At 41.6% G+C, this 461,373-nt stretch carries 439 protein-coding genes, 1 tRNA gene, 4 pseudogenes and 3 riboswitches (1 of these 447 only partly in view); of the genes and pseudogenes, 90 read left to right on the top strand and 354 right to left on the bottom strand.

All coding sequences use genetic code 11. The features are described 5' to 3' along the window. The 10 genes from LF822_RS14615 to LF822_RS14570 all read right to left on the bottom strand — a co-directional run. A protein-coding gene (locus LF822_RS14615; protein WP_253924798.1) for a YdcF family protein crosses the window boundary here: on the bottom strand, window positions 1-473 show its 5' portion. Its footprint begins 112 nt before the window's first position; the window shows 473 of its 585 coding nt (coding positions 1-473); it begins with the start codon at window positions 471-473; the stop codon falls past the left edge of the window. A gap of 95 nt (window positions 474-568) precedes the next feature. Then, window positions 569-1,855: a phosphopyruvate hydratase gene (gene eno / locus LF822_RS14610; RefSeq protein ID WP_253924797.1), complete on the bottom strand. Its 1,287-nt coding sequence runs from the start codon at window positions 1,853-1,855 to the stop codon at window positions 569-571. A 2-nt stretch (window positions 1,856-1,857) separates the two neighbouring features. Further along, window positions 1,858-3,405 (bottom strand): 2,3-bisphosphoglycerate-independent phosphoglycerate mutase, encoded by a 1,548-nt coding sequence (gpmI, locus tag LF822_RS14605; protein WP_253924796.1) that lies wholly within the window; start codon window positions 3,403-3,405, stop codon window positions 1,858-1,860. Beyond that, window positions 3,398-4,159 carry a triose-phosphate isomerase gene (tpiA, locus tag LF822_RS14600; RefSeq protein ID WP_253924795.1) on the bottom strand — a complete coding sequence of 254 codons (762 nt, stop codon included), beginning with the start codon at window positions 4,157-4,159 and terminating at the stop codon, window positions 3,398-3,400. Before tpiA ends, gpmI begins: the two co-directional genes overlap by 8 nt. 19 nt (window positions 4,160-4,178) lie before the next feature. After that, entirely contained in the window at window positions 4,179-5,360 is a 1,182-nt protein-coding gene (locus tag LF822_RS14595; protein ID WP_253924794.1) for a phosphoglycerate kinase, read from the bottom strand. Between the two features lie 177 nt (window positions 5,361-5,537). Continuing rightward, a complete protein-coding gene (gap, locus tag LF822_RS14590; RefSeq protein ID WP_253924793.1) occupies window positions 5,538-6,545 on the bottom strand; it encodes a type I glyceraldehyde-3-phosphate dehydrogenase in 1,008 nt (335 codons plus the stop codon). 36 nt (window positions 6,546-6,581) lie between these two features. Further along, a complete protein-coding gene (locus LF822_RS14585; RefSeq protein WP_253924955.1) occupies window positions 6,582-7,610 on the bottom strand; it encodes a sugar-binding transcriptional regulator in 1,029 nt (342 codons plus the stop codon). Between the two features lie 154 nt (window positions 7,611-7,764). Next, the gene (locus tag LF822_RS14580; protein ID WP_253924792.1) at window positions 7,765-7,998 is read right to left on the bottom strand and encodes a glutaredoxin family protein; all 234 of its coding nucleotides are present in this window, start codon (window positions 7,996-7,998) and stop codon (window positions 7,765-7,767) included. A gap of 46 nt (window positions 7,999-8,044) precedes the next feature. Continuing rightward, the gene (locus tag LF822_RS14575; protein WP_253924791.1) at window positions 8,045-8,275 is read right to left on the bottom strand and encodes a hypothetical protein; all 231 of its coding nucleotides are present in this window, start codon (window positions 8,273-8,275) and stop codon (window positions 8,045-8,047) included. Window positions 8,276-8,511: 236 nt separating this feature from the next. Beyond that, window positions 8,512-8,587, bottom strand: a tRNA-Arg gene (locus LF822_RS14570). 227 nt (window positions 8,588-8,814) lie between these two features. Here LF822_RS14570 and clpP point away from each other — a divergent pair. Next, the gene (clpP, locus tag LF822_RS14565; protein ID WP_101843094.1) at window positions 8,815-9,402 is read left to right on the top strand and encodes an ATP-dependent Clp endopeptidase proteolytic subunit ClpP; all 588 of its coding nucleotides are present in this window, start codon (window positions 8,815-8,817) and stop codon (window positions 9,400-9,402) included. 120 nt (window positions 9,403-9,522) lie between these two features. Here the strand turns inward: clpP and LF822_RS14560 are convergent, their stop codons facing one another. From LF822_RS14560 to LF822_RS14400, 33 genes and pseudogenes are all read right to left on the bottom strand, one after another. Continuing rightward, entirely contained in the window at window positions 9,523-9,777 is a 255-nt protein-coding gene (locus LF822_RS14560) for an HPr family phosphocarrier protein (protein WP_253924790.1), read from the bottom strand. A gap of 128 nt (window positions 9,778-9,905) precedes the next feature. Beyond that, window positions 9,906-10,862 (bottom strand): DNA-binding protein WhiA, encoded by a 957-nt coding sequence (whiA, locus tag LF822_RS14555; protein WP_253924789.1) that lies wholly within the window; start codon window positions 10,860-10,862, stop codon window positions 9,906-9,908. A gap of 26 nt (window positions 10,863-10,888) precedes the next feature. Next, entirely contained in the window at window positions 10,889-11,842 is a 954-nt protein-coding gene (locus LF822_RS14550) for a gluconeogenesis factor YvcK family protein (RefSeq protein WP_253924788.1), read from the bottom strand. A gap of 3 nt (window positions 11,843-11,845) precedes the next feature. Further along, window positions 11,846-12,730, bottom strand: a complete 885-nt coding sequence (gene rapZ, locus LF822_RS14545) for an RNase adapter RapZ (RefSeq protein WP_253924787.1) — start codon at window positions 12,728-12,730, stop codon at window positions 11,846-11,848. Window positions 12,731-12,746: 16 nt separating this feature from the next. Then, window positions 12,747-13,214 carry an 8-oxo-dGTP diphosphatase gene (locus tag LF822_RS14540; RefSeq protein WP_253924786.1) on the bottom strand — a complete coding sequence of 156 codons (468 nt, stop codon included), beginning with the start codon at window positions 13,212-13,214 and terminating at the stop codon, window positions 12,747-12,749. A gap of 233 nt (window positions 13,215-13,447) precedes the next feature. Beyond that, window positions 13,448-14,398 carry a thioredoxin-disulfide reductase gene (gene trxB, locus LF822_RS14535; protein ID WP_253924785.1) on the bottom strand — a complete coding sequence of 317 codons (951 nt, stop codon included), beginning with the start codon at window positions 14,396-14,398 and terminating at the stop codon, window positions 13,448-13,450. Between the two features lie 81 nt (window positions 14,399-14,479). Next, window positions 14,480-15,496, bottom strand: coding sequence for a tetratricopeptide repeat protein (locus tag LF822_RS14530; protein ID WP_253924784.1), 1,017 nt, complete (start codon window positions 15,494-15,496; stop codon window positions 14,480-14,482). 98 nt (window positions 15,497-15,594) lie between these two features. Next, on the bottom strand, window positions 15,595-16,218 hold the full coding sequence (gene hisIE / locus LF822_RS14525) for a bifunctional phosphoribosyl-AMP cyclohydrolase/phosphoribosyl-ATP diphosphatase HisIE (RefSeq protein ID WP_253924783.1): 624 nt from the start codon (window positions 16,216-16,218) through the stop codon (window positions 15,595-15,597). Then, on the bottom strand, window positions 16,215-16,973 hold the full coding sequence (gene hisF, locus LF822_RS14520) for an imidazole glycerol phosphate synthase subunit HisF (protein WP_253924782.1): 759 nt from the start codon (window positions 16,971-16,973) through the stop codon (window positions 16,215-16,217). The genes hisIE and hisF overlap by 4 nt, the downstream gene beginning before the upstream one ends. Further along, the gene (hisA, locus tag LF822_RS14515) at window positions 16,973-17,704 is read right to left on the bottom strand and encodes a 1-(5-phosphoribosyl)-5-[(5-phosphoribosylamino)methylideneamino]imidazole-4-carboxamide isomerase (protein WP_253924781.1); all 732 of its coding nucleotides are present in this window, start codon (window positions 17,702-17,704) and stop codon (window positions 16,973-16,975) included. The genes hisF and hisA overlap by 1 nt, the downstream gene beginning before the upstream one ends. Window positions 17,705-17,716: 12 nt before the next feature. Further along, entirely contained in the window at window positions 17,717-18,346 is a 630-nt protein-coding gene (hisH, locus tag LF822_RS14510) for an imidazole glycerol phosphate synthase subunit HisH (protein ID WP_253924780.1), read from the bottom strand. Further along, window positions 18,346-18,939 carry an imidazoleglycerol-phosphate dehydratase HisB gene (hisB, locus tag LF822_RS14505; protein ID WP_256522080.1) on the bottom strand — a complete coding sequence of 198 codons (594 nt, stop codon included), beginning with the start codon at window positions 18,937-18,939 and terminating at the stop codon, window positions 18,346-18,348. Before hisB ends, hisH begins: the two co-directional genes overlap by 1 nt. Further along, window positions 18,936-20,210 (bottom strand): histidinol dehydrogenase, encoded by a 1,275-nt coding sequence (gene hisD, locus LF822_RS14500; RefSeq protein WP_253924779.1) that lies wholly within the window; start codon window positions 20,208-20,210, stop codon window positions 18,936-18,938. The genes hisB and hisD overlap by 4 nt, the downstream gene beginning before the upstream one ends. Continuing rightward, the gene (gene hisG / locus LF822_RS14495) at window positions 20,210-20,845 is read right to left on the bottom strand and encodes an ATP phosphoribosyltransferase (RefSeq protein ID WP_253924778.1); all 636 of its coding nucleotides are present in this window, start codon (window positions 20,843-20,845) and stop codon (window positions 20,210-20,212) included. Before hisG ends, hisD begins: the two co-directional genes overlap by 1 nt. Then, window positions 20,838-22,022 carry an ATP phosphoribosyltransferase regulatory subunit gene (locus LF822_RS14490; protein WP_253924953.1) on the bottom strand — a complete coding sequence of 395 codons (1,185 nt, stop codon included), beginning with the start codon at window positions 22,020-22,022 and terminating at the stop codon, window positions 20,838-20,840. The genes hisG and LF822_RS14490 overlap by 8 nt, the downstream gene beginning before the upstream one ends. A 159-nt stretch (window positions 22,023-22,181) precedes the next feature. Further along, window positions 22,182-23,702: pseudogene (locus tag LF822_RS14485) on the bottom strand (acyl-CoA dehydrogenase family protein); the annotation flags it as partial. Further along, complete coding sequence (locus tag LF822_RS14480; RefSeq protein WP_253924777.1) at window positions 23,621-24,184, bottom strand: hypothetical protein; 564 nt, start codon at window positions 24,182-24,184, stop codon at window positions 23,621-23,623. The gene LF822_RS14480 and the pseudogene LF822_RS14485, both read right to left, overlap by 82 nt. An 88-nt stretch (window positions 24,185-24,272) precedes the next feature. Continuing rightward, the gene (locus LF822_RS14475; protein WP_253924776.1) at window positions 24,273-25,937 is read right to left on the bottom strand and encodes a glycerol-3-phosphate dehydrogenase/oxidase; all 1,665 of its coding nucleotides are present in this window, start codon (window positions 25,935-25,937) and stop codon (window positions 24,273-24,275) included. A gap of 222 nt (window positions 25,938-26,159) precedes the next feature. Next, the gene (glpK, locus tag LF822_RS14470) at window positions 26,160-27,659 is read right to left on the bottom strand and encodes a glycerol kinase GlpK (protein WP_253924775.1); all 1,500 of its coding nucleotides are present in this window, start codon (window positions 27,657-27,659) and stop codon (window positions 26,160-26,162) included. 29 nt (window positions 27,660-27,688) lie between these two features. After that, window positions 27,689-28,489, bottom strand: coding sequence for an MIP/aquaporin family protein (locus tag LF822_RS14465; protein WP_253924774.1), 801 nt, complete (start codon window positions 28,487-28,489; stop codon window positions 27,689-27,691). A 129-nt stretch (window positions 28,490-28,618) separates the two neighbouring features. Continuing rightward, the gene (locus LF822_RS14460; RefSeq protein WP_253924773.1) at window positions 28,619-29,164 is read right to left on the bottom strand and encodes a glycerol-3-phosphate responsive antiterminator; all 546 of its coding nucleotides are present in this window, start codon (window positions 29,162-29,164) and stop codon (window positions 28,619-28,621) included. After that, window positions 29,154-29,684: an acyltransferase gene (locus tag LF822_RS14455; protein ID WP_253924772.1), complete on the bottom strand. Its 531-nt coding sequence runs from the start codon at window positions 29,682-29,684 to the stop codon at window positions 29,154-29,156. Before LF822_RS14455 ends, LF822_RS14460 begins: the two co-directional genes overlap by 11 nt. A gap of 3 nt (window positions 29,685-29,687) precedes the next feature. Continuing rightward, window positions 29,688-30,326, bottom strand: a complete 639-nt coding sequence (gene ppaX, locus LF822_RS14450) for a pyrophosphatase PpaX (protein WP_253924771.1) — start codon at window positions 30,324-30,326, stop codon at window positions 29,688-29,690. After that, window positions 30,316-31,260, bottom strand: a complete 945-nt coding sequence (locus tag LF822_RS14445; RefSeq protein ID WP_253924770.1) for a nucleoside recognition domain-containing protein — start codon at window positions 31,258-31,260, stop codon at window positions 30,316-30,318. Before LF822_RS14445 ends, ppaX begins: the two co-directional genes overlap by 11 nt. A 13-nt stretch (window positions 31,261-31,273) precedes the next feature. After that, the gene (lgt, locus tag LF822_RS14440) at window positions 31,274-32,107 is read right to left on the bottom strand and encodes a prolipoprotein diacylglyceryl transferase (RefSeq protein WP_253924769.1); all 834 of its coding nucleotides are present in this window, start codon (window positions 32,105-32,107) and stop codon (window positions 31,274-31,276) included. 13 nt (window positions 32,108-32,120) lie between these two features. Continuing rightward, window positions 32,121-33,056 (bottom strand): HPr(Ser) kinase/phosphatase, encoded by a 936-nt coding sequence (hprK, locus tag LF822_RS14435; RefSeq protein WP_253924768.1) that lies wholly within the window; start codon window positions 33,054-33,056, stop codon window positions 32,121-32,123. A gap of 110 nt (window positions 33,057-33,166) precedes the next feature. After that, complete coding sequence (locus LF822_RS14430) at window positions 33,167-33,511, bottom strand: phage holin family protein (RefSeq protein WP_253924767.1); 345 nt, start codon at window positions 33,509-33,511, stop codon at window positions 33,167-33,169. A 25-nt stretch (window positions 33,512-33,536) separates the two neighbouring features. Continuing rightward, window positions 33,537-34,565 (bottom strand): DUF4097 family beta strand repeat-containing protein, encoded by a 1,029-nt coding sequence (locus tag LF822_RS14425; RefSeq protein ID WP_253924766.1) that lies wholly within the window; start codon window positions 34,563-34,565, stop codon window positions 33,537-33,539. Window positions 34,566-34,689: 124 nt separating this feature from the next. Continuing rightward, window positions 34,690-35,358, bottom strand: a complete 669-nt coding sequence (bshB2, locus tag LF822_RS14420; RefSeq protein ID WP_253924765.1) for a bacillithiol biosynthesis deacetylase BshB2 — start codon at window positions 35,356-35,358, stop codon at window positions 34,690-34,692. Next, window positions 35,348-35,722: a YojF family protein gene (locus LF822_RS14415; protein ID WP_253924764.1), complete on the bottom strand. Its 375-nt coding sequence runs from the start codon at window positions 35,720-35,722 to the stop codon at window positions 35,348-35,350. The genes bshB2 and LF822_RS14415 overlap by 11 nt, the downstream gene beginning before the upstream one ends. A 69-nt stretch (window positions 35,723-35,791) precedes the next feature. Next, the gene (gene uvrA, locus LF822_RS14410) at window positions 35,792-38,668 is read right to left on the bottom strand and encodes an excinuclease ABC subunit UvrA (RefSeq protein WP_253924763.1); all 2,877 of its coding nucleotides are present in this window, start codon (window positions 38,666-38,668) and stop codon (window positions 35,792-35,794) included. An 8-nt stretch (window positions 38,669-38,676) separates the two neighbouring features. Further along, window positions 38,677-40,656, bottom strand: a complete 1,980-nt coding sequence (gene uvrB, locus LF822_RS14405; RefSeq protein ID WP_253924762.1) for an excinuclease ABC subunit UvrB — start codon at window positions 40,654-40,656, stop codon at window positions 38,677-38,679. Between the two features lie 245 nt (window positions 40,657-40,901). Continuing rightward, complete coding sequence (locus LF822_RS14400; RefSeq protein WP_253924761.1) at window positions 40,902-42,485, bottom strand: peptide chain release factor 3; 1,584 nt, start codon at window positions 42,483-42,485, stop codon at window positions 40,902-40,904. A 303-nt stretch (window positions 42,486-42,788) separates the two neighbouring features. Here LF822_RS14400 and LF822_RS14395 point away from each other — a divergent pair, with 303 nt between their 5' ends. Next, window positions 42,789-45,989, top strand: coding sequence for a DEAD/DEAH box helicase (locus tag LF822_RS14395; protein WP_253924760.1), 3,201 nt, complete (start codon window positions 42,789-42,791; stop codon window positions 45,987-45,989). A 299-nt stretch (window positions 45,990-46,288) separates the two neighbouring features. On the opposite strand, the gene LF822_RS14390 is transcribed toward LF822_RS14395, so the two are convergent. Both LF822_RS14390 and LF822_RS14385 read right to left on the bottom strand, forming a co-directional pair. Further along, complete coding sequence (locus LF822_RS14390) at window positions 46,289-46,492, bottom strand: hypothetical protein (protein ID WP_253923501.1); 204 nt, start codon at window positions 46,490-46,492, stop codon at window positions 46,289-46,291. Window positions 46,493-46,727: 235 nt separating this feature from the next. Further along, window positions 46,728-47,618: a COX15/CtaA family protein gene (locus LF822_RS14385; RefSeq protein ID WP_253924759.1), complete on the bottom strand. Its 891-nt coding sequence runs from the start codon at window positions 47,616-47,618 to the stop codon at window positions 46,728-46,730. Between the two features lie 219 nt (window positions 47,619-47,837). Between LF822_RS14385 and LF822_RS14380 the strand changes: the two genes are divergently transcribed. Next, window positions 47,838-48,497 carry a haloacid dehalogenase type II gene (locus LF822_RS14380; protein WP_253924758.1) on the top strand — a complete coding sequence of 220 codons (660 nt, stop codon included), beginning with the start codon at window positions 47,838-47,840 and terminating at the stop codon, window positions 48,495-48,497. 43 nt (window positions 48,498-48,540) lie between these two features. Here the strand turns inward: LF822_RS14380 and LF822_RS14375 are convergent, their stop codons facing one another. From LF822_RS14375 to hpf, 18 genes are all read right to left on the bottom strand, one after another. Next, window positions 48,541-49,389, bottom strand: coding sequence for an ABC transporter ATP-binding protein (locus LF822_RS14375; protein ID WP_253924757.1), 849 nt, complete (start codon window positions 49,387-49,389; stop codon window positions 48,541-48,543). A gap of 275 nt (window positions 49,390-49,664) precedes the next feature. Further along, entirely contained in the window at window positions 49,665-50,846 is a 1,182-nt protein-coding gene (locus LF822_RS23125; protein WP_253924756.1) for a PDZ domain-containing protein, read from the bottom strand. An 88-nt stretch (window positions 50,847-50,934) separates the two neighbouring features. Further along, complete coding sequence (locus LF822_RS14365) at window positions 50,935-52,434, bottom strand: S41 family peptidase (RefSeq protein ID WP_253924755.1); 1,500 nt, start codon at window positions 52,432-52,434, stop codon at window positions 50,935-50,937. A 96-nt stretch (window positions 52,435-52,530) separates the two neighbouring features. Then, window positions 52,531-53,676 carry a copper resistance D family protein gene (locus LF822_RS14360; RefSeq protein ID WP_253924754.1) on the bottom strand — a complete coding sequence of 382 codons (1,146 nt, stop codon included), beginning with the start codon at window positions 53,674-53,676 and terminating at the stop codon, window positions 52,531-52,533. Continuing rightward, window positions 53,673-54,248 carry a copper resistance CopC family protein gene (locus tag LF822_RS14355; protein WP_253924753.1) on the bottom strand — a complete coding sequence of 192 codons (576 nt, stop codon included), beginning with the start codon at window positions 54,246-54,248 and terminating at the stop codon, window positions 53,673-53,675. Before LF822_RS14355 ends, LF822_RS14360 begins: the two co-directional genes overlap by 4 nt. A gap of 202 nt (window positions 54,249-54,450) precedes the next feature. After that, entirely contained in the window at window positions 54,451-55,833 is a 1,383-nt protein-coding gene (locus tag LF822_RS14350; RefSeq protein ID WP_253924752.1) for a murein hydrolase activator EnvC family protein, read from the bottom strand. A 27-nt stretch (window positions 55,834-55,860) separates the two neighbouring features. Then, the gene (gene ftsX / locus LF822_RS14345; RefSeq protein ID WP_253924751.1) at window positions 55,861-56,754 is read right to left on the bottom strand and encodes a permease-like cell division protein FtsX; all 894 of its coding nucleotides are present in this window, start codon (window positions 56,752-56,754) and stop codon (window positions 55,861-55,863) included. Beyond that, window positions 56,744-57,430 carry a cell division ATP-binding protein FtsE gene (ftsE, locus tag LF822_RS14340; RefSeq protein ID WP_253924750.1) on the bottom strand — a complete coding sequence of 229 codons (687 nt, stop codon included), beginning with the start codon at window positions 57,428-57,430 and terminating at the stop codon, window positions 56,744-56,746. The genes ftsX and ftsE overlap by 11 nt, the downstream gene beginning before the upstream one ends. A gap of 598 nt (window positions 57,431-58,028) precedes the next feature. Next, window positions 58,029-58,388 (bottom strand): cytochrome c551, encoded by a 360-nt coding sequence (gene cccB / locus LF822_RS14335; protein WP_253924749.1) that lies wholly within the window; start codon window positions 58,386-58,388, stop codon window positions 58,029-58,031. Window positions 58,389-58,442: 54 nt separating this feature from the next. After that, entirely contained in the window at window positions 58,443-59,309 is an 867-nt protein-coding gene (locus LF822_RS14330) for a YitT family protein (protein WP_253924952.1), read from the bottom strand. A gap of 108 nt (window positions 59,310-59,417) precedes the next feature. Next, window positions 59,418-60,296, bottom strand: coding sequence for a UTP--glucose-1-phosphate uridylyltransferase GalU (gene galU / locus LF822_RS14325; protein ID WP_253924748.1), 879 nt, complete (start codon window positions 60,294-60,296; stop codon window positions 59,418-59,420). A 118-nt stretch (window positions 60,297-60,414) separates the two neighbouring features. Next, on the bottom strand, window positions 60,415-60,789 hold the full coding sequence (locus LF822_RS14320; RefSeq protein ID WP_253924747.1) for a hypothetical protein: 375 nt from the start codon (window positions 60,787-60,789) through the stop codon (window positions 60,415-60,417). Then, the gene (locus LF822_RS14315; protein WP_253924746.1) at window positions 60,761-61,321 is read right to left on the bottom strand and encodes an acyl-CoA thioesterase; all 561 of its coding nucleotides are present in this window, start codon (window positions 61,319-61,321) and stop codon (window positions 60,761-60,763) included. The genes LF822_RS14320 and LF822_RS14315 overlap by 29 nt, the downstream gene beginning before the upstream one ends. A 361-nt stretch (window positions 61,322-61,682) precedes the next feature. Beyond that, window positions 61,683-62,582, bottom strand: coding sequence for a cidABC operon transcriptional activator CidR (cidR, locus tag LF822_RS14310; protein ID WP_253924745.1), 900 nt, complete (start codon window positions 62,580-62,582; stop codon window positions 61,683-61,685). A gap of 97 nt (window positions 62,583-62,679) precedes the next feature. After that, a protein-coding gene (prfB, locus tag LF822_RS14305) for a peptide chain release factor 2 (protein WP_253924744.1) occupies window positions 62,680-63,781 on the bottom strand; the annotation gives its coding sequence in 2 pieces (ribosomal slippage) (window positions 62,680-63,708 and window positions 63,710-63,781; 1,101 coding nt in all). Between the two features lie 73 nt (window positions 63,782-63,854). Then, window positions 63,855-66,371: a preprotein translocase subunit SecA gene (secA, locus tag LF822_RS14300; RefSeq protein WP_253924743.1), complete on the bottom strand. Its 2,517-nt coding sequence runs from the start codon at window positions 66,369-66,371 to the stop codon at window positions 63,855-63,857. A gap of 175 nt (window positions 66,372-66,546) precedes the next feature. After that, window positions 66,547-66,747, bottom strand: coding sequence for a hypothetical protein (locus LF822_RS14295; protein WP_253924742.1), 201 nt, complete (start codon window positions 66,745-66,747; stop codon window positions 66,547-66,549). Between the two features lie 228 nt (window positions 66,748-66,975). Continuing rightward, entirely contained in the window at window positions 66,976-67,536 is a 561-nt protein-coding gene (hpf, locus tag LF822_RS14290) for a ribosome hibernation-promoting factor, HPF/YfiA family (protein ID WP_253924741.1), read from the bottom strand. 374 nt (window positions 67,537-67,910) lie between these two features. On the opposite strand from hpf, the gene LF822_RS14285 reads away from it, so the two are divergent. From LF822_RS14285 to LF822_RS14270, 4 genes are all read left to right on the top strand, one after another. Further along, window positions 67,911-69,038: an acyltransferase gene (locus LF822_RS14285; protein ID WP_253924740.1), complete on the top strand. Its 1,128-nt coding sequence runs from the start codon at window positions 67,911-67,913 to the stop codon at window positions 69,036-69,038. A gap of 242 nt (window positions 69,039-69,280) precedes the next feature. Continuing rightward, window positions 69,281-70,075 (top strand): ABC transporter ATP-binding protein, encoded by a 795-nt coding sequence (locus tag LF822_RS14280; RefSeq protein ID WP_253924739.1) that lies wholly within the window; start codon window positions 69,281-69,283, stop codon window positions 70,073-70,075. Beyond that, on the top strand, window positions 70,053-70,811 hold the full coding sequence (locus tag LF822_RS14275; RefSeq protein ID WP_253924738.1) for an ABC transporter permease: 759 nt from the start codon (window positions 70,053-70,055) through the stop codon (window positions 70,809-70,811). The genes LF822_RS14280 and LF822_RS14275 overlap by 23 nt, the downstream gene beginning before the upstream one ends. Before the next feature lie 21 nt (window positions 70,812-70,832). Beyond that, window positions 70,833-71,837 (top strand): aliphatic sulfonate ABC transporter substrate-binding protein, encoded by a 1,005-nt coding sequence (locus LF822_RS14270; protein WP_253924737.1) that lies wholly within the window; start codon window positions 70,833-70,835, stop codon window positions 71,835-71,837. 81 nt (window positions 71,838-71,918) lie between these two features. Here the strand turns inward: LF822_RS14270 and fliT are convergent, their stop codons facing one another. The 19 genes from fliT to LF822_RS14175 form a co-directional block, all read right to left on the bottom strand. Next, the gene (gene fliT / locus LF822_RS14265) at window positions 71,919-72,272 is read right to left on the bottom strand and encodes a flagellar protein FliT (protein ID WP_253924736.1); all 354 of its coding nucleotides are present in this window, start codon (window positions 72,270-72,272) and stop codon (window positions 71,919-71,921) included. Next, complete coding sequence (gene fliS, locus LF822_RS14260) at window positions 72,272-72,661, bottom strand: flagellar export chaperone FliS (protein WP_253924735.1); 390 nt, start codon at window positions 72,659-72,661, stop codon at window positions 72,272-72,274. Before fliS ends, fliT begins: the two co-directional genes overlap by 1 nt. Window positions 72,662-72,683: 22 nt before the next feature. Next, window positions 72,684-74,168 (bottom strand): flagellar hook-associated protein 2, encoded by a 1,485-nt coding sequence (locus LF822_RS14255; RefSeq protein ID WP_253924734.1) that lies wholly within the window; start codon window positions 74,166-74,168, stop codon window positions 72,684-72,686. Between the two features lie 209 nt (window positions 74,169-74,377). Next, window positions 74,378-74,749 carry a flagellar protein FlaG gene (gene flaG, locus LF822_RS14250; protein ID WP_253924733.1) on the bottom strand — a complete coding sequence of 124 codons (372 nt, stop codon included), beginning with the start codon at window positions 74,747-74,749 and terminating at the stop codon, window positions 74,378-74,380. Window positions 74,750-74,886: 137 nt separating this feature from the next. After that, window positions 74,887-75,891, bottom strand: coding sequence for a flagellin N-terminal helical domain-containing protein (locus tag LF822_RS14245; RefSeq protein ID WP_253924732.1), 1,005 nt, complete (start codon window positions 75,889-75,891; stop codon window positions 74,887-74,889). A gap of 71 nt (window positions 75,892-75,962) precedes the next feature. Next, on the bottom strand, window positions 75,963-76,790 hold the full coding sequence (gene hag, locus LF822_RS14240) for a flagellin Hag (protein ID WP_253924731.1): 828 nt from the start codon (window positions 76,788-76,790) through the stop codon (window positions 75,963-75,965). Window positions 76,791-76,918: 128 nt separating this feature from the next. Next, on the bottom strand, window positions 76,919-77,146 hold the full coding sequence (csrA, locus tag LF822_RS14235) for a carbon storage regulator CsrA (RefSeq protein WP_253924730.1): 228 nt from the start codon (window positions 77,144-77,146) through the stop codon (window positions 76,919-76,921). Next, window positions 77,133-77,585 (bottom strand): flagellar assembly protein FliW, encoded by a 453-nt coding sequence (gene fliW, locus LF822_RS14230; protein ID WP_253924729.1) that lies wholly within the window; start codon window positions 77,583-77,585, stop codon window positions 77,133-77,135. The genes csrA and fliW overlap by 14 nt, the downstream gene beginning before the upstream one ends. A 35-nt stretch (window positions 77,586-77,620) precedes the next feature. Continuing rightward, the gene (locus tag LF822_RS14225; protein WP_253924728.1) at window positions 77,621-78,151 is read right to left on the bottom strand and encodes a DUF6470 family protein; all 531 of its coding nucleotides are present in this window, start codon (window positions 78,149-78,151) and stop codon (window positions 77,621-77,623) included. Window positions 78,152-78,206: 55 nt separating this feature from the next. Then, complete coding sequence (gene flgL, locus LF822_RS14220) at window positions 78,207-79,118, bottom strand: flagellar hook-associated protein FlgL (RefSeq protein ID WP_253924727.1); 912 nt, start codon at window positions 79,116-79,118, stop codon at window positions 78,207-78,209. Window positions 79,119-79,129: 11 nt separating this feature from the next. Beyond that, the gene (gene flgK / locus LF822_RS14215) at window positions 79,130-80,665 is read right to left on the bottom strand and encodes a flagellar hook-associated protein FlgK (RefSeq protein ID WP_253924726.1); all 1,536 of its coding nucleotides are present in this window, start codon (window positions 80,663-80,665) and stop codon (window positions 79,130-79,132) included. 18 nt (window positions 80,666-80,683) lie between these two features. Then, complete coding sequence (locus LF822_RS14210; protein WP_253924725.1) at window positions 80,684-81,178, bottom strand: flagellar protein FlgN; 495 nt, start codon at window positions 81,176-81,178, stop codon at window positions 80,684-80,686. Further along, a complete protein-coding gene (gene flgM, locus LF822_RS14205) occupies window positions 81,175-81,450 on the bottom strand; it encodes a flagellar biosynthesis anti-sigma factor FlgM (protein WP_253924724.1) in 276 nt (91 codons plus the stop codon). Before flgM ends, LF822_RS14210 begins: the two co-directional genes overlap by 4 nt. 63 nt (window positions 81,451-81,513) lie before the next feature. Next, a complete protein-coding gene (locus LF822_RS14200) occupies window positions 81,514-81,936 on the bottom strand; it encodes a TIGR03826 family flagellar region protein (RefSeq protein ID WP_253924723.1) in 423 nt (140 codons plus the stop codon). A 65-nt stretch (window positions 81,937-82,001) separates the two neighbouring features. After that, window positions 82,002-82,673 carry a ComFC family protein gene (locus tag LF822_RS14195; protein WP_253924722.1) on the bottom strand — a complete coding sequence of 224 codons (672 nt, stop codon included), beginning with the start codon at window positions 82,671-82,673 and terminating at the stop codon, window positions 82,002-82,004. Then, complete coding sequence (locus LF822_RS14190; RefSeq protein WP_253924721.1) at window positions 82,670-84,067, bottom strand: ATP-dependent helicase ComFA; 1,398 nt, start codon at window positions 84,065-84,067, stop codon at window positions 82,670-82,672. The genes LF822_RS14195 and LF822_RS14190 overlap by 4 nt, the downstream gene beginning before the upstream one ends. A 62-nt stretch (window positions 84,068-84,129) precedes the next feature. Beyond that, window positions 84,130-84,975: a DegV family protein gene (locus LF822_RS14185; protein ID WP_253924720.1), complete on the bottom strand. Its 846-nt coding sequence runs from the start codon at window positions 84,973-84,975 to the stop codon at window positions 84,130-84,132. A 242-nt stretch (window positions 84,976-85,217) separates the two neighbouring features. Further along, window positions 85,218-85,892 (bottom strand): response regulator, encoded by a 675-nt coding sequence (locus tag LF822_RS14180; protein ID WP_253924719.1) that lies wholly within the window; start codon window positions 85,890-85,892, stop codon window positions 85,218-85,220. A gap of 162 nt (window positions 85,893-86,054) precedes the next feature. Further along, window positions 86,055-87,182 (bottom strand): sensor histidine kinase, encoded by a 1,128-nt coding sequence (locus tag LF822_RS14175; protein WP_253924718.1) that lies wholly within the window; start codon window positions 87,180-87,182, stop codon window positions 86,055-86,057. A 162-nt stretch (window positions 87,183-87,344) separates the two neighbouring features. Here LF822_RS14175 and LF822_RS14170 point away from each other — a divergent pair, with 162 nt between their 5' ends. The 3 genes from LF822_RS14170 to LF822_RS14160 all read left to right on the top strand — a co-directional run bounded on the left by LF822_RS14170 (window position 87,345) and on the right by LF822_RS14160 (window position 90,679). Next, complete coding sequence (locus LF822_RS14170) at window positions 87,345-87,983, top strand: YigZ family protein (RefSeq protein ID WP_253924717.1); 639 nt, start codon at window positions 87,345-87,347, stop codon at window positions 87,981-87,983. A 32-nt stretch (window positions 87,984-88,015) separates the two neighbouring features. After that, window positions 88,016-89,059 (top strand): LCP family protein, encoded by a 1,044-nt coding sequence (locus LF822_RS14165; RefSeq protein ID WP_253924716.1) that lies wholly within the window; start codon window positions 88,016-88,018, stop codon window positions 89,057-89,059. Window positions 89,060-89,218: 159 nt separating this feature from the next. After that, a complete protein-coding gene (locus LF822_RS14160; RefSeq protein ID WP_253924715.1) occupies window positions 89,219-90,679 on the top strand; it encodes an APC family permease in 1,461 nt (486 codons plus the stop codon). Window positions 90,680-90,829: 150 nt separating this feature from the next. Here the strand turns inward: LF822_RS14160 and LF822_RS14155 are convergent, their stop codons facing one another. The 8 genes from LF822_RS14155 to LF822_RS14120 all read right to left on the bottom strand — a co-directional run bounded on the left by LF822_RS14155 (window position 90,830) and on the right by LF822_RS14120 (window position 97,426). Further along, window positions 90,830-92,029, bottom strand: coding sequence for a TcaA second domain-containing protein (locus tag LF822_RS14155; protein WP_253924714.1), 1,200 nt, complete (start codon window positions 92,027-92,029; stop codon window positions 90,830-90,832). Between the two features lie 104 nt (window positions 92,030-92,133). Then, window positions 92,134-92,277: an anti-repressor SinI family protein gene (locus LF822_RS14150; protein WP_253924713.1), complete on the bottom strand. Its 144-nt coding sequence runs from the start codon at window positions 92,275-92,277 to the stop codon at window positions 92,134-92,136. 25 nt (window positions 92,278-92,302) lie between these two features. Then, window positions 92,303-92,389: riboswitch (cyclic di-GMP riboswitch) on the bottom strand. 65 nt (window positions 92,390-92,454) lie between these two features. Next, window positions 92,455-92,661: a YkvS family protein gene (locus LF822_RS14145; RefSeq protein ID WP_253924712.1), complete on the bottom strand. Its 207-nt coding sequence runs from the start codon at window positions 92,659-92,661 to the stop codon at window positions 92,455-92,457. 203 nt (window positions 92,662-92,864) lie between these two features. Continuing rightward, window positions 92,865-93,566 carry a CpsD/CapB family tyrosine-protein kinase gene (locus LF822_RS14140; protein ID WP_256522074.1) on the bottom strand — a complete coding sequence of 234 codons (702 nt, stop codon included), beginning with the start codon at window positions 93,564-93,566 and terminating at the stop codon, window positions 92,865-92,867. Beyond that, window positions 93,556-94,314, bottom strand: a complete 759-nt coding sequence (locus tag LF822_RS14135) for a YveK family protein (RefSeq protein WP_253924711.1) — start codon at window positions 94,312-94,314, stop codon at window positions 93,556-93,558. The genes LF822_RS14140 and LF822_RS14135 overlap by 11 nt, the downstream gene beginning before the upstream one ends. Before the next feature lie 132 nt (window positions 94,315-94,446). Continuing rightward, window positions 94,447-95,493 (bottom strand): glycosyltransferase family 4 protein, encoded by a 1,047-nt coding sequence (locus LF822_RS14130; RefSeq protein WP_253924710.1) that lies wholly within the window; start codon window positions 95,491-95,493, stop codon window positions 94,447-94,449. A 44-nt stretch (window positions 95,494-95,537) separates the two neighbouring features. Beyond that, on the bottom strand, window positions 95,538-96,656 hold the full coding sequence (locus LF822_RS14125; RefSeq protein WP_253924709.1) for a glycosyltransferase: 1,119 nt from the start codon (window positions 96,654-96,656) through the stop codon (window positions 95,538-95,540). Between the two features lie 41 nt (window positions 96,657-96,697). Next, window positions 96,698-97,426 (bottom strand): WecB/TagA/CpsF family glycosyltransferase, encoded by a 729-nt coding sequence (locus LF822_RS14120; RefSeq protein WP_253924950.1) that lies wholly within the window; start codon window positions 97,424-97,426, stop codon window positions 96,698-96,700. 132 nt (window positions 97,427-97,558) lie between these two features. Here LF822_RS14120 and LF822_RS14115 point away from each other — a divergent pair, with 132 nt between their 5' ends. The 3 genes from LF822_RS14115 to LF822_RS14105 are packed head-to-tail and all read left to right on the top strand — an operon-like array spanning window position 97,559 to window position 101,713. Next, entirely contained in the window at window positions 97,559-99,031 is a 1,473-nt protein-coding gene (locus LF822_RS14115; RefSeq protein ID WP_253924708.1) for an O-antigen ligase family protein, read from the top strand. Then, window positions 99,018-100,529 (top strand): murein biosynthesis integral membrane protein MurJ, encoded by a 1,512-nt coding sequence (gene murJ / locus LF822_RS14110; protein ID WP_253924707.1) that lies wholly within the window; start codon window positions 99,018-99,020, stop codon window positions 100,527-100,529. Before LF822_RS14115 ends, murJ begins: the two co-directional genes overlap by 14 nt. Next, on the top strand, window positions 100,526-101,713 hold the full coding sequence (locus LF822_RS14105) for a glycosyltransferase family 4 protein (RefSeq protein ID WP_253924706.1): 1,188 nt from the start codon (window positions 100,526-100,528) through the stop codon (window positions 101,711-101,713). Before murJ ends, LF822_RS14105 begins: the two co-directional genes overlap by 4 nt. A 20-nt stretch (window positions 101,714-101,733) precedes the next feature. On the opposite strand, the gene tagH is transcribed toward LF822_RS14105, so the two are convergent. The 4 genes from tagH to LF822_RS14085 form a co-directional block, all read right to left on the bottom strand. After that, entirely contained in the window at window positions 101,734-102,543 is an 810-nt protein-coding gene (tagH, locus tag LF822_RS14100) for a teichoic acids export ABC transporter ATP-binding subunit TagH (RefSeq protein ID WP_253924705.1), read from the bottom strand. Between the two features lie 15 nt (window positions 102,544-102,558). Next, window positions 102,559-103,374 (bottom strand): ABC transporter permease, encoded by an 816-nt coding sequence (locus LF822_RS14095; protein ID WP_253924704.1) that lies wholly within the window; start codon window positions 103,372-103,374, stop codon window positions 102,559-102,561. A gap of 79 nt (window positions 103,375-103,453) precedes the next feature. After that, on the bottom strand, window positions 103,454-105,499 hold the full coding sequence (locus tag LF822_RS22985; RefSeq protein WP_305881981.1) for a CDP-glycerol glycerophosphotransferase family protein: 2,046 nt from the start codon (window positions 105,497-105,499) through the stop codon (window positions 103,454-103,456). Window positions 105,500-105,538: 39 nt separating this feature from the next. Then, window positions 105,539-108,364, bottom strand: a complete 2,826-nt coding sequence (locus tag LF822_RS14085) for a CDP-glycerol glycerophosphotransferase family protein (RefSeq protein WP_253924703.1) — start codon at window positions 108,362-108,364, stop codon at window positions 105,539-105,541. 494 nt (window positions 108,365-108,858) lie between these two features. On the opposite strand from LF822_RS14085, the gene LF822_RS14080 reads away from it, so the two are divergent. The 4 genes from LF822_RS14080 (at window position 108,859) to LF822_RS14065 (ending at window position 116,116) form a co-directional block, all read left to right on the top strand. Beyond that, complete coding sequence (locus tag LF822_RS14080; RefSeq protein ID WP_253924702.1) at window positions 108,859-111,429, top strand: SH3 domain-containing protein; 2,571 nt, start codon at window positions 108,859-108,861, stop codon at window positions 111,427-111,429. Between the two features lie 283 nt (window positions 111,430-111,712). Beyond that, on the top strand, window positions 111,713-114,280 hold the full coding sequence (locus LF822_RS14075; protein ID WP_253924701.1) for an SH3 domain-containing protein: 2,568 nt from the start codon (window positions 111,713-111,715) through the stop codon (window positions 114,278-114,280). A 257-nt stretch (window positions 114,281-114,537) separates the two neighbouring features. Beyond that, window positions 114,538-114,936, top strand: a complete 399-nt coding sequence (gene tagD / locus LF822_RS14070; protein ID WP_253924700.1) for a glycerol-3-phosphate cytidylyltransferase — start codon at window positions 114,538-114,540, stop codon at window positions 114,934-114,936. Further along, complete coding sequence (locus LF822_RS14065) at window positions 114,929-116,116, top strand: CDP-glycerol glycerophosphotransferase family protein (protein WP_256522073.1); 1,188 nt, start codon at window positions 114,929-114,931, stop codon at window positions 116,114-116,116. The genes tagD and LF822_RS14065 overlap by 8 nt, the downstream gene beginning before the upstream one ends. Window positions 116,117-116,294: 178 nt before the next feature. Here the strand turns inward: LF822_RS14065 and LF822_RS14060 are convergent, their stop codons facing one another. The 10 genes from LF822_RS14060 to LF822_RS14015 all read right to left on the bottom strand — a co-directional run bounded on the left by LF822_RS14060 (window position 116,295) and on the right by LF822_RS14015 (window position 123,673). Beyond that, window positions 116,295-117,398: a glycosyltransferase family 4 protein gene (locus LF822_RS14060; protein WP_253924698.1), complete on the bottom strand. Its 1,104-nt coding sequence runs from the start codon at window positions 117,396-117,398 to the stop codon at window positions 116,295-116,297. A gap of 155 nt (window positions 117,399-117,553) precedes the next feature. Next, complete coding sequence (locus LF822_RS14055) at window positions 117,554-119,269, bottom strand: phospho-sugar mutase (protein WP_253924697.1); 1,716 nt, start codon at window positions 119,267-119,269, stop codon at window positions 117,554-117,556. Window positions 119,270-119,562: 293 nt separating this feature from the next. Further along, entirely contained in the window at window positions 119,563-120,057 is a 495-nt protein-coding gene (locus LF822_RS14050; protein ID WP_253924696.1) for a VanZ family protein, read from the bottom strand. 107 nt (window positions 120,058-120,164) lie between these two features. Beyond that, the gene (locus LF822_RS14045; RefSeq protein WP_253924949.1) at window positions 120,165-121,094 is read right to left on the bottom strand and encodes a helix-turn-helix domain-containing protein; all 930 of its coding nucleotides are present in this window, start codon (window positions 121,092-121,094) and stop codon (window positions 120,165-120,167) included. 363 nt (window positions 121,095-121,457) lie between these two features. Then, window positions 121,458-121,586 (bottom strand): anti-repressor SinI family protein, encoded by a 129-nt coding sequence (locus LF822_RS14040; protein ID WP_253924695.1) that lies wholly within the window; start codon window positions 121,584-121,586, stop codon window positions 121,458-121,460. 212 nt (window positions 121,587-121,798) lie between these two features. Next, the gene (locus LF822_RS14035; RefSeq protein WP_253924694.1) at window positions 121,799-122,368 is read right to left on the bottom strand and encodes a hypothetical protein; all 570 of its coding nucleotides are present in this window, start codon (window positions 122,366-122,368) and stop codon (window positions 121,799-121,801) included. A 6-nt stretch (window positions 122,369-122,374) separates the two neighbouring features. Next, window positions 122,375-122,482 (bottom strand): anti-repressor SinI family protein, encoded by a 108-nt coding sequence (locus LF822_RS14030; protein ID WP_253924693.1) that lies wholly within the window; start codon window positions 122,480-122,482, stop codon window positions 122,375-122,377. 21 nt (window positions 122,483-122,503) lie between these two features. Next, complete coding sequence (locus LF822_RS14025) at window positions 122,504-122,728, bottom strand: helix-turn-helix domain-containing protein (RefSeq protein ID WP_253924692.1); 225 nt, start codon at window positions 122,726-122,728, stop codon at window positions 122,504-122,506. A 171-nt stretch (window positions 122,729-122,899) separates the two neighbouring features. After that, window positions 122,900-123,361, bottom strand: coding sequence for a hypothetical protein (locus tag LF822_RS14020; RefSeq protein ID WP_253924691.1), 462 nt, complete (start codon window positions 123,359-123,361; stop codon window positions 122,900-122,902). 117 nt (window positions 123,362-123,478) lie between these two features. After that, a complete protein-coding gene (locus LF822_RS14015) occupies window positions 123,479-123,673 on the bottom strand; it encodes a hypothetical protein (RefSeq protein WP_253924690.1) in 195 nt (64 codons plus the stop codon). Between the two features lie 386 nt (window positions 123,674-124,059). Between LF822_RS14015 and LF822_RS14010 the strand changes: the two genes are divergently transcribed. From LF822_RS14010 to LF822_RS13995, 4 genes are all read left to right on the top strand, one after another. After that, a complete protein-coding gene (locus LF822_RS14010) occupies window positions 124,060-125,355 on the top strand; it encodes a homoserine dehydrogenase (protein WP_253924689.1) in 1,296 nt (431 codons plus the stop codon). A gap of 1 nt (window position 125,356) precedes the next feature. Continuing rightward, the gene (gene thrC / locus LF822_RS14005) at window positions 125,357-126,409 is read left to right on the top strand and encodes a threonine synthase (protein WP_253924688.1); all 1,053 of its coding nucleotides are present in this window, start codon (window positions 125,357-125,359) and stop codon (window positions 126,407-126,409) included. Continuing rightward, the gene (gene thrB, locus LF822_RS14000) at window positions 126,406-127,314 is read left to right on the top strand and encodes a homoserine kinase (RefSeq protein WP_253924687.1); all 909 of its coding nucleotides are present in this window, start codon (window positions 126,406-126,408) and stop codon (window positions 127,312-127,314) included. Before thrC ends, thrB begins: the two co-directional genes overlap by 4 nt. A 155-nt stretch (window positions 127,315-127,469) precedes the next feature. Next, window positions 127,470-127,838 carry a hypothetical protein gene (locus tag LF822_RS13995; RefSeq protein WP_253924686.1) on the top strand — a complete coding sequence of 123 codons (369 nt, stop codon included), beginning with the start codon at window positions 127,470-127,472 and terminating at the stop codon, window positions 127,836-127,838. Window positions 127,839-127,855: 17 nt separating this feature from the next. Here the strand turns inward: LF822_RS13995 and LF822_RS13990 are convergent, their stop codons facing one another. After that, window positions 127,856-128,368, bottom strand: coding sequence for a sigma-70 family RNA polymerase sigma factor (locus LF822_RS13990; protein WP_253924685.1), 513 nt, complete (start codon window positions 128,366-128,368; stop codon window positions 127,856-127,858). A gap of 752 nt (window positions 128,369-129,120) precedes the next feature. On the opposite strand from LF822_RS13990, the gene LF822_RS13985 reads away from it, so the two are divergent. Further along, a complete protein-coding gene (locus LF822_RS13985; RefSeq protein WP_253924684.1) occupies window positions 129,121-129,282 on the top strand; it encodes a hypothetical protein in 162 nt (53 codons plus the stop codon). Between the two features lie 237 nt (window positions 129,283-129,519). Here LF822_RS13985 and LF822_RS13980 read toward each other — a convergent pair whose 3' ends face one another. The 5 genes from LF822_RS13980 to LF822_RS13960 all read right to left on the bottom strand — a co-directional run bounded on the left by LF822_RS13980 (window position 129,520) and on the right by LF822_RS13960 (window position 133,806). Continuing rightward, window positions 129,520-130,413 (bottom strand): AEC family transporter, encoded by an 894-nt coding sequence (locus LF822_RS13980; protein ID WP_253924683.1) that lies wholly within the window; start codon window positions 130,411-130,413, stop codon window positions 129,520-129,522. Window positions 130,414-130,521: 108 nt separating this feature from the next. Then, window positions 130,522-132,174, bottom strand: coding sequence for a sodium:solute symporter family protein (locus tag LF822_RS13975; RefSeq protein WP_253924682.1), 1,653 nt, complete (start codon window positions 132,172-132,174; stop codon window positions 130,522-130,524). A gap of 15 nt (window positions 132,175-132,189) precedes the next feature. Further along, window positions 132,190-132,492 carry a DUF4212 domain-containing protein gene (locus tag LF822_RS13970; RefSeq protein WP_253924681.1) on the bottom strand — a complete coding sequence of 101 codons (303 nt, stop codon included), beginning with the start codon at window positions 132,490-132,492 and terminating at the stop codon, window positions 132,190-132,192. A gap of 25 nt (window positions 132,493-132,517) precedes the next feature. Further along, a complete protein-coding gene (locus tag LF822_RS13965) occupies window positions 132,518-132,703 on the bottom strand; it encodes a hypothetical protein (protein ID WP_253924680.1) in 186 nt (61 codons plus the stop codon). Window positions 132,704-132,936: 233 nt separating this feature from the next. Then, window positions 132,937-133,806: a BadF/BadG/BcrA/BcrD ATPase family protein gene (locus LF822_RS13960; protein ID WP_253924679.1), complete on the bottom strand. Its 870-nt coding sequence runs from the start codon at window positions 133,804-133,806 to the stop codon at window positions 132,937-132,939. A 116-nt stretch (window positions 133,807-133,922) separates the two neighbouring features. Here LF822_RS13960 and LF822_RS13955 point away from each other — a divergent pair, with 116 nt between their 5' ends. Next, on the top strand, window positions 133,923-134,774 hold the full coding sequence (locus tag LF822_RS13955) for a MurR/RpiR family transcriptional regulator (protein WP_253924678.1): 852 nt from the start codon (window positions 133,923-133,925) through the stop codon (window positions 134,772-134,774). A gap of 56 nt (window positions 134,775-134,830) precedes the next feature. On the opposite strand, the gene LF822_RS13950 is transcribed toward LF822_RS13955, so the two are convergent. Continuing rightward, on the bottom strand, window positions 134,831-138,025 hold the full coding sequence (locus LF822_RS13950; RefSeq protein ID WP_253924677.1) for a chitobiase/beta-hexosaminidase C-terminal domain-containing protein: 3,195 nt from the start codon (window positions 138,023-138,025) through the stop codon (window positions 134,831-134,833). Window positions 138,026-138,246: 221 nt separating this feature from the next. Here LF822_RS13950 and LF822_RS13945 point away from each other — a divergent pair, with 221 nt between their 5' ends. Further along, on the top strand, window positions 138,247-138,882 hold the full coding sequence (locus LF822_RS13945) for a DsbA family oxidoreductase (RefSeq protein ID WP_253924676.1): 636 nt from the start codon (window positions 138,247-138,249) through the stop codon (window positions 138,880-138,882). A gap of 538 nt (window positions 138,883-139,420) precedes the next feature. Here LF822_RS13945 and galT read toward each other — a convergent pair. The 3 genes from galT to LF822_RS13930 are packed head-to-tail and all read right to left on the bottom strand — an operon-like array spanning window position 139,421 to window position 143,108. Further along, a complete protein-coding gene (gene galT / locus LF822_RS13940) occupies window positions 139,421-140,935 on the bottom strand; it encodes a UDP-glucose--hexose-1-phosphate uridylyltransferase (protein ID WP_253924675.1) in 1,515 nt (504 codons plus the stop codon). A gap of 9 nt (window positions 140,936-140,944) precedes the next feature. Then, window positions 140,945-141,934 (bottom strand): UDP-glucose 4-epimerase GalE, encoded by a 990-nt coding sequence (gene galE, locus LF822_RS13935; protein ID WP_253924674.1) that lies wholly within the window; start codon window positions 141,932-141,934, stop codon window positions 140,945-140,947. 1 nt (window position 141,935) lies between these two features. Further along, window positions 141,936-143,108 carry a galactokinase gene (locus tag LF822_RS13930; RefSeq protein WP_253924673.1) on the bottom strand — a complete coding sequence of 391 codons (1,173 nt, stop codon included), beginning with the start codon at window positions 143,106-143,108 and terminating at the stop codon, window positions 141,936-141,938. A gap of 291 nt (window positions 143,109-143,399) precedes the next feature. Between LF822_RS13930 and LF822_RS13925 the strand changes: the two genes are divergently transcribed. Both LF822_RS13925 and LF822_RS13920 read left to right on the top strand, forming a co-directional pair. Further along, complete coding sequence (locus LF822_RS13925) at window positions 143,400-144,611, top strand: ROK family transcriptional regulator (protein ID WP_253924672.1); 1,212 nt, start codon at window positions 143,400-143,402, stop codon at window positions 144,609-144,611. A gap of 155 nt (window positions 144,612-144,766) precedes the next feature. Further along, window positions 144,767-146,269: an esterase/lipase family protein gene (locus tag LF822_RS13920; RefSeq protein WP_253924671.1), complete on the top strand. Its 1,503-nt coding sequence runs from the start codon at window positions 144,767-144,769 to the stop codon at window positions 146,267-146,269. A gap of 42 nt (window positions 146,270-146,311) precedes the next feature. Here LF822_RS13920 and LF822_RS13915 read toward each other — a convergent pair whose 3' ends face one another. After that, window positions 146,312-146,686, bottom strand: a complete 375-nt coding sequence (locus LF822_RS13915; protein ID WP_253924670.1) for a hypothetical protein — start codon at window positions 146,684-146,686, stop codon at window positions 146,312-146,314. A gap of 136 nt (window positions 146,687-146,822) precedes the next feature. Here LF822_RS13915 and LF822_RS13910 point away from each other — a divergent pair, with 136 nt between their 5' ends. After that, entirely contained in the window at window positions 146,823-147,755 is a 933-nt protein-coding gene (locus LF822_RS13910) for an LCP family glycopolymer transferase (RefSeq protein WP_253924669.1), read from the top strand. 138 nt (window positions 147,756-147,893) lie between these two features. Here the strand turns inward: LF822_RS13910 and LF822_RS13905 are convergent, their stop codons facing one another. Continuing rightward, complete coding sequence (locus LF822_RS13905; RefSeq protein ID WP_253924668.1) at window positions 147,894-148,058, bottom strand: Spo0E family sporulation regulatory protein-aspartic acid phosphatase; 165 nt, start codon at window positions 148,056-148,058, stop codon at window positions 147,894-147,896. 192 nt (window positions 148,059-148,250) lie between these two features. Between LF822_RS13905 and LF822_RS13900 the strand changes: the two genes are divergently transcribed. Together LF822_RS13900 and fdhA are read left to right on the top strand one after the other, a co-directional pair. Continuing rightward, a complete protein-coding gene (locus LF822_RS13900) occupies window positions 148,251-148,499 on the top strand; it encodes a GlsB/YeaQ/YmgE family stress response membrane protein (protein ID WP_253924667.1) in 249 nt (82 codons plus the stop codon). Between the two features lie 272 nt (window positions 148,500-148,771). Further along, window positions 148,772-149,986: a formaldehyde dehydrogenase, glutathione-independent gene (gene fdhA, locus LF822_RS13895; RefSeq protein WP_253924666.1), complete on the top strand. Its 1,215-nt coding sequence runs from the start codon at window positions 148,772-148,774 to the stop codon at window positions 149,984-149,986. Between the two features lie 39 nt (window positions 149,987-150,025). Here the strand turns inward: fdhA and LF822_RS13890 are convergent, their stop codons facing one another. Next, window positions 150,026-151,045: a YecA family protein gene (locus LF822_RS13890; RefSeq protein ID WP_253924665.1), complete on the bottom strand. Its 1,020-nt coding sequence runs from the start codon at window positions 151,043-151,045 to the stop codon at window positions 150,026-150,028. Between the two features lie 92 nt (window positions 151,046-151,137). Between LF822_RS13890 and LF822_RS13885 the strand changes: the two genes are divergently transcribed. Next, a complete protein-coding gene (locus LF822_RS13885; protein WP_253924664.1) occupies window positions 151,138-151,551 on the top strand; it encodes a YkvA family protein in 414 nt (137 codons plus the stop codon). 24 nt (window positions 151,552-151,575) lie between these two features. Here LF822_RS13885 and LF822_RS22850 read toward each other — a convergent pair whose 3' ends face one another. The 3 genes from LF822_RS22850 to LF822_RS13875 form a co-directional block, all read right to left on the bottom strand. Further along, window positions 151,576-151,707, bottom strand: coding sequence for a hypothetical protein (locus tag LF822_RS22850; protein ID WP_256522062.1), 132 nt, complete (start codon window positions 151,705-151,707; stop codon window positions 151,576-151,578). A gap of 87 nt (window positions 151,708-151,794) precedes the next feature. Then, window positions 151,795-152,664 (bottom strand): NAD(P)-dependent oxidoreductase, encoded by an 870-nt coding sequence (locus LF822_RS13880; RefSeq protein ID WP_253924663.1) that lies wholly within the window; start codon window positions 152,662-152,664, stop codon window positions 151,795-151,797. A gap of 146 nt (window positions 152,665-152,810) precedes the next feature. Continuing rightward, window positions 152,811-153,746 carry an LCP family glycopolymer transferase gene (locus LF822_RS13875; RefSeq protein WP_253924662.1) on the bottom strand — a complete coding sequence of 312 codons (936 nt, stop codon included), beginning with the start codon at window positions 153,744-153,746 and terminating at the stop codon, window positions 152,811-152,813. A gap of 247 nt (window positions 153,747-153,993) precedes the next feature. Between LF822_RS13875 and pxpB the strand changes: the two genes are divergently transcribed. From pxpB to LF822_RS13855, 4 genes are read left to right on the top strand one after another with little or no spacing between them, the layout of a single operon-like run. Then, the gene (gene pxpB, locus LF822_RS13870) at window positions 153,994-154,710 is read left to right on the top strand and encodes a 5-oxoprolinase subunit PxpB (RefSeq protein ID WP_253924661.1); all 717 of its coding nucleotides are present in this window, start codon (window positions 153,994-153,996) and stop codon (window positions 154,708-154,710) included. Further along, window positions 154,694-155,677: a 5-oxoprolinase subunit C family protein gene (locus LF822_RS13865; RefSeq protein ID WP_253924660.1), complete on the top strand. Its 984-nt coding sequence runs from the start codon at window positions 154,694-154,696 to the stop codon at window positions 155,675-155,677. The genes pxpB and LF822_RS13865 overlap by 17 nt, the downstream gene beginning before the upstream one ends. Further along, entirely contained in the window at window positions 155,674-156,444 is a 771-nt protein-coding gene (locus tag LF822_RS13860) for a LamB/YcsF family protein (RefSeq protein ID WP_256522059.1), read from the top strand. The genes LF822_RS13865 and LF822_RS13860 overlap by 4 nt, the downstream gene beginning before the upstream one ends. A 21-nt stretch (window positions 156,445-156,465) precedes the next feature. After that, the gene (locus tag LF822_RS13855; RefSeq protein WP_253924659.1) at window positions 156,466-157,653 is read left to right on the top strand and encodes an NRAMP family divalent metal transporter; all 1,188 of its coding nucleotides are present in this window, start codon (window positions 156,466-156,468) and stop codon (window positions 157,651-157,653) included. Between the two features lie 308 nt (window positions 157,654-157,961). On the opposite strand, the gene LF822_RS13850 is transcribed toward LF822_RS13855, so the two are convergent. The 13 genes from LF822_RS13850 to LF822_RS13790 all read right to left on the bottom strand — a co-directional run bounded on the left by LF822_RS13850 (window position 157,962) and on the right by LF822_RS13790 (window position 170,037). Next, entirely contained in the window at window positions 157,962-158,342 is a 381-nt protein-coding gene (locus LF822_RS13850) for a hypothetical protein (RefSeq protein ID WP_253924658.1), read from the bottom strand. Between the two features lie 92 nt (window positions 158,343-158,434). Next, window positions 158,435-159,373 (bottom strand): LCP family glycopolymer transferase, encoded by a 939-nt coding sequence (locus LF822_RS13845; RefSeq protein ID WP_253924657.1) that lies wholly within the window; start codon window positions 159,371-159,373, stop codon window positions 158,435-158,437. Window positions 159,374-159,850: 477 nt separating this feature from the next. Continuing rightward, window positions 159,851-160,261, bottom strand: a complete 411-nt coding sequence (locus tag LF822_RS13840; RefSeq protein WP_253924656.1) for a VOC family protein — start codon at window positions 160,259-160,261, stop codon at window positions 159,851-159,853. A gap of 13 nt (window positions 160,262-160,274) precedes the next feature. Next, complete coding sequence (locus LF822_RS13835) at window positions 160,275-161,033, bottom strand: putative hydro-lyase (RefSeq protein ID WP_253924655.1); 759 nt, start codon at window positions 161,031-161,033, stop codon at window positions 160,275-160,277. Window positions 161,034-161,119: 86 nt separating this feature from the next. Continuing rightward, window positions 161,120-161,806 (bottom strand): YesL family protein, encoded by a 687-nt coding sequence (locus LF822_RS13830; RefSeq protein WP_253924654.1) that lies wholly within the window; start codon window positions 161,804-161,806, stop codon window positions 161,120-161,122. Between the two features lie 118 nt (window positions 161,807-161,924). Further along, window positions 161,925-162,893: a sugar phosphate isomerase/epimerase family protein gene (locus LF822_RS13825; RefSeq protein ID WP_253924653.1), complete on the bottom strand. Its 969-nt coding sequence runs from the start codon at window positions 162,891-162,893 to the stop codon at window positions 161,925-161,927. 17 nt (window positions 162,894-162,910) lie between these two features. Beyond that, window positions 162,911-163,954 (bottom strand): Gfo/Idh/MocA family protein, encoded by a 1,044-nt coding sequence (locus LF822_RS13820; protein WP_253924652.1) that lies wholly within the window; start codon window positions 163,952-163,954, stop codon window positions 162,911-162,913. A gap of 7 nt (window positions 163,955-163,961) precedes the next feature. Continuing rightward, complete coding sequence (locus LF822_RS13815) at window positions 163,962-164,993, bottom strand: Gfo/Idh/MocA family protein (RefSeq protein ID WP_253924651.1); 1,032 nt, start codon at window positions 164,991-164,993, stop codon at window positions 163,962-163,964. Between the two features lie 22 nt (window positions 164,994-165,015). Further along, entirely contained in the window at window positions 165,016-165,735 is a 720-nt protein-coding gene (locus tag LF822_RS13810) for a ThuA domain-containing protein (RefSeq protein ID WP_253924650.1), read from the bottom strand. A 21-nt stretch (window positions 165,736-165,756) separates the two neighbouring features. Continuing rightward, window positions 165,757-166,815, bottom strand: a complete 1,059-nt coding sequence (locus LF822_RS13805; protein WP_253924649.1) for a LacI family DNA-binding transcriptional regulator — start codon at window positions 166,813-166,815, stop codon at window positions 165,757-165,759. A gap of 22 nt (window positions 166,816-166,837) precedes the next feature. Next, a complete protein-coding gene (locus tag LF822_RS13800) occupies window positions 166,838-167,662 on the bottom strand; it encodes a carbohydrate ABC transporter permease (RefSeq protein WP_253924648.1) in 825 nt (274 codons plus the stop codon). Continuing rightward, window positions 167,662-168,522: a carbohydrate ABC transporter permease gene (locus tag LF822_RS13795; protein ID WP_253924647.1), complete on the bottom strand. Its 861-nt coding sequence runs from the start codon at window positions 168,520-168,522 to the stop codon at window positions 167,662-167,664. The genes LF822_RS13800 and LF822_RS13795 overlap by 1 nt, the downstream gene beginning before the upstream one ends. 210 nt (window positions 168,523-168,732) lie before the next feature. Beyond that, complete coding sequence (locus LF822_RS13790) at window positions 168,733-170,037, bottom strand: ABC transporter substrate-binding protein (protein WP_253924646.1); 1,305 nt, start codon at window positions 170,035-170,037, stop codon at window positions 168,733-168,735. Window positions 170,038-170,549: 512 nt separating this feature from the next. Here LF822_RS13790 and LF822_RS13785 point away from each other — a divergent pair. Then, window positions 170,550-171,299, top strand: a complete 750-nt coding sequence (locus LF822_RS13785; protein ID WP_253924645.1) for a sugar phosphate isomerase/epimerase family protein — start codon at window positions 170,550-170,552, stop codon at window positions 171,297-171,299. 224 nt (window positions 171,300-171,523) lie between these two features. On the opposite strand, the gene LF822_RS13780 is transcribed toward LF822_RS13785, so the two are convergent. Beyond that, window positions 171,524-173,101: a glycosyltransferase gene (locus LF822_RS13780; RefSeq protein ID WP_253924644.1), complete on the bottom strand. Its 1,578-nt coding sequence runs from the start codon at window positions 173,099-173,101 to the stop codon at window positions 171,524-171,526. Between the two features lie 218 nt (window positions 173,102-173,319). Here LF822_RS13780 and LF822_RS13775 point away from each other — a divergent pair, with 218 nt between their 5' ends. Further along, window positions 173,320-174,372, top strand: coding sequence for a hypothetical protein (locus LF822_RS13775; RefSeq protein WP_253924643.1), 1,053 nt, complete (start codon window positions 173,320-173,322; stop codon window positions 174,370-174,372). A gap of 24 nt (window positions 174,373-174,396) precedes the next feature. Here the strand turns inward: LF822_RS13775 and LF822_RS13770 are convergent, their stop codons facing one another. Then, complete coding sequence (locus LF822_RS13770) at window positions 174,397-175,251, bottom strand: MurR/RpiR family transcriptional regulator (protein WP_253924642.1); 855 nt, start codon at window positions 175,249-175,251, stop codon at window positions 174,397-174,399. A gap of 139 nt (window positions 175,252-175,390) precedes the next feature. On the opposite strand from LF822_RS13770, the gene gnd reads away from it, so the two are divergent. The 3 genes from gnd to gntK all read left to right on the top strand — a co-directional run bounded on the left by gnd (window position 175,391) and on the right by gntK (window position 179,348). Beyond that, complete coding sequence (gnd, locus tag LF822_RS13765; protein ID WP_253924641.1) at window positions 175,391-176,287, top strand: phosphogluconate dehydrogenase (NAD(+)-dependent, decarboxylating); 897 nt, start codon at window positions 175,391-175,393, stop codon at window positions 176,285-176,287. A 75-nt stretch (window positions 176,288-176,362) separates the two neighbouring features. Beyond that, window positions 176,363-177,718: a GntP family permease gene (locus LF822_RS13760; protein WP_253924640.1), complete on the top strand. Its 1,356-nt coding sequence runs from the start codon at window positions 176,363-176,365 to the stop codon at window positions 177,716-177,718. An 85-nt stretch (window positions 177,719-177,803) separates the two neighbouring features. Then, window positions 177,804-179,348, top strand: a complete 1,545-nt coding sequence (gntK, locus tag LF822_RS13755; protein ID WP_253924639.1) for a gluconokinase — start codon at window positions 177,804-177,806, stop codon at window positions 179,346-179,348. A 156-nt stretch (window positions 179,349-179,504) separates the two neighbouring features. Here gntK and LF822_RS13750 read toward each other — a convergent pair whose 3' ends face one another. Beyond that, the gene (locus tag LF822_RS13750; RefSeq protein WP_253924638.1) at window positions 179,505-180,257 is read right to left on the bottom strand and encodes a MurR/RpiR family transcriptional regulator; all 753 of its coding nucleotides are present in this window, start codon (window positions 180,255-180,257) and stop codon (window positions 179,505-179,507) included. 148 nt (window positions 180,258-180,405) lie between these two features. Between LF822_RS13750 and LF822_RS13745 the strand changes: the two genes are divergently transcribed. The 4 genes from LF822_RS13745 (at window position 180,406) to manA (ending at window position 187,770) form a co-directional block, all read left to right on the top strand. Further along, entirely contained in the window at window positions 180,406-182,373 is a 1,968-nt protein-coding gene (locus LF822_RS13745; protein ID WP_253924637.1) for a fructose-specific PTS transporter subunit EIIC, read from the top strand. A 59-nt stretch (window positions 182,374-182,432) separates the two neighbouring features. Beyond that, on the top strand, window positions 182,433-185,084 hold the full coding sequence (locus LF822_RS13740) for a glycoside hydrolase family 38 N-terminal domain-containing protein (RefSeq protein WP_253924636.1): 2,652 nt from the start codon (window positions 182,433-182,435) through the stop codon (window positions 185,082-185,084). Then, entirely contained in the window at window positions 185,065-186,741 is a 1,677-nt protein-coding gene (locus tag LF822_RS13735) for a sugar phosphorylase (protein ID WP_371925925.1), read from the top strand. Before LF822_RS13740 ends, LF822_RS13735 begins: the two co-directional genes overlap by 20 nt. A 72-nt stretch (window positions 186,742-186,813) precedes the next feature. Beyond that, window positions 186,814-187,770: a mannose-6-phosphate isomerase, class I gene (gene manA, locus LF822_RS13730; RefSeq protein ID WP_253924634.1), complete on the top strand. Its 957-nt coding sequence runs from the start codon at window positions 186,814-186,816 to the stop codon at window positions 187,768-187,770. 304 nt (window positions 187,771-188,074) lie between these two features. Here manA and LF822_RS23245 read toward each other — a convergent pair. The 8 genes and pseudogenes from LF822_RS23245 to LF822_RS13690 all read right to left on the bottom strand — a co-directional run. Next, window positions 188,075-188,173: pseudogene (locus LF822_RS23245) on the bottom strand (transposase); the annotation flags it as partial. A gap of 155 nt (window positions 188,174-188,328) precedes the next feature. Next, a complete protein-coding gene (locus LF822_RS13720) occupies window positions 188,329-189,195 on the bottom strand; it encodes an ROK family protein (RefSeq protein ID WP_256522047.1) in 867 nt (288 codons plus the stop codon). A 24-nt stretch (window positions 189,196-189,219) separates the two neighbouring features. After that, on the bottom strand, window positions 189,220-190,650 hold the full coding sequence (locus LF822_RS13715; RefSeq protein ID WP_253924633.1) for a sucrose-6-phosphate hydrolase: 1,431 nt from the start codon (window positions 190,648-190,650) through the stop codon (window positions 189,220-189,222). A gap of 68 nt (window positions 190,651-190,718) precedes the next feature. Next, window positions 190,719-192,116: a sucrose-specific PTS transporter subunit IIBC gene (locus tag LF822_RS13710; protein ID WP_253924632.1), complete on the bottom strand. Its 1,398-nt coding sequence runs from the start codon at window positions 192,114-192,116 to the stop codon at window positions 190,719-190,721. Window positions 192,117-192,311: 195 nt separating this feature from the next. Further along, entirely contained in the window at window positions 192,312-193,301 is a 990-nt protein-coding gene (locus tag LF822_RS13705; RefSeq protein ID WP_253924631.1) for a LacI family DNA-binding transcriptional regulator, read from the bottom strand. A gap of 71 nt (window positions 193,302-193,372) precedes the next feature. Then, window positions 193,373-193,579: a hypothetical protein gene (locus tag LF822_RS13700; protein WP_253924630.1), complete on the bottom strand. Its 207-nt coding sequence runs from the start codon at window positions 193,577-193,579 to the stop codon at window positions 193,373-193,375. A 164-nt stretch (window positions 193,580-193,743) separates the two neighbouring features. After that, entirely contained in the window at window positions 193,744-194,349 is a 606-nt protein-coding gene (locus LF822_RS13695) for a class I SAM-dependent methyltransferase (RefSeq protein WP_253924629.1), read from the bottom strand. 76 nt (window positions 194,350-194,425) lie between these two features. Then, the gene (locus LF822_RS13690; RefSeq protein WP_253924628.1) at window positions 194,426-195,391 is read right to left on the bottom strand and encodes an ABC transporter substrate-binding protein; all 966 of its coding nucleotides are present in this window, start codon (window positions 195,389-195,391) and stop codon (window positions 194,426-194,428) included. Window positions 195,392-195,530: 139 nt separating this feature from the next. Continuing rightward, a riboswitch (purine riboswitch) is annotated at window positions 195,531-195,632 on the top strand. Between the two features lie 120 nt (window positions 195,633-195,752). Between LF822_RS13690 and ade the strand changes: the two genes are divergently transcribed. Together ade and LF822_RS13680 are read left to right on the top strand one after the other, a co-directional pair. Beyond that, window positions 195,753-197,534, top strand: a complete 1,782-nt coding sequence (gene ade, locus LF822_RS13685; protein ID WP_253924627.1) for an adenine deaminase — start codon at window positions 195,753-195,755, stop codon at window positions 197,532-197,534. 81 nt (window positions 197,535-197,615) lie between these two features. Continuing rightward, complete coding sequence (locus LF822_RS13680) at window positions 197,616-199,037, top strand: hypothetical protein (RefSeq protein ID WP_253924626.1); 1,422 nt, start codon at window positions 197,616-197,618, stop codon at window positions 199,035-199,037. Window positions 199,038-199,268: 231 nt separating this feature from the next. Here LF822_RS13680 and LF822_RS13675 read toward each other — a convergent pair whose 3' ends face one another. Beyond that, window positions 199,269-200,657 carry an EAL domain-containing protein gene (locus LF822_RS13675; protein ID WP_253924625.1) on the bottom strand — a complete coding sequence of 463 codons (1,389 nt, stop codon included), beginning with the start codon at window positions 200,655-200,657 and terminating at the stop codon, window positions 199,269-199,271. Window positions 200,658-200,835: 178 nt separating this feature from the next. Here LF822_RS13675 and dhaK point away from each other — a divergent pair, with 178 nt between their 5' ends. Genes dhaK through dhaM form a run of 3 tightly spaced genes read left to right on the top strand, consistent with a single transcriptional unit; the run spans window position 200,836 to window position 202,846 of the window. After that, window positions 200,836-201,831 (top strand): dihydroxyacetone kinase subunit DhaK, encoded by a 996-nt coding sequence (gene dhaK / locus LF822_RS13670; protein ID WP_253924624.1) that lies wholly within the window; start codon window positions 200,836-200,838, stop codon window positions 201,829-201,831. A gap of 19 nt (window positions 201,832-201,850) precedes the next feature. Then, window positions 201,851-202,465, top strand: coding sequence for a dihydroxyacetone kinase subunit DhaL (dhaL, locus tag LF822_RS13665; RefSeq protein ID WP_253924623.1), 615 nt, complete (start codon window positions 201,851-201,853; stop codon window positions 202,463-202,465). Between the two features lie 3 nt (window positions 202,466-202,468). Continuing rightward, a complete protein-coding gene (dhaM, locus tag LF822_RS13660) occupies window positions 202,469-202,846 on the top strand; it encodes a dihydroxyacetone kinase phosphoryl donor subunit DhaM (RefSeq protein ID WP_253924622.1) in 378 nt (125 codons plus the stop codon). Between the two features lie 39 nt (window positions 202,847-202,885). Here dhaM and LF822_RS13655 read toward each other — a convergent pair whose 3' ends face one another. Then, window positions 202,886-203,782, bottom strand: a complete 897-nt coding sequence (locus tag LF822_RS13655; RefSeq protein ID WP_253924946.1) for a DMT family transporter — start codon at window positions 203,780-203,782, stop codon at window positions 202,886-202,888. Window positions 203,783-203,951: 169 nt separating this feature from the next. Between LF822_RS13655 and LF822_RS13650 the strand changes: the two genes are divergently transcribed. Continuing rightward, window positions 203,952-206,141 (top strand): FUSC family protein, encoded by a 2,190-nt coding sequence (locus tag LF822_RS13650; protein WP_253924621.1) that lies wholly within the window; start codon window positions 203,952-203,954, stop codon window positions 206,139-206,141. 262 nt (window positions 206,142-206,403) lie between these two features. On the opposite strand, the gene LF822_RS13645 is transcribed toward LF822_RS13650, so the two are convergent. After that, the gene (locus LF822_RS13645) at window positions 206,404-208,434 is read right to left on the bottom strand and encodes a catalase (RefSeq protein WP_253924620.1); all 2,031 of its coding nucleotides are present in this window, start codon (window positions 208,432-208,434) and stop codon (window positions 206,404-206,406) included. A 601-nt stretch (window positions 208,435-209,035) separates the two neighbouring features. On the opposite strand from LF822_RS13645, the gene LF822_RS13640 reads away from it, so the two are divergent. From LF822_RS13640 to LF822_RS13630, 3 genes are all read left to right on the top strand, one after another. Then, window positions 209,036-210,061, top strand: coding sequence for an AimR family lysis-lysogeny pheromone receptor (locus LF822_RS13640; RefSeq protein ID WP_253924619.1), 1,026 nt, complete (start codon window positions 209,036-209,038; stop codon window positions 210,059-210,061). Window positions 210,062-210,182: 121 nt separating this feature from the next. Then, entirely contained in the window at window positions 210,183-211,223 is a 1,041-nt protein-coding gene (locus LF822_RS13635; RefSeq protein WP_253924618.1) for an AimR family lysis-lysogeny pheromone receptor, read from the top strand. Further along, window positions 211,224-211,382, top strand: coding sequence for a hypothetical protein (locus LF822_RS13630; protein ID WP_253924617.1), 159 nt, complete (start codon window positions 211,224-211,226; stop codon window positions 211,380-211,382). Window positions 211,383-211,507: 125 nt separating this feature from the next. Here the strand turns inward: LF822_RS13630 and nadA are convergent, their stop codons facing one another. From nadA to nadB, 3 genes are read right to left on the bottom strand one after another with little or no spacing between them, the layout of a single operon-like run. Next, window positions 211,508-212,614 (bottom strand): quinolinate synthase NadA, encoded by a 1,107-nt coding sequence (gene nadA / locus LF822_RS13625; RefSeq protein ID WP_253924616.1) that lies wholly within the window; start codon window positions 212,612-212,614, stop codon window positions 211,508-211,510. Next, the gene (gene nadC / locus LF822_RS13620) at window positions 212,611-213,462 is read right to left on the bottom strand and encodes a carboxylating nicotinate-nucleotide diphosphorylase (RefSeq protein WP_253924615.1); all 852 of its coding nucleotides are present in this window, start codon (window positions 213,460-213,462) and stop codon (window positions 212,611-212,613) included. The genes nadA and nadC overlap by 4 nt, the downstream gene beginning before the upstream one ends. Continuing rightward, on the bottom strand, window positions 213,443-215,005 hold the full coding sequence (gene nadB / locus LF822_RS13615; RefSeq protein WP_253924614.1) for an L-aspartate oxidase: 1,563 nt from the start codon (window positions 215,003-215,005) through the stop codon (window positions 213,443-213,445). The genes nadC and nadB overlap by 20 nt, the downstream gene beginning before the upstream one ends. Before the next feature lie 91 nt (window positions 215,006-215,096). Between nadB and LF822_RS13610 the strand changes: the two genes are divergently transcribed. The 3 genes from LF822_RS13610 to LF822_RS13600 all read left to right on the top strand — a co-directional run bounded on the left by LF822_RS13610 (window position 215,097) and on the right by LF822_RS13600 (window position 219,241). Next, window positions 215,097-216,227: an IscS subfamily cysteine desulfurase gene (locus LF822_RS13610; protein WP_253924613.1), complete on the top strand. Its 1,131-nt coding sequence runs from the start codon at window positions 215,097-215,099 to the stop codon at window positions 216,225-216,227. A 90-nt stretch (window positions 216,228-216,317) separates the two neighbouring features. After that, the gene (locus LF822_RS13605) at window positions 216,318-218,768 is read left to right on the top strand and encodes an alpha-amylase family glycosyl hydrolase (protein WP_253924612.1); all 2,451 of its coding nucleotides are present in this window, start codon (window positions 216,318-216,320) and stop codon (window positions 218,766-218,768) included. A gap of 125 nt (window positions 218,769-218,893) precedes the next feature. Next, a complete protein-coding gene (locus LF822_RS13600; RefSeq protein WP_253924611.1) occupies window positions 218,894-219,241 on the top strand; it encodes a YflT domain-containing protein in 348 nt (115 codons plus the stop codon). Window positions 219,242-219,348: 107 nt separating this feature from the next. Here LF822_RS13600 and LF822_RS13595 read toward each other — a convergent pair whose 3' ends face one another. The 12 genes from LF822_RS13595 to LF822_RS13540 form a co-directional block, all read right to left on the bottom strand. Beyond that, window positions 219,349-220,392, bottom strand: a complete 1,044-nt coding sequence (locus LF822_RS13595) for a galactitol-1-phosphate 5-dehydrogenase (protein ID WP_253924610.1) — start codon at window positions 220,390-220,392, stop codon at window positions 219,349-219,351. Window positions 220,393-220,410: 18 nt separating this feature from the next. Next, a complete protein-coding gene (locus LF822_RS13590; protein WP_253924609.1) occupies window positions 220,411-220,566 on the bottom strand; it encodes a hypothetical protein in 156 nt (51 codons plus the stop codon). A gap of 24 nt (window positions 220,567-220,590) precedes the next feature. Next, window positions 220,591-221,622 carry a zinc-binding dehydrogenase gene (locus LF822_RS13585; protein ID WP_253924608.1) on the bottom strand — a complete coding sequence of 344 codons (1,032 nt, stop codon included), beginning with the start codon at window positions 221,620-221,622 and terminating at the stop codon, window positions 220,591-220,593. A gap of 18 nt (window positions 221,623-221,640) precedes the next feature. Further along, a complete protein-coding gene (locus LF822_RS13580; protein WP_253924607.1) occupies window positions 221,641-222,900 on the bottom strand; it encodes a galactitol-specific PTS transporter subunit IIC in 1,260 nt (419 codons plus the stop codon). A gap of 56 nt (window positions 222,901-222,956) precedes the next feature. Beyond that, window positions 222,957-223,241 carry a PTS sugar transporter subunit IIB gene (locus LF822_RS13575; RefSeq protein ID WP_253924606.1) on the bottom strand — a complete coding sequence of 95 codons (285 nt, stop codon included), beginning with the start codon at window positions 223,239-223,241 and terminating at the stop codon, window positions 222,957-222,959. Window positions 223,242-223,259: 18 nt separating this feature from the next. Further along, window positions 223,260-223,544, bottom strand: a complete 285-nt coding sequence (locus LF822_RS13570; protein ID WP_253924605.1) for a PTS sugar transporter subunit IIB — start codon at window positions 223,542-223,544, stop codon at window positions 223,260-223,262. A 15-nt stretch (window positions 223,545-223,559) separates the two neighbouring features. After that, window positions 223,560-224,033 carry a PTS sugar transporter subunit IIA gene (locus LF822_RS13565; RefSeq protein WP_253924604.1) on the bottom strand — a complete coding sequence of 158 codons (474 nt, stop codon included), beginning with the start codon at window positions 224,031-224,033 and terminating at the stop codon, window positions 223,560-223,562. 23 nt (window positions 224,034-224,056) lie between these two features. Further along, on the bottom strand, window positions 224,057-226,114 hold the full coding sequence (locus LF822_RS13560; RefSeq protein WP_253924603.1) for a BglG family transcription antiterminator: 2,058 nt from the start codon (window positions 226,112-226,114) through the stop codon (window positions 224,057-224,059). Window positions 226,115-226,330: 216 nt separating this feature from the next. Continuing rightward, on the bottom strand, window positions 226,331-226,990 hold the full coding sequence (locus LF822_RS13555) for a carboxymuconolactone decarboxylase family protein (protein ID WP_253924602.1): 660 nt from the start codon (window positions 226,988-226,990) through the stop codon (window positions 226,331-226,333). Window positions 226,991-227,109: 119 nt separating this feature from the next. Next, window positions 227,110-229,272, bottom strand: a complete 2,163-nt coding sequence (locus LF822_RS13550) for a YhgE/Pip family protein (protein ID WP_253924601.1) — start codon at window positions 229,270-229,272, stop codon at window positions 227,110-227,112. 127 nt (window positions 229,273-229,399) lie between these two features. Then, window positions 229,400-229,858 (bottom strand): hypothetical protein, encoded by a 459-nt coding sequence (locus LF822_RS13545; RefSeq protein ID WP_253924600.1) that lies wholly within the window; start codon window positions 229,856-229,858, stop codon window positions 229,400-229,402. A 97-nt stretch (window positions 229,859-229,955) separates the two neighbouring features. Then, window positions 229,956-230,120: a hypothetical protein gene (locus tag LF822_RS13540; RefSeq protein ID WP_253924599.1), complete on the bottom strand. Its 165-nt coding sequence runs from the start codon at window positions 230,118-230,120 to the stop codon at window positions 229,956-229,958. Window positions 230,121-230,287: 167 nt separating this feature from the next. On the opposite strand from LF822_RS13540, the gene LF822_RS13535 reads away from it, so the two are divergent. Further along, complete coding sequence (locus LF822_RS13535; RefSeq protein WP_253924598.1) at window positions 230,288-231,406, top strand: M14 family metallopeptidase; 1,119 nt, start codon at window positions 230,288-230,290, stop codon at window positions 231,404-231,406. Window positions 231,407-231,745: 339 nt separating this feature from the next. Here the strand turns inward: LF822_RS13535 and LF822_RS13530 are convergent, their stop codons facing one another. Continuing rightward, entirely contained in the window at window positions 231,746-232,957 is a 1,212-nt protein-coding gene (locus LF822_RS13530) for a CapA family protein (protein WP_253924597.1), read from the bottom strand. A 185-nt stretch (window positions 232,958-233,142) separates the two neighbouring features. On the opposite strand from LF822_RS13530, the gene LF822_RS13525 reads away from it, so the two are divergent. After that, window positions 233,143-234,084 (top strand): prenyltransferase, encoded by a 942-nt coding sequence (locus LF822_RS13525; protein ID WP_253924596.1) that lies wholly within the window; start codon window positions 233,143-233,145, stop codon window positions 234,082-234,084. A 50-nt stretch (window positions 234,085-234,134) separates the two neighbouring features. On the opposite strand, the gene LF822_RS13520 is transcribed toward LF822_RS13525, so the two are convergent. From LF822_RS13520 to LF822_RS13435, 18 genes are all read right to left on the bottom strand, one after another. Beyond that, entirely contained in the window at window positions 234,135-235,322 is a 1,188-nt protein-coding gene (locus LF822_RS13520) for a thiolase family protein (RefSeq protein ID WP_253924945.1), read from the bottom strand. A gap of 18 nt (window positions 235,323-235,340) precedes the next feature. Further along, entirely contained in the window at window positions 235,341-236,492 is a 1,152-nt protein-coding gene (locus LF822_RS13515; protein WP_253924595.1) for an acyl-CoA dehydrogenase family protein, read from the bottom strand. A gap of 197 nt (window positions 236,493-236,689) precedes the next feature. Further along, window positions 236,690-237,877 carry an acyl-CoA dehydrogenase family protein gene (locus tag LF822_RS13510; protein ID WP_253924594.1) on the bottom strand — a complete coding sequence of 396 codons (1,188 nt, stop codon included), beginning with the start codon at window positions 237,875-237,877 and terminating at the stop codon, window positions 236,690-236,692. A gap of 83 nt (window positions 237,878-237,960) precedes the next feature. After that, window positions 237,961-239,193: an ABC transporter substrate-binding protein gene (locus tag LF822_RS13505; protein ID WP_253924593.1), complete on the bottom strand. Its 1,233-nt coding sequence runs from the start codon at window positions 239,191-239,193 to the stop codon at window positions 237,961-237,963. A 59-nt stretch (window positions 239,194-239,252) separates the two neighbouring features. Next, on the bottom strand, window positions 239,253-239,960 hold the full coding sequence (locus LF822_RS13500; RefSeq protein WP_253924592.1) for an ABC transporter ATP-binding protein: 708 nt from the start codon (window positions 239,958-239,960) through the stop codon (window positions 239,253-239,255). Continuing rightward, the gene (locus LF822_RS13495; protein WP_253924591.1) at window positions 239,953-240,717 is read right to left on the bottom strand and encodes an ABC transporter ATP-binding protein; all 765 of its coding nucleotides are present in this window, start codon (window positions 240,715-240,717) and stop codon (window positions 239,953-239,955) included. Before LF822_RS13495 ends, LF822_RS13500 begins: the two co-directional genes overlap by 8 nt. A gap of 3 nt (window positions 240,718-240,720) precedes the next feature. Continuing rightward, the gene (locus tag LF822_RS13490; RefSeq protein ID WP_253924590.1) at window positions 240,721-241,752 is read right to left on the bottom strand and encodes a branched-chain amino acid ABC transporter permease; all 1,032 of its coding nucleotides are present in this window, start codon (window positions 241,750-241,752) and stop codon (window positions 240,721-240,723) included. A gap of 1 nt (window position 241,753) precedes the next feature. Further along, entirely contained in the window at window positions 241,754-242,617 is an 864-nt protein-coding gene (locus LF822_RS13485; protein ID WP_253924589.1) for a branched-chain amino acid ABC transporter permease, read from the bottom strand. Between the two features lie 99 nt (window positions 242,618-242,716). Beyond that, entirely contained in the window at window positions 242,717-244,390 is a 1,674-nt protein-coding gene (locus LF822_RS13480; RefSeq protein ID WP_253924588.1) for a long-chain-fatty-acid--CoA ligase, read from the bottom strand. A gap of 66 nt (window positions 244,391-244,456) precedes the next feature. Continuing rightward, window positions 244,457-245,224, bottom strand: a complete 768-nt coding sequence (locus tag LF822_RS13475; RefSeq protein ID WP_253924587.1) for an SDR family NAD(P)-dependent oxidoreductase — start codon at window positions 245,222-245,224, stop codon at window positions 244,457-244,459. A gap of 15 nt (window positions 245,225-245,239) precedes the next feature. Next, window positions 245,240-245,641, bottom strand: coding sequence for an acyl-CoA thioesterase (locus tag LF822_RS13470; protein WP_253924586.1), 402 nt, complete (start codon window positions 245,639-245,641; stop codon window positions 245,240-245,242). A 40-nt stretch (window positions 245,642-245,681) separates the two neighbouring features. Continuing rightward, entirely contained in the window at window positions 245,682-246,248 is a 567-nt protein-coding gene (locus tag LF822_RS13465; protein WP_253924585.1) for a TetR/AcrR family transcriptional regulator, read from the bottom strand. 94 nt (window positions 246,249-246,342) lie between these two features. Next, window positions 246,343-247,512: a thiolase family protein gene (locus LF822_RS13460; protein ID WP_253924584.1), complete on the bottom strand. Its 1,170-nt coding sequence runs from the start codon at window positions 247,510-247,512 to the stop codon at window positions 246,343-246,345. A 12-nt stretch (window positions 247,513-247,524) separates the two neighbouring features. Continuing rightward, complete coding sequence (locus tag LF822_RS13455; RefSeq protein WP_253924583.1) at window positions 247,525-248,298, bottom strand: SDR family oxidoreductase; 774 nt, start codon at window positions 248,296-248,298, stop codon at window positions 247,525-247,527. 20 nt (window positions 248,299-248,318) lie between these two features. Beyond that, window positions 248,319-248,729 carry a MaoC/PaaZ C-terminal domain-containing protein gene (locus LF822_RS13450; RefSeq protein WP_253924582.1) on the bottom strand — a complete coding sequence of 137 codons (411 nt, stop codon included), beginning with the start codon at window positions 248,727-248,729 and terminating at the stop codon, window positions 248,319-248,321. Then, window positions 248,726-249,175: a MaoC family dehydratase N-terminal domain-containing protein gene (locus LF822_RS13445; RefSeq protein ID WP_253924581.1), complete on the bottom strand. Its 450-nt coding sequence runs from the start codon at window positions 249,173-249,175 to the stop codon at window positions 248,726-248,728. The genes LF822_RS13450 and LF822_RS13445 overlap by 4 nt, the downstream gene beginning before the upstream one ends. A gap of 13 nt (window positions 249,176-249,188) precedes the next feature. Then, the gene (gene fabG, locus LF822_RS13440) at window positions 249,189-249,953 is read right to left on the bottom strand and encodes a 3-oxoacyl-ACP reductase FabG (RefSeq protein WP_253924580.1); all 765 of its coding nucleotides are present in this window, start codon (window positions 249,951-249,953) and stop codon (window positions 249,189-249,191) included. Between the two features lie 21 nt (window positions 249,954-249,974). Beyond that, window positions 249,975-251,144, bottom strand: a complete 1,170-nt coding sequence (locus LF822_RS13435; RefSeq protein ID WP_253924579.1) for an acyl-CoA dehydrogenase family protein — start codon at window positions 251,142-251,144, stop codon at window positions 249,975-249,977. Window positions 251,145-251,461: 317 nt separating this feature from the next. On the opposite strand from LF822_RS13435, the gene LF822_RS13430 reads away from it, so the two are divergent. From LF822_RS13430 to LF822_RS13420, 3 genes are all read left to right on the top strand, one after another. Continuing rightward, window positions 251,462-251,932, top strand: a complete 471-nt coding sequence (locus LF822_RS13430) for a nucleoside deaminase (RefSeq protein WP_253924578.1) — start codon at window positions 251,462-251,464, stop codon at window positions 251,930-251,932. A gap of 315 nt (window positions 251,933-252,247) precedes the next feature. Continuing rightward, window positions 252,248-253,282, top strand: coding sequence for an aldose epimerase family protein (locus tag LF822_RS13425; RefSeq protein WP_253924577.1), 1,035 nt, complete (start codon window positions 252,248-252,250; stop codon window positions 253,280-253,282). 195 nt (window positions 253,283-253,477) lie between these two features. After that, window positions 253,478-254,488, top strand: coding sequence for a LacI family DNA-binding transcriptional regulator (locus LF822_RS13420; RefSeq protein ID WP_253924576.1), 1,011 nt, complete (start codon window positions 253,478-253,480; stop codon window positions 254,486-254,488). 55 nt (window positions 254,489-254,543) lie between these two features. Here the strand turns inward: LF822_RS13420 and LF822_RS13415 are convergent, their stop codons facing one another. From LF822_RS13415 to LF822_RS13400, 4 genes are all read right to left on the bottom strand, one after another. Further along, a complete protein-coding gene (locus tag LF822_RS13415) occupies window positions 254,544-254,774 on the bottom strand; it encodes a glycoside hydrolase family 36 N-terminal domain-containing protein (RefSeq protein WP_256522145.1) in 231 nt (76 codons plus the stop codon). A gap of 126 nt (window positions 254,775-254,900) precedes the next feature. After that, entirely contained in the window at window positions 254,901-255,725 is an 825-nt protein-coding gene (locus LF822_RS13410) for a carbohydrate ABC transporter permease (RefSeq protein ID WP_253924574.1), read from the bottom strand. Further along, window positions 255,725-256,651, bottom strand: coding sequence for a carbohydrate ABC transporter permease (locus LF822_RS13405; RefSeq protein ID WP_253924573.1), 927 nt, complete (start codon window positions 256,649-256,651; stop codon window positions 255,725-255,727). The genes LF822_RS13410 and LF822_RS13405 overlap by 1 nt, the downstream gene beginning before the upstream one ends. 93 nt (window positions 256,652-256,744) lie before the next feature. Beyond that, window positions 256,745-258,040, bottom strand: a complete 1,296-nt coding sequence (locus LF822_RS13400; protein WP_253924572.1) for an ABC transporter substrate-binding protein — start codon at window positions 258,038-258,040, stop codon at window positions 256,745-256,747. Window positions 258,041-258,358: 318 nt separating this feature from the next. On the opposite strand from LF822_RS13400, the gene LF822_RS13395 reads away from it, so the two are divergent. Together LF822_RS13395 and melA are read left to right on the top strand one after the other, a co-directional pair. Further along, window positions 258,359-259,414 (top strand): LacI family DNA-binding transcriptional regulator, encoded by a 1,056-nt coding sequence (locus LF822_RS13395; RefSeq protein ID WP_253924571.1) that lies wholly within the window; start codon window positions 258,359-258,361, stop codon window positions 259,412-259,414. A 78-nt stretch (window positions 259,415-259,492) separates the two neighbouring features. Then, window positions 259,493-260,794 (top strand): alpha-glucosidase/alpha-galactosidase, encoded by a 1,302-nt coding sequence (gene melA / locus LF822_RS13390; protein WP_253924570.1) that lies wholly within the window; start codon window positions 259,493-259,495, stop codon window positions 260,792-260,794. Window positions 260,795-260,983: 189 nt separating this feature from the next. On the opposite strand, the gene LF822_RS13385 is transcribed toward melA, so the two are convergent. Together LF822_RS13385 and LF822_RS13380 are read right to left on the bottom strand one after the other, a co-directional pair. Beyond that, on the bottom strand, window positions 260,984-262,915 hold the full coding sequence (locus LF822_RS13385; protein ID WP_253924569.1) for a PTS fructose transporter subunit IIABC: 1,932 nt from the start codon (window positions 262,913-262,915) through the stop codon (window positions 260,984-260,986). Between the two features lie 99 nt (window positions 262,916-263,014). After that, complete coding sequence (locus LF822_RS13380) at window positions 263,015-264,922, bottom strand: BglG family transcription antiterminator (protein ID WP_253924568.1); 1,908 nt, start codon at window positions 264,920-264,922, stop codon at window positions 263,015-263,017. Window positions 264,923-265,156: 234 nt separating this feature from the next. Here LF822_RS13380 and LF822_RS13375 point away from each other — a divergent pair, with 234 nt between their 5' ends. Continuing rightward, complete coding sequence (locus LF822_RS13375; RefSeq protein WP_253924567.1) at window positions 265,157-266,545, top strand: hypothetical protein; 1,389 nt, start codon at window positions 265,157-265,159, stop codon at window positions 266,543-266,545. Window positions 266,546-266,590: 45 nt separating this feature from the next. Here the strand turns inward: LF822_RS13375 and LF822_RS13370 are convergent, their stop codons facing one another. The 3 genes from LF822_RS13370 to LF822_RS13360 form a co-directional block, all read right to left on the bottom strand. After that, on the bottom strand, window positions 266,591-267,169 hold the full coding sequence (locus tag LF822_RS13370) for a YdhK family protein (RefSeq protein WP_253924566.1): 579 nt from the start codon (window positions 267,167-267,169) through the stop codon (window positions 266,591-266,593). A 96-nt stretch (window positions 267,170-267,265) separates the two neighbouring features. Beyond that, a complete protein-coding gene (locus LF822_RS13365) occupies window positions 267,266-268,645 on the bottom strand; it encodes a TcaA NTF2-like domain-containing protein (protein ID WP_253924565.1) in 1,380 nt (459 codons plus the stop codon). A gap of 15 nt (window positions 268,646-268,660) precedes the next feature. Further along, complete coding sequence (locus tag LF822_RS13360) at window positions 268,661-269,446, bottom strand: zinc ribbon domain-containing protein (protein WP_253924564.1); 786 nt, start codon at window positions 269,444-269,446, stop codon at window positions 268,661-268,663. A gap of 181 nt (window positions 269,447-269,627) precedes the next feature. Here LF822_RS13360 and LF822_RS13355 point away from each other — a divergent pair, with 181 nt between their 5' ends. Together LF822_RS13355 and LF822_RS13350 are read left to right on the top strand one after the other, a co-directional pair. Beyond that, a complete protein-coding gene (locus tag LF822_RS13355; RefSeq protein WP_253924563.1) occupies window positions 269,628-270,353 on the top strand; it encodes a metallophosphoesterase family protein in 726 nt (241 codons plus the stop codon). Between the two features lie 73 nt (window positions 270,354-270,426). Further along, window positions 270,427-271,020 (top strand): YdcF family protein, encoded by a 594-nt coding sequence (locus LF822_RS13350; RefSeq protein ID WP_253924562.1) that lies wholly within the window; start codon window positions 270,427-270,429, stop codon window positions 271,018-271,020. A 76-nt stretch (window positions 271,021-271,096) separates the two neighbouring features. Here LF822_RS13350 and LF822_RS13345 read toward each other — a convergent pair whose 3' ends face one another. The 17 genes from LF822_RS13345 to LF822_RS13265 form a co-directional block, all read right to left on the bottom strand. Continuing rightward, entirely contained in the window at window positions 271,097-271,903 is an 807-nt protein-coding gene (locus LF822_RS13345; protein WP_253924561.1) for an alpha/beta fold hydrolase, read from the bottom strand. A gap of 387 nt (window positions 271,904-272,290) precedes the next feature. Next, window positions 272,291-273,064 carry a 3'(2'),5'-bisphosphate nucleotidase CysQ gene (cysQ, locus tag LF822_RS13340; protein WP_253924560.1) on the bottom strand — a complete coding sequence of 258 codons (774 nt, stop codon included), beginning with the start codon at window positions 273,062-273,064 and terminating at the stop codon, window positions 272,291-272,293. 772 nt (window positions 273,065-273,836) lie between these two features. Then, a complete protein-coding gene (mtnA, locus tag LF822_RS13335) occupies window positions 273,837-274,904 on the bottom strand; it encodes an S-methyl-5-thioribose-1-phosphate isomerase (protein ID WP_253924559.1) in 1,068 nt (355 codons plus the stop codon). 18 nt (window positions 274,905-274,922) lie between these two features. Continuing rightward, window positions 274,923-275,528 carry a class II aldolase/adducin family protein gene (locus tag LF822_RS13330; RefSeq protein WP_253924558.1) on the bottom strand — a complete coding sequence of 202 codons (606 nt, stop codon included), beginning with the start codon at window positions 275,526-275,528 and terminating at the stop codon, window positions 274,923-274,925. Between the two features lie 11 nt (window positions 275,529-275,539). Continuing rightward, window positions 275,540-276,961, bottom strand: a complete 1,422-nt coding sequence (locus LF822_RS13325; RefSeq protein ID WP_253924557.1) for an amidohydrolase family protein — start codon at window positions 276,959-276,961, stop codon at window positions 275,540-275,542. Between the two features lie 6 nt (window positions 276,962-276,967). Continuing rightward, window positions 276,968-277,759: an MTAP family purine nucleoside phosphorylase gene (locus LF822_RS13320; RefSeq protein WP_253924556.1), complete on the bottom strand. Its 792-nt coding sequence runs from the start codon at window positions 277,757-277,759 to the stop codon at window positions 276,968-276,970. 27 nt (window positions 277,760-277,786) lie between these two features. Continuing rightward, window positions 277,787-278,653 carry a nucleoside phosphorylase gene (locus tag LF822_RS13315; protein ID WP_253924555.1) on the bottom strand — a complete coding sequence of 289 codons (867 nt, stop codon included), beginning with the start codon at window positions 278,651-278,653 and terminating at the stop codon, window positions 277,787-277,789. Beyond that, on the bottom strand, window positions 278,637-279,485 hold the full coding sequence (locus LF822_RS13310) for an energy-coupling factor ABC transporter ATP-binding protein (protein ID WP_253924554.1): 849 nt from the start codon (window positions 279,483-279,485) through the stop codon (window positions 278,637-278,639). The genes LF822_RS13315 and LF822_RS13310 overlap by 17 nt, the downstream gene beginning before the upstream one ends. 13 nt (window positions 279,486-279,498) lie before the next feature. Beyond that, window positions 279,499-280,359, bottom strand: coding sequence for an energy-coupling factor ABC transporter ATP-binding protein (locus LF822_RS13305; RefSeq protein WP_253924553.1), 861 nt, complete (start codon window positions 280,357-280,359; stop codon window positions 279,499-279,501). After that, window positions 280,352-281,251, bottom strand: coding sequence for an energy-coupling factor transporter transmembrane component T family protein (locus tag LF822_RS13300; protein ID WP_253924552.1), 900 nt, complete (start codon window positions 281,249-281,251; stop codon window positions 280,352-280,354). Before LF822_RS13300 ends, LF822_RS13305 begins: the two co-directional genes overlap by 8 nt. 13 nt (window positions 281,252-281,264) lie before the next feature. Then, complete coding sequence (locus LF822_RS13295; RefSeq protein WP_253924551.1) at window positions 281,265-282,302, bottom strand: LacI family DNA-binding transcriptional regulator; 1,038 nt, start codon at window positions 282,300-282,302, stop codon at window positions 281,265-281,267. A 590-nt stretch (window positions 282,303-282,892) separates the two neighbouring features. Next, the gene (locus tag LF822_RS13290; protein ID WP_253924550.1) at window positions 282,893-283,510 is read right to left on the bottom strand and encodes a hypothetical protein; all 618 of its coding nucleotides are present in this window, start codon (window positions 283,508-283,510) and stop codon (window positions 282,893-282,895) included. A gap of 535 nt (window positions 283,511-284,045) precedes the next feature. Next, window positions 284,046-285,530: a tripartite tricarboxylate transporter permease gene (locus LF822_RS13285; RefSeq protein ID WP_253924549.1), complete on the bottom strand. Its 1,485-nt coding sequence runs from the start codon at window positions 285,528-285,530 to the stop codon at window positions 284,046-284,048. Between the two features lie 17 nt (window positions 285,531-285,547). Then, the gene (locus LF822_RS13280; RefSeq protein ID WP_253924548.1) at window positions 285,548-286,006 is read right to left on the bottom strand and encodes a tripartite tricarboxylate transporter TctB family protein; all 459 of its coding nucleotides are present in this window, start codon (window positions 286,004-286,006) and stop codon (window positions 285,548-285,550) included. Between the two features lie 15 nt (window positions 286,007-286,021). Then, entirely contained in the window at window positions 286,022-287,020 is a 999-nt protein-coding gene (locus LF822_RS13275; protein WP_253924547.1) for a tripartite tricarboxylate transporter substrate binding protein, read from the bottom strand. Between the two features lie 180 nt (window positions 287,021-287,200). Continuing rightward, complete coding sequence (locus LF822_RS13270; protein ID WP_253924546.1) at window positions 287,201-287,881, bottom strand: response regulator; 681 nt, start codon at window positions 287,879-287,881, stop codon at window positions 287,201-287,203. Window positions 287,882-287,896: 15 nt separating this feature from the next. Then, the gene (locus LF822_RS13265) at window positions 287,897-289,474 is read right to left on the bottom strand and encodes an ATP-binding protein (protein WP_253924545.1); all 1,578 of its coding nucleotides are present in this window, start codon (window positions 289,472-289,474) and stop codon (window positions 287,897-287,899) included. A gap of 233 nt (window positions 289,475-289,707) precedes the next feature. Here LF822_RS13265 and LF822_RS13260 point away from each other — a divergent pair, with 233 nt between their 5' ends. Continuing rightward, window positions 289,708-289,932, top strand: coding sequence for a DUF3892 domain-containing protein (locus LF822_RS13260; RefSeq protein WP_253924544.1), 225 nt, complete (start codon window positions 289,708-289,710; stop codon window positions 289,930-289,932). 111 nt (window positions 289,933-290,043) lie between these two features. On the opposite strand, the gene LF822_RS13255 is transcribed toward LF822_RS13260, so the two are convergent. The 27 genes from LF822_RS13255 to LF822_RS13125 all read right to left on the bottom strand — a co-directional run bounded on the left by LF822_RS13255 (window position 290,044) and on the right by LF822_RS13125 (window position 318,998). After that, window positions 290,044-291,054 (bottom strand): ABC transporter ATP-binding protein, encoded by a 1,011-nt coding sequence (locus LF822_RS13255; protein ID WP_253924543.1) that lies wholly within the window; start codon window positions 291,052-291,054, stop codon window positions 290,044-290,046. After that, window positions 290,993-292,036 (bottom strand): ABC transporter ATP-binding protein, encoded by a 1,044-nt coding sequence (locus LF822_RS13250; protein WP_253924542.1) that lies wholly within the window; start codon window positions 292,034-292,036, stop codon window positions 290,993-290,995. The genes LF822_RS13255 and LF822_RS13250 overlap by 62 nt, the downstream gene beginning before the upstream one ends. 5 nt (window positions 292,037-292,041) lie before the next feature. Beyond that, window positions 292,042-293,241 (bottom strand): anhydro-N-acetylmuramic acid kinase, encoded by a 1,200-nt coding sequence (locus LF822_RS13245; protein WP_253924541.1) that lies wholly within the window; start codon window positions 293,239-293,241, stop codon window positions 292,042-292,044. Between the two features lie 19 nt (window positions 293,242-293,260). Next, window positions 293,261-294,088, bottom strand: a complete 828-nt coding sequence (locus tag LF822_RS13240) for an ABC transporter permease (protein ID WP_253924540.1) — start codon at window positions 294,086-294,088, stop codon at window positions 293,261-293,263. A gap of 32 nt (window positions 294,089-294,120) precedes the next feature. Beyond that, complete coding sequence (locus tag LF822_RS13235; protein WP_253924539.1) at window positions 294,121-295,065, bottom strand: ABC transporter permease; 945 nt, start codon at window positions 295,063-295,065, stop codon at window positions 294,121-294,123. A gap of 60 nt (window positions 295,066-295,125) precedes the next feature. Continuing rightward, window positions 295,126-296,673, bottom strand: coding sequence for an ABC transporter substrate-binding protein (locus tag LF822_RS13230; protein WP_253924538.1), 1,548 nt, complete (start codon window positions 296,671-296,673; stop codon window positions 295,126-295,128). After that, a complete protein-coding gene (locus LF822_RS13225) occupies window positions 296,666-297,736 on the bottom strand; it encodes a serine hydrolase domain-containing protein (RefSeq protein ID WP_253924537.1) in 1,071 nt (356 codons plus the stop codon). The genes LF822_RS13230 and LF822_RS13225 overlap by 8 nt, the downstream gene beginning before the upstream one ends. A 21-nt stretch (window positions 297,737-297,757) precedes the next feature. After that, window positions 297,758-298,603, bottom strand: coding sequence for a MurR/RpiR family transcriptional regulator (locus LF822_RS13220; protein WP_253924536.1), 846 nt, complete (start codon window positions 298,601-298,603; stop codon window positions 297,758-297,760). Between the two features lie 213 nt (window positions 298,604-298,816). Then, window positions 298,817-300,259 carry an aldehyde dehydrogenase family protein gene (locus LF822_RS13215; protein WP_253924535.1) on the bottom strand — a complete coding sequence of 481 codons (1,443 nt, stop codon included), beginning with the start codon at window positions 300,257-300,259 and terminating at the stop codon, window positions 298,817-298,819. 18 nt (window positions 300,260-300,277) lie between these two features. Further along, complete coding sequence (locus LF822_RS13210) at window positions 300,278-301,024, bottom strand: SDR family NAD(P)-dependent oxidoreductase (RefSeq protein ID WP_253924534.1); 747 nt, start codon at window positions 301,022-301,024, stop codon at window positions 300,278-300,280. After that, entirely contained in the window at window positions 301,024-302,091 is a 1,068-nt protein-coding gene (locus LF822_RS13205) for a tartrate dehydrogenase (protein ID WP_253924533.1), read from the bottom strand. The genes LF822_RS13210 and LF822_RS13205 overlap by 1 nt, the downstream gene beginning before the upstream one ends. Further along, window positions 302,091-303,317 carry a M20 family metallopeptidase gene (locus LF822_RS13200; RefSeq protein ID WP_253924532.1) on the bottom strand — a complete coding sequence of 409 codons (1,227 nt, stop codon included), beginning with the start codon at window positions 303,315-303,317 and terminating at the stop codon, window positions 302,091-302,093. The genes LF822_RS13205 and LF822_RS13200 overlap by 1 nt, the downstream gene beginning before the upstream one ends. Beyond that, on the bottom strand, window positions 303,318-304,787 hold the full coding sequence (gene panF / locus LF822_RS13195) for a sodium/pantothenate symporter (protein ID WP_253924531.1): 1,470 nt from the start codon (window positions 304,785-304,787) through the stop codon (window positions 303,318-303,320). It abuts the gene before it with no gap. Continuing rightward, window positions 304,784-305,062 (bottom strand): YhdT family protein, encoded by a 279-nt coding sequence (locus LF822_RS13190; RefSeq protein WP_253924530.1) that lies wholly within the window; start codon window positions 305,060-305,062, stop codon window positions 304,784-304,786. Before LF822_RS13190 ends, panF begins: the two co-directional genes overlap by 4 nt. A gap of 301 nt (window positions 305,063-305,363) precedes the next feature. After that, entirely contained in the window at window positions 305,364-307,055 is a 1,692-nt protein-coding gene (locus LF822_RS13185; protein ID WP_253924529.1) for a DUF6044 family protein, read from the bottom strand. Next, entirely contained in the window at window positions 307,018-308,157 is a 1,140-nt protein-coding gene (rffA, locus tag LF822_RS13180; RefSeq protein ID WP_371925912.1) for a dTDP-4-amino-4,6-dideoxygalactose transaminase, read from the bottom strand. The genes LF822_RS13185 and rffA overlap by 38 nt, the downstream gene beginning before the upstream one ends. Next, on the bottom strand, window positions 308,154-308,510 hold the full coding sequence (locus LF822_RS13175) for an EamA family transporter (protein ID WP_253924527.1): 357 nt from the start codon (window positions 308,508-308,510) through the stop codon (window positions 308,154-308,156). Before LF822_RS13175 ends, rffA begins: the two co-directional genes overlap by 4 nt. 3 nt (window positions 308,511-308,513) lie before the next feature. Further along, the gene (locus LF822_RS13170; RefSeq protein WP_253924526.1) at window positions 308,514-309,203 is read right to left on the bottom strand and encodes a GNAT family N-acetyltransferase; all 690 of its coding nucleotides are present in this window, start codon (window positions 309,201-309,203) and stop codon (window positions 308,514-308,516) included. Between the two features lie 4 nt (window positions 309,204-309,207). Then, a complete protein-coding gene (locus LF822_RS13165; protein WP_253924525.1) occupies window positions 309,208-310,170 on the bottom strand; it encodes a glycosyltransferase family 2 protein in 963 nt (320 codons plus the stop codon). Further along, window positions 310,134-311,162 (bottom strand): dTDP-glucose 4,6-dehydratase, encoded by a 1,029-nt coding sequence (gene rfbB / locus LF822_RS13160; RefSeq protein ID WP_253924524.1) that lies wholly within the window; start codon window positions 311,160-311,162, stop codon window positions 310,134-310,136. Before rfbB ends, LF822_RS13165 begins: the two co-directional genes overlap by 37 nt. Continuing rightward, window positions 311,155-312,087: a glucose-1-phosphate thymidylyltransferase RfbA gene (rfbA, locus tag LF822_RS13155; RefSeq protein WP_253924523.1), complete on the bottom strand. Its 933-nt coding sequence runs from the start codon at window positions 312,085-312,087 to the stop codon at window positions 311,155-311,157. Before rfbA ends, rfbB begins: the two co-directional genes overlap by 8 nt. A 175-nt stretch (window positions 312,088-312,262) precedes the next feature. Then, window positions 312,263-312,487 (bottom strand): hypothetical protein, encoded by a 225-nt coding sequence (locus tag LF822_RS13150; RefSeq protein WP_253924522.1) that lies wholly within the window; start codon window positions 312,485-312,487, stop codon window positions 312,263-312,265. 20 nt (window positions 312,488-312,507) lie between these two features. Next, the gene (locus tag LF822_RS13145) at window positions 312,508-313,053 is read right to left on the bottom strand and encodes a hypothetical protein (RefSeq protein WP_253924521.1); all 546 of its coding nucleotides are present in this window, start codon (window positions 313,051-313,053) and stop codon (window positions 312,508-312,510) included. Between the two features lie 186 nt (window positions 313,054-313,239). Beyond that, entirely contained in the window at window positions 313,240-315,240 is a 2,001-nt protein-coding gene (gene tkt, locus LF822_RS13140; RefSeq protein ID WP_253924520.1) for a transketolase, read from the bottom strand. Between the two features lie 60 nt (window positions 315,241-315,300). Further along, window positions 315,301-316,647 (bottom strand): PTS ascorbate transporter subunit IIC, encoded by a 1,347-nt coding sequence (locus LF822_RS13135; RefSeq protein ID WP_253924519.1) that lies wholly within the window; start codon window positions 316,645-316,647, stop codon window positions 315,301-315,303. A 30-nt stretch (window positions 316,648-316,677) separates the two neighbouring features. Then, window positions 316,678-316,959, bottom strand: coding sequence for a PTS sugar transporter subunit IIB (locus LF822_RS13130; RefSeq protein ID WP_253924518.1), 282 nt, complete (start codon window positions 316,957-316,959; stop codon window positions 316,678-316,680). Beyond that, the gene (locus LF822_RS13125; RefSeq protein ID WP_253924517.1) at window positions 316,956-318,998 is read right to left on the bottom strand and encodes a BglG family transcription antiterminator; all 2,043 of its coding nucleotides are present in this window, start codon (window positions 318,996-318,998) and stop codon (window positions 316,956-316,958) included. The genes LF822_RS13130 and LF822_RS13125 overlap by 4 nt, the downstream gene beginning before the upstream one ends. A 176-nt stretch (window positions 318,999-319,174) precedes the next feature. Here LF822_RS13125 and LF822_RS13120 point away from each other — a divergent pair, with 176 nt between their 5' ends. Then, a complete protein-coding gene (locus LF822_RS13120; protein ID WP_253924516.1) occupies window positions 319,175-320,023 on the top strand; it encodes an HAD family hydrolase in 849 nt (282 codons plus the stop codon). Window positions 320,024-320,054: 31 nt separating this feature from the next. Here LF822_RS13120 and LF822_RS13115 read toward each other — a convergent pair whose 3' ends face one another. The 7 genes from LF822_RS13115 to LF822_RS13085 form a co-directional block, all read right to left on the bottom strand. Then, window positions 320,055-321,134: a Gfo/Idh/MocA family protein gene (locus tag LF822_RS13115; protein ID WP_253924515.1), complete on the bottom strand. Its 1,080-nt coding sequence runs from the start codon at window positions 321,132-321,134 to the stop codon at window positions 320,055-320,057. Between the two features lie 6 nt (window positions 321,135-321,140). Continuing rightward, a complete protein-coding gene (locus LF822_RS13110) occupies window positions 321,141-321,902 on the bottom strand; it encodes a sugar phosphate isomerase/epimerase family protein (protein ID WP_253924514.1) in 762 nt (253 codons plus the stop codon). An 81-nt stretch (window positions 321,903-321,983) separates the two neighbouring features. Beyond that, window positions 321,984-322,814: a carbohydrate ABC transporter permease gene (locus LF822_RS13105; protein ID WP_253924513.1), complete on the bottom strand. Its 831-nt coding sequence runs from the start codon at window positions 322,812-322,814 to the stop codon at window positions 321,984-321,986. Beyond that, a complete protein-coding gene (locus LF822_RS13100) occupies window positions 322,801-323,679 on the bottom strand; it encodes a carbohydrate ABC transporter permease (protein ID WP_253924512.1) in 879 nt (292 codons plus the stop codon). Before LF822_RS13100 ends, LF822_RS13105 begins: the two co-directional genes overlap by 14 nt. Continuing rightward, window positions 323,680-324,987, bottom strand: a complete 1,308-nt coding sequence (locus tag LF822_RS13095) for an extracellular solute-binding protein (RefSeq protein WP_253924944.1) — start codon at window positions 324,985-324,987, stop codon at window positions 323,680-323,682. It lies immediately after the preceding gene. After that, window positions 324,987-325,931: a DUF1861 family protein gene (locus tag LF822_RS13090; protein ID WP_253924511.1), complete on the bottom strand. Its 945-nt coding sequence runs from the start codon at window positions 325,929-325,931 to the stop codon at window positions 324,987-324,989. The genes LF822_RS13095 and LF822_RS13090 overlap by 1 nt, the downstream gene beginning before the upstream one ends. Continuing rightward, entirely contained in the window at window positions 325,931-327,019 is a 1,089-nt protein-coding gene (locus LF822_RS13085) for a BtaManbiosPhlase (RefSeq protein ID WP_253924510.1), read from the bottom strand. The genes LF822_RS13090 and LF822_RS13085 overlap by 1 nt, the downstream gene beginning before the upstream one ends. A 279-nt stretch (window positions 327,020-327,298) precedes the next feature. On the opposite strand from LF822_RS13085, the gene LF822_RS13080 reads away from it, so the two are divergent. Beyond that, window positions 327,299-328,336: a LacI family DNA-binding transcriptional regulator gene (locus tag LF822_RS13080; protein WP_253924509.1), complete on the top strand. Its 1,038-nt coding sequence runs from the start codon at window positions 327,299-327,301 to the stop codon at window positions 328,334-328,336. A gap of 78 nt (window positions 328,337-328,414) precedes the next feature. Here the strand turns inward: LF822_RS13080 and LF822_RS13075 are convergent, their stop codons facing one another. The 3 genes from LF822_RS13075 to LF822_RS23235 all read right to left on the bottom strand — a co-directional run bounded on the left by LF822_RS13075 (window position 328,415) and on the right by LF822_RS23235 (window position 329,457). Further along, window positions 328,415-328,558: a hypothetical protein gene (locus LF822_RS13075; protein ID WP_253924508.1), complete on the bottom strand. Its 144-nt coding sequence runs from the start codon at window positions 328,556-328,558 to the stop codon at window positions 328,415-328,417. A gap of 247 nt (window positions 328,559-328,805) precedes the next feature. Then, window positions 328,806-329,060 carry a M20/M25/M40 family metallo-hydrolase gene (locus tag LF822_RS23240; RefSeq protein ID WP_483867091.1) on the bottom strand — a complete coding sequence of 85 codons (255 nt, stop codon included), beginning with the start codon at window positions 329,058-329,060 and terminating at the stop codon, window positions 328,806-328,808. Window positions 329,061-329,085: 25 nt separating this feature from the next. Beyond that, the gene (locus LF822_RS23235; RefSeq protein WP_483867090.1) at window positions 329,086-329,457 is read right to left on the bottom strand and encodes a hypothetical protein; all 372 of its coding nucleotides are present in this window, start codon (window positions 329,455-329,457) and stop codon (window positions 329,086-329,088) included. A gap of 168 nt (window positions 329,458-329,625) precedes the next feature. Here LF822_RS23235 and LF822_RS13065 point away from each other — a divergent pair, with 168 nt between their 5' ends. Beyond that, the gene (locus tag LF822_RS13065) at window positions 329,626-330,330 is read left to right on the top strand and encodes a hypothetical protein (RefSeq protein WP_253924507.1); all 705 of its coding nucleotides are present in this window, start codon (window positions 329,626-329,628) and stop codon (window positions 330,328-330,330) included. A gap of 66 nt (window positions 330,331-330,396) precedes the next feature. On the opposite strand, the gene LF822_RS13060 is transcribed toward LF822_RS13065, so the two are convergent. The 12 genes from LF822_RS13060 to LF822_RS13005 form a co-directional block, all read right to left on the bottom strand. Further along, window positions 330,397-331,104 carry an AIR synthase related protein gene (locus LF822_RS13060; RefSeq protein ID WP_253924506.1) on the bottom strand — a complete coding sequence of 236 codons (708 nt, stop codon included), beginning with the start codon at window positions 331,102-331,104 and terminating at the stop codon, window positions 330,397-330,399. Further along, window positions 331,105-331,686, bottom strand: coding sequence for a cob(I)yrinic acid a,c-diamide adenosyltransferase (locus LF822_RS13055; protein ID WP_253924505.1), 582 nt, complete (start codon window positions 331,684-331,686; stop codon window positions 331,105-331,107). Between the two features lie 13 nt (window positions 331,687-331,699). Continuing rightward, window positions 331,700-332,074, bottom strand: a complete 375-nt coding sequence (locus LF822_RS23120; protein WP_253924504.1) for a bifunctional adenosylcobinamide kinase/adenosylcobinamide-phosphate guanylyltransferase — start codon at window positions 332,072-332,074, stop codon at window positions 331,700-331,702. Next, window positions 332,035-332,634, bottom strand: a complete 600-nt coding sequence (locus LF822_RS13045; RefSeq protein ID WP_253924503.1) for a histidine phosphatase family protein — start codon at window positions 332,632-332,634, stop codon at window positions 332,035-332,037. Before LF822_RS13045 ends, LF822_RS23120 begins: the two co-directional genes overlap by 40 nt. Beyond that, complete coding sequence (gene cobS, locus LF822_RS13040; RefSeq protein ID WP_253924502.1) at window positions 332,607-333,371, bottom strand: adenosylcobinamide-GDP ribazoletransferase; 765 nt, start codon at window positions 333,369-333,371, stop codon at window positions 332,607-332,609. The genes LF822_RS13045 and cobS overlap by 28 nt, the downstream gene beginning before the upstream one ends. Next, on the bottom strand, window positions 333,368-334,837 hold the full coding sequence (locus LF822_RS13035; RefSeq protein ID WP_253924501.1) for a cobyric acid synthase: 1,470 nt from the start codon (window positions 334,835-334,837) through the stop codon (window positions 333,368-333,370). The genes cobS and LF822_RS13035 overlap by 4 nt, the downstream gene beginning before the upstream one ends. Continuing rightward, entirely contained in the window at window positions 334,834-335,367 is a 534-nt protein-coding gene (locus LF822_RS13030; RefSeq protein WP_253924500.1) for a bifunctional adenosylcobinamide kinase/adenosylcobinamide-phosphate guanylyltransferase, read from the bottom strand. Before LF822_RS13030 ends, LF822_RS13035 begins: the two co-directional genes overlap by 4 nt. Beyond that, a complete protein-coding gene (locus tag LF822_RS13025) occupies window positions 335,364-336,419 on the bottom strand; it encodes a pyridoxal phosphate-dependent aminotransferase (RefSeq protein ID WP_253924499.1) in 1,056 nt (351 codons plus the stop codon). The genes LF822_RS13030 and LF822_RS13025 overlap by 4 nt, the downstream gene beginning before the upstream one ends. Beyond that, a complete protein-coding gene (gene cbiB, locus LF822_RS13020) occupies window positions 336,394-337,356 on the bottom strand; it encodes an adenosylcobinamide-phosphate synthase CbiB (protein ID WP_253924498.1) in 963 nt (320 codons plus the stop codon). Before cbiB ends, LF822_RS13025 begins: the two co-directional genes overlap by 26 nt. Next, the gene (locus LF822_RS13015) at window positions 337,353-338,816 is read right to left on the bottom strand and encodes an adenosylcobinamide amidohydrolase (RefSeq protein WP_253924943.1); all 1,464 of its coding nucleotides are present in this window, start codon (window positions 338,814-338,816) and stop codon (window positions 337,353-337,355) included. The genes cbiB and LF822_RS13015 overlap by 4 nt, the downstream gene beginning before the upstream one ends. Before the next feature lie 133 nt (window positions 338,817-338,949). Then, a complete protein-coding gene (locus LF822_RS13010; protein WP_253924942.1) occupies window positions 338,950-339,975 on the bottom strand; it encodes a FecCD family ABC transporter permease in 1,026 nt (341 codons plus the stop codon). Then, the gene (locus LF822_RS13005; RefSeq protein ID WP_253924941.1) at window positions 339,968-340,945 is read right to left on the bottom strand and encodes an ABC transporter substrate-binding protein; all 978 of its coding nucleotides are present in this window, start codon (window positions 340,943-340,945) and stop codon (window positions 339,968-339,970) included. Before LF822_RS13005 ends, LF822_RS13010 begins: the two co-directional genes overlap by 8 nt. A 129-nt stretch (window positions 340,946-341,074) precedes the next feature. Beyond that, window positions 341,075-341,258: riboswitch (cobalamin riboswitch) on the bottom strand. 424 nt (window positions 341,259-341,682) lie between these two features. On the opposite strand from LF822_RS13005, the gene LF822_RS13000 reads away from it, so the two are divergent. Further along, a complete protein-coding gene (locus LF822_RS13000; protein WP_253924497.1) occupies window positions 341,683-343,152 on the top strand; it encodes an alpha-amylase family glycosyl hydrolase in 1,470 nt (489 codons plus the stop codon). Between the two features lie 339 nt (window positions 343,153-343,491). Here LF822_RS13000 and LF822_RS12995 read toward each other — a convergent pair whose 3' ends face one another. The 22 genes and pseudogenes from LF822_RS12995 to nagE form a co-directional block, all read right to left on the bottom strand. Then, the gene (locus tag LF822_RS12995) at window positions 343,492-344,340 is read right to left on the bottom strand and encodes an SDR family oxidoreductase (protein WP_253924496.1); all 849 of its coding nucleotides are present in this window, start codon (window positions 344,338-344,340) and stop codon (window positions 343,492-343,494) included. Then, a complete protein-coding gene (gene uxuA, locus LF822_RS12990) occupies window positions 344,341-345,420 on the bottom strand; it encodes a mannonate dehydratase (RefSeq protein ID WP_253924495.1) in 1,080 nt (359 codons plus the stop codon). A gap of 45 nt (window positions 345,421-345,465) precedes the next feature. Beyond that, the gene (locus LF822_RS12985) at window positions 345,466-346,482 is read right to left on the bottom strand and encodes a zinc-binding alcohol dehydrogenase family protein (RefSeq protein WP_253924494.1); all 1,017 of its coding nucleotides are present in this window, start codon (window positions 346,480-346,482) and stop codon (window positions 345,466-345,468) included. Between the two features lie 17 nt (window positions 346,483-346,499). After that, window positions 346,500-347,774: a TRAP transporter large permease gene (locus tag LF822_RS12980; protein ID WP_253924493.1), complete on the bottom strand. Its 1,275-nt coding sequence runs from the start codon at window positions 347,772-347,774 to the stop codon at window positions 346,500-346,502. After that, entirely contained in the window at window positions 347,774-348,250 is a 477-nt protein-coding gene (locus LF822_RS12975; RefSeq protein ID WP_253924492.1) for a TRAP transporter small permease, read from the bottom strand. Before LF822_RS12975 ends, LF822_RS12980 begins: the two co-directional genes overlap by 1 nt. A 75-nt stretch (window positions 348,251-348,325) precedes the next feature. Continuing rightward, the gene (locus LF822_RS12970; RefSeq protein WP_253924491.1) at window positions 348,326-349,321 is read right to left on the bottom strand and encodes a TRAP transporter substrate-binding protein; all 996 of its coding nucleotides are present in this window, start codon (window positions 349,319-349,321) and stop codon (window positions 348,326-348,328) included. A 43-nt stretch (window positions 349,322-349,364) separates the two neighbouring features. Then, entirely contained in the window at window positions 349,365-350,375 is a 1,011-nt protein-coding gene (gene allD / locus LF822_RS12965; protein ID WP_253924490.1) for an ureidoglycolate dehydrogenase, read from the bottom strand. Between the two features lie 309 nt (window positions 350,376-350,684). Beyond that, a complete protein-coding gene (locus LF822_RS12960) occupies window positions 350,685-351,740 on the bottom strand; it encodes a M14 family zinc carboxypeptidase (protein WP_253924489.1) in 1,056 nt (351 codons plus the stop codon). A 194-nt stretch (window positions 351,741-351,934) separates the two neighbouring features. After that, a complete protein-coding gene (locus LF822_RS12955) occupies window positions 351,935-352,552 on the bottom strand; it encodes an HAD family hydrolase (RefSeq protein ID WP_253924488.1) in 618 nt (205 codons plus the stop codon). A gap of 116 nt (window positions 352,553-352,668) precedes the next feature. Then, a complete protein-coding gene (gene mngB / locus LF822_RS12950; protein WP_253924487.1) occupies window positions 352,669-355,272 on the bottom strand; it encodes a mannosylglycerate hydrolase in 2,604 nt (867 codons plus the stop codon). Between the two features lie 15 nt (window positions 355,273-355,287). Next, window positions 355,288-357,237, bottom strand: a complete 1,950-nt coding sequence (gene mngA, locus LF822_RS12945) for a PTS 2-O-a-mannosyl-D-glycerate transporter subunit IIABC (protein WP_253924486.1) — start codon at window positions 357,235-357,237, stop codon at window positions 355,288-355,290. A 132-nt stretch (window positions 357,238-357,369) separates the two neighbouring features. Continuing rightward, the gene (locus LF822_RS12940) at window positions 357,370-358,089 is read right to left on the bottom strand and encodes a MurR/RpiR family transcriptional regulator (RefSeq protein WP_253924485.1); all 720 of its coding nucleotides are present in this window, start codon (window positions 358,087-358,089) and stop codon (window positions 357,370-357,372) included. A 116-nt stretch (window positions 358,090-358,205) separates the two neighbouring features. Continuing rightward, window positions 358,206-358,415, bottom strand: coding sequence for a hypothetical protein (locus LF822_RS12935; protein ID WP_253924484.1), 210 nt, complete (start codon window positions 358,413-358,415; stop codon window positions 358,206-358,208). Window positions 358,416-358,547: 132 nt separating this feature from the next. Then, window positions 358,548-359,123: pseudogene (locus tag LF822_RS12930) on the bottom strand (DMT family transporter); the annotation flags it as partial. Window positions 359,124-359,311: 188 nt separating this feature from the next. Next, window positions 359,312-360,754, bottom strand: coding sequence for a carbon starvation CstA family protein (locus LF822_RS12925; protein WP_253924483.1), 1,443 nt, complete (start codon window positions 360,752-360,754; stop codon window positions 359,312-359,314). A 139-nt stretch (window positions 360,755-360,893) separates the two neighbouring features. Then, on the bottom strand, window positions 360,894-361,619 hold the full coding sequence (locus LF822_RS12920) for a LytR/AlgR family response regulator transcription factor (RefSeq protein ID WP_253924482.1): 726 nt from the start codon (window positions 361,617-361,619) through the stop codon (window positions 360,894-360,896). Continuing rightward, window positions 361,616-363,361, bottom strand: a complete 1,746-nt coding sequence (locus LF822_RS12915; protein WP_253924481.1) for a sensor histidine kinase — start codon at window positions 363,359-363,361, stop codon at window positions 361,616-361,618. The genes LF822_RS12920 and LF822_RS12915 overlap by 4 nt, the downstream gene beginning before the upstream one ends. A gap of 203 nt (window positions 363,362-363,564) precedes the next feature. Beyond that, window positions 363,565-364,281: a sugar isomerase domain-containing protein gene (locus LF822_RS12910; RefSeq protein ID WP_253924480.1), complete on the bottom strand. Its 717-nt coding sequence runs from the start codon at window positions 364,279-364,281 to the stop codon at window positions 363,565-363,567. Between the two features lie 13 nt (window positions 364,282-364,294). After that, complete coding sequence (locus LF822_RS12905; RefSeq protein WP_253924479.1) at window positions 364,295-365,020, bottom strand: GntR family transcriptional regulator; 726 nt, start codon at window positions 365,018-365,020, stop codon at window positions 364,295-364,297. A 3-nt stretch (window positions 365,021-365,023) separates the two neighbouring features. Continuing rightward, window positions 365,024-365,770: a glucosamine-6-phosphate deaminase gene (gene nagB, locus LF822_RS12900; RefSeq protein WP_253924478.1), complete on the bottom strand. Its 747-nt coding sequence runs from the start codon at window positions 365,768-365,770 to the stop codon at window positions 365,024-365,026. Then, the gene (gene nagA / locus LF822_RS12895; protein ID WP_253924477.1) at window positions 365,767-366,951 is read right to left on the bottom strand and encodes an N-acetylglucosamine-6-phosphate deacetylase; all 1,185 of its coding nucleotides are present in this window, start codon (window positions 366,949-366,951) and stop codon (window positions 365,767-365,769) included. Before nagA ends, nagB begins: the two co-directional genes overlap by 4 nt. A gap of 54 nt (window positions 366,952-367,005) precedes the next feature. Further along, window positions 367,006-368,928 (bottom strand): N-acetylglucosamine-specific PTS transporter subunit IIBC, encoded by a 1,923-nt coding sequence (gene nagE / locus LF822_RS12890; RefSeq protein WP_253924476.1) that lies wholly within the window; start codon window positions 368,926-368,928, stop codon window positions 367,006-367,008. Between the two features lie 296 nt (window positions 368,929-369,224). Here nagE and LF822_RS12885 point away from each other — a divergent pair, with 296 nt between their 5' ends. Beyond that, on the top strand, window positions 369,225-370,115 hold the full coding sequence (locus LF822_RS12885; protein ID WP_253924475.1) for an AraC family transcriptional regulator: 891 nt from the start codon (window positions 369,225-369,227) through the stop codon (window positions 370,113-370,115). 293 nt (window positions 370,116-370,408) lie between these two features. Here the strand turns inward: LF822_RS12885 and LF822_RS12880 are convergent, their stop codons facing one another. The 7 genes from LF822_RS12880 to LF822_RS12850 all read right to left on the bottom strand — a co-directional run bounded on the left by LF822_RS12880 (window position 370,409) and on the right by LF822_RS12850 (window position 376,564). Further along, complete coding sequence (locus LF822_RS12880; protein ID WP_253924474.1) at window positions 370,409-371,665, bottom strand: YeeE/YedE family protein; 1,257 nt, start codon at window positions 371,663-371,665, stop codon at window positions 370,409-370,411. A gap of 203 nt (window positions 371,666-371,868) precedes the next feature. Beyond that, window positions 371,869-373,521, bottom strand: coding sequence for a catalase (locus LF822_RS12875; protein ID WP_253924473.1), 1,653 nt, complete (start codon window positions 373,519-373,521; stop codon window positions 371,869-371,871). Window positions 373,522-373,724: 203 nt separating this feature from the next. Then, window positions 373,725-374,639 (bottom strand): VOC family protein, encoded by a 915-nt coding sequence (locus tag LF822_RS12870; protein ID WP_253924472.1) that lies wholly within the window; start codon window positions 374,637-374,639, stop codon window positions 373,725-373,727. Window positions 374,640-374,920: 281 nt separating this feature from the next. Beyond that, the gene (locus tag LF822_RS12865; RefSeq protein WP_253924471.1) at window positions 374,921-375,496 is read right to left on the bottom strand and encodes a YdeI/OmpD-associated family protein; all 576 of its coding nucleotides are present in this window, start codon (window positions 375,494-375,496) and stop codon (window positions 374,921-374,923) included. Between the two features lie 45 nt (window positions 375,497-375,541). Then, entirely contained in the window at window positions 375,542-375,913 is a 372-nt protein-coding gene (locus tag LF822_RS12860; RefSeq protein ID WP_253924470.1) for an iron chaperone, read from the bottom strand. A 102-nt stretch (window positions 375,914-376,015) separates the two neighbouring features. Then, window positions 376,016-376,285, bottom strand: coding sequence for a hypothetical protein (locus tag LF822_RS12855; protein WP_253924469.1), 270 nt, complete (start codon window positions 376,283-376,285; stop codon window positions 376,016-376,018). Between the two features lie 102 nt (window positions 376,286-376,387). Beyond that, window positions 376,388-376,564: a hypothetical protein gene (locus LF822_RS12850; RefSeq protein WP_253924468.1), complete on the bottom strand. Its 177-nt coding sequence runs from the start codon at window positions 376,562-376,564 to the stop codon at window positions 376,388-376,390. A gap of 353 nt (window positions 376,565-376,917) precedes the next feature. On the opposite strand from LF822_RS12850, the gene LF822_RS12845 reads away from it, so the two are divergent. The 3 genes from LF822_RS12845 to LF822_RS12840 all read left to right on the top strand — a co-directional run bounded on the left by LF822_RS12845 (window position 376,918) and on the right by LF822_RS12840 (window position 378,799). Further along, window positions 376,918-377,583, top strand: coding sequence for a hypothetical protein (locus tag LF822_RS12845; RefSeq protein ID WP_253924467.1), 666 nt, complete (start codon window positions 376,918-376,920; stop codon window positions 377,581-377,583). A gap of 149 nt (window positions 377,584-377,732) precedes the next feature. Continuing rightward, window positions 377,733-377,867, top strand: coding sequence for a hypothetical protein (locus LF822_RS22840; RefSeq protein WP_256522009.1), 135 nt, complete (start codon window positions 377,733-377,735; stop codon window positions 377,865-377,867). A 62-nt stretch (window positions 377,868-377,929) separates the two neighbouring features. Continuing rightward, window positions 377,930-378,799, top strand: coding sequence for an FGGY-family carbohydrate kinase (locus LF822_RS12840; protein ID WP_253924466.1), 870 nt, complete (start codon window positions 377,930-377,932; stop codon window positions 378,797-378,799). 48 nt (window positions 378,800-378,847) lie between these two features. Here LF822_RS12840 and tkt (LF822_RS12835) read toward each other — a convergent pair whose 3' ends face one another. The 7 genes from tkt (LF822_RS12835) to LF822_RS12805 all read right to left on the bottom strand — a co-directional run bounded on the left by tkt (LF822_RS12835) (window position 378,848) and on the right by LF822_RS12805 (window position 386,751). Continuing rightward, window positions 378,848-380,866 carry a transketolase gene (gene tkt / locus LF822_RS12835; RefSeq protein WP_253924465.1) on the bottom strand — a complete coding sequence of 673 codons (2,019 nt, stop codon included), beginning with the start codon at window positions 380,864-380,866 and terminating at the stop codon, window positions 378,848-378,850. Window positions 380,867-380,893: 27 nt separating this feature from the next. Continuing rightward, on the bottom strand, window positions 380,894-381,841 hold the full coding sequence (glpX, locus tag LF822_RS12830) for a class II fructose-bisphosphatase (RefSeq protein WP_253924464.1): 948 nt from the start codon (window positions 381,839-381,841) through the stop codon (window positions 380,894-380,896). A gap of 20 nt (window positions 381,842-381,861) precedes the next feature. Beyond that, complete coding sequence (gene rpiB / locus LF822_RS12825) at window positions 381,862-382,350, bottom strand: ribose 5-phosphate isomerase B (protein ID WP_253924463.1); 489 nt, start codon at window positions 382,348-382,350, stop codon at window positions 381,862-381,864. 201 nt (window positions 382,351-382,551) lie between these two features. Further along, entirely contained in the window at window positions 382,552-383,208 is a 657-nt protein-coding gene (dhaL, locus tag LF822_RS12820; protein ID WP_253924462.1) for a dihydroxyacetone kinase subunit DhaL, read from the bottom strand. 14 nt (window positions 383,209-383,222) lie between these two features. Further along, on the bottom strand, window positions 383,223-384,227 hold the full coding sequence (locus tag LF822_RS12815; protein WP_253924461.1) for a dihydroxyacetone kinase subunit DhaK: 1,005 nt from the start codon (window positions 384,225-384,227) through the stop codon (window positions 383,223-383,225). A 94-nt stretch (window positions 384,228-384,321) separates the two neighbouring features. Further along, window positions 384,322-385,614 (bottom strand): MFS transporter, encoded by a 1,293-nt coding sequence (locus LF822_RS12810; RefSeq protein WP_253924460.1) that lies wholly within the window; start codon window positions 385,612-385,614, stop codon window positions 384,322-384,324. 30 nt (window positions 385,615-385,644) lie between these two features. Then, window positions 385,645-386,751, bottom strand: coding sequence for an MDR/zinc-dependent alcohol dehydrogenase-like family protein (locus LF822_RS12805; protein ID WP_371925909.1), 1,107 nt, complete (start codon window positions 386,749-386,751; stop codon window positions 385,645-385,647). A 261-nt stretch (window positions 386,752-387,012) separates the two neighbouring features. Between LF822_RS12805 and LF822_RS12800 the strand changes: the two genes are divergently transcribed. Both LF822_RS12800 and LF822_RS12795 read left to right on the top strand, forming a co-directional pair. Further along, entirely contained in the window at window positions 387,013-387,792 is a 780-nt protein-coding gene (locus tag LF822_RS12800; RefSeq protein ID WP_253924459.1) for a DeoR/GlpR family DNA-binding transcription regulator, read from the top strand. 71 nt (window positions 387,793-387,863) lie between these two features. Next, window positions 387,864-388,631, top strand: coding sequence for a GolD/DthD family dehydrogenase (locus tag LF822_RS12795; RefSeq protein ID WP_253924458.1), 768 nt, complete (start codon window positions 387,864-387,866; stop codon window positions 388,629-388,631). Window positions 388,632-388,820: 189 nt separating this feature from the next. Here LF822_RS12795 and LF822_RS12790 read toward each other — a convergent pair whose 3' ends face one another. Then, window positions 388,821-389,111 (bottom strand): hypothetical protein, encoded by a 291-nt coding sequence (locus LF822_RS12790; RefSeq protein ID WP_253924457.1) that lies wholly within the window; start codon window positions 389,109-389,111, stop codon window positions 388,821-388,823. A gap of 507 nt (window positions 389,112-389,618) precedes the next feature. Here LF822_RS12790 and LF822_RS12785 point away from each other — a divergent pair. Next, complete coding sequence (locus LF822_RS12785; protein ID WP_253924456.1) at window positions 389,619-390,131, top strand: DUF3231 family protein; 513 nt, start codon at window positions 389,619-389,621, stop codon at window positions 390,129-390,131. Between the two features lie 107 nt (window positions 390,132-390,238). After that, window positions 390,239-390,673 carry a YndM family protein gene (locus LF822_RS12780; protein ID WP_253924455.1) on the top strand — a complete coding sequence of 145 codons (435 nt, stop codon included), beginning with the start codon at window positions 390,239-390,241 and terminating at the stop codon, window positions 390,671-390,673. A 161-nt stretch (window positions 390,674-390,834) separates the two neighbouring features. Here the strand turns inward: LF822_RS12780 and LF822_RS12775 are convergent, their stop codons facing one another. The 3 genes from LF822_RS12775 to LF822_RS12765 form a co-directional block, all read right to left on the bottom strand. After that, window positions 390,835-391,569 carry a YqjF family protein gene (locus LF822_RS12775; RefSeq protein ID WP_253924454.1) on the bottom strand — a complete coding sequence of 245 codons (735 nt, stop codon included), beginning with the start codon at window positions 391,567-391,569 and terminating at the stop codon, window positions 390,835-390,837. A 70-nt stretch (window positions 391,570-391,639) separates the two neighbouring features. Beyond that, a complete protein-coding gene (locus LF822_RS12770; RefSeq protein ID WP_253924453.1) occupies window positions 391,640-392,062 on the bottom strand; it encodes a CBS domain-containing protein in 423 nt (140 codons plus the stop codon). 221 nt (window positions 392,063-392,283) lie between these two features. Next, a complete protein-coding gene (locus tag LF822_RS12765) occupies window positions 392,284-392,571 on the bottom strand; it encodes a YrhK family protein (protein WP_253924452.1) in 288 nt (95 codons plus the stop codon). Window positions 392,572-392,893: 322 nt separating this feature from the next. Between LF822_RS12765 and LF822_RS12760 the strand changes: the two genes are divergently transcribed. Next, the gene (locus tag LF822_RS12760) at window positions 392,894-393,988 is read left to right on the top strand and encodes an NAD(P)/FAD-dependent oxidoreductase (protein WP_253924451.1); all 1,095 of its coding nucleotides are present in this window, start codon (window positions 392,894-392,896) and stop codon (window positions 393,986-393,988) included. A gap of 123 nt (window positions 393,989-394,111) precedes the next feature. On the opposite strand, the gene LF822_RS12755 is transcribed toward LF822_RS12760, so the two are convergent. The 3 genes from LF822_RS12755 to LF822_RS12745 form a co-directional block, all read right to left on the bottom strand. Beyond that, window positions 394,112-394,327 carry a hypothetical protein gene (locus LF822_RS12755; RefSeq protein WP_253924450.1) on the bottom strand — a complete coding sequence of 72 codons (216 nt, stop codon included), beginning with the start codon at window positions 394,325-394,327 and terminating at the stop codon, window positions 394,112-394,114. A 108-nt stretch (window positions 394,328-394,435) separates the two neighbouring features. Continuing rightward, window positions 394,436-395,089: an AraC family transcriptional regulator gene (locus tag LF822_RS12750; protein WP_253924449.1), complete on the bottom strand. Its 654-nt coding sequence runs from the start codon at window positions 395,087-395,089 to the stop codon at window positions 394,436-394,438. 5 nt (window positions 395,090-395,094) lie between these two features. Then, window positions 395,095-395,655 (bottom strand): alpha/beta hydrolase, encoded by a 561-nt coding sequence (locus tag LF822_RS12745; protein WP_253924448.1) that lies wholly within the window; start codon window positions 395,653-395,655, stop codon window positions 395,095-395,097. Window positions 395,656-396,014: 359 nt separating this feature from the next. Here LF822_RS12745 and LF822_RS12740 point away from each other — a divergent pair, with 359 nt between their 5' ends. Both LF822_RS12740 and helD read left to right on the top strand, forming a co-directional pair. Beyond that, window positions 396,015-396,116 carry a YjcZ family sporulation protein gene (locus LF822_RS12740; protein ID WP_253924447.1) on the top strand — a complete coding sequence of 34 codons (102 nt, stop codon included), beginning with the start codon at window positions 396,015-396,017 and terminating at the stop codon, window positions 396,114-396,116. Between the two features lie 340 nt (window positions 396,117-396,456). After that, the gene (gene helD / locus LF822_RS12735) at window positions 396,457-398,799 is read left to right on the top strand and encodes an RNA polymerase recycling motor HelD (protein ID WP_253924939.1); all 2,343 of its coding nucleotides are present in this window, start codon (window positions 396,457-396,459) and stop codon (window positions 398,797-398,799) included. 310 nt (window positions 398,800-399,109) lie between these two features. On the opposite strand, the gene LF822_RS12730 is transcribed toward helD, so the two are convergent. The 22 genes from LF822_RS12730 to LF822_RS12625 all read right to left on the bottom strand — a co-directional run bounded on the left by LF822_RS12730 (window position 399,110) and on the right by LF822_RS12625 (window position 423,335). Continuing rightward, window positions 399,110-400,255, bottom strand: a complete 1,146-nt coding sequence (locus tag LF822_RS12730) for a thiolase family protein (protein ID WP_253924446.1) — start codon at window positions 400,253-400,255, stop codon at window positions 399,110-399,112. Continuing rightward, window positions 400,256-401,716 carry an AMP-binding protein gene (locus LF822_RS12725; RefSeq protein WP_253924445.1) on the bottom strand — a complete coding sequence of 487 codons (1,461 nt, stop codon included), beginning with the start codon at window positions 401,714-401,716 and terminating at the stop codon, window positions 400,256-400,258. It abuts the gene before it with no gap. Window positions 401,717-401,768: 52 nt separating this feature from the next. Beyond that, window positions 401,769-402,350: a biotin transporter BioY gene (locus LF822_RS12720; protein WP_371925908.1), complete on the bottom strand. Its 582-nt coding sequence runs from the start codon at window positions 402,348-402,350 to the stop codon at window positions 401,769-401,771. Between the two features lie 142 nt (window positions 402,351-402,492). Continuing rightward, a complete protein-coding gene (locus LF822_RS12715) occupies window positions 402,493-402,933 on the bottom strand; it encodes a CHRD domain-containing protein (protein ID WP_253924444.1) in 441 nt (146 codons plus the stop codon). A gap of 274 nt (window positions 402,934-403,207) precedes the next feature. Next, complete coding sequence (locus LF822_RS12710; RefSeq protein ID WP_253924443.1) at window positions 403,208-403,396, bottom strand: hypothetical protein; 189 nt, start codon at window positions 403,394-403,396, stop codon at window positions 403,208-403,210. A 111-nt stretch (window positions 403,397-403,507) separates the two neighbouring features. Next, window positions 403,508-403,945, bottom strand: coding sequence for a GNAT family N-acetyltransferase (locus tag LF822_RS12705; RefSeq protein ID WP_371925924.1), 438 nt, complete (start codon window positions 403,943-403,945; stop codon window positions 403,508-403,510). Between the two features lie 97 nt (window positions 403,946-404,042). Then, complete coding sequence (locus LF822_RS12700) at window positions 404,043-404,393, bottom strand: hypothetical protein (RefSeq protein WP_253924441.1); 351 nt, start codon at window positions 404,391-404,393, stop codon at window positions 404,043-404,045. Between the two features lie 119 nt (window positions 404,394-404,512). After that, complete coding sequence (locus tag LF822_RS12695) at window positions 404,513-405,556, bottom strand: FecCD family ABC transporter permease (protein WP_253924440.1); 1,044 nt, start codon at window positions 405,554-405,556, stop codon at window positions 404,513-404,515. A gap of 25 nt (window positions 405,557-405,581) precedes the next feature. Further along, a complete protein-coding gene (locus tag LF822_RS12690; RefSeq protein ID WP_253924439.1) occupies window positions 405,582-406,595 on the bottom strand; it encodes a FecCD family ABC transporter permease in 1,014 nt (337 codons plus the stop codon). Between the two features lie 51 nt (window positions 406,596-406,646). Further along, window positions 406,647-407,621 (bottom strand): ABC transporter substrate-binding protein, encoded by a 975-nt coding sequence (locus tag LF822_RS12685; protein ID WP_253924438.1) that lies wholly within the window; start codon window positions 407,619-407,621, stop codon window positions 406,647-406,649. Between the two features lies 1 nt (window position 407,622). Further along, on the bottom strand, window positions 407,623-408,204 hold the full coding sequence (locus LF822_RS12680) for a nitroreductase family protein (RefSeq protein ID WP_253924437.1): 582 nt from the start codon (window positions 408,202-408,204) through the stop codon (window positions 407,623-407,625). A 351-nt stretch (window positions 408,205-408,555) separates the two neighbouring features. Next, entirely contained in the window at window positions 408,556-409,614 is a 1,059-nt protein-coding gene (locus tag LF822_RS12675; RefSeq protein WP_253924937.1) for a Gfo/Idh/MocA family protein, read from the bottom strand. A 33-nt stretch (window positions 409,615-409,647) separates the two neighbouring features. Then, window positions 409,648-410,808, bottom strand: coding sequence for a Gfo/Idh/MocA family protein (locus LF822_RS12670; protein WP_253924436.1), 1,161 nt, complete (start codon window positions 410,806-410,808; stop codon window positions 409,648-409,650). A 46-nt stretch (window positions 410,809-410,854) separates the two neighbouring features. Next, window positions 410,855-411,715, bottom strand: coding sequence for a sugar phosphate isomerase/epimerase family protein (locus LF822_RS12665; protein WP_253924435.1), 861 nt, complete (start codon window positions 411,713-411,715; stop codon window positions 410,855-410,857). Between the two features lie 267 nt (window positions 411,716-411,982). Then, on the bottom strand, window positions 411,983-412,831 hold the full coding sequence (locus tag LF822_RS12660) for a helix-turn-helix transcriptional regulator (protein ID WP_253924434.1): 849 nt from the start codon (window positions 412,829-412,831) through the stop codon (window positions 411,983-411,985). Between the two features lie 231 nt (window positions 412,832-413,062). Further along, on the bottom strand, window positions 413,063-414,391 hold the full coding sequence (locus tag LF822_RS12655) for a YjiH family protein (protein ID WP_253924433.1): 1,329 nt from the start codon (window positions 414,389-414,391) through the stop codon (window positions 413,063-413,065). A gap of 87 nt (window positions 414,392-414,478) precedes the next feature. Next, window positions 414,479-415,468 (bottom strand): agmatinase family protein, encoded by a 990-nt coding sequence (locus LF822_RS12650; protein WP_253924432.1) that lies wholly within the window; start codon window positions 415,466-415,468, stop codon window positions 414,479-414,481. Next, on the bottom strand, window positions 415,465-416,739 hold the full coding sequence (gene hutI, locus LF822_RS12645; RefSeq protein WP_253924431.1) for an imidazolonepropionase: 1,275 nt from the start codon (window positions 416,737-416,739) through the stop codon (window positions 415,465-415,467). Before hutI ends, LF822_RS12650 begins: the two co-directional genes overlap by 4 nt. Next, window positions 416,739-418,418, bottom strand: coding sequence for a urocanate hydratase (hutU, locus tag LF822_RS12640; RefSeq protein WP_253924430.1), 1,680 nt, complete (start codon window positions 418,416-418,418; stop codon window positions 416,739-416,741). Before hutU ends, hutI begins: the two co-directional genes overlap by 1 nt. A gap of 39 nt (window positions 418,419-418,457) precedes the next feature. After that, window positions 418,458-419,996 carry an HAL/PAL/TAL family ammonia-lyase gene (locus LF822_RS12635; protein WP_253924429.1) on the bottom strand — a complete coding sequence of 513 codons (1,539 nt, stop codon included), beginning with the start codon at window positions 419,994-419,996 and terminating at the stop codon, window positions 418,458-418,460. A gap of 16 nt (window positions 419,997-420,012) precedes the next feature. Then, window positions 420,013-421,593 carry a BCCT family transporter gene (locus LF822_RS12630; protein ID WP_253924428.1) on the bottom strand — a complete coding sequence of 527 codons (1,581 nt, stop codon included), beginning with the start codon at window positions 421,591-421,593 and terminating at the stop codon, window positions 420,013-420,015. 266 nt (window positions 421,594-421,859) lie between these two features. Beyond that, window positions 421,860-423,335, bottom strand: coding sequence for a helix-turn-helix domain-containing protein (locus LF822_RS12625; RefSeq protein ID WP_253924936.1), 1,476 nt, complete (start codon window positions 423,333-423,335; stop codon window positions 421,860-421,862). A 629-nt stretch (window positions 423,336-423,964) separates the two neighbouring features. On the opposite strand from LF822_RS12625, the gene LF822_RS12620 reads away from it, so the two are divergent. The 3 genes from LF822_RS12620 (at window position 423,965) to LF822_RS12610 (ending at window position 426,484) form a co-directional block, all read left to right on the top strand. Beyond that, window positions 423,965-424,537, top strand: coding sequence for a DeoR family transcriptional regulator (locus LF822_RS12620; RefSeq protein WP_253924427.1), 573 nt, complete (start codon window positions 423,965-423,967; stop codon window positions 424,535-424,537). Window positions 424,538-424,608: 71 nt separating this feature from the next. Beyond that, on the top strand, window positions 424,609-425,994 hold the full coding sequence (locus tag LF822_RS12615; protein ID WP_253924426.1) for a PepSY-associated TM helix domain-containing protein: 1,386 nt from the start codon (window positions 424,609-424,611) through the stop codon (window positions 425,992-425,994). 25 nt (window positions 425,995-426,019) lie between these two features. Next, window positions 426,020-426,484, top strand: coding sequence for a FixH family protein (locus LF822_RS12610; protein ID WP_253924425.1), 465 nt, complete (start codon window positions 426,020-426,022; stop codon window positions 426,482-426,484). 259 nt (window positions 426,485-426,743) lie between these two features. Here LF822_RS12610 and LF822_RS12605 read toward each other — a convergent pair whose 3' ends face one another. From LF822_RS12605 to LF822_RS12595, 3 genes are read right to left on the bottom strand one after another with little or no spacing between them, the layout of a single operon-like run. Further along, entirely contained in the window at window positions 426,744-428,075 is a 1,332-nt protein-coding gene (locus tag LF822_RS12605; RefSeq protein WP_253924935.1) for a nucleoside recognition domain-containing protein, read from the bottom strand. 52 nt (window positions 428,076-428,127) lie between these two features. Beyond that, window positions 428,128-428,826 carry a FeoB small GTPase domain-containing protein gene (locus tag LF822_RS12600; protein ID WP_253924424.1) on the bottom strand — a complete coding sequence of 233 codons (699 nt, stop codon included), beginning with the start codon at window positions 428,824-428,826 and terminating at the stop codon, window positions 428,128-428,130. Continuing rightward, window positions 428,819-429,067, bottom strand: coding sequence for a FeoA family protein (locus LF822_RS12595; protein WP_371925923.1), 249 nt, complete (start codon window positions 429,065-429,067; stop codon window positions 428,819-428,821). The genes LF822_RS12600 and LF822_RS12595 overlap by 8 nt, the downstream gene beginning before the upstream one ends. Window positions 429,068-429,582: 515 nt before the next feature. Between LF822_RS12595 and LF822_RS12590 the strand changes: the two genes are divergently transcribed. Beyond that, a complete protein-coding gene (locus LF822_RS12590) occupies window positions 429,583-430,521 on the top strand; it encodes a cation diffusion facilitator family transporter (protein ID WP_253924422.1) in 939 nt (312 codons plus the stop codon). 142 nt (window positions 430,522-430,663) lie between these two features. Here LF822_RS12590 and fbp read toward each other — a convergent pair whose 3' ends face one another. The 7 genes from fbp to galU (LF822_RS12555) form a co-directional block, all read right to left on the bottom strand. Further along, window positions 430,664-432,595 carry a fructose-1,6-bisphosphatase gene (gene fbp / locus LF822_RS12585; RefSeq protein ID WP_253924421.1) on the bottom strand — a complete coding sequence of 644 codons (1,932 nt, stop codon included), beginning with the start codon at window positions 432,593-432,595 and terminating at the stop codon, window positions 430,664-430,666. 331 nt (window positions 432,596-432,926) lie between these two features. After that, window positions 432,927-433,133 carry a copper chaperone CopZ gene (gene copZ / locus LF822_RS12580; protein WP_253924420.1) on the bottom strand — a complete coding sequence of 69 codons (207 nt, stop codon included), beginning with the start codon at window positions 433,131-433,133 and terminating at the stop codon, window positions 432,927-432,929. Between the two features lie 33 nt (window positions 433,134-433,166). Further along, on the bottom strand, window positions 433,167-433,319 hold the full coding sequence (locus LF822_RS12575) for a hypothetical protein (protein ID WP_253924419.1): 153 nt from the start codon (window positions 433,317-433,319) through the stop codon (window positions 433,167-433,169). After that, the gene (locus tag LF822_RS12570; protein ID WP_253924418.1) at window positions 433,309-435,747 is read right to left on the bottom strand and encodes a heavy metal translocating P-type ATPase; all 2,439 of its coding nucleotides are present in this window, start codon (window positions 435,745-435,747) and stop codon (window positions 433,309-433,311) included. The genes LF822_RS12575 and LF822_RS12570 overlap by 11 nt, the downstream gene beginning before the upstream one ends. A gap of 17 nt (window positions 435,748-435,764) precedes the next feature. Next, complete coding sequence (locus LF822_RS12565) at window positions 435,765-436,085, bottom strand: (2Fe-2S) ferredoxin domain-containing protein (RefSeq protein WP_253924417.1); 321 nt, start codon at window positions 436,083-436,085, stop codon at window positions 435,765-435,767. A gap of 153 nt (window positions 436,086-436,238) precedes the next feature. After that, on the bottom strand, window positions 436,239-436,523 hold the full coding sequence (locus tag LF822_RS12560; RefSeq protein WP_253924416.1) for a metal-sensitive transcriptional regulator: 285 nt from the start codon (window positions 436,521-436,523) through the stop codon (window positions 436,239-436,241). Between the two features lie 166 nt (window positions 436,524-436,689). Then, window positions 436,690-437,577 (bottom strand): UTP--glucose-1-phosphate uridylyltransferase GalU, encoded by an 888-nt coding sequence (gene galU, locus LF822_RS12555; RefSeq protein ID WP_253924415.1) that lies wholly within the window; start codon window positions 437,575-437,577, stop codon window positions 436,690-436,692. 248 nt (window positions 437,578-437,825) lie between these two features. On the opposite strand from galU (LF822_RS12555), the gene LF822_RS12550 reads away from it, so the two are divergent. Then, window positions 437,826-439,391, top strand: coding sequence for a glycosyltransferase family 2 protein (locus LF822_RS12550; protein ID WP_253924414.1), 1,566 nt, complete (start codon window positions 437,826-437,828; stop codon window positions 439,389-439,391). Window positions 439,392-439,562: 171 nt separating this feature from the next. Here LF822_RS12550 and LF822_RS12545 read toward each other — a convergent pair whose 3' ends face one another. The 9 genes from LF822_RS12545 to LF822_RS12505 all read right to left on the bottom strand — a co-directional run bounded on the left by LF822_RS12545 (window position 439,563) and on the right by LF822_RS12505 (window position 447,501). Further along, on the bottom strand, window positions 439,563-440,219 hold the full coding sequence (locus LF822_RS12545) for a permease prefix domain 1-containing protein (protein WP_253924413.1): 657 nt from the start codon (window positions 440,217-440,219) through the stop codon (window positions 439,563-439,565). After that, on the bottom strand, window positions 440,216-440,560 hold the full coding sequence (locus tag LF822_RS12540) for a PadR family transcriptional regulator (RefSeq protein WP_253924412.1): 345 nt from the start codon (window positions 440,558-440,560) through the stop codon (window positions 440,216-440,218). The genes LF822_RS12545 and LF822_RS12540 overlap by 4 nt, the downstream gene beginning before the upstream one ends. A 144-nt stretch (window positions 440,561-440,704) precedes the next feature. Further along, entirely contained in the window at window positions 440,705-442,168 is a 1,464-nt protein-coding gene (locus LF822_RS12535; RefSeq protein ID WP_253924411.1) for a flavin monoamine oxidase family protein, read from the bottom strand. 292 nt (window positions 442,169-442,460) lie between these two features. Further along, entirely contained in the window at window positions 442,461-442,898 is a 438-nt protein-coding gene (locus LF822_RS12530; protein WP_253924410.1) for a cell wall hydrolase, read from the bottom strand. Between the two features lie 558 nt (window positions 442,899-443,456). Further along, window positions 443,457-445,232, bottom strand: a complete 1,776-nt coding sequence (locus LF822_RS12525; RefSeq protein ID WP_253924409.1) for a M3 family oligoendopeptidase — start codon at window positions 445,230-445,232, stop codon at window positions 443,457-443,459. Window positions 445,233-445,291: 59 nt separating this feature from the next. Then, the gene (locus LF822_RS12520) at window positions 445,292-445,840 is read right to left on the bottom strand and encodes a DUF1572 family protein (protein ID WP_371925922.1); all 549 of its coding nucleotides are present in this window, start codon (window positions 445,838-445,840) and stop codon (window positions 445,292-445,294) included. 70 nt (window positions 445,841-445,910) lie between these two features. After that, window positions 445,911-446,768: a DUF817 domain-containing protein gene (locus LF822_RS12515; RefSeq protein WP_253924408.1), complete on the bottom strand. Its 858-nt coding sequence runs from the start codon at window positions 446,766-446,768 to the stop codon at window positions 445,911-445,913. Between the two features lie 21 nt (window positions 446,769-446,789). Beyond that, window positions 446,790-447,008, bottom strand: a complete 219-nt coding sequence (locus tag LF822_RS12510; protein ID WP_253924407.1) for a helix-turn-helix domain-containing protein — start codon at window positions 447,006-447,008, stop codon at window positions 446,790-446,792. A gap of 10 nt (window positions 447,009-447,018) precedes the next feature. Beyond that, window positions 447,019-447,501 carry a DUF2975 domain-containing protein gene (locus tag LF822_RS12505; RefSeq protein ID WP_253924406.1) on the bottom strand — a complete coding sequence of 161 codons (483 nt, stop codon included), beginning with the start codon at window positions 447,499-447,501 and terminating at the stop codon, window positions 447,019-447,021. Between the two features lie 509 nt (window positions 447,502-448,010). On the opposite strand from LF822_RS12505, the gene LF822_RS12500 reads away from it, so the two are divergent. The 3 genes from LF822_RS12500 to LF822_RS12490 all read left to right on the top strand — a co-directional run bounded on the left by LF822_RS12500 (window position 448,011) and on the right by LF822_RS12490 (window position 450,166). Continuing rightward, complete coding sequence (locus tag LF822_RS12500) at window positions 448,011-448,385, top strand: DUF3221 domain-containing protein (RefSeq protein WP_253924405.1); 375 nt, start codon at window positions 448,011-448,013, stop codon at window positions 448,383-448,385. A 456-nt stretch (window positions 448,386-448,841) separates the two neighbouring features. Next, on the top strand, window positions 448,842-449,663 hold the full coding sequence (locus LF822_RS12495; RefSeq protein WP_253924404.1) for a helix-turn-helix transcriptional regulator: 822 nt from the start codon (window positions 448,842-448,844) through the stop codon (window positions 449,661-449,663). Between the two features lie 80 nt (window positions 449,664-449,743). Further along, on the top strand, window positions 449,744-450,166 hold the full coding sequence (locus LF822_RS12490; RefSeq protein ID WP_253924403.1) for a VOC family protein: 423 nt from the start codon (window positions 449,744-449,746) through the stop codon (window positions 450,164-450,166). Window positions 450,167-450,375: 209 nt separating this feature from the next. On the opposite strand, the gene LF822_RS12485 is transcribed toward LF822_RS12490, so the two are convergent. The 14 genes and pseudogenes from LF822_RS12485 to LF822_RS12425 form a co-directional block, all read right to left on the bottom strand. Continuing rightward, complete coding sequence (locus tag LF822_RS12485) at window positions 450,376-450,726, bottom strand: DUF2200 domain-containing protein (RefSeq protein ID WP_253924402.1); 351 nt, start codon at window positions 450,724-450,726, stop codon at window positions 450,376-450,378. Between the two features lie 132 nt (window positions 450,727-450,858). Beyond that, a complete protein-coding gene (locus LF822_RS12480; protein WP_253924401.1) occupies window positions 450,859-451,389 on the bottom strand; it encodes a hypothetical protein in 531 nt (176 codons plus the stop codon). A 192-nt stretch (window positions 451,390-451,581) separates the two neighbouring features. Continuing rightward, window positions 451,582-451,713 (bottom strand): GNAT family N-acetyltransferase, encoded by a 132-nt coding sequence (locus LF822_RS23115; RefSeq protein WP_371925921.1) that lies wholly within the window; start codon window positions 451,711-451,713, stop codon window positions 451,582-451,584. A gap of 18 nt (window positions 451,714-451,731) precedes the next feature. Continuing rightward, window positions 451,732-452,064, bottom strand: a complete 333-nt coding sequence (locus LF822_RS12475; RefSeq protein WP_253924400.1) for a DUF1048 domain-containing protein — start codon at window positions 452,062-452,064, stop codon at window positions 451,732-451,734. After that, window positions 452,061-452,414 (bottom strand): DUF1048 domain-containing protein, encoded by a 354-nt coding sequence (locus tag LF822_RS12470; RefSeq protein ID WP_253924399.1) that lies wholly within the window; start codon window positions 452,412-452,414, stop codon window positions 452,061-452,063. Before LF822_RS12470 ends, LF822_RS12475 begins: the two co-directional genes overlap by 4 nt. 11 nt (window positions 452,415-452,425) lie before the next feature. Beyond that, window positions 452,426-452,746, bottom strand: coding sequence for a PadR family transcriptional regulator (locus LF822_RS12465; RefSeq protein WP_253924398.1), 321 nt, complete (start codon window positions 452,744-452,746; stop codon window positions 452,426-452,428). Window positions 452,747-453,045: 299 nt separating this feature from the next. Further along, window positions 453,046-453,606: a GNAT family N-acetyltransferase gene (locus LF822_RS12460; RefSeq protein ID WP_253924397.1), complete on the bottom strand. Its 561-nt coding sequence runs from the start codon at window positions 453,604-453,606 to the stop codon at window positions 453,046-453,048. Window positions 453,607-454,804: 1,198 nt separating this feature from the next. After that, window positions 454,805-456,418 carry an ABC transporter permease gene (locus LF822_RS12455; RefSeq protein ID WP_253924396.1) on the bottom strand — a complete coding sequence of 538 codons (1,614 nt, stop codon included), beginning with the start codon at window positions 456,416-456,418 and terminating at the stop codon, window positions 454,805-454,807. Window positions 456,419-456,443: 25 nt separating this feature from the next. Further along, the gene (locus LF822_RS12450; protein WP_253924395.1) at window positions 456,444-457,325 is read right to left on the bottom strand and encodes an ABC transporter ATP-binding protein; all 882 of its coding nucleotides are present in this window, start codon (window positions 457,323-457,325) and stop codon (window positions 456,444-456,446) included. A gap of 105 nt (window positions 457,326-457,430) precedes the next feature. After that, the gene (locus tag LF822_RS12445) at window positions 457,431-457,766 is read right to left on the bottom strand and encodes a hypothetical protein (RefSeq protein ID WP_253924394.1); all 336 of its coding nucleotides are present in this window, start codon (window positions 457,764-457,766) and stop codon (window positions 457,431-457,433) included. Window positions 457,767-457,883: 117 nt separating this feature from the next. Further along, window positions 457,884-458,003, bottom strand: a pseudogene (locus LF822_RS22835) (TetR/AcrR family transcriptional regulator); the annotation flags it as partial. A gap of 377 nt (window positions 458,004-458,380) precedes the next feature. Further along, entirely contained in the window at window positions 458,381-458,734 is a 354-nt protein-coding gene (locus tag LF822_RS12435; protein ID WP_253924393.1) for a sigma factor-like helix-turn-helix DNA-binding protein, read from the bottom strand. 144 nt (window positions 458,735-458,878) lie between these two features. Next, complete coding sequence (locus tag LF822_RS12430) at window positions 458,879-459,229, bottom strand: VOC family protein (protein WP_253924392.1); 351 nt, start codon at window positions 459,227-459,229, stop codon at window positions 458,879-458,881. A 158-nt stretch (window positions 459,230-459,387) separates the two neighbouring features. Continuing rightward, window positions 459,388-459,867 carry a hypothetical protein gene (locus tag LF822_RS12425; protein ID WP_253924391.1) on the bottom strand — a complete coding sequence of 160 codons (480 nt, stop codon included), beginning with the start codon at window positions 459,865-459,867 and terminating at the stop codon, window positions 459,388-459,390. 1,136 nt (window positions 459,868-461,003) lie between these two features. Between LF822_RS12425 and LF822_RS12420 the strand changes: the two genes are divergently transcribed. Then, on the top strand, window positions 461,004-461,183 hold the full coding sequence (locus LF822_RS12420) for a Spo0E family sporulation regulatory protein-aspartic acid phosphatase (protein ID WP_371925920.1): 180 nt from the start codon (window positions 461,004-461,006) through the stop codon (window positions 461,181-461,183). Window positions 461,184-461,373 lie beyond the last annotated feature (190 nt).

The following is a 461,373-nucleotide window of genomic DNA, read 5'->3' as shown; positions in this document are numbered from 1 at the left end:
CCTATTGCATTCATTCCCTTATCTTCTGCAAGGTTCACGGCCCTTTTTAAATGAAAAGTGTCGCTGACCAGAAGAATGGACGTAATCTTCTCTTTCTCTATTAGAGTCTCTGCATTTGATAAATTTTCTTCAGTTACCATAGACTTATCCTCAACAATTATATCTTTTTTGGGTATACCCCACTCGATGGCATAGTCTCTGCCAGCTTCGCCTTCTGAAGTTACAGAGCCTTCTGATGCGCCCCCGGTTACAATTAAATAATCGACCTGCCCCTCTTTATAAAGTTCAATACCTTGCTTAAGTCTTCCTTCAAACACGGGACTTGGTTTCCCATTCCATTGTGCTGCCCCAAGTACCATAGCAGCGTCAGCATTTGCTTCAGTATTTCCTTGACCATAAGTCCAAATCGAATATCCTGTATAACCTACATAAATTAGCAGGATGATTATTAATAGTTGTATAATTTTCTTCATGCTGGATAACTCCTAAACGTAATCTATTTCCTATCATACAGGAAAATATAATAAAAAGCCTCCCTCGATTGTACGAGAGAGGCCGAATTTAAGAATTATTTATCCAGGTTATAGAATGCCTGGTTTCCAGCATAGTTAGCTGTGCCAAGCAGCTGGTCTTCGATACGAAGAAGCTGGTTGTACTTCGCAACACGATCTGTACGTGATGGAGCGCCTGTTTTAATTTGACCTGCGTTTGTTGCTACAGCGATATCCGCAATCGTTGCATCTTCTGTTTCACCAGAACGGTGAGAGATTACTGCCGTATATCCTGCACGCTTAGCCATCTCAATAGCTTCGAACGTTTCTGTAAGACTTCCGATTTGGTTTACTTTGATTAGGATAGAGTTGCCAACGCCTTCTTTAATCGCACGGCTCAGCTTTTTCGTATTGGTTACGAACAGGTCATCGCCAACAAGCTGCACGCGGTCTCCGATACGATCAGTTAGAAGTTTCGTACCTTCCCAGTCATTTTCATCCAAACCATCTTCAATAGAAACGATTGGATACTTATTAACAAGCTCCTCATACCAGTCAACCATTTCTTCTGAAGTACGAACAACACCTTCACCTTTAAGGTTATATTTGCCGTCTTCGTAAATTTCTGAAGAGGCTACATCCATCGCAAGACGGACTTCTTCATCCGGTTTATATCCTGCTTCTTCAATCGCTTCAATGATCGTAGATAAAGCTTCTTCGTTGGAGCCCAGGTTTGGAGCGAATCCGCCTTCATCTCCTACACCAGTGTTATACCCTTTAGACTTAAGAACTTTTTTCAAAGCGTGGAAAATTTCCGCACCCATGCGTACGGCTTCTTTAAAAGTCGGAGCACCAACAGGCATAACCATGAATTCTTGAATATCTACATTGTTATCAGCGTGCTCACCGCCATTTAAAATATTCATCATTGGCGTTGGAAGTGTGGATGCAGTGAATCCTCCAAGGTATTTGTAAAGTGGAAGATCAAGTACATCTGCAGCTGCGTGAGCAACAGCCATAGAAACACCAAGGATTGCATTAGCACCAAGGTTTCCTTTGTTTTCTGTACCATCCAGCTCAATCATCATTTGGTCAATGATCACCTGTTGAGTAACGTCCATCCCTAATAGGTTTGGCGCAATTTTTTCATTTACATTATCTACAGCTTTTTGAACACCTTTACCAAGATAACGGTCTTTATCTCCGTCGCGTAGTTCTACTGCTTCATATTCACCTGTAGATGCACCGCTTGGTACAAGCGCGCTTCCGAAAGCTCCGGATTCTGTATACACTTCAACTTCTACAGTTGGGTTACCACGGGAGTCTAGTACTTCACGTGCGTAAACGTCAGTAATATATGGCATAATTATTTCTCTCCTTTAATTAATGATTTTCCTGTCATTTCTTCTGGTTGTTTAACTTCTAATAGCTGTAAAAGGGTTGGGGAAAGGTCTCCAAGTACCCCGTCTTCCCTTAACTCTACATTACCCTTCGTCACAATTACGGGTACAGGATTCGTAGTATGGGCTGTCATAGCATTTCCTTCTAAGGTCGTCACCTCGTCAGAGTTCCCATGATCAGCAGTTATAATGGCTTGTCCGCCTTTATCATGAATCTTATCGACAATCCGCCCTAAGCACTCGTCAACGGCTTCAATTGCTTTAACAGTCGGCTCCAGCTTCCCTGAGTGACCTACCATATCCGGATTTGCGAAATTTAGGATAATCGCATTGTGCTTGTCGGCATCGAGTTCCGCAAGTAAAGCATCCGTTACTTCATAAGCACTCATTTCAGGCTTTAAGTCATAAGTGGCGACTTTAGGAGAATCGATAAGGATGCGCTCTTCCCCATCAAATTTATCTTCCCGTCCTCCACTCATGAAGAATGTCACATGAGGATATTTTTCCGTTTCAGCAATCCTTAATTGCTTCAGACCGTTATGAGCTAAGACTTCACCGACTGTATTTTTTAGATCGTTTGGCGGAAAAGCTACTTTACTATTTACTGCATCACTATATTGAGTCATGCCGATAAAATAAAGATTTTTTGGAGCTTTATCTCCTCGTTCAAAGTCTTCAAAATTATCGTTAGCAAAGGAGCGGGACAATTGGATGGCACGGTCAGGACGGAAATTGTAAAAGATAATTGTATCTTCATCCTTCATATTCCCAACAGGCTCTCCAGCCTCATCCGTTACTACGAAAGGTTCTACAAATTCATCGTATATTTCTTTTTCATACGATTCCTCAATCGCCTGAATCGGATCGGAATAATTAGGACCTTTACCGTAAGCAATAGCATCATAGGACTTCTTCACACGCTCCCAGCGATTATCCCGGTCCATTGCATAGTAACGGCCGCCAATTGTAGCAAATTGACCAATCCCGATTTCTTTCATTTTCTCCTGAGCATCCCCAATGAATTTCTTCGCGGACTGCTGATCTACGTCCCGGCCATCGAGAAAACCGTGAACATAAACCTTATCTACTTCATATTCCTTCGCTAACTTTAAAAGAGCATACATGTGATCAATATGACTGTGGATACCGCCATCAGAAAGCAGCCCAAACACGTGTAGAGCTTTATTATTGTCTTTAGCATGTTTCACAGCATTTACAAGCTCTTCATTCTTCTTAAACTCTTCTTCCCGAATAGACAAATTGATCCGAGTTAAACTCTGATAAACTACCCGGCCGGCACCGATATTCAAGTGACCTACCTCAGAGTTGCCCATCTGCCCCTCTGGGAGTCCAACTGCTTCTCCACTTGCCTGAAGCTGGGAATGAGGGAACTGATTCCAATATCGATCAAAGTTAGGCGTGTCAGCCTGCTTAACGGCATTACCCTTCTCTTCATCACGAAGAGCATAGCCGTCAAGAATAATTAACGCAGCTAAGTTTTGCTTACTACTCATGCTTACCTGCCTCCACTAGTTTTAAGAAAGAATCTGCTTCTAAACTAGCTCCACCGACAAGCGCTCCATCGATATCGGATTGAGAGAGAAGTTCATCAACATTCGCCGGCTTAACACTTCCGCCATACTGAATACGTACTTCATCTGCAACTTCTGAGCCGTAGAAATCAATTAAAACCCTGCGGATGTGTGTGCAGACTTCATTCGCCTGCTCTGAAGTAGCTGTACGGCCAGTACCAATCGCCCAAATAGGTTCATAGGCTACAATAACTTTTGATGCCTGCTCATCTGTTAAGCCTTCAAAAGCTTGTTTCACTTGATTTTCCACATGATCCATTGTTTGATCTGCTTCACGCTGGTCGAGAGATTCACCTACACAGACTATTGGAGTCAAGTCATGATTAAAAGCAGCATGTACTTTTTTGTTTACTTCTTCATCAGTCTCTTTAAAAATTTCACGACGCTCAGAGTGTCCAATAACGACATATTTAACTCCAAGTTCTTTAAGCATTACAGGACTTACTTCACCTGTGAAAGCACCGTTTTCTTCATAGTGCATATTTTGAGCACCAATTTTCACAGATGTACCTTTGGTCTCTTCTACCAGCTTTTGTAGAAAAGGAAATGGAGCACAAACGACGGATTCAACTTGATCCGAAGACGGAACTTCATTTTTAACTGTTTGAATAAAATCTTCCGCTTCCGTATGCGTTTTGTTCATTTTCCAGTTTCCTGCAATTACTTGTTTACGCATGATTTCATCACTCTCCTAATTATTTATCGTTGAGTAGTGCAACTCCTGGAAGTTCTTTTCCTTCCATAAATTCTAAAGAAGCTCCACCGCCTGTAGATACGTGATCCATGTCATCTGCATAACCGAATTTCTCTACTGCAGCCGCGGAATCTCCCCCTCCAATAACAGTATAACCTTCTGTTGTGGAAAGTGCCTGCGCTACATCTTTCGTACCGTTCGCAAAAGTTTCCAGTTCGAATACTCCCATTGGACCGTTCCAGATGACGAGTTTAGACTCTTTTATAATTTTAGAGTACTTATCGCGGGTTTTCGGACCGATATCCAAGGCTTCCCAATCAGCGGGGATGCTGTCAATATCGACTTCCTTGGTATTAGCAGAATCGGAGAAGTCATCAGCAACTATGACGTCTTCAGGCATAACGAAATCTACACCTTTTTCTTCTGCTTTCTTCATATATTCTTTCGCCAGGTCAATTTTGTCTTTTTCAAGTAAAGACTTGCCGACTTCATGGCCCTGTGCTTTAACAAACGTATAAGCAAGACCTCCACCGATAATTAAGTGATCTACTTTATCAATTAAGTTATCAATTACACCGATTTTATCTTTAACTTTTGCCCCGCCAATGATGGCAGTAAAAGGGCGTTCCGGGTTCGATAAAGCTTTTCCAAGAACATTGATTTCCTTCTCCATTAAGAATCCTGCCACGGCCGGGATATACTCCGCTACACCTGCAGTAGAAGCATGGGCACGGTGGGCAGCTCCAAAGGCGTCATTTACATAAAGATCAGCCATATCCGCAAAAGCCTTCGCCAATTCCGGATCATTCTTCTCTTCACCTGGATGGAAACGAACATTCTCCACTAACAGGATGTCTCCATTTTCCATTTCAGAGATTGCCTTGTTTACTTCGTCACCATAAACCTCATCCGTCTTTGTCACCGTTTTACCTACTAGATCGCTAAGACGTTTAGCCACTGGATCAAGCCGAAGCTCTTCTACTGCTTCTCCTTTAGGTCGTCCAAGGTGACTGGCAAGAATCACTTTTGCGCCATTTCCAGTCAGGTGCTCGATGGTTGGGACTGCTGCTTTAATTCTTGTATCATCTGTAACTTCCCCACCACTCATAGGCACGTTAAAGTCGACGCGGCAGAACACCGTCTTCCCTTGTACTACTACATCACGAATTGTTTTTTTATTCATGAATGACACCCTCCTCTTTTAGTCAAATACTGCCCTTATCCATTATGTACATTTCCACAAACTGTACCTGTAAAAACACATGAACAAGGAATACTTTTAAACATGGATAAAGGAGGAGGACATGAGACCCCCTCCTTTAAAATAGTTACTTAGTATGACCAATCAATGGTTTTTGTATTAAAGTCCTTGCTTCTTAAGGAAAGCAGCAAGATCTACACAACGGTTTGAGTAACCAAACTCATTGTCGTACCAGGAAACAACTTTAACCATGTTGTTTTCAAGAGTTAGAGTAGATTGTGCATCAATTACTGAAGAGTAAGTGCTTCCGTTGTAATCAGAGGAAACCAGTGCTTCGTCGCTGTACCCGAGGATGCCTTTAAGTTCTCCTTCAGCTTCTGCTTTAAGAGCTTCGTTCACCTGCTCTGCAGTCACGTCCTGATCAAGTTCAGCTACTAAGTCAACGATAGAAACGTTCTTCGTTGGAACACGCATAGCCATACCAGTCAAACGACCTTCTAATTCAGGAAGAACTTTAGCTACTGCCTGGGCAGCACCTGTTGTAGTTGGAATAATGTTTTCAGCTGCCGCACGTGCACGACGATAGTCTTTGTGTGGAAGATCAAGAATCTGCTGATCGTTCGTGTAAGAGTGTACTGTAGTCATCATACCGCGCTTAAGGCCGAATTTGTCGTTAAGAACCTTTGCGTATGGTGCTAAACAGTTTGTTGTACAAGACGCGTTAGAGATTACATCATGCTCATCTTTGTTGTAATCTTTTTCGTTAACACCCATAACTACTGTAAAGTCTTCACCTTTAGCCGGTGCAGAAATAACTACTTTCTTAGCTCCTGCTTCAAGGTGTTTTCTAGCATCTTCCCCTTGAGTGAAGCGGCCGGTTGATTCAATAACAACTTCTACACCAAGATCTCCCCATCCAAGCTGAGCTGGATCTTTTTCAGAGATTACTTTAATTTCCTTGCCGCCTACTACCAGGTTGTCTCCGTTAACAGTAACTTCTTGATCAAGTTTACCGTGTACAGTGTCATACTGCAGCAAGTGAGCCAGCATATTAGCATCTGTTAAATCGTTAACAGCTACTACTTCTACCTCGTCGTTATTTAAAGATGCACGAAATACGTTACGTCCAATACGGCCGAAACCGTTAATTCCTACTTTTACAGTCATTCAAAATTCCTCCTTGAATTTAATAAAAAATTTATCTTAAAGGGACGAATCCCTTAAAAGCTCTTGTGCAGCCCCTTCATCTGTGATGAGAACATTACTCTGCCCCGGTTTGAAATAAGATTCTATTGCTCGAGCTTTTGAATGTCCGCCCGCAACTGCAATAATATTTCTGGCATATTTCAAATCTTCCAGCTGCAAGCCGACCGTCTTCACCTTGTGAACGATCTCACCCTGCTGGTTGAAATAATAACCAAACGCCTCCCCAACTGCACTGCTCTCTTGAATCTTTTCCATTTCGCCTTTTGAAGTCTTCCTGCGTTCTGCCATAGTCACAGCTTCACCGACGCCGTGTATAACAATATCCGCATTTCGAATCATGTTGAGAATTTCCTTTACCGAAGGTTCTTCGATTATCGTTTGATAAGAACTCTCACTTAGGGGATCAGGAACGTAAAGCAGACGGTAGTCACCTTTAGCTTTTTTAGCCATTTCTGCGCAAATCGTGTTAGCCTGATTCTCTACACGCTCGCCTAACCCTCCTCTAGCGGGAACGAACATACAATGTTCAGCTTCAGTCAGCGGTATCATCTTTTCCGCTACCGCTGCCATAGTTGTACCTCCCGTAATCGCTACGGTGTTGTTAGGCTTTAATCTGCTTTGCAAAAAGGTGACACAGGCTTTTCCCATTTCATGTTTTACCCAATCCAGCTCATCACTATCCCCGGGAACTACTACGACATGATCTAAATTTAATTTTTCCCTTAAACGGTTTTCTAAAACCTTAATGCCCGTCACGTCTTTAATAAACTCTGAGAGCTGTTCAAGAATGCTTTGTCCCTCATAGGTCAAGTGCATGCCTCTGGATGTTATTTCTAATGCACCCAGCTTATTAAGATAATCCACTTCACTACGAACAGTTCTCTCAGCCAGCTCTATGTTTTCTGATAAAGTCCTTCTCCCGACCGGCTGCATGAGCTGTATGTAGTGAAGCAGCTGGTAACGCCGCTGCATGATTTCAAGAACATCTGGAAATAATTTTTTCTGTAGATCAATTAAAGCTCTCATCGTAATAGCTCCTTTAAAATTGTGAAATACATCGACCGGGGTAAATGCGTCCCAGGCAGTCATATTCTGTCCCACTAGGAGCAAAAAAATATCCTATTCACCTATTATATTAACAGTGTGAATTTGCCTGCGCAAGTTATAAAATCGCTCCCTGTCAATGTAAACGCTCTCTTACAGCGGAGAGGTCCAGATGACGGTATTCCAATTCTTCGCCGTTAATAACGAGAACAGGAATCTCCAGCATAAATTTATGCTCCAATTCTATATTACCCTCAATATCGATTTTACTAACATCTATTATGTAATCTTCTTGAAGAATTTCGATTAAGCTTTCCACCTCGTCACACAAGCTGCAGCTTTCCTTTCTGTAAACAATGATTTTATTCATTTATACCCCTCCTGTTTCATAGAAAAGATGAATTAAAAAGGACACGTTAAGAAACGTGCCCCTTGCTTTTATCATAATATCCATGTTCAATTTTAAATTTTTTCGTGTCTAGAAATTCAGATAGTTCTTCTTCACTATCAAGTCTTTCGGGTGATCGTTTCATTGAATCGAAATTAAACGATAAATTACGTTGGTTTAACATATCAAAGACATGTATTCTACGATCTTCTGAAACTTTTTCGGTCGACACAATTTTAAATCGAAGAATGTTTGTCATAAAAACTCCTTTTCTTATAAAAACGAGCAACAGTTACTGCCCCAACATCCACAATAACACATATTCTTTTTTTTACAACCCACTATTATATTGAACAAACAAAAATGATAACACGCAAGGTTTGTCCCAAGGTATAATACAGTTATTTTCTCCCTCTAAGTTAAATTACGTTATATCAGAATAATAAAATTCCGCAAAAAATAACCCAGGCTGATTAAGCCTGGGATTATATTCAGCGCGCCCGAGAGGATTCGAACCTCCGACAGACGTAGAACCGGAATCTACCGCTCTATCCAACTGAGCTACGGGCGCAAAAGAAAAACTGCAAGATCTATTATACTTAGGAATCGCTGGAAAAGCAAGACGGATTCGTCAAATTTTCTTTAAACATAGCTGGATATTCATACGTTTATCCAAGAAAAATTAGGGAAAGATGGTAGAAGAAATATATCAAAGGGTTTTGTTTGACCTTTTCTGACCTTAATTGTATTATAAAATTACATTCCATCATAAAGGTATGATAATAAGGAGGAATTGAAATGAATTTAGTCCCTACAGTTATTGAACAAACGAACAGAGGAGAGCGTGCGTATGACATTTATTCACGCTTGCTTAAAGACCGTATTATTATGTTAGGTGCACCGATTGACGACAACATCTCAAACTCTGTTGTAGCTCAGCTACTATTCTTAGCAGCTGATGATCCAGATAAAGATATCTCTCTTTATATTAACTCACCAGGCGGATCCATTACGGCAGGTATGGCAATTTTTGATACGATGCAGTTTATTAAGCCGGATGTATCTACAATCTGCACGGGAATGGCCGCTTCTATGGGCGCCTTTTTGTTAAATGCAGGTACAAAAGGAAAACGCTACGCACTGCCTAACAGTGAAGTAATGATTCACCAGCCTTTAGGAGGCACACAAGGTCAGGCGGCTGATATTGAGATCCACGCAAAACGAATTATTAAAATGCGTGAAAAATTAAATCAGATATTATCTGAAAGAACCGGCCAGCCAATTGAAGTAATTGAGCGTGATACTGATCGTGATAACTTCATGTCAGCCCATGAAGCCGTAGATTATGGATTAATTGATAAGGTAATGGAAAAAACAAACGAATAATTAGTAAAATCAAGCCCCCGTTAAGTTGTTCTAAACGGGGGCTTTTTCATGAGGCTGTTCTCTTATGTAATATGAGAACGTTCCCTTAATCATTCTGTTCATTTTTTCACATAAACGCTTTTAGGTCTGCTTCACAAATTCAGTAAGCTGTTTAATCACTTCTTCTTCATCAGACCCATCGACAATCAGCTTAACTTCTTCCCCTTGACCTACCGCTAAACTCATTAATCCCATAATGCTTTTGGCGTTAATTCTTTTTTGGTCCTTTTCAATAAACACATCAGAGGAATAACGGTTGGCAAGCTGTACAAACTGTGCTGCCGGTCGTGCCTGCAACCCTGTGTCTAAGTCAATAACTATCGTTTGTTCCTTCATCTATCATTCTCCTTCCATACATCAACAATTATCGTGAAAGCGCATTCAATTGGTTTAAATAAAGAACGCTACTCTAAAGAGTGCGCTCTTAGTTGAATTCATTATAGCATGATTCACTGCTTTTTACACTATTTTTGGCTACTTTCCTGGATATCACCGCGTCTGACTTTGTCTGCAAATTCATCAATCTTCCGCAGTCGGTGGTTAATGCCTGATTTACTGATTGGAGATCCTGTCACTAATTCGCCTAACTCCTTAAGCGAAACCTCTTGATGGTCATAGCGGAGACGAGCAATTTCCTGCAGTTTATCGGGGAGAGCTTCAAGCCCTACTGTATTTTTAATAAATTTAATGTTTTCCACCTGACGGAAGGCAGCACCTATTGTTTTATTTAAATTAGCTGTTTCACAGTTCACTAAGCGATTCACAGAATTTCTCATATCCCTTACAATACGTACATCTTCAAATTTAAAAAGCGCCTGGTGAGCTCCAATATTACTAATAAGCTCTGTAATCTTTTCAGCTTCTTTGATATACGTAATATAGCCTTTTTTTCTTTCAAGCGTACGTGCACGAAGTCCAAAACTGTTCATAAGCTCACACAACGCATCGTTATGCTCTTTATCTGAGGAGTAAATCTCCAGATGATAAGAGGAGGTTTCTGGATTATTGACAGAACCTCCAGCAAGAAATGCTCCTCGTAAATAGGCTCTTTTGCAGCATGTGGTCTTTAAATATTTTTTAGGAATCTCCGGGTTAATCGTTAGAGGACCATCCAGAATTTCCAGATCATTTAAAACCTTCTCTGCATTTTCCTTCATTCTTACAATATAGACATTATTTTTTTTAAGCCTCATTTTTTTTCGCACAAGCAGTTCAACAGGATACGGATACAGTTTCTTAAATAGGGTGTAAATCCTTCTTGCTATCGCCGCATTCTCAGTCTGTACATCTAATAAATAACTTTGATTCGACAAAGAAAACGTCCCGTTCATACGTACCATAGCAGCAAGTTCAGACTCATTACAGCATTCATCAGCCTCTACATTTGTCAGCTCTTTCTTAATCTCTGAAGCAAATGACATCAACGTTCACCCCCTTCAATCTTTTTCTAAATCATAGAGTACAATAAGTGGGCCAGTTTATTGGTATCGTGCCGTATCGTCGACTTATTTCTGTCTAAAATATCTTCTTCAATTACTTCAAGTCCCATCTTTCTCACACGGTCTATATCATAAATGACAGGCTCCGCGTTCTCTTCAGCGTATATTTTTCTGACAGCCGGAGAAATCGGCTGGTTGTGAACAATAATTGAATGAATGGTGCCCTTCCCAACGTGGTCATGCAGCGCCTGTACGTGATCCGCGGCAGAATAACCCGAAGTTTCCCCCTGCTGCGTCATTACATTACAAACATAGGTAACCTTTGCCTTTGTGTTTTGAATCGCCGCTCTAATTTCAGGAACGATAATGTTTGGCATTATACTCGTATACAAGCTTCCGGGTGCAATGACAACCAAATCGGCATCTTTAATGGCGTTAGTGGCTTCTGGAAGCGGCTGAATAGGCAGAGGGCTTACAAAAACACGTTTTATTTTTTTATTTTGTTTTGGAATATTCGACTCCCCTGACACAATCATGCCATCTTCCATTTCAGCGTGCAGGTTCATTGTGTGATTGGCTGTAGGGTATATGTTGCCACGAACATTTAGAACCTTCGAGATCTCTTTAATTCCATTATAAAAATCGCCGGTCATCGATGTCATAGCAGCTAAAAGCAGATTCCCCATAGAATGCCCTGAAAGACCATTTCCATTTACAAACCGGTGCTGAAATAAATCTAGAAGCATGGGCTCGGCATCAGATAATGCTGCGAGTACGTTTCGTATATCTCCAGGTGCAGGAATAGCAAGTTCAGTTCGTAACCTGCCTGAGCTGCCCCCGTCATCTGCTACAGTAACAATAGCAGAAAGATCAACCGGAAAATACTTCAGCCCCCTGAGGAGAACAGGCATACCTGTGCCCCCGCCAATCACGACCACTCGTGGTTTCTTTGAATGATTCATGAGTTACAGTCCCTTTCTTTTATCTATATCCCGGTGTGTTACATGAGTTGTGAAATCTTTTGAAAAATAATTAGAAAGATGCTCAGCTAAAGTTACTGAACGATGCTGTCCTCCTGTACATCCAATGGCAACTACAAGCTGGCTTTTTCCTTCTCTTCGGTATTGAGGCAGCATAAATTGCAATAAATCCGTTAGTTTTTCCAAGAACTTCTGTGTATCCGACCATTTGAGAACGTAGGAAGAAACTTCAGAATTAAGTCCGGTTAAAGGTCGCATCTGTTCGACATAGTGCGGATTAGGAAGAAAACGAACATCGAACATTAAATCTGCATCAATCGGAATGCCATATTTAAAGCCAAAGGAAACCAACTGCACAGAAAAAACCTGCTGCTCCCTTGCTTTAAATTGATCTAAAATTCGATCTCTCAATTCACGAGGCTTCAAGCTCGTTGTATGAATTATGGTTTGAGCCCGGCCTCTCAGCTCATCTAGTAATTTCCGCTCCTGACGAATCCCCTCCAGCGGCAGTCCCTCATGGGCCAGGGGATGAGACCTTCTTGTTTCTTTATAGCGTGAAACAAGCGCTTGGTCTTCGGCATCTAAAAATAGTATATGTGCTTCAAGCCAGTCTTCTTTCCCGACTTGATCCAGAGCATCGAATAATGCATCAAAGAATTCACGGCCGCGTAAATCCATAACTAAGGCCACGTTTCTAATATCATTCGTTGAATCCTTCATCAGTTCAAGAAATTTTGGGAGAAGAGCTGGTGGAAGGTTATCTACACAAAAGTACCCTAAATCCTCAAAGCTCTGTATAGCAACTGTTTTCCCCGCTCCAGACATCCCTGTAATAATAACTAATTGAGTATTTTGTTCTTTTTCTGCCATTTCAACCGCCCCCTGATTACTTAGGTCGAGAAGGATCCATATCCTGATCAATTAATTTAAAATCAGTTGTGTATACAAACGTACCATATAATTGGTCCTCACTATTTAAGATATGCTTAAAAATATAACGATCTCCTTCAGCCATTGGTTTATTCAGAACTTGGGCCACGTCCACCCATTCCAGTTCTCCCTCTTCGCTGAACTCAAGCAGTTCTCCATTAAATGATGTTGTTTGAAAGGTAAACATCATCCACTCCTGGACGGTCTGACCCTCTTCTTTCATAATGAATGTGAACGAACCTTTAAGTTCAGGGTCCGATATTTCCAGCCCGGTCTCTTCTTTAAATTCTCGTATGACAGAGTCCTTTATATTTTCACCGGCCTCCATCTTCCCCCCAGGAACCACATACCATCCCCGTCTAGGTTTTTTCAGCATTAATATTTTATTATTTACACGCAGAATGCAATTAGCAACACGTTGCACGATCTATTCACCTCTTCTTATCTATCCGAAGACATCTTTATCTATTATACAATGAATACGTGATTCGCCACAATGTTATACGGCATTAGATTGAAGCACAAAAAAAGGACACAGGTGAGGTCACCTGTGCCTAATAGAGATCTATCTATTAAAAGGGGGTCAATTAATCACTTTAAGTGTAACCCAAAATTGTTTCGTTCATGTTACAGAAGCGTTAAGAAGCAGTTACTTTTTTAGTTAACGACTTTTAATTCCTCTAACAGGTTTTCGATATAGTGTTGAACTGACTGAGCGGCAATACTGCCATCACCAGTCGCTGTTACAATCTGACGAAGTTCTTTCTCGCGAATATCCCCTGCGGCAAATACTCCGGGTACTTTAGTTTCCATACGTTCATCTGTTTCAATGTACCCTTGTTCATTTGTAATGCCTAAGGACTCAAATGGACCACTCAGAGGGTTCATTCCAATATAGATAAATGTACCATCTGTCTTAAATTCATATTCTTTGTCAGTTTTATTGTTGTGCAGAGTGACACTGCCTACTTTTCCATTCTCTTCATTTATTGTTTTCACTTCTGTATTCCAAATGAAGTCTATTTTATTATTGTCAAAAGCACGGTCCTGCAGTATCTTCTGGGCACGAAGCTCATCGCGGCGGTGAACAATTGTAACTTTGCTTGCGAAGCGGGTTAAATAAACCCCTTCTTCGACGGCAGAGTCTCCTCCGCCTACTACAACCAGTTCCTTATCTCTAAAGAACGCGCCGTCACAAACTGCGCAATAAGAAACACCGCGGCCGCCTAATTCTTTCTCACCTTGAACGCCTAATTCTTTATATTGAGCTCCGGTAGTAATAATTACACTGCGAGCTTTATATTCTTTAGAACCTGCTTTTACAGTTTTGTATTCTTTTCCCTCTATTATTTCTTTAATATCACCATAAGCATATTCAGCACCAAACTTTTTAGCATGCTCGAACATCTTATTGGAAAGGTCTGGTCCAAGGATGCTCTCAAATCCTGGATAATTCTCCACATCTTCTGTATTCGCCATCTGCCCGCCGGGAACCCCACGCTCAATCATCAGGGTATCGAGGTTTGCTCGTGACGTGTAAACAGCTGCTGTCATACCTGCAGGACCGGCACCTGCAATAATGACATCATAAATACGATCTTCTATCATGATGATCAACTCCTTACCTTCACTCTTCCTATTTTCTTTTCTTATCATAGTAAATTGTCGAAATGTAGTCCATTAATGTGCTTATTGATGATTCCACGGGCCGCCTTCCTCACTGAGGTGTGGAAACTGCTTACACCCTTTTTCCCATAACTGCAAAGCACGAGATGGCTTACCTGTCTGGTAGGAAGCAATGCTGAACCATTTATAATAGCCTCTCCTGCCTATTACTATTTTATTTTTCAACCCGCGAAAACGTTCAACAGCTTCCTCGTAGTAACCTGCCCTTGTCAGAGTTTCTGCAATAGCCAGCTTTTGCTGTTCATGCATAGGAAATACGTTTCGAAGCGGTTCAATATGATGCGATGCCAGGTTGCCTTCTTCATTTAACAAATAAAACGTAGCTAAGTTTACATGACTATGAATATCGCTGTTATCCGTATCCAGCCATTTCTTCTCTAATTCAATGGCTTTTTCTTCACTGCCGCTCTTAAACAAGGCAAAAGCGTATTGATGCTTTGCCAATCTGAACTCGGGAAACAGCTGCATCATTTCATGTAAAACAGGGATGGCTTTGTCCCACTCTTCATATTCCAGATGATAAAAGGCGGTCTCCTGATAAATGATTAATTCATCTTCGTCTTCAAATGCATAATCATCTTCAGCCTCATCTTCTTCTAAAGAGTTCAACATTTCCAAAAGCTGAGATGCTGCTTCCTGAAAGTCTCCATCTTCCTCCCGGTCCATGTATTTCTCTGCATATTTTTTTGCATCACTTAATAAACCAAGATGGGCGTAGTTATTAGCCATAAGGTAATAACAGTCTACATACTCTTCGCCAAAATTGGCCACAACTTCACTCAATACCTGGTTGGCGGCATGATAAGAGCCAACTTCCGTGTACACAACCGAAAGCTGGCAAGGGTAGAGCGGTTCGTCGGGTGATAATTCAATTGCTTTCTTTAACCATTTAACAGCCGAATCAAATCGTCTTTTTTTAAAGGCTTGAATGCCGTAAGAAAAATAGAAATTACCCGTTGGCAGGAACGGAATAATGTTAGACTGCTTTTCTGAAATGGTTGGATTCGGTGATGTCGTCATGACTGTCCTCCTACTTCCATATCCGTACTCACTAATTATGCAGTATAACACAGAAAGTGATCTTGAAATAGGAGAATTTAGTAATTTCTTATTCTTCTTTATTGATGGCGGGTTTCGAGTACGTTTAGAACTTTCTCGAAACTAACTCCCCGGTCTGTTAAGAGCATTAATAAATGAAATAATAAATCTGCGGACTCCATCGATAATTCATCTTGGTCATCATTTTTAGCAGCAATTATTACTTCCCCTGCTTCTTCACCAATCTTTTTAGCTATACGATCAACACCTTCCTGAAAAAGCTGCGATGTATATGAACCTTCTGGAAGTACAGCTTTACGTTCAGCCAGAGTGTGACGAAGCTGGTCTAATATCGCATAAGGTTCTGCCTTTGGTGCTGAAACTTCGTCAGCAACCGATTCTTTAAAGCAGCTGTAGTCCCCTGTGTGACAGGCCGGCCCTGCAGGAACGACCTGAACTAAGACCGCGTCCTGGTCACAATCAAAGTGAAGGCTCTCCACCTTCTGGGTATTGCCTGAAGTTGCCCCTTTGTGCCATAGCTCCTGGCGGGATCGGCTGTAAAAAACCGTCTCTCCCTTTTCAAGGGTCATTTGAAGAGACTCTTTATTCATATAAGCTAATGTAAGGACAGCTTTTGAGCGAGCATCCTGTACAATCGCTGGGACTAGACCTCTTTCATCAAAATTAATATCCTTTAAGTTCATCGCACGATAACCCCTTCCGAACGTAAATGTTCTTTCACATTTTCAATCGATGTCTCTTTGTAGTGAAAAATAGAAGCTGCGAGCGCGGCATCCGCATCAACTTCTTGAAATACTTCACTAAAATGCTCTGCTGATCCGGCCCCCCCGGAGGCAATGACAGGAACAGTAATTACTTCCTGGACAGCTTGAAGAAGTGGTAAATCAAAGCCTGTCTTCTCACCATCTTTGTTCATCGAAGTTAACAATATTTCTCCGGCTCCTAAGCGAACAGCCTCTTTTGCCCAATCTATAACTAGAAGTTCTGTCGGAGTTCTCCCGCCATGCGTGTATACCCGCCATGTTTCTGCTTCTTCATCGTAGCGTGCATCTATAGCCACTACAATACATTGTGCACCAAAGTAATCGGCTCCTTCTTTAATGAGCTCAGGTCTTTTGACAGCAGCCGAATTTAATGAGACCTTGTCTGCTCCATTGCGCAGTGTTTCTTTCATATCCTCTAGCGTCCGTATTCCGCCCCCGACAGTAAAAGGAATCGCCAATTCAGATGCTACGGAACGTACCACATCAATCATCGTTTTCTTACCCTCGTGAGTAGCAGATATATCTAAAAATACAAGCTCGTCCGCTCCCTGCTTATCATAAACCTTGGCAAGCTCCACTGGATCACCGGCATCACGAATATCAACGAACTGAATCCCTTTTACTACTCGTCCTTCTTTCACGTCCAAACAGGGAATAATTCGTTTTGACAGCATCAGTGCTCCTCCTCTCTCAGTGCATCAATAAGCTGAATTCGGTCTGTGTATAATGCTTTGCCTACGATGGAACCTATGACATGACTGGATTGATATTTCTTCAGCTCCTGTAAGTCATCAATACCTTTAATGCCTCCAGAAGCAATGACGTCGACACCGGTTTCTTTTCCAAGGCGGACGATCTCTTCCACGTTCGGGCCCTGCAGCATTCCGTCTTTAGCAATGTCAGTATAAACAAATGTAGAAGCACCTGCTTCAGCTAACTCTTTACCAAGTCCAACTGCTGTTACCTCTGAGCGTTCAAGCCACCCCTCTGTTGCTACATATCCGTCTCTTGCATCCAGACCAATAACAATTTGATCTCCATATTTCTTTAACAGTTCTTTTGTCAAGTTGAGATCACGGACCGCGAGAGAACCAATGATAACACGATCTACTCCACGGTTGAGATAGTATTCAACATCTTCCTCAGAACGAATACCTCCGCCAATTTGAACTTTAACATCTAAATCTTCAGCTACTTTTACAACATGCCCGGCATTTTGCCTGGACCCATCCTTTGCCCCATCTAAATCGACCATGTGGATCCATGAAGCTCCTGCATCGGAAAACCTTTTAGCTACTTCAAACGGGTTGTCCCCATATACTGTCTGTTTATCGAAGTCTCCTTGTTCTAATCGTACACATTTGCCATTTCTCATATCGATCGCTGGAAAAATTGTAAAGCTCATTCTTTATGCTCCTCACTGTTTAACCATTCTTTTACAAAAGTTTTCTAATAACTGTATACCTGCCCGCCCGCTTTTTTCAGGGTGGAACTGGCTCGCTACTAAATTGTTCCTTCCTACAATAGCTGGTACGGTCTTATGATAATCTGCAGCAGCGAACACGATCTCTTCTGACGGTGTATCTACTACGTAGGAGTGGACGAAATAAACATATTCTTCTCCCACATTTTCCATCAGCGGGTGCTCTGATTCATGAAGCTGTAATTGGTTCCATCCCATGTGCGGAACCTTATATGATATGCCAGCTTCATCAGTGCCGGGAAACCTGACGATTTTCCCGGGAAATAATCCGAGTCCTTTAGTTCTGCCACCTTCTTCACTCTCTTCAAAGAGAAGCTGCATCCCTAAGCAGATTCCGTAAATAGGAACTCCTGATTCCACTTTCTGTTTAATAAAATGGATAAAGCCGTGTTTATTCAATGCTTTTACTGCGTCAGGAAATGCTCCAACTCCTGGTAAAATATATCCATCGCAGTCAGCTATTTCATCTGGATGCTCACCTATAGTATAAGGAACGTCCATACGTTCTAAAGCTTTGGAAACGCTAAACAAATTTCCCATCCCATAGTCAATAATACCAATCATCACAAACTTCCTTTCGTGCTGGGAACTCCTTTAATTCTTGGATCTAGCTGAGTAGCTTCATCGAGGGCTCTGGCAAATGCTTTGAACATTGCTTCAATGATATGGTGGGTATTATGTCCGTGATGGACTACAATGTGCAGATTCATCCTGGCTTCCACCGCCAGTTTCCAGAAAAACTCATGGACATTTTCTGTGTCGAACGTACCTACACGGCTTTTCGGAAGCTCAGCCCGCCATTCAAGGTGAGGGCGGTCACTTAAATCTATAGCGACTGTTAATAAGGTTTCATCCATAGGGAGAGTTATAGATCCATACCGCTTAATTCCGTATTTATTCCCTAAAGCTTCACGCAGAGCCTGGCCGAGGACAATACCTATATCTTCGGTTAAGTGGTGGTCATCAACCTCCACGTCGCCTTTACCGTTTACTGTTAGATCAAACAACCCATGCTTCGTAAAGAGCTCAAGCATGTGAGACATAAAGGGGACTTGTACATCCAGAATGGACTTCCCTTGGCCATCAATAGTAAATTCTAATTCAATATCTGTTTCTCTTGTTTTTCTGCTTAATTCAGCTTTACGAATGTCTGTCATTCCCATCTTCCTTTCCGGTATTCAACAGCTCTGGCGTGAGCTTCCAATCCCTCTAAACGAGCAAATTTCGCAATCTTGCCTCCATTTTCCTCCAGGGCCTGACTGCTGTAAGAAATAATACTGGTTTTTTTAATAAAGTCATCAACGGATAACGGACTTGAAAAACGGGCAGTTCCACTCGTAGGAAGGACATGATTAGGTCCAGCAAAATAATCACCTACTGGTTCACTGCTGTATGGACCGAGAAAGATCGCACCAGCATGTTTTACTTTAGCCATATCTTTAAAAGGGTCAGCTGTAACAATTTCTAAGTGTTCGGCTGCGATTTCATTAACGGCATCCATCGCTTCATCATTACTGCTGCATAATACCACGGCGCCATAATCCTCAATGCTGGACTTAGCTATTTCAAAGCGGGGCAGAGATTCAAGCTGCTTAATGACGGACTGACTCACTTCATCGGCCAGCGTTTTACTCGTCGTAATAAGAACACTTGAAGAGCGGGCATCATGTTCAGCTTGAGATAACAAGTCCGCCGCTACTTCATCAGCACGTGCCGTGTCATCAGCTAAGATCGCGATTTCGCTAGGCCCGGCAATCATATCGATATCAACGTCCCCATAAACCTCACGCTTCGCCAGGGCAACAAACACATTACCAGGTCCGGTGATTTTATCAACTGATTCTAATGACTCTGTTCCATACGCAAGAGCAGCAATCGCCTGAGCTCCGCCAACTTTGTAAATCTCTTTAACACCCAGCAATTTAGCTGACACTAAAACTCCTGCAGGAACTCTTCCCTCACGATCAGGCGGAGTCACCATTACAATTCTATTCACACCTGCAACCTGGGCAGGAATAACATTCATCAGCACAGATGAAGGGTAAGCAGCCGTTCCTCCTGGTACATAAATACCTGCTGCATCTATCGGAGTAACCTTTTGTCCTAAAATCGTTCCGTCTTCAGATGTTTGAAACCATGAATTGGATTGCTGCTTCTCATGGAATCTGCGAATATTCTCTGCTGCTTCCCTAAGTATTTGGACAAATTCTCCATCAACTGACTCGTAAGCTTCGTCAATTTCATCTTCCGTCACCTGCCACTGGTCAAGCGCAGCTCCGTCAAATTGTTCTGTAAAACGTTTGACAGCGTTATTTCCAAATGTTCGGACTTGCTCAATGATTTGTTTCACCGTTTCCCGTTGTTCTTCAGTACCCTGGTCTACACTTCTTTTAAGAGAGGCTACTTCACTTCTTTTCATTATTCTCATCAGTCTTCCCCTCCTACGGCTTTACTCAGTCCTGTGACCATTTCATCAATTTCCCGACCTTTAAGGCGGTAGCTGACGGGGTTAACGATAAGTCTCGAAGTAATGTCTGTAATCTTTTCATATTCCACAAGACCATTTTCCTTCAACGTTCGTCCAGTTGATACAATATCTACAATTCTGTCAGTCAGTCCGATGATCGGAGCAAGCTCGATCGAGCCATTTAGTGGAATTATTTCAATTTGCTCCCCTTGCTCACGAAAATAATCTGATGCAATCTTTGGATATTTTGTAGCTATCTTAGGGGCAACACGGCTTAATGGTTGATTGGGAAGCCCGGCCACAGCTACGTAACACGGGCTGATTTTTAAATCAAGTACTTCATAAACATCACGATCTTGTTCCAGGAGAACGTCTTTACCGGCAATCCCTATATCTGCTGCACCATATTCTACATATGTGACAACGTCCATTGGCTTAGCCATCATAACTTGAATGTTCTGCTCTGGAAATTCCAGAATAAGTTTCCTCGATTCCTCTGCATCTACTTCCAGGTGATAACCGGCCTCACGCATCAGCTCTGCGGCCTCCTCGTAAATCCGCCCTTTCGGCATCGCTATAGTTAGAGGCTTATTCATTCCTGTTCCCCCCTTTGGATGTAAGGTCTTCAAATTCTTTTAGCTGTTTTTTAAATTCATTGAGATCCGGAACCTGATCGATATGCTGTAATAATACAGGGTACCCTTGTTCTCTCAACTCTTTTGCTCTTTTTATCCCTTGTCCATGTGTGTCTTCATCTACAATAATTCCCATGCGGTTGTCACCGTTGGTCCTATCGTTTAATGATTCCACAAGACGTTCTAAATGAATGGCAAAACCGGTAGCTGAGGCATTAAGCTGAAAAGAAGGAAGAAGCTTATCATAGCGGCCGCCATTACACAATAATGCCCCCAGGTTAGGTGCATATCCTTCAAACAATATCCCCGTATAATAATTCATGTGGCTGATCAAGTTTAAATCAAAGCGAATATATTTTTCTACTCCGTAATTACTTAATAGCTTATAAAGCTGCTTCAATTCATTTACAGCCTGCATACACACTTGATTACGAGCCAGCGATTTACTATCAGCAAACACGTTTTCCCCGCCTCGCAGATTCAATAATTCAAGAAGAGCTCTCTTCTTCTCTTCATTAAGGGTAAGCAGCTTTATGTGTTCGCGATAGCCGACATAATTCTTGCGGTAGAGGTATTCCAGAAGCTGCTCGGTCGTCTCTTCATCCTCACCAAGCAATTCGTTAAAGAATGCTTTTACATAGCCGATATGTCCAATGGTAATCACGAAGTCTTCTAATCCAGACTGCTTTAAAGATTCAACGAGCAGAGCAATGACTTCTGCATCTCCATATGAGGAATGGTCACCGATCAACTCTGTTCCTACTTGTTCAAATTGAGCTGGTCTGCCCCCTTCCGTCTGCTGCGCGCGAAATACCGGCCCATCATAGGCTAAACGAAGCGGATACTCGGCGTCTTTTAACTGTGAAGCCGCTACTCTTGCTATAGGAGCGGTCATGTCCGGGCGCAGGACGAGAGTATGACCCTGCTGATCCAGAAGCTTAAATAGACGCTGTTCTTTTGTAGCGCTCACTTTACCGACAGTTTCGTGATATTCAAGAAAGGGTGTGTCCATAAATAAATAGCCAAAAGATAGGATCGACGTTTTCAGCTGCTCTCTTGCTTTTGATTTCTGATTATAAAAAAAAGGAAGCGTGTCTCGCATTCCCAGTGGTTTTTCAAACATAAGCCGTTTCACCATAGTTATTTTCCGTCCCTTCACTCAAAAAATCCTTTAGTCTGCTAACATGCTAACATGATGAAGTTACCTCGTCAAACCTTACAGGATTATTCTTCCCTATTTATCTTAACAGAAACTCCATGTTCTATTTCCTAAAAAAAGCTGACGCGCATGAGCACATCAGCCTTTCGCTTTGGATGGAATGGAAACTTCCAGTATATCTTCCGCATACTGGAGAGGAAGTGGTTTCCGTTCATAAGCATCTTTGCAAAACGTTTTTCTTATAATCACCTCTGCTACTTTACGTTTTCTGTTACTTTCACACGTCCTCGTTAAAGCATGGACGCCTTCGTATAGATCTGCAAGCCTCTTTGATATTCTTTTGCTGTAATAGGTTTGCTCATTATATGACATAGAAAGTACAGAGTTAATTAATTCTTTCGTATCTTTAATAGACTGTGATACCAGCTGAACTTCCTCGGGGAGTGTGGTGACATACTGTAGTTCATCTTCAATCTCTTTGAAGAATAATTCATGGGCCCTAAATTTACTCATCAGACGAACAACTTCCAGCCCCAGTATATTTGATGTCCCTTCCCACACTGTTAAAACTTGAGCGTCCCTAAGTAGTCTTGGTGTCACGAAGTCCTCTATGTACCCATTTCCTCCAAGCATTTCAATCGCATGCGCGAAATGTATCGATTGTTCAGCAGTTTCTTTTTTTAAAACTGCTATCAGCAGGCGGGTAAGATGTTTATCTCTTTCAGATGCACTTTCTGGATATCTTGCCACTCTATCAAAGGTTTCGATCATTTTAAATACGGCACTTGTTTCTATTTCCTGCTTGACTCTCATTTGTACTAAAGTATCTTGAATCATTGGGAAATCAATCAGTACACTACCAAAGGCGTTCCTTTGCAGAGCATAAGATTTTGCTTCTTTATATGCTCGGCGCATTATTCCAATTGAAGCTACCGCATTGCAGACGCGTGAGAGGTTCAAAGCTTCCATCATGTAATTAAAGCCTTGATCTTCTCTTCCTATGAGGTAAGCCTTTGCTCCCAAGAATTCCACTTCAGCTGAGGGCACAGCCCTCACCCCTAATTTATCTTTCAGCCTGCGGATTGAAATCTCATTCAATTGTCCATTTTCATTCCGCCATGGCACTAAAAATAAACTCAGCCCCTTAGAACCTGTGCCTGATCCGTCAATTCTAGCTAGAACCATAGCGACCCCGCACATGCCGGCGTTACTGCCAAAATATTTTTCGCCATAAATGCGGTACTCTCCATTTTCCTTTATTCCTTTAACTTCATTGGCTCCTACGTCAGATCCTCCCTGCCTCTCAGTTAAGAATGTCGCTCCTTCATAAAGTTCTGTTTCCCCTGTTGAAATTAAGTGAGGAAGGTATTTTTCCTTAATTGCCTGATCAGCGTAGTGATCGATTAAATAGGCGGAAGCCATAGTCAGAGTGACTGGACAATAAAAACCGGGTTCACTTTGAGACAATACATACCCTTGAGCAAATGAATATATATAATTTCCTTTACGGTTTATTTTCGGTATCGGTTTATGGATATAGCCAACGATTCCTTGCCCGTAAGTCTCCTCTACTGTTTTTAAATAGCCTTCATTAACCCACACTCTCGAAACATCCTCGCCCATCTTATTGTATTTAATAAGACGAGGCTGGCCTTCGCGCCTTTCTTTACTAAGTGATAAACCGCCTTTCCTTCATTATCCATCATTTTATAAGTAGCGGGAAATAACGCACCTCCAGAAAATATAGAAATAAAAGGACGGAATAATTTGATATCAAAGTGAGTGTGCTGGTTGATTCTCCCATAAACCTCGCCATTCATATCATATAAATGAGCCTGGAAAATGGAATGAGGCTGATGACCGATATACATTCTGCCTGGGAGTTGTTCGTAAATACCAGTAGTTAAGTCTTCTTTGAAGCCTACGGAATGATTGGCTTGAATAATATCCAGCCAGCCGCTTCTAAATACAGCTATTCCAGCCAGACCAAACGCTGTCCCATACAATGTATTTAACAACAACGACTCCACTCCAATTAGAAAAAAAGAAATCAGAAATAAACTCATCACGGCTATTAATAAAGCTCCCGTTACAAGCTGTCTTACTCCGTCTCTTTTTATTAGTTCATGAACACTTATCATAACTTTACCACCCTTAACAAAAATTGGTTATCTTTAGTATATCAAAAAAAGCGAACCCCTCAATAAGGAGTCCGCCTAATATCCGACTTCACACTTGTACCGGCTCTACTGCTTCAGTCAACAGCTTTTCGAGATCCTGTGTATATTCTTTTTTCTGATCTTCAGTCCATTGCATCTCTTTTGCCATATACTCAATGACAGGCTGTTTATGTTCATGAACATAAGCAATGTTGAAGAAAAGAGCTGAAGTCCTTCGCACAAAGAAATCAACCGGCTTGTATACTGCCTCGTAGTCGAGTCCCATTTTCAACTGAGCAAAGACGACGCGGTCAATTAACGCAGCGGCTGCCTCTCTTTTACATTCTTTAAACAGCTGATATAACGTATCTACATTTTTTCCATAAAGATCTACTAGATCCTCTGCTTTTTCAGCAGTTAGACCTAAAGATTCTCCAATTTCTATTCTTTCTTTTTTAAAAGTCTTGAATCCTTCAGATCCATTTACTTCACCGCCTGAAATCGGCATATTCTTCGTTTCTGAATCAGAATAGCGGATACCGTATTCTTCAGCCAGTTGATCGCGGATCAAATCAACAGCCGTCTGAGCCATTTTACGATAGCCGGTTAGTTTACCGCCTGCCATGGAAATTAATCCAGAATCTGAAACAAAAATCTCATCTTTCCTTGAGATTTCTGATGGGTCTTTACCGTCTTCACGAATAAGCGGACGAACACCAGCCCAGCTTGATTCAACATCGTTTTCCGTTACTTTTACAGATGGGAACATCATATGAATGGCTTCAAGAATGTATTCGCGATCCAAAGTAGTCATCGTTGGGCGTGCAATTTCTTCTTCGTATGGTGTATCTGTTGTTCCCACGTACGTTTTCCCGCCGCGGGGAATAGCAAAAATCATACGTCCATCCGGCGTATCGAAGTAGACAGCCTGCTGCAGCGGAAACACAGACTGATCAAATACAAGGTGCACACCTTTCGTTAATTGAAGAGTCTTCCCTTTTTTCGATCCATCAATTTCACGAAGTTTATCTACCCAGGGGCCGCCGGCATTAATTACTCTTTTAGCATTAACCTGATAAGTCTCACCGCTTACTGTGTCCTCAACAACTGCCCCTGTTACTCTCCCTGTTTTGTTATAAAGGAAATCTTTAACTTTGGCATAATTTAAGGACGACGCTCCGTGTTCCACAGCTTTTTTCATTACTTCTAACGTTAGTCTGGCGTCATCTGTTTTATATTCAACATAAATTCCAGAACCCTTCAAGCCTTCTTTCTTAACTAAAGGTTCGCGGTCAATTGTTTCTTTAGCACTGAGCATCGTTCTTCTTTCTTTCTTTTTGACCCCTGCTAAATAATCATAAACCCGGAGACCCAGGCTTGTACTATACGGTCCGAAGTTTCCTCCCTCATGGAATGGGAGCATCATATATTCCGGAGTCGTTACGTGAGGGCCGTTTTCGTATACAATCTCCCGTTCTTTTCCTACTTCGGCTACCATTTTTACTTCAAACTGTTTTAGGTACCTTAGTCCTCCGTGAACCAGTTTCGTTGAACGGCTCGAAGTACCCGAAGCATAGTCCTGCATCTCGACAACTGCCGTTTTCATTCCACGGCTTGCTGCGTCCAGGGCTATTCCTGAACCCGTTATTCCCCCACCGATCACGAGCACATCCCAATCTTCCTGAGTCAAATTATTAAATTGTTTTCTACGGTTGTAGTTAGAAAATGTCTTCATGCTACCTCTCCTTTTATCCAATCGGTTTATTCAGGGCGTCTGATACCTTTATTCCCTATTCTTAGGTTGTTTATGTGTAAGAATGAACATTAGAAGGTAAAAAAAGAGACCACGAACGCCTTTGTAAAATACATTTACAAAGCATCGTGGTCTCTCCGTATCTCCGACCTAAATCTATTAACTTATTTCAAGTATATCAAAAAAAGATTTTAAAATCTACACTTAAGAATCCGTTTTAAATACTCGGGTCGCTTCTACCGCTTTCTGCCAGCCTTTATAGAGTCTTTCACTTTCTTCTTCATCCATTTCAGGATCAAATTGTGAATCCTTTTTCCATTGGTTGGCAATCTCTTCACGGTCCTGCCAGAATCCCGTGGCAAGTCCTGCAAGATACGCAGCACCCAGGGCAGTTGTTTCATTAATCTTAGGACGCTCCACTGAGGCATGAAGCAAGTCACTTTGAAACTGCATTAGCAAGTTGTTCTTCACTGCTCCTCCATCTACACGAAGTTTTTTAAGCTCAATGCCTGAATCTTCCACCATGGCATCTACGACATCTTTTGTCTGATAAGCGAGAGACTCTAAAGTGGCGCGGATAAAATGAGCTTTTTTTGTCCCTCTTGTTAACCCAAAAACAGCACCTCTGGCATCGCTGTCCCAGAAAGGAGTACCTAACCCTACAAAAGCAGGCACTACGTAAACTCCATCTGTCGAAGCCACCTGCCCGGCAATTTCTTCACTCTGCTTGGATGATTCGATCATTTTCAATCCATCGCGAAGCCACTGAATGGCTGATCCAGAAACGAAAATACTTCCTTCTAATGCATATTCTACTTTTCCATCAACACCCCAGGCTAATGTAGTAAGCAGCCCATTTTCGGAACGTACCGCTTCTTCTCCTGTGTTCATGAGCATAAAACCGCCGGTCCCGTAAGTGTTTTTTCCCATTCCTTTTTCAAAGCAGGCTTGTCCAAATAAAGCAGCCTGTTGGTCTCCAGCGATTCCGGCAATCGGAATTTCATTGCCAAAGAAATGATAGTCGACCGTGTGTCCGTATATTTCAGAGGATGGTTTCACTTCAGGGAGCATATTTTTGGGTACGTCTAATATTTCAAGCAGCTCATCATCCCACTTCAGATCGTAAATGTTATACATCAGGGTACGGGATGCATTGGAATAATCAGTCACGTGTACTTTCCTTCCTGAAAGTTTATAAACGAGCCACGTATCAATTGTCCCAAACATCAAGTCTCCGTGGTCTGCTTTTTCTCTCGCTCCCTCAACCTGATCCAGGATCCACTTAACTTTTGTACCTGCAAAGTAAGGATCAAGGAGCAATCCTGTTTTATCCCGGAAAGTGTCATTGTGTCCTTGTTCACGAAGATCATTACACACTGACTGCGTCTGTCTTGACTGCCATACAATGGCTTTATGAATAGGTTTTCCAGTCTGCCGGTCCCAAATCACTGTCGTTTCACGTTGATTAGTAATTCCAATGCCGGCGATTTGATCGGCTTCCACATCAGCTTTTGTAAGGACCCCTGCTATACAGCCGAGCACCGACGTCCAGATCTCATTTGCATCATGCTCGACCCAGCCAGGTTTAGGGAAGTACTGCTCAAACTCTTTTTGAGCAGATGCTGCGATAGCTCCTTCATGGTTAAATAAAATAGCTCTCGAACTCGTGGTGCCCTGGTCTATTGATAAGATGTATTTTTCCATTCTTACGTCCTCCTAAATTCCTATAACAATTACGCACTTTGTGCTTTATTGAGTTCTTTTTTTAGTGAAGCTCCCATAATAGCAATAATACTCAAGGTCAAAATCCAGAAGGGGAGATTAGGAGAAGCTTCAAAAACGGCCTGATAAAATAACCCTCCATATATCCCGCCAATAACCGGGCCTGCAACAGGAATCCAGGAATAACCCCAATTAGAATTTCCTTTACCCGGGATCGGCAGAACTGCATGAGCTATACGGGGGCCGAGATCACGGGCCGGATTAATGGCATAACCCGTAGTAGACCCCAGCGACATCCCTATGGCAACAATAAGTAACCCTACTATAATTGGATTGAGACCATCTGTAAATTCATTCGCTCCTATAAACAAAATCCCCATAACTAAAACAAATGTACCTACAATTTCACTGACCAAGTTTGACACCGGACTATCAATCGCAGGATCTGTCGAGAATATCGACAGCTTAGCCATGGGATCTTCAGTCGCAGCCCAATGAGGCAGGTAATGAAAGAAAACGATAACAGCCCCGGTAAAAGCTCCAATTAACTGAGCTGTAATGTACATCGGTACTTTTACCCACTCAAAGTCACCTACAGCTGCCAGACCAAGGGTAACGGCAGGATTAATATGAGCGCCGGTAATATCACCTACTGCGTACACACCCATTGCCACACCTAACCCCCATGCCACAGTGATGAGTACCCAGCTTCCTTCCGCTTTTGTATGCTTTAAGTTTGCCCCTGCAATTACTCCGCCCCCTAGAATAATGAGAATCATTGTTCCTATTAATTCACCCATAAATTCAGTCATATCCTGATCCCCTTTCAACCGTAATGGACAGCAGCCAATAAAAAACACACAATATAAAAATAGCCCTATGCTATTGTTATTTGTGTGGGTACGCACTACTCTGACGATATACGCATTAAAATTAGGATGTTAAAATTCCCATAGCTCTGTACGTGAAGTAGAGACTGCAGAAGCGCCAGCTTGTACGGCAGCGCTTGTTTCTTCTTTCGTACGAATAAGACCACCTGCAATTACGGGAACTCCTAATTGATCCTTAATCTCTCTTATCATTCCCGGAACAATTCCGGGCAAAACTTCCACATAATCGGGTTTAACTTTTTTGATGATAGCAGCATTATGTTCTACGGCCTGGCTGTCTATCAAAAACAACCTCTGAACTGATGTAAGCTTATATTTCTTCGCTTGCTGAATAACGTGTGAACGGGTCGTAATCACTCCATCCGGCTTAACTACCCGTCCAAGGAACTCCATACCATAGTCGTCAGCTTTCAACCCTTGAATTAAATCGACGTGAACCCACACTTTCTTTCCGGCCTTTTGACCGGCCCTGACCACCTTGTGCAAAAGACCTAACCTGCTCTCGAGGATAATAATGTATTGTGTAGAGGTCGTAAGTAGCTTTTCAAAGTCTTTCATATTTTTCACAGCTGGCAATACAACCTGCTCAAGACTCATCCTTTACCCCCTCCATCTTCATTCGTTCGATCATTTCTTCTTTCGTGTATATAATTGTCATAGGGTTGCCGCCCGCAAAAGCTCCTTCAGGCACATCCTTATGCACAAGAGTGCCGGCTGAAACTACAGCCCCATCTCCGATCCTCACCCCGGGAAGTATAGTAGTATTAGCTCCAATCAAGACCTCATCACCAATTACTACATCACCCAGACGATATTCTTTAATTAAGTATTCGTGTGCAAGAATTGTAGTATTGTAGCCAATTACTGAATTGCGGCCTACCGATATTTTTTCAGGGAACATAATATCTACCATGACCATTAATGCAAAAGCCGTCTGGTCACCAACTTTCAGGCCTAAAAAACGACGGTACATCCCATTTTTGACCTGTAAAAATGGGGTGTACCTCGCTAATTGAATAACTATGAAATTTTTGACAACCTTTAAGAAAGGAACAGTCTTATAAATGTGCCAGAGCGAATTCGCATCATGTACTTGATATCGTTCAGTACGCCGCATAGATTATCCTCCTAAAACGTCCAGCAGATCATTCATTTCATTAAGCATATAATCAGGATTAAGATCATCAAGGACTTGTCGGCCCTTTATCGTCCATGCCACACCAGCCGTATGCGTTCCGGCATTTTTTCCGGCTTCAATATCGTGGGTATTATCTCCGACCATCAGTGTATCTTCTGGTTTCCCGTTTAATTGCTGCAGAGCCTTTATAATAGGTTCCGGATGTGGTTTGGCATTTTGCACATCATCAAGAGTCACAACAACTTCAAATAAATCATTAAGTCCGGTCAAATCCAGGCCCATCTGTACAGTATGGCGCATTTTAGTAGTAACAATACCCAGCTGGTAACCTCTTGCCTTCAGTTCTTTTATAGTTTCAACTACTCCATCATACGCCCTCACAAAGTGGTCATGATTAGTAATGTTATGTTCACGATATGTCAGCACCATTTCCTCTACACGTTCTGCATTCACGACTGCCAGGCTTTCGCGAAGTGGAGGACCTATGAAATCTAATATTTCTTCCCGGGAATATGGTCTTTCTGCATACTGTCCGACCGTATGAGTAAATGATGAAATGATCAGCTCGTTGGTGTCTATTAAAGTCCCATCTAAATCAAACAAAATTGTATTAATACTCATGGCTTAAACTTCCCCTTTTCTCTCTTCGTGCTCTATTCCAAACATAACCAACAGCCGCAGTTAATAAAACAGCGGTCAACAGCCTGATTACAAGCAGAGGCCAGATAGGTATGCCTAAAGGTATAAATATCAACGTATCTTCTACCACCGCATGGCAGGATACCAGGAAGATCATGGCTAGAAACATATCTTTTTTAGAAACCCCATCTTCCTCGACCGCTTGAATCATTAAGCCTGCTCCATAAGCCAGCCCTATGGTTAACCCTGCCGCCAAAGTCATAGACGTATTCCGTTCCATGCCTAGAAAACGTGTGGCAGGAGCCAGCCATTCAGAAAACCGGTCAAGCCAGCCTTTTTCACGCAGATACTGCATAACGACCATTAACGGGATAACGATTAAAGCAAGCTGTACGATTCCCATCCCAGCTGTCTGAAAGCCCTGGAGAATAATTTCCATCCAGCCTTCCGGTTCTGATTGACGCTCAGGTGCCATTCCGTATTTAGCCTGCTCCTGTCCCCCACTCCAGGCAAAGTTAATAAGTACTGCCGATATTAACGCCAGTCCCATACGGACACCGATCACGAGCCACCAGCTGACACCCACTTTTTTCGCAACAGTTGACTCGATGATTAGATTATGTGAAAAGGAGAGCATCACGGCTAAAATAAATACTTCTTTTACCGAGAAATCAAACGTAATAATCGCTGCAATACCTGCGTATAAATTCAGAAAGTTTCCAAGAACCAAAGGGACAGCAGCTTCTCCAGATAGGCCAAGAAGTCGCATAAGAGGTTCAAGCTGTTTCATGGCCCACGGTAACACAGGAGTAAATTGAAGAATGGTTACAATTAAAGTAACGGGAAAAATGACTTTTCCCAATGTCCACGTCAAATGCAGGCCTTTCTTCAATCCCTCCATTAGTATTGATTGCATAGCTGCACCCCCATTACTTTACTTTTTTTCCGTTATAATATTTATTAGCCAGCCCCGCTTTTCTTCGGTATATCATTAGACCGACAGCAAAAACTATGAGTAAAATTGATATCAGCTGGGCCGTACGGATTTCTCCAAACAAATATAGGCTGTCCGTCCGCAGACCTTCTACATAGAATCGACCGATCGAATACCAAATGGCATAGCTGAGAAAAACTTCTCCGCGGCGAGGGTTAAATTTGTGTCTCATCACGAGCAGCACAATAAACCCTAAAATGTTCCATAGGGATTCATACAGGAATGTTGGATGGTAAACAGTTCCGTCAATACACATCTGCTGATTAATGAAATTAGGCAGAAACTGCATATAATTGTTATAAAATGATTCCGTTACTGGTCCGCCATGCGCTTCCTGATTCATAAAATTGCCCCAACGGCCTACAGCCTGGCCAAGGATAATACTCGGTGCCGCAATATCAGCAATCATCCAGAATGATAGTCCCTTGGCTTTAGTATAGAAAAAAGCAACTAAAAATGAGCCGATAAGAGCCCCATGAATCGCAATTCCGCCTTCCCAAATGGCAAAAATTTTCCACCATGGCTCACCGATGTAACGGTCCCATTCAAAGATTACATAATACAGACGGGCACTTAAAATAGCAATAGGAATGGCGTAAACGACAATATCTACCATATAGTCTTTCTTTAAACCAAGCCGCTCGGTCTCTCTAGTAGCGAGGAGCAGCCCTAGAAAAGCTCCTGAAGCAATGATTACTCCATACCAATAGATTGAAAGAGGACCCAGCTGCAACAGGACTCTGTCTAATGATTCGGGTGTACAAGACAAAATAATTCTCTCCTTACTCGTCAGTTGTTTGATCTTCGTCGATTACTTTAGTTAACCGTTCAGAAAACTCTTCCGCGGCATTAACGCCCATACGTTTTAAACGGAAATTCATAGCGGCCACCTCAATAATAACGGCTAAGTTACGACCCGGCCGCACCGGAATGGTCGCTTTAGGAATTTCTGCATCCATAATTTTCATCGTTTCTTCTTCTAATCCTAAGCGGTCGTATTGTTTGTTTTTATCCCATATTTCCAGGTTAATAACTAATGTAATACGCTTAAAGCTGCGCACAGCCCCTGCTCCAAACAAAGTCATAACATTTATTATACCTAGTCCGCGGATCTCGAGTAAGTGTTCAATAAGTGGAGGGCTGTTTCCAATGAGAGTATCGTAATCTTCTTGTCTAATTTCTACACTATCATCAGCAACTAACCGATGACCACGCTTTACCAGTTCAAGAGCAGTCTCACTCTTACCTACTCCGCTCTGACCAGTAATAAGAACACCGATTCCGTAAATATCAACGAGAACTCCGTGAATAGCAGTAAAAGGCGCAAATTTTGATTCAAGAAAATTGGTTAAGCGGCTGATTACTCGTGTGGTTTTGTAAGGAGAGCGCATCAGCGGCACGCCAGCTTCCTTCGAAGCAACTGCAAGCTCCTCCGGTATATCCATTCCTCTGGTGATCACAATGCCCGGTGTAATATCCGTACAAAGCTGTTCCGCCCGGTGCTTTCTTTGTTCATGAGTCAGTTCATTGAAATAAGAGAGTTCCGTTTTGCCGAGCAGCTGTAATCGATCCTTAGGATAAAATTTAAAATAACCCGTCATTTCAACTCCAGGTCTGGAGATATCACTCATATGTATTTCACGATGAACTCCATCTTCACCTGCGACTAATTCCAATTCAAAGCGATCCAGCAAATGCTCTGTTCTCACCTTGCTCATAGTTTAACCTCCTCGATATCGTAACTTCACTGTCCCTTATTGTAGCATGTTTTATCACAATCTTGGATAGAAAAAGTCCTACAGGGTGATCATCCCCTGCAGGACTTTACTTAATCTTTAATCATTTTATTGAGTACGAGGTTGATTAATGAGATGACAAGAGCCGCTAAAATCGTCATTCCAAAGCCATCAATTTCAAACATTGAGCCTAATAATCCATCCGTCATTGCCAGCGTAATTGCATTGACAACCAACAGGAACAACCCTAACGTAATAAAGGTAATGGGCAAGGTTAAAATCACTAAAATCGGTCTTACAATCGCATTTAATATGGATAAAATAAAGGCGGCTATCAGAGCCCCAATGAATCCATCAATCTCGACTGAGGTAAATACAAAGCTTACAAATATAATCGCAATTGCATTGACTAGTATATGAAGCAGCCAATTTTTCAATCGAATCCCATCCTTTTACATCAAATCAAATAGATACATCTTTCACCGTGACAGATCCAGTCTTCGTATCTGCCTCAAAATGGTAGACTTGTTCGTAATTCTCACGAGCTTCAAATACAAGCTCTTTACTAATCATTTCTTTTTTGTTCCTGAGAATTTTATAATTTTCTATATCACAGTTCAGACTTCCCATTGAAGTACTGATCTTTCCATCAATTCTTTTATTTTCCGGAAGGCTGACCGTTATTTGACCGGTCGTTGTTTTAAAGAAGCCGGTATGCGCGGTTTCTCCATCGTTATTAACCGTAATACTTCCGGTCACAGCAGAAGCATCTGATTTACCGAACTGGCCATCCAGTTTAACGGAGCCATTAATCGTATCAGCTTCACAAACATCGAATTTACTTTCAGCAATGGTAACTGAGCCGTTTCCAGTTTCAAGTTTGCATGACTCTCCATTTGACCTTTTCACACGTAACGAACCGTTAGTGGTTTTCAAATGAAAGTGATCTGACACCACGTCGTGGGAGGTGATCGTTCCATTAGATAACCTCGCTTTAATAAAGTCATACCGCTTTGAAGGCAGATACAATTTAACGAACGTCTTAATTTTCTTAGAAGGGTTGGCAAATCTCAGGATACCATTCGTTACATCAAACTGACCATCAGCCAGAAATTGCTCTTTAGCTTCTTTTTCATCATTGGCCTGATAAACCTTAACATGACATTCGGCCTGAGCATAAGTTTCCTGCCAAGGTTCAAGGTGTAATGAGCCATTGGCAATGGATATATCTAAATCGTGAAATGCTTCATCTCCTGTCTCCAAATGGTATTTAAATTCTACCGAATCGCCGAAAGAAAGGTCAAAATCAGCATTTTTTATTTTATCTAATGCTTCTCCTACAAAATCCTTAAGCCCATATTTCCTCCCGGCAGAAGCTTTACCTTCTTCCTCTTTAGAATATTCAACTGCCTTGAGAAGTTTCTCGCCTTCCTCTGCAGAAATCGTTCCATTTTCGACCATTTTAAGTATTTTCATTCTCTCTTCGCTCATATCTAAATCGCTCCTTTTAGTTTTTATTCCCTGAGCAGCCCTATAAAAAACTTCTATGTTGATTAGGTTGATATAAGAAAAAGACACCTTGAGAATAAGTGGAATCTACAAGGTGTCTTCAACGTCAATCTGTGGGAAAAATCCAGCGGTAAAATTGTTCAGTTTTTAACCTTTGGTAGTGTTCAGAAGCCTGGTCCTGCTCTTCAATTAAATTCATCATACCATCGGCCTGGGATAAATGAGCACGTATCGCAGCTTCTTTTCTCTCCCAGTAGGGGGTAATATCAAAAATAAAATCGGGTTCTCCCAGATCTTTCTCAGAATCATTGCTTATTGCATGCATCCACACTTCGGGGCGGAAACCAGGCTCTATCATCTCCACTGCCTTCACCACCGCTCTTCCCAGCGCATCATGATCAGGATGAACTCCATATCCAGGGTAATGGGTAATGATGGTTGTGGCCTTATGCAGTTCTATTCGATCCTTTAAATGTTTGGCTAATTCCTCGGACGGCTCGAACTCCAAAGTTTTGTCCCTGTACCCTAAGAGCTCCACGTTAATATCCAGATTACGAGCTGCTTGATTAAGTTCTTTTTTGCGGAAATTATACAATGTTTCCCTATTGGCAAATACAGGGCTGCCCATGTTCCTGCCCATTTCGCCTAAAGTTCCACACAAGTATGTTACAGGCACTCCCTCATCACGAAACTTTGAAATAGTACCTGAAGCCCCAAAAGATTCATCATCAGGATGCGGAAAGATAACCAGCAAATGCTTTTGTTTATGATTCATCTTCTTCAGCCTCATGCGTAAATGGTTTTTCGCTAATTTCGAGTGCTACCATTAACCGGCCTTCACGATCATGGCCGGCCATCAACAACCGGCCGTGTTCGTCAAATTCAAAATCACTGAGACCTTCTGCGTATACCCAGCCTAAATCCAGTTTTAAACCAACACGAAACGAACCGCCGGTACTTACAATTTTACCATGCTGGTAATTTACTTGAGCGTTACGAATAAAAGCACCCACATTGTATGCTTTTTCATCAAAATGACTCGCGTAGGCACCATTAGTTGTTTCTAAATGAATATACACATCTTTATTCGCAAACTTATTAATATATTCCTGTACAACAGATTGTTCAATTGCTTTCATTTCAAAAATTCCTCCCGTTAAACGTCTCTTGTTTAACGATACTTAATTCATCAGCCTGCGTCAAAGCATCTACTTGCTGGCAACCTTTTCTTTGGATTTAACTTTTGCACTCATTCGCTTGCGGTCTCGTTCGAGAATGGGCTTTAAATACTTTCCTGTATAAGAGTCTTTCTCTTCAGCCACTTCTTCCGGTGTACCGGTTGCAATAATCTGTCCGCCTTTTTCCCCGCCTTCAGGACCGAGATCAATAATGTAGTCTGCTTCTTTAATAACGTCAAGACTATGTTCAATAATTAGAACAGAATCACCATTATCCACCAGCCGCTGGAGGACTTTTAAAAGTCTTGATATATCGTCAACATGCAGCCCGGTGGTGGGTTCATCAAGAATATAAAAGGACTTCCCGTTTGAGCGGCGGTGAAGTTCACTCGCAAGCTTCACGCGTTGAGCTTCTCCACCTGACAGGGTGGTTGCCGGCTGCCCCAGCTTCACATACTCAAGGCCCACGTCAGCCACAGTCTGCATTTTTCTTTTGATTTTCGGAATGTTCGCAAAGAACTCCAGTGCTTCTTCAATGGTCATACCTAATACATCTGAAATGCTCTTACCTTTATATTTAACTTCAAGCGTTTCCCTGTTGTAACGCTTGCCATGACAAACTTCGCACGGAACATAAACATCCGGAAGGAAATGCATTTCAATTTTAATAATTCCGTCTCCCCGGCATGCTTCACAACGTCCGCCCTTTACGTTAAAGCTGAAGCGTCCTTTTTTGTACCCTCTTATTTTAGCTTCATTTGTTTGTGCAAAAACTTCACGGATGTCATCAAATACTCCGGTATAGGTAGCAGGGTTTGACCTCGGCGTTCGTCCGATAGGAGACTGATCGATGTCGATCACTTTCTCAAGCTCATGAATCCCTTGAATCTCCTTATGCCTGCCGGGCTTTTGTTTCCCGTTATGGAGTTTCATTGACAGTGTTTTGTATAATATGTCGTTAATCAGCGTACTTTTTCCAGATCCGGAAACTCCGGTTACAGCTGTCAGCAGGCCGAGGGGAATTTTTGCATTTACTTTCTTTAAATTATTCTCTTCGGCCTGCTTAATAGTCAAATGGCGGCCATCTGGTCTACGCCGTTCAGCAGGAAGCGGAATGAATTTTTTACCGGATAAATACTGCCCGGTGAGCGATTTACCGCTTCGCATCACCTGCTTTGGTGTACCCTGCGTAACAATTTCTCCGCCATGGGCTCCTGCGCCAGGACCGATATCTATAAGGTAATCGGCAGCTAACATCGTATCTTCATCATGCTCAACCACAATAAGCGTATTATCCAAATCTCGCATTCTCTTGAGTGTATTAATCAGGCGGTCATTGTCCCGCTGATGCAGTCCAATCGAAGGTTCATCAAGCACGTATAGAACCCCTGTAAGAGCTGACCCGATCTGAGTGGCCAAACGGATTCGCTGCGCCTCTCCACCTGACAAAGTACCTGCGGACCTTGACAGCGTTAAGTAGTCCAATCCTACATTGGCCAGGAAACTTAAACGCTCGCAAATTTCTTTTAAAATCATTTTGGCAATCGTCTTTTCTTTATCTGTTAAATCTAATGATTCAAAGAATGCTTTAGCTTCGGTAACAGAGGCCTCTGTCGCTTCACCTATATGTTTACCTCCGACTAATACAGCTAATGCTTCCTCATTCAACCGGTTTCCATTACATTTCGGACAAGGCTTCTGCGCCATATACTTTTCCATTTGTTCACGAATATAATCAGAGCCTGTTTCACGATATCGCCGCGAAATATTTGGAATCACACCTTCAAAAAAGATTTCATTTTCCCGAACTTTCCCAAAGTCATTCTCATAACGAAATTGTACCTTTTCGTCTCCGCTTCCGTATAAAATATGGTCCATCTGATCTTTAGGGAGGTCGTTAACAGGTGTGTTCATGTCAATGTTATAATGATCCGCTACGCTTTGAAGCAGCTGAGGGTAGTACTGTGAACTTGTCGGTTCCCAGGATGCTATAGCGTGCTCCTTAAGTGACTTACTCCATTCAGGGATTACAAGGTCAAGGTCCACCTCAAGCTGGGTTCCAAGACCATCACACCGATTACAAGCTCCATATGGACTATTAAAGGAAAACATGCGGGGCTCCAGTTCACCAATTGAAAATCCACATATCGGACAGGCATGGTGCTCGCTGAACATTAACTCTTCTCCATCAATGACGTCGATTAGAACATGACCGCCTCCAAGCTTCAACGCTGTTTCCAACGAATCAGAAAGACGACCTTTCACACCTTCTTTTACTACAATTCGATCAACGACCACTTCTATTGAATGCTTTTTATTTTTCTCCAATTTTATTTCCTCGGAAATCTCCCTCATTTCGCCATCTACACGCAGACGGATGTAACCCTCTTTCTGCAGTTGATCAAAAACTTTAACATGCTCTCCCTTACGCCCTGAAACCACCGGAGCAAGGATCTGCATCTTCGTGCGTTCAGGGTGCTCTAAAACTTGATCCACCATCTGCTGTACCGTTTGCGAACTAATTTCGATTCCGTGATTAGGACAGGTTGGACGCCCTACTCTCGCATAGAGAAGTCGTAAATAATCATAGATTTCTGTGACAGTTCCGACAGTAGAACGCGGGTTCTTGCTCGTCGTTTTTTGATCAATCGAGATGGCCGGTGAAAGCCCTTCAATGGAATCTACATCCGGCTTGTCCATCTGGCCGAGAAACTGGCGCGCGTACGCACTTAACGACTCCACATAGCGGCGTTGTCCTTCAGCATAAATGGTATCAAACGCTAAAGACGATTTCCCCGAGCCAGAAAGACCGGTCATAACCACTAGTTTGTTCTTAGGAATATCAATATCTATATTTTTTAAATTGTGCGCCCGTGCACCTTTAATACTAATGTTCTTACTGGCCATAACGGTCATCATCCTTCCGCTTTTAATTCAAGAATTACATCCCGCAGCTCTGCTGCTCGTTCAAAGTCTAAGTCCTTAGCCGCCTGCTTCATTTCGGTTTCTAAATTATCAACTAACTCGAGACGCTCTTTTTTCGTCATTTCAGACGGTTTCTTCTCTGTTCCATAAGACTCTGTTTCTTCTGCTGCAGTTGTAGCTGAAATTAAATCACGTACTTCCTTCTTAATCGTTTTCGGTGTTATTCCATGCTTTTCGTTATAAGCAATCTGCTTTTCACGGCGTCTATATGTTTCATCTATGGCATACTGCATCGAAGCCGTTGTTTTATCAGCGTACATAATAACTCTGCCGTTTTCGTTACGTGCGGCTCTTCCAATAGTCTGGATAAGAGACCGGTCGGAACGCAGAAATCCTTCTTTGTCAGCATCGAGGATCGATACAAGTGAAACTTCAGGGATATCCAGACCTTCTCTTAATAAGTTAATACCAATGAGAACATCGTATTTACCTAAGCGAAGGTCTCTTATAATCTCAATTCTTTCCATTGTATTAATTTCAGAATGCAGATAAGCGACCTTAATACCAATCTCTTTTAAATAATCGGTGAGGTCTTCTGACATTTTTTTAGTAAGTGTTGTTACCAGAACCCTTTCCTTACGCTTTTGACGTTTATTAATTTCACCGATTAAGTCGTCAATTTGACCATGAATCGGACGGATCTCTATTTCAGGATCAAGCAGGCCGGTTGGACGTATAATCTGCTCTGTCATCTTTGGCGTATGTTCTAGTTCGTAAGGTCCAGGAGTTGCTGAAACGTACGTAATGAAATCAATATGTTTCTCAAACTCTTCAAATCGTAATGGGCGGTTATCAAGTGCTGATGGAAGTCTGAAACCATGATCCACAAGTACCTGTTTTCTCGCCTGGTCACCGTTATACATCCCGCGGACTTGAGGAAGTGTTACGTGAGACTCATCAATCATAATCAGCGAATCGTCTGGAAAATAATCCATAAGTGTATAAGGGGTGGCTCCTTTTTCTCTGAAGGTTAAGTGACGGGAGTAGTTTTCAATGCCTGAGCAGAAGCCCATCTCATTCATCATTTCCAAATCATAATTGGTACGCTGCTCCAATCTCTGAGCTTCTAAGAGCTTGTTCTGATCTTTTAGTTCTTTAACCCGTTCAAGCATTTCCTGTTCAATATTTTCAATTGCTCGTTTCAGCTTCGCTTCACGGGTAACGAAGTGGGAAGCCGGAAAAATAGCTACATGCTCTCGTTCCCCGACAATTTCTCCAGTTAACACATCAATTTCCCGAATCCGGTCTATTTCATCTCCGAAAAATTCCACGCGAATCGCCTGCTCTTCTCTGGAGGCGACAATAATTTCGACTGAATCGCCGCGCACACGGAACGTCCCACGCTGAAAATCTATGTCGTTACGGGCATACTGAATATCTACTAAGGAACGCAGCAATTCATCACGATCCTTTTCCATACCGGGACGCAGGGATAATACCTGACTGCTGTATTCCTCAGGTGAACCTAAACCATATATACACGATACACTAGCTACAATAATGACATCATTTCGTTCAAAAAGAGACGTGGTTGCTGAGTGACGCAATTTATCAATTTCATCATTTATATTTGAATCTTTTTCAATAAACGTATCGGTTTGAGGTACATAGGCTTCAGGCTGATAATAATCGTAGAAGCTGACGAAGTACTCAACCGCATTATTCGGGAAAAATTCTTTAAACTCACTGTATAGCTGGCCGGCCAGCGTCTTATTGTGAGCAATAATTAATGTAGGCTTATTTACCTGTTCAATCACATTCGACATCGTAAAAGTCTTCCCCGTACCAGTGGCACCAAGTAAGGTTTGATGCTTTTGACCGTTTTGAATTCCTTTTACGAGTTCCTTTATCGCTTGAGGCTGATCGCCTTGAGGTTCATATTCAGAAACTAATTCAAATTGATTGTTCATTTTCACAATCCTCCGATCTACATTAGTTCTCCAATAGTTTACCACAATATTTTACCATTCTAACATGAAACGAACAAACATTCGCATCTGGATTTTAAAAGAAAATTTTTCTCCAGTAGGTTACTTGCGTATTTTATTATCTGGCTGGCTGTGATTTAATAATTCACTACAAGAGCGAAAAAGCATTGGCTTCTTCATAAACTGAAAAAACCTAAGGAAATTTCATCCTTAGGCTTTCCATCTACTTATTCGTACGATTGATCATACTTGTTCACTTCAAACAAATCAATTAATTCAACATCTTCGTGTTTATCCTGGAACCAGCGGAGAGAAAAATCATTCTTAAATAAAACTAACGGCTTCTGTTCGCGATCCACTACAAGCATATTCCGGTCATCAAACATAGACTCATCCACTTGATCTTCACGAAGCCAGCGCGGGATCCTCTCCCCAATTGATGTAAGCTCGATTTCAACGTTGTATTCATTCTTCATCCGATATTCAAATACTTCATATTGAAGCTCACCGACTGCCCCGATAATGTAGTCCTCAAAGTGATAATGTTTAAACAGCTGGATGGCTCCTTCTTGTACAAGCTGCTCCAGCCCTTTTTTAAACTGCTTCGATTTCATCACGTTTTTGGCAGTTACTTTCTTGAAAAGTTCCGGCGGGAATTGCGGAAGCTCATCATATTCGAAATTCTGCTTTCCAGTAACGATTGTGTCCCCGATCCGATAGACGTTAGGGTCATAAATCCCAATGATATCGCCCGCGTATCCTTCCTCTACAGTACCACGGGAAGAAGCTACAAACTGCTGGGACTGAGCAAGCTTAAAGTCTTTTCCAGTTCTGGAGAGTGTCACATTCATACCCCGTTCAAACTTCCCGGAGCAAATACGGACAAACGCAATCCGGTCACGGTGCTGAGGATTCATGTTGGCTTGGATCTTAAAGATAAAACCTGAGAACTCTTCATGTTCTGGTGAGACGACACCCTTTGTGGAACGACGGGAAGCTGGCTCTGGAGCATAGCGGATAAACGTGTTAAAGAAAGTTTCCACTCCAAAAGGAGCCAGGGCGCTGCCAAAGAATACTGGAGTTTGGTCGCCTTTCATTACTTTATCCAGGTCAAATCCGTCACCTGCTTCATCAACAAGCATCAATTCATCCTCTGCTTCCTGATAAGTAGGGTCTTCTGTTAAATCCGGATGGTTATTAAGTTCGGAAAAAGGAATATACGTTTCTTCCTCGTTCCCTGTATAACGCACAAATTGGTCGTTCTCCCGATCGAATACACCCATAAACCTTTTACCCATTCCGACCGGCCATGTCATAGGGTAAGTTTCGATATTTAAGGTAGACTCAATTTCCTCCATCAGCTCCAGCGGCTCCCGTCCTTCCCGGTCCATTTTATTAATGAATGTAAAAATCGGGATTCCGCGCATCTTACACACCTTAAATAACTTCAGCGTTTGAGCCTCGATCCCTTTCGTACCATCAATGACCATCACTACGCTGTCCACAGCTGTAAGCGTCCGGTACGTGTCCTCACTGAAATCTTCGTGTCCGGGCGTATCTAATATATTTACCTGATATCCTTGATAAGGGAAGTTCATTACACTTGAGGTAACGGAAATACCACGCTGCTTTTCAATTTCCATCCAGTCGGATGTTGCAAACTTACCGGTTTTCTTTCCTTTCACAGTACCTGCAGACCGAATTAAGTTTCCGAATAAAAGCATCTTCTCAGTCATCGTTGTTTTACCGGCATCCGGGTGGGAAATTATAGCAAACGTGCGGCGTTTTTTCATTTCTTCTTGTATCGTCATCGTCATATCCTCCATATTATATAATTTTATCGGATTCGAAGTATTGGATAGGATATACGTTTTACATCGGCATGTTCACTCCATAACAAAAGCCGCTCCCTCAAAATGAGCGGCTGATCGAATTAAAAACTCTCTAACTTGAAAGTTAGCATAAGACAGAAGTAAAATCAATAATCGAAAGCTCCTGCAAGGGCACCAACGTATGCTTTTTTTATGGTCGGGGAAAAATAGCAAAAGATTCAGGCAGATAAATAGACCACAATCCTGTTATAATAAAAAAAAAGATTAGTTAGGATGCAAGCTATGCAGTCATACCTTTTACAACCAAACGATATAAAGAAAATAACCGGGTCTGTCTTCTATACGAGAGGGGAGCAATATTACAACCAGGGGAAAGTATACGGCCTCACCCATAACAGCGCTATTCGTTCATGGCGCGCAGTTGTGACGGGTACTCATGATTATGAAGTACGCGTTTTCTTTTTTGAAGATGAAGACCTTGAAGCCAGGTGCGAATGTCCAGCTTATGAAAAGTATTATACATGCAAGCATATTGCAGCGGTCCTTTGTGCCATCAGAGAACGGGCGATAACTGAAGCAACTCCGAATATTAAAGAAACTCATAGTGCAGAACCTGCTGAAAGTAAAGACAATCAAATAGATCGTGTATTTGCTATGAGATTGTTTGAAACGTTCAGAGATCGTCAGGAAAGCCGCTATTACGATTCACATAAAGAAGCATTGAATGTTCACTATTATGTCCATGTACAATCCTGGCTCGGCAGCAAGAATCTGGGGATAGAAATTAAGCTCGGAGAGGGCTATGCCTATGTAATTAAAGATATAAGGGCTCTGCTTCAACATATACAGCAGGAAACGCCCTATCAAATATCAAAAAAGTTTACGTATGACCCCACAGAGCATACTTTTGGAGAAAAAGATCGTAAAATTATCGAACACCTTTGCCAAAACTACGAGCAGGAATTATTTTACGACCGTCATTGGAGCGCGGGAGAGCAGCGTATATTGACACTTCCCCCTTCTAATACCGCAGAACTGCTAAGTGAGCTTCAAACACAATTTTGTGAAGTCGTCGAACGCGGGCAGTCGAAAGGGCCGCTTAGAATTAAAGAGGATTTTCCTGAGATTTCTTTTTATGTAGCAGAAGAACGAGGGCGGTATCACCTGCATATGAATCAGCTGAAGCAGTATGAATACTTGAAGGATTATCACCTCTTACACAAAGAGGGTACGTTCTATTCGATTGAACCAGAAAAGGAAGAAGTGATTCAAACCCTATACTCTCTCCTTCCTTACAATTCAAATGGGAACCACACAGTCAGTCAGGTGGATATGGAAGGCATCGTCTCTTACGTGCTGCCTGAGTTGAATTCTATTGCTCAAATCAACTTTGACAGTAAAGCTCAATCTAAAATCGTTCAAGAAGACTTAAAAGCAGTCGTCTATCTCGACTTTGAACAATGGGCTTTAACAATTGATGTCAAATTTAATTATGGCAATCACACACTGTCTCCTTTTCAAAATCACGAAGCCCATCAATATATTATTCAACGTGACAGAAAAACAGAGCAGGACATTATTCACGTAATTGAACAAGCTGAATTTAAGTTTGACGGAGAAACAGTGTATCTTGAAGATGACGATGCTTTACACCTTTTTTTAACTGAGTATCTGCCACAGCTTAACGAGTTAGCCGAAGTTTTTACTTCAAGCTCGGTCAAATCGTTAATATCGGAACAAGACCGGGAACTGGTGCCGACCGTCGATATTAACAGCGACGGCAGCTGGCTGGATGTACATTTTGGAATTGACGGAATATCTGAGGAAGATGTAACAAATGCTCTGCGTGCGTCGATTGAACGAAAACGTTATTACCGTCTTTCAGATGGCGCACTTCTTTCTTTAACCACTGAATCATTTGAACGTTTTCAACATTTTGCAGAGGAACTGGATCTAGCGGCATCAGATGTAGACCACTCAAGTCTCCAGGTATCAAAGATACGCAGTTTACAGGTTAACGATGCTCTTTCTTTACAAGACCAGGAGAAAAATGAACGTTTCACGAAATTAGTACAACGACTGCAGTCTCCTCAATCCTTTAATATTGATCCTCCAGATAATTTAGATGCTGATTTACGAGACTATCAGCTTACGGGATTCCGATGGCTGAAGACGCTGGCCACTTATGGACTTGGAGGAGTTTTGGCAGACGATATGGGACTTGGTAAAACTGTTCAAAGTATCGCGTTTCTTCTATATGAAAAAGAAAACGAAGGGCTTGCTGATCCTGTCATTATCGTAACCCCGGCTTCACTAGTCTACAACTGGAAGAAAGAACTGGAGAAATTCGCTCCATCGCTTTCCGTTCAAGTGATTACCGGAGATCCTGTCTCCCGCAGAGCTCAACTTCAGGAAGACGTTGATATTTTTATTACATCGTACCCGCTGCTGCGCCAGGATCTCCATTTATATGAGGATAGGAAATTCCATGCAATGCTATTGGATGAAGCTCAAGCTATTAAAAATGAATCAACGAAAACGTCGCAGGCGGTACGGAGCTTAAAAGCCAGACACCGATTTGCTTTAAGCGGCACGCCAATTGAGAACTCACTAAATGAACTTTGGTCACTGTTTCGTACAATTATGCCGGGGTTATATACGAGCAAGAAGAAGTTTCTTCAAATGAAGCCTGAAAAAATCGCTAGTATGACTAGACCTTTTATTTTACGAAGAATGAAAACAGAAGTGCTTGAAGAGCTCCCAGACAAAATTGAAACAGTACAATATTCTGAGCTGACTAGAAACCAGAAAGAAGTCTACCTTGCCTATTTAGAAAAAATTCAATCTGAAGTGAACGAGACCATTGCTACGAAAGGTCTCCAGCGTGGAAAACTTGAAATATTGGCGGGGTTAACACGCCTTCGGCAAATCTGTTGTCATCCCAAGCTCTTCTTAGAAAACTATGACGGAGAATCAGGGAAGCTTGAGCAGTTGAAGGAACTAATGAACGAGCTGAAGGCAGGCGGACACCGGGTGTTAATCTTTTCCCAGTTTGCCAGCATGCTTAAGATCCTTTACGACGAAATTACAGCCGGTGAAGCAAGTGCTTTTTACTTGGATGGCGGTACGAAAAGCGATGAAAGAGTTAAAATGGTCGACCGTTTTAATAAAGGAGAGAAAGACGCTTTCTTTATTTCTCTAAAGGCAGGAGGTACAGGACTAAATTTAACCGGAGCCGACACGGTAATTCTATATGATTTGTGGTGGAACCCTGCAATCGAAGAACAAGCCGCGGGCCGTGCCCACAGAATTGGTCAGGAGAAAGTCGTACAGGTTATACGGATGATTTCGGAAGGAACGATCGAAGAGAGAATCTTTCAGCTTCAGCAGAAAAAACGTGACCTTGTCGATCAAATCATTCAGCCTGGGGAATCTATGCTGACGTCCTTAAGTGAAAATGAAATTCGTGAGTTATTCCAATAATGAACACAGTCTCATGTGCATGATAACATTTTATTTGAATTTTATTTACAGCTGGAAATTTATAATGAAAAAGGCTGCATTTAGGAAGTTTTCCTAAATGCAGCCTCGGCTTGTAGAGAAACCCTGTGTTTTACTACAAGCTTTTTTTGTGCGCCCGTGCGGACAAATACCATTCGCTTTCCGCGGACGAACGCCCGAGCCTCCTCGTGAAAACCCCACTGCGGGGTCTCGGATCGCCCGTTTTTCCGCAGGAGTCTCCTGGTATTTGACCGCCTTCACCTAAAAAAACTCTCCTTCACCTAACTCACCTTGGTTAGGTGAAGGGCAATCTTTTTCATGTTCTGGCAGGCAGCCGTCAGTAACGCCTGCTCTCGAACTTTTTCGGGGATAAAAGAGAAATCTATGTATTGGTCAATCTTACGGAGTAAGTGATTTTCCGGGACAAGCTCTTCAATCGTTACGATTTCCATTTCATTTTGTCGTTCTTTTCTGGACTGAAACAAAAGATCACCGCTTAAACAGATTCTTATCTATAGGATAACAAATGAACGCGGTGAAAAATAAAAGAAATCAAAATATCAGGCTGTCGAGACTTTCTCGACAGCCTGAGTCTGCATTTTGGAAGTTTTCCTAAATGCAGATTTTTCTCAAATAAAGTTTTTTAATGTTGTTACTCAGGGAAGAATCCATCCACACTTTTTGATTTCTTCAAAGCTTTTCTGAAATTTACACTTAGAATTATGATGCATTTATCGCTTTTTTCTGAAGCTTAAACCAGTATCCTCCCAGGATCATACCTCCAATGACCATCGTCACTGTAGAAACGATCATATGAATAGAAGAGGCAAGGATAACATTACCTGTAATTACAATCACAAATCCAACAACCGCATTTAATAGAATAGTAATCAAATAAGCCCAGGCTAACAACTTATGATACTTAAATTTTGTAGCATAAATGACGTACCATAATGCGGCGACAAAAATAACTACTGTAGCTACCCAATGCAAAGAATAAATCATATTTGAAATGGATTCACTTTGAATCAAATATTCAGCAGCCGGAATATCAAGCAGCACATTGCTGGCACGGCTGTGTTTAAAGAATGCCCCCAATATAACTTGAGCTACATAAACTATAAAGCCTAGTACGAACGCTCTGTAGCTCATACTTACAGTCGACCAGCTCACTTGATTCAATTCAATTTTGGTTTCATGCAGGCTGTAGCTGAGCAGCACGAGAATAAGCAGCAGGACTTGACTAAATGTAACGTCTAACGTAGTGAATCCAGGCGGAGTGCCGAGTAATACGTTTAATCCCCCTACGGCTGATTGAAAGACAAGCATCCCTAAACTCAAGAGCGCAAGGACAACGACCGCCTTTCTATTTCTATGCTTTGTAATAGCACCTACCGCATTAATTAATGTCAACACGGCTAATAAAGGAACCATTAAGCGGTGAGAATATTCGATGAGTATATGATAATTTGTGAAGTCCGGAAAAACCCGACCGTTACATACAGGCCAAGTCGCGCCGCACGCATCCCCTGAATTTGTAGCTACTACTAAATTCCCAAGGATAAGTGCAATAAACGTGACGACCGTTGTTATAATTGAAAATTTCTTCATCGTCTTACCCTTCCTCTGTATATAATCAATCGTTTAAAATTCTTACTATCAAATCATATCACGAAATAGAGGGATCATAAGGCTTTACCCTCTGAAATTTTTGTGAACTATCCTGAGAAATCATGTTCTAGTGTACTCTTATTTGCCTGCTCTGTCATCTTTAGCCGGTTTACCTGAATGATTGGAAGGGAAAAAGGAAGTCTTAGAGGAGGAATTACGATGAAGTATGAAGCGTTTGTTTTCGACGCGTACGGCACCTTATTTGATGTTCATTCCGTCGGCAGGGCCATCCATGATTTTTTTCCTGACAAGGGTAAACAAATCAGCCAGGAGTGGCGCAGCAGTCAGATTCACTACTTTATGGTCCGCCAACTAGCTGACAGTTATATTCCGTTCGATATAATAACAAGATGGGCTTTAAAAGATGCTTTACTGAAAAGTGACGTGAAATTTGGGGATGATATTATTTCGGCCTTAATGGCGCAATATGAAAAATTAATTCCTTACGAAGAAGTTCATTCTTTAAAAGAAAAGTATCCGGACCTTCCATTCACCATTTTTTCTAACGGTACAAAGTCTATGCTGGAACCTCTGCTTCAAAATAATAAGCTAAGTGATTCATTTTCCTTATTAAGTGCCGACGATCCGAAAGTTTACAAACCTCATCCACATGCATACCAATATGCTGCTGAACAGGCAGGTGCAGATAAAGAAGAAGTTCTATTCTTCTCCAGTAACCCCTGGGATGTTGCAGGAGCCTCTCTGTATGGGTTTCACACTGCATGGGTAAACCGGCATAATCTGCCGTGGCCCCGTCTCGGGGTTGAGCCGGACTACACGATCAATAACTTGAATTCAATACCTGGAGAAAAACTTTAAAAAGCCCCTTCCAGTTCAATCTGGAGGGGCTTTAGTGTTTCCCTTATATAACAACCGTTTTTGTTGGCTGCTGTGCTTGAGCCTCAGCCTGAGCTTCCTTAATCAAGCAGCGGCCTTTCCCATGAGGAATACACATCGGTGTACCAAATAAAGGATCCTGACGCACGTCACAATTCATTTCAAAAACATGCTGCATAAGCTCGCATGTGACTACATCTTCAGGCTTACCCTGGGCATAAACTTCCTTATCCTTAACTGCTACAATATGATCAGCATAGCGGCAGGCTAAATTAATATCATGCAATACCATAACTACCGTACGTCCGTTATCCTGATTCAAATCAAACAGAAGGTCGAGAATATCAATTTGATGCGTCATATCTAAATAGGTAGTGGGCTCATCCAGCAGCAGTAAGTCAGTATTTTGAGCAAGTGTCATAGCAATCCATGCCCGCTGGCGCTGCCCTCCTGACAATGAGTCAACGGTCCGATCCTTCAATTCTGTTAAATTTGTATCCGTCAAAGCTTTTGTGACCGCTTCTTCATCCTCGGCTGACCACCGTTTAGCCCAGCTTTGATAAGGATATCGTCCCTGCTTTACAAGCTGATAAACTGTGAGTCCCTCAGGCGTCGTCGGACTTTGAGGCAGAATGGCCATTTTCTTAGCGACTTCTTTTGTTCTCATCTTAGAGATATCCGAGCTATCCAGGATAACCTCACCTGATTTAGGTTTAAGTAAACGAGCCAGCGACCGAAGCAGAGTTGACTTTCCGCAGCCATTACCGCCAATTAACACAGTCACTTTACCTTTAGGTATTTTAATATCTAAGGAATCAATAATTACCTGGTCTCCATACCCTAATGTCAGATTATTTGCCAATAGTGACTCCATCTAGTCTCTCTCCTTTTACAAACGCCCCGTTTGCCTGGTGGTGTAAGTATAATTTCATATATATTCAAAAAATTTATGTGCAAGAATATCTAGTTTTAACTCTCTTTAGTTTAGAAGGTAATTTGCTTTGTGTCAATGAATTTGAGAATCATTTTCATTAAGATTCAGGACTTTTCATTAAATATTCAAAAAATAAGGCGTGTGACTTTAACTGTTTTATTCTTTATAAAGAAGGAACCCTCTTAAATGAGGGTTCCTTTGGAGGGTCTATCTATTTATAAAGCAGCAGATTCATAAGAAGCCTCTTCCACAAATAGAAGGCCTAATTGGTGATGATCTCCTTCATACATGGCCCGTTGCTCGAAGCGGTTTTCTCCTCTGAAATCCCGAACCTCCACTTTAGTAAAAGCGCGGTTGATTTGTAAAGCTTCATAGAATTCATGCACTGACTTCACAGGAATACCATTCACCTTTACAATCAGTTCCCCAGGAAGTAAATCCATTTCATCTGCCGGACTCCCGGGAATTGTGCCTAATATCCTGACCCCTCTATGATCCTGTGTAAAATAGGGCTTACTTTTTTCCCTGCTCTTATGGAGCATATAAATAATAATTCTTCCCACTGCCGCTATCCCTACAGCAATTATTGAAAGCAATGGAATATAAATACTGGCTGCAGCAGTAAACATCGTAAGCACAGCGATTCCAATGGTTTGTTTACCTAACGTAATTGCTGAAAATTTAGGAGATTGAGCACGAGCAATCCATTCATACCCGAGCAATATAGGGAAAACGACTATCCCATAAGCAGACCCAGCTATGTCGAAGACCGGCCACCATGGGGCCAGAGGCTCGATCATTCCTGACGGGAATAAAGAAGCCATTGGAATCAAAGCTATTTTCTTAACACGGTGCTGGCCGATTTTTTTTCCTCGAGAGCTTACGATACGTTCAGGAAACGTACGTCTTGAAGACGTTTTAGTTAAAATTATTCCTTCAATAATAAAGAGTAAACTCATTAATATAGCTAGTGCAGGGAGAGACACAGAGGTCAGGTTAGAAATAAAAGACTCAGGTACCTCTCCTTCTGGAATCCATGGCAGGAAATAAAGAAAAACAATCGTCACCCCCACCGTATAGACCGGCGACAATAGTCTCAATTTCAGCGGCAGACTAAAAAGAATGGACACGGCTGCAACTAAAAGAAAAAATTCATAGGGTAATACTACTCCAGCTCCTATTAAGAATAAGGATAAAAAAAGTCCTGAAATTAAAGAAATCTTCCACGTACTGCGACCTTCAGTAAAAATATCATACACACGAGTGCCAAAACGTTTTCTTTCTTGTTTCATTCTCCGTACTGAAATTAAAAACAGCAATAATATCGACCAATAAAGTAAAGGCTGCATACCAAGCCTAATAAAACCTCTCCATATTTCGTTTAACCAAATCTCCACAAGTTCCCTTCCCTTCTCCGTTCTCTCGAAAAAATCCGCAGTCATTGGACTACGGACTTATATTCGAGAAAAACACTTCAATTCCTGCTTATTCGAACAAAACTTCTAACGCTTTATTCATTTGACGATCATTATCATCACTTCGAACTTCCTCAACAATTATCTCTTGGATGCGGCCGCCTGTTTCTTCATTGACTTCACCAGTTTGTTCAATACCTTCATCAGCCTGAAATTCTGAAACAGCCGCTTCAGTTTCCTCACTAAAGTATCCGTCTGTACGCCCAGGGTCATAATCCATTCCTTCGAGCATAATTTGAACGTTCTCGACCTGTTCATTATTGTCATCAAACGATAAGGTTTCTTCTATCTCCACCGGGTTCGTGTAGAAATATTCAGGCTGCTTCTGCTCAACGGTAGGTTCTACCCCTTCTTCATGAATCCAATTCCCTTCAGGAGTCAACCATTTATAAAGAGTCAGCTTGATCGTACTTCCATCCCCCATAGGAATCGTTTGTTGAACCGTTCCTTTTCCAAAGCTTGTTGTACCTACTACATCATATCCGCCTGCTTCATTCATTGCTGCAGCGAGAATCTCTGAAGCAGATGCACTTCCCTCATCCTGCAGAATCGTAATAGGGTAATCTTTTGTTTCTTTTAACTCTGAAGCATATTCACTAACTTCGCCTTCACTATCTTCAATTTGAACGTAAGGCTGTTCATCCGTTATAAACTGTTCGAGAATGTCCTGCACATCAGTAAACAGTCCTCCAGGGTTACCACGCACATCAATAACCAGTCCCTCGATATCTTCCCCTTCGAGTTCGTTCAACGCCTCTTCAAACTCTTTAGAGGTCTCTTGTGAGAAGGAGGTAATCTCGATGACGCCAGCTTTTTTCCCATCTACTGTTTTTGTATCGGTATACACAGTTTCAAGAGGAATATCGTCTCTTACTAATTCCACCGTTAACGGATCACTGGAACCCGGACGTTCAACAGTAAGTGTCACCTCTGTCCCTTTTTCTCCGCGGATTTTCGATACGGCGTCATAAAGTTCAAGACCTTCGACACTTTCCCCATCTACTTCAAGAATTTGATCATTTGGTTTAAGACCTGCTTCTTCGGCCGGTGATCCTTTAATAGGGGCTACTACAGTCACTTTTTCATTAACCATGCTTACTTCTGCCCCGATCCCCTGGAAAGAAGACTCAATCGATTGATCAAATTCTTTCATGGTTTCCTGATCCATATAAGTACTATAAGGGTCATCCAGCGTACCGAGCATCCCTTCAATTGCTCCTTCTATCAGCTGGTCCTTATCAGCTTCAACTAAAGAATTGTCTTGAATAACACTAAAGGCCTGCTCCACCTTTTCTATGTCTTCCCCGCCTGATAACCCTTCAATAAACTCTTTCTGTTCATCTTCAGATAAACTTGCAAAATTCTCTGCGTCCTGATCAGCGTTGGCAGTTTGATCGGAATTATCATTTGATGTTGTTCCGAAGTATTGAATTCCGACATACGACCCGGCGGCCCCTATGAGAACGGCAAGCACCACTATGATCGCGACGAAACGTGCCCTTACATTCATCGCATTCACCCTTCTGTGTAAAATATTTCTACTAGCTGATTCTATACTAGCAAAAAAAGCACCACAACGTAAATGTGCGATGCTCTTTTTATTAACTTATGCCACAATTTTCAATGCATGTACCAGAACGGAATAAACATTCTCCGCAGTATTCACTTCATCGCTTTCTAAGCTGCTCATAAGACCGATATACAAGCTGAATACAGCAAGAACACTCATTAGCAGAGCGCCCCCTGCAGAATTGCGATTAGAGAACAAAAGAATCGTAAGAACGATAAATAAGAATGATATTAAGAAAAAGAAAACACTCATTAAATCAGGACTTAAATAAATATCGTTTCCCGCGTCTACGGAGGCAAAAGTTCGAAAAAGAATAGAGGAGTCTTCATTACTCATTGTCTGAACAGCGTTATGTGGAGGCTCTGTTTCACTCATGAATCCAGTCAGACCGAAAACAGCAAGCACAATGACACTTTCTGCCTTCCACCATTTACGAGGTGAAAAGGTATAAGATTGTTTCACTTTCTTTCTTATTAAAAAACCATTTATAAAAGCGAAAAGAAGAAGAATAAGAAAGAACAAGTGCTTGATTAACAAGGCTTGCCCATAAGGCATTACCCACGACTGAACGATGCCGTCAGTTAAAGTAAAGCTCATAAAGAGACCTGTAAACGACAGCATGAAAATACAACCTATAGCTATAAAGGTAAACCAGTCAATAAATGCCTGCCAGTTATCATCGTTTTTTGAGAACCAGCTAACCACTAGTAAGATTCCTGCCCAGCAGCTGACAGCTGCCATATGGACTGTATGGGATAAGGCTCCAGGATAACTTGCCATATTAGCTGCATGGCCTACTATACTTTGGGTTAAAACCATTCCCACTGCGAGAAAAAGACCAGCTGTGTATACAGCCACACGGTTTTTCACAAACGCCATTATAATTATATATAGAATACTGAACACAAGCAGAACCGTCCACGCACGCCCTGTCTCGATCTCCTGTACAACAAATAAAAAGCTGGATACGACTCCATAGTCTTGATACTTATTTACATTGCCGGTTAAAATTAAGACTGGAACCACTGCCAGGACCGGCACTAGAGCTCCTGCCATAACCAGCGTTTTTCTCGATAATGTAACTTCCACTTTAAGAACATTTGGGATCAGGGCAAGAATACTGCCTCCAAAGATTATAGCAAAACATACATAAATCAGACCGTTGGTTAATGCATAGCTCATGACTTCTTCCTGGTAAATAGAAAGACAATAGCAGCCACAGCGATTAACCCTGCAGCGATTACAGGGAGAAGCCAGGAATTCGATCCGCTTTCTTCTTCTCCCGCAGCTTCACTCTCACTTTCATTCACCTCATTATTCTCCTCAGTATCTTCAGTGGTTTCATCCTCTGACTCTGTTTCATAATCACCTTCATTTTCCTCTTTTTCATTTTCTTCTTCTATTTCTTCATAGGTGTAAGCAAGCTCTTCTTCCATAACATGCCCATCTTCTCCAACAATGCTGTAGAATAAATTGATATCCCCTCCCTCTAAATCTTCGGGTATTGGGATTTCTATAACATTCTCAGTTGAATGAGTAATATCCTCTATAGTAGTTTCACCGCCAGATTCTTCCGAAATCGTTATCTCATTAGGTTCCTGGACAGGCGAATCAAACGTTAAAGTTATAACAGAATCATCTGATGTTATACTTTCTCCCTCATCAGGATCGGAATTCTCTAAATGAGTATGGGCGTGGACACTAAAAGGAAAAGCGAAAAAAAATAAAGCTGAAATTAAAAGTTTATGTTTCATAATGCACCTCTTTACGAATTTATATAGATAACGTTCAATTTCATGATTTGGTTCAATCAACTACTTTAGTTATAACAAATAAAAAGAGCAGACGCTATCACATTTAATTACAATTCAATGAAATCCTTTCCGTTTGCCACAAAACCATCATGGACCAAAAAGCGCACTTTGTTTTAAACAAAGTGCGCTTAACTTCTTTATATTAAAAATCAACGTGATTTCTTGGATTAACAGCATTCTTCTTATCGGCAGTCCAGGCTCCTTCATGTACTTCAAAGTGAAGGTGAGGACCAGTAGATTGACCCGTGTTCCCCATTCGTCCAAGCTGCTGTCCTTTTGTTACAGAATCACCAGAGCTTACTTCACGGTTCTGCATGTGAGCATAAACTGTAGTGAATACTTGTCCATCTATATAGTGGGAAATATATACGACATTACCATAAGAACTAGAATAATAGGATCTCAGCACTTCACCTGATGCTGCAGCTACAATCGGTGTTCCATTTCCGCCAATGTCTATCCCCTGGTGGGTGCTTCCCCAACGTGATCCCATCTCAGAAGTGACCGGGCCACTCGCTGGACGCATGAATTTACCGCTTGACGTCGGTTCAGGGACAGGAGCAGCTGAACTGCTGCTTGCGGAACTGCTTGAGCTCTCAGAAGAACCAGAACTGCTGCTTGCGCTTTGTTCTTCCTGCTTTGCTTCTTCCTCTTTTTGTTTTTGAAGCTCAGCTTCGCGCTGCTTCTCTAATTCTTTCTCGCGCTCTATTTCTGCCTGAATATTCGCTTCATCGTTTTCGGCATTCTTCATAGCAGCTTGAATGGAAGCTTCCTGACTTTGAAGCAATTCTTCCTCTTCTTCAAGCTCCATCTTATGGTCATGAAGTTCTTCTTCTTGTACTTCCAATTCTTCCATAAGTGACTCTTTTTCTTCAAGCTGCTCATCAAGGTCAGCTTTTATATCTTCTAATTCTGCTTTCTGCTGCTCTAAGTCTTCCATTTTCTGTTCAACTTCAACCTGTTTCTCTTCTAAAAGCTGTTTCTCTTCCATATGGGTATCCATGATGTCTTTATCCTGATCCATAATAGTCGTAACAGCTGAAGCACGATCTAAGAAGTCACCGAAGCTTTGAGCTCCCATTAACACTTCGAGATACTGTACATCTCCACCACTCTTTTGTAAAGCTCGCAGACGCTCCGTCAAAAGCTCTTCTCTTTCCTCAATTCGTTGTTTGAGTTCAGCAATATCTTCCTCCAGCTGAGCAATCTCACCTTCCGTCTCAGCAATCTCATCTTCTTTTACGCGTAACTGCTCCTGAGTTTCACTGAGCTGGTTATCCAGGTCTTCCATCTGCTGCTTCGTATCTTCTTGTTCCTTCTCATTTTCTGCTATATCATCTTCTGTATTGCTTTTGTCATCAGACACATCATTTTTCTTATCATCTACGCTTCCCTGCTCATCCTGAAGTTCATCCAGTTCTTCACGAACGTCGTCTAAATCTGTGTTTGCCTCTGCTTTTAAAGGTGATAACAAAGCGGCAGCTGCGAGTAAAGCTGTAAGTGATGCAGTGTAAACCTTCCTCATCTGTTCCAGTTCCTCCCCTATATTCAGTTATACTTTCAAGAATTTACGTACACTCATGACGCTTCCCCAAACGCCGATAAATGCTCCAATTGCTAAAATTAATCCAGCCAGCTGGAACGCAAAAGGATTAAACGGCAGCAATTCAATAAAGTCGAATTGAATCCGATCCTGCAGGTTATAGTACAAGTAGTAATAACCGCTCAGTACCGCTGCAATTGGAATGATGGATCCAAGCACTCCCAGCAGTAATCCCTCAATAAAGAATGGCCAGCGGATGAAAGAGTTGGTGGCCCCAACCAGTTTCATAATTCCAATTTCCTTTTTACGGGCAATAATTGTAATTTTAATTGTGTTCGAAATTAAAAAGATCGCTGTAAATACCAGACCAACAATTAAACCGAGCCCTATATATCTTGCATACTCGTTAAATTGAAACAAACGCTGTACAATTTCTTCTCCAAAATCTACTTCTTCTACTCTATCTAATGACTCAGCTTCATCTGCTATAGCTAATGCTTCAACAGGGTTATCCGGCTCGATAATAAAGGCATCATTAAGCGGATTGCTCTGTTCGAATAATTCAAAGGCTTTCCCTTGATCTCCTAAGCTGTCAACTAATTCATTTAACTCATCTTCTTTAGAAGAATAATCTAAATTCCCAACTTCAGGAATGGATTCTAATTCACTCTCCAGAGCGGAAACGTCTTCTTCATCTGCAGTCCGGTCTACTAAAACTTTTACTTCAACGTCGTCTTCTATATTGCTGGCGACTTCATTTAAGTTCAGCATTAGAGCGAGGAAAACTCCAACGAGTAATAATGTAGTTGTAACAGCACCTACCGCTGAAATCGTCATCCAGCCATTACGCCATACACTTTTTCCACCTTCACGCGTATGTCTGCCGAGGGTTCTAAATTTCATAGCCATATTCCCCCCGTGCTTCATCGCGTACGATCTGCCCGTCTTCTATAGCAATAACTCTTCTGCGAATCGTGTTTACAATCTCCTGACTGTGGGTAGCCATTAAAACTGTCGTCCCTTTTGCGTTAATCTCTTCAAGGATGTGCATAATCTCCCAAGATGTATCTGGATCAAGGTTACCCGTAGGCTCATCCGCAATTAACAGCTGGGGGCGGTTAACGATAGCACGTGCGATAGAAACCCTTTGCTGTTCTCCACCAGAAAGTTCATCAGGAATAAAACGTGCCTTGTTTTTTAAACGCACTTGGTCCAGCACATCCATAACACGACGCCGTATTTGGTTTGGAGATTCTTCAATAACCTCTAAAGCAAATGCGACGTTTTCATAGACTGTCAATCTCGGCAGCAAACGAAAGTCTTGATAGACTACCCCTACATTTCGGCGCATGTAAGGTACATGCCGTTCTTTAATGGTCGACAAATTATAATCATTTACATTTACCGACCCTTTTGTTGCTCTCTCTTCCCTAAACATAAGCTTCGTGAACGTTGACTTACCAGCGCCACTAGGACCTACTACATATACAAATTCACCTTGATCAATATGTACATCGATTCCGTTTAACGCAGTGACACCGTTTGGGTAAGTCTTATAGACACCCTTCATCTCTATCATAAAGTGATCACCTTAACTCCTTTGTTGTTGTTGTTCTATGTTGCTAAAATAAGCATTCTATTAGTCTTTCGTCTCAAGTCCTCGTATATTATAACATCTTGATTCGAGTTTTTAAGACAAAAAATTATTACATTTTTGTTTCAAACTCTTTAACTTATAGATAATATTCGACAAAATTCTCAATACTCCTTCTTGGTTATGAATCCTGCTCAAAGTTTCTAAATGGCGATATATCAACCTGGAACTCTTCATTTATCTCTTTGGAAAACTTCAATTATTAAAGGGTTAAATACTATAAAAAAACAACATTTTATTAATATATCTTTTAAAAAATAGTAAAAAAGACCTCTAACTTTTCTAAAGATAAATCGTGTCAGACCCTGCTTGAATTGTACAAGCAAGGTAATTCCTTCTAATTTAGCAGCCACTAGTAGACATCAGGCTCGTTAGCAGGTGGTCCCTATTTCCACATATTAAATAATAGAACCAAGCGTTTCCAAGTAATTTTGCCTTTTCTAATTTAGATACCATAGATTTAATAAAACTCACCATAAAAAACCTGACAGCAATTGCTGTCAGGCTATAACAAATTATTAAATTATTCCATTGAAGCCAGCCACTCTGCTACAACTTCGGCATCCTGGTCTTCTACATTTTGTGCCTGCATAGAGCCTTTTCCATTATGGATAATTTCCTGAATCTCTTCGGCGGAATATTTAGATCCGATTTCGTTAAGGGCAGGACCTACATTCCCTTCCATGTCTCCTCCATGACAGGTTGCACAACTTTGTTCATAGACTTGCTCAGCAGCTTCTACATCTCCATCAGAATCACCTTGTTCTTCAGAAGACTCTTCGGTTTCTCCGCTGTCGTCTCCGCCTTCTTCATCTCCGCTGCCACCGCAGGCGCCCAGGATAAATACAAAGCTGATCAGCATGGCCCATAAAAATTTCTTCATTTTACATCCCTCAAATCAATGGAATTTTTTATGATATAGACTATTATAACCCACCTAAGTTGTTTTAAAACCCTCTCCAAGTACCTCTGTAGCGTTCATGGCTACGACAAACGCGCCGGGATCAATAGTTTTTACGGATTGTGTCAATTTAATGAATTCGTTCTGCTGAACAACACACATAATGATACGCCGCTCTCGTTCTGTATAACCTCCAGACCCATTGAGCACAGTAACTCCACGATCAATTTCATTTAAAATCGCAGCTCTTACCTCTTCGACATCTTCCGTTATGATCATCACATTTTTCGAAGTATTCAACCCTACCTGTACAAAATCAATCGTACGGCTGGTTACAAACAGTCCAATTAATGCGTATAGTCCTTCTTCTACTGAAAAAATAAGCGCAGAAGTTAAAACGATCATCCCATCAAGAAGGGCCACGCTGATTCCAAGTGGGAGATGCGTAAACTTATGAAGGACTTGGGCAGCTAAATCGATACCTCCCGTAGAAGCACGACCCCGGAATACAATACCGAGGCCTATACCTACACCCATACCGCCAAAAATAGCGCCGAGCAATGGGTTCGGGGTTGCCGGCTCTAAGTTATTCGTAAGCAGGACAAAAAGTGGAAGCACTATCGTGCCTACAAAAGACTTAAGTCCAAAGTTCTTTCCCAATAGCAGAACCCCTGTAATAAATAAAGGAACATTAAGTACAGCCTGTACAACTCCGGGCTCCCAGCCAAAGACACCTTTCGTTATGATACTAATTCCGGCTACCCCGCCGGAAGCAATGTTGTTAGGAAGTAAGAAAACATTAAAAGCTAAAGCTACAAAAAAAGACCCCAATATTACAAGACTATATTCGATCAAGTGTCTTATATAAGAAGGCATAGGTTCTCTTCTATATTTTTTTGCCATCATCATAAGTTGATTCCTCCCGCATCGGTTAACTACGGATAGGAGTATAACACTGCCTGACAACCGTGTAAACGCGACTTAAATAACGCATTAATATACTAAAGAACACTACTTCTTAGTGGTTTCTTCATTCACTATAGAACGGATCACACGTAAAACATCTTCACGCATGTCCTCTCTCTTTAAAGCCATCGATATCGTCGTTTCAATAAAGCCCAGCTGGTCTCCCACATCATAACGGTCCCCTTCAAACTCATAACCATAAACTGATTGAGATTGGTTCAGCCGCTCAATCGCGTCCGTTAACTGAATTTCCCCACCAGCACCTTCACTCTGATTGTTTAATAACTCCATAATTTCCGGTGTGAGAATATATCTCCCCATAATAGCCAGGTTAGATGGAGCTTCTCCCTGCTTTGGCTTTTCAACAAAATGGTCCACCTGATAACGACGTCCTTTTTGATCAATCGGAGAAATTATCCCGTAACGGGATGTTTCATCTTCAGGGACCTGTTTCACACCGATAATTGACGCGTTTGTTTCCTCATGCTGCTTAATAAGTTGTTTAAGACACGGCGTTTCAGCTTCAACGATGTCATCTCCCAAAAGAACTGCAAAAGGCTCATCACCGATGAATTTACGAGCACACCAGACGGCATGACCTAATCCTCTAGGCTCTTTTTGACGAATATAATGAATATCAACCGACCCTGGCTGCTTTACTTTTTCCAGAAGATCAAATTTCTCCTTTTTATATAGGTTATCTTCTAATTCAAAGGAATGGTCAAAGTGGTCTTCGATCGCCCGTTTACCTTTCCCGGTAACAATAATAATATCCTCAATACCTGAAGCTATCGCTTCCTCCACTATGTATTGGATCGTGGGTTTATCTACGATTGGAAGCATTTCTTTGGGCATCGCTTTCGTAGCGGGAAGAAAACGTGTCCCTAATCCCGCTGCAGGAATGATCGCTTTTTTAACCGACATTAAAATCGCCTCACTTTTTTGTGGTTTCCTTAAGAATAGCAGAATTGCAATGGGATAGATAGAAAGGGGCTGCAAGTGAAAAAGCAGCACCTTAAATTAAAGGTGCTGCTTTTCTGACCTATTTAATAATCGTAGAACCTTGAAGCAGCTCAGGTTTTGCCCCAAGAATTAATAGAAACAACTTGGAATCGCCTACTTTGCTGTGCTTTTTCATTAACACCTGCAATTCCTTAAACTCGGAAAGATCTTTTAACTTTTGTACCTCTCTCTGATAAAGAGTGAGTATCGATTCCCTTACAAACTGCGGTTGATACCCCGGGAGATCTTCATCTCTTAATAATGACCCCATATACCCATACTTGATCTGCAGCTGCCTCGTTAAGCTGACCACATGGTGCAATTGTTCGTAAAGCCCTGCGTACTGCAGCTTTATTTCCTCCAAGTCTTCTTTAGCACGGTATATATCATTTAACCCCGCTAACATAACAGTCATGCTCCATCTCTCCTTTTTCCCATGGTTTTTCTAATTCAATCATCTTCGTTAATTCTTTACTGTGCTTTCTCCGAATTCGGCGAGTCTCTGCACGTTCTTTTCCTGATTCATAAAGGAACTTTTCTTCCTCAGTTTCAGGCAGAACTTCTGGAACTTTAACCGGCTTTTTACGATCATCCAAAGCAACAAATGTAAGAAAAGCTGTTGCTGCCATACGACGTTCCCCGGAAATCATATCTTCTGCAATAACCTTACAAAAAATCTCCATCGATTTATCTCCTGTATAAGAAACAAATGACTCCACGCATACTGAATCGGATTGAGTAATCGGGTATAAAAAATCAATGGAATCCGTGGAGGCGGTCACACATTCTTTCACACGCGCGTGACGCCGGGCAGATAGAGTAGCATTGTTATCTAGTTTTTTCATTAAAACCCCGCCAAACAGGGTGTTGTAATTGTTTAAATCATTGATCATCACTTGATCTGTATTAACAATCAAACTCTCTTTTGGACTTTTGACCATAGTCATATCATTTTTCCTTTCCGTTTCTATAATGAATTTCTAATTCAAGTGTAAAAGTGATTTCCGGAGAAGTGAAATAGTTATTCATCATGATCAGCATAGACAACATCTATGCAAATGCTTTCACCCATTCTAATTAAGCATAGATTTGATAAAACAGTAATAAATAAGAGGCTGAATTAAATGTTATTAAAACAAGAAAGACCCGAACAATTTCTTGAATTGATCGGGTCTTTCTGTATTCAGCAGTCACCGCTTCGTTTACTTACTGCAGGCACGTCTCCATGAGCCCTGCTGCGTTGACTACTCTTCATAGTATTCATTTTTAAATGATTGTACATGATTCGCCTTTTCAGATGACAGATAATTATTTTGGACCAGCCTTTCCTATAGTTAACCGATCTTGAACAAATGTAAGCCATTCCTTTGTGGCATAAGATAAGTAATGGTTTTTACGCCAGATCACCGCCAGGTCCCATTCGATGATCGGCTTAACTACTTTAACCGTTTGCACATCTTCTTTTAAGAGTTTAGAAACACTGTAGGGTAAAATCGAAATTCCGAGATTTGATGCAATCATTTTCCCTATAAAATCCCATTGAGAGCTTTCAGCCACTACCTTCGGCTGGAACCCCGCTTCCTTACACGCGCCTGTAATCCGATCATTTAATGCAAAGTCCTTGTTAAAGAGAATCAGCTGCTCCTCCGTTAATTCTTCAAGTTTAATTTGCTTTCTGGCAGCCAGAGGATGTGTGGGCGGTACAACGACACCAAGTTCTTCATTCATAAACGAAAAATAGTGGAATTCTTCCTCTTCTGTTGGCAGCACTGTAATTCCAACATCCAGATTCTCCTGTAATATATCTTCCTCGATTTTTTTCGCTCCGTTTTCTAGAAGCTGAAAGGTAATATTAGGGTAAAGTTGGTGAAATTCCCCAAGGATTTTGATAAAATGATCGGCATCCATAATTGGCGGAAGACCGATCCGGATGTGGCCTCTTTGCAATCCCAGTAAATCATCGAGTTCCATCTGCAGGTTGTTAAAGGCTTTATCAATCGTCTGAGCCTGATCTAAAATCACCCGTCCTGCATCCGTTAATACGAGCTGTTTCCTGGAACGTTCAAAAAGTTCCACCCCAAGCTCAGCTTCTAGATTCTTGATCATTTTACTAATAGTGGGCTGGGTTACAAATAAATGATCGGCTGCCCGGGTAAAGCTTTTAAAATTCGAAACTTCTATAAAATATTTGAGGTGTCTAATATCCATAAAGTCACCTATTTTCCCTTCTTTGGCGCTTTCTTCACGCTTACAAGCGAAGAGCCCAAAAAAGCTCCTCTCTAAAGTATAGAGGGAGCCCGTTTGGTCAATCCATCTGGGAACGCAGGTAAGCATTAATAAATTTGTCAAGCCCGCCGTCCATCACAGCCTGGGTATTTCCATTTTCCACATTGGTCCGATGATCTTTAACCATGGAATAAGGATGGAATACATAAGAGCGAATCTGGCTTCCCCAGCCAATTTCCTTTTGTTCCCCGCGTATTTCATCGAGTTCTGCCTGCTGACGCTCAATCTCGAGCTGATAAAGCTTCGATTTCAGCATTTTCATCGCCTGATCACGGTTTTTCAATTGTGAACGTTCAGATTGGCAGGTTACTACAGTGTTAGTAGGCACGTGAGTAATACGTACAGCTGAATCGGTCGTGTTTACGTGCTGACCACCCGCTCCACTTGAACGATACGTATCAATCTTCAAGTCTTCCGTTTTTACATCGATTTCTACTTCATCGTTAAATTCGGGCATCACTTCACATGAAACAAAAGAGGTATGACGGCGTCCCGAGGAATCAAAAGGAGAAATTCTTACGAGCCGGTGTACACCTTTTTCTGCTTTTAAATACCCGTACGCGTTATGGCCTTTAATTAGAAGTGTTACACTTTTCACTCCCGCTTCTTCCCCCGGAAGATAATCCATCGTTTGTACTGAGAATCCTTTCTTCTCTGCCCACCGGGTATACATACGAAGCAGCATACTGGCCCAATCCTGTGATTCAGTTCCCCCTGCACCTGGGTGCAGCTCCAGGATGGCGTTATTTTTGTCATAGGGCTCGCTTAACAAAATGTTTAATTCGAAGTTGTCTAAGTCTTCTACAAGCTTAGTCACTTCCTCTTCTAATTCCTCACGAAGATCTTCATCATCTTCCTCTTTCACAAGTTCATAGGAAACTTCCATGTTTTCATGGTTTTCCTCATGCTGCTCCAACGTGTGGACGAGACCTTTCAGACCGTTTACTTCATTAATTACTTTTTGAGCGGTATCCTGATTATCCCAGAAGCCGGGTTCGGTCATTTCTTCTTCCAATTCAGCAATTCGAGTCTTCTTTTGATCGACGTCAAAGAGACCCCCTGAAGTCCGCTAACCGCTTAGCTGTATTATCTAACTGATGGCGAATGTCTGCCATATCCATTATTCATCACTCCTAATAAAATGGTACGAAACACAAGGCAAGACACTTCCACGAAAGGAAGTGTCTCATTATTTTAAGATCCGTGACAGTTCTTATATTTTTTGCCGCTGCCGCAAGGGCAAGGATCATTACGCCCTACTGTATCCTTTTTCACATAAGGCGTGTTTCTTTTGCTTTCTTTACTTTCCTCTCCGCTTCCTGAAACTGCCTTTGCTCCTTGAGCAACTTCCTGGCGCTGCAGATTGTTGCGGATTTGAGCTTTCATCACATACTTGGCAACTTCTTCGTCAATGGTTTGAACCATTTTCTCAAACATGCTGAAGCCTTCAAATTGGTATTCACGCAGAGGATCATTTTGACCGTAAGCCCGCAGGTGAATTCCCTGACGGAGCTGATCCATTTGGTCAATGTGGTCCATCCACTTCTGATCCACGGTGCGAAGCAGAATAACCTTTTCGAATTCTCGCATTTGACCTTCTTCCATCTCTGCTTCTTTCTCATTATAACGCTCTTTTACTTTTTGTAATATCAACTCTTGCATTTCTTCAGGATCTTTCCCTTTTAACTCCTCAACTGTAACATCGCCTTCTTGCAGCAGATTCGCTCTGCAATATTCCACGATAGCTTCAAGGTCCCAATCTTCATCCAGCTCTTCCGTTGTATGAGCCTGGACTGTTTGTTGAACGACTCCCTCAATCATCTGCTCAATAATTTCACGTAAGTTATCAGAAGTAAGAACGTCGTAGCGCTGTTTGTAGATAACTTCACGCTGCTGACGAAGTACATCATCGTAAGATAGAATCGTTTTACGCGCATCAAAGTTGTTACCTTCCACACGTTTTTGAGCCGACTCCACAGCACGGGAAATCATTTTACTTTCGATAGGCTGTGAATCGTCCATACCTAAACGTTCCATCATGTTGCGCATATTATCAGAAGCGAAGCGGCGCATTAACTCATCGTCCGTCGAAAGATAAAACTGCGACATGCCGGGATCACCCTGACGACCGGAACGGCCACGAAGTTGATTATCAATACGGCGTGATTCATGACGTTCTGTACCTAGTACTGCCAGTCCCCCAAGATCACGAACTCCATCACCCAGTTTAATGTCCGTACCACGGCCGGCCATGTTCGTCGCGATCGTAATTGCGCCTTTTTGACCCGCATTCTCAATAATTTCGGCTTCACGGAAGTGATTCTTTGCATTTAGAACATTGTGAGGGACTTTTGCTTTCGTTAAATAACGCGAAATAATTTCAGACGTTTCAACGGCCACCGTACCAACAAGTACAGGCTGCCCTTTTTGATAGCGCTCTTTAATATCCTCAACCACTGCTTTGAATTTTCCGTCCATAGTTTTATACACGAGGTCCGGCTTGTCGTCACGGACAATCGGCTGATTCGTTGGAATAGAGATGACACGCATGTTGTAAATATTAAGAAATTCTTCTTCTTCCGTCTTAGCCGTACCTGTCATTCCTGCAAGCTTCTCGTACATTCTAAACAGGTTCTGGAAAGTAATCGAAGCCAGAGTCATGCTTTCATTTTGAATACGCAAGCCCTCTTTGGCTTCAATGGCCTGGTGAAGACCGTCACTATAGCGGCGGCCTTTCATTAGTCGACCTGTAAATTGGTCAACGATAACTACATCATCTTCTTCAACCACATAATCAGTATCACGCTGCATCGTCGTATGAGCTTTTAATGCTTGATTGATATGGTGAATCAATGAAACGTTGGCAAGATCGAAAAGGTTTTCTATTTTAAAATACTTTTCTGCTTTGTTTATACCTTCTTCAGTCAGCTGTACGTTCTTTGTTTTCTCATCAAACGTATATTCATCATCCTGTCTAAGCAGGCGTACAAAAGAATTGGACGCCTGATATAAATCAGCTGATTTTGAAGCAGTACCTGAAATAATTAATGGGGTTCGAGCCTCATCGATTAAAATAGAATCCACTTCATCAATGATCGCGTAATGAAGCGGCCGCTGAACCATTTGTTCTTTATACAAAACCATATTATCGCGCAGATAATCGAACCCGAATTCGTTATTTGTACCATACGTAATATCAGCAAGATAAGCTTCACGTTTATCATCTTTTGACATGCCGTTTAAATTCAATCCGACAGTCAGTCCAAGAAACTGAAAAAGCTCTCCCATTTCTGTAGAGTCACGGCTTGCTAAATAATCATTTACCGTAATAATATGAACGCCTTTACCAGTAATTGCATTCAGGTAAGCAGGCATAGTGGAGGCTAATGTTTTACCTTCCCCTGTTTTCATTTCTGCAATATTACCTTCATGTAAAGCTACAGCACCCACTACCTGTACATCAAACGGACGCATTCCAAGTACCCTTTTTGATGCTTCACGAACGACAGCAAAGGCTTCAACCTGCATATCTTCCAGTGTTTCGCCTTGTTCGTAACGTTTTTTGAATTCTTCTGTTTTACTGCGTAAACCATCATCAGACAGCTTAGCTATATCTGACTCTAATTCATTCACTTTCTCAGTTGTTTTTTCTAAACTTTTTAGCTGGCGTGAATTCCCATCACCAAATATTTTTTTAAGCGTTCCAATCATTGCAACCGCTCCTCTTTAATTTCCTATCTTCGGTTGAATTTAGTTTAATCCACACATAATCATAACACTAAAGAGAGCGGGGTGACAACAAATCACGGCTTAGATACCTACGGGAGATTTAAGAAAAGAGACGAACGGACAGTCCGGGGAAGAACTGCTCGTTCGCTGGAGGCGATTAAGGGGTTAAGGAAGGGGCCAATCGAGGCTTGTGCTCACGAATGAGCTGGTGTTCCATTTTCATTTGACGCTGATCCACGTCGTAAATCCGGCGGTTTGCTGCGCCTATGATCTCTACGAGCTGTGCAACGGTTTCCTCCTGCTGCTTAATTCTCTCATGTAAATGATGACAATTAGAGCAAGAATAAGTATGTGACATGATATCGCCTCCCATGCAGGTTTCTTGCTATTTATTTATAACACTATAGATAAATTAAAAGAAAAGCTTAATTTTTGGTTTTTAAGCACTTAATACGCAGCAGAATTTAAAGATCCTTATTAACAAAATTCACTTTAGTTATGCATTTTCACAGAATAATTAAAGGTTTTATAGTTCCAACAAAAAAAGAACAGCCCCTAAAATAAGGACTGTTCCATTTTGTTATAATCACGTTTCAATTAACCCATATTTTCCATCACGACGCTTGTAAACAATATTAGTTTCATCAGTATCTGCATTAGTAAATACGTAAAACGCATGGCCGAGCAGATCCATCTGCAGCGCAGCCTCTTCACTATCCATTGGTTTTAGATCAAAACGCTTCGTTCTTACAATTTCAATATCAGAATCATCATTATTATTTAATTCCCGCTGTTCCTGAGCTTCCCTCTCCAGTTCAGCAAACACATATTTCGGTGCGCCCTCCTGGCGGGATCTGCGATTCACTTTTGTTTTGTACTTGCGAATTTGTCTTTCCAATTTATCTACCACAAGGTCGATGGCAGCGTATAAGTCTGCATTGTGTTCTTCTGCACGAAGAAGTAAGTTCTTCATCGGGATTGTGACCTCGATTGTCTGCTCATCATTATAGACACTTAAATTAACGTGTACTTCAGATGACGGCGGAGTTTCAAAGTAGCGCTCCAGTTTGCCCACCTTTTTCTCCACATAATCCTTTATAGGATCCGTCACCTCTAAGTTTTCACCACGAATGTTGTAAGTTAACATCTAGAAGTGTCCTCCTTTCATCCTTATGTAGTTTATATTCTACCATACCCCAGCCTATTCCTGCATAAACTTACGCAATCTTTTGACTATTTTATGTCGGTAAATGATGGAATACTGGTTATAAAGGCGTTATTACAAGAAATAAAGTCCAGACTAAAGGTTGAATGTATATCTTTGCAATATACACCAACTCCCCCAAAAAAACTTTTATTAGATAATGATAAGAATCAAACAAAATAATTATAAAAGCATTTAATTCATCATCTTATTTTATTAAGATAATTATAAATTGATTTTTGGAGAAACGGTCAAAGAAATCTTAAACAGACTAACTCTATAATGCACCACTAGAACATACATGAGGATGATGGTTTTTGGAGAAAAAATATTTATATGAGATTAACTTTGTACGGGCAGTTGCCTGCTTATTCGTTGTAATGGTTCATGTAGGAGCGCGTTTTTATGGCGCTTATGATGGCAGCCACACTACTATCACCAACTTTTTCAACCAATTATCGAGAATAGGAACACCTCTATTCGCCGTAATGAGCGGCTTTCTGCTTTATAATCAAATGGCAAAAAAACACTTTAAAGTTGGACACTTCTTAAAAAGCCGTATGGTCAAAATTATTTCCCCTTTTGTCGTATGGAGTCTGTTTTATTTAATGTATGACTACTTTAACGGAATAGAAGCCTTCCCTGATTGGTCTAACCAGAGAGAAGTTATGGATTTCACTTATCAGTTCATCACTGGAGAATCTTACTTTCATTTATATTTTATCAGCTTAGTCATCCAGTTTTACTTTGTATTTCTGCTCATTAGAAAATGGATGAACCTGAGAACAGTTACGCTGGCCACTATCGCATCCCTATATATCAATTACCTATTTATAACGAATGAATTCGATCTGGCTAATTCCTATTTAAGCTCCTTTATTAACAGCCGAACCTTTCTGCTTCAATGGATCTACTATTTCATGCTGGGTGCATTACTAGTAAAACTCTGGCCTTATATTCATCAACTATTAGTAAAGAAATCCAATCAAAGGTACACCTTAATTACCGGCTTACTCGTTATTTTATTCACTGTCCTTGATTATCACTCCCACCAGCAGATTATAAACTCCAACGAAAATGTATTGAACTTTATCACGATTCCCATTGCATTCGTTGTGCTGATCAGCTTATATTATCAACTCATCTTTTGGAAAGATTTTATTATGGAAGCTTTTATCAAGCTTGGAAATATGTCTATGGGAATTTACCTGATTCATCCTTTTGTGATAGGTCTGTATGAACGTTTCGCTCCATATGACGTCTTTGCCGAACCTTTTTACATTATCCCGTTTCATATTATGGTCGTACTTATATGTATTCTCTTATTAAAAATAATTTCTTATATTCCGTTCAGCCAATACATTGTTACCCTGGTCCCATCCAACACGAAAAATATTCACTATAATATGAACGAAAGCCGTAAACTAATTAAAACAACAAAATAAAAAACAGCGACGACTACCTGGGTCAGCTCCTATTACGAAGGAGCTGACTTATTTTTTTAACTATATTACATACATCCGTTTAAGGAAATGTGAAACTTAAATGCAGTCTCAATGATAAACAGTGCAAATATTTAAAATTGGGCGAAAAAAGCGTTGCGCGGTTCCTAAAAGAACGGTATAATCATACACTAGAACTAAAACCAACTAAATCAATAGGAATTATAAATAAAGGAGGGATTGAAGTGTTTCTTGAATTTGATCAAGTCGGAAAAAAGTTTAAAGACAAAGAGAACGGCGAATTCGAAGTGTTCTCAGATATCAATTTGTCAATTGAACGAAAAGAATTTGTCTCCTTGTTAGGTCCTTCAGGATGCGGAAAATCCACACTTCTTTCAATGGTGGCAGGTCTTGAGAAATCGACTGCCGGCGCTATATCACTCGAAGGGGAGAAAATTAAAAAAGCCGGCCCAGATCGAGGCATGGTCTTCCAGCAGGCTTCCTTATTTCCCTGGCTGAATGTACGTGATAACGTTACCTTCCCGTTAAAATCCACTATGAGTAAAAAAGAAGCGGAAGAACGGGCAGATCACTTCTTGAAAATGGTTCATTTAAGCCGCTTCAAAAAGCATTATACGTATGAGCTTTCCGGTGGAATGCAGCAGCGTGTAGCCATTGCCCGGGCACTGGCGATGGATCCAAAGCTGCTGCTCATGGATGAACCATTTGGTGCCCTTGATGAACAGACCCGCCATATTCTTCACGACGAATTGATCAAAGTGTGGGAAGAAACACAAAAAACCATTCTCTTCGTTACCCACAGCATTCAAGAGGCGATTAAGCTGAGCGACCGCATCGTCGTTATGGGAACACGGCCGGGAAGAATTATCGCTGATTTTAAAGTGGATATCCCGCGTCCACGCAGTCGTACAGATGCAAGAGTAGTGGAACTTGAAGAACAGGTAATGGACCTCCTTAAAGATGAAATAAATAAAGTATTAAAGGAAGAACTCGAAAATGAAGTGGAATATACTTATTAAACGAATTTTGTTTCTCGTTGCAGTCATTGGCATCTGGCAGCTCATCTTTACATCAGGGCTGCTGGAAGAAATCGTATTTCCCTCTCCTATCAGCGTAGGCGAAGCTTTATACAACGGATTTACCAGGGGAGATTTTTTCAGTGCCTTAGGGGCCAGCTTTAAGCACTTATTCATAGGGTTATCTATGGCCATTGCCTTTGGCACCCTTTTAGGTGTGATTTTAGGAAAATCAAAACAAGCGGACGAAACGGCAGGCATGTACTTGATTGCCATGCAAAGCATCCCAAGTATCGTCTGGGTTCCATTAGCCATTATGTTATTTGGTTTCTCGGAATTCGCCGTCATCTTCGTCGTCGTTCTTGGGGGCACTTTCGTTATGGGGTTAAACGTCCGAACTGCGATTCAAAGTGTACCCCCACAGTTTAAAAGAGCCGCAAGAACAATGGGAACAGGCGGACTGCGTATGTTCTTCAGAGTTGAAGTTCCTTCAAGCGTACCTTATTTCATGACAGGATTACGTTTAGCCTGGGCGTTCAGCTGGAGGGCTTTAATGGCTGGAGAACTTTTAAGCAACGGTCCTGGTCTTGGCTACTCATTAGCCTATGCCCAGGACTATGCACGAATGGATCAGGTGGTAGGAATCATCGTTATTATCGGTGTTATTGGTGCGATTGTGGATCAATTTGTTTTCTCTAAGCTTGAAGATAATGTGAGAAGCAGATGGGGATTAGCTTAACATTTGAAGGGAAGATGATATATGAAAAAGGTTTTATCAATTTTCAGCATCATTACATTAGCAGGAATTTTGGCAGCATGCGGAAGTGAATCAGGAGCAAGTAATGGATCAGGATCTGATGATGAAGTAACGATTGGGTACTTCCCGAACATTGATCACGCAGCAGGTATGGTTGCTGAAGAAAAAGAATTATATGAAGAATCACTCCCAGAAGGCACAGAAGTGAACTATCAATACTTCCCGGATGGATCGGCCTTTATGACAGCTATTGAAACCGGCGAAATAGAAGGCGGCATTGTCGGCCCCGGCCCTGCGATGAACCACTATACAAGTGGAGCAGATATTAATATTGTGGCCGCCGGTGCTACAGGCGGTACCGTTATTATGAAAAGAAAAGATGCTGATATAGAATCAGCCGAGGACATTAAAGGCAAGACTTTTATTTCTCCCCGCGTAGGCTGTACCCATGACGTCCAGTTCGAAACGTTAATGAAAGAAGAATTCGGCATTACATCTGACCGTTTAGACGGAGAAATGAAGCATGTTACAGGTAAACCCGCCACATACAGCAGCATGTTTGAATCCGGCAAAGTCGATGTAGCCGCTGTACCGGAGCCTTGGGCTGCATTTATTGAAGCGGAGGGCACAGGAGAAGTCATGTTTGAGAACGCTGAAGTCGCACATAATGAAAACATGCCTGCTTCCGTGTTTGTCACCTCTGAGAAACTGACTGAAAAGGATCCAGGACTCATCCAGGACTTAGTCGATGCCCATAAAAATGCGACCGATTACGTCAATGAGAACACAGATGAATCCAAACAGATCGCAATGGATAAAATTAAAGAAATTACAGACCAGAAACTATCACAGGAAGTCGTAGACAGCTCCTGGGACCGTATCAACTTCACCTATGAAGTCGATGAAAAAGAAATTCAAATGTTCGCTGACTCTTCCTATGAACTCCAGTTTCTTGAAGAAAAACCAAACTTAAACGGCTTGGTTGATACAACATTTATTAACGATTAAATAAAACGAAGAGCCTTTCCATTGCGGGAAGGCTCTTTTTAAATAGAAATAGTTTGGTCTGATTCCAGAGGGCAATAACATTTATTTCTTTCGGTCCATAAACATCCCGTCATAGGACGCCACACTTTCATAAGGATTGGTGTATTTTTTGTTACTCGACTTCTGTCTCTTCATATGACGCATCTCCATCTTCAAACCATTAAATAGAAATTCAAGCTTTTGATTAATATCAACGTCTAAGTACATTATCTGCTTGACGATAGCTTTTTCTTCTTCATCAGCCGGCTGAGGCAGCCCTTCCAGCATCTGAGCACGTTTCTTAAGAAGCCGCTGAACCTCCTGAATAACCTCATCCCGGTTATCATCCTTAACCTTTTGATTCACCTGCTGTGACAGTTCCTCGGTATACTGCAAAAAGACGGACCAGCTGCTCATTAAGCTGTTCCGCCTGTTCCATATTGAGCCTTGCGTGATTGAATGAGAACCTGCTTCCACGTATCACGAAATTCCGTAACCAGCTTCTCGACTTCATCAAGAACCTCCATATCATTCTGTGTATTCGCTTCAATCAGCCGGCGAAGCATATATTCGTATAAAGGAAGCACTTCATCCGCTACTGCATAATCCTGATTCATAGTCACCATCAGCTCGCGGATAATCGCCTGCGCTTTCTGCAGTACTTCATTTTTCTTAGCGTAATCCTTATTCTCTAGTGATTTTTTACCGGCCCGAATGAACTTAATACAGCCATTGTACAGCATCAAAGTCAGCTCCCCGGGAGAAGCCGTTTCTACTGAATTATTTTGATAGGCCTGAATAGACATCTAATCAAACACTCCTTTTAAATTACATCATGCCTCCGCCAAAGTTCTGCTGGATATAGGAGGACTGTGAGTTCATTTCCTGAATTGCTTCTTCCATGGCACCGAACTGATCCCAGTAGCGATTTTCCACAGTCGTTAATCTATCTTCAAAATTGAGCATTCGTTCATCAAGGCTTACAATTTCCCTTCCCAGCGTAAACGACTGATTTAAGCTGGTTTCCTTACCCGCCTTACGCTCGATCGATAAGCGTGTATTCGAAATGGTATCCTCAATTTGTCTTACAATCCCTTTGGAATTATCTTCTCCATCATTAGCAAACAGCTTCTTAACCGAATCAGCGTCCTGCGATAATGCGTCACGAAGCTTGTCTTCATCGACCTCAAGCTTTCCGCGTTCACGGTAATTCGAGGAAGTGTCAATCCCGATTTCAGAGAGATGCTTGAATTCACCGTTATTTTCGACATTACTATACAAGCTGTTCCTCATTTGAGTAAGGGCACCCGATATTACCGTATCGTTTTGAAGAAGACCTTTCTTCGCCTGTTCTTCCCATTTTTCTATTTCATCCTCCTCCATCGCATCTTTCTGTTCTTCAGTTAATGGAGGATAATCCCGATTCTTCCGTTCATTTAATTTCTCACCGAGTCCTTCTATGATTTCGTTATATTTATCAACAAAATCAGTGACCTTTTCTACCGCACCTTCCACATTATTCGTTACGTTAACAGTAGAGGAGCCGACCTCATTAAATGTAAGATCTAAACCGTTAATAGAGTAATTGTTGTCGTGAGAAGTAACTTTAAAATCCGCATCACCATAATTAAATTCAGCGTCTTCTCCGCCTTTTTCATTATTTAATCCAAGCGTATCCGTTAAGAAATCCGAACCATTACCTGAAAATTGAATTTCATCCCCATCCATGCGGTTTCCGGTCTCTGAACGCTCCATCATTACTTTGTCCGCACTCTCATCGTAAAAAGCTCTTACCCCTATACCTGCCTCACTTATATTCTGCAAAACATCATTAAGTGAGTCATCCTCTGCGATATCAAACGTTTCATCACCTTCACTTGTCGTAATAGTAAATGACCCGCTGTCTGTCCAATCCGGGAATTGTTCGCTTACTGCTCCATCCGGGTCAATCTTTTCCTCGTCAGAAGGAGATAATTTATTTTCACTAATGTTATAGGCAGCTGAAGCTAGCTGGGTTACCTCTACATCATACCGGCCTTCTCCGGCTTCAGAACCAGCCTCAGCACTGACAGCACCGCTTGAAGACGACGCTTCCTTCGACTGATAAGTTCGATCAAGCTTCATATCAAGAGCCAGGTTATCGAGTTCCAGAAACTCTTTATTAACATCACGATAAGCGTCCCGCTCCCATTCAATACCCGTCTTGTCCTGTTCCATTTTATTTAAAGGCTCGCGTTCTGCTGACATTAAATCATCAACAATTTGATTGATATCCATACCGGTTGCGTTACCGGCTACTCTCATGCCGCTCATATATTCACCTCGTAACTTAGGACAGCCTCTTATAAAGGTCATGTCCATTCCTTTACATTTATATCGGTTTATAATTAAAAAAGTTAAATAAATCATTCATTATTAATTTAGAAGTTGAAATGCTTCAGCGGGGAAAATGAGGGAGAAATTTATTTGGTAGGTTGTTTTAGGGAGAAGACCGGATTCTTCTCCCTTTAATACTATTAGTCTTACCCTTTATGATCTACAATCAGCCCAAGAAACTCTGCCATAGCCGCATGGTAGTCAAGCATTTTCTTGGGGGGTATTTCCTTAACCACTTCATCTGTGGAAGAATCGACAATCGTAACGTAATACTCTTCAAGTTTATCATGAAACTTAAACCGCAGTGAGGTTTCCTGGTATTCCAGCATCTCATTTAAACCTTCCACGAGTTCCTTACTCTCCTCTTTTGAAGAACTGTAAATCTCTATATTTGGTTCTTCTATAAGAGGCTTCTTCTGTAATTCTTTCAAATTCTCCTGAACCGTTGCTACATCACTAAGCTGCTGAGTACTTCTCTGCAGGAGCTGTGATTGGGTCATGCTCTGTTTAACATCCACCTTCAACAACTCCCAATGTTATTTGAGTTTTATTTTGGAACTAATATTGTAATAATAATGACTTTGTAAACTAAAAACCACTCAATTAAAAAAGAAGGCGGCACATTGTGAGCCACCTTCTGTGCAAAGCTATACGATTATTGTAGTAGTTGAAGAACTCCCTGCGGTAACTGATTGGCCTGTGCTAGCATTGCTTGTGATGCCTGACCAAGAATTGAATTCTTCGTTTGGTTCATTTGCTCTTCTGCCATATCAACGTCACGGATACGGGATTCCGCAGCTGTTAAGTTTTCAGAAGAGGTACCAAGGTTGTTGATGGTGTGGTCTAAGCGGTTTTGATTTGCCCCTAATTTTGACCTTTCTGCTGAGACATCTTCAATTGCCTTGTCGATATCAGTTATAGCAGAATCAGCGTTTTCTTGTGACAAAATATTAATTCCATAAGACCCTGTATCTCCGTCTGTCAATTCTGAACCAGCCTCGAGCATTAGATCCCCCGCTTCACTACTAGTTCCGTCACCAGTATAATAACCAGCTATTCCACTATTTGCATCATCAGATTCTACATAAGTTGCTAAGAGGTCATCTGTATCTGGATCTAATAATTGACTACTATCATCTGCTTCAAATTTAGTTCCCACACCTAAATTATCTGCTCTCATATCACCAATATCTAAATCTAAACTCTGATCACTATTGGAACCTATTTGAAAAGTCCCTGAAAAGTCCCCATCCAACAACTTCTTACTGTTAAACTCAGTATCTTCTCCAATACGAGTAATTTCTTCAGCTAATTGATTTACTTCTTTCTGAAGTTCCTTACGATCGGTGTCTGTATTAGTATCGTTGGCAGATTGTACAGATAGTTCGCGCATTCTTTGAAGAATGTCATGTGTCTCATTTAAAGCACCTTCAGCAGTTTGTATCATGGACACTCCATCTTGAGCATTTCTTGATGCTTGATCTAATCCACGTATTTGACTCCTCATTTTCTCTGAAATAGCTAGTCCAGCAGCATCGTCTCCGGCTTTATTAATCCGTAGACCAGAAGATAATTTCTCCATTGAAGATTGCTGCGCATTATTTGCCTGTCCCATTTGACGGTGGGTATTAAGGGCTGCAATATTATGATTTATTCTCATTTACTTTATCCTCCCTGATATAAATGCAGTACTTCCTTGTACTAAATAAAATCAATAATTAAGTCCCAAAATTACCCTTGAAGAAGCTGAAGTACACCTTGAGGCTGCTGATTGGCTTGAGCCATCATAGCTTGAGATGCTTGACCTAAGATCGAGTTCTTGGTTTGATTCATCTGCTCTTCTGCCATGTCCACGTCACGAATACGAGATTCTGCTGCAGTTAGATTTTCCGATGATGTTCCAAGGTTGTTAATAGTATGATCTAAACGGTTTTGGTTTGCCCCTAGTTTAGATCTTTCTGCTGAAACTTGTTCTATAGCATCATCTAAAATAGATATAGCGTCATCTGCACCGCCTTGTGAAGTAATATCAATGTCGGCTACTTTATCTGTACCCCCAAGGCTAGCAGAATCCATCTGCCCAATATCAATACTTAAACTTTGACCATCATTTGAGCCAATTTGAAAAGTAACGTCGTCAGCAGACCCATCTAATAACTTTTTAGAGTTGAATTCAGTGTCCCCAGCAATTCGATCAATTTCATCAACTAATTCATCAACTTCTTTTTGAAGCTCTCCGCGATCAGTATCTGTATTCGTATCGTTTGCAGATTGAACTGATAACTCCCGCATACGCTGCAGGATATCATGGCTTTCGTTAAGTGCACCTTCAGCAGTCTGAATCATAGAAATCCCATCCTGAGAGTTACGAGAAGCCTGATCCAGTCCGCGAATCTGCCCGCGCATTTTTTCAGAGATCGCAAGACCTGCTGCATCGTCTCCAGCTTTGTTAATACGAAGCCCGGAAGATAGTTTCTCCATAGACGCCTGCTGACCCTGGTTAGCCTGTCCCATTTGACGGTGTGTGTTTAAAGCTGCAATATTGTGATTAATTCTCATGTTAATAATTCCTCCTTGAATGTGTAAGTAATTCCACGTCCTTGTGAAATTCTTTAAATACAAAACAAACAGCCGGCCGACTTTTGTAATGCGTTACATTACTTATATCGACCGACTGCGCCAGGAGTTTAATTCTTTTTTGTACTTTTTAACATATCCAGCAGATTTTCTTTAAAAGCTGCTGCCTCGGCATTTTCCTCTTTAATTGCCGCATACACTTCCTGACGATGGATATCGACGTGTTTCGGTGCATCGATCCCAAGCTTGACCTGCCCGCCTTCCACGGAAACAACTTTAATCGAGATGTCTTCACCGATCTGAACGGACTCTCCTGCTTTTCGGTTAAGGACGAGCATGGGCTTCACCGCCTTGTTCCTGCAGTAGGGGATGTTTGGTTCGATAGCTTGTGTCGTGCAGAATGACTTGCTTTCCTAATTTCTTTTCTACATTCACAATCACGGGTGCCTGCAAATTTAAAGTCGATCGAGTAAAAGGCTCCTGAACAGTAATTACGCTATACACCGCTACTTCTTCAGGCTTCTCAATTTGAACATCTTTCAGAGTCTTCTCTTCTAAATCGAATTCGTAATCTTTGTAAAAGAAGTATGGGTTTGTCACAATTAACGCGACGCCTGGTTCATCTATAGACTGCATAGCTGAATACACGCCGTCTTCATCAACAGGGAGTAATACAAATTCGTAATAGCTCTCAAATCCCGGCAGCCCCTGCTCAAAGTGTATTAAATCATCTTTTTTAACATCAATTTCACCGAAATATTTTGTTTCTATCTTCATAGGCATCTCCTTTCCTTACACTTTCCAATCGATCTTTAAATCAGGGTATTGTTCCATAAGCCGCTTACGCTCCCCGGCTGCAGCGAAGTTTCTGGATCCTGCTTCGTTGTATGAAGAATCGGCTTTTGCGGTTCAGCGGATATGTCTGCTCCGCCAGGCTCGTAGCTGATATCTACCAGGTCATAGACAGGACGGCCGCCCGGCTGAACCTCAAACTCAAACCCTGCATTTCGCTCGGCCTGAGCAGCAATTGGATTTCCTCCATCTTCAATCCTCATCAGTTCATCACCTTCTGATGCCATGCGGACGAGCCCTTCCATCCATTTCTGCTCACCGACCTGAGCTGTTTCCTTTGTACGCACAGCTGTACTTTTTAAATTAAGGTTATGCCAGGCTTCCGTTTGATCAATTGTCAGCTGCCCCGTGCTCTGCCTAATCGACATTTTGGCTTTCGGCTGCTGAATCGACTGCTCAGCCTGGGGCTGGCGGATCGTCTGCTGTCCTTTATTAATGGTTAATCCCAGTTTAGCTGGAGTCGACTGGATTTGAATTTGAGGGATAGTCATAAGAACACCTCCAAAAGGAAAAAATCCAGCTTACACTGGATTTTTTAAGAATGAACTACTTTAGAAAGTCCATTAGCGACGGCTGCATCACGCGGGCTCCAACACCCATAGCTGCACGATGAACACTTTCCTGTGTTTTTAATTCCGTAATCACTTTCTCGATTTCAGCATCTTCGTTATCAGACATCATTCGTTTGGCACTTTCTTCCTGAGTCCCTAACCGGTCTTCAATCAGCTCGACTCTATTCATCCGTGCGCCTAAGTCCGCCCGTTCTCCGACAAAACTGTCCACGTGTTCATCGAATTGACTGAGACTGCTGCCCAGCTCGTCTTCACTTGCTCCACTTTCTAAATCAGAAGCAAATTTCTCTATATCGCGAAATAGATCGTCATTAAACACCGAGCTCGGTGTTACATTTACCTGCATCTTCACTCCTGGAGAAACCTCTAACTCCACAGGGGAATCATTGGCATCCACCAATGTTTCTTCATCAAAGTCTTCAAGGTCAAAGTCTTTCAAGTTTTCCATATCGATAGGTGCCTCTGTCGTATTCTCTCCATTAAAAATATGCTTGCCATTCACTTCAGTATTCGCGATCTCCCCTAAGTGTTCTTTTAACTGACGCACTTCCTTAGCAATATTCTCACGTTCACCGTCTTCATACGTGCCGTTACTCGCCTGTACGTTCAGCTCACGAATTCGTTGAATCGCCTGCGTGCCTTCATCTAGTGCCGAGTCGCTGTTGTCCATCCAGTTATGAACTTCACCAATGTTACGCTGAAACTGCTCCACCTGACCAACCTGAGAGCGATAATTCATCCCTTTCATGGCTACAACAGGGTCCTGGGAAGGCTTACTGATTTTTTTACCGGTCGAAAGCTGTTCCTGGTATTTACCCATCTCACCATAGCTTTTGCTCAGGTTGCCCAGCATATTATTAGACAGCATTCCTTGTGTTACGCGCATGATTCACTCACCTACCTTCCGACTACACCCATTTGGTTAATGACACGATCAAGCAGTTCATCGATAGTTGTAATGTTTCGAGCTGATGCATTGTACGCATGCTGGAACTTAATCATATTTGTCATTTCTTCATCTAAAGAAACAGAACTGACCGAATCACGCTGCTCCTGAGCGGATTCTTTTAGCGTATCAGAATTACCCTTCATACGGTTCGCTTCCTGGGCATCAACAGCCATCGAACCAATCAAAGACTCGTAATAATCATCAAGTGAAGTCTCTTCCCCAAACAATTCGTTCGACTGGTTCTGCACTTCGGCAAGCTCACCTGCGTTATCTCCATCACCTGCATAGGGGTCCTTGGCAGCAGCGATGTGATCGGTATCTTCTTTAATTTCGTCCGTAATATCGATCGTTCCTGCCAGGTCTTTAATAACTCCATCATCTTCTTCTCCGTCAATTTGAAAGAAGTCCGGCACCTCAGCCCCGTCCTCGATGCTGTTTAAAGATTCGCCCTCTTTATGTACTGCATTGAATTCCTGTGCAAAACCTGTGGCCATTTTATCCAGGTCACCGAGCATATTTTCCATCGTGCCGTCAGCTTCTCCATCACCGTTTACAAACCCACCTGAATCCAGCAGCCCTTTTAGTTTTCCGTCTGAAGTAAACTCACTGACAGAAAATTCTTCGTCGCCTAACGTGACATTTTCAGCAAGCTGATCATCGTTGTAGTTCACCTGCAGCTCATTCGTAGAATTATCTGATCCATCTACCAGCTTAGGTTCCAGTGTGTCCCCGTCCTCACCCACTAAGGAAATGTTCGCTTTTCCCATCGCCATCGCATCAGCAGAGGAAGGCGGGTTCTCATAGGTGACATCAATGTTTACCTGCTCAGACAACTTATCAATTAAATTGTCACGGGCATCATATAAATCATTTGGTACCTGACCATGAGGCTCAACTTCAGCAATCTGTTCATTTAAGCTGTTAATCTGTGAAGCCATCGAATTAATATCTTTCGTTGTGACCTCTGTCTCTTTCGCGATATCACCCTTTAATCCATTGAGCTTATTGGATAAATAATTGAACGTCTCCGCAACGGCCTGCCCCCGCTGCCTTACAACCGAACGCGCCCCCGAATCCTCCGGGTCTACTGAAAGATCCTGCAATGAATCCCAGAAACGATCCATAGTTTTAGATAATCCATCCTCAGAAGGCTCATTCATGATATCTTCAAGGCGGCCTAACGCATCTGAACGGGAATCATAATAGCCGGACTTGTTATTCTCGGCTCGATATTGATCATCCAGGTAGCCGTCACGAATCCGTTCAATAGCTCCTGCTGTCACCCCTCCGCCAATTTGACCCGGGATTTCGGGACGATTCCTTGAAGACGGCGGGTAAGGGCCGGCCTGTTCAAAATTCACACGCTGCCTCGTATACCCTTCAGTATTTGCATTTGAAATGTTATGCCCCGTTGTACTTAACGCAGACTGCTGGGCAAACAATCCGCTTTTTGCTACTTCCAGTCCTCCAAACGTTGATCCCATCGTACTCCCCCTCCATCTTCAAGCCTGTGAATCGAATACGGAACGTTTAGGACCACTCGACTGTGAAGTTCCGCCGTAATTTACGTTTTCAATCGTAGGCTGCAATAAATCCAATGACATATTCACAAATTGAAGCGACTGTCTCGTTAGATCTCCGTTCAAAACTTCCTGCTGCTTTAATTCCGCAAGCACGAGAATAAAAGATTCATATACACATTCAAGCTGCTTACGCTCTGACCAATCGACCCACTCAATGATATCTGAGACCGCCGGGTTCTTACCTTCAAACCCCGGCTCGCCTGCCGCCCACACATTAACAGCCTCGATTCGTTTCTTCTCAAGCATTTCAATAGCGGACACATGCTTCCGTTCCTGATTCAAACATGCCCGCAGCTCTTCAATATCATTTGTCTTCAAAGCTTCTGTTTTATTTTTCGATAAGGTAAGGAGACTTTCGTGCAGCTGCTTCAATCTCTCCAGATAGTCTATAATCTGCTTAATGGCCACACTCATTCTCCTTTATGATCCGCAAAGAAATCGACAAGATTCTCAGCCGTCTGTTTGGAATTCACCTTATAGTTCCCATCATCAAGCTGTGCTTTAATCTCCTCAATATACTTCCGGCGTTCTTCACTGGTCTTCCCTGCATCATGGAGCGCCTTGCCATGATCGGAGATCTCCACTTTATCCTGCTGCTGTTTTGTATTATTTTTTAAATCATTCTGCTGATTCATCTGCTTTTGATAAGGATTCAAATTCGTACGATTCGTGCCTTGAATTTTCATTCCATACACCTCTTTCTATCATACTGGCTTTACTTTATATATCGGTCATAACCAGCTATACATTTAGCGATTGTTTCCTTTCACTGAATAATAAGTCACTTGGCCCAGGTCTTCTTTCTTACCCTTTTGAGCAGCTTGCTTCATTTTTTCCTGCTTTTGCACGCCTTCTTTCAGCTCTCCAGTACAGCTTTCACACATTCGGCCATCCTTAATATCTGTACCACATTTTTCACAAGAATACGCCAAACCGGGAAACTGGGTAGGATGAAGCCGCTTTGCTTTGACGAACTCACGAATTTTATATTCCTCCACACCCGTCTCACGCACAATATCAGGAACAGTAGCCGTCCGGTTTTTCTTCTGTCTGACGAACGAATATACCGTTTGAAAATCATCTTCCTCCTGCTTCACACAATCCCGGCAAATTGCTGCAGGCCCCTTCATAAACAATCCATGACACCACGGACAATTCGCTAACTCCGCCATAATAAATCCTCCAATAACACTCTTTCTCTATTATATCGGCAAATCTAGCGAAATCAAAAGAGAACCTAGCGAAAAAGTGTAAACGAATAAACTTCCGGGCACCCAGCTTCACACAGCAAACGTCCTAAATGACGCACCGTCATCCCCGTCGTATAAATATCATCAACAAGAATCACCGGCCGCTCCGGCTTCCCAATCAACTCAAATGGGTTCTCCCCTCCGATCCGCTCCATGCGTCCCTTCTTCGACTGTTTCTCACTCCCCTTCCTTTTAAAAAAGCTTAAAGGAGACGCACCCAGTTGAGTGATGAGAGCTTCCGACTGATTAAAGCCCCGCTCCCACAGCCGCTCCTTACTCAACGGAATGGCAGCAAGATCAGCCTCCATGCTGTGAAAGTGGTTTTTATACTTCTTCTGGGCAGCTTCAGTAAAGGCCTCAATGAGTGTAAAGTCCCCCCGGTACTTCCAGCGGGCAACGAGCTCTTTCGCAAACTCATTATAAGAGAAAACAGCAACATTCTTTGTTAACACACCCGCATATTCGGATCGCTCCCACCGCTCGCAGTCGTAGCACACTTCCGCTCCGTCGGCCCGTCCACATTGAGGACAGCCCGGCTCTTCTATGCCTGACAGCTTATCACTGCACTGCAAACATACCTTTACCGGTTTTTGAAGAGTTAAGAAGGTTGTCCAGTCCACGCTCGGTAAGACAGGGGAAAAGCAGATAATGCACCTCATTGTTTCTTCGCCTTTAGATTCATTTTTTCAATTGCTGCCTGTGCTTCCAGCATAGCTTCAGTTTTTCCAATGTGAAAAAAGATCACTCTACCATCAGGGTCGTCAGGGCTTCTGCCCGCCCTGCCGGAAATTTGTACTAAGGCTGCTTCATCAAACACTTGATGACCTGCATCAATGACAAATACATCCACCGATGGAAATGTCACTCCGCGCTCTAATATCGTTGTTGTTACTAAAATGTCAATTTCTAGATTACGGAAACTATTTATTTTATCAGCTCGCTCTGGATCCTCTGCATGCACTGACTTTACTGAGTAATGAAGCGATAATAAAGAAGCAATGTTTTCTGCAGATTGGATCGTTGAAGCAAATAGCAACAGCTGCCGCTTACCTTTACGCTGATTAGAAATGTGGGAAAGGATTGAACTGGGGAGAGCCCCTTTAGATAAACGAGAACGCAGAGTCGGAGTCAGCTTCAATTTAGGGACAGGAAGGGGATGACCGTGAAATCGGGAAGGAATAAATACAGCTGACAGCTGCTTTTTGCGGATACGCTTCTTTTCTTCTTTACGAGGAGTGGCCGTCAAATAAATCTGGGCAGATGCTTTTTTTGCCGCCCGGGATGCAGCCCATTTTAACGATTTATCATTATGAAAAGGGAAGGCGTCAATCTCATCTATAATCACAACATCGAACGCATGCGTGTAGCGGTAGAGCTGATGGGTAGTCGCAATTAACAACTGGGCAGATCCCAATTTCTCTTCACTATCCCCGTATAAGCCCTGGATATCAACATCAGCAAATGCGGACTGCAGCCGCGGAAGCAGTTCTCTTACGACGTCCGTACGCGGCGTCGCGATACAAATTCTCAAGCCTTGCCGCAATGCATAGGTTATTCCCGGGAAAAGCATTTCTGTTTTGCCTGCACCGCAGACGGCCCATACGAGTAGTTCCTCTTTCCTTTTTATAGAGGAGATAATTCGCTCTGCCGCGTTTTGCTGACCAATTGTTAAGTTCCCCTCCCAGTTGCAGGGTGCTTCATGTTTTTTAAAGGCTGTGCAAGAACTAAAGATATAGAGAGATTCACATTCAGTCACCCTCCCCATCATCACACAATTACGACAATAACAGCAGCTGCACCCGCAGACGCAGTGGGGAAAATGACCAAACAAATGGGATTCATCTGCCCCGCAGCGGCCGCACCGATTAGAGGTAATCGAAGGGAGTTTATACACATATTCATGTTGAATTAACTGCTGTAATTCATTTTCATCTAAGGGAATTTCATTTCTGGTAAGCAGCCTGCCGGAAAGCTGTTTATAAGGAGAGTTACTTGGAATGGGAGACAACTGCGGATGTGAATGGGGAGATTTTACATTGAATAAATGGAGCAAAAGATATCACCTGCTTTATAAAATAATCACCTGCTTGAGTCTCACAAACAGGTGATGCTTAATTAAGATTGGCGGTACCAGCCCAGCCCCATGGCTCCTTCGCCCAGGTGGGTGCCAATAACAGCTCCAAAATAGCTGACCGTTACTTCTACGTTATCAAACTCGGATTCGATTTCCTCTTTAATTTGTTGAGCATCTTCTCTGCGGTTGGCATGAATAACGCTGGCTTTATAGTGACCATTTTTTGATATAGATTCCTCAAATAAAGTAAGAATTCGCTTTAATGCTTTTTTTCGTGTGCGTATCTTTTCAAACGGGACAATTTTTGTATCTACAAAATGAAGTACAGGCTTCACCTGCAGCAGACTGCCTACAAAAGCCTGGGCTCCATTTAAACGCCCGCCTCTTTGGAGGTGTGACAAATCATCAGCCATGAAGTAAGCGCGCATCGATTGTTTCATTTCCTTAAGCCTGGAAAGAATCTGTTCAGGTATTTCACCATTGTCAGCAAGTTCTGAAGCTTCAAGAGCATAATAGCCCTGCATAAAACAGCTGATCTCTGAATCAAAAACGTGAACTTCTATGTCATCTACCATCTCGCCGGCTGTAACCATGCCTTGATAAGTACCACTGATTCCACTGGAAAGATGGATCGCTACAACTGCATCATAATCCTTAGCCAGTTCCTCTAATTTCTCCTTCATCATGCCGATAGAGGGCTGGGAGGTTTTAGGAAGTTCCTCATTTTCTTTCACCATGTCATAGAAGTCATCCGCTGAGAGGTCGATTTCTTCCTGGTAGGACTCCTCTCCAAAGACAACATTTAGAGGAACCATATGTATATGATTAGATTGACGAGTTTTTTTAGGAAGATAAGCTGTACTATCTGTAAGTACTGCTGTTTTCATAGGATCAAACTCCTTGTTTTTCATTTAACCTTAGATTTATGTAAGAACCAGCTTTAGTATTATTTTACATGATCGACTTTCTAAATGCACCTGCTGTTTGATCGATTAGCAGCAATTCTTTCATTCAAAGACAGGATTCTATCATTTAAAGGCCTGCTCCTCTTCCTGCATTGTAAATTCTTACATACTATCGACACAAAAAACTCTCTGACTAATTCAATAGTCAGAGAGAAATTATTCATCTATATTACTTCTACCCAGCCGTTCTTAATCGCCGTGACAACAGCTTGAGTACGATCATTAACATTCATTTTCTGAAGAATATTACTTACGTGGTTTTTAACAGTCTTCTCACTGATAAACAGTGCTTCAGCTACTCCACGATTACTCTGCCCGTCCGCTAGTAATTGCAGTACTTCACACTCACGGCGGGTTAATAAATGAAGCGGCTTCCGATATTCGATCGTTCGGAAGGCTTCGTTAGAATTAGTATCTGATAAACGCCGGTACTCTGCTACTAGATTATGTGTCACTTTAGGGTGAAGGTAGGATCCTCCATTACCGACTACTTTAATCGCCTCAATTAAAGCTTCGGAATCCATTTCTTTTAACAGATAACCCTGAGCTCCCGTTTTCAATGCGTGAGTTACGTAATTTTCGTCGTCATGAATGGAAAGTATAATAACTTTTAAATGAGGATAGCGCTGAGTAATTTCAGCCGTAGCTTCTACACCATTCATACTAGGCATATTGATGTCCATTAACACGATATCCGGGTTATGGTTTTCAATTAGCTCTAAAGCGGCAGAGCCATCGTCTCCTTCAGCCACTACTTCAAAGCTCGATTCAAAATCTAAGATGCGTTTTACACCCTCGCGAAATAATTTGTGATCATCAATCAAAACGATACTGGTCATTTTTGAGCCTACCTCCTAAATTTTTTCATTCGATTTTTTTTATTTTGTCTCGAATGAATCATCTGTTATGTCTCTTTATCTCTAACTTTAGTCGATCGACCCTAATCCTAATTCCTATTATAAACGATTCATGCCTTTTTACATAGTTTTTCTCTATACTTGCTATTGTAAAGGCAATTCTATTGTGACGATGGTCCCTTTTCCTGGAGAGGATTGGATATGTAAGTCTCCATTTACCATATCGACTCGCTCTCGCATTCCCATTAATCCAAACGACTTTTCTTTCTTTACAGCCGGATCGAAACCTTTTCCATCGTCTTTTATGACAATCCTCGTTTTTTCTCTTTTTAGTTCAAACTTTACATCGATCAAACTGGAGTCAGCATGCTTCACTGCGTTTTGAACGGCTTCCTGAATTAGTCTGAATATCGCTACTTCGTATTTACTTTCTAACCTTCGCTCTTCTCCCAGTGATGTAAAGTGAATATGCACCTGGTTGTATTCTTCAATCGTAGCCAGATATTTCTTTAAAGTAGGTACCAATCCTAAATCATCCAAAGCCATAGGTCGAAGGTCGTAAATAATACGCCGCACATCATATAGGGCAGAACGCACGAGTTTCCTTACATTGCGCATTTCCTCAAGAGCCTCATCCACGCCTCGTTCATCGTAAATCCTCTCCACGAGATCAGACCGGAGCATAACATTAGCCAGAGCCTGGGCAGGACCATCATGAATCTCTCTTGACAAGCGTCGGCGTTCTTCTTCCTGAGCCTCAATAATCTGCAGACCAAACTCCTGCTTCTCCTTTGCAGTTTCAAGGGTTTGAGTAACACATTGGAAGTCTTCCGTTAAATAATTGAGCACAACGGAAATCTTTCCCCCTAACGCTTCGGCACGATCAATAGTAGCGTCTAAATTACGGAGACGAATTTCAATTTCATCACGCCGCTCACGAAGCTGCTTCTCTTTTTCTCTTGTCATTGATAAATCCATCTGCAGACCATGAGTCTGTTCATACACTTTGCGGATATCTTCCTCAGAATATTGTCTGAATTGTTTACTCACTTGTGACAGGCGTATCCTGGAGGAGCGAACGTTTCTTTCAATGTCATCTCCTCTTTCGATTAACCCTGAAACTTGCTTTTTAATCGTTTCAAGTTCTTGATGCAGCTTCTCAAACTCTACTCTGGAGTCCTCGCTAATCTGGAAGATTTCATCCTTGCTATTCGACACAGCAGAAACCATATCTTTAATAATGTCATCAAGTGCTTTGTTCCCAGATCTCATGTAAAGTCTCCTTCATCAATGTTCACGATACTCATTCGTCGGACCCATGTCTATTTGTGGGGGTGAATTGTCAATCACTTATAATCATACAATTACCTACATATTAAGTTGCCCCTTTTGCACTAACCATTATATAATAAAAATTTAGGAGGTTAAATGACGATGCTAGAATGTTATACAACTGTAAAAAAACAAGGGCAGCATGAAATAAATATACAAAAATCCCGTTTTATCGGCTATATACAGAGATGCGAAACTGAAGAGGAAGCACAGGAATTTATTCAATCTATTAAAAACAAACATCCCGATGCCAACCATAACTGTTCGGCCTACATGATCGGTGAGCATGATTTAATTCAAAAAGCTAATGATGACGGGGAACCAAGCGGAACAGCAGGAGTACCTATGCTGGAAGTTCTAAAAAGGATGAAAGTAAAGGATACTGCTGTCGTAGTCACGCGTTACTTTGGCGGGATCAAGCTGGGCGGGGGCGGTTTAATCCGCGCCTATTCAACAACTACTTCCGAAGCGGTAAAAGCTACAGGGATTGTAAAAAGGGAATTAATGCGGGAATTGATTGTAAATGTTGATTACTCTCTCCTCGGAAAACTAGAAAATGAATTGAGAAATTCAAAATACCACATTAAAAAGGTTCATTACTTAGAAAAAGTGGAATTAGAAGTATATGTAAAGAAAAATGAAATTGGTGAATTCGAGGGGTGGATGACTAACTTAACGAGTGGTCAGTCCTCAATAACTTATGGGAATTATGAGTATATGGAAACCCCGGTTGACGAGTGAAAATAAAGATAATAAATAAGGAGATTACCTGGATGAAAAGGAGAAAAATTAAAATAGTCTTATGGACAGCCGGCTTTTTAATGCTTCTAACGGTTGGTGCTACTGCTGGATATGCAGCTTATCTTACAGATAAAGCCAAAGACACGGCTAATGCTTCCCATCAATCTTTAGAGCGCGGAGAGAAATCTGATAAAAGAAATGAAGTTGTTACTCCTGATTTAAACTCTACATCCGTGCTATTTATTGGAGTGGATGACAGTGAAACAAGGGACAACCATGAAGGCGGCGAAAGAAGAAGTTTATCAGACGCCCTTGTGTTAGCGACATTTAATAACGATGAAAAATCGGTAAAACTCGTCAGCATCCCCCGTGATTCCTATACTTATATTCCTGAAGTCGGATACGAGGACAAAATCACTCATGCTCATGCCTTCGGGGGCACAGATGCGACTATTAATACAGTAGAAAACTTATTAGATGTCCCTGTTGATTACTACGTGAGGTTGAATTTTAATTCATTTGTTGATGTAGTTGATTCGATTAATGGAGTCAAATTTGATGTTCCATTCGACTTAGAAGAACAAAATAGTGAAGATACTCAAAATGCCATTGAATTAGAGGAAGGCCGACAGGTTGTAGATGGTGAAGAAGCCTTAGCTCTTGTCCGGTCAAGACAGTACGATAGTGATCTCGGCCGCGGAGAACGGCAAATGGAAATGATTGAAGCTATCGTAGACAAGGCAGCATCAGCAGGTGCAGTTAAAAATTATGGCAGCGTTATCGACTCGATAGGGGATAACATGAAAACTAATTTAACCTTCAATGAAATGACCTCTTATAAGGATTATGTCATAAGCGAAAACGGACTTGATTTTGAAGAAATGCAATTAGAAGGTGAAGGCGGTTATATGGATGACGGGGTGTGGTATTATCAAATCGATGATAGTAGTCTTGCTGACATTCAAAGTTCACTACGCACCCATTTAGAATTAGGAGATCAAGCCCAGCCACATTCCTTTGCAGGAGAAAACCCGGAAACCTCCGACACAGAAACTGGCGAACAGGATCGATATTAATAATATTTCCCCGGAAATAATCAAACCGCCTTCCAAAGGGCGGTTTTTTTTGTGGTTTGGACAAAAATTGCCTTTCCGAGGGATGATGTTTGTAGTGTTGCCGCACAATAAGTAGAATAGACTTTGCATGTCAATTTTATTAGGGGGCACTATTGGTTTATGGCAGAGATTGAAAGGAAACAACTTAAAAAATCCTTAAAACCCCAATGGGTTTGGGCTATTGCCTTTGGATCCGCAATTGGATGGGGAGCGTTTGTGCTTCCGACTGATTGGATCGGAGACGCCGGTCCATTAGGTGTCGTCATTGGTATTCTTTTAGGTGCTGTGCTAATGATGATTATCGGTGTAAGCTATGGATATCTTATAAAAAAATTCCCAGTAACAGGAGGGGAATTTTCTTACGCTTATATAGGTTATGGAAGAAAGCTCGCTTTTGTAGCCGGCTGGTTTTTAACGCTTGGATACATATGTATCGTCGCTTTAAACGCTTCAGCCCTAGCTTTACTGGCGAAATTTCTTTTTCCTGAATTTGCAGCCATGGGCACTTTATATAGTGTAGCAGAGTATGATGTATCTATTGTGCAAATTTTGATAGCAAGTCTTGCTTTAATTTTATTTGCATATTTTAATATTCGCGGGGCTGGCTTCTCCGGCAAAACTCAATACGTATTTAGTATCGTTCTTATATTAGGAATGGTTTTACTTGCTTATGGGGCTGTTATTTCTGGAGAACCTAGTCTGACAAATTTGACCCCGGCTTTTGAACCAAATAAACCGGCTATCGCTTCTATTCTTACTATTTTAGCCGTAGCCCCTTTTGCTTATGTAGGATTTGACAATATTCCGCAGGCTGCTGAGGAATTTAATTTTGAATCCAGGAAAGCTTTCGGCCTCATCATATGGGCACTTGTCGCGGCCGGTCTGGCTTATGCCTTAATGGTTATCGTTACAGCCAGTACTATGCCATGGCAGGATTTATTAACTCAAATAGATAATCAAAACTCAGTTTGGGGAACTGGCGATGCTATTGAAAGCTATATGGGCAGGGCCGGAGTATTTACCATCGCAATTGCAATCTGCATGGGGATATTCACCGGCTTAAACGGCTTTTACCTTTCTGCCAGTCGACTGACTTTCGCTATGGGCCGGGCAAGAATTCTGCCTAATGCCTTTAGAGCGTTGCACAGCAAGTACCATACTCCTTATGTTGGAATTCTTTTCACCATGGGTGTATGTTTAATCGCACCCTGGTTTGGCCGTGAAGCATTGCTCTGGGTAGTAGACATGTCTTCCACTGGTGTAGCCATTGCCTATTTCTTTTGTACGGCTACTGCTTACAAGCTTTTCAACTGGACTGAAAAGAGCAAAAAATTTAATAAAGCAAGTATCACTGCCCCCGGCAAGAAATTTTTATCACTGCTCGGACTGATCAGCTCTATATCGTTTCTCGGACTATTGTTGGTGCCGGTTTCTCCGGCGGCTTTAGGTAAAGAATCATTAATTGCTTTAAGTGTATGGATTTTATTAGGAATTCTATTCTACTGCTTTAACTCCAAACGGTATAATCAGCTGACAGAACAAGAATTAAACTATCTAATCTTAGGTAAAGAAAAAATCTAACCTATAAATTTCACTCACCAAAAAGAGGGGGAACGACTGCATTCTTATATAGATCCAGATCGATTCCCCTCTTTTTTCTATCTTATAGGCAGCAGCCCTATTTTCCGGGCAGATTTCGGCTTGCTGTAGTTCTGCTCTAAAGGCCGGGCTTTAGTCATATTCTATTTCTTCTAAATTACTGGTTTTAAACATTGCCATCGGTGTTCCTGATGTAATAAACCACTTCCTCTCTTCCCCGTCATACGTAAATTCATATTCCCAGGAATACGTGTTTTCATTACTCAGCATTTCTTCCGGTTCTTCTCCATTAAGGTAATACCCCGTATCCAAGATAAAAGAAACGACAATGGATGAGGTAAACTGCTCAGTTTCTTCATTATGATCAAACGTTAAACTTCCTATATCATAGGTAACGTTCTTTAAATCACCGTAAAAATTTTTTTCAGAGTCCTTCATATCTTGTATGTTTGCTTCAGTATCTTCTATATACGAATTATTTTTCATTACAGTGAAAGAGGAAATGTCTTGATTTTCGTAAACTTCAATGTAATCTTGAACATGCCGTTCTACTGCTTTCTTTATGTCCTCTTCCAATGATTCTTCAATAGTGTCTTCCATTCCCTGGGGAGAAAGCTCCTCAAATTCAAGAATTATGGTCTCATCAGTTGTTTCATATGTATTTACTGACATCACTTGATCATATTTGTCCCCATTCACTTCTACTTCTCCTTTGACGACATGTTCCCCCGGGGTCACTCCTTGTAATTCGTAAACCCCTTCTGTCATCTCGCCCACTTGATCTCCGTTAAGATACAAGTCAACATTCTCCTGGGAAGTTTGAACATTTAGGTGTGCTGGATTAAGTTTAAGCTTGTATTGATCAAACCATACCCACCTTTGGCCAGAATTACTGACGTGGAGACGCTGAGTATCTTCCTCCTCTGCACCATCTGCCGAGGCTCTCAAGTACCCGATGGTCGAAGCGAACTCACCCGGGTGGTCATTATAATGTTCAACCATGTGCTTTGCCTGAGAACGAGTAAAACCATCTGAGACATGGTCAAATGAAACAAGCTGCACGATCCGGTCAGCGTCATTATTTTTTATTGCTTTTTCAAATTCTTGAACTGAATGCTCGGCTGAAGTTATTTTTGTAAGGTATACCCATCCTGTTGCTGCAAAACTTATTAATAATAGCAGGGTAATGAATGAAACAAAAATCTTTTTCCAATTTCTTTTTTTATACGATTTCTGTTCTTCTTGATATTCTTCATAATATTGGCTGGCATTTAACCAGTCATTGCTTCTGGCGAAGTCAGCCGGCTGCTTGACCTTCTTCGATATTTTCATCCAATTTTCCCCCTTTTTCCACAAAACTATTTCTATTTTACCATATAAAACTATAAAGATTTTACCATCCTGCAGAAAAAAAGAGCCTCTCTTATTAGAGAAGCTCATACTCTGTCTTTTGAATTAATTTGCTTTGAGAGGGATAGAAACTGATGAATCTCTTCTTTTGTTAAACCTTGCTGTTTAGCTTCCTTCATAAGGGCAACCCAATCCGTGTCCAACTTCTTCACACAGTCTAACTTTTTCAATGAATGATCCCCTCCACCATTCACCTTAGACGACCCGGCTGTCCTAACCTATGCAGGTCTTAGACCCGTAGCTTTGCGTCCTTATCTTTCAATAAGTTTGCCTTTTTACAAGGAGAAGTTGTTTATAAAGTTTATTATAAAGCCCCGCTAAGAATTAAACAACATATTTTCAGAATATTATGATAAAATTCGGTAATTTTCGTGAGCTACTACTGTACGGTCATATTCAAAGTCAATTTCATCTAAATTATCCATAATGGTTAGGTCAACAATCACAGACCTCTGGCACTGACTTGGAATTACTTTTCCTTTAAACATTATCTCATTTCTTTCAAACTCAACAATATTTCCTGGACTCGCTACCTTTGTATCTGGTGTAAACATGATAATGACCCCTTTCAACATTTACAATAATTTAAAATAAAGGATAATGGAATTTTCTATATCTGGCAAGTAATTTCATTTTATTTTACATGAAAATTTTGATTATTTTAATAAATATGTTATTAACAATTTTTTTATACATGCTTCATAAAACTATTATTGCCCTTTTAGATCCAAAAAAAACAGAGCGAAAATCGCTCTGTTTATCCGTTACCGTAGTAATAATAGTAATTACTGTTTTTCTTTTCTCTATCATTTAGTACAACACCCAATAAGTTGGCTCTAGACTGTTCCAGTAATTCTTTAGCGCGTTCTGCTGCTGAAAACTCAGTTTGACCGCTTCTTATGACTAACATGACTCCATCTACATCACTCGCTAAAACTTGTGAATCTGACACAGCCAGCACTGGCGGTGTATCGAAAATAACGAGATCAAAGTTCTGTCTGGCTTCAAGTATTAATTTCTGCATGGCTTTAGACCCTAACAATTCAGAAGGATTAGGCGGAATTGGACCACTTGTTAATATCTCTAAATTATCCACGGCTGTAGTTTGAATAATCTCATTTAATCCTTCACGGCCTACAAGAAAGTTGCTTAAGCCTCTCGTATTATTTAAACGGAAAGTGTGGTGTACCGTAGGCTTTCTTAAATCAGCATCTACGAGCAAGACTCTTTTGCCCTGCTGAGCAAATACGGCAGCTAAATTAGCTGATGTCATTGATTTGCCTTCAGAAGGACCGGATGAAGTTATAAGCAGTGATTGTAATTCGTGATCAACAGAGGCAAATTGTAAATTAGCCCGAATTGTACGATACTGCTCAGCTATTGGTGACTTTGGATTATCATTTGCAATAATCTTTCTTGCTTTTAAAGCAACTTGTTTTTTTCTGGATTTACGTACCAACTGATTCACCTCTTACTTTAGATGCACGGCTGGGCTGTCTATTCATCGTTTCAGGGCCCAGATCTTCTTCAGAAACTGTAGAAATCACGCCCATTAAAGGTACACCCAGTGTTTTTTCAACATCCTGCTCTGTCTTAATTGTGTTATCCAAGTATTCAAGTAAGAATGCTAATCCAACTCCTATCATTAAACCAACAACAATTGCAATTGCAATATTTAATAGAGGCTTAGGACTAACAGGCGATGCATCAACTTTTTCCACCGCAGGAGATAAAATATTAACATTATCTACGTTCATAAGAGATGGTATCTCTTCTTGAAAGGTCTCTACGGTACCGTTTGCTAATTCAACGGCCATAGCTTGACTTTCATCAGTTACAGTTACTGTAACTACTTGAGATTCTTCAGCACTTGACACCTCAATCTTATTACTAAGCTCTTCAGCCGACATTTGAAGATCCATTGTGTCAATAACCTGGTCTAAGATAGCTGGACTTTTAATAATTACATTGTATGTACTGATTAAATCTACATTTGTTTGAATATCGTTCGTATCATAAGGTGTATTTTCTTCCATACCCTCTGATTGATTAACAATAAATTCAGATGACGCGTCGTATGTAGGTGTTAAAATAAAAAATGTTACGATTGCACTAATAATTGCAGCGCCAGCTGTCACTGCAAGTATCATCCATAATCTCTTTTTTAAAACTTCAAAAATTTCTTTCAGAGAAATAGTTTCCTCCATGAATGTACCCCCAACTATGTAAAATATTCAAAAAGATAACAACATTATATCATAATCTGTTTTAATTTGTAGGAACAAACAAAATTCCCCCTAAAAAAATACAAAGAGTGAGAAATCTCGACTACGTCGTTCTCACTCTTTACTTCGGGATAACCCTGCTTTATTTAATAAAGGACGGTACTTCTCACCTGCTACTTGAGAAATTTCAATTATAATTTCCGCACTAAAAATAAGAATTGATACTACTACTAATGAATTTATAAGAGTAGCCTGTGAAAATAAGACAGCTGCTAAACTGAATAAAGCACTTAATGTATAAATTATAATAACCGTTTGAGGGTGACTGCATCCAAGCTTTAGCAGGTTATGGTGAAGGTGAGCGAAATCAGGTTTCATAATAGGCTGGTTTTGGAGCTTTCTTCTTATGACCGTAATCAACGTATCAGAAATAGGAACACCTAGAATTAGTATGGGAATAACAAAAGAAAACAGTGTAACGTTTTTAAAGCCTAACAAGGCTAGTACGCTGATCATAAATCCTAAAAACATTGCCCCTGTATCTCCCATGAAAATTTTAGCTGGATAAAAGTTATACACTAAAAATCCTAGAGTGGCACCAAGAACAAGCAGCCCAACAATTACGACAAACTGGTTTCCCATCATTACTGCCATACTCGTGATCGTTAAAAGGGCAATAGAAGAAATACCTGCGGCAAGTCCATCCAGACCATCCACTAAATTAATGGCGTTAGTAATCCCAATAATCCAAAATAACGTAATAGGTATACTCAAAAATCCAAATTCAACAGGGGCTCCAAATGGCAGGTTTACAAATTCTATTTTCACACCGCTGCTTATAACAACCGCAGCAGCCATACTTTGTCCGAAAAGTTTATAAAGGGGAGGTAAATTCAAGATATCATCAAATATACCAGTGGCAGCTATAATAACTCCGCCAATGAGGAGCGGAACTGCGTAGGAGTGATTTGGAATGAAGAAGAGAAAACCTAATACCACACTAAAGAATATAGCAGCCCCGCCTAATCGAGGCATTTTTTTCGTGTGAACCTTTCTAATATCAGGATGATCGACAGCACCTACATATTTAGAAAGCTTTATAATAAAAGGTGTCATACATACAGCTATAATAAAACAGAAAAGAAAGGCCTGCAGTTCCATAGTGCACCTCCTTTCTGTTCTTCTCAGGTGTCTTTAAAGCTGCACTATACGTGTGATTCTACTTCGATAGGCTGTTTATACATAAGATCGTAAATTCTAGTCACTTGCTGCGCAAGGTGGTTGGAGGAGTAACGGCTGCGGGCAAAATGATAAAATTTGTCCCCCATCCTTTGACGTTCTTTGCTATCTTTGTCATAAGCAAGATGCAGAGCATTTGTAACACCTTCTTGTTCTGTTACCCATCCATATTTATTGGATGGAACTAATTGTGGCACTCCCCCTACATTTGTAGTAATAACAGGAACTCTTGCTCGTGCCGATTCCAGTAATACCAATGGAAAACTTTCACTTTTTGAAGTCAACAGGGTTACATCCATAAGGGGGAGAAGTGACGAAACATCTTCTCTATGACCGAGAAAATGAACATTGCCGTCCAAGTTATTCGACGAGCACAATTGCCTTAATTCCTGCTCTCTTGATCCATTTCCAATTAAAACCAGATGAGTTTTTGAACATTTTTTATTTAACTCCGCAAAGGATTGTATAGCGATTTCGTGCTGCTTTACAGGTTCAAACCGTGCCACCATACCAATTAAGAAATCAGAGTCATCAAAGCCGAATTCCTCACGGTAATTGTTTTGTTGAGGAAGTACATTGAAATCTACTCCATTGTATATAGTAGAGATTTTATTATGATGAACACCGAGCTTTGAAAGCAAATTTTTAAAGCTCTCGGATATAGCTAAACAATGATCAGCATGGCGAATGGCGTATTTATGAAGTTTGGCAAACATCCTGCCTTTTGTTCCATGGCCGATAAAATCATCATCTGGATGACTATGAAGAGTCAGTATCCATGGAATTGACAAGGACGGCTTTAAGATATTCATCAGCACATTGGCTCTAGGTCCATGTGTATGCACAATATCTACATTTTCTTCCTCAATATAACGCTTAATATGAAACAAAACTGACAAATCATAGGGGAAGCTTTGATTAAAGTTCACAGTGTCAATTGATAAGTTACGGGCTCTTTCAAACATTTCCCCATCTTCTAATACACCTAAAATCACTTCATCGTGATCAAGTTTATTGAGAAGTGAGAGAATATGACTCATGCCGCCGCCCGTTTCATTACCTGCATTTAAATGAAGTATTTTCATTTTGCAAACCCCTCATTTCTACCGTCATTAATTTTATAGTGCTACTTTTTCAATAAAATATGCCAAATGAATCTTGGCAATTGCAGCATTCGTTTCCAGCGAGTAGGTTGTTGAATTAATCTGTAAAACCATTCAAGGTTTAGTTTCCGCCAGAGTACAGGAGCTCGTTTGACATCTCCTGCCAGACCATCAATACTTCCACCGACCCCCATGAATAGGCCATGAGTAAATTCATTTCTAAATTCATGTATCCACTTTTCCTGATTTGGAAAACCTAAACCTACGAAAACAATATCCGGCTTGGCTTTTTTAACAGTATTGACCACTTCAGGGTCATTTAATTCAAAATATCCGTGATGATAACCTGAAACGATAAGGCGGGGATACATTTTTTGTATTTCGTTTATAGCTTTCTTCAATACCGTATCTTTTGCACCTAAGAAATAACAACGCAGCTGTTCACGGTCAGCTTGAGCTAATAAGTCCTGCATTACCTCAAAGCCAGGTATGCGTTCTGGCAATGGCTGCCGCATAAGCTTAGAACCAATTACTACTCCTATTCCATCGGCAATTACGTAATCCGCCTGACGCAGAATCTCTGCATACTCGGGGTCACGATCAGCTTCCATCACAATTTCAGGATTCGCCGTAACGAGAAATACATTCTCATTCAACAAAGAAGGAACTAAATATTTTTGTAACAGCTCGCTGTGGGTGGTATTTAAAAAAGGAATTCCTTTAATTTCAACATACGCTTGATTTACTTTCATCACAAGACACCTTCCTATTTTTTTACAAAGCTTATAAAGAGATTAACAAAATCATTACATGATAAAGATAGTTTAAGAAATTTTAAAGGTTTATGATAGAAGATAGGCACCATTTAATTTGGGAGTGTTTAAATGAATGACTTTAAAAATTGGCTATTTCCTTTACATATCATCCTTATTGCTGGTGGCATTATATTACCATCTGAATTCATTGGTTATGTAATAACAGCTATTATCATCTTTTCCACTCTGTATTCTTTAAAAAACAGTCTTTCTCTATTATTTGTACTTTTTCCATTACGACCATTTATTGTTGAAATAAATGGCGGCCTTGCTTACTTACCAGACCTTATTGTTCTTACAATTGTATTAATCATAATTTTTACCAGGAAGTATTCCTTGACGTATTGGTTTAGAGAATATCGATGGGCTGCATTGTTTATTTTATTATTAACTGTTGGTTTACTTTCAGGTCTTCAAACTGGGATTACCGTACCAGCCGGCATATTTCAAATTCGCTCATTGACCATTACTTTACTGCTTATCGTAATCGGTAAAGAAATCTTGTGGTCAAGGACTGATTTGAACCGCATCATACTTGTTTCTATTGGTACGGCTCTAGTTATTTCTGTCCATGGTTTAATCGAAAAATTAAGTTTACGAAATTGGCTTCTGCCCGCTTCCTGGAAAGATTGGAATTTAGCTGCTGCGAATGAAATGCGTATATATGGCTTGATAGCTAATCCTAATGTTCTCGCAACCTATCTTATCATAGTATTTTTCAGCACTTATTTGTTAAAAAACACCTGGCTGAACAGCAGACTTCTAGTTATCCTTCGTATCGTACTCGCCGGCACAGCATTACTCACTTACTCCAGAGGAGCCATACTTGCGTTTACTTTAGGTGCTGTTGTTTATATTATTTTGCGAAGAACTTGGAAACATGCTCTCACGTTACTTTTTTATGCCTTTGTCAGTTTCTCACTAATTTATTATCCTGTTGTTTTAGCTGCCGAAGGAATTGAGGAGTCAGGTTACTTTGATCAATTCGCTGAAGAGAAGAACAATACTGCAGATGAATTAAAAGAAAAATCGCCGGACCCTGTTGTTAAAGAAAATAATGTGCTAATTGAAAGATTTAAAGAGATGTTTTCAAATGACACAATACAGGCTAGTGCAGAATGGGGGCGCATTTACGTTGTATTAAAAGGCATCGAAATCTTCAGTGATCACCCAATGTTCGGGAGTGGATTCTCTACTTATGGTGATGCCGCTGCACAAACATATGAATCACCTTTATATGAAGAGTATGGGATCCCTAACCATCTTTACACAGACAATCAGTATATTTCTCTGTTAGTAAGTACAGGGGTTACAGGTGTTGTTCTAGCTTCCTCCCTCCTATTCTTACTAGCCAGTAAATTATTGAGAGTCGATCATACCTTGTGGAGAAGTATAAGCCTAAGCGCTTTGGTCATCCTGCTCACCTCCGCTTTATTTTATAATATCTTAGAAGATAAAACATTTACGCTTTACTTCTATTTCATGATAGGTTACGTATTAAACAACAAAATAAACTTGGAGAATTGTTATGAAATGGATTAAATTATTCGGAATCATCACCATCCTATCAGCTATAGGCAAGTTACTTGGGTTCTTCAGGGAAGCCTTTATTGCATCGCTCTTTGGAGCAAGCGAGACAGCCGATGTCTTTTTTGTTGCCTATTTAATACCGACTATTTTGTTTACAGCTTTAGGCACTGGAATTCAAGCAGGGATTATACCACTGTATATTCAAAAGAAAGAAAGTTCACCTTACGAAGCAAATATTCTTCTCAACAAATTAGCAGCCTTATTCCTGCTCGTATCATTAGGGATCACTATAGCAGGTATGGTCGTTGTAAAGCCAATTATATTTTTATTTGCACCTGGTTTTTCTGCGGATCAATCCGATTTAGCTGTTGGTCTTACTCTGGTTATGATGCCGTCCCTGTTTTTTATGACGGCTCAATCTTTTGCGCAGGGAATATTACATGCCAGAACCAAGTTTGGCCCTCCCGCTTGGGCACCTATCGTTAATAATGTAGGCATTATTGTAAGTATGTTCCTTTTGTATCAATGGTTAGATATATACGGGCTTGCTGCTGGTGTTCTGATTGGAAGCGTTCTTCAAATTGCAGTCCAATGGCCATTTCTTCCCCTTAAAGACTTTAAGATCATCTGGCCGTGGAAAGAGTGGGCCTCGCTAAAATCACTGATTCAACCATTTTGGCCTATCATACTTGCAGCTTTGATCGTCCAACTGAATAGTGTAGTGGATCGAGTTGTTGCGTCGTTTCTTGCCGAAGGAAGTGTTTCTGCCTTAAACTATGGCAACCGGCTCCTCTGGCTTCCGTTAAGCATCTTATTGATGCCTATTTCAACTATTTTATATCCCCAACTGGCGCGGATGGCAGTAAGTCAAGTTCGCTCTTTCGTTGACCTTGTGCATAGAGGAATTTCTATTATTATTATCCTTTCAATTCCCGTCATGGTTATCATGCTTGTGGAAGCCGAACTCCTTGTATCAACCGCTTTTCAAAGAGGGGCTTTTGATGAGAAAGCCGGTGCTCTGACTACTACAGCTTTTTTGTTTTATTCTATAGCTCTTCCTTTCTTTGCATTGCGTGAATACTTAATGAATAGTGTATATGCTTATCACTCCAACCATACGGCACTAAAATCGTGTGTTCTGGGAGTTGGCGTAAATGTGGTTCTAAGCATTGTGCTGGCTCCGGTTTACGGAGTGGGCGGAATAGCTTCAGCTACGAGTATTTCGATGCTTGTCCAATCTGCCTACTTATACTTTAACCTTTTAAATAAAACGGGTCCTGCAATCACAAATTACTTCAAAGACTGGGCAAAATGCGCAGGTATCTTCCTAATTATTTTACCTTCAGCCTGGTTCCTGTCTCAATTAATCCCATCAATGTCTAATTGGGTGGAGTTGGTCATAATAACGTTAAGCACATTTACCATTTATAGTATTTTATTATGGGTATGTAAGGTAGCTATTTTTAAAAAGGAATGGAATAATTTAATGAATAGAGGTGCAGCATCATGAAAATTCTAATCACTACAATATTTGACTTCCCTCATGAAGGAGGCCTCTCAACTCATATAACTACTCTTAAAAAAGGGTTGGAAGAGGATGGTCATTCTGTGGATGTACTATCTTTCTCAGATGTCCCGAATTGGAAAAGGAAACTGCTGGCCCAGGGTCCCGGCTTTATAATAAACAAAGTAAAACACGGCAAAGGCCAGCTCTATAACGATCTTCAACGCAAAAAACTACTCGCCTCCATGATTCAAGAAAGAGCTGAAGCCTATGACGTTATTAATTCTCAAGACATATTTGCAACCCACGCTGCGTTGGAAAGTCCATTACCCGTAACCGCCACGATCCATGGGTACTATACCTATGAAGCGATCAGCCGGGGGGCCGTAAATCCAAAAACATGTGAAGCTGAAGAAATGATGGGTTTAGAATGTCAAGCTTATTCTGGTGCTCAAATGAATATAACTGTTGATAAGCGCATTTGTGACTATTTAAAGGAAACCTCAGGGACCCAGGCACACATCATACGAAACTTTATAGACACCGAACAATTTAATAAATTCCCCCAGTCCGGACAAACCAGACAGAAACACGCTCTCCCTGAAGACGGTTATATGTTATTTGTCCCACGGAGGTTAACAGAGAAGAATGGTGTTATGTATCCGCTTCTGGCTTTACGCGAAATCATTACTACACACCCCGAAGTCATACTCGTATATGCAGGCACCGGTGAACAATTAGGAACATTAAAAAATAAAACGAAAGAACTCAAACTTGAAGATAATGTTTATTTTCTTGGATCAGTTGCTCACGAGGATATGGTTGAACTCTACCAAAGTTCTCAAATCGTCCTCATTCCTAGTGTTCACTCGCATGGTGTAGAGGAAGCCACGTCCATTTCCGCAATTGAAGCAATGGGCTCCGGCACACCTGTTATAGCAGGTAAGATAGGCGGGTTAAAGGAATTAATTACTCACGAAACCGATGGCTTACTATTTAGTGACCGTGATACATCAGAGTTAGCCCGTCAAATCACGTATCTTATCGAAAATCCTGAAATAGCCAATGCATTAGCCAGGCATGCTAAACAAAAAGTAACCACTTATTTCTCTCATACTACTGCTTCGAAGAAATTTATTCAGCTTTATACTCAAGCTATTGAAAAAAAGAGCCTTCCCTCTTCATCATAATGAGGGAATGCTCTTCTCGGTTATTTTAACGCTGGTTGTTTGCTGCTTCGCTCTTTCATTACTTTTTCCTGATACTCTTTCTTATCCTGCTTGGACATCTTTTTGAATTCTTTTAGAAAATCATCATAGTGATCAAGCACTTCAGAAGAAGGACCATATTCCTTCACTTGTCCAAATTCCAGCCAAACCACTTTCTCACAAAACTTTCTCATTTGCCCTATCGAATGACTGACGAAGAACATAGTTTTACCGCGTTTTTTAAATTCATACATTTTGTTTAAGCTCTTCTCTGCAAAAGCTTTATCCCCCACAGACAAGGCCTCATCAATTAACATGACATCGGGGTCCACATTAACTGAAATAGCAAAGCCTAAACGCGATTTCATACCGCTGGAATAAGATTTCACAGGTTGGTCAATAAATTTCTCCAATTCAGCAAATTCAATAATACCATCTTCCAACTCATTGATCTCACTCTGACTGAAGCCTAACATAAGAAGCTTCAGTTTAATATTTTCTCTTCCTGATAACTTATTATCAAGACCTGAGTTAACTGCGATAAGAGCCGTCTGTCCTTTTACTTCTACGGAACCTTCAGTTTCCGGCACAACTCCGGCGATGATATTAGATAAAGTAGATTTACCAGAACCGTTCACTCCAATAAAACCTACAATATCCCCTTCATCTACATCAAAACTGACATTTTGGAGAGCATAGAAGTCTTCTCCATATGACTTACCGGGAACAATTAAGTCCAGGAGACGTTCACGAGGATTTGAGAATAATTTATATTTTTTTGAAACGTCACGCACAATGACGGATTTCGCCATAGAATCACTTCCATTTTATAGAAAATCTATGAAATGTCTGCGGAACTTAACATGAAGAGCCGCTCCAATTATGAACAGCACGGCAATCACTCCTAGAAAATACATCGTGTACTGCCACTCTTCAATGAAATACCATCCTTGTCCCAGCAAGGAGGTACGGTAAGACTCCACTACATAGTAAAAAGGGTTAATCTTCATAAGCATCTTCAGCCAGTTTAAATCTTCACCAAATTGACTGACATCCCATAAAATCGGTGATAGGTAAAGCAGCATTCTAAGTGTTGACTGTAAGAACATTTGAACATCCCGCACAATCGTTGCCAACGTTGATGTAATCAACGAGATCGCATACAACAATGCCAATACCCCAACCATATATAGAGGAATCTGAATGTAGTAGATACTAATCGGAAAACCAAGAATGTTCAAAATAATAATCACCAGAGCTAATAACATAAGATGAGGGTAAAACTTTGAGAAAATAACATAACTCGGAATCACACTCATCGGAAAATTCATCTTTGAAAGCATTTTGATCTTTTTAAAGATCGATTTTGAAGCTTCTAACAATCCTTGATTGATCATAAACCAGACGACTATACCCGAAAGCATCCACGGGAAGAAATCAATGCCGCCTTCGCCTACACGATTACGGATCCCAAACCCGAACACAAACCAATAAATTGAAATTTGAATGGCTGGGTTTAGTAATTCCCAAAGCATGCCTAAATAATTATTCATGTTCGAGCTTTTTATTTCATATAAAGATAACCGTCTAACCAGGTAAAAATAATTCACTTGTTCTTTAATTACGGTTAAAGCAGACTTCATAATGGTACCTTCCTTAATCCTTCAAAGATCTTAACACCGTCAAATTATACTAAGGTTTGACTAGAAAAACAACAAATGATTATTTAAACACAGTTTCTACTACTCGTTTAGATGATTCCCCGGTTTCCCAATCACAGAAACGTCCGTAAAACTCTTCAAACGATTTACCCAACTGAAAATCATTCTGCTCAAATTCTTTTATAGAATCTATAACTTCAATTGTTGTTTTAGCCAGCGGTCCTGGAGCTTCTTTTTCCAGATCCAGATAGAACCCCCTCAGGCTGTCACGATACTCATCTATATCATAAACGAAGAATATAATTGGTCTTCTTAAATTTGCATAATCAAAAAATACGGAAGAGTAATCAGTAATTAGAATATCCGATATTAAATACAGATCACGAATGTCTTCATATTTTGAGTAGTCAAAAGCAAATCCTTCAAAAGGTCCCAGATCAAAGTTTTCAGCGATTAAATAGTGCATGCGAAGCACAACCACATACTCATCACCCAGCTCATCTCTCATTTGCTGCAAATCAAGACTTAAATCAAATTTATATTTACCTCTCTGATAAAATTGATTGTCTCTCCACGTAGGGGCATACAATACAACTTTCTTGTCTAATGGAAGATCAAGCTTTTTTTTAATTTGGTTAATAGTTTCTTGATTATTTTCTTGAATTAAATAATCATTACGAGGATATCCCGATTCAATCATATTTTTACCAAACAAGAAGGCACTCTTAAATATCTCACTTGAATAGGCGTTAGGAGCGACCAGATGATCCCATTTATTGGCTTCTTTAATAAAATTACTCTTGTACTTCAACGTATTCGTTCCAGGCATGTGCACTTCTTCCATATCTGCCGCAAGACGCTTTAATGGGGTGCCGTGCCAGGTTTGTACATATTCTGTACCCTTGGGCTTTGGCAGCCAATTAGGCAGTCTCGTGTTAGTCACCCAGTATTTCGCTCTTGTCATAACAAGAAGCCACTTAAGCGAGAAACGCCTGACCACAGGAAGTCCTCTCTCAACAAATTCCTCGTAATGCCTGCGATCTGCACTCCAAATAAGGTTATAGGCAGGAGTATGCTCCTTCATATATTCATAAATCGCTCTCGGACTGTCACTATATTGTTTACCATGAAAGCTTTCAAAAACAACTAAGTTATTCTTACCTGGTAAGTAACTAACAATTTGAAAGACATTTTTATAAAACTTTAATGCCCGTTTTCCTCTTCTGGCTTTAACTACTTCTTTCTCTACTTTATTAGCAAATTCTTTCACTACATTATCCTCTAGCATGTGGACCGTTAAATATCCAGCAACTTTACTAGTAGATATCTTAAATTTTATATCTAAATCGTTTATGGACGTAATATAAATTTCATCCAGAGATTCAGTACCGTAGTATTTCAGACGTGGAGTCTCTCTCCACATGGTTTGATTACCATCAAAAGTTTCGAGCTCTAAAGAGCTGATCAAATAGTTTGGGAGCTCTTCTGTTATGGTCCCTGCTAGATCAATTTCTGAAGAAAATGAATGGAATCCCGGTTTTGTATTTTCTTTTACCTCTAAAGGACAACGGGTCTCAACGTTTACTGCATCTTTTAGTAAAAGGTGAGCTTCACTTACGTTATTAAGGTTTACATTTTCTATTAACCCTTCGACTTTCAAGCTGCCTTCTTCAGAAATTTCCACATTATTTATACCGGCAAAAAAGTCTATTTCACTGTAACGAAATGACACATTACCTTTTTTAGTGATATAAGGATGGAACGTTTTTCCACTCTCTTGTTCCTTAATTCTGACATATTCGATTGCGTTATTCGCAGGACGGAGTCTATGATTCCCTTCACCATTTTGCAAGTAAAGATCCCAAAACTCCCCATTCAGCAATTTACTTTCCCATTTATTGTAATCAAGATACCCATATAAAAGCCTTAGGTTATCATTTACTTCTTTTTCAAACAATGGAAGGTTGATTTCCTCTGAGGAATAACGGTTGATTAAAATTAACCGATTGATTCGATCATCTTCTTTAGAAATTGGAATATAAATAGAGATCTTTCCGCTTTCATGCAATTTTATATCTGCCACACTTGGTTTCAAACGCTTTTTCATTTTAAAAACGACCCCTTTTACCTATTTAAAAATACTAAACTAAACCTTTTGGATTCTATCGTACACTCTTTGGCAGTTATTTTTGTCTATATTAGAAAATATTAAATGCTTTTGGTTAGAAAACTGCTTTCTTTCTTTAAAGTTGTTTTTCACATAGTTTGTTATCGTTTTTATAAGTTCGCCTTCTGAGAAACATATATCTCCGATAAATGTTTCTTCAATCGGCCTTAAAATCCCTTTACGAAAAAAAGAATCCTGATCAAAATGATAAAATACTACTGGTTTGGACATATAATTAAAGTCAAAAGAAACAGAGGAATAATCCGTGATCATTAAACTATTTTCTAGTAGAAGGTCTTGTATCCGTCTTTCTTCTAATTTTATAACATTAATTAAATCATGCTGAATCTCAAAATGTTCTACAAACGGCTGCATACGATAATGAGGAAAGAAATTCAGTTCTACATTATACCGGGTCAGCATCTGCTGAAGGCTTTCATTTTGCAGCATTGATTTATACATTTTATAGTAGTCTGAGTTCAGAAAATCCCGTTCATTGAGCAGCCACTCTCTCCAGGTGGGAATAAATAAAATTGATTTCTTATTTTGCTGCTGATCAAGGAGAGAGTCGAATCTAGTCAGTCCTGTAATTTCTACTTCTTCTTTATTATACCCTAGTTTTTTCTCTACTAAATTCTTTTCACTTTGAGAGCTCACACAAAACAAGTGAAACGGGTATTTATAATAATTTTTGTGGTATTCCACATTTTTTCTTCCCAAAACCCCATGTTGTAAAAAGATTCTTTTACCGTGCTTGTATGAACTAAATTCAATTCCTTTAGCAGGCAGGAAATATTCTAAATCATGCGATCCTATTAAAGCTGTAGCAGATGCTGCTACTTTATAGTGCTCCATTGAGCCCATTTGGATTACATTACCCAGATGTTCAATTTCGGCGTAATCTTTGGAGTCAGGATCAAGGGCATAGTAAATATTCATATTTGGGTAGTATTCCCGGCAGAATTTAAAAAAATGATAGCCTGTGTCCTGCGCTGTATTATAACGTTCTCCTATCAGCCACAGTTCCTCTTTCTCTTCTTCTATATCTTGAGATAAATACTTCATGGCTTCAGTTGGAATACGATTTGTTTCAACTTTAATGTTACCACTTGGAGTGTAAGTCAAATATACTATTTCATAGTCATTTTCTCTTGAAATAACTTCCCGGTCCAAAACATCATCCTTGAAGTATTCAAACTCCTCACGTCCTAGTCTTCTCTCTTTTGTTATTCCTTTATATTGAAACTGCACGTATATATCAAATACTTTCTTCACTTGATTGGTGGATGAAAGGAAATCATCCAGGTCAATTTCCAGGTAGAATCCGCTATGGCAATAGCTATAGCCAAACCTTTTCAGGTCATTCCTAATTCCTGCTAAAGGAATAATGTAATCCTCCTCATTTTCCCTATCCCGAAGAATTAAATTTCTTTGTAAGTCTTCTTTTTCTATCCATTGTACAGTATCCAGATATGCAAAGCCGCTCAGCATTAATTTACGATTATTTAACCTGCAGCTGTCAACATTACGTTCCACACTTAGGTCTTTCTGAACGATAGAAAGCTGGTCATTCACAGTGGAATACATATAAACCTGATTAATTGTTAATGATTCAAATTTAATTCTTGATTGATAGGCAATTTCTTTAGAATTAATCTTGAATCGATACCTTATTACTTCATCCAGATAAGGAATCGCAAGGTAGATATCCCACCTATGCTGATTATTTTCATTAGTTAGAATCAATTGTCGATAATCTAATTTAAAATCGAACAGAAAATTATTATTCTCATCTTTTACAAGCTTAATTGCTTCATGATATTCTTTTCCATTGTTTCTTTTTGCTATAAGAACCCGAGCTTCATCAATTCTATGCTTCCCATTTAATTGGATATCTTTTAAAAGTCCGCTGCACCTAATTTTAAAATCATCAACTACTTCTGTTTCCACATTTTCCATTTGAACTGTTGCTGCCTGTACTTTAGAAGATAGAGTATCATTCTTTGTTTTATATAAGACGTTCCACCTTGATTCTCTTTGAAGATGAAAAGGATGATTGTTCAAACCATCACTAGGTTTCATATTCTCCATTTGAATGCGGTGCTTCTTCTTGTCACTTACTTCAAGATAATAGTCCCATGTTCCTTTTGAAGGTTTAAACTCCTTAAATTCAAGGTCAGCATGCCATTCATTTCCCTTTATTTCCGCGGGCAGTTCATAGGATAAGCTTGACCCTCTTTTCTTCATTATAATTCTGCTATTCGACCGCGTTTCCGAATCAGCGAAGAGCCATCCTTTTACTTTTGCCTGGTTATTATCAAATTGAATACGATTAACACTAAGTGGTAAATCATTTGATTTTTCAAATTCATACCTTCTGAAAACTTTCACACTAACGTTACCTTTAACGGTGATGTACGGCACTATTAAATGATCTTCTTCTTCCAGGGAATGAGATATTCCACTAATTTCATTTCCCAGGTTCTCTGTAGGTTTCAACCTTCGTTCCTCTGCTTCTGATCTTACATAAAAAGCACATTTTGACTGCTTTATTAAACCACTTTTATTTATATTAATTACTGCCTTACCCTCTTGATCTATATCTGCTTCATAAACCAAACTATCGTCAGTCATGTCACGCATAAGCAGTTTTGAATTTGCACTGGCTTCTGTAAGCATTATGTATAACTCTTTATTACTTGTAATTATATTTATTACTTTTGGATTCTCATTCATGGTTTGTTCTTCTTCATCTTGAGAGCCATTGCCTTTAATTTTATGAATGAGGTTTCTAATACTGACCATTTGTGTTCCTCCCAAATATCCTGTGAATCCCTATTTCACGCGAACTCCATAAAAACTATTTTAAACATTATCAAATAACACATCAACTTTCGGGACTTTTAGAATTCCTTCCTATTTTACAATTGTTTCAATACAAACCCTTCTAAGTACTTTAAATAAAGATAATAAGTTAATAACCTATCAAACTTCTAGTCTAAAACTCCCTCATCCTCAAAAGAAACCGTGAATGTTTTTACGTATATTAAGCAAAATGTATTATTTTTCGTCATATTTCGTTCATTTTTTTGTAATGTGATGTTATACTATGTCCATAATAATGAACAAAAAGAAAATAATAGAAGTAATTTAATAACTTTGTATGAGATCGATTCTAACAATTTCCTCCAATGTTACCAGTGATTGCTTTTAAAATTCTTTTGAGAGGGTGAGGCTTATGAATCATTCTACTTAAAAGTAATCATTTAAAAAATAGTAACTAGGAGGTATATATGTAAATGCAGTCAAGCTTCTCAAAATTGTTATTGGCTTTGTTCTTAATACCATTATTCGTTTATGTACCAGAATTAGGGGACTCGGTCCAAGCTGAGGAACAGATTAAAGGAATTGCCTTAAAGGACGATACTACTGTATTCAGTGATACAAACAGAAATTCAAACTCATTAAAACAGTATGATCAGGGGCACATTCTAAGGTACCGTGAGTATAACAGCAACTGGTATATTGCCACTGTTTACTTAAACTATAAAGCTCACACTGGTTATATACATAAAGATGATGTAGAAAGTGCAGTATCTTCCCAGCAATCTTTAGAAGGAAGAGCCAATACTAACGTAGTAAATGTTTACAAAAACGGGAGCACTAATTCAAAGGCTTTAAAGTCTTATGGGGAAGGTCATATTTTAAAATATAAGACCTTTTCAGAAAACTGGTATGAAGCTACGGTTTACTTAAATTATGAACCCCACACCGGCTATATACATAAAAGTCACGTTGAAACCTCTGTTCAAGATCAAGAGGATTTAACTGGGATTGCTTTAAATGAATCTACCCACGTGTATTCAAAAGCATCAAAGAATTCAAAAGCTTTAAAGTCCTACTCTAATGGAACGATTTTACAGTATAAGTCTTACCTGGGTGATTGGTACGAAGCTACCGTTTATTTGAACAACGAGGCTCATACAGGCTATATCCATAAGAATGATGTAGAAACCGGTCAAACAAACGGGCAGAAAGGGTCAGGCGTCACGCTATTAGAACCTACTCAGGTTTATTCTGATGCATCCACAAGCTCAAATGTGTTAAAAAGTTACTCTCCTGGTTCAGACATCAATTACAAGAGATATTCAAATAACTGGCACACGGTAGAAGTTACAGTTAATGGGGAGAAAGAGAATGGTTATGTTCATAAGAACCATGTTGAACAACCTGCTAAATCAAACAATGACTACCGCGGGATTGGTCTTCAGTCTCCGACTCACGTTTATGAAGCGGCATCTACTAGTTCTAATCCATTAAAATCTTATGATCAAGGTAAAGTACTACAATATAGAGATTTTTCCTCTAATTGGTATGAAGCCACAGTTTATTTAAACAATAAGGCTCACACCGGTTACATTCATAAATCTCATGTAGAAAACCTTTCCGGCAGTCAGGAACCAGTCAGAGGTTTAGCAGCAGTTAATAACACTACGATGCATCAGTATGCTTCCAAGAGTTCCAGCAAGCTAGAAACCTTTGACAGAAATGACATCCTGAACTTAAAAACCTTCAGCAATAATTGGTATGAAGCAGAAGCTTACATTAACGGCAGCAGCCGTACAGGCTATATCCACAAAGATCAAGTGAGTGTGGAAGACTTAGTCTATGAAACTACCAGCTATGATCATCACTTTGAGGACGTTCTCGATACGCAGATGACTCGAACACCAAAAGCTGACGGTGCTGGATTAGTAGCTGCAAGTGAGGAGCAGGTGGAGTATTACTTAAACCCTAAAAACGTTGATGAAAATTCCACCAGTTTTTATCAGTTTTTAAAACTATCTCAGCCTGCAGGTTTAAGTGCTTCAGAAATTAATGAAAAAATCTTGTACAACTCTGAAATATTAAAAGGTGAAGCTTCTTCTTTTGTCCAAGCTGGTCAAACACATGATATAAACGAAGCTTACCTTATCTCCCACGCAATTCATGAAACAGGCCACGGGTCTTCTAAACTAGCTCAAGGTATTCCAGTGGATAATGATGGTAACGTTGTAGATGAAAGCGAAAAAACTCATACTGTTTACAACATTTACGGTATTGGAGCGTATGATGACTCACCTATTTCTGGTGGCGCTAAACGTGCTTTTAATGAAGGATGGTTCTCTCCTGAAGAAGCTATCATAGGAGGAGCACAGTTTGTGTCAGTCAATTATGTCCACCGTGGTCAGGATACGCTGTATAAGATGCGTTGGAACCCTGATAATCCCGGCGATCACCAATATGCGACTCATGTTGCATGGGCAGATATTCAAACAAGAACCATTGCCAATATCTACGATGCCCTTGATAACTATGTTCTTGTATTCGATGTTCCTTCATATGATGGTCAGCCTTCTTCTATCCCTGAGCCGGATCCAGAAGATCCTGAAGGAACCTATATTGATTATCCTGATAAGGTAAAAGGTGAAGTTGTGGTAGAATCCGGATCTAATTTGAACCTGAGAAAAGGTCCTTCAACTGATGATTCAATCTTAAAATCTATTCCTAATGGCTCTCAGATTGAGGTTATCGGGACTAACGGTTCCTGGTATGAAATTAAATATGACGGTACAACCGGCTGGGTAAGCGGTGAATTTGTTAAACTGCTTAACTTACTTGAAGTTACAGTATCCGACTTAAATGTCAGAACTGGATCATCTATTAATAACCAATCAATTGGTAAACTACAGAATAATGAATATGTAGCCGGGGTACTAAATAAAGATAACGAATTAGTTACAGATAATGAATGGTATATGATTTATTATGACGGTCGTGAAGCATGGTCGAGCAGCGGTACGAATAATAATTACATTATCGAAAAATAGACAACAAAAAAGATTCTTTCAACCTACGTTGAGAGAATCTTTTTTTATCCTTCAATCATCACAGGAGTTTAGGTTCATTTTTTGTAATCTTTCATTCATTTTTTCGCAACACAATGTTATACTGTGTCACTGTATTGTAAAGTTATGAATCTTCCACCCCAATAACTTCCTCCGTCATCATCAATTTCTAGATTATTTTGAAAGGGTGAGGCTTCTGTTTATTTTTAAATGTAATTGATGAATTAATTTATATATCTATTTACTAAAGGAGGAATGAAATTATATGCGTTTTAGCTTTGCAAAAGCTGCTGTCTTAATAGCATGTAGCTTTGTATTAACTTTTTGCGTACAAAATAGTACAGTTTTAGCAGACAATGATCAAAAGGGGATTGCTTTAAAAGACTCAACTACTGTCTATAGTGAAACTGACCAAAGTTCCCAGTCCCTTAAAGATTATCCAAAAGGCAGTATCTTGAGGTTTAAAGAGCACAGTGATGAATGGTACATAGCAACCGTCTACATTAATCATGAAGCTCATACTGGTTACATACATAAAGGTGATATCGAAAGAGCAGAACAAAACCAGGACTCCCTGGAAGGAAGAGCGAATGGAGAAGTCAATGTTACAGAAACACCTTCTTCGTTATCAAGCGATTTAAAATCTTATAATGAAGGTTCAATACTTAAGTATAAGAGTTTTTCAGAAAATTGGTATGAAGCCACTGTGTACATTAACTACGAATCCAAAACAGGGTACATACACAAAGACCAGGTGGAAACAGCTCCTAAAGAACAGGAGAATTTTACTGGAATCGCCGGAGAAAAAAATACTAATGTCTATGCTTCAGCTTCGAGTGATGCCAGTGTATTAAAGTCTTATTCAGAAGGGACAATATTGCAGTATAAGTCCTATCTAGATGACTGGTTCGAAGCTCAAGTCTATTTGAATGGGGAAAAAGAAACCGGATATATCCACAAAGATGATGTAGAAACTGGCAGGAAGGATGGCAAAGAACTTAACGGCGTCGGTCTGCTCGCATCTACAAGTGTATACTCAGATGCTTCCACTAATTCCAAAAAATTAAAAACCTACCCTGTCGGAGCAAACCTAAAGTACGAAGAATATTCTTCTGAGTGGTATAAGGCCCAAGTGTATTTAAACGGTGAAAAAGAAACCGGGTATATTCATAAAGATCATGTGGAAAAAGCAGCCGGAAATGATGATGATTTTGAAGGCATTGGCCTTAATTCACCAACTGTAGTATTTGAAGCTGCAACTACTCATTCTAACGAGTTAAAAACTTATAAAAAAGGAAACATTTTAAAGTACAAAAGTTTCTCAGAAAACTGGTATGAAGCAACAGTATATATGGGTGGACAAGCAGAGACGGGTTATATTCATAAACAGCACGTGGAAAACAAAAAAGACAACAATGAAACCTTAAACGGCCTGGCATCTTCTGATCAGTCTCAAATTTATGAACGAGCAGCTGATGAATCCAGTTCCCTGAAACAATTCGAAAAAAATGATGTAATAAAATTAAAAACCTTTTCAAATAATTGGTATGAAGTCAATTCTTATGAAGACGACGAAGAAGTTAAAGGATTTATGAAGGCTGATGATATTAGTTTAGAGGATATTGCTTATGAAACTACAAATTATAACCGTTCATTCGAAGATGTAATGACACAGCAGAACTCTACTTCCCCTCCACAGAAATCTGATGGTACAGGTATTGATGATGCCAGCGAAGAGGAAATTGAATACTATTTAAACGCAGATAACTTTAACGAGGATTCAGACAGCTTCTATCAGTTCTTAGTATTATCTCAGCCTGCAGGATTAAATGCGGAGAGTATTAACGATGATATATTATATAATGCAGGAACTCTGTCAAATACAGCTGATTCCTTTGTAGAAGCTGGTGAAAGATTTGATGTAAATGAGGCGTACCTTATCTCTCATGCCTTACATGAAACAAGCTACGGCGCTTCAGAGCTGGCAGAAGGTATACCTGTAAATGGTGAAGGAGAAGTCGTTAAAGAAAGTGAAGCAGAACATACTGTTTATAATATGTATGGTATAGGTGCCGTTGATGCAGAACCTGTTTCCGGCGGTGCCTTAACAGCTTTTGAAAAAGAATGGTTCTCCCCCGAAGAAGCCATTGTGGGAGGAGCTGAATTCGCTGCCGATCAATACGTTAACCGCGGGCAGGATACTTTGTATAAAATGAAATGGAACCCTGACAGTCCTACATGGAACCAATATGCAACTCATGTTGCTTGGGCGGACATTCAAACGAAAACAATATCTGACATTTATGATACAACTGAGGATTATGTTTTAACTTACGATGTTCCTAAGTATCAAGACCAGCCTTCTCCTATTGAAAAACCTGATCCTTCTGATGAAGACGGGAACTATCTGGAATACCCTGAAAATATTAAAGGTGAAGTGGTGGTTAACGATTCGAACCTAAACCTTAGAGAAGAACCGGATGAAGAATCCAACGTAATTACCGGCTTACCTAATGAAACAACTGTAGATGTTAAAGGGACAGAAAGCGTCTGGCTGGAGATAGAATATGAAGGTGAAACAGGATGGGCTCACAGTGACTATATAAAAACTTTAAATCTACTGGAAGTTACTATAGATAGCTTAAATGTCAGAACCGGACCTTCAGTTGAAGACGCCCCTGCAGGTGCCGTGGGCAGTGAAGATTTAATTGCAGGTGAACTAGATAAAGACAGTAAATTAGTTACTGATAATGAGTGGTACCAAATCGAGTACAACGGAGACCAGGCATGGGTAAGCAGCGGCGAAGATAATGATTTTATAATCGAAAAATAATTAATTAACTGCTAACTGCTAAACGCAAAGCAGCTCTCAGATGTGTCTGAGAGCTGCTTTATTAATTTAAATGGAAATATTATCAATCAAAAGTTTGTTGTTTTAATTTGTAATTTCTTGTAGTATTAATACATGCACGTATAAATCTAGTATACTCTATCTTTTTTATAAATTTGTAAATTGTATGTTTTAATTCTGTAAAATATGAGGTATATACTTTATAATGGAATGTTAAGCATTCAAGGAGGAAATAAAAAATGAAAAAAGTTATCACGTACGGCACCTTTGACTTATTGCATTGGGGTCATATTAATTTATTAAAACGAGCTAAAGACCTGGGAGATTATTTGATTGTTGCGATCTCATCTGATGAATTTAACGCTATTAAAAACAAAGAAGCCTATCACAGTTTTGAAAATCGCAAAATGATCCTTGAAGCAATTCGTTATGTAGATGAAGTAATTGCTGAAGATAATTGGGAACAGAAAGTAGAAGACGTACAGAAACACGATATTGATGTTTTTGTCATGGGCGATGACTGGAAAGGGAAATTCGACTTTTTAACAGAATATTGCGAAGTTGTTTATTTACCTCGTACTGTAGGAATTTCAACTAGTAAAATAAAAGACGATTTATTTGATGTGAACAATGGCTAAAGATTTTTTCATAAGCGTCTACCTGCTTATGTTCAGAACCATATTTAATATTGCTAAGCTTATTCCCCAACGGAAGAAAACGGTCTTTGTCTCTTCTTTTGGGGATAATATTTTGTTTACAGTTGAAGCCTTAAAAAAACAGTACGACGGGGAAATTATCATTCTTAAAGATGAGAAATGCAAGTATTTCTTTTTGGAAGACGCCCAGGTTACAGTTGTTCCCTTTCAGCTAAAAAGACCCAGGGACTTTATTCAATCTATATACCATCTTGCCACATGTGAGAAAGTTTTTGTCGATAATTACTTTGGCTTTCTTTCTGCAGTTAACTTCAATAAAAATGTAGAATGCATCCAATTATGGCATGCTTCAGGCGCAGTGAAAAGGTTCGGCCTTGCCGATCCTTCTATAGAAGAGCGCACTAATAAAGCGAATGAACGCTTTCGTAAAGTTTATCAGCGCTTTGACAAAGTAGTTGTAGGATCTGATAAAATGGCGGAGATCTTTAAACAAAGCTTTAACTTATCCGAGAAAAACATTCTAAAAACCGGGATACCGCGTACCGATTTCTTTTTTGAAGATCACCCTGTAATTGAACAAAAACTAAAAAGCAAATATCCGCAAATTAAAAACAAGAAAGTGATCCTGTATGCTCCAACATTTAGAGATCATCAGTTGACAAATCCTGATATACAGCTTGACCTCAAACAAATGTATGAAGCCCTTCACGAGGATTATGTATTGTTATTAAGACTACACCCGGCTGTAAATACAAATTTCAGCAACCCTTATCCTGACTTTATTATTGATGTTTCAGCGGGTGAAAAGATAAACCATCTGCTGTTAATTACGGACCTTCTGATTACAGATTATTCATCTATTCCTTATGAATTTTCACTCTTAAATAAGCCTATGATCTTCTACTCCTTCGATTTAGAAGAGTACGCACGAGTTCGAGGATTCTGGGAAGACTATCATACTATGACTCCTGGGCCGGTAGCTTATACCAGCCAGGAAATAATTGAGATTATCTGGACTGATTTTTACGATTACGATCAGATTAAACTTTTTTCTGATTTGTGGAATCAGTACTCAGATGGTCATTCCAGTCAGAAACTTGTTCACTCTCTCTATGGGGATGCACAAATTCCTGAAACCAAATTAACTAAAATAACCCAGTGATTTTTCATCACTGGGTTTTTCTTTTGCATTTTTTGTTATCGGGAGAATTACTTAAGATTTGATTCAGAGACTTTAACATGAGTAAGGGCGATATTATTTATTCGCGGCAAGCCCCGTTTCTGTGTCTTTTTAATGGCATAATTATTATCAGCAAACACTGACGAGGGTTCACATTAAATTATTCTCCCTCTTCCTTTTTGTGAGTTCTGTTTTTTTTATTTGAAAACAGCTTCTGCATTAAATTAATCACCGGACGCTTTCCTCTTTGCACTACACCCGTCATCTCAGCAAATAAATGCAGTAAAAAGAGAATAAAAAACGTAAGTCCCAGTGAGATTCCAAACGACGTTAGAGAGAATAGTATGGCGAGAAAGCCGAAAAGGGCACTAAATCCATAAATGATAAGAACCGTCGTTCTATGACTGAATCCGGCAGCGAGAATTTGATAGTGAATGTGTTTGTTATCCGGCATCATAATTTTTTGGTTGTTTAGGAACCTTCTCATAATAGAGAACAGCGTATCGAATAATGGAATAGCTAATACAATAATAGGAATGATAAAGCTGAAGAGAGTGACATTTTTAAATAAACCTACCATTGAAATAACAGCCATCGAGTAGCCAAGAAATAGAGATCCTGAATCTCCCATATATATTTTAGCCGGGTAGAAATTATGGAACAGAAATCCAATATTACTCCCTATTAACACAATACATAGAAATACTATTGAAATTTGCGGCTCCAGGGCAAGAGCCATGACAGCAACGCTGATTAAAGAGATGGTAGTGACCCCGGTTGCCAATCCATCAAGACCATCGATTAAATTAATCGCATTCGTAATTCCTATAATCCAAAAAAATGACAGAACAATACTCACTGGATCACTCAGGGGAATCATCCCCACGAAAGGAATAGTTAGAATATCCACCTGCAGGCCGGAAAAGATAAGAACGGAAGCAGCCAAAATTTGTCCAGCTAATTTCATTAACGGACTTATCTGATAACGGTCGTCCAATAGACCGGTCAAAACTATAATAACCGCACCTATTGAAATAGCCGTCCAGTATTGTGTTTCGGGTCTAATGTAAAGCATACCTGCTGCTACACCTCCGAATATGGCAAGCCCCCCCATACGTGGTGTGACAACAGCATGAATCTTTCTAGCTTCCGGATGGTCCATCATCCTCCACTTTCTTGCTAACTTAATCACAGGAAAAACTAATAAATAACTTACGGCCATAGACAAAAATAGGGCTATGGCTATTTCTATATATATATTCATAATAATCCTCGCTTAATTCACAAGGGAAACCCCTTTAAATTCATCCGTCCCCCATTATACCATAGGTACTCTTATGATTTCTTTCTTCTCAAAGATTTAAAGAGAATCTAATCAAATTGAAAAAAAGAAGCCCCAAAAAATGGAGCTCCTTACATTTATACACTTTCACTAATTAATTCATTGACAGATTGCTTAACCGCTTCGAGTAGTTTACGACTCTCTTCACCAGATCTCGTTTTTACACCGTAATAAAATTTTATTTTCGGTTCCGTGCCTGAAGGGCGTAGACAGAACCAGCTGTCGTTTTCCAATATGAACTTTAAAACATTAGCATTAGGCAGTTCAATTTTTTCGACCGTGCCGTTTTTATGTCTCCGTTCGGAAGTGGTATAATCTTCAACCGCTATTACATCAAGTCCGCCTGCTTTAGATAAAGGATTATTCCTGAAATCTGTCATAATTTTAGTGATTTTCTCAGATCCCGTTTTCCCTTCCATAGTAAGAGATTGCAGGTCTTCAAGGAAGTATCCATGCTTTTTGTATAAATCTTCTAAAGCTTCTAACAAGGTTTTACCTTTAGATTTCCAATAAGCTGCCACTTCTGAAGCAAGTACAGCTGCCTGCACGGCATCTTTATCACGTGCAAAGTCTTTAACAAGATAGCCGTAGCTTTCCTCATATCCAAATAGGAAGGTGTGTTGATTAGTTGCTTCATATTCTTTAATCTTCTCACCAATAAATTTAAAGCCTGTTAAAGTATCAAGACTGCTTACCCCGTAGTGATCTGCAATAACACGGCCAAATTCTGATGTCACAATGGTCTTAATGACTATTCCGTTATCAGGTACGTGGCTCGATTGAGATAATAGGTAATCAATTAACAGTGCTCCGGTCTGATTTCCGGTAAGTACTTGGTAGTCTCCTCTTGAATTTGGAACTGCTACACCCAGACGGTCTGCATCAGGATCAGTAGCAATTAATACATCTGCTCCAATCTGGCTTCCTTTTTCTATTGCCAGCTCAAACGCCTGGTGTTCTTCAGGGTTAGGTGAAGCAACCGTGCTAAATTCCGGATCAGGAACAGCCTGCTCTTCCACTGTATGAATATTGGTAATTCCTATCTGCTTAAGACCTTTCTCAACAAGCATTTGAGCTGTCCCGTGCAGTGGCGTGAACACAACACTTAACTCACCCGCGAAATGCGGAAGTTCCTGGTTCACATTCACTTCCTTTAATTTATTTAAGTAAGCTTCATCTACCTCTGTATCTATCCATTTCAGTAAACCTGTTTTTTCTAATTCTTCTTGAACAGCTACTTCTATTTCAAGCTCATTCTCAACTAGGTTTACCATATCAATTACCGTTTCTGCCTCAGCTGGAGGAAGCTGTCCGCCATCTGAGTTATAAGCTTTAAACCCGTTATACTCTGGAGGGTTGTGGCTTGCAGTAATAACGACTCCGGCTGCAGCTTCTAAGTAACGCACAGCGAAAGAAAGTTCCGGGGTGGGTCTTAAAGAAGAGAAAACGTAAGTCTTAATACCGTGACGACCAAGCACTTTAGCAGTTTCTACTGAAAATTCCTTAGACATGTACCGCGAATCGTAGGCTATGACCACACCTTCAGCTTGACCCGAAAGGCTTTTAACATAAGATGCCAGTCCTTCTGCGGCCCTTCTAATCGTGTAAATGTTCATACGATTCGTTCCTGGTCCAAGTTTCCCGCGCATACCTCCAGTACCGAACTCAAGGTTTTTATAATAAGCGTCCTCAAGTGATTGTTCATCCTGCTGCAGTTGATTAAGTTCAGTACGCAGAGTAGGATCTAAAGAAGTGAAAGTATTCCATCGTTCGTATTCTTGATACCAGCTCATATACTCATCCCTTTTCTATTAATTGAAATTATGTAGTGGAGTAAATTATATCATATTTGAAGCGTTTACGAGGTGGCTGAAAGTCAAAAAAAGAGCAGAAAGTCTGCTCATACTTTTTAAGCTTGAAGTTGTTGAATTAGTCGATTGATCACATCTTGAGAGGATGCTAATTCGGAGCTTTCTGTTTGTTGAATAATCGTTTGCATGATTTCTTTTAACTCTTCTGCTTTTGTCATTGCCCCCACCTTTTCCCTTTTTTATCTTATATACCTATATTCCTTACTCATTCGATTCTAAACGTGTTTTTTCGTCCGTCGTCTAACTACTATAAAAATAACAATTACTGCCAGACCCCCGCCTGCAGCGTCCAGTATCACATCTCCAGCATAAGGAGTCCGATTTGGCGTGAGTCCCTGGTGCCATTCATCAAAAACAGCATACAATACCGCCCCCGTCCAGGAAGCCACAACCAAAATTAAAAACTTTCTTCCTTGCAGCGAATGGGAAAAGGCATAGTAAAAAAGCAGTGTCAGAACAAAAAACACCCCTAAATGAGCGCCTTTTCTTATAAAGAATTCAATGAATCCTTCCACTCCCAGAGCAGCTGCACTAACTTCCTTGGTGTTGTATGTAAAGCTCACTCTGTTTAAATAAGGTTCCAGCCAGGAGAGGTCGAACCAGCTTCCCAGCAAGGGTTTTATATTTTGTTTTTCATATGGTGTAGATGAAGAATAATAGATTATAGTCATCCATAACATCACAGGCAGCCAGTAAACAAGCTTTCTCATAAATATCCTCGCATAACTTAAATATTGTTTAATTTTAACATAATACGTCAAAAAATAGTATAAATTTTTCTATTAACTCAAAGAACTTCCGCTAAATGTACAGGAGGCTAAGTTAAATAAGCGGATTGTAATTTTTGTCGAAAATCTTTCGGGCTTATTCCTTCATGTTTTTTGAATACTCTCGTAAAGTAGCTTTGACTGTTATACCCTAATAGAATACTAATTTCCATTAAGGAATACTGGGTGTTGGTTAACAATTCTTTCGCTTCTTTAACGCGCTGGGCGTTAATATATTTAGTTATTGAAGTACCAGTATCCTTATTAAACACGCTTGAAAGATAATTCGGATTTACATGAAGCTCTTCAGCTATAACCTTCAGATTAATATCTTCAGTTAAATTCTGATAGATATAATTTTTTGCTTTATGAACTAGAGGAGAAACTATGCTCGTTTGGTTTCTTTGTTTCATGACATTTAAATAAGCCTGAACAATAGTTAATTCTAAATGCGAGAGTTCGTTTATATCATCTTTAGATTCAAGGAAGTTAATATAGAAATCGTGCAATGAAAAAGCTTCCCCTTTGGCAATTCCTTCTTCTATTGCAATGCGAGTGAGCTTCGAGATAAGAGTAATAATATTATTTTTTGCTGATCTAATCTCATCACCATTGCCGAGTGGAAAAAGCGAAGACCTCCTAAGCTTTTGATATTCTTTTAAAGCCCGCGCATCACCTTGTTTAAAAAATTTATTAAAATTCTCATTCAATTCTAAAAGATGACGCGAATATTTCGCATTCAAATGGTTACTTTTAAATTCCCGGTAATCTTCCCATTCTTCAGTAGGGAGCTGACCTATCGAATGGCTTTCAGATTTCCCAGGCATTAGCAAATTCAAAAGACGTTCGATTGATTCTAACTTCTTGAAGGTAATAACGGGCAGTTTACTGAAATATTCAATTGCCTCTGTCTCAAAAGAAAAATCCATACCATGCAGCACAAGCATTTTCCGCACTTGAAATTTACCCACTTCCTGCATCAAGTACGGTCCAATCCCAATATATGTAAATTCATCATAATTATTCTTAATAGGATAGAAAAAGAAGTATTGATAATAAAGATCAGCAAATAATTGAAGCTGGAAAGGGCTCTTCTTACTATCCCTCAGACACTGATAAAAAACATCATGAAATATTTCAGGAGGCCTGTGGAATTGATCGGGAAAATGACGGATTAACTTTTCGTTATCATTAAAAACCAGAATAGGAGTTTGAAACGAATTAGAACAATCTCTTAACAGCTCAAATAATTCAATGTGACCTGACCTCAAATGAACACCCTCCCTTTAATACTACTATAGTTCATTTACAAAAAAATAACATCAGCAGAAGGCTGATGTTCGTTAATGAGAACTTTTCATTTTTATAAACTCTCTTACCTCTTCAATAGTTAACCCCAAATCCCTGGCTTCCTTAACTAACTTTACCCACTCTGTATCTAGCGCCTTCTGATCAGGAATTGCTTTCATCATAGATGAACCTCCCCGTTAAAATTATGGAAGCTTCTACTATCTGCAGTATGTAAGCCCCCTGCCCTATCCCTATATAACTAAGGCTATTATACCGTCTATTATTATCGTAGTTTTGTATTTTTTTCAGATTTTTTTCAAAATATATTAATTTTTTAGTTTTTTTTGGAAAAAGATATTGTAAAAAAAACTCGAATATAATACACAGTAAAATGTTAGGACATTCTTTCCCACGGAATAGTATCATCATACCCTGAGCTAATCACTTTACTCCCTATTTTCTGGCAGTATCCTTCATAATCAAAACGATGAATGTGCTTTATGATATAAAAGGAAGAACCAATGTGATAAGTGTAGAAAATAATAACCGGATGATTTAAGGAATCGTAAAAAAATATTGGATTGTATTTTTTTCTATTAGACCATAAGAGATATGTGAAAATCGTATTATCCATAATCTGATCTGCATGCCACTCCTGATCAGTCTCTATGCAGTATTTTTGTAACTCCTGTATACAAATAGCAGCCTGCAGATATGATAAAGGGGATTCGTCACCCTGCACGGCTGTCATGGGATCCTTCTGCTTTTGGTTATTGAAATATGCCGCCACTTCGCCTTGACTGCTAATAATGGTGTGGTGCGACTTAACCATTAATTGGGAGAATTGACTCACGACCGGATTTAAATGACATGTTATTCCTTTAAATAAAAGTACGGGAGGAAGCGGTGAACTTATACAATTGGGACGAGCTGCTAATCTCGTAAACACGACTTTCCCTTTCAATTAGCCTCAACCCTCTTTCCTCAAAAATTTACGTACTTCTTCTATATCGAGGCCGAGTCGTTTAGCTTCTTTCATTAACTTAATCCATTCTTCATCCAAATGTTTGTGCCTCATCCCCTATCCCCTTTCTGTTTATTATTTAGTTTTATGCTGATCATTTACGTGCGATAATAAATCTTCAAGTGGAACATCTAAAGTCTCTGCCAGTTTCCTCATAACACTTAATGAAGGGTTTTTTTGGACACCTCTTTCAATATTGCTTATATATGACTTTGAAACTCCTGATGATTTAGCAAATTGATTAACAGATAAACCTTTTCCTAACCGCAAACCTCGAATACGTTCTCCTATAGCAGCCATTTATACCAGCCTCCTTTTCCTTACATTAAACAATCTGTCTCCAGCGAATAATTGTTCTCAATAAAGAATTATATATTTTTATTATATCTAATAAAATTAAGAATTAAAAGGTTTTTTTCTTTATTAAGAACAAAAACGCAATAAAAAACCACTCTGTTTTAAAAGAGTGGTTCAGCAATATTCTTCATTCCATACTTCAGATAGTAGTGTAAACGCTTTCTTATCAGAGCTGTCAATAGCTCTGTTAATAAGCCGCCTCAGGTTTTCTTTTTCCAGATCTTCAATAATTATTTCTAATTCGCCGTCAACATTAAATGTTTTTTCTTTCTGACTCTGCCCAGATTCATAAGGTGATGTAATACCGTGTAAATGAGTTAGAAAATCAGGAAGCTTTAATAGGTCTGCTACCGACACATAAACAATCCGTTTTCCCCGCTGAAACACAAAGATATCGAACACATTGTGAACACGGTTGTTTTTTCGATCAATTATTATTTCTCTGGATTCCATAGGGATAAATTGATACAGTTCCTCATCTATAAACAAAGAAAAATACTGGTAGGCTAACACAACGCGTATAAAACGCTTATCTTCTTTCACATAATACGGTTTTAACATTTTCACATTTAACATTTTTTGCCACCCCTTATGATCAGAATTTTCAGTATTTTATTCTATTATCTCTTATTTGTCAATAAAAATAAAGCTGAAAAATAATCATAAGGAAAAGCTGCCGTCACACAGCTTTTCCTAATCACTTGAAGGTGATAATAGTGAACGAAAGTGACTGCGAATGACTATGCTGAGCTGATGGACACTTGCTTCATTATGAATTGCAATAAATGTATGTACGGCTTCCATTCCTTCTTTTAGAAAAAGATCCGCTTTACCTGAAATCCCCATTTCTTCAATAATAGGTTTAATTAAACTTTCATAGCTGTTCATTTCTCGCCCCCCTTTCTTTAGTAGGTATTTTTACTTATAATGTATTTTGATAATTTAGTCAATATGTATGACTTTACGTAAAGTTATTAAATATTAAATAAAAATAAGTCATTATTTGTCGAAGATTGTCTGATTTTTCTTATTTTTGGAAAACCAAGAAATAAATCTCTATTTTAATAGTATGTAATTTTTAAACTTGAGACAAAATATTTTTTGTATACTGAGTTACTTCTTTGTTCAGTCGAGTATAAGTGCTGTAATACCAGACTTTTAAGAAAATACTTAAATTACTAATCTATTTTACCTTGTACATCCTCTGCCTTTCCGTTACAATGTCCATTACAAATATAAATATGTATATTTCAAGTGGACAAGGAGTGTGAACGATGAAGGACACAATTACTGTGGGCTTATTAGGATTAGGCACTGTAGGAAGCGGTGTAATTGAAATTCTTGAAGACCATAAAGAAAGTATTCAACATAAAACAGGGTGTAATGTCACTATTAAGACTGTGCTCGTAAGTAATTTATCAAAACCCCGGGATATCGACAACACTTCAACTCAATTAACGGATCGTTATGAAGACATCACGCAGGATCCGGAGATTGATGTTGTGGTGGAGGTTATGGGTGGAATCGATCACACTCTAACAATTCTGCGTGAAGCGATTGAAAATGGTAAACATATAGTTACAGCTAATAAAGACCTTGTAGCACAGCATGGGGCCGAATTGTTTGAAGCGAGCTCCAGAAACAAGTGTGACCTATTTTACGAAGCTAGTGTAGCTGGCGGTGTTCCGATTATCCGTTCCATATTAGATGGACTGTCATCTGATAAAATTCGAAAAATGATGGGCATTGTTAACGGTACAACAAACTACATTTTAACGAAAATGACTAAAGAAGGTGTAGATTTCGACGCCGTGCTTAAAGAAGCTCAGGAGCTTGGGTTCGCTGAAGCTGACCCAACGGCTGATGTAGATGGGCTGGATGCTGCCAGAAAAATGACAATCTTATCAATATTAGGTTTCTCCATGCCGTTTAATTTAGAAGATGTAGAAGTTAAAGGAATTCGAGGCATTTCACTGGCAGACATTCAATATGCTGAACAGCTTGGCTATTCTGTAAAACTTATCGGTGTAGCAGAACACGATAATACAGGGGTTTCTGTAAGTGTCGAACCCACGTTACTCCCTAGTGAACATCCGCTTACTTCGGTAAATGATGAATATAATGCTGTATATGTTTATGGGGATGCCGTTGGAGAAACAATGTTCTACGGTCCAGGTGCAGGTAAGCTTCCTACTGCGACTGCCGTCGTTTCAGATCTTATAGCCGTTGTTAAAAGCTTAAGATTAGGAACTTCAGGCTCAGCCTACGTCCAGCCTCAGTTCCCTAAACTAGTGAAAGAAAAAAAAGATCAACTGACCAAAAAATATATGAGACTTCATGTTCATGATCAGCCAGGCATGCTTATGGAGCTTACAAAAATATTTGCTGAATATGGTATTTCCTTTGATCAAATCATCCAGCGTGAAGCTGATAAACACGATGAACGTGAATTAATGATGATTACTCACCAAGTAAGCGAAGAAGATTTCGAGAGAGCATTTAAAGATTTAGAAAGCCTATCTTCGATTCGATCTGTCGATAGTGTTTTCCGTGTAGAAGGGAGCAATTGATATGTGGAAGGGTTTATTAGACAAATATGAAGATCTATTACCAGTTACACCGGAAACACCAAAACTAACATTGCATGAGGGAAATACTCCACTGTTACCAATACCAACAATTTCAGAAGAATTAGGGATTGAAGCTTATGTAAAAATTGAAGGAGCAAATCCAACAGGTTCTTTTAAAGACCGGGGCATGGTGCTTGCCATGGCAAAAGCTATTGAAGAAGGATCAAAAGCAGTAATCTGTGCTTCAACGGGAAACACTTCCGCTTCAGCAGCAGCTTTTGCAGCTAGAGCAGGTTTACGCTGTATTGTCGTTATACCTGATGGGAAAATTGCAGAAGGCAAGCTTGCTCAGGCTGTAATGTACGGAGCAGAGATCTTTGCAATTAAGGGGAATTTTGACCAGGCCTTACAAATTGTACGTCAAATTGCAGAAACTGAACCCATTACACTTGTTAATTCGGTTAACCCTTACAGAATAGAAGGTCAAAAAACCGCTGCTTTTGAAGTATGTGATGTACTCGGAGATGCACCCGACTTTCTTTCTATTCCTGTCGGGAATGCAGGGAACATTACAGCTTACTGGCGTGGGTTTAAAGAATATCATGAAGCACACAGTACGAAGCTGCCGCAAATGCTTGGTTTTGAAGCAAGTGGTTCAGCGGCAATTGTGAGAAATCAAGTAATTGAAAATCCGGAAACGCTGGCTACTGCTATCCGAATTGGTAATCCTGCAAGCTGGCAGCCAGCCCTTATAGCTGCAGAAGAATCAAAAGGAAGCATTAACGAAGTAACCGATGAAGATATAGTGGAAGCTTATCAATGGTTAGCCAGCGCAGAAGGAGTCTTTGCTGAACCCGCTTCATGCGCCTCTCTTGCAGGTACGATCAAAAAAGTAAAAGATGGTTCAATCCCTAAAGGTTCTAAAGTGGTTCATGTTCTTACTGGTAACGGACTTAAAGATCCAACTACAGCCATAGAGAAAAGCAAAATCAGACCAATTGTCATCGAGAACGACTTAAATCAATTTGCTCAAGCCGCTGGAGTACAATCATGATCACCATACGAGTTCCAGCAACATCTGCAAACCTGGGACCAGGTTTTGATTCAATAGGAATGGCCTTGTCTCAATATGTGACACTCCACTGTGAGCCTGCTGGTGAATGGAGTTTTGTATTACAAAAAAAAGATCAACCTTTTATTCCTGAGGGGAAGTCGAATTTAATATATAAATCTGCATTGTTTACAGCGAATCAGTACGGATATGATCAATTACCTGCCCACAAGGTAACCATGACCAACGAAGTACCGATTGCGCGGGGGCTCGGCAGCTCCTCTACAGCAGTAGTTGGAGGAATTGAACTAGCAAACCAAATCCTTTCTCTTAGGTTAGCTGAACGTGAGAAGCTGAAGATTGCCTGTACGATCGAAGGTCACCCGGATAATGTGGCTCCGGCGATTTATGGAGGAATTACAGTGTCCAGCTACGATGGGGTGAACTTAGAATCAGTCCGGTTCTCGAAAGAATTAGAGCAGCTGACATGGGTGGCAGTGATTCCAGATTATCATGTAGAGACGGAAGAAGCGCGCTCTATCCTTCCAGCCCAACTTCCTTACAAGGATGCAGTACATGCAAGCGGCATGGCTAATGTACTTGTGGCTGCTCTGGCTGAAAAAGACTGGCCTTTAGTCGGCCGGATGATGAAAGAGGATAAGTGGCACCAGCCTTATCGAAGCGGCCTTATCCCAGACTTCCCCCACGTGTCAAAGATATTAGAAGATAATGGCTCTCTCGGTCATTATATAAGCGGGGCAGGACCTACAATGATCGGACTCTTTCACCATGCTGGTGAAAGACAATTAGCAGCGTTAAACGATCATTTCCCAAATTATCAAGTAGAATTCTTAAAAGCCGACCTAAGCGGAGTTTCTGCTTCTGTTAGTCCTGCTTTGAACCAGTGATCTATTCACTGGTTCATTTTTTTACCATAGCTGCAAATTGTTAAAACCAACTCGAATAAAGGTAGGAATTGTATAATAATGGTGATAACTAATCCTATAAATATATATTTTTTTTGTTAAAATATAAATAGATATTAATAAAGGGGTTTAAGTTTATGGCAAAGAAGAGCAAACAATATGATTATGATTTAGGTGAAGTAAAAAGACTGATCGAAGAGACGGAAAAAAATTATCGAGAGATTTCTAAGGAGACAGGTTGTCCATACGCCAGTGTCGTTTATCATGGGCGGAAAATTAGAGGCCGTGTTAATAGAAGCAAACATGACGTTATAGCTGAAGTTCAGGCTGGTACTGAAAAGGCGATCCAGGAAGAGTCGGATACTCTGCCTCTGTTCGGTGGTACAACACTAAATATATCAAGAAATAATATTTCTATTCACGACGCCGAACAAGAAGCTGCACGCATGATTAAAGCTGCTAAAGCGCTTGGATTAAGTAAAATAAACATTACCATTGAAAAATAAAAATCACGCTCCAACTATTAAAGTTGGAGCGTGGTTTGTTTTATGAGAACTTTACGAAGTTTTTTTCGGGCATGTCTTCCCCAATTCTTTACAGCATCACTCGTAACACCTTCAATATCGGCAATTTGAGAAACGGATAGATCATGGATAATAAAATAGTAAACCCATTTCCATTGATTTAACGTCAGTTCTGTTTTTATTTTGTCCCATAGATATTGATCGATAATTACATCTTCACTAGTGAGGCAGGATAATGATGACTGCATTTGAAGCAGGAGGTTTTGGTTTTTGAGGCGTTTCGAGTCTCTGCGGATTTCATCGATGAGGGCGTTTCGTACTTTCCAGCTGAGATAAGTGGAAAATTTTCCAACTGAAGGGTCATAAGATTCGTAAGCCTTCCATAAGGCTTCCAGGCCAATAGCGAAAAAATCTCCATTTGCATCTTTTATATGTAAGCTGTGAATGTGGTAATGTATTAATCTTTCATTCTCTAAAACGATTCTTTCGAACTCCTGATCATTTACATACATAAGCAAGCTCCTATTCATTTTGAAATACCTTTCTATAGGTATAATCGTTAGAAGCTGCTGTTTTGGTGTCAAAAAAAGTTGAAAAATTAATTTTCATGTATAAATTTACTTTAAAAACTTAATTTTGAAATAAATAATGTAATTTTCAGATAACTATTTCTTTTTTTTAGATTATACGTAATAATAGGATTGCGCGTAAAAATTAAATTGAATATTCAATTAGAATTGAGTGTCCCGTGACGAAAGCATTTTCAAATTTTCAATCGTATTATCCTCTGATTTATCACACGCTTAATAAGCTTCAACTTCCACTTCAGGAAGATTATGTACAGGAAGCCTACTTCGTTTATGTAAAATGCGTATCTCGATACCGGAGCGGAATGTGCAAGTTTTCTACGTATTTTACCCACCACTTACTGTATTACTACAAATCCTTAAAGCGCCGTGCAGTACCACCATCTCCTTTTTGTTTTCTTTCCTTATCCGTATACAATACATTAGATGATCACCTGTTCTGGCATGATATTTTTTCAAACTTTGGACTGACGTGTGTAGAAAAAAAGATTCTGACTTTGTCCTTGCAGAAGTACACGGTTAACGAGATATCATGTCTCACTGGAATCAGTACTTCAACTGTTAAAAGAAAAAGAAAATCGATCAGGAGTAAGCTTTCCGTGTTTAATGCGAGTGTGTAGGAGTGGGGAGGTATGTTATTCTTACTGTAGCTACGTTAAAAAGGAAGGAAGATCGAATTGTTTTATTTAATGTTTGCCCTGTTTTTTGCTTTATATTTGCTAGTTGGATATTTTACACCATTAGAGTTTTCGTCGGTAGGTGTAGCTTTATCTATTGCCATGATTTTAGGTAATTTATATATGTTTTTTAAATCAAGAAAAGAAAAAAGCAGCCAATAATTAGAAAAAAACCGGAACGTGCAACAATACTGCCGCACATCCCAGTTTTTCTCATAATTTGTATTTTTAAAGAAACTAATATTTTACTAATTGAATTCATAGAAAGAGCTTTCGTTTTTTCCTTCAACCATTAAATATTACTGAATGAAAGTCATGTCCATTAAACTGAGTATCAGCTGGTTACCCATGGATAATCTTCCACTATCCCCTGAGTACAAAAGGCACTATTTACAAGTGCTACAGAATATTTAAAACCACCGGGATGGTAACCACGCTGAGTAAAGTTGTAATTAAAGTAATACTTGAAACCAGTTCAGGCTTTGAATCAAATTGAACAGCGTACATGGTTGTAGTTGCAGCTGAAGGCATGGCAGCTGAGACAATTAGCACACTAGCCATCAAATCACTCATTGGCAAAAGGATGGTCAGTCCCCAGGCAATAAGCGGCGAGCCGATCAGCCTTAGGCTGGCTGCAAAAGTAATCTTCCCCCAATCCAGCTGTTTGACTGTTATATTAGCCAATTGCATGCCAAGCAGTATCATAACAATTGGAATGGCAGCATCTCCGACCAAAGTTACGCTCGCCGCTACATTTTCAGGAATCGAAACACCCGCTATTTTTACGGTCAGGGCTACCACTACAGCGTATGTCGGCGGCATTTTCATAACCGTCGCCATGGCGAGCCGAACCCCCGCCGCTCCTTTTGCTGCGTAATACACACCAAAAAAATTCATGACAATCTGCTGGATGATCATAAAAGAGACAGAGTATACAAATCCTTCTTCGCCGAAAGCAAAAAGTACAATAGGTGCCCCGTAATTTCCCGCATTCATAAAGGCAGTTGATAGTATTAGTCCACTCTCTGTGGAAACGGAGTAACGGGCTGTCTTTGAAGCAACTTTATTAATGAGTAGCATAAGGAGTAGTAATATTATTGAAAATAAGACCATCATCAAATATTCTTGATTAAACTCAGCATCATAAAAGGTATCAAATACTAAACAAGGAAGAAGTATGTAAAGAACCACAGTAGAAATAGATTTAATCTCCAGACGGATAAATCTTTGCAATAAATAGCCAGAAAAAAACACTAATATAACAGGTAATACAACTTGAAAGAATATCGCCATTTCATTCTCTCCTCTTGAAATCATCGATTCTATTAGTCTACCAAATTCTTACGTTCAATGACGAATAAAAAGCTGACTGCCATTTAATCGACAGTCAGCTTAACGAGATTATTCTTTCAACCATACTTCCCCATCTTTATAATGCATTTGTTCCGGATACCGTAAGTCAGTAACTTCATCCTGTGCTTCCTGCGCAGGCGGTTTTGTACTTAACGATACAATGACGTTCGCCAGGATGGCTGAAACGGCTCCAAAGATGCCTGCGCCTGTGTCAATGATCCCCAGTACTTGGATACCCAGTGATTGTGAAAAGAATATATAACCAAGAGTAACGGTCAGACCAGTAATCATACCTGCAATGACACCCGGCCCATTTGCCCGCTTCCACCAGACCCCTAGTAACAGTGCTGGAAAGAAGGAGCCTGATGCTAAACCAAACGCCCATGCTACGATTTGTGTAATCGCACCTGGAGGGTTTAAAGCAAGCAGACCAGCAGCAACTGTTGCTATAACGATAGAGTATCGTCCTACGAGAAGGCGCTTGCGTTCGCTCGCTTTAGGATTAATGGAACGATAATATATATCATGCGATAAGGCTGCTGATATAGCAATCATTAATCCACCCGCAGTCGAAAGAGCAGCAGCCATAGCACCTGCAGCCATAAGGCCAATAACAAAAATCCCCAGATTGGCGATTTCAGGTGTGGCCATTACCACAATATCATTGTGAATGGAAAGCTCTTCCCATTGTAATATACCGTCCCCATTCTCATCGGCGACAGATAGTTGACCTGTGTTGATCCAAGGCTCCGTCCAGGCCGGCAAATCATCAATAGAAGAGTTGGCCACTTGAGTCATAAGAATAAAACGAGAAAAAGCGGCATAAACCGGTGCAGATAAATAAAGTAATCCAATGAACAACAATGCCCACGCACCACTCCAACGAGCAGCTTTCATAGTTGCAACAGTATAAAACCTGACAATTACGTGAGGCAGTCCTGCTGTACCTGCCATTAATGTAAACATGAGGGCTAAAAACTGCCATTTTGTAGCTTCAGTAAATGGTACTACATATTCCGAAATCCCTAACTCCTGATCCAGCTCTCTCATACTGCCTATTACTTCACCATACGACAGCCAGGGGGCTGGATTGGATGTCAGCTGAAGCGACATAAATATGACTGGAATTAAGTAGGCGATAATAAGCACTAAGTATTGAGCTACTTGAGTCCATGTGATTCCCTTCATTCCACCCATAGCTGAGTAAAAAGCAATCAGTACTACGCCAATCATTGTTCCGACAGCAGTGTTAACTTCAAGGAGCCTGCCTATTACAACTCCTGAGCCGGAGAGCTGACCGACTGAGTAAGTAAAACTAATAATTATGGTAGCCACTGCAGCTATTAAACGAGCTGTATCGCTTCGATAACGGTCTCCAATAAATTCGGGTACAGTATATCTGCCGTATTTACGCAATTGCGGCGCTAATAGGAAGGTTAATAGGAGATAACCTCCTGTCCATCCCATAATATAAGCTAAACCATCGTATCCAAGAACCATGACGGTGCCTGCCATACCAATGAATGAAGCCGCACTCATCCAATCTGCTCCTATTGCCATACCATTAAACACAGGCGGTACACCGCGGCCGGCCACATAAAATTCAGATGTTTGTTTAGCCGTGTTGAAAATAGCAATCCCTATGTATAAGGCAAATGTCGAGCCAATGAGCAATATTGAAACCAAAAACTGTCCATCCACAACCATTCACTCTCCTTATTGATCCTCAACCTTAGAGTTATCCGCTGTATCAACGTATTCAGGATTGAAGCCAAATTTTTTGTCAATTTTATCGCTGATGATTGCATTAATAAATAGCAGGACAATAAAAGTAAGCACTGCCCCTTGAGCGCCCATATAATAATGAAAAGGAATGCCGATAACATTAAAAGTAGACAGTGCCTCGGCATTGAATACCACAACATAAGAAACTAGAAATCCAATAGATAAATAAATAATAATCATCGTTGTCCTTAATTTAAAATAAGCATCTGCTTTCTTTTGATCGAGTTTCCTCAAATTCCCACCTCCTTTCAATGGTGTATTATCCTCTTAAATTAAAAATGAATTTAACAGTATCCCAGAACGGCATAGGGACCATTAAGATTTTCACAAATGCAAATCCGATTAATGATACTACCGGCAAAGCCAGGTAGAGAGGACGTTTTCGTTTAAGAGCAAATACAACAGATAGTACAGTAATTAGTGAAAGCAAAATAACAGTAAGCATATTATCCTCCTATTGAAAGCGCTGTCATTCATACGCAAAAAAAATTTTTAAATAATTCGAATTTAATGAATATTATGAATCAATTTCCTCTTAATTTCAAGGTATATGTCAAATCACACACAAAAAAGTCCGATTTAAAAAAATCGGACAGAAAAAACTAGAATAATAAAAGTTACGTTTCCACGGGAGAGAAGATTCATCATTCAAATCACTATTCGGTCTGGAGAATAAGTCTATTTATATCCGGCTATTGTATAAGCCCCTATATAAGCAGGTTCATTCAGCCTGCTCACTTCCTTAAACATCCCTTGGAGTTCCTCATCAATTATCGTATAACAAAAATCATTAGTTTGCAGAATGCTCCCTGCCATTACCAGCTTTGCTTCAGTCGTCATCTCCATCCTATGATATAAACGTTTGATTTGGGTTACTAATGACTTGCAGGAAGAGTGGAGAATATGAGCAGCCGTCCCGTTCTTTTCTTTTTCCATATCACTTACAAATTTGGATAGGCTGGCTATTGCAGTTTTATCTTGAGCGTAAAACCAAGCCTTTACTCCTGATGCATTAATACAGTTAATATGATTAAGAAGCGACTTAGAGAATTCACTTGCAGAATGCAGGGATTCGAGATCTTTAAGGACTGTCCTAATTGCATTTTTCCCTATATCATAGCCTCCTCCTTCATCACCCAGCAGATGACCCCACCCGCCAGAAGTATAAATTTTGCCTGTCTTTTTCCCAATATGTATAGAGCCGGTTCCCGCAATTGTAAGAATACCGTCACCCTCTGGAATTCCTGCTTCTAATGCTAATTCTGCGTCGTTGACGATCGTAAGTTTAAATGGTCTGCTCCACTCTTCAGGGATTATAAAATGATCTTTCACAGTACTGAATCCCGCCATTCCAATAACTACATGAACAATGGGATGGTCGGCTGCCTGAATACAAGCTTGCAATACTTCATTGATATGAGCTGTGGCTTTTTCTTTATCAATGAGCGGATTACCAAAACCTGAGTGAAATACAGCAAGAACTTGTCTGTCGCCGCTGATCAGTGCTCCTTTAGTCGTTGTTCCGCCCGCATCAATACCAATTATCATATAACTCCTCCCCAGAACTTATTTTCATTACATTTCATTTAATATTGAAATTATTTTTCATTATAGCATATAATAAAAGTAGGCATGTAAGCTGAATTACAAGGAGGCTGCCAATAATGTCCTACATATCAGGCGGACTGTCTATGCTGAAAAGTGTTGAAAAGTCCCTCCCTGCATCTGAAAGAAAAATTGCTCAATACATTTTATCCTCCCCGGAATCTGTTATTACAATGACGGTAAAAGAACTATCTGAGAAAAGCAGTACGAGCTCTGCTGCCGTAATCAGACTGTGTAAATCGTTGGATTTAAAAGGTTTTCAAGAACTTAAGATGCGCATTGCTGGAGATGTACAAAAGCCTTCATCTATTGAATACCGGGATATTGACCAAGGCGAGTCATCCCACCGCATCATAGAACAAATGACGCACAACGGGATACAAATATTGAAGGAAACAGAAGAAATGCTGCGCCGGGAAGATGTAGATCAAGCTGTAAGTGAAATACACCGCGCAGGCGCTGTTCACATATTTGGAGTCGGGGCTTCAGGTCTGGTAGCATATGACGCCCAGCAAAAATTCCTGCGTGCCGGCCGCTACGCTTTCTATTTACAAGATTCTCACCTATCCTATACTTCACTTTCCAATGCTTCCTCCAATGATGTAGCAATTGCAGTGTCATTTTCAGGAGAAACAAAGGAAGCAGTTCAATTCATGAAACTGGCAAAAAAGAATCATTTAAAAACGATCAGCATTACAAAGTACGGTTCCACAACATTATCCCATATGGCAGATATCCCTTTATATACTTCTCCAACAGAAGAAGCCATGATAAGAAGCGCCGCAACTTCTTCACGGCTGGCTCAGCTTCATGTCATTGATGTGTTGTTTATGACCTATGTATCCAACTACTACGATGAAGTCATCGAAGCTTTAGACCGTTCCCGCGCTGCAATCGACCATAAACAGTAATGTAAAGCCGAGTTCAATCAACGAATTGATCAAACTCGGCTTTATCACATTACCATTTAATGATGCTTCTTATGGCCTTCACCTTTTCCTTTTTCGTGCCCCTTTCCTTTCCCTTTCTCATGCCCTTTAGCTTTACCATTATGCCCTTTTTCTTCGTCCTTGTCCTCTTGTTTAGCCGTATTTATTTGAGCCACTACAGGATCATGATCACTGGCTCGTCCAGTTGCTTCTGAAAAGTCAGCATTTATATGAACAGCATCAATTTTCGTTCTGTCTTCCAAGGAATTGCTGACTAAAATGTGATCAAGGGTTTGGGAATTCCCCTGGTAAATGTAAGAGTATCGTTCTTCTGAAGGTAAATTCTCCATTAAGTTTGCAAGCTCGTTTCCTTTAAGAGTCTGTAAAGGGTTTGAGAATTCAAAATCATTCAAATCCCCCATAACTACTACATTGGCATCTTCTGCACCAGCTTCTGCTTCCTGAACAAAATCATTGATTATTTCTGCCTGCTGGATACGCTGATCCTCACTCCCCAACTCTACAGGGTGAGAGGCACCAAACAAAGCATCATCTCCACCTTTAGAATTAAAATGATTGTTCACTAAAATAAACGTTTCGCCATCAAATTCAAACTCTGCAGCCAGTGATTTTCTTGAATTCTCAAATGCTTCATTGTCAGGGTCAATGCGTCCAGGGTTGTGGGAAAGACCTTCTTCATTTACATCTACAGCAGTGGAAGCATCACCAGCTGTCTTATCTGTAAGGGAAACACGCTCAGGATTATAAATATACCCTACACGAATGTTCCCTCCAGGCTGGCCTCCATCGACTTTGTCTTCAGGTGCGATATCCGTATATTCATAACTTGGACCACCAGCTTCTTCGATCGACTGTATAAGCGCTTCATAGCTCTCATCAGCTTCTACTGTACCGTCATCTTCAGGACCGTTATTGTCCTGGACCTCAACAAGTCCTACAATATCAGGGGCCTTCATATTATTTGCAATTTGATCCCCGATCCGTTCAGCTTTATCTGGATTCGTTTCAGCTGAAAAGTTCTCCATGTTATATGTGCCCACAGAAAGTTCCTCGTCCGTACCTTCTAATTCAGTAACTTGGGGCGCTGTGTCACCGTCCCTTAGTTCAGGGAAGTCTTCGGCAGGGCGGATCTTGAAATTACTGTAATCGTAGCTGACAACACCTGCTGCTGTTCCGTCAAGCTGATCTCCCGTGACGGCTTCCAGCCCTAATCCCTCTACATCAAACATAATTCTTTCAGGATTATAGTCTTCGGGGGAAATAAGCAGTCCATTTGCCTGAGTTTTCAATTGGTCTTCACTTGGGTCAGCGTAAACTGACAACTCATCATAGCTGATAGGCGCAGATACAGTGGCATCCTCCACTGCAACTAACATACCTTCGAGACTTTCATAAAAGTCCAGACCATCTTCTTCCGGATCAAAGGATTCCATGTCGTCATCCTCTATCACTTCAGTAGGCTGTTCCCGGTCTTTGCCAATAACCACAGGGTCAGGAATTTGGTTATCAGAGGATTGTATTTCAACATCTGAAGCTGAAATTTGAGTAGTTAATAAATCATCAGCATCAGAGTATCCTTCTTCCTGCCACTCTGTCACTTCTCCTCCAATACTCACTTCATCACCTGCTTCAACCTCATGCGACGGGTTATATACGTATATTCCTTCAGAAGTAGCCACATCATTATCAGGGGTGATAGACTGCATATAAAATCCATTTGATCCGTCGAGCTTAGTCACTATTCCGCTTACATTCTCAACCACCTCATCCTCATAAGGCGATGTATGGCCTGTTCCTTGGATGTCATGAATTTCTACTTCATCCACTGGGGTAAGAACTTCATAAGAGAAAGCAGCTGCTGGACTAACCTCACCACTCTCCCGCACTGCAACGGCTTGTATTGTTGTATCTTCTTCGATCGTTATAGGTTCTTCATAAACTTGACTTTCTGCGTCAGGGGTTGAACCGTCTGTAGTATAATGGATCGCTGCTCCTTCTTCCGCTGTATTCAACTCTACCTCTCCACCTTCTACAATCGATCCGGGCTGGGGATTAGCAGTAATTGCAAACACAACTTCTACTATATCTTTTTCGTCTCGCGGAACAAGCTTGTATTCTTCAAAACTGTAATTGACCACCCCTGTGATTTGCTCGTACGAACTACCGATTTCAAGTAAGTTTTCATCTTCGGGTGTTATGACAAATTCTCCGTTTTCATCCTCTACCGTAAAATCTCCATAACTATTTTTAGAAAGAACTTCCACATCCTCTACCCTTACAAGTTCTCCCTCTATTTCTTCTCCTTGATCATCTGCAAATTGATTAGAAGTAACAGTTTGAGGAGTTGGAACCCCAGCACCAGATTCCACTATTTCCATATTCGCTGAAGAAGCAAGGATTTGCTGCATCCCATAGTAGTCTGAAAATTCTCCAGAGACTGTGATTTGATCTCCTGTATTCACTGGGTTGCCGGGGACCCGGACGATGATACCTGCTGTATCATCCTGGATATAATAATTAGTCTGACCGCCTGTATCAAAGGCTCCTGTCACTGTCCCCTCAACTTTTACCGTAGAGCCCGGTTCTGATCCTCTGGCTTCTTCAATTGTCTGCAGCTCAACAGGTTCCGTTTCAGGCAACTCATATGTTCCTAAGTAATCAAAAGTATCCGCTGCATAGCTGTTCCATTCTTCTGAACCGGAAAATTCATCATCTGGATTGGTGTCACCATTTTTAACTTCTTCCTTCCGAATAAGAGTGACATCACTTCCGAATTCATCGTTACTTCCAATCTGACCTATTGAATCCACTACCTCATCGTTTTTCTTTAATACCAGGGGGTCGTCACCGTTAAAGTTAACGGCTGAGTTGTTCGTGGCATCAGCTGCGTCCAGGATTTCATCGCCGGCCTGACTATTTGCTGTAACAAAAACATCTCCATTTTCCAACATACCTTCCATATCAAAACTGCCCGTCGCTTCACTAGATCCATTGGAATAAAGTTCAATCTCATAATCTGCTAAATCGACATCTTCACCTGTACCGTTATAAATTTCCACCGCTTTATTAAAACTGCTTCCTTCTATGTACTCAGAAAAAAATAATTCATCCGCCTGATCGTTGGTTTCTGCCTGGGCTGTGGGAAAAGAGCTCGAAAATGGACTCAAAGCCAGTACAGCAGCTATACTGGTAAGTACTGCTTTCTTTTTCAAATTTTTCTTCCTCCTTCAAAATTTAGTAAAGTAATTACTATTCCCATAAGTATAAATTAAATTAACGTAATAATTATTGTAAAATTGTAAAAATTACAGAATCATACAATTATCATGTGTAAATAAGACTAATTTCTACACTGGAAATTAGGGTTTATGTAATCGAAGTTATCGCATTTTTTTATTATTCCGACTAGAATAAAATACAGAGGTGAATTAATATGCTAATTGAAGTTTGGTCAGATTTTGTTTGTCCTTTTTGCTATATCGGGAAGCGGAGGTTAGAACAGGCTCTTTTAACCCTTCCACCTGACTCAAAGGTCGAAGTGGTTTATAAAAGCTTCGAGCTTGACCCGGAAGCGCCCGTTAATACGCGGATATCAATTGAAGAAAAACTATCGAAGAAATATGGAAAAAGTATAAGTGAAGCAAAAGAGATGACTAGTCAAATGTCTCAACAGGCATCTGAAGCCGGTTTAGATTTTCAATTCAGCCGGATGGTTCCCACAAATACATTCAAAGCACATATCGTTTCTAAGATTGCTGAGCGTTACGAATTAAAAAAAGATATGCAAGAAATATTATTTCGTGCCGTTTTCACTGAGGGAAGAGACGTAGGAGATGAAAATACCCTAATGGAAACAGCCTCACACGCAGGATTAGATTCGCGAATCGTTAATGAAGCATTGAGTAATGAATCTTATATGAATCAAGTCCGACGTGAAGAAGAGGAAGCTCAAGAAATCGGTGTGCAAGGGGTTCCTTTCTTTGTTATTAATCGAAAATATGCTATTTCCGGTGCACAGCCTCCAGAGGTGTTTACAAACAGTCTAAAAAAAGCATTGGAAGAACAGTAAATTACAAAAGGCTGGACAAAACGATAGTAATCAAAGAAAGTCTCATTTTGTCCCAGCCCTTCTTCAATGCCCACACTATATAATCCAATCCCAGTCATATAATAAAGGCGTTCTAGATAATAATCGGCATCAGGAGGGAATTTTATGCTCCTCCTACCCTTATATCGAAAGTCCATTAGAACGTTCCATGTGCGGGAATCTTGGATGCCTTTCCGATTTTCTCAGCAATATAGACATCATCGCAGACCCCTGTGCATAGTTCAAGTGCAATAATATGATCTCCCCTGTATCCGCCCCGTGTCTTCCATATTCCAAGATACGGTACTTTATCTACAGGAAATTCTAAGTGATTTTCCTATTTATTCGACCCTCCCCTCCTCTAACAGTTCCAGTTTTGCTAAGTTGATACGGGTTCCATCGCTATGAGAGTTAGTAAAAGGGTAAGAATGACAGCTTCCCTTCCCCTTAAATGCTTGCTTCCGTTCTCTACATTCATCACACTACTCTGACCTGAGGAACTTCAATATGCGAGTGTTCCCTATAATTGGTGAACAAATCTTCTAAAAGCTTTTCCGCCTTGGTCAGTTCGTTTGAAGACCCCGGCGTGTTCTAACACGGTTGAAAACCTCTGCCCGATCCCTTCATTTAAAAGACGCTTTAGTTTTTTTTCATTAAAGCATGCACCAGATTCTTGCCCCAGTAATTGGCGAGCCCAGTTTACATGCTTTGCTGTATGGTCATCATGTTCTGCTTCTTTCCATTGATCCTTACTAAGGTAAAATGCTAATAGATCAATTTCCTCTTTTAGTCTTCCCGGCAGTACAGCCAGCCCCATTACTTCAATGAGCCCGATATTTTCTTTTTTAATATGATGAACTTCTTCATGAGGATGGAAGATTCCATAAGGATGTTGATCACTTGTGCGGTTATTCCTTAAGACAAGATCCAATTCAAAGCTGTCGTCTTTGAAACGAGCTATCGGGGTAATTGTGTTGTGTGGAACACCTTTACTCTCCGCATTAATGCCGGCAGTTTCATCACTATATAATCTCCATGAGTCTAGAATCCGGCTTGCAAGCTCAGTCACTTGTCCTTTATCAGTTCCCCTGAGCCTTAGAACAGACATCGGCCATTTAACAATCCCGAGTTGTACATCTTCAAATTCTTGAACTTCAAAAGTTTCTTCTACAGTGGCTTTAGCCATAGGAAATTCATGGTTCCCTCCCTGAAAATGGTCGTGACTAAGAATAGATCCTCCCACAATTGGCAAATCTGCGTTTGAGCCTATGAAATAGTGTGGAAATTGTTCTGTAAAACTCAACAGGCGATTAAATCCTTCTTTGGATATTTTCATTGGACGATGATCTCTGGAGAAAACAATAGCGTGCTCGTTGTAATATACATACGGTGAAAATTGAAGGAACCAACGCTCTTCTGTCAATTCAATCGGAATAATTCTATGATTATCTCTGGCAGGGTGATCCATCCGACCAGGGTACCCTACATTTTCTTTACATAGTAGACACTCTGGATAACTATGTTCATTGCCTGACCTGGCAGCTGCAATAGCCTTCGGATCTTTCTCAGGTTTTGATAAGTTTATAGTAATTTCAAGATTTCCATAGTCTGTGTGACTAAACCAATGCAAGTTCTGCGCAATACGGTCTGTCCTTATATAGTAAACCTCCTTTGATCGTTCATAAAACCGCTTTGTTGCTTCTATAGCACCTGCATTTTCGTACGTTTTGTAGAACCCTTTAATCACTTCTGATGGGGACGGAGTAATTATATCCATGATTTTAGCATCGAATAAATCACATTCGGTAACCGAGCTGCCGTCAATTATATTCTCATTGTCAGCATAACGGAGCATCTCCTTTATAATAGGAACAGGTGAATCGATTTCTACCGCTTCTTTTGTACACCCTAATTGTCCATTCAGTGAAAATAGCCGATAGTAAGCATTGCGAATATAGTCTACATCCCATACTGAAATCAAACCTTTTTGAAGTCCGTAGCTTACAAGCCGATCAATATTTTGATAGATTTCCATGATGACCTCCTATTCATGGTAGCCTCGTGGGTGTTTTTGAAACCATGTCCACGCATGAGAAATAATTTTATCAAGCTCACTATATTGAGGTTCCCACCCAAGTTCACTCATCGCTTTATCTGAAGAAGCAACTAATTGAGCTGGGTCGCCTGGCCGCCGGGGGGCTGTTTCTGCGGGAATCTCATGCTTAGTAACCCTTCTGGCAGCTTCAATAACCTCCTGAACTGTGAACCCGAGCCCATTCCCTAAGTTATAGACAGCACTCTTTTCCGATTGCTGCAGCTTTGATATTGCTAATAAGTGGGCATCTACTAAGTCGTTTACATGAATATAATCCCGGATGCATGTACCATCTTTTGTGTCATAATCGTCTCCAAATATATAAATTTTGTTCCGCAAGCCTAAAGGTACCTGGAGTATGAGTGGAATCAGATGCGTTTCCGGCCGATGATCTTCTCCTACTCTTCCTTTGGGATCCGCCCCTGCCACATTAAAATATCGAAGGACTACATATTGGAGTCCGTATGCTTCTTCTGCCCACTTCAACATTTTCTCCACAGCTAGTTTTGTTTCACCATAAGGATTAGTTGGATTTGTTTTGGCTTCCTCGAGAATAGGAATTTGCTCAGGTTCCCCATAAACAGCAGCCGTAGAAGAAAATACAATCCTTTTTACGTTAAATTCCCCCATTACTTTTAAGAGAGAGACCGCCCCTCCGAGATTGTTATCGTAATATTGAAGAGGTTTCTCCACACTTTCTCCCACTAGAGAATCTGCAGCAAAGTGAATAACATCTTCAATACTTTCTCTTTCAAAAACGTCTCTTAGAAATGACGTATCACGTAAATCCCCATGGTAATAAACTGCGTCTTTAAGTACAGCTTGCTTATGACCGGTCTGCAGGTTATCTATCACTACAACTTCTTTTTGCTGATCCAACAATTTTGCTGTTGCATGACTACCTATATAGCCGGCACCTCCACATACAAGTACGCTCATTTTACAACAGCCCCTCTTTAAGTATTTTTGCTCCGTCCCCTGCTTCAACACTATAAAATTCCGCTTCTAATCCTGTCTTGCTTGTGTAATGATTCCCTACTTTTTTAATAAAGCTATCTACCTGCCCTTCCTCAACAATGCTGACCGTACATCCCCCGAATCCTGCCCCTGTCATCCTTGAACCTACTGCCCTTTCTCTCCACGCTGCTTCAACAAGAGCATCAAGTTCTTTCCCAGTTACCTCATAATCATCGCGCAGCGAACGATGGGATTCATTCATCAGCAAACCAAAGCTTTCCATATCACCCTGGTTTAATAACTCTACCGCAGCAATTGTTCTATTATTCTCATAGACTGCATGCTTCGCTCTTTTCTTAATCACGGGATTTTTAATCAGATGTTTATGTTCTTCATACTGATCATTGGTTAAATCACATAAAGCTTCAATATTCAGTTCTTCTTTTAAAATTTTTAAAGCTTCTTCACACTCACTGCGTCTTTCGTTATATTTAGAGTCTGTCAGTCCGCGCTTTTTGTTTGTATTTGCAATAACCAAACGCAGTCCATCCATTTTCAACGGTATTTGAAGATATTCTAATGTATCGCAGTTCAATAAAATAGCATGATCTTTTTTACCTGCTGCTATCGAAAATTGGTCCATGATGCCGCAGTTTACACCAACAAACTCATTTTCTGCCCGTTGTGATAACTTTATGATGTCCATCATGTCTATAGATATTGAAAAGAGCTTCTTTAAAATAACAGCTGTCAGAACTTCTATGGAGGCGGAAGATGAAAGTCCAGCACCGTTAGGGATATTACCATAGAATACGATCTCAAATCCCGAATCAATATCGTGTCCTGCTTTCTTAAATATTTCAGTAACTCCAAGAGGATAATTACTCCATTTCTGTTTATCATCATAAGAAAGCTTTTGTTTATCTACTTCTATCACATTTGTTTCAGGAAAATTCAGCGAATACAACCTGATTTTTTGGTCTTCTCTTTTACGCGCTAAGGCATAGGTTCCTACACTTAATGCGCAGGGAAATACATGCCCCCCATTATAATCTGTATGCTCACCAATTAAATTCACTCTTCCAGGTGCGAAAAAAGTATGCGGTTCATTACCATGGTTCATTTTTTTTTGAAAAGCTTCTCTCAACTTTTCCATAACTGCTCACCTCTCAATTAGAATTCTTATCCTGCAGATCTCTAACAATACATAATAGGTTTTGAAAAGTTACTTTTTAAAGAGTTCATAATCCTCCATGCACTTTGTTAATTAATTTAATTTACTATATAGTATCATAAAAATAATTACCTGTCTTTTATTATTTGAAAATTTCATACTCCTTCTACTTATAAAAATAGAATGCCAACTTTCCAAAGTGGTGTTCATTAATAAAATTAATTATTAAGATTATGATATGATGGGTAATAAATTACATACGGAGGAGCGCCAATGAATAAAAAATATACTAGAGGAAGCTTTCAATTAATGAAGTCTATTAATCGTTCAATAATTTTAAATATGATTCGGGTAGATGGTCCAATTTCTCGAGCGGACATTGCTAAAAGCACCCGTTTAACTCCTCCTACTGTGAGTAATATAGTCAAAGAGCTTCTCGATACTGAATTAGTTGTTGAAACGACGCAGGGGGAATCAAAAGGCGGCAGAAAACCGACACTCCTTGCCATTAATGCAGATCGTTTCTACATTCTTGGTATTGATGTAGGTCGATATAAAATGAACATAGTCATTACAAACTTATTTGGAGAAATTCAACATACGTCAGATGTTTTTATTAAAGAGCACCCTGACAATGAAGATATAATTGAGGCCATGAAAAACGGTATTCATCATATCTTTCAATGTGGAGATCTTCCTTCAGAAAAATTTATAGGTATTGGTATCGGTATGCATGGAATAGTAGATACCGAAAAAGGAATCTCATTGTTTGCTCCCTCTTTTCATTTACACAACATCCCTATTAAAGAAGAATTAGAAAAAGAATTTAATATGATAGTTAAAGTCGAAAATGATGCCCGGACTATGACGCTTGGGGAAGCCTGGTTCGGAAATGGCAGCGATGCTGATAATATTGTTGGAGTTAACGTTGGACACGGAATCGGGGCTGGTATTATGATCAATGGAAAGCTTTTTCACGGAGATAATAGTTTAGCTGGAGAAATTGGACATGTAACGATCGATCTATCAGGCCCTCAATGTTCTTGTGGGAACTACGGCTGCCTTCAAGCCTTAGCCGCTGGTCCAGCTATAGCTGCCCATGCAATAAAAGAGCTTAAAAAAGGAAAGCAATCAATTGTGCGTGCAATTGTAGAAGGGCGGTTAGAGCAAGTGGATGGTGCAGCAGTGTATGAAGGTGCTAAGCAAGGGGACGAATTCTGTATTCAACTTCTTCATCAAACCGGAAGGTATCTGGGAATTGGGCTGACAAATTTAATTCATACGTTAAACCCTAAGCTAATTATTATTGGAGGGGGAATATCTAAAGCTGAACGATTCTTAATGAATGGTATTGAAGAGACGATTCAATCAAGAGGACTGACTGAACATGCAAAAGAAACATCTATTGTACAGTCTAAATTAGGTGAACAAGCTTCTGCCGTAGGAGCGTGTGTATTAATATTAGAGGAATTCTTTTCTAAATAGACGAAGTGTCCTGAGCCTCCAAAGGGTTCAGGACTTTTTTCATGTGTTTCATTTCTTTATAGGCCTAAAGATTACATTATCCATGAAATCCTTTACATTATTTTCTAAATAGAGATAATTAAAATGAATACATGCCTTTTGGAAGGGAGTATGTTATGAATAGAAGATTAGGAGTGATACTTATGATTATGACCCTTATTTCCCCTATCCATGTAAACGCAGGTAAATTCGGTCAAGGTGATTCCTCCGGTACCCCGGGTCAGTGGTATGAAGGTCTGCCTCCTTCCTATGTTGACCCATCCAAATCTCCTATTGTCTTTATTCATGGATTAAACAGTTCCTCTCATACGTGGTGGCAGGAGAATGATATGTACGACACTGCATTGGAAAATGGATTCGAAACAGCATTTGTTGATCTTTATCCTACAGGTGATATGTGGAATAATGGTAAACTATTAGCTGATAAGCTTGAAGAAATTTACCATCACTTCGGTGAGAAGCTCGTGATTGTCGGCCACAGTAAAGGTGGAATAGATGCCCAATCCGCTCTTGTTCATTATGGGGCTTCCCCTTACGTAGATCGAATTATTTCCTTATCGTCCCCCCACAAGGGATCAGAACTGGCTGACCTTGCATACAGCAGCTGGGCCGGCTGGCTTGCAGATATTATTGGCGGCAAAAACGATGCGACCTACTCCCTCCAAACCGGCTATATGGATTATTACCGTCAACAAACCGATCCTCATGCTTCAACACCCATGTACACACTTTCGGGAACAAACTGGGGGTCGTTTGGCAGTTCACTTTATTGGGGCGGGCTTTATCTTAGCAGCTATGGAGCGAGTGATGGTGCAGTAACCGTCGCAAGCTCAAACCTCCCATACAGTACTGAATTACAGGTTGGGGATTGGAATCATTCTGAAATTCGTCAAGGAAGCTCAACCTTCGGGCACTTCTCCGATTATCTATATGAGACGACAGAAGACAGTCAAGCTTTTGGCACGGCAGACACTGTCAGCACTAATCATCATTTATCCGACAGCTTCATAAGAGGCGGTCATTATAGCGGCAGCACACAAGAAACATTCTATGTGGAAGAAAACGTAGATAAACTAACTATAAACTGGCTGAGTGATCAAAAGAATACAACCCTGGAGCTTGCTTCCCCGGATGGACAGAGATGGAATAAATTCACCTCTAAAACTGATGAAACCTCTTTCTTTGAAGGGAGCTACCATCATAGCTTAACACTCGATAATCCAAATTCAGGTAAATGGCAAATAAAAGCCGGCTCAATCAGTGAAAACTACTTATTAGCCGTGCAATATGAAAGTTTATTAAATACTGCCCTTACCTTAGAACTGGATCAGGGATTGAACATCTCTATCCCCACTTTAAACCATACACCTTATGGACCTGATAGAAAAACAATGAAAAGCACCATAACTATGGAATATTATAATAATGGAAAGCAAACATCACGTAAAATAAAATGGGATGACTTAGATGGAACCCCTTCTCGAAAGTTATCCAAACTCGGTGAAGGAGTTTATAATTTAACGATCGACCTTAATGGGAAAACTAAACAGAATAAAGATTTCAACCGAACCATCATCACTTCTGTATATATTGATAACAACGGAAAGGTGCTCAAATAAATTCGACCCGCCTATCAACAATGGGCGGGCCTTATATTTTTCTCAGCGAATCCATTTGTACAAACCCTTGACTAGTAAATAAACCACGCAAAATGCCAAAAAGCCTAATACACTGTATGCGGCATCCGCAAATTCCATATTGCCGGCCCCGGTAATTCTTTGCTGAATCTCGACCGCAAAAACAAATACTAGTACCATGGCAAATGAAAATAAAAAAGAAATCGCTGTTATACTCCATTTAGAAATGGCATGAAACAATACGTCCACAAATAAAAGCCCCATTATCCCAAGTATCCCAATCACCCAGAAGTGAAGCTCTTTATCTGTTAAGTCCCAGCCCAGCCTGTCAGTAACTTCCCATATGAGATCATGAAATAAATTAACAACTTCAGCTAAAAGCAGAATAACTTCTCTCATAACGAACACCTTACCTTCTATATAACTAAACTACCATTTTAACACAAATCAGACTCTCTAAATGCCTTTTACAATTTAATCCAACCAAAGTATAATAGATTTAAATTTAAGCCGAATTTCGGATAGGGGTGGGTCTATGGGCAGGAAAGATAGAAAACAATCAAAACGCAGAAATAAACGATGGTGGAAAATACCACTAATAATTTTCGGAATCCTTATTCTGGCTTCCAGTGCCTTAGCTTTTTACTTAATCAGTAATGTACGCAGCACTGTAAATAATGATCTCCACACGGAAATCGACTCCATTGACTCTGCCATTACAAAAAAGAAACTGAATAATAAGGATCCCTTAAATATTCTGCTGCTAGGGGTCGACGAAAGAGAAAATGACCGCGGGCGGTCCGATACTATGATTGTATTAACTCTTGATCCAGATAATGAAAAAATGCAAATGATCAGTATTCCTAGAGACACTGAAGCTGAAATCGCAGGGGACGGCAGAGTGACAAGAATTAATCATGCCTACGCCTATGGAGGAAGCAACATGTCCGTAGATACAGTAGAAAATTTTCTTGATATTGAAATTGACTACTTTTCGCGGGTTAATATGGAAGGGCTGGCCCAGCTCGTTGATGCCGTAGATGGAATTACAGTGGAGAACAATCGATCTTTTCAGTATGATGGCTACCAATTTCCCAAAGGTGAACTCCAACTCTCCGGGAAAGAATCTCTTGCCTATGTGCGGATGCGTAAGGAAGACCCCGAGGGGGATGCAGGACGTAATGAACGTCAGCGACAAGTTATCCAAGGGGTACTGGATAAAGGTACTAACTTGAATATGATTAACCAGATGGATGAAGTCATGGATGTACTCGGTAACAACGTAAGTACGAATATGAACTTTGATGCAGTGAGGAAATTGGGAACAAACTACAGCGGGGCGCGTAAAGAGGTAGAGACTTATCAAATGACCGGCAGCAGTAAAACAAGCTCAGGAATGTACTTAATTGAGATGTCTGAAGAAGAAATAGAAAAAACACATGATATGATCGTTAACTTTGGCTCTTAAACTTAAAACACCGCTTGCAATTAGCAAGCGGTGTTTTAAGTTTAAGAGGTGACAATGAAAAAATATTAGGTGCAGGGAGCTTTTTACTAAAGCAGAGTACGCACGCAAAAAAAGAAGCCGCTTAGATCAGCAGCCTCTTTATTTATTTTTTTCATTTGAGATACTGTTCAATTGATTTAACAGCTGATCGAGCTCGTGGGAAATTTTGAGGACGTTGGGATCGAGTGGATTAATATTATACGTTTGATACATAAGGAACCGCACTTGTTCAATCTGCTCTTCTAACTCTTGAATTTTTTTCACAAGTTACCCTCCTGGAGAAACATCCAATCGATCACTCTGTTCTTCTATTATAATGAACATTATACCAGATTATGTGGAAAAATGACGATTCACTTCAATAAATTATTTTTCCAATATTTGAAATTCTTTAATTCTATCTTATGTTTTAGATGATGGTTCACGGGCAATGTATTGAATAAAGGAGTGATTATTATGGGTTTTATCTTATATTTAATTGTAGGCGGCCTTATAGGATGGCTGGCTCAAATCCTTATAGGCAGAGATATGCCTCTGGGCATTATCGGTAATATAATTGCCGGGATCGTCGGTGCATGGATTGGAGGAGAGCTGTTAGGCAGCCTGGGTCCAAGTATGGCAGGCATAGCCATCATACCTGCACTAATAGGAGCTGTAATATTTGTATTTATTATCAGTTTCATTATGCGAAGTTCACGTAAGTAGTATAAATTCCTCAGCGACTGCCTGAGGAATTTCTTTATTTTAAGATAAAATGTGATAAAAGTTGGAAATCTCATGTTTGAGATACCTATGAAAGGGTATTCATAGAATGCAGCTTACTCTTTCACTATTCTAACTAATTATTTTCTATTACATACTTTTATACACCAGTACTTTTTTACTTCATCCAATTATTTAATAATCCTCCTTGCTGCCTATTACTGTCAGGCTGTAGTTTTCTTTTCGTATAGCTAAAACTAAAAGGAGGTAAATGCATGGCTACAAACAACCGTGCCGTAGCGTACACAGGAAACGGGGATGTAACAGTTAAGGAGATTGATTTTCCGGATTTAGTATTACGGGATGGACCAGGGGTAAATCCTAAGAACGTCGGGAGAAAATGTGAACATGGCGTCATATTAAAAGTGGTTTCCACTAATATCTGCGGAAGTGACCAACACATGGTAAGAGGAAGAACTACTGCCCCTGAAGGTCTCATCCTGGGCCATGAGATTACTGGAGAAGTTATCGAGACAGGAAGAGATGTCGAATTTGTAAAAAAAGGGGACCTTGTTTCTGTACCATTTAACATTGCCTGCGGCCGCTGTATCAACTGTATTGAAGGGAAAACTCATATTTGCTTGAATGTTAACCCTGACCGCCCCGGTTCCGCTTATGGATATGTTGATATGGGGGGATGGGTCGGAGGCCAGGCCGAATATGTGATGGTACCCTACGCTGATTTCCAGGTACTCAAATTCCCGGATAAAGATGAAGCAATGGAAAAGATGCTTGATTTGACCATGCTTTCTGATATTTTCCCTACTGGTTTTCATGGTGCCTATTCAGCTGGAGTGAAGATAGGGTCAACCGTGTACATTGCTGGAGCTGGTCCTGTTGGTCTTGCCGCAGCTCACTCAGCTCAGCTGCTTGGAGCTTCTGTGGTCATCGTCGGAGACTTAATTGAAGAGCGTCTGGCTCAGGCGAGGAGTTTCGGCTGTGAAACCATTAACGTAAGTGAGCACGATAACATAAGTGAACAAATTGAACAGATCCTTGGTCAGCCTGTTGTAGACTGCGCAGTGGATTGCGTCGGTTTCGAAGCCTATGGTCATAGTCATGAAGAGGCCCCGGCTAAGGTCCTTAACACAGTTATGGATGCAACTAAAGCCGGAGGGGGTTTAGGTATACCCGGCCTTTATGTAACTGAAGACCCGGGAGCATCAGATGAAGATGCACGGCGAGGTTCTCTTAAGCTGGACTTTGGTCTAGGGTGGGCTAAAGCCCAGACCTTTGTGACCGGCCAGACTCCCGTTATGCGCTACCACAGAGGTTTAATGCACTCCATTTTACAAGGAAAAGCCCAAATAGCTAAAGCTGTTAACGCTACTGTTATCAGTCTTGAAGATGCTCCCAGGGGATACCGCGAATTCGACAAGGGCGCAGCTAAAAAGTTCGTACTCGACCCACACGGTTTAATAAGATCATAGCAGACAACAAAAAGCCAGCCTTAAGGGACTGGCTTTTTATTATACTTTATTTGAGTAATAATGATCTAATTCAAGGTGACGTTTAGAAATACTATTAGGGCTGACCTTATATTTTTCTGCCACTTCTCTCTTTGAAGCATTACCGCCATCTAAGAAGTAAGGACTTGATTTTAAATAATACTCCAAACTAGCAGCGAATACTTCCGGCTTTCGAATAACAGGTGAATTTTCTTTACAAAAATGCATCCATATCTCTTTCAAATTTTGAAAGCTTTCCTTCTCTTTGAATTCAGGTTCAAGGTGCTGATTCAATATTTCAAGAACTTCAAGCTCCGTAGATGAAACATTTCCGCTATCGTCTAAGCTGCCCTCTTCATAATATACCCATAAAGGAACTTGTTCCAGGAAAGTAGCATGGAAGTAATCTCTTAAAGAAGAATACTTACTTTGTTCCTTAAATTCTTCTTCCAGCACCTCTCTTATATTAAGATAAGCGTTTTCCTCCACTGGAACTGCCATAGGAGCAAACTTGAATATTGGACCATAGTTTAAGAGAAGACCGGTAAAATAAGGAGCCATATTAAAATCTTTTTTTTCTAAAGGTATTCGTTGTCTATCAACAGTATAAGAACCTCCGTAAAGAAGATCTTCAACTTCAACAACCGACTTACCATCATACCTAATAAATTTAAATATGCTCGCTCTTGTTTCTCCCCATGTTCTTAAAGCTTCCATAGTTGCCGGCCTTCGTATCGACGGTTCATTTTTATGCAGAAACTGCTGATAAATAGTAGCCCCGCCTTTTTGAACGTCAAATAAGCCTTTGTAAAGCAGACGAATAAACTGCTCGACCTCTTCCTCATCAGACGCTGGTTTCGAACGAGGAAAGAGATGAGGATACTGATCATACATGAAATCTTGAAACTTCAAGAACTGTTGATCTAGTTCCTCTTCTACAAGCTTTGTAGGGAATTCTATAACATTAGACTGACCGTGACATTTTTTGTATTTCCTGCCGCTTCCACACGGACATGGATCATTTCTTCCCACTTTCGCCATTTGATGCTCTCCTCTCCTTTTACTCTCTTATAGTTTAGTATAAACGATTTTAAGGTAAAGAGAAAAAACACTGTTTATAAGGAGACATCAACATGAAAAAATCAGAACAAGGAAAAGCAAGACGTATATTTGAACAATTAAAGAAAAGAGCTCGAAAATTAATTCAAAATCCTGACAGGACAAAAGATATTATCCAGCAGGCAAGGGATAAATCATTTAAAAACGAAGGGCCTCTTTCAGAAGTATGGCACGAGCTTCAACTCATGTTTAATATGGTCAGAGATTGGATACGCGGGGAATACCAGCATGCCCCTAAAGGATCCATTATAGCTATTCTTGGAGGGATTCTGTACCTCTTAATGCCTTTCGACGCCATACCAGATTTCATCCCCGTCGCCGGATTAATCGATGATGTTTATATTTTGAATCTAGTTATTAAACAGGTACGCTCTGATATCGATGACTATAGAGAGTGGCTGTCTTCCCGAGATGTTCATGAAATGTAAGTAAGGTTCTGGGACAAAACGATATTAACCCGTTAAAGACCCGAACAATTCAATCGAATTTGTCCGGGTCTTTCGGTATTCAGCAATTCCCGCTTCGTCAATATACCAGCTTTTTAAGAGTGCGGCTTCTGACTCATCGGAAAACAACGACCTCATTCCAGGGACTCGGATTACTCCTTTCCGGCTGTAGCCTCATAGGAATTCGCCCGCCTTCAGCTTAATCAAACTTCTAAAAACGGTTTATTAATTGTAATTATAGTATTTATACAAGGCCTGTGTACCCGCATCTTCATCACCTTTTTCCGCCAGCTTCTCATACATTTCTTTTGCCAGCTTCAGCCCTGGAAGCTCTAACTCCATTTCCTCCGCTGATTCTAAAGCAATCGACATATCCTTAATAAAATGCTTAATAAAAAAACCAGGAGAGAAATCTCTTTTGATTACTCGTGGAGTTAAGTTCGATAACGACCAGCTCCCTGCAGCTCCCCCGCTTATACTTTCAAGAACGGTATCTGGATTAAGTCCGGCTTTTTCTGCATAAACAAGTGCTTCAGTGACACCTATCATTGTCGAAGCAATCGCAATTTGATTACACATCTTAGTGTATTGACCGGCTCCTGATTCCCCCTGGCGAATATAATTTTGGCCCATCACTTGAAAGACCGGAGTCATACGTTCAACGATTTTGTTTTCCCCGCCGATCATAATCGTCAAATTTCCGTTTCTCGCGCCTATGTCTCCTCCGGATACAGGAGCATCTATCGAATGCAGTCCATGTTTTTCTGCTTCACAAGCTATTTTTTGCGCCAACGCAGGTGATGAAGTAGTCATATCGATCAGAATCGCTTCATTTGAAGCATTTTCGATAATCCCTCCCGCACCAAAATAGAGTTCTTCTACATCCCTTGGGAACCCTACCATTGTTATGACTATATCAACCTTTTCAGCCAATTCAGATACACTGTTCTGCCACACTGCTCCCTTTTCCAAAAGGTCTGCTGCCTTTGAAGCTGTCCTTGTGTAGATATGTACAGGATAGTCTGCCTCTAACAATCGGCCCGCCATACTTTTCCCCATAACTCCTGTTCCGACAAAACCTATAATGGCTTTCATTTTTAACACTCTCCCTTACAAGTTGGTCATTTCTCACAATATAACATAGAACTCTATTTTCATAATAGTCTCCGTTAAATAGTAATATCTCAAATAGCTCTTAAGAATGTTAGAAAAAGCTGCCCCGCATTGGGGCAGCTCTCCATTTAACTTGTCGTGTATTCTTCTATTTTTTCTCTCGTTTTTTCTACTTCCGACTCAGGTACATTTAGATAATAGATATCATTAATATACGTGTCTTCGCCTTCCATTTGGTACGTTTCCATTTCCTCGCGTGCGCTACGGTAATTTGTTGCAAGGTTTCTCATATCTTCAAACTTCATGTTCGTAGCAGCGTTGTTACCCAGTACTTCCATCATATCGTCAATGTTATTGGCTACATTGGCGTTAGCCCCTTGATCGATCGTTCCTTGAATGACCTCACGCTGACGGTCATTGCGGCCCGCATCTCCTTCAGGGTCATCCTTTCTCATACGCACGTACGCTAACGCTTCTTCTCCATCTAACTCTATATCTCCTTCTTCAAAGTCATGTCCACCCTGGGAGAAGGCTTGATCATTCGTGACTTCAATTCCACCAACGGCATCGACCATTTGTGATAAACCATCCATGTTCATTCGTACATAATAATCTAAATCAATATCTAAAAAGCCTTCAACTGTATTTACAGACATGTCACTGCCGCCATAAGCGTAGGAGTGATTAATTTTATCTGTCGTGTTCTCTCCTGCTATTTCAGTGCGTGTATCACGCGGGATGCTGACCATCTGCATTCGATCGTTTGCGGGATCAAGGGACAACACTATCATCGTATCTGCTCGTCCAGTATCATTATCCCGCTCATCCACTCCTAATAAAAGCACATTGATTGGTTCTTCGTCTTCGACTTTTTCTTTTGTTGCTTCATTGTCTATACCGCTGACTTCCTCGTGAATATCATCATCAACAGTCGTCTTCACACTGTTATAAATGGAATATAGGTAAGCAGCTCCACCACCGGCGAGCAATAACAGGACCGACATGGTGATAAGAAGCCCAGTCTTTTTCTTTTTTTTGCGATGCTTCATTCTACGTGTAGTCACAAGAACATCTCCTTTATCTACACTAATCTATAATATTATGACAGCTTTTAAAATTACATCATTTATTTTTAACATATTATTTAAACTTTTTCAAAGAGTAAGTTTAAATATGTGTCCAATATGGATGGTAATTCAATGTTTGTGCTTCTTCAACATATTTTTGTAATAATCACGAATTTGTCACTTTTCTGCGAATCCACTATAATTTATAAATATATTTTAATTTTCATAGACATGAGGTGACATATTGAACTACTCTTTATCTCCATTAGGTGATCAAGCCATAGTCATTACAGTTAGTGATGAGATTAACGAACAGGCTCAAGTGAATGTACGTATTCTTTCTCTTTTGCTTGAGGAACAGCAGCCTGAGTGGATGGTGGAATATATACCAGCTTTTACGACAGTAACGGTTTTTTACCGTCCTGATTTGTTATCGAGAAAAGGTATGATCCCGTATGAACAAGCAAAAGAAAACGTAGAAGAATTATTGACTTTAATCAAAACCGAAGAGGTCTCTGCTGTTAGAACTGTAGAGATTCCTGTGTGCTACGGCGGAGACTTCGGACCTGACCTCGAATTTGTAGCGGATCATAATGGTATTACTCCCGAAGAAGTGATTGATATTCACCAATCTGGTAACTATTCCGTTTATATGATTGGATTCGCTCCCGGGTTTCCGTTTATCGGCGGGATGTCTGAAAAAATCGCTGCGCCTAGACGTGACTCCCCCCGGTTAGAAATTCCCGAACGAACGGTAGGAATCGCTGGTAAACAGACGGGAGTCTACCCGATTGAAACTCCTGGAGGCTGGCAGTTAATCGGACGTACCCCTAAACGTTTGTTCACTCCCGAAGAAGAGGTTCCCAGCCTGTTAAGGGCAGGAGATAAGATTATTTTTAAACAAATTAGTGAAACCGAATACGACAACTGGGAGGAACCTCGTCATGATGAAGATCATTAAAGATGGACTGTTAACCTTAGTACAGGATCTTGGTCGGACAGGCTACCAAAAGTACGGGGTGATTGCCAGCGGCAGTATGGATACATTCGCCCATCGAATTGGCAACCTGCTGGTTGGGAATGAAGAAAAGGAAGCCGTTATCGAAGTCACACTTCTGGGTCCGGTGATTGAATTTCATGAAGACGCTGTATTATCCATATGCGGTGGAGATTTATCTCCCGCCATTGATAATGAAGAGATCACAATGTGGAAACCCATATTAGTTAAAAAAGGCGCTAAGCTTACTTTTGGGAAGCCCAGAACAGGGTGCCGGGCTTATATCGCAATCGCAGGCGGGCTCGATATACCGGTCGTCATGGGAAGCCGTTCCACATACATGCGCGCTAAAATTGGAGGTCACAATGGAAGAGCTTTACAAACTGAAGACGTAATTCATTTTAAAGAGTCATTTAATTTAGATACGGGAGCGCGTAGTTTCGTGGAGAAAGATTGGACAGTTGCCCGCAGCCTTATTCCTGAATACTCACATCGTCCAACGATTTCATTGATTGAGGGACCTCAATTCAGCTGGTTTGATGAGAAAAGTCTGCAAACCTTATTTTCTACCTCATTTAAAGTTTCTTCTCAATCTGATCGAATGGGTTTTCGAATGGAAGGTGAATCTCTTTCATTAAAAGAGCCCCGTGAACTGATATCTGAAGCAGTATCGTTTGGGTCGATTCAAGTTCCTAATGACGGTAATCCTATTATTTTACTAGCCGACCGACAAACCACCGGAGGGTATCCAAAGATCGGGCAAGTTGCAAGCATCGACCTTCCAATCCTTTGCCAAATGAAGCCAGGAGAACAATTGAGATTCAAACAGATAACATTAGAAGAAGCTCAAAAAGCCTGGCTGGACCAAGAACATTCAATTCAATTACTAAAGAGATCCATCTCACTAAAGAAGAAGGAGGAATCAAGTTGAGTTATTCTGTAGATATTAATTGTGACATGGGGGAAAGTTTTGGAACTTATGTAATGGGGCGGGATGAAGAGATCCTGGATTACGTAACGTCTGCAAATATTGCATGCGGTTTTCATGCGGGAGATCCCTCTACAATGAGAAAAACGGTAAAATTGGCATTAGAAAAAAATGTTGGGCTGGGCGTGCATCCTGGTTTACAGGATTTAGCAGGATTCGGCCGGAGAACCATGAATATTTCGCCGAAAGAGGCTTATGAACTTGTAGTTTATCAAATCGGCGCTTTAAATGCTTTTGTTCAAGCTGAAGGCAGTCAACTACAGCACGTCAAACCACATGGCGCACTCTTTAATATGGCTGCTAAAGATGCAGGGTTATCAGAGGCTGTTGCAGAAGCTGTTTATGATGTGAACCCCGGGTTAATTCTGTTTGGATTATCGGGCAGCGAACTTGTCAAAGCAGGACGTGCAGCCGGTCTCAAAACAGCTAACGAAGTCTTTTCTGATCGAACATATCAGAATGACGGGTCTCTCACTTCGCGCCAGGATTCAAATGCACTAATTACGGATGCTGAAAAGGCAATCCAGCAAGTCGTCCGAATGGTAAGAGAAAGTAAAGTAACCAGTGTCCAGGGTGAAGACATTTCCATTCGAGCAGATACGATCTGTATTCATGGTGACGGAGTTCACGCCCTTGAATTTGCCCAGAATATCTCATCAACCTTAAAAGAAGCTGGCATAGAAATTAATAAAATTGGCAACATACTATAACATCACAGATAGGAGTTATTTATGAAAACTACAAATCGCAGTATATTAATTGGTGCAGCTTTTTTAATGGCTACTTCAGCTATCGGTCCAGGTTTTCTAACTCAGACTACTGTGTTTACAGAGCAGCTGCTGGCTAGTTTTGGGTTTGTTATCCTTATGTCTATTATTATCGATATAGGAGCGCAGATGAACATTTGGCGAATCATTGCAGTAAGTGAGAAACGGGCTCAGGATATCGCAAATGATGTGCTCCCCGGTTTAGGTTACGTCCTGGCTGCTCTGGTCGTAGCCGGGGGACTGGCTTTTAACATTGGAAACATTGCAGGAGCAGGACTGGGTACAAATGTATTGTTTGGTATTTCCCCTCAACTTGGAGCCGTTTTGAGCGGAGCACTTGCAATTGGAATATTTGTTTACAAAGAAGCGGGCAGATTAATGGATAGATTCACTCAAGTACTTGGTTTTGTAATGATCGCCCTTACAATCTATGTCATGTTTACAGCCCAGCCTCCTGTAGGAGAAGCAGCTGCTAAAACTTTCGCACCTGATACCATCGATTTTCTTGCTATTGTTACATTGGTAGGAGGAACGGTAGGCGGCTACATTACCTTTGCCGGAGGCCACCGTCTAATAGACGCAGGGCTCAAAGGTAAATCAGCTTTGCCGGAGGTGACGAAAAGCTCGGTATACGCCATAGGTGTAGCTTCGATAATGAGGATCATCTTGTTCCTTGCTGTTCTTGGTGTAGTTTCCCAGGGCTTTACTTTAAATGAAGGAAATCCTCCAGCTTCTGTATTTCAGCATGCTGCCGGTAACGTAGGTTATAAAATTTTCGGTATCGTTTTCTGGGCTGCAGCAATCACATCTGTAGTTGGAGCAGCATATACATCCGTATCTTTCATACGTACTTTCAGCCCAGTGCTGGAAAAGAATAACCGTTATTTAACGATCGGGTTCATTACAGTATCTACTCTCGTATTTGCTTTTGCCGGAGAACCAGTGAGCATACTAGTCCTGGTAGGTTCTGTGAATGGGTTAATTTTACCTCTTGCTTTAGGAGTTATGTTAGTCGCTGCTCACAAATCTAAAATTGTAGGTACGTACAAGCACCCTATTTGGATGACAGTATTTGGAGCCGTAGTAGTTGTTGCTATGGCGTACATGGGTTTCTATACTCTAATAGATGGGATCCCTTCATTATTCGAATAAATGAGCGAAGAGCCATGACTTATCATAAGTCATGGCTCTTCAGCTTGTTAAGAAACCCTGGTTTCACGCAAATGTTTTCTTACAACACCCCTTCCACTCCTGCTTTCATGGAGCATTACTTAAGACAAATAAGGACTCTCCTTCACCTGGATCATCCCGGCCTAAGGAAGAGTCAACCACTAAACCACGTGACTTGTAAGATGTCCTTTTCCACAAGGCTCCATGCTCCAATAGTTCCACGAATCTCTTCTATTGATTAAATGAACGGAAAACGCCTGAGAAGCTTGATTTATTTCAAGTAATCTCCCTTATTTTTCTTCAAAAATAAATTCCATTGTTTCTTTTTGAGCATCCGCTTCTTCTACACTAATAAGTCCATCTTCAACCTTTAGGTCAAGCAGAGCATAGAGCTCTTCTAAATACTGCTGCCTTAGAGACTCGTCTTTTAATACTTCGTACAATTCTTCTTCAGTCGCCTCATAAGGATTCTTATTAAGAGCTTCTGCTAATTCAGCCTCTAAGTCTTTGCTGATTTTCCACTCGCCGCCTATTAACTGAGCGGTCGATTCATTCGTGCTGTCTGTGTTTTCTTTTTCTCTGCTTACTGTCTCTGTATCTACAATTCCAGACATACAGCCAGTTAAAAACAAGGAAAGAATAATTAAAATGGGTAGACTTTTGTTCGCCATATAACTCGCTCCTTTTATTGAATCGGAATTAGCGAGCAGCACATTTCCCCACTGTACGACAATATTTCCGGGGAAATATTGTCGTACAGTCGTTAAGATGATGAACTATACTCTCTGATCATCTCATTCGTTTTTTCAACTTCTGATTCAGGCACTTGAAGGTAATAAATGTTATCAATCGTTGTACCATTTCCACTCATTTGATAACTGGAGACATCTTTCCTTGATGCACGATAATTGGTTGCAAGATTACGCATGTCCTCAAACTTCATATTCGTAGCTACATTATTGCCGAGTACATCCATAATATTACCAATTTTATTTACTGCATTAATGTTCGCTCCCTGGTCTATCACACCTTGAATTACCTGCCGCTGCCTTTCGTTACGGCCTGCATCACCTTCTGGGTCATCATACCTCATTCTTACCCAGGCCAAAGCTTCTTCGCCATTTAGTTCAATTTCGCCCTCAGAGAAACTTTTCCCACCGTAGTCAAACGCGAACTCGTTCTCAACCGTAATGCCGCCTACGGCATCAACGAGCTGACCGAGCCCTTCCATATTCATTCTTAAATAATAATCCAGTTCTATATCGAGAAAGTTCTCTACAGTATTCACGGACATGTCACTTCCGCCAAATGCATAAGCATGATTAATTTTATCATCCATATCCCGTCCTACAATTTCAGTCCGGGTATCACGTGGAATACTAACCATCTGCATCCTTTCTTTAGCTGGGTCAAGAGTCATAACGATCATTGTATCAGAACGGCCTTTATCATTTTCGCGTTCATCAACTCCCAGTAGTAATACATTAATAGGTTCCTCTTCCTCTACTTTTTTCTTTGTAGCTTCATGATCGATACCCGTTACTGTTTCATGAATTTCGTTATCCACTGTTGATTTTACATTGTTATAGATCGTAAACAGGTAAACTGAAACTCCAATCCCTGCAAGAAGTACGATGGATAGAGTAATCCACAACCACTTTCTTCTTCTCTTGCGGTAATGTTTATCTTTTCTTTTTTTCATTCGTGCACCCCTTCGCCTATCTATTTCATATTATAAAATACTTTTAAAAAAATTGGTACGTATGAGTGAAAATTGTATGATATGCACATGGTTTAAAAGTTCTAATTTAACGCATGATAGTGCATATTCCATACAGTTATCCCTAGTATAGAAGATAGTAACAGTGTATTTTTATATTCAAGAGAAGAGATCTTTTGTTTATGCTCTAACGCAAGATAAGAACCTAGTACAGCTATCATAATAAAAGCTATTACTAATTTTGTATTGTAAAATTCATGAAGTACGATAAATGGCTCTATCTCTTGACCCCTCTCTATCTAATCTTTTATCAGAAATAAATCTGCACTTCAATCGCTCTACTATTCAATTAATTTCCAGTGCAGCTATTATAATGAACTCTTTTTATTATACACTGTCCAGGTGCAGTAAAAAAGAGAGACTGGGTAATTAGTCCTCCCACGCCTCTCTTATCTATTTCTATTCATTATGCAGATTCAGGTCCCATGTAATTCCAAACTTATCTGTAACTTTAGCAAATGTCGCTCCCCAGAATGTATCCTGAAGTTCCATTTCTGCCGTTCCCTCTTCTTTCAGCTTTAAATATAATTCTTCAATTTCTTTTTTATTATTCAGTTCTAACGCTAATGAGATTTGACTCCCTGCTTTAGGCTCTGTACCGGAAAAGTTATCCGAGAACATAACAAGCATCGAACCATTCTGAAGACGAGCATGCATAATTCGTTCTTCCATCCCAGGAGGAGTTTCATAGTTTGCTTCACCAAAGCTTTGAATATCAGCAATTTCTCCACCAAATACATTTTGATAGAAGCTTATGGCTTCTCTTGCGTTTCCATTAAAAGTTAAATATGGTGTTACATGCTGCTTCATTTTACCAACTCCTTCATTTTTCTTCTAATTGGTCCGTAATCAGCATATGACCTGGTGAGTGAGCGATCATAATCTCCGGCTTAGCTTGAAGACAAACATTCTGCGGGGTAACACCGCATCCCCAGAATACAGGTATCCGGCTTTCTTCATTAAATTCAACAGGCTCACCGTAATCGGGAGCGGAGAGATCCTCAATGCCAATTTCTTTAGGATTGCCGATATGCACAGGTCCGCCATGAGAGGTTTGAAATTTTTCAGTAATTTGCACAGCCTGCTCTACTTCTTCCGGTTTTAACGCTCTCATACTTACTACCATGCTGCCTTTAAATTGACCTGCTTCCTTACACGGGATATTTGTATTATACATTGGAACGACCTTCTTCTGCTCTTGATGCAGCAGGCTCATTCCATCTTCGAGCAGTGCTTTTTCAAACGTAAAGCTGCATCCAATAAGGAAAGTAACAAAGTCTTCCTGCCATACACTGCGTATGTCCTTAACTTCTTCTGTAAACTTTCCGTTTCGAAATATCCGATATTTAGGCAGGTCCGTACGTATGTCAGCATCAGCTATTTGAGGCCGTGTAACCCCCGGTTCGAGAACATCCACGACAGGACACGACTTAGAATTACGCATGCAGAACAATAAAAAGTCAAAAGCATACTCTTGTGGCAGAATGATCATATTGGCTTGTAAGTAGTTGTCACACATCCCCGAGGTAGTGCTGCTCTCTTCTTGGAAACGGAATTTCCGGCGTTGTTCCAATGGATTCATGTACAATTCCTCCTTTCTCTTTAATATACCAAAAAAATCCCCCATGACTGTAATAGACTAATCATAGGGAAATTTATTATGATTTATTATGATTTATTAACAATTTGCAAGTGTAATCTGTAAAAGGCTGAGAACGATAGAAAGGCAATTAAGGAACCGGTCACCACCGGCAGGAGTAAAGGAAAAATATATAGACTGATGTATAAGATAATCGCAGAGCTGATAACTATGGTTAGAAATAATAGAGGGCTCCCTATAGTAATCAAGAATGACTGTTTTAATATTTTTCGCAAGCTCAATTCGTAATGAACCATGACAGAAAAGAAGTTCATCGTCCATACAAACAGTAATATTCCCATAATAAGAAAAGCGTTCATAAGCAGTGTATTACGAGTTGAGAAGTAATACACATCTGCGGAAAGCACACCCCATAAAACCACAAATACAGCTCCGCCAACCATGCTGTTTACATAGTTTTCTTTATAATATCGGAAATAAGACTTCTCCACTAGCTCCTTTTCATCTTTTCTTACCCACTCTCTCGCCTTAGCAAATAGAGCTGTTGTTGCAGGGAAAAAGACAAAAGGTGTAATAACAGCTAAGGGGCCCAGGATATAAAAAACGAGTTCGCTGCTTTGTAAGTTTAATAGACTAAGAAGAAGGAGGCCGACTGGCAGATTGAACAAGGCCCACAGCAGATTCCCTAAAGTCAGCCTGCTGATCCATTCGCTTACGGCGTAGACGCCGCCCATAAACCCTGTCCGATTTGCCATGTTGATCACTCCTTCTCCTTACAATTTCTTTCTATTAAACGATAAGGTTAATTTATTAACCATAACATTCTTAGTAAATCAAAGAGTTAATGAGCTGCCTTTTTATACCTCTTAAACTCTAAGCCCACCACATATCCGCCGGCGGCTCTTCAATGTTTACTGCCTTTAAGTTTTTAACAGCCTGGTTAAAGCCTTCACCGATCGACATGATCGGATCCTCGTGTTCTATACTGATCACATGATCATAACCATACGTACGAAGGGCACTTACAATATTAGACCATTCCTGGATTCCGTGTCCATACCCTACTGACCGAAAGCTCCAGGCTCTTGTTTTCACTTCTCCATAGGGCTGCATGTCTGTTAACCCATACATGTTCACATTCTCCTGATCAATATAAGTATCTTTCGCGTGGAAATGATGTATGGCATCGGCATTCCCGAGAATTTTAATGGCTGCAACTGGATCAATTCCCTGCCACCATAAGTGGCTTGGATCAAGGTTAGCTCCAACAGCATCACACGTGGGTTCACGCAGCTTCAACATTGTGTAAGGCGTGTGAACAAGAAAACCAGCATGCAGTTCAAGACCAATTTTTACATTGTGCTCTTCTGCAAATTTACCTTGTTCTTTCCAATACGGAATAAGCTTTTCGTTCCACTGCCATTCAAGTGTATTTGAATACTCAGCGGGCCAAGGTGTTACTGGCCAGTTAGGCGATTTATCTCCCTCGGCTCCCCCGGGGGTGCCAGAGAAAGTATTGACCACTGGCACATTAAGAAGGTTGGCCAGTTTTACTGTTTTTACAAAAGCTTCATGTGACTCATCTGCGAAACTTTCATCTGGGGAAATTGGATTTCCATGACAGCTGAAGGCACTGATCGTTAAGCCGCGTGCCTTTACCTTCTCTAAGTATTCGGAACGCTTTTCTTCACTTTCAAGCAGTTCATCCACATCACAATGGGCGTTGCCTGGGTAGCCCCCTGTTCCAATTTCAACCGCCTTCAATCCAGATTCCTTAGCTTTATCCAGCATATCTTCAAAGGATAAATCGGAAAATAGTACGGTAAATACTCCTAATTTCATAAGTTATTCCTCCGTTTTCAATTGGATATTCTTACACTGGAGCCTATTTCACTGCTCTTATAAATAGCTTCCATTAATCTCGTGACTTTAAGAGCCTGTTCCGGCTTCACGACAAGCTCAGCTTCACCGCGGCAGCTGTCTACAAAGTTTTTGGCTTGAAGAAATCCTTCACTCAGGCTTTCTTTAGGAATGGCCGGCTGACTATTCCAAACGGCTCCGTGCTTGGTTTGGTAAAGTTGGAATGGATAAAGGTCCATTCCTCCGTTCACCCCTGAAATACTTAAGGACGTATAATCCTCTTTAATATTCGCTGCCCATGAACATTCGAATTGCATAGATAGTCCATTTTTAAATGTAATATAGCTCGTAACATGGTCATCTACGTTGAATGTTTCGTGGTCAAAGGCTCCCCAGTCATTGACTTGACCTGGAGTTTTACTCAGTCGGTCATACGTTTTCCCCATTACTTCTAAAGGCTCTGGATCCTCCAGCAGCCAGAGAGCAAGGTCAAGCAAATGACAGCCGAAATCGATTAAACTTCCTCCGCCTTGAAGATCTTTATTCGTAAAGACTCCCCACCCAGGAACCTTCCGGCGTCTCATTGCTTGTACTCTTACAACTAGTGGGTCTCCAATCTCTCCCTGCAAAATCGCTTCTTTTGCCAGCCGGGATTCAGGCATATGACGAAAGTGATAAGCAATCGATAACCGTCTGTTATTCTTTTTAGCTGCAGTAATCATGTCTTCGCACTCTTTTGTTGTTATTGCCATTGGCTTTTCACACAAAACGTGTACCCCGGCTTCGAGTGCAGCAATAGCAATTTCAGAATGAAATTTATTGGGCGTGCAAATTGTAACTGCATCAACTTCTTTAAATAGTGGTTCATATTCTTCAAAAACATGCGGGATGTCAAATGACTCAGCAGCCAGTTGGGCTCTTTCCAGATTAACGTCCTGAATGGCTGTTACTTCCACAGCTTCGTCCATTCCAACATAAGCTGGTATATGGCGTTCCTGAGCGATACCCCCAGCCCCAATAATTCCCATCCTTAACTTATCCATAAATAAATCACTTCACTAACTTTGTAATTTTACGTGTTTCTCCTGATTCCAGAGCAGCCAGGATCACTTCTAAGGAGCGCTTTCCTTCTTCTCCATCAATTAACGGCTTCTGATCGTTAACAATGCATTCAACGAAATGGTCAATCACTCCTGTGTTGGTTTGGCCGCCTTCATCATTAGACTGGATTTGACCAAGCTCGTATCTCACAACTTCACCATTGGTGTATTGTGCAATTAAGGAATAATCAGGATCTTCCTCTAAGCGGAGAGTTCCTTTTTCCCCGTATATAACCGTGGAGTTATCTTCAGCAGAATTGTAGGCCCAGCTGGCAGTCAATGTACCGACTACACCACTTTCTGAACGAAGAATACAAACAGCATTATCATCAACAGAAATTCCTGCTTTCGCATTGTTTTCAACAAAGCCGGCAACATCGACAAACTCTTCTCCCAGAATGTGGCGAAGAAGGTCAGCCTTATGTACTCCAAGATCTCCCATTGCTCCGATAAAGGCTTCTTCTTTCTTAAAAAACCAGCTGTCTTTCCCATCAGCACTCCAACCCTCAGGACCACCATGTCCAAATGTAGTACGGAAGCTGTAGACCTTGCCAATTTCTCCATCAGCAATCAGCCTGCGTGCCCTCTCGTGGGAGGAAACAAAGCGCTGGTTGTGCGCGATCATTAATTTTCTGCCATTTTGTTCGGCGGCTTCAATCATTTGCTCAGCTTCTTCACGTGAGGTTGCCATAGGCTTTTCGCACAGTACATTTGCTCCAGCATTTAAGGCAGCAATTGAAACTGGTGCATGTAAATAGTTTGGCAGACATACGCTTACTGCATCAATTTCCTCCTTATTCAGAAGATCTTCATAATCTGTATAGGACTTCGCTCCGAAGGCTTCAGCTGTTACCATCGCTCTTTCCTCTAAAATATCGCAAACTGCGGTAATATCTACGTCCTCATTAGCTTCATATTCTAGTAAATGACGATTTTGAGCGATACTTCCACAGCCGATCACTGCAATTTTAAGTTTTGACATGTTCAATTCCCCCTCCTATTGATTACTTCTCTGAGATTTTCTCTAATGGCTGGGCATTTCCGTAGACGTTCTTTGGGGTACCTTCATTATTAACCCATTTTACACCGTTCTGGATTACTTTTTGTACGTCCTCGTGGTAATACGTAGGGTACGTTTCGTGTCCCGGGCGGAAGTAGAAAATTTTCCCGCGGCCGCGCTTAAACGTGGCCCCACTTCTGAAAACCTCTCCTCCTTCGAACCAGCTGACGAAAACAAGTTCATCCGGCGCCGGGATATCAAAGTGTTCCCCGTACATTTCTTCTTTTTCTATATCAATATATTCTCCCAGACCTTCTGTAATTGGGTGAGTTGGGTCAACTACCCAGATTCGTTCTTTATCATCGGCTTCACGCCACTTAAGATCACAGGTTGTACCCATCAGCTTCTTAAATACTTTTGAAAAATGTGCTGAATGTAAGACTACTAATCCCATGCCATCAAGAACACGCTGTTTCACTTTCTCTGCAACTTCTTCTGATACTTCTTCATGGGCTTTATGTCCCCACCAGACTAAAACATCTGTATCGTAAAGTACTTCATCGGTAAGTCCATGTTCCTCTTCATCCAGAGTAGCTGTGCGGACAACATGCTCTTTCCCTTCAAGAAATTCTGCAATTGCTCCGTGAATTCCTTCAGGATAGATATCAGCTACTACTTGGTTCTCTTTTTCATGTCTAAATTCATTCCAAACTGTAATATTCATTATAAACGCCCCTTCACATCTTTAATTTACATCTAACTGAGGTTCTATCATTGGTTGGATAGAAATGCAAGAATCTCTTTCAATAATAGTTGTTGGAATAATTACTCCCCTTTTAACCTTAGAAGGATCGTGGAGTATATCAATTAAACCCGATGATGCTTCAAAACCAAGCTGGTATGGGTTTGTATCTACTGTCGTTAAAGGCGGGTTGGCCAGTTTAGCAATCATTGTATTATTAAACCCGATAATACTCACGTCTTGGGGAATTCTTATATTTTCTTCTTGAAGTGCAGACATAACAGTCAATCCATTATAATCATCCGTTATTACTAATCCAGTAGGAGGCTTGCTTAAACTAAGTAATGCTTTTACCAGCTTCTTTCCATTTTCTACTGTATCGTTTAAATCAATGCTCTTAATTGAATGATCTTTTACTTCAATTCCATGCTGCTCTGCAGCCAGTTTAAAGCCTTTTAATCGATCCCTTGTTACTTCAAACTTTAAATCTCCACCGATAAACCCAAGTTCTCTGTGTCCCCGGTCAATTAAATAATTTGTAGCGTCACGGCTTGCTTCGATATTATCATTATCCACATACATAAACTTATTGGCCCCATATAAGGGCTTACCAACTACGACAAAAGGAAAATTGTGTTCCATCAGATATGGAACTACTTTGTCATCTTCTTTAGAATAAAGGACAATAATTCCATCAACGCGCTTACCCTGCACCATTTTAATCACATCTTGAAATATGGATTCCTCAGATTCACCGGTGGTTAAGTTCAAACTGTATTCATTGGCGTGACAAGATTCACTTATCCCTTTTAGTATCTCTGAAAAGAAAGGATTTTCAAATGAATGAGTAGCCGAGTCCTTCATAACGATGCCTATAGTTTGTGTAGACTGTCTCACAAGCACTCGGCCATTTATATTTAAATGATACCCCATCTCATCCATGATTTTCCGAACTCTTTTTTTCGTATCTTCGCTAATTCTAGGGCTGTCAGATATTACTCGGGATACAGTGGATGGTGCCACATTCGCTCGTTTAGCAACATCTTTAATTGTGACAGACATAAACATCCACTCCTTAGTTTAATTATTTTACAGCGCCTTCAGAGACACCTGCAATAATTTGCTTTTGTGCGAAGAAATAGCCGATGATTACCGGTATGATTGCAATTGTCAAACCAGCAAGAGCAAGGTGCCACTGCTTCGTATACTGTCCAAAGAAAAAGAACATTTTCAATGGTATGGTAGCATTCGACTCACTTAATACCAGTGAAGGCAGTAAGTAATCATTCCAAATCCAAATAACATTTAAAATACCAACTGTAACTGAGATCGGCTTTAACAACGGGAATACAATAAACCAGAACAATTGGAATCGACTTGCGCCATCAATAATGGCTGCCTCATCCATAGATTTAGATACCCCTGTCATCGCCCCGTGGTATAAGAAGATCGACAAGCTGCAGCCAAACCCTAAGTACATAAAGATCAACCCGCCTGCGTTCAGCATATCTGCCTGCCCGAATAATGCAACTAGAGGAATCATAACCGACTGGAATGGAATAAGCATGGCCGCAACGAAAATGAAAAACATCGTGCCGCTGAGCTTACTTTTGTTACGTGCCAGTGCGTAGCCTGCCATTGAAGAAAAGATAATAATAATGGCAACACTTAAAGTGGTGATCAGGGTAGAATTAAACAATGATTTAAGAAACTCCAGGTCAATAAATGCTTCAATAAAGTTCTCAGTAATCCATTCTTCCGGCAGACCAAGTACCCCTGTAAATATATCCCGCTTCGTTTTAAATGCGTTCACAATCATTAAATAGAATGGAGCAATCCATAGTAAACCTAAAACAAGTCCTAACACTTCGATTGAGATTAAATTTCTTTTTTCATTGTTCTTTTTCATTACATCTCAACCTCCCGCTTCTTGTTGTAATACACTTGAGTTAATGCAACAACAGATACAATTAAGAAGAAAATAACAGCCTTTGCCTGAGCGTATGCCATGTCATTATCAGAAAATGCCGTGTTTACGATTTCCATAGCGACCATCTGCGTCTGATTAGCTGGACCGCCATTGGTGAGTGAAAGGTTCTGATCATAAATCTTAAAGGACATGGACAATGTAAGAAACATACTGATTGTAAATGCCGGAGCCACAAGTGGGAACGTAATGTTTTTAAATCGTTGGAACCCATTCGCGCCATCAATTTTAGCTGCTTCTATCAAGTCTTTAGGAATATTCTCCAAGTAAGCAATATAAATGATCATAATATATCCTGCCATCTGCCAGCATGTAAGAATAACTATACCCCAGAATCCTGTATCTGCTGTAGAGAGCCATCCATTAAATCCTTCAATGCCTGTTAAGTCGCCGATGTCACCAAATACACTAATAAAAATAAACTGCCAGATGAATCCTAAGATCAAACCACCGATTAAGTTCGGCATAAAGAAGACCGTTCTTAACAAGTTACTGGATTTTAAGTTTCTTGTTACGATTAATGCCAGACCAAGTCCAAATACATTCAATAGAACGACGGCCACGAAAGCAAACTTGGTTGTAAACCAAATAGAATTCATAAATTCTTTTTCTTGAAACAGATTGATGTAATTCTCAAAACCTAAAAATTCAGTTGCCGTAATTCCATTCCAATCAGTAAACGAGTATATGAACCCGTAAATAAATGGGATGACCACTACAACACCTAATCCTAAAATAACCGGCGTCAGAAATAACCAAAAGGCAAGACTTTTATTACTCATTACGACTGTCCTCCAATGCTGATTCCGTTAACTTCCTTATGTAAAAAGTTAAGGTGAATTGTTATGAAATCGATTTCAGAAAAAGAATGAAAGGTGAAAATCTATTCTATTAGGCTGTCTAATCTCTTAAACACCCTAATAGAAAAGATATTCAATTATTGACCCTCCGGGAGCAGAAGACTGCCCCCGGTGATCATCATTCTAAACAACTTATTGTCTAGCGTCTTCCCAGCCTTCACGTGCTTGTTCTTCTACCTGCTCCCACTCAATGTCTCCGCCAAGGTATTCCTGCATAGCAGATCCTAAATGGTCTTCAGTCCATGAAGTCGGCGCCCCCATGAATACCCATCCAAGTGTTTCTTCAGCAGATGCATATTCGTATACTTCTTCAGAAATCGGGTCAGCAATGTCCTGATCTTCATATCCTTCATAAGCTGGAATAAACTTAAATTCTTCTGTTACAAACTTCTTACCTTCATCTGACATGTACATCCAGTCTAAGAAATCTTTACTGGCTTCAATTACTTCTTCGTCAGATTCATTATTGACAGCCCAGTTATTTGATACGCCTACAGGAAGCTTACCTTCCTGTCCTTCTACTGGAATCGGTAGAAGTCCGACATTTTCTTCTGCAAATTCTGGATCCATAGATTCAATCGTATTATAAACCCAGTTCCCCTGCTGAATCATAGCTACATTACCTAGTGAGAAGTGCTCTTCAACCTGCTGAGAGTAATCGAGGCTCAGTACAGGTCCTACAGAATAGTCGGCCTGCAGGTCTAAGAAACGCTGCATTTGATCTCCCTGCTCGAATTCTACTGTATCTGCTTCATAAGCTTCTGAAAGACTATTATCAAATTCAGTAGCCAGGAACGTGTTGGCTAAGTGATTACCAAGCACCCACTGCTCTTTTGCAGGCAGGGCAAATGGTGCTTCAATACCAAGGTCATCCTTCTGCTCATCTATCGTCTGTGCCGCTTCTTCTAAGTCATCCATCGATTCAATAGACTCTGCGTCAACTCCCGCATCTTCAAACACTTGTTTGTTATAAAGAAGACCGTATCCTTCCTGATTGAATGGAAGTCCGAGAATTTCTCCATCACGATCTACTGCGGATAAAGTACCTTCAAGAGCAGCATCTGCTGCTTCTGTATCAGACAAGTCTGTTAAATAATCTTCATATTCATCCACATCAGCCGGTCCGCCTACGTTAAATACGTCAGGATCCTCGCCTGAGGAGAAAGCTGTTTTCAGAGCTTGTCCATAATCATTACCGCCACCGACTGTTTTAACGTTAATATTCACATCTGGATTTTCTTCTTCATACATCTCTACCAATTCTTCAAACTGATCCTTAAATTCTACTTTAAACTGAAAAACATCAACTGTAACCTGGTCTTCAGAACCTCCGTCACCACTGGAATCAGAATCACCTGAAGAAAAGGAACATCCCGCTAGTACTGTTGAAGCAAGCAGAGCTGAAGCCATTCCTGTATAAAATTTTTTCTTCTGCATGTAACACACTCCCCTAATAAATTATCTAACAAATGAATGCGCTTCCACTATTCACGTAAAAAAAGGTTCCTGCCGTTGGTTGATAGAACGATAGCCGGAAACGTATGCTGATTTATGCGCACTCGTTTGCATCAGTTATGTAGCAAATGCTGCGCAAGACTATGAATACGCTTAACAGCTATTGTTTAAAAGAATGATTGCGGTTCCGTGAATACGTTTGCACAAATTCATTATCTAAACTATACCATGGTGATTTTAAAAAAACAACATGAATTTTCAGATAAATTTTTCTAAGAAACATAGATACGATCATCCATTTTTAACCATAAGAACTTGAAACCCCATGCTGACAATACTTCTATGGCAAACGTTTTCACAAGTTACGGAGTTAAAACTCTATTATTCTCAAAAAAATTTATTTTTACTATGCGGAAAGTTTGGTTTTTTGGAAGCGTTTTTGTAAAATTTAAGTATCTGCTAAATCCTAAATTTATAGAAATGAGGGAGATCATTTGAGATCCATACCTGTGGCTGTACAATTGTATACACTTCGAGAGGAAACTGAAAAAGATTTTGAAGGTACATTGAGAAAAGTAGCTGAATTTGGGTTTGATGGTGTAGAGTTTGCCGGTCTTGGTGAATATACAGCCAGTGAAATGAAAAAGTTACTTGATGAGATAGGATTAAAGGCAGCCTCCAGTCATGTTCCGCTTGAACAAATTAAAAACAATTTAACTCAAGTTATTGAAGTACAGAAAACGCTCGGAAGCAAATACATCGTCTGCCCTTATTTTGAACCTGAAAAGGAAAACGACTATTACGAGTTAATCGAAGTTTTAAAGAAAGCTGGGGAGATGTGTCGTTTAGAAGGAATTAAGCTTTGTTATCACAACCATGATTTTGAACTTGAAACACTCTCAAACAATCTTACTGCTTTAGAGAATATCTTAGAAAACACAGATCCATTAGACGTTAAAGCTGAATTTGATGTTTATTGGCTTAAAAAAGCAGGAGAAGAGCCGGCTGAGTGGATTAAACGTTTCAAGGATAGAACTCCTCTCCTCCACCTTAAAGACATGACTAAGGATGAGGAGCGTTTCTTTGCAGAGTTAGGAACAGGCGGAGTCGATATTGAAGCTGTCTTAGCGCTTGGAGACGAAGCAAATGTCCAATGGTGGGTTGTCGAACAGGACGAAAGCCGTAAAACACCTTTAGAAAGCTTAGAAATCAGTATGAATTATTTGAATTCTAAATTGAGTTAGAAACATGAAGTTGAAAAATGCTCCTGATAGACGATTAATGGGTAAGGGCAGGGAAAACCCGTCAGCTTTCCGAGGAAGCTCTAGGCGGCACCCTCGGAAAGTGAAGTATTTGACGGAGCGATAGTTAAAATCATTTCTCAGCATATAAATAATCCGAACTGAATTCAATAGAATCGTTCGGATTATTTGATGCTTAATTCAATATTGTTCCAGCCTCTTTCGGTTTATTTACGGCTGCGTTTTTTATATTCTTCTACGCTCGCAATGGAAGTTAAAAACTTATCTTTATACCTTTCTTTGCTGAACTGGTCACTTATGAATTCAGCACCTTTTCTACCCATTTCTTTCGTTCTCTCCGGGTTATTAAATAATTCAATCATACCCTCAGCCAATTCATCAATATTCCGGTCTTCTACTAATTTACCAGTTACATCATGCTGAATTAAATCACTTGGTCCATAACGTACATCATAGCTGATAACAGGAGTTTGGTTGGCTGTGCTTTCAAGAACTGACAAAGCAAATCCTTCACTTTTTGAAGTCAGTACAGAAAACAGTCCACGCTGGTACACCTCATCAGGTTTATGCGTATACCCTTTCACAGCTGCATTTTCTAAAAGACCTTGATCTTCTACTAAATTCTTCAGCTTCTCTTCTTCTGTGCCGGTCCCCCATATTTCTAGCCGGGCGTCTGGAATAGAGTTTATTACTTTTTTAAACGCTTTAATGACATGATCAATACGCTTTAAGGTAGATAAGCGGCTGACCACTACTGCTAACTTAGGATCGCGTTCTGTTTTAGGCAGAAATTTCTTCTTCAAACTACCTTCTTCCTTACACTCATGATAGTGAGGAATTGTATGAAAAAACTCTTCTCTCCCAAAACGTCGAATTAGGTCCTGTCTTTGCTGTTCTGTTAACACAAAAGCCCCATCGTAATTGTCGAGATTTTTAATTCCTGCTTCAACTTTTGATGTAATCTCACCATTCTCATCAAAAGGGTACTTCACATGACTGCTGTGAAGACGCCAAATTTTTATTGCATACTCTCCTGGGATTCCAGCCAGCACTTCATCTGTACTGCGCGTATCTGATATAACTACGGGGTCTTTATACTTTGAAAGAATGCCGGTAATCCAGTCGACTTTAAACCTTGTGGAATCTTCCCTATAAATCTTCGTTACTTCATTCTTCTTTGGATTAAACTTGTTTACTCTCAGCACAGCATCATTTTTTGGATCTATCCATTCTGACAAATAAGCTTCGCCTCTTTGATTATAATACACTTTTTGTCTAGGCTTATTTTTATTATAATCCATAAAAACCACTCTTTTTAAATTACCCTTAGGATCGTAATCTTCCCGTTTTGTGCGATATCTGTTCTCATTGAAATAATCTATAAAATTAAGATGGTCCTCTTCGTCATAGTCAATGTATTTCTTATATATACCATTATCATAAATACGGTAAGCATTTTTTCCTTTACGCTTATTAATTGTACCGCCGCCGGCTAATTCTTTAAGCGTTTTTTTCTTAAGACTCTTCCGGCTTGGATTTGCTTCCATATTGCCATCAAGCTCTTCATACTGATTAATAATGGTTACGTTAGGATGGATTTTACCCATTTCAATTAATGATTTTCTAATATTAGGGTAGTTAAGGTTGAAGTTAAAAGTAACCATATACACTTCAAAACCCATTTCCGCAAAGGTTGAAGCTTGTTTTAATGAGGCCTTTGTTAAACCTCCTCTTACTAAATCTATTGAGTTCATTAAGAAAAATATAGGCTGATGTTTTTCCATTCTCTCACCTGCTCCGACTGGTTTATATTATTTTGTAGAATGATTACTAGTATATTCGTGGTTCGACAAATTTTTATGTGGACACCACCTTCACAATTCCCAGAAAAAAATGTAATAAACTAGTCCTTATGTAGGATTTTGAAGTTAATTGTTTAAAAGCAGGCTTTCACCCACCCACTCTTCTTCACATACCCTGTGAATAAAGGGGCGTGAAAGGTATGAAAGGTGAACAAATCCATTATTTTGCAGGGGACCATACCGCTAAAGGATTCTATCCTTTTTATTTATCAAATTTCCAAGGACTTAACCACGTGGTGAGATGGAAAAGAGGTGCACTTATAAATGATAACGACCCACTTATGAAGGTGGCTGAGGATTGGAGGAACAAAGGATTTGAAACAGAAATGATCCATTGTTCAACAAATGTCAATGCACTGGATGGTTTAATCCTGCCGGAATTAAAGATTGGTGTTTACGCAGGCCATCACCATATAAGAGGATTCGGCAAAGCAACCGAAAGTTTCATTACTAGTTCTCTTTATTCTGAATTTGACCAAAAAATAAATACTTATAAAAATAAAATAAAAGAATCCTGGCATCAGGCTCATGAAGCTTTCAAAATCGGTTTAGATATTCATGACGATCTCGAGATGATTTATATTACCAATATGGACTTTAACAGAGCCGATCAAGTGTCGGAAGACTTTATTAACCATCTCGGGCTTACGGTCTCGCCGTCTGCTTCTCCGGGAGCTGCTAAACACCGTTTCTTTGGTGCTTCCACCCCTGAAGGAGTAATTGATTATATTCCTAATTTAACAGAAAAGCTCGAGCGCCGTTTTTTTATAAAAGGTAGAGCAGGTACGGGAAAATCAACATTTCTAAAAAAAATAGCCAGTGAAGCAGAGAGTAAAGGACACAACGTTGAAATTTACCATTGTGGGTTTGATCCTGAAAGCATAGATATGGTGGTTATCCGGGAACTTGGCATATGTGTCTTCGATAGTACAGATCCACACGAATATTTTCCTGAACGAGAAGGAGATTTTATTATCGACCTGTATGCGGAGACAGTTACGGCAGGGACAGATGAAAAATTCGCAGAAGAGATTGCCGAATTGACGACCGGATATAAATCATTTATGAAAAAAGGCATTACTTATCTGAAGCAGGCAAAATATCTCAACAACGAAGGCTGTGATCTTCTGAAGGCTTCAGACGACAGCAAAATAAGTGATGCAATTAATCAAGAAATTCTGCATCATATGTAAAGCGGGGTTATAATCCCCGCTTTTTTATAATCTTTTTAGAGACATAGCTTCTCTCATATCCTCTAATGATCGTTTTCCTTGCTCCTGCTTCGCCATCATAACATTCGTATATAAAGCATCAATAATACTCAATTGAGCAATCCGGGAAGAAAAAGCTTCTGAACGGAAGTCCGTTTCTTCCGACACCGTATATAGAGATATGTCCGCTTCTTTCGTCAATGGTGATTTGGCGAAATTTGTAATAGCTATTGTTTTTACTCCTTTGTCTTGAAGAACCCGAAGAACATCAAGCGAATCCTTGGTGGTGCCCGAGTGTGAAATAATCACAGCCACATCTTCTTTTAGTGACTGTGAGGCTGACATCAGCTGCATATGAGAATCGAGCTGCGTACTGACCGACAGCCCTGTTCGAATAAATTTGTGATACCCGTCCAGCGCTACTACAGCTGAGCCCCCGCACCCATAAAACTCAATATTTCTTGCTTCAAGCAAAGTTTGTACAGCCTGCTCTATAGCTTGTCCATCAAGAATCTGCAGCGTACTTTCAAGCGTTTTACTATTTGAATGAAATACTTTCTCCGAAACCGTAGTAACACTATCACCATCATTAATTTCCTCATGAATATCTTTGATAGGTGTAACGATTTCGGCTGCCAATGCGATCTTAAGTGCTTGATATCCCTTAAAACCTACCCGTTTACAAAGACGAAAAACAGTAGATTCAGCTACATCCAGCTCATCCGCCACCTGATTAATCGTATGGTGTATGATCGTTTCAGGATTCTCAAGGATATAGTCTGCAATTTTCTTCTCTTTATCACTAAACTTTGAATAACTGCTTCTAATTCTTGCCAGCCCGTGCTGTGTCTCTCTCTCCATCATGCGACCCCCTACTTATGTTTCATGATTCCATTATATAAGAAAAAAATATTTTTTAAATGTCTTGCTTATGAAAAAATTTTTGATATAATCGCATTTAGATGAAAAAATATTCTTTTTATTAAAGGAGGTTATACATATGAAGATTGGTATGGTGGGGCTAGGGAAAATGGGCCTTAACTTAACGTTAAACCTGCTTGACCATGATCATGAAGTGGTTGGGTATGATACGGATTTAACGATTCAAAATGAAGTAAATCATGAAAAATTTTTTTACCGTAGTTCTTTAGAACAGCTGGTGACTGAGCTTCCTTCTCCAAAAGTGGTATGGGTTATGGTCCCTGCTGGTGAAATTACAGAAAAAGTTTTGAATACCCTTTCTGAATTATTAGATCCGGGCGACATGATAATCGATGGAGGAAACTCCAATTACAAAGAAACACTGATCCGTGCTGAGAAATTGGGTGAGCAGGGAATTTACTTATTTGACTGCGGAACAAGCGGCGGTACTGATGGAGCTCGAAGTGGTGCATGTACTATGATTGGCGGGCACCCTGACAAATTTAAACATATCGAACCTGTTTTTGAAGACGTTTGCATAGAAAATGGTTATCTTTACACAGGAAAACCCGGCAGTGGTCACTTTTTGAAAATGGTGCACAACGGGATTGAATATGGAATGATGCAGGCGATTGGAGAAGGGTTTGACATCCTTCATAAGAGTGACTTTGATTATGATTATGAAAAGGTTGCCAAAGTGTGGAACCACGGCTCCGTGGTCAGGTCATGGCTGATGGAATTGATGGAACAAGCTTTTTCAAAGGATGGGAATCTTGATGAACTTAAGGGCGTCATGAACTCATCTGGTGAAGGTAAATGGACGGTGGAGACAGCACTCGACCTACAATCATCAGCACCTATTATCGCTTTGTCCTTAATGATGCGCTATCGTTCGCAGGAAGATGATACATTCTCAGGCAAAGTTGTTGCAGCATTAAGGAATGAATTTGGCGGACATGCCGTTGTAAAACAATAAATTAAGCTGGAGGATTCTAGCTTTTTTTAATAACGCTTCTGAAAGCGTTTAACTAGATTAGAAGGAGGAATTTATATGTCTGATATATCATTAATATTTATAGCTATGGCTGGCATTTTTCTATTATTATTTTTAGTCATTCGAACAAAGCTTCACGCGTTTGTCGCGCTGCTACTCGTTAGTTTGATCGTCGGGATTGTGGCTGGTATGCCTCTCGGAAATGTAATTGAATCAATGGAAGAAGGAATGGGAAGCACGCTCGGCTTCGTCGCTGTTGTAGTCGGGTTAGGAGCTATGTTTGGTAAGCTGCTTGAGGTTTCAGGCGGAGCTGAACGACTGGCTCAGACGCTGATCGCTAAATTTGGTGAGGACAAAGCACAGTGGGCACTTGGTATCACTGGTTTCCTCGTTGCCATCCCTGTATTCTTCGACGTTGGTTTTATTATTTTAGTGCCGATTGTGTATGGACTAGCTAAAAAAGCCGGTAAATCCGTATTGTACTATGGTATCCCGCTTCTAGCGGGTCTTGCGGTTACTCATAGCTTCATCCCTCCTACCCCCGGCCCTATAGCCGTTGCTGATTTAGTAGGAGCAGACCTGGGATGGGTTATTCTGTTCGGTGTACTTGCCGGTATCCCTTCTATGATTTTGGCAGGACCCGTTTTCGGAAGATATATTGCCTCTAAGATTCATGTCAATGTACCCGAATACATGGAAATCAGTGAAGATGAAAAACAGAAGGAATATGAAAAAGATCTCCCTGGTTTCGGGTTGATTGCAACATTAATCGTGATTCCACTTGTACTTATTCTCGTTAATACAGTTTCTGAATTATTGCTGGATGATGGGAACTTATTCCGCAGTATTGCCACGTTCCTTGGTCACCCGTTTGTAGCATTAACAATCGCAACACTTTTAACTTTTACATTATTAGGTACAAAACGCGGTTATACGAGAGATGAAGTTCAGGAGATTGCCACTAAAGCGCTGGAACCTGCAGGTATCATCATACTGGTAACAGGAGCCGGCGGTGTGTTCAAACAGGTATTAGTAGATTCAGGAGTCGGTGATGTACTTGGAGAAATGATGCTTCAATCCGCCCTTCCTCCTGTACTTTTAGCTTTTGTCATTTCAACAGCTGTCCGGTTAGCTCAAGGTTCAGCTACGGTTGCTATGGTTACAGCAGCAGGACTTGTTTCACCGCTGATTGAGACGCTTGGGTTAGAAGGTCCGGTTCTTGGGCTCGTCGTTATCTCAATCGCTGCAGGTGCCACAGTATTCTCTCATGTTAACGACTCTGGGTTCTGGCTTGTAAACCGTTACTTCGGGCTGGATGTAAAAGACACGTTAAAATCATGGACAGTAATGGAAACAATAATTGGTTTCGTAGGATTTCTCGTCGTATTCGTCATAAGCTTGTTTATATCGTAAACTAATAGTTAACCATGAAAAAAGGGATAGCCTTGTGTCTGTCCCTTTTTCATGTACAAATCGTATTTGGACAGGAGGAAGAGGAATGACTTCACAATCTTACTATCTAGGTGTAGACATCGGGACGACCAGTACGAAGTCGGTACTTTTTAATAAACAGGGGGAAGTAATTAATCAGCATACCATTAACTATCCTTTACATACCCCTAACCAGCTAGTGGCCGAACAAAGCCCATCTGAAATTTTAGAGGCTGTTCTCGGTACGATCCGGGAAACCGTCCGGAAAGCAAACCTGCAGACCGATGAACTCTCTTTTGTTTCCTTCAGCTCTGCAATGCACAGCTTGATTGCAGTAGATGAAAATGATGAACTGCTGACAAACAGTATTACATGGGCGGATACCCGGAGCGCTGAATACGCCAGGAAAATTAAGGAAGAACTAAATGGGCATGAAATTTATCTACGTACTGGTACGCCTATTCATGCCATGTCTCCACTAGCTAAGCTAGTGTGGCTGAAAGAGGAGAAGCCTGAAATTTTTGTAAAGGCTAAAAAATTCATCTCCATCAAAGAGTATGTTTTTCATAAGCTATTTGGTGAATACGTTGTTGATCACTCGATTGCATCTGCAACAGGACTCTTTAATTTAAAGGATTTGAACTGGGACGAGGAGGCTCTTCAAATAGCAGGTATTTCTTCCGACCAACTCTCGAACATTGTTCCTACTACTCACATCGTTAAAGGTATTAAAGAAGAATACCAGGCTTATTTAGGTGTTACAGAACAAACTCCATTTATCGTAGGTGCAAGTGACGGTGTCCTGTCAAATCTTGGAGTAAACGCTATTGAGCCGGGTGTCATTGCTGTAACAATTGGGACAAGCGGGGCGATACGGAGCGTAACCAATGAACCAAAAACCGATCCTAAAGGCCGCATTTTCTGTTACGCATTAACTGAGGACCACTGGGTGATCGGCGGACCTGTTAACAATGGCGGTATGGTACTGCGCTGGCTGAGAGACGAATTTGCTGCTGCAGAAGTGGAAACCGCCAAACGGCTTGGTATCGATCCCTATGACGTTTTAACAAAAATAGCGACCAATGTACCTGCTGGCTCTGATGGTTTGGTCTTCCACCCGTTCCTTACAGGTGAAAGGGCTCCATTGTGGAATTCGAGTGCCCGCGGTTCGTTTTTTGGTCTAAGTATTCACCACGAAAAGCAGCACATGGTACGGGCGGTACTGGAAGGAATTATTTATAACTTGTACACAGTTCTGCTGGCGCTCGAAGAATTAACTGGAGAACCGCAGCGTATTCAGGCAACCGGTGGATTTGCGCGCTCTGAAGTATGGCGGCAGATGATGACTGATATTTTCGATAAGCCTGTGGTGGTTCCTGAAAGCTATGAAAGTTCCTGCCTGGGAGCCATCGTACTCGGAATGTATGCAACCGGCGAGATTGAAGATTTCAGCATTGTCTCTGAAATGATTGGACACACGCACACGCATGAACCTGTTCCTGAAACTGCCGGTGTTTACCGTGAGCTTCTACCAATCTATATTAGATTGTCTCGTTTATTAGAGGAAGAGTATGGATCGATCGCAGAATTTCAACGAAAGCATATAAAATAAAAGCTTAGCCCCCGCCAGTTGTTGGCGGGGGCTTTCGCATTGTTTATGGGCGGTTTCGTAGATATATGGGCGATTACAGGGAGTTATGGGTTAAAAATCATTTTTATGGGTAATTAACTGGGTTTACGGGCGAAAACAACTTATTTATGGGTATGTTTAATCTTTCTCGCTTACATATTTCAAGTAATACTCGAAAGTTAAGTCGGCCAGCATGACGAGCGACGATCGATTCGATACGTCATAGCCTTCGTAGGAGACTTTTTCTACTGGAGCACTTACAGACTGCCGGCATGTGGTAAATAAGCTGCTGTCAGGATCGTTCGTCATCGCTACGGTTTCGATATTTAAATGATCAAGCTTATCAGCTGCTTTAAGCAGTGTCTCCGTTTCCCCGCTTGAGGAAATAAAAATAACGAGGTCATCTTTACCAATCCAGTTACTGATCAGATCGATCATATGTGATTCATAAATGTAAGTGGTAGAAAGGTTCATCTGCATTAATCGTTTACTCAAATACTCCCCGATCATTTTAGTAAGACCTACAGATAAAATGACAATACGATTTGACTTGTCAATCAACCGTGCAATATTTTTTAAATCATTCGGGTGAAGTTGTGACAAACTATCCTGTACATCTTTCTTATACCTCTCAATCGGATCAAGATCACGCGGCATAAGGTCTGCCTTATAATTTTTCATGAAATACTTAAGTTCAGAATAACCTTCCATTCCAAGTTTATGACATAAGCGCACCACTGTTGTAGTACTCACATTGTTTTCTTCAGCCATTTTAGTAAGCGGCATCGCTTTTGACTCTTCCCAGTGATGCTCCATGTAATAGAGCACATGCTTCTCAGAGTGTGTCAGCGTTGGTATTTTTGTGGAAAAGGTATCTAGTAAAATGCCCATAATACAGCCTCTTTTCTGAAATCTCTTCCGAGTATAGCATGTTAAATGTACAATTGTACATTTCCTGTATAACTACAACTGTGCAACCTATGATACAAATGAATTAAGCCAATGAAAACACTTACAAAGAATAGAAAGGGTGACAAGAATGAATTTAGCTCATATGACACAACCGTCACTTGTACGGTTTGATTTACAGGAAACAAGAAAAGAAAATGTCATCTGGAAATTAACTGAACAGCTGTATAAGGAAGGCTATTTAAATTCAATAGACGACTTTTATAATGAAGTCTTAGCAAGAGAAAAATTATCAGCTACCGGCTTTGAAGCAGGGCTTGCAATCCCTCACGGAAAGTCAGCAGCCGTCAAAAAAGCTGGTTTCGCTGTAGCCAGGCTGTCTAATTCAATTGATGACTGGGAGAGCATTGATCCCGATAACAAAGTTGAGCTCGTTTTCTTACTAGCTATCCCTGAAGGAGAAGCTGGGTCCACACACTTAAACTTATTAGCTGAACTAAGCACACGATTAATGGACAAGCCTTATTACCAACGGTTGATGGCAGCTGAGAATTCAGACGAATTTCTTACGGCTCTTGACCAGAAAGATGACGCAGACGACACACCGGTACAAGAAACCAATCAAACTGTTCTCGTAGTTACGGCTTGTGCTGCCGGAATCGCTCACACGTACATGGCGGCTGAAGCTATGGAGCAGGCCGGTAAGCAAAAAGGTGTGCGTGTATTTTCAGAAAAACAAGGAGCGAACGGACTTGAGGATGAACATACGGCTGAGCGTATTAAAGAAGCCGATGCCGTTGTTTTTGCTACAGACATTTCACCTAAAGGAAAGGATCGCTTTAAAGGACTTCCATACGTTCAGACCCGGGTTGCAGCCCCGCTTGAGCGTGGAGAAGAATTAATTGAACAAGTTTTAAACAACCCTGACGGCATTGTAGAAGGAAACGGTGAAGAAACCAATACCTCTTCCTCGCCGAACAAAAAGCAAGGGATCCTCGCAGAAATGGGACAGGCCATTCTTACAGGTATATCATATATGATTCCTGTCATTGTAGCAGCCGGTCTCATGATGGGAATTGCTAAGCTTGGAGCGATTCCGTTCGGCCTGGTAAATGAAATTAACGATACGAGCTATGCTACATCTGATAATGAACTATTAGTGATTTTGCACCACTTAGATAAATTCGGATTTTTAATATTCCAATTCATGTACCCTATTTTTGCTGCTTTTACCGCTTATTCGCTGGCTGACCGCGTAGGGATTGTTGCAGGTTTTATCGGCGGACTATTTGCCGCAGGTGTACACCATCAATATTGGGGGATTGAAGATGGGATTCCTTCAGGATTTTTAGGAGCTTTAATTCTTGGTTTAACGGCAGGGTATCTTGCAAGATTTTTAAATGAAAAAATTAAATTGAATAAAAACTTTCAAGCTATGAAGCCAATGCTAATTATTCCCGCTATTAGCGTTCTCTCTATTTTCTTGTTGAACTTCTATATTGTTGACCCTGTATTTGGCGGCTTGAACGAGCTTTTACGCGTGACCATCGAATCTGCGCAGGGGTCTGGTGAAGTGGTCCTATCGACGATTATCGCGTCTGCTACCGCTTTTGACTTAGGCGGCCCTGTCAACAAAGCAGCTGGAGCTATTGCGATTGGACTTGCAGCTGATGAAATCTTCCCGTTAACTTCTCGAGTACTCGCCATTGTGATCCCGCCGATCGGGCTTGGACTGGCTACGGTTTTAGACCGGTTTGTCGTAGGACGCCGTGTATTCGATGCGAACCTTAGAGTGGCAGGAAACACGTCTATTTTACTTGGCTTTATCGCTATTAGTGAAGGTGCGATTCCGTTCATGCTCAGAAATCCTTTAATTACGATCCCGATTAACATTATTGGAGCGATTATAGGCTCTGTTACGGCTGTTGTACTCGGAGCTATACAATGGTATCCTCTTCCAGCCTTCTGGGGATGGCCGCTGGTTGAAAATATTTGGGCTTACTTGATTGGCTTAGCCGTGGGCTCTCTATTTATTGCCCTTTCTAATATTTTCATCCGCCACGCTTTAATTAAGAAAGGACGCATGACGATTCAATAACACAAAATCAGCCTGTCCCTGCAGGTGGACAGGCTTCCATGCTAAAGGAGGCTTCTTACATGTCAAAGAAACGTGTATATGTCGTTCCTCATTCCCACTGGGATAGGGAGTGGTATTTTACAATAGAGGATTCAAACTTATTACTCGCCGAAAATCTTGATCATCTCATTCGCATTTTAGAAGAGAATTCAGAATATCACGGCTATATTTTTGACGCGCAAGTTTCGGTTGTCGATGAATATTTAAAAGTTCGGCCAATGAATGTCGAACGACTTCGTCAGCTGATTAAATCAAAGCGGTTATTTGTCGGGCCATGGTATACTCAGGCAGATTCCCTGCTTGTAGACAAAGAATCTCTCATAAGAAATTTATTGTACGGTGTAAAAGGTGCCAAAGAGATGGGGCACTCGATGAACATAGGGTACCTCCCGGACATTTTCGGTCAGAACCAGTACCTTCCTTCTATTTTTAAGGGGTTCGGCATTACAAACGCTATTCTTCAACGAGGTATTTATAAGGACGAGCTTGACGGGAATACAAATTTCCTATGGTCCTCCCCTGACGGCAGTCAAGTGAGAGCCAACGTCATCCCCCTCGGCTATGGGCCGGGAAAATTTCTGAATGCTGAGAATGAGTTTCACTATGGACGACTGCAGCCTATGCTTAAGAAACTAGAAAAAGTTAATCAAGACTCGGACAATCTGCTTCTTCCAGCTGGTGGTGATCAAGTGCTCGTCCGTGAGCATTTTCCACAAACGATTAAGCAATTAAATGAAAAAGATGACCGCTACGAATACATTCTTTCCGATTATGAAACATTTATGAACGAGACGTGGGAAGCCGCTTCTTTTTCTAACACAATTGAAGGAGAACTGATTGGTACGGAAGGTTCCAGAATTCACAACACGATAGGCTCTCAGCGGTATGATATTAAAAAACTCAATGACGAAGCAGAGCATAAAATTATTCATCAACTAGAACCGCTTGCTTCAATTGGATTACGTGTGGGACTGCGTTATCCTCAGGAATGGCTGGATCTCATGTGGAAGGAATTATTTGATGTGCATGCTCACGATAGTATCGGCGGCTGTAATTCTGATGACACCAATCAAGATATTGTTCAGCGGCTTGTTAAAGTGAAAAGACAGACAGATGGTCTTATGAACCTTCTGAAAAAACAAATTACTGAGGCGGTTCGAAATGAAGTAAATGATCCTGATATTGCCTTAATTTTCAACACGTCTCCCAAGCCATATAATGGCGGAATTAAAGCTGTATTTTTCACAAATTCACCTGGCATTGGAATCCATTCCATAGACGGGGAAGCTCTGAAGTGTTCAATTATGAAACAAGACTATTTGAGTGGAGGCAAGAAAATTGTAGTAACTGCTGAAGGAGATCAGGAGGTTGAAATCCCTGGATACTATCGTTCGGAAGTATATATTCCTCATTCAGAAGTGCCTGCTCTGGGATATACAACTTGGAAGCTTGTCACAGGCCAGGGGAATAACGACATTCTAAGCTCAAGACCGGATCATTCTATAGGCAATCGTCATTATGTCGTAGAGTGGTCAAACGGCTCGCTTTCTTTAACCGAACGAGCGTCAAACACTACAATTGAAGACTTTATCCAATTTGAAGATACAGCGGATGCTGGAGATTCCTATGATTACTCTCCTCTTCCTGGTGATCAGCCTGTTTTCTCAAAAGAAGGAGAGCTTCTATCCGTAGATCATTCTCATTCTGTGCACAGGTTGACCGTGAGACATACCATCCTGCTGCCAATAGACTTATCTGCCCGTAAGCAGGGGCAGGCTGATCAACCTTTATCTATTACTACAGTAATTGAGCTGCGTGAGGATGAGGAATTTATCCGGGTGAAGCATACTCTCAATAACACGGTAAGAGATCATCGTTTTAGAGTACTTGTAAAAACACCTGTCACAAATCCAATATGGTCGTATGGAGATCAAGGGTACAGTTTAATTCAACGTCCTGTCGTAAGCGAGCGTATGGTAAATTGGAGAGAACTTGGATATAAAGAAGCACCCGTTCCGATTTACAAAGTGGAGCAGTTTGCCGGCCTGCTGAGTGAGCGTGGTTCCCTGGCAGCTTTCACCAAGGGAATTAAGGAATATGAAATTGTTAAATCCTCTATTGCATTAACTCTATTCCGCAGTGTAGGTCTGCTTGGCAGGGATGACCTCATGTGGCGCCCAGGACGCGCTTCAGGCATTAACAATAAAGTAGTAACAACTCCTGATGCTCAAATGCAGGGGGAAATGACGTTTGAATATGCACTGCAGCTCTCAGGCAGTGAGCTCCGTGCGGAGGAATTATTTGAAAGCGCTGATCGCTACAAAGAACGGTATGTGACGTATCAGCACCAGCAGTTAAATACGTTCGAGGAACGTTTAGACCGCTTTGAAATTCCGTACCCTATTAACAAACTGCCAGCCAAACTATCCATCACCGGACTTTACGAGGATGGCCTGTTTGTAAGTACTGTAAAAAAAGCTCATGACAACGATGATTTAATTATAAGGGTATATAATCCGACCGAAGTAAAGCGTGCATTAGATTTAAGTTCAAGTGACCACCTTGTGGCCGTGAACTTAAAAGAAGAAGCTGAAGGAGAGTTAGTTGTCGAGGCCAAAAGCTTCCAAACGATCCGTCTGTGTGCTGGAGGGAATAAAAATGAAGTTAATTAATCATATAAACAGGCATTTAGCTAAAATATACGGAGAGGTATCAAAACAGGATCTTCAACAGTTTGAAACCATCCTCTCTAAATGGAATAATGCGGACTGGAAGGCAGCAGAAGCTCCTACAGAAAAAAATGTATATCTCATTGCCTACGGAGACAGTATTTATCGCAGAGGAGAGCCGTCACTCCCTGTACTGCATCAATTTTTAAAAGAAGAGGCTGGTGAAGTCATTACTGATGTTCACCTGCTTCCCATGTTCCCTTACACATCTGATGATGGCTTCTCAGTCACGGATTATCGGGCCGTCAACCCTGAGCTTGGGTCATGGGCAGACATTCGTTCATTTTCAAAAGATTTTCGAATGATGTTCGACTTTGTTGCCAACCACATGTCGAAATCAAGCAAATGGTTCGAAAACTATTTAAACAATGAACCTGACTATTCACATTACTTTATTCCAAAGGATGAACGATTTGATGCAAGTCAAGTCGTCCGCCCACGAACCTCGCCTTTATTCCATGAATATGAAGGAGGAAAAACGGCCTGGACGACCTTTAGTGAAGATCAAGTCGATGTAAACTTCAAACATGTGCCTGTACTCGTTGAAATGACGGATATTTTACTCGAATATGCGTATCAAGGAGCTTCAAGTATTCGGCTGGACGCCATAGGATTCATTTGGAAAAAGTCCGGCACAACTTCGATACACCTTGAGGAAGCCCATGAAATCATTAAACTGTGGCACACCATTCTGAATTCGTTTAAGCCAAATACACAAATCATCACGGAAACCAATGTGCCTCACAAGGAAAACATCAGTTATTTCGGTAACCAAACAGATGAAGCCAATATGGTCTATCAGTTCAGCCTGCCGCCTCTCGTTTTGTACAGTATGGTCACCCATAATGCTGAAAAACTGACCGACTGGGCGAAATCAATTAAAAAAGTTTCAGATTCAGCTACCTACTTTAACTTTTTAGCAAGCCATGATGGGATTGGCATGCGGCCAACGGAAGGGATTTTGTCAGAGGAAGACCGGCAGCTTCTCGTCGACCAAACTAAACGAAATGGCGGAGAGGTGTCTTATAAAAGTAATCCAGATGGTACTCAGTCCGTATACGAGCTTAACATCAATTACTCTGAGGCTTTAGTTAATAAGGGAGAAGATATCACCCGGGAAGATGAAACAAAGAAAATGCTGGCAGCTCACTCGATTCTACTTTCTGTTATTGGGGTACCCGCTTTATATTACCATTCTTTACTGGGTTCAAAAAATGATAGAAGCGGTTTTGAAAATTCAGGGATGGCAAGACGGATTAACCGTGAGAAACTGGAATTTAACGAAATTAAGCAGGAGCTTTATGAGAATGAGCGGCGATCATCTATTTTCAATGGTCTTAAAGAAATGCTCAAGATTAGACAGCAGGAACCTGCTTTTTCACCTTATGCTGACCAAGAAATAGTCGATATTGCCCCAAGTGTTTTCGCGTTAAAAAGGGTAAATGAGAACACAGGGGATGAAGTGTTCTTTGCTGTAAATACTTCCAGAAATGATCTTTCATTCGAGCTGCCTTTTCATGGTTACACCTTACACGGACCTGTGGGTAAGGATGGCTCTGTCACATTAGGGGCATATGAATTTGTTTGGTTAAAACGATGAGACCCTTTCTTAAAACATGTGGTACAATGACCGTTAGAGTTAACATACAGACGAAAAAGGTGTGGAGCAATTATGTATCAGGAACCAATTTTTCTTAAGCCTGAATTTAAAGAACGTATTTGGGGCGGCACAAAGCTCAAAGACATTTTTAACTATAACATTCCTTCAGATGAAACAGGTGAATGCTGGGGGGTCTCTGGTCATGCAAATGGTCCTAATGTAATTATGAATGGTCCGCTAAAAGGCAAAACACTGGATTATGCGTGGAGGAAGCACCGTGAGTTGTTTGGAAATGAAAAGGGAGAAGAATTCCCTTTACTAGTTAAGATCCTTGATTCAAAAAAAGACCTTTCTGTCCAGGTTCATCCTGATGATTCCTACGCCCGTGAAGTCGAAGGAGAAAACTACGGCAAAACGGAATGCTGGTATGTTATAGATTGTGAAGAAGGATCTGAAATTATCTTCGGACACCATGCTAAAAGTAAGGACGAGTTTGCAGCAATGGTAAAAAGTGAAAATTGGGACCAGTTACTGCGCCGCATCAAAGTTAAGCCTGGAGACTTCTTTTATGTACCAAGCGGAACAATTCACGCAATTGGGGAAGGGATTCAAATTCTAGAAACCCAGCAAAGCTCGGATATTACCTATCGTGTATACGACTACGACCGTGTTGGAATTGATGGAAATAAGCGGGAACTTCACCTGGACCGCTCCATGGATGTTACAGCGGTCCCCCATCTGGATCCTGAATTGACAAGAGATTCATTTTTAGAAGCGGGGTTACGATTTGAGAAGCTGGTGGAAGAAGAATATTTTACCGTTCACCACTGGGACTTAGATGGTACGAGCAATGAACTGCACCCGGAAAAATATACACTCGTTAGTGTACTTAATGGAGATGGAGTCCTTCATACTAATGATAAAGAATATTCATTTAAAAAAGGAGATCATTTTATCATTCCAGCAACAACTGAAAGCTTTACAATCAGCGGCCGCGCTCAAATGATTACTTCAAAATCAAATAAATAATCAGAAACGCACAGCATTCCTGCTGTGCGTTTCTGTTTCAGCTTGTAGAGAAACACTGTGTTTTACTACAAGCTTTTTTTGTGCGCCCGTGCGGACAAATACCACTCGCTTTCCGCGGACGAACGCCCGAGCCTCCTCGTGAAAACCCCACTGCGGGGTCTCGGATCGCCCGTTTTTCCGCAGGAGTCTCCTGGTATTTGACCGCCCTTCACCAAAAAAGACTCTCCTTCACCTAACTCACCTTGGTTAGGTGAAGGGCAATCTTTTTCATGTTCTGGCAGGCAGCCGTCAGTAACGCCTGCTCTCGAACTTTTTCGAGGATAAAGGAGAAATCTATGTATTGGTCAATCTTACGGAGTAAGTGATTTTCCGGAACAAGCTCTTCAATCGTTACGATTTCCATTTCATTTTGTCGTTCTTTTCTGGACTGAAACAAAAGACCACGGCCTAAACAGATTCTTATCAATAGGATAACAAATAAACGCGGTGAAAAATAAAAGAAATCAAAAAAATCAGGCTGTCGAGACTTTCTCGACAGCCTGATTTTTTTAATTGTTATCATCGTATCGCAAGTCCTAAAGCACCTTTCACACCCGCTTCATTTGTCAAACCCGGCGGTACAATATATTCATTAATGTTCTCTTCCGTAAGTCTCGGTGAGCTCACATACCCATTAAGCATTTCTAGTACATTTTCTCGAATCATATCAAAAAGCTGCTCTTGCTGCATGACGCCTCCCCCCATAATAATACGCTCAGGCGAAAGGATATAAATGTAGTTCACAAGTGCCTGGGCTAAGTAATAAGCTTCTACTTCCCACACGAGTGGGTCTTCAGCCAGTTCTATCCCGGCTTTCCCCCACCGTTCCTCAATAGCCGGACCTGCTGCCATCCCTTCTAAACAATCCTTATGGTATGGACAGGCTCCAGCAAATGTATCCTTCTTATGCCGCCTTACAGCAATATGACCCATTTCCGGGTGGGATAGACCGGTCAGTGTACCGCCATTCACAATCGCTCCTGCACCGATACCTGTACCTACTGTAATATACAGACAAGTATCAACATCGACTGCATTTCCCCAGCGCGACTCAGACAAAGCTGCTACATTTACGTCTGTATCCACAACCACAGGCACTTGAAGATTCTTCTCAATATCGCCTGCTAAAGGAAAGTCGATCCAGTCAATCTTAGGTGTCCTTTGAATCTGGCCATACGTTCCGCCTTTTTCATTAATATCAATAGGGCCGAAACTTCCCACGCCCATGCGCTCAATATTTTTTTCTTGAAAAAAATCGTACACCTTTGGCATTGTAATCTCAGGCGATTCAGTTGGAATAACTAGTTTCTCAAAAATATTACCCTGCTCATCCCCTACAGCACATACAAATTTAGTACCACCGGCTTCAATCGCACCAATTATCATCCTCTCACTCACCATCCCATTTCATTATCTAATGTGTATTGTATCATTTTTTAAGTCCCAAATTTGAACATGGGAAGACTTATTTGTATTTATTGTTAAGGAATCGTTCCCATTAGGAGCAAACATTCTCGAAGTGAATACTTCTTCCCCATCATTTACAAAAATCTCCAGCGATGAGTGATCTACAAATATATGAAGTCGATTTAATCCCGATGGAAGACAACAGCTCCGTGTTTCTTTTATTCCATTTACATAGCTTGGTCTCTCAAGCGTCAACACACCTTCTGCTTGATTAAAATACAAATCAGCATAACCGAAGATATTTAAACTTTCTATATCGCCGTTAATATCTATTTCTGAAGTTTTTGAGATTGATGTTTGATACTTTCTATCGAACTGCCTGTCTATAGCCTCGCCTATTCTTAACAGCTTCATTTCATCTAAAGGATGCTGGAGGATTTTATCATTTCTTAACTCTAATTTCCGCGGCAGCGTCATTTGATGGACCCATCCATTGGGAACAGTCGGCTGCTCAGCTTCATTTTGGTCAGGCACACCCATCCAGCCGATTAGGATCCTCCTCCCATTGTCGTCTAGAGTGGTTTGGGGAGCATAGAATTCGAAACCTCGGTCCAGCTCTAAGAACTTCCCATGTTTATAGGCGGCTGTTTCATAATCAACCGTGCCGATAACATAGCCGGATTGATAGTGATTATTATAATCGATCCCGTCTGCTTCAAGCCCCTGGGGAGAGAAAAGGAGTACATCCCGTTCATTCAGTGAAAAAAGATCCGGACACTCCCACATATACCCTAAATTTTCGAGTGGCTCTGCGTTTGCATGTGAGAGTACACCTATGCAAGTCCAATCTTCCAGACCTGCAGACTTCAATAAAACGGCACACCCTTTTTTATCAAGTTTTTGAGCACCAATTACCATATACCATTGATCCTCATGTTTCCATACTTTCGGATCACGAAAATGAGGGGTGTAGCCTTCAGGCAGTCTTACTTTTACACCTTTTTTTTCAAAATGAAACCCATCCGCTGACTCAGCTAAGCATTGATAAGTTTCACGGTTTCCTTGCTCGTCCTTTACATTTCCTGTATAAAAAACTTTCAGCATCCCGTCTGCATTTACGGCGCTGCCTGAATAGCAGCCGCTTTTATCAAACCAATCAGCTGGTGTAAGCGCTATAGGTTCGTAACGCCAGTTCACAAGATCCCTGGAAGAAAAATGCCCCCAAAATTTAGCTCCATGTCCCGTATGAAACGGCATCCATTGAAAGAAAAGGTGGTACCTTCCTTTCCACTGAATCCAACCATTTGGATCATTTAGAAGGCCCGAAGGGGGGGCGAGGTGATAACCAGGAAAGTAAGGATCCTGTTTCACATTTTCAAAATACATATCAACCGCTTGTTCAGCCCGCTGACGTAATTCACAATCATAACTCATACAAATCATATCTCCTTAACTGAACAAAAGGAGACCCAGTCATCCCAGGTCCCTTTTGCATTATGATTCTATTTTCTATCAAGCATTTTATCACTGAACCCAAACAAATACGTAAGCACGAAAGCTGTTCCGATTGCGACAAGGTTTACAATAATGTAACCAAAGATCTGTTCATTTAAATAAAGCAGAGATCCTGGAATAACTGTAATCGCAAGTCCTGTAGCCTGTAAGTTAAAGATCGAAGCGAGGAAGCCGGACACTCCTCCGCCGATCAACCCCATAACAAAAGGCTTCATATAGCGTAAGTTCACACCGAAAATCGCAGGCTCTGTAATCCCTAAGAAAGCGGACAGCGATGATGGGTAAGCAATCGCTTTAAGCTTGGCTGAGCTGGTCTTAACACCAACAGCAAGCGCTGCTCCGCCCTGAGCTGCGATAGCTCCGGTAATCACCGGGTTGAAAGGGTTATACCCTAGATTTTCAAACAATTGAATCTCTAAGAAGTTGAAGATGTGGTGGACGCCAGTGATTACAATAATCTGGTGGAACAACCCAATAATTAAACCGCTCAGTCCAAACGGAAGCTCCAAAAGGAACAGCATAGTTTGGAAAATTCCATCTTCAGCAATGTGTAAAATAGGTCCGATAATAAACAAGGACAACGCAATCATTACCAGCAATACGATAAATGGAGTAAGAATTAAATCCAAGGCTTCCGGAATGCGTTTTCTACACCATTTCTCTAATTTCGCTCCAATCAATCCAGCAAAGAATGCAGGCAGAACAGATCCCTGGTAACCCACAATTGGAATGAAATCTAAGAAGTAAATTGGATCTTCATTTCCTTCTGCAACAGCCCAGGCATCGGGAAGTGAAGGTGAAACGAGCATTAAACCAAGCACCAGACCAATTACAGGCGTGCCGCCAAATACTTTAAACGTGGACCAGGCAACCAGCGCAGGCAGAAACACGAAGGCTGTATCAGTGAGCACCTGCGTAAAGAGAACCACGTTCTCAGGAACTGTATCCGGAGTCAACCCGAAGAATTCCAAAAAGGTTTCCTGAAGGAGTAAACCGCGCAGACCCATAAACAGTCCGGTTGCTACCAGGACGGGGATAATTGGAACAAAGACATCGCCAAATGTACGGATTGCTCTTTGAAAAGCCGTACCCTGTTTAGCCGCTTCCTCTTTCATCTCGGATTTTGAAGAACCTTCGACTCCCTCTTCCATAACAGCCTGATAAATTTGGTTGACTGTCCCAGTACCAAAAATTATTTGATACTGCCCAGAGTTATAAAAAGCACCTTTTACTTTTTCAATTTCTTCTAAAGTGTCCACATCAACTTTTTCCCGGTCATGGACCATCACTCTTAATCTAGTGGCACAGTGAGCAATCGATTGGATATTACTTTCTCCGCCGACTGCTTCAATGACCTGCTTAGCAATTTCGTTATTACTCGCCATGAATTTTCCTCCTTTATTAATATGGAATCGATTACACACACAATAAAATAATAGTGTATTGAATAATTTCTATCCTTTTTACTTAAATAAGGAATCGATTACATACTGCACATAAAAAATGTAAGCGCTTGTAAATCGATTTAAAAAAAAGAGCGTTTATTGTGTAATCGATTACATGTCATTTACTGATTATTACTATACACTATCTCTTTTTATAAGTCTATAGGTTTGCACGAATTTTTCCGCTTCCTTTTTTTGCTTAATTTGCTGAATCAGCAGTTCAGCGGCTCTATGTCCCGCTTCTTTATTAAAATAATCTACAGTTGTTAAAGAAGGAGTTACATATCGGGACATGGTCGAGGCTCCTATCCCAACTACAGCCATATCTTCAGGAATACGATATCCCTGTTCCCTTAAGTATTCCATTGCGCCAATAGCCATACGGTCTGTTACCACAAATACTGCTGATGGCAGCTCTCCTCTGGAATTCTTAATAATTTTTTTCATAGCTTCATAACCGGACTCTATACTAAAATCTCCTGTTTCAATCCAGGATTCATCAAAATTGTAACCTCGGCTTGCCATAGCGTCCACGTACCCCTTTTTTCTTAGCCGGCCAACTGAAGGGTCCTCTTCACTGACTCCAATAAAAGCGACCTTCTCGTACCCTTTACTTAGAAGCATATTTGTTACATCGACTGACGCGTGATAGTCATCATATAATATAGAGGTTACTCCAGGCAGATCCTGTCCCAGTGATATAAAGGGCAGTTCTACATCTTTAATCGTTGCAATAAGCTGATCATTCACATTCGTCGCAAGTAAAATAATCCCATCCACATGGCGGCTTTGAAGCAGGCGGATGTACTCAATCTCCTTTTGTTTATCAAGCTCTGTATCAGTTAGTAGAATCTGAAAATTACCTTTCGCTACTACTTCATTAATTCCGCTCACCACGCGGCTTGCTGTTTCTGTATCAATGCGGGGGATGATAACACCGATAACTCCCGACTTCTTTGTACGGAGCGACTTTGCGGATAGACTGGGGATATACCCTGTTTCTTCAACGATCTGCATAATGCGTTTACGCACATCCTCACTTACATATCCATTATTATTCAATACTCGGGAAACCGTTGTGCGAGAAACGTTGGCCATTTTTGCAATATCATTAATCGTTGTCATATCCGCGCCTCCATTACGTAATCTACAATCATTTTAGGTGAAAAGGAGCTGATTGTCTATCTTAGTAATAATTATACAGATTTTCCAAACTTTGAGAATTTTTTGAAGTCCTTATAGAAATCGAAACAGTCTCTGCATAGTTCTACCCATTTTGTTTTCCCATCTGTCACCGTTACTAGATCTTTTTCTTCAACTAGTTCCTTACACTTCCAGCAGGTTCCTTTAATTTCTATTACTTCTTCCAATTCTTTTTTTCTTACGTGGTCAAAATAGCTCATATCTTCATCCTCCTACTTTATATTGCTCCTACTATACTCTGTAGAAAGATAAGTCTCTAATGCGGAAGTTTGAAAATTATCTCTTGATAAATCTCATAAAAATGAACTTTCATCCTAATTATTCTCATAAATTGACTTTCAGAGGCAAGAGAACATTTGCATTATTATGCTTTTTCCTCGTACGGAAGATGCCCTACAATTTTCACAAACAGTCCGCCGTAATAGGATTCAAGTTGATCAATAACGATTCTGGATTCTTTTATTAATTGAACGGTGTCTCGATCTAAATGACAGCCATCGCAAATCCTCTTCCATAAGGGAGTAACTTTCTCCTGCACTGCCGCTTTACATTTCTCCTCCATTTTGACATGTTCAAACAAAAGTACTTTGCTTCCAGGTTTGGCTGTTCTTTCGATTTCCTTAATAGCCGCTTTGGGGCCGGGTATTGTACAAAATACTAAAGTGGCTGCTACAGAGTCAAAATAGTCATCAGGAAATGGAAGTGATTCTGCTTTTGCTTCATGAAATCTGATTTGAGGTTCCGCTTCCCTCCCTTTTTTAAAAGCAAAATTCACCATAGAAGCGTTCGGTTCAACAGCCTCTACTATAGAATTATTACGGTAGTAGGGAAAGTTCAATCCCGTACCTGCTCCAATCTCTAAAACATGTCCCTTTGCTTCATTTATTAAATCCTTTCTTACGCTGGCCAATTTTTGGTTTTCAAAAGGCCGTATCATAAGGTCATAGATTACCGGAAATAGTCTGCCCACCTTCAATCACTCCTTTATAAAAGGTTTTCCCTAAGAAGATAACTCATAACCTAAAGTCCTGACAGGTTGGATAATTTTATTTACTGTCTATTAGGGAATCCGTCAATTCTATTGCCAGACGTTCAGCGGATAATGGTCCAGCAAACGTCCCCATATCTCCCGGGAGCTTATAAGTTCGATTTTCTTCAACAAACTCCAGATTTGTCCAAGCAGGATTATCTGCAAGCTGATCGTCAAATATATTGTCATCTTCCTGTACTAAGTAAAAGAAATGTACATTTTGATAGTTTTGCAGTGTCTCTACAGTTGTTTCAATAAAACCATAAATTTCAGGTTCTTCAGTCTTTACAGCATTCTGAATTCCTAATTCCTCAAGTACACCAGCCACCACTGAGTTGTCTGTAAAGTGCCTCATTGTTGGTGTATTCTGCGACGAGAATGCTTGTGTTACCACTGCCTCAATATTATCAAAACCTGCACTTTCAAGACGTTCGGCCTGTTCTTTATATGTAGTATCTAATTTCTCTTTCATTTCATCCGCTTCTTCTTGTTTATCAAAGATAGCAGCCATCGAATCAAATTCGTTAAGTAAATGTTCGTATTGGTCCTCAGCACCTTCTTCTGAATACGGAGAAAACATAACTGTCGGGGCAATCTCTTCCAGTTCTTCAATTATTCCTTCATGACGATATTTTGCGCCTATAATGAGGTCAGGTTCCAAGCTGGCAATCGCTTCAAGGCTCGGTTCTGATCGGGTACCAATATCCTCTGTTGATTCCCTCAGCGGATCCCCCACATTAACCCAGTGGTTATACCCTTCAACATCAGCTACTCCTAAAGGTTCAACATCTAAAGGAAGTAAGTGCTCTACATACGACCATTCCAGGACAACGACGTTTTCCGGGGTTCCTTCAATTATTTGTTCTCCCATGCCATCTTCAATCGTTACTGTTCTCTCATCAGTATTTGTCACTTCTGACTCGCTGCAGCCTATCATTACAATAGACAAAGTAAGAAATAAACCCAATAATAGATTTTTCATTCTACATATCTCCTTAGTATTACACTGGTTTTAATTGATAAAGATTCTCATTATCAATTAAAACCATCCTACCTCTCCCCCATCTTCTTGTCAATATAAATTGACGGTTAACCTTGTTTCTTCTATACTATCGAATAACAATTACACCACGTTCCACTTATGTATAGGCTTGAGAATAAGGCTCGGGTGTTTCTACCCAGCAACCGAAAATTGCTGGACTACATACTTTTTCATAATGGGTGACATACATCCTATGAAAAATATGCAGCACCTGAACTTTTCGTTCGGGTGTTTTTCTTTTAGAAGCATCGACAATGCAGCAGAGATAATAATACGATGCAATTAAAAAGGAGACTTTCATATGAAAATAACAAGTACACAGCGAAAACTTTTAGCAGAAACAGCATTAGGTAAAAGAAAAGCAGATACAGTAATTACGAATGGAACAATAGTAAATGTTCATTCAAAAGAATTGACTAAAAAAAAGGACATAGCGATTACGTCGGGGGCTGTAGCCTATATTGGGAACTGCCGGCACCTTATAGGTGAAGACACTAATGTAATTAACGCAAATGGAAAGTTTGTAACTCCTGGATTAATTGATGGTCACATGCATGTGGAAAGTACAATGCTCAGTGTAACTGAATTTGCTAAAGCTGCGCTTAAACAAGGGACAACCTCTATTTTTATGGACCCTCATGAAATTGCCAACGTGTTTGGACTTGAAGGTGTTCGATGGATGCACGAAGAAGGGCAAAACTTACCTCTGCGTGTATTCACTACAGTTCCTTCTTGTGTTCCAGCTGCAGATACCTTAGAGGACGCAGGTGCCGAGCTTATTCCTGATGATATTGAAAAAGCTTTAAAATGGGATAACGTAGCAGGTTTAGGGGAGGTTATGAACTTTCCTGGAGTCGTGAATGGAGACGAAAAAATGGCTCAGGAAATTGAGTCAACGATTCATGCAGCAAAAACTGTAACCGGTCATATCCCTGCAGAGGATCCCGGAATGCTGCAAGCTTATGTTGCTTCAGGTGTTACTTCCTGTCATGAAACCGTCACACGTCAACAGGCATTAGAAAAATTAAGACTAGGAATGCATGTAATGATTAGAGAAGGGTCGGCCTGGCAGGACGTGGAGCAGCTGGCTCCCATTGTCACAAAGGATCATATGCCGTCTGAGAATTTATCGCTTGTGACCGATGATGTTTACCCTCAAACTTTAACTGAACTTGGCCACCTCAACTATGTTGTAAGAAAAGCAGTCAGAGAAGGAATCGACCCCATCACAGCTATTCAAATGGCTACTATTAACGCTGCAAATTATTTTAATTATGGAGATACTTTAGGCAGTATTGCCCCCGGCAAATGGGCAGACCTTTTATTCGTCGATAATTTAGAAGATATGAAACCAACTACCGTTATAACAGGGGGAGAAGTGGTTTACGATAATGGAAAATATCATGCCAGCTTTCCTGTTTACACATACCCTGAGCAGGCAAAGGATTCAGTTCATTTAGAGCGTACCTTACTGTCAGAGGATTTTCATGCGATTAGTAATTCTTCATCAGAGACAACAGTTCATGTTATCGAAGCTTTAGAAAACAACGCTCGTACTTCAAAAGCTAAAGCAGTACTAAAAGTAAAAGAAAATGTAATACAGCCGGATTTAGAAAAAGATATTATACACCTGTCTTGTGTAGACCGTCACCATAGTTCAGGCCAAATTTCTAACGCTTTTGTTAAAGGTTTCCATATTCAAAGAGGCGCAGTAGCTTCTACAGTAGCGCACGACAGCCATAATCTGCTCGTCATGGGTGTCGACAAAACGGACATGGCTGTCGCAGCAAACAGGCTTGCTGAACTCGGCGGGGGAATGATAGTCGTTAATAACGGAAAAGTACTAGCAGAAGTCCCCCTCCCTATTGCCGGCCTGATGTCTGATCAGCCGCTTAATATCGTAAATACACAAGTAAAGGCACTGGACCAAGCATGGAAAGAGCTGGGCTGTAGAATGAATGCCCCCTTTATGACATTCTCATTAATTGCCCTTCCTGTTATACCAAGTATCCGGATTACGAACCGGGGAATCGCTGATGTTGATAAATTTGAGCTGATCACATTAGAACTCCAAAATAAATAGTGGGTCAAACACCCGCACCTTCTCTTATGAATAGGCTGATTCTAACCCTTTGCGCGATCGGGGTTAGAGGAGGCATTTGTGGTGGAACTTACTTTGTCACATGGGTTATATGGATTATTTACACTGATTATTATAATTACGATGGTATTTCGTAAAGGAGTTGTTCTGCCGACTTTATTAGGAACATTTGTAGTAGCGTGGGTATTCAAAGGCAGTTTAATTGGCGGATTTACAGCTGTATTTAATGCAAACCTTGTAGCAGCCCAGGAGCTCTTTAACATTTTCTTAATTATTACGTTCATGGTGGCCTTACTGCATTCGCTAAAAGATCTCGGAGCCGACCGGCGGATGATCGAACCCATACAGAAGATTATGATTAACAGTCATGTGTCTTTTTTTGTATTGGTTGGAGTTACGTACATCATTTCGCTATTTTTCTGGCCCACGCCCGCCGTTCCTCTTATTTGTGCATTATTAGTACCAGCGGCTATACGGGCAGGACTTCCAGCGATGATTGCAGCTGTTGCTGTAGCATTGGCTGGTCAGGGAATGGCGCTCTCTTCTGATTATATAGTTCAAGTTGCTCCAGAGCTCTCAGCCAAATCTGCCGGTGTATCCACGGCAGCTGTCATGGATCAAGCTCTAATCCTCTCCTTCCTAACTGGGTCAATAGCTATTGGAAGTGCCTATTTGTTTTACCGGAAATCATTCAGGAAAAAGTCAGATCCTAAAAATGAACTGGAAATTCAAAGCATGCAGGGATTAAAGAATCAACATGTCAGCCAAAATAAAAGTATACATCGCTGGAGTAAAATATTCGCTGTGCTCGTTCCCCTCTCCATGCTTGCCGTCATGATATACATGGTATCTACAAAATTAGATTCCGGACGAATGGGAGGCTTTGAAGGAGGTGACGGTGCCGCTTTTATAGGTGGAGTGGCTGTAATTCTTCTGTTGCTTTCGACTGTGGCGTTTGGAAGACATCGGGCACTCGACTATATTAGTGATCATATTACAGAAGGGTTTGTCTTTGCTTTTAAAGCTATGGGTCCTGTCATCCCAATTGCAGGTTTTTTCTTTCTTGGTAGTCCTGATTTCTCTGGCAGCATACTGTCGTTAACAGACGATACTTCCCCTGCGTTGTTATTTGATTTAGTTCAGTCCAGCCAGGATTTTCTGCCTCAAAGTGCTTTCCTTGCGGCTTTCAGTATTCTTATTATAGGAATAATCACTGGACTCGACGGTTCAGGCTTTTCAGGTCTTCCGTTAACTGGCGCCCTGTCCGCTTCTCTAGCAAACAGCAGTATTGATCCAACAACATTAGCTGCGATCGGTCAAATGGGATCGATTTGGACGGGAGGCGGAACGATTATCGCCTGGTCGTCACTGATTGCGATCGCCGGTTTCTGTGGTGTTTCTGTGATGGAATTAGTAAGAAAGAACTTTATTCCTGTCATGCTCGGTTTAGTGGTGTCCACAACAGTAGCTATGTTTATATTTTAACTTTACCCTCATTATGCCGGTACTATTTGATAAAAAACTGTCTATCTAAAAGCGAAAGACAACCGGTCTGTTGAAAAAGCATGGATGGTAAGCTGAATCGAGGATATAATTTATTTCCGCTGATAAAAATAAAGGCCTGCTCTCTCAAGATGGCATGAGAGAACATAAAGTTATTCTACAACCTGACTGTCTATCTTAAAACGATAGTCAGTTTTTTATTACCCCTACCGGCTATTCTGGTGCAATTTTGTTCCGGGCAACTACAACAGCATGAGTGATTTTCTGTTCCTCATCCATTACAGGAGTACCCTTTGCTTCGACATATACCCAGTGCCCATCAAAGTGCTTATGTCTGTATGTTGTACTGCGGATTTTTTTCGTTTTCAGCAGTTGTTTAAATTCATAACGAACGTGCTCAGCGTCATCCGGGTGGATGTAATTAAAAATTCGTTCACCTTTATAAGTTTCTGCTCCATACCCTAATACCTCTTGGTGGGAAGGGGACGCATATTCAACAACCCCTTCTGCATTCACAACTTTAATTAAATCAGAGATGTTTTCTGTAATGATCTTTTCTTTCCATACAACAAGCTCTTCCGGGAGAAACTCCTTCAGCTCCCGTCCTACGACCTGCTCGGGAGTAAGCCCCATTCTATAAAGCAGCTCCCCATCACATAAAGTATGTATAAACCGCCCCTTTCTTTTGACGTACTTGAAGGTCATACCCTGCTGCTCTCTTACCGTTTCCAACACTTCCTGCCGTGCCTTCCTTACTTCTTCTTCCATCCATTGTTTCTTATGTTCATCATTTGGCATCCCATATTCATTTAATATCTCATTCACATAATGAACATTCTTCAAGAAATCAGAGGCTGGCATCGGCGGGTTAAATAAATATCCTTGAGCCTCGTCACACAGATTCTTTTGGAGAAAAATCACATGTTCTTCTTTCTCCACTCCTTCAGCTACAACCTGGAAATTAAGCTGATGAGCCATAACAATCATTGTTTTTACAATGGTGGCGTCATTTAAATCATGAGTACAATGCTTAATAAAGGATTGATCGATTTTAATTTTATCGAGGGGGAGTTTTTTTAGGTAGTGTAATGAACTATAGCCTTTCCCAAAGTCATCTAAACTGATCACGACGCCCATGTTTTTCAATTCTCTTAAAATCGTATAGGCGTGCTCACTATCCATCATGAGGCTTTCCGTAATTTCCAGTTCCAGCTGTTCTGGATTCACACTCCATTTATCAACTATACTTCGCATCATATCTAAGAAATCAGGCTGATTAAGCTGGCGCACGGATAGATTTACCGAGATGGTCAGCGTATCGAGTTCACTGCCTTCCCATTCATTTAACTGTGAGCAGACCTTTTCCAGCACCCACCTGCCAATTTCATTAATTAAACTTGATTCTTCAGTAAGAGGGATGAATTCACCTGGAGGGATGATCCCTTCAACCGGGTGCTCCCATCGTATTAATGCTTCGGCTCCTGTCACTACACCTGAAGCAAGGTCTACTTTTGGCTGATAGAACAAAAGAAACTCATCATTTTTTAACGCCTTGTGTAATGCTTTCTCAGTCACAACATGGGGCGGGAAGTCCATATCCATAAGCTCTCCTTAGGTTGTTTTTCTTTTATATCGACAACTTTCTACAAGATTCGTAGTTTCCTGTTAAAACTTTCTCAAATAAGAGACGATATTAGTATTTTTACGATCAATATAATAGAATGAAAGCGTATACTCAAAGATTTCAAGCTAACACAATGGATAAAGGAGAGATTACAAAGTGAAAAAAATCGTAAATGATCCAGAATCTGTAGTGGAGGACATGTTGGACGGTTTAATTTCTGCTCACCCAGACTCTCTTCAAAAATTACCTGACACCACAGTTATTACAAGAAAAGACGCTCCAATCACGAATAAAGTCAGCTTAGTCAGCGGCGGCGGGAGCGGACACGAGCCTGCTCACGCTGGTTATATTGGTAATGGCATGCTTGATGCTGCAGTCTGTGGCGAGATGTTTACTTCGCCTACTCCAGATCAGGTACTGGAAGCTATTAAAGCAGTGGATGGAGGAGCCGGAGTATTCCTCGTCATTAAAAATTACACAGGCGATGTGATGAATTTCGATATGGCAGCTGAGTTGGCTGAAGCTGAAGGAATTCAAGTTGAAAAAGTTGTAGTAAATGATGATGTTGCTGTAGAAGACAGCTCTTTTACTACAGGACGAAGAGGCATTGCCGGCACGATTTTTGTTCACAAAATTGCGGGAGCAAAAGCCGCTGCCGGAGCTTCTCTTGAGGAAGTAAGAAGCAGTGCGGAAAAGGCAGTGGCCAATGTCCGATCGATGGGAATGGCCTTAACCCCTTGTACTGTACCGGCTGCAGGCAGGCCCAGTTTTACTCTCGATGAAAATGAAATGGAAATCGGCACGGGAATTCACGGAGAGCCAGGAATCGAGCGGAAGCCCGTGGCTGCTGCGGATGCTATTGCAGAAGAACTGATAAATAAGATTTTAGAAGATATAGAGTTTAATCAGGGGGATGAAGCAGCTGTGATGATTAATGGGATGGGAGCTACCCCTGAAATGGAGCTTTACATCTTAAATAAAAAAGTAAATCAGCTGCTTAAGGAGCGTGGTATTTCCACATATAAAACTTTTGTCGGCAATTATATGACTTCTCTTGAGATGGCAGGCTGTTCCGTTACACTGCTTAAACTGGACAAAGAATTAAAATCTTTACTTGATGCTGAATCCAGTGCCCCGGCTTTCCGCGTATAATAAGAAGGAGGAGCTTTTTATGGAACTTAACGCACAGGATATCATTACATGGATGCATAAAACAAATGAACGATTACAGAATAACAAAGATTATTTAACCACTCTTGACCAAGCAATAGGTGATGGGGATCATGGGATCAACATGGCAAGAGGGTTCAAAGAAGTAGTGAATAAACTGGACAATGAAAATTATGAAACAGCTTCCGACGCTTTAAGAGATACTGCGATGACAGTGATGAGTAAAGTTGGAGGGGCATCCGGCCCTCTCTATGGGACTGCATTTCTCAAACTGGCCACCTCATTAAAAGGCATTGATCCTGTTGACGAGTCAAGTTTTAAAACCGGGTTAGAAGAAGCTTTGGCTGGAGTCAAACAACGAGGAAAATCTGATCAAGGTGAAAAAACGTTAATCGATGTCTGGATTCCCGTTATGGAACTTTTCGACAATAACTTTTCTCCTGAAAAATTAACTGACACTGCAGAAAAAGCAATGGAGAATACAAAAGATATGAAAGCTACTAAAGGTCGAGCTTCCTACCTTGGAGATCGTTCGATCGGCCACCTTGATCCTGGATCCGTTTCTTCATTTTATTTATTTACGTCCTTAGCCGACACCGTGAAAGGAGGCGAATAAATCTTGGATTCTGTTGGTATTGTTCTTGTATCACACAGCAGTAAAGTTACAGAAGGCATTCGGGATATTTTGAATCAAGTAGCTAAAGAAGTCCCCGTAGAACTGGCCGGTGGTACGGATCATGGTGAGATTGGTACGAGCATTGAAAAAATTCAAGAAGCGATCAAGCAGGCACACACTGGCAGCGGGGTGCTCATCATCTATGATCTTGGCAGTGCGATGATGAATGCGGAGGCTGCCGTTGAAATGTCCGGGTTCGATGATATTGAAATTGCAAATGCCCCACTGCTGGAAGGAGCGTATGTAGCTGCTGTAGAGTCAAGCATGGGCAAAAGTTTAAGCGAAGTGAAACAATCGGCCGAAATGGCTTTAGAAGAATAATAAAGGACCGGCTGGGTTTCTCACCTGGCCGGTCCTTTTTTAATTCGTTCTTCTCTTTCTACGCTGAACCAAATATTCCACAGCGCCTGTGCCTATTAATACACCAGCGACGATAAGTACAAGTCCTGATAAGTGGTACCATTTAATAGACTCTCCCAGAAACAACGAAGCTCCAATCAGGGCAAAAAACGTATTAAAATTTATGAAGATCGCTGCTTCCGCAGGTCCAACCTGTTTAATCGCAAAATTGTAAACCATATGTCCGAAGGCTGTACATATTAATGCACTGAATAAAAAGACGGTACCAAGCTCTACATCGAACAAACGCACGATTTGCCATGGATTCGATTCCAGAACTAAACTTAATATAAAAATAAAGAAGGAACCAATAACCATCATATACCCTGTCAGCAGTCTTGGATCTAAGTCAGGATTTAATTTACTAATTAAAATAAAGCTGAAGGCCTGGGCTGCAATCGATATAAACACGAGAAAGTCCCCGATAGACATTCCTGTCATTCCTCCTGAGCCAACAAGAGTAGTAACAATCACCCCTGCAAAGCCAAGCAGGAAGCCCAGACTCTTAAAAATGGTCACATGCTTGCTTAATAAAATTGTTGATAACACCATTGTCAACAGCGGTCCCAATCCAACGATAAGACCTGTATTTACTCCGGAAGTATACTTTAATCCCACAGCCATAGCGGCGTGGTGAACAATAACATTAAAAATAGAAATATAAAAAATAATTAGTGATTCTTTTTTCGTTGGCCATCTTAATATTTTCATAACATACATGACAATCAGAACCGCAAGACCAGCTGCAAAAATCCTTACGGAAGTTAATAAAATCGGATCTATATTCTCCACTAACACTTTAATGGCAGAAACATTAAACCCCCAGAGCATCATGACAAACAGAAGCAGTATATACATTCGTGTCAATACATCACCACATTTCTCTTTCGGCTGCTCCTTCCTACTATACTACGAATCACTCCCTGTGACAGCTAAACTTTTTTTCTAAGATTGAACAGTTGTTAACCTATCTCCGCCCAACTATGATAAAATTAAATGTTACTTACAAGAAAAGGTTGAATTGCCATTGAAACATTTACATCCTTCATTCAATTATTGGCTCAGCCGGCTGATGGCTTCTGATCCAGGAAGAAAAAGACTCCACCAGGCCGGGAAAGCCACTATTAGTTTAATGTCTTCTGTTTTTACCATTCTCTTCATTCTAATGATCACCGGGGGACCTGAGTTAACACCTGCCATCATGGGTGGAATAGCCGGGATGATGGGAATAATGGTAGTTAATGATGAAACGACAGCATTAAAAAAAGGGACAACTTTGCTGCTGAGCTTATCAGCTGTTATAGGAGTAACTTCAGGATCTTTACTAGCCTGGAATGCGTTTCTCGTCTCCTCATTAATGATTGCCGTCATCTTTAGTGGTTTCTATTTCTCCAAGTATGGAAGCCGTTATTTCTCCTTAGGTATGGTTGGATTTATTACGATTTATTTTGCATCATTCCTGCAGCTGCCGGCTGAGCAGTTCTTATGGTTCTATATGGCCATTCTTATAGGCATTTCTTTTGCTTACCTCTATAACTTCATCGTGTTTAGAGGATCAGCACAGCTGTTAAAACGAAGTATTTATTCTTTTCACCGGCAGGCTAATTTAACATTTCAGATTCTTATCGAATTATTAGCAGATGAAACGACCGATGAAAGCAGAAGCAGACGGTTGACGGCAAATGTCAAAATCCTTCGTGATTACGCCGGTCATGTATCGTCGGACTTAAACACTCATGATATTAAAGAATTATGGCCTGGACTCTCTTCTGCACAAGTGAAACTGTACGTTTTTGACACTGCTATGTTTGTCGCCACTCTAGCTGATTCCCTTTCCCAGTTAAAAAAAGACGACGCTCTCGAAACGAACGGGCTTCGGAATTTGCTTATTCGTGTCATAGCCTCTCTGCAGAAAGCTGATGTATTAGCTCTACATTATGATGAGAGAAACTTAACAGAGGCACAGCTTGCCACCGACGAATTAAGAAGCAAAATTAATGAATTGTTTAAGAGTGAGGGAGAACCTGAAGGACGTCTGTACTTACTGAGACGGATAGAATCGATTGCTCACCATGTTACTCATGCTGCCCTCTCCATTCAGCGCATTAAGAATGAGGAGTCGCCTGATCGTCTTGAACAGATTCCATCTGAGGAGCAGGAAGAAGATAGAGAAGATGATAAAACAACAGGACTTGAACCGACAACAAAAAAAGCCTTTCAAGCTTTAGTTGCCGGTGCAATTTCCATTGCAGCAGGTTATGCGATTTCGCCTGTCCAGCCGTATTGGATAGTACTGACTTCTTTTATCGTTCTGCTTGGCACTCAGTCTGTCGGTCGTATTTATTTAAAAGGTCTGCAGCGTTCAATTGGCACGATTCTTGGTGCCATTCTTGGTTTCTTTTTCGCAGAAATGGTTTCTGGACATTCAGAACTGGAAACCATTTTGTTATTTGCCGTCGTCTTCTTTGCCTTTTACTTATTAACGGTCTCTTATATGATGATGAGCCTCTTTATTACGATGCTGATCGCTTTTATGTATGACCTGCTACTCGGAGGGATCAGCTTTTCTCTGCTCGGGGCAAGGGTTATTGATACGATTGCGGGAGCAGGTATTGCATTGTTCGTTTCTTCTTTTCTATTCCCTACGAGGACAAGGGATAAAGTATACGAAACATTTAAAGATTACCTTGATGAATTAGAAAATTATCTCATTCCTTATATTCGAAGTTTTACCGAAACTACAGATATAAAAACTTTAGCTGAGCAAGCTTTTATCCTCGATGAGAAACTGCAGGTTATCCTTAATGAAGCTGAGCCGATTATGAAGCATCCTGGTACACGCCGGCATTCTGAACTGCCGAAATGGGTGACCATTTTTACAGCGATGAACTATTACGCCGATCACCTTGTCGCCTCGTCTTACCAAAAAAATATAGGTTTTCCAAAAGAAATTCAAAACGTTTTCCCAGATTTAGAGAAGAAACTGGTTCACAACATAACGACGGTTAAGCAGCGATTGAACGGCGAATCTGGTCCCAGCACATTATTTACATTAAAAATAGAAAGAGAACAAATTGAACGAGGCGCTCCTCTAGAGCATCAGCATTATATTGATTTAGTCCACCATGTTTATTATATTTGGCGCATAAACCAATCCCTGCTTTTGTTAGGAGAAAAGCTCGGTACCTTTGAGAAAAAGAACAGCCTTGTTGAGTAAACTCTACAGGGCTTACTGGCTGTCGAGAAACTCTCGACAGCTTTATTTAATTTCTGTTTTTATTAAATAGCGAGTCCATGCTTCAATCAAAACAAACGCGCTATCATGAGATAAAAATGATCACGACTGCTGGTACCGGACAAGTTAACCTTCACTGCAAAGAAAGGAAAATGCCGACAAGCCTTATAGTCGGGTGGCTGCCCGCTAGTGCAAAAAAATGCTTGTAGAGAACACGTCTCTACAAGACTTACTTCAACCTTTATTATAGTTCACGGGCCCAATGACGGTGCTCAGCAATAGCATCTATCAATTCGTTCACAAATTTTGTCGTATCATCCCCATGAACGACTCCAGGAGCTGAAGAAATATCAGCTTCTTCAATCCATTTCTTCCCTTCATGAGTAGCTCCTATCGCCTTGCAGTGAGAGAAGGCTTCCTTTATAAAATACATAGCGTCTTTATAAAACTGCTCACTCACCTGCTCCCCGCCTACAGCGTAAATTGAATCAAATAAAACAGACTCGCCTGTTAAAAAGGTGTGATCTGCTTTTAATTCGGTCCCGTCAGTGGCCTGAATAGTCCCAAGCTTTTCACTTACAATCTGAGGCTCTGCGCCTTGATCCTTCAACGCCGTCAGGATAAAGCTTACTTCAGAGCCATTAAAACCGTCTGCCAGTAATACTGCAACCGTTCTCGTGTCAGGTTTCTTAGGTGAATTCTCCTGACTGAGTGCCGGAGAGGATTTAGTCACATCCGAACCGCCGCTTTCCGGAACCTTACAACCAATATTTTCAGCAAACCCTTGTGCTAGCTCTAAGCTGACGTTAGCATACATGTCCACGACCTGCTGTTTTACTGACGGATCTTCTACTTTTCCTAATTCAAAGCTGAAAGCCTGAATGATGTGCTGCTTCTCTGCCTCACTCATGCTGTTCCAAAACAAAGTGGCTTGAGAGAAATGATCCTTAAAGCTCTCGCTTCTAGCTCTTACCTTACGACCTTCTACCTTCTCTTCATAATGGGTAAATCCGCCTTCTTCTTCACCAGCTGTTTCTGGTGTATTATCTGCTAGAGAATTCTTGTGATAACTCACAGGTCCTTTATTGATTGTCATCCGGCTGTACCCGTCACGCTGATTATTATGGAACGGACAAACCGGGCGATTAATCGGAAGCTCATGGAAGTTTGGTCCGCCAAGTCGAATCAGCTGCGTATCGGTATAAGAAAATAGACGTCCCTGCAGCAGAGGATCGTTGGAAAAGTCTATACCTGGAATAACATTACCCGGGTGGAAGGCTACCTGTTCCGTTTCAGCAAATACATTATCAACGTTTCTATTCAACGTCATTTTTCCAATGATTTTTACGGGAACATCCTCTTCCGGCCAAAGCTTTGTAGGATCAAGAATATCAAAATCAAAGCTGAACTCTTCATTTTCCTTAATAATTTGAACACCCAGTTCATACTCAGGATAATCCCCCGCCTCGATTGATTCATACAGATCGCCGCGATGGAAGTCCGGGTCTTTACCATTAATTTTCTGAGCTTCGTCCCAAACAAGTGAATGAGTTCCAAGCACAGGTTTCCAGTGGAATTTCACAAAGTGAGCTTCTCCTTTGTCATTGACAAACCTGAACGTATGAACACCAAAACCTTCCATCATTCTAAAACTTCTTGGTATCGCACGGTCAGACATTGTCCACATCACCATATGAGCGGACTCCTGGTTATTGGCCACAAAGTCCCAGAATGTATCATGTGCTGAGGCAGCCTGGGGCATTTCATTATGCGGTTCAGGCTTTACAGCATGGACAAGATCGGGGAACTTTAATGCATCCTGTATAAAGAATACTGGAATGTTGTTACCTACTAAATCATAGTTTCCCTCTTCTGTATAAAACTTTGTGGCAAATCCTCGGGCATCTCGAACTGCCTCCGCGGACCCTTTATTCCCAGCTACAGTAGAAAAGCGGACAAATACAGGGGTTTTTACTGATGGGTCCTGGAGAAAACCTGCTTTTGTATATTCCTTCATAGATTCATAAAGTTCAAACTCACCATGAGCTGCAAATCCCCGGGCATGGACAATTCGTTCCGGAATACGTTCATGATCAAAGTGAGTCATCTTCTCTCTGAAATGAAAGTCTTCCATTAAAGTAGTGCCGCGCTCGCCTGCTTTTAATGAAAACTCATCCTCTGACACTTTTGTTCCATGATTAGTCGTCATTTTTTTTCCGCGGTCATCAGTACGAAACTCCTCAAGCTGCTCATCTTTCTTATTTTTGTTCCCCATTATTGTCCTCCTATTAGTGTATTATGTAAATTTTAAAATACTATATTTAAATACCACTTCCCCTGATAAATTAAACCGTTTGCATGCAAAATCTATCAAACGGGGCACTACCTTCGAACCAATATATGACAAACTTCATCACTTTTTTACTAACTTATACCGGTAATTTTTCTGTGAAGATAACCATTAAAGTTAATTTGAAAATACCTACCAAAGTGGTTGCAAGATTATGCTTGCAGGTACTTAACATTAAATAATAGCTACGATGTCGGGAGTTAGGAATCCACGACACAATTACTGAAAAAATTACTAGAGTTCAAGTGTGATGCTGCGCCTGTTACATTCCACAACGAGTGAGGTATAAAAGAATGTCATCGGACAAACGGTCAAACTTACTAAGCTACATTCTTGTGAGGAGTTTAACTTTAATAGAATAAAAAAATTAGAAATTCCCTTTTAAATTACATAACAATCAAAAAAATATTTAATATGTATTTAAAATAGATTATTATTGTACCTCTCAAAATAAACATTTCACTTTATTTTCCAAATAAATAGTATATAATTAAATTAATCATATGCAGAGATGGAGGAAGTGAAAATGGGGTGTCACAACTTAATAGAACCTAGTCCAATTATGCAGATACAAATGAGCAAAAAATCTACCATCTATCAGTCTTACCATCAGTTCCTGAAGATACACCCAAAAGACCACGCCTCTCAGCTTACGAAAGATGTGTGCCTCAACACCCTGCCGCTGTCAATTGAGGAACAATTAGCCCGTTTGGAATTCTTATATATGAATGATTATCATGAGGAAATGAATACTCTGGTCCACTCCCCTTATTATTCGCACGAAGCTGCCTTTCTTTATCGTGTCCTAATGAAACGCAGGCAAAATCTTCTGACCTATAAAGATTTACAATGGTTGGAATCAATTACCTTTCACCATCCCTCTATACAGTGCCTGCACTACTTCATTATTGTGTATGCATACTACGATTTAAAACAGTACAGCGGCTTTGATAAATATATTGATCTATGCCAGCAGGCACTTCATAAAATAAATGAACCTCTATTTCACTATTTTATGAAGCTTCGTTTGGACGAGGCTGCTTTTCACCACTATTGGAAAGCTAATCACACCTTATTGGCAAGAAAATACGCTTATAAATTTATAAATAAAGTAATTGCTCCAAGTCAATTATGTAAGATGAATCACCATTTAGCTTTAAGTCATTTGTACGACAGCTACGAAAAATCATACGATTATGCCTTAGCAGCGTTAGCTATCGCAGAGAAAAGTAACCTAGCAGCAGCTATCTCTTCAATCAGAAATCATACAATCCCTTTTATTTGTGCTTTTCATAATCAAACTGACAACATTACAAGTCCAGATCCAGTTGAAACTGCTCATCTTGCTATTGCTGAAAATAAATTTGCAAAAGCAAAAGAGATTCTTTCTGCATTGGATTATTTAACTCCATTTCAGCAAACTTATCTTGGTGTGGCAACTGCTGACAGAAAGATGTTATTAGATGCTCATACCCGATTTACGTGCGATCTGAATGACTTCTTCTTCGCGAAGCTTCCTCTACTCTATTTAAAGAGAATCCCTGAGGAGTAGGCACTTGTAAGCGTGTCTACTCCTATATCCTGAGAAATATGATAATTTTGGAAAAATTCGTTTACTTTCTTGGAATAATATATATAATTAATGTTAAATGCAGGAAAATCGAGGTGTCATAATGAACCGCCATACAATGATAGAACCCACCCAGCTTATTCAAGGATTAATGAACCGCGCTTCCCGGGTTTATGAGCATTATCACTTCTTACTTCAAACCCACTCCTCTCAGCAGGCTGCTGAATTTACAAAAGACTTCTGCCTAAACTCCTCGTTTACAGCCACAGATGATCAATTGGCATGTTTTGAATTTTTGTATATGAACGATTTTATAAAAGAACTGGATGATCTGCTCCATGATTTCTACAAGGACTCTAAAGCGTTCTGTTTGTATAAACTACTGCTGAAGAGACGGAAGCAGGTAATCACTCTGACAGAATTGAAAGATTTAGAGTCTCTTACATTTAATCACCCCTCCCTTCAATGTCTTCATTTATATGTAATTATTTATTTGTATTACGATCTTAAAATGTATACGGCCTTAGATAAATACACGGATCATTGCTATAACTGCCTCCATGAAGTAAGAGAACCCCTATTCTACTACTTTATGAATTTAAGATTTGACGAACTATCCTTTCACCACTATTGGAAAACAAATAATCTGATTCTGGCTAGAAAATATGCTTTTAAATACAGCAGTAAAGTGATTGCACCAAGAAAGCTGTGCTCTATGCATCATAACCTATCGCTTTCCTATGTGTTTGAGAATTATCGTTCCTCTATGCATCATGCCCAGTCAGCGCTGCAAATAGCGCTGCAGCATAACTTCAAATCTGTAGCAGCCATTTTAAAGAACAATACCATTCCTTTTATTGCAGCTTTCCATAAAAGAACAAAAAACGTATCAACTACCGACCTTGTAGAAACGGCTCACATTGCTATTGCGGAAAACAAATGGGAAAAAGCATCCGGACTCCTGACTTCTTTAAACACCTTAACTCCTTTTCAAGAAAGCTATTTGGGTCTAGCGGAACGCAACCCGTCTCTTCTAATAAATGCTCACCAGCGATTTCTTAATGAGAATGGCGATCTCTTCTTTGCCATACTTCCTAAACTCTATCTGAAAAGACTTAATCAATTTATACAGGAGGGGAAATGAATGCGAAAGTGGGTACTATGTCTATTAGTTTCACTTAGTTTAGTTTGGACTTTTTCAACGGGAGACACTGCGACTGCCAAGCGCGACCCTGGGGATGGAGGGATCGGCTCGATCGTCGAATTACTGTCCAATGATCCCGGTGATGGAGGAATAGGATAGGTCTTTCATGCAGCGGAAAGAAGGCAGGGAACACAACTCGCTTCCCTGCCTCCTTTGCCGGCATAATTGTGGGTTCTGAAATTTGACTATATTAAATAAATACAGGAAGCTGTATTATGCTCTTTTTAAGCTCTGGTTAACATTCTTTTAAGAGCTTTACCAGCTTGCAAAGCTGTACTTTTGTTGACAGTAATTCGATTAACCGGGCGTCCCGCAGCTATTGAGTCTAAAGACCACGCTAAGTGAGGCAGATCTATACGGTTCATTGTTAAGCATGGACACATGTTAGGGTTCAGAGAGATAATATGCTTGTCCGGGTGCTGACGAATGATCCGGTTAACGAGATTCATCTCTGTACCAATGGCCCATGAACTTCCAGAAGGAGCTTGAGCAATTGTATCAATAATGTAGTTAGTGGATCCTGCTTTATCTGATAGTGCTACAACCTCTCTTCTGCATTCAGGGTGAACAATTACGTTCATATCATGATAGGTTTCACGAACATGGTGAACATTTGCTACTGTGAAATTTTCATGTACTGAACAATGACCCTTCCATAATATCACCCTTACTTCACTCTTGTCCCCTTCATATAGAAGCTCTTCATTTAAAGGATCCCATACGGCCATCTGTTTAAGCGGCACCCCTAATTTATACGCGGTGTTCCTGCCAAGGTGCTGGTCCGGCAAAAATAAAATGCGTTCTTTCTGCGTGAATGCCCATTTAAGCATTTTCTCTGCATTGGAAGAAGTAACAGTAGCCCCGCCATGCTCACCAACAAATGCTTTAATAGCTGCCGTAGAGTTAACATAAGTGAGGGGGACAATCGTATCCTCAAACTCCTCCATCAGCTTACTCCAAGCTTTTTCCGTCTGATCGAAGCTGGCCATGTCAGCCATTGAGCAACCTGCTCTCATGTCAGGAAGGTATACTTTTTGATCCTCTCCCGTTAAAATATCTGTAGTCTCAGCCATAAAATGAACACCACAAAAAACAATCGCCTCCGCATCATGATGACTTGCAGAAATTTGAGCCAGCTTTAAAGAATCACCTCGTACATCCGCAAACTCTATTACTTCATCTTTTTGATAATGATGGCCAGGCAAAAATAACTTTGTCCCCATTTTTTCCTTAATAGTACGTATGCGATATATCAGCTCATTTGCATTCATTTCGTTATATTGTTTGGGTAATGTGGGACTAGATGTCTCCAGCTTTTCAAAAATATTCATTTATCATTCCTCCTATTGTTCTTGCAATCGCTCACACTAATATCTAAAGAGGCAGCAGAATGAGTTAAGTAGCCTAAGGAAATGTAATCAACCCCGCAATATCTATAATCATCTAAATCTTCTATGGTAATGCCACCAGAAGCTTCCGTCGTAATGTGGGGAGGAATAAGTTCAATAAATTTATTAATCTCATCAATTCCTCGATTATCAAACATTATGCAGTCAACTCCTGCTTCTACTGCTTCTTTCACCTGCTCTTCAGTTTCCGTTTCCACCTCAATTTTCACCATGTGACCTAGTTTCAGGCGCAGACGCTCTACTGCTTTTGTTATCGAACCAGCAAAAGCAATATGGTTATCCTTAATCATTGCAGCATCATAAAGTCCAATCCTATGATTAAAGCCTCCTCCTTGTCTGACGGCATATTTCTCGAACATCCTAAGTCCAGGAGTCGTCTTACGAGTGTCACAAATTCTAGTATGTTTACTCTGTAAAATTGCCACCGCTTTAGCAGTTAGCGTCGCGATTCCACTCATTCGTTGAATTAAATTTAAAATTACCCTTTCCCCTTTTAATAGGCTCGATTGTTTACCTTTTACATGAGCGAGTATTTCACCTGGAGCTGTCTCGGCGCCATCTTCCTTCAATAGTTTTACTTCGACTGAGGGATCCAGTAGTTGGAATCCTGAAGTAATAATTTGTCCGCCGCAGAATATGCCTGGCTGTTTAACTAGAAACTCAATCTCCGACTCCCCGTCTTCAAATAAATAGTCACTCGTTACATCCCCGTCTCCTATATCCTCAATTAAAAAATGCTCCAGGGATTGTTTAAGCCTTAGATTGTTCATAACTTTTCCTTCTTTCTATACGTAAGTGAGTGATCCGTTTATCCAACCATTTTTCTGATTCAAGTGGAAAATCGCTCCTGTAATGTCCTCCCCGGCTTTCCGTCCGATCCAAAGCTCCCCTGGTAATTAAATAGCAAACTTGAAGCATCGAAATAATCTGCCATTGTTTTTCGGTCAGGTTAGCAAAATCTATATTGACCCACTTTTTTAATTCAAAGGAATCTATCCACTCTAACTGTTGACGTAGTGAAGCTCCCGTACGAACAATTCCTACATTTTGCATCATTTGAAATTGAATATCTTTTATTTTCGGTAAAGAAAGACTGGAAATTTCCCAAGCAGTCTTCACCTTTGGAGCTTGGCTCGTATTAAACTTAATTACAGTCTTTTGATTTCCTATATATTGCGCAAGTCTTTTCCCAAAAACCAATGCTTCAAGTAAAGAATTACTTGCCAGGCGGTTAGCTCCATGAAGGCCGGTACAAGCTGCTTCGCCAATAGCATACAGCCCTGCTATACTTGTCTTTCCTTCCAGATCCGTCTCGATCCCTCCCATTAGAAAATGACATCCTGGTGCGACAGGAATTCTTTCATAAAGTTGATTTTTACGGCACAATTCTGACACTGCCGGAAACCGCTTTTCAAAATTAGACACAGGACGAACATCTAAGTAAATTGATTTTCCCTCGTGCAGTTTATGATAAATTGCTTGAGCTACTATATGACGGGGAGCTAAATCTCTTAGTGGATGAATCCCATCCATAAGATACTTTCCCCCCTCATCTACCAGTCTGGCTCCTTCACCCCGAACAGCTTCTGATATAAGTCCGTGTGCCTGACCCTCGTTAAATAGGAGTGTCGGGTGAAATTGAATAAATTCCATATCCTTTATCTTTGCACCAGCCCAATATGCTAGAGCGATCCCCTCTCCTGTCGCCAGCCTTGAATTAGAGGTGAATCTGTAAAGCTGGCCGCATCCTCCTGTAGCCAGCACTACGTGAGGTGCCACAAAAGTGTGTAATTCACTATTCTTACCAAATGTATTTACTCCAAAGCATCGGCCCTCACGATTTATTAGGAGTTCGTAAACACATTCTTCTTCTAACACATGTATATTAGGTCCCATTCTTTTGACCAAACACTCTATGATTGCAGCTCCTGTTTGGTCTCCCCCTCCATGTATAATCCGCGAATGACTGTGCGCGCCTTCTTTTCCAAGCTGAATCTTATTGTTATTCTCCCGATCAAACCTGCATCGAAATTCTGTAAGCTCTTGAATAATTTTTGGTGCTTTACTGGTTACGTGACGAACTGTCATCTTATTATTAATATTTCTTCCTGCTTCTAAGGTATCTGCATAATGGAAACAGGGATTATCTTTTGAACCAATGGCTGCAGCTATTCCCCCTTGAGCCAGAGAAGAATTACTTTCTTTCATACGTGACTTTGTGATAACAATCACATTTAAGTGCCTGGGAAGTTGTACGGCAAGCTGCAGCGCAGCTATGCCGCTCCCTACTATAATGACATTTGATTCCCTCATAATCATTCACCTTTACTTTACATGTGTATTGACACTTATATTTACATATATTTAAATAGATTACAAGACTTTTAATTAAAGGTGGTCAAAAATGAAATACTTTGATTTTGCTGCAACCTGTCCGATAAGTAATGAAGCCTTACAAGCTTATATAAAAGCTTCTCAGGATTATTATGGGAATACGAAAAGTCTTCATGATGTCGGCACTAAGGCAGACACACTGGTGGAGTATTGTCGTACAACCTTAGCTGGCCTTTTGGGAGCTGACCCCCAAGGCCTCACCTTTACAAGTGGAGGAACAGAAAGCAACATGATAGCCATCCATTCTCTGGCAGAGGCGAGTAAAGGAAGACATATTATAATTTCTGCAGGAGAACATTCGTCCATTAAGAACGTGACCACTAAGCTTAGCAAACAAGGTTTTATTGTGAGCGAAGTTCCTTTAACAAAAGAAGGTATAGTAAATCTTGAGGAATTAAAACGATTAATTCGTGAAGATACATCCCTCATATCCATTCAACACGTAAATTCTGACATAGGCAGTATTAATCCGATCGAAAAAATCCATAAGATTTGCAAAGAAAATGACATCCTGCTTCACAGCGATTGTGTCCAGTCTTTTGGAAAAATTGATTTAAGTACATTCTCTTCTCTTGTGGACAGCTTTACAATTTCCAGTCACAAAATCTACGGCCCTAAAGGAGTAGGAGCTTTATATATACATCCATCCATTTCAATCCTGCCTTTTTTGCCAAATGTAACTCATGAAAACGGCATTCGACCGGGAACTTTAAATACTCCTGGGATTGCTGCGTTTACTACGGCTGCTAACGAGAGGCTGTCTAACCTTCCCCGCTGCCAGGACCATTTTCAACAGTTAAAAAAAGAGTTCTTTAAAAATTTAAATGCAAGGAATCATAGAGTCGAGGTTTTAGGATCAAACGTTGCCTCCTCAATTCCTATTATTGGAATATGCATCAAAGAAATGAATTCCCAGCATGTATTGCTTGAAGCAAATCGCATAGGCTATTCCTTCTCTACTGGAAGCGCGTGTCAGTCAAAATCAAATGGTCCCTCCCCCACTTTATTATCTATGGGAATCTCTGAGGAGAAGGCAGCTACCTTTCTCCGGATTTCATTTGGGATGGAGCAAACCCTTGAGGATGTCAGAAGCTTAGCTGAGGATCTACTTGAAATACTTCTACACAGTGGAAGACCGTAATTTGTTTTATTAAGTTAAATGAACTATAGACTTTTGTGAAAAACTTATATATTATGAAAGCGATTACACTTTAGAAGGGGTGGATTTAACTTGAAAAACTTTATTTTTGCTGTTGGATTTCTGTTTTTTTTATTTGTTTTTGCGCAACCGCTTGCACTAAATACGGTTAATGCTGATGAGAGCAGCTATGACTCCGTCGTGCTCCGGGGAAATGCTGATTCTATCGATTGGTCATCGAATAACAATCCGCTTACATATGATCAAGGGAAATGGATAAGCGAACCAATCGCGCTTGAAGGAGGAAAAGCTGTTGAATTTAAGTACGTGTACGATGGAACCTGGATGGAAGGCAGTAATTTAGAATTTACACCTCCTCAGGATGGCGATTATATTTTCACGTTTGATCCTGAGGATGAACGTAATGTAGATGTGAAACTGGCCGATACTACCTCAGGAAGTTTAACATTACATTTAAAAGTTCCTGAAGACACACCGGATTGGGTAACACCTGCAGTTGCATCTAATCAGAACAATTTTAACTATTCCGCCAGCCCGATGGAAAAAGCAGGGGAAGATCACTACCAATTAGATGTAAGAGGGGAAGCAGGGGAAACACTGGAATACATGTACAGTTTAGGCGGCCATTCTTATAAAGAAAAAATTGATACGAATCGAAAGGCCGTATTCACAGAAGATAATAAAACGTATGAAGATGAAGTGAAAGCCTGGGAAACCGTTCCTGTGGCTCAAAATGTCTCTCACAGTTTTAATCATGACCCTTATACGCCTGACCAGCAGGATAAAACCACGATTGAAGTCTCAGTTGAACATTTTGGTCCTATTGATGAAGGGGCTGTATACTACACGACAGACGGCTCTATACCTTCAGGAAAGCGTGCAGAAGCAGAAAATGGAGAAACGGTACCGTTAGTAGTGAAGGAAACAGAAACAGATGAGGATGGCCTGCAAACTTCTTTGCTTGAAGGGAAAATACCAAAGCAGAAAAATGAAACTAGAGTAAAATATAAAACAGATGTATGGAACTCACAAAGTATTGGTTCTCAATTCGCTGATAACAATGAATTAAGTGCCGAAGATGCTACTGAATTTGCTTATTATGTAGACGATTATGAATCTCCTGACTGGGCTGAAGAATCGATTATTTATCAGGTGTTTGTTGATCGTTTTCATGACGGAGAGGAAAGCAATAACACGTCCGTTGACCCTGCCCTGCCTGAGGAGGAAAGGTTAAAAGGCTGGATGGGCGGAGACTTGCAGGGTGTCATTGAGAAACTGGATTATATTGAGAGTCTCGGTGTCAATACATTGTGGATCTCCCCTATTTATGAAGGACCATATTCACACGGATATCATCCTACTGATTTTTTAAAGGTCGATAATAGATTTGGAAGCAATGAGCTTATGAAAGAATTAGTAGATTCAGCTCACGAAAGAAATATGAAAGTCGTCTATGATCTTGTTCCTAATCATGTGTCTGAGAAGCATAATTTTTTCCAGGATACTATTGAGCAGGGAGAAAATAGTGATTACTACGACTGGTTTACGTTCACAGAATGGCCGGATGAGTATGAGACGTTTGAAGGCGTTCAGGAACTTCCTGAATTAAATAATGACCATCTGGAAACAAGAGATTATATGCTCGATACCGTTGTACCATTCTGGATGGATGAGATTGGCGTGGATGGGTTTCGTCTCGACTATGCTAAGGGTCCAAGCCACAGTTTCTGGGTGGATTTCCGCCATAAAGTAAAGCAGAATGATCCAGACGCCTTTATCTTCGGAGAAGTGTGGGATGATTTAGAGAAAATAAATTCTTATAAGGGGAAACTTGATGGAGCCATCGATTTTGAAACACAGTCAGCTATTTATGATGCAATGATAAACGAAGGAAGTATGAAGGAACTCGGTTCTTCTCTTGAAACCATCTTTGACTCCTATCATGATGAATTTGTTCCGGCTACGTTCCTAGACAATCATGATATGCCCAGGTTCATTTATGAAGCAGATGGCAATGTCAATACTGTAAAAGACGCAGCTGCTTTGCAGTTTACTCTTCCAGGAGCACCTATTATTTATTATGGTGATGAAGTAGGATTGTCTCAAAGTGGAGACCACAACCTTGTAGATGAATGGAAGGACCGTTATTATCGTGAGATGATGCCATGGAATGAAGAAGATCAAAACCTGGAGTTGAAATCTCATTATCAAGAGTTAATAGAAATGAGAAAAGACCATCCAGCCTTAACGAAAGGGGAGTTTGACGTTATTCATTCCGACGATAATGTACTTGTATATGAACGCCGGCTTCCTCAGAACAAAGTAGTTGTCGTCGTGAATCAAGGGGGAGAGGATCAAACAGTTGATTTGTTCGACCTTTATAATCAAGAGACACCGAATAATGTAAAGCTTCTGCCTTTACTTGAAGATGACAAAGAACTAAGAAGCAAAAAAGGCCAACTTCCTGTTTCTAGTTCTGCTCATTCTGTTGACATATACGAAATTAAAGGAAAGCTCAACTAAGCAGGCACCTCATAGCAGACCGCTGCTGTCTAGCTGGTATACAATGGCATGTTTTAAGATGAATATACGCGGGAAGTAGTGTGGTAGATAGTTAATCTATTCATTTTACTAAGGAGAGTATAAACATGCCATTTATTAAAGAGTATATAAACGACGAGACCGTCATGGAAGACGTAAAAAAACTTCAGCGCAATGGAGTAAACAGTAAAGATATTTACATTCTAACTCATGATGACGACCGGACGAGCCGCATCGCGAACAATGTAAATGCCAATACCATTGGTCTATCTGAGCAGGATGTAAAAACTGTAGTAAGTAACATCTTCAGCAAAAAAGGTGACGAGCTGAGGGCCAAGTTACAGGAAATCGGCTTATCTGAAGAAGATGCTCATGAATACGAAGAAGACATGGATGAAGGCAAAGTGCTTCTAATCGTAACCAGTGATAAAAATATAGAAAGCCTGCTTGTTTAACAGCAGGGATGAAAATCTGCCCTTTAACGGGGCAGATTTTTTAAATAAGAAGCTTCAACATAGTCTTGTAAAAAGAGACGGTGCAAAGGAAATAGTAAGAGGGTTTCTTAAGGGTGAAAAATAACCTTTACATACGATCCTTTGTTATTGACGATTCGGTCAAACATTTCAGGTCCTTCTTTTAGAGGTTTACGATGAGAAATCATAGGAGCCACGTTAATCTGACCAGTGCTCATATAATGAACGCTAGCCCCCCATTCCTTACCGGGAAATGGAGAAGAAATAGCGTTCCAGGAACCTAAAACTCTTAACTCATTCCGTACGATACGCTCAAAATAAAAACGTTCGATCTGAATATCAGCGTAAGGTATTCCCATAAAGACAACCTCTCCGCCTTTTTTAGGAAGAGCAAGCACCTGGGCTGATGTGACTGGGGAGCCGGCAGATTCAATTGCAGCGTCCACACCTTGACCATCCGTATACTCCCGGATTTGATCATAAGCTGTTTTCTCCTTTGAATTCATCACTACGTCTGCGCCGAGCAGCTTTGCCGTCTCGAGCTTTGTTTCATCAATATCAATAGCATACACTTTTTTTGCTCCGAAAATCTTTGCCCATTGGATGGCGAGCAGACCGATACTCCCACACCCCATTACAGCCACTTCCGATCCCGGCTTAAGGTTCGTACGGTAAAAGCCATGGGCAACAACGGCGGATGGCTCAATTAAAGCTGCAGTGTCATAATCCACCTCATCCGGAAGAAGTACAACATTTTCTGATGGGAGCTTAACATATTCTGCATAAGCTCCGGGGTGTCGTGCACCGATAACAGTAAGGTTTTCACAGCGTGATAATTCTCCTTTCTTACAGCTCTCACACGTTCCACAATAGTATGCAGGGCACCCCGCAACACGATCTCCTCTTTTAATGTGGCTTACCCCGGTGCCTGCCTCTGCGACTTCTCCGGCAAATTCATGCCCAAAGGTCATTCCTTCCACATAAGGACCCAGCTTCTTATAGCGGGAAAGGTCCGACCCGCAGATTCCAGCAGCCTTCACTTTAATTATGACTTCATCTTCTTTTTCAATTACAGGTTTCTTAGTTTCTTCAAATCTCAAATCCTGTCTGTCATATAAATTGAGGGCTTTCATATTCGCTCCCCCTTTCTTTTAGCCAGCTGTTTCCTGGGACTTTTTCTCCCGCTGAAAAATTTTGATGACCGCTGCTCCCACTACCACCGTATTAAATATACTCTGGTATTCGAAATAGAAATCACCGATCCCTCTCATCGGCCCCAACATGAAATCTAAAAATAGATCAACCATTTCTTCACCCTCCTTTTCTTCAAGTTATTCTAACGGTTTTAATAAGACTTTGATCGCTTCTCCACTCTTAATGGCGGTGTAGGCCTTCTCCCATTGAGAAATGTCATACTCATGGGTCACTAAAGCTCTGGCATTTACGCTTCCGTTATTCATCAGTTCAAGGGATGGTTCCCAATCTGATGACTTCTGGCTGCGGCTGCCGACTACTCTTATTTCTTTTTGAATGATCTTCTCTACGTCGAAAGGCACTTCAGGTTCTGCAAAAATCCCCACTTGGGCGTACTGACCTTTTTTTCGTAATAGATCAAAGCCTTGCTTAGCAGCTGGAGCTGCTCCTGAGCATTCAAACACAACATCAGCTCCGTAGCCATCTGTTAAACGATGAACTAATTCTTTAATGTCCTGCTTTTGAATATCCACGGCATAATCTATTCCGATTTCTTCAGCTTTTTCAAGCCGAACCCGATCATTTGTCAATCCAGTAATCAGCACAACTGCTCCACGGCTTTTTGCAACTTGAGCCGTAAGTAACCCTATTGGTCCCGGCCCAATGACTACTACGATATCTCCACCATTAATATTTGTTTTTGCAACGGCATGATAGGTACAGGCTAACGGCTCCGTCATAGCGGCAGATTGATCATCGACATTATTGGGAAGATGATGAACACTTTCTTTGCGGGCAATCAAGTACTTCGCAAAACCGCCGTCCTGCTGAGTACCCAGTCCTTTTCGATAGTTACATAGATTATAGTCACCTGACTGGCAATATTCGCACTCTCCACAAATGTAGAAGGTTGTTTCGGATGTAACCCGGTCGCCTGCTTTAAATCCGGTAACTCCTCTTCCGGTTTCAACAACCTTCCCTGAGAATTCATGTCCTAATGTTACCGGAGCAGCAACCTTGTAATGCCCTTCATACGTATGAATATCTGAACCGCAGATTCCTGCATATTTCACTTCAATCTTCACTTGATCTGGGCCGACTTTGGGCACTTCTCTTTCCTGAAGCTCTAAATGTCCAAAGCCTAATTCGGTTTTAACTAACGCTTTCATAGAGAATAACCTCCTGCCTTAATTGAATAGAGCAAATAATTTATAAATAATCCAGTTTACTAGATTTCCTCCCTGGTCAATACTAGAAATACGTGCTGATCCTTCCGGCATATCAAAGTTGGCATTTTGAGCCATATCCGTAAAGATTGGAGCGACGTCAGTGGCTAAGTATAAGGAAAGAGCAATCATTACAGTACCAACGATCACCGAGTGAACGATGTTTCCTTTCGCAGCCCCGACTATAAAGGCAACAATAAATGGAATCGTGGCCAGGTCGCCAAATGGAAGCAGAGCGTTTCCAGGTAAAATAACAGCTAACACCACTGTGACTGGCACCAGTATAAGTGCAGTAGAGATTACCGCAGGGTGTCCCAGGGCAACTGCTGCATCAAGTCCGATGTAGATTTCCCGTTCACCAAAACGCTTGGACAGCCACTCCCGGGCAGACTCTGAAACCGGCATTAATCCTTCCATTAAAATTTTTACCATTCTCGGCATGAGCACCATGACAGCAGCCATGGCCATCCCGATTTCAATTACTTCTCCTGCCCCGTATCCTGCAAGAATTCCAATCGCTGCACCTAAGAATAGTCCAATGAAAATAGATTCTCCAAATACTCCAAACCGTTTCTGTATGGTATCAGGGTCTGTATTCCAGTTCTTAATTCCAGGTACTTTCTGCAGCAGCCTGACCAAGAAGATGCCCGGGGCGTATGAGATTGTACTGCCCGTAGCAATAGAAACACCCGGCAGTTCATAAAACTCGCTAATCATAGGAGCCGTCCAGTCAGCGATCTTCAGGCAGACAATTTGGAAGAGAACAGCAGCAATCAACCCCTGCACGATGCTCCCGGAAATGGCGTAAACCATGGCTGCCATGAAGGTGTAATGCCAGAAATTCCAGATGTCGACGTTCATCGTTTTTGTCGTTTTCGTAACAAGCATAAGCACATTTACTACTAACCCTAAAGGAATAATAAAAGCAGCAACAGTCGAGGCCCATGCAATGGAAGAGGTAGCCGGCCATCCTACATCAATAACATTCAGCTCGACCCCTAATCGATCGACCATCCCCTGAGCAGCGGGACCTAAGTTATCCACTAATAAATCAACAACTAAAAATATACCCACAAAGGCAACGCCTATCGTTAAACCAGACCGGAATGCTTTACCCGGCTTCTGTCCGAACAACAACCCTAAAAGAAAAATAGCAACAGGCAGAATAACAGTAGCCCCTAAATCTAAAAATCCCTGCACCATATCAACAAAACCTTGCATGTGATTTATCCTCCCTCAGCTCATATAGTTCTTTTTGCTTCACTCGCCTTTATCGTTTATTTTTTTAACTCTTCTAAGATTTGTTTCTTAGTGTCATCTGTTCCAATACCAGTAAGAAAGGAACGGGCATTAATAACAGGAAAAGGGTATTCTTTTTTCGTCATAGCCGTTGTCACAAGAAGGTCTGCCGTTTCCTCATAGCTTCCCACTTCCGAAATTTTTATTTGGACTAAATCCACTTTTAAATTATTTTCCTTTGCCATATCTTCAATGGCACCATTAACGACGGTTGAGGTCGCAATTCCCGCCCCGCATGCAACTAATACTTGTTTCTTCTTCATTATCATCCAGCCCCTTTGTTATTTTTTTAATTCCTCGAGGATCTGCTGCTTCGTTTCTTCCGTTCCAATACCGGTAAGAAAAGATCTGGCATTAATAACGGGAAAAGGATATTCCGTCTTTGTCATAGCTGTTGTTACAAGAAGGTCTGCCGTTTCTTCATAGCTTCCCACTTCCGAAATTTTTATTTGGACTAAATCCACTTTTAAATTATTTTCCTTTGCCATATCTTCAATGGCTCCATTGACGACGGTCGATGTTGCGATTCCTGCTCCGCATGCCACTAACACTTGTTTCTTTTTCATAATAAAAAACCTCCTTTATATTTGGCTTAAGTCTAGTTTTTCTTTCACAAAATTTTTAATGTTGGTCCGGCTGCTTTCCCCGTATAAATATTTTAAGGTCTCTTGATTTTGAAACAGCTGCATCAGCTTTTGTAATAAAGACAGCTGGGAATGAGCTTCGTCCATCGCAAGTAAAAAAACGATTTTTACCGGAGTGGTTTCACTATCGTCCCCCATCACTCCAAACTCCACGGGTTCTTTTAGAATCCCAATACTGATCGTTTTATGAACGACGTGCTCTATATCCGTATGCGGGATGGCCACTGAACAGCCTTCCGTGGGGAGACCGGTTGCGAACTCTTCTTCCCTCTCTAATATCGCGTGTATGAAGCTTGGTTTAACTAACCCTTTTTCTACAAGATTTGTACTCATTTTTTTTAAAATTTCCTGTTTCGATTCAGCTGCTACATTTAGCAGGATAATGGATTCATCAAAGAACAATTCTTTCAATTTTTTTCACCTCGATATTGGAACTACTCTGTGGAATAGTTTGTTAGTATACTGTGAATCTCTTGGACAGATCCTGAATGAATAATCCGATCGCGGTCTTTCTCTGAACTTGCAAGCTTCATCAGCTGCATTAATGAATGAATATGCTGCTGTTTATCTACGGCAGCAATTACAATAATGAGATTGACCGTATATTCATCATTAAATTTAACACCCTGGGTTAGTTTCAACAGGCTCATCCCCACTTCATTGACTCCTGCTTCTGGAGCTGCGTGAGGGATGGCAATATTCGGTCCTATGATGATATATGGATCACGATCGGTAGTTTTCACCATCGCGTCCACATAAGTGGAATTGATCTGCCCCGTTTGAATGAGGGGGCGGGCGCACTCTTCTATAGCTTTCTCCCACGAAGAAAGTGAATGTCTCATCGTTATGTGCTTTGGCGTAATTAAATCGTTTAAATTTAAATCCTTATGCTTCGAATTTATCTTCACGGAAGAATCATCCTCCCGCTTAATGTACTGCTCCAGTTCTCTTGATAAATCTTTTTCATTTTGGATGACGGCATGATTTTTAATGATGTCCAGAAGATGGCTGACATGAATATCGTTTGCAATATATCCATGCAGATCGAGCATAACCTGCTTCCGCAGACGATATTTCTCCTCATGATCAAGAAAAGCTTTCGTAATAAACAGCCGCTGATTGGTTTCTAAAGAAGTGGCTGAAAAAACAATATCGTACTCCAGCTCATAATTTAAAAACTCCCTGATCGACAACGAATCAAGAAAAATAAACTCTGGAAATAACTCCCGTAACTCATGAAACATTAGCCTGGAAACCGACACACCCTGGGGGCAAACGACTATCGCTTTTACTTTTTCCTCAATGCTGTCACCTTGTCTCCTCATCCATCCTCCGATTAATAAGGTAATAAAGGTAAGTTCATTATCAGGAATCTCCTGACCAATTAGTTTATTTAACGGAGCAGTTGAGCTTCTCACAAGATGGTGAAGTTCCTTAAATTCCTGACTTAGTGCTTCCTGCATCTCCACTGTTTCCGTAAGCTCATATTTAATACGGTAATAGGCTGGCTTAATATGCTGAAGAAGCTTATTAAGGAGCTGCTCCCGCTCCTGCAGGTAAATACAGGCACTTTTCTCAAAATGGCGGACCATTTGGTCAATAGCTGGCAAAAGGTTGGGAACATCATCATTTTCAGATAAATATTCAGACCAGTAGACATTAGCCGTCAGGAGGTGCAATGTCATAAACAATCTTTCCTGTACAGGAATCTCCTTTAAATCCTTGAAAATTTCTTCGGTGGCTAAATATTCCTTTGTATCGGATAACTCTTCATAAGTTATTGAGAAGGAAGTCACCTCTCTGCCTTGATCAATTCTTTTTAAAATTAAACAAAGTATATAAGGCATTGTTGCCAGCTTCTCGTCGGTAAACTTTAAATTCAGCTTTATCTCAACATTTTCAATCCGTTCTTTTATATCCTTCAGCTCTTCTTCCTTAACCTGAGCGATCTTCTTCACCTGTTCTTCCCCGCCGTTTAGCTGCAGCAGTTTATAGGAGACGTTGATCAGCAGCTTTCTCATTTGAAACTCTTTTCCTTCCAGCAGATAGCCAGATTTTCTTGTGTAACGAATCGTTAATGTATAGTCATGGAGAAAACGCTGAACCTGCTTTAAATCACTGAGGACCGTATTTTTACTTACCTGCAGCTCACTTGTGAAATGGCTGAGTGAAAGCTCTTCACTGCTGCTGAGAAGCATCATTATAATGAAATATACACGCTGCTCCTCTGTAAAGTCCGTCCGATGGAGAGGAGTAACAACTTCCTCTGTACTAAACAGAGTGAAGACGGATTGGTCGATGATGAAATGCCCCTGCCGTGTCCTTTCGATGACTGGCAGGTTCTTGGCCATTAACCATTCGTTAATTTTATTAAAACTGTAACCAAGCTGGCGTCGGGAAATTTCATATTTTTTCTCCAGCACCGTACTGGTGACTCTTGGATTACTTATCAATTCATCCATTATCTTTTTGCTACGATCGCCAAGCAGCAACTTAACCCCTCCTTCTGATAAAAATCATAGCACCGCATCCTCCGTTAATGAATACGCTTTCATCACAAATGAGCGGACAGTTAATGTACAACACCGTGATTTACATTTTAAATCACACCTCTGACGCCGCTTTATCAGCATAATTCGACGTAGCGCGAACAAAAAAAAGCCTCTATTTTGAATTAACAAAATAGAGGCTTCGTTAAAGAACCTGTCCTATTCCGCATCATAAGCATTAAGAGCATTCACCGAATGAGCGATCGCCGAACCAGCTTTCAGCGCGGTCGCTACAAAGATACTTTCTGCGACTTCCTCTTTAGAAGCGCCCTGACTCTTAGCTCCCTCAGTATGTATCTCAATACAATAAGGGCACCCCGTGGTATGAGCAACAGCTACTGCAGTCAATTCTTTCTCCTTAGCGGACAGTTTTCCTGCTTTCATTGCCTTTTTATCAAAATCCACAAATCCTTCAAATGCATCTCCCGACAGCTCAGAGAATTCTTTTATTCGGTTGAAATATTGCTTCTGATAGAGGTCCTTATCTGCTCCGTTATCATAAGCATTCAAAGCATTTACGCCGTGAGCTGCAGCAGAACCGGCTTTTAATGCGGCAGCTACGAAAATGCTTTCGCTCATTTCTTCTTTTGTCACGTCCTGTTTCTTCGCATTATTGACGTGAACTTCAATGCAGTAAGGACAGCCTGTTGTGTGGGCGACTGCAATTGCAATGATCTCTTTCTGCTTAGTCGACAGTTTTCCACGTGCCATCGCTTTTTGGTCAAATTCGATGAAGGCTTTAAATGCTTCAGGAGCAAGGTCTCCGAGTTCCGGCAGTCTTGAAAAATATGATTTCCTGTACAGTGTGTCGTTCGTCATGAGTAAATCCCACCTTTGTTTGATTGTGGTATTTATTTTACTGAAAATTATGATTAAGCGAAAGGAATTGACTTTTATTATTAAAAAAGCCCCCACCTTCTTTAGGTGAGGACTGTGTATTAATGGAACAACCCTGACTCCTTGGACTTCTTCATAAGGGCCTGTGTTTTTTTGTGAAGGAGCTGTTTCAGAAATGTTCCAGCCAGTAATCCAGCGAAACCAAACAGCGAAAGGAACACGATGTCACGATATACACGTTCCCAGACAATCCCTCCCACGGATTCTCTCATGAGATCCACTGCATAAGAAAATGGCAGGAAGGGGTGGATCGTTTGAAAAAAGTCCGGCAGAAGAGCTACAGGGTATGTCCCTCCAGATCCGGCAATTTGAAGAACGAGCAGCACGATAGCCATCGCTTTTCCTGTATCACCAAAGACGGAAACCAGGGTGTATACGATCAGCAGGAAGACAAGGCTGATGAACATCCCAAACACGACAAACCATCCCGGTTCTGCAATATCTACTCCTACAACAAAAAGATCTCCTAACGTTACAACTAGTGTCTGGGCTGCTCCAATACTGACAAACGTCAGTAACTTTCCGAAATAAACTTGCTTCTCCGTAAACATTTCATCATTCACTACTCCCGTAGCTAATAAGGAAATGAGCAGAAGACCGCCTACCCAAATGGCAAGTACAGTGTAAAATGCAGTCATCGATGTTCCGTAGTTTTCCATTGGGAACAAACTGTTTTTACTTAGTTCCACCGGCTCCTGGAAAAATCCCCGTTCGGCTTCCGGATCATTTTGCAGCAGCTCGATGATCTCATTAATATCTGTTTCATCCTGGATTTCCCGAATCCGATCTGCTAACTCATTAATTTTTTCATTGACATACGGATATTCTCCCAACAGGTACTTAAGTGTCTCCTCACCTTCCTCTAGGCTGCCTTCGGTGCTGTTTAATAATTGCGCCGCTTCAGGTATCGTTGACTGTACCTCAGCCAGGATTGCTCTTGCTTCAGTAAGTGTTGTTTTCGCAGAAGCTACTTCTTCCCTTACAGTCGGTTCAATACTTTCATTGTATTCTGTAATAAATGCATCAATATCATCAGCTGAACTATCAGCTCTTTCCTGAAGGCTGCTGATGAGTTCATCGGCTTCACCCTGCTGTTTAGAGAGAAAGGAGCGGACTTCACTGCTGTTGTCTTCAACAGCTTGAAGGTTTTCTTTTAAAGCCCCCAGTTGTTCTAACGCTTCATCAATTTCTTCTTGATCCGATTCTTCTTCACCACTGGACTGCTTAAGCTGTTCAAGAGCCGCTTCAATTGTTTCAATCCTTACAATTGACTCCTCAACTTGTTCGTCAACCTGCTGGCTGAGCTGCTCCCCGTCATCTAAATTAATCTCTGATGATTCTATGCTGTTGATAAATTCATTGATTTCTTCAGCTGTACTTTGAACATCTGCTAAGTCCTGATCTACTTGAGGAGCAATTTCATTAAGTCTAGTTTCTGCTTTATTTAAATAAGCCGACGTTTCGTCAATCGTTTCCAGTCCATCTCCTGTGACTCTTTCTGCCTCAGGGAGTAAATCTTGAGCATCATTGATCATGGATTGAGCTTCATTGGCATCAGAGAGAGAACCTTGCAGTAAGTCGTAGGCTTCAGGCAGGCTTTCTTCCATTTCAAAAATGTATTCCTCAAATTGCTTGATATCAGGTAAATCTTCTTCTAATTCTAATCCGATGTCATTAAATGTTTCAAAAATCACACCGTTCACTGTCGAGATGAATTCACTTGTGATTTGATCGACGATTGTATTGGCACCCTTCTCAGTAATATTAGGTGCGATCGCATTTGTTTTTTCGTTGACATAGTACTCCATCCCAGCTTTTTCAGGCTCATCATTGACCACCGTTCCAAGCTTACTGGAAAAATCATCAGGAATGATAATTGCCGCAAAATAATCGCCATATTCGACCTTGTCTATCGCTTCCTTTCTGTCAACAAATTGCCAATCCATATCCTCATTTCCTTTAAGCTGTTCAATGAGGTCTTCACCGACATTGATTTCTTCACCGCGAACGGTCGCACCGCTGTCTTCATTAACGACAGCTACCGGCAGCTGATCTGTCCGGCTGTATGGGTCCCAGGATGCTTCGATGTTAAACCACGCATAAAGGGAAGGCAGTATAATTAGCCCCCCGATCAAAATTGCGGCCACCCAGTTGGTTCCTATATTTTTAATATCGTTTGCAAAAATACTCCATATCTTTTTCACTTCTCATCTTCCTGTCTCAAATGGTATGAATGAACATTCATTTAGCTACAATGAAACATTATACCATTTTCAGACAGTCACAATGTTAATTATTTTCTACAATTTAGTGAATGCAGGCGGGTTTCATCTATTTGTTATAATCCCACATGATTTTCCATTCTCCTTCTTCTTCTGCCGCAAACACATTCTGGTGTAGATCAAAATGTCCATACTTTCCTTTAAAGGTCTGAACCACTTCCACCTGGTATGCTTTATCAACAGGGTCAAGCCCGTCTTCCATTTTCCAGTCTTTCAGCTTTTCGGTACGCTCGATCGTATAAGAAAACGTAGTAACACCAAAATGATTCATAAAAACATGGGCACGGTCCTGAATATAATGTCCTTTAGAGAATTTCTCCTTCATATATGGATGAAGGAGCTGCCATGAGGAAGAAAAGTCCCCCTCCTGCTCATACGTATAAAATTCATCGACAGCCCCTTTTGCCTGCTGCTTGGAATTATTAAATAAAAAAATCACTAAAGAGGTGCTGGCTATAAGAAATAAACAAATGAAGAGAATCGGCAGGAATTTTCTTTGTTGTTTCATAACGTCGTCTCCTCAATCCATGTTTTAGGACATTCTATGCTTGCCTCACTGAGGATAGATGTTTTCCACAAAAAAACTTCCATTATAAATGGAAGCTCTACTCGTTATGATATGTATGATTGCGCAGTCTCTCTTTATCCTCTTGACTATAATGTTCTTCTACCATCCACTTAATAAATTCCTTCTCTTCCTTCTTTAAATCTCTTCCCATTTTTTGAATAAATTCTCTCTTTAAATTGTGATACATATTCTCTTTCCCCACAAAATAATCCCACCTTCATGCACTATAGTAAAAGTGTATCAAAAATATAGCTTTATTTTTAGTGAAAATTAAACATTCCATTAAATTACTTAAAAAAAATGTTTAACACCCTTTCAGCCAGGAAACTCAAGAATTATCCTGCAAATTATAATGGTGGTGAAACCTTAATGAATAATATCAACTATTTCACAGCTTCTTATGAAGAATCAAGAACTGAATTTCGTAAACTTTTAGAACTAGTCAAGAGAAAATGGCCGAATGCAGAACTAACTACAACATCAATTGGCCGTGACGAGGACAACACTATTGATACAATCTATGCTGAGGCGATCGACTCCAATAACCAGGTTGTTTTTTTAACGTGCGGCGAACATGGCATTGAAGGCTATGCAGGGGCAGCCGTTATCCGTATGTTTACAGAAAAGTACCTGAATCAAATTAACCCGGCAGTCACCGGCATTTGTTTAATCCATGCTCTAAACCCATGGGGAATGAAGAACTACCGACGTGTAACTGAAAATAATGTAGATTTAAACCGTAATTGCTTTTATCACCCTGACTCCATCCCTCTTGATATTAATCAAAACTATGAAGAACAGAAAGAATTATTTTTGCCAAATGGAAAGGTAAAGGATATTAAAAAGGAAAAAACAGATCTTTATCATCAATTGAGCCGTGGAATGGCTGACCAAGGTTATCAAGGAATAAAGAAGGCAAAAGGGATGGGACAGTACGAATTTAAAAAAGGCGTCTATTATGGAGGAGTTATTGAAGAAGAATCAACTGCTTATTTAAAGCAGATGCAGCGTGAAATTTTATCGACATTTCCACATGTCGTTCATATGGACTGGCACACAGCTCTCGGGCCTGAAAAGGAGGTCACGCTTGTAATATCGGAACACGAGCCTCGCAGTGAGGAAGAAATAAAGGAAGATTACAAACTAGAGAATATTCAAAAATACTCTCCTAAAAAAGTAAAAGGAGATTCAACCAATCACTTTTACAAATTAAAAAATGAAGAATTTCCTGATACCCAGCTTTTCTCAGCCCTGTTTGAATTCGGTACGTTTGGGGCCGACAGGGAGGCGGAATTACGGGAAATTTCAACGATTATTTTGGAGAATCAACTGTACTGGGAAGGTGCCGAAAGAGAAGAAGACAGACAGTGGATCCTCAAGGAGTTAAACAACATGTTCTACCCTTCTGAAGAAGAGTGGAGAAGTGCCGTCATGAAAGAAGCACAGCTGGCGGTTGAATCTGTACTGAGGAAAGAAGGAGTTATTTAATGAACAAGCCTTGCTTTGGCGCTTTTTTATTTATATGACATCAGATAGTTAAAATCATTATCAAACTAGTTCAATCTTCACAGCTTGCGGCCATCGAAGTGATCGTAACAGGAATCAGCATACAATTATATAGGCTTTAACAAGGTGCTCCCAACTACAACTTAAGCAAGTTTACTACGGGACTGCTAAACACAAAAAGACCCGATCAAATTCACATTGGAATTGTTCGGGTCTTTTTGAATTCCTATCATTTTGTCCCTGTCCCTTTTCAACATCCAATTAGTATGTATGGAATTCTCCAAAAACACAAACAATCGATTCAGGCTTTTCTCTTAATGATTATTCCGTGGATCGAATGGCGCCTTGATCTAAAGTAACACCATAAGAAATCTCTTCTAAGTATGCCCACTGTTCTTCCTGATAAGCTGTTCCCGGGTTTACAAGTTGATCATCTTCTATCTTCCAAGGCACGAATCCTATATCTACACTTCCATTATGTAATTCCAATTGAAGCAGCCCTGTCTGTGCCTGAACTCCTTCTACGTAATCAGGGAAAAGAAAGTTTCCTAAGGAGTATGCTACCGGAGAACCATCAATCAATTCAAACCCTTGCAGTACATGAGGATGAGAACCAATTACGGCATCTGCTCCTGCCTTCACCATGGCTTCTGCATAATCTCTTGTTTCTTTTTCAGGCGTTACTTCGCTTTCAGTACCCCAGTGCATATAGACAATCGTATAATTGGAACTCTCTTTTGCTTCTTTAATTAAATCCAGACACCGCTGCTGTTGATAGCCGCTTGCAATTCCTGGCTGTCCGCCGGTTGCATACCAGTCTGTGCTTGGGAGAACCTGTGAGAAAGCCAGTACGCTTACAGTCTCCCCGTTTAATTCTACTGTATTAGCTTTATAAGCATCTGACTCATTGTAGCCGGCGCCGGCATAATCCACATTATATGTATATAAATAGTGAAGAGTATCTGTCAGGCCTTCAACTCCATAATCTCTTGTATGATTATTGGCCAGGGAGACAAAATCAAACCCGGCATATAGAAGTCCTTCCAAATAATTAGGAGGTGATCTAAAATTATACTGTTTGGGATCTTTCATGCCCCGCTCTGTTACTGCTGTTTCCAAATTCACTAACGCATAATCAGCTTCGGAAATCGAGTCGGAAACTTTTTCAAATGGATAAACAGGACCTTCTTTTTCTATTGTCTGCTCCAGCGACCATTCAAACATTACATCTCCTGCAGCGACGATATTTATAGATTCATGCCCCACTTCATTTGTCCCTTTCAGCGCTGTTGCGTCCTTCCAGGACATCTCGCTCTGAGCTTTATCCGCATGACTTACAGACGTCAACTCATCTGCTGCCTTCGAATCCTCTACAAACGAACAACCTGATAAAATTAATGCTGCAGCAAACAAAATGAATAACAAAACATTTTTTCCTCCCCCTGGATGCCCTGCTAGAACTTCCCATTCATCATAGTGGAAAGCCGCCTGTTTGAATAGTGAATTATGGACTACTCCATGACAATAAATCAAGCGATCCCCCACCTTTTGTCCTGGACTTTTATCCCTGATAAACGGTTTCCAAAAGTTCCTATAACTATTTATGAAAAGAGCATTTTAGACCACCGCAATCTGTTGTTTCATTATGCGGATTTCTAATCTATGATTTAATGATTCCAAATAAGGGTATCTCAATCTAGAAGAAGGAGGAGTGTTCTATGGCAGTACATCAAGCTTTAACCGTACTAAGGGGAAGCTGGCTGTTACTTCGTTCAATTGCTGTTGTCTCTTCCAGCATGGCTACCATTGTTTCTACTATTCTCCCTTTATACCTTTACTCCCCACTCAATATACTTAATTTAACGTCTTTATTCTTTTTACTTACAGCAGGGGCCTTTATCATCCACGGCGTCCTCACTCATATGTTAAACGACTACGTGGATTATTTATCAGGAACGGATCAGCATAGCCCGGCCATTTTATCCGGGGGTAGTCGTGTAATTCAAACAGGTTATGTTTCTGCGGAGAATCTTTGGAAGGCTGGAAAATGGCTGATTGGACTTCTCATAGCATGCATCATTACTTTTTTATTTCTTGGTTATTTTAAGTTAGCGATCCTACTGTCTATCGGGGTTTGGGGGGCTGTATCCTATTCACTTCCTCCTCTGCAGTTGAGCTACCGTCCCTTTTTAGGTGAGTGGCTGTCTACATTTCCATCTGTCTTATTCCTTGGTTTAGCTGGAGCCTGGTTATCGTTAGACAGCCTGCCTGAATGGGTATGGCAGAACGCGGTAATTAACGCTCTCTTCTGTATAGCCTGGGTCATGGTGCATCACATTCCTGACCGTGAAGCGGACCGTCAAGCATCACCATCAAAAAGGACAAGTGTCGTATGGGCAGTGGAAAAGTTCGGCTTAGCGTTCAGCCTTCTTCCCGCTATTATGTATTTTGGATGTACTGTATTGTGTTCATTATGGTTAGGTTCGGAAAGGATAACGGCTGCAGCTGGAGTGGTCATACTGGCAGGAGCTTCTATAGTACTTATAATTAAAATGAATGTCGAGGATGACCAACAAGTCTCAGCGTATGAAAAGACTATTTTGATATTAGCTATGCTCAACGCTGTTTGGCTGGGGGTGTTCATCGGCTCTCCTTTTTAATAGAAACAAAAGCTGTAAATTCCCGGCCGGAGATTTACAGCTTTTCTTATCTATAGTTGTTTGATGAGTACTGCCATTCCCTGTCCGCCGCCAGCGCACAGAGCAGCTAAGCCTGACTCAGTTCCTCTTCTTCTCATTTCATGCAGGAGAGTGGTGATAATTCGTGCTCCGCTTGCTCCTACCGGATGGCCGAGAGCAATAGCTCCTCCATTGACATTGACCTTTTCATCATTCAAGTCCAGCTCTCGTATTACAGCCAAAGCTTGAGAGGCAAATGCTTCATTCAGCTCCACTAAGCCAACATCCTGTATTTTGTATTTGGTTCGATCTAATAATTTTTTTACCGCAGGAACAGGCCCCACCCCCATCACTTCTGGAGAAACACCCGCTGCAGCCCAGTCTACAATTTCAGCTAAGGGTTTAAGCCCTAAAGAAACAGCAAGGGATTTTTTCATTATGACCACTGCTGCCGCACCATCATTTCGCCCACACGCATTCCCGGCTGTTACCGTTCCATTTTCTTTAAATACAGGAGGAAGCGCAGCAAGCTTTTCTATAGTGGTATGCGGACGCGGGTACTCATCCATTTCTACTAAAATGGATTTCTTTTTCTCTACGAGTTTAACTGGAACAATTTCCTGTTGAAAACGCCCTGCCTTAATAGCCTGCTCTGCTCGTCTTTGGCTTTCCATGGCAAACAAGTCCTGATCCTCTCTCGCTATGTTGTAACGTTCCGCGACATTTTCAGCAGTCTGACCCATTCCCAGGTGTTCTCCGTACATTTCCTTAGGCTGCTGCCCAGCTTCCACGTTTGAATCTACTAACTGAGGATGGTCGCCTCCAAATCGGGAGTTCCGAAGATATATAGGAGAGCGGCTCATGTTTTCAGTTCCTCCGGCTACCACGATATCGGCCTGGTCAAAGGTGATTTGCTGCACAGCTGAAACTATTGACTGCATACCTGACGCGCATAAACGATTTATCGTATAGGCAGGGGACGTCTCTGGAATACCTGCCCGTAGTGCTGCCACTCTTGCTACATTCGAAGATTCTGTAGTCTGCCTCACTTCTCCCATAATAACTTCATCTACCTGCTCAGGCTGAATCCCTGCCTGAGCAACCGCTTCCTTTATCACAATCGAAGCTAAGTCTCCAGATGAAAGATTTCTAAAAGAACCTCCATACTTTCCAATAGGTGTTCTGACCGCACTCACTATTACGAACGAATCTTGTATCATCATCAACCTCCCTTCCGCTTAAGAGCTGTATTCTTTTTTCAGCTGTCCTGCGATGATATTTTTTTGAATTTCTGAGGTGCCTTCGTAAATTCTTGTAATTCTCGCACCTCTGAAAAAACGTTCAATAGGGTAATCGGAAATATAACCAAGGCCGCCATGAACCTGCACCGCTTTGTCTGCTATACGGTTGTACACTTCTGATCCATACAGCTTCAGCATCGCAGCTTCTTTAATTACCTTTTCCCCTTGATCGACCATCCATGCGATCCGGTAAGTAAAGGATCTTAAAGCTTCGATCTCTACAGCCATTTCCGAGATCATATGTGCAACGGCCTGGTGCTCAATTATCGGTACTCCGAATTGTTCACGTTCCTGGACGTACTCCATCGATAAATCTAATAGTTTCTGTGAAGACCCCAGGTTTCTTGCAGCCAATCCTGCACGACCATTCGTTAGAATTTTAAGTGCGTTTACATACCCTTGCCCCTCTGTACCAAGTACGTTTTCTTCAGGAACCTCACAATCTTCTAAAATTATTTCTGCTGATTGGGATCCATGCAGACCCATCTTCGGCTCCACAGCCCCTATTTTAAACCCGGGAAAACCTTTTTCTACAATAAAAGAAGTAATTCCTTTTGCACCTTTCCCGGCATCAGTGACAGCCATGACGGTAAAGATATCTGCATCAGGAGCGTTGGTAATGTAATGCTTCGTTCCGTTTAATAGGTAACGGTCTCCTTTCTTTACGGCAGTTGTTTTTAAATTAGTCGCATTGGATCCTGCTGAGGGTTCTGTCAGGGCAAAAGCACCAATTGAATCACCCCTCGCCAAAGCAGGCAGGTATTTATCTTTTTGAGGAGCGCTGCCCAATTCAACAATTCCCACTGTCCCGATTCCTGTGTGTGCCCCAATTAAAGTAGTAAACCCGTTATGTGTGGCGCCAATCTCCTCATAGAGAGCACACTTTCCCACCATACCGATGCCTAATCCGCCATATTCTTCTGGAATACTTAAACCAAAGAGCCCCATGTCCTTTGACATCTCAATAATTCGACGGGGCACCTTATCTTCTTTCTCAATCTCCATTGCTGATGCTTCCACTTCCGTTTGAACGAAGCTGCGTACATTCTTCTTAAGAAACTGAATATCATCATCTAAGGTAAAATCCAATGTGATCCCGTCCTTTTTCATATAAATGCCCATAATTTTGTGTATTTGCCCATAAGTTGAAATTATCGCCCGTAAAGTTTAATTATCGCCCATAAAATCGTGAAATGACCCATAAACGGTAATAAACGCCCATAAATCCAATACGCTCATTCCCGGCTTATGATAAAACCAAATTTAGATCAGTTATTAGTTTCTACTCACTCATCCCAGCCTGGAAGCGGATTGGATATCGGTTTATCCGCCCGGTAGCCTAATATATATTCTGCCTGCATCACGGTGTGGATTTCACGCGTTCCTTCATAAATAACCGGAGCCTTCGAATTTCTCAAAAATCTCTCTACAGGATATTCATTAGAATAGCCGTAAGCCCCATGAATTTGCACTGCGTCATTGGCCGCTTCATTGGCGAAATCACATGCCTGCCATTTAGCTAAGGAAGTCTCACGCGTGTTTCTTTTTCCTTGATTTTTAAGTTCACCGGCTCGAAAAACGAGAAGACGGGACATTTGATACCCTGCTTCCATTTTAGCCAGCATCTGCTGCACGAGCTGATGTCTGCCGATTTCTTTCCCAAATGTTTTGCGCTCATGGCAATACTTTATACTTTCTTCGATACAGGCAAGAATTTGACCGCAGGCTCCGGCAGCCACGGTGAACCTTCCATTATCAAGAGCAGACATAGCAATCTTAAACCCGTCTCCCTCTTCTCCAATCAGGTTATCTTTGGGTACCTGCACGTTATCAAAGAACAACTCTCCGGTATTGCCTGCGCGAATGCCTAATTTTCCTTTAATAGCGTGAGAGGAGAACCCCGGCATCGATCGTTCTACAATAAAAGCTGAAATTCCTTTATGCTTCTGAGTTTTATCTGTATAGGCAAAAACAAGAAAGTGATCAGCATAGTCACATAGGGAGATCCACGTTTTCTGTCCATTTAATATATATGAATCACCGCTGCGTACAGCCGTGGTCTGTAAAGAAGCAACATCCGAACCTGCATTAGGCTCGGTCAAGCCAAAGGCTCCAACCTTATCTCCTTTCGCCTGAGGGATTAAAAACTTTACTTTTTGCGACTCGTTTCCCCATTGGAGCAGGGTCATGCTGTTTAACCCGTTATGGACCGATACCGCTGTTCTATAGGCAGTATCCCCCCGTTCCAGCTCTTCACAAACAATGGCAAGTGTATTGTAATCCATACCGCTCCCGCCATACTTTTCAGGGATGCATACTCCCATTAAATCTAGCTGAGCCAGTCGTTTAATAATAGAGGGTTCAAAGTGGCCCTGTTCATCCCATTCCTGAATATTAGGATTAATTTCTTTATCAACAAACTGTCGGACAACTTTTTTTACCATTTCCTGCTCATCTGTTAAATCAAAATTCAACTCACTCACTCCTCCTTAAAAGTGTAATTAAGAAAAACCAATCGAAACATTCAATCGATTGGTTTTTCAAAGTTTGGACAGTCCTACTCTTCTACTTCAATAGGAACAATTTCTCCATCTTCTACAGCTGCCATGCTGATGCCTGAGTTAAATCCTCCATCTTCACCTATCTCAGGAATTGTATACACTTGTTTATCTTCCGGCAGCTGCTCGAGCCCATCCTGCATGTGAGCACGGATTTCGGCAGGCTCGTCCACCGTTCCGGCTTCCTTCATCGCTTCCATAAAGACATAGAGGGATACGTAATGGAACCCTGCTTCAGAGCCAGGGTCTTCTTCATGCTCTGCACGGTATTTTTCAACAAATTCATCAGTGCCAGGATACTCAGAATCCACAAGAGGAGTGACACCTACAGACCCTTCAAAAAGTTCATACGTTTCTTCTTCTACTACTTTTCTCATTTCATCGAGCTTGGCTTGATCCATAACGATAAATCCGCCTTCAAATCCCAGTTCCCTCGCCTGGCTGGCTAATTTAGCAGTAGGCTCTGATGGTCCACCGATAAATAGTACGTCGGGATCTTCTTCCAGAGCATTGGTTACGGTGGTAAAGAAATCTGTTTCCTTGGAGAAATCAATGGACGAATCGTACACCACTTCCCCGCCCTGCTCTTCCCAGTAAGGCAGCAGGTTCTCCGACCAGTCTTTCCCGTATTGAGATGATGTCGGGAGCGCGGCAATTTTCTCCCCGTACCTTTCCATAGAATACTCAGTAAAAGGCTCCATGTAACCGTCATAGCGTGGAGGAATTCTAACTGTTAAATCGTTGCCTTCTTCAGTAATTCCCGGCTCACTTGAATAACCACCTATAATAAAATCCTCTTCCTCATTAAATACCTGCATGGCTTTAATGCCTCCGCTGTGAGGGGAATAAATTATTGGTGTATCATTTTCCTGCAGAAGTCTCTTCGCGTTTGAGGCGGTCTCATTAGGGAGATACTTGTCATCTAACGGTACTAAATTAAGCTTGTAAGTCTGGCCGTCCACTTCAAACCCTTCTTCGTTAATTTCATCAACAGCCATTTTCATTCCGTTTAATGAGCGTTCCCCATAAAAAGCTGCCGAGCCGCTGAGAGGACCGCTAAAGCCGATATTGACTACTTCTTCCCCTTCTTCGGTTTCAGGCTCTTCCACGTCCGTATCCGCCTCTGCCTCATCTTCCCCGGAGGCATCATTCGATGTATCATCAATACAACCTGTTAGAATCATGACCAAGGCCAGCATTATAAGGAAAGCAAGTAATCGAACAATTTTCATATTAAAAATTCCTCCCCATTAATGGTATTCCTTTTTAACCATTGCCCTGAACTCCACCATTACGCTCCAATATACGCTTTTCGGACCGCATCATTTGTAAATAACTCACTTGAGGCCCCTTTAACAACAACAGAACCACTTTCAAAGACATAGCCTCGATCTGCAATTTTTAATGCGGCATTTGCATTCTGCTCGGCCAGCAGTACGGTGGTCCCTTCTTTATTAATGTGCTCAATCACTTCAAACATTTGTTCAACAACGAGAGGGGCAAGGCCGATGGAAGGTTCATCGAGCATCAATAATTTCGGACTGGTCATCAATGCTCTTCCGATCGCGAGCATTTGCTGCTGTCCGCCGCTTAAAGAGCCCGCATCCTGATTCTTTTTTTCTTCTAAAATAGGAAACAATTCATACACATTCCTTAGTGATTTCTTTACTAACGCTTTCTTTTTCCGGTGCACATAAGCCCCCATAATTAAATTTTCAAATACTGTCATTCTGCTGAATAACTCCCGACCTTCTGCACACTGAACAATCCCAGCTTTCACGATTCGATCGGGAGATTTTTTTCTAATGGAATCCCCCTGAAACAGAATGTCTCCCTCACCAGGCTTCTCAAGGCCGCTGATTGCTTTAAACGTTGTACTTTTACCAGCTCCATTGGATCCAAGTAGGACGACAAGTTCTCCTTCCTCCACTTCGATGTCCACCGAATTGATCGCTGAGAAGCTGCCATACTTAACTGATACTCCTTCAAGTTTAAGCACTGGCGTCCCCTCCTAAGTAAGCTTTAATAACCTTTTTATTACTCATAACTTCATCAGCTGTGCCTTCTGCAATCTTTTCGCCATAGTTTAACACCATGATTTTCTCAGCCAGCTTCATGACCATCTGCATTTTGTGCTCAATGAGGCAGACAGTAATTCCTTTTTTGACCATTTTTTTCATAAGCTCAGCCAGCCCCTCCGTTTCACCAGGATTGATTCCGGCTGCAGGCTCGTCGAGGAAAACAACTTCTGGATCGGTTGCTAAAGCTAAAGCAAAGGCGACCCGCTTTTTCTCCTCTTGTGTAATACTCCCAGCCAGCTGGTCCGTAATATGAGTGAGCCCTGTAAAGTCCAGAACTTCCATGGCTTTATCTCTGCACTGTTTCTCCTCTCGTTTATAGCGCTTTGTCCGCAGCACAGCATCCAGAAGATTAGACTGGGTGCGGAGGCGGTGGCCTACAATGACGTTATCCAGAACAGTCGCCTGTTCAAATAGATTAGTAGTCTGGAAAGTCCGTGACACTCCAAGCTTTGCAATTTTATTAGAAGGAAGGTTGGTAATGTTTTCTCCTTTATAAAACACTTGTCCAGAAGTTGGCCTGTAAGAGCCGCTGACTAGATTAAAAAAAGTAGACTTACCTGCTCCATTTGGGCCTATAATCGCATTAATCTTTCCTTTTTCAATAGCAAAATCAACATTCTTTACAGCGGCCAGTCCACCGAACTGCTTCGTTAATTCTTTCGTTTCAATAAACATTATTCATCCCTCCTTGACCCTGTCTTCATGAAGATCCTCATCATCCATATTAGACTTGACCTGCTTTTTCTTCTGGCTCTGCAGCTTCGTGCTTTGTCTCTTCCTATACCAATCACTAAAGAAACCAACGATACCTCTAGGATAAAAAATGATAATTAACGTAAGCAGCGGACCAAAGATTAGCATTCGATAATCTTGTAAGAATTGCAGCGACTGAGAAACAGAAACTATTAGCATGGTGCCTACGACCGGCCCGGCTAAGGTTCCAATTCCGCCCACAAGCAGGTACGTAAGCAAGTCAAAGATAACGGTAGTATATCCGATATCAGGCCCAATAAAGCGTATAAATGAAGCATACAGAGCACCTGCCAGCCCGGCGAAAAAAGTCGATAGGACGAATACAACCAGCTTGTTTTTCATAGTCGATATGCCAATTGTGCCGGCTAGTTCTTCACTATTTCGAATCGCAATAAATGTTCGTCCGGAAAGGGAATGAACGATACGGTACATCACAAAAATCGTGGCTAAAAGGAAAAACAAAACGAGATAATATTGTGAAAGTGTACTCTCAAAGGAAAGGGGACCGATATTGGACGGCGCAGGGATGCCTATTAACCCACGCACTCCCCCGGTTAAACTATCCCATTTATCAATGACTAGATAGATTACATAGCCGACACACAGCGTATATATGGCAAAGAAATGTTCTCTTGTACGCAGGGAAATTAATCCGATAAGAAAACCGATAACGCTCGTGATCACACAGGATAATACTAAAGCTGCCCAATAGTTTATCCCAGCTTTTACTGTGAGCAGACCTAATGAGTAGGCACCTATTGCAAAGAATCCTGCGTGTGCAAGCGATAAGTAACCGGTATAGCCGGCCAGAAGATTTAATCCATAAACAGCAATCATCCAAATAAACGATAACGTTAAAATGTGCAGCCAATAATCATTTTGGTTAATAAAAGGAAAGATTCCAGCCAGTATTATGAGCCCTGTGATGATTAGGTGCTTTTTTTGAAGTGGCCCCATTTTAGACTCCCTCCTTAGAGAACAAGCCTTGAGGTTTAAAGGACAGGATAATAATTAAGAGAACAAACGCTATGATGTCTTTGTAGTCATTGGAAATATAAGTGGCCCCTAGACTTTCACTGAAGCCAAGAATATAACCGCCTACAATAGCTCCTGGTATACTACCCATTCCTCCAAGAATGATAATGACAAATGCCTTTAAAATCACTAGATGCCCCATGCCGGGGAATACTAGATTAATAGGAGCCGATAAAGAAGCGGCAATTGCAGCCAGCGCACCAGATATTAAGAATGTGAGCATAGCTACTTTGTTTGTATTTATTCCTACGAGGTGAGCTCCTTTACGGTTTTGCGCCATTGCGATAATAGTCGAGCCAACGATGGTTTTTTTCAAAAACAAGTAAAGCGTAATCATAACAATAACCGCTCCAACATTAATAAGAACACGCTGCATCGTCACCGTCGTCCCGAATATATTCACAACTTCACCATAAGGGGTGGACATGGAGCGGTAGTCCGCCCCCCACATTAACTGGGCAAATGCTTCGAGAAACAGGAGTATGCCAATAGCGGCGATTTTATCATGAATTGGCGGGGCATTCTTCAACGGGTTAAAGACGAGCCTTTCCATCAACACACCAAGAAGCCCAACTACTATTATTGATATCGAAATCGCCAGCCAATAATTAAAGTCCCATAACAGCATTGAGGTGAGAGTGACATAGGCACCGAGCATATACAAGGCCCCATGCGCAAAGTTAGGAATGTGCAGAATTCCATAGACGAGGGTCAGACCTAAAGCGACAAGACTGTATACACTTCCTATGGTCAACCCATTAAAAAGCTGCTGCGTTAAAATTTCCATTTAACTACCCCTTTAGCTTTTTTGATTGGAGGCAGGTTATACCTACTGACTAGTTAGTAAGTTAAGATCGTTCGTCTTCCGCCTCCCCTCAGCACTGATCTATTTTTTGGTGTCCTCAAACTTCTCCATCTCTTCCTCCTGAAGCTTTCTCCACAATATTTTACCGCTGGCTGTTGTCGGGAATTCCTTTCTAAATTCTACGACACGAGGATATTTATAAGCGGCCATTTGGTGTTTGGCCCACTCGATGATTTCTTCTTCTGAAATCTCCCCTTCATATTTTTTATTCAGGATAATAAAGGCCTTAATCTCTTCTCCTTTACGAGGGTGAGGAATCCCTACGACACAGGCCTGTTCGACTGCTTCATGATGATATAGCTGCGACTCTACTTCTGTCGGCCATACGTTATATCCCGAGGCATTGATCATCCTCTTAACCCGGTCGACAATGAAGAAATAACCTTCTTCATCATAGCGGCCAATATCACCCGTTCTAAAAAACAACTTTCCATCTTTTTCAATAAAAGCGCTTTCATTTTCTTCCGGCCTGTTATAATAACCTCTCATCACCTGAGGACCGTTGACAACAATCTCTCCTATTTCACCAGGTCCTTTCTCGCGGTGGTCAACCGGATCAATAATCCGGGAGTCAACATCAAAAGAAGGAATACCTAAACACTGCATTTTCGGACGCTCCGGTGGATTAAAGTGTGACTGCGCAATGGTTTCCGAAAGACCGTATCCTTCCGTAAACTCAAGTCCCGTTAAAGTATAGAGTTTCTCTCCAAGGGCTTTAGGAAAAGCTGCCCCTCCTCCGGAAATTCCGATTAAGGATGCGACATCCTCTGCTTTAAGCTCCGGATTAGCAAGGAAATCTACCAGCATCGTACTGATGGTCACCCAGTGGGTGCATTGCTGTTCTCTAATTAACCTTTGGGCCATCTCCCTATTCCAACGTGTCATAATAACCATCGTGCTTCCGCTGTAAATCGGCATGTGCATACTGTTTACCATTCCCGTTACATGGAACAGCGGCAGTGTCATGAGACTCCGTGAGTGAGGGGTCGCTCTAGCCCAAAAATGAGCACCTATTGTATTGGCCTGGACGGTACGGTTCGTATGCATACATCCTTTAGGAAGTCCTGTTGTTCCTGAAGTGTAAGGAAGAACTGCCAAATCATCTGCTCCTGTCGTAAGATCCTGTGGCTGTAGATTTGCAGCTGTAATGTCATTCCATTCGTAATAGTTGGGGTTTTCAAACCTTTTTCCAGGTGCAGCAACCTCTGGTGGAATGCCTTCAAAATGTTCACCTTTATAATCTGAATAAGCGGCAACGACAAGGTGTTCCAGTGTAGTAGTTTCCAGTAAAGGCTCCACTTCCGGTAAAAGCTCCTGACCCACAATGCCATTCGTAATCTCACAGTCTTTAATATAAAAATCCAGCTCATTAGACTTTAGCATCGGGTTAATCGGCACTACCACTGCGCCCACCCTTAGAATAGCGTAATAACCGATCACGAACTGAGGGGAATTTTGCATAAACAGAAGCACCTTCTCCCCGCTGCTCACCTTAAGATGGTGCTGTAAATACCCGGCCATACTGTCCACTTCATCTTTCAACTGACGATACGTCAGGGAGTTCCCATAATAATAAATCGCTTCCTGCTCTGGGTACCGTGCTGCCGATACTTGAAGGTTATCGTAAAGAGAAGTCTCAGGAATAGTTAACGATTTCGTTAATCTGGGCCAGAATTCAAAATGCTTCGTCTGCATAAATACATCCCTCTCCTTTTTTGTAAATATCACCGCCAAAGTAAGCGCTGTCATTAAGTTGTACGGCTAAGTTATCATCCATCCGCCATCGACTAATAGGTCCGAGCCCGTCATATATGATGATTCTTTCGAAGCAGCGAATACAATAACATTCGCGATCTCTTCAGGCTTCCCTACTCTGCGAAGGGCTGTATTTTCCACAATCGATTCCTCAAACCTTCTATTTTTTAACCCTTCCTCAGTTAAAGGCGTCTCTGCAAACCCGGGAGAAACAGAATTCACCCGAACCCCGTAAGGAGCCATCTCCACCGCTAAGGCTTTGGTAAAATTGATCACGGCCGCTTTTGATGAACTATAATGGGGGATCATCGCTCCAGCTTTATGGCCGGAAAGAGAGGCTACATTAACGATGGTGCGATCTTTGTCTTTACCCCCTCTGATTAAGAGCTGGCCTAAATGTTTAGAAACGAGAAAAACACTTTTGGCATTCGTATCTTGAATTCGTTCCCATTCTTTGGTTTGAAGATCCAGTATCCTGGATTTCCCTGAAGCTCCGGCGTTATTAATGACTACGTCCAGCTGTTCATAATTGTTTTTCACGAATTGAGCAAGCTCTACGACGGCTTCCTCGTCTGTCACATCCGCTTGAAATACTTCTGCAGCCGTTTCTTTTGTTAGGTGATTTATAAGGGCAGCCACGCGTTCCAGCTTAGACCTCGTACGTCCCACGAGTACTAATTTTGCGCCTTCTTCAGCGAGACGAACGGCTGTCTGTTCACCAATTCCACTGCCTGCTCCTGTAACAACGGCAACAGTTCCCACAAATCGCTTCAAGTCCTCACCTCCGTTTTAGCTGGTTACCAGCTGTCCTTCTAATCGTTTCCTAACATCTTCAGGAATCGGCTCACTCTTTTGTTCCTCATAGTTAAAATAAACAATGGCTGCTTCTGCTTCAGCTATGGAAACACCCGTATCCTTTGCTTTGATTTCGTGTTTAAACTGAAAGCTTTTCGTTCCAATTTTAGATATCCATGTAGAAATAATAAGCTGTTGATTAAAGTAGGCCTGACTTAAGAAGTCACACTTCGTAGAAGCAATAATAAATCGGCCGAAGGTTTGGTAGTTTTCCAAATTGGATTGAAAAAATCTTCCCCTCGCCTCTTCTAAGTAAATAAAGTAGCTCGTATTGTTCACGTGGCCGGCGGCATCCGTCTCACAAAAACGTACCGTCGTATCTGTTTCATGCTTCAACCTCACTACCTCCTGCTTGCAGCGAGCCCCTGCTGGGCCGCTATTTTTTATTTATACCATTTAAGATCATTTCAAGAAAAATATCGGTCAATGCCTCATCTGAGACTTCCCCTTCAGGATGGAACCAATAGTAGCTCCAATTAGTGACCCCAAGTATGCCCCTCGTGATCATATCCGTGTTTATATCCTCTTCAAAGTGCCCTTCTTTTACCCCCTCTTCCACAATACGCTGTACATTCATGCGGAACAGGTCGCGCTTTTCAATATTCTGTTTTAAATATTCAGGATCCAGATTGCGCATCTCTCTAAAGAAGATTCTTGCACTCTTTTTTTGACTTTGAATGCTGTGAATAATCATAAAAATCGTAGCCCGCAGCTTCTCTCTGCTATTTTTTTCAGGATCGTTCAGGATATCCCCCTGCTTATTCAACAAGTATTCGATGTAGCTTAAGTGGATGTCCCGAAGCAGCTGCTGCTTGCTTTTGAAGTAATAGTAAAATGTACCCTTTGTCACTTGTATTTCTTTGGTAATATCTTCAACGGATGTTTCCGCAAATCCCTTTTCATCAAATAAATGGATGCCTGATTCGATCAGCTTTTGTCTCATGAAAAATGTTCCTCTCATTTAAGTATGGTGTTAAGATTTTATGCCTTTCAACTGGCGATAAAATTATATCATACCTAAATCCCGTCCTGAGGTTCTACAGCCGTTCGATAATTGTTGCAATGCCCTGTCCGCCGCCGATACAGGCGGTGATAAGAGCATATTTTCCTCCTGAACGCTCCAGCTCATCTACAGCCTTCGTAGTAAGAATGGCCCCTGTAGCACCAAGCGGATGACCGTGTGCAATCGCGCCGCCGTTCACGTTCACTTTGTGCATGTCCATTTTGAGCTCTCTTTGACAGGCTAATACCTGACCGGCAAACGCTTCATTGATCTCTATTAAATCAAGATTCTCTAATGATAGACCCGATTTGTCCAAAACTTTTTGTGCAGCGGGCACAGGACCGATCCCCATAATATTGGGATCGACTCCAGCTACCGCGGTTTCCCTCACTACAGCTAACGGCCTGACCCCAAGCTCCTCTGCCTTATCTCTCGACATGAGGACAAGCGCCGACGCCGCATCGTTTAGGCCCGAACTGTTTCCTGCCGTTACCGTGCCGCCCTTTTTAAATGCAGGGTTTAATTTCTCCAAACCTTCCAGGCTTGTCTGCGGACGAGGGTGCTCATCCTTATCAAATCTCATAGACGGACCCTTGCGCATGGGGACAAAAATAGGATGAAGCTGCTCATTGAAACGACCGTCCTTTACTGCCTCTGCCATTCTGTGCTGGCTTTCGTACGCAAACTCATCCTGTTCCTCTCTACTAATCTCATATTTGACGGCCAGATTTTCAGCCGTAATTCCCATTGGCGGGTCCCCGATTTCATCGGGGGAAAGCTGGGATTTACGAAATCGCGGCGGAGCCGGACTGTAGGCTCTAACAGGACGGTCCATTAAGTAGGGGGCCTGACTCATACTTTCGGTTCCTCCGGCTACGTAAACGTCTCCCTCCCCCGCTCGAATTGCCTGTGCTGCTAACTGGACAGCGTTTAACCCAGAGCCGCATTGACGATCCACCGTCACTCCCGGCAGATGGATAGACAGACCGCTTTGCAGAGCCGACAGACGGGCAATATTTCCACCTCCGCTTAAAACGTTACCAAAAATCACATCTTCAATTTGGTCTGGTTCAACTTCCGCTCGACTGATGGCTTCTTTTATAACTTCTGCACCTAATACATGCGCAGGTACGGAAGCTAAAGATCCACCCTGCTTTCCAATCGCTGTTCGAACAGCAGAAACGATAACTGCTTCAGAGCTCATTTTTTCACTCCTTTACATTGCATGTGATCCACCATCAATAACCATTACTTCCCCAGTCATAAAGTCCGAGGCACGCGAAGCAAGAAAAACAGCCGCCCCTTTTAAATCATTCTCGGTACCGAATTTTCGCAGAGGAGTTCTTTGTAGAAAAGCATCCTCCCCTTTTTCAATCAACGCTTTCGACATTTTCGTAGGGAAGAAGCCTGGTGCTATTGCATTTACAAAAATACCGCGGGGCCCCCATTTCACTGCTAAATCTTTTGTAAAAGTGATAACGGCTCCTTTGCTCGAATTATAGCCGATCGTATCCATATACTCCGGGTTTGATCCCTTAAGACCCGCGACTGAAGCAATGTTAATAATCTTTCCTGAACCTTGACTCAGCATCACCCGGCCAGCAGCTTGAGACATTAGAAAAGTCCCGGTTACGTTTACATTGATCACCTTCTGCCAGGCCTCAAGCGGCATTTCTTCAGCAGGTGCCCCCCACGTCGCCCCGCTGTTATTAACTAAGATATCAATTGTGCCGAACCGTTCCATCGTCTTATTAATGACATCTTCAATGTCCCCCGGGTTCGTGATGTCACACCGTATCGCCAATGTCCCAACTCCCAGCTCAGCCAGGCTTTCACTTACTTCCTGACAAGCCTCTTCCTTTCTGGAACACACCACCACGTTTGCTCCAGATTCTGCATATCCTTCGGCAATCTGCTTCCCGAGGCCTCTCCCTCCTCCTGTAATTATGGCTGTTTTACCTGAGAGATCAAACAGCTCTTTTATGTGCATCTACTCGCCTCCTTTACTCTTCAGCTCTGCGGCCATCTTCTAAGTACAACACTTCCTTTAATTACCTGCTGCCCTTCTTGGTTTGAAGCTTTTACTTTAAAATTCATTTTTTCCTCCCCTGAGTCACGCAGCTCGGCCTGAAGCGTAATTACGTCATTTAGAAAGACCATCCCTTTAAAACGAATCGAGTAATCCTCAATAAATGCTTCTTCATAAAAAGGAGTGAAAAGCTTAGCCAGGTTACCCATGGTCCACATTCCATGAGCAATCACCCCTGGGAGCCCCGCCTTCTCTGCTTCTTCATCAATCGTATGAATCGGATTGTAATCACCAGACGCTCCCGCATATTTAATAAGATCCAGCCTTGTTACAGGGGAAAGGGTAATTTCGTCAAGACATTCTCCGATTTTCAGTTCATTAATAGTCGTCACACCATCATCTCCCTCCGGACTGTTTCGGTAATAATAACGACTTGTTCTTCGGTAAACAGTAGATTGCCTTCAAGATCTTCTCCATACCTTTTTAATAAAAGAAACCCCATTTCCCCGCTTTTCCCTCTTCTCTCATAATAATTTTTGACTTCGCAGTAACAATGTACATCCTCACCGACATGGAGCGGGCGTTCATAATGGTAGATTTGCTCACCGTGAATCAAGCCTTTCTCAGGCAGATTCAATTCTTCTATAATTCCATAATCAAACACTCTTGGAAATGTCGGAGGTGCAATATTTTGTTTAAAACGGGACTGCTTACCTGTTTCCTCACAAACGAAAATTGGATGCAGATCCCCAATAGCTTCGGCGAACTTCTTTACGGCACCTCGTTCCACCAAATTCTTCACTTTATTCGATCGCTTTCCTATCGCGTGGGTTAACATGCGACTGCCTCCTCTAATTCTTGGGACCTCCAGCTACGTACATCACTTGTCCGCTCACAAAAGAAGATCTTTCATCGGCAAAAAACGCAGCAGCATTAGCAATATCTTCAGGCTTGCCGCTTCGTCCTACAGGGATCTTCTCTACACTCGCTTTCACCAAATCTTCAAACGAAATACCAATACGGGCGGCTGTCTGTTTCGTCATTTCAGTTTCAATAAACCCAGGAGCCACTGCATTACACGTTATACCAAACCGTCCAAGCTCAATAGACAGGGTTTTTGTAAAACCTTGCAGACCAGCCTTGGCTGTTGCATAATTGGCCTGCCCTCGATTCCCTAATGCTGAAGTGGACGAAATATTAATAATCCTCCCATAATTATTGTCTACCATATACCTCTGCACCGCCCGTGCCGCGTTAAAAGAACCCTTTAAATGAACATTCATTACCGTATCCCAGTCACCGTCAGTCATTTTAAACAACATATTGTCCCGGATAACGCCAGCGTTATTTACGAGAATATCAATTGATCCGAAGCGGTCATAAGCCGCCTGTACAGCTGATTCCACTTCCTCAGCTTCCACAACATTGGCCACTTGTGTAAATACGTTAAACCCTCTTTCACGTAGTTCATGCTCCGCCTCGATTAAGGCTTCTTCATTTACGTCAATAATCGCTACACTGGCTCCTTCTTCTGCAAACCGCTGGACGATCCCTTTTCCAATGCCCCGGCTGCCTCCCGTTACAAATGCGGTTCTACCATGAAATCTGCCTGCCATATCCATACCTCCTCTATGCTATCAGCCAATTTTCACATGACCTTTAAGCAGGTTTCTTGAAATAATTAACCTTTGAATTTCATCGGTTCCATCATATATCCTCCAAAGCCTTGCCTCACGATACCATCGTTCAATCGGCAGCTCTCTCGTATAGCCCATACCTCCGTGAATCTGAAGGACCCGGTCAACGACCCGATTGCCCATATTAGCGCCATACAGCTTCGCCATAGAGGCCGCATGACGATTGTCTTCCCCCTGATCGAGGGTGAAAGCTGCGTTCAGCACCAGCCATTTTGCAGCTTCGATCTCTACGGCTGAATCCGCAATCTGCCACTGAATCGCCTGCCTTGTTGAGATTGGCTTTCCGAATGTTTCACGTTCCTTCGAATAGTCAACTGCCATTTTTAATAACCTTTCCGCCGCTCCAACCGCGCGGGCGCCGACAATCCAACGGGCAAATCCAATCCACTCCAGTCCAAGATCATACCCTCCGTTGACTTCACCTAAAATATTTCGCTCAGGAACTCGGACATTATCAAACACTAATGCCGCAGGTCCCCATTCGCCCATTGTATGAATGTATTCAGATTTCCACCCCATTTCCCGGTCGGCAATAAAACAGGTCACTCCCTTACGGCCGCCGGAAGACTGGTGCAGTTCTTTATCCGTGATCGCAATCACCATTACAAAATCTGCTTCATTACCACCCGTGATAAACGTTTTCTCACCATTTAACACCCATTCATCCCCGTCGCGCACAGCAGTCATCTTCAGATTTTGTGTATCAGAGCCTGCCCCCGGCTCTGTCATAGCAAAACAAGACTTCTTCTCCCCGTTTATGGTAGGTAACAAATAATTTCGTTTTTGCTCTTCATTTCCGTAGTAAAGAATATTATCAGCTGACCCGCCAAATTGAAAAGGAACGAATGTCTTAGACACTTCCATCAACACAATGGCCATCATCATCTGCCCTAAATTAGCCCCGCCATATTCCTCAGGGGTATTAATTCCCCAAAAACCTGCTTCCTTTGCTTTTAATTGAAGCTCCTTTAACTTCTCAGGCGGAAGACCCGGCCTTCCTTCTCTCTCATTCCTAAGTACATCATTCTCTAAAGGAATTAACTCTTTTTCTACAAACTTTCTTATCGTTTTCTGTACCATTTGTTGTTCATCCGTCAATCGCAAATACATAGAACGACCCCAATCTTTGTAGGATTTCCTCAAAAACACACAATTTGAGAAGAAGAACGGCTCACATACTGACTAGTTAGTATGTATATTACCATATTATTTTAAAATTTCTGAAAATACAACCATAAATTTACTTTATCGTCTTCTTGTTTTGATTTAAAAATTAGCTTGTAACACATTCTCTCTCTAATTTTATATCTCTAAATAACATAGGAATACTAAAGAGAAAATTTATATTTTGTTATATAATTTTACAATTAAATTGAATTCGTTAATAAAATTGATTATTCTGAAACTGAAGTCTTAGGAGGTTAATTATGGATCACAAAAAGTTTTTAAATAAAACCGTGAGTTTAGCAGTTGAGAATATCCAGTCTGAAGGCGGCCCGTTCGGGGCAATTGTCGTCGATTCATTCGGCAATATCGTCGGGATTGGCCAAAACAATGTAACTTCCTCCAACGATCCAACTGCTCATGCAGAAGTACAGGCTATTCGAAAGGCTTGTCAAAACTTAAATACCTTTCAGCTGACGAACTGCATATTGTATACGAGCTGCGAACCATGTCCAATGTGCTTAGGAGCGATATACTGGGCACGTTTAAAAGAAGTGTATTACGCGGCGGATCAGAGGCTCGCCGCAGCTGGTGGGTTTGACGATCAATTTATTTATGAGGAAATTAGTAAAAAACATGAAAATAGGGAAATTCCTTTCTATTGTATTGAAGTAAAAGAAAAGAATCTGCCATTTGAAGAGTGGACCCGTCAGGAACAAAAGATCGAGTATTGATTAAGCGTTTTATACCCCTGGTCGTATGACTGGGGTTTTTTGTTATGAGAATAGAGTTTGATGGGCTATTAGGTAAATCACCAGCATTAAAATGAATTTATACACTTCATCCTATTTCACAGAAGAGTTCTCTCCCTTCTTCTGTGAAATATTTTGTTATACTTAGGGAAAAGATCTACTTTTACTCATAGGCTCCGCATGTGAAAAACTACCAAAACATTAGAAAGTAGAGTCTTTATCAAATTCTTAAAAAACAGATTGTAATTTTATATAACTCACCTACTGAAAAAACTAATAATTTGGAGGACCACAAATATGGAAGTAATAGAAAAGGTACTGCCTAACGGCTGGAAAAAATTCATAGTAAAGAACGACTTCGGCATATCGATCAGCGCTTTAGATTATGGCGGAATTATTACAGAGATTAATGTTCCAGACCGAAGGGGCACGGTTGAAAACGTAGTCCTTTCTTACAAAAACTACGAAGATTACATAGAGGACCCCAATTATTTCGGAGCACTAATCGGACGAGTCGCCGGGCGAGTAGACGGCTCCTTCTTTCATCTTAATGGGGAAACGTATGTTTTAGACTCTAATGATGGAGATAACTCTCTCCACGGGGGGAACCAAGGCTTTCATAAAAAAATCTGGAACGCTGCTCCCTTTCAAATGACAGGTGCAGCAGGAGTAGAGTTTACGGTGGAGATTCCTGATTTAGAAGGCGGCTACCCTGGAAGCCTCTCTGTGAAAATTACATACGAATTAACAAATCAGAATCAATTCTCTATCAATTACCAAGCTGTCAGTGACCAGGACACGGCTGTCACTTTAACCAATCATAGTTATTTTAACTTGAGCGGCAATGTAAAGCGGACCGTTCGCGATCATAAGATAAAGATAAACAGCAATCATTATGTAGAATTGGATGAGAACCTTATTCCTACAGGCGAAATTAAATCCAATGAGAGCACCCCTTTTGATTTAAACAGGGAATCTACTCTGCAAACTGGCATTGAATCTTCCCACCAGCAAATCCAGTTAGCTGGCCGGGGATTTGATCATTATTTTATTTTCAACGAAACTGAAGAAGAAAACCTCAGCTTAAAAGATGAGAAAAGTGGAAGAGCTTTAAGAGTCCATACGAACCAACCAGGTATGGTTTTATATACAGGAAATAACTTAAATAGCGATCACCTCTTAGAGACCGGTCCCGCTCAAAAACATTCGGGGCTGTGTCTAGAGACCCAGGCTTCTCCTGCCTCCCTCCATCACGGAGGCTTTCCAAGTGTATTTTTAAAAGCTAACGAACCTTATGAAAAGAAGACAACTTTTACTTTTGCTACCATATAAAATAGAGGTGCAAAATTAAATGAGAATTAAAATCCTGTCTGAAATTTTAGGTTAGTTTAAAAGTCTGCTATTTTCTCTGCTCCTTCCTATTTCCTTTTGGAAATAGGAAGTTTGTTTTACTCTGTGATATAGTATAATCAAACCATTTTTTTACTAAACAATTGATAGTTATTTACTATAGAAGGAGAATAATTGATGGCAACAATTCGTGATATAGCAGAAAAAACCGGCTTTTCCATCGCAACAGTATCCAGAGTATTGAATTATGATGCTACATTGTCTGTTTCAGAGGAGACAAAAAAACGAATCTTTAAAGCTTCTGAAGAGTTGAATTACCGTACATTAAAACAACGGGCTGTAAAGAATGATAAGAAAGGGTACCGCTTCGGCATTATTCTCTTTCACTCGGAGCAGGATGAGATCAGCGATCCATACTTTTTAGCCATCCGCCTCGGAATAGAAAAAGAATGTGCAGCCAAGAAAATTGATTTAATAAAAATCTACCGGAAGAACAATCAATTAGATCTTTCAGATGTAAATAAGATCGACGGCATGATCATTGTGGGCAGAATTCCTCCAGAAGAGATCATGGCAGTAAAAAAATTAACAAATTCGATTACATTTGTTGATTTTTCTCCGAATGATTTAATCTATGATTCTGTAGTTATTGATTTTCAACGCGCTATGGTCGAGGTTTTAGATCATCTGTTGACCTTAAACCATCATAATATAGGTTTCATTGGAGGGGTTTTAGAAAGCAGACCGAATGAATCCTTTATGGATTATCGGGAAAAAGCGTTTAGAGAATATTTAACCTCCAAAAATTTATTTAACGAAAACTTCGTCTACATTGGACAATTTGGAACTGAAGAAGGCTATCGTTTAATGAAGAAAGCATTGCAGCATCGAACCCTTCCTTCAGCCTTTGTTGTAGCCAGCGACTCCATGGCGATCGGGGCTTTGAGAGCTCTTCATGAAAACAGCATCCGTGTACCTGAACAGGTTTCTCTTATAGGTTTTAACGATATTGCCGCCTCTAACTATCTTCAACCCTCTTTATCTACCGTAAAAGTTTATACAGAATTTATGGGGGAAACCGCAGTTGAATTGATGGTTGAGCGTCTGAATACAAAGCGGGAAATTCCAAAAAAAGTAGTAGTCCCTACAAAATTAATTCAAAGAGAAAGCACATCTGAACTCAAGTAAAAAAACTTGGCCAGTCCGCCAAGTCTTTTTACTTGTTCATTCTAAAGCTGTCAATTTATAAAGGGTGGATGTAAAATCCGCTGGTTTCATCCGCCGCCGGACGTTTCCATGCAAGAAATGGATTATGCTGAGAACTCCTCGTTCCTCTCGTACTGGAGATGCTTTGAATCCCTGTTATGAGCTCTCTTGATTTCACGTGATGCTCTCGTGACCAGGAACCAGAAAGCTGAACCATTTCAAACTCGGTGTCAAATAAATCTACGCTGGCGCTGAGCGCATGTGTCAGTTCAAGCTAATTCAGCGTTTAGTGAATATATAGCTGATCCCTTGATTCTGCAGGTGAAATTCTCTTGTTCCTTTATTAAAAGAGATAGACATTTAGCAATCTTCCGTTACAATGAATCCAGTGATTTTATCCTTTTACCGCACCAGACGAAAGACCGGCGATAAAGTATTTTTGCAGGAATAGAAACAGAACAGCCATTGGAATCATTGCCATAAAGGCGGCAGCTCCTACGAGCCCTAAATTATTTTGATTTTCTCCAAAGAAACTAGCCATAGCCACTGTTAACGTCTGCACATCACTGCTCTGCAGGAAGAAGATTGCAAACTGATAGTCATTCCAAATAAATACACAGGCGATAATTAGTACGGACGCTGTCACTGGTTTTAGTAAGGGAAATACGATTTTAAAGAAAATCCCAATTGTGCTCGCCCCATCGATTTTAGCCGCTTCCTCTAATTCTTTAGGAATTGTCGAACGTATGAACCCTGAATAAAGGAAAACAGTTAACGGCAGAAAGGCAGCAACGTTATTTAATACAGCAATCGTTCGAGTATTCAGCATGCCTATGTCGACTACAAGCTGATAAAGCGGGACAAGAGCCGTCAGAGGAGGAACGACCATGATTGCGATAAAAAACATCATGGCTGCTTTATTCAGTTTAGTGTTTCGTCGGGCCAATGGATAGGCGGCCAGCGAACCAACAAATATCAATAAAACTGCAGCAGAAAATGTGATAATCGTAGAGTTAACAAAAGCCGGACCCAGATTGGCCTCCCGCCAGGCAATTGTGAAATTCTCTAACGTAAAGTACTCAGGAATGGCCCACCGCGAACTAAAATCCCCCCTCACCTTCAACGAAGTTGTGATTAAAATATAAAACGGGATCACGTGCATGGCTGCAACAATGAGAGCTAAGAAAGTTAACAAAACCTTTTTCTTACTTTTCAGCATTACGCTTCAATCTCCTTTCGTTTAAAGTACCATAGCGCAAGCATGCTGAGTACAAGGATGATAAACGCGATCAATACTCCTTGGGTGGCTGCATACCCGGCATCCTGCCTGCTGAAATATAGATCGTACATAAACGTGGAACTGGACTGAGACGCATTACCAGGACCACCGCCGGTTAAAGCCACGATCACGTCAAACAGCTTTAATCCTCCGATAATATTGATCACGACATTAATAGTGATTGACGGCGCGAGCATGGGCATCGTAATCTTTTTAAACTTTTGAAAGGCAGAAGCTCCATCTATATCAGCCGCCTCATAAAAATCTTTTGATATCCCCTGCAGGCCCGCTAAGTAAATAATCATGGCAATCCCGACAAACTGATAGGTGTTTACTAAAACGATAATATATGGATTGATATCAGCATTACCCAGTGCATTGACAGGGTCGAATCCAAAAAAGAGTAAGGCGTCGTTTAAAGCACCGTTCTGGAAAGCAAAGAAAAGATAGAAGATATACCCCATAATAAGCGGACTGATAATAACAGGAAGATACACGATTGTACGAGTTACTGACCTGAATTTAATGGAATTATTTAAAAGGATGGCATATAAAAGACCCAGCCCATTCTGTAACAGCGTACTTCCTATACCGTACAGTAGAGTGTTTCTTATAACCGTCCACGTCGTAGGGTCATTGAACATGCGAGTATACTGCTCAAGTCCGATAAAATTAAACGACTGTGAAAAACCATTCCAATCTGTAAAGGAAATTCTAACTCCATCCATAAAAGGATAGACAATAAATATAGTGACAAATAAAACAGCAGGAATATACATCCACCAGAGGGAACTTTCTTTACTGACTTTCTGTTTCCGACGGGAAAACCCTGTTTTCGCTTTCAACTTTCCTACAAGTTCACTCATGTTTTATGTCCTCTCCTTATTACTGAACGATATAAGTGTCATTAAGATTGAAGGGAGAGAACGGCTTCTCCCCCTTTAAAAGATTAATGTAAATTATTCTTCATCGCTTTCGTCTCTTAATCTCTCATATTCAGATTCCATTGTATCGGCTGCTTCTTCTGGTGTTCCTCCGGCCAGCAGTTCTTCTGTAGTCGTGGACATGACATCCCACATACCGCTCGGCAGATAAACACGGTCGAAGTAACTGACAATTTCAGTATCTGAGTATCTCTCCAAATCTTCAGAGAAGTAAGTGTCAGCTTCTACACCCTCGATAGCAGACGCTAAATTGGTACCTTCCGCGATGCGCTCAGCGTGATCCGGTTCAGCCATAAACTCAATAAACTGCTCAGCTTCCTCTTTCATTTCAGACTCTTCAAAGATGGCAAGAGCGAAGCGTTCTCCGCCAACCCAAACCGGCTCGTCCCCTTCATGAACAGACGGCGTCGGCATTATTCCAACTTCAACGTCTTCATTCAAGGCGGTCGTATCAGGTCCAATTGATCCACCTGCAAACATAAACGCCGCCTGCTCTCCAGCCATAATTTCAGGTGCCTGCGCGTACTTAGCAGTCAACACATCCTGGTTTAACAGTTCATTTTCCTGGAGCATCAATAATTGTTCAGGAAGCCATTCATACCGGCTCCAATCAAAAGAACCGTCAAGTAATTCCTCTGTATAATCGTTTTCTTCATCAGTTTCATACATTGGCGTCATCATTTGATCTACCATCTGCCCTAATGGGTAACCGTCTCCACCGGCAATCCATAATGGAGCTACCTGCCCATCGGCTTCATCACGAACTGTTTCCAGCGCTGACACAAATTCATCCCAGGTCTGCGGAACATCAATATCATACTCTTCTAAGATGTTTTCGTTATAAATGACCCCGTCCTGAGCCATATTAACGGGATAAGTGTAAACCTTGCCATCCTCATCTTTAACGATGTCTTCCATTTCAGGCTTCATATTACCCACCCAGTCCATGTCCTGTTGGTCGTGAGTATACTCGCCATAACGGAGCTGGGACCATCCGTGAGTATCAAATACATCCGGGAGATCATTCGCAGCCATCTGAACTCTCATTTGATCTTCATAGCCTCCACCTGGAAAACTTGCTTCTACTTCAATATCGTTTTCTTCTTCAAACTCCCCGATTAATTCTTCGAAGGTATCTCTTTCCCCTTCACTGCTTGCTGTTAGAGCGACCGTTAACTTACCTTCCTCTCCTCCACTGATTTCCCCGCCGTCTTCGTTCCCATTGGCACCTTCGTCTCCATTACCTCCACATGCTGCTAATAACGTGATCATTCCGATACTACCGACAAACTTAACAACTGAGTTTTTCATAGTGAACCTCCCTGTTTGTTTTTAAAGCCAACGATTACACTCACCGACACAAAATTAAAAGCGTCATTTAATTTTTACTAAAACTTTTACTTTGTTGTTTTGAATATATCAAAGTAAGAAATCGCTTTCAAGGGTTTTTTGAAATTTACAATTAAGATAAAGGTATTTTTTTACTAGATTTACCCTAGTATCACTCATAGTTAAAACCAATAACTGACCTTGATTAATTAATAAAAACAAATAATTGTTTTGTGTTGATAGTTAATGTATGATAACTTAAAAGATAAGTAAATTTTAGTAAAATAGTGGAGGTGTCAAATGGCAAGTTTAAAGGACGTAGCAAAAGATGCGAACGTGTCAATATCGACCGTTTCTAGAGTATTAAGTGAGGACGATACCTTATCTGTTGCTGATTCAACTAGAGAACGTATCTATGAATCTGCTGAAAAATTAAATTATATGTCTTTAACACTCAAGAAAAAATCTTATTCATTTCACACAAAAAAATCGATCGGCTTGATGATTTTTTGTTCAAAGGACTATGAATTTGAAGATGAGTATTTTATTAAGATCAGGAGGGGAATTGAGGCGGAATGCGCCCGATTACAAATAAACATCTCAAGAGTTATTAGGAAAGGACAGAATATAGAGGAGGAAACGAATCTCAATGACCTCAATGGAGTCATAGTAGTAGGGAATATTCCCCCGGAGACGGTCGAGCAAATCTATTCAAAGCATAACCGAGTTGTGTTTATTGATGAATCACCCGGAGTGGAAGTCTTCGACAGCGTAACCCCCGATCTTTACGGGGCAACCATTCGGTTATTGGAACACTTACTATTATTAGGACATCAAAAGATAGGGTTTATTGGAGGACAGGAAATTATCCACTCCCCTTCTGAATATACAGAACTTGAACGCATAGATAATCTGGAAAAATTAAGATTCTTACCGTACAAAAAAATAATGGCAGCAAAAGGTTTTTACAACGATCAACACGTATATTTAGGGGACTGGTCGACTGATGACGGCTATCAATTAATGATGAAGGCGATTCAGAAAGGGCAGCTTCCTACTGCATTTATTACCGCCAGTGATCCACTCGCAACCGGGGCTCTGCGTGCTTTACATGAATCTGGGTTACAGGTCCCGGAGGATATATCTATTGTCAGCTATAACGATATAGAACTGGCAAGTTACTTAACTCCCCCATTAACCACAGCTAAGGTTTTTTCAGAAGAAATGGGAAATTCGGCTGTCAAATTATTAAATGAACGCATGGAAGGTAGAGAAATTCCAACAAAAATTATACACCCGTGCAAAATTCAATTTCGTGAATCGTCCGCACCAATAAAAACTCCAGTTGTTCATTAGCAATTTAATTTACAGCCAATTTTTTTATCAAATGTATCAAGCGATTTAACTAAGTTATTTTTTATAGGAGGAATATAAATGTCAAAAATTACGTTTATTGGAGCAGGAAGCACTATTTTCGCAAAAAACATTCTCGGGGACTGCCTGTTTGTTCCTGCACTTGAAGGATTTGAATTTGCCCTTCACGATATAGATGAAATAAGATTGAAAGAATCAGAGCAAATGCTTCAAAACCTGGCACAGAAATATAATCAGTCGATTCAAATTGAATCCTACCTTAACCGAAAAGAAGCATTGGCTGATGCTAAATATGTTATTAATGCCATTCAAGTAGGCGGGTATAAGCCGAGTACGGTCATCGATTTTGACATTCCTAAAAAATACGGTTTACACCAGACGATCGGGGACACAATCGGTATTGGAGGGATCTTTCGAACATTGCGTACGATCCCTGTAATGCTCGAAATCGCCAGAGATATTGAGACGGTTTGTCCTAATGCCTGGCTGTTAAACTATACTAACCCAATGGCCGCATTAACAGGATTTATGAACCGCCACACAAACGTTAAAACTATCGGTCTCTGTCATAGTGTTCAAGCGTGTACGAAAGAATTATTTGAAGCTTTGGATATGGATCATTCTGGGATTGAAGAGCGAATTGCCGGAATCAACCATATGGCATGGCTTTTAGAAGTGAAAAAGGATGGAAAAGATCTATATCCTGAAATTAAGAAACGTGCCAAAGAAAAACAGAAGGAAAAGCATAATGATATGGTTCGTTTTGAATTGATGGATAAGTTTGGCTATTATATCACTGAATCTTCAGAGCATAACGCTGAATATCACCCTTATTTTATAAAAAGCCAATATCCTGAACTAATTGAACATTTTAACATTCCTTTAGATGAGTATCCACGCCGATGCGTCAATCAAATTAAAGAATGGGAAGACATGCGTGACGAAATCGTCCATAACTCCCAGTTGTCACACGAACGGTCCAAAGAATACGGCTCACGTATCATCGAAGCTATGGAAACAAACGAACCTTTTAAATTTGGGGGAAATGTAATGAACACCGGAGGCCTTATATCGAACCTCCCGGAAAAATCCTGCGTAGAAGTACCTTGTGTAGCTGACCGAAATGGAATTCTTCCAACCTATATCGGAGAACTGCCGGAACAGCTTGCAGCACTTAACCGTACGAATATTAATACACAATTATTAACAATCGAAGCTGCAGTTACAGGTAAAAAGGAACATATTTACCAGGCAGCTCTTCTTGATCCTCATACGAGTGCAGAACTTTCTATGGATGATATAACGGCTATGTGTGATGAACTTATCGAAGCTCACGGTGACTGGCTTCCTGAATATAAGTAATACTATTATTATAAGACGATTGAAGAGGGAGGAGCTCCTCCCTCTTCAATCGTCTTTTTGTGTATTCCTCTGTCATTTCTTCCTATCAACGCATTAAAATTTTTATTAATTAGTTCCGTTACTCAAAGGAACTAATTATTTTCACCTAAAGAAAAACCTTGCAGGAAAGTTTCCTGCAAGGACTAATAATCACTCTATCGTTTGTAATAATCGATACGCTTCTTCCTTAGTCTCCACGTTCATTAACTGTTCTCTAAACTCCTCATCCATCAAACGGCGCGAAAGAATTTGAAGAATTCGCAGGTGATCATCTCCTTCGCGCTCTTTCGGCACAGCAATCATAAAGATAAGCTTAGCATCACTTCCATCCATGCTTCCCCAGTCAACTCCGTTACGTTTGATTCCAAATACGACTGCAGGCTTCTTCACGGCTGATGACTTTCCATGCGGAATTGCAATGTTCATCCCTAGACCGGTTGTGCTCTCATTCTCACGATTAATAATCGCTTCTTTAAATTGAGCAGGTGACTGCAGGACATTATTGGCGTCTAAAGTACCAATCAGTTCATCAATTACGTCGTCGCGTGTTTCTCCTTTTAAATCGATATCGATCAATTCAGGAGTAGTGATATCTGTCAGTTTATGAATTTCTGTGTGTTCTTCTTTTTTATCTTTGACAACAGCTTCATCTGTTTTAGCTGCTTCCTCATCTACAGGTACGGCCGCTGCCGCTACATCCTTTTTCAAAAAGTTAACCATAAAGGCAGTGACCACCATACCAACGGCTGCCGCTACAAAAAACATAAGGACGTTATCTACAGCTCCAAGTACTGCAACAATAGGTCCGCCGTGCGCGACACGGTCTCCTACACTGCTTAACATTGCGATAACTGCACCTACCATTGAGCCTGTAACGATACTAGGTATCACACGGAATGGATCCTGGGCAGCAAAAGGAATCGCTCCTTCGGTAATTCCAAACAGCCCCATTGTAAAGGAGGCTTTTCCTGTTTCTTTCTCTGCCTGCTGATATTTACGCTTATTTATGAAGGTTGCCAAGCCCATTCCAAGCGGCGGAATACAGATCGCCACAGCAATGGCCCCCATAATCTCGTAGTTTCCTTCAGCGATCATTGCAGAACCGAATAAGAAAGCTACTTTATTGAAAGGTCCTCCCATATCAATCGCAATCATCGCACCTAAAATTAACGCTAATAGTACTGCACTTGTTCCCTGCATTCCTTCAAGCCATGCCGTCAGACCTTCAAATATACCGGCCACAGGCGCACCAATAACAAAAATAAACAGCAGCCCAACAATTAATGAACCTAATATCGGGATAAAGATAATCGGCATAACCGGCTGCACGGCCTGAGGTACTTTAATTTTTTTAATCCATAAGACCACGTATCCGGCTAGAAAGCCAGCAATTATCCCACCGATAAATCCTGCTCCAGCTTCACTGCCGTAAAAGCTTCCGTCTGTTGCAATGTATCCCCCAATAATCCCCGGGGCCAGTCCCGGCCGGTCCGCTATACTATAAGCAATAAAGCCCGCCAGAATCGGAACCATAAAGCTGAAGGAAGCTGCACCCAGGTTTTCAATCTGCTTCCAAAAGGAATCATCTGGAATAATAATTCCTTCTGCCTGCTGCTCTCCACCTAAAGCCAGTGAAATAGCAATCAGCAGTCCGCCGACTACTATAAAAGGAATCATGTAGCTTACTCCATTCATTAAATGACGGTAGATTGGATTTTCTTTATCCTTTTTCTTTTGCTTCACCGTATCTGCTGATGGCATGTCCCCTTTGTAAACGGATACATCTTTGTCCATAATCCGCTGAATCAGCTGCTTAGGTTCGCGTATGCCTTCCTGTACGCCGACTACAAGCAATGGTTTTCCTCCGAACCTTTCTTTAGACACATCCTTATCGCTGGCAATAATGATACCATCTGCTTCGGCAATCTCTATTTCGGTCAGTTCATTTTCAACGCCAATCGATCCCTGCGTTTCCACTTTCATCTTTACGCCCAGCTCATCTGCGGCCTTCTGCAGATTCTCTGCAGCCATATACGTATGGGCAATGCCTACTGGACAAGCAGTGACAGCAAGTATTTTCATAGTATAAACCCCTCTCTTTATTACCTGACTTCATCATAAGTCATCTTTTCGACAAAAAAAACAATTCATTTTTACCGGAGCTGTGGTAAAAATGAATTACTACGTAAGCACTGTTATTATTTCTTGGAAATTAGATGCGGATTTAAGCTTCTCAACACACCTATAGTCTTCACTTAATTTAGAAATTGCATTCATGAGCGGACGGGTCAGGGCCTGGTCTTTTTGTGAAACCGCAAGTAAAAACACAACCGATGTTCTCTCTTTCCCCCACTCGATTGACTCGTCTAATACCGCCAGCGCCACGGTCGATTCGTGCACTTCTTCCGGATGAGCGTGAGGAATGGCAATACCTCCGCCAATGGAAGTAAAAGAAGACCGTTCTCTCAACAACGCTCGATGAGCAAAGGATTCTGTCACCTTCCCTGCTTCTTTCAATTTATTGGCCAGCATTTCAATTACTTGATAAGGGTGTTCCGCTCTTACCTGCAGATAAGTGAACTCTTCCTGTAAATAGGGGACAAGCGTCTCATTGCTGCTGAGCGGCAGACTTCTTCGGTCTACTTTTTCTAAGAATTGGTCTACCTTCTGCTTGTCCTTGGATTCCAGCAAAGGGGAAATGACAATGGACGGTGGATGAGATAAACCGAGGGGCTTAGTTGAAATCACTCCATCAACTGGGTGCTCCTTCACCATTTCCTCAACCTCCCTTTCAGCAACACATGCGATGATCTTAAGTCCTTGATAGGCCTGCTCGAGCTTCGCTTGTAAAAGATGAGACATTCCTATACCTAACTCACATACAATTAGAACCCTCTTGGACGTATCCCTTTTCTTCTCCAGTCGTTCAACAGCGGCCTGGAAATGAAGAACAAGATAAGCCGCTTCGTCCTCCGGTATGTTCAAGTCATGCTTGTTGTTAACTTCTTCTAACGCCAGAACGACCATACTGAACATATACGGATACATTTTCTTAATATCCTGAAGCATAGGGTTACGAATCATCAATCCGTGACGAACGCGGTGAATGGTAGAATCAAGGTGAATACGCAGCCCGTCCCCGAGCAATTCATCGTTACGAAAATTCATCATCGTCATAATCTGGAGCTGAAAGGTCAGTTGTTCTGTCACTTCTTTAAGTAGACCATCATTGACCGGACGGGAAGGGTAACCTTCTCTCTTGCAGCTGGCAACATGCCACGTGAAATATATTTTTTCCTCCACTGGAAAAGTCAGCCGAAGTGTTTCCCCAATACGTGTGAACAGCCAATCGGTCATCTTATATTCTAAAGAACCCTCCACTGCCCGTTTATCTGAAGCTCTCACTTTAATCGCTGACTGCTGCTTCGTCCGTTTCATCATGACTAACGCATGGATAAGCAGACTTTCTAATTCTGCCTCCGTGAAATCCACTTCAAATATTGTCTGCATCCTCTTTAAAGCCTGTTTAAATACGTCAACTTCATAGGCTGGAAAAAGATGCAGCACATAATCGCTGGAGATTCCTGCAGAGGAGACAAGCTCCGGTAGATGGGCAAGGGCATTCCGCTTATCTAATTCTCTTCCCTCTATACTGCTTCCCACTCTCTGCCTCGTGACCAGCTCCAGCTCAAAGGTTCCGAGCCAGCGATGAATTAAATCCAAATCCTTCTTTATCGTCGGGACCGAGCTGTAATGCTGCTCAGCCATCTGCGTTAACGTCAACGCTTTTTCCTCTGTAAGCAGACGATACGCCAGTTCCAGAATCCGGTCCTTATCCGATTTCGATTCTGATTGGTTCAAATATTGAAACAACCGGGACTTCTCCTCAGCACCAGCTTTAAGGTATACACCAACTCCTGGCTTCCGGACGATCCTAGCCCCGCTCTGCAGAAAACCTTCTACCGCTTTTAAATCGTTACGCAGTGTTTTCTCTGAGCAGCCTAGTTCTCCCGCAAGTTCATTGACATGAAACACGTCGTTAGTTTGAACAATTAGCTTTCTAAGTAATTCTGTTTGTCGTTCATTCATTTCCGCACCTACTTCATAAATATGAAACCACTTTCATTCTAACAAACACAGGAGTGATATGGTATCGATTAAATTTATTAAGTCATCTCCTCCGATTTATACCGCTGGCAGGACCGGACAAGAAGACTTTAACAGCAACAACCACATTCCTTTGTCATTTAATGCAGAGTCGATCCTATTGATGCCTGGCTTATATAATGGTATGGTGAAAGAAAGATTGAGGAGGGATCACGAATGACCCAAACGATCACAATCAAAGATAAGAAAGAAACACGCAGCCTGACAGTTGAACGAATGATCATTTATAAACAAAGCCGCATTATTGAAGCTGCCGACGATTATAACCAGAAGTACTGTGTGTTCTTTCATGAAGATCAGTATTTAAATTACGTGACTCCTAAGCCACACACCGCTTATCCACACATAACCAATGCTATAAAGAACGGCATCACATTCACTCCGCCCCATCCACTGATAGATTCCCAGCTTTCAGCCACCCTTTTTAAGAAAAAAAGTTTCAATGATTTATTCGCCCTGCTTCCAAAGCACTGCTCTTTACAAGAGACCGCCCTCATTGCTACTTATTTTGAAGGTTTTATTATGAAAGAGAAGCTTGTCCACCTCATTAAGAAGCTTTATTATCAGAACCGCCGTGATGGTAAATTATTGTCATGTTACCGCATCCTCCATATACTTCAAGATTTGGCACCAGACCATAGTGTTACGCACTCCTTCACCCGTGATTTACAATTTACTAAATATAGAGATCTCTATAAATCAAACGATAACTCGGTGCTTAGCCGGGACCCCATATATGTAGAAAAACAGGCGTTTGCCTCACTGCCTGCCCAAGCTTCCTTTCAAACACTTGATCAGCTTTATAATAAACAAAACCGTCAGATCGACCTTATTGCCCTGCACATTCGTCTTGCGGAGCATAGCCGACTCGAGAATGACTACCTCAAATTAAGTGGTCTCATCCATGAACATATGCCTGAGCAGGAATCTCATTTCACGGAAGAGCTTGCAGACCGAGGACTTACCGCGGATTCTTTTTTACAAGACGTTCTTAACTTACGTCTACAAAAAGGGGAGCTTGAACCTGCACTTCAGCTTATTTGCGAGCAGGACCTGGCGCTGCACCCTGACCAGGCGGAACGGATGATTGAAATTGTGAAGGAGAAGGATTTCTCTGCGGGGACGCTTACTCCAAAAGGGCTGCAAAGGCTCCTGCTGACCGTTTGTGATTCTGTTGACGAGAGGCAGGCGGGAACGATTTTATATGAAGCTTTCTCTTCAATGCTGGCGGACCGGACACCTGAAGAGGTCCAAAAATGGGGGGACTCCCTTCAAAACATAACGGTTGCTAGGCCATTGCTTGCGAAGGTGAAAGAAATGAACGAATTAATTGAAGATCCGAATCAGCAGCTAAGGCTAGGCGAGCTGTACCACTATTTTCATCAGCCTCAGAAGGCGATTGAATGCATGAGCTGGGAAATGGAGTTAAATAATGAAGACCCGGGTCCCGTGCAGTGGCTGTCGAAGCTGTATCATGAAGTCGGCATGATCGACGAACACAAAGCGTATCAAAAATTATACGTAGATATGGTCAAACGAGCATAGAAAAGCTGAGGGAGCAGACGCTTCCTCAGCTTTTTTCATCATGCGTTATTCCATTTCTTCCAATTCACTTTCAGTTACCCATTTATGGTTCTTTACTTCTTCGCCTCCATCTGCAGGCGTGAAATCGACCATATAAACCGTTGTTTCCTCAGCTGATTCAATTTCACCTGCTGCCCTTTCCATTCCTTCCATATGAGACGCATTAATCGTTACTTCATCACCAGATTCAAACGGTTCATCTCCGGCGTCTTCGACTTCTTCATGAACAATCCATTTGTGATCCTCCACACGTTCCCCTCCGTCTGTGGGTTCATAAGAAATGACATAGGCTATTGTGCTGTAAGCTCCAGCAATCGTGGCTTCTGCTCCGTCCATACCTTCCATGTGGGAAGCTGTGATAACGGCCTTATCACCTTCTTCAAAAGTCGGAGCTTCCGCTTCTTCTAACCCCTCAGGAACTTCTCCGGAGCCTGAATGATCCATGTCGCTGTGATCCATTTCTTCTTCCCCTGATTCTTGTTCGCTTTCTTCATCGGCGGACTCTTCATTATCACTGCCGCATGCAGCTAACGTTATTAAAGAAACCAGAACTAGCGAACTTAATATCCATTTCCACTGTTTCATCCTGATCTTCCTCTCTGAACTAGAAATTATTATTCATTTGCAGTTTACCCTGGAATTTTGCATGAATTGTGCAGAGAGGAAAACTTTTCTATGAAATTAATTTCTAATCGTCTCGTTAATAGTAATGCTGGTGATTTTCAACCCTTCTGAGGATGAGGTAAGCGTATAATCCTTCATTCGGTCATAGTAGGTTTCTTCTCCTTTGTTGTTTATAAATTCAAATAATTCATTCGTCGTAACGATATAAGTTTCCTCATCGATCTGTTCAGTAGATTGGACTTCATTCGTAATAAAAGTAAAAACATAGTCCTGTCCATCAATTTCACTAATATAATCCTCAAGTTCAAACGCTGCATCGCTGTCTTCTTCTAAATAGGAGGAAATGTAGCTGTAGTCAGCAGCGTTTAAGGCATCTTCATAAGCTTCTCTAAATTCCTCCACATAGATTCCTGCCTCTTTGGTCATGTCATCATTCTCTGTTGAAACTTCTTCCTCTTCCATGAAATTGTCTTGTTCATAATCTTCATATTCATAAAACTCAAATGCGAGCGACCCCCAGTAATTGTAATACTGGCTGATTTCTTCGGTCCTTTCAGTTTCTCCATCTTTATTCGTACGTTCCGCATACATCCACACTTCCTTATCATCAGGGAACGGACCGAGCTCTTCAAATTCGCTCAACGTTTTTCCCGTACTTTTGCCATTAATAAAGAGAGTAGCGTCGGACTCGTTCGTTCGAATAGAGTAGGTCTCTTCCGGGAAAGTAATCAAAATCTCTGAAGGAAGATCTTCACTGGGATACACATACAATTCTTCATTGTAGTGAAAACGACCAAACTCATTCTCAGCTGTGCCTTTTACATTATAAGAGCCTGGATAGGCCAGAGCAGCTTCGGTCAGAGACTTGTTCTCAAGCTCAATCGATCTTTCCCCCACTTCAAGAACCATCGGTGCCAAATTCGTCTCGGCTTTCACCGGCTCAGGCTCAGCACTTATTCTATAAATAGGGTATAAACCAGCAAGCCGGGGCTCTTTTTTTAAGATGAACAGCTCATGGCCGTCAAAATCCTTGATCGATCGTTTCAACTCTTTTTCATTTACTGCTTCCACCATCTGCTTACGAATATCCTCCCAGCCGGACTGATCAATATAGTCGAGAAACTCTTTTTTATTTAATAACGCCTCTTCCTCAAGTTCAATGGAATCAAAAAATGCTTCAGCATCTTTTTCAGTAAAGGTATCGTCCAGCTCTTTAACGACAGCCATCGGGTCGTATTTATTCGATAGAAATAGGTGTCCTCCAAATAACAGGAGGGCCGCAGCGGCAGCTACTCCGATTGTGATTTTTGTCCTTTTTTGTAATGGTTTGCTGCGCGCTCGTGTTTTTCTTGATAAGGACTGCTGTTCAATACCACAATGAATACAAAATCGCTGGTCTTGAGATAAGGTATGTCCGCATTCCGTACAAAAATTCAAAGAACTCCCCCCTTTTTAAAATGGGATTCCTTCCAAATAGGTTTGTAGTTCACTTAATTTTTCGATAAGCTGCCATCTCCAGAAGAAATAGGAAAAAAATAAAATAATGACACTAGTGCCGATACTTCCATAGAACACGTGCGCCGATGAGCGGTTCGATAAGCCCTGGTGGTAAATGAATAGAATCGGGACAACGAGCAAGGCGTAGAACATAGAAGCACTCAGCAAAAAGAGCGTCACGGCTGCTGTCCCGCTTAAAGCGAATAAGATAGAAATGACGTTGACCAGGAGAAGTGGTGTAAGTAAAGCGCCATATTGGGCTGTGAGCGTTTTTACACAGAAGGGATACTTAAGCAGCTTTGTTACCATTACGATGGCAAGCAGACTGATCACAACGCCTGCCAGGGAGAAAAGAAAGACGCGCGAGTTTATCTCGTAAAAAGGGAGCGACTGGGACGGCCCAAACGGATCACCAGTATAAAGCCAGGACGAACCGAACACCTTAGCAAAAGAATTTAATAAAAAGTAAAGGCTGAGTGTGAAGGAAACCATATAAAGTAAAAGAGTGATTACCCCCTGGGTGAATCCCGAGGCTGGTGTTCGGAATGCTTCTAAAGGCTGACGGATATACCGGAGAGAATCGTTCCAGTAATTACGGACGTTCTTCATTGCGCCGTTCGGAGTTTCAACCGTTGCCAGCGCGGTAGTAGGAGACGCGGCCTCTACTTGTGAAAAAGGAGTACCGCACACACCACAGAAATTCCCCGCTGGCTGCTCATGTTGACAGCTTGAACATTTCATTGAATCATCCTCTGCATTAGAATTTTTTTGTTGGCTCAATAAGGTATGTATACGTACAAGACCTATGAGTTAAGAACTAAGAATTCTGTTAAATGGTAATATTAAATTAAGAAAGTAAAAGAGTTTTGATTTAAACGGGAAGGGAATAAGGATTAAAATCATGCAAAAAAAGGAGACTGTTATGCGATTAGCATTTATAGCAGATATACACGGTAATGCACGTGCCCTTGAATCTGTACTAGAAGACATTAATAAACGCAGCGTTGATCAATTATTTGTTCTTGGAGATCTTTCATACCGGGGACTGGAGCCGCAAAAATGCGTCGAGATGATTCAGGAGCTTGACGCCAAAGTCATTAAAGGTAATGCCGACGAGTGGATCGTGCGCGGCGTTCAGGAGGGCGAGGTTCCTGCAGAAGTTCTTGAAGATATGAATGAAGAGAAAGACTGGTCTTCCTCGCAGATGAGCAGTGAGGCCATCTCCTATCTAGATAACCTGGATGATGAAATCAACGAAGACTTTGAAGGCGTTCACGTTCATGGCTATCACGCGACGCCTGAAGATTTGTTTGAGGTCGTCCTGCCTTCTGAAACGGAAGATGCGATGAAGGAGCGGCTCATGACAAATGAAATGGCAGACATCTATGTGTATGGTCACATTCACAAACCCTATATCCGGCACATCGATGGTAAGATCATCATTAATACGGGGAGCGTGGGACTTCCTTTTGACGGACTGGCTCAGCCTTCCTATGCAATGGTCGACGTTGAGGACGGAGGCGTACAGACTTCAATCATTCGCACAAATTATGATTTGGAGGAGCTCGTCGAAGATGTAAAAGAATCAGGCTATCCTCAGAAAGAATTACTAATGAAATTATTGATGAATGCATCTGTAAATGACTAACCATCACGAGCTGGGTCAAGGATTACTTTGATCCAGCTTTTATTTCGCAGAACGGGAAGGACGCTTACACATTATGGCTGATCACACAAAAATCGCGAAGAAATTCCTGCGCGGATTTTTTTTAATTCCGTTATTTATCCTCATAATCGTTGCTGTAGTATTGACTATTTTCGGTCCAAAATGGCTGGTAATTGAAGAAAATGCAGAACCTTCTGATGCGGTTATTGTACTCAGCGGGAATGAGGACAGGCTTAAGCATGCAGCTAAGCTTTATGAGGAAGGGAAAGCGGAAACGATCATTTTGTCAAATTCTACAGAATCGGGAACGAAGCCTGAGGAAGCGATGAAGGCAGGAATTGAGGAAGAAGACATTATCTCAGAAGAACAAGCCACAAGCACGTATGAAAATGCTGGATACACCAAGGACCTGATGAAAGAGCATGAATTAAAGTCAGCCATTGTAGTCACAAGTAATTACCACTCCCTTCGAAGCAAACTCGTATTTGAAAGAGTGTACAGCGGAGAGGATCTGACCCTAACCTTCTCACCTGCACCGTCCTACTATGACCTCGAAGACGGCATGTCCAAACAAGAAACACAAACCACATTCAGCGAATGGATCAAAATATTCGGCTACCTCCCCATCCTCATATTCGGAAGCAGCTGACAATAAGCAGTTTTTTTCTTTTTTCTCTGTGTACCCGGTACAGCTTTGAAATTGTGTGGTACCGGGTACACAAGGTTTACTGCAGACTCTGAAAAAATTGATCCAGTTCTTTATTAAATTTGTCCGGCTCCTCCAGGAACAGACAGTGGCTGCTATTTTCAAATGGAACGAGCTTTGAGCCTGAGATTCTTTTTTGAATGTATTCTCCCGCTGCCACAGGGAAGAACTTATCATCACGTCCAAAGCAAATTAGCGTTGGCACATCAACGTTCGAGAGTGTGTGACGGTAATCCACTGCGGTTTGATTAAAAACGATCGTACTCGCTATGGAAGCTGGTACTTTCATCATCTCATCAAGGATCCATCCGTGTACCTCTTCAGCCGGCTTATCCTTGAACATTCCATAAATAAATTCGCTGTTAAATCCTTTTTGATCCTCTTGAATCGCCTGCATTACACCTTTAACAGCCTCAAAGTTAAATGCGCCATATTCCCAACCGTCCCAAAGATAATCAGACGGTGATTGATCAACGACCGTGACCGCTTTGATATTTTCTGTTCCAAACTGATTGATATAATCCCATACGACAAAAGCCCCCATAGACCATCCAACTAAAATGACATTTTCCAAATCCAAATGCTCAATTAAAGCTTTAAGATCCCGGGCATAATTGGCTACAGTGTGCCCATATTCTACTTTACTTGATTCCCCATGCCCCCGGAGATCAAATAGGATCGTCCTGTACTTCTCTTTAAAATAAGGATACTGCTTACGAAAAAAACGACTGCTCATCATCACTCCATGAACAAAAATGACAGTTTGTCCCACGCCTTCCCCTTCATAAAAAAGCTTCGTTTTCTCATCTATACTTAAATAGTTCACCCTCTACCATCCCCTTCAAAAAGAATCATCAATTTAAAATATTCATTGAGGAAGAGGAATATGTTTGTGTACCGGGTACACAGAGAAAAAAGAAAAAAAGCACCTCCTGAAGCATGGCTTAAGCTGCAGGAGGTGCTTTAGCTTTATTCGACTGCTTTTTTTGATAAGTTTGTACCCGGTACACTCCTTACTATCATCCGTACTGGGTACAGGCACTTTTTCATTTTTCTCAAAGGCAAAATCTATATTTCATAGCTGACACTTCATTAAATTTCAATTATTGACAGTTTTTTTGTACCGGGTACGCCGTTTAACGATGAGTGTACCCGGTACAAAAAAACGGTACAAAAAACGCAAAAAAGGTGAGATGTTAACTTAGCGTGTTTTTTACTTCCTGTAGGCGAGGAACCATGGATTTTTTAGGTTTTCTTTGTTGTAGGTGAGTGTTTTTTTCTCTGCTGCGGTTTCCATTTTGGCTCCTGAGAGTTCTACGATGGCCTGCCCTGCTCCTGTGTCCCATTCCATAGTCGGAGCGTAGCGTGGGTAGAAATCCGCTTTTCCTTCAGCAATCAAACATAGTTTAAGAGAGCTGCCCGCTGAAATAGTTTCTACCTTTTTATATTTAAATCTTAATTCTTCAATAAAAGCGGCCGTTTCTGCTGACATGTGAGAACGGCTGGCCACTACCCGGACGGTGATATCCTTTTCACGAGGCAGCGGTAGAGGCTGGACTTTTACATTTCCGCCTGTCAGCACGCCTTCAACCTTATACGCTCCCTTTGATTCATCCGCAACATATAACGTGTCCAGAGCCGGTGCGTACACAACACCTTGAACAGGTCGTCCTTTACAAATACGTGCGATATTCACAGTGAATTCTCCGTTTTTTTTAATAAATTCTTTCGTCCCGTCTATTGGATCAACCAGCCAGAATTCCTTCCAATCCTTTCGCTGCTCGTAGGTGAGGTGCCGTCCTTCTTCACTTAAAATCGGAAGGTCTGGAAATTGTGTCTGAAGCGTGGTTTTAATCACGTCGTGTGCTCGTTTGTCTGCCGTCGTTAATGGGGAGTCATCTTCTTTGTATTCAATGTCAAATTCAGTTTCATAGATTTTCATAATTTCTTTTCCTGCTGATAAAGCGGCCTGGATCACATGCTTCATAGAATTTCCTCCTTTATTAGAAAAAACGCCAGCTGCGGATCGCTGACGATTTTTGTTTCTTACTTCTTTTATTATTAATAGAAACATAAAAAATTCACTGCATCAAACATTATCGCTCCTTTCATTTACCTTTTTACATCAATTCCTTTAATAAATGTCGAGGTTTCAAAATACATGTAGCACCCACCCTTACGAACACTATTACAACCTTCTGAGAGAAAAGAAGTCCTATGTTTTTACCCTTTCATATCTTCATCAACAATGGCAAACGGTGGTAAAAGTTCTAAAATAGTCTGCAAGAGAAGAAATCTCGAATTTTTTTACATTTTTTAAACAATCGGAAACACTCTTTCCTTGTATTTTTTAAGAAAACCTATCTCAATGATTATTTTCTTAAAATAAGGTACATATCAACATCTTATCCATACATAAAAGCCCACAGAACCGGGTTCTGTGGAACAGAAATTTACTACGTGTAAGGGGCTATTCTACTCCACTTTCCCACCGTTCATATTTATCAGATTAATGGGTAACATGAATAAATTCATAAAGATTATGGAGAATTCCTAATTAATATAATCTTAAAATTTCTTGTTCATCCTGTTTACTGGAATCTCATACAAAGAACCTCAATAATTTTTTCACGCTACTCCAAGTCGGGTTAAACAAGAGGGCAGGCAAAGACGATTTAATTAATTTTCATCAGGTTCCTGTAACCATTGTAAGAAAGAATCTTTTATCATCCATTTAATCTCCTCCCCACCCAATAAAATTAAACTATCACCTTAGAGCTTACTTTTCTCAAATTCGTCTCGAATGGTTTAGAAATGATACCTTTTTCCGTAATAATTCCTGAAATCAACGAACTTGGCGTTATGTCAAAAGAAGGATACAACGCTTGCGTCCCTTCCGGAGCTATAGGCATACCATTAAAATGTGTGACTTCACTTGCGTTACGCATTTCAACTTCAATATCTCTTCCACTTGGCGTATTAAAGTCAATGGTATGGCTGGAAGTTGCTGTATAAAAAGGTATGTTATTAGCTTGAGCCACGATAGCATGCATATAAGTACCCACTTTATTTGCTAAGTCTCCATTGGCTGCTACCCTATCGGACCCAACAACAATTTTATCGATGTATCCTTCACTCATGCAAAACCCAGACATATTATCAGTGATTAAAGTGTGGGGGATACCAAATTTCTTGAGTTCTAATGCTGTAATTCGAGCCCCTTGTAAGTAAGGACGTGTCTCACACGTATATACATGAATTTTTTTTCCTTGTTCATGGGCTGTTCTAATAACAGAGAGGGCTCTCCCTCCGTATCCAGCTCCCCCGAAGGCCCCTGAGTGGCAGTGCGTCATAATAGTATCGCCATCGTTAATGACCTCAGCTCCGTAAGTTCCAAGTTGGTATTCAAAATCTAACTGCCTGTTAAGTATTTCTACAGCTTTTTCTTCCATTCTTGCAATGAGATTTTGTCCAGAACTTTTAGTTTCTTTCACCATCTCATCTACAGTTTTCATAAGGTTTACCGCCGTAGGCCTGGTACTTTTTAAAAAATCTCCAGCTTTCTTTACTTTTTGAGGGTCACCATTGGTTTGTAAAGCAGCTAAGAAAATACCATATGCTCCACATATCCCAATAGCACCTGATCCTCGAATCTTCATGGAGGAGATAGCTTCTCCCAATTTGTGAACACTCGCAATCTGACAAACCTCTTCTTTAAAAGGAAGCTTAGTTTGATCAATTAATTTTAAAGTTCCGTTTTCACACCAGATAGGCAGCGCCAGTTCCCTATCTTTATATTGTTGTACAAGTTGCTCAATTGGCCGCATAATACCCCTCCTTTGTTATTAAGTCACCGCGCTTTTTTCTCCAACACGTAGCTGTGAAAGAATGAAAGACTGCTTGGCTGTTGCCTCGGCAAGATCGACTACATTATAAGCCGCTTCTAACGTAGGTCCTACAGAACAAACACCGTGATTTCTCATAAGAGAAATTTTAATGTCCGGATACTTTTTAAAGACATTTGTTACGTGCTGAGCCAAATCAGTTGAACCAGACGGAGCAACTTCGGCTATAGGAACATGTCCTAATAGTTTTTGAGCTGTCACCGTTGGCAGTGGGAGCTCAACTCCAAGACAAGCGTATCCGATCGAATAATTAGGATGGCAGTGCACAATTGCATTAACGTCAGGACGCACTTTATAAATGCCTAAGTGAAAACCAATCTCCTTTGATGGTTTGCCTTGACCTTCGACAACCTCGCCATCCATATCGACAATCAGAGCATCTTCTCTACTAACTTCCCCTAAGCTAATTCCACTCCGTTTAATCAATACATGATCTGAACCTGGAATTCGGACACTAATATTACCTCCAGTGGCCTGTGTATACCCCTTTTGGTAAACCTTATGAGACACATATTGAAGTTCTTTTTTTAATAGGTCTAAACTCATCATGTACCCTCCTAGTTATAAAATTGCCGATAAAAATTTTCTAAAATTCGTTTTTTCTTTTCTGCTTCTGACAGAGCGCCTTGTACCTTTTTCCTCAATTCACTTGATTTCTCTTGAACCTGACGAATAACTTCCTGCTCATCAAAAGCGAGTATCCTGTCCTCCCAATATACCCACGCCCCTTTAATCATGACGGCCTCAACAGACTCCCCATTTTCATAAAAAACAAGTTGGGAAATAAGGTCTTCGTTCAAAATAAAAGAGCTTGACGATCTATTAATAAGGACCAGATCTGCATCATAACCTTCAGCGATTTTTCCTCGTTTGCTTCCACTAATTATATTGGCACCTGACCGTGTGGCCATCTTAAAAACATCACTTGGTTCGAGCCATTCTTCATAATTTCGAGAATTTATTCGAGACAACATGAGTGAAAGTCTCATCATTTCAAAGGAACGATGGCTAATTCCGCAATTAGAAGCATCTGATCCGAGTCCGACTAACATTCTATCTTTCATAAACCTAGAGACAGGGGCAACTCCACTACCTAAAGTCATATTACTGGCTGGGTTATGCACTATTGAAACTTTCTTTTCTTTTAATAAATCCATTTCTTCATAGTCTAACCAAACCGCATGAGCCACTGAAAGCTTATGGTTTAGCAAACCTGCTTCATTTAAATGACCGAGCATCCCATTAGAGTATGTTCTATCCCCTATAACCTTTTGAATCTTTGTTTCTAATAAATGTGTATGAACATTCACACCAAATTGATCACTTAAGTCCTTGCATAACCTTAACGCTTGCTGGCTGCATCTTTGGGGCGCGTTAGGCCCCAACATAATTTCAATCTTTTCATTTTTTAGATGCCAGTTATGAAATAGATTGCTGAAGAAATCTCTTATTTCTGAAAGGTCTCCCAATAGATTAGATTTTTTGTCCGAAAAACCTAGAAACTCCTCGTCAGAAACATCTTGAATCATCGGAGCAATTGTCACATTCATTTGAGACTTTTCATAAGCTCGCAGAGCAGAATTCACTCGAAGTAAGTGAGGAAAATGATCAATGCAGCCAGTGATGCCGCTCCGTATCATGTCGGCTGCTCCAAGTAGAACGGCCAGATAGATATCCTCATCATCTAATGAATGACCATATGCAATTGTATATAAAGACCAGAGTTCTAAGGGCAAGTTACTTCTCGTTCCTTTAAGAAGGTTGGAATAGGAATGATAGTGGGCATTGCTCATCCCTGGTATTAATAGGTTCCAATCTGCATCAATTACCTCCACTGCCGAAAGTAAGGGCGCATCAGCTTCCTGTTCATGTGGATAGATTCCAGTAATTGTTCCATCTTCTATTAGTAAGCTTCCTTTTATAATGCCTTGCGCCTCATCCATTGTTACAATCTCAGCATTTTTGATCCATACGGACAACGGTCTTTACACGCTGGATTTTTCTAATTTTTCTTTACGCGCTGCCAATGCTCTTTCATATGCCTCATGTGCAATGGAAGGACGTTCATCAGAAATCAGCTCGATCGTCTTAAGGAAAAGGTCGCGGATCTTTTCCTGGTTGTCTTTCACTACATTTTTATGGGTGTCAAGATCTGGCGGGACATCTGTTGTACCAGCTGCTAAATCTGTTGAAATGGTAACAACGGCATATGCAAGTCCAAGTTCACGGGCTAAGATGGCTTCGGTTGCATTGGTCATACCGACTACATCCATCCCCCACTGTTTATAAACGTTAATTTCTAAAGATGTCTCATAGCGTGGCCCATCTACGCAAATGTAGTTGGCTTTTGGTGTAATATCATAATTTAACTCCTCCGCTGCACTCAAGAAGCTTTGATTGAGGTCTGGGCAATAAGGCTGGGTAATTTCCACAGAGTATTTCCCGTAAGTTGTCACGCGCTTCGTCGTCACATCCATAAATTGATCCAACAGTGCTAAAGCTCCCACTGGTATATTAGGATTTAACGAACCCACTGCACACATTGCGACCACGTGTTTGATGCCCAACTCTTTAAGAGCAAGCATATTCGCTTGATAGTTAATTTCATGAGCTAAGCTATCGTGAGTTTTACCATGTCGAGGAAGGAAATAAATTTCTTTTCCAGCATGTTCTCCTGCAAAGATAGTAACTTCGCCATATTCCGTAGAAACCGTTTGTTGTTCCATACCTTCGACTAGATTGTAAAAGCCTGTTCCTCCAACAATACCTATTTTCATATGTTCTTCCTCCTAGAGATTCTCGGATTATTTAAGTATTTCAACTGACGATAATAATGAAGGGAAAAAATAAGGTTTACCGGCCTTCTTTTTAATCTCATCCCATTCATTTAATATTTTAGTAGCCTCTGTAGCCACAGCGATAGATTGTGTTACACCTTCCCCTTTATAAGCAAACTCATCTTTAACTCGATTGGCCACGGCTGTAAAAATAGCACCTGCCCGTAAGTTAAACAAACTGCTTAGAGTAAAAACTGCAGCTGCTTCCATTTCAAAATTTAAGACCCCTGCTTTTTGCATATCATCCATGATCGTGTTCATGAAACTTTGATTGTAACTATTAAACCCTGGGCGTCCTTGTCCGCAAAAGAAGGAAGCAGACGTGTAACCTATTCCAACGTGATACGTAACTCCTAAACGTTCCGCCGCTTCAATTAAAGCCATGACAACTTCCTGATTTGCAACAGCCGGATATTTTGCATCAACATACTGGTCACTCGTTCCGTCGTAACGAACAGCACCAGCACATATGATGAGATCACCAGGATTAATCTTTTCCTGCATAGCTCCACAGGTACCTACACGAATAAAAGTTTCTGCACCTATCTCCGCTAACTCTTCTAAAGCGCTCGCTGTCGAAGGACCTCCAGCGCCAGTTGAACATGCTGAAATGTCTACTCCACCGACTTTCCCGGTGTATGTAACATGCTCTCGGTAAGTAGCAATGTGCTCTTTTTCATCCCACTGCTCAGCCATTTGTCCGACACGCTCCGGATCACCGGGCAGTAGAACATATTTCGCTACATCTCCTGGTTTACAGCGAATATGATATTGAGATTGGTCCTCTAATTCAGGTCGATTGGCTTTAGACTTCCATTTAAGTTCTTGTAGCAATTTTGACTTCCTCCTTATGATTGCATTTTATTGACTGTAATACTGATTCAACAGTTAAATAGGTTTTATTATTATTTAAAAAAGGCAGTTTGTTAGTTAGTGAAGTAATCTGGGGAGGCTGAAGTCCTGCCAATTCCATAATCCCTTTATCCGCAAATACGACGTCGGCTTGATCATCAGCCACCTTTTCGCTTTGATGCATAACGACGGTTCGGCAATTCAATTCTCCAATTAAGTTCATATCATGTGTGATTAAGACGACAATATGTCCGTGTTGGCGGAACATTCTTACTAGATGAAGGATTCTTTCGCATCCTTTATGATCTTGGCCTGTCGTTGGCTCATCTAACACGATTACCTGAGGGGAAATCGCCATAATAGAAGCCATAGCTACCTCTTTTCTTTGACTTGAGTTAAGATCAAATGGATTCTCATCTAAATAATCCTCCAACTCAAAGAGTTCAATTGCTTTATTAACTCGTTCTTCAATTTCCTCTTCTGACATGTTCAGGTTCTTACAACCATATTCAAGTTCCTGACTGACTTTCGGTAAAAATGTCTGGTGGTTTGGATTTTGAAACACATAACCTACCAGGCTCGACAACTTTGATATGCGCTCTTTCTTTGTACTTAATCCACCGATCGTAATTTTTCCTTTTGTTGGTTTTAACAGTCCATTAAAATGTTTGACTAACGTCGTTTTTCCAGATCCATTACTACCCAAGATCGCCACAACTTCATTATCATAAATATCAAGGTTTACATCCTTTATCGCAGTAACCCCATTCGAGTAGACATGAGAAACGTTCATAACTGAAATATACGGCTCCATTACGTCCACCTCCTCAAATAGATTTGTAAGCGTTTTCTAAAAACCTTGCAGACTCCTCCACATTCGTTGACAGCTTCACATCTTTGTTAAATTGTTCGTTAAATTGATGTAAGCATTCCGTTACTTGAGGAGCATGCATCGTCAATTGATGAAGGTGTTCAATTTTGGAAAACACTTCATTTGGTGGCCCAAACATTTGAATCTGCCCTTCACTTAAAACGAGAACCTTATCACAGTACTCTGCAATTCTTTCAACTTCGTGGTCAATAATAATCCCTGTCATACCACGTTCCTTAAGGGACTTCAGGACATCATAAACTTCATTTTTCCCCTTTGGATCTAACATGGAAGTCGGCTCATCCATAATTAGAATTGTCGGATTCATCGCAAGTACGGAAGCGATAGCCAGCCGTTGCTGTTGTCCTCCAGATAAAGCAAGAGGACTTCGCTTTTCAAAACCAGTTAACCCTACCTGTTTAAGTGCGTCTTTAATTCTTCCTTCCATTTGTTCTCTTGGCACGCCTAAGTTGCCAATTCCAAAAGCAACCTCCTCTTCTACAGTCATTTGACTCAGTTGATTTTCTGGTTCTTGAAACACAAAACCTACGTGTTCTGACATTTTAGCAACATTGCCTTCGTTAACGTCCATTCCTTTCACAAAAACCTCACCTACTAAATCACCTTGAATTACCTGAGGTACTAACCCATTAATACACATAGCCAGTGTGGATTTCCCTGCGCCCGTAGGACCAATAATGCCAAGGATTTCTCCATAATCTACTGAAAAGTTAATGTCTTTTAAAGCACTCTCTTTTGTATCTGGATACTGAAAATTGAGTCCGTAGACTTCAATAGCTTTCCGATTATTAAGCATCTGCCATACCTCCTACAAACCCTTGAACTCGTTTAATGACAAACTTAGCAATCATTAATGCAAATACAGCCCATGTACCGATTAAAGAATAAGTGAGTAAACCATTTGTAGTGAGATTGAATGATCCACTTAAGAAAATCTGCAAGTAAATTTCAAATGTTAAGAACACAACAATACCCAGTAGAAATGCATAGTCTTTTGAACCAATTTTTGTATCTCTTAAACTAGTTTTCGTTCCTTCACGACTAAAGGCTCTGCACTCTAGTACGTAGGAAAGTTGATGAACTTTCATAAATGTGATAATGAATAGTGGGGCAAAAATAGGGATTAAATTTTTCACACGTTGGATTAAGCTTCCTTTAACATCTAAGCATCTAGCCTGTTGAGCTTCCATTACAATTTTGGCTTCTCTAGCTATGATGGGAATGATTTGAAAAGTTGAAAGCAAAATAAAAGCAAAGGAATGAGGGACCTTCCATTTCACTAAAGCGGAAGCCATGTCAGAGGGGTGGGTACTCATGACGAATAAAACAGCAGCCGTACCAATGACTAAAATTCGAAACGACATGACACTTGCATAAACCATTGATTCATATTTAAAAGTTAGACCTCCAAAGATTTCAAAGACAGGAGTGACACCTATTGGATTATATATTCCGTGTACAGTCATGATCAATACAGCAAACAAAAGTAAAAACTGCATGGAAATTAAGTAAGGCTTTACTAGCTTAGCTGCCACTACTAACGGAAAGAGAGAAGCCAGAAATAGTAATTGGAGAGCAGGATCATTTAAAATAAAAGAACTGAGAACAACAAAAGCAACAAAGATCATCTTGGTTCGTGGATCCAAATTATGAATGAAGCTGTCTTTTGGCATGTATAAACTGTTCACACAATTTCCTCCTTTATGACCCTTTATTTAAAGGGATATTTTCAAGTGAAACTCTGCTCGTAGATTCTCGTTTAATTAACGTTGGTTGAAAAGTAACAGTTTCTTTAAAATTCTTACCTTTTCTTGAAATTTGCACGGCTAGTTCCACAGTTTTTTCAGCCATGTCCTGAATAGGCGTACGAATCGTTGTTAGTGTAGGATAGACGATTTCAGCAAACTGAGAATCATCAAATCCGATAACAGATAAATTTTCAGGAATGGAGAGGTTGAACTCTCTGGCTGCCTTATATATACCAACAGCAATTGCGTCGTTTCCAGCAAAAATTGCCGTAGGCCTTTCTTTAAGTGATAACAACTCCTTTCCTTTGTCGTAACCACTATGAATCTTAAATTCATCAAGTCTAGTAAGTTTCTTATCCATCTTTAGACCATAGTCTTCTAGAGCTTGACTATACCCTTTCAACCGCTCTGTAGTCGAATAAGAATTCTGCCGTCCGCCTATAAAACCAATTCTTTGATGCCCTAAGTCTAAAAGGTGTTTAGTAGCCTCGTACCCCCCCTCGAAATTATTGACTATCACCTCATCAATTTGCACGTCACTAACCCGACTTCCTAAGCTGATAAAGGCCAAATCAGAGCGGGCTTTCATCACTTCCTTAATATTTCGGTCATTCATCTCAGGAGTAGAAAAAATCACACCATCTACACCTTTTCGAATCAGGAAGTTAAGATATTCAGCTTCTTTATCTAAATCATTATCCGTATTACAGAGGATTACATTAAAGCCATACTTATTCGCTTGGTCCTCAATAGCTCTGGTTAATTCTCCATAAAAAATGTTTTTAATATCCGGTATAATTAATCCAAATGTAGAGGTTTGCTTTTTAATCATAGCAGTAGCTACCATATTCTTTTGAAACTTGAGTTTTTCCACCGCTTTATTGACTTTCTCTTTAACTTCCATGCTTGTATAACCACTATTATTTAGTACTCGAGATACTGTTGATATGGAGACTTTAGCTTCTTTTGCTACATCTTTGATCGTAACCATTTTTATCACTTCCTTTTTTGTGGAAACGTTTCCCTGAATATATTAAAACAATTTTTATAATCTATCCAATCTATCGGAATTACAAGAAAACACCTAACAATTAATAGTTTAATTATATAATTCAATTAAATTTAATTGCAACACTTTTCTGAATATAACAAAAATAGCCTAATTCCATCCTTGAATTATCAGAAAACGTTTCCATAAAGTATTAAAGGAGTTGTTAGTTAAAGAGCTTACATTTACAAAACCAATTTCTATAACTTGATGAGGCTCTATAAGAGCTAAGATCTGTTCTTACATGTTAGTTGCCCATCGAGAAAATATATCTCCACTAATTTTTTCTCTAATCAATCCATCAGTTAAAATTCATCTGTTTAGATTAATTTTCGCCACTTACTTTAAACCATATAAACTTCATTTTATTGCTCTCTTCTAGTCTTCAAAAAACTTACGGGCCAAAGTTCATAGGGAACTGTGACCCCTTGGAGTGTTAGAATTGATTTTATACATATGCTCATATACAATATTTAGTAAGTATTTGGGACATCATTCTTCAAATTTTCATTTGTTGAATTGATGTTCTTTTTTTACGCTGATATTTTCTTTTCTTTGTTTTTTTTAGTATTAGTCATACCTATTTTTTCTCGTATATCCTTGGCATTAGGTAAAAAGCGAACAGGGAATGATTTTAATATCACCCATACAATCCATAGAGTCAGTACTTTGTCTGCTACTGTACCTGGGATGTTAGCAATAAATGCTGCATTAAAAATTTCCTGTCCAGAAGCAATCATCCCAGCAGTAAGTACGTCTACCGTATGTCCAGAAAATCCTCCAAAGGCATATACGGAAATAACGGTTGATAGGACAGAAGCCAGCAAACCGACAATGGCTCCAGCCGCAAGAACCTTCCAAGTCTTCTTGAACCAGCCTTTTTTATAAAAAAAGTAAGCTAAAAAGGCAACAAACATACCTACCAGTGCAAAGGGCAAATACGTCCATCGAACAATTAAAGCAAGTATTACATTCGTCATTAAAGCAGTGGCAGCGCCCCAAACAGGACCAAGTACAATAGCATTTAAAACGGTTCCAATATTATTTAGAAACAACGGCAGTTTCAGCATCTCAACAATAGAGTTGGCTACCCAATTTAAAGCAATACCAGCAGGAATCATGGCAATAATAAAACTTGAATGCTTTTTCATCTACGTTTTTCCCTCCTAATTATTAAATTCTATAAATTTATCCGTTCATTGCCCTCCTTTCCTTCAATTCCCGAATTATAAAAACGTTTCCACATAGACATAAAAATAATTCCATTTCCTATATAGAAACGTTTTCTTAATTTATTATTATACATAATCGCGTTTTTAATTTCAATAATATTTTGAATATAACAAAAATTCAATTGCTAATTCATTCTATCAGCTATAGTTGGCTGCCAACGCCACAATTATCAGAAGATACAAAATAGCAAACTCAATGAAATGAAGACTTTACAGCAACATATTGATCGTGATTAACCAACACTTTCCTAAGAAACTCTTAATTTCAGAAATGGAGTAGCTGGACTGGATCCATACGAGAATTATATAAATAACAGGAAGCAAAGTAAAAAGTATTTTTTTCATGAATTTGACTTTCCTTCCTTACATATTCTTACTCTCATTTTGGAAAAGGAATATATGTTTTATACTAAAAAAAAGAATCTTGCAAACTAGCTGCAAGATTCTTCTCATATTATACTGTGCTATATCTCCGCTTGATCATAGGCACGACAAATGTCAGCAGGCTGATAATCAGCAGGGTCAGTGAAATCGGCTCTGTAACAAATACGGAATAATCTCCATTAGATGCCGTCAGCGCCTGGCGCAGCGACTGTTCCATCATTCCGCCTAGTATAAAAGCTAAGATAAACGGTGCGGCCGGGAATGAGGTTAATCTCATCAAGTAACCAACTACGCCGAAGAATAACAGGACGTACAAGTGAAACACGTTGAAACTGACGGAATAAACACCAATTAAGCTGAAAATGATAACGAGCGAAATCAAAAGAGGACGCGGAATTTTTAACAGCTTTGAAATATATGGAATCAGCGGCAGGTTCAAGACGAGTAAAATAATATTTCCGATATACATACTCGCAATAATACCCCAGAATATATCAGGATGATCCTGTACGAGCAGAGGTCCCGGCTGGATACCCATTACTAAAAAGGCGCCAAGCATAACAGCTGTTGTACCTGAGCCCGGAATCCCAAGACTTAATAGTGGAACGAATGCACCACTCGTGGCTGCATTGTTGGCGGTTTCAGGACCAGATAAGCCGCGCACGGACCCTTTTCCGAATTCTTCAGGTTTCTTGGCAATTTTTTTCTCAGTAATGTATCCGATAAAGGAGGCGATCGTTGCTCCGGCGCCCGGAAGAACCCCCAGTAGGAATCCTAAGAACGACTGTCGTGACATGGGGCCGCGCATTTCCTTCAGGTCTTCTTTACTCAGCTTTGTGCTTCCTACATTCGCTTTATCCGTAAGCGATGTATCTTTGCGATTGATAATTAGAAAGCATACTTCCGCAAGCGCGAACAACCCCAGGGCGATGACAAGAAAGTCGATGCCTTCTAGTAAATTCGGATTATTAAACGTAAACCTCGGGGTCCCGGTTTGGCCGTCAATTCCTATGGTGACCACCATGAACCCGAGAGTAGCTGAGATTAAGGCTTTAATGGTGGAACCTTCCGACAAGCTTGAGATTGCCGTCAGCCCCATAAACATTAAGGCGAAATATTCGGGAGGCCCAAAGGTTACGGCAACCTGGGCTAACGCCGGGGCGAAAAGCATAAGCAATACCACCGAAACCGTCCCTCCGACGAAGGAGGAGACGGCCGCAATGGCCAGGGCTTTTCCTGCCTCTCCGCGCTGGGCCATCGGGTAGCCGTCAAATGCCGTGGCTACAGTTCCTGAAATGCCGGGCGCATTTAATAAAATGGAAGAGGTCGAACCTCCAAATACGGCCCCGTAATACACCCCGGCCATCATAACGAGGGCAGTAGAGGGCTCCATTCCGTAAGTAATCGGGATCATAATGGCGATGGCACTGATCGGCCCTAAGCCCGGCATCATCCCGATAAAAGTACCTATAAATACACCAATAAAAACAAACAATAAACCTTCTATACTAAACGCGACTTGAAAGCCTTGCAGCAGTCCGTCCAGTCCACCCATATCATATCAACACCTTTTTAAAATGGTAGTATGCCTTGTGGCAATCTGATCTGAAGTAAATAATTAAAAACATAATATAATGCACCTGGGAAAACGATTGAGACAATCAGGCTCGTCATCCATTTTCGATAACCGAGGAAAGCTGAACAGGCGAGAATAAAAACAAAAGTCGTAATAAGAAATCCTAATATCTCAAATAGAAAAATATAAACGAAAATCATACCGCCCACTGCTGCCATGACGAGAATTTCTTTTTTCGGGACAACCCGTTTTTCTTTCTCCTCCTCCGTCTCTGACGACTTATCAAAAAACAACGCGACAGCCAGTACGAGTAATACGTAACCGAGTACTTTTGGAACTAAGTCTGAATCTACAGGTACGTATGGGTACTCCTTTAAGTTGTAGCTTAAATATAAGTAGCCTGCCGCTATCGCAATAAGAATGAGACTTACTTTTTGATGTAATGTTTTAATCATTTTTATCACCTCTTTTTATTCTGCTAATCCCATTTCATCTAATAAACCGCGGAGCTCTTCATTTTGCTCATCCAAGTATTCCTGATACTCTTCACTTGTCATATACATTTCTTCCCAGCCATACTTATCCCGGATTTCCTTGAATGATTCTGAATCGCTCACTTCTTTAAATTTCTCCTCATAATATTTGACTTGTCCTTCATCCATATCTTTAGGACCGAAGAAACCTCTCCAGTTGGTAAATGTTGCGTCAATTCCTTGTTCTTTTGCTGTTTTGAATTCAGAGAGGACTTCCCCTTCAAGCCGTTCCTCAGCTGTAATACCGAGCACTTTAATCTTTCCGGCACGGACCTGCTCGACCGTTTCAGCTACCCCTGTTGAGAAAACATCCGCATTGCCATTTAACACTTGCGTTAGTGCACCGCCGTCCTGAGAGGAAACGTACTTTATCTTCGTAATGTCAACACCGGCAGCTTTAGCGATCTTCACAAATTGCATATGGTCCATTGATCCTGGCGAAGAGGTACCGACCACAGTGATGTCTTTAGGATCTTCTTTCATGTCATCAAACAAATCGTTTAAATCATCCCATTTTGCATCGTCAGCTACTGCGAATGCCGCATAATCCGCAATCATGTTCGCAAGAGGAGTGAAATCCTCATAGCCTAGTTGTGATTGACCGTTTAAAGGAATAAAAACTAACGGAGGCGATCCGATGAACATGTGATGAGGGTTGCCCTGCTTACGGTCAACGTAAGCCCATCCCACTGCACCGCCGCCGCCAGGTTTATTAACGACACCAATATCTTCATCAACGATGCCTTCTTCCTCCATAACCTGACTGACACTTCGAGCTGTGGTATCCCAGCCGCCGCCGGCACCTGCTGGAGCCACCAGTTCAATCGGCTGCTCCGGCTCCCACTCGCCATCATCGGAGCTGGCGTACTGATCATTACTGCACGCCGTCAATATCGAAAGGAAAAGAATTAGTCCGAACGAAAGTAATTTCTTCATCTGCGCTTCCACCTTTTTTTAGAAAATTTAGAATTAACTCATATAATAAAGGAAATATACTTTAATGTAACCGTTTTCAAAGTTAGCTTTTTTAAAAAAGTTAAATGAATTAAATTCATAAAATTTACGAGCGGTGCTGTTGATTCTTTGTGAAAAATAAAAAATAGCCGCGATTCGCGACTATGGTTGATAAAAATATTTTCTTTCCGGCCGCCCTACTTTCCCGTACCTCATCTCAGCGACACCTTCATTAATAGAAATTAAATACTCCAAATAACGGCGGGCTGTCGTTTTTGAAGCACCCATATAATGGCTTGCCTCTTCTGCCGTTATTCCATCATCTGCATTTTCTTTCAGCAATTGCCTTACTTTCTTCAATGTCAGTTGATCAATCCCTTTTGGCACAGAAATTAATTCAGATTCATCCGCTGGTTCTCTTCCAATTAACTGGTCCACCGTTTGCTGATCAAACGTCTGCTGACTGTTCATGAGACGCTTTTTTTGTTGATAATTTTCAATGGTATGTAAAAATCGATCCATAGAAATCGGCTTAATAATATAATCAATCACCCCGTAATTTAAAGCCTTATTAATCATATCTTTTTCTGTAGCGGCGGTAATCATAATGATATCCAGTTCAGGATAGGAATCCCTTAATTGATGTAGCAGCTCAGTCCCTAATCGGTCCGGCATGTACACATCCAGTAATAAAAGATCGGGCCGATGTTGAGCCACAGCCTCCAGTGCCTCTTCAGCATTTAAAGCTTTTGCCGCTACTTCTACACCCTCTATTTCCTTTAGAAACTTCTCATGAAGATCGGCTACACGGAAATCGTCTTCCGCTACAACTACTTTAATCATTCTCCTCACTCCTTTCTATTTTGATAAAAATACAGAAAAAGTGGTCCCTGCTGATGGATTCGAAGCCACTTCAAACGTTCCACCCAGTTCCTCCACAATTTCACGCACATTGGAAAGACCGAAACCCCTTTGTTCTCCCTGCTTTGTAGAAAATCCTCTTACAAAAATATAAGGCATGACCTCTTCAGGAATCCCCGGTCCGTTATCACTTACTTCAAAAACTATTTCATGTCCAATATCAGTTGCAGAAAAAGTAACTTGTTTCTCTCTCTGTTCCTTTACAGCTTCAAAAGAGTTATCAATCAAGTTGCCTAAGATCGTCACAAGTTTGGAACGGCTGATCTGTTCTGGAATCGGACCAATTGAAGCATCTTCATCCACTATAAAATCAATTTTCAACTCTGAAGCCTTGCTAATTTTGCCCAAAAGAATCGCCTGAACGGTGTCATCTTTAATTTGACCAAGACTGTTGGATTGAGACTGAGCCGTTTGAAAGTCAGCTTCGATAAGCTGGATGGCTTCGTCGAAATTTTTCAACTGAAGCAGCCCAAGCAGTACGTACATTTTATTCGCATATTCATGAGTCTGCGAGCGGAGCCCTTCTGAATAACGCTTAATCTCCGATAAAGCTCCTACCATCTCGCGCACTTCTGATTTGTCACGGAAACTCGCCACTACTCCGACGACTTCTCCATCTTCGATAACAGGCGTACGCGTCATTATTACTACACGCTCCCCGATTGTGATTTCCTGGTCTCGTTCTTCTTTTCCAGAGCGAAGTACGCGCTCCATCTCCGAATTAGGAAAAACATCTTCGATCGGCTGCTGAGTGCCATCACCGTTCATTTCTAGAATGTGCCTCGCCGCTGCATTCATCGTAGTGAGGAGGCCATTTTTATCGATTGCAATAATACCTTCCTTAACAGACGATAAGACTGCTTCACGTTCCTGATATAGAGCTGCAATTTGGTAAGGCTCAAGTCCCATGGTATCCTTTTGAATACTTCTCGTCAGCAGGTATCCTCCCAGCCCGCCGATAACTAACACAAGAAAAGACACCCCGGCGATTTTTCCTAAAGTGTTGAAAAACGTCGTATAAATATCCTCCATTAAGAAACCGACAGAAACGATGCCAATAATTTCATTTTCTTCATTGAGGATCGGTGCCTTGCCCCTTAAGGAAGGACCAAGTGTCCCCTCGGCTTTTGATACATAATATTTCCCTTCTTCGAGAGCCCGCTCATTGTCCCCCCCAACCATTGTTTGGCCGATCAGCTCTTCATTCGGATGAGCATAACGAACACTTTCATTGTTACCCACAACAATAAATTCAGCTCCAAGCTCCTCCTGAATCTGCAAAGCCAGAGGTTGAATTTCTTTCGAAGGATTTGGGCTGTCAAACGCCTCTTTGATAGATGGAATGTAAGACACTGTCGTAGCCGTTTGCAGCGCCGTCTCACCCATATGCTCCTCCGTCTGCTCAAACTCAAAATAAGTAAAAATCCCTGACAGAATAATAATGACCGAAACAATTAAAGATAAAATCAACACCTGAATCTTCGTTTTTAACGAAACACGAAACCTGCTCCCCATCGCACAAGTCACCCCATAGAAAACGCTTCATTTCCTCTAATCTTAACATAGGATCCTAATGGTACCAGGTACAAAAATTATGCGCCAGTGTACCCGGTACACAAACTTATTTTTCTTTTTTCTCTCTGTACCCGGTACAGAACGTTAATTGTGTGGTACCAGGTACACAATTGTCTAACGCATTTTTTACCTCTTTCTTCCACATACTACATCTATGAAAGGAGGGAACAGCTATGGCAGAACAATTTGCACGAGTACGAAAAAATGCAGATGGTGATATTGTCAGCTTTCAAACTTCAAGCGGTAGAGAATTAAGCTATGAGGAGGCCGTCGCGGCTGTGGAAGATGGAACCATTCAAGGGGCAAATGTAGGAAAAGCGAGGAATGGACGACCTGTAATTCGTGGAAACGCGGATGGAGATCCTCACAATAACTTAGATAACCTTCCTGCGTTTTAAAGGTTTTATATGGTTTGTGGGTACCAGGTACAGAAAATAGAAGTGTGTGTACCTGGTACCAAAACTTATTTTTCTTTTTTCTCTGTGTACCCGGTGCCTAATAAGTATGTTCTAAAGTCTGATTCGTTTCCGCTCCGGAATGCCCTCGTTATATAGATGACACGCTACCCAGTGATTATCTTCCACCTCTTGATAAACAGGTTTATGTGTTTCACATAGTTCGTGAGCCTGAGGGCACCTTAGCCTAAATGGGCAACCTGAAGGAGGATTTGCAGGATCCGGCACGTCCCCTTTTAAAACGATTCTATCTTTTTTCTTATTTCGATCATAAGAGGGAATCGCCGAAAGGAGGGATGTTGTATAAGGGTGTAATGGATTGTTGAACAACGATTCGGTGGTGGTCATTTCCATCATTTGTCCTAAGTACATAACTCCTATACGATCACTTAAATGCTTGACCACATTAAGGTCATGGGAAATAAACACATAAGTTAATTTAAATTCTTTCTGGAGATCAATTAATAGGTTTAAGATTTGAGCCTGGATAGAAACATCAAGAGCGGAAACAGCTTCATCCAATATGATTAATTTAGGATTCATGATCAAGGCCCGCGCAATACTTATTCTCTGTCTCTGTCCTCCACTGAATTCATGAGGATGACGAGAAACCTGTTCCTTCGAAAGCCCTACTCGTTCTGCAATCTCATATACTTTGTTTAATGCTTCTTTTTTGGAATATAATTTGTGGGTCATTAATGGCTCTAATAGTAAGCTTTTAACTGTCATTCTTGGATTCAAAGAACTAAAGGGGTCTTGAAAAATCATTTGCATATCTTTGCGGTACTTTCTAAATTCCTTTTGTGTGCATCCCAGAACTTCTTCCCCATTAAAATAGACTTCACCATCAGTCGGCTCAGTTAAGCGAAGAATCGATCGTCCGGTTGTGGATTTTCCGCATCCGCTTTCACCTACGAGAGAAAAAGTCTCTTGTTCTTGAACGTCAAAACTAATTCCATCTACTGCCCGAACATGATTTTTGGTTCTTTTGATAATCCCGCCTTTAATCGGAAAATGTTTTTTCATATTCTTCACTTGCAACACTGGCTTTTTGACCTTGTTCATTGTACTCACCTCTTTCTGTATGTAACCAGCACTTACTCACCTGATCTTCAGAAACCTCTACATACGGTGGAGTTTCTTCCTTACAGAGATCCATCACATGAGGACACCTTGAGGCAAACCTGCAGCCATGTTTCTTCAATTGAGTAGGAGTCGGAACGTTACCCGGAATAGAATATAATTTTTCAGATCGATCACCCAGGGTGTGTATGGATTTTAAAAGTCCCTGGGTATAAGGGTGCTTGGGATGGCTAAATAAGCTATCAACAGAAGATTCTTCTACAACCTCTCCCGCATACATCACCGCTACCCGCTCACATGTTTCATTGATCACGCCTAGATCGTGGGTAATCATTAAAATAGAAGTATCATATTTTTCAGTGAGTTCATTCATTAGCTCTAAAATTTGCGCCTGGATCGTCACATCTAAAGCCGTGGTTGGTTCATCTGCAATTAATAGTTTAGGCTTACAAATTAATGCCATGGCTATCACCACTCTTTGACGCATTCCACCCGATAATTCGTGAGGATAGCTTTTCATAATAGACTCCGGCCTAGGAATACCGACATCCTTTAATATGCTTATAATCATCTCGCGCATTTCTTTTTTCGAATGATTGAAATGGATTTTTAAAACCTCGGATATTTGATATTCTATTGTAAAAATCGGATCTAAAGCAGTCATCGGTTCTTGAAAGATAATCGATATATCTTTCCCTCTGATCTTCATCATTTCCTTGTTGGAAAGAGTCGTAAGCTCCTGGGTTTCTTCAAATAATATTTGTCCTTCACTGACACTGAGAGAATCGGCCAATAAATTCATAATGGCAACAGAAGTCAGGCTTTTTCCGCTGCCGGATTCTCCCACTATTCCGTATTTTTGTTTTTTGGCAATCGATAAACTAAGCCGATTGACAATATTATAGTAAGATTTTTCGATTTTAACATCTATCGATAAATTATTGATTTCGAGTAGATTACTCAAGACTTTCAACTCCTTATAGACATTAAGCGCTGATAGGCTTCTGGCTGGGAGTATGCAATTTTCCCCATAATAACTGAACGTTCTGCTCCCGTAGCTGAAGGTATCTGATTTTCTTTTCCTATAATAGTTTGATAGCCCATTACAGCAAAAGCCAATGCTTCCTTAAAAGAGCTTGGCACTCCAAAATCGTCGATGGTTCTTACTTTGAGGTGCGGCATCTTTTGCTGTAATCTCTCTAAAATATAGAGATTATAGCTTCCTCCCCCGCCGATAATTACTTCATCTAAGTGGACTCCCTCCACTTCTATAAAATCACGATACCCCTTTACGATCGACTCAACAGTCCATTCACTGACGGTTGTGATAAGGTCCTCCGCAGCGATATGTGTAAAGTTTTCCATCAGTTGAGCAGCAAAGGACCGGCCAAATAATTCTCGTCCGGTCGTTTTGGGAAGAGGGCTTTGAAAATATTCATGATCCATCAATTGACTTAGCAGTTCTTTATCAATATTTCCTTTGCGAGCTAGTTCCCCCTCATGATCATAGCTCCATTTTCCATTCGTTATAGAGTGGACTACGGCATCGATAACCATATTTCCCGGCCCTGTATCGAATGATAGAGTGCTAGAAACATCTCCATTTGAAGGAATATACGTAACATTTCCTATTCCTCCGATGTTCTGTAAAGCTCGTGCTTTACCATCTCTACCGAACATTAAATAATCCAGGTAAGATACGAGGGGAGCACCCTGTCCGCCAACGGCCATGTCTGCTATTCTAAAATCTCCCACTACTGCAATACCTGTTTCTTCAGACAACACCGACAGATCACCTATCTGTAAAGTATTCTTTAATTCATAGGTTTTCTGACCTGCTAAAGGCTGATGGAAAATAGTCTGGCCATGAGAACTAATGAAGTGAATGTCTTGCGCCTTCATCTTCGCATTATGCAGTAATTGATGAACAACATCAGCAAATTTCTTCCCTAAATACATATTCATGGCTGATACTTCTTCGATCTTCGCCGTTTCTGGATCACAAATTCTCATAATAGCTTCACGGATTTCCGCGGTGTAACTTTCAGTTAGTGATTCTATAATACGAAAGGGAAGGGTTTCCTCATTTTCGACAGTTTCGACGAGAACTGCATCAATGCCGTCTAATGAAGTTCCTGACATTAAACCAATTCCATATATTTTATCCATTCATTCACCCCTCTTAAAATCACTTAAGTTTCGGATCTAAAATATCTCTTAAACTATCACCGAATAGGTTGAAGCAGAAAATTGTAAAAATGATCGCTCCCGCTGGAAATAATATCGTCCATGGGGCAAATTCCATCAGTGCTCGTCCATCGTTCAACATGACGCCCCAGGAGGGATTCGGCGGCTGAACACCCAATCCAAGAAAGCTTAAAGCAGCTTCTGTTAAAATAGCTCCTGATAAACCTAGAGTCACCTGCACGATAAACGGTGCCATAATATTAGGTGTAACATGCTTAATAATAATGTTCACAGGTGAGACGCCAATCGCCACAGCGTTTGAAATGTATTCATTTTCTTTCACACTAATGACCGTTCCGCGAACGACCCTGGTAAATACAGGCGTGAAGACGATTCCGATAGCTATCATTGTGTTCGTAAGACTTGGGCCTAGAACAGCAACGATGGTCAATGCTAAAAGAATGTCAGGAAACGCAAAGAAGACATCCATGATTCTCATTATAATTTGATCGATTTTACCTTGAAAAAAACCACTAATTAAACCAAACAGAAGACCAAATCCTGCTCCGATTCCTACAGCAATTAAGCCTACTTGCAAAGAAACCTGAGCGCCATAAACGATTCTTGAAAAGATATCCCGTCCAAACTCATCTGTACCAAAAATAAATTCTTTACTTGGTCCTTCCATAACGTGAGTTTGAGACATTTCTTCAGGTCCGTAGGGGGCAATAAGAGGAGCCAGCAATCCTATAATGATAACCATGGCTATACCAACAAAGCCGACTATCCCTACTTTATCCTTTCTCAATCGTTTGAGAAATTGCTTCATTATTACTCATCCTTTTTGTTAGAAACTTCAACTTATTTATACTTGATTCTTGGATCTAAGTAAGAATAGAGCACATCTACCAGTAAGTTAATAAACACAAAAACAAAGGCAATAAATAATACAGCTCCCTGCACAACTATAAAGTCCCTTTGATTAATTGCTGTTAATACTAACTGACCAAGCCCCGGCAATGAAAAAATCTGTTCAATGATGACCGTACCGCCAAGTAGCGTTCCCACTTGCAGACCGATAATTGTTAAAATAGGAATCATGGCATTTCGAAGGGCATGATTAAAGATCACTATTCTTTCTCTTGCCCCCTTTGCCCTGATTGTTCTAATGAAGTCCTGCCTTAATATTTCCAGAACAGATGAACGGGTCATTCTCATTACGGCGCCGGCCATTGAACTTCCTAGTACAATAGCTGGAATAATCATAATTTCTAAGTTTTGAAGTGGATTTTCAAAAAAGCCAACATATTCGATTGGAGGACTATAAGAGAATGCTAGTGATAAAACAAGAATTATTATGATCGCAAGTGCAAAATTTGGTACCGACACCCCAAGAAGCGAAATTAACCTTACGCCAAAGTCAGTATTCGTATTTCTTTTAACTGCTGCAATAATCCCTAAAGGAATGGCAATGATCCAGGAAATAAAAGCAGAAATCAATGTAAGCTCAAACGTCAACTTAAATCGGCTTAAAATGTCTGGCAGCACTTCTTGACCTGTTCGCATGGACTGGCCGAAATCTCCTGTTAACACTCCACTCATCCAATTAAAATATTGCACATACAATGGTAAATTGAGTCCGAAGTCTTCACGGAGCTGATGTAGTGATTCCGGCGTGGCATTATTGCCTAAAATCGTCATCGCTAAGTCACCTGGTACGATGCGCATGACGATAAAAATAAACACGGAGACTCCAAATAGAACCGGGATTAGCATTAAGATTCTTCGAGTTATATATGTAAGCATTCTATTTCACCCTTAAAATTAATGTTGAGTGCTGCCTAATATAGGCAGCACATCATTAAGTTATTCTTTCGTTACTTCCACAATATCTTCTGCATTATGAGCATATGGGGTGTAATCAGCTACACTTTCATTGACGGCTACATAATTTTTTGGAGAAACCAAGAACAAATTTGGGGAAAGATTGATTATTTCTTCCTGTGCTTCAACGTACATTTCCTTACGAGCCTCTTGATCACTTTCCATTTCCGCTTCTTCTACAAGCTGGTCATAGTCTCCGTCAGAGAAGTTCCAAACATTTGCTGATCCCTCTGTATGGAAAAAGTAATTAAGGGAACGATCAGGGTCTGTTCCTGATCCGTTTCGGCCAATCAGTACGTCAGCTGAAGTATCAGACCAAACATCTATATATTCTCCCCATTCAATCTGATTAATCGAAGCCTCCACACCAATTTCCGCCCACTGTTGTTGTAGAAGTTGAGCCGTATCAACCATGTCCGGGTAAGTAGAGGCCGTAGTAATTTCTGTTTCAAATCCATTCTCATAACCTGCCTCTGCTAAAAGCTCCTTAGCTTTTTCAATATCGCGGTTATAAAGCTCTGCCTCCGTTACATCTATTGGCCATTCTCCCATAGAAGGAGCCACGGGCCCTGACTGCTCAGCATCTCCATCCCATACAATCTCCGTAACTTTATCGCGATCAGTAGCTAAGCTTAGAGCCTGACGAACTTTTTCATCATTAAATGGTTCTTTATCTACATTAAATCCAACGTAGCTGTACTCAAGAGACTGATAATCGATCACTTCGACGTTCTCCTGATCCTCAAGCAGCGAGGAAGATTTAGCCCCTACGGTAGTCATATCCACTTCACCTGTACGGATCGCTGATAACCTGGATGCCTCTTCTTTCATTGTGTAGTAGCTTACAGTGTCCAGTTTAGGCTGTCCTTCAATATAGTAATCTTCATTCTTCTCAAGAGTAACTTTACTATCAGGTACCCATTCTACGAATGTAAAAGGTCCTGTTCCTTCAGCCACCTGTTGAAGATCTCCATCATTTTCTTCCACTAGTTCTTCAGGTACGATAGCTGCACTTGCATTGGTTAGATTATTTAGGAAAGAAGCGGATGGCTCAGATAAATTAAATTGAACAGTATAGTCATCTACGACTTCGATCGAATCCACCATATTAAAATAGGAAGCAATGTGTGAAGCCGTTTCTTCGTCTAAAATACGTTCAAAGCTGTACTTCACATCCTCAGCCGTCATTTCCCTGCCATTATGAAATTGGACACCCTCTACTAGATTAAAAACATAAGTATCATCATTCGGCTGATCCCAGCTTTCAGCAAGCTGACCTTCTATTTCCATATTCTCATCTAGGCTGACAAGGCCTTCATAAATTTTCGAATAAATGCGAACGGAAGAATGGGCAGGTGTCTTATGAGGATCAAGTCCCGCCGGCTCCTGATCATTCGCGATCTTCAGTTCCTGTGCAGCACCCTTACTAGTATCCTCCCCCTCATCACCTGCATCACTTTCTTCTGAACAAGCTGACATGATCAGGGAAAGAACTAACACCAACAAAAGCAAACTCCATTTCTTAAGCATAAAACCTCTCCTTTTTTATGTAAGATGTAATCATTTGAATTGCTTTTTTTCTGAAGTCATTAAGATTTTTCGGATATGAAACATTTAAACGATTGGTTAGAATTCCTACAGAAAGCCGCTGTTCGGGGTCCACAAAAAGCATTGTACCCGTAAATCCTGTATGGCCCGCACCGAATAAAAACGGCTCAGAAACCTGCCATCCCAACCCTCTGCCAGGTGCCTGTTCCTTTAAAGACTCTTGAAGCAAATGTTGATCGATTCCTTTATTCAGATCATCATCCAGCACATACAGTTCTCCTAACGAAACAAGATCTCTAACATTTGAAAACAAACCGGCATGGCCGGATTCTCCATTAAAAAAGTAATAAGTATTCCCATCATTCACCTCTCCGGCAATCGGGAATTTTACATCCCTAAATCCATTAAAGGTAAAATGGCGCTCCTTCACCATCTTCATTTCTATTTGATTCCCAAATTCTGTTTCAGCAATCGACTCCCCAGTGGAAGGCGCATAACTTAACGAATTTAAGTGATAAGGCTTTGAAATTTGTTTGGAAACTATGGTAGATAAGGTTGCTTGATAATGATTTTTCAACACTTCTCCTAGGAGAATGAAGTTTAAGTCACTATATAAGACTGAATTCTGTGAAGTATGTAGAAGATTTATGCTATTTAATATGTTCCACATGTTCTTATCTGGAAGATGGGAGTAAAAGGGGTACCAGCTGATTAAACCGGTCGTATGAGTAAGCAGTTGACGAATCGTTATGGGGGAGAGGACAGAGTGATCTGAAGATGCTGGAAGACATTCCCCTAATGAAGTTGATAGTGTTAATTTCTTATTGGAAATGAGTTGAAGAATTAATGTAGTAGTTACCACTTTTGTTAAACTGGCTAAATCAAAGATGGTATCTTTGCGGCAGATTTCATTGCGCTGATTACTTACTTTTCCGTAGGACTTATGATAAAGCACCTCTCCGTCTAAAGTGACACAACATGTAATACATGAAAAGTACTCCTTTTGAAGATGTTTGTTAAACAACGAGTTTAGTTCATCATTCAAAATTTTTTCCCTCCTTTCTAATTAAGTTCTTTTGCGTAGAACTGCCCTCGTTTCATCCAGCATTCGAACAGATTCTTCAAAATTAATGGAAGCAAGGGCTGTAAACAAAACGTCTATGATATTTAACTGTGCGATTCTCGAAGCTGTGGCGCCACTGCGAATATTTTTTTCAATAGGAGAAGCGTATAAATTAACATCGGCCAACTTCTGCACAACATTCTTTCCATAGCCTGTAATGGAAATAGTCTGTGCCTTCCGTTCTTTCACAACTTTCATTGTATCGACGATTTCTTTTGTTTTTCCTGAGTAAGAAATCGCCAGCACTACATCATTTTCGGTTAAATGGACAGCTGAAGTTAATTGTGAATGACCATCCGTAAATGCTTCACACCACTTATTAATCCGCTTGCACTTTTGTTCGAAATCCAGTGCCACTATAGCAGAAGCTCCGACACCAATAACTGCAATCCTTCGGGCACCATTTAATGCAAAGACAGCTTTCTCCATTTGATCCTCATCAATTAATGAATGAGTCAACTTAATCGAACGCATGTTATTATTGGAAACAAGCTGTATAATGTCCGTCAAATTGGCATCCGCTGAAATATCCTCATACCGATCTTTGTACTCTTTATCCCCATTTAATGATGCAGAAATATTCAACTTTAATTCCGTGTAACCCTTTAAACTCAGTGAACGGCACATTCTAATTATCGTGGCTTCACTCGTAGCCGTTTCTTCAGAAAGCTTCGCTATTGGCATCCCTAACACTTTAAAAGGATTTTCAAGAATATACTCTGCTACCTTTTGTTCTGCACGGCGCAAGTCTTGATAACACTGGCGTAATTGTTCAAGCGTATTTGACAAATCAATCATCCCCAAAAGAAGCAAAACTTCATAAAAATTAGTTAACATTGTAGTTTAATTACATACTAGGCTCATCATACTTATATGTCAATAAAAAATTGACAATTTTCTGAATTTTTTATATAGAATTTAACTAAAAAATCCTGTTGCAAGATCTAAAATTAGATCTTGCAACAGGATTTAATACTCATGAACATTACTAATTATATTAGGTCATCTATACTTTATCGCTACATTTTTCAGTTGGGTATAGTTCTTCAGCGCCTCAAACCCTTTCTCCCTGCCGAATCCACTTCTTTTATATCCGCCAAATGGCATCTGTATGCCGCCTCCAGCTCCATAGTTATTTACAAAAACCTGTCCTGATTGGATTTGATCAGCGAGACGGTGGGCTTTGCCGATGTCAGATGTCCATATGCCGGTTACTAATCCATAGTCAGTATCGTTGGCTAGCTGCACGGCTTCATTTTCCGATTGAAAAGAGAAGACGGCCAACACGGGGCCAAAGATTTCCTCTTGAGCGACCGTGCTGTCGTGGGGAAGCTGATCGATGATGGTCGGCTGCAGATAGTAGCCCTCTTCACAGCCTTCGACTTGCATCCGTTCGCCTCCTGTAACAATTTCACCTTGCTTTCTACCTTCCTCAATGTACGAAACGATCTTTTCGTACTGCTCTTTAGATAAAATAGGGCCGATATCACAATCTTCTTTTCCAGGTCCTACGGTAAGCTCTTCAAATCTAGCTTTTAGTAAAGAGAGAAATCTTTCTTTATAGGAATCTTCAATTAAAAGCCTCGATCCAGCCGAACATGTCTGCCCGGCATTTTGAATAATCGCTCGTATGACACCATTCAAAGCTTCCTGCTCATCACAGTCTGAGAAGACTAGATTGGGAGATTTCCCGCCCAACTCCAGGGTGACGGGAACGACGTGCTCAGCTGCTGCTTTCATAATTTTAATTCCTGTTGATACAGAGCCGGTAAACGTAATGTGGTTAACTTCCGGATGATTGGAGAGTCGAGCGCCGGCTTCCTGACCGAGGCCTGTAACTACATTAAATACGCCTTTTGGGAGGTTCGTTTCGTGAAAATACTCTGCGAGTTTCATGGCCGTTAATGGGGTTTGTTCAGCGGTTTTAACGACAACCGTGTTGCCTGTAGCGATGGCGGCCGCTGTACTTCTGGATGTAATTTGAATCGGGTAGTTCCATGGAATAATGTGGGCGGTGACTCCGATCGGTTCTCTGACAGTAAAATCGATCACGCCGTCTTCGATAGGGATTGTTTCGCCCATCAATTTGTCGGCTGCTCCCGCGTAAAATTCAAAGTAACGAGCTGCTGCCTCAACATCCGCGTATGCTTGAGACAGCGGCTTTCCTACGTCCATCGTTTCAAGATTGGCCAACTCATCGTTATTTTTTCTAATTTTGTGTGCAATTTCTAATAAAATATAACCTCTTTCGTGAGGTTTTACTTTCCTCCATTCATCCGTTTCAAAAGCAGCTTGAGCGGCTGTAACGGCTCGATCGACGTCTTCCGCTTTCCCTCTAGGAATAGTGCCGGTCACGTGTTGATTGGCTGGATTGACAAAATCAAGCCGTTCACGCGCCGCACTTTCCTGCCATTCCCCATTGATATACATTAACAGTTCGTCCATACGTTTCCCTCCCTGCCTTTAAATACCTCTTCCTCCGTCTACATTCAACGCAGCGCCAGTGATCATGTCCGCCTGATCGGATAATAGGAAAATGATCGATGATGCGATATTTTCAGGAGTTAAAAGTTTTCCTAAAGGTACACTTTTTCTAAAGGTTTCATCCTTTGCTTTTTCAATATCCACGCCATCAGCAGTAAACTTTTCAAGCATAGTTGTATCACACGGACCTGGATGAACCGTGTTTACTCGCACGTTATCCTCGGCTAATTCGATGGCGAGCGCCCTTGAAAAGCTTTCGGCTCCGCCTTTTGACGCCACGTATGCTTGCAGTCCGGGACGCGGACGTACCGCGGAGATGGAAGCGACGTTGACGATCGATCCACGCTGTTTCGCTTTCATATATTTCGCCGCTTCCCTGCACGTTAAAAATATTAGCTTCATATTAATGTCGATCAAGTTCTCCCACGTCTCTACTGACACGTTCTCAATCGAATCAGCTTGCTGCGCAAGTCCTGTGGCGTTGACTAGACCATCAATTTTTCCGTAACGATCATTTGTTTCCTGAAACACCCGTCGGACAAAACCCTCATCAAGCAAGTTACCTTCATAAGTGGATAGTTGATCATGCTGGACGCTGTCTAGTTGATCAAGATTTAAATCGCAGCCAACGACCTGGGCTCCTTCCTTCAGTAATTGATGAACGAGCGCAAGCCCCATACCTCCGTTTGCCCCAGAAACAATAATCGTTTTATGTTTGACGTCCATTATTCCACCTCCTGAAATGCAGCTGCCACGCGTTCTCGTATCGCCTGGCCGACTTCTTGTGTTGAAAAACTTCCGCCAAGATCAGGCGTTACGACTTGATCCCGCACCGTGCTTTCTATCGATGAAAGGATAATGTTCGCGTGCTTCGTGTACCCTAAATGGTCAAACAAAAGAGCCAGAGACCAAATTTGCGCGATCGGATTTGCAATACCTTTTCCGGCGATATCCGGTGCTGAACCGTGGACCGGTTCAAACATGGACGGATAAGTACCTTCAGGATTTATATTCGCGGACGGGGAAACACCGAGTCCGCCAACGACGGCTGACCCTAAGTCTGATAGAATGTCACCAAACAAATTAGAAGCAACAACGACCCCGAACTTTTCCGGATGCTGGACCATCGAAGCTGCCAGAGCATCGATGTAAACTGAATCAAACGCCACCTCAGGATAGTCTTCTGAGATGTTTGTCATACAGCGGTCCCACAGCTCCATCGTATGAACGATCGCATTGGATTTCGTTGCACTCGTGACCATTTTGTAGTTGTTCTCTTTGGCAAAATCAAACGCATAGCGGCCGACTTTTTCACAGCCTTCCCGTGTCATGACTGTATTTTGAACGGCCACTTCTTGATTAGTATGTTTATAAACATGGCCGCCCATGTTCGAATATTCCCCTTCCGCATTTTCGCGTATAATTACAAAATCGATGTCCTTTTTACTTTGAAGCGGGGATTGAATGCCATCGAGCTGTCTGGCCGGCCGGTAGTTAATGTACTGTTGAAATTGTTTGCGGATCGGCATGATGAGCTCCCAGATTGTCACGTCATCAGGAACCCGCGTGTCTCCTATCGCGCCAAACAAGATGGCATCAGATGCCCTTAATTGGTCTAAGCTTTCTTCAGGCATCATCCTGCCATGCTGTAAATAATATTCTGATCCCCAGTCAAAAACTTCCCACTTCAAAGTTAACGAATCCTGTTTAACGATCTCCTCTAACAAAGCGAGGGCTTCATTGACGACTTCCGGACCGATTCCGTCTCCAGGAATAACAGCAATTTTATGCATTATGATTCATCCTCTTCATTTAAAAAATTCAAACACGCCTGACGGTAAATTTGCGTCGTAACAGCTAATTCCTCCACTTCCACGTATTCGTTGATTTGATGAGGGATGTCACGATCTCCCGCTCCTATCGTTACAATCGGAACGCCTGCGATATGAAGAAACGTTCCATCCGTCGCTCCTGGGACGCCGTTATAAACAGGATCTTTTTGAGTGATTTGTTTGACCGCTTTTGCCACAGATTGAACGATCGGTTCTTCTCGGTCCGTTTCTGTCCATGGTCGGTCTTCAATTACGTTAAAATCAGCTTTAAAGTCTTCATCGTCCTTAGCTAATTCAGCAAAAATATTTCTGATCTTTTGTTTGAGTTCCTCATGATCCAGCCCAGGCACAGTGCGTATATCCAGCGTTGTCATGCACTGATCAGGAATCACATTGATTTGCGCGTCGCCTCTTACAGGCGCACGTAAAATCGTCGGCGTAATGCTCGGCCAGCCCAGCGTTGGATGCTTTCCTAACCGTTCATGTTCTTTTCTTTCGAGCTTTTCCAGCTCTACAATCACTTTGGCCATCCGCAGATTGGGATTGATGCCGCTCCAGGAAATCGCGCCATGCGCCATTTTTCCATAAGTAGTGAGTTCCAGCCTTATCGCTCCACGCTGACTGATGCACACCTGGTTTTCTTCAGGCTCGCAGATGATCGCTCCATCGACACCTTCCGCCCAGCCGTTCTTAATAAAATGCTTAATACCAATCATCATGCCTTCCTCGTCACATGGAATACACAAAATGATTTTGCCTTTGAACGCTTCGTTGTCCTGTAAAAGGGAATCGACAGCTGTAATCATACAGGCTAAGTTCCCTTTTGTATCGTTGGTCCCTCTTCCATACATGATGCCGTCAACGATTTCTGCATCAAACGGGCCATATTGCCAAGCACCGTGATCACCTTCTGTTACGACATCCGTATGGCCTTCAAGCAGCAGGGTCTTCCCGGGCTTACCAGAGTCGATAATACCAATGATGTTAGGACGTCCCGGTTCAACTTCTTCTATATATACTTCAATGCCTTTTTCTTTTAAGTAATCAGCCACAAAGTAAGCGGCTTTCTCCTCATTTCCGCCTTCAACACCAGGCCGGAAGACACTTGGGATTCTAACTAGCTGCTGCGTTAATGAAATGACGGCCTCACGATCCCTTATTTGTTGTGCATTTATTTTAGTTTGCATTTACAAACTCCCTTCCATCTTCTGCTGTTCACTATAATCGTTTAACGCAAGATTTTTCGTTGCCAGACTAATTGTTACATAAGCAATAAAAGATAAAATGACTGGAAAAAAAACACTGTGCAGGCCAAATAAAGAAGTGTAGAAAACATCAATGATAATGTAAGAGCCAATACCTACAACCATTGAAGAAAGAGCACCATATTTATTGCCCGTTTTCCAATAGAGCCCCATGACAACCGGCCAGATGAAAGTTGCTTCTAAGCCGCCAAATGCAAACAGGTTAAGCCAAATTAATAAATCGGGCGGGTTAAGGGCCATGAGAAACACGAGAATACCGAGAATGGCTGTAACGCCAAAGCTCATTCGCTTAATCCTCCGATAGGATGCATCAGGCTTAACGTAATTGACGTAAATATCTTTGACGACAGAAGAACTGACGAGAAGCAGCAGGGAATCCACGGTCGACATAATCGCGGCCATCGGTGCAGCGAGCACAACGCCGGCCACCCACGCCGGAAGAACTTCTAGCGCAATCAGCGGAATGACCGTGTCTCCAACTTCAATTCCTGGAAGAATCGGGCGGGCAAACACCCCGATTAAGTGCATATTCAACATAATAAAACCTACGACAAACGTACCAATAATAAGAGCGCGGTGCATCGCGCGTGAACTTTTGTATGACATGGCACGAACCGTAACTTGAGGCAGACCGACGACGGCTACACCTACTAAAATCCAAAACGAAGATACATAAGAGGGTGTTAAGCTATCTTCCGCTCCAAAGGGCGTAATGAGGGAAGGGTTCTCGGCTGTTAAGTCAGCCATAATATTTGTAATCCCGCCGCCTGCAATGATCGTAGCGATCAGTAGAATCAACGTTCCTCCCACCATAACAACGCCTTGTATCATATCGGTTAAAGCCACGGCCTTAAATCCGCCGATGACCACATAAATAAGAACCGATAATGCAAAAATGAAAAGTGCCGATGTATAATTGAGACCCGTGAGCGATTCAATTAAACGGGCGCCGCCGACCCATTGAGCAGCCATTGCAGAGAATAAAAAAATAATAATACTAAAAGCTGCGATTAAGACGACCCATTTGCTTTGGTAACGTCCTTTTAAATAATCTGTCAGAGTGACGGCATTGTATCGTCTCGCCATAATTGCAAACTTTTTCCCGAGAATCATAAGTACAAAATAACCTGATGCCACTTGCGCCATTGCAAGCAGCACCCAGCCAAATCCTTCATTATAAGCAACACCAGGTCCGCCTATAAAACTGCTTGCACTACCGTATGTAGCGATCATCGTCATCGCTAAAATAAATCCTCCAAGCTGACGTCCGCCAAGAAAATAATCCTGCATAAAATCTTGATCGGATTTGGTTAGTGAGCGGCTAGCCAGAAAACCAACACCAAAAATGATTACGAGAAAAACGACTAAAGGGATGATGACAGCTATATTCACGAGCGGTCACCCCTCCCTTCATCCTCCAGCGGAACTTCTACAAAAAAGACTTTGACTACAAATGTTACGAGTGCAGCAATGAGAACAAATCCCCCGATACAGCTGTAAAAAAACCACGAAGGCAGCCCGAGGATATAACTGTATTCTTCAGGCGGACGGCTGCCTAAACCATAGGCAAAGGCAAACCACCAAACAAAGTTGATGACAGCCAGTCCCACACCAATCAAAGCTTCGCGATTGGCAATTTTAAAACGATAATCTTCCTGTGAAGGCATATTGTCCAGCTCCTTTGCATAGATTTGTATGCTTCGTTAACAATGATTTCTATTATAAAAGTATTGTTCCTTTATTTTTTCGGAACATTCGAAATTAATTGTACAATTAATTCCCTTCCCATACATTAGACAAACCATTACTTCTTTCTATTGTAAACTAGACACACTGTAAAAAAAGAACAAGATGAATTGGACATTATGGGTAGTAGGTACCGGGTACAGAGGATGGAAGATTCTGTACCCGGTACAGAACCTTAATTGTTGCGTACCCGGTACAAAAAAAGATGCTAAAATTCAATTTTCACTGTACTTGGTACAGGTGAATTCTCCATGGGGAATCTTCGTTTTCAAATGTTTGTTCGTGGCGGAGGTTGAGTTGTTCGTGATTTTCTATGGGCAGGGCTGAGAAAACATACTGTCCGCCTAATCTTTTTAAGGCTTCAGTATTAAGAGAGAGCTCCTCGATCGAGCGGTCACTCGACTTCTTGAACATATAGTGTTTTCCTAGTTCACTTGAATACGTGTAGGCTCTGCCTCCCCATGTATCAAAGTAATTTTCTAATGTGGGACTCTTCTCCAGTTCTCCAGCAATCACTTCACGGAATTGATGTTTATATTCAAGTGGATACGTATTATTGTATGTGTCTAATGTATGAAATCCGTTATATTGCGCAATCGCCGGGTGCATTGCTACACTAATCACCCGGTACGCTGAAGGATCTTCACCGATATACTTTTTAACTTCATCAAATAATTCCGTAGAGTAAAACTCATTATATGTCGGGGTGTTGATTTCACTGTATTTATTTTCTTCATTCAACTGGAAAATGTTCCAGCACTGTGCAATCAGAAGAGCTGCTGCAATTAACCAACCTGCTTTCACCTGCTTAACTACAATACCTAATGCCAGGGCAAAGCATACGTACCAGATCATGGGGTCAAAAAAATGAATACGGGCGAAGTTAAAGGTATTTAGTAAGTTTAAGCTGTCTTTAAGCGGCCGAAACCCTTCCCAATACCAAAAGGCATACCAGATGGAAAGAAGAGGTGTCACGGCAAAAAGTAAGACCAGACGGGTAGGATAGCCTCCGCGGACGATGGCAATAAACACCCCAAAAATAATGACAGGCAGTACTATGGATGTATGCACCGCCATATCATGTGTGTGCCCATAAAGGAAATTATGTACAAAAAGATCAAGTGTATCTTGAAGACCTTTATGACCTAGTTCATTCTCCTCTCGGTGTGAATTGAATGTGGAATCGAAGAACATCGTGTAGAGCAGCATGTAATTTTTAAATAGATATATCGCTGTCATGCCAGCGACAGCAATAAAGAAAGGCAGATTCAGCCGCTTCTTTCTTATCCATTCAACGAACCAGAGTAGACCCATCAAGCCGAGAAAGAAAATAAAGGTTAAGATAAAATTAGATAGTAGCGGGATCAAGCCTACACCGAGCCACACGTACCACGGCGTCATTCCTCCCTGCTGCCTGATCGTAAGGAACAAGTAAAAGGCCAGGGGTAATCCGGCAATGGTTAAGACACCTGATGGCCAAAAGGGCAGCATGGCAAAGGCTAAGGAGCTGCCAGCCGTCAGCCACGATCCTCGAAAATCACGCATGACGAAACGGCTCAGTAATAAATACATGCCAAAAAAAGCAGCGAAGCGCATAATCGTCTGGCTGATCGTATAAGCGGTAAAAGGCTCAAACCAAACATACAGCCATGTTACAGCGTCGAACGCTGATGGAAGAGCACTCCGCGGCAGCCCATTTATGACATTGGGAATCGATGCCCCTGGGCCTGCAAAGAGCTGTTCAGTCTCCGCAAGCAGTTTGTACCACACGATATTTGAATCCATGTTATCGTGCACCCGAATGTGTGTATCTCCTCCTAGAGAAAAGTAAGGAAAGAGATAAGCTGTTAAAACGATACACGCTAGTACATTCCATTTATACTTGATAAAAAAGCTGAATTTGCTTGACGACATAACGGACATCCTCTTCTAACATTCCATAATATAACGGCAGTCTTACCAATCGTTCACTATCTTTCGTTGTATAAAGATCTTCGCCTGCAAACACTCCATACTTTTTTCCCGCGTGAGAGGAATGTAAGGGTACGTAATGCGGGACTGAAACAATGTCATTCTTTTTTAAATAATCCATGAGTTCGGCGCGCTCATTATGATTCCTGCACTTCAAATAAAACATGTGTGCATTGTGCTCTGCTTCGTCAGGAATGTGAGGACCTTCGACGTTATTTAATGCCATCACATGCTCAAGTCCCTCAGCATACGCTTTCCAAGTCTTTTTACGGTCTTTATTAATTTGACCTATGTTTTGCAACTGCCGGTAAAGATAAGCTGTATTCAGTTCACTGATCACATAGGAGGATCCGAGATCACGCCACGAATATTTGTCGACCATTCCGCGGGAAAATTGAGCTCGATTGGTTCCTTTTTCTTGAATCATTTCAGCCCGTTCGATCAAAGGGGCATGATTAATAATCAAAGCCCCCCCTTCCCCGCACGTATAATTTTTCGTCTCATGGAAACTGAACGCAGATAAATGGCCGATAGCTCCTAACGGCCTTCCTTTATACGTACTTGTCAACGCCTGGGCTGCATCTTCAATCACCCACAAGCCGTGCTCTTCCGCCAGCTTCATAATTTCATCCATCTCGCATGCGACTCCAGCATAATGAACGACCACAATGGCTTTCGTACGCCTGGTTATCGCCTGTTTGATCTGCTCAGGATCAATATTGAGCGTTTTTTCATCGACATCGACAAAGCGAATGGCTGCGCCTCTTAATGCAAAGGCGTTAGCAGTGGAAACGAAAGTGTAGGAAGGCATAATCACTTCACCCTCCGGTCCTGCTTCCGTTAAAAGAGCTGCCATTTCCAGTGCAGCTGTGCAGGATGGAGTCATAAATGCCCGTTCGCAGCCCAGCTGATCTTCCAGCCAGCGCGAGCATTTCTTCCCAAACGGCCCCTTCCCAGAAAGCTTCCCGCGGGAGATCGCTTCCTGCATGTATTCTTCTTCTCCTCCAACCACACACGGCCGGTTAAATGGAATCAATTGAATCACCTCATGACGATAATGCCTACAACAATGAACGAGACTCCCATCACCTTTTTAACAGAAATCGGTTCACCAAACATTAAGACTGAAAGTAAAAACACAAGGACGAAAGAGAGGCTCATAAATGGGTATGCGTAGCTGATATCAAACTTTGTCATCGCCGCCATCCAGAAAATGGACGCCACGAATGCGGATAAAAAGCCTGATAAGATAAAAGGATTCAAAAGCAGCTGCAGGAGAAATATAATTTTATCTTTCCAGAGCTCCGGCAGACCGCCAAATTGATCAATTTTCCATTTTAATATTAATTGTCCATAAACCGTAAAGAAAATTGTGCCAAAAATATATGCATATCCCATAAGTCACCTGCCTGAAGATCGACGATTTAGTTTGTGATAGATGTCTTTCGCGCTCTCTAATCGGAAGCCTAAAGTGTGAAATAAATTTAAGGAAGCCACATTGGCTGCTGATACAGACGTCCGAAGTTCTGTTAACATTGAATCCTCCATGTGTTTCCTGCATGCTTGACTCGTGAATGCCTTCGCCAGTCCTTTATGACGATAATTCTTACTCATGCCGAGCAGAAGCACATTCTCTTTTTCAAAACCATAGAAACCTGCAATTTCTTCATTAAATTTCAGAGCATAAATCTGCTCTTTATCGATTAAGTCACTCACCCAGTTCATGTACCTTTGATCTGCCTGCTCATTAGGAATGTTAAAATCCCGGTGGAATCGTCCATGAGCAAACGTCTCTTCAGCGATCGTTAATATACTCGCTCGATCATACCCAGTTGAAACCATTGTTCCTTCCTGATCGAACATGTTCAGCTTGTTCCTCTCACACACGGGTTCAATTAAAGTATCGACATAATAAAACCCATGCTCTAACAACCGCTTCGGATTATCAAAAGGCTCAATTTTGATAGTATAGTGTCCTTCTCGTTCGTCCGTTTCCAACAGGGCTTCTTCCTCCAGGCTCATCACTTCAAACGTATCGATATGAAAGTTCCTTACATCCCACGGGGTCGGACGTAAATAGTCCAGTACCATACGCTCACCTCCGTTCCCTCTCATTAATCTGTTCCCGAATCAGATAAAGCGGTCTTCCTTTAACTTCATCAAACACTTTTCCAATATACAATCCCAGGATTCCGAAATTAAAAAACATCAGCCCGGCAATGAAATACATGCTGACCATTACGCTTGTCCAGCCTTGAACATGGTAATCCATAAAGAAGTAGCGGATAAATAAATACAGACCATACAGGAAAGATCCGACCGATATAAAAAAACCTAACTGAATCGATAATCTTAATGGTTTATTCGACTGGGCGATAATCGTATCAGTCGCAAGTGTTACCAGCTTCTTTAAGCTGTATGACGACATTCCATCCCCTCTGCCGTTATGCTCTACTGGAATGCTCGCAGTCTTGTAGCCCATCCATTGAAGAAAAAGAGGATAGAGGCGATTCTGTTCCTTCATCTGTCTGAATCCTTCTATTACTTTTTTATCAGCTATAGAGAAATTAGCCACCGTATGATCCGAATAACGTCCTGTAAAATAATCATAGATTCGGTAAAATAATTTAGATAAAAGTCGTTTCTTCAACGTGTCCTGACGATGAACCCGCTGACCGAAAACAACTTCAAAGCCTTCCCGCGCTTTTTGATAAAGGGCCACAATCTCTTCAGGGCGGTCTTGTAAATCACAGTCCATAACCACCACCCAGTCGCCTGAAGTATGGTCCAATCCGGCTGTAATCGCATAATGCTGCCCGAAATTCCTGGCTAGATCAATACCTCTCACCCGTTCATCTTCTTTACCTAATTGAACGATTGTTTCCCATGCATGATCTGGGCTGGCGTCGTTGACTAAGAGGATTTCATAATCGGCAGTAAGACCCTTTATTGAAGCCCTAAGCCGGTCACATAATTCACGCAGGCAGGTTTGACAGCGGTAGACAGGAATAACTACTGAAATTAACGTTTGAGCGGCTGCCATTGGTCTACGTACCATTCCACAGTTTGTTGTAATCCCTTCTCTATTTCAACGAGCGGCCGCCACCCCAGTGTACCTCTTAGTTTGGTATCATCCACCGCATATCTCCGGTCGTGCCCCGGACGATCCTCCGCAAAAGTGATTAATTCTTGAAAACTGCCTAAACGCCCCTTTTGAGCAGGGCAGGTTAGATCAAGAATTTCGCAAATTTTTATAGCTAAATTGATATTTTCCATCTCATTCCCACCTCCAACATTGTAGCTCTCCATGGGAGCTCCATGATGATAGATGAGGTCGAGAGCCCGGCAGTGGTCCTCCACGTAAAGCCAATCCCTAATATGTTTCCCATCTCCATAAATAGGAATCGGCTGATGTTGCAGTGCCTTTGAAATAATTGTGGGGATCAGCTTTTCCACGTGCTGCCTGGGACCGTAATTATTGGAGCTGCTGGAGATCACGATGTTCATCCCGTATGTATAGCCGAAGCTTTTCACTAAAAAATCAGCACCAGCTTTCGAGGCACTGTAAGGGTTGCGCGGATTGTAGGGTGTGCGTTCATTGAATTTGTCATCATTATCTAAGGATCCGTAAACTTCATCTGTTGAAATTTGATGGAACCTGGCCGTCTTAAGCTGCCCGCTTTCCTCCCACGCACGTTTCGCTGTTTGCAGAAGATTCATAGTTCCCTTTACATTGGTATCGATAAACGAATCTGCATCTTGAATCGACCGGTCGACGTGGGACTCGGCTGCAAAATGAATAACTCCCTGGATCGGGTAGTCTTGAAACAGACGCTCTACAGCTTCTTCATCCGTAATGTCTGCTTGGATAAATTGATAGTTTTCTTTCCCTCCTATCCCGTCGACATTCAAAGTCGATCCCGCATAGGTGAGCTTATCGACGTTAAGGATTGGCTTATGAGGATATTTGTTTGCGTAATACTTGATAAAATTGGATCCGATAAACCCGGCGCCTCCTGTTATGAGCAGACATGACTTTATACTATTCATGCTCTGTCACCTCCAGCATCGGATGGAGGTCTAATTCATCCCAATACTGTTCAATATGCTTTCGGTTAGCAATATCGATTAAGTATTGGCCGTAATCCGTTTTAGCCATATAATTACCGATTTGCATTAACTCGCGCTGACTGATGTGCCCCATATAGTAGGCAATTTCCTCAATACAGGCGAGCTTGAACCCCTGCCTTTGCTGAATATTTTTCACAAATTCAGATGCTTCAAATAACGAGTCATGAGTACCGGCATCCATCCAGGCAAATCCCCTTCCAAGCAGTTGAACATTGAGCTGACTTCTTTGTAAATACTCTTTATTCAGGTCAGTAATTTCCAGTTCGCCCCGCTCTGAGGGATAGAGGTGTTTAGCAATATCAACGGCATGGTGATCGTAAATATATAAACCTGCTACAGCAAAGTCTGATTTAGGAGCATCCGGCTTCTCTTCTAAGGAGACTACTTTTTTTCTTTCATTAAATTCAACGACTCCAAACCGCTCTGGATCTTTTACCCTGTACCCAAAAACCGTAGCATACTCATGCTGCTTGATCGCTTTACGCAGAAGTGTTGTGAATCCCTGCCCATAAAAGATGTTGTCCCCGAGAATTAAAGTCACCTCGTCCTCACCTATGAAATCTTCTCCAATTATTAATGCTTCTGGTATTCCATTTGGCTTCTCTTGTGATTGATAGGTAATCGAAATACCTAAAGATTCACCATTACCCAGAAGACTTTCAAATCTATTTACATCCTCAGGGGAACTAATAATTAAAATCTCTTCAATTTCTGCAAGCATTAATACAGATAAGGGATAATAAATCATCGGCTTGTCGTAGACAGCAAGCAAATGTTTATTGACACTGATGGTGTTTGGAGACAGCCTTGTTCCGCTCCCCCCGGCAAGAATAATTCCCTTCACACGGATCACCCCACTCCATAAAATTAGTTATACTACCCTTATTACCTTTTTTTAGGTTGCTGACTCTTACATTTTCATTACAGTTTAAAGTTTGATACCTGGTACCCATTAAAAAAATCGATCGTCACAAACAAAGGCCTGCAGGGTTTGCTGCTGCAGGCTTTCTTAGTATGGCTCAGGCTTTTTGGTTATTCGAGGAATTACTGCGGTTGTATTTCAGGACATATAGAAGCAGACTTCCAAAAAAGGCAGCTCCTGTAATTCTTGTAATCAAACTATAAGTGATAGGGGTTTTCACTCCAAACATCATTACATTACGCTCAATGTCTAATCCAATTATCAGGTGAGACAGTAAATAAACTCCTGTGATAAAAATAATCAACCTTAAGAGATTTTTCATGCTCCTCCCTCTTTCTGTAATTAAAGAAGTAAGAATACCAGCGTTCTAGCAGCTATCCCCGATAACCAGCTTGGGAGACCTGCGTTTTGCATTTGAAGAGAAAGAGCTTCTGTAATATCTCCTTGAAAATTAATCACAACGTTTAAGGTTTCCATAACAAATTGATATCCTAAGTATTTTTCTAAGGTACTCTTAGATGCTGTTGAGATCGGCAGTTTGTCTACATATTCTTTTACTGAACTGTTCCAGGCATATTTACCTGTATTCTCAAGCATTGTGATCATTTGCTTTGCTCCATAAGCGGCTGTTTTCGATTTAACGCCTTGAGCCTGAACGGTGGTTTGTTCATTATATGCCGGGGTACTCGACAATTGTTCGTCCAACCCAGTAACAATATCAAGCTCTGTTATGTCATTTTCACGTAGTTCCTTTTCAAGCTGCACCGCTTCCTGCTGTTCGGAATTACCTAAGTCTTCATTATCGGCCGCCTGGGCATTCTCCATAACAGGGGTGAAAACCAATAGCATCATCACAGATGCAATAAATAGGCTGAGTTCTTTCTTCAAAGGATCCTCTCCCTTCTAGTGGTTGCGACCAAAATATCATAGAAATTCTACATTGAACACAGAATGATACAAAGTTGGATAATTTTTACCATCTGAATTTTTTACTCTTGTTACCTATGGCACAGAACGGTCACACCTCTTCTTATAAGCAAAAAATAAGGCAGCCTGTAAAAGACTGCCTTATGATTAAATTATTTTTTTAAAAAGGTTGACTACATTTTCTACAGTAAATCCAAACTTTTTAATCACTTCATCCCCCGGACCGGAAACTCCAAACGTATCAATACTCATCACAGCACCTTTAGTTCCAGCATACTCGTGCCACCCAAGCTTAGATCCCATCTCTATTGTCAGCCGCGCCTGCAAATGATCGGGTAAAACTACCTTTTGATATTCCGTTGACTGTTTCTCAAACAAATCCCAGGAAGGCATACTGACAACACGGACATGAATACCTTCTAAGGACAGGGCTTCCTGAGCTTTTTCAGCCAATTGCACTTCAGACCCTGAAGCAATGAGAATACCGTCCGGCTTTTCCACAGGTTCAGAGAGAACATACGCTCCTCTTTTCAAACCTTCGGAAGCATAGGCTTCTGTACCCTTAAGAGTAGGAAGTCCCTGCCTTCCTAATACAATCATAGTAGGTCGATCTCTCTGTTCCATAGCTATTTTCCAGGCTTCTCTCGTCTCGTTGCCATCTGCCGGCCTGATTACGGAAAGATTTGGCATTGCTCTAAATGAGGCCAGTTGTTCGACCGGCTCATGAGTAGGTCCATCCTGACCTACAGCCACGCTGTCATGAGTAAAAACATAAGTTACCGGAAGTCCCATAAGAGAGGCTAGTCGAATGGCCGGTCGCAGGTAATCTGAGAAAACAAAAAAGGTACTCACAAAGGGTCTTAAATGATGAAGAGCCATCCCGCTTGCAATTGCCCCCATTGCGAATTCTCTTACTCCGAACCTAAAGTTACGTCCGCTATAGTCGTTTCTTGAAAAATCAAGTTCATCTTTTAATCTTGTTTTCGTAGATGAATCTAAGTCTGCTGATCCCCCAATCAATTCGGAGACGGACCTGGACAATGTGTTCAGTATTTCACTTGAAGCCACTCTGGTAGCTAACGTATCCCCTTCTTTGTACTGAGGCAGCGAACCTGTCCAATCTTCGGGAAGCTCTCCATTTATGATTCTTTCAAGTTCTACAGCTGTTTCAGGATGAGCTTGTTTATATTCCATAAATAACTGCTCCCAGGCTTTCTCTTTCTTCCTACCGTTCTCCTTGATTGTTTTGAAATCATCATATACTTCATCAGGCACAAAGAAGTCCTCTTCGAAACTCCAATTATACGACTGCTTCACTCTTTTAATTTCTTCAACTCCAAGCGGGTCACTGTGGGCATCACTAGTTCCTTGAATGCTTGGAGCACCATAGCCAATTATTGTTTTAATCTCAATTATAGATGGACGCTCTTCGTCAGCCTTTGCTTCTATTAATGCTGCTTCTATTGCTTCTAAATCATTTCCGTCTTCTACATTTATATATTGCCAGTTACATGAGGTGAACCTGCTCCTGATATCTTCAGAGAAAGATAGACTCAGTTCTCCATCCAGACTGACATCATTTGAATCATACAAAACAATTAACCTGCCAAGCCCCAAATGACCGGCCAGGGACGCTGCTTCATAAGAAACGCCCTCCATTAAATCTCCATCTCCACAAATTGTATAAGTATAATGATCAATCACAGGAAAGTTCTCTCGATTGTACTTCTCTGCCATATGTCTCTCTGCGACAGCCATACCTACACTTGACGGGATCCCTTGTCCTAAAGGGCCTGTAGTTACCTCTACCCCAGGCGTAACTCCGTATTCGGGATGGCCCGGCGTCTTACTGCCATACCTGCGGAACTCCTTTAAGTCTTCGATAGTCAAATTATAGCATGCCAAATGAAGCAGACTGTACAGCAAGGTGGATCCATGACCTGCTGATAGAATGAACCGATCTCTGTTAACCCAGCCGGGGTTTTCCGGATTTATATTCATTATGTTTTTCCATAATGCGTAAGCCATTGGAGCTGCCCCCATCGGCATGCCTGGATGACCATGCTTAGCCTTTTCAACACTATCTATGTTCAACATCCGAATCGTATTAATCGATAACTCTGACAGATTTTGTGCAGATATAGACATGAAATCTCCCTCCATATTAAAAAATTTAAAGGGAGAGAATCCCCTCCCTTCTTATTTTAATTATGCGCTTTTCTTTCCTCTAAAAGGAATGACCATAAGTGCCAGGATAACAATCAAACTTATAACTATAGCGATAGGTCCTCCATAATTAGCAAGGGAACCGAAGAAAATACCCCCAACACCAAAGTCAGCATCAGAGAACGTGGTATTCGCGAATCCTAGCTCCCCTAATACCGGCAGTAGAAAAACGGGTAGAAAAGAAATAATTACCCCATTGACGAATGAGCCTGATACAGCTCCCTTGATACCTCCCGTAGCATTACCAAACACACCAGCAGCAGCACCCGTGAAAAAGTGTGGGACAACTCCCGGCAGGATAATGGTACTGCCCACAATAGCCATTACTGCCATGCTGAACAGGCCACCTATAAAACTGGAGAAGAAACCGATTAGTACAGCGTTAGGCGCATAAGTGAAAACAATCGGCACATCCAAAGCCGGTTTCGCATTTGGAACCAATTTTGTAGAAATCCCTTTAAAAGCAGGTACAATTTCAGCTAAAACCAGGCGGACACCAGCAAGAATGATGAACACGCCTGCAGCAAAGTTACCGGCCTGCACGAGGGAGAACACGAGAAAATTAGTGTCGTCGCTAAGTTCAGCTTCGATATAGGCAGGGCCTGCCGCTAACGCCACGATCATATACATCACTACCATTGTTAGAGCGATGCTCACAGTGCTGTCTCTTAAAAATCCGAGCCCTTTTGGAAAATCGATTTTTTCAGTGGATGTAGAATTTTTCCCTTTAACCGCTTTACCTACAAGCGCACTTAATGCATAGCCTACAGCGCTAAAATGTCCCAAGGCGACTTTATCGTTACCTGTGAGCTCACGCATGAATGGCTGCAGAATCGCAGGTGATAAGGTCATTATGATACCAAGCGCAACTGAACCAGCAGCAATGAGACCCACGGAGTCAAAACCGGCTACAGCCATAATAACCGCAAGCATACAGGCCATATATAATGTATGATGACCGGTAAGGAAAATGTATTTAAATCTTGTAAATCTAGCAATTAAAATGTTAACAATCATTCCAAAAAACATAATCAATGCCGTATTAGAACCATACTCATTTAATGCCAGCGCTACGATAGCTTCATTATTAGGAACTACTCCCGAAACATTAAACGCTTCCTGAAACATAGCTCCAAAAGGTTCTAAAGAGGTTTCTAAAATCCCTGCACCTGCGGCTATCACTAGAAAGCCGACAAAGGTTTTCGTCGTCCCTTTCATCGTATCCGATAAATTTTTTCTTTGAGCTACAAGTCCGATTAAGGCAATAAGAGCTACTAATATGGCAGGTTCACTTAAAATATCTATTAAGGTCGTAAGAATGCTGTTCATCGTTCTTTCCTCCCCTTCCTATTTCAACCATTAGATGAGATCTTTATCTTCAGCCAGCTTCCTGACCTTTTCTCTCAACTCATCCATATCAATAATATTATCTAATACGACAATTTCACCGAGATGCTCCCCGCTTTCCGCAATATCTTTAGCTAAAAAGTAAACATCCGCATCACCCGGAGCTGCGGAACTCAAATCAGAATGTGAGACTTCAACACCGGTCACTCCCAGTTCCTCGAAAGCCTGATTAATGTTCATCTCCACCATAAAACTTGTTCCTAACCCTGAACCACATACTGCTAAAATCTTCATTTCGCTTCCTCTCCCTCTTTTATAATCTTAATAATCTGCTGAGCAGAATCAGCATTCTTCATTGACTGCAGGGAATCTTCATTTCCGAGCAGCTTCGTTAAATGGGCTAATGCTTTGAGGTGAGCCTCATTATCTATAGCTGCCAGGCAAATAAACATCTCAATGGGATGCTCTTTTTTATCGAGTAAGAGTACAGGCTGCTGGGTCCGAAGCAGAGACATACCCACTTGATTCACACCAGCATCTGGTCTTGCATGAGGAATAGCTATCCCTTTCCCTATATGAATATATGTTCCAATCTCCTCAACATTTCGTATCATGGCTTCCACGTAGCGATTTTCTATTTTGCCGGTATCCACCAGCGGACGGGCCGCCTTATTTATTGCCCCCCTCCATTCGAGCTTCTCATTGGTAAAATGGATCATTTCTTCTGTTAATAGTTCCGAAAGCATTGGCTTCTCCCACCTTTGTTCTGTGTTTAAATATATGAGATCCACTAATTCAGTGAATAACTTCTTTTCATTTTTAATATCCGCATTCCTTCTCACAATGTCCATTACCTGATCAATGGTAATATTATCTTCCTGTATATGAGGAAACTCAGAAGCTACAGCTTGAATTAAAGAGTTTTTCTCCACAATAGATAATAATGGCTTAACGAGAAATACAGGTTTTATTGACGTTAACTGGACCGTAGAAAAGATTAAGTCATAGCTTGAAGGGGATACATTATGAAGGTTCTCCGTCGTATGCATCCTCGAAAATTCTATTGCCGGAAACAGCTCACTTAATTGTGATCTAAGCATAATAGAAGAGCTGACACCATTTGAGCACACTATAATTGCCCGGACTTTGTCTGATTTAACCTCTCTGTGTTTTTCTAAATAGCCACCAAAGTGAAGAGTAAAATACCCTATTTCCGCCTCGCTGATTTTCTTCCCCGTCCAATCGGATAAAGGTTCAAGAGAGTTCTCAACAAATTGAAATAACTCTTTATATTCTTCTTTGATTCTGTGAGTCATCGGATTAATTAAGGGGATTCCAAACGTTATTCGAAAAAAAGTAGGAACCAGGTGATTAAACAGACTTTGAATCAAATACGACTTATTTTCTATAGGAAGCAAAGTATTTCTTTCAAATTCATCAATGATCTCCTTAGCCAGCTTCAGCAAGGAAGAGTGGTCATGGCTTTTGACTTCTTCCTGCGAGGTTAAAAGCTGAATCGCAACGAAATACTTCTCATTTTCGTACCTTTCTGGAAATATTTTTTCAGCCAGTTCCTTTGCTTGATCGAAAAGTGTCTGTTTCTCCAATATTTCTATTTCATCAGCAGATAACTGCAGAGAATGATTTTTTTTACGAGCTTTCATAAAGGTTAGATGATAGATCATTTCCATTTTTCTGCTCTTCACAAGTTTTAGGGAATCGCGAGTAACTATGTGATCCATTATGTCTTGAATGGGATTGATTTCTTTCTCCTTTTCCCACGATTTTAAAATCATCAAGATTATTTCTTTTCCGAGAGGCTGCGAGAGTAAATAATCGATACAGTAAACAGCCAGCCTTCGTTTATCCATTTCTTCCCCTTCAAGAAAATAACCGTCCATTCTTTTGTAAGAAAGGTGGACATTCCACTCTTCGCATACCTCTTTTGCTTTCTTCACATCGGCTAAAGCCGTATTCTTACTCACTCCGAGCAGCAGCTGATAGTGATAGTTTGAAAGCTCCTCCCCTCTAATAAAAGTGTATAAGTAAATAATGAAGGGACGGTCCGTCTCAGAAACAAAAAGGTCATCCCCTTTCATCCCAAGCGCTGCCTCTTTCTGTACAAGCGATTTTATCCTTTCATCTACGATAAAAGCTTGATTTCTCAATTGAACCGAAGGAAGGTTAAACTGACTTAAAATACTGTTTGTTTTCTCCAGCAGGTATTGAAATTGTCTGTTTGTAAGATTCATCTCCATCATAATTTCCGGCTTTGTTATTTGATCATATTGCATGATCCTTTCTAGAAACTGATAAGACTTCTGATCCAGCAAGGAAAGAACCTCCCTTTCTTATTTTTATTGTAAAGCGCTTACAACACTGTCACAATACTATTTGAACCCAATCTTTGTATTAGATTCATACATACATTGTGCTCGATTACTACTGTTTTAATAAATGTAATCACAGTATACTTTAACTGTTCAACTGTACATTGAGGAGGTCCTATATGATACCAAAAGCTATCGCCCTCGATTTAGATGGAACACTATTAAATGAAGAAAATGAAGTGACGGAAGAGCTTCTTACTCTTCTTCCTAAGCTGCAGCAAGAATACGGAATTCGAATTTTTGTCGCGTCAGGCCGGACGAAACTCGAAATCGAAGATGTACTTCCCTCATCGCTGCAAGTGGATGGAGTGGTTACGGCTAATGGAATGGGAGGATATTCAGGAGCAAGAACACTGTTTGAATATACACTGGACCCTGAATTGGTTCACAATGTGGTAGAAGAAGCCCGTAATCACGGCATATATTACGAAGTACATCCAATGAAGCACAGCCGTATCGCTTTAAAAGAAGACCAAAATCTTTTGAAACGAATCGTTCACGCGAAACAGCCGGATACCCTGCTGGATAACGAATATTATTCAAGAAAGCAGGCTGTTCAGAGCCACATCGACTGGGTCGATCATTTGTCATATGAATCAATTGTTAAGGTTTACTTTTTCAGCATGGATCCTGAGATAATTAAGGAATGGAAGGAAGCCTTGAAGTCTCTTAATGAAAACCACCGTTTTTCTATATATTCCTCATCCCTGCACAACGCAGAGATTATGGATAACAAGGCTTCAAAGGCAAGAGGGCTGGAATATTTACTTAAAGAATTCGGAATACCTGCCACAAAGACTATGGCCATAGGAGACGGAGAGAATGATCTGCCCATGCTGAAGCTGGCAGGATATTCTGTGGCTATGCAGAATGCAGAAGAGGTCGTTAAGCAGAATGTCCATGAAGTCACGAAGAACTCATACAAACAAAACGGTTTATATGAATTTTTAATGAAAAAAATAAGGTAAATGGAGCAGCTTCCTCCATTTACCTTTACAATTAGAAATATACGGGCTGTCCCGTTCTTGCCGACTCATAAACAGCCTCAAGAATTTCGCTGACAACTAGTGCCTGCTCAGGCTGAACGACCGTTTCTTTATTATTTAGCAGACTGTCAATCCACAGCCTCGCTTCTCGATCACTGTCACTTTCGTCTTCACCGCTGTAGAAATCAACTCCCCCTGCATCAAGATCTGGTTTAGTGATATGTAACTTTCCGTATTTTTCCCCGTTAATCCTCAGACCATCTTTCATATCAGCTCCACCTTCAGTTCCGCACAGCGTACTCTGCGCCTCTCCAATATCAAGAGAGTTTAAAGCCCAGCTTGATTCAAGTATGACGGTCGCTCCATTTTTCATAGTGATAAAACCAAAAGCTGAATCTTCCACGTTAAATTCCTTCGGATCCCACGGACCAAAAGCGTTTGCCGCGTTTTCTTTGTCCGATAGCTTATGGTAAATGTTCCCCATGACACTTTTTACTTCGTAGTTATTCATTAACCACAGCGTCAAGTCAAGAGCATGTGTACCAATATCAATTAGCGGTCCTCCACCCTGCTCTTCTTCGTTTAAAAACACCCCCCACGTCGGAACGGCACGTCTTCGTATAGCATGCGCTTTAGCGAAGTAAATATCTCCTAACTCTCCGTTTTCACAAGCTTGTTTTAAGTACTGGGAATCATTACGGAAACGATTGTTGTAACCAATAGCTAAGCGTTTCCCGCTGGCTTTAGCAGCTTCTGTCATCAGCCGGGCTTCTTCAGCTGTTTTAGCCATAGGCTTTTCACACATGACATGCTTTCCTGATTCTAAAGCAGCAATACTAATTTCTGCATGTGATCTATTCGGGGTACAGACGTGGACTACATCGATCTCTTCTTTAAGTAAGTCTTGATAATCTGTAAATACTTTTGCCTCACTGCTGCCATATTGACCGGCTGCTTTTTGAGCGCGTTCTTCGACTATGTCACAAAAAGCAACCATTTGAACTGCCTTTATTTTTGAGAGACTTGGCATTTGTTTGCCGTTGGCAATACCGCCGCAGCCTATGATTCCTACCTTTAATCCCGTTTCTTTCATATTTGATCATCCTCCTTGCAAAATTCTATTTAAATACTGATAGCTTTCCTGGATGCTAAGCAGCGGGTTTTTGTCATACTCCTCCTGCTCGACTGTGTACCACTCGATGTTGTGCTGTCGGCCCAATCGTACAATCTCCTTAAAATCCATCGCGCCGCTTCCAACTTCAACATTTCTTTTTTCTTCAAAGTTGTTCATGTCTTTCATATGCAGAATCTTGCAGCGGTCCTGATACTTACTAATGAGGTCTACTGACTTGATACCACACACCTCAGCCCAGTACGTATCTAATTCGATAAACATATTGTCTTTTCCTGTATGGTTAACTAAAAGATCGAGCCCGTATTCTCCCTTATACTTTTCAAATTCAACATGATGATTGTGATAGCCAAAAAGAATCCCCTGTTCACGGCAGGTTTCTCCAACTCTATTAAACTTTTCGGCCGTCCGCTTATAATCATCCGCGCTGTTTCTGTAAGACCCGGGAAGGCCAGGGCAGATAATATATGGACTCTTGATTTCTAAAGAATACTCTATCACGCTGTTTAAATTATTCTCTAAATCTTCAATTCCTATATGACTGCCTGCGGCTTTAAGCCCCAGCTGATTTAATGTATTGTGCAGCTCAGAAGCAGAGGTCCCAAAATAACCAGCAAACTCAACCCCATCATACCCCGCTTGAGCAACCTTCTCCAACGTCCCTAAAAAATCCTTCTCCGTATACTCCTTCAACGAATAAAGCTGCAACCCAATTTGACGATTAATCACGCACCACACCTTCCTATAAATAGTTTTTTTCTTATTTTTCTGTGTACCAGGTACACATTAATTCATCAATTCATCATTCCGTCACTTCAATACAAACTGCATGCCTTTTTTGAAGTTTTTGCTGAAGATGATGAACAGGATCAGAATGGGCAGAGTTAAGAGAACAGATGCGGCATACATAGGTCCCGGATACCCTCCATACGGTCCGAACATTTGAGCCAGCAACACGTTCAATGTCAGCATCTCTTCACTGTTTACAACGAGCATATCCCATAATAATTCGACCCACCTCTCCATAAATACGAATAAAAAGATAATGGTCGTAATGGATTTGGACATGGGCAGGACAATTTTCCAAACGATCTTCCACTGGCTGGCCCCGTCGATTTTGGCTGCTTCTAATAACTCATTGGGGAGACCTCTAAAGAAGTTCGTGTACATAAAGATAGCCCAAAGATTAACTGCTTTAGGAAGGATCATTGCCCAGTACGTATCATACATACCAAAATACCGAATGAGTAAGAACAGGGGAATCAACAAGATGACCGCAGGATAAAACATTTGGAATAATATCACATTATTAATGAGGCGATTGCCTTTAAATTTAAGTTTAGCTAATGAATAACCTACAAGCAGGGCTGTGGCTATCATAAGAATGGAGGAAGTAGTACTTACGAAAACACTGTTAAAAAAAGCTCTCATCCACGGTCTGGCATTGGCTCCTTCTCCACCGAAAAACAACCACTCATACGACCTTAACGAAAACTCTGTCGGAATGATTTTGCGGTCGACCTGATCCCACGAGGCAAACGAGCCAAGAACCATATAAAGATAAGGAGAGACCATTACAATCAGCACAGTAAAAGCGACGATGTACAGTAATGTCAGTTTAAGTCTATTATTCCCAGCCATGTTTTGCCCCCCATTTCTCCAGAATTTTTCGGAACACTAAGATGGAGCCGAACGTTACAATGGAATTAATAACAGCAATCGCTGTTCCATACCCAGCATTCAATCGCTCGAAGGCTTGACTGTATATTTCCAGCTGCCACGTATGAGTGGATAAATCCGGTCCGCCGCCTGTTAGTACGTAAGGCTCGGTAAAAATACCAAACATAAGGCCGACTGCCAATATCGTTACTGTATAGAAAGATGGATACAGCATCGGAATGGTCACGTGCCAGAACTTTTTAATTCCAACCGCCCCATCCATTTCCGCCGCTTCATACACATCTTTTGGAATACTTTCCAGACCGGCAACGAAAAGAAGCGCATAATAACCTGCGAACTTCCAGGCCATCATAAGCGCAATAATTAATGGAGCTAAGATCGATGATCCCAGCCAGTCAATGTCCAGGCCAAAGGTGCCACGGAGCCATATGTTAAATGGGCTGTTGTGGGATAAGATCCCGTTAACAACAATCGCAGAAGCTACACCTGAAGCTAAGTAAGGTAAAAAGAAAGCAACAGAAAACAAGCCTTTAAATTTCGGTAAAGAGTGGATGAGCATCGCAAGTAGTAAAGCTCCGCCGACCACAATGGGCACAAACATTCCAAGGAACTTATACGTCACAAAAAAAGCAGCACGCACACTCTCACTGAAAAAAGCTTCAATAAAGTTTTGGATCCCTACAAATTCATAATCAGGAGCAATAAGATTCCAGTTGGTAAAGGCTAAATACGTCGCCCATAATAAAGGAAACAGAAAAAATATGAGTGAATAGATGAGGTAAGGGCTGGCAAACAGCCAACCCAGCCTCGCATTACTCTTATCCATTTACTCCAACACCCCATCAATGGCGTTCATCACATCTTCCCACGCCTGCTCCGCATCTTTATCTCCTTGAACTACAGGGTTTAATCCTTCCGTCCCTATCAATTCCTGGATTTCAGCGGTTTGTTCGCTGTCGATCGGAGGCACAGCGTTCGGTATATTATCCGCATACGGCTGCAGCTCAGGGTTTTCATCTAGAAATTCAGTAAAAGCCTCATTTGTCGCCAAGTCATCACGTGCAGGCGGCAGATTCGTCTGTTCAAACCACTCTAAATCGTTCTCAGAGTTTGAATACACCCAATTAATAAAATCAAATGCAGCCTGTTGTTGTTCTTCTGTTGCTGAAGCATAGATAGAAAGACCTTTAGTATCCGCAAATGTCTTCGGATTTTCTATGTCACTATCCTCAGGAACAGGAGGCATCGTCAGTTCATACGTTTCTCCCTGCTCCATTTCAGGAAACTTATCATCCCAATATGAAAAGGTCCATGGACCAGTATCCATCATGACCGTATCACCGGATTCAAAGGGGTCAGTCGCCTCACGAGTAAGAAGCATGTCTCCTTCTGCCATCTCACTAAACAATTCAAACGTCTCAATCCCTGCTTCTTCATCCGCTACAAGTTCATTCGCTTCTACAAAATTATTTCCATCAGAAGCTGCATTATAAAGCATGAAGAAATCAAACCATCTCGCTGACCAATTCGGCTTAACCAAGTCAGCTCTCGCCCAAAGATATTTATCAGGCTCTTCCTCTTTTAATGTTTCCCCCACTTCTACCACTTCTTCAAAAGTGCGTGGAGCTTCATCAAAACCTAGATCCTCTAAAATATCAGTTCTCCAGGAAAACAGCATGGGGTTGGAGTAAGCAGGCAATACAAATTGCTGATCATCTGTGAACTGCCAGGATGACATTGTCTCCTCCATTTCACGCGTTTCGATTAACTCGTCATAGCCTTCAAATTCATTAAGGGGAACAATTCCACTACTTTCAGCTAACTGAGCAGCGAATCCTCTAGAGATGTTCTCAGAAATCGCTGGAGCATTTCCAGCTGCAATCGCTGATTGGATGCCCGCTTCGGATGAAGGGCTTTCCGGCATAGGAGTGACATTAATGCTTACATTGTCTTCCTCCTCCATATACTTCTCAGCCATCTCTTCCCAAAAAGCTTCCTGAGCAGGGTTTGGTGCTGCCCAGAATTCAAATTCTACTTCACCGTCTGAACCGCCTCCATTCCCACTTCCTGATTGACAGCCAGCAGCCAAAAATCCTACAGTTATCAGCAGTAACACCAAGCGAAATTTTTTCATCATCCTTCTCCCCTTTCATTTATTGAAATCGCATTGATTAAATCAAACGGATTTGGCATAACCGCTTTATGTGCTTCAGCATCACTTACTCCTACATAAAGCTCAACCTGTCCATTCTCCAACTGGGTCATCCCGCCACTGAACAACACGTTTCTAAGGTCGGAACGTTTAGCCTCACCCTCCGGAAAATCTGAACGCGCTGCAATTATTCTCATATCAGTTAACTTATTAGACTCCCGACAGTAACGGCACACGAACGGATAATAATTTCGGTTTCCTTTATCAGCAAAGCAGGCAATATGTCCGAGTACACCTATCACTCCATTTTTTAGAAGATATAATTCATTGGCACCGCCCCATTCTTCATCTGAGAAGTGATTTTTTACGAGAGAAGCTTGATCCATAATCAAAGGGGTTAATTGTTCCAGACGTTCTACTTCGGTATAGCCGATTTTTCCACGGCCGCCTTTTTCCCCTTGAGGACGGGTAAACACTCCGATTTTATGATTTTCCAGTTCTACTAAACGAATGTCTTTCATTCCTTGGGGTCCTTCGGTAAAAGGCTGCAATCCATTAATCGAAGAGCCTTTATAAAAAACCGTTTTCCAGGAAAGACCGCCGTTTTCCCCGCGGGAGATTTTCACCCCTCCAAATACGAGCTGCCCGTGGATTTCAGTTACGAAGGGATCTTGAAGATTATAGACCGGCGCGCCCTCTCGAGGTCTCCATGCATTCCCTTCTTTTATAAAAAAGATAACGTCTGAATTCTCTGTGTCCCGGCCCTCTACTCTTCCAGCGATGACCTCCTCCCCTTGATCAAGGAAGGGGGCAGTAATGTTATAAACATCACGATCACCTACACCTGTAAACAAGAGTTTGTCTGCCTGGTTAATCGAACCATTACTTTTATAATGCTCCAGCAGCCTTTTCACTCTGAAAGTCATTAAATTCCACCACTTTCAGGTACCGTTTCATAAGTTAATTCCTCCATTAACTCCCGAAGACTTAGTTCTGCGACCGCCATGGATGTGTCTGCCACTCCATAATAAACCTGAACTTTATCATTTTGTAACGTGACTCCACACGTGAAGACTACTTGATTAAAGAACCCATTCACTTCATATTCAGCCTCAGGCACTAATATAGGCTGACGGGTTCTTGCTAATACTCTGGCTGGATTTTCAAGATCAAGCAGAACTGCCCCAAGACAGTAACGATCATTTTTATCCGCCGCGTGGTATATTTCAAGCCATCCATTTTCAGTTTTAAAAGGAACAGCGCCTCCTCCAATTCTTCCGCTATCCCAACCTTCTTCACTAAGGCCCAGCAGGTGTCTATGGTTTCCCCAGTACAGAAGATTATCTGATTCCGCAATCCAAATCTCGGGTTTCCCAATACCTTTAGGAACAGGTCGGTGCAGCGCATAATATTTTCCGTTCACTTTTTCCGGAAAGATGGCTACGTCTTTATTTTCTGGATGAAGCATGAGGCCATGCCTGGAATAACTCTTGAAATCCTTTGTAGAAATGAGCCCGACTCCTACACCTTTATCAGACACTGCACTGTACTGAATGTAGTATGTACCGCCCATTTGAGTCACTCTGGGGTCCTCGATCCCCCAGGCTTCTTCATTGGTTTCCGGGTAAAGAAAAGGCTGATCATCCACTGTAAAGTTTTGACCATCAGTACTACGTGCAATACGAATATACGAAAGTGATGTTAAATAAGCTGTTCCATCTTTTCCGCTGTAACGGATCGTACGCGGATCTGAAAAATCATACTGTGAATCTGATTTTTCAAGCTCGATAAGCCGGAGTACTCTTCCTTGCCGCGTGAAATCAATGACTGGTGCTTTAACTATATTTCGATCCTGACTATACGGTCGTTCTGCTACTCTTAATAAAAGCAGAGTTTCCCCATTATATTGAGCCACCCCGGCGTTAAACACCCCTATGACTTCGTGATTTTCATGATATGGTTTCACATCTTCGGGTGTAATTATTGGGTTGTCTGTAAAGCGTTTTACTTCCATTCCATTTCATCCCTCCAATACTTACAATCAATCGTTGTAAGCCTTTACATTTTAAATTAAAAAAATAAATCTCACATTACAAACTTGTTTTATAAATAATTTTAACGTTACTGTAATTATAAACTTATCATTAGTAATGTCAATGTAATTTTCAAATATATCACTATTAAATTTAAATAGTTGAATTTGATTTGTAATTTACGTATATTTAAAGTAACGTTACAAAATAATGGATGACAACACTATGATTCTTTTTAATAGAGAGGTTGACCTTTTATTATGGCGAAGAAAGTAACCATGCAGGATATTGCGGATTACCTGAATATATCTAAGAATTCCGTATCACAGGCGCTTTCAGGTAAACCCGGTGTAAGTGAAGAAACCCGAAAACTCGTTAAGAAAGCTGCATCAGATAAAGGCTATGTCTATAATCGTCCATCTCCTCCATCCACTGGTTATGAAGAGTACTCCTCAGGAAATATCGCTTTAATTGCATCCGAATTTGCGTTTTCCATGAGAAGTTTTTTTGGTGAAATCTACTTAAGTGTGGAAGACGAGGTAAATAGACGAAACAAACGATTACTGATACAGTCGATTAATCAGCAGTCTAAAGATAATCTTCAACTGCCTGCTTTTATTCAGAATAAACAGGTGGAAGGAGTATTGATCCTTTCACATATAAGCAATAATTACATTAACAAAGTAATAGAAACAGGCATACCTACCGTATTAATCGATCATCATCATCCAAGCATTCAAGCGGATGCTATTTTGACGAACAATCGATTTGGCGCCTATACGGCAATTAAACATTTAATTGATTTAGGTCATGAAAAAATAGCCTTTGTCGGAGATGTAGATTTTTCCCCAAGTTATCAGGAAAGGCTTGAGGGCTACTTTCTTGCATTAAAGGAACACGGCGTAAAGGTTAGAAAAGAATTTTTGTTTACAGATGCTCCAGAAGAAGGGAACGTTATTAATCATTTTATTGCGCAATTAGATGACCAGCCTACGGCATGGTTTTGTGTGAATGATGGCCTTGGCTACCATGTAAATATGGGTTTGCAAGTGCATGGAATCAGTGTTCCTGAACAGGCCTCCGTCTGCAGCTTTGATAATGGACAGTTGTCACAGCTGTCTACACCAGGCATCACCTCAATGGATATTAATTTTAAAGACTTTGGCCAAAGCGCAGTAGAAAAGCTGTTTTGGAGAATGACTAACCGTGATGCCCCCTTTCATGAAACGTTGCTTCAAGCCGAACTTATTGAGAGAGAATCTACGAAAGCCATACAACGAAAACAGCAGATCACTTAATTTGCCGATCCTTTATTTAACCACAAAAAAGCCTATTCACTAGTGAATAGGCTTCATCTTATAATTTCTCTTAGTCATTCAGTCATTCTTACAATCCTCGCAGGTTCTTGCATACATTGGAGGTGAGTCAGCAAACGGCAGATGACAGTTTTCACAAATTTCACCTTCCCTTACAGCTGCTGCATTCTCGCGGGCATTCTTGTAAATAAGAAGTTCCTCCATAAAATGATTCGCCCCCTCATTCGGTATATATTTTTCTCTACTATAGAAATAAGCATAAAGTACGGTTTACAATTACCTGCATTCTATCACATTTACATTACAATTGTAACCAAATTGTAAAATTAGTTTGAATATTACAACTTTCGACGGTACCGGGTACAGATCAATGAAGTTTGTGTACCTGGTACCACACAATTCCCAACGTGTACCCGGTACTATATAAAAAGATCATCAAAAAAACGCCTCCCTATCTGCAGGGAGGTGTTTTGTAGGTTTTTAAAATGGCTTGATAGAGAATGTTAACACCGTTCATTAATGCGGACTCATCAAAGGTCATCTGCGGGTGATGCAAGCCTGGTGTTAAGTTACACCCCAGTCCAAGCATAGTCGCTTTTAAGGATGGCTTCTTTATCGTATAAAAATGAAAATCGTCTCCGCCCGGCGTAACAAGTGGTGGTTGTAAATATTCTCCGCCAAGTGTTTCCTTAATAGCTTCACTCATAATAGCGACCGCCTCGACGTTTGTCTCAGCAGCCGCTGCTCTTTATCGCTGTCTGGTTTCTTAATTCAGGGCTCTCCTCTAACTTCCACAATAGGCCCAGCACCATGGCCATGTGAGCATCATGCCAGCAGGAATGATTCGGTTGAAATCTGCCATTTACCTCCTGCCACAACGCATCCATATCAGAGCGGACGCCTATCACCGGCAGGTTTTTGCTGAAATCTCCATACTCGCCAATGACTCCAGGGACATCTTCAAAAGTAGTCACCCTGCACCCACTTTCACGTAAAAAAGCTTCAATATATTTTGTAGTTTTGATCTCTTCCCAGCTGATTTCTGCATTACGATACAAATAACGAAAGGTTTCACGTACCCGCTGCTCAATAGGCTGTTCCAAGTTTTTCACCCTTTTTTAGGTACCTGGTACACAAAATCCATCCATCGGTACCAGGTACGCAGTCAGTGTAAAATCATTTTACCATGATGTGTGGGGATGTATGTAATAGGTGTTTGATCAATATAATGAAAAAGATAAATAGAAGTAATTAAGTTAAGGGGTGAGGGGATGAAAGTTTTTTTAATATTGTTTTGTATTTGCATAGCTGGTTTGACTGCAGCATGCAGCCCGGAAGAGGTCGACACTCAGAAGAAAGCCAGTCCTGCTGAACAAAAAGAAGTGAAAAGTGAGGAGGAAAATGATTCTTCTCAAGGTAAGGACAGCTCTACCTCAGAAGAACAGGAGGAGATAGATATTTCAGAAGCGGAAGTGGGAGAGTCGATTTCTAATGAATATTTTAAAAAAGCAACACTCATTAAAAAAGGTGAGATCAATGAATTCATTGAGCAAGATCCCTTGAGAATAAACGTGCAGCATGCCGACCTCATCTCTATTGAAGGCATTTTAGATGAATTCGAAGCTGAGCACATGACTGATTATTATGGATATGTAGAAGGAGAGCCTTTTCACTATTTGAAAATTAATTACAGCGTAGAGAATGTTTCTGATCAAAACGTGGTGTCCTACTATCCAATTTATAAAGTTGTTTTGAATACAGGAGAACAGATTGATGTGAGTACCATGGATTTCATTCAATCCTATAGTGATTCAGAGTTGTACTCAAACTCCTATCAAGACGACCTATCTCTTGGTATCCCCTTTAAATCGGATCCTGACGAGGTAACATCATTCAGGATCATTACAGATGTTATTACGGATATGGACTACAATACAATAAGAGAACCCGTTGAAGCTGAGTTTCTAATAGAATAGCATTCTTCACTTTGTACCAGGTACATCCTTCTTACTTGTGTGTACCTGGTACCACCCAATTCATTATTAGCGAATCACCGTTACAAAGGCCTCGGCCATTTTAATTAAATCAAGGTCGCAGTTTAGATCATAGCTTACTAGAAAACTCGTTGACGGCCCTCCGGATTTGCTGCAGTCAAAAGGTACCTCCCATTTCCGTTGCTCCCGCCCGTTTCGACGCTCCCATTCCCGCAGGCTGCCATCGATTCCTTTTGAGCCGACTGGTACAAGTTCATACACCCATTCCTGCTGCGTCATCTCAGCAAACAGTTCCAACGGGGCGGCTCGATCAGCACATTGGATCACTTCTTCTCCGACAAGCGGCTCCCCGATTAAAGCGAGGCCGCACCCTTGAGGAGAACAGCCTATTTTTTTATCGGCCTTCATAACTTTCCCTATCACCGTGAGACCCACGGCCGACTGATTCATAGAAAAATTGGATTCTGTACTTCCTGTTATCCCCATCTCTATTCCAAGCCGCCGGCATTGGCTGATGATCGTTTTCTCAAGCTCATTCCATGCTTCTTCCCCGGCAAAATTCATAAGATTAACGGCAAAAGGAGAAGCACCGACCGCGAGTGTATCCATAATGGCAACGCGGAACAACGCTTGAGCTACTACTTCATACGGCACCTGTACCGCGTCGTCCGGCTTAGGTCCAATTGCCCCTGCATTATCAGAAGCAATGACAAGTTCACGATCGTCTGCTTCTGCTATAAACAACGGCAGGCCCACTTATTCGTTCTCCTTTCGTTTCCCTGAGCGAAAGACTTTAGCACTTCTTACATACTCCACGTCCTTCGTCTCATTGAGAACATTCACATAGCGCGCCAGACCGAAGAAGTAATCGGACAGCCGGTTCAAATACATTAAACAGACGGGGTGGATCGTTTCTTGTTTTTGCAGGGTAACGACGAGTCGTTCAGCACGGCGCGTAATCGTACGGGCTATATGCAGAGTGGCCGAAGCGGAAGAGCCTCCAGGTAATATGAACCGCTCAAGCTCTGGTGATTTTTGAATGTAATCATCCATACGCTCCTCGAGCCAGTCGATGCTTTCCTGCTGCAGCTTATAGGGGCGGCTGGACTTCTTATTCGCGAGGTCGCTGCCGCAGTCAAACAGCTCGTGCTGAATCCGTTCAAGCTCTTCCTGGATTTCCGCAAACGTCTCCCCCTGCAGCTCGGTACGTGCTTTTCCAACGAAGCTGTTTACTTCATCCACCGTGCCATAAGCCTCGACACGCACATCATCCTTCTCCACCCGGCCGCCGATGACGCTTGTCTGACCCTTATCTCCCGTTCTCGTATACAATCTCATTATTAAAAACCTCCTATTTTAGTTGCTGCGGAATACCGTACCATATTCGGTAGACTGACTCTGCCTCTTTTATAAATTGTTGATAATGAAGTCCGACGTTGTCACGCCATTCTCGATGTTCTTTTTCCACCGGAACGATACCTCCTGTAACATCCGTTCCAATAATAATAAGTTGATGATCAGGACGGCTGTGTTCCCACTCCCACATTTTGTGAAAAAATGCATCAGCTTCAGGGAGCTTAAGTATCTGTTCGGCATGATCTATGATAACCAGAGTTTCTGTATGCTTCCATTCGCTTATTTCCCTGACAACTAAAGACTTTGAACCATAATGGTTAAGCGCCCAGTTCAGCTTGCCGTTATGCGCTCCGCCTGTAACAAAATCCACTCGTCTCCCTCCTTTATAAGCTTAAGGTGATAGGCCTCACCCGGATCAATACTCCACTCCCACATAGAATTCGTCTGCTTTGAAAAATACTGCAGCAGCGTGCGGATTACACCGCCGTGAGTGACGATTCCCACCGGCATCTGCTCATCTTGTCCTAAACAATCCAGAATTCTTCCCATGAACTTGAGCACACGGCTTCTAAATGTAGAAAAGCTTTCCCCGTTCGGGGGTGTCACGTTTTCCATATCATTAAGCCAGCATTGATATTCCGAATTCTTGTTCAGCTCTGCATACCTTTTGCCGTCAAAATCGCCAAAATGGTATTCACGCAGTGCTCGGTCAACTTGGAAGCGATCATCCACCTTCCCTGCCGTTTCGGTGCAGCGCGTCAGATCACTCGAAAAGAGCCTGCCAAACGGAGGAAGCTTTCTGCAAAGTAGGTTAATCTGACGACGACCCTGATCCGATAACGGTTCGTCACGCCAGCCGATATAACGCCTTTCTTGATTGGATGTCGTTTCCCCATGCCGGATTAAATAAAAATCCACACAATCAGCCATAACAGTGTCACCATCCCTTCTAGAGCAGCCCCGCATACATCCCCGGTAATACCGCCAAATGCACGCAGACTCCACATTTTTATCATAAATATTCCCGCAATGGCTGCCACTCCGAGAGCTATTGAAACGTTCAAGCTCGTAAGGAGAGATGCGCCGAATAAGAGGAACACACTCATTGCAGCCAGGCTCCACGTCACACCAGTCCGGTATGATTGTTGAAAAAAAGAGCTTAAACCCGTGTTTTTAGCTGAAGGCACATGACCGAGTACGCCGACCATCGCCACACGCGCCAGTGCTGGAATGAGTACAAGCAACCACAGGGCGGAAGCTTCTGAACGAAATGATTCATACATAAAAACGAAGCGTAGGGCGAGCACTGCAAGTAAAACGAGGACACCGAATGCGCCGGTACGCGGGTCCTTCATAACGTCCAGGCGTTTGTCCCGCTCCTTATAGGAGAAATATGCGTCTCCTGTATCCATCAGACCGTCAAGGTGAAGTCCCCCGCTCAACACTATCGGTATGGTTAACGCCACAATGACTAAAGTGACAGGACTCATCACCGGTTGCAAAGCAGTAATGAACAGTAAATTCACAGCACCAAACCCTAATCCAATTACAGGAAGCCAGCTTAATGAAGCTCGTACACGTGAAGGAGTCGGTTCAATTTCACGGTGAACCGGAATGATTGAGAAAAATTGGAGCGTAAACAATACACTGAGAATAAGGTTCTTCATGAGCCGCTTCCCTCGATGATCTCTCTCAAGGTTTGCGTATCAAGATGTGCTTCCAAATGGTCAGCAAGCCGGTCGTACCGTTTCTGACGCTCTGCCAGCCTTAGGATCGGCAGCTCAGGGAGTCCAGCTTTCCTTCGTAAACGGTTCAGCCACTCTGTCCTCCATTCGTCGTTATGGAAACAATCGTGCATATAAGTGCCGATGAGACGCCCATTATCCACACTGATCCCTTCAGGACCGTCCAGCAATTCGAGAAAAGGTGCTTCAATGACTCCCTCGGTACGTCCGAGGTGAATTTCATAGCCCTTCATCGCTGCTGCCGCAAATCCGCTTTCTTCATGGGTTTGTCCCTTCACACGAATCGTTTGTTTTTTACTAAGGAATGTAGTCTTTAAAGGAAACAAGCCGATTCCGCTGATTCCATGCTCGTCCTCCGGGTTTTTATACATCGTTTCACACAACACCTGATAGCCGCCGCAAATGCCCACAACCGTACCTGTCCCGGCGTACGTTTGTACAGCTTCGGTTAATCCGAGCTCCTCAGCCGTAAGGAAGTCTTCGATAGTGCTTCTCGTCCCCGGTAGAATCAAGGCGTCAGGATCACCAAGGTCTTTAAAGGATTTGACATAGCGGATCGATACATCCGGTTCATGAGCGAGCGGCATTACATCTGAATTGTTCGCTGTGTAAGACCAGTGAATGACAGCGATATCGAGCGCTTTTTCTTGAGCTGACCGTACGTTTTGAATTGTTAATGAGTCTTCTCCTTCAATGCCATGGTTCTCTAAATGAGGCACGACACCGAGCACAGGGATACCCGTACGCTCCTCCAGCCACTTTACGCCGTCATCAAACAGTTCACGCTGTCCACGGAATTTATTAATGATCAGCCCTTTTACACGTCGGCGGTGCCTCTCCTCAAGCAGTTCAAGCGTACCGACAATGCTTGCGAATACCCCTCCGCGGTCAATATCAGCTGTTAAAATGACCGGCACATCCAGCAAATCGGCAATGGCCATATTGACGAGCTCCCGGTCATTTAAATTAATCTCCACAGGACTTCCTGCTCCTTCAATGACGAGCGTGTCGTATTCTTCTGCGAGTTTTTCCGCTGACTCACAAATAACTTGTTTTCCTCTTTCATACCCTTGTTCACGGTACTCGCTTCCTGACCAGACGGTTTGACTCACGCCGCGCAGAATCACTTCAGACCGCTGATCGCTCGTCGGTTTTAATAAAATTGGATTCATGTCTACCGTGGCCTCGACTCCTGCCGCTTCTGCCTGAACACCCTGGGCGCGCCCGATTTCTTCTCCTTTAACCGTCACGTAAGCGTTATTGGACATGTTTTGTGATTTAAACGGAGCGACGTTCACCCCCTCCCGTGCAAGCAAGCGGCACAAACCAGCGGCAATCCAGCTTTTGCCGACGTTCGATGCCGTCCCTTGAACCATCACACCCTTCATCGTTCCACCCCCTTATGAAAATACGGCTGGCCGAATACCATTTCGACCGCTTGATCACTATGCTTTACGAGCCATTGGTTCATCTGCCCAAGCAAGTATATATAATCCCTTACCATGGTAAATGATGATGGCATACCGCGGCTTACATCATTAGAAACAATAACGAGATCCCCCGGCTGTTGAAGAAGCTTCCCGAGCCGCTTACTCAGCCCCTTGGCCAGCTTCCCGGGCGGTATCTTCTCATGCTTCATCATTTCATTTGTCACCCAAGTCGTTAGACAGTCGATTAACACAGCATCGCTGCTGGAGAAGGCAAGCTCGTGTAAATCTGTCGGCTGTTCCCATGTCGTCCATGCCCGCTCACTGCGTTGACGGTCCTGCTGATGACGGGTGACCCGCTCTTTCATCTCCTCATCCGTCACGACACCTGTCGCAACGTAATGCAGGTTTTTGCATGAACTTGCAAGCAGCAGCCGCTCCGCAAATCTTGTTTTCCCGCTTCTTACGCCGCCGCAAATAAAAGTAATCATACGCTCCACCCCGCAAGCGTCTCGAACAATGCATCGTTGGCTTCCCTGTAGCTGATACTGAAACGAAGATACTCTCCGTCCATGCCAGGAAAATTGTATGTATGCCGCGCAGCAATCCCTTTTTCCAGCAGATAAGGCAGCAGTGTTTCTCCGAGATTCGGCCAGCCTCCAAGCAGGTAGAAATTCACACTCGTGTTTGAAATCGTAAAACCAAGACGGTGAATCTCAGGAAACATTCGTTCTTTTTCTAACTTCACAAATTCCCTGGTTTGCCGCCGAAATTCATGGTCCTGTGCACTTTGTGCCCCGACGGTTTGCGCCAGCCCATTGACACTCCACGCAGGCTGGAACGCTGCGATCTTCTTAATCAAACGAGGATCACCCGCGAGATAGCCGATTCGCAGGCCCGCCACAGCGTACATTTTTGTCAAGGACCTCAGCACGAGCAGCCTCGGAAACTCCTTCACGTACGGGAGCAGCGTCGGCTCTTTTTCAACAAAATCGTAAAAAGCTTCATCAACCAACAGGTGGGCTTTCATATGCTCAAGCAAAAATAACAGTTCATCAAGCTCATAATGCACACCCGTCGGATTGTTAGGGTTACAAATGACAACAAGGTCAGCATTCGTGGCTTTTTCCACTACCCGTTCCACCGGCAGCCGCCATGCCTCTGCTTCTGTCAGGAACACTGACTTTACTTGACAGCCGTACGTTCCAGCGATAGTGCGGTATTCGGAAAACGTCGGTTCGACGATGAGCACCCTTTTCCCGGCAAACAGCTGACCGATCAGCATAAGCAGCTCAGAAGCCCCGTTCCCGGCAAGAAGATGACGGCCAGGTACCCCTTCTTCCTCTGCGAGCACACGAATCAGCTGCCCGCACCCTGGATCCGGATAATCAAGAGCCGTCGCATACAGCTCATCCCATTCCTCCTTCAGCCACTTCGGAGGACCGAGCGGATTGACGTTGACACTCAAATCATACGTTACCGGCGGCAAGTCCATTTTTTCTGTTAAATAGTGCGGGTTAGCGCCATGAGACGGCCATTTCAATGAGAACCCCTCCGATCCATAGAAAAATGAGAAAATATACAACCGCCCGCATCATCAGTTTCGTAGATTGCAGGATGTGATACGCCTGCAATTCTTCCCGTGGAACACCGATAACCGGCCGATACGAAGCTTCGCCGAAATAATAATTTTTACCACCCAGTTGAATACCAAGTAGTAAAGCAAATGCCGCTTCCCCCCAGCCACTGTTAGGGCTGGGATGACGCTCAGCCTGGTGAGGCAGCAGTCGGAACACCTCTTTCTTTTGATGATACCGAGACCGCTCTCCCAGCAGTAATAACCATGCTGTCATCCTTGCGGGCAGATAATTGACGACGTCGTCAAAACGCGCCGACGCCCATCCGAACTGCCGGTACCGTTCATGACGGTAGCCGACCATTGAATCACAGGTATTCACTGCGCGGTACACCATCGCCAAGGGAGCACCTCCGACGAAAGCGAAAAACAAGGGGGCTGTCACTCCGTCGCTTGTATTCTCTGCAACTGTTTCTACCGTTCCCCTTGTGATCCCGGCTTCTCCCAGCTGTTCCGTATCCCGCCCGACGATCATAGCTAACTGCTGGCGTGCCCTGATAAAATCTTTTTCAATTAATGGCTTGTACACAGCGGCTGCGGCCTGTTTCAGCCCTTTACCGGCAATCGTTGTCCAGATCAGCACGGCTTCTAAGAACAAACCAGCTGTAAAATGAAGCTGATAACCGCCCCAGACTAAGGCTGACGAGATTGCAAAGACGCATCCACACACCATCAGCAGCATCATGCTTCCTTTTAAACGACGGTAACTTCCTTGATTCCACTTTTTCTCAAGATAGGCAATGAGCCGGCCGATCATAACGACAGGGTGCGGCAGCCAGCGCGGATCACCGAGCCACAAATCGAGGAAAAAGGCGAGTGTTAGCGCGATTAAATGAGACGTCATGGTTGTTTACCTATAGATGAATTTTTTATAGCTTCTACAGTTGCTTCGTAGACGGTTCGGCCGATACAGCTTCCGAGCGGTGTAATTGTGCCCGCATATTCAAGATGGACTCCTGTCTGCGTAGCGGCGACGAGCATGCTGTCGGTCGATGTACCTGTCGCAGGTGTTCCCGTTAATCGATCGGTAATCTCACAATCAGCGAAAGCTTTTGTTTTGGCTTCGGTCGCTGTAATGATGGCCTGAATAAAGGCCTGTTCTGAAAGCTCTCCTTCAACGAAAACCCATGTGTTCACCGTTCCGGGAGCTGGAGTGAAGCCGTGTTTTGCCCCGTAAAGTACATCTACCGCATTGCTTAAGCCCGCTGTCACGATGACCAGCAGCGAAAAACCATCCTCCTGAACGCAGCGGCTCGCATAATTCGTTACGTATGCGGCGGTCATCATCGCAAGCGTGTCATACTCCGGCAGGTCCCATTCTTTGAACTTTTCCTTCATTAATTCATCCGGTGCCTCACAGCTGAAGCTTTTTTCCACGTGATAATTGACAAAATGTTGATACCAGCCGAAACCAGCCCCGACAACAGCGGAAGAATATGTCTTAAGCGGACGGTCGGTTTGAAACAGCAGCTTTTCTTCACTCACTTGCAGAAGATCCGGGCTGACCGTGGAAGAATACTTTAATGTATAATCGGGCAAAACGTTCATTTGCGGACTGGCCACTGTCGGATTGGCATACACATCGATCGCCGATTGGTAGACTCCTTCAAGCAAGGGCCTCTGCATGACTGCAACGGGCGTTCCCATTTTCTTAATGCTGCCTTTTTCCATGAGCAGGAGCCGGTCGCAATAGAGACTTGCAATGTTTAAATCGTGAAAAATGGACACTACCGTAAGTCTGTCGTTGTTAGTGAGCGCTTTCAGCTCATCGAGCAGCTGCTTTTGATAGCTGAAGTCGAGGTGATTCGTCGGCTCATCAAGCAGAAGAACATCCGGCTCCTGGCTTAACGCCTGGGCCAAATAGACGCGCTGCCGTTCACCACCGCTAAGCTGTGTAATCGGAAGATGCTTCATTTCATCTAATCCTAACTGGTGTAAGATCCGCTCCACCACCTGCTCGTCTTCCATCGACGGCTGCTTGAATAAACCAGATTGGTAGGCGTAGCGTCCCATCATCACAGTTTCCTGAACGCTGTACGTAAAGTAGCTCTGCTGCAGCTGCGGCAATGTCGCCACTTTCCTGGCCAGGCTATTTCTATCATATTGATCAATCGTGCGGCCGTCGATCGAAACTGTGCCCCTCCACAACGGCAGCACACCGCTCATCATTTTAAACAGTGTCGTTTTCCCGCATCCATTAGGACCGGCCACTCCAAAAAATTCTCCCCTGGCTACGGAAAAATCAACTTGATTCACGATCGTTCGATCTCCATATCCTCCGCTGAGGCTGTTGACTTCTATCATCACGTGCGGCTCACCCTCCTTTCGCCCATAAAAGACTGTTTTTGGCCCATAAAGCTGCGGAATTCCCCATAAACGAAAATAATCGCCCGTAACCCCCAGGAATTACCCATAAAACGGTAAAAGCGCCCATAACTTAGACTGCAGCCCGTTCTTTTCTCTGCTGATACAATATCACTGCAAAAATCGGAGCCCCGATCAATGAAGTAATTACACCGATCGGCAGTTCCACCGGTGCGATAATTGTACGTGAAACAAGATCGGCAAGAATTAAAAAAGTCGCCCCGTTGATTAAGGAAAGCGGCAGTAAATGACGGTGATCCACACCAAACAATTTCCGGCAGATGTGCGGAACGACGAGACCGACAAAGCCAATCGTACCGGATACAGCGACCGCTGCCCCTGTTAGAACCGACGAAGCCAGTAATATGACTGCCTTTCGTGTTTCCGTTGGCACCCCAAGCTGCTTTGCCCGATCTTCTCCTAGCGACATGGCATTGAGCTCCTGACCTTGAATCAACAGCAGCATTGAACCTATGACAAAAAAAGGCACAAGCAGACTGACATAATTCCAGCCTCTCATTGCTACGCTGCCGAGCAGCCAGCCGACAATCTGCCGGAGCTCATCTCCGGTTAAGGCAATCATTAACGAAATGACAGAGCCGAGAAACGATCCCATCACAATTCCTGTTAAAATGAGGGTTTCAATCGACAGGGTTTTATCGAGCATGCGGGCAAATGTAATGACAAACAGAAGCGTCAGCACAGCCGTCACAATACTCATGATCGGCAGCGTAAACATTGAAAACACTGGAAAAGAAAGTCCAAGAAACAACACGAGCACTGCGCCTACTGATGCTCCGGATGATACTCCCAGTGTATAGGGATCGGCGAGCGGGTTTTGCAGAAGACCTTGAAATGCTGCTCCCGAAATCGCAAGCGACGCACCAACGAGACCAGCAAGAAGAACGCGCGGCAATCGTACATCAACGATAATGCTCGCATTGACCGACCCTTCCGCTGTAGAGAAAGGCGTTGCCGCATCGACGAGCACGCGGACAATTTCAGAGAGCGGCACAGCTACACTGCCCGCTCCGACCCCTGCTAAAATCGCTGCTGTGAGAACGAACAACGATCCCACATAGGTAAAAAATTTACTCATCGCCGAAGGTATCTGGGTAAACCGCTTCTGCCAATTCTTCAAGCCCTTCCACTAAACGAGGACCCGAGCGTGTTACAAGGTCTGAATGTACATCAATCACTTCTTCATTTTCCACAGCGGGTACCTCCTCCCAGCCTTCACGTCCGGTCACCTGGCCTACCGGATCGTCAGTATAGTAGCCATAGGTAGTAACAATCGCATCCGGCTGCATATCAATAACCGCCTCTTCATTCATCTGCACCCAGCCTTCTTCATCTGCTGCCGCGTTCTCTGCCTGAATCATCTCCAGCATTTCATTCATAAATGTTCCTGTACCTGTTGTAAAAATTTCCGGCTCAGGAGAGACCTCAACAAAAACACTCTTCGTGTCTTCAACTTCTGATGCCTGTTCCTCAACCGTCTCTACATCTTCCTGCATTCCCGTTACAATTTCCTCAGCGTTTGCCTGTTCGTTAACGAGCTCGCCAATCGCGTCAATTGTATCGTAGACGCCATCAAAGCTTGTCGCATCCTCTACGATATAAACTGGAATATCCGCTTCTTCAATTTGATCCAGCGCCTCCTGTGAATTGTGCGCTCCCGAGGCATGCGCAAGCACCAGATCCGGTTCAAGGGACAGCACTTTTTCCACGTTAATCTCCATGCCCCCGACCTGCTCAAGCTCTGTCACCTCTTCAGGATAGTTATCATTTTCAGATACTCCGACGACTTCCTCCCCAGCGCCAAGCTCAAACACAATCTCCGTATTACTCGGCATTAAACTGACAATACGCTCGGGGTCCTCCTCCACTTCCACTTCATTCTCCATTGCATCCTCTACAGTTAATGGGTAACTCGTCTCCCCTGAGGCTTCTTCATTGTTTTCTTCAGGTGCCTCCTCGTTAGATTCCTCACTCGATTCCTCCGCACAGCCCGCAAGTAATCCTACTGAGAAACAAGCCACCCCTATGTAATACCAATATTTTTTCATCATACCTCTCCCCTTTTTTAATAAAAATGAACACAAAAAAACACATCCTGCTGCAGATGTGTATATGACCTATGAAGCCGCCTTATGCATACAGACCGCTTCTGCTCACACCTCCTATCCGCGTAGGGTACTAGTGAAGAAAAATAGGTAGGTCTCCTGGCTTATGGTCATTGCTCGCTGCTCCTTCCCATGCTTAAGCACACAGTGGAATGATGCAGGTCGCTCGCAAATACAGTGGCGGGACCGCGCTGGAATTGAACCAGCTTCCCTTTTAAGTGATGAAGCTCATCACGCCTATTTTTTCGACGATATTCTATTCTCTTTCATTTTAATGGAAGTCCCGGGAAAAATCACGAGTTAACTGTAAAAACCGTTGTTTAGAAACAAACCAAAAGAAACTATATTTCTAAGAAGAACCCTGGTCTCTTGCGGGTAATTAGCAAATACATTAAATATGTAGTTCTTAATATAAATGAATATTTCCCGGGAAATTGTCTAAATATGTTGGACAATAGCTGCAATTTATTCTTAGGGCTCTTGTCAGTATAATAATCGGCTTAGGATAACCAAAATTTAAATCAGCCATGCTCTAATAAACATAGAACTTGAAACAATGACCGCTGCTCAAAATAGTTATTGTATCTATTTTCCAATGATGGTAATATTCATAGCAAAGTTATAGATATGTATCTCCATTGCCAGCAGACCTAATATCCACACGGAAACGGGGCGAAATAATGAATAGAGATAATAAAAACGGTGTGTTTTATGAAATCTATGTGAACTCCTTCTATGACTCTAACAGAGATGGACACGGTGATTTGAATGGTATTACAGCTCAGCTGGATTATTTAAATACAGGAAACCCCGACAGCCAAAAGGGTTTACAAGTCGATGGCCTGTGGCTGATGCCAATCAGTCCATCACCGAGCTATCATAAATATGATGTCGTTGATTATTACAATGTGGATCCTGATTACGGTACTTTAGAAGACTTTCATAACCTTGTCTCTGAAATGCACAAGCGGAATATGACGTTGATCATTGATTTAGTCATAAATCATACAAGCATTGAACATCCATGGTTTAAGGAAGCAAGTGCTGGTACCAGTAATAGATACAGAGACTACTACATCTGGGCTGATAATGACACAGACCTTAATGAAAAAGGACCATGGGGACAGCAGCTGTGGCATAAAAATCCGAACGGGGAAGGTTATTATTATGGAGTGTTTTGGTACGGAATGCCTGATCTAAACTTCGAGAAACAGGAAGTTCGCGCAGAAGTTAAAGAGATAGGTAGATTCTGGCTTAACCAGGGGGCAGATGGTTTCCGATTGGATGCAGCCCTGCACATCTTTGACGAGGGCACGAGAAAGAACATCGAATGGTGGAACGAATTTCGTGAAGCTATGAAAGAAATAAATCCGAAAGTTTATTTAGTCGGAGAAGTGTGGGACCAACCAGAAGTGGTGGCTCCCTACTATCAATCTTTAGACTCTCTCTTTAACTTTAGTTTGGCCGATGTCATCGTCCGTTCGATTAAAAATAGTTACGATCAGGGTGTGGTACGCACAGCCCTTTCTACAGAAGAGTTATATCTTCCGCATAATCCAAATAAAATTGATGCTGTCTTTTTAACCAATCATGATCAAAACCGCGGCATGAGTGAATGGAAAAACAACGCCGACAAAGCAAAGACTGCAGCATCCATACTTTTGACTCTCCCGGGAAATCCGTTTATTTACTACGGTGAGGAAATAGGAATGACCGGGGAAAAACCAGACGAATTCATCCGCGAACCCTTCCGCTGGTATGAAGGAGAGGGAGATGGGCAAACCACGTGGAGAACGCCAGAATATAATACCGGGCGTAATGGAGTCTCAGTAGAATCACAGGATGAAGACTTAGATTCCTTATTAAATCATTACCGTGAATTAATCCGCCTTCGTCATAAACACGTTGAGCTTCAAAAGGGAGATTTAACAGAGATCCAGCTGAATAACCCACACATTATCGCCTACACACGTTCCTATGAGAATAAGTCACTGGATATGTACTACAATATTTCCGACAAGCCGATAGCCCTGACAGTTGAGAATAAAGGGAAGAAAATTTTCTCCACTCATACGAATGCTACATTGAAAAAGTCCACACTCATAGTCCCACCTAATGCGACCGTTATAATAAAAAGCAAATCTAATTAGTACACAAATAAAAGACACATCCCCTTATGACACGGAAGGAAATGTGTCTTTTATCCATATGTTAAAATCCATGTGTTCCACCTGAAAAAATGTCTGCCACCTTTTCCTTTATTTTGCCATCCACATTTTGATGGCAAGAATCGAAAATGTAATCAGATTAACATTTTTTGTTTTCTTCAAGTGATACCCTCCTAATTAATTATCAGAATATTTTAACTAATATAAGGGTAGCATGAGATTTTTAGCTTTTATACAATTGTGTAAGGAAATCTAACAGACTTTTTTAATAGGAATGGGGGCCGTTTAAATAATTAAAGGCTTCTCTGAAGTCCTAATCTACTAAACTCCTGAGTAAGCTAAGAACCCTCCATCAACAGGAACAGTAACCCCTGTTACAAATCCCGACATATTTTCATCTGCCAGCCAAATCAATGTACCAAGTAAGTCTTCCGGGGTACCAAATCTCTGCATAGGTGTTTGACTGATAATCTTGTGAGAGCGTTCTGTTAAAGTACCATCATCGTTAGTCAGCATGTTTCTATTTTGATCTGTAAGAAAAAATCCAGGAGCAATAGCGTTAACTCTTATCCCCGCTTCAGCCATATGGACAGCCAGCCATTGGGTGAAATTATTAATACCTGCCTTAGCTGCACTATAAGCCGGCACTTTTGTCATAGGGGACGGGGCACTCATAGAGGACATATTAATAATGGAAGTCCCTTTCCGATTCACCATCTTTTTTGAAAAAACCTGGGTTGGAATAAACGTACCGACTAAGTTCAAATTAAAGACGAATTGAAAACCTTCTGTGGTCATATCAAAAAAAGTGGAAAATTCTTTCTGATCTAAATCCTCCGGCTTCAGTGTTTCATTATCGGTCGTCCCGTCTGGGTGGTTGCCTCCAGCTCCATTAATCAGCAAATCACATATTCCTAATTCGGATGTAACAATTTCTTCAGCTCTGATCACACTGTTTTTATCAAGTACGTCGCAAGGAACTGATAAAGCAGTACCCCCTTCATTTATAATAGCTTGTTCTACTTCCCTGCCAGTTTGTTCGTTGCGGTTTAATATAGCCACTTTTGCTCCAAGCCTTCCTAACTCTTTTGCCATTGCACTGCAGAGAACTCCACTCCCCCCAGTAATTACGGCTACTTTTTCGTTTAGGTTCGTATTATTTCCCGCCATTTAACTAGACACCTGCCTTGTAAAGTTTCGTTCAAGGGTATCCCAAATGCCCCATAAATACATAATTCCGAGACCTCTATCGTACAGCCCGTATCCGGGCCGGCATTGTTCTCCCCAGATGTGTCTGCCATGATCCGGTCTTATATATCCATTAAACTCGGTATCATAATAAGCTTCCATTACTTTATAAATATCTATAGATCCATCTTTCGTTCGATGTGACGTCTCGATAAAATCACCGTTCTCATAAGTTTTTACGTTTCTAACATGAGCATAATGGATACGGTCCGAAAACTCATGGATCATCTCAGGAATATCATTATAAGGGTCAGCACCTAGAGAGCCACTGCATAAAGTTAACCCATTATAGGGGTCATCAACTAAATTCAAAAGCCTTTGCAAACTTTTTTTATTCGTCATAATCCTTGGCAGCCCAAATACAGACCAGGGGGGATCGTCCGGATGAATTCCCATTTTAATATCGTTTTCCTTTGCAGCCGTAATTACTTTTTCTAAGAAGTACTGTAAATTTGACCATAAATCTTCCTCAGTCACTTCTTTGTATTTTTCAAACAGGGTAGTTAATTGTTCCAATCGTTCAGGCTCCCAGCCGGGCATAGTATAACTAGAATCCTTGGCTATGGTCTGTACAAGCTGATTGGGATCAATATCTCTAATTTTATCTTTTTCAAGAAACAATGCGGTTGATCCATCCGCCATCTCTTTATAAAGATTGGTACGTGTCCAATCGAAAACAGGCATAAAGTTATAACAAATTACTTTCACCCCTGCTTCAGCTAATTTTTCAATGGTCTTAATATAATTGTTTATATAATAATCTCTTGAAGGAAGACCAAGCTTAATATCTTCATGAACATTAACACTTTCCACTACTTCTATATGTAATCCGTGACTTTCGGCCTGATTCTTTACTTCTAATATTCTGTCCAACGGCCATTCCTCACCAGCAGGGATATCATGAAGGGACCAGACAATTCCCTCTACCCCCGGGATCTGCTTAATATGATGTAATGGAACATGATCATTTCCTTCGCCAAACCAGCGCATCGTCATTCTCATATTAGATAAGCACCTCGCATAATCAATTGAAATCCCTCTCCTGAACTACATTTTAATGATTACTTTTCTCACTTCAGGAGGAGCATCCTCCATTAACTTAAAAGCTTCTTTAGCTTGAGAAATTTCATACTCATGGCTTACTAAATCTTTCACATCTAATTCCATGAAGTTAAATAGATTAACAACATTCTGAAACTGATGAGTCTGCAGCCTTGATCCGCTGATAGTGAGCTCTTTTTTTGTAATATCTACCTGGGCAAGCTTTGATAAGTCATTTGAAAATCCAAGTAAAACGACTCTTGCAGCCACTGATGTTAGAGAAACCGCCTGTTCTACCGTCTTAGAAGTGCCTACTGCGTCGATAACAACATTTGCTCCCATTCCATCTGTCCATGAAAAGACCTGCTGTGGCATATCACTGTGCGCAGGATTAACGACCAGATCCGCTCCCCAGCTTTCAGCAAATTTAAGCCTTTCCTCATTGAAATCCGATATCGCCACGCGGGCACCAGCTTTTTTAGCCATTTTTAAACAACAGAGACCAATCGGGCCTGCTCCAATAATAAATACACGGTCTCCTTCTTGCACGTTTCCGCGGTAAATGGATTGAGCTCCTATAGTGAACGGTTCGATTAGAGCAATTTCACTCCAGTCTACTGATTGATGGACACGGTGAACTAAGGAGGCGGAGATCGTCATTACCTGACGACCGCCCCCATCCCGGTGCACCCCGTAAACTTCAACATTTTCACATACATTCGGTCTGTCCTGCTTACACGCATAACAATTCCCACAAGAAGTCATCGGCTCAACGACGACTTTATCTCCAATCGTGAGTCCGTCCGTTAACTCACCAACTTCCATTACTTCGCCTGCCAGTTCATGTCCTATAATTCTTGGATAACTGGCAAATGGATTTTCTCCGTGAAGAATATGCATATCAGAGCCGCATATACCCATGGCTCTTACCCGTAATTTCACATCATGTGAATTAATCAGCTTAGGTTCTTCCAAATCTACTACGTTTAATTCACCTGGTTCATTAACTTGTATAGCCTTCAACGTTTAGCCCCCTTTCCTTAATCAAATAAGCTTGGTAAGAACAGAGTTAATTCAGGTATAAAACTAACAAGCAAGAGTACCAGTAAACTAACACCCAGGAACGGAAGAAGCGCTATTGTTGCTCGTCCAAGAGAAACCTTCCCTATACTAGAAGCAACAAACAGGCAGACTCCTACTGGTGGTGTAGATAAACCAATCATCAAGTTTAACACCATCATGACACCAAAATGGACAGGGTCCATTCCTATATAAGTAGCTACCGGCAGCAGAACTGGAAACAAAATGACCAGCGCTGCAATAGTCTCCATAAATGTCCCTACGAACAAAAGTAATAAATTCAGCAGCAAAATAACTACTATAGGATTCTCAGAAAGGGATAATATTCCATCTGCCACAAGCTGAGGAATTTGTTCACTTACTAAAATCCAGCCAAACAAGTTAGCAAAACCTACCAAAACCATTATTCCAGCAGTACTCACCATGGAATCCAGGAATACTTTAGGAATCATTTTTAATTTAAGGTCACGATACACGAGCAGGCCTACAATTAATGCGTAAACCACGGCCACAATAGAAGCTTCGGTTGGTGTAAATAATCCGCTTAAAATCCCAAATAAAATAACAACTGTCATCATTAACGCCCAAAAAGCTCCAGAGAATGATTTGATTACTACGGACAGGTGCTGCCGCTCTCCTTTAGGATATTTTCGCTTTTTAGAAATGATATAAGTTAAAATCATTAAACTAATCCCCAATAAAATACCCGGAATTGTACCAGCTAGAAACAAGTCTCCAATTGATACAGTTGCTAATGTTCCTAAAATGATCATTGGGAGGGATGGAGGTATAATCGGTCCAATGGTTGATGAAGAGGAAGTAACTGCAACAGCAAAGGCAGAATCATATCCTTCTTTCTTCATGGCAGGAATCATTACCGAACCTATACTGGCTGTATCTGCAAGGGCTGTCCCTGATATTCCTGCAAATCCCATAGATGAACCGACGTTTGCTAACCCTAACCCTCCTCTAATGTGCCCAACTATGTTATTAGTAAAATTAATTATTCTATCTGTAATTCCTCCAGCATTCATTAAATTACCTGCTAGAATAAAGCCGGGAATACAAAGAAGAGTAAAGGAGTTAATACCCCCAAACATTTTTTGCGGAATAACGTTTAATGGAATATCGGCCAACAGCAGGTAAATAAGTGATGACATTCCTAAACTAAAGGCAATTGGCACACTTAATGATATTAAAACAAGAAAGGAAACAAACAAAATCATGGCCAACATTACCTTACACCCTCTTCCTGATCATTCTTTAAGACTACAAAAATGTTAATAAAGCTATATAGTGCTAAAAGTAAAAATATAATAAGCATACTTAAATTTATATAAAACATTTCTACTGCTATAGTTGCTGAAGACTGGTTCTGTCCCAATAATGCGAATTCATAGGCATAATAGATTAAAAATGCCGAAAAGGCACCAATTACTAAGTAAATAAAAGAATCTACATATTTTCTAATTTTGTTCGGAACAACTTCCAGTAATAAATCTACTCTGACATACTCCCGATTTTCCATCGCAAGTGGAGCCGAAACGGCAATAGCATAAATAAACAAGAACCTGGAAAGTTCTTCTGTCCAAACAAAAGAATAAGGAGTATACCGGCCGGTGATTTGAATTAAGACAACAATAACTAAAGCAATAAAAAGAATAACCGTTAGAAATTTAAGTAAATTACTCAATAATTTGACAAGTTGCATGTGTAATCACCCTTTTTGATCGTAAGGTAAAAGATAAACACTCCCCCTTCTAAGGGAGAATGTTTATCAAAAGGTTTATTCTCCGGCCTCAACAATCCTTTCATATAAATCTAACTGTACGTCGTCAAAGTTGGCTTCAACACCCGGCTGCATTTTCTCTGCAAAAGCTTCTTGATCGACTTCAACGAATTCCATACCCTCTTCTTTTAATTCTTTCTCAATTTCCTCTGTTTCTGATTCATATAACTCCATGCCATATTCCTGCGCTTCTGCAGCAGCTTCCTGTACAGATTCCTGCATATCTTCATCTAACTCTTCATACTGGTCATTTCCTACTACTACATAAATCCAGGAGTATACATGCTCAGTAACATTCACATAATCTTGTACCTCTGCCAGCCCTCCACTCTGAATAAGGTCTACTGGGTTTTCTTGTCCATCGATAACACCTTGCTGGAGTCCAGTAAATACTTCACTAAAGTCCATCGCTTGAGGTCTAGCTCCTGCCTCTTCCCATGCTTCCATAAATAAAGGTACATTTGGCACTCTCATCTTAAAACCGTCCAAATCGTCAGGGGTTTCTATTTTTTCGTTAGAAGTCAAGTTTCTAGGAGCTCGAGTATGGTAGTAAAGCGGTGTTACTCCCACCTCTTCTTTTACGGCTTCTTCAATATCTGCTCCAACATCTCCTTCAACTACTTCTTGTAAATGTTCTTCATTATTAAATGCATAAGGTGTAGCCATAAGAGCAGCTTCAGGGGCCCAGTTTTCCATAGTTTCCCCAGTAATTGTCATATCGGCTGTTCCGGCTTCGATACCGTCTAACACTTCGGTTTCAGAGCCCAATTCTTCGTTAGGGTAAATATCAATTTCCAGCTGCCCATCCGTTTTCTCGCTTACTAGTTCGGCAAATTTCTCTGCTGTTTTGTTCCATTGATGATCCTCATTAGATAAGTGCCCTAATTTCCAGGTAATCGTATCGCCCGATCCAGATCCTCCATCATCGCTCCCACATGCAGCTAAAACAAAAACCAACAGCACTGAAAAGAATAAACTTACTTTTTTTCTCATAAAAATGCCTCCTTAGAATTTAAATTTATGTAAATTAAATTACTCAAGAATTTAAGTAATTAAATATACTTTGCGGTACTGGAATCCCATCTGCCTTGTATTTTTCTTCTTTTAACTGTTCTGGTTCCCCTGGCACTAAAACAGAAGAAAACCCTTCAGCCGGTTTAACATCATGCAACTGATCTATCATTTGGTCGATATTACGAAGAAATTCATTTTTATCAATGAACAAACCAGGATCTATCGTTACAATCACATGACTAAGCTCTCTATTACTTTGATAGTCGCCATACATGGTGGAAATGCCCGGTCCGAATGAACCACCAGTCAATACCCCCGTCAAAACGTCTACTACAAGTCCAAGTCCATATCCTTTTGGTCCCCCGGATGGTAATAAGTACTTTACTAAATTAGGATTTGTAACCGGATTACCTTTCTCATCAACTCCCCAGTTATCAGGAATATCACTGCCGGTTTCTCTTGAGTGTAATACTTTTCCTAATGCTACATTACTAGTAGCCATATCCAGAATGATTGGACGATAGCGTTGAGCAGGAAAACCGTATGCAATAGGGTTCGTTCCAAAAAAAGGTTCAGCCCCTCCAAATGGCACAACTGCACTATCCGTATGCGTCATTATCATGCTGATAGTTTCTTGGTCAGCAGCCTGTTGAGCGAAATAGGACAAAGCACCGCAATGACTACTATTTACAATACCTACAATTCCAATGCCATTTTCTTTAGATAGTTTAATAGCTTCATCCATTGCTGCTTTAGTTATCACATGACCCATGCCATTATCCCCATCAAATAAAGCAGCTGAGGATCCTTTTTTGGTTATATTAAACTGAGGCTTAGCATTCATCCCACCTTCTGACATCCTCTTCACATAATGTTCTGTACGTAAGACTCCATGTGAACTAACCCCACGTAAATCAGCGTGAACCAATACATCAGCCACTATTTTCGCATGATCTTTACTTACATTAGCTTCTGTAAGTTTATTTACCACTAATGATTTTAGTTTGTCTTGAGAAACAACTTTTACAGTCATACTATCTCCCTCTCTATCTTTCGTATTAGATGAAATATGGATAACGAACCTACTTATAAAACGCTTACAATAAAGAACAAAAAAGAAACTTAATGGTTCTCTAAGCAGGCTCAAACAACTAAACCGGTTTACTAAACCGATTCACTAAACCGATTTAGTAAATAATAACACAGTGAAAGCGCTTTTAAAACATTATTTTTTAACTTTTCTTAATTTTATATAAAACTCTCATGTATAGGCTGCTGAGTTATAAAGGAATCGTGTAAAGAATAAGTAAAACCCTGCTTCGCTATTGAAGCAGGGTTTTACTTATTCTTCACTATCCGTGTCTGCCGTATATTGATCCGGCATCGTATCCCAAACACTTGCGTCCGCATCTTCAATCGAGCCATCCGCCAGCGCAGCAATTGAAGAAAGCATGGCATCAGTTCCCTGTTTAATCAAGTAACCACTGCTCTTCTGACCAAGAATTGAACTCGTATTTGGAGAATCGGTCATCCCTCTATTTTCAAAAAGAATAGTCGGAATATCGTAGTGGGTTGCGAAATGGTTGCGCGCGTTTGATGTTAATCCATCCCCCTCCGCATAGCGGGCAAATGTGCCGTACCCTTTAGATTCCATTTCATTGTAAACAACAGCTCCCAGTTTTTGTGACTTCTCCAATACTTCATCAGTTACTGTACTCGTTGGAAAAAGCAGAGCACCGGATACTAATTCTCCTTCCTCAGTTACACGATTAGCTATTTGGTGATGAAAATCGATGGCATAATCAATGTCGTACTTTTGAAGGACATCCTCATGCAGAGCGCGGGTTTCCGGCTGTGATAAAGAGTTATGAGTGCGGTTTAAGTTAATGCCGGCCGCATTGTTACGTGTCTGCATCCCTCCGAATTGAAGATGAGAAGTATCCCAATCGACGTCGCCTGCTGCTCCGTCAGGGTTTAATCGAGGTACAAACAAAACATTTACATTATCGAGCCATTCCTTTACCTCCTTGCCATTGGTAGAGAGCTTCTTAATCACCTGAACTGCAGATTCAGTGACTAGCGCCTCATTTCCGTGCTGCTGTGTGAGCATAAGAATCGTAGGGTTATTTGGATCACTGCCTGCTTTGACAAGGTTAAGATCGCGCCCCTTAATCGATTGACCAATGACTTCAACACTAACGTGCTCAGACTTTTCATCTGCCTCTCGTAAAAAATCTGCCAGCTCTTCATTACTTGTTAAACTTTCAATTTTCACTTGCTGGTTTTCATTCACTTCCGGACCACTTCCCTCGGCACTGACTAAGCTGAAGGCTGGTGAAGCAAGCAGTGTTAAAGTCAGTGCAGCTGTTAACCCTTTTTTGAATTTGTAGTTTTTCATACACACCCCTCCAAGAAATGTAGTTACAGGTAATATTTTCTTGAAAAAGTTGACATTCCCTTCTAATATATTAAAAATTCAGTCAATTTACCCATTAATAAAGTTGATCTCATCAGCAAGAAACACAAAAAAGCGAGCATTAGAACTCGCCTTTTCTTATTAATAGCACGAGCCTGGTGATGACTCGTTCGATATTAGTATAGTTTCACAAGCTCATCAAATCTCTCAATCACCTCATCATACTCACTCACCTGGCCAAATCCATACTTAGCATACACAAAAGGAACCCCTGCATTCATTGCAGCCTTTCGATCCCCTTCTGTATCCCCTACATAAACTGGATCAGATAAATTGTTCCTATCGATAATTAATTGAATGTTTTCTCCCTTTGAAAGCCCGGTCCTTCCCGGATTCTCAAAATCGTCAAAGTACTTTTCGAGCTTATGGTATTTATAAAAAGCTTCGATATAGCCATCCTGACAGTTGCTGACGATGAAGAGCTTATATTTTTTTGAAAGCTTCTTCAGGATGTCTTCCACGTGATCGTAAAGGACACCTCCTTCTTTCTCGATGTCATCGTTCTCGATCCTGCAGCAGTCCTCTAACAATTGCTGTCTATCTGTAGTTTTCAGGTTCGGAAAAAGCCTTTTGCTGATTTCCTCCATTTGCAGACCCATTACGCCTTCAAGGTCTTCTCTTGTTAACGTTTTGTCTACTTGATTGTTTCTGGCAATGGTGCGGTTCCACGAGCTTGCGACGGTATCCACGGAATCCCACAGGGTGCCGTCAAGGTCAAATATAATGCTATCCATAATGAATGGCTCCTTTTATAAATATATGTAGAATCTACCTTCTACTTTATCATATGATATTAATTTCTATAAAAAGAAGCCCTCCAATTCCGTTTGGGAGATTGGAAGGCTGGCCTTTATTTTATAATTTTTATACTTTTCGACTGATTGATCGTCATCGGGAAATGGTTCAACTTCAGCTCCTGTTGACGTTCCTCATTCAAATTCGTCTGCCACACTTCACTTACATTCTTATCCGCATGAAAGCCTGCTACAATTGCATGCTCTTTCGCATTAAACACCCGTAAAATCAACGCGTCTTCATCCTCCGCCTTCTTCAACGTACTCAGCACGGCTTCCGAATGCTCAGCCTCTTCAAGCAGCTGATAGCGAACCGGCGTTTTTACACTGGATTCATTGAGCTTCATTGCATTGTGAGGTATCTTGTTATACGTTTCAATCGGTGTCAAGTAGTCTTTTGCTGCTTTGGCGATGTTTGCTTCAAGCGTGCTTCCTTCATGAAAATACAGGGCGAAGTCAAGCTTCAGCTTTCCTAGCATCTGTGAGTCCGGTGTCGGCATTTTAATACCTGATGGACGTCCGGGTCTTCTCAGCATATCCGATTTTCCGAGATAGCCGACGCTTCGGAACAACGTGACCGCGATTGTATCAAAATGTTCCCCTACAATCTCGTATTCTCTCGTGCTGTTTGTTAACACGCTCACCCCGTAGTCTTCATCCGACAAGCCGACATGGCTTAACATCGGATAAATGGCGTCGGGACGTTCGCTCCATTTTTCCTCTTCCCAGACGTTCATCGCGGAATCCACAACGTCGCGTTTAATATGGCCGAACTGGTTATCGGCGATGGAAAAGCTTGAGCTTAAGCCGGTTGGGATATAAGCACGCAGACGGTGGTCTTCTGCTTCGTTATAAAGCTCGCATTCTACTTCGATCAACGGTTTATGATTAGGGATGTGAACCTTGAATTGAACATCTACCCTGCTGTTACGCCCGCCTGCTTTCCGGTTTTCTAAATCGGCAGGGACTTGTAACGTATAGGAAATGGCCATGCTTGCAGCGCAGGAGTTCTGCGTCAGCGATACGCTGGCTTCCACTTCACCGCTGTGAATCAACTGCTCACCTTCAAGGGGCGAGTAATCATATTCATCGCCGTCGTCGCCTCCATTTTCAAGTAAAAGCACTTGATCAAAAGTCCGTTCCAGCTGTTTATCATAAATTTTCAGGGTGCCGTTCTCGTTTACATGGACCCGATAGTAGTCTGTTTCAACCGAATTTACGATTTGACCTCCAGCTGACTTTTCTTCTGCTTCTTGGACGAATAAGGTCGTATACCCCATCGGCGGCAGTGTTTCCTTCAGCTGAATTTCATATTTAATAAAAGGGTCGTAGTTGCCGTAGTGGACAATTTGACGGTCAATCAAGCCGGGATCGATCTCTTCTGAGTGAAGAATCTCGTAATCTGCTTCTTTTCCTTCACCGTCCAGTAAGGTAAATCCTTTGTATTTCGTGATCAGCTCAGTCGTTACGACTTCCTCACGTTCATACGGAAGGAAGTTAAACAGCGTCAGGAGGTCCGTATCATCCTCTGTTTCGATTGCATCTACAATCCTACGCTTGTAAAATTCGATCAGCTGATCCGTTTTTTCTTCGGCTAAAAACAGTCGTCCAGCAATTTCGCTGTGGACTTTGTCTGAGCAGCAGCACCCGATGCTGTCGTGGGCGTGGTTTTTCATGATTTCTTTCCAAATCAGCTCTATCAAGCCGTGATAGTACTCAAAGCCGAGGTCATACGCCATGGATGCAAGCGGCTCAAGCACGTTTGTGATCTTATTTTCCACGCGGGTGTTGGCGGCTTTAATATCCATGCGTGTAGAGAAAATGCTGCGGTGGACGCGCATATATTTTCCATCGAGAAATTCACCTTCAAGCACGGCGAGATCCTCCTGTTTCTCGACTTCGGCAAAAATATTTTCGTAGTTACTTAAGAAAAATTCTCGGTCCGGATAGAGTGCACGCAATTTTTCCATGACTTCATAAATGTCCTTCTGAATCGGCATTTGATCGTGTCCGTTCGGCAGCACTAAATGGTCCGTCGTCGTCCCGCGGTCCAAGACAGGAAAATATTTTTCCATCCGCTCCTTTAACGCTTCCTCTTCCTGCGGCAGATACTTTCCAATCGCGTAGCCGAGCGGCAGGAGCTGGACGAGGACACGGGAACCATCCTCTGTCTGCCAGTAGAATTCTGTTTTATCAGTGCCATGGCGCTCGGAAGTCCCGCGCCAGAACATCGTATATTTTATATCAAAGCCGTTTAAAATGTGAGGCATCTGCGCGGACTGACCGAAGGAATCAGGCAGGTAGCCGATCATCATCGGCTGCCCGAACTCCTTGCTGTCTTTGATACCGTACAGCAGATTGCGGACGATTGACTCACCGCCGACGACCATTTCATCGGTCTGTGTGTACCATGGACCAATGATCAGTTTCCCTGACTGAACGAGCTTTCTCACCCGCTCTTTCGCTTCCGGCTTTACGGCAAAATAATCTTCTAAAATCGAAGTCTGTCCATCGAGTACATAGTAAGGATACTCTGGATCATTCTCGAGCCGCTCCATGATTTCTTCCATATTATTAACGAGTAAAATTCTCGATTCTTCTGTTGAGAAATACCATTCCCGGTCCCAGTGCATATGGGGTACAACGTGCACTTGCTTCATCTCGAATCCCTTCCTTTAGTTCACAGCTGTTTTCATTTGTGTTTGTTCTTCTGTTTCGATATCGGTTTTCTGTCGCTTCAGTTTGTTTTTTCTAGACAGAATGAGCAGCACCATGGAAATAAAGGCACCGATCAGAGCTGCACCCAGCCAGATGCTGGCAGCTAAGAAGACCGGTTGTCCTTCGACTAACGCCAGGGAGAAAATCCCAGCTCCAGGTACGTTTAAGCCGATGCCAAAGTAAGCCACGATTCCGCCGGTGACTGCAGAGCCTGCGATCAGTGATGGAATCACGCGCAGCGGATCGTTGATCATGAATGGAATCGCACCTTCGGTAATTCCGGCTAACCCTAGCAGCCACGTCTGTTTCCCGACTTCTCGTTCGGGCTTAGTATATAAGTTTCTTGCTACAATTGTTGCTCCGGTGACAGCAAACGCTGAGACCATCTTTACTGAAGCGAAGGCAGCATAAGGCATAATGTTGCCGCTCGCCATTGCTCCAATACAGAACGTGTAGGCCGCTTTGTTGACGGGACCTCCAAGATCAAAGGAAACCATTGCGCCAATTATCGCTCCGAGTAAAATCGCGTTTCCTCCGGACAATCCTTCAAGCCAGCTGATAAGTCCATTGTTTAAGAAGGCTAATGGCTCTCCGATAACGAACAGCATAATCGCCCCGACCGACAGCGTACCTGCGACAGGATAAAGCCAGAAACTGACGAATCCGGAGAACGTGCCGGATGTCTGTACATATTTTTTCAAAAGCTTAATGATATAACCCGCGAGGAAACCACCCAGCATCCCGCCTAAGAAGCCGCTTTCAATTAAGTTCGCAGCAATACCTGCCGCAAATCCGGGTCCTAATGCCGGCTTATCGCCAATCGCATAGGCCATATAGGCAGCTAGCACTGGAATCATGAGGGTGCCGAGCATTTCTCCGCCTAACTGACTGAACAACCACAACCATGAGCCTTCTTGTTCATACAAATCCTGTAATCCGAAGGCCTGAGAGATCAACACTGTAAACGCGAGTGTCATTCCGCCGGCAACGATGATCGGAATAATATAGGAGATCCCGGTCATAATCGAATCTTTAATTTCTGCTTTAAAAGTTCGTGATTCCGGTTCCTCGTCTTCTACCCCATCATCGTCCTCTTCACGTAAAGATGGATCACGTGATTTCTTTATTGCATCTTCAATAATACCTTTCGCATTTTTTAAAGGAGCAGCCACAGACGTCGTTACCCGCGGCAGCCTGGCAAACCTGTCCTGGTCTTTGACCGCAACATCTGCAGCAAAGATAACCGCGTCCGCCCGGCGAATATCTTTTTTCGAATGACGATCTTCAATTCCATTAGATCCCTGCTTCTCTACCTTAACCTCAGCGTTAAGCTCCTTCCCGGCACGTACCAGAGCTTCCGCAGCCATATACGTATGCGCAATCCCTGCCGGACAGGCAGTTACAGCCAGAATCAGTTTATCGGCTTTCCCACTTACAGCTTCCGGCGCTTCATCCTGATCAAGTGCCTCGTAGAACTGTTCACTACTCTCAGCCGCCATCAGCCGGGCTTTATAAGCCGGGTCGGCCATACGGGTCATTAATTCAGCCAATAAATTCAAGTGCGTGGAGCCCGCTTCATCCTCAGGGATCGCCAGCAGCATCACAAGCTCGACTTTGTTATTCTCATCAACACTCTCCCAGTCTTCAATCGGCGTGTTTAATGTAGCTGCGGCAAATGCAGCCTGCTTGACGGATGTTGATTTGCCATGAGGGATCGCCAGTCCCCCTTCCATACCCGTAGCAGACATGGCCTCTCGTTCCATAACAGCTTCATAAAAATCATCGGCTGAATGAAGCCTTCCTTCTTTATATAACTGATCAACTAAATAACGGATCGCTTCTTCTTTTGAAGAAAACGAAAGGTCCGCACTAATTAAACTCGTTGACGTTAAACGTTGTAATTTCACTACGTGTTCCTCCTCTCTAGTGATCCTTTCATTTGAAACCAATGTAACACAGCGGAAGTAAACGCTTTCTTTTCTTGTGAAAAGTACACGGCTTTATAAAAAGAAACCACTTGAACTGTGTATTTATACACATCAAGTGGTTTCCCAGAAAATATTCGAAAGATGCTGCAGCGCAAGCATTACGGGTGTCTTATCAGAAATGTTGTAGTTTTCCATCATCCGCTTAGGTGAATAAAAGAAAAAACGGTAATCTGCCATTCTCTCCAACGTATTAGCGCCGAAATGTGTGAGAGAAATGATCGCAATACCTTTTTCCTTCGCAAGCTCAGCCATCTCCAGAATCTGCTCCGTCTCTCCGGACATACTGATTAAGAACAATACATCCTGCTTACTGCCATGATTTATGGCGTATACAGCATCATGCCGGTGCAGGAAAAATTCCGCATTCATCCCGCCGATTTTAAAATGCGTCGACATGATTTCACAAAACGGTGCCGTATCGCCTACCCCAAAAAGGTATACGTGGCCGGAATGCTTCACTTTCCTTGCAATTCTTGCGAGCATTTCATCATCTAAGAGCTCCACTGTCTTACGAATATTAAACTGAGCGGTATTCTCCTCCTGCGCAGCCTGTTCTTCCTTTAGGCTGTTTTTCAGCTGGGAGAATCCATCATACCCGAGTTTCTTTGAGAGACGGGTAATCGTGTTGGGTACAGTGTATAAGGATTTGGCCAGTGATTGAATCGAAGTCTCTTTGACGGTCAATTGATTTGCCAATATATAGTCAATAATTTGATCGTCGGTATCGTTCAGCTTGTACTCATATTTATGGGCTCTGTCTTTTAAATTCATATGTCCACCTCATTGAAGGCCTGTTTAATGGCTTTATTATAACATGACCTAAAGGGAAGCCCGTTTCTCACAAAAAAACTCCGAATCCAAAAGCGGTTTCGGAGAGAGTAATCTTGTTAAACTAAAGTAGATTTAGATGGTTTATAAGGACGATAGAGGTCATCGGTATCTTTCGATTGAGACAGATAATAAGCTTCTACATTTCTTATAGCCTGAACAAACTTTTCGTTGAGAAACCAGTATTCCTCTTCATAAGTCAGCTGCTGAATCTCTTGTTTACTCAATTGTAATCCTGTATCGGCTAATGTATACTCCGCAGTCTTCATCGAATCTCTCCCTCTATTCGTTATAAATAGGATTCATAGTTTCATTGTAGGCGGAGTATTTAAAAATTATACCTGTTTTTCTTAGCTCTCTACTAATTTCTTATAGAAATGGTAATTGTCCTCAAAGTTTGTTCAGCGCCTCTCTTTGCTTTCCTCAACTGTTTTCTTAGTAAAGACCAGCAGCAGTGTCATACCCAGAATACAAGCCGTGCCCAGCCATTGATAATATCCAAAGGGCTCTTTTAACCAGACTACCATAGTTAACACGGCTGAAAGAGGTTCTAAGTTACCAATTAGACTAGTTTCTTTAGGTTTAAGATATTGTAGACTTTCAATGTAAAACCAAAACGCGAACATAGTGCCGAAAACGACTATAAATATTAAATACAAATAAATCTCCGCTGTGAAGTTTGAAAAGTCCGCCTGCCAGGGGGGGTGTAAAAAACTTAACGCCGTGCCTCCGATGACCATGGCCCAGCCCACTACTACAAGCGAATCATATGTTCTAAGTAAAGGGATTGCATATAGAGTATAGAAAGCTAAAGCAACCCCCGATAATATCCCCCAAAAAGCAGAGATGACGGGTACCGATAATTCTTCAGCGGATCCGTTCGTAAGTAATAAAAATGTACCAAGTAAAGTAAGCGTAACCGTGATCATATCCTGTTTAGTGAAAATCGTCTGTTTGCGTAAGAGTAAGTAAACGATGAAAAAGTCATCCATCAGTTAGTAAACTGATGGATGACTTTATTATATCCAATAATATCCAATCATTAGGAATACAACCGTTAGACTAATGATTTTCATCCAGAAAGGAAGTTTTTCATTCTGCGTTTGATTAACCTCTGCTTCCTTTTGCTCCACCTGCTTCTGATAGTTCGGACTGCAGCATCCCATCAGGCTGTTGGCTTCAGCTCTTCTTCAAGCGGGATATTCTGCTTCAAGCCGCGGCGGGCAGCGATAAAGAAGGAGCTCACAATAATAATGGTAATGACGGCAGCACCAATATACGAAACGTTCATCGACAGACCGAATCCGATCGGGGCATTTAGAATATACGTGAACGTAGCCATTGTCATAAATGCTGCCGGAATCGCAGCGATCCAGTAATTTTTCCTTGCCAGGAACAAGTACATAGCACCGACCCATAGTGCAATCACGGCAGTCGACTGGTTCGCCCAGGAGAAATATCTCCATAGTAAAGTGAAATCAATGCGTGTCAGCACGAAGGAAATTACAAACAGCGGCAGGGCGATCCAAATACGGCTCGCGATTTTCTTTTGTGAAACCTTGATATAATCGGCAATGATCATACGGGCACTTCTGAACGCTGTATCACCTGAAGTAATCGGCAGTACAATGACCCCAAGAACAGCAAGTGTTCCTCCAACTGCTCCGAGCATAGCAATGGAAACTTCGCTGACAACACCGGCAGGGCCACCATTGGCAAGCACTTCATTAAGGCCGGCAGAACCATTGAATACACTCATGGCTGCTGCTGCCCAGATCATTGCGATAATTCCTTCGGCAATCATCATACCGTAGAAAATACGGCGTCCTTGTTTTTCCGTCTGAGTAGTTCTTGAGATAATCGGTGTCTGCGTCGCGTGGAAACCAGACAGCGCACCACAGGAAATCGTTAAGAATAATAGTGGAAAAATCGGTGCATTATCCGGGTGCATGTTTGTTAAGGTAAGCTCCGGAACAGGCGCTCCTGTAATAACAAGGGAAGCTCCCACACCAATGGCACTGATTAAAAGCAGTGCTCCAAAAATCGGGTAAAACCGACCGATGATTTTATCAATCGGAAGCATCGTAGCCAGCATATAATAAACAAAGATGGCTCCGATAATAATCGGCAGGCTCAGCCAGCTGCTTGTCATGTTATGCAGCAGGTCGGCAGGCGCCGTAACAAAAACTGTTCCTACCAGCACTAGCAGTAAAATCGCAAAGGCGTTTACGACGTGCTTCATTACTTTTCCTAAAAACTTGCCGGCAAGCTCTGGCAGGTGGGCGCCGCGATTGCGGATGGAAATCATACCCGTTAGATAATCATGGACCGCCCCGGCGAAAATACAGCCAAATACAATCCAGAGAAAGGCTACTGGTCCATATAAAGCTCCAAGTATCGGACCAAAAATCGGACCAACGCCGGCTATATTTAATAACTGAATTAAAGCATTTTTCTTTTCCCCCATCGGCAGATAATCGACACCGTCACCGTGCGTATAAGCCGGAGTCTGACGATCTGTATTCACTCCGAACGTTTTCTCAACGTATTTACCATACGTAAAATAACCAATAATTAATAGTGCAATACTCACAAGAAACGTAATCACAACAGCTTCCTCCCTCGATTCTTTGTAACCGCTTACAACGAATGTAACAAAATAGCGCTTACAAATGAGGAGTTTTGTCTAACATGTCGAATTTATAAACTAACATGCAGAAAAACCGCCCTCAAAAAAGGGCGGCTTTTTACAATTCAAGCTGTTTACGTAACCCTTTGACATAATTACGGCTGACCGAAAGCTTTTCGTTTCGGCCTTTAAGCTCCAGCTGATAAGCTCCGTTAAACCACGGGGTCAAACGGTCTACATACTGGAGGTTTACGAGATAGCTCTTATGAATACGGAAAAAAGAAAATCCTTTCAGACGCTCTTCCACTTGTTTTAATGTCCACTTCGATTCGTACACATGATCTTTGCCTACGATTTTCGTGAGCCGGTCTTCCCTATACACATACAAGATATCCGCAGGACTAAGGTAATGAATCTCATCGTCCCCTTCAACGGCCAATTTAGAGGGTCGAGAGACTGTGGTTTCAACAGGCTGCAGCTTCTTCTCCAGGCGGGCGATAGCATCTCCCAGCTGTTCTTCATCAAACGGTTTCAACAAATAATCGACCGCTTCATGACGAAAAGCTTCCACAGCGAAATCTGGATAGGCAGTGGTAAAAACGATGGCAGGCACTTTTCTCAATTCCTGAACAGATTTAGCAACCTCCATCCCGTTCATTTTCGGCATTTCCACATCTAAAAAGATTACATCTGGCTGCAGCTGGATGGCTTTCATAATCGCTTTTTCCCCGGAATCCGCTTCGCCTGCAATGAGGATCGAATCATACGACTGGAGCAAATAGATTAATTCTTCTCTGCTGAAGCGTTCATCATCGACAATCAGTGCCTGTATCGATCCCATCACGCGGATACCTCCTTTCCTTTATGCGGAATAACAAATGAAATGGTCGTTCCATCTCCGAGTTTACTTTCAATTTGGAGTTTGGATTTCTCTCCATGCATATGCTCTAATCGTTTATTTACGTTTACAAGACCCAGGCCTGTACCTTGTTCAGAGTGTACTTCCTTTTCCCCAAGAGAAGCTAAGCGCTCAGCTGTGATGCCGCTGCCATTATCGATGACAGCAATCCGCACCATATCGCCAAGGTCGCGAACTTGTATCGTGATTTCACAATTTTCTTCCTTATCTTTAACCCCATGTTTAATACAATTTTCGACTATCGGCTGTAAAGTAAGGGGCGCAATTTTTACAGAAAGAGCGGAATCATCGATCTCGTAATTTATTCTTAATTTGTCGACAAAACGTGTTTCTTCAATGATCAAGTAAGCTTTAACATGCTTTAATTCTTCATGAAGCGAAGTCCACGTCTTCGTTGTGGCTCCAAGGTTCTGCCTGAAAAATTTAGACAACGCAATCAGCAGCGAGCGGGCCCGGTCCGGCTCTGTACGGGTCAAGGAGACAATTACGTTCAAGGAATTAAATAAGAAGTGTGGATTGACTTGAGCTTGCAGTGCTTTAACTTCCGCTTCTCTTGCCAGTTCCTGCGCTTTCTCTGCTTCTGCAATTTCCAGCTGCTGCCCAAGCAGGGAACTCAGTCCCTGAATCAGCTCAAGAAGAACATTGGAAATCTCTTTTTCTGAACGTACATAGAACTTAAGGGTGCCGACAACTTCCTGTCTTTTTTTTAATGGAGCGATTACAGCGGCTCCAAGCGGACAGTCCGGGTGGCTGCAATTAATATCGTTGTGGCTTGCCACAATCATTGTCCCCTGCTGGATGACTTCCTTCGTAGCATGCGTCTGAATATTTTCTCCAGATTGGTGGTGTTCATCTGCCTGGCCGACATGGGCAAGAATTTTTTCTTGATCGGTCATCGAAATCGCACTTACATCCACTTTCTCATAAATGATCTGGCAGGCTTTTTGAGCCGAATCCTTCGTTAATCCTTTTCTTAAATAAGCGACCGTCGATTCTGCCAGCTTTAAAGCTTTCTGTGCCTGCAGTGCCCCTGCTTTTTCTTCTTCGTTGAGGACATTCCTTATAATCAGTAAAAAGAGGGCAGATCCCACTCCGTTCGCGATAATCATCGGCAGACCGATATCCTGGACAAGCTCCCATGCACGCGGGAACGGCTTGGATACAACTAAAATAATCCCCATCTGCACAGTCTCGGCAAGTCCGCCGATCAATAGGGCTGTCTTAAGCTTCAGCGGCTTATCCTTTTTATGAAAAAAACCAGCGAGTACACCGGCAACAACTGCAGAAACTCCACAGGCAAATCCCGTGAAGCCTCCGAGCGAAAAGCGGTGGATGCCTGCGATCAAGCCGGCACCGATACCGATCCGGTAACCGCCGAAAAGTCCAGCAGCTACAATTCCAATGACTCTTGAATTAGCAATTGCTTCTGACTCTCCTAAGTCCATCGCCCATCTTCCAAAATCGACAGAGCTTGGGTCATATGTAATTCCTGTATACGTACCAATCATTCCGAACACCCCGAAGAACCCGATCGCCATAACCTGCTGTCCAGGATTTAAGGCCTTACGGTCGATCAGCTCCCGAAAGAATCGAAATCTTGTAATAATGAAAGCAACGGTTACAATAATACCAAGGCGCTCCAGCATTGGGAGAAATAATTCGAACATCTTTCCCGCCCTTTCCCCATCTCTTTGCTTCTATTGTAGCATGCTTGAAAACGTTTCATACAAATGAAAGAATCTAACGGAATTTTTACTGAAATCAGCCATCGTTCTGCTGAAACAGTGCTTTATACATAAAACTCCCAGAAGAAATTAAAATAGCACCACACATTAGTCTTTGCTGGAATGTGTGGTGCCCGTCATATAAACTAAAATTCAATTCGATCCTTATACCGTTCCACTAACCTGCGATTATGCTCCTCCACTCCATCGAGGTTTCCGCTCATAAAAATCGGCGGTTCTTCCCCCATATCTTTAAGACTCACAATCGTTTTCGCCAGCAGATCCTGAAGCAGGGCTGTGCCAGCCACTGAAGAAAGCGGGGCAAAAAACTGAGCGATCCCTTCCTCATTTAAAACCGCATCGCCTACCGGCACCTGCGTATCAATGACGGCCTCGACTACGTCTTCCAGTCTTTTACCTGAATTGTGCCGGGAAGGCTGGCCATTGGAATACTCCATCGACAACAGTCCAATCGTGTAAGTTCCCTGCTCCTGACCAAACAGCGCTGCGTCAACCGGTGCCGGGTTACGTCCGGATGTGGAAATGACAATAAGTACATCGTCTTCACGTATATCTTCACCTGCTAAGTAATCGTGGACGAACCCGTTCGTTTTTTCAGCAATGCTTGACTGCACGGCACCCTGGCTCAACAAGAGGGGTTCAATGACAAGCGGACGGACGGGTACAAGACCGCCCGCGCGGTAATAAGGCTCCTGAGCAAGCAGACTTGAGTGGCCGCAGCCGAATAAATGAATGATGCCGCCGGCTTTAAGCTTTTCGGCAATGACGGTACTGATACCGCGGCGATCCCCGGAATGCTCTAACTGCCGGAGCAGATCGGCAGCCTTTGATAAATAAGACACGCTAACCACCTCCTTACGTGCGGTAAATATCGCTGATAAATTTATAGCGGTCGGCACGGTAAGACGATTTAACGACTTCAAACGGTGTGCCGTCTGAGAGAGAGCTGTGACGTTCAATTGATAAAATGGCGGAGTCGACTGGAATATCCAGCAGGTCCGCCAGGCTTTGATCCGCAGTGGTTGCTTCAATCATTTGATGGGCTTTACCGATCGTCTGTTTTTTCATTTTTTCAACGTAGCTGTACAATGAGCCGAGCACAGTCTCCTCACTTAAATCCGGGAACATGTCGACCGATAAAAAATTAGTTTCCACAGCCATCGGCTTTTGGTCGGCGTAGCGGATACGCTGGATTTTGTAAACAGCCGCTTCTTCCCCAATCTCGAGCTTACGGGAAATGTCAGAAGGCGCGCGCATGACTTCAAAGGTCAGCAGCCTGCTGCTTGCCTCCATACCACGCGCTTTCATATCTTCGGTAAAACTGGTCAGCCCCTGCAGCGGCTGTTCAATTTTCTCTTCAGCTACAAAGGTTCCTCTGCCTTTTTCACGATATAAGACTCCTTCGTTCACCAGATTCGTAATCGCCTGTCGGACTGTCATACGGCTCACCTTAAAGGCTTCTGACAGCTCTCGTTCGGAGGGGATCATGTCGGATGTCTTGTATTCCTGATTGGCAATGCGCTGTTTAAGATCCTCTTCAATCTGATAATACATCGGGAGTGGTGACTTCTTATCAACCATAGTTTATTGGGTCTCCTCTCCATGACCTGCTTTTTTGTAAGCTTTTTCATCTACAATCAGCGTAACATGTTTATGATGCTTCAAGGCGGAGGCCGGCATATTTTCATTCGGTTCCTCCTTCAGCATCTGCCGGATTGCTTCTGCTTTACGTTCGCCGGAAGCAATCACAACGATCCTTTTGCTTTTTAGAATGGAGCGGATGCCCATCGTAACGGCCTGCTTTGGTACATCCTCAAGCGAATCAAAAAAACGTGCATTCGCCTGGCGTGTGGACTCTTCTAAATCGATAATATGCGTTTCGCTCTCAAATGACGTGCCTGGTTCGTTAAACCCGATGTGGCCGTTCTGCCCTACCCCAAGCAGCTGCAGATCAGGCGGTCCGATATCTTCAATCAGCTTTTCGTATAATTCGCATTCTGTATCAAGGTCCGGCGCTTTGCCATTCGGAATATAGGTGTTGTCAGCATTCACATTGATGTAGTCGAATAAATGACTCTTCATAAAAAAATGATAGCTTTGTGAATCGTTTTTGTCCAATCCGATATATTCATCCAGGTTGAGTGTTCTTACCTTCTCATAGTTCACTCCCCGGCTGCTGAACCCTTTAATCATTTCCTGATACGTACCAAGCGGAGATCCTCCGGTTGCTAAACCGAGAACAGAGTCCGGCTTCTTACTGACCTGTTGTTCGATGAGCTCACACGCTTTCTCACTTAATTCCTGGTAGTCTTTCGTGATGATGATGTTCATTCTAGATCCTCCCTGCTGTCGTACGCTGCAACACCCCGGCAGACGGTCATAATGACGCGCCAGTCTTCATCTAACAAAACTAAATCTGCGTCCCTGCCTTCCACAAGACTTCCTTTGCGGTCGTCAACACCGAGCTGCTTTGCGGCGTTCGTCGATGTAATCCGTACGAGGTCCTCAAGCGTAACATCTGCATTCTGCTTCATGTGACCTGCAGCTTCTTCCAGGGTTAAAATACTGCCGGCTAATGTCCCGTCCGCAAGCCGCGCTTCCTTCCCTTTGACATCCACCTGCTGGCCCCCCAGGTCATAAGCCCCTTCAGGAAGACACTTTGCTCTCATCGCATCCGTTATTAAAATAGTCCTCTCCGCATGCGTATGGTGATAGGCAAGCTGCACTGCTTCCGGACGCGCATGCACGTGATCGACAATCATTTCGACCATCAGTTTGTCATTCAACAAAGCAGCCCCGACGACGCCGGGTTCGCGGTGGTGCATCCCGCTCATTTGATTGTACAGATGCGTGACGTGACGTGCCCCGGCATCTACCGCTTGAGTTACCTGTGTAAACGTGGCATCACTGTGACCGATCGATGCTACGATGCCTTTTTGACTAATATGGGTTATAAAATCCGCGGCTCCATCAACTTCCGGAGCCAGTGTCACGAGACGAATGTGGTCGCCGCACTGCTCATTCCATTGATCAAAAAGCTCGATTGAAGGAAGGGTAATGTGATCAACAGGCTGTGCGCCTGCTTTATTTTTTGAAATAAAAGGTCCTTCTAAATGAATCCCTAATATTTCAGCCTGACCTTCTGCCTGATCATTCTTCATGAACTCCCCGACATTTTTCACGGCTTTAGAGATCGCTTCTTTTGCCTGAGTCATGGTGGTGGCAAGGAAACTCGTCGTTCCTTCCGCAGGCAGCACAGCCGCCATTCCTCGTAACGCTTCTCTACTGGCATCCATGACGTCATGACCATCTGCGCCGTGGATGTGAACATCAATAAACCCTGGAACAAGGCTCCAGCGCTTTCCTTTTCCATCAATAGTGACATCAGCCCCGCCAATTGACTGCCGGGAGATGGCCGTAATCTTACCATCCTTCACTTTCAGAAACCCCGAGTCAATCGTTTCTGCCGGGGTGACTAATGTTACATTCTTCCATTCAATGCTTCCTGCCATCGTCTCACTCCTTATTATCAATGCAGGGAGAAGCACCAGTCTCCCCCCTGCTTATTATTGAATCGTGATTACTCCAGTCTGACCTTCAGACTGCTCACCCTCTATATGAAGGGTAACGGTCTCGTCCTCAGTATTGGTAAAAATAATCGGTGTCACAATAGAAGGGGCATTCTTTTTCACAAAATCAACATCGACACGCAGTAAAGGGTCTCCTTGTTGAATAGACTGACCAGACTCTACTAAGGTTTCAAATCCTTCCCCATTGAGCTTCACAGTATCGAGCCCTACGTGAATAAGAATCTCAAGGCCATTGTCCATCTCAAGCCCAATCGCGTGCTTTGTAGGGAATACCTGTATCACTTTGCCGTTTACAGGAGAGCGGAATGTATTCCCCGTCGGTTCAACGGAAAACCCTGGACCCATCATGCCCTGGGCGAATACTTCGTCCGGTACTTCTTCAAGCTTCATCACCTTTCCGTTAATCGGGAGAATAAAATCATCTTCTTTCACAAAACGATGAGGCTGGGAGACGTTATTTTCCTTTGTTTCCTGTTCAGCATGAAGCGGCTCATTTCCAGTCTCCATCCGCTTTCTCATCGCTTCAGCCAAAAACTCAACCGACGTTCCGACTATGACCTGAAGGTTCTGCTTTCCAACCTTCATTACACCACGGGCACCATAGGCTTTGAGTGCTTTCTCATCGACCTGACCACGGTCAGCCATCTGCAGACGAAGACGTGTCGTACAGTAATCGAGCGATTGAATATTAGCGGTTCCGCCCAGCGCTTCAAGGTAGCGGTACGCTTTTACATCTTGATCGTCAGTCTTCCCGCCCGGCTGCCCGACTTCCTGGGTTTCTTCTACGAAATCGTCATCCTCATCTTCACGGCCCGGCGTTTTTAAATTGAGCTTGATGATAAGGAAGTAGAATACAACGAAATAGATCGCTGCAAACACGAGACCTACCACAATAAGCAGCAGAGGATTCTGGGCAATTCCATAGTTTAAAGAAAAGTCAATTAAACCAGCGGAGAAGCCAAACCCATGACGAATATCAAGCATAAACGTTACGACCATCGCTGCACCGGTCAGTAATGCGTGGACAAAATACAGCAACGGAGACAAGAACATAAAGGAGAACTCGATCGGTTCGGTTACTCCTGTTAGAAACGACGTTAAACCTATACTTAAAAACATCCCGCCCACTGCAGCTTTACGGTGCTTTTTCGCTGCCGCATACATTGCTAAACAAGCAGCCGGCAGACCGAACATCATAATCGGGAAGAACCCGGCTAAGAAGTACCCGGCTTCAGGGTCTCCGTTTAAGAAACGATTAATTTCACCGCGGACAGTATCACCGCTTCCTGTCGTAAATGTTCCAAAGTCAAACCAGATAACCGCGTTCATCACATGGTGCAGCCCGACCGGAATGAATAAACGGTTCAATACCCCATATACGCCAACACCAATTTCTCCGGAATTTAATATCCAGTTGGCTGTAGAATCCAGCATATACTGCGGATACACCCATAAATAACCAAAAGCAAACGAAAGCATTACCATAACGAGAGATGTAATAATTGGTACAAACCTTTTTCCTCCAAAGAAGGATAGAAATTCTGGGAACTTCACATCGTTATATCGGTTATAGAGCATCCCGGCAATCACACCAGCAATAATACCGGCAAATACGCCCATATCGATTTCATCATTGATCCCCTTAATTCCACCTTCAAGAACGAGCACACCAACTGCGCCTGCCAGAGCAGCGGCCCCGCTTCCATCCTTCGCAAATCCCATCGCTATCCCGATTGCAAAAATCAACGACAGATTCTCTAAGATCCCATTACCCGCAGCTGTTACAAACGGGATATCGAGCATATCATCCATGCCAAGGCGCACGAGCAGCGCAGCGGCCGGCAAAGTTGCAATCGGGAACATTAATGATTTCCCGATACGTTGTAAGAAATTCAACATGATGACAAATCTCCTCTTGTAGTCTTTTTTATATGAAAACGTTTCATAACATTAATGTACCATTTAGATATATAGTTGTCTATACCAATATTAAATTTTAATAAAAGGGCCGCAAACTAAGCGGCCAATACACCTTTTTAGTATGTTCATTTTCAATCCCGGTCATTTTGCCTGACTTTACTCTCTTGAGAAATTAACAGTGCTGAACTTTTTTAAAGTAAAATGAAGATAGCAAAAAGTGTTAAGTACAACTAAAGGTTTGCTGCTATCGTAAATGTAAGGCAGGTGAAAACAGTATGGACTATTCGGATAGTATACAACGAGCGCTCGATTACATTGAAGAGAACATGCAGGAACAGCTGAAATTGGAAGAATTAGCTGAAGCGTCCTGCTTTTCTCCATTTCATTTTCATCGGGTCTTTCAAGCCATGGTTGGAGAACCGGTAATGGATTATGTCCGGAAAAGAAGGCTGACTTCAGCAGCAGAGCGTCTTTTTTACTCGGAGGAAAAAGTGATTGATATTGCACTCGATGTCGGATTTCACTACCATGAATCGTTCAACCGGGCATTCAAGAAGTGTTATGGTGTTTCACCTAAACAGTACCGCAGCGCATCCCGAATATGCGGACCCTTGCGCGGTAAAGCCTGCCTCAATACAATACTAATATCAGGAGGGCAAACAATGGAACCGAAATTTGTCACAAAACCGGCATTTCAAATCATTGGGTACGGACTGAAAACGAAGAATAAGGATGGACAGAATAATAAAGACATCCCGCAGTTTTGGAAGCAGTACCTCCAAAATCAATTAGGCAGCAGTATTCCAAAGCCCCTGCACAAAAATGAAGAACTCGGTATCTGTACTGACTTTTCTCCCGACACAGGCAAGTTCGTTTACATCATTGGAATGGAAGTGGAAGAAGGCACTAAAGTACCGGAAGGATTAATGTACAGACGCTTCCCAGAACTTGAATATGCGGTATTCACTACACCCAAGGCTGAAGAGGAAGCCTTTGCCTCTTCCATTCAAGCTGCATGGAGCTATATTTTCACAGAATGGTTTCCCCAATCGGGTTATGAACATCGAGGAATCGTGGATTTCGAGCTATATGATGAAAGATGTTATGGATCTGAGAACAAGCAGATTGATATCTACATCCCCATAAAACATAGGATGGTTCAATAATAGAAAAAGGGACTGGATCATAAGTAAAGCAGTGATGTCAAAAAAAGAACATTGGTATAAACGCAATTATTAGCGTAGTCAAAATGCGCAGACTACTGTGGGAAGAGCGCGAGCCGAAGATCCCGCAGGAAAGCGCTCTTTGCTTTCTGAGGAAACTGAGGCCTTGTCCACTGAAAGCGAAGCATTTTTGCCGGAGCGATGGAGTGAATTCTCTTTAACATAAATAATCCGAACTGATTTCTACAATATCAGTTCGGATTATTTTATGATTTATTCAGTTTTGTCCCAGCTTCTTAACAGAACGTATCTTTTGATTTCGGAACAGATAAACCAAACAACGGTCGTAAATAAAGTGCGAGGAAGGTCCCGCCTAATGCCAGAACTCCCCAAATGTAGCCATGCAGGCTGAAGGATGCAATCCCGCCAAAGTAGGCGCCGATATTACAGCCGAATGCAAGACGGGCTCCATAACCCATGAACAAGCCACCGATCACAGAAGCTGCTACATTTTTTCCATTTAACCTGGAAAACTTAAAGAGGCCGCCGGCAGCTGACGCCAAGAAAGCTCCTAGGATAACGCCCAAGTTTAATACTGTGGTAGAGTCAGCAAAAATGGACGCATCCAATACAGCAGCATTCTCTCCCTGCCAGTATCCCCAGCTGGCAACGTCAAAGCCTAAGAACTGGGCGACTTTCGATCCCCATAGGGCGAAAGCTGAAGTAATACCCCATGGTTCGCCCCGCGTCATTAAAGTTAAAGCATTAAGAACAGCGAGCACAATCGCTGCTGCGAATAGTGGCCATGAACCGCGGAAAATTCTTTTCCACCCACTCGTTGATGGAACCGGAGCCATTTTTGGTGCTTTTTTCTTTTTTTCTACGACCAGGGTTATCCATGCAATGACACCAAACAAAGCAATGGAGAGCAGCCAGGCTCCCCCATATCCTAAACCTGTGGAGGTTGCAAGAGATACAGGTTCGAAAGCAGGAAGGTCTTCTGTCCAAAACGGTAATTGAGCTGCGCCAATTGTGGAGCCTATAATAAAGAACAGCAACGTAACAAGCATTACAGAACGGCCGCCTCCTACGGCGTAAAGCGTACCGGAAGCACATCCTCCTCCAAGCTGCATTCCGATACCAAACATAAATGCTCCGACGAGAAGACTAATTCCTACGGGTGAAACATATCCAGCTACTTCCCCTCCGAAGAAGGAATAACCAAATGCCAGGATCGGCGCAAATAAAGTCACGGCAACAGCCAGCATGACCATATGCGATCGCAATGCCTGACCGTTACCCACAGACATCATCCTGCGGAATGCAGAAGTAAAACCAAATCGAGCATGAAACAATGTGTAGCCAAGCAATAAACCAATAACGAGCAGTAAAGACTGCACTATATTTTGCGTAACCATTAGATATATCATTAAAACGGCCCCAACTACGAGACCGCCAACAATCAGCGGCATTTGAGGGTTGTTTAAGTCGGCGTCTTTTCGCTGTACGGGGTCTTTCACTTCATCTATAGGTTGAACTCTTGTTGTTTCCATCTAAAACACCCTTTTCCTTATAAAATTAGTCGGGATTACATCTGTAGAGTAACGAGAATTAATAGTAATGTCAAAAAAGTTGTTCGATTGAACTAGCGAATAAGCCGTACCCTGCAGAAGTAACTAATTCTAAGGGAGGGCTCCATAATAAAAAGGACTGCCCTTAGTGAACTGGACAGTCCTTTTGAGTACTTCTTTAAATATTAATAAGGATCAGCTTCGTGGCTTTTCTTCACAGCTTCTTCAGCGGCTTCATGCTGAGCAAAAGATCCTTGGCCATACTTAGACTTATCACCTGGTTCACGGCCGGGAACTGTACTGCCCTCATCCATTTCCTGCATCTCTTTCATTTTAGCTTCAATCCCTTCCTTCACCCGGCGTCCATATTCTTCATCCGCTTGAGTGAAGTGCTCGATCATTGCCGTTTGAATACGCTCATCACAAATCGCCAGAGCGTTTGAGAGGTTGCTGATTAATTCATCACGTTCCCATTCCTCAAAGCTGCGATACGTATGACCCGCCTGGCCGTAGTTGTTTGGCCGGTCAATAGGTGCACTCATGGCCGCTGCATTGTACGCAGGCTCATGCGGGGGAGTTTTTGCCCCATCTGCTTCCTGGAAACCGCCCTTCATGGAAGGCTCATAATTAATATGCGGATTGTCTCCAGACTCTCTTGGGTCGCGTGTATCCATTTGACCGCGCTGCTGATTGGTCCGAATCCCTGTCTTAGGAGCGTTAACAGGTAGTTTCAAATAGTTCGCTCCTACGCGGTAGCGCTGTGTATCGGAGTATGAGAACGTTCGTCCCTGAAGCATTTTATCATCGGAGAAGTCCATGCCATCAACGAGAACCCCCGTACCGAATGCGGCCTGTTCAATTTCCGCATGAAAATCTTCTGGGTTGCGGTCAAGTACCATACGGCCGACCGGCTTCCATGGGAACTTCTTCTCCGGCCAGAGTTTGGTATCATCAAGCGGGTCAAAATCCAGTTCGGGATGATACCCATCCTCCATGACTTGTACAAACAGCTCCCACTCTGGATACTCTCCGCGCTCGATCGATTCATATAAATCCTGCGTCGCGTGACTTACGTTTTTAGCCTGAACCATGTCAGCCTCTTCCTGAGTTAAGTTCCGTATTCCCTGCTTCGGCTCCCAGTGGTATTTAACGAGAACCGCCTCGCCTTTATCATTCACCCATTTATACGTATTCACTCCGGAGCCCTGCATATGGCGATAAGTGGCTGGTATCCCCCACGGTGAGAACAGAAAGGTAATCATATGGGTCGCCTCAGGGGTTCGGGAAACGAAGTCAAACATCCGCTCAGGATTCTTCACATTCGAAGCCGGATCCGCTTTAAACGCGTGAATCATATCAGGAAACTTCATCGCATCACGAATAAAGAAGATCTTCAAATTGTTTCCGACTAAATCCCAGTTGCCGTCTTCCGTATACATCTTCACCGCAAAGCCACGGGGGTCACGGTCGGTTTCCGGGGCATCTTTCGCTCCTGCTACAGTGGAGAAACGAACCATTAACGGTGTTTTCTTACCTGCACCTGAGAACACTTTTGCCCGTGTGTATTTCTCTACCGGCTCATCCCCGACTTTTCCATACGTTTTAAAAAATCCAAACGCACCAGACCCCCGCGCATGTACGACACGCTCAGGCACCTCTTCCCGGTCAAAATGGGAAATCTTTTCGATAAAATGGTAATTCTCAAGTGTCGCCGTCCCGCGGTTCCCAATGGTACGAATGTTTTGATTATCCGTTACAGGGCGGCCCTGGCGAGTGGTCAGTGTCTCACGTTCCCTGTCCTGCCCGTTTGAAGCATTTCTGTCTTTGTTAGCAGCCAAAATGAAAAACCTCCTCCAGATTAGTCGCCTTTATCTTAACTCTGAAATAGAAAAATTATACAATAGAGCGTATAATTTTCCATCCCTGCAAGTAAATAAAGCTGTGATAAAAACCTTCCTGCATAAAAAAAGAGCCAAACCCTTTATTACGGATCCGCCTCAAATTAACTACATTTTCTTATCACTTCGACTAAGTATACTCGTTATCCCTTATAGGCTTTCTGTAACTCTGCAAGATTAAGTTTCTTCATAGTGAGACTTGCTTGATTAACCCGATCAATTTGTGCTGGAGTGCCATTACTTCTCATCTCTTCCATTTCGCTTGGCACGATCTGCCAGGAAACCCCGTACTTATCTTTGATCCAGCCGCATTGCTCAGCTTCAGTAACCGCGGATAGTTTATCCCAGTAATAATCAATCTCTTCCTGGCTGTCGCAATATACCATAAACGAGACGGACTCATTGAAACTGAAGTTATGAGCCTGCGCACTGTCCATAGCCGTAAACCACTGATGACCAATCATAAAATCTGAAAACATCACAGTACCTTCCTTGTCAGGCTCCATACCTTCAGGGTAACGCGCCACATGCCCCTGCCTTGAATTCTTAAATACAGATAAATAAAAATCAACCGCCTCTTCTGCATTGCCACACTGTTCACCTGTAAACATCAGCGAAGGCATGACCGCCGGCCTTTCCTCACCTTCTGGATCGGTGAGAATCACTTGCCATGACAAACCATACTTATCTTGAATCCAGCCATACCTCTCACTAAACGGGTACTTATTAAATGGCATTAACACGGTACCGCCTTCGGATAATTTGTCCCAAACCTGATTTATTTTTTCCTCGGCGTCCTTTTCGCGGGATGGATCAAAATTCACCATGAAAGATAAAGAGGGATTGAAGTTGAAAAATGGTCCTGCACTGATGGCCATGAACTTCTGCTCCCATAAATCTAAAGAGACTGCATCAACATTGCCTGACGGCGTGTCATTGATTGTGCTCACATTGGTAATTCGTGACTGAGGAAAAATGGATGCATAGAAATCTGATGCTTCAATTGCCTCCTTGTCATACCATAAGTGCGGGACGATCTTCTGACTTGTTTGAGTCATAAGTATGCCTCCTAATTATTTTATTTTTTCACTTTATCTATTAAAGAAGTCTATCGCTGAAACAAATGTTTCCTTCTACATAACAGCCAAATATGATAAATTTCAGGGTGGCGCACTCTGCATTTAACTCATGAAGTAATTCAGTGAATGAAGGTCAACCAGTGGTTCAATTATGGCGGGCATTTGGAGGTGCTTTTCTATGTTGGTCATTGACAAATCCATCTAGCGACATCGTCCTACCGAAGTACACGTTTGTCATGTTCAGCCTCCATATTTTTCAACTATCTATCATTTAATCCTTTGCCTTCGAGAATGTGCGGCACATATTTTTCCACACGTGACTCACGTGTTTTGGATTGCTTTGCTTTAGTAAAATATAGAACATAAGCTCTTTGCCGCCCCGGGGTCAAATCTTCAAAAGCAGCTTTTAAATCTGGGATTTCATCGAATTTATTGTGAAGCTCTTCCGGAATGACGAGTTCTGTCTCCTTTTCCACTTTCAGGCCAGCTTTTTCAACTTCAACTGCTTCAAGAATGTAAGCCCTCAGTACAGATTCCAGCCGAACGATTTCTTCTACATTGGTGAATCGTATCTGACGTGCCGACTGAACGTTTTCTGTTTGCTGAACAAGAATTCCATGGCTGTCCTTCAGCAGAGCCCCTTTATGAAAAAGAAAAGCACAATAATCTTTAAACCCATGTATTAAAACGATATTTTTTCCATTAATTGTGTAGCAGGGGTGATTCCATTTAAGTTCTTCGTTCAGCTCGCACTCAAGAGCGATCTCTCTCATTTTCTTAAATTCATTCTGCCACTTTTCGGCTTTATCTAAATATTCGTCCACCTTAGTATTCATATTATGGGAACACTCCTTTCCTTGTAACGAATTGCCTATCTCAAATTATTCCCGCCAAAATTTCGTATATTCTGCTTTATCCTGAATATTAAATTCAATTATTTTTTCAAGAAGTTCATAATTAACCGGCTCATTCCACCGGATTCGAAATAATCCTTTAGTCGCGCTGTAGCCGGATTGGGCAATGTCATCAGCAAAGTGCTTCATAGCGACTTCTTCGGGGGCAAAGCTCATATGATGCTTCGCATGGTCAATGCCGATGATAAATGTGCCGTGATCGGTAAACATCGGCGTATTCCATTTGATTTGCGGTTCCAAGTCTGGGAACTTATGAGCCACCCATGACAAAACTTCCTCCGCTCGTTCGCGGTGATCCGGGTTATCAATTCCTGCTAAATATTTCGAAAAAGCTTCCATGCTTCTCCCTCCTTCGATAAGAATTCCCATGCCTTTTCTCAACTAAATACTCAACTTAATTATACCATTACCGTGGTTTACAATAGCTGATAAAAAAAGTCTCTAATTTTGTCTCAGTGAAGAAATATTTGCGATAATAAAAGAAACGATTGAAAACATAACCAAGAAGAAAGCGAGTATTCCGTATGCTCCGCCCTCAAAACCTCTGATGTTCACAAAACCAATATAACCTAGCACAAATGCGGTGAAAATAGTTAGAATACCTGGTAAATTTCTTACAAACAAGGGAAGTTTTAATTTTCTAAACCACAACGTTAGCACCATTACTACTACCCCTGGGATTACAGATACAAGAAACGGACCGCTGATCATATCCTGCCCTCTCCCTCCTTTTTAATGGTCAGGTTCACTCTAATCTTCGCTTATCATCCGTGCTGTATAAACGACCCTCTCCTTTAAATAATAGACACACCATCACTTTTCTTTTTGGATCCGCATTAGAGCGAACAATAAAAACAAACCGCCCATCATGGCCCCAATACTTAAGGGCACATAGGCCATAGCTCCAAATCCTGTTACATTTTCTTTTGTGTAAAAAAATAGTAAGACACCATAAGCTGCCAGGATGAGGGATAATGTGTTTGCAATCATGAAATACTTTTGTATACCTAATAAAAGGATAAAAATTCCGAGTAAAACGATAATCACTAGGGGAAAATGATCTTCAAACATGAATGTGATATTAAAATCTCCCTTTTCAGATTATTTAGGGCAGTTCCAATTAATAAAATACCAAATCAGTCTGATCTAACAGCTTTTACTCTTACGGAAAAATGGAAATATTTTCATTACAAGCGCAACACAAAATATAATAGTTATATTAAAATCTTCGTATTATCCATTTGTCGTTTCATAGGCTTTCATCTTTAAAGTTATTTAAATTCATAGTCAGCGCGGTGTGCTACACTAACACAATAAGTATTTATAAAAGGGGCGGAGATCGAATGACTGAAGAAGAACAGCTCGTAATTGATTTATTAAAAAGCAGACAGGAGGGCTACGATGAAGACCTACATAATATCATGCGAATCTGGGATGAGTTCTGTCAAAGCAGGATGCCCGTAATAGAAAAGCCAAATGCCTATGCTGCAGCCCTCGAATATTTGGCCGGGCAGGTGTTCACCGGACCGAACACGACCCAGAAAGCGCTCGCTGAGAAATATGAAACGTCGTCCTCCCAGATGTCTGCTAAGTATAGAACGATTGAGAATGAAGTAGCCGCACTGTTGACTTCATTTGTGAAAGCTCGTTATGAAGAACTGCTGCGTGAAAATGAAGAGCTGTGGGAAGAACGTAAATCCTTACATTTTGAAGATTTGAAGGATGAATTACTAAAGGCAGACACTTACCCGGGAGATTATTCCCAAACATTGACCAGGGAAGAAAGGTCGACAGTAACGGATCTAATATACGATGTGATGGATGCTCCTTCACCTGAGAAAACGAAACTCCTTTACGAGATGCATAAACTTCATCCTTATCATCCCGACTTATACAATTTGGCAGGTGACATGGCTCGTCTTGTTAAAGATCGCAAAACGCTCTACTTCAAAGCTATGATCCATGCGGAAAATGCCCCTGGGGAAAGCTTATTTCCAAAAGAACGCTGATCACCTTTGGATGGATATAGATTCAAGACCTTTTATGCGAGCTAAAGCCTCGTTTGCTTCTATGCTTGAAGAACTGAATAACACGGAAGGCTGATTTAATTAATATTTTCATCCTAAAACGTTCGGGGCACACATTAAGGAGACTACATATGATTCACAGAAAATTAATTACAACTACAGCGCTAACCGTTGTTCTTACGGTGGGTGGAGTGTTAGCCGCTTCCTTTGAAGGTTGGACAGTCCAGGCAGAAACGGCTGCTCCCCTTTCTTATGATAAAAATTAGAAGGTGAGCTTATTAATATAGGACAGAGGGCAGGATTTCTATCAGAACACATAGCTCGTGAAGTGGACCTTCCTCCTGGTATCCCTGTTGCCCCTGCCATTATTGACGCACATGCTTCCCTGTTGGGGATTGGATCAAAGAAACCAAATCAATTAACCATGGTTATGGGAACCTCTACGTGCCACATCATGCTTCATAAGGAACAGAAAAGTATTCCGGGCATTTCAGGAAGTGTAAAGGACGCTATCATTCCAAATCTTTATGCTTATGAAGCAGGCCAGTCGGCAGTAGGAGACTTATTCGACTATGCAACCAGGCAGGCTCCCCTAGATTATTGGGGTGAAGCAGAAGAAAAAGGCATTTCTATCTTCCAGCTCCTAGAAAGAAAAGCCGCTTCAAAGGAAGTGGGTGAGACAGGGTTACTTGCTCTTGACTGGCACAATGGAAACCGGTCTCTTTTAAGTGATACTAAACTAAGAGGGCTGCTCATAGGAGAGACATTACACACTGCATGTGAAGATATTTTTAAGGCCTACATGGAAGCAACAGCTTATGGTACAAAAATGATTATGAAATCCTATGAAAATTATGGTTTAACCATAGATGAAATATTTGCTTGCGGAGGTCTGCCCAAGAAAAACAGTTTGTTGATGCAGATCTATGCCGATGTTCTGCAGAAACCGATCCATATATCAAGCAGTGAATATGCTCCAGCGGTAGGAGCTGCCATACTCGGTGCCCTGGCAGGAGGGTCTTTTTCCACGATGGAAGAGGCGATCGAACAAATGAAGCAGCCTTTCTTAAAAACAGTCTACCCCGTGGAAGAAAATGCGAAAAAATATGAAAAACTTTTTCAGATCTATAATGAATTACACGAACAGTTTGGCGTCGTTAACAAAAAAGTAATGTATGACCTGCAGTCTATTCAATAAGTTCAATTTAAAACGCAAAACAAAAAGGCCTCTGGGGGCCTTTTTGTTTTAATTAAAAAAGTTCTCAGCGAGTTTGACGATGTTTTCGGGGCTGAATCCATATTCCTTCATGACCGTTTCACCTGGTGCCGAGGCACCAAATTGATCAATACCGATCACTGACCCATCAAGTCCTACGTACCTATCCCAGCCAAAAGAAGCACCCATTTCAATGGCAAGTCGTTTTCTAACGTTTGAAGGTAACACTTTTTCTTTATAGTCGGCATTTTGAGCTTCAAATCGATCGAAAGAGGGAATACTTACGACGCGCAGATCGCAGCCTTTCGATACTTTCAACTCTTCTTTTGCCCGGATCGCGAGCTGAACCTCAGAACCTGTAGCCAGTAAAATCCCATCCGGTGTGCTTTTTTCTGAATCGCTAAGAATATAAGCTCCGCGTTTCACCCCATCATAGGCCTTTTCTGACGTTCCTTCTAAAGTTGGCAGCCCTTGACGAGTTAAGATAAGCGCATGAGGTGTGGTATAGGATTCCAATGCTATTCTCCATGCCGCGCTTGTTTCATTACCATCTGCCGGCCGGATAACAGAAAGATTCGGCATGGCGCGAAGAGAAGCGAGCTGTTCTACTGGCTCATGTGTAGGTCCATCTTCACCTACTGCTACAGAATCATGAGTAAATACATAATTGACTGGAAGATTCATTATGGCTGATAGACGGAGAGCAGGGCGTAAATAATCACTAAAAACAAAGAACGTTCCTGCATAAGTTCTTAAGCCGCCATGAAGAGCCATTCCATTCATCGCTGCAGCCATCGCAAATTCGCGGACCCCAAACCAGATGTTCCGACCAGCATAGTTTTCACGGGAGAAATCATCCTCTCCTTTGACAGCCGTTTTATTCGAACCAGCAAGGTCAGCACTTCCTCCGAAAAAATAAGGGATTTTCTTAGATAATGCGTTGATGACTTCCCCTGAAGCGGCACGAGTTGCTACTTGATCTTTACCAGGTTTGTATTTCGGCAGTTCTTTTTCCCATCCATCAGGCAGAAGTCCGTTCATTGCTGTTTCTAATTCACTTGCGAGCTCAGGGTAAGCTTCTTGATATTGCTGATACAACTCATTCCAGAGTTGTTCTTGTTGCCTTCCATTGTACTGAACTTTATCCTTAAAATCTTGATAAACCTCTTGTGGAACATGGAACGGTTCATTGTATCCCCATTTGTAGAATTCTTTAGCGGCCACCGCCTCTTTTTCTCCAAGAGGCGCACCGTGTGAGTCTGCCTTGCCGGACTTATTTGGTGAGCCATACCCTATAATCGTTTTTACTTCAATCATGGTCGGCTGCTCTGTATTTTGTTTACCTTGTTTGATTGCTTTTGCAAGGCTGTCTGTATCTGTCCCGTCTTCTACACGAATGACATGCCATCCATAAGCTTCATAGCGCTTTTCTACACTTTCACTGAACGACCGATCCAAATCTCCATCGAGCGATATATCGTTGGAATCATAGAGAACTATTAGCTTTCCAAGACCAAGATGGCCTGCGAGTGAAGCGGATTCTTGAGAAACTCCTTCCATAAGGTCGCCGTCACCACATATAGCATAAGTATAGTGATCAACGACAGGATAACCCTCACGATTATATTTAGCAGCAAGGTGGGCTTCAGCCATTGCCATCCCGGCAGCCATAGAAACTCCCTGACCTAATGGACCAGTCGTTGCCTCTACACCGTGAGTGTCTCCAAACTCAGGGTGCCCTGGAGTTTTTGAATCCCACTGACGGAAGCTTTTAAGATCGTCAATGGTTAAGTTATACCCTGATAAGTGAAGCAGGCTGTACAAAAGCATAGAGCCATGGCCCGCTGATAAAATAAATCGGTCTCGATTGAACCATTCTGAATTTTCCGGATTGTGATTCATAAATTCTGTCCATAAGGTATACGCCATAGGCGCGGTCCCCATCGGCATTCCTGGATGCCCCGAGTTTGCTTTCTCTACCGCATCGATCGTAAGAGTTCGTATTGTATTAATGGAAAGCTGGGCATTTGATACACTTGTTTGCTGCATTTGATTCACCTCTTGTGATTCTGAATGTTAAACCATCTCTACTACGGGGTACTGACTTTCTACATAACGCAATTGATTTTCTCTCCCGTTAATCAGGACAGAATGAGTCAACTGGCTGCCATTATTTAACCTTACTCCTTTTAGAAAAAGGTTATCCGTAATGCCGGTTGCTGCAAAAATGCAATCATCTGAATTCACTAGGTCGCTATGACTTAAGGAGTGTTGAGGATCCTGAATCCCCATTTCTATACAACGGTGAACTTCTTCATCTTTTCGAGGCATTAATTTCGCCTGCATCTCTCCGTTCAGACATTTCAAGGCGGCAGCTGCCAATACTCCTTCGGGTGCTCCTCCTATTCCAAGGAACATGTCAACATCTAAAGTCTCGATACAGGTGGCTATAGCATATATAATATCTCCATCGTTGAATAAATGGACTTTAGCTCCCTCACTTCTGATAATGTCAATATACTCCTGATGACGAGGACGATTTTGGATGAGCACGTTTAGCTCCTGTACGCTTTTTCCATTTGCTTTCGCTACAGCTCTCAGATTTTCTTTTAATGGTGCATCAATATCAATTTCACCTTTAGCCTTTGGACCTACCGCAAGCTTCTTCATGTACATATCCGGTGCATGCAAAAGTTTACCTTTAGGAGCGGCTGCGATCACTGTAATCGCATTGCTTTGACCATTTACGGTGGGAGTCGTTCCTTCAATTGGATCTACAGCAATATCTACCTCAGGACCTTGACCGGAGCCTAAGTTCTCTCCAATGTACAGCATAGGCGCTTCATCAATTTCCCCTTCGCCAATTACGATCCTTCCCTTCATCCGCATGGTGTTGAGTTCCTTACGCATAGCGTTAGTTGCAGCGTCATCTGCTTCAATCTTCTTCCCGCTCCCCACCCACGGCATAGCAGCAATAGCTGCGGATTCAGTCACTTTTAAAAAATCCAGTAATAATGGTTGCATCTAAGCGTACCCCCTCGGTTTTAACGGCACTGGTTACCGGCTGCCGTGATGCCTAATCCTCCACTGAAGAACTCTTTTTCCTTCTTCATGATTTTATCGACTTTGCGTTTAGATCCTTCCGCCCAGACAGAACTAAGATAGGCTTCCACCACTTTCTTCGCAGCCTCTGGACCTATAATTTGTGACCCCATCGTAATCACTTGAGCATTATTGCTCAATTGAGCTCTTTCTGCAGAATACGTATCATGCGCTAAGGCTGCACGGATACCTGGATACTTATTAGCCGCGATGGCCACTCCGATTCCGGTTCCACAAATCAATATCCCCCGGTCTAATTTAGACTCACTTATAGCCTCTGACACATCAAATGCGACGTCAGGATAATCAACTGAATCACACGAATGACATCCATAATCCACCAGTTCATGGTTAAATGCTTTCTCAATAAAACGCTTTATTTCTTCTTTTAATTCAAATCCATTATGGTCACTTCCGATACCGATCCTCATTACTCTATCTCCCTTCTCAATAAAACATTAAATCTTATCTACTTTCATATTATTATATATATTTTCATTTATCAATGATTATTTTCGTTTATTGTTGTTATTTATTTTCGTTTTAATTTTTTTGTAAAAAAAAGAACCAGAAACAAGTATCTGATTCTCGTTTATGATAAGTTAACTCTATTGCTTGCCACCCGTTTCCAGCTAACTAACCTGGGTGGACCTGTTTTCTGCAAACTTTTGAAAAGCAGACAAGATCATAAAGGCAGAGGTCGCACCTGGATCCTGCGCGCCAATCGAACGGTCACCTAAGCGGCTGGAACGTCCCTTTTTAGAGATAATATCTTTCGTCGATTTCATACCTTTTTCAGCATCTCTTACAGCGTGCTCAAAAGATTCAAAGAATTTTTGAGTTTCTTCATACTTCGCCTCGAGTGTGTTCGCAAAAGGTTCAAGAGTGTCTACCATTGTCTTTTCCCCTACTTCGGCTTGACCTCTTTCTTTTATCCCTCTCGCAAATGCAACCCAATACTCTACTAAATCCAATTCATTCATAACATTTTTCTTTTTTCCCGATTTAGCACCTTTCATAAGACCTGTTGCATATAATGGACCTACCGACGAGCCTACTGCACTCAAAAAAGTTTTTCCAACAGCCACGCTGATTTTCCCGCAGTCTTCTTCATCTTTTAAATCTGCGTCCAAAATCTCATTAACGGCCTGCCAGCCAATCGACATCGTCACGCCGTGATCGCCATCCCCTATTTTACGGTCCAGTTCACATAAGTAATCTTTTTCCTCTTCCATCATATCAGCTACGGTTTTAAAAAAATTCTTTAAATCATAAGATGATAATTCCATTTTAAAACCCTCCTTTATTTTTGAACGAACATCGGGCAGTCCACAGGGTGGCTAATTGTCTGCTTCAATTCTTCATCCAGCTTCATTAGTGTGACGGAGCACCCTCCCATTTCCAGTGAGGTGATATAATCACCGACATAGGAACGATAGATTTGGATGCCTCTGTCTTTTAAAATTTGTTCAACTTTGCGGTAAATAATATATAAATCCATTCTTGGAGTAGAACCTAGCCCGTTGACTAGAACGGCAACGTCATCACCTTCAGTAATTTCAATATCATTCAAAATATCACCGACAAGACGCTCAGCCACGGAATCTGCAGACTCAAGTTGACCTTTCTCAATACCAGGCTCCCCGTGGTGTCCGAGACCAATTTCCATTTCGTCGTCTCCGATCTCAAAGCTGGGTTCTCCTGTCTGAGGCAGATAGCATGGGCTGATCCCCACACCCATTGAACGGGTCTGGGCATTCGCTTTATTCGCCACTCTAATTACTTCCTCTAAATTATAACCAAAATCTGCTGCTGCTCCTGCTGCTTTATAGATAAAGAATTCTCCCGCGATTCCGCGGCGCTTTTCTTTTTCTTCTTTCGGTGCAGAAGCTACATCATCAGACGCTAAAGCCATGCCTACTTCAATGTCCTCCTCTAAATCAGCCATTTCTGCCGCCATTCCGAAATTCATAACGTCACCAGCATAGTTTCCGTATAAATAAGCCACTCCTGCCCCTTTATCTATAGTCTTGGTCACTTCCAGGATTGGATCGGGGGAGGGAGAAGCAAAGATATTTCCAACAGCGACCCCATCTGCCATGCCTTCTCCCACATAACCTAAGAAACCAGGCTCATGACCGGATCCGCCGCCAATTAAAATTCCGACCTTTCCCTCTTTTGTATCACGTGCCGTCACTAAAGCCCTTTCATTTTCAGGCAGCTGTTTTATGTAATCAGGATGGGCATGTACATATCCCTCTACCATTTCTTCCACAACTCTTCTAGGATCATTAATAAGTTTCTTCATTAAACTTCACTCCCTTTTTACTTTCGTTATTAATTACTCTTTGAAAATAGCAGGAGTAGACAGCTTCAAATTGGAAGCCATCTACTTCCTTTCCTTAAATGACAGACTGTGCCCCATCCTTCACTGTTTTTCCTTCTTTCTCCAATAGCTCTTCAGGTACTTTAAGGAACCTGGTTAAAATAGCGGCTCCAAAATATAAACCTGCCAAAATCAACATCATTCCCTGTGTATCTACCAAATCATAGAACAGAGCAACTAATGCAGGTCCTACGAATACGCATAATCCAGCTCCTAAGTTCAAGATGGACATAGCCGCTCCTTTATCGCCATCCCCAACTAATGTCGGAGTAAGAGCAGAAAGTGGTACAAACCCAGCTAAGCACGCTCCCCAAAGAATACCTATAGCCCCTACTACGAAGACATTTCCAGCAAAGGCTTGAGGTATGTAAAACAACATAAGTGTAAAGATACCGCAGCCTACTGCACCAAACCATGTAACAGTGTTTCTCCAACCAAATTTATCACCAACATAACCAAAAATCAGATTAAAAGCAATATTCGAAATAAAAATCGTCCCCCAGATATTTAGCCACACCGTCGTGCTTACACCCTGGTCCGCTAAATATATAGGAAGAAACAGAGGAAAAGCATATTGAGAAGCCTGATTGACAATCCTTACAAGGCCGGCTATCCCAACCTTTGGTTCTCTTTTAACAATCGTTATCCCGTTTAACAGCTCTTTAAATTTAGATGCATCACTTGGTTTCTCCTCCAAGATTTCGAATTTATCTTTATTGACTACAATGGCAAAGAATGCCCCGATGAGTACCCAGATAATGGCTGTCCATAGTGTTGGAATGTAACCAAAGACTTCAATTGAGAAACTAGAATAATATGCACCAAGTACACTCAATCCGCCTGTAAATACGAACCAGAACCACCCAACTGCTTTACCTAGTTGATGCTGAGGAGTTCGGTAAGTGATCCAGACAAGAAAGGAATAAGCAAATAACGGGTAACCAAAGCCTCGAAGCGCATAAGTAGGAATCATCAGGCCATAATTAAGTGTCGGAATAGCCAGACCAACAAATAAAATGTGTCCTAATATATATAATCCTACACCGAGAAGCATCGTTCTCCTCGGCCCAATGGCTTCAGTTAAAACTCCAGAAAACCAAGCCGCAATTGCAATGGTGACTCCATACGACGTAGTTAAAGTGGCAGCTTGAGAAACGGAGAGCCCCTCATCTACTAAATAAGGACTAATCCAGGCAAGCTCTAAGCCGTCCCCCATCATGAAGATGAGGACACCAAAATATCCCCAGGCTAAATGAGAAGGTATACCAATCTTTTCGAGAAAAGAATCTTTCTGTGTCAAATCATTCATTCTATTTCCCCCGATCCCTTTAAGTTTTTATTATGGCTCCAAAATGACCTTCAACGATTTATCGCCTTTCTTCATTAACTCAAAGCCTTCTTCAAAATCTTCAAGCTTTAATTGATGGGTGACCACATTTTCTGTTGGATAATCTCCATTGGCGATCCCTTCAATGACTAAAGGATAGCAGTACGGACCTAAGTGAGAACCCAGGACATCAAGCTCTTTTCGATCGCTGATAATACTCCAATCCACAGACACCGGTTCACCAAATACACTGAATTCTACAAAACGTCCTAATTTACGTATAGCGTGCAGACCCTGCTCCACTGATTTCGGATGCCCGGTAGCTTCAATATAAATGTCACAGCCGTACCCTTCCGTCATATCCTTTATCTCCTGAACGACATCCACCTCGCTAGGATTAAGTACCAGGTCAGCTCCAAACTGTTTGGCCAATTCTAAGCGGTCCTCTTTTAAGTCTAAGACTACTACCTTTCCAGCACCTGATTTTTTAATAGCTCCTACCATTCCCAGGCCTAGTGTTCCTGCACCTGATAGCACGACTACGTCTCCCAGTTCAATTTGAGCCCTTTGTACGGCATGCAGACTGCAGGCATACGGCTCGATCAATATAGCTTGTTCAATAGGAAGATTTTCTGGTACTTTGTAGTTAATCGCCTCTTTTGTGAATTTCATATACTCTGCCATTCCACCATTTACGTTCTTCTGGAATCCATATAAATCATGCTTCTCACACATCCAGTATTGGCCTCTGTTACAGAACCTGCAATCCCAGCATGGTACAATCTGCTCGGAAATGACACGATCTCCAACTTCAAAACCTTCAACTGCGTCCCCTTTTTGTACAATGCGAGCAATAAACTCATGGCCGGGGATCATGGGTGCTTTTATATAAGAGGGCTGATGTTCATCTCCCCAGAAGCTGGGCGCGCCATCATATGCTTTAATATCCCCTGCACAGATTCCACAGGCTTCCACTTTCACAATGATTTCTTTTTCATTTTCGAGTTTTGGTGTTTCAACTTCCTCAAAACGATAATCTTTCGGACCATAAGCAACTACTGCCTTCATTGTTTCCGGAATAACCTGTGGCTTCTGTTGTTTAGCTAGCATTTCTGTCATTTCGTCTCTCTCCTTTTTATAAATAGATTCCTCTGCAAACAAAAAACTCACTGATAATGGATGTTTTTGTAACCGGTTACAACCATTTGCACTTAGTTTATCATTATTTTTTGTTTTGTCAATTATATTTTTGAATATTTTCATAAATATAAGATAAACTAACAAAACGAAACTAAACGAAAATAAAACCATTTTAACATTGATAAAAAAACACAAATGAAATATCATTAGGTTACTATTAAAAATAAGGATGTTTAGCACATGAAAATGTTTGTAAGCGAAAGAAGAAACAAAATTATGCAGCTACTAGATGAGAAAAAACGTGTAACAGTGAAAGAGCTGGCTGCCCATATCGGAGTATCCGAAGCTACATTAAGGACCGACCTGAACAGAATGGAAGAAGACGGACTTCTTAAGAGGACACACGGAGGAGCTATCTTGAATGAAGCCTCGGATAATGAAACCAGTTTTTCAGCAAGAGAAAAGAAAAACAGGGAAGAAAAAACAATAATAGCTGAAAGCGCATTTGAACTTATTGAAGAAAAGCAGTGCATCTTACTGGATGCGAGCTCTACAGCACTGGAATTAGCTCGTTACCTTAAAAATCAACCGATCCGTTTAACTGTGGTAACCAGCGGAGTACTTACTGCTCTGGAATTAAAAGAAAATCCTGATATCACTGTTATTTTAATAGGAGGCGTGGTCACTAACCGTTCTTCTTCTATAGAAGGAACATTAGGATTGTCTATATTAGAACATGTCCATATTGATATGATGTTTACATCAGGGAATGGTTTTTCAGTAGAGAGCGGTCTGACGGATTTCAATCTATATGAAGTTGCTTTAAAAAGAGAATTAGTAAAAAAATCTAATAAAATCATTGCTCTCGTCGACTCGTCTAAGATCGACAAGGCTTCCAGCGCCGTATTTGCAACACCTGAGGAAATAGATATTTTAATTACAGACAATGTGACTAATGTAGAACTCTCTACGAAATTAAAAGAGAAAAATATAGAATTTATTACACCAGTGTTTAATTAGGAAACGGTTTGTCTCCTGTTAATACTGAAAATAAAATTGAAAGCGTTGACAAAAAGAGAGGAGTAATAGAAGTGGATTTTAAAGGTTTTGACAAAAATTTCAACATTGATGGAAAAACAGCAGTTATTACCGGGGGTGCAAGTGGGATAGGAAATGCCATTGCTTCTTTATATGTAGAGAAAGGAGGCAATGTTGCTCTCTTAGATATTAAAGACAATGTCAACGAGGAAGCGAAGAAATTAGATTCAGAGAGAGCCATCGGCATTCAATGCAACATCATGGAAAACGAAAGCATTGATCATGCGTTTAATGAAGTTAGAAGTCGTTTCGGTACTGTAGACATTTTGATTAATTCCGCCGGAGTGGCATTACTTGATGACGCTGAGAACCTTTCCGACGATTACTGGCAAACGACGATAGACCTTAATTTAACAGCTTCCTTTAAGATGTGCCAAAAAGCAGGCAACGTGATGATTGAACAAGGCCAAGGCGGAAAAATAATTAATATCGCTTCTCAAGCCGCACTAATAGCCTTAGACAATCACGTTGCTTATTCAGCGAGTAAAGCAGGGATTGTCAGTATAACTAAAAGCCTTGCCTATGAATGGGCGTCATTTAATATAAACGTTAATGCCATATCACCAACTGTAATACTTACTGAATTAGGCAAAAAAGCCTGGAGTGGAGAAAAAGGGGAAAAAGCTAAAAAAGAAATCCCTCTTGGACGCTTCGGTTATCCCGAAGAAGTTGCAGCAATTGCTTTGTTTCTAGCAAGTGATGCCACAGACTTAATTACAGGTGAAAACATTGTTATTGACGGAGGAAACACGATTAAATAGAATTGCCACCTCCGCCCCGTTCTACTGCTCTTAATAGAAGCAGGGTGGCCAGCAGCTCTAAAATAACTCATCCTTTAGACCCAAAACTAAACAGGATGGGTTATTTTTGTTGGTGGAATTGAAAAGTACAATTTGCCTTTCAAAATTTAATTCGTTATTGTCTGCCACAATCTCCCCTAGAAACCCAGTCTATTCTTTATGTTCAAGCTCCCCTTTGGACTTCATTAGCACCGAGCCATCACTCGACATAAAGTCAGGAGCAGCGGTTCCAAAATACGACTGGCCATTCACGTCCAATAAATTCAGACGGATTTCATTATTTTCCTCTAACGAAAACACTCCTGTGTCATGAACTTTAGCTAAGCTCACTCTCCAGTTCGCATTTTCACTTTTATCGTCAATTATAAGTAACCCTTTGGAAAAGTTAATTTCGGTACTATCTTCCATGTTAAATGCTTTATTCAGCTTGATGTTTTTCATTATGAATCAGCCTCCTCCCCTCTATTATTCCATATGTGCAGATTTTTTTCCTGCCCGCCTCATAAGGAGATATAAAAAAACATTCCACCAGCTGCTGGTGGAATGTAAAATCTGAACTATTGTGCGATCAACACAAATACAGGCCGATGACCGTATCGCGATAGACCATGCGTTTTACAAGCGCATTAAACCCCACTATTACGTTTTTCTTTTGAAAAAGTTTCATCGTTATATTTTTCTTAGCAATCGAATTGCAGGAAGTGGCTTCCACTTCAAGAAGAGTGACTCCACTGCCAGATAGCCGGGAGCAATTCAGATGTACAGCACCCAATGCCTTATGGTAAACCCCGTAAAACTTCTACCGGCACCAGCCGATGGATATGATACACCTCCAACTAATAATAAATAAGTTTAATTCTTTCTCACTCCTTTTCCATTCGTGTGAATATTAAAAATGCCTGTAGGAACAATAGAAAGGTACTATCATTATTCAAAAGGAGTGAGCTTATGGGCATACTATCAGGTAACCCCAAAAAACAACCGCTTCATTACGGAGAAGTATTCGGAATGTGGTCCTACCTTGTAACTGCCAAAGGAAATTACGCAGCATTTCAAACGTACATCAACCACACAGGCGACAAAGAACTTAAGCAATTCCTTGAAGAATTAACTCAAGGAATTAAACAAGAGGTAGAGGGAATAGAAGAAGTTCTGAAAACGAACGGAATTGCTTTACCCCCAACTCCGCCGGAACGCTCATTAGCAGATTTAGAAGAAATTCCTGTCGGTGCAAAATTCAGTGACCCAGAAGTGAGTGCCATGGTTTCAACAAGTATAGCGGCAGGACTAACAGCATGCAGTAAGATAATTTCTGAATGTACAAGGGAAGACATCGCTATGCTGTTTGGTCAATATCATATGAATAAAGCTCAGGCAGCTGCTAAAGCTTTAAGGCTTAACAAAGAAAAAGGCTGGATTATACCTCCTCCACTTCATACTAAAGTTCCTAACCAAGATTAATTCGATAATAAAAGAGCTGTACTGCCAACTTAGAGTACAGTTCTTTTTTATGTTCGAATAAAAATGGGAGGGATTACAAAGTATAGGAGATATAGGAGGTGAACACAGTGGAAAATATAAAACTAATGGGCATGAAGTTTTTGTTTAGTTTAGCCATTCTCTATATTATTCTGGGGCTGGGGTTTGGAATTTCTTTTGGCAGCGTGTTCTTAATCACATTAGTTCTTGGGATCGTCTCTTATGTACTTGGAGACCGTATAATCCTGCCAAGAACCAGCAACACCATAGCCACCATATCAGATTATGTGTTAGCATTTGTTTTAATTTACTTAATGACCGATGCGATTACCGTGGAAGACGATGTATTCACAGCTACACTTATTTCAGCCTTCTCTTTAGCTATCTTTGAATATTTCTTCCATCAGTCTGTAGGCAGAACGCTGGATGATAATGGAGAACGTAAAGGCGCTAATAAGACGACAGGGCAGTTGAGCATGGAAGCTTCCGAGGAAATCACACCTTATGATAAAAACAAGCGATAGAGGAAGCCAGGCTGTCGAGTAACTCTCGACAGCTTTATTTATGGAAATGTCCATAAATCGGTGTAAACGCCCATAAAATAGATTTTTCGCCCACAAATTGTGTTTTTAGCCCATAAGAATCTCTAAATACCCCTAAACTTCATTTTTCGCCAATAAGCCACTTAAATCAGATTGATCGGCCAGAATAACGCCCGCTTCTCACAAACATAATGCATGAGAGGAGATGATGCGGCCATCTCTTTAAAAGTAAACGGGGTTAAATGATAAGCTTCAACGTCAGCCTGCGCCTTCTGAATCTCCCATTTCGTATGGTGGATTCCTACTTCCACAAGGAAACGGCCGAATGCACTCCACGCGTAGTACCTTTCCAGCAGCCAATGCTCAAGAGAAGTTTCGTGAGGTAAGTACTTTTCTGAAGAAGGGTGGTATTCTCCTTGAAAAAGGGAACCTGTCCTTCCCTGGCGCTTACTGTAAAACTTCAGATGGTCTCCTATTTTCTCCATATTCATCCTTGCATAATAATAAGGCAGCGTTGTCGCTCTCGCTCCAATTACTGCAAGCATGTTACTGGCGTCTAAGCTGAAAAAATACAGACCTGATCTCCCGTTATGCTTTACATACGTTCTTACGTTTAGTTCCAAGTAAGTATTCAATTTTGGAAAAGGCGGCAGGTGTCTCCAATGCATATCACTGATTTCAAATGGGAGAACAGTGACCCAGGCATCTCCTTCGTACGTGTCTACTGAAAGGCTGTTGGGGATGTAAAGCTCGACTACCTCTTTTGCTACAGGTAAATGTATGAATAATAGGTGTTCCCATTTCTGAGTCATCACCCATGGACCTTTTGGTAAAGGTGCGCTCCGATGGTCTATTTGTTGAAGAATGTGTTCATCCATGCCCTTGGCCCTCCTATTTAAAAAAGGTACGCTGCGACTGCTCCAGCGTACCTTTTCCCGCCTGTCACTCTTAGTTGTTTCCTTCTCCCTTAGAAACTTCACGTACAATTCCTGCTGCCGCTTCATCTATGCCATGCCAGCCAATGTCACCGAGCGTAATGACGCCTTTGATCGAAGTATTCTCGACAATGAGAAGTCTTCTAATTTGATGTTCCTGCATTAAGCGGGCGGCTTCTTCTATCTCCATCTCCGGGTAACCTGTAATAACCTTCTCCGTCATCACATCGGACGCCATAATTTCACCTGAAGAACCCTTCGCCAAGCCATTAACAACAATATCCCGATCCGTCACTACACCAACGAACTCTTCTCCGTCTACAATAGGTACAAAACCGACGTCATCATCTCTCATCATTCGAGACAGGGTCGCCAGGTCATCCGAGGATTTACAACTCGTAAGGTTTGTCGTCATCACATCTTTTACTTTACTCATTGCTCTTCCACCTTTCATATTGTAGTGACTTCTATATTTTAGAAGTTTCCAGTAAACGGGAAAATTAAACCTTTAATAGTTAAAATGCTTGTTTGTGCCTATGGTTTTAGCACTAAGTGTGGGTAATCATTAAAACGGAGGAAAGAATAGAATTATTGTGCTGATTTCCTGTTTATACTCGGCAGTGGAGAAATAAATCATGAAGCTTCGCCCCATGATTTTCATTCGCCCTCTGTGGAATAATTTGTTTTGCCCTCATTTTTTAAAGTAAGATCATGAATAAACTTCAATACAGGACGCGTACCAAGGAACAGACTGCCCAAAAGGTAACATAAATTACCATATAACGCGGTAATGGAAAAGAAATTAAGCGAACTGCCGGTAATAAAAAATACTCCTACCAGCACATCATTAGAGAGAGAAATAAACTTATATCTTTTCCTGAAAAAAACACGAAACCTCCCCGCCTTTAAGTCTAAATAATTATTGTCTTCTCCTAACTTAGGCATCCTCCAGCCCCCTTTCATTAGTAAGTGGCGACCAAAGTGGATATCAGCGAAAATAAAATTATATCAGCGGAGATCTGAAAATATCAGCGATCTTCCAAAAATATCAGCGGTTTTTGTGATTTATCAGCGACTTTCGAAATATATCAGCTCTTGCTTTATCACGAAGCCAATTACAATTTTCATTAACCTCTTTTATTACTATCTAAACCCTGCCTTAGTATGAGACCCTGCCGTTAAAAAGCTTTCTAAAGTAGTCACCAGATGCATGAACTTCACACTTCAAGCAAAAGCTATATTTAAAACTTTTAAAGAGGTGTTCACAGTGGATATTGCCATTATGGGGGCTGGTTTATCAGGATTAGCATGCGCGATCACTTTAGAAAAACACGGGATAACACCTCATATTTTCGAGGATCGAAGCCGCGTCGGTGATCGATTTGTTAACGGGGAAGTCATGCTGTCTATGTTCATCTATCCCCAAATTGACTGCATTGCTTATTTCTCTGAGAAACATGATATTCATTTAAAACCGATTGCACCGCTTCAAAAGTTAGAATTGTATTCCAAGAACGAAAAGGCTACCTTAACAGGAAAGCTCGGCTTCTCTAACATACGCGGGAGAGCAGAGGGAAGCTTTGAATCCCAATTAGAGCAGCAGCTGGAGAATTCTTCGATCCTTTTTAACTCTCCCCGTTCGTATGAGGATCTGGTCAGACAATACACGCATGTCGTGATGGCTGCAGGAGACGGAGCGTACGCTAAGAAAACGAAAAACTTTAGGGAAGACCTTACCGTTTCAATAAAAGGCGCCACTGTAGAAGGTAAATTCGATCGGTATGCCGTTATGTCATGGATGAACTATGACCTCACCCCCTATGGAGTAGGGTACCTTATCCCTTTTTCTGACAGCCAGGCCAATTTAACAATAGCCCTCCCGGATATCCCGAAGAACCTGGATATTGACATGACTCAGCAGTGGGAAAGATTTCATTCCCACGTCAGTTCACAGTTAAAACAGGCTCTTCCTATCACCGATGAGTTTCAAATTACGAAGTATATGATGGGAATTTGCAATCACGCCCGTATTGGAAATACGTTTTACACCGGAAATTGTTACGGAGCCCTTATGCCTTTTATGGGATTCGGCCAGTACTCGTCAATATTGAGCGGCATCTATGCAGCCTATGATATATGCGGACTCGGGAGGTATGAGGATTTAATGAAACCTCTCCGAAAGAGCTATGAAAACTCCCTAGTTCTGCGGAAAACGTTAGAAACGCTGTCTAATGATACTCTGGACAAAGTCGTGCGCTCCCTCGACGGCTATTTAGGAGACAAGATTGTTTCTGACCTGCCAATTGATCCTCTTAAAGCAGCGAGCTTTTTACTCCGTCCTTACACAAAGTTAAAAAAATAATTTACCACGTCTGCTCAGAAAAAGCCGGGATGATGTTCATTCCCGGCTTTTTCTGCTGAATCTCAATTCTATGTTATGTAGGATGGTTTCCACGCCAACAGTTCTGACATTAACAGGGAATCCTTACCCTTCCATTTTCCGGGCGATTTCTTCTGTGGCTACTGTTTTCCTTTGATAAAGCTCTAAAAATTCACCTGCACCTAATAAGAGGCAGGAACCTATAATTATACGAATGGTACCTTCCAGTGACGCAATTCCTGTCATTCTTAATTCATAGAGACTCCATATGCCTGCTCCTATAATGCCCAGCCAGCCGATCACCTTTAGTAAAACACTCATCAAATATCCTCCTTTTATGGAACCGTTGTGTTAAAATCCCGTATGTTACAGATCCGGTCTCATTAAGTAAACAGGCCAGGCAGGAGGGGAATGCTTTGAAAGAGTCATTCAAGCATAACTGGCTCTTACACGTCTGATCAACTTTAAATATTGCACATCGCCGAGCCCGTAGTTTCGAAATTCCCCGATCATCTGCTGCACCAGTTTCTCCTCAAGCACATGAGAATGCTCCTCAACAAACCGGACCAGAACGTTATCATCCCAATAATCTAAGTATAATTCAATCCCTTTTCGCAAAGGATGAGGGATCATTTCTGATGGTGACGTTTTATCGAGAAGAACCTGCTTGTATGTCGTGTGCCAGCCTGATACGTTAAGGGTGTACGAAGCGATCGGCTCGAATTGAGGATGGACGAGGCGAAGCTCCGCTTTATCCAAATAATGCTGTTGATCCAGCCAGGCCAGCATGGTCAGGAGGTTGATTTGACAAAACATATCCTCATCGAACCATAAATCGATCCGGTCGACCGGGTGTTCAAAAGCGAGCTGGAGCGGTTGTAATGTAATTCTACTATACTCCTCAGGGCCGACCTCATGAGTAAGTGCCCTCTTCTTCACGAACTCCTCTGAAAAAATATCCTCGCACAATTCCCCTTCACACATCGCCTCATTAAAAGGAACCATAGGCTCGCCCTTGAGGAAGTCTGTTCGTTGAAAGTACTTTTTCATTTCTTCCCCATTTAAAATATGTAACGTTTCCATTTTCACTACGCTCCCTGCCACAAAGCATTAATATCTTGAATTAATTCGGGAAGTTCATTCTGAAACAAATGGCCGCACTGATCGAATATTCTAGTCTTTGCGTTGGGAAGCTTGTGTGAATAGTGCTCTAAGTGAGAAAAAGGCACCACCTCATCATTACGGCTGTGATACAAATAAATCTGCTGAATGCAGGAAAGACGTGATGAAAAGTCATCGCTGAGCTGAAACTCTTTAAACGGCCACTCCTCATCCAATCCCCAACAGGGTGATCCCATCACGAATAAGCCGGAAATAGACAAGGAACACGCTTCCTCCGATAGGTACTTCAGAAGAACAGATCCACCCAGTGAATGACCGATCAACGTAATATCCTCCTGTAAGCCGGCGAGCTGTTCATTCAGTACGCTCCTCCACTGTTCATAACTCGGATTTTCAGGAGAAGGCATGACCGGCGCATAAAAATGAGATTCCAGACGAAGTGATTTTTGTAAGTAATCCAGGAGCTGGCTGCTGCCCTGCCCGTTCCCCTGAGGACCTGCACTATGAATAAACAACACGTTTTTCATGTCTTATCCTCCTGCACCTTTAATATTAGCCGCCCAGATACTTATAAGAGATGAAAATATAATACATTCTCACGTTTATTGTCCTATGCGAGCGTTTAAATCGCGTGTAAATTTTATTTAAAAACCTTGTATGAATAATTTCTTTCCAGTTTAACCATAATAATGAACGGAACCGGCTGGCCTTATTTTATTTCAGTGTACACGTCCGCCGGCTGGTTCCTCCCTTCAATTAAGTTTCGTCTCCATTATCCAGGGCTGTATGCCCTGGACTTTTTTAGTTCATCCATGACATCCGCCTTTCCCAATCCTGATTTGGACACATACCTTACCGTATCGAATAGCTAAGGTGGTGAGTATAAATGAGTTACGGTTGCGGATACGGCTACAGAGGTGGCGGTTTTGCCTTAATAGTGGTGTTGTTTATTCTTTTAATTATCGTTGGCGCGGCATTTGTTAAGTAATAACGGTTAATTGGTAACACCCACACCACCTAAGATCATCACCCCAAGAGCCAGGGAATTCTCTGGCTCTTTCGTTTTTAATATTTGTGCACTTATAAGGAATAAAGACCTTGTAAATCAAAAAAACCAACTGGTCTCAGTGCTCAGTTGGTTTTTCATGTAAAAGTAATGCGTTTACTTCATATATAAATACTTATTGCATTAAAGAAGTTTTTGTGTTAAATTTAACTATTGACTCTTATATTTTTGAACTACTATATAGTTTTTCCTATTTTATATTATATCGCACAATTCATACGGAGTCAATCCCAAATCTGCATTTTCTTAAGGAGTGGTCGATCTGAGCAAAGAAACCCAGAAAGAGCAGGAGTATTTAAATAAGGTGATGGGGACGATCGCTAAGCAAATAAGAGAGGTTGAAGCAGATACTGCCAAGCGCAAAGAAGAAGTCATTTATATCCGTAAGCACTTCTGGGATGACCTTAAGATTAATATGGATACGTTTGACGATTACCTTGAGACGATTATCGGGATGAGGCAGATGACGCAGGATTTGTCTGTAAGTCACGGTACACATAGACACGCCTTTAATAGACTGGCGAGGCTTAAACGAATAGAAAAAACACCTTATTTCGGCCGGATTGATTTCCTTGAAGAAGCATCCAGCGCCGCGGAACAAATTCATATCGGTGTTTCGATGCTTACAGATGAAACGGACGAAACTATACTTGTTTACGACTGGAGAGCCCCGATTTCAAGTGTTTATTATGATTTTCCTCCTGGACCGGCGGAATATTCAACTCCCGGCGGTATCATCTCCGGGGAGCTTGAGAAGAAATGGCAGTATAATATCAGCAATGGTGTGATCGAGTCCATGTTCGATACGAGTCTTACGATTGGCGATGAGATACTCCAGGAAGTGCTTGGTAAAGGCTCCAATAAACATTTGCATAGTATAGTTGCAACCATTCAAAGAGAACAAAATAAAATCATTCGAAACGTTCGCGGCAGGCTTTTAATAGTGCAGGGGGCAGCGGGGAGCGGCAAGACTTCAGCTGCTCTCCAGCGCATCGCTTATATTCTTTATAGGTACCGGGAATCTCTGAAGGCAGATCAAATCATTTTATTTTCACCTAACAACATGTTTAGCAGCTATGTATCTCATGTGTTACCCGAACTTGGAGAAGAGAATATGCAGCAGGAAACCTTTCAGGATTACCTGGAATATCGACTGGACCGCTCATTTACTATTGAGGATCCTTATGAGCAATTGGAATATTTGCTCGAAGCTGCGGATGACTCTCTTTATCATACAAGAAAAGCCAGCATTCAATTTAAAGCTTCCTCCAGCTTCTTTGAAGGGATTAAAAGGTACCGGGAAATCTTAGAATCCACGGGAATGATTTTTAGAGGGATTAAGTTTCGCGGCCAGACTCTCGTGTCCTCTAAACACATTACAGACATTTTTTATAGTAAAGACACGTCTCTCCGCTTTCTAAATCGAATTGATAAGGTAAAAGAGTGGCTGATGAAAGAGCTAGATGAAACTGAACAAAGGGAAGTAAGTAAGCCCTGGGTACAGGAAGAAATCGAACTGCTCAGTAAAGATGAACTTCAGAAGGTTTACAATCAATTGGAAACAACAGAAGAGTTTAATGAGGATTCCTTTGAATTTTACAAAAGAGAGAACAAGATGCTTGCTCGTATGATCGTACGGCGGAAGCTGAAGCCTTTGCGTAAAAAGGTAAAAGCCCTTCAATTCATCAACATTAAAGAGTTATACAAGCAGCTTTTTGAGAATTCTATGAGCACCAGGATATGGAACGAAAAAGATATTCCTGCAGGATGGAGCGAAATTTGCTTTTTGACAAGACAGATGCTGAATGAAGATAAGCTTTACCAGGAGGATGCCACCCCATATTTACTGCTTAAGGAACTCATTCAAGGCTTCCAGTCCAATACTTCTATTAAATATGTGCTGATAGATGAAGCACAAGATTATTCTGTGTTTCAATTCGAGTTTATCAAGAGGTTGTTCCCAAGTGCCAGGATGACGGTACTGGGGGACTTTAACCAGGCCATATTTGCACACTCTGATCATTTTGCAGACTTTAATTCTCTAACCAGTTTATATGGGCCTGGTAAAACAGAACGTATCACGTTAGATCGAAGTTACCGATCGACCAGGCAGATTATTGAGTGTACACGTGAAGTTGTTCCAGAAGGTGAACAGATCAAGGCTTTTGACCGGGAGGGTGAGAAGCCAATACTTACCAGCCTGAATGATCATACTCAACTTCACGAAGAAATCGCATCCAAAGTCGAAAACTTGCAAAAACGTGGATATCAGTCGATTGCAATAATTTGTAAATCTGCTGCAGAAAGCTCGTCTGCCTATCAATCTCTTCGTACTATAAGAAATCTTAAGCTCATTAAGAAGAACTCCGATGAATATGAACAAGGTGTTATTGTTATCCCGGCTTACCTGGCAAAAGGGATCGAATTTGATTCTGTCATTATTTATAATGCTTCAAATAAAAGATACGGGGAAGAGAATCTGCGCAGATTGTTTTATACGGCGTGTACTCGAGCTATGCATCATCTGCAAATCTATAGTGTTGGAGAGCCAAGTCCCTTTTTAAAGAATATTACTTCTGAAAGATTGCTGATCACTCAGGACTAAAAACATATTCTGAACATAATTGACCCCATCATTCTCCTTGCATGATCAAGTGAGAAGAGTTTTAGGTAACGGCTCCCTTTCTACGGGCGAATGGTGTGCCTCCTGGGTCTTTATCAGCCCTCAGGCGGCCCACCTTATTCGTCTCCCGCGGAAGGAGTCTCACCGTTTCCTAAAAACCATTTTTCGATATTTGTGACTAACAGACTTTTTCCTACAAGACACTATGCTCCTATGTTTTTCAACATCCTCGAAAGCTTTAACTTACATGTCTTTTCAAAAAACGCACCTATTTATTGCCCAATCAGAATGTTCACCATTCCTTCACCTTTTCAAATAACGACGCCAGACCCATGCCTCCACCAATTCCCAGCGTGGCGATTCCACGTGTGCCCTGACCTCTGCTTAGTTCTGTCATCAGCCGGGTGACGAGAATGGCCCCGGAAGCTCCATAGGGATGCCCTAACGCAAGCGCACCTCCTGATCGATTGACCTTGTCATAGGGAATGGACAGGCTTTTGAGTGAAGCGATCACTTGCGAGGCAAAGGCTTCGTTAAATTCCACCAGGTCTATTTCTTTTTCGCTTATATTCTGCCGTTTCCACAGCTTTTCTATCGCTGGCACCGGACCTATGCCAAGCAGATTTGGGTCTACCCCTGCGGATGTACTGTCAACAAACCGTGCGATCGGCTTATATCCGAGTTCCCGGCACTTTTCTTTAGACATGAGGAGAACTGCTGCCGCTCCGTCGTTCATGGGGCATGAGTTCCCCGCTGTCACGGTTCCTCCTTCTTTAAAGGCCGGCTTGATCCGGGCCAGCTTCTTCAGGCTTGTCTTCGGGCGGGGCGATTCATCAGTATGAATGCCGCTGACTGGTATGAGCTCTTCATCAAACCACCCGTCCTGCTGAGCGGATACCGCCTTTTTGTGACTGTGAGAAGCAAATTCATCCTGCTCTTCCCGGGAGATATGATAATGTTCGGCCACATTCTCCGCTGCTTCTCCCATTTCCGGGTCACCGACAGCATCAGGGGAAAACCTTGCCCTCGTATACAATTCCGGCCCTTTGGGATCGGCAATGAAGGCGGGTTTCTTTATTTTCCAGGGGGCAAGGCTGGTGCTTTCCACTCCTCCGGCAATGTACAAGCCGCCAGCTCCTGCCTGGATCAGTCTGGCTGCCATATTAATCGCTTCTAAACCGGACCCACACTGCCTGTCTACGGTGACACCCGGTACTGTTACAGGAATACCTGCCGTAAGTAAGGAAAGGCGCGCCATATTCCCTCCAGGACCGACTACATTGCCCAGGATCACATCATCTATTTCTTCTGAAGGAAGGTCCTCTATTATATGTTCAAGAAGAGGCTGCATTAATTTTTCTGGAGGGATGCGGGAGAGGGATCCTCCCACCTTCCCTATCGGTGTTCGTTTCGCTTTGACAATGACGACTTCGTGCATCTAATCCCTCCTAGCAGATGTTCTTAATTGTTTTCTCGCTATTTTGCCACTGCTCGTATAGGGGAAGCTTCCCAGCTCCACCCACTCTTTCGGACATTTATACCTGGGCAGCCATTTGGCAAGCTGCTTATTCATTTCTTCTATTTGGAGCGTTTGACCTTTTTTACAGGTGACAAAAGCGACTACTTTCTCTCCCCAGTAAGCGTCCTCCAGCCCGATAACTGCCGCTTCCTCAATTGCGGGCTGCCGGCGGATCGTTTCTTCGACTTCTTCGGGATAAATATTAAGTCCGCCGCTTATGATCATATTTTGTCTGCGTCCTTTAAGAATGATATGTCCATTCTCGTTCACAAACGCCAAATCACCGACGGTAGCCCATTTACCAAAGAAGACCTTCTTCGTCTCCTCCGGGCGGTTCAAATAGCCGTCAAACACCCACGGACTGCTTACAAATAGTTGACCAACCTCCCCCTTCTTCACAGGCTGTCCATCCTCTGTAAGTATCGCAATCTCCACCCGCGGAAAAGGCTGACCGATCGATCCTTCATAGAGTCCGTCTTCATCGACAAGACGATAACTGACGAAACTCAATTCAGAAGCCCCATAGAACTCATAAATATCTGCAGTGGGAAAAACGTGAATAGCGGACTGCTTCGATGACTCCACCCATTTTGCTCCCGAGGAAATCAGTGCTTTCACATCGGGAAAAACCGCATCACCTATCACCCGCTTTAACGCTTCAAACATAGTTGGAACGATGTAGATGACGGAAATATCCTCTGTATGGAGCCACGTCCACACCTTCTCTGCATCAAATTTTGCCGGCAGGTGTAATGCAGCTCCCATATGCAGACACTGCACAGCGGCGTATAAGAAGTGAGAATGCACGAGCGGGCCTGGACAGAGCATGTGATCCTGCTCACTTAAAGAAAACGTTTCGCCTCCCAGCGAAAAACAATCCGCCCAGGAGGCATGACTTCTTATGAACCCTTTAGGCTGTCCAGTTGTCCCGGAGGTATAGCCGATATAAAAGGGATCCTGATCAGAAACGTCGGCATGCTTCGTTATTATAGATGCCAGCACATTCAGTTCATTCACCTCTATGCTTCTGCTGCAATCAAAAGATGTGCTGACACTCTGATCATAAATAAAGAGGTCAGGCTGAGCATCCAAGAGTACTTCGCTCACCTGAGCGGCACTCCATTTCGGGTCAAATGGGATTGCGATCCCCCCTCCCGAACTTATAGCGATAAAAATCTCAAGCCATTTCGGCTCGTTAGGCAGCAAGAAGGCAATCCGCTTCCCTTTTATACTAGATAAGAGAGATGAGATTCTGCCGTGAAAGTCCTCACAGGATTGATAGAATTCCTCATACGTCACACTGCCATACTCGGTTTTAACAGCTGTCCGTTCAGGATCGTGATAAGCTGTTTCTCGTATTTTTTCTCCAATACGTGCCACGCTTCTTCCCCCCTTTTCCTGAAAAAAGGTTTGCCATCGTGAAGGCAAACCTTTAAGCAACGCTTGAAATCTTATTCGAGCCTCTTTTTTCTTTATCAATCAACGGGTACACCCGGTTAATCTGTCTCGAGAGCAAGGAAGCGATAACGACCTTCACTAAGTCGCCGGGTATAAAAATAAATGCGGCAAACATAGCCTTCGTCCACGGTGTTTCTGTTATAAAAGATAAATAGGTCACCCCGAATGCATAGACGAGGAGGACCCCGCCGATTACATGAATAGCGAGATACAGACCAATATTCATCTTATTCCAGAACCGTTCGACGAGAAACCCTATGAGAAAAGCGGCCAGCGGATAGGATAGGATGTATCCGCCGGAAGGTCCAAACAGCACCCCGAGCCCGCCTCTTCCTCCAGCAAGAAGCGGTGCTCCAAAGCACACGAGTAAAACGAAAAGCAGTAAACTCAGCCCGCCTCGTTTAGCTCCCAAGATAGAACCAGCCAGCATGACTCCTAAGGTTTGAGCCGTAATGGGGACAGGCGTAAATGGAGTCACGATGGGCGGTAATAAGCCAAGCGCCCCCATAATCGCCGCAAACAAAGCCGCATAAACCATTGTTCTTATTTTCATCATCAGCACCTACTTTAAACAATATGTATGAAGGAAGAGTACCGTATTTATACGATTTTTGTCAACTGGAAATTTGTAAGGTTAACGTAAGTAAAAAGAAGACAGTCACCCGTCTTCTTTGTAGTGCTTTCATTTTTTATGACCGTTAGTACTTATGATGAAAAGGGACAATCTGCCCCCTGATTTCTCCATCAGGGTTCTGCTCGGTATGAGCATTTACGTAGGTCATTTCTTCCTTCATACATTCAATCAGGTCACTGACACATCTGATTCTTACCTTATTTTTCACAATATCTTCATCTGTGATTACGCCCCGAACGACGCCGCCACACGTGCTGATGCCATGTTGATCCCCTAAAGTCTCTAAATCAGCACCGAACAGGAAAACGAGAACGGGTCCATTTTCACCACGTGCCCCGAAATGAATATGTGCTTGAACAAAATTCTTAATATCACAAACTTCCAGCTCAAATTTAATTTTTGTGCAGTCATGGTTTGCGAGGAATTTAGCGATTCCAACAGCTTTTGTATCTACTGGGTGCGGCACCTCATTTTCACCTTTTAGCTTGGCGATAAATTTATCCATAATTTCACCTCCAATTAAAACTACTTCATTGTATGTAAGGACAAGCGACAATGAATAGGTAGGAGGATTAGATATAGATGAAGTGGGGTAAATAAAGGCGGATTAAATATCTATCAACCTGTAGAAAGATAGATTGAAGAAAAGTGTTAAACCGAAGGACGAGATGAGGGATTCTATGAGTAGAGAGGTCTGGAAATTACACTAAATTAACTCTTCTTTCACGAAAAAAAGCTCCTTAAAGGAACTTTTTCATAGTGCAGAGGAAGTTAAGATATTAATTCAATACCAAGCTGCCAATTAAACCGAACAGGATCATTAAAGCTATCCCCCCAAATAGAAAATAACCGATTAACCTAATCGGTAACGGAAGCTTCCTTTCACTGGGGTTGGTATATCCTTCGATTTTTTGTTTGTGCTCCACCGCATCATTGATAGGTTTATCGTCTTCGTGATGATCAGACAATTTACCACCTCCACCCCGCTAGTAATTACGTTCCACTATGACGAGCTTATGATTCTTACCATCTATTATTTCAAGTTTACAAGGAATAAACAACCACTGCCCGATCAATGATTATGTAAGATGTTTAACGAACAAAACTCTATCCTGCCCCGGTCCATCATAATCTGAAAATACGGATATCCCATCGACTTCTTTGTCTCCATCCTTTATTTCAAAACCCATCTTCGTATGATAGGCAATGGATCCTTTGTTTACAGGAGAAGTTACAGCTCTGACTAGGCTCCGGTCTTCTTTTACTGCCGTTTTAAAAAATTTGTCATAGAGCTGCTTTCCTATGCTGTGCTTTCGAAAATCGGGATGAACTCCAACAAAATGTATGTAAGCTTCCCGCAGATGGGATTGAGACATAAATCCGATTAAAAAGCCGATCACTTTTCCGTCTTGTTCTACGATAAAGCTGGAATTATTAAAGTGATCAAAGAAAAGCTTGGGCAGCTTATCTGACATATCCCTCCCGCCCCACCATTCATTGATTAATGGCGAGAGCATATAATAATCGGAGCTTGTAGCGTATCGAATATCCAATTCTGCATCCTCCTCAAGAAAAATACGTATCCTTAATACTGATCAAAGAATGATACAACATTTATTTATCGACCACAATTTTTACTGCGACCTCCTGCTCTTCACCTTTTCGTTTCTCCCAGACTTCTACATGGTCGTCTTCTCTTAAATCCTCAAGCCGGTCTTTACGTCCTTCTACTTTAGTTTGATCGTCAATGAGCACTTCATACGCTGGATAAGAGGCCTCTGGGTCTTCAGCCGACGGCGCGATAACTACACTTTCATCCTTCAGTTCATAAATAAAGACATTTTGATAATCTGATTCATTCTGTGCGACCGTTTCATTTCCTTGTGCGTGCTCAGGGGCTTCTCGCTTTTCGCTGCACCCTGTTAAAGCGATCATGAAGATGAATAAGACTGCTCGTAATCTCATAGAAATCCCCCGCCTATTTAATGAACTTCGACCAGCACTTCGATAATCCTGCCAGTTAGGCAATAAAATAAAAAACCTTAGAGATACAAGAGAAAATCCTGTACAACTAAGGTTAACACTTAAAATTTATTCCGATGCTTCACCAGCAAATAGATAAAGAAAGGAGCTCCTATCCCAGCCGTGAAAATTCCCGCAGGTATATCACTCGGATAAAAAGCTGTTCGTGCAACTATATCAGCTGAAAATACAATAAGAGCCCCTACAAAACCGGCCGAAGGAAGTAAATATGGAAAAGAACGCCCGACTAGTAAACGTGCAATATGAGGGGCAACTAACCCTACAAAGCCTATAGTACCGACAACCGAAACGGCCGCCCCTGCCAGAACTACACTGCACAGCAGTAACACGATTCGATGCTTTTGCACGCTAAGCCCCAGTCCCGCAGAAGTATCATCGCCAAGCTCCTGTACATTAAGGACAGAGGAGTAAATTACGGTCATGGGAACGATGAGCACAGCCCAGGGCAGTAATAAGCGCAGATTTTCCCAGGAAGCTCCATAGATGCTTCCTGTCAGCCAAATATAGGCCTGGCTTGCAGAGTAGTCCGGGCTCAACGTAAGAATGAGCATCGTACAGGCATTTATAGCTGCGGAGACGCCAATTCCGATAAGGACCAGCCGAATAGGTGTCACCCCTTCATTCCACGAAATCAAAAAGATGAGCAGCGATGCCATCAAAGCCCCGCCAATAGCTGTAAAAGGCAGCCACTGGATGCCGAAGCTGTCCTGGAAGAAGGTGATATAAATTACAGCCGCTACGGCCGCCCCTCCAGTAATACCGATAATATCCGGAGAAGCTAAAGGGTTACGGACAATTCCCTGAAGAATAGCTCCAGCTGTTCCTAAGCATAAACCGGCGAGGAGCGATACAGCTGCCCGTGGAAAGCGCAGCGTATTAATGATGAACTCATTTCCCCCGCTCCCAATACCAAACAGGGACTGCCCAATCTCCACTGGATTAAAGAACGGATCCCCAAGTCCGGGTCCCGCAAAGAGAGCGGCAGCGGTAAGGATAAATAGAAATAGAGTCACCAGCAAAGGCTTTACATCAATTTGAAAGGATATGGTGTTTTTCTTACTGCGAATGTTAATTTGCCTGGCCATGATGAGTCTCCCTTCCCACGTGCCCTTACCTTTTCGTTAGACCATAGCGCGCGATATAAATAAAAAACGGGGTTCCAATCAATGCGGTCATAATCCCTACAGGTATTTCCTGCGGCATAATCAGCAGTCTCGCCAGGACATCCGCGCTCATAAGCAAGGATGCTCCAAGCACGGCGGATAAAGGAACCACCCAGCGATAATCCGGGCCAAACAGCCCTCTTGTGATATGAGGAACGACCAACCCAATAAACCCAATGGCGCCCGCGATCGACACAGAGCTCCCGGCCAGAATGATAACAATAACACCTATCCCTATTTTCAACAGATTCGTTTTCTGTCCGAGGTTTTTTGCGACGTCCTCTCCTGTCGCAAATACATTTAACGCCTTCCCCATAAACATAGCTCCAGCTGCGGCTATAAGAATAAAAGGCAGGATGGGATAAAGCATGTCCAGCGACCTGCCGCTGATCGATCCTGACAGCCAGAACAGCACCTGCTGCAGACCATTTTCATCCAGCACCAGCATCGCCTGCGTCATCGATAAAAACAAAGCACTGATGGCCGACCCTGCTAAGACAACCTTGATCGGAGTCATGCCGTCCCTGCCAATAGAACCAAGCAAAAACACCAGCAATCCTGATACCGCCGCACCTAAGAGGGCCAGCCACATTATGTGAACAAGTGACGAAAATGAAAACAGAGTAATCGCTAAAACGACGAAAAACAAGGCACCTGCATTAATGCCGAAAATACTCGGAGAAGCGAGAGGATTCCCTGTTAGTGCCTGCATTAACGCCCCCGCCACCGCAAGACTGGCACCGATCACAATGCCTAACACCGCCCGGGGCAGCCGCTCGTCCAAAACGATCACCTGATTCGTGGAAGAAGAATTAAATTGGGTAAATGCTTGCACAATATCTTCTATCACAATAGAGGTCTGACCAAAATATAAGCTTGAGCAGAAAGTGAAAAGAAGTAACAGGACGGCGGCGAAAGCCCCTATAAATCTGGATTGCTTTGTTTTTAATAAATGAGACATAATGAGTCCTTATCCTTTGACAGACAGAAGAAGAGAGAACCCTCTCTTCTTCTAGTCGTTATTTTCTTCTTCCAAATCGTAAATCTCATACAAGTCATCAAGCATATGATTCGCTGCTAAATAGCCTCCTGCACTGTTCCATGTCACTTCATCTACATTGTGCACATTGTCATCCTGCACCGCGTCAAGTTCCTGCCAGAGCGGGTGACCTGTCCATTCTTCGTACGTCTGCTGAATTTCGTCTTTCTCAGTACCTGAGTTAAAGTTAAAGATGACGTCCGCATTCATTTCAGGAATACTTTCTTTAGAGGTTAGCTTCACGCCCCATGTATCCTCTTGATGGTTATCAGGGCGGTCAAAGCCTAATTCATTTAAAATGCCGCCGCCAAAGCCAGTGTAAAAGATTCTCGCATGGTCAGCTCGGAAGTTGGTGATCGCTGCTTCCACTGGAAAATGTCCTTCCTCTTCCATCTGCGATTTAAAATCTTCTACTCGATCATCCCATTCATTCAGCAGCTCATCTGACTCTTCCTCTTTATCCAGAGACTGTCCCATCAGATCTACAGTATCCTTCCAGCCATAGATCTCATCCACCATCACCGTCGGAGCTATTTCTGAAAGCTCATCATAAATGTCTTCATGACGGTCTTTATTGGCAAAGATAACATCAGGTTCCTGCTTAGCTACCTCTTCTAAATTGGGCTGTGTTTCTTCCCCTACCTGGTCCACACCCTCAAGGTCATCACGCAGGTATTTATAGACGGGCTGCTCTACCCAGGACTCCACAATGCCGACAGGCTCCACATCTAAAGCCACAGCTGCATCATTGGCTCCCTGGAAGAGCGAGACGACACGCTCTGGCTCCCCTTCAATTTCTGCTGTCCCCATGGCATGCTCCACTTCACGAGTTTCGGAATCACCCGATTGATCTTCTGAATCCCCTGACGTGTCATCTGACTGACTCCCACAAGCTGATAATACTAACGATAGAACGAGCAGACTTCCAACTCCCCATTTGTTTCTCAATTTATAACCTCTCCTTTTTGTTAATTACTGTGATTTTTTCTTCCGCTTTGGTCCGGTCCTGGGCTTTAGGAATCTCTTCCGGATACCCCATGTGAATAATGCCGACGATTTTTTCGCTTTCTTTAACCCCTATATCTTCACAAAACGAGCTCGAATTTATGTACTGATTGGTCTTCCATATCATCCCGAGCCCCTGCTCCCATCCAAGCAGCTGAAGGTTCTGAATTAAAGCGCTTGTAGCAGCGAAATCCTCCTCCCACACTTTTTTCTTATCACTCTCCTCCATCACCACAACTAAGTGAGCAGGGATGTGACGATATCTCTCAATCAGATTGTCAGGATTCTTCGTCGATAATTTGCCACGCTGACCCTCATTCTGCAGGGCTTCAACAATGGTTTCCTTCCCTTCTCCCATAAACAGCAAGAAACGCCACGGTTCTCTTACGCCATGATTTGGAGCCCAGACTGCATCATTTAATAAATCGATGATGGCCTCTTTATCGATGGGATCACGCTTGAATTTCTTGATCGACCGGCGGCTCTTTATCGTTTCGACTAGCTTACTCTCTTCGACCTTAAGCATTTCCTCACCCCTATATGGTAATGATAATCATTTTCATTTAAAAATAATAAAAAAAATAACCCCGGACCGAGGAATTTTCATTAATGACTAACTGATAACGATTCTCATTATATACAAAGCAAGGAAAAGATGCAACCAATTATCTAAAACTTTTTAAATTCACTCAAAACCAGACGGCAGTTTCAAACCTTCATGTGATACCTATCCGGCAAAAAGTTGAGTACTAATTATTTCTCCAGTGTAAATCAACAACAGGGAATCTTTCCCTGGTCAAACCGCCTAAGGCTGCTCCATAAACCATTCAGGATTATTTAAAAAGCGCCCGTCCCAAGGTGAAGGACAGGCACTTCATTATTCTACTCTTATTGCCATTTCCTGAGCCTTCAAACAAAGTTCTGCCGCCTTGAATGCATGCTCCTGTGTCATCGCATTTTCTGTTCGATGGATGCAATCAAGAATCAATTCTCCGAAAAACGGATAACCTACATGCCCCTTTAGTGAAAAATGCTTTTCCCCTTTATCATTCACAAGATACAAGTGATCCGAACTAGATTCTCTAGCTATATCGATATACTTTCGAATTTCGATATACCCTTCGGTGCCGACGATAAATATTCGTCCGTCTCCCCATGTTTGCAGACCATCTGGAGTAAACCAATCCACTCTGAAATACTGCGTCGCCCCATTGTCCCCGATTAATGTGGCATCCCCGTAATCTTCAAGTTCAGGGTAATCTTCTTTACAGTGATAATTAGCCACTTTACTGTGCATTACTCTGGCATCTTTACAAGAAGCATAGTATAAGAACTGCTCAATTTGATGACTGCCTATATCACAAAGGATGCCCCCGTAATTTTCTTTTTCAAAAAACCAATCAGGCCTTCCTGGTGCATTTAAACGATGGGGTCCAAAACCTGTGATTTGAATCACTCTTCCAATAGCGCCTTGTTCGATTAACTGTCCTGCGAAAACGGCACTTTCCACATGCAGACGTTCACTATAATAGACCATATATTTCCTGCCTGTTGCTTCTGTCTTCCTTCTCGCCTGCTCCAGCTGCTCTAAAGTTGTAAAGGGCGTTTTATCCGTGAAATAATCTTTTCCATGATCCATAGCTCTTAACCCTAGCTCACACCGCTTCGAAGGAACAGCAGCTCCTGCAATCAAGTTCACTTCCGGGTCATCCATGATTTCCTGTTCAGAGGAAGCCACTCTTACAAGAGGAAAAGCCTCGACAAACTGTTTAATTTTTTCAGGATCTGGATCGTATACGTATTTAAGTACGGCGCCCGCTTCCGTCAATCCATTACACATGCCATAAATATGACCATGATCCAATGCAATCGCAGCAAAAATGAAGTCCCCTTCCGATACGACTCTATTCGGCTTTCCTTTTGGAGCATAGTTCATTCCGTCCAATTTCGTGCACCTCCCATGATTGATTTAATAGGAACCATCCACATTAAAGACAATACCTTTATCTTCTTTTACAATCGTCGAGCTTTTTATTTTATCTTGTAAGTGTTTATAATATAGGTCTTCGTTCAGCGGGAACGTCACCCAGTCGTCTTCCCACGTTGATAACTGCATCGCATTAGAAAGGGCCAGTCCATTGATGCCTTCTTCACCAGGTGAAAGCAGCGGCGTCCCTTTTCTAATGGAATCAATAAAGTTTTGGGTAATCCCTTTATGGCCTGTTTCTACACCTTCAACTGGAATGTCACACTTCCAGGCCTCGGGGCTGCCAAATCCCCCTTCGTATGCTTGATTAAATTCAGGTTCAGGAACTCGTAATCTCCAGAACGTCAGCTGATTATCTTCCACCACTACTTTTCCACGGTCACCTGAGATTTCTAATCGATTCGTCCCCGGTGCTTCTCCTGTTGAAGTAATGAAGACACCAGTCGCCCCGTTTTCATATTCTGCAAAAGCCGTTACATCGTCCTCCACTTCAATATCACGGTATTTTCCAAAATAACAAAAGGCTCTCATACGAGACGGCATCATGCCAGTCATCCACTGCCATAAATCAAGCTGATGGGGACATTGATTAATCAATACACCTCCACCTTCACCAGCCCAGGTCGCTCTCCACCCTCCTGAATCATAATAGCTTTGTGAGCGGTACCAGCTCGTGATCAGCCAATTGAACCGGCGTATTTCTCCCAGTTCATTTGTTTGAATGAGTTCGCGTATTTTTTGATAAAGCGGGTTCGTCCGCTGGTTGTACATCACCGAAAATGTGAGACGGCTGGATTTGGCAGCTTCATTCATTTCACGGACTTGTTTTGTATAAACGCCAACAGGCTTTTCGCATAATACATGGATCCCGTGTTGAAAGGCTTTAACGGCTAATGAAGCATGGTCGTAATGAGGCGTTGCAATTAGAACAGCGTCTACTGAACAAGAGTTAAAAAAGGCATCTTCATCAGCGAATACCTTCACTTCATCTCCTATGTTTTCCTGGATTTCTTGAAGTCTCTCTTTACGTATTTCCAGAACTGCAGTCAGTTCAGCACCTTCCACTTCATGATTGATCAGGTAGTCCGCATGACTGGTTCCCATATTCCCCATCCCAATAATCCCGATTCGCACATTACTCACTTAGCTCCACTCCCTTTTGCTGCATAATGTAACTCCACGTTTATTCTTACAGTTGATAAACCATTCGTCTAAAGTACTCCAGGTTGAATTTCAAAGCCTCCCTGGTTTCATAATTACCACAGAAGTCTTCCATTCCAATATATCCATCATAACCCACTGCTTTTAGATCCTTTAGTACTTCCTTCCAGTTCACTATACCTTCAGGAACGGGCGACCACCGGGTTTCCCAGCTTACCGTTTCACCACCGCTTCCATTCCGTTCAGGCTGCCAAACTGCATTTTTAGCATGCACATGTGCTAAATACGGACCAAGTAATTCCATTCCCATCCGGTAGTTTTCATGCCCCTCTATCACCATATTTCCCGGGTCATATAATACTCCGATATGATCAGAGTTGAACGAACTTACCAGGCGATAAGCTAAACTTGCGCTTGGAGCAATGGTCTCATGGTGTGTTTCAACCAGCCCTTTTACTCCATATTGCCTGCATAATGGTTCACATTCACTTAAATAACGTAATGCTTGATTGTATAGATCATGATAATTGGAGGTACGGTCATATGGAGGGACCCCAAGACGAATGACATCAGCTCCCAGCTTCTGCGCATTTTGCAGCACTCTTTCCGTCCCTTCTATATCACCACACTTTAAGTAGGGAGTTACACTGAACGTTTCCAGACCGTTCTCAGTCGTCCACGCCTTCAATTCTTCCAGCTGCTCGCTGGTGCTGCCGGGAGTAATGGTAGCTAAATTATTCCCCCAATAGCTGGGATTTTTGTTTTTTACCTCGTCAGGGATAGGATGATAACGCCATTCCACACCGTCGTAACCTAAATCTTTCAATGAAGTTAATAATTCCTTTGGTTTTAAATCTGGAGTCATGACAGTAAATACTGAAAACTTCATCTCTACACATCTCTCCCGTTGAATGAATTCTAGCTTATGTATAACGATAAACAGAAACAGGGACGCCGGCTTTCCCCCTATTGACCAATCCACCGATTCATTTAACTCTTATTGTACAAATGGACATCCTTCTTGTGCTGAAGCCATAATCTAACAAGAACGGAGGCGCACCAGCAGAAACGGAACGCTTAAGCAAAACGACTGTAGGAAGGCTCAGAACCTGGACAATAAAGAAAGTGTATTCCCCGCAGGATAGAATACACTTTTTTACTGACTATTCTTTTTGTATTGCTCAGGCGTGAGGCCTGTCAACTTTTTAAATACTCTGCTGAAATGAGCCGGATGTTTAAAGCCAACATTGTATCCTACTTCTGTCACACTACATTCAGGTGAGACTAGAAAATCAATCTTCGCTTGATTTATTCTCCGCTGGTACAAGTAACTAAATACGGTAAAGCCCGTTACATTTTTGAACATTTTCGATAAATAAAACCTACTTAAATGAAGCTCATGTTCTAACCTTTTCAAGCTTAGATCCTCCATATAATGGTTCTCAATAAATGAAATCACTCGTTGAACATAATCAGCTTGACCAGAAGGTGCCTCGTTTTTCTTATGGTTATCCAGCGCTCCTTTTAAAAAGGAATATAATAGAGTAAGCAATTCTATGAAGGCAAGCTGAAAACGGCAGATCGAAATATCATCATGTTTTTCATTATGCTCATTCATCTTTTTTAGTAACGACTCAAACTCAACTCGATCTCGCCCCTGCAAATGGAGACGGTAGGATTGCAGAGAAGAAAAAGGCTGCAATAGAAAATCCATTCTCATTCCATTGAGGATCTCCTTAAAATATTCAGACTCAAAGTGGATAGTTGAACGAACATACTCTTCCCCTTCAAACAATCTGGGACGATGCAGGGTCAGCCCGTGCATAATAATGACATCCCCCGGAGAAAGGGTGTACATTTGGTCCCCAATAAAATACCTGCAGCTTCCTTTATGAAAAAAATAAATTTCATACTCAGGATGAGAATGGAAAGAAATGTCGGCTCTCCTTTCATCCCAGTAGTTCAAATGAAACCGCATTTTTTCCTCTAAGCTTGAAGTGGTCATAAGAACCTCCTTAATCGGTACCTTAAAGGTGTCCAGTGATGAATCACTTTCTTAAAATGAAGTTTTTTGTAACCCCTTACATAAAGATAAGCTATTCTACTTTTCGAGTAAAGAATCAAGGACTACCAGGCAGAACGCTTTTTCAAACTCGGTGTGGTATGGTTTCACTTTTACAGATTAAAAAAGCTCCGGATTAGGGAGCTTTTTGTGATTGTACTTGTTTAAGAAGTCCTAGAGTAACAGATAGGCAATGGGAGTAACGAAAATCAGCGTTAAGATGGTACGCTCGATCCAGATCACAATTAACTTTGGAATGCTGATGGGAATATCCGTGGACAGGATACATGGAATCAAAGCTGAGAAGAACAATACAGCGGACACAGATAAACTTCCGATCACAAACCTGGTAATAAGCGGAGCATCCGCAACTAACAGAGCCGGCAGGAACATTTCGGCAATCTCAATAGCTGAAGCTTTGGCGGCCAGCAGGGGCTCGGGGATTTGCAAGGCCCAGGTGAATGGGTAAAAAATATACCCTGCAATATCAAATACAGGAGTGTATTCGGCCAATACCAATCCGAGTAACCCTACAGACATGATGGAGGGCAGGATGGCCATCGTCATAATGAATCCATCCTTTAAATTGACCCAAATGTTCCTGCCAAGAGAAGGGGCCTGCCTGGATGCTTCCATAGCTTGATGCCATGCTGCTTTGATACGGTTTTCTTTGACCACTTCTTCCGGGTGTCCTTCGTCTGTGTAATAATCGTCGCTGATTTTATTTAATGGCCAGATCCGCACGGTGACAGCGGTTACAAGAAATGTCACAAAGAGGGTGACCCAGAAGTAGGTGTTCCAGATTTCCATCAGACCGAGAGTTTTTGCGACGACAATCATGAAGGTCGCTGATACCGTCGAGAAACCTGTGGCGATAATCGTCGCTTCCTTGATGGTGTATTTTCCTTCTTTGAACACCCGGTTCGTAATCAACAAGCCTATCGAATAGCTTCCGACGAAAGAGGCTACGGCGTCGACCGCCGAACGCCCCGGTGTTTTCCAAATCGGCCGCATGACCGGCTGCAGGAGAACTCCAATAAACTCCAACAGCCCATATCCGACCAGCAAAGCTAAGAATATGGCGCCGATTGGCACTAACAGCCCAACGGGGATAACGAGGTTTTCAAACAGGAAGGGTCCCATATCTGGATCAAACAGCCACGTCGGACCTGTATCCACAACAAGCATAGCCGCTGCCACTGCACCGAAAATTTTAAAAATGGAGAGCGTCACGTTTACTCCATCTTTGTTCCATGATTTGTTCATAAATGGATAGATGGCACCAAGAATAATGACAAGCAAGGCATAATAAGGGATAAGTTCAGGGAACGTTGTTTGGATCAATGTAACTATATGATCTAGTGGAATGGACGAGGTGCCGTCAATTGTGATGGGGATAAAGAATGTAAAAATACCGATTAAGCTCATCACAATGAATTTGCCTATATTTCCTCTGTGCTTCGCATGCTGTTCTTGTGAAACAGTTGCGTTTCTTTCTTCCATAATAAAACCTCCCATTTTACACTAATCGGAAAATTCAGCTTAAAAAGTGACCTCAAGTCCCGGTTGAGGACCTGAGGTTTACTCTATTTATCCTCGCTGACAATAACCTGTTAAAAACGAAAGCATCGTATGGACAGCTGCTTTCACATGCATTTCGCCTATATCCTTTCGGGGATCGAGGCAGACAATGTCCATCGCCTTCACTTTTGGATGCTTTCCTGCCAATTGGACGGCATCGAATAATTCTGCGGTGTACATGCCGCCCGGGGTTGCAGCAGGAGCTCCCGGCCCATTTGTGATGTCCAGCACATCCATATCGACTGTTAAATAAATGGTGTCCACCTCCCCATTTAATGTTTCTAAGGCTTGCTGGATTGTCGCTTCGATTCCTTTTCTCCGCGCTTGTTTCATCGTCGTATAATGGATACCTTTTTCATCGGCAAAATACTTCAGTTCACGTGCATTGAAAAACCCATGCAGCCCGATGTTATGCACATGCTTTCCTTTTACGACTTCTTCATCCAGCAGCTGGCGGATCGGTGTGCCGTTTGCCGGTCCGAGGGTGGCCGTATCCCTCAAATCAAAGTGGGTATCCAGTTGAAGGATGCCGATCGTTTCGTCCTTATGCGACTGCTTCCACCCTTTGACCAGCTGGGCCGTTATCGAGTGATCTCCACCGATAACGAGTGGAAGGGCGTGAGGGTGATGGGTGCGCATCGCGGTCATGGCTACGGTAATCTGCTCATGGGTATAAGCGATGTTTGTGACATGCTGCTTCACATCTCCAAGGTCAACGATTCTCAGCTGGGCCAGATCAATATCTTCGTCCAGATTATACGTACCAAACCCCTTCCACGCTTGGCGTAACGCATCTGGATTTTCACTGGCAGAGGAGGAGCTTATGGACGACTTGGAAAGTGGGACGCCAAGCAGTGTCACGTCATAGTCGGACCAATTCGGCTTTCCGTCTCCCAGCGTCTCAATCCATTCATGGACCTTCACATCTGATTTCGCTTCGGTACGTGTGTTCCAGATGAATTTTGGGCGGTCTAATTGAGGGTATGGATAGCTGCTCATTGCAGCTGCCCTCCCACAACGACCGGTTTTCCAGATTTGATGACCGTGTCCACATGATTCATTCCATATTGATAGGACAGCACCATGTAGTTCGGTACATCAAAAATGGTGACATCGCCATTTTTCCCTTCCTCCAGACTGCCCGCTTCATCAGCTATACCAATCGCGTGAGCAGCATTGATCGTCGCCGCTGTCAGTACCTCTTCAGGTGTCATCCCCATCATCAGGCATCCTAAGTTCATGATGAATGGTAACGAAATCGTCGGTGAAGAACCAGGGTTAGCGTCTGTGGAGAGAGACACGGGGACGCCCGCATCAATCATTTCCCGGCCCCGTGCAAATTCCGCCATGAGGAAAAATGCAGTCCCGGGAAGCAGTACACCCATAACGCCCTTCTCAGCCATTGCTTTAAGCCCCTCATCCGATGCACGCAGCAGGTGGTCGGCCGAAATCGCCCCAACCTCTGCAGCTAATTCAGCTCCTGCATACGGTTCAATTTCATCGGCATGGATTTTTGGAATGAGTCCGTGTTTTTTACCGGCTTCAAGAATTCGGCGAGATTGCTCCGGGGTGAAGACTCCGCGTTCACAAAAGACGTCATTAAACTTGGCCAGTCCCTGGCTGGCGACTTCAGGAATCATCTCTTCAATAACTCGATCCACAAATGCCTCCGGATTCTTTTTCTCATCCATTGGCACGGCATGGGCCCCCATAAAAGTGGACACAATATCGATGTCGTGGCTTTCATGAAGCTGCTTCGCCACCTCCAACTGTTTGAGCTCGTGCTCAAGAGTCAAACCATAGCCGCTCTTAGCTTCCACCGTTGTGACACCATGCAGGAAAAATTTGTTCAAGCGTTTTTTCGATTCTTCGAAAAGCTGTTCGTGGCTTGCCGCTTGTGTCGCGCGGGTCGTGGCATGGATGCCGCCCCCGGCTTCCATAATATCCATATAGGATTTGCCTTTTAAGCGCATGGCGTATTCATTTTCTCTTGTACCGGCATGAACGAGGTGAGTGTGAGGATCAATCAGACCGGGGCTCACCACTTTACCAGCTGCATCGATTACTTTCATCGAGCCGATGCGGTCACTGAATTTTTTTCGAAGCTCTGCATCCGGACCGACGGCGGTTACTTTTCCGTCCTCAATCAAAACACTGCCGTTTTCAATGATTTGTAAATCCGACATCGCTTCTTTGGCAGCCGGTTTCTGCGAATGACCGGCAAGCGTAATTAATTGAGCGGCTTTGCTTATATAAATGGATTGAGTCATTATTTCTCACCTCCCTGTTGTTTGAGCATCGGAATTTGGACACCTTGCTCACGGGCCGTTTTTTCTGCCAAATCATAACCCGCATCCACATGGCGCGCGATGCCCATGCCGGGATCTGAAGTCAATACACGATCAAGTCGTGCTTCAGCTTCCTTCGTGCCATCCGCCACAATGACCATGCCTGCATGAAGAGAATAACCCATTCCTACGCCGCCTCCATGGTGGACGCTGACCCAGCTTGCTCCTCCTACACTGTTAATTAACGCATTTAAGATCGGCCAGTCTGCGACAGCATCACTGCCGTCCTTCATGCCTTCCGTTTCTCGGTTTGGAGAAGCCACAGAGCCTGAATCCAGATGATCACGGCCGATGACAATCGGCGCTTTCAATTCTCCGTTCGCTACCATTTCATTAATGATTTTCCCAAACCTGGCGCGCTCTCCGTAGCCTAACCAGCAAATACGGGAAGGCAGTCCTTGAAAGCTGATTTTTTCACGAGCCATCCGGATCCAATTGCACAAGTGTTCATTGTCACTGAACTCCCTAAGGATGACTTCATCGGTTTTATAAATGTCTTCCGGATCACCTGACAACGCAGCCCAGCGGAAAGGACCTTTCCCTTCACAAAATTGCGGCCGGATGTAGGCGGGAACGAATCCAGCAAAGTCAAAGGCATTTTCTACACCTTCATCTTTGGCCACCTGGCGGATGTTGTTTCCGTAATCAAAGGTCACCGCTCCCTTTTCCATCATGTTAAGCATGGCCTTCACATGCTCTGCCATAGATGCCTTTGACAGCGTGACGTATTGTTTGGCATCATTCTTTCTTAATTGATCGGCCTCATCCAGTGTTAAACCTGAAGGAACATACCCATTTAAAGGGTCATGAGCAGAAGTCTGATCCGTTAATACATCTGGAATAAATCCTTTAGCGATCATATCCGGAAGAACTTCTGACGCATTGCCAACAAGTCCAATGGATAAAGGCTTTCCTTCACTTTTGGCTTCTTGAGCAATACGGATAGCTTCCTCTAATGAATCGGTTTTAACATCGGTATAACGAGTTTCAATTCGGCGGTCGACCCGCGCTTCATCCACTTCGATGGCAATGCACACGCCGCCGTTCATCGTAACCGCAAGTGGCTGAGCCCCGCCCATTCCGCCAAGGCCGGCTGTTACCGTTATCGTATGTTTAAGAGTATTGTTAAAATGCTGTTTGGCAAGTTCAGCAAAGGTTTCATACGTTCCCTGAACAATGCCCTGCGACCCGATATAGATCCAGCTCCCAGCGGTCATCTGCCCATACATCATGAGACCTTTTTTATCTAATTCATGAAAGGTATCCCAGTCGGCATACGCAGGGACAATATTTGAATTGGCGATAAGAACTCTCGGCGCATCTTTGTGTGATTTAAATACAGCGACGGGTTTCCCTGACTGAACAAGTAGAGTCTCATCATCTTCAAGCTCCTTTAAAGAATGAACAATGGCATCGAAGCATTCCCAGTTTCGCGCGGCTTTTCCGATCCCGCCGTACACGACGAGTTCTTCCGGCTTTTCTGCAACTTCCGGGTCTAAATTATTCATTAACATGCGCAGAGCCGCTTCCTGCAGCCAGCCTTTTGTATTTAATTCCGATCCACGATAACGAACCACTTTTCCCTCATTTATTTGTACCATGATCATGGCCTCCCTTTAGCTTTTTTCTAATTTTGTAATCTAGTGAAGCGCACCAATTTTTTCTTCTACAACGGCAAGGATTTCTCCGGAATGAATGAAGTCTTTCAATATTTCTATGTCAGGGTATAAATACTTATCCTCTGTCATTGGCGAGACGGATTGGGCGATACGTTCAAGTACAGCTTGTGACGCCGAACCTGGAGTAAGATCGTTTTCCATCAATTGATGGGCATTATACGTTGACAAAAGTTCAACAGCTAGAATATATTCAAGCTTTTTCACTACGTCCCGCGCCTTTTTGGCTGAATTGTACCCCATTGCCACATAGTCCTCCTGATCCGCACAAGTTGGTATGCTGTCAACTGTGGCCGGATAGGATAATATTTTCATATCATTTAACAGTCCGGCCTGTGAATACTGCGGGATCATCAACCCCGAATTCAGGCCGGAACCCTGGACAAGAAAAGGCGGGTACTCTGAGAGGTTAGAGTTGATCATGCGATTATTTCTTCTTTCAGACATACTGGCAATGGACGTCACCCCGATACATGCGGAGTCCATTTCAATCCCGATATAGGAGGAGTCGCAGTTACTTCCCGATATCGCCCCGCCTCCATCGTCGTCCGGCCATAAAATCGGATTATCACAGCATGCATTCATTTCTATTTCGAGAGTATACAATGCATCGTTAAGAGTTTTTTTAGCAGCTCCGTGCAATTGAGGTACCGCCCTTATGGATAAGGCATCCTGCAGACGATGATCGACCGATTGCTTGGCAATCATGGAATCCTCCAGTATCCGTCTTATATTAGCGGCTGTGTTTCTTTGCTGTTCATGCGGGCGGACCCTCATTAGACGGTCGTCTAAGGAACGGGTCGTTCCTTTTAGCACTTCTAAAGTCATCGCCGCAATGATGTCAGCCGACCTGGCTGCCTTTACCATATCGTATAACGCGAGAGCACCCATGGCAGTTGGACTTGTAGTGCCGTTGATTAAGGCCAGCCCCTCTTTAGCACCCAGCTCGACCGGCTCTAATTCTGCTTTTTCGAGCGCTTCCTTTGATCGCATTAACTCTCCTTTCACGTAAGCTTTTCCTTCACCGAGCAGGACTAAGGCGATATGGGCTTCTACATTTAAGTAACCTACCGAGCCTTCACGGGGAACAAAAGGGGTAACCCCGCGATTTAACAGCTCCCGGTACATTTCAAGAGTACGTAGTTGAACTCCAGAATACCCCTGCCCTAAATTTTGCAGGACCATCAGCATAATGGCTCTTACGCATTCCTGATCGAGCGGCTCTCCAACGGATGCGGCATGCGATAAAAGAATATTTTTTTGTAACTGCTTCGTTTGGCCGGTAGATATGACCTGCGTGGACAGCGCTCCAAACCCTGTATTAACTCCATACATGATTCTTCCTTCTTCCATCCGTTTGTTTAGGAGAGAACGGGAATGTTCCACGCGTTGACGGTAAGTATCAGAAAACTGTACATACGTACCATCACGGGCCACAGAGACAAACTCTTCTAAGGTTATCGCAGACCCAAGAGTCACACCTTTTAGTTGTTGACCTGGCATGCAGCTTCCCTCCATTCTATTTTTCAATTTTATCGATAAAGAACATTTTTATGGCGGAACAAACCTGAAGAACAAAAACAAAAAGTACGGCTGATCCCCCTAAAGCTGCTAAATATTTCACACCATCCACGCCCTGCGCCCCTCCGGCAAAGGTAACCATTAAGAAAGCAACCGTTGCAATAGAGATCGCCCAGAGAAGCATTTTCCATTTTGCCGGTTCTTCATCATAGCGAATGTTAACGGTACATACCGTTGATATCGCCCGCACCATCGAGTCAGCTGCCGTGGCAAAAGAAAGAATGAGAACAATCATGACCACGGGAATAATGACGGCCGCCAGGGGCAGATTGGCTAAGAAGGTCCATAAGCCTGCAACAGCTCCGCTTTCTTCGATTGTTGACACCAGATCTAAGGTACCGCTCTCCTGCCAATGTAAGGCTGTGCCGCCAAAGACTCCAAACCAGAGGATGCTGAAGACCGCCGGCAGTATCCAATTGATGAACATAAACTGACGAATCGTCCGCCCGTAGGAAATAATAGCGAGAAAGATCCCCATTAACGGGGCATACGCAATCCAGATCGCCCAGTCATACAATGTCCACCACATGACAAGAGCCTCTCCTCCCCTCACGCCGGGATCAAGTCCCCATCCCCAGAAATTCTCAAGCCAGTAGGAAAACCCGGCTGTCGTCGAGTTTAAGATGTATAAGGTTGGACCAATGACGATGAGCACAGCGAGAAGGATATAAAAGATGGTCGCGTTCAAACTGGACATCCGGCGAATACCTTTGTTTAACCCTTTTAATGCAGATACGGTAAATAACCCAGTCGTAATAACCGCCAGCATAAACCAGACAGCCGGCCCTTGTTCAATACCGTATGTTGTCGCAATGCCGGAACCAACTAATGCCAGTCCTGCTCCAAGTGAAGAAGCCAGACCAAGTGCTATCGCCAGGACCGCGAGCGTGTCAATGATTCCCGGCCAAATTCCCCTGGTGACTTTATCACCGAATAGAGGCGTTAACGTTCCAGAAACAGACAATTCCTGCTTTCTGTTAAAATACATATACGCGACGACTAAACCACTGAGTGAATACATCGCGTAAGGAATAAATGTCCAATTATATAAAGAGCGGCCCATCGCGAAAAAAGCGGCCGTCGGGGTTCCTGGTTCAACACCCGTATTGGCCATTTCTCCATAAATGTCACCAAAATATATTATTGGTTCATTCACTCCATAAGTAATGACTCCTGTGGCGATCCCTCCCGTCAGCGCCATCGCAAACCAGGCTCGAAACGGAAATTTCGGCTTGGCCTCTTCCCCGCCAAGGCGAACGTTCCCTATTTTAGAAAACGTAACGATACTCACAATAATTAAAGCAACAAGTGAAATGATTTGATAAAGCCATCCGAGCCCCTTGAGTGATCCGGTAAACCCATTCATAGAAATTTCAGTCAATAGTTCATTGTTTACGATTCCTAAAATGGCTCCCCCTCCGACAATTAGAAAGGACGGAACAAATACAGATTTTCTCGTTTTGTTTTTCGTCTCTTTTATGTGTTCCGTATCATGTCCCTTGTCAGCAGCCAGCGACATCCTTCATTCCTCCTTCTTTTTTTTAGCTGTTTTTAAAAAAAGATAAAGAAGGAGAATGCCGCCATGAAGATAACGCTTTCATTCATGGTTCATTTCTAAAACCTCTTTATCTTAATCTAGTAAAATTATAAAATATTGATTTTTCAAAAAATAGATGATAAATTTTCGAAATTCCTAAATTTTTTTCGAAAATACTAAAAAACTCCCCTCCTTCCTTCGTGAAACTTTAAATTATTATCGATTCTTATATTTATTTACGGTTCCTGTTATCCGTTTCTCATGTATTCTCTATATTCACGCGGGGCCATCGTCGTAAATTCTTTAAAAAGCTTTGTAAAATAACTCGGATGACGGAAGCCTGTTTGTTCGGCCACTTCTTTAATAGAAAGCTGGGTTCCGGTTAACAATTGTTTGGCTTCTTCGACCCGCTTGTTCGCCAATTGCTGCCGAAACGGGGTTCCCTGCTTTTTCATTAATAAATGGCTGAAGTAGGCTGGACTTCTTCCGACGGCATCTGCCACATGTTGAAGAGTTAAGTCTGGATCGGAGTAGTGGTTTTCAATATAAAGAATCCCTCTCTCAATCACATCTTTTTTAGAAAACACCTCTTCTGTATTGGAACGATCAAGCAATTCATAAAGAAATAGAAGCATTTCCTGCACAATTCGATACAGCACCCGGTTAAATAGGATTTCAGAAAAAATTCTCATATAATGCTCTTCCATTTCCCCCTGATCCAGCTGGTAGATTTTCATGAATCGCCTCACCTGCGCCAGAATGCTGGTCAATCTTATCCTCAGCTTTTCCGGGTTGGGAAAGGGTGTTTCCATTTGGAGAAACTCTTGATGCATTTTATGTTTAATTTGTTGTTTATCAAATTGATTTAACATTTCCACCCATTCCCGCTGCTCCACAGACGTTAGAAATGGGTCGATCTCCTGCCATGCGTCGTAGGAATCATTGGGTAAGATCACCTGGCTGTACCCAATGAAAAACGTAATTTCCAACAGCCTCCTGGCTGAAAGATACATATCATGGATCGTCTTATGGACAGTATTAGGCGGAATAATAACCGCAGCAAGCGGATCAATATTAGTCGTTTCCCAGTCTCTTAAAATTTTCCAGGCTTCTTCTCTTAAGTGCTGGGTTGGATTTCTAAACAAACAAATCACCATATCTGATAGAGGAAGCACGATCGGGGGCTCTCGAAACGGAAAGTACTTCGAAAACTTATGCAAATCTGCTAGTTTTTTATTATTTTCCGGATGTAACAGCATTAACCCGATTTCCCCATGATTTAAATCCCGGTCCAGAAACAGCGATCGGTATGAAGGTTCCTCCTCACCTTTATCCACTAAAGAGGCCTGAGGGGTTTCCTGCTCCGTAACAAGTGATAATGCCATTCTGAAATTTTGGTTAATATTCACTGGATCCAGTGGTTTAACAAGTAAATCTACACATCCCAAGGCAATCGCCTGCTTCGCACGCTCAAATGTCGCCTCTGCCGTAACAGCAATGGTCTTTGGAGCATTCTTTTTCACATTCCTTGTCACTAAAGACCAATTTTCGTTCGAAATCATATCCAGCTCAAGGTACAGCAGATCAGGCCTTTCTTTTTCTAGTAAAGTCATGGTTTCCTTAACTGTATGAGCAATAAAAACTTCATGAATCGGAATGGAATAGGTGGAAATCAGCCATTCAATGGCAATACTTTCATTTTTGTCTCTTTCTGCAATGACCATTTTCAAAGCTTTCACCTCCCTTTGCTTTACCTATCAAATTAGTTAGACAAACAAAAAAATTATTCGCAAATTGCTACTAGAAATTTCCATTTAATTTGGAGCTTTATAACTCTTTGGATATAAGTGTAAATAGAATCACACAACAACCTTTAGTTTGACGGTCAGTGTAGACTTTTCAGCTTAATAACCTTGCTATACCCACAGCAAACGCCGAGTCTAAATCAATATAGAATACCTTATTTTTCATAAACTATACACCAATCCTTACTAACTAAAAAGCTAAAAAAAGCAACTATCTCTTTTAGATAGTCGCTCCTTTATTCTTTTGTCCATTATATCGTTGCAACCTTAATTTATTTAATGGACCATTCCGCCTTGGTTAATAACAAAAGTTCTTTACTTTGCTTGCAAATTTACCCAAGCACCCCTTCAACTTCATTCCTCTTTAATCTCAGTAGAAGAAGATATGAACACACTATAATCATTTAATGACGATATTGTTACAATTTATCTTTTAATAACATTTTCCATCATAATTCTATTGCCCGAAAATAATAAGTGATTTAAGGTTTATATAAATATAGTTAAGCTAATTCAATTCGTAATATTTTAGTAATAGGAGGAATTTTGTGTTACCTATCGATAGACAAAAACAAATCTTAACATGGCTAGAAAACGAAAAATCATTACGTGTTACAACTATCAGCCAACGCTTGGACGTATCAGAAATGACCGTTTATCGCGACCTCAATCCATTAATTAAACAGAATAAAGTTATAAAAACTTCAAGCGGGGTCACTTTGTCCACTCCCGCTGCGGTCCCTACTGACAACTGTCCTTATTGTCTGAAGCCGTCAAGCGGCAAACTGTCTGTCCAAATCATCAAAGAAAATCAACAGATAGAAAATGCATGCTGTGCCCATTGTGCATTAATGAGATACCAAGATATTAAAAATAATGTTTCACAAGTCATTTGCCGTGATTTCCTTAAAGATACGACAATCAATGCGAAGGCCGCCACCTTTCTAATAGATGCCGATTTAGACTTGAATTGCTGTGAGCCGCAGCCGATTATTTTTGCCTCAAGAAAACAGGCGAAACAATTCCAAAAGGGATTTGGAGGAAAGATATATAATTTTCAAGAGGCCATTCAAATGATCCTTAAAGAAATGAAGGTTGATTGCTGTTGCTGTGAAGAGTGAGCCGAACTATGGTTTCTCTCGTTGCCTACATAAAGAAAAAGTAAGCTTAAACCACATAAGGAGAAAAATAAATGAAGCAAGTAAAAGAAGAATTCATCACCACTAAAAAGGAAGAACAAACTGAAAAACGTGCAAAAGTCTCACTTCATCAAACAATATGGAGATGGCACTTTTATGCAGGCATTATCTTTGCTCCATTTCTTATCATTCTTGCGGTTACAGGAGCTATCTACTTATTTAAGCCGCAAATCGAGCAGGTGCTTTACCAGGAGTATTACGAGATTACCCCTCAGAGCGAAAAAATACCACCAGAAGAACAAATTGACCAAGTGGAAGAACAGTATCCCGATGCCGTCATTACCTCCTACCGCCCAGGAGAAGATGCAGCACGCTCAAGCGAAGTAACTCTCACTTCAAATAATGAATCTCTAACCGTTTTCATCAATCCCTATACTGGACAGTCCATGGGAACATTAAATAGTAAAGACCGTATTATGGATAAAATTGAAGAATTACATGGAGAGCTGATGGCTGGCACCACAGGAGATAGAATAGTTGAACTGGCAGCCTGCTGGGCGATCGTGTTAATCATTACAGGGCTGTTTTTATGGTTCCCTAAGAAAAAGGGAATTGCGGGTGTGATTGTCCCTAGATTTACGAAGAGAAAAAGGATTCTCCGTCGAGACCTTCATGCCGTCCCGGCGTTTTGGATTACACTCGGAATGTTTTTCTTAATTATGACAGGACTCCCATGGTCTGGTTTATGGGGAACGAACTTTCAAAACATGGCCACGAACACAGGTGAAGGCTATCCGCCATCTATTTGGACAGGAAGTCCTCCTACATCAGAAGTTCAGACGAAGGATATTGCAGAAGTGCCATGGGCTGCGGAAACGTTAGACGTTCCACAATCAGACGTTCAGGGATTGACTTCTTTATCGATCAATGAGGTGGTAGGTATAGCGGAGGGACAGAACATTCATCCGAGCTATACAGTCATGCTTCCAAGCGAACCAGACGGCGTGTTTACGCTGTCTGCTTTTCCTCCTAAAGCTCAAGATGAAGCCACTATCCATATAGATCAATATTCTGGTGCCATTCTGGCAGACTATCGCTACGATAACTACGGCATTATTGGAAAAATTGTCGCGTGGGGGATTACACTGCATAAAGGAACACAATTTGGGGCCCTCAACCAATTCATCAGTCTGCTCATTTGTTTTGGAATTATTCTCGTGGCGGTCAGCGGCTTATACTTATGGTGGAAACGAAAACCTAAACAAGGGTTAGGTGCGCCTAAAGCACCTCGCTTAAAGAATGCGAAATACTTTCTTATTTTATTTATAGCTTTAGGGTGTTTGTTCCCACTGGTTGGTTTATCTCTATTCGTGGTATGGCTGATAGATTGGCTGATTATCCAAAGAATTGAGAGTGTCAAAAACTTTCTAAATGCTTAATCTCAAGTAGTAAAGGGTGCTTTCCATGAAAAAAATATTATGTACGTCTCTAATTATTGTCATGATGTTAACAGGATGCTCACTCAAACAAGATGCTGATTCTCTCTATAATACGGAAACACCCCTTGATGCAGATATTATGATCCCTGAATCCATTAAAATTAATGAAAAGGAAGAAATCAAGGTGATCCTCACTCAGGGTGGACATCGAGTCAAGGATGCTGACTTTGTTCATGTGGAGATATGGAAACAGGATGGTTCAGTTTCATACCGGATGGAAGAAGCAATGAACAACGGAGATGGGGTGTATATCTTAAGGAAAGAATTAGATAGCGAAGGCTTATACTATGCTAAATTACATGCAGGGAACGATGGTTCAGTTATTGTCCCTCAAAAACAATTTATCGTAGGAGAACTTTCCAGTAGTGAAATAGATGCCCTCAAAGAAGATTTACCAAAGCAAAATGCAAATCAAGAGCCCCATCATTAATCACATTCAAACACGATTTCACAGCTACTATTGCATACTCGCCTCCTTCACCTGGTGGATCTATTTCTAATGTAAAACGCTTCACCAAACTAATAAACTATCTAAGTGAACTGTATTAATAATTAATAGTTATGTAATTTCAAATAAAGAGGAGCACATTTATATAGATTTAAAAGGTTTCAAGCTTGCCTGCAGGGCACTTCCTCCCAGGTCTATTCTTAAACCCGGAGGACCCTGCTTAAACCACATATCGGTGGAATTACACCCATCCTAATCCCCTCACGATTTGCGCCACAATAAAAGTAATGGCAATCGCTATAATTGTGGGAATGAGTGCAGACATGAGTGTCCATTTCACACTCTTCGTTTCTTTATAAATAGTGTAAATTGTTGTTCCACATGGATAGTGTAAAAGGGAGAATAACATCATATTCAACGCAGTTAACCACGTCCATCCATGATCGAGGAAAATACTTTTCAAAGCATCTAAATCATTTACCTCGGTCATTGCACCTGTGGATAAATACCCCATTAATAAGATAGGCAAGACAATTTCATTGGCTGGCAAGCCTAAAATAAAGGCCATGAGTATATAACCATCAAGCCCAAGCGAATGTGCAAAAGGATCAAGAAAGGTGACTATGTGTTCAAGTACGCTTACATTACCTATATCAATATTTGCTAATATCCATGTGGCCACACCGGCTGGGGCAGCTACTTTAATAGCTCTTTTCAAGACGTATAGAGATTTATCAAGAGTGGCACGCACAAGGGTATCCCAGAATTTCGGTTTTCTATAGGGCGGTAACTCTAAAGTATAATGCGTGGGTACACCTTTTAAAGCTGTTTTTGATAAACCATAGGAAACTAGCAAAGTAATGACGATACCAAATAACACAATACCTATTACGACTGATGCAGTTACAAAGGTTTGCAAACCTCCTGTATAACCTGCAGCCATAAAAAGGGAGGATAGTAAAATCAAAGTCGGCCATCTTCCGTTACAAGGAACAAAGTTGTTCGTTAAAATCGCCAGCATTCTCTCTCTTGGTGATTCTATGATTCTTGTAGATATGATGGCTGCAGCATTACATCCAAATCCCATTGCCATCGTTAATGATTGTTTCCCGTGCCCTCCCGCACCTTTAAACAGTCGATCCATATTAAAAGCTACTCTCGGTAAGTAACCGTAATTCTCCAACAATGCAAACATAGGAAAAAAGATAAGCATAGGAGGAAGCATCACACTTACCACCCAGGAAACCCCTCTGTACAGACCCAGCACTAATAAACCATGCAGCCACTCTGGAGCCTGAATCCATTCAAACCCAAGGGTCAGATAAGTTTCAAAGTAACTAAACATTGAAGCTAACATCGAGGAAGGAATATTCGCACCTGCAATTGTTAAATAGATAACCCCTCCTAATAAGGCCAGCATGATTGGGTAACCCCAGATGGGGGAAGTTAGAATTTTGTCTAGTTTCTCCGATTTTTGATCATTAGTCGCTTCTTGATACTTCACACAGTCTTGACTAATCGAACGACTGGCTTGAAATATGTCACCCACAATTTCTTCTCTTGAATGGTTCATTTCCCCCGCATGTTGAAATAGTTGTTCGAGGGAGTTCTTCGAGGTATGGATTTCAGACATGGGAGACATCTCCTTCTGAGAACACCCTTTGATAAAGATGATCCATAAAACTCCGATCTCCATCCAATAGCTTTAAGGTCACCCAGCGGGTAGGATACTTCCCTTTAACAATCTGGCTTACATAAGGCTCTAATCTTTGAATGTCCTCTTCCATTTGTTCACTATATTTAACCTGATAAGGCGACGTAACGATCTCTCCTTTAGCTACTCCTTCAATTTTTTTTAATAAAAGATTTATCCCTGCTTTATTACGAGCTGATATGCTTGCTACGGGAATTCCAAGTTTCTTTTCCAGCCGGTCGTCATAGATTCTAATATTTCTCTTTTTTGCCTCATCAATTAAATTGATGCACAATACCGCTTGATCCGTCATTTCAAGAACCTGTAATACTAAATTCAGATTTCTTTCTAAAGATGTAGCATCCACGACTACCACGGTTACATCAGGTCGATCAAAAATAATATAATCTCTCGCGGTTTCTTCATCCGCCGAATTGGAATAAAGAGAGTAAGTCCCCGGTAAGTCGATCAGTGTGTAGTTCCCTTCGTTAAAAGTATAATTTCCCTTTGCTTGAATAACTGTTTTCCCCGGCCAGTTCCCTGTATGTTGGTTCATTCCTGTCAACGCATTAAATAGTGTGCTCTTTCCCGTATTTGGATTTCCAGCCAATGCTATTCGAAAATCACTCATGATTTATTTCTCCTTTCACTTTTTGACAATCAATCTGCGAGCTTTCTTCTTTTCTAAGTGCTACAGTGGTTCGGCTCACTTGGTAGGCCACGGGATCACCCATAGGACTCCTTTGAACATTTTTCACCACAGCACCAGGGACGAACCCAAGATCCAATAGCCTTCTAAGCATAGCGCCATCTAATCGCAGACTCTTAATTAATAAGTGATCACCGGGCCGGGATTCGTAAAGAGACATCATTTTGTGTTCCCCCATTTAATTTCACCTCAAATCAATATTTTCACCTTTGTAATTTTTTTTTACCTAACGCAACTTTTAAACACAGCTTATGCCTGTGATCAGACTTTGTCAATTGTTAGAATTGGAAATAATAAGAACAAAAGCGCAAGCGCCCTGGTAGACACTCGCGGCATAAGCATAACGGCTGAAGGAAGGCGGTCTTACCTCTCGCAGGACGGATGGCTTATGCCACGACTGCCTGTGCGCTTGCGCTGGGTGTCGCTTTATGAAAATGATCCACAGTTTGGAATTTTATAATTTCCTAAAGATACCACCCTGACTTATTCAGGTGAAAAGCACACTGAAAGGCAGCAAACAAAATAAATCATAACTTTTCCTCACAATTATAATAAGTTACACATCTCATATGTATATATGTTAACATATGCATATAGACATATTAAGAGCTGTATGATTTTTTATTTCTTGAACATGTTAGGCAAGACTAGGTATTCCAATGAAGGAGGATTTTTTTAATGGGACACGATCATTCTCATGGTGCCAATAAGAAGGCATTATTACTAAGCTTTATAATAACTACCTTGTATATGGTTATTGAAGCGATAGGCGGGCTCCTCACTAATAGCTTAGCCTTACTTTCTGATGCAGGTCATATGCTAAGTGACTCTATTTCTTTAGGAGTAGGATTAGCAGCATTCATCTTGGGAGAAAAAGTAGCAAATTATAGTAAAACTTATGGGTATAAACGTTTTGAAATCCTCGCTGCGCTATTTAATGGCGCTACATTAATAATAATATCTCTTTATATTTTTTATGAAGCTTATCACCGTTTCGTGCACCCGCCAGAAGTCGCCTCTTTCGGCATGCTGACCATAGCTGTGGTGGGCTTGATAGTAAATCTTCTTGTAGCCTGGATATTAATGCGGCAGGGGGATACGGAGGATAACCTTAACCTTCGTGCTGCTTTTCTACATGTTCTAGGAGATTTATTAGGGTCAGTGGGAGCTATAATCGCAGCTTTACTCATCATCTTCCTTGACTGGGGATGGGCAGATCCTCTCGCCAGCGTAGTAGTGGCGGTATTAATCTTAATAAGTGGAGGACGTGTAACCAAAGATTCTCTACATGTCTTAATGGAGGGGACTCCTAAACATATTAATTTTCAAGATGTCACCCGCACAATTGAAGATACCCCAGAAATAAACAGCATTCATGACCTCCATATTTGGTCAATCACTAGTGGGCAAAATGCTCTCTCCTGTCATGCCATTGTAAATGAAAACTTAACCATCAAAGAGTCACAACAAATGTTAAAGGATTTAGAACAAAAGCTGTTGGATGAAGGAATTGGACACATTACGATTCAAGTAGAGACGATGAATCATAACCATGAAGAGACCATTTTATGTAAAAATAATCAGGATCACAGTCATCCTCACCTTCATTCTCACTAGACCAATATATACAATGAAAAAGAACGGTACTGCCTATTAAGCCAGTCCCGTTCTTTCTGTATTTTCCCTGTAAGCGCCCTTTCTCAATGGGCCGATCTTCTACAAAATTGAGATTATCTTTTCTTAAATCAAGAGATTGTCCTTATTTCATATAACGATATTCCATCAAGCTATTTAAAATAGCCACCTCCTGCAATAACTCTTCTCCTACATTCGTTTCGGAAACCTTCTTTCTCTCAAGCTCCTTATCGACGAGTCTTTTCACTGACAGCACGTCTGTCCCGTTTCGGAGCACTTCTTCTTTTGAGTTGAATTGTTTATGAGCTACCAGCTGCATACCGTAGGAATTATATAGTAAGGTGTAGCCGGCAATCCCTGTTGTTGATTGATACGCTTTGGAAAAGCCGCCATCAATGACGATCATTTTACCGTCTGCTTTGATTGGATTCTCTCCTTCGATTTCTTTGACAGGCGTGTGACCGTTAATAATATGGCCCTGCTCGGGATCGAGATCAAATTCAGTTAGGAGGCTGCGGCAGGTTTCTTCATTTTCACGTAGATAGTAATAAGGATTCTTCTTCTCTTTGTGGGTTTCTTTATCTTTAATGAAGTACCTTTCAAAGGTCGTCATTGCTCTTTTTCCAAACAGCGATGAATATTCGCCTGTCCATAAATACCAGACCATATCTGTCGCAAGATCATCTGTTTTATCGGGATTGGCAAAAGCGTGTCGTAAGTAATGTTCGAAAATATCAAGCAGATCCCGGCCTGCATAGGTCTGCTTTTCGATCATCATTTTTTCCATGTTTCCTTCTTCATCTAAAGGAATACATCCATGAATTAATAGGTTGCCGTTATATTTCAAATAAAGGCTGCCTTTTTTCATGAGAAATTTCATGTGTCGGGCCAGCTTCTCCGAGTGCTGGATGGAGAACAGCAGCTTATCCATCACTTCCTGTTCTTCCTCTAATAGTTGATCAGGCTGCTCCGGATTTATCGTGGCAAAACAGCTGTTTTCCATCGGGTACGTTTTTCCATTCAGTGTGATTTCATTTTTTTCATAATTGACTTTCTCAAGCAGCAGCCTTTCTGACATGTTAAAATTCGGTCGTCTCTTGATGATCGGGCTTTCGAGCTTGAACTGGATCATGGCAATGGCCTGATGGATTTTCGTAATTTGTAATATTTCATGATCGGATGTTTTTTTATCGGAATGCGTTTTAGGTCTGAAGACGGGATTGTCCTCATAGTATTTATCGGCCAGATTCAAGAGTGGTCGAAGGTTGATTCCGTACACGTCTTCAATAATATCCAGGTTGTCATAGCGGGCACAGATACGAATGATATTAGCGAGGCACACCTTGGATCCGGCAAATGCGCCAATCCACAGGACATCATGATTGCCCCACTGAATGTCAACGGAAGGATAATTAATGAGCGTTTCCATAATTTTATCAGGCTCGGGACCCCGGTCATAAATATCGCCTACGACATGAAGGTGGTCTACAACCAGTTTCTGCGTCGTATAGGCGAGACCGATAATCAGCTTATCCGCCTGGCCGAGAGAAATAATCTGCTCGACGATCTTTATGTAATATTGTTCCTTATTTGCAGATTCCTCGGTTTTATAAAGCAGCTCTTCGATAATGTAGGCAAACTGATCCGGCAGGGCTTTACGTAATTTCGAACGGGTATATTTGGAGGAGGCGTAGGAAATGAGCTTAATCATATGGGCAATATTCTCTTTATACCATTCGTGTAATTCCTGGTCATTATCGAACCCATTTTTAATAATTTGCAATTTCTCTTCGGGATAATATACAAGCGTCGCCATTTCATTAATTTCCTCTTCGTAGATGACCCCGCTGAAAATATCTCTTATCTTCTCTTTCACCCGGCCCGATCCGTTTCTTAACACATGCTGAAAGGCTTGATACTCCCCGTGTAAATCACTGACAAAGTGCTCTGTTCCCTTGGGCAGATTGAGAATAGCTTCTAGATTGATGATTTCTGTGACTACTTTTTCTTCACTATCGTATTTCTGGGCCAGTAAATCTAAGTATTTAGTGTGCAACGTTCTGTATCCCCTTTCATAGATGATCGCTGGTATTTTAGTCTTTTGTTCACAATTGTAAAAATATTTATAAATTATATATGATAATAACATACTTCTGACTTTTATAGCGACGGCCCTGTCCTTTGGGATCGAGGGAAAGCGTAATAATGGAATTGCCCATAAATTGGTGTAAATGCCCATAAAACAGATTTTTCGCCCATAAAAGTCGGTTTTCGCCCATAAAAATCTATAAATGCCCTTAAATTCATTTTTCCGCCCATAAAGTAGTTTTATAGAAAAAAGCCTGCAGAGAGTAAATTCTCTCGACAGGCTGAGGGACTGGCTCGTTCTATGCGATATCGTATCCTAAATCTTCAATCGTTTCTTTCATCTGAGCCACGTCGGCTTTTGAAGGATCATATGCCACATCCACTTCGTTTCCTTCGAGACTTACGTGAACGGATTCTACTCTTTCAAGCGACCCTAACGCTCCTTCAATGGAAGATACGCAGTGACCGCAGGACATTCCGTTTACAGTTAATTTAATGGTTTCCATACGTGTTCAGGCCTCCTTTGTGTGTGTAGGTTTTTAGACTGCGCGCTTGGCTGCTGTGCTTTCCTCATGTTCGTTATGCTCCTCGCGGTCGGATTGAAGCGGGTTTTCTCCGGTAATCGCGGTATAGCCGGCCATAATGATAAAGAGATACACTATTCCACTTATCACCCATATTTTAATGGACATGTTCTTCACCTCTTCTTGGCAGCTTCACCCGCTGTAACCGCAGTGCATTAAGCACAACTGACACGGAGCTGAATGTCATGGCCGCTCCTGCCACCCACGGTGCCAGTAAGCCAATGGCTGCCACTGGAATTGATGCGGAGTTGTAAAAGAAGGCAAAGAACAGGTTCTGTTTAATATTCCGCATCGTTTTACTGCTGAGCTGGATACTGTCAGCGACACTGTGAAGGTCCCCCCGCATGAGGGTGACGTCGGCTGCTTCGATCGCAACGTCAGTACCTGTGCCAATGGCCATACCGATGTCGGCGACGGCTAAAGCAGGCGCATCATTGATGCCGTCGCCTACCATGGCCACTTTTCTGCCTGTCTGCTGCAGCTTCTTAATTTCGTCTACTTTCTGTTCAGGGACCACTTCAGCAATCACCCTGTCAATGCCGACTTGTTTACCGATCGCCGCAGCTGTACGTTCGTTGTCCCCTGTCAGCATAATGACTTCGAGTCCTAAATCGTGCAGCCTGTCAACCGCGTCTTTAGAAGTAGCTTTAACTGTATCGGCCACAGCGATTATCCCGGCTAACCTCCGATCTACAGCAATCAGCATCGCTGTTTTTCCTTCTGTTTCCAAGGCAGCCATCGTGTCCTCCACAGCCTCGAGGTCAATCTCCAGTTCAACCATCAGCTTACGTGTCCCTGCATGCACTGATCTGCCGGCAGTAACTGAGCGGATTCCGAAACCGGGCAGGGCTTCAAACTCCTCGGATTCAAAGACTTCGATGCCTTTCTCCTTTACCCCTTTAACGATGGCCTCTGCCAGGGGATGCTCTGAATTCTTCTCGGCCGAAGCGGCAAGGGAGAGCACTTCCTGTTCTGTAAAACCTTTCTGCACGACAACATCCGTTAATTCAGGCTCTCCTTTTGTGACCGTCCCCGTTTTATCTAACACGACCGTATCAATGGACCGAGTATTTTCCAGGTGCTCGCCGCCCTTAAACAGCACTCCCATTTCTGCGGCTCGACCGGATCCAGCCATAATCGAAGTAGGCGTAGCGAGACCTAATGCACAAGGGCAGGCTATCACGAGGATTGTAATCATTGGAACGAGAGCGGCCCTTACATCTCCCGGAGACACAAGGAAATACCAGACGAGAAACGCTCCAACGGCCAGCAATACTACGACAGGCACGAAGATACCAGATACTTTGTCAGCCACACGCTGAATATCCGCTTTACTCCCCTGCGCTTCCTCGACGACTTTTACAATTTGGGAAAGAGCCGTATCCTTTCCAACCTTTGTAGCTTCTATAGTCAGCATTCCGTTTTTATTAATCGTGGCTCCAATTGCAGGATCCCCTGCTTTCTTATCTACGGGAATGCTTTCCCCCGTAATCAACGCCTCATCTACTGCCGATTCGCCTTTTATAATTTTTCCATCCACCGGAATCTTTTCACCCGGACGGACGATCACGGTATCCCCTGAGATTACCTCTTCAACCGCAACTTCTTTTTCTTCCCCGTTCCGAATGATTCTTGCTGTCTTCGCCTGCATGCCGAGCAGCTTCTGAATCGCCTGGCTCGTCCGCCCTTTTGCACGTACTTCAAATAATTTCCCCAGGATTACAAGAGTAATGATAAGCGCCGCCGCTTCAAAATAAAGCTCAGGCATACCCTCCCGGCCGGAAGCCTGCCATTCATACCCTAAAAAGACACTATAAAGAAAGGCGACAGTGGTCCCAAGAGCAACTAAGACATCCATATTAGCACTTTTACTGCGAAGTGCTTTATAAGCCCCACGGTAGAACTGAGCACCGACAACAAACTGAACAGGCAACGCTAACGCCAGCTGGACCCACGGATTCATCAGCATATCAGGCACGTATAGAAAAGAAGTAAATTCAAAATGAGTCACCATCGTCCATAGCAAGGGCAATGATAAGATAGCGGCGAATAAGAACTTTCCGGTTTGATACTGAACCTCTTTTTCCCTGCTGCCAGCCGTGTCCTCCTGAGAACGTTCTGGAATCAGGGTATAGCCTAATTTATCCACGGCTTCTTCCATTTCATCCGTGGTGACCTGACCCTGATCGTAATCAACGGTGACTTTCTCCATTGCAAAATTCACTGCAGCCTTCGATACACCATCCATTTGATTCAATCGTTTTTCGATTCTTGCAGCACAGGCAGCACAAGTCATTCCCGAGATATCAAAGGTTTGCTTATCGTGGACGACCTCATACCCGAGCTTCTGGATTCTTTCCGCAAACTCATTCACGTTGGTTTGGTCAGGATCATAGACGACTTTCGTTTTCTCAACGGCAAAATTGACGCTGGCCTCTTGCACTCCCTCAATTTTCGATAATCCTTTTTCAATTCTATTGGCGCAGGCAGCGCAGGTCATACCTGCCACTTGAAGTGAAGCTTCCTTCCTGGACATCCTATCTCGCTCCTTTCTTAATCCTGTACTGACGCAAAACCCTCATGAGTTTTACGATATAACAGGTTCTGTTGGAATACTTGTTTCCGTGCTTCCGCAAGCACTAATTCTCTTGCTGCATGAGTCGTTAAAGCCTGGTACCAATCCCCTCCAGGGTATGCGATAGGTCCATAACGACACTGCCCATTGCAAAAGGTTTTGGTAGTGTGAACCGTTCGGTTCAGGTGTTCTTCCACTATCGTCTGCCGTATAACGTTCGCTACCTCCTCAGCCCCGTTCCTCATACAAGACTTCCCATTACACAGCAGTAAATGTGTAGATACCGCTTCCATATTCATTATTAACCTCCCCCTAGAGGTCGATTCCTTATTTTTAATTAAGCTGAATGTTTTATAGTTCACATTTAAAATACCATACCCCTGTATAGTATTAAAGATATAAAATTTTTAAAAATCACCCGAATGCTGCTTTGAAATGGGCGCTAAATACCTTTACTTCACCATTCTCTTCATAACATCCATTAATTCATTAATGGCTTCTTCCCCATTATTGTTCTTTATCGCATTCGATACGCAATGATGCGTGTGATCCTCCATTAACGCTAAAGAAACCTTATTCATGGCCGACTGTACCGCTGCAATTTGATTTAAAATATCAACACAGTATTTATCGTTCTCCACCATACTATGCACACCGCGGACTTGACCTTCAATTCGTTTTAGCCGGTTTAATAATTGTTGTTTGTTCGGCTGGACGGTGGACTTGCCTGAATCCATAGAGTGGCCGCCTCCTTTACTATACTTATACTCCCTATACGTATATCATACCATGGACTTAATTCTTTTAAAACTAAATAGCCAGTCGGGTTCATGTTTTTAAAAAGCGGTCTCAAATAAGACCGCTTAAAAACAACAGGGCTGGAACTTTCCAAAGGATGATTACTTATACTCTATTAGCAGCATTTAATTTCACATGAAGCTCATTGATATAGTGTTCTAATGGCTCTCGTAAATCTTCTCTCGAAAGTGCAAGCTCCAGTGTGGTTTGAATAAAACCGAACTTCTCTCCCACATCGTAGCGGCGACCTTCAAATTCGTACGCATATACGGGGTTAAGCCTGTTTAACTGTTCAATGGCATCCGTCAGTTGAATTTCTCCTCCTGCTCCTATATTATGTTCGCTTAAATAGTCGAAGATTTCAGGCTCCAGAATGTATCTTCCTACAATTCCCATATTTGAAGGAGCTTCGTTCTGTGGAGGCTTCTCCACAAATCGGTCGACTTTATACCTTCTGCCTGTCTGCTCAGCAGGGTCGATGATACCGTAACGGTGGGTTTGGTCATTTGGTACAAACTGAACGCCAATTACTGAAGATTGGACTACGCTATATTCATCTATCAGCTGCTTTAAGCAAGGTTTATCACTTTTGACAATATCATCACCGAGTAAGACAGCTAAGGGTTCATGGCCAATGAACTTTCTCGCACACCAAATCGCATGACCTAATCCTTTAGGTTCTTTCTGTCTTATATAGTGAATATCTACCTTGGACGATTTTCTAACTTCTTCGAGCATATCGAATTTTTCTTTTTTAACTAAACTGTCTTCCAGTTCAAAAGCACTGTCAAAGTGATCCTCTATCGCTCTCTTCCCTTTTCCCGTCACAATAATAATATCTTCAATCCCTGACTCGACAGCCTCTTCTACTATATATTCAATTGTGGGGCGATCAACAATGGGCAGCATTTCTTTAGGCATAGCTTTAGTAGCCGGAAGAAATCTCGTTCCAAGACCAGCTGCTGGAATGATTGCTTTTTTTATAGACTTCATAATTTCCTCCAAAATTTTACATAATAACCTGATTATACTTAATTTCCTGCAGATAAACAACGCATTTTTTGCCTTCTCCGTCATTTTTTCTGTGAATAAAGTACTAGACAATATTGAAAAAATAGGAAATTTTAATTTTGGTTTAAATTGGAATTTATGGTATTATACTACTCATATGTAAGCGAGATCGTCGTTTGGTTATCTAGTATCTTTACATTATTTATCTATTAAAAGAGGAGAAATAAACCATGATGGATATTAAGAAAATACTGCCTTTTACTAAAAGTAACGATGACCAATATTTTGAGAAAGTAAACTATAAAGTGCATAACTACAAAGCGTTGAGCACGAAAACAGACGTTACTGTTGTAATCCCTGTTTACAATGCGGAAGAATACTTAGCTAAAACCATCGATTCTGTCATTGTACAAAATATAGGTTTCTCAAAAATCACGATGATCTTAATAGACGATGGTTCAAACGATAAGTCCAGAACGATTTTAAAGCGGTATGCTGAACTCTATTCTAATATTGTTGTAGTTTTCCTGGACGAAAACACCGGCACTCCATCTTTTCCAAGAAATCTGGGTGCCCACTTAGCAAATTCCAAATACTTAACTTTCCTGGATGCTGATGACTGGCTGGCGCATGACGGAATCAAACATCTTTATCAGGTATTAGAAAGTACAAAATGTGATTATGCGGTAGGTAAGACCATTCAAGTGAATGCGAAGTCTGAGAAAATCATCGGCAAATATGAATCATGTAAAAACAGAACCAATGTATCGCCGTTTTCGATCCCGCACATCTTCTATCATCTAGGTCCTCGAGCAAGAATGATGCGATTATCATTTATTAAAAAAAACAAGATACGTTTTCCAGAAATGAAATATGCGGAAGATAAACAATTTTTCATCGATGTGCTCACTTCCGTTGGAAAAATATCAACTACTACTGCATCAATTTATTACTTGAACCGCATACCTGGGAACGATTCCTTAACAAAGCAGACGGATATTATAGAGAAGATGGATACCAATATTGCGGTTTTAAAATATGTATTAGACAAAAAATTAAAAATTGAAGAAGAAAAGATGATTGTGAATCGTCTCGTTGAATTTGACAGCATCACAAGGCTATTTAATCGAAAACATTTCGTCACCAGCAGCCAGAAACAGCTTTATTATGAGGCATTCGAACAAGTGGTAAACGTATTCAACAGCTATGAACGACCATATTCATTAGAAGAAATCATTAAAAAACCATTAAATAAGGCTTTCTTTAAATTTTTAACCAATAAGCAGCATACAAATGTTCAATCACTCGCTGAATGGTCTACAGAAGGCGGGGAAGAATCACGCACCTTGAATAATGGGCTCCCTTATACATTGGCGCATTTAAAAAACGGCGAGAGCGTTTTAATGGAAATACCTGTAGAAGCCAGGGTGATCAGGGAGGAAGCTAAGGAAGATCTGATAAAATTCGAAATCGAATTAACCGGTCACCACATTCCTAAAATTCAATCAATTGAATTTAAGAGCAGGTCATCCGCCATCAAGACATTTACCGCAGCCAAGCCTCTCACACAGAAAAAGAACCGCCTCGATGTGAAAATAAAAGCCGGCCATCTAAAGAATCTACAAAGAGGTGGTTACGTGATATATCTTATATATGACGATTACGAAAGTGTGATGATAAGCAAAGAGTCAGATGCTGCCTATGAATTAAAGTCCAGTAAAAAAATGTATAATTTCTACCAAACGATTAACGGCAATTTATCGATTAAAGTAAAAAAGGTCCAGGCCACACAATGAACTAAGTTTAACTCCGCCGCCCAAATAAGTTATGATAAAAAAGAGAAGTGCTGCAACACTTCTCTTCACTCTTACGGAGTGGTCTGTATACTCCACCTTATGTCTTTGCTGATGTAAGGTGGTTGTTTTATGTTTGAAGTTGAAAACCGTCAGCAAGAACGCCCCCTCCTTTTATTTTCTTCTGCTGGTACGCACGGTAAATAGAAGTGATAACCATAATCCCAATCCAATTATAAAGAACACCATAAATGAGCTGATGGCGATAAACATTTCTCCCGTTGCAAAGCCTGAGGTGAAGGCGGTAAAGAGACTAAATAATACCGTTCCGACAGCCAGAGTATATAGTAAGGCTCTTACTTTCGTCATCGCGTAATATTTTGACGTTTCCCGTGTCAATAGGCTGTACGTAATCAGGGCACCGCCAGCCACAATAAAAATTGCTGGTCCGGTTACCGCTTCACTTGGAAGATCCATAAAAGACAGCATCAGTGTTGTCAGTGCGCCAAATACGATAACTAGAATGCCGACGATTAATCCCGCCGCAGACACTCTCGATGCCATGGACGTATACACTTCTTTTCTAGCTTGATCTTCCCCAAGACGGCGCATGTCTTCCTTTAATCCACTCAGGTCTCCCATCGAACTTACCGCCTCTTTGAAGGCTTCATCCTCAGTCTGACCTTTCTTTTCGTAATCCTTTGTTCTCTCTTTCAGGTTAATGGATAATTCTTCTTTCAATTCATAGAGCTGCTGGCTCTCACCTATGCCTGTGAATTCTTTGTTGAGATAGGTATTAATTTTTTTATCCAGGTTACTGTGAGATTTCATTCGCCTCCCCCTCCTTCAATTAATTTGTTTAAGATTTCTTTAGCGAACTCCCAGTCTTTCTTGTTCTGCTTGAACCTTTCCTCCCCTTCTGCGGTTATCCGGTAATATTTACGACGTCCACCCTGCGTTTCATCTCCCCAGTAGGAAGCAATGTACCCCTCTTTTTCCAGACGCCGGAATGCTGTGTAAAGCGTCGCTTCTTTCAATTCATATTGTCCTTCACTTAACTCGAGAATGGTTTTGTACATTTGATAGCCATAGCTGTCATGCTGCTGAAGAATGTTCAGCACGATCGTATCTGTATGACCGCGGATCAAGTCATTAGAAATTTTATTTGACAATAGAAATTCACCTCCTTGATTATAATATATAGCACATTACTATTTGTGTCAAAGTAATTTGTCAGAGATGTTATTTTAAAAGAAAAAGAAGACCGTTTATTGGTCTCCCTTTTGATCAAGCTATAAGTCAAAACACTTGGTGCCCTACCGAGCATTGACCTCACAGGCTGCACGTATTCCCGACTCGATGGCTCCTTCAATCCAGCCATGAAAGGAAGAAGTATGTTCACCAGCAAAATGAAGCCGGCCTTCGGGTCTTCGGATGATTTCTGAATAATCATCTTCCTGACCCGGACTGAAGAGAGTAAAGCATCCTGCTGAATATGGGTTTAAGGACCAATTATAAGCTACAGTCTGCATATATTCCTTATAGACAATATCTCCATAAACTTTGGCGAGATCTTTTAACACTTCACGAGTCATCACTTCAGAAGGCACACTGGACCAAATAATAGCATCATCCCCCCAGCTGTAGCTCGCCAGCATTACAGCGGGTCCCTTTGAACCGACGCCATGACTAGGAATATAAGAGAAGCGGGTCGTACGGTCGGACACAGCATTTCCTGCATTTCTGTCTTCCCAGAAGCGGCTTTTAAATTCGATTCCAATTTTAATCGCCGGGACATTGGTTAGTTCCCGAATAGCTTTCCATTTCTCGAAGGATAGGGAGTGATAGGGTACTACATCAATGAACTGAAAGACAGGGAACGGTACAGTTACAATAGCGTAGTCCCCCTCGTATTCATCCATTTCTCCTGTCTGCGGATTGCGAGTTTGAACCCGTACTTGATCCCCCGTCTGATCTATCCGTTCCACTTTCTGATTGAGATGAATATTTGGACGAAGTTCCTTTAGAAAAGAGTACGGCAGATAATCATTGCCTCCCTCAATTTCAAAGAACTCCACGGTTTTACTGAAAATTGGATAGATGATGTCTGTTAAAATATCCACGAAAGAAAAGTTGGGGAACCCTTCAATTCCGAGCATCACTCCGATACTTCTTATAGCCGTTAAAGACAGAGGCTTTCCAAGCGGGTTAAACTGAAGAAAATCTCCCATGGAATAATTCGCATATTCCTCTTCTAATCTCTCCTGTTCTTCCGGAGAACTCTCTTCATATAGATCCAAAAATGGCTGGGTAGCCTCAAGAAGCAGTTCAAGGGCCGTTTTCCCTTTTTCATCTTCATTTACTGGAAAATTGAGAATATCAGGGTTTTCTTCATATTCTTTTCTAGTCGTCAATACGTTATTTGCAAGAATCAAATCATCAGGTGACGAATTCATAAAAGAGTTAACAGGCAGCCGAAATTTTTTAATGTATTCCAACACCAGCTCATGGTTGTCCGGTATCCGCATCGCTCCCACGTCTAAATAATTCCCTGCCGAAAAGGGCTGTCTCACGGTATGGACTCTTCCGCCTATACGATTATTCCCTTCTAAAATGGTAACCTGATGACCGGCTTGTTTCAGGAGGGAAGCAGCAACAAGCCCTGCCATCCCTCCCCCAGCTACGATTACCTGCTTAGGCGACGACGTTTCATCCAATCCGTTTCTAATTATCGAAAGAAAATCATCGGGATAGTCTAACTCACATATTTCTTCTCTCATAAGAAACACCTGCTTTCTCACCAGCATTAAGGTACTACTAGATATGTATGAGCACCGGAAAGAAACTATAAACAAAAATTACCAATGATAAAAATTACCATTGGCAGAACAAAGGTGAAAGGCGCCCTGGTAGACACATTACTCATTAGGCAGGTGGCTATCCCTTCCTCAGGTCAGTTTGCTTATGACGCGAGTGTGCGGGCAGTGAAGCTGGATGTCACTAACCATAAAGAAAGGGACTCTCCAACACGGAGGTCCCCATTTGGATTTCATAAAATAAAAACACTAACCCCTATCTATACACACTGTCACACGTTCCCGCTTCCGGTTCATAGTAACAATGGTTCTTAAATTGACCGGCAAAAGTCTGCCCGAACCAGGTAGGAGGACATTCCCCCCCTGGATTGAAATACCAAAGAGAATATTTCGCCGGGTGCTGCCTCCAAGATTCCAAATTCTTTCTTGCTAACCTTTTCTCAGCAGATCTCGCTCTGTTATAAAAAACGTTCCCCTTTTGAACCGCCTCAAAAGAATAGTTCCCACCCTGCACTTGAAAAATAACATCCCGGATATTCCTTACATCCTTAAAGTCTAAACAGTCCGCATTCGCGCGGTTCACAATGACATTTCCGACATATAACATGCCCTGTTTTCCTTCACCTTCGGCTTCCGCTCTCATCATCCGGGCCATTAAGGCGACGTCTGAATCTGTGTATTTTACTCTCGGCATTTTCTCACCTCAAAAATAGTGTATGAAAAAAGCCCACTTAGATTTCATGATTTATCAATAAAAATTAATTTGAGAATGAATATATGAATAAAAAGCTCAAATGTCAGAAAAACCACTTGTAATGTTAGAAAACAGGCTTCAAATGTTAGAATTCATTTGGGGAGGACACCATTTGTCAGCTTGGTTAGAACCCTGCCTAAAAGGCTTTTTAATGTGAATATTATTAGGCAGACCAGGATCAAGAAACTGAAATATTTAATGAAAGTATTCGTAAATCTCCCAGTCACCCAATCAGCTCCGTAATATATACAGATAAACGCTATACTAACGGTAACAAGATAAGAGATCCCTGCAACTATTATTTGAAATGTTGTTAATTTGTTTAGTACTTTACCGTTTTGTACCAATATGTAAACTATAATGACCAAACTTATAGCAAAGAGTATGACATCCAATTCACAATCCCCCGCGATGCAGCAAGTTTAATTATTTCTCATGTACGCTCTCTGAAAATATAGGCGCAACTCCGCACATGGAATTACGCCCCAATCACAGAAATTAAATGCAGTCTTCCGTTTCTTTAATATAGGTATCGACCGCTTCTTCAAGGGGGCGTACAGCATCTTCCCAGAAAGAATTGCTGTTCAGCCCTTGATTTAGAAACTGAGTACTCAGTTGTTCCATCGTTTGATTTCCGGAATTTACTAATAAGTCATCATACCGTTCAGGAAAGGCTTCTTTATCGGCTAAGTAGGACGAGTAGATGCCGTTGCTAAACATATATCCTATGGTATAAGGAAGGTTGTAAAAAGCTTTCTCCGCTGAGTAGAAATGTGGTATGGTCATCCAGTGGTATCCATTCACTTCTTCTAAAGAGTCTTGCAGCCAGTCTTTTTCCGTTCTTTTCATCAAATCCACTAACTCAGCTGCTGATAGTCTCTGGCTGTTCAACTTCTTATAAAACTGCAGCTCAAACTCGAACTTGGCCGGGATATAAGCAATATACTTTAAGCCATTAAGGATCTTCATTTCCAGTAGTGACAAACGATCTTCCCTAGTTTCTGCTAAATCGATGGCTGCGTCCAACACAAGGTTTTCAGCAAAGGTGGAGGCCGTCTCAGCCAGTCCGGTTCCCGCATGGTGGGAGAAGCCTGATTGTGTATGAAGGTGAGCATTGTGATAAGCATGACCCAGCTCATGAGCGATGGTGACAACATCCTGGTAGTTGCCGGTAAATGAAAGGAGAATACGGCTTTCTTTCGACTCCGGAAAAGAAGCACAAAACGCTCCGTGCCTTTTATCATCGGAAGGTGCGGCATCGATCCAGCCTTCATTGAAGGCTCTTTCAGCAAATCTGCCCATTTTATTACTTACTTTATAAAATTGTCCGGTCACTATCTCTGCTGCTTTATCATAGGTGAGGGTAGTCTTAGAGGTGAATGTCGGTGCATATATGTCGTACCAGCTCAATTTATCTACGTGAAGCAGCTGAGCTTTCCTTTTGAAATAACCGCGCAGCATGGGATTAGCCTTGCGAAGGGTTTGCATCATACTGTTAACAGAAGCTTCACTGATCCGGTTTTGTTCCAGCATTTCTTTTAACGGGTTGGACCAGCCTCTTAACTGGTACAGCTCATTTCGAAAACCAGCAAAATGGTTAAAAATCGAAGCGAAGCGCTCTTCATTTTCACTACAAACCTTCTTCACAGCCGTGCTGATTTCCTGCCTGATCCTGCGGTCATCGGAAAGCATCGCCTGTATATAAGCCAAATTGAAAGGAACCTCTTCATTATCGACTGGCACAGTAAGTTGAGCAAATTCCTGCTCATAATGGTCTTCCCATCCGTCAAAGCCATGAACAGACAGGGAGTGGATGACTTTTTCCAGATCAGAATCCAGATGATCTTTGACCTTCCTTTTCTGTTCTGTTAAAAATAATTCAACGCCCGCTGTTTCAGGTTGTTGAATCAATGCCCCCCACTTTTCCTCTGGAATATTTTCAAGATACTGACCGAACACGAGCAGCAGTGTATTCATCTTTGCCTTCGCCTTATTGCTTAGATCATTAAGAGCCTGTCCTTGCGAATCGTGGACGTTTATGGATGATTGGCAGATAATATATTCATCCCATTCAAACACTTTCGTAAACAGGGCTTGCACACGGTTAATCTTTTCGACCATTTTAAGGATGGAGTCATTCCCTGTTCGAGTTTCCAATTCTCTTATTGTTTCATCAATATGTAAAATAGCTTCTGAGATTTGTTCCTCTATCGTTCTTTCTCCTGTGCCTGGATTTACCCTTTCTAAATCCCATTCCAATGTAAGTAACGTCAATATTTTTCCCTCCTCTTATATAACAATCTTTTTTATTATACAATTGAATGGAAATTTTTTCATTTATTTTCCTGCCCTGACTCTCTTTTGCGCTTCAGCGTATCCTGCAAATATTCATCCGATTTCCCCTTAGGAATACTCAGGCTTTCCCATTCCTCTTCCTTGAGCAGCTTCCCCACATAAACCATTTGACCGACGTGATAAGAATAATGAGCCAGCTGCCTCTCGACTGCTTCTATAACCGTATGAGCTTCTCCCCGAATATAAATCTCTTGTAACAAGTTCTCTTCATCCAGGTGATCAATTGCATGAAACAACGTCTTCCATCCATTATCCCACGTTGAAATCATCTCTTGCTTGGATGCACGATCATCGATAAATTCCTGATCTCTCTTTCTATTATTTTTTTCACCGTCAGTTGTTAGAAAATCAGTCCATCGTGAAATCATATTCCCGCTTACATGCTTCATGATTACCGCAGTGCTGTTGGAAGATTGATTAGGAGACCAATAGATCTCCTCTTCGGACAGTTGTTGTATCGTTTTATCACCAAGACCCTTAACTTCTTTAAACCTCTCCCTGATCACGTATAAGTACTCCGCGCCAATCGTAATGAGCTCTCACCCTTCATGTAAGTTTTTTAATGCCGCTAAAACACCCTTTAGAAGCATTTACTGTTTAACTTCGCTGCCCCTTCGTTATTTCCTTTTTATTTACAGTTATTTTGTGAGTAAAACTGGTGCCGCTTCCCTTCACCCGCTTTAACGTCGCAACAATAAGAAAGCTGACAATCACCAACAAGAGCCAGGAGCTTACCTTTCCTAAATGAACGAGACTCCACGCCTCGGTTTGGTTCGGATACTGCCAGGCTCCAAAAAAAGTGGCGACATTCTCGGCGACCCAAATAAAAAATCCAATCAGTACAAAAGACAGCGCAAGAGGCATGCGGTAACGACTTCCATTCACTTCATAGATCACCCAGGAGGGCCAGAATACGATAAGAACAAGCAGCGATAACCACCAGCGGACATCCACCAAGTAATGATGGGTAAAAAAATTCAAATAGATCGCTGCAGCAAGAGGAACAACGATCCAAAAGGGCGGCCAATGGATGAGCTCCACCTTCATCCGCCTCCACGCCTGGCAAAGATAGCTCGCTACACTGGCGTACATGAAACCACTGTACAGAGGCACTCCCATAACCTTAGAGTACCCTTCCTCCGGATAAGACCAGGAGCCCATGTGAACTTTATAAAGTTCAAGCGCAAGCCCGATCAAGTGAAACAATGTAATCACCTTTAATTCATCCCGCGTCTCAAGCCCAGACCGCAGCATCCACCACTGCATGAAAAGGAAAATGAGGAGCAGCCAGTCATAACGCGGGAGCAATGGCAGCGGTACGATTTGAGTAAGAGCCAATGAAGCAAAAATGACAACAGGAAATACACAGGACAGTGCTTGCACCCAGCCGAAGTGGAGGAACTGTACGAACACTCTCGCAATCCGCGTCTCCAAAGAATTAATGTAGATCCTCATATGAGTACCTCCTAGAAACTACTATTCAGGTTCTTCATCCGGTTTGTATTCCAGAATATCTCCCGGCTGGCATTCCAACGCCTGACAAATAGCCTCTAACGTGGAAAAACGGACCGCTTTCGCCTTTCCATTTTTTAATATCGAAAGGTTGGCCATCGTGATCCCCACCCTCTCTGAAAGCTCAGTTACACTCATTTTCCTTTTAGCCAGCATCACGTCAATATTGATTATAATCGCCATGTGATTCACCTCAGACCGTTAAATCATTTTCTGATTTTATTTCTATGGCATTTTTCAGCAGAATTTGAAGAACCGCAGCAAAGACCCCGATAACCGTCGAAGCAAAAATAATGACCAATCCGATTACGATAATCCCTGGCGCGTCGTCGTCCTGCGCGATGAGATATAAGAACGGCAGCCCGGCTGTATACAACCCGCTGATCGTAAAGGCACAGTATTTTATCACCTGCAGAGACCTTACCGATAACGCCGAGAATGCTTCATTCCTGTCAATATAACGGAGTAATTTTAACGCTTGATACAGCGCAGTAAAAAAAGGAATAGACGCCAAATACATAATTATCACCATAAAATAATAAACGAAAACAAGCTCAGGTTCGCTGCCACCCCCAAAGGAGAATACCTTAGGCAGCAAAAAAATACACAAAGCAAGCACCAGAGCCCCAATTAGGAAAACGGCCGCCTTTAAAAAAAGGGTCGAACCTTGTTTCATATGTAAAGCACCTCACTTTAATTTTGTCTTTTTGATTATAGAACAATTTTTATCGAATAACAATAAATATTTATTAATTAACTATATATTATTATTGATAAGGAAGCATTCTTAATACACCGCTATGCAGTAGAAATTCTGTCTCGGGGCTGCTTTACTTAGCAAACTGATAAACTGAAATGAGAAGGTCTTGCAGTTGATTTTTAGCATTGAGAATTATGAGAAGGGACGAAAAATTATTAGTAGTGAAGGAAAAGCTGAAGTAGAGTACACATAAATAGGACCCCGTCGAAAGGACGGGGTCTGAAATAGGCATAGGTCATCTAGTTAACAGGGTGGTAGTTTAATAATTAGATGATACTTGTTCATTATAGTATACTTATATAATTTTTTGAAGGCGAAATTTTTCAAACATTTAAATTAATTCGTTCTTAAATAAGAACTACTTCACATTTTCATCCACCGCTTTCTGTTAAGATAAGGGTATACATTAAGTGGAGGTGCTTAGGATGTCAAGGAACATTCTATCTAAATTTGCATGGATTGCTTTATTATTTTTGATAGTAACGGCTTGTGGAACCTCCGAAAATAATAAGAACCTGGAGGAATTCACTGGTGTTGCAGCTGAAAAGCGGGTACAAAATGATTCTTATCAAATTTTAGTTATACCTGAGGTAGACAGAGAATCAATTGAAGAAATGAATGAAGAAGAACTGCTTGAATTGGCTAGAGAAGAAGACGGGGTATATTACACCGTCGAAGAAGACCGTTTCAATAAAGTGGAAAAAGGTACAGAGGTCAAAGTTACATATGATGCTGAAGCCGGGGAAGAGGATTCCAGCCCCCCTCAACGTGAGGCCGAAAGTATAGCGTTCGATGAATAATTGTCATTCTAATAGTATTTAAAGCTGGAGGCGTATCAACAGGAATCAATGGTCAGAACATAAACTTGAGCATGAGGAATCGGCATTGCCTTAAAATGATTATCCAAAGCCGCCTCAAACTTCTTCAATTCCCATCTTCTTTTTTGTTACTAGATAAAATCTACTAAGTACATCAATACCGGGTATACCCCCATCACAATGACCAGTGAAACAAATATATTCACATTATCGCTAAAAAATGGAGAAGCAATTATCACTGATAAAACATATAGAAAACCAACTATATCCTTTCTTTTTTATTGCGTTTAAAAAGTCTTTTTCCGTTGCCGTCCATAGTAAAAAACCTCCGTAGTTTTTTAATCTGATAGCTCTTTTTCCTTTCATAAGGCATTTTTCCGCTTAAATGGTTAATAGTATAATGAACCTATAATAGAAGAGTCTCATGGAGGTGGCGTAATGAATCTTTTCCTCCCTATCCAATCCCCTTCCTTATTAAATTCTAAAGATACCGGATATTTATATAAGGAGCACAGGCCAAATAATACACTCAGTCCGTATGCAGCTTGTTATTGGAGCCTGGACTATTATGCTTCAAATCAGCAACAAACTCATAGAGTATTACCAGATGGATGTGTAGATATTATATTTGACTTAACCGCTCCCTCTCTATCAAAAGGGGCATTCGTCACTGGACTTATGACTCGTTTTGAAGCTTTGACCTTTTCGAGTAATCAGCATTTTTTGGGGATTCGACTATTTTCCAATCATGCAAGATGTTTCATTAAATATCCAGTCCTGGAATTCCAACAGGAGCGTGTAAACCTTGAGGATATTTGGGGAGAAGATGCACTACGGTTCACCGAGGAAATTCAGGAAGCCCAGGGAACCAAAGAAAGAATTGAAAAAGTTGAAATAAAGCTCACGCAGCTATTAAAAGATATGGATAACCCATCAGGTTCTGAATTACTCCAGACCTCGATGCAGTACATTTACTCAGGTAACGGAATGAACTCCATTCAATCTTTAGCAAATCAGCTCAGCTACAGCGAAAGAAATATTAGAAGAACCTTCCAAAGAGAATTAGGAATCTCTCCTAAGGAATTCTCACGAGTCATCCGCTTCCAGAGTCTATTGAAAGAGCTTCATCTTACTCATCATCCCAACCTGACTAATATTGCATTAAAGTACGGCTATTACGATCAAGCTCACTTTATCAATGAATTTAAACAATTCTATGGATTGGTTCCCGGTATTGTTTTTCCATCCAGAAAAAAATGATGTCCGTTTTTTACAAGTTGCCTATCTTTTAAAAAGGTATAGTGAATTGGAAAGAGTAATTAGACAAGGAGGAAATGACAATGAGACCACGAGTTACTGTACTCACTCTGGGCGTAGAAGATTTGGAGAAGTCCCTTGAATTTTATAAAAACGGTCTTGGACTCCCGACTGAAGGGATTATCGGGCAGGAATTTGACAATGGGGCCGTAGCTTTTTTTCAACTGCAGCATGGGTTAAAACTAGCAATCTGGGAACGAAAAAGTTTAGCAGCAGAAGCCAATGTAGCCATATCCCGTCCGAGCTCCTCTGAATTTACCATTGGCCACAATGTAAGCAGTAAAAATGAAGTGGACGAGATTATGCAGGAAGCAGAAGCTGCCGGGGCGGAAATCACCGATCCAGCTAAAGATACATTTTGGGGAGGATATTCCGGCCATTTTCTGGATGTAGACGGTCATTTGTGGGAAGTCGTATGGAATCCAGCATGGGAATTAGAGGATTAAGCTAAGACGTTTAATAGGATAGAAGTGGACGATTAAAACCAGATCATTGTTATGATTCTGGTTTTATTTTTTACACTCTTTGTTGGTAATGTCCTGACTGAGAAATCATTGTTCTATTTTTTCTATAGGAACCTCTAATGGTCTTAAGTTTACTCACAATGCAGCAAAAAACACTGATTCTCTCTTATAAAGAAGCAGTGTTTCTATTATTACTTCCGCAAAATCTTCTCCATTGCTTTTCCCTTGGCCAGCTCATCAATCAGCTTGTCCAAATAGCGGATTTCCTGCATCGTTGGTTCTTCGATGTCTTCCACCCGTATACCGCAGATCACTCCTTTGATCAAAGACCGTGAAGGATTCATCTGGGGAGCTTCCGCAAAGAAGTCCTCAAAGTTTGTCTTTTTTTCCAGTTGCTCTTCTAACCCTTCCTGGCTGTACCCCGTCAGCCACCGGATGATTTCATCCACCTCTGTTTTCGAACGGCCTTTTTTCTCCGCCTTCGTAACATAATGGGGATAGACACTGGAGACACTCATTGTGTAGATCTTATGTTTGGTCATGTTACATCCTCCCAATATTATTGATTACTTGTTCTCCTATTATATCATTCAAAAGGTACTTTGCTTTCTCATGATTTCAATGATCACCGATGTACTTCTATAATCATTGATCCAGTTTTCAGAATAAACAGTTTAACCAGAAGAGCCTTCGTGTACTGTCTCAGCAGCTTCTATAACATTAGTTGATAACCCATTATTAGCTTTATCCAATGTATGCCCCTTACTTAATGCTAGAAATGCATCTTCAGAAAGGATTGGTTGAAACTCATTTTTTACCGTACGGTTCAAACCGTCTCGTTCCACTGCTACCATAAAAGTGTATTCCTCTCCGTTTGATAAGGTAAATTCAGTGCCGCCTGAGTTCGTGTTATGAAGAGACATGGCTGCGGTTAATTTCTCTACTGAATACTGATTATCTTCCTTTGTTTTACCATATAGACTATATTGCTCATTCCCGGTACGTACGACGAAGAATTCATCACCCTCTGTAGTCGTTACTCGTTCAATATCAGCTCCGGGTTTTTCGTTCTGAATAAAATGTGTGAATGCTGCTTTTTCCGTTGGGAAAGTTTCTTTCTCTTTGGATTGAGTTTGTTCATTAGTGCATCCTGCTAAGATTGTTAATAAAGGTAGTATGAAAAGTGAAAGAATTTTATAACGCATGTCATCCTCCCTTTTATAGATTGTAAGATTTGTTGCCTTATTTTTATGTAAAGCAGGCACTCATTCATTCAGCAATTGTCCCCGCTTCTTAAAACTAACAAATTCGTAATATATACATCATCTCATCATTTTGATTCAATACTCAATACCATTTGGTCAGTTTCTTTAAATCCGAATGATTTATATAATTCTTTAGCATCGCCGCTGGGCCAGCGGCCTCACCGTTTGAATCTCTTTTCTTGAAAACCACTCTAAAGCTTTATTGGTTAAATCTCGGGCACAGCCTTTCCTCCTGAATTTATAGGAAACATAAACATCACCAATAAAGCCATATTCTACGTTCTATTCTTTCTTATCCTTACTAACTTTTTGATTTACCGATTCCTGATAGAGATCAAGGTAAGTTTTTGAATCTTCAATGAGAGCATCGCAGAAAGCAGCAACGTCTGTTCCTGTCACTTCAAGTACATCTTTTCCAGCAGCAGCGCCTTCTTCTAAGAAGCTGAGAATTTCCGATAATAGTCCGATACCTTCGCCCAGTTCAACAGGACCGACTTTGAACAGATATTTTTGCATCTCTTTATAGACGATCTGGTAATCTTGTGGAAGTGCTTTGACACGCGCAACATGGGCTCTCCATTCTTTTTTTCCTTCGATTATTTTTTTGATACTCATTTCAGTCCTCCTAATTTTCTTGCTACGTTATTGTTGAGTTGGTCACGCCATTTATCTCTATATGTTTTTGCACCTTCGTCACCAACGAGAGCTGAACAGAAGCCTTTGATATCATCTCCCAGTACTTCTTCGATGCTCTGCCCGTCTGCTGCTGTAACTTCAAGCAGTTCAAGAGAACTCTCAATAAACGGCATCAGGTTACGCCCTGTGAAATCTCCGTGAATCCAGAGGTTATTAATAATTTCTTTCCAAGCCGCCTGATATTCAGCTGGCAGGAGTTTTGCTCGTTCTTCAAAAGCTTTCATTTCCTTAGTCATATCGCTGCCGGTTATTCTTTCAAAAAAGTTCATAGTAGTCTCCTTTAATTTTCTTTTAATTTGTTCAGTTTACTTGAGACAACTTCCCATTTCTGCCAAAAGATTTTAAGATGCTCTTCACCTGCGGCGTTGAGTGTGTAAAATTTCCTGGGCGGCCCGATAGTGGATGGCTTTTTCTCGATATTCACCAGATTGTTTTTCTCAAGCCTCATGGTAATCGTATAAACTGTGCCTTCAACCACATCATTAAAGCCAAGTTCCCGCAGCTTCTGCGTGATTTCATAACCATAAGTTTCGCCACGGCTGATGATCTCAAGCACACACCCCTCAAGCACCCCTTTCATCATTTCTCTGAAATTTCCCATGTTTACCTCCGATTGAATTTTGTTTTATTTTTCCTCTTTATCTATGGTGTTTCGTGTTACTGGTATTAAGTAATACTCATTACCAGTATATAGTGTTACTTATTACTAGTATATAGTAATACACAGTAGTGTGTCCAGTAAAAGTTAATTTTTCAAATACGTTCATATCGGTACTAGCTTAAATTCTAATCTTCAGCATTAGTTAAAGAGAACGATTTATTACACGAAAAAAACCCTCCAAGTTGGAAGGCTTATATTTGAGTTAATAATTCCTTTTTGAATTAATTCTCTTCGATTTTCTATTGTAATGTCTCATTCTTCTGCCAATCTTCCCTTGTCAATTTCATATTTATGGAGTCGATCCATTCTCCCTCGAACTCTAATTCATTTTCATCTATACTTTCTACAACAAATCCAACCTTTTTATATACATTCTTAGCTCTTGGGTTGAAGTCATAAACACTCAAAGTTAATTGATGGAGTGCAGTATTATTAAAAACATAATCAATAATAAGCTGGGTTGCTTCCGTTCCTAACCCACGATTTCTCCCTCTTGGGCCAATAAGTATTCTAAAATTCATACTGTTCCTTTTCTCGTCATACAAATTGAGGACAACTTCTCCCACTAAGATGTCTTGAGATGGATCCACAACAGCCAGGTCTAAGCGATCCGTTTGGTCATTTCTTGTATTGTACCAATCGTAAACGGCATCCCTGTCAAAACCCGGGGTGCTTCCTGTAAGTCGAACGACTTCGGAATCGTTTAAACATTCCTCAATATAAGGAAAGTCCTCTGATTTAAAAGGTCTTAGAATAATTTTCTCTCCCACGATAAGCGGCTTTTGACCTAAATATACCATTGATATCACCCTCCATTATTCCCAAGTAACATGTCGGTTATTTTACTTCACAGAAATAGACTCTAATCATTAATAACAAAAGGAATATACCATTACAGCCCTTTTTCTTAAGAAAAAAATCGAAGTTGTTAATCTATGTATTATACTTCCTATTTATTATTCTATATTTCTGATCTTATTTTCGTAAAGCTGAAAAAACAGCTATAATAAATAATATAAAGAAAACCAGACCGACTCCTAGTAGTATATCTAACAAGCTCACACCGTTCCCCCCTATACATTCACTCTTCTTGGTCAATCATACCTCCTCTGATTGCACGACAACTTCATTTTCATCTACTGTTGCGATGCAGCCTTCCCAATCTTCCCCTCATTCAACTCTCTAGAAATACGATCGAAATTATAAAAATGCTGTTTATTCTTTTTATATCTTTATGTTCCAAATGCCCTGATATGTATGTAAACACCCTGCAAAACAAACGCTTATCTTGCTCTTCAAAAGCCTTTTTTATAAACCATCCACCCTTCTCATTCCATCATTTTCTAATTATATCAAGTTCACCATGATTCATAAATTAATAGGGTTATAAAGAAGGTTAAATTTTCGAGGCAGAGCACCTGGTTACAGATTTATTCCCGTTTATGGAAAACTTAAGTCAAGATACACTTATGATTCAACTTTTTTTATGTAATCAACTGTAGTTGAGGGAAGGGATACGTCTATGATGTACTTTACAAATCCCACAGAAGTGTTACTTTTGCAATAAGCAACATATGGAAAATGTTAATTTATATCAATAATTTTTGGAGGGGTTGGAATGTATAGTAAATTGGACAAGTCAGCTTCCTATATTATATTGCCCTTAATGATGATCATTTTCATCATTAATATTAACACTTCTCACCACAGCACTATTAATTACATCTTACTTATTCTTGGGTTGATTGTAGTCAGTATCCTAACCTCTGCAATGATGTACAAGGAGAAAAAATATAAAACAGGAATTCTTTTTTTTATTCTACTATTTGTGCTGGTAATTTGGGTTTTGTGAATTCCTGGTTATTGCAAAATTATCTTCCTCTAATCTGCTAATAAAGAAAAGCGACTATCTATTAGTAGATAATCGCTCCCTTATTTGGAAATAACAGTGTTTAGTCTTAAGAATATAAATAAATCTCCAAGATTTCCCGGCCAAGATTAAGCCCCTTCAACCAAATCCCTTCGATTATAACCAAGGTGGCCAATGACTATCATAGCGATGCTGATCACAGTTATCGTTACAAAAATTAACAGATCAAAATCCTCTAAAGGTATTCGTGGGATCCAGCTCTGGATCGCTGTATTTAACAACCATTCGGGTAAGTCTGCTATACCTCCAAAGTAGTTTAGCAAGAATGAATAGGCAAGATACACATAAACCGCCTTACTTAGTTTAGGTGCCCAGCCGAGAGCTAAAGCTGCTAAACCAGTGAAGAATAATACGGCTGGTAAAAAGTTAAAGCCTGCAGCCAGAAAATCAAGGATCCCCATCGCTGATTGATCTCCCATCGCTGTGATGGCTGTACCTCCAAGAGTGCCTGCAGCTAATAAAATTCCTGTGACGCCTGCAAACGTGGCTAATCCGATACTAGTCCAGTAGAATTGGCTGCGTGTTACTCTAGTGGCATAAAGCTGACTTAAGTGTGATCGATTTTCTTCAGCAAAAAGTTTATTGACAAGGACAATGGGTAGAATGGAAACCAAGCCAATCATAACGACCATAATCGTCCCCGTGAATGATTCTTCAATCGAGGCTTCTGAGTTCGCAAACATCTGCTGCACGATTTCATTACTCTCAAGAAAGGTCTGCATATCTCCATAAATGGAACCATAGGCGGCTCCTATCATGACAAAAGCAACCAACCAGCTAATCATCACACCTTTGTTAATCTTGATAAATAAACCGCGGACCGACAATAATGATTTCCTTGCCCTTTCTCGTCCTTCTCTTTCAGGAAGATAGCCGGCTCCCATATCGCGCGCGCCTTCAAGGGCAAAAGCGAGGACCACCATGACCAAACTGAAAATCAGAGCGAAAATAAAGGGCATCCAGTTATTTTCCGTAAAGGGATAGGTTAAATAAGTCCACCTTAAAGGGTTGATCATCGACAGATCCACATTTGATATATCTGTCCCTGCTCGAATAATGTATAGAAGTCCTATTATTCCAAGGGCTGATCCTGTGGCCCCCGAAGAAGCAGGCATAATTTGAGCCATAACGAGAGCAATCCCGGCACCGAGCATCCCGGCCATTCCGATAGAAGCCCCGAATAAAAAGGCACCTTCCACTGAAATCGTATCAACCCCGAAACTTATCATTACGCCGCTAATCAACAGTGCTAATAATACATTAATAAAAACAACTTCCATCATCGTGGCAAGAGAATTCGCCTGACGTCCGATTTGAAAGGAGCGTATGATCTCTGTCAGTCCAAGGTTCTCCTCTTTGCGTGTATGACTGACCACGTGCAAAACAGCGATGACCATGGCAAATAGACCGCAGAACAGTAACATTTCATGTGAGTACATGGCTCCTAACGTATACTCAGCCCCTGTTTCAACCGGCGTCGGACCTACCATGGCGATCATCGCAGGGTTCTGTAATGTTTCGTACATTCCACTCAAGCCCTGGCCTTTTGCGATTTCTTCAAAAGCCGGGACATAGGCAGCTGAGAATAAGCCGAGTCCTACAATCCAAATCATCATTTTTTTCCAATCCCGTTTAAGGTAGAGGAGGAACAGGATATTCCACCCCGCAAATTTTTCCTTCATCGTCGTTCATCCCCCTTTCAGACTGTCAGCCTTCATAATGACGCATGAACAAATCTTCAAGAGTCGGCGGCACAGATTCAAATTTCTTAACCCCTAGTTTACTCGCTTCTCTTAATATATCATCCAGGTGTTTATGATCCGCAGAGAATGTCGCTTGATGATCTTTTTGTTCGAAATCAAAAACTCCATTGACTGCGGCCATTTCGGCTACATCACCTTCTGTGGCTAAAGTTACGGTCGAACGAGTCAAATGGCGTAATTCATCAAGGCTGCCGGTTTCCACAATTTCACCCTGGCGAATGATGACAACCCTGTCGGCCAGGCGCTCTACTTCACTTAAGATATGAGAAGATAACAGGATGGATTTGCCTGCTTCTTTGATTTTTTCAACCTCTTCCTGGAAAATGGCCTCCATCAAAGGATCAAGCCCGGAGGTTGGTTCATCGAAAATATATAAATCAGAATCAGCAGCTAAGGCTGCAATTAAACCAACCTTTTGACGATTCCCTTTTGAATACCCCTTGGCTTTTTTCTTAGGATCCAGCTCAAAACGTTTGATTAAATAGTCGCGTTTCTGCTGATCTCCCCTGCCATGCAGTTTCAGGAACAAATCAATAATCTCACCGCCGCTCAGGTTCCCCCACAGGGTGACATCTCCTGGAACATATGAAATGCGTTTATGAATTTCAAGACTGTCTTTCCAAACGTCCTTGCCGAATATTTCCGCCATACCGGCATCTCGTTTAATAATTCCCAGTAAGATGCGGATCGCAGTAGATTTTCCCGCCCCATTGGGACCAATAAAACCGACAACTTCTCCAGCATTTACCGTGAATGTCACGTCACGTAACGCCTGAAACTTACCGAACGTTTTTTGCAGTCCCTGGATATTCACAATTTCCGGCATAACACGAACACTCCTTTTTAACTTCTGATATCTTTCTAAAGTGCTTTTCACATTTAAAATTCTGGAGAAATATAACTCCTCCAACACCTAAGTGTCCATACACCATTATTTATAAAAGCTCAACTTCAGGATTTCAGCATAACTCTGCCAATCTTTAAGATATTGTTCTCCAAACTCAATCATATTTTCAAAGGTATTGATTTGCTGGATGGCTTTATCTCCAAACCCAAACATCGTCCAATTGAGAATTTCTATCGCCTTATCGACATCAATCTCGTCACGGAACTTGGAGTAATCAATATCTTGATAGATGAGCTTTCTCCCCCGATCATAGATGGCATCAACTTTGTCTTTAATAATATCTTTTACTTCAGGTGATTCCTCCTGGATCGAAGTCGTCAGAAAATCAAATACATGAGGAAATTTTTTATGAATATACAATTTCTGTATGCCAATATTTTCGAGTCTCTTAAATAGATCCGTTTCATTTAGATCAATTTGTTCATAAAGCTGGTCGATAATTTGTACACTGTAATCAATTAAATATACGTAAAGATCCTTCTTGCTATTAAAATAATTAAATAATGAACCTTTAGATATTTGAGCCTCTTTTACAATTTCGTTAGTTGATGCTTTATCAAATCCACTTTGAACAAATTCTTTTATGGCTGCGTTAATAATCAGTTCTTTTTTTTCACCTTTTAATTTATGGAAATTGGAATTAATGACTGTAATCTCCTTCCGGTGATGGTTTGACCAATCTGGTCATTTTAATAATAGCACCAATGACCATATTGGTCAATAAGCTGGATAGGAAGTCAGCCGGCTTTTAAATGAAACTACTTAAAATAACCTTACAAAAGAAATCTCACGTAAATAAAAGAATCCATTTTCAAAAAGAAAATGGATTTTTACTATGCTTCAATAAATAATTTTTGTTTACAAAAGTGGTCATTCTTCTTCGGCTGCTTAAGCTTGTATTAGAGGGATTATTAGAGTCATCATAGTTTCGTGTTTTTATCCTTTGGAATTGATGTTTTTCTTGTTCTAAATAACTAACATGTTTCAAATCTTCTATTTAATTCCCTTAAGATCTTTACGTTTGCCCGGTATCGAATCTGTCTTACACGCTCTCGGGTTACATTAATTTCTTTTGCTATGTTAATCATTACCTCTATTTCTGAATCAACTCCATATATCTTATTTAGTACAAGCTTTTCCCTTTCTGAAAGAACATATTGCATAGTCTTGTACACTTTAATAAACCTCATATATTCCTCAGAGTTACAATCCTTAAGTAAATTATAAAACGGAGAGCGCTTAGATTTTTGGGGATTTTTTATACCAAGTCCTATCATATTTCTATAAAAAGCGGCATCATTTTTTGTAATCATGGACAAGGCAGCCATTCTGATATACACCTCTTTGATAACTAATTTATTGTTCACGTTTCGTGACTTTAAATTAAAGACTCTTACTGCTTCGTTAGTTGAAGCCTTTCATCTACGTAGAGAAAAAGGAACAAACCGTTGTTTCTGAGCTGCTCCTTTCCTTTATAAATGAGTTAAAATATTGATGAGTTTCCCGAACGGATCCCTAACGTAAAAACGCCGAACCCCCCAAGGTTCATTAGCCGGTCCATACTCAATTGGAACGCCGCCATTTTTTATACGAGTGAGCACATCGTCGAGATCATCAACCTCAATTGACAAATCAGGTACTGGCGTGCCGGATCCGCCTTCTGATAAGAAACTGATTTGAGTGGCCATTTTCTCATTGGAACCGTAAGTTGTAATAAATCCAAGATCCATCAATTGATCGAGTCCCAGTATTTCCCCGTAGAAGTGTTCTGCTTTGGAAATGTCCTGCGTCTCAATATTGGCAACAATTCGTTTGACCTTCATTTATAGACCTCCCAAGCAAGATATTTTGAAGTATTCACTATGTAGAATAACTTCCGGATAATTACTCCAGAAACCTGCCAACATTCAGCAAAAAGAGGCGTACTCATATTTAGATTACTGCCCCCTTTTTCGAAGCATTTACCATCATTCTGAATTTTTCACTCAAAGCCTTTTGCAATGCTGGTAAGTGCATCTGCTCCTAGAAGCTTATCTTCTCCATCAGTAGTGTGCTGGATCATGTAAGTTGTATTCTCTTCTTCCCAGGTAAGTGATGAACTATTTTGAGATTTTTTATAATAACCGGTTATTTCGTTATCCAGGTTTACCTCTTCACTACCTCTTTCGGGGCTGCCTAAAGATGCGTGCATTATTGATATATTTAATCCTTCAGTTTCATCTTTCCCCTTAACCATATTGATCGAAAGTCTTTCCTCACTCATAATAATAGCTTCACTTTGTACACTTTCGGGCTCGAAAGGTAAAGATGTGGGAAGCTGAGGCTTAAAAGACAATTCTTCTAAGTCTTCGGATATATCTTCTTCTTCAAAAGTTCCACTTAAGTCAGAATTTTGATTGCAGCCTAGAGCGCTTAGAACTAATAAAGTTAAAAGTACAATACTTTTAAAAATTCTTAACATACCAGCCCTCCTCGTCTTTTACTCCATTTCTTCCTTATCCCTATTACGTTTATGTTCGAACTTAGTTTCAAAGTATTTGATTGTTAATGGTGTTCTCTGTAGAAGTTACCGGTGGTCTCCCACTCGCTGTTACGCTGACAGGGGCAGCAAGCCGGAGTGTCCATCAATTAAAACAAGTCCTGCTAACATTCATTTAAAGTGCTGATTTGAAAGACCAGTATACCTAGTAAAATGCAGCCCGCAGCCAAACCAAATATGATAACGTCTTAACGCTGTTAGATAGCGCCCTAACTAAAAAGATAGCGACTTAACTCAGTTAGATAACGCCCTAACCAAAAAGATAGCGACTTAACATGGACCATCAGGATGAAGTGTGGTGATCAAAAAGTATTGTTCCCCTACTAAAGAATATAAACCACTCGTAACTTCATCTTTACTAAAGGACGATTGAAAATCCCATCATTTGAATCATGAGTGATCCACCCAAGTTCTGACTGACAAGCAGAAAAAGCCTCTCCGAGTCAGGAGAGGCTTTCCTCTTTTTTGCACAAGGCTATTTGGAAGTTTTATAGTGTTTTACTGTATTATTAGTCCGGCAAACAATTAAAGGCAATGTTTAATGAAATATAAAGCAGCTAAGAAAAGATGCCTCTCTCTTAGTTATATGAGAAAGAATATGTACTCCAAAAACTTAAAAATTCTAGTACTCATTCAAAGATCATAGTAATTAGACACGAAGAATCCTTCTCTGTAAAAGATAAGTTTTTTTATCTTCTAAAAAGTCGGTAACGATTACAATTAGGATTAGCTGATATGCCTGTAGGGTACTACCATAATGGGAATAGTATATGCGAAAAAGAGTGGGGCTGAAACTAAATTGATCTATCTTCTTGTAAATTTAAAGTTCCCTGTCAGATAAAGCTATTCAGCATTTAACCTTATTAAAGATATAAAGAAAAGTCTCTGTTGAATATTAAGGTTGCCGGGCTGATTGAGGTTAAAACTGGATTTGCAGCGTCTGAGGATGTAGACAACTTACCAGAGGATAACTATAGTTTAGTCTACTTGGCAATAGTGTTTTAAACAATGCACTTCTCCACTTGTATTACACAGAAGCACTTTAGTGGAGAGGGAGTATAACGCTGTCAGATATCAATGATTTAAAAGAAAAAGTAGAGTTAGTAAGAAAGAAAATGTATAAAGTGTATGAAAATAACCCGAATGACCCGCAACTTTTTGCTATTTCCCAATCGTTGGATAAGCTTTTAAATGAGTTGGAACGTACTATGCAAAACGAGAAAAAACCTAAGAAATAACCACTTTCCCCGAAGTTTTTTCCTTTATTTGTAATTACAATAGTAACTTGAAGATGTGAAAAGTTTCCATCATCCTGCTCATAGTTCATTCGTAATACGGTGATTTTTATACAGCAGTCCAATACTTTACTCAAAAGTATTGGGCTTTTTCTTTTGAAATTTCAGCTTGTACTTATAAGCGGCCACTGTC

The organism is Halobacillus sp. A5 (assembly GCF_024189315.1).
Lineage (GTDB): Bacteria > Bacillota > Bacilli > Bacillales > Halobacillaceae > Halobacillus_A.
This window is presented reverse-complemented; position numbering and strand designations above follow the sequence as displayed.

Coding starts and splice junctions, on each gene's coding strand:
- eno (WP_253924797.1), bottom strand. CDS start 1,855: ATGCCATATATTACTGACGTTTACGCACGTGAAGTACTAGACTCCCGT.
- gpmI (WP_253924796.1), bottom strand. CDS start 3,405: ATGAGTAGTAAGCAAAACTTAGCTGCGTTAATTATTCTTGACGGCTAT.
- tpiA (WP_253924795.1), bottom strand. CDS start 4,159: ATGCGTAAACAAGTAATTGCAGGAAACTGGAAAATGAACAAAACGCAT.
- LF822_RS14595 (WP_253924794.1), bottom strand. CDS start 5,360: ATGAATAAAAAAACAATTCGTGATGTAGTAGTACAAGGGAAGACGGTG.
- gap (WP_253924793.1), bottom strand. CDS start 6,545: ATGACTGTAAAAGTAGGAATTAACGGTTTCGGCCGTATTGGACGTAAC.
- LF822_RS14585 (WP_253924955.1), bottom strand. CDS start 7,610: ATGAGAGCTTTAATTGATCTACAGAAAAAATTATTTCCAGATGTTCTT.
- LF822_RS14580 (WP_253924792.1), bottom strand. CDS start 7,998: ATGAATAAAATCATTGTTTACAGAAAGGAAAGCTGCAGCTTGTGTGAC.
- LF822_RS14575 (WP_253924791.1), bottom strand. CDS start 8,275: ATGACAAACATTCTTCGATTTAAAATTGTGTCGACCGAAAAAGTTTCA.
- clpP (WP_101843094.1), top strand. CDS start 8,815: ATGAATTTAGTCCCTACAGTTATTGAACAAACGAACAGAGGAGAGCGT.
- LF822_RS14560 (WP_253924790.1), bottom strand. CDS start 9,777: ATGAAGGAACAAACGATAGTTATTGACTTAGACACAGGGTTGCAGGCA.
- whiA (WP_253924789.1), bottom strand. CDS start 10,862: ATGTCATTTGCTTCAGAGATTAAGAAAGAGCTGACAAATGTAGAGGCT.
- LF822_RS14550 (WP_253924788.1), bottom strand. CDS start 11,842: ATGAATCATTCAAAGAAACCACGAGTGGTCGTGATTGGCGGGGGCACA.
- rapZ (WP_253924787.1), bottom strand. CDS start 12,730: ATGGCAGAAAAAGAACAAAATACTCAATTAGTTATTATTACAGGGATG.
- trxB (WP_253924785.1), bottom strand. CDS start 14,398: ATGATAGAAGATCGTATTTATGATGTCATTATTGCAGGTGCCGGTCCT.
- LF822_RS14530 (WP_253924784.1), bottom strand. CDS start 15,496: ATGACGACATCACCGAATCCAACCATTTCAGAAAAGCAGTCTAACATT.
- hisIE (WP_253924783.1), bottom strand. CDS start 16,218: ATGAACTTAAAGGATATTAATTTTGATGAAAGAGGTCTAGTCCCAGCG.
- hisF (WP_253924782.1), bottom strand. CDS start 16,973: ATGCTGTCAAAACGAATTATTCCCTGTTTGGACGTGAAAGAAGGACGA.
- hisA (WP_253924781.1), bottom strand. CDS start 17,704: ATGAGCTTTACAATTTTTCCAGCGATCGATATGAGAAATGGCAAATGT.
- hisH (WP_253924780.1), bottom strand. CDS start 18,346: ATGATTGGTATTATTGACTATGGGATGGGAAATTTGTTTAGCGTTTCC.
- hisB (WP_256522080.1), bottom strand. CDS start 18,939: ATGACAGACATTCGTAAAGCTGAATTAAGCAGAAAAACAAGAGAAACA.
- hisD (WP_253924779.1), bottom strand. CDS start 20,210: ATGAGAATAATGAAAAGAAGTGAAGTAGCCTCTCTTAAAAGAAGTGTA.
- hisG (WP_253924778.1), bottom strand. CDS start 20,845: ATGAATAAGCCTCTAACTATAGCGATGCCGAAAGGGCGGATTTACGAG.
- LF822_RS14490 (WP_253924953.1), bottom strand. CDS start 22,022: ATGGTGAAACGGCTTATGTTTGAAAAACCACTGGGAATGCGAGACACG.
- LF822_RS14480 (WP_253924777.1), bottom strand. CDS start 24,184: ATGATAAGTGTTCATGAACTAATAAAAAGAGACGGAGTAAGACAGCTT.
- LF822_RS14475 (WP_253924776.1), bottom strand. CDS start 25,937: ATGAAGACATTTTCTAACTACAACCGTAGAAAACAATTTAATAATTTG.
- glpK (WP_253924775.1), bottom strand. CDS start 27,659: ATGGAAAAATACATCTTATCAATAGACCAGGGCACCACGAGTTCGAGA.
- LF822_RS14465 (WP_253924774.1), bottom strand. CDS start 28,489: ATGACTGAATTTATGGGTGAATTAATAGGAACAATGATTCTCATTATT.
- LF822_RS14460 (WP_253924773.1), bottom strand. CDS start 29,164: ATGAGTCTTGAGCAGGTTGTATTGCCAGCTGTGAAAAATATGAAAGAC.
- LF822_RS14455 (WP_253924772.1), bottom strand. CDS start 29,684: ATGCGGCGTACTGAACGATATCAAGTACATGATGCGAATTCGCTCTGG.
- ppaX (WP_253924771.1), bottom strand. CDS start 30,326: ATGAGTATTAATACAATTTTGTTTGATTTAGATGGGACTTTAATAGAC.
- LF822_RS14445 (WP_253924770.1), bottom strand. CDS start 31,260: ATGCAATCAATACTAATGGAGGGATTGAAGAAAGGCCTGCATTTGACG.
- hprK (WP_253924768.1), bottom strand. CDS start 33,056: ATGAGCAAGGTGAGAACAGAGCATTTGCTGGATCGCTTTGAATTGGAA.
- LF822_RS14425 (WP_253924766.1), bottom strand. CDS start 34,565: ATGAGCGAAGAGAGAATGAAAATACTTAAAATGGTCGAAAATGGAACG.
- bshB2 (WP_253924765.1), bottom strand. CDS start 35,358: ATGAATCATAAACAAAAGCATTTGCTGGTTATCTTTCCGCATCCTGAT.
- LF822_RS14415 (WP_253924764.1), bottom strand. CDS start 35,722: ATGAAAGCAATTGAACAATCTGTTGTACAGGAATATATTAATAAGTTT.
- uvrA (WP_253924763.1), bottom strand. CDS start 38,668: ATGGCCAGTAAGAACATTAGTATTAAAGGTGCACGGGCGCACAATTTA.
- uvrB (WP_253924762.1), bottom strand. CDS start 40,656: ATGAACAATCAATTTGAATTAGTTTCTGAATATGAACCTCAAGGCGAT.
- LF822_RS14400 (WP_253924761.1), bottom strand. CDS start 42,485: ATGACGATACAAGAAGAAATGAAAAAACGCCGCACGTTTGCTATAATT.
- LF822_RS14395 (WP_253924760.1), top strand. CDS start 42,789: ATGCAGTCATACCTTTTACAACCAAACGATATAAAGAAAATAACCGGG.
- LF822_RS14385 (WP_253924759.1), bottom strand. CDS start 47,618: ATGAAGAAATTTTCAATTATAACAACGGTCGTCACGTTTATTGCACTT.
- LF822_RS14380 (WP_253924758.1), top strand. CDS start 47,838: ATGAAGTATGAAGCGTTTGTTTTCGACGCGTACGGCACCTTATTTGAT.
- LF822_RS14375 (WP_253924757.1), bottom strand. CDS start 49,389: ATGGAGTCACTATTGGCAAATAATCTGACATTAGGGTATGGAGACCAG.
- LF822_RS14365 (WP_253924755.1), bottom strand. CDS start 52,434: ATGAATGTAAGGGCACGTTTCGTCGCGATCATAGTGGTGCTTGCCGTT.
- LF822_RS14360 (WP_253924754.1), bottom strand. CDS start 53,676: ATGAGCTATGCATTAACCAACGGTCTGATTTATGTATGTTTTGCTATA.
- LF822_RS14355 (WP_253924753.1), bottom strand. CDS start 54,248: ATGAAACATAAACTTTTAATTTCAGCTTTATTTTTTTTCGCTTTTCCT.
- LF822_RS14350 (WP_253924752.1), bottom strand. CDS start 55,833: ATGAGGAAGGTTTACACTGCATCACTTACAGCTTTACTCGCAGCTGCC.
- ftsX (WP_253924751.1), bottom strand. CDS start 56,754: ATGAAATTTAGAACCCTCGGCAGACATACGCGTGAAGGTGGAAAAAGT.
- ftsE (WP_253924750.1), bottom strand. CDS start 57,430: ATGATAGAGATGAAGGGTGTCTATAAGACTTACCCAAACGGTGTCACT.
- cccB (WP_253924749.1), bottom strand. CDS start 58,388: ATGAAGAAATTTTTATGGGCCATGCTGATCAGCTTTGTATTTATCCTG.
- LF822_RS14330 (WP_253924952.1), bottom strand. CDS start 59,309: ATGGCAAAAAAATATAGAAGAGAACCTATGCCTTCTTATATAAGACAC.
- galU (WP_253924748.1), bottom strand. CDS start 60,296: ATGTCGGTTAAAAAAGCGATCATTCCTGCAGCGGGATTAGGGACACGT.
- LF822_RS14320 (WP_253924747.1), bottom strand. CDS start 60,789: ATGACTGTTATGTTAGCGGGGTTAAATGATATATACCGTGCTAAAGAA.
- LF822_RS14315 (WP_253924746.1), bottom strand. CDS start 61,321: ATGACTATGGTCAAAAGTCCAAAAGAGAGTTTGATTGTTAATACAGAT.
- cidR (WP_253924745.1), bottom strand. CDS start 62,582: ATGGATATTAGACACCTCAAATATTTTATAGAAGTTTCGAATTTTAAA.
- secA (WP_253924743.1), bottom strand. CDS start 66,371: ATGATTGGAACGCTTAAAAAAATATTTGGTGATGGGAATTCACGCCAG.
- LF822_RS14295 (WP_253924742.1), bottom strand. CDS start 66,747: ATGTCACATACTTATTCTTGCTCTAATTGTCATCATTTACATGAGAGA.
- hpf (WP_253924741.1), bottom strand. CDS start 67,536: ATGTTAACTTACAACATTCGTGGTGAAAACTTAGAGGTGACGGATCCT.
- LF822_RS14275 (WP_253924738.1), top strand. CDS start 70,053: ATGAAGTGGAATATACTTATTAAACGAATTTTGTTTCTCGTTGCAGTC.
- LF822_RS14270 (WP_253924737.1), top strand. CDS start 70,833: ATGAAAAAGGTTTTATCAATTTTCAGCATCATTACATTAGCAGGAATT.
- fliT (WP_253924736.1), bottom strand. CDS start 72,272: ATGAGCAGCTGGTCCGTCTTTTTGCAGTATACCGAGGAACTGTCACAG.
- fliS (WP_253924735.1), bottom strand. CDS start 72,661: ATGTCTATTCAGGCCTATCAAAATAATTCAGTAGAAACGGCTTCTCCC.
- LF822_RS14255 (WP_253924734.1), bottom strand. CDS start 74,168: ATGAGCGGCATGAGAGTAGCCGGTAACGCAACCGGTATGGATATCAAT.
- LF822_RS14245 (WP_253924732.1), bottom strand. CDS start 75,891: ATGAGAATAAATCATAATATTGCAGCCCTTAATACCCACCGTCAAATG.
- hag (WP_253924731.1), bottom strand. CDS start 76,790: ATGAGAATTAATCACAATATTGCAGCTTTAAACACACACCGTCAAATG.
- csrA (WP_253924730.1), bottom strand. CDS start 77,146: ATGCTCGTCCTTAACCGAAAAGCAGGAGAGTCCGTTCAGATCGGTGAA.
- fliW (WP_253924729.1), bottom strand. CDS start 77,585: ATGAAGATAGAAACAAAATATTTCGGTGAAATTGATGTTAAAAAAGAT.
- LF822_RS14225 (WP_253924728.1), bottom strand. CDS start 78,151: ATGACTATCCCTCAAATTCAAATCCAGTCGACTCCAGCTAAACTGGGA.
- flgL (WP_253924727.1), bottom strand. CDS start 79,118: ATGCGCGTAACACAAGGAATGCTGTCTAATAATATGCTGGGCAACCTG.
- flgK (WP_253924726.1), bottom strand. CDS start 80,665: ATGGGATCAACGTTTGGAGGACTGGAAGTAGCAAAAAGCGGATTGTTT.
- LF822_RS14210 (WP_253924725.1), bottom strand. CDS start 81,178: ATGAGTGTGGCCATTAAGCAGATTATAGACTATCTGGAGAGATTGAAG.
- flgM (WP_253924724.1), bottom strand. CDS start 81,450: ATGAAAATTCAAGGCACGAATCGTACGAATTTGAATCCTTATCAAAAG.
- LF822_RS14200 (WP_253924723.1), bottom strand. CDS start 81,936: ATGGCGGAGTTAGCGAATTGTCCGTGGTGTCATGGATTGTTTATGAAG.
- LF822_RS14195 (WP_253924722.1), bottom strand. CDS start 82,673: ATGAGGTGCATTATCTGCTTTTCCCCTGTCTTACCGAGCGTGGACTGG.
- LF822_RS14185 (WP_253924720.1), bottom strand. CDS start 84,975: ATGAAAACAGCAGTACTTACAGATAGTACAGCTTATCTTCCTAAAAAA.
- LF822_RS14180 (WP_253924719.1), bottom strand. CDS start 85,892: ATGACCAGTATCGTTTTGATTGATGATCACAAATTATTTCGCGAGGGT.
- LF822_RS14175 (WP_253924718.1), bottom strand. CDS start 87,182: ATGAGATCTGGGAACAAAGCACTTGATGACATTATTAAAGATATGGTT.
- LF822_RS14170 (WP_253924717.1), top strand. CDS start 87,345: ATGCTAGAATGTTATACAACTGTAAAAAAACAAGGGCAGCATGAAATA.
- LF822_RS14165 (WP_253924716.1), top strand. CDS start 88,016: ATGAAAAGGAGAAAAATTAAAATAGTCTTATGGACAGCCGGCTTTTTA.
- LF822_RS14160 (WP_253924715.1), top strand. CDS start 89,219: ATGGCAGAGATTGAAAGGAAACAACTTAAAAAATCCTTAAAACCCCAA.
- LF822_RS14155 (WP_253924714.1), bottom strand. CDS start 92,029: ATGAAAATATCGAAGAAGGTCAAGCAGCCGGCTGACTTCGCCAGAAGC.
- LF822_RS14145 (WP_253924712.1), bottom strand. CDS start 92,661: ATGTTTACACCAGATACAAAGGTAGCGAGTCCAGGAAATATTGTTGAG.
- LF822_RS14135 (WP_253924711.1), bottom strand. CDS start 94,314: ATGGAGGAAACTATTTCTCTGAAAGAAATTTTTGAAGTTTTAAAAAAG.
- LF822_RS14130 (WP_253924710.1), bottom strand. CDS start 95,493: ATGGAACTGCAGGCCTTTCTTTTCTGTTTTATTATAGCTGTATGTATG.
- LF822_RS14125 (WP_253924709.1), bottom strand. CDS start 96,656: ATGAAAATACTTCATTTAAATGCAGGTAATGAAACGGGCGGCGGCATG.
- LF822_RS14120 (WP_253924950.1), bottom strand. CDS start 97,426: ATGAAAGTAAATCAAGCGTATGTTGAAATTAAAGGAATTCCTTTTTTA.
- LF822_RS14115 (WP_253924708.1), top strand. CDS start 97,559: ATGAATGACTTTAAAAATTGGCTATTTCCTTTACATATCATCCTTATT.
- murJ (WP_253924707.1), top strand. CDS start 99,018: ATGAAATGGATTAAATTATTCGGAATCATCACCATCCTATCAGCTATA.
- LF822_RS14105 (WP_253924706.1), top strand. CDS start 100,526: ATGAAAATTCTAATCACTACAATATTTGACTTCCCTCATGAAGGAGGC.
- tagH (WP_253924705.1), bottom strand. CDS start 102,543: ATGGCGAAATCCGTCATTGTGCGTGACGTTTCAAAAAAATATAAATTA.
- LF822_RS14095 (WP_253924704.1), bottom strand. CDS start 103,374: ATGAAGTCTGCTTTAACCGTAATTAAAGAACAAGTGAATTATTTTTAC.
- LF822_RS22985 (WP_305881981.1), bottom strand. CDS start 105,499: ATGAAAAAGCGTTTGAAACCAAGTGTGGCAGATATAAAATTGCATGAA.
- LF822_RS14085 (WP_253924703.1), bottom strand. CDS start 108,364: ATGGTCAGTATTAGAAACCTCATTCATAAAATTAAAGGCAATGGCTCT.
- LF822_RS14080 (WP_253924702.1), top strand. CDS start 108,859: ATGCAGTCAAGCTTCTCAAAATTGTTATTGGCTTTGTTCTTAATACCA.
- LF822_RS14075 (WP_253924701.1), top strand. CDS start 111,713: ATGCGTTTTAGCTTTGCAAAAGCTGCTGTCTTAATAGCATGTAGCTTT.
- tagD (WP_253924700.1), top strand. CDS start 114,538: ATGAAAAAAGTTATCACGTACGGCACCTTTGACTTATTGCATTGGGGT.
- LF822_RS14065 (WP_256522073.1), top strand. CDS start 114,929: ATGGCTAAAGATTTTTTCATAAGCGTCTACCTGCTTATGTTCAGAACC.
- LF822_RS14060 (WP_253924698.1), bottom strand. CDS start 117,398: ATGAATATATATATAGAAATAGCCATAGCCCTATTTTTGTCTATGGCC.
- LF822_RS14055 (WP_253924697.1), bottom strand. CDS start 119,269: ATGAGCTGGTATCAAGAATACGAACGATGGAATACTTTCACTTCTTTA.
- LF822_RS14050 (WP_253924696.1), bottom strand. CDS start 120,057: ATGAGAAAGCTTGTTTACTGGCTGCCTGTGATGTTATGGATGACTATA.
- LF822_RS14045 (WP_253924949.1), bottom strand. CDS start 121,094: ATGCAGGAAGTGGGTAAATTTCAAGTGCGGAAAATGCTTGTGCTGCAT.
- LF822_RS14040 (WP_253924695.1), bottom strand. CDS start 121,586: ATGATGAAAGCAATTCCTGATCAGAAGGCGCTAGATACAGAGTGGGTA.
- LF822_RS14030 (WP_253924693.1), bottom strand. CDS start 122,482: ATGAGGCACAAACATTTGGATGAAGAATGGATTAAGTTAATGAAAGAA.
- LF822_RS14025 (WP_253924692.1), bottom strand. CDS start 122,728: ATGGCTGCTATAGGAGAACGTATTCGAGGTTTGCGGTTAGGAAAAGGT.
- LF822_RS14020 (WP_253924691.1), bottom strand. CDS start 123,361: ATGTTAAATGTGAAAATGTTAAAACCGTATTATGTGAAAGAAGATAAG.
- LF822_RS14015 (WP_253924690.1), bottom strand. CDS start 123,673: ATGAACAGCTATGAAAGTTTAATTAAACCTATTATTGAAGAAATGGGG.
- LF822_RS14010 (WP_253924689.1), top strand. CDS start 124,060: ATGAAGGACACAATTACTGTGGGCTTATTAGGATTAGGCACTGTAGGA.
- thrC (WP_253924688.1), top strand. CDS start 125,357: ATGTGGAAGGGTTTATTAGACAAATATGAAGATCTATTACCAGTTACA.
- thrB (WP_253924687.1), top strand. CDS start 126,406: ATGATCACCATACGAGTTCCAGCAACATCTGCAAACCTGGGACCAGGT.
- LF822_RS13995 (WP_253924686.1), top strand. CDS start 127,470: ATGGCAAAGAAGAGCAAACAATATGATTATGATTTAGGTGAAGTAAAA.
- LF822_RS13990 (WP_253924685.1), bottom strand. CDS start 128,368: ATGTATGTAAATGATCAGGAGTTCGAAAGAATCGTTTTAGAGAATGAA.
- LF822_RS13980 (WP_253924683.1), bottom strand. CDS start 130,413: ATGGCGATATTCTTTCAAGTTGTATTACCTGTTATATTAGTGTTTTTT.
- LF822_RS13965 (WP_253924680.1), bottom strand. CDS start 132,703: ATGCTTACTGTTATTTTGCTTTCACTAATTACTGTACTATCTGTTGTA.
- LF822_RS13960 (WP_253924679.1), bottom strand. CDS start 133,806: ATGATAATTGGTATTGATGCGGGCGGAACAACGACTAAAGGAGCACTG.
- LF822_RS13955 (WP_253924678.1), top strand. CDS start 133,923: ATGTCCTACATATCAGGCGGACTGTCTATGCTGAAAAGTGTTGAAAAG.
- LF822_RS13945 (WP_253924676.1), top strand. CDS start 138,247: ATGCTAATTGAAGTTTGGTCAGATTTTGTTTGTCCTTTTTGCTATATC.
- galT (WP_253924675.1), bottom strand. CDS start 140,935: ATGGAAATCTATCAAAATATTGATCGGCTTGTAAGCTACGGACTTCAA.
- galE (WP_253924674.1), bottom strand. CDS start 141,934: ATGAGCGTACTTGTATGTGGAGGTGCCGGCTATATAGGTAGTCATGCA.
- LF822_RS13930 (WP_253924673.1), bottom strand. CDS start 143,108: ATGGAAAAGTTGAGAGAAGCTTTTCAAAAAAAAATGAACCATGGTAAT.
- LF822_RS13925 (WP_253924672.1), top strand. CDS start 143,400: ATGAATAAAAAATATACTAGAGGAAGCTTTCAATTAATGAAGTCTATT.
- LF822_RS13920 (WP_253924671.1), top strand. CDS start 144,767: ATGAATAGAAGATTAGGAGTGATACTTATGATTATGACCCTTATTTCC.
- LF822_RS13915 (WP_253924670.1), bottom strand. CDS start 146,686: ATGAGAGAAGTTATTCTGCTTTTAGCTGAAGTTGTTAATTTATTTCAT.
- LF822_RS13910 (WP_253924669.1), top strand. CDS start 146,823: ATGGGCAGGAAAGATAGAAAACAATCAAAACGCAGAAATAAACGATGG.
- LF822_RS13900 (WP_253924667.1), top strand. CDS start 148,251: ATGGGTTTTATCTTATATTTAATTGTAGGCGGCCTTATAGGATGGCTG.
- fdhA (WP_253924666.1), top strand. CDS start 148,772: ATGGCTACAAACAACCGTGCCGTAGCGTACACAGGAAACGGGGATGTA.
- LF822_RS13890 (WP_253924665.1), bottom strand. CDS start 151,045: ATGGCGAAAGTGGGAAGAAATGATCCATGTCCGTGTGGAAGCGGCAGG.
- LF822_RS13885 (WP_253924664.1), top strand. CDS start 151,138: ATGAAAAAATCAGAACAAGGAAAAGCAAGACGTATATTTGAACAATTA.
- LF822_RS22850 (WP_256522062.1), bottom strand. CDS start 151,707: ATGAGGTCGTTGTTTTCCGATGAGTCAGAAGCCGCACTCTTAAAAAGC.
- LF822_RS13880 (WP_253924663.1), bottom strand. CDS start 152,664: ATGAAAGCCATTATAGGTTTTGTCGGAACAGGAGTTATGGGGAAAAGT.
- LF822_RS13865 (WP_253924660.1), top strand. CDS start 154,694: ATGATGAAGATCATTAAAGATGGACTGTTAACCTTAGTACAGGATCTT.
- LF822_RS13855 (WP_253924659.1), top strand. CDS start 156,466: ATGAAAACTACAAATCGCAGTATATTAATTGGTGCAGCTTTTTTAATG.
- LF822_RS13850 (WP_253924658.1), bottom strand. CDS start 158,342: ATGGCGAACAAAAGTCTACCCATTTTAATTATTCTTTCCTTGTTTTTA.
- LF822_RS13845 (WP_253924657.1), bottom strand. CDS start 159,373: ATGAAAAAAAGAAAAGATAAACATTACCGCAAGAGAAGAAGAAAGTGG.
- LF822_RS13840 (WP_253924656.1), bottom strand. CDS start 160,261: ATGAAGCAGCATGTAACACCATATTTAACTTTTAATGGAAACGCAAGA.
- LF822_RS13835 (WP_253924655.1), bottom strand. CDS start 161,033: ATGAATCCATTGGAACAACGCCGGAAATTCCGTTTCCAAGAAGAGAGC.
- LF822_RS13830 (WP_253924654.1), bottom strand. CDS start 161,806: ATGGCAAATCGGACAGGGTTTATGGGCGGCGTCTACGCCGTAAGCGAA.
- LF822_RS13825 (WP_253924653.1), bottom strand. CDS start 162,893: ATGAAATTAGGAGTATTTACCGTACTATTTTCCGATTTATCCTTTGAA.
- LF822_RS13820 (WP_253924652.1), bottom strand. CDS start 163,954: ATGGATAAGTTAAGGATGGGAATTATTGGGGCTGGGGGTATCGCTCAG.
- LF822_RS13815 (WP_253924651.1), bottom strand. CDS start 164,993: ATGTCAAAACTTAAAATTGCAGTGATCGGCTGTGGAAGTATCGCTCAA.
- LF822_RS13810 (WP_253924650.1), bottom strand. CDS start 165,735: ATGAATATTACAGTTTGGAATGAATTTAGACATGAAAAAGAGAACCAA.
- LF822_RS13805 (WP_253924649.1), bottom strand. CDS start 166,815: ATGTCTGTCACAATTAAAGATGTTGCTAAACGAGCGAATGTGGCACCA.
- LF822_RS13800 (WP_253924648.1), bottom strand. CDS start 167,662: ATGAAAAAGAACAATGAAAAAAGAAATTTAATCTCAATCGAAGTGTTA.
- LF822_RS13795 (WP_253924647.1), bottom strand. CDS start 168,522: ATGAGTAATAAAAGTCTTGCCTTTTGGTTATTTCTGACGCCGGTTATT.
- LF822_RS13790 (WP_253924646.1), bottom strand. CDS start 170,037: ATGCAGAAGAAAAAATTTTATACAGGAATGGCTTCAGCTCTGCTTGCT.
- LF822_RS13780 (WP_253924644.1), bottom strand. CDS start 173,101: ATGGAAAAACATCAGCCTATATTTTTCTTAATGAACTCAATAGATTTA.
- LF822_RS13775 (WP_253924643.1), top strand. CDS start 173,320: ATGAAAGGTGAACAAATCCATTATTTTGCAGGGGACCATACCGCTAAA.
- LF822_RS13770 (WP_253924642.1), bottom strand. CDS start 175,251: ATGGAGAGAGAGACACAGCACGGGCTGGCAAGAATTAGAAGCAGTTAT.
- gnd (WP_253924641.1), top strand. CDS start 175,391: ATGAAGATTGGTATGGTGGGGCTAGGGAAAATGGGCCTTAACTTAACG.
- LF822_RS13760 (WP_253924640.1), top strand. CDS start 176,363: ATGTCTGATATATCATTAATATTTATAGCTATGGCTGGCATTTTTCTA.
- gntK (WP_253924639.1), top strand. CDS start 177,804: ATGACTTCACAATCTTACTATCTAGGTGTAGACATCGGGACGACCAGT.
- LF822_RS13750 (WP_253924638.1), bottom strand. CDS start 180,257: ATGGGCATTTTACTAGATACCTTTTCCACAAAAATACCAACGCTGACA.
- LF822_RS13745 (WP_253924637.1), top strand. CDS start 180,406: ATGAATTTAGCTCATATGACACAACCGTCACTTGTACGGTTTGATTTA.
- LF822_RS13740 (WP_253924636.1), top strand. CDS start 182,433: ATGTCAAAGAAACGTGTATATGTCGTTCCTCATTCCCACTGGGATAGG.
- manA (WP_253924634.1), top strand. CDS start 186,814: ATGTATCAGGAACCAATTTTTCTTAAGCCTGAATTTAAAGAACGTATT.
- LF822_RS13720 (WP_256522047.1), bottom strand. CDS start 189,195: ATGATAATTGGTGCGATTGAAGCCGGTGGTACTAAATTTGTATGTGCT.
- LF822_RS13715 (WP_253924633.1), bottom strand. CDS start 190,650: ATGAGTTATGATTGTGAATTACGTCAGCGGGCTGAACAAGCGGTTGAT.
- LF822_RS13710 (WP_253924632.1), bottom strand. CDS start 192,116: ATGGCGAGTAATAACGAAATTGCTAAGCAGGTCATTGAAGCAGTCGGC.
- LF822_RS13705 (WP_253924631.1), bottom strand. CDS start 193,301: ATGACAACGATTAATGATATTGCAAAAATGGCCAACGTTTCTCGCACA.
- LF822_RS13700 (WP_253924630.1), bottom strand. CDS start 193,579: ATGAGCTATTTTGACCACGTAAGAAAAAAAGAATTGGAAGAAGTAATA.
- LF822_RS13690 (WP_253924628.1), bottom strand. CDS start 195,391: ATGAAAAATCTATTATTGGGTTTATTTCTTACTTTGTCTATTGTAATG.
- ade (WP_253924627.1), top strand. CDS start 195,753: ATGAAAATAACAAGTACACAGCGAAAACTTTTAGCAGAAACAGCATTA.
- LF822_RS13675 (WP_253924625.1), bottom strand. CDS start 200,657: ATGGATATGGACTTCCCGCCCCATGTTGTGACTGAGAAAGCATTACAC.
- dhaL (WP_253924623.1), top strand. CDS start 201,851: ATGGAACTTAACGCACAGGATATCATTACATGGATGCATAAAACAAAT.
- LF822_RS13655 (WP_253924946.1), bottom strand. CDS start 203,782: ATGTATATACTGCTTCTGTTTGTCATGATGCTCTGGGGGTTTAATGTT.
- LF822_RS13645 (WP_253924620.1), bottom strand. CDS start 208,434: ATGGGGAACAAAAATAAGAAAGATGAGCAGCTTGAGGAGTTTCGTACT.
- LF822_RS13640 (WP_253924619.1), top strand. CDS start 209,036: ATGGGGTGTCACAACTTAATAGAACCTAGTCCAATTATGCAGATACAA.
- LF822_RS13635 (WP_253924618.1), top strand. CDS start 210,183: ATGAACCGCCATACAATGATAGAACCCACCCAGCTTATTCAAGGATTA.
- LF822_RS13630 (WP_253924617.1), top strand. CDS start 211,224: ATGCGAAAGTGGGTACTATGTCTATTAGTTTCACTTAGTTTAGTTTGG.
- nadA (WP_253924616.1), bottom strand. CDS start 212,614: ATGAATATTTTTGAAAAGCTGGAGACATCTAGTCCCACATTACCCAAA.
- nadC (WP_253924615.1), bottom strand. CDS start 213,462: ATGAACAATCTAAGGCTTAAACAATCCCTGGAGCATTTTTTAATTGAG.
- nadB (WP_253924614.1), bottom strand. CDS start 215,005: ATGAGGGAATCAAATGTCATTATAGTAGGGAGCGGCATAGCTGCGCTG.
- LF822_RS13610 (WP_253924613.1), top strand. CDS start 215,097: ATGAAATACTTTGATTTTGCTGCAACCTGTCCGATAAGTAATGAAGCC.
- LF822_RS13600 (WP_253924611.1), top strand. CDS start 218,894: ATGCCATTTATTAAAGAGTATATAAACGACGAGACCGTCATGGAAGAC.
- LF822_RS13595 (WP_253924610.1), bottom strand. CDS start 220,392: ATGAAAGCCCTCAATTTATATGACAGACAGGATTTGAGATTTGAAGAA.
- LF822_RS13590 (WP_253924609.1), bottom strand. CDS start 220,566: ATGGTTGATCTATTTTTAGATTTCATGTTGGGGCCGATGAGAGGGATC.
- LF822_RS13585 (WP_253924608.1), bottom strand. CDS start 221,622: ATGAAAGCGTTAGTTAAAACCGAATTAGGCTTTGGACATTTAGAGCTT.
- LF822_RS13580 (WP_253924607.1), bottom strand. CDS start 222,900: ATGCAAGGTTTTGTTGATATGGTGCAGGGATTTTTAGATTTAGGGGCT.
- LF822_RS13575 (WP_253924606.1), bottom strand. CDS start 223,241: ATGAAGAAGAAACAAGTATTAGTTGCATGCGGGGCGGGAATTGCGACC.
- LF822_RS13570 (WP_253924605.1), bottom strand. CDS start 223,544: ATGAAAAAGAAACAAGTGTTAGTGGCATGCGGAGCAGGAATCGCAACA.
- LF822_RS13555 (WP_253924602.1), bottom strand. CDS start 226,990: ATGACGAACGACACACTGTACAGGAAATCATATTTTTCAAGACTGCCG.
- LF822_RS13545 (WP_253924600.1), bottom strand. CDS start 229,858: ATGAAACAACAAAGAAAATTCCTGCCGATTCTCTTCATTTGTTTATTT.
- LF822_RS13535 (WP_253924598.1), top strand. CDS start 230,288: ATGAATAATATCAACTATTTCACAGCTTCTTATGAAGAATCAAGAACT.
- LF822_RS13525 (WP_253924596.1), top strand. CDS start 233,143: ATGGCAGTACATCAAGCTTTAACCGTACTAAGGGGAAGCTGGCTGTTA.
- LF822_RS13520 (WP_253924945.1), bottom strand. CDS start 235,322: ATGATACAAGATTCGTTCGTAATAGTGAGTGCGGTCAGAACACCTATT.
- LF822_RS13505 (WP_253924593.1), bottom strand. CDS start 239,193: ATGAAAATTGTTCGATTACTTGCTTTCCTTATAATGCTGGCCTTGGTC.
- LF822_RS13495 (WP_253924591.1), bottom strand. CDS start 240,717: ATGTTTATTGAAACGAAAGAATTAACGAAGCAGTTCGGTGGACTGGCC.
- LF822_RS13490 (WP_253924590.1), bottom strand. CDS start 241,752: ATGGGGCCACTTCAAAAAAAGCACCTAATCATCACAGGGCTCATAATA.
- LF822_RS13485 (WP_253924589.1), bottom strand. CDS start 242,617: ATGGAAATTTTAACGCAGCAGCTTTTTAATGGGTTGACCATAGGAAGT.
- LF822_RS13480 (WP_253924588.1), bottom strand. CDS start 244,390: ATGCAGACGAAGCATTTTGAATTCTGGCCCAGATTAACGAAATCGTTA.
- LF822_RS13465 (WP_253924585.1), bottom strand. CDS start 246,248: ATGAGACAAAAGCTGATCGAATCAGGCATCCATTTATTTGATGAAAAG.
- LF822_RS13460 (WP_253924584.1), bottom strand. CDS start 247,512: ATGAGCTCTGAAGCAGTTATCGTTTCTGCTGTTCGAACAGCGATTGGA.
- LF822_RS13455 (WP_253924583.1), bottom strand. CDS start 248,298: ATGCACATAAAAGAGCTGTTTGATCTCTCAGGTAAAACAGCCATAATT.
- LF822_RS13445 (WP_253924581.1), bottom strand. CDS start 249,175: ATGTTAACCCACGCGATAGGAAAGCGATCGAATAAAGTGAAGAATTTG.
- fabG (WP_253924580.1), bottom strand. CDS start 249,953: ATGGCAGGCAGATTTCATGGTAGAACCGCATTTGTAACGGGAGGCAGC.
- LF822_RS13435 (WP_253924579.1), bottom strand. CDS start 251,144: ATGTATTTGCGATTGACGGATGAACAACAAATGGTACAGAAAACGATA.
- LF822_RS13430 (WP_253924578.1), top strand. CDS start 251,462: ATGGATCACAAAAAGTTTTTAAATAAAACCGTGAGTTTAGCAGTTGAG.
- LF822_RS13425 (WP_253924577.1), top strand. CDS start 252,248: ATGGAAGTAATAGAAAAGGTACTGCCTAACGGCTGGAAAAAATTCATA.
- LF822_RS13420 (WP_253924576.1), top strand. CDS start 253,478: ATGGCAACAATTCGTGATATAGCAGAAAAAACCGGCTTTTCCATCGCA.
- LF822_RS13410 (WP_253924574.1), bottom strand. CDS start 255,725: ATGCTGAAAAGTAAGAAAAAGGTTTTGTTAACTTTCTTAGCTCTCATT.
- LF822_RS13405 (WP_253924573.1), bottom strand. CDS start 256,651: ATGAGTGAACTTGTAGGAAAGTTGAAAGCGAAAACAGGGTTTTCCCGT.
- LF822_RS13400 (WP_253924572.1), bottom strand. CDS start 258,040: ATGAAAAACTCAGTTGTTAAGTTTGTCGGTAGTATCGGAATGATCACG.
- LF822_RS13395 (WP_253924571.1), top strand. CDS start 258,359: ATGGCAAGTTTAAAGGACGTAGCAAAAGATGCGAACGTGTCAATATCG.
- melA (WP_253924570.1), top strand. CDS start 259,493: ATGTCAAAAATTACGTTTATTGGAGCAGGAAGCACTATTTTCGCAAAA.
- LF822_RS13385 (WP_253924569.1), bottom strand. CDS start 262,915: ATGAAAATACTTGCTGTCACTGCTTGTCCAGTAGGCATTGCCCATACG.
- LF822_RS13380 (WP_253924568.1), bottom strand. CDS start 264,922: ATGAATGAACGACAAACAGAATTACTTAGAAAGCTAATTGTTCAAACT.
- LF822_RS13375 (WP_253924567.1), top strand. CDS start 265,157: ATGACCCAAACGATCACAATCAAAGATAAGAAAGAAACACGCAGCCTG.
- LF822_RS13370 (WP_253924566.1), bottom strand. CDS start 267,169: ATGAAACAGTGGAAATGGATATTAAGTTCGCTAGTTCTGGTTTCTTTA.
- LF822_RS13360 (WP_253924564.1), bottom strand. CDS start 269,446: ATGAAATGTTCAAGCTGTCAACATGAGCAGCCAGCGGGGAATTTCTGT.
- LF822_RS13355 (WP_253924563.1), top strand. CDS start 269,628: ATGCGATTAGCATTTATAGCAGATATACACGGTAATGCACGTGCCCTT.
- LF822_RS13350 (WP_253924562.1), top strand. CDS start 270,427: ATGGCTGATCACACAAAAATCGCGAAGAAATTCCTGCGCGGATTTTTT.
- cysQ (WP_253924560.1), bottom strand. CDS start 273,064: ATGAAGCATGTGATCCAGGCCGCTTTATCAGCAGGAAAAGAAATTATG.
- mtnA (WP_253924559.1), bottom strand. CDS start 274,904: ATGCGGCCAATTGAGCAACTTGTACAACAATATAAAGATAGGGAACTG.
- LF822_RS13330 (WP_253924558.1), bottom strand. CDS start 275,528: ATGAGTTTAGACCTATTAAAAAAAGAACTTCAATATGTGTCTCATAAG.
- LF822_RS13320 (WP_253924556.1), bottom strand. CDS start 277,759: ATGAAAATAGGTATTGTTGGAGGAACAGGCTTTTACAATCTAGTCGAA.
- LF822_RS13310 (WP_253924554.1), bottom strand. CDS start 279,485: ATGGAGCCGTATATTTCAGTTATGAACGTTTCTCATGTCTACTCGAAT.
- LF822_RS13305 (WP_253924553.1), bottom strand. CDS start 280,359: ATGCTTAATAATCGGAAAGCTATTGAAGTCTACGGACTCAATTTTCAG.
- LF822_RS13295 (WP_253924551.1), bottom strand. CDS start 282,302: ATGGTTACGATCAAAGATGTAGCAAAAGAAGCTAAAGTCTCCATATCA.
- LF822_RS13290 (WP_253924550.1), bottom strand. CDS start 283,510: ATGAAAAAGCATTCAAGTTTTATTATTGCCATGATTCCTGCTGGTATT.
- LF822_RS13285 (WP_253924549.1), bottom strand. CDS start 285,530: ATGGGTGGACTGGACGGACTGCTGCAAGGCTTTCAAGTCGCGTTTAGT.
- LF822_RS13280 (WP_253924548.1), bottom strand. CDS start 286,006: ATGATTAAAACATTACATCAAAAAGTAAGTCTCATTCTTATTGCGATA.
- LF822_RS13275 (WP_253924547.1), bottom strand. CDS start 287,020: ATGAAGAAATTACTTTCGTTCGGACTAATTCTTTTCCTTTCGATATTG.
- LF822_RS13270 (WP_253924546.1), bottom strand. CDS start 287,881: ATGATTAAAGTAGTTGTAGCGGAAGACGATTTCCGTGTAGCCGATCTT.
- LF822_RS13265 (WP_253924545.1), bottom strand. CDS start 289,474: ATGGGGAGCAGGTTTCGTGTTTCGTTAAAAACGAAGATTCAGGTGTTG.
- LF822_RS13260 (WP_253924544.1), top strand. CDS start 289,708: ATGGCAGAACAATTTGCACGAGTACGAAAAAATGCAGATGGTGATATT.
- LF822_RS13255 (WP_253924543.1), bottom strand. CDS start 291,054: ATGAACAAGGTCAAAAAGCCAGTGTTGCAAGTGAAGAATATGAAAAAA.
- LF822_RS13245 (WP_253924541.1), bottom strand. CDS start 293,241: ATGGATAAAATATATGGAATTGGTTTAATGTCAGGAACTTCATTAGAC.
- LF822_RS13240 (WP_253924540.1), bottom strand. CDS start 294,088: ATGAAGCAATTTCTCAAACGATTGAGAAAGGATAAAGTAGGGATAGTC.
- LF822_RS13235 (WP_253924539.1), bottom strand. CDS start 295,065: ATGCTTACATATATAACTCGAAGAATCTTAATGCTAATCCCGGTTCTA.
- LF822_RS13230 (WP_253924538.1), bottom strand. CDS start 296,673: ATGCTTAAGAAATGGAGTTTGCTTTTGTTGGTGTTAGTTCTTTCCCTG.
- LF822_RS13215 (WP_253924535.1), bottom strand. CDS start 300,259: ATGGACGAACTGTTAATGTATATCAATGGGGAATGGCAGGAAAGTGCG.
- LF822_RS13210 (WP_253924534.1), bottom strand. CDS start 301,024: ATGGACGTCAAACATAAAACGATTATTGTTTCTGGGGCAAACGGAGGT.
- LF822_RS13205 (WP_253924533.1), bottom strand. CDS start 302,091: ATGCATAAAATTGCTGTTATTCCTGGAGACGGAATCGGTCCGGAAGTC.
- LF822_RS13200 (WP_253924532.1), bottom strand. CDS start 303,317: ATGCAAACTAAAATAAATGCACAACAAATAAGGGATCGTGAGGCCGTC.
- LF822_RS13190 (WP_253924530.1), bottom strand. CDS start 305,062: ATGCCTTCACAGGAAGATTATCGTTTTAAAATTGCCAATCGCGAAGCT.
- LF822_RS13185 (WP_253924529.1), bottom strand. CDS start 307,055: ATGTCGTCAAGCAAATTCAGCTTTTTTATCAAGTATAAATGGAATGTA.
- LF822_RS13175 (WP_253924527.1), bottom strand. CDS start 308,510: ATGGGATATGCATATATTTTTGGCACAATTTTCTTTACGGTTTATGGA.
- LF822_RS13170 (WP_253924526.1), bottom strand. CDS start 309,203: ATGGTACTGGACTATTTACGTCCGACCCCGTGGGATGTAAGGAACTTT.
- LF822_RS13165 (WP_253924525.1), bottom strand. CDS start 310,170: ATGGTACGTAGACCAATGGCAGCCGCTCAAACGTTAATTTCAGTAGTT.
- rfbB (WP_253924524.1), bottom strand. CDS start 311,162: ATGAATAGTATAAAGTCATGTCTGCTCATAACAGGAGGCGCCGGGTTT.
- LF822_RS13150 (WP_253924522.1), bottom strand. CDS start 312,487: ATGAAAAATCTCTTAAGGTTGATTATTTTTATCACAGGAGTTTATTTA.
- tkt (WP_253924520.1), bottom strand. CDS start 315,240: ATGTCTATATCTGCACAAAATCTGTCAGAGTTATCGATTAATACGATT.
- LF822_RS13135 (WP_253924519.1), bottom strand. CDS start 316,647: ATGAACAGCATTCTTACGACCTTAATAGATATTTTAAGTGAACCTGCC.
- LF822_RS13130 (WP_253924518.1), bottom strand. CDS start 316,959: ATGAAGATTTTAGCAGTATGTGGTTCAGGGTTAGGAACAAGTTTTATG.
- LF822_RS13120 (WP_253924516.1), top strand. CDS start 319,175: ATGATACCAAAAGCTATCGCCCTCGATTTAGATGGAACACTATTAAAT.
- LF822_RS13115 (WP_253924515.1), bottom strand. CDS start 321,134: ATGAAAGAAACGGGATTAAAGGTAGGAATCATAGGCTGCGGCGGTATT.
- LF822_RS13105 (WP_253924513.1), bottom strand. CDS start 322,814: ATGGCTGGGAATAATAGACTTAAACTGACATTACTGTACATCGTCGCT.
- LF822_RS13100 (WP_253924512.1), bottom strand. CDS start 323,679: ATGGATAAGAGTAATGCGAGGCTGGGTTGGCTGTTTGCCAGCCCTTAC.
- LF822_RS13095 (WP_253924944.1), bottom strand. CDS start 324,987: ATGAAAAAATTTCGCTTGGTGTTACTGCTGATAACTGTAGGATTTTTG.
- LF822_RS13090 (WP_253924511.1), bottom strand. CDS start 325,931: ATGACTTTCAGAGTGAAAAGGCTGCTGGAGCATTATAAAAGTAATGGT.
- LF822_RS13085 (WP_253924510.1), bottom strand. CDS start 327,019: ATGGAAGTAAAACGCTTTACAGACAACCCAATAATTACACCCGAAGAT.
- LF822_RS13080 (WP_253924509.1), top strand. CDS start 327,299: ATGGCGAAGAAAGTAACCATGCAGGATATTGCGGATTACCTGAATATA.
- LF822_RS13075 (WP_253924508.1), bottom strand. CDS start 328,558: ATGGAGGAACTTCTTATTTACAAGAATGCCCGCGAGAATGCAGCAGCT.
- LF822_RS23240 (WP_483867091.1), bottom strand. CDS start 329,060: ATGAGTGAAGCTATTAAGGAAACACTTGGCGGAGAATATTTACAACCA.
- LF822_RS13065 (WP_253924507.1), top strand. CDS start 329,626: ATGAAAGTTTTTTTAATATTGTTTTGTATTTGCATAGCTGGTTTGACT.
- LF822_RS13055 (WP_253924505.1), bottom strand. CDS start 331,686: ATGAGATTGTATACGAGAACGGGAGATAAGGGTCAGACAAGCGTCATC.
- LF822_RS13045 (WP_253924503.1), bottom strand. CDS start 332,634: ATGGCTGATTGTGTGGATTTTTATTTAATCCGGCATGGGGAAACGACA.
- cobS (WP_253924502.1), bottom strand. CDS start 333,371: ATGAAGAACCTTATTCTCAGTGTATTGTTTACGCTCCAATTTTTCTCA.
- LF822_RS13035 (WP_253924501.1), bottom strand. CDS start 334,837: ATGAAGGGTGTGATGGTTCAAGGGACGGCATCGAACGTCGGCAAAAGC.
- LF822_RS13030 (WP_253924500.1), bottom strand. CDS start 335,367: ATGATTACTTTTATTTGCGGCGGCGTAAGAAGCGGGAAAACAAGATTT.
- cbiB (WP_253924498.1), bottom strand. CDS start 337,356: ATGACGTCTCATTTAATCGCGCTAACACTCGCCTTTTTCCTCGATTTG.
- LF822_RS13015 (WP_253924943.1), bottom strand. CDS start 338,816: ATGATAGAAGTCAACAGCCTCAGCGGAGGATATGGAGATCGAACGATC.
- LF822_RS13010 (WP_253924942.1), bottom strand. CDS start 339,975: ATGAGTAAATTTTTTACCTATGTGGGATCGTTGTTCGTTCTCACAGCA.
- LF822_RS13005 (WP_253924941.1), bottom strand. CDS start 340,945: ATGAAAAAATATTGGTATTACATAGGGGTGGCTTGTTTCTCAGTAGGA.
- LF822_RS13000 (WP_253924497.1), top strand. CDS start 341,683: ATGAATAGAGATAATAAAAACGGTGTGTTTTATGAAATCTATGTGAAC.
- LF822_RS12995 (WP_253924496.1), bottom strand. CDS start 344,340: ATGGCGGGAAATAATACGAACCTAAACGAAAAAGTAGCCGTAATTACT.
- uxuA (WP_253924495.1), bottom strand. CDS start 345,420: ATGAGAATGACGATGCGCTGGTTTGGCGAAGGAAATGATCATGTTCCA.
- LF822_RS12980 (WP_253924493.1), bottom strand. CDS start 347,774: ATGTTGGCCATGATTTTGTTTGTTTCCTTTCTTGTTTTAATATCATTA.
- LF822_RS12975 (WP_253924492.1), bottom strand. CDS start 348,250: ATGCAACTTGTCAAATTATTGAGTAATTTACTTAAATTTCTAACGGTT.
- LF822_RS12970 (WP_253924491.1), bottom strand. CDS start 349,321: ATGAGAAAAAAAGTAAGTTTATTCTTTTCAGTGCTGTTGGTTTTTGTT.
- allD (WP_253924490.1), bottom strand. CDS start 350,375: ATGACTGTAAAAGTTGTTTCTCAAGACAAACTAAAATCATTAGTGGTA.
- LF822_RS12960 (WP_253924489.1), bottom strand. CDS start 351,740: ATGAAAAACTACAAATTCAAAAAAGGGTTAACAGCTGCACTGACTTTA.
- LF822_RS12955 (WP_253924488.1), bottom strand. CDS start 352,552: ATGGATAGCATTATATTTGACCTTGACGGCACCCTGTGGGATTCCGTG.
- mngB (WP_253924487.1), bottom strand. CDS start 355,272: ATGAAGCAAGTGCACGTTGTACCCCATATGCACTGGGACCGGGAATGG.
- LF822_RS12940 (WP_253924485.1), bottom strand. CDS start 358,089: ATGAATTTAAAAGACAGAGCCCATAAATATGAGTACAAGCTGAACGAT.
- LF822_RS12935 (WP_253924484.1), bottom strand. CDS start 358,415: ATGAAGACTGCGGAGTATACATTAGCCGATACAGGATTACAATTGAGT.
- LF822_RS12915 (WP_253924481.1), bottom strand. CDS start 363,361: ATGTTCGAATTATTTCTCCCAATGCTGGAGCGCCTTGGTATTATTGTA.
- LF822_RS12905 (WP_253924479.1), bottom strand. CDS start 365,020: ATGGTTGATAAGAAGTCACCACTCCCGATGTATTATCAGATTGAAGAG.
- nagB (WP_253924478.1), bottom strand. CDS start 365,770: ATGAACATCATCATCACGAAAGACTACCAGGAATTAAGTGAGAAAGCG.
- nagA (WP_253924477.1), bottom strand. CDS start 366,951: ATGGCAGGAAGCATTGAATGGAAGAATGTAACATTAGTCACCCCGGCA.
- nagE (WP_253924476.1), bottom strand. CDS start 368,928: ATGTTGAATTTCTTACAACGTATCGGGAAATCATTAATGTTCCCGATT.
- LF822_RS12885 (WP_253924475.1), top strand. CDS start 369,225: ATGGACTATTCGGATAGTATACAACGAGCGCTCGATTACATTGAAGAG.
- LF822_RS12880 (WP_253924474.1), bottom strand. CDS start 371,665: ATGGAAACAACAAGAGTTCAACCTATAGATGAAGTGAAAGACCCCGTA.
- LF822_RS12870 (WP_253924472.1), bottom strand. CDS start 374,639: ATGACTCAAACAAGTCAGAAGATCGTCCCGCACTTATGGTATGACAAG.
- LF822_RS12865 (WP_253924471.1), bottom strand. CDS start 375,496: ATGAATACTAAGGTGGACGAATATTTAGATAAAGCCGAAAAGTGGCAG.
- LF822_RS12860 (WP_253924470.1), bottom strand. CDS start 375,913: ATGGAAGCTTTTTCGAAATATTTAGCAGGAATTGATAACCCGGATCAC.
- LF822_RS12855 (WP_253924469.1), bottom strand. CDS start 376,285: ATGATCAGCGGTCCGTTTCTTGTATCTGTAATCCCAGGGGTAGTAGTA.
- LF822_RS12850 (WP_253924468.1), bottom strand. CDS start 376,564: ATGATTGCAAACACATTATCCCTCATCCTGGCAGCTTATGGTGTCTTA.
- LF822_RS12845 (WP_253924467.1), top strand. CDS start 376,918: ATGACTGAAGAAGAACAGCTCGTAATTGATTTATTAAAAAGCAGACAG.
- LF822_RS22840 (WP_256522009.1), top strand. CDS start 377,733: ATGATTCACAGAAAATTAATTACAACTACAGCGCTAACCGTTGTTCTT.
- tkt (WP_253924465.1), bottom strand. CDS start 380,866: ATGCAGCAAACAAGTGTATCAAATGCCCAGCTTTCCATTAATACAATA.
- glpX (WP_253924464.1), bottom strand. CDS start 381,841: ATGCAACCATTATTACTGGATTTTTTAAAAGTGACTGAATCCGCAGCT.
- rpiB (WP_253924463.1), bottom strand. CDS start 382,350: ATGAGGATCGGTATCGGAAGTGACCATAATGGATTTGAATTAAAAGAA.
- dhaL (WP_253924462.1), bottom strand. CDS start 383,208: ATGGAATTATCATCTTATGATTTAAAGAATTTTTTTAAAACCGTAGCT.
- LF822_RS12815 (WP_253924461.1), bottom strand. CDS start 384,227: ATGAAGAAACTTATTAATGATCCTAGAAGAGTTGTGGAAGAAATGGTA.
- LF822_RS12810 (WP_253924460.1), bottom strand. CDS start 385,614: ATGAATGATTTGACACAGAAAGATTCTTTTCTCGAAAAGATTGGTATA.
- LF822_RS12805 (WP_371925909.1), bottom strand. CDS start 386,751: ATGACAGAAATGCTAGCTAAACAACAGAAGCCACAGGTTATTCCGGAA.
- LF822_RS12800 (WP_253924459.1), top strand. CDS start 387,013: ATGAAAATGTTTGTAAGCGAAAGAAGAAACAAAATTATGCAGCTACTA.
- LF822_RS12790 (WP_253924457.1), bottom strand. CDS start 389,111: ATGAAAAACATCAAGCTGAATAAAGCATTTAACATGGAAGATAGTACC.
- LF822_RS12785 (WP_253924456.1), top strand. CDS start 389,619: ATGGGCATACTATCAGGTAACCCCAAAAAACAACCGCTTCATTACGGA.
- LF822_RS12775 (WP_253924454.1), bottom strand. CDS start 391,569: ATGGATGAACACATTCTTCAACAAATAGACCATCGGAGCGCACCTTTA.
- LF822_RS12770 (WP_253924453.1), bottom strand. CDS start 392,062: ATGAGTAAAGTAAAAGATGTGATGACGACAAACCTTACGAGTTGTAAA.
- LF822_RS12765 (WP_253924452.1), bottom strand. CDS start 392,571: ATGCCTAAGTTAGGAGAAGACAATAATTATTTAGACTTAAAGGCGGGG.
- LF822_RS12755 (WP_253924450.1), bottom strand. CDS start 394,327: ATGAGTGTTTTACTAAAGGTGATCGGCTGGCTGGGCATTATAGGAGCA.
- LF822_RS12750 (WP_253924449.1), bottom strand. CDS start 395,089: ATGGAAACGTTACATATTTTAAATGGGGAAGAAATGAAAAAGTACTTT.
- LF822_RS12745 (WP_253924448.1), bottom strand. CDS start 395,655: ATGAAAAACGTGTTGTTTATTCATAGTGCAGGTCCTCAGGGGAACGGG.
- LF822_RS12740 (WP_253924447.1), top strand. CDS start 396,015: ATGAGTTACGGTTGCGGATACGGCTACAGAGGTGGCGGTTTTGCCTTA.
- LF822_RS12730 (WP_253924446.1), bottom strand. CDS start 400,255: ATGCACGAAGTCGTCATTGTCAAAGCGAAACGAACACCGATAGGGAAG.
- LF822_RS12720 (WP_371925908.1), bottom strand. CDS start 402,350: ATGATGAAAATAAGAACAATGGTTTATGCGGCTTTGTTTGCGGCGATT.
- LF822_RS12715 (WP_253924444.1), bottom strand. CDS start 402,933: ATGGATAAATTTATCGCCAAGCTAAAAGGTGAAAATGAGGTGCCGCAC.
- LF822_RS12705 (WP_371925924.1), bottom strand. CDS start 403,945: ATGCTCTCGCCATTAATCAATGAATGGTGGGGCGGGAGGGATATGTCA.
- LF822_RS12700 (WP_253924441.1), bottom strand. CDS start 404,393: ATGAGATTACGAGCAGTCTTATTCATCTTCATGATCGCTTTAACAGGG.
- LF822_RS12695 (WP_253924440.1), bottom strand. CDS start 405,556: ATGGCCAGGCAAATTAACATTCGCAGTAAGAAAAACACCATATCCTTT.
- LF822_RS12690 (WP_253924439.1), bottom strand. CDS start 406,595: ATGTCTCATTTATTAAAAACAAAGCAATCCAGATTTATAGGGGCTTTC.
- LF822_RS12680 (WP_253924437.1), bottom strand. CDS start 408,204: ATGCTTAAGGTCGAAGAGAGTAAGCTAGTCGAAACGATAAAGAGCCGC.
- LF822_RS12675 (WP_253924937.1), bottom strand. CDS start 409,614: ATGAACTATGCTCCAAAAGGAAAGCCGAATAGAGTCGTATCGGAAGGG.
- LF822_RS12665 (WP_253924435.1), bottom strand. CDS start 411,715: ATGAAGTTTTCAGTATTTACTGTCATGACTCCAGATTTAAAACCAAAG.
- LF822_RS12660 (WP_253924434.1), bottom strand. CDS start 412,831: ATGACCACTTCAAGCTTAGAGGAAAAAATGCGGTTTCATTTGAACTAC.
- LF822_RS12655 (WP_253924433.1), bottom strand. CDS start 414,391: ATGGAAGAAAGAAACGCAACTGTTTCACAAGAACAGCATGCGAAGCAC.
- LF822_RS12650 (WP_253924432.1), bottom strand. CDS start 415,468: ATGAGCAGCTATCCATACCCTCAATTAGACCGCCCAAAATTCATCTGG.
- hutI (WP_253924431.1), bottom strand. CDS start 416,739: ATGACTCAATCCATTTATATAAGCAAAGCCGCTCAATTAATTACGCTT.
- hutU (WP_253924430.1), bottom strand. CDS start 418,418: ATGGTACAAATAAATGAGGGAAAAGTGGTTCGTTATCGTGGATCGGAA.
- LF822_RS12635 (WP_253924429.1), bottom strand. CDS start 419,996: ATGCCAGGTCAACAACTAAAAGGTGTGACTCTTGGGTCTGCGATAACC.
- LF822_RS12630 (WP_253924428.1), bottom strand. CDS start 421,593: ATGTCGCTGGCTGCTGACAAGGGACATGATACGGAACACATAAAAGAG.
- LF822_RS12625 (WP_253924936.1), bottom strand. CDS start 423,335: ATGGTCATTGCAGAAAGAGACAAAAATGAAAGTATTGCCATTGAATGG.
- LF822_RS12615 (WP_253924426.1), top strand. CDS start 424,609: ATGAAGCAAGTAAAAGAAGAATTCATCACCACTAAAAAGGAAGAACAA.
- LF822_RS12610 (WP_253924425.1), top strand. CDS start 426,020: ATGAAAAAAATATTATGTACGTCTCTAATTATTGTCATGATGTTAACA.
- LF822_RS12605 (WP_253924935.1), bottom strand. CDS start 428,075: ATGAACCATTCAAGAGAAGAAATTGTGGGTGACATATTTCAAGCCAGT.
- LF822_RS12600 (WP_253924424.1), bottom strand. CDS start 428,826: ATGAGTGATTTTCGAATAGCATTGGCTGGAAATCCAAATACGGGAAAG.
- LF822_RS12595 (WP_371925923.1), bottom strand. CDS start 429,067: ATGATGTCTCTTTACGAATCCCGGCCCGGTGATCACTTATTAATTAAG.
- LF822_RS12590 (WP_253924422.1), top strand. CDS start 429,583: ATGGGACACGATCATTCTCATGGTGCCAATAAGAAGGCATTATTACTA.
- copZ (WP_253924420.1), bottom strand. CDS start 433,133: ATGGAAACCATTAAATTAACTGTAAACGGAATGTCCTGCGGTCACTGC.
- LF822_RS12575 (WP_253924419.1), bottom strand. CDS start 433,319: ATGTCCATTAAAATATGGGTGATAAGTGGAATAGTGTATCTCTTTATC.
- LF822_RS12570 (WP_253924418.1), bottom strand. CDS start 435,747: ATGTCCAGGAAGGAAGCTTCACTTCAAGTGGCAGGTATGACCTGCGCT.
- LF822_RS12565 (WP_253924417.1), bottom strand. CDS start 436,085: ATGAATATGGAAGCGGTATCTACACATTTACTGCTGTGTAATGGGAAG.
- LF822_RS12560 (WP_253924416.1), bottom strand. CDS start 436,523: ATGGATTCAGGCAAGTCCACCGTCCAGCCGAACAAACAACAATTATTA.
- galU (WP_253924415.1), bottom strand. CDS start 437,577: ATGAAGTCTATAAAAAAAGCAATCATTCCAGCAGCTGGTCTTGGAACG.
- LF822_RS12550 (WP_253924414.1), top strand. CDS start 437,826: ATGATGGATATTAAGAAAATACTGCCTTTTACTAAAAGTAACGATGAC.
- LF822_RS12545 (WP_253924413.1), bottom strand. CDS start 440,219: ATGAAATCTCACAGTAACCTGGATAAAAAAATTAATACCTATCTCAAC.
- LF822_RS12535 (WP_253924411.1), bottom strand. CDS start 442,168: ATGAGAGAAGAAATATGTGAGTTAGACTATCCCGATGATTTTCTTTCG.
- LF822_RS12530 (WP_253924410.1), bottom strand. CDS start 442,898: ATGCCGAGAGTAAAATACACAGATTCAGACGTCGCCTTAATGGCCCGG.
- LF822_RS12515 (WP_253924408.1), bottom strand. CDS start 446,768: ATGAGGATCTACATTAATTCTTTGGAGACGCGGATTGCGAGAGTGTTC.
- LF822_RS12510 (WP_253924407.1), bottom strand. CDS start 447,008: ATGGCGATTATAATCAATATTGACGTGATGCTGGCTAAAAGGAAAATG.
- LF822_RS12505 (WP_253924406.1), bottom strand. CDS start 447,501: ATGAAACAAGGTTCGACCCTTTTTTTAAAGGCGGCCGTTTTCCTAATT.
- LF822_RS12500 (WP_253924405.1), top strand. CDS start 448,011: ATGTCAAGGAACATTCTATCTAAATTTGCATGGATTGCTTTATTATTT.
- LF822_RS12495 (WP_253924404.1), top strand. CDS start 448,842: ATGAATCTTTTCCTCCCTATCCAATCCCCTTCCTTATTAAATTCTAAA.
- LF822_RS12490 (WP_253924403.1), top strand. CDS start 449,744: ATGAGACCACGAGTTACTGTACTCACTCTGGGCGTAGAAGATTTGGAG.
- LF822_RS12485 (WP_253924402.1), bottom strand. CDS start 450,726: ATGACCAAACATAAGATCTACACAATGAGTGTCTCCAGTGTCTATCCC.
- LF822_RS12480 (WP_253924401.1), bottom strand. CDS start 451,389: ATGCGTTATAAAATTCTTTCACTTTTCATACTACCTTTATTAACAATC.
- LF822_RS12475 (WP_253924400.1), bottom strand. CDS start 452,064: ATGAGTATCAAAAAAATAATCGAAGGAAAAAAAGAATGGAGAGCCCAT.
- LF822_RS12470 (WP_253924399.1), bottom strand. CDS start 452,414: ATGAACTTTTTTGAAAGAATAACCGGCAGCGATATGACTAAGGAAATG.
- LF822_RS12465 (WP_253924398.1), bottom strand. CDS start 452,746: ATGGGAAATTTCAGAGAAATGATGAAAGGGGTGCTTGAGGGGTGTGTG.
- LF822_RS12460 (WP_253924397.1), bottom strand. CDS start 453,606: ATGGTATATTTAGGTCAAAAGCCGCTTATCGTGGGAGAGAAAATTATT.
- LF822_RS12455 (WP_253924396.1), bottom strand. CDS start 456,418: ATGAAGGAAAAATTTGCGGGGTGGAATATCCTGTTCCTCCTCTACCTT.
- LF822_RS12450 (WP_253924395.1), bottom strand. CDS start 457,325: ATGCCGGAAATTGTGAATATCCAGGGACTGCAAAAAACGTTCGGTAAG.
- LF822_RS12435 (WP_253924393.1), bottom strand. CDS start 458,734: ATGGCTGCCTTGTCCATGATTACAAAAAATGATGCCGCTTTTTATAGA.
- LF822_RS12430 (WP_253924392.1), bottom strand. CDS start 459,229: ATGAAGGTCAAACGAATTGTTGCCAATATTGAGACGCAGGACATTTCC.
- LF822_RS12425 (WP_253924391.1), bottom strand. CDS start 459,867: ATGTTAAGAATTTTTAAAAGTATTGTACTTTTAACTTTATTAGTTCTA.